This is a genomic window from Lysinibacillus sp. NPDC097195 (assembly GCF_044762075.1).
Lineage (GTDB): Bacteria > Bacillota > Bacilli > Bacillales_A > Planococcaceae > Lysinibacillus.
This window is the reverse complement of the sequence record NZ_JBIWDP010000001.1, coordinates 1556012-2017384: the sequence shown is the minus strand read 5'-3', so window position 1 is coordinate 2017384 and position 461373 is coordinate 1556012. Positions and strand designations below refer to the sequence as shown.

General features: G+C 37.1%; 483 protein-coding genes, 1 other RNA gene, 3 pseudogenes, 5 riboswitches and 1 other annotated feature (2 of these 493 only partly in view). Of the genes and pseudogenes, 359 read left to right on the top strand and 128 right to left on the bottom strand.

The features are described 5' to 3' along the window. A protein-coding gene (gene cntE, locus ACIQXI_RS10480) for a staphylopine family metallophore export MFS transporter CntE (protein ID WP_402924293.1) crosses the window boundary here: on the top strand, positions 1 to 166 show its 3' portion. Its footprint begins 1025 nt before the window's first position; only the last 166 of its 1191 coding nucleotides appear in the window; its start codon lies beyond the left edge, outside the window; it ends in the stop codon at positions 164 to 166. Between the two features lie 47 nt (positions 167 to 213). Here the strand turns inward: cntE and ACIQXI_RS10475 are convergent, their stop codons facing one another. The 3 genes from ACIQXI_RS10475 to ACIQXI_RS10465 form a co-directional block, all read right to left on the bottom strand. Then, complete coding sequence (locus ACIQXI_RS10475; protein ID WP_402924291.1) at positions 214 to 1275, bottom strand: DUF4179 domain-containing protein; 1062 nt, start codon at positions 1273 to 1275, stop codon at positions 214 to 216. Next, positions 1272 to 1838, bottom strand: coding sequence for a sigma-70 family RNA polymerase sigma factor (locus tag ACIQXI_RS10470; RefSeq protein WP_402924289.1), 567 nt, complete (start codon positions 1836 to 1838; stop codon positions 1272 to 1274). Before ACIQXI_RS10470 ends, ACIQXI_RS10475 begins: the two co-directional genes overlap by 4 nt. Positions 1839 to 2143: 305 nt before the next feature. Further along, positions 2144 to 3136, bottom strand: a complete 993-nt coding sequence (locus tag ACIQXI_RS10465) for a BMQ_0737 family morphogenetic spore coat protein (RefSeq protein ID WP_402924287.1) — start codon at positions 3134 to 3136, stop codon at positions 2144 to 2146. 303 nt (positions 3137 to 3439) lie between these two features. Here ACIQXI_RS10465 and ACIQXI_RS10460 point away from each other — a divergent pair, with 303 nt between their 5' ends. The 7 genes from ACIQXI_RS10460 to ACIQXI_RS10430 all read left to right on the top strand — a co-directional run bounded on the left by ACIQXI_RS10460 (position 3440) and on the right by ACIQXI_RS10430 (position 9565). Further along, positions 3440 to 3832 carry a DUF3992 domain-containing protein gene (locus ACIQXI_RS10460; protein WP_402924285.1) on the top strand — a complete coding sequence of 131 codons (393 nt, stop codon included), beginning with the start codon at positions 3440 to 3442 and terminating at the stop codon, positions 3830 to 3832. Positions 3833 to 4153: 321 nt separating this feature from the next. Further along, positions 4154 to 5305, top strand: a complete 1152-nt coding sequence (locus tag ACIQXI_RS10455) for a glycoside hydrolase family 5 protein (protein WP_402925738.1) — start codon at positions 4154 to 4156, stop codon at positions 5303 to 5305. Between the two features lie 127 nt (positions 5306 to 5432). Next, positions 5433 to 6080: a response regulator transcription factor gene (locus ACIQXI_RS10450; RefSeq protein ID WP_402924283.1), complete on the top strand. Its 648-nt coding sequence runs from the start codon at positions 5433 to 5435 to the stop codon at positions 6078 to 6080. After that, the gene (locus tag ACIQXI_RS10445) at positions 6064 to 7464 is read left to right on the top strand and encodes a sensor histidine kinase (RefSeq protein WP_402924280.1); all 1401 of its coding nucleotides are present in this window, start codon (positions 6064 to 6066) and stop codon (positions 7462 to 7464) included. The genes ACIQXI_RS10450 and ACIQXI_RS10445 overlap by 17 nt, the downstream gene beginning before the upstream one ends. A gap of 139 nt (positions 7465 to 7603) precedes the next feature. Continuing rightward, positions 7604 to 8437 carry a metallophosphoesterase gene (locus tag ACIQXI_RS10440; RefSeq protein ID WP_402924278.1) on the top strand — a complete coding sequence of 278 codons (834 nt, stop codon included), beginning with the start codon at positions 7604 to 7606 and terminating at the stop codon, positions 8435 to 8437. A gap of 67 nt (positions 8438 to 8504) precedes the next feature. Further along, on the top strand, positions 8505 to 9146 hold the full coding sequence (locus tag ACIQXI_RS10435; protein WP_402924275.1) for a peptidylprolyl isomerase: 642 nt from the start codon (positions 8505 to 8507) through the stop codon (positions 9144 to 9146). A 272-nt stretch (positions 9147 to 9418) separates the two neighbouring features. Then, positions 9419 to 9565 carry a DUF2651 family protein gene (locus ACIQXI_RS10430; protein ID WP_402924273.1) on the top strand — a complete coding sequence of 49 codons (147 nt, stop codon included), beginning with the start codon at positions 9419 to 9421 and terminating at the stop codon, positions 9563 to 9565. Here ACIQXI_RS10430 and ACIQXI_RS10425 read toward each other — a convergent pair. Continuing rightward, complete coding sequence (locus ACIQXI_RS10425; RefSeq protein ID WP_402924271.1) at positions 9555 to 9902, bottom strand: BRCT domain-containing protein; 348 nt, start codon at positions 9900 to 9902, stop codon at positions 9555 to 9557. The two genes, ACIQXI_RS10430 and ACIQXI_RS10425, sit on opposite strands and share 11 nt — an antisense overlap. Positions 9903 to 9926: 24 nt before the next feature. Then, positions 9927 to 10289 carry a YbgA family protein gene (locus ACIQXI_RS10420; RefSeq protein WP_402924269.1) on the bottom strand — a complete coding sequence of 121 codons (363 nt, stop codon included), beginning with the start codon at positions 10287 to 10289 and terminating at the stop codon, positions 9927 to 9929. Positions 10290 to 10395: 106 nt separating this feature from the next. Here ACIQXI_RS10420 and ACIQXI_RS10415 point away from each other — a divergent pair, with 106 nt between their 5' ends. From ACIQXI_RS10415 to ACIQXI_RS10405, 3 genes are all read left to right on the top strand, one after another. Then, a complete protein-coding gene (locus ACIQXI_RS10415) occupies positions 10396 to 11145 on the top strand; it encodes a hypothetical protein (protein ID WP_402924267.1) in 750 nt (249 codons plus the stop codon). A gap of 50 nt (positions 11146 to 11195) precedes the next feature. After that, positions 11196 to 11406: a binding site (T-box leader), on the top strand. 47 nt (positions 11407 to 11453) lie between these two features. Next, positions 11454 to 12890 (top strand): proline--tRNA ligase, encoded by a 1437-nt coding sequence (gene proS / locus ACIQXI_RS10410; protein WP_402924265.1) that lies wholly within the window; start codon positions 11454 to 11456, stop codon positions 12888 to 12890. A 68-nt stretch (positions 12891 to 12958) separates the two neighbouring features. Beyond that, positions 12959 to 13315: a YhfM domain-containing protein gene (locus tag ACIQXI_RS10405; RefSeq protein ID WP_402924263.1), complete on the top strand. Its 357-nt coding sequence runs from the start codon at positions 12959 to 12961 to the stop codon at positions 13313 to 13315. Positions 13316 to 13334: 19 nt separating this feature from the next. Here the strand turns inward: ACIQXI_RS10405 and ACIQXI_RS10400 are convergent, their stop codons facing one another. After that, positions 13335 to 13463, bottom strand: a complete 129-nt coding sequence (locus tag ACIQXI_RS10400) for a hypothetical protein (protein ID WP_402924261.1) — start codon at positions 13461 to 13463, stop codon at positions 13335 to 13337. Between the two features lie 320 nt (positions 13464 to 13783). Here ACIQXI_RS10400 and ACIQXI_RS10395 point away from each other — a divergent pair, with 320 nt between their 5' ends. Both ACIQXI_RS10395 and ACIQXI_RS10390 read left to right on the top strand, forming a co-directional pair. After that, entirely contained in the window at positions 13784 to 14035 is a 252-nt protein-coding gene (locus ACIQXI_RS10395; RefSeq protein WP_402924258.1) for a phage holin, read from the top strand. A gap of 90 nt (positions 14036 to 14125) precedes the next feature. Beyond that, positions 14126 to 16201, top strand: coding sequence for a DUF2339 domain-containing protein (locus ACIQXI_RS10390; protein WP_402924256.1), 2076 nt, complete (start codon positions 14126 to 14128; stop codon positions 16199 to 16201). A 49-nt stretch (positions 16202 to 16250) separates the two neighbouring features. Here ACIQXI_RS10390 and ACIQXI_RS10385 read toward each other — a convergent pair whose 3' ends face one another. From ACIQXI_RS10385 to ACIQXI_RS10375, 3 genes are read right to left on the bottom strand one after another with little or no spacing between them, the layout of a single operon-like run. Next, positions 16251 to 17918 (bottom strand): DUF7305 domain-containing protein, encoded by a 1668-nt coding sequence (locus tag ACIQXI_RS10385; RefSeq protein WP_402924254.1) that lies wholly within the window; start codon positions 17916 to 17918, stop codon positions 16251 to 16253. Further along, positions 17918 to 18379 carry a PulJ/GspJ family protein gene (locus ACIQXI_RS10380; protein WP_402924252.1) on the bottom strand — a complete coding sequence of 154 codons (462 nt, stop codon included), beginning with the start codon at positions 18377 to 18379 and terminating at the stop codon, positions 17918 to 17920. The genes ACIQXI_RS10385 and ACIQXI_RS10380 overlap by 1 nt, the downstream gene beginning before the upstream one ends. A gap of 7 nt (positions 18380 to 18386) precedes the next feature. Continuing rightward, positions 18387 to 18803, bottom strand: a complete 417-nt coding sequence (locus ACIQXI_RS10375; RefSeq protein WP_402924250.1) for a hypothetical protein — start codon at positions 18801 to 18803, stop codon at positions 18387 to 18389. Positions 18804 to 19130: 327 nt separating this feature from the next. Here ACIQXI_RS10375 and ACIQXI_RS10370 point away from each other — a divergent pair, with 327 nt between their 5' ends. The 10 genes from ACIQXI_RS10370 (at position 19131) to ACIQXI_RS10325 (ending at position 28871) form a co-directional block, all read left to right on the top strand. Further along, complete coding sequence (locus ACIQXI_RS10370; protein WP_402924247.1) at positions 19131 to 20459, top strand: VanW family protein; 1329 nt, start codon at positions 19131 to 19133, stop codon at positions 20457 to 20459. An 18-nt stretch (positions 20460 to 20477) separates the two neighbouring features. Next, positions 20478 to 22151, top strand: coding sequence for a GspE/PulE family protein (locus ACIQXI_RS10365; RefSeq protein WP_402924244.1), 1674 nt, complete (start codon positions 20478 to 20480; stop codon positions 22149 to 22151). A gap of 10 nt (positions 22152 to 22161) precedes the next feature. Next, complete coding sequence (locus ACIQXI_RS10360) at positions 22162 to 23208, top strand: type IV pilus twitching motility protein PilT (RefSeq protein WP_402924241.1); 1047 nt, start codon at positions 22162 to 22164, stop codon at positions 23206 to 23208. Further along, positions 23205 to 24410: a type II secretion system F family protein gene (locus tag ACIQXI_RS10355; protein ID WP_402924238.1), complete on the top strand. Its 1206-nt coding sequence runs from the start codon at positions 23205 to 23207 to the stop codon at positions 24408 to 24410. The genes ACIQXI_RS10360 and ACIQXI_RS10355 overlap by 4 nt, the downstream gene beginning before the upstream one ends. A gap of 77 nt (positions 24411 to 24487) precedes the next feature. Next, on the top strand, positions 24488 to 24967 hold the full coding sequence (locus ACIQXI_RS10350; protein WP_402924236.1) for a prepilin-type N-terminal cleavage/methylation domain-containing protein: 480 nt from the start codon (positions 24488 to 24490) through the stop codon (positions 24965 to 24967). Positions 24968 to 25074: 107 nt separating this feature from the next. Next, entirely contained in the window at positions 25075 to 26049 is a 975-nt protein-coding gene (gene pilM, locus ACIQXI_RS10345) for a type IV pilus biogenesis protein PilM (RefSeq protein WP_402924234.1), read from the top strand. Continuing rightward, a complete protein-coding gene (locus ACIQXI_RS10340; protein WP_402924232.1) occupies positions 26049 to 26642 on the top strand; it encodes a PilN domain-containing protein in 594 nt (197 codons plus the stop codon). Before pilM ends, ACIQXI_RS10340 begins: the two co-directional genes overlap by 1 nt. Next, a complete protein-coding gene (locus tag ACIQXI_RS10335; RefSeq protein WP_402924230.1) occupies positions 26639 to 27328 on the top strand; it encodes a hypothetical protein in 690 nt (229 codons plus the stop codon). The genes ACIQXI_RS10340 and ACIQXI_RS10335 overlap by 4 nt, the downstream gene beginning before the upstream one ends. A 55-nt stretch (positions 27329 to 27383) precedes the next feature. Beyond that, positions 27384 to 28136, top strand: a complete 753-nt coding sequence (locus tag ACIQXI_RS10330; protein WP_402924228.1) for a prepilin peptidase — start codon at positions 27384 to 27386, stop codon at positions 28134 to 28136. A 12-nt stretch (positions 28137 to 28148) separates the two neighbouring features. Then, positions 28149 to 28871: a gamma-glutamyl-gamma-aminobutyrate hydrolase family protein gene (locus tag ACIQXI_RS10325; RefSeq protein ID WP_402924225.1), complete on the top strand. Its 723-nt coding sequence runs from the start codon at positions 28149 to 28151 to the stop codon at positions 28869 to 28871. A 41-nt stretch (positions 28872 to 28912) separates the two neighbouring features. Here ACIQXI_RS10325 and lexA read toward each other — a convergent pair whose 3' ends face one another. Beyond that, the gene (lexA, locus tag ACIQXI_RS10320; protein WP_402924223.1) at positions 28913 to 29530 is read right to left on the bottom strand and encodes a transcriptional repressor LexA; all 618 of its coding nucleotides are present in this window, start codon (positions 29528 to 29530) and stop codon (positions 28913 to 28915) included. A 165-nt stretch (positions 29531 to 29695) separates the two neighbouring features. On the opposite strand from lexA, the gene yneA reads away from it, so the two are divergent. Together yneA and ACIQXI_RS10310 are read left to right on the top strand one after the other, a co-directional pair. Continuing rightward, positions 29696 to 30010, top strand: coding sequence for a cell division suppressor protein YneA (yneA, locus tag ACIQXI_RS10315; protein ID WP_402924220.1), 315 nt, complete (start codon positions 29696 to 29698; stop codon positions 30008 to 30010). Between the two features lie 2 nt (positions 30011 to 30012). Next, positions 30013 to 30678 carry a YneB family resolvase-like protein gene (locus ACIQXI_RS10310; protein ID WP_483869712.1) on the top strand — a complete coding sequence of 222 codons (666 nt, stop codon included), beginning with the start codon at positions 30013 to 30015 and terminating at the stop codon, positions 30676 to 30678. On the opposite strand, the gene ACIQXI_RS10305 is transcribed toward ACIQXI_RS10310, so the two are convergent. Next, a complete protein-coding gene (locus ACIQXI_RS10305) occupies positions 30675 to 31211 on the bottom strand; it encodes a GNAT family N-acetyltransferase (RefSeq protein ID WP_402924217.1) in 537 nt (178 codons plus the stop codon). The genes ACIQXI_RS10310 and ACIQXI_RS10305 overlap by 4 nt on opposite strands. 172 nt (positions 31212 to 31383) lie before the next feature. Between ACIQXI_RS10305 and ACIQXI_RS10300 the strand changes: the two genes are divergently transcribed. From ACIQXI_RS10300 to ACIQXI_RS10290, 3 genes are all read left to right on the top strand, one after another. Further along, a complete protein-coding gene (locus ACIQXI_RS10300) occupies positions 31384 to 31617 on the top strand; it encodes a DUF896 domain-containing protein (protein ID WP_402924214.1) in 234 nt (77 codons plus the stop codon). 220 nt (positions 31618 to 31837) lie between these two features. Beyond that, positions 31838 to 33832, top strand: a complete 1995-nt coding sequence (tkt, locus tag ACIQXI_RS10295) for a transketolase (protein ID WP_402924211.1) — start codon at positions 31838 to 31840, stop codon at positions 33830 to 33832. A 403-nt stretch (positions 33833 to 34235) separates the two neighbouring features. After that, positions 34236 to 34619 carry a hypothetical protein gene (locus ACIQXI_RS10290; protein ID WP_402924208.1) on the top strand — a complete coding sequence of 128 codons (384 nt, stop codon included), beginning with the start codon at positions 34236 to 34238 and terminating at the stop codon, positions 34617 to 34619. A gap of 74 nt (positions 34620 to 34693) precedes the next feature. Here ACIQXI_RS10290 and ACIQXI_RS10285 read toward each other — a convergent pair whose 3' ends face one another. Continuing rightward, a complete protein-coding gene (locus ACIQXI_RS10285) occupies positions 34694 to 34915 on the bottom strand; it encodes a hypothetical protein (protein ID WP_402924205.1) in 222 nt (73 codons plus the stop codon). Positions 34916 to 34928: 13 nt separating this feature from the next. After that, entirely contained in the window at positions 34929 to 35582 is a 654-nt protein-coding gene (locus tag ACIQXI_RS10280; RefSeq protein WP_402924202.1) for a LysR family transcriptional regulator, read from the bottom strand. Positions 35583 to 35681: 99 nt separating this feature from the next. On the opposite strand from ACIQXI_RS10280, the gene ACIQXI_RS10275 reads away from it, so the two are divergent. Both ACIQXI_RS10275 and ACIQXI_RS10270 read left to right on the top strand, forming a co-directional pair. After that, complete coding sequence (locus ACIQXI_RS10275; protein ID WP_402924199.1) at positions 35682 to 35936, top strand: sulfite exporter TauE/SafE family protein; 255 nt, start codon at positions 35682 to 35684, stop codon at positions 35934 to 35936. After that, positions 35921 to 36367, top strand: coding sequence for a TSUP family transporter (locus tag ACIQXI_RS10270; protein ID WP_402924196.1), 447 nt, complete (start codon positions 35921 to 35923; stop codon positions 36365 to 36367). The genes ACIQXI_RS10275 and ACIQXI_RS10270 overlap by 16 nt, the downstream gene beginning before the upstream one ends. Positions 36368 to 36625: 258 nt before the next feature. Here ACIQXI_RS10270 and ACIQXI_RS10265 read toward each other — a convergent pair whose 3' ends face one another. From ACIQXI_RS10265 to ACIQXI_RS10240, 6 genes are all read right to left on the bottom strand, one after another. Further along, positions 36626 to 37258, bottom strand: coding sequence for a response regulator transcription factor (locus tag ACIQXI_RS10265; protein WP_402924194.1), 633 nt, complete (start codon positions 37256 to 37258; stop codon positions 36626 to 36628). Next, on the bottom strand, positions 37233 to 38270 hold the full coding sequence (locus ACIQXI_RS10260) for a sensor histidine kinase (protein ID WP_402924191.1): 1038 nt from the start codon (positions 38268 to 38270) through the stop codon (positions 37233 to 37235). The genes ACIQXI_RS10265 and ACIQXI_RS10260 overlap by 26 nt, the downstream gene beginning before the upstream one ends. Next, the gene (gene liaF / locus ACIQXI_RS10255; protein ID WP_402924189.1) at positions 38267 to 38956 is read right to left on the bottom strand and encodes a cell wall-active antibiotics response protein LiaF; all 690 of its coding nucleotides are present in this window, start codon (positions 38954 to 38956) and stop codon (positions 38267 to 38269) included. Before liaF ends, ACIQXI_RS10260 begins: the two co-directional genes overlap by 4 nt. Before the next feature lie 16 nt (positions 38957 to 38972). Continuing rightward, complete coding sequence (locus ACIQXI_RS10250) at positions 38973 to 40010, bottom strand: alpha/beta fold hydrolase (RefSeq protein ID WP_402924187.1); 1038 nt, start codon at positions 40008 to 40010, stop codon at positions 38973 to 38975. Between the two features lie 188 nt (positions 40011 to 40198). Next, entirely contained in the window at positions 40199 to 40837 is a 639-nt protein-coding gene (locus ACIQXI_RS10245; RefSeq protein ID WP_402924185.1) for a PspA/IM30 family protein, read from the bottom strand. Positions 40838 to 40853: 16 nt separating this feature from the next. Next, positions 40854 to 41207: a lmo0954 family membrane protein gene (locus tag ACIQXI_RS10240; RefSeq protein WP_402924182.1), complete on the bottom strand. Its 354-nt coding sequence runs from the start codon at positions 41205 to 41207 to the stop codon at positions 40854 to 40856. A 229-nt stretch (positions 41208 to 41436) separates the two neighbouring features. Here ACIQXI_RS10240 and sirA point away from each other — a divergent pair, with 229 nt between their 5' ends. The 4 genes from sirA (at position 41437) to ACIQXI_RS10220 (ending at position 43323) form a co-directional block, all read left to right on the top strand. Further along, positions 41437 to 41862: a sporulation inhibitor of replication protein SirA gene (gene sirA, locus ACIQXI_RS10235; protein ID WP_053483154.1), complete on the top strand. Its 426-nt coding sequence runs from the start codon at positions 41437 to 41439 to the stop codon at positions 41860 to 41862. A 100-nt stretch (positions 41863 to 41962) separates the two neighbouring features. Further along, positions 41963 to 42181, top strand: a complete 219-nt coding sequence (locus ACIQXI_RS10230; RefSeq protein WP_402924179.1) for a YneF family protein — start codon at positions 41963 to 41965, stop codon at positions 42179 to 42181. A gap of 111 nt (positions 42182 to 42292) precedes the next feature. Further along, positions 42293 to 42442: a hypothetical protein gene (locus ACIQXI_RS10225; protein WP_402924177.1), complete on the top strand. Its 150-nt coding sequence runs from the start codon at positions 42293 to 42295 to the stop codon at positions 42440 to 42442. A gap of 11 nt (positions 42443 to 42453) precedes the next feature. Further along, positions 42454 to 43323, top strand: a complete 870-nt coding sequence (locus tag ACIQXI_RS10220; RefSeq protein WP_402924174.1) for a GNAT family N-acetyltransferase — start codon at positions 42454 to 42456, stop codon at positions 43321 to 43323. 42 nt (positions 43324 to 43365) lie between these two features. Here the strand turns inward: ACIQXI_RS10220 and ACIQXI_RS10215 are convergent, their stop codons facing one another. The 3 genes from ACIQXI_RS10215 to ACIQXI_RS10205 are packed head-to-tail and all read right to left on the bottom strand — an operon-like array spanning position 43366 to position 45595. Further along, on the bottom strand, positions 43366 to 44373 hold the full coding sequence (locus ACIQXI_RS10215; protein WP_402924171.1) for a CobW family GTP-binding protein: 1008 nt from the start codon (positions 44371 to 44373) through the stop codon (positions 43366 to 43368). Continuing rightward, complete coding sequence (locus ACIQXI_RS10210; RefSeq protein ID WP_402924169.1) at positions 44370 to 44705, bottom strand: hypothetical protein; 336 nt, start codon at positions 44703 to 44705, stop codon at positions 44370 to 44372. Before ACIQXI_RS10210 ends, ACIQXI_RS10215 begins: the two co-directional genes overlap by 4 nt. A gap of 11 nt (positions 44706 to 44716) precedes the next feature. Then, the gene (locus ACIQXI_RS10205) at positions 44717 to 45595 is read right to left on the bottom strand and encodes a polysaccharide deacetylase family protein (protein ID WP_402924167.1); all 879 of its coding nucleotides are present in this window, start codon (positions 45593 to 45595) and stop codon (positions 44717 to 44719) included. A gap of 147 nt (positions 45596 to 45742) precedes the next feature. Between ACIQXI_RS10205 and ACIQXI_RS10200 the strand changes: the two genes are divergently transcribed. From ACIQXI_RS10200 to ACIQXI_RS10170, 7 genes are all read left to right on the top strand, one after another. Next, positions 45743 to 47428: a sigma-54 interaction domain-containing protein gene (locus ACIQXI_RS10200; protein ID WP_402924164.1), complete on the top strand. Its 1686-nt coding sequence runs from the start codon at positions 45743 to 45745 to the stop codon at positions 47426 to 47428. Between the two features lie 37 nt (positions 47429 to 47465). Further along, on the top strand, positions 47466 to 47927 hold the full coding sequence (locus ACIQXI_RS10195; RefSeq protein WP_402924163.1) for a PH domain-containing protein: 462 nt from the start codon (positions 47466 to 47468) through the stop codon (positions 47925 to 47927). 122 nt (positions 47928 to 48049) lie between these two features. Beyond that, positions 48050 to 48553 (top strand): cysteine hydrolase family protein, encoded by a 504-nt coding sequence (locus ACIQXI_RS10190; protein WP_402924160.1) that lies wholly within the window; start codon positions 48050 to 48052, stop codon positions 48551 to 48553. Between the two features lie 77 nt (positions 48554 to 48630). Next, positions 48631 to 49023 (top strand): hypothetical protein, encoded by a 393-nt coding sequence (locus ACIQXI_RS10185; protein WP_402924158.1) that lies wholly within the window; start codon positions 48631 to 48633, stop codon positions 49021 to 49023. Positions 49024 to 49252: 229 nt separating this feature from the next. Next, on the top strand, positions 49253 to 50047 hold the full coding sequence (locus tag ACIQXI_RS10180; protein ID WP_402924155.1) for a carbon-nitrogen hydrolase family protein: 795 nt from the start codon (positions 49253 to 49255) through the stop codon (positions 50045 to 50047). A 23-nt stretch (positions 50048 to 50070) separates the two neighbouring features. Next, positions 50071 to 51480 carry an NCS1 family transporter gene (locus ACIQXI_RS10175; protein ID WP_402924152.1) on the top strand — a complete coding sequence of 470 codons (1410 nt, stop codon included), beginning with the start codon at positions 50071 to 50073 and terminating at the stop codon, positions 51478 to 51480. A 692-nt stretch (positions 51481 to 52172) separates the two neighbouring features. After that, positions 52173 to 53627, top strand: a complete 1455-nt coding sequence (locus ACIQXI_RS10170; RefSeq protein WP_402924149.1) for a carbon starvation CstA family protein — start codon at positions 52173 to 52175, stop codon at positions 53625 to 53627. A gap of 498 nt (positions 53628 to 54125) precedes the next feature. Here the strand turns inward: ACIQXI_RS10170 and ACIQXI_RS10165 are convergent, their stop codons facing one another. Beyond that, positions 54126 to 55400, bottom strand: a complete 1275-nt coding sequence (locus tag ACIQXI_RS10165) for an MFS transporter (RefSeq protein ID WP_402924148.1) — start codon at positions 55398 to 55400, stop codon at positions 54126 to 54128. A 222-nt stretch (positions 55401 to 55622) separates the two neighbouring features. Further along, a riboswitch (cyclic di-AMP (ydaO/yuaA leader) is annotated at positions 55623 to 55771 on the bottom strand. Between the two features lie 250 nt (positions 55772 to 56021). Here ACIQXI_RS10165 and ACIQXI_RS10160 point away from each other — a divergent pair. After that, a complete protein-coding gene (locus tag ACIQXI_RS10160; RefSeq protein ID WP_402924145.1) occupies positions 56022 to 56492 on the top strand; it encodes an S-ribosylhomocysteine lyase in 471 nt (156 codons plus the stop codon). Between the two features lie 84 nt (positions 56493 to 56576). Here the strand turns inward: ACIQXI_RS10160 and ACIQXI_RS10155 are convergent, their stop codons facing one another. Beyond that, positions 56577 to 57548, bottom strand: a complete 972-nt coding sequence (locus ACIQXI_RS10155) for an alpha/beta hydrolase (RefSeq protein ID WP_402924142.1) — start codon at positions 57546 to 57548, stop codon at positions 56577 to 56579. Positions 57549 to 57794: 246 nt separating this feature from the next. Here ACIQXI_RS10155 and ACIQXI_RS10150 point away from each other — a divergent pair, with 246 nt between their 5' ends. Together ACIQXI_RS10150 and ACIQXI_RS10145 are read left to right on the top strand one after the other, a co-directional pair. After that, positions 57795 to 58979, top strand: a complete 1185-nt coding sequence (locus ACIQXI_RS10150; protein ID WP_402924140.1) for an acetyl-CoA C-acetyltransferase — start codon at positions 57795 to 57797, stop codon at positions 58977 to 58979. A gap of 21 nt (positions 58980 to 59000) precedes the next feature. After that, positions 59001 to 59270 (top strand): YqkE family protein, encoded by a 270-nt coding sequence (locus ACIQXI_RS10145; RefSeq protein WP_402924137.1) that lies wholly within the window; start codon positions 59001 to 59003, stop codon positions 59268 to 59270. 187 nt (positions 59271 to 59457) lie between these two features. Here ACIQXI_RS10145 and ACIQXI_RS10140 read toward each other — a convergent pair whose 3' ends face one another. Next, entirely contained in the window at positions 59458 to 59925 is a 468-nt protein-coding gene (locus tag ACIQXI_RS10140; RefSeq protein ID WP_402924134.1) for a VanZ family protein, read from the bottom strand. Continuing rightward, a complete protein-coding gene (locus tag ACIQXI_RS10135; RefSeq protein WP_402924132.1) occupies positions 59922 to 60821 on the bottom strand; it encodes an aldo/keto reductase in 900 nt (299 codons plus the stop codon). The genes ACIQXI_RS10140 and ACIQXI_RS10135 overlap by 4 nt, the downstream gene beginning before the upstream one ends. A 76-nt stretch (positions 60822 to 60897) precedes the next feature. On the opposite strand from ACIQXI_RS10135, the gene ACIQXI_RS10130 reads away from it, so the two are divergent. The 12 genes from ACIQXI_RS10130 (at position 60898) to ACIQXI_RS10075 (ending at position 71843) form a co-directional block, all read left to right on the top strand. Further along, positions 60898 to 61443, top strand: coding sequence for an NUDIX domain-containing protein (locus ACIQXI_RS10130; RefSeq protein ID WP_402924131.1), 546 nt, complete (start codon positions 60898 to 60900; stop codon positions 61441 to 61443). A gap of 65 nt (positions 61444 to 61508) precedes the next feature. Next, positions 61509 to 62021, top strand: a complete 513-nt coding sequence (locus tag ACIQXI_RS10125) for a hypothetical protein (RefSeq protein WP_402924130.1) — start codon at positions 61509 to 61511, stop codon at positions 62019 to 62021. Between the two features lie 115 nt (positions 62022 to 62136). After that, positions 62137 to 62601 carry a ferric iron uptake transcriptional regulator gene (gene fur, locus ACIQXI_RS10120; protein WP_402924128.1) on the top strand — a complete coding sequence of 155 codons (465 nt, stop codon included), beginning with the start codon at positions 62137 to 62139 and terminating at the stop codon, positions 62599 to 62601. A 177-nt stretch (positions 62602 to 62778) separates the two neighbouring features. Then, positions 62779 to 63681 (top strand): site-specific tyrosine recombinase XerD, encoded by a 903-nt coding sequence (xerD, locus tag ACIQXI_RS10115; RefSeq protein WP_402924126.1) that lies wholly within the window; start codon positions 62779 to 62781, stop codon positions 63679 to 63681. A gap of 132 nt (positions 63682 to 63813) precedes the next feature. Next, positions 63814 to 64995 (top strand): phosphopentomutase, encoded by a 1182-nt coding sequence (gene deoB, locus ACIQXI_RS10110; RefSeq protein WP_402924123.1) that lies wholly within the window; start codon positions 63814 to 63816, stop codon positions 64993 to 64995. Between the two features lie 13 nt (positions 64996 to 65008). Next, positions 65009 to 66259 (top strand): thymidine phosphorylase, encoded by a 1251-nt coding sequence (locus ACIQXI_RS10105; RefSeq protein WP_402924121.1) that lies wholly within the window; start codon positions 65009 to 65011, stop codon positions 66257 to 66259. 351 nt (positions 66260 to 66610) lie between these two features. Beyond that, positions 66611 to 66964: an anti-sigma F factor antagonist gene (gene spoIIAA / locus ACIQXI_RS10100; RefSeq protein WP_402924118.1), complete on the top strand. Its 354-nt coding sequence runs from the start codon at positions 66611 to 66613 to the stop codon at positions 66962 to 66964. Continuing rightward, on the top strand, positions 66957 to 67397 hold the full coding sequence (gene spoIIAB / locus ACIQXI_RS10095; protein ID WP_173478263.1) for an anti-sigma F factor: 441 nt from the start codon (positions 66957 to 66959) through the stop codon (positions 67395 to 67397). The genes spoIIAA and spoIIAB overlap by 8 nt, the downstream gene beginning before the upstream one ends. 10 nt (positions 67398 to 67407) lie before the next feature. Beyond that, entirely contained in the window at positions 67408 to 68196 is a 789-nt protein-coding gene (sigF, locus tag ACIQXI_RS10090; RefSeq protein ID WP_402924116.1) for an RNA polymerase sporulation sigma factor SigF, read from the top strand. 17 nt (positions 68197 to 68213) lie between these two features. Beyond that, the gene (locus ACIQXI_RS10085; protein WP_402924114.1) at positions 68214 to 69659 is read left to right on the top strand and encodes a spore germination protein; all 1446 of its coding nucleotides are present in this window, start codon (positions 68214 to 68216) and stop codon (positions 69657 to 69659) included. A 287-nt stretch (positions 69660 to 69946) separates the two neighbouring features. Further along, positions 69947 to 71266, top strand: a complete 1320-nt coding sequence (lysA, locus tag ACIQXI_RS10080) for a diaminopimelate decarboxylase (RefSeq protein WP_402924112.1) — start codon at positions 69947 to 69949, stop codon at positions 71264 to 71266. A 199-nt stretch (positions 71267 to 71465) separates the two neighbouring features. Continuing rightward, positions 71466 to 71843 carry a GNAT family N-acetyltransferase gene (locus ACIQXI_RS10075; RefSeq protein WP_402924109.1) on the top strand — a complete coding sequence of 126 codons (378 nt, stop codon included), beginning with the start codon at positions 71466 to 71468 and terminating at the stop codon, positions 71841 to 71843. Here the strand turns inward: ACIQXI_RS10075 and ACIQXI_RS10070 are convergent. Continuing rightward, a complete protein-coding gene (locus ACIQXI_RS10070; RefSeq protein WP_402924107.1) occupies positions 71840 to 72343 on the bottom strand; it encodes a DUF309 domain-containing protein in 504 nt (167 codons plus the stop codon). The genes ACIQXI_RS10075 and ACIQXI_RS10070 overlap by 4 nt on opposite strands. 55 nt (positions 72344 to 72398) lie before the next feature. Here ACIQXI_RS10070 and ACIQXI_RS10065 point away from each other — a divergent pair, with 55 nt between their 5' ends. The 15 genes from ACIQXI_RS10065 (at position 72399) to ACIQXI_RS09995 (ending at position 91904) form a co-directional block, all read left to right on the top strand. Then, positions 72399 to 73178, top strand: a complete 780-nt coding sequence (locus ACIQXI_RS10065) for a segregation/condensation protein A (protein WP_402924104.1) — start codon at positions 72399 to 72401, stop codon at positions 73176 to 73178. Further along, a complete protein-coding gene (gene scpB / locus ACIQXI_RS10060) occupies positions 73150 to 73743 on the top strand; it encodes an SMC-Scp complex subunit ScpB (RefSeq protein WP_402924101.1) in 594 nt (197 codons plus the stop codon). The genes ACIQXI_RS10065 and scpB overlap by 29 nt, the downstream gene beginning before the upstream one ends. Positions 73744 to 73818: 75 nt before the next feature. Further along, the gene (locus tag ACIQXI_RS10055; protein ID WP_402924098.1) at positions 73819 to 74889 is read left to right on the top strand and encodes a D-alanyl-D-alanine carboxypeptidase family protein; all 1071 of its coding nucleotides are present in this window, start codon (positions 73819 to 73821) and stop codon (positions 74887 to 74889) included. Positions 74890 to 75009: 120 nt separating this feature from the next. After that, positions 75010 to 75591 carry a hypothetical protein gene (locus ACIQXI_RS10050; RefSeq protein WP_402924095.1) on the top strand — a complete coding sequence of 194 codons (582 nt, stop codon included), beginning with the start codon at positions 75010 to 75012 and terminating at the stop codon, positions 75589 to 75591. Between the two features lie 306 nt (positions 75592 to 75897). Further along, positions 75898 to 76629: a pseudouridine synthase gene (locus tag ACIQXI_RS10045; RefSeq protein WP_402924093.1), complete on the top strand. Its 732-nt coding sequence runs from the start codon at positions 75898 to 75900 to the stop codon at positions 76627 to 76629. Between the two features lie 274 nt (positions 76630 to 76903). Continuing rightward, positions 76904 to 77437, top strand: coding sequence for a thiol-disulfide oxidoreductase ResA (gene resA / locus ACIQXI_RS10040; RefSeq protein ID WP_402924091.1), 534 nt, complete (start codon positions 76904 to 76906; stop codon positions 77435 to 77437). A gap of 13 nt (positions 77438 to 77450) precedes the next feature. Next, positions 77451 to 79124: a cytochrome c biogenesis protein ResB gene (gene resB, locus ACIQXI_RS10035; RefSeq protein ID WP_402924088.1), complete on the top strand. Its 1674-nt coding sequence runs from the start codon at positions 77451 to 77453 to the stop codon at positions 79122 to 79124. Further along, positions 79121 to 80302 carry a c-type cytochrome biogenesis protein CcsB gene (gene ccsB / locus ACIQXI_RS10030; protein ID WP_402924086.1) on the top strand — a complete coding sequence of 394 codons (1182 nt, stop codon included), beginning with the start codon at positions 79121 to 79123 and terminating at the stop codon, positions 80300 to 80302. Before resB ends, ccsB begins: the two co-directional genes overlap by 4 nt. A gap of 116 nt (positions 80303 to 80418) precedes the next feature. Next, positions 80419 to 81135, top strand: a complete 717-nt coding sequence (locus ACIQXI_RS10025; protein WP_024361488.1) for a response regulator transcription factor — start codon at positions 80419 to 80421, stop codon at positions 81133 to 81135. Then, complete coding sequence (locus ACIQXI_RS10020; protein ID WP_402924084.1) at positions 81128 to 82903, top strand: ATP-binding protein; 1776 nt, start codon at positions 81128 to 81130, stop codon at positions 82901 to 82903. The genes ACIQXI_RS10025 and ACIQXI_RS10020 overlap by 8 nt, the downstream gene beginning before the upstream one ends. 190 nt (positions 82904 to 83093) lie before the next feature. After that, complete coding sequence (gene sigX, locus ACIQXI_RS10015) at positions 83094 to 83627, top strand: RNA polymerase sigma factor SigX (protein ID WP_402924082.1); 534 nt, start codon at positions 83094 to 83096, stop codon at positions 83625 to 83627. Continuing rightward, positions 83624 to 84901 (top strand): RNA polymerase subunit sigma, encoded by a 1278-nt coding sequence (locus ACIQXI_RS10010; protein WP_402924080.1) that lies wholly within the window; start codon positions 83624 to 83626, stop codon positions 84899 to 84901. The genes sigX and ACIQXI_RS10010 overlap by 4 nt, the downstream gene beginning before the upstream one ends. Before the next feature lie 276 nt (positions 84902 to 85177). Continuing rightward, positions 85178 to 88894 carry a S8 family serine peptidase gene (locus ACIQXI_RS10005; protein ID WP_402924077.1) on the top strand — a complete coding sequence of 1239 codons (3717 nt, stop codon included), beginning with the start codon at positions 85178 to 85180 and terminating at the stop codon, positions 88892 to 88894. 201 nt (positions 88895 to 89095) lie between these two features. Then, positions 89096 to 89292: riboswitch (FMN riboswitch) on the top strand. Positions 89293 to 89518: 226 nt separating this feature from the next. Next, positions 89519 to 90106, top strand: coding sequence for an ECF transporter S component (locus tag ACIQXI_RS10000; protein ID WP_402924075.1), 588 nt, complete (start codon positions 89519 to 89521; stop codon positions 90104 to 90106). A gap of 289 nt (positions 90107 to 90395) precedes the next feature. Further along, a complete protein-coding gene (locus ACIQXI_RS09995) occupies positions 90396 to 91904 on the top strand; it encodes an SH3 domain-containing protein (protein ID WP_402924073.1) in 1509 nt (502 codons plus the stop codon). A gap of 216 nt (positions 91905 to 92120) precedes the next feature. Here ACIQXI_RS09995 and ACIQXI_RS09990 read toward each other — a convergent pair whose 3' ends face one another. After that, positions 92121 to 92366 (bottom strand): hypothetical protein, encoded by a 246-nt coding sequence (locus ACIQXI_RS09990; RefSeq protein WP_402924070.1) that lies wholly within the window; start codon positions 92364 to 92366, stop codon positions 92121 to 92123. A 334-nt stretch (positions 92367 to 92700) separates the two neighbouring features. On the opposite strand from ACIQXI_RS09990, the gene ACIQXI_RS09985 reads away from it, so the two are divergent. Next, positions 92701 to 94047 (top strand): sodium-dependent transporter, encoded by a 1347-nt coding sequence (locus ACIQXI_RS09985; protein ID WP_402924067.1) that lies wholly within the window; start codon positions 92701 to 92703, stop codon positions 94045 to 94047. A 76-nt stretch (positions 94048 to 94123) separates the two neighbouring features. Here ACIQXI_RS09985 and ACIQXI_RS09980 read toward each other — a convergent pair whose 3' ends face one another. From ACIQXI_RS09980 to ACIQXI_RS09970, 3 genes are read right to left on the bottom strand one after another with little or no spacing between them, the layout of a single operon-like run. After that, on the bottom strand, positions 94124 to 94510 hold the full coding sequence (locus ACIQXI_RS09980; RefSeq protein ID WP_402924064.1) for an STAS domain-containing protein: 387 nt from the start codon (positions 94508 to 94510) through the stop codon (positions 94124 to 94126). 27 nt (positions 94511 to 94537) lie between these two features. Further along, positions 94538 to 96232, bottom strand: a complete 1695-nt coding sequence (locus tag ACIQXI_RS09975; RefSeq protein WP_402924062.1) for a methyl-accepting chemotaxis protein — start codon at positions 96230 to 96232, stop codon at positions 94538 to 94540. A 20-nt stretch (positions 96233 to 96252) separates the two neighbouring features. Beyond that, positions 96253 to 96675 (bottom strand): ATP-binding protein, encoded by a 423-nt coding sequence (locus ACIQXI_RS09970; protein WP_402924060.1) that lies wholly within the window; start codon positions 96673 to 96675, stop codon positions 96253 to 96255. An 851-nt stretch (positions 96676 to 97526) separates the two neighbouring features. Between ACIQXI_RS09970 and glnA the strand changes: the two genes are divergently transcribed. Continuing rightward, positions 97527 to 98861, top strand: a complete 1335-nt coding sequence (gene glnA, locus ACIQXI_RS09965) for a type I glutamate--ammonia ligase (RefSeq protein WP_402924058.1) — start codon at positions 97527 to 97529, stop codon at positions 98859 to 98861. A gap of 96 nt (positions 98862 to 98957) precedes the next feature. Here glnA and ACIQXI_RS21990 read toward each other — a convergent pair whose 3' ends face one another. Beyond that, positions 98958 to 99089: a hypothetical protein gene (locus ACIQXI_RS21990; protein ID WP_483869711.1), complete on the bottom strand. Its 132-nt coding sequence runs from the start codon at positions 99087 to 99089 to the stop codon at positions 98958 to 98960. A gap of 183 nt (positions 99090 to 99272) precedes the next feature. Between ACIQXI_RS21990 and ACIQXI_RS09955 the strand changes: the two genes are divergently transcribed. The 6 genes from ACIQXI_RS09955 to ACIQXI_RS09930 all read left to right on the top strand — a co-directional run bounded on the left by ACIQXI_RS09955 (position 99273) and on the right by ACIQXI_RS09930 (position 102301). Continuing rightward, on the top strand, positions 99273 to 99974 hold the full coding sequence (locus ACIQXI_RS09955; protein ID WP_402924054.1) for a hypothetical protein: 702 nt from the start codon (positions 99273 to 99275) through the stop codon (positions 99972 to 99974). An 11-nt stretch (positions 99975 to 99985) separates the two neighbouring features. After that, a complete protein-coding gene (locus ACIQXI_RS09950) occupies positions 99986 to 100348 on the top strand; it encodes a hypothetical protein (RefSeq protein WP_402924052.1) in 363 nt (120 codons plus the stop codon). Positions 100349 to 100369: 21 nt separating this feature from the next. Then, on the top strand, positions 100370 to 100813 hold the full coding sequence (locus ACIQXI_RS09945; RefSeq protein ID WP_402924050.1) for a tape measure protein: 444 nt from the start codon (positions 100370 to 100372) through the stop codon (positions 100811 to 100813). A 14-nt stretch (positions 100814 to 100827) separates the two neighbouring features. Next, complete coding sequence (locus ACIQXI_RS09940) at positions 100828 to 100968, top strand: hypothetical protein (RefSeq protein WP_402924049.1); 141 nt, start codon at positions 100828 to 100830, stop codon at positions 100966 to 100968. A gap of 273 nt (positions 100969 to 101241) precedes the next feature. Beyond that, positions 101242 to 101604: a BslA/BslB family hydrophobin gene (locus tag ACIQXI_RS09935; protein WP_402924047.1), complete on the top strand. Its 363-nt coding sequence runs from the start codon at positions 101242 to 101244 to the stop codon at positions 101602 to 101604. Between the two features lie 448 nt (positions 101605 to 102052). Continuing rightward, complete coding sequence (locus ACIQXI_RS09930) at positions 102053 to 102301, top strand: hypothetical protein (protein WP_402924045.1); 249 nt, start codon at positions 102053 to 102055, stop codon at positions 102299 to 102301. Between the two features lie 982 nt (positions 102302 to 103283). On the opposite strand, the gene ACIQXI_RS09925 is transcribed toward ACIQXI_RS09930, so the two are convergent. Beyond that, positions 103284 to 103475, bottom strand: coding sequence for a DUF4177 domain-containing protein (locus ACIQXI_RS09925; RefSeq protein ID WP_402924042.1), 192 nt, complete (start codon positions 103473 to 103475; stop codon positions 103284 to 103286). Between the two features lie 443 nt (positions 103476 to 103918). After that, on the bottom strand, positions 103919 to 105019 hold the full coding sequence (locus ACIQXI_RS09920; RefSeq protein WP_402924040.1) for an NADH:flavin oxidoreductase: 1101 nt from the start codon (positions 105017 to 105019) through the stop codon (positions 103919 to 103921). 113 nt (positions 105020 to 105132) lie between these two features. On the opposite strand from ACIQXI_RS09920, the gene ACIQXI_RS09915 reads away from it, so the two are divergent. Continuing rightward, the gene (locus ACIQXI_RS09915; protein WP_402924038.1) at positions 105133 to 105987 is read left to right on the top strand and encodes a LysR family transcriptional regulator; all 855 of its coding nucleotides are present in this window, start codon (positions 105133 to 105135) and stop codon (positions 105985 to 105987) included. 92 nt (positions 105988 to 106079) lie between these two features. Here the strand turns inward: ACIQXI_RS09915 and ACIQXI_RS09910 are convergent, their stop codons facing one another. Continuing rightward, positions 106080 to 106229: a hypothetical protein gene (locus ACIQXI_RS09910; protein WP_402924036.1), complete on the bottom strand. Its 150-nt coding sequence runs from the start codon at positions 106227 to 106229 to the stop codon at positions 106080 to 106082. Between the two features lie 144 nt (positions 106230 to 106373). On the opposite strand from ACIQXI_RS09910, the gene ACIQXI_RS09905 reads away from it, so the two are divergent. The 3 genes from ACIQXI_RS09905 to ACIQXI_RS09895 are packed head-to-tail and all read left to right on the top strand — an operon-like array spanning position 106374 to position 108149. Beyond that, on the top strand, positions 106374 to 106832 hold the full coding sequence (locus ACIQXI_RS09905) for an NUDIX hydrolase (protein ID WP_402924033.1): 459 nt from the start codon (positions 106374 to 106376) through the stop codon (positions 106830 to 106832). Between the two features lie 59 nt (positions 106833 to 106891). Next, on the top strand, positions 106892 to 107344 hold the full coding sequence (locus ACIQXI_RS09900; protein ID WP_402924030.1) for an HIT family protein: 453 nt from the start codon (positions 106892 to 106894) through the stop codon (positions 107342 to 107344). Then, the gene (locus ACIQXI_RS09895) at positions 107337 to 108149 is read left to right on the top strand and encodes a PP2C family serine/threonine-protein phosphatase (protein WP_402924027.1); all 813 of its coding nucleotides are present in this window, start codon (positions 107337 to 107339) and stop codon (positions 108147 to 108149) included. Before ACIQXI_RS09900 ends, ACIQXI_RS09895 begins: the two co-directional genes overlap by 8 nt. A 44-nt stretch (positions 108150 to 108193) precedes the next feature. Here the strand turns inward: ACIQXI_RS09895 and ACIQXI_RS09890 are convergent. Beyond that, positions 108194 to 108286 (bottom strand): annotated as a pseudogene (locus ACIQXI_RS09890) (hypothetical protein); the annotation flags it as partial. A 207-nt stretch (positions 108287 to 108493) separates the two neighbouring features. On the opposite strand from ACIQXI_RS09890, the gene ACIQXI_RS09885 reads away from it, so the two are divergent. From ACIQXI_RS09885 to ACIQXI_RS09865, 5 genes are all read left to right on the top strand, one after another. Continuing rightward, entirely contained in the window at positions 108494 to 109477 is a 984-nt protein-coding gene (locus tag ACIQXI_RS09885; RefSeq protein ID WP_402924025.1) for an EAL domain-containing protein, read from the top strand. Between the two features lie 221 nt (positions 109478 to 109698). Continuing rightward, a complete protein-coding gene (locus ACIQXI_RS09880; protein WP_402924023.1) occupies positions 109699 to 111279 on the top strand; it encodes a phytoene desaturase family protein in 1581 nt (526 codons plus the stop codon). Between the two features lie 86 nt (positions 111280 to 111365). Next, positions 111366 to 112112: a carotenoid biosynthesis protein gene (locus ACIQXI_RS09875; protein ID WP_402924021.1), complete on the top strand. Its 747-nt coding sequence runs from the start codon at positions 111366 to 111368 to the stop codon at positions 112110 to 112112. 65 nt (positions 112113 to 112177) lie between these two features. Further along, positions 112178 to 112444, top strand: coding sequence for a tautomerase family protein (locus ACIQXI_RS09870; protein WP_402924019.1), 267 nt, complete (start codon positions 112178 to 112180; stop codon positions 112442 to 112444). After that, on the top strand, positions 112414 to 112557 hold the full coding sequence (locus ACIQXI_RS09865; protein ID WP_402924016.1) for a tautomerase family protein: 144 nt from the start codon (positions 112414 to 112416) through the stop codon (positions 112555 to 112557). The genes ACIQXI_RS09870 and ACIQXI_RS09865 overlap by 31 nt, the downstream gene beginning before the upstream one ends. Positions 112558 to 112682: 125 nt before the next feature. On the opposite strand, the gene ACIQXI_RS09860 is transcribed toward ACIQXI_RS09865, so the two are convergent. Beyond that, the gene (locus ACIQXI_RS09860; protein ID WP_402924013.1) at positions 112683 to 113747 is read right to left on the bottom strand and encodes a branched-chain amino acid aminotransferase; all 1065 of its coding nucleotides are present in this window, start codon (positions 113745 to 113747) and stop codon (positions 112683 to 112685) included. Positions 113748 to 113992: 245 nt separating this feature from the next. Between ACIQXI_RS09860 and ACIQXI_RS09855 the strand changes: the two genes are divergently transcribed. Beyond that, positions 113993 to 114856: an AraC family transcriptional regulator gene (locus tag ACIQXI_RS09855; RefSeq protein WP_402924010.1), complete on the top strand. Its 864-nt coding sequence runs from the start codon at positions 113993 to 113995 to the stop codon at positions 114854 to 114856. 105 nt (positions 114857 to 114961) lie between these two features. On the opposite strand, the gene ACIQXI_RS09850 is transcribed toward ACIQXI_RS09855, so the two are convergent. Together ACIQXI_RS09850 and ACIQXI_RS09845 are read right to left on the bottom strand one after the other, a co-directional pair. Continuing rightward, complete coding sequence (locus tag ACIQXI_RS09850; protein WP_402924007.1) at positions 114962 to 115225, bottom strand: Parvovirus coat protein VP1-like protein; 264 nt, start codon at positions 115223 to 115225, stop codon at positions 114962 to 114964. Between the two features lie 98 nt (positions 115226 to 115323). Further along, positions 115324 to 116085, bottom strand: coding sequence for an MBL fold metallo-hydrolase (locus ACIQXI_RS09845; protein WP_402924004.1), 762 nt, complete (start codon positions 116083 to 116085; stop codon positions 115324 to 115326). Positions 116086 to 116305: 220 nt separating this feature from the next. On the opposite strand from ACIQXI_RS09845, the gene ACIQXI_RS09840 reads away from it, so the two are divergent. Further along, positions 116306 to 117040: a hypothetical protein gene (locus ACIQXI_RS09840; RefSeq protein ID WP_402924001.1), complete on the top strand. Its 735-nt coding sequence runs from the start codon at positions 116306 to 116308 to the stop codon at positions 117038 to 117040. Between the two features lie 24 nt (positions 117041 to 117064). Then, positions 117065 to 118330: a glutathionylspermidine synthase family protein gene (locus ACIQXI_RS09835; RefSeq protein WP_402923998.1), complete on the top strand. Its 1266-nt coding sequence runs from the start codon at positions 117065 to 117067 to the stop codon at positions 118328 to 118330. Positions 118331 to 118387: 57 nt separating this feature from the next. Here ACIQXI_RS09835 and ACIQXI_RS09830 read toward each other — a convergent pair whose 3' ends face one another. After that, a complete protein-coding gene (locus ACIQXI_RS09830) occupies positions 118388 to 118861 on the bottom strand; it encodes a YbaK/EbsC family protein (protein WP_402923995.1) in 474 nt (157 codons plus the stop codon). Between the two features lie 139 nt (positions 118862 to 119000). Between ACIQXI_RS09830 and ACIQXI_RS09825 the strand changes: the two genes are divergently transcribed. The 7 genes from ACIQXI_RS09825 (at position 119001) to ACIQXI_RS09795 (ending at position 123429) form a co-directional block, all read left to right on the top strand. Next, on the top strand, positions 119001 to 119366 hold the full coding sequence (locus tag ACIQXI_RS09825; protein WP_402923992.1) for a cupin domain-containing protein: 366 nt from the start codon (positions 119001 to 119003) through the stop codon (positions 119364 to 119366). A 240-nt stretch (positions 119367 to 119606) separates the two neighbouring features. Beyond that, the gene (locus ACIQXI_RS09820) at positions 119607 to 120116 is read left to right on the top strand and encodes a GNAT family N-acetyltransferase (protein WP_402923989.1); all 510 of its coding nucleotides are present in this window, start codon (positions 119607 to 119609) and stop codon (positions 120114 to 120116) included. A gap of 86 nt (positions 120117 to 120202) precedes the next feature. After that, positions 120203 to 121150: a DUF2268 domain-containing putative Zn-dependent protease gene (locus ACIQXI_RS09815; RefSeq protein WP_402923986.1), complete on the top strand. Its 948-nt coding sequence runs from the start codon at positions 120203 to 120205 to the stop codon at positions 121148 to 121150. A gap of 155 nt (positions 121151 to 121305) precedes the next feature. Then, a complete protein-coding gene (locus ACIQXI_RS09810) occupies positions 121306 to 121737 on the top strand; it encodes a hypothetical protein (protein ID WP_402923984.1) in 432 nt (143 codons plus the stop codon). Positions 121738 to 121757: 20 nt separating this feature from the next. Beyond that, positions 121758 to 122213, top strand: coding sequence for a hypothetical protein (locus tag ACIQXI_RS09805; protein ID WP_402923981.1), 456 nt, complete (start codon positions 121758 to 121760; stop codon positions 122211 to 122213). A gap of 32 nt (positions 122214 to 122245) precedes the next feature. Beyond that, on the top strand, positions 122246 to 122851 hold the full coding sequence (locus tag ACIQXI_RS09800; RefSeq protein ID WP_402923979.1) for a DUF2441 domain-containing protein: 606 nt from the start codon (positions 122246 to 122248) through the stop codon (positions 122849 to 122851). Positions 122852 to 122868: 17 nt separating this feature from the next. Beyond that, positions 122869 to 123429 (top strand): group-specific protein, encoded by a 561-nt coding sequence (locus ACIQXI_RS09795; protein ID WP_402923976.1) that lies wholly within the window; start codon positions 122869 to 122871, stop codon positions 123427 to 123429. A gap of 150 nt (positions 123430 to 123579) precedes the next feature. Here ACIQXI_RS09795 and ACIQXI_RS09790 read toward each other — a convergent pair whose 3' ends face one another. Next, the gene (locus ACIQXI_RS09790) at positions 123580 to 124941 is read right to left on the bottom strand and encodes an MFS transporter (RefSeq protein ID WP_402923974.1); all 1362 of its coding nucleotides are present in this window, start codon (positions 124939 to 124941) and stop codon (positions 123580 to 123582) included. A 239-nt stretch (positions 124942 to 125180) separates the two neighbouring features. On the opposite strand from ACIQXI_RS09790, the gene ACIQXI_RS09785 reads away from it, so the two are divergent. Both ACIQXI_RS09785 and ACIQXI_RS09780 read left to right on the top strand, forming a co-directional pair. Next, on the top strand, positions 125181 to 125825 hold the full coding sequence (locus ACIQXI_RS09785; RefSeq protein ID WP_402923972.1) for a LysE family translocator: 645 nt from the start codon (positions 125181 to 125183) through the stop codon (positions 125823 to 125825). Between the two features lie 40 nt (positions 125826 to 125865). Beyond that, positions 125866 to 126606: an alpha/beta hydrolase gene (locus ACIQXI_RS09780; protein WP_402923969.1), complete on the top strand. Its 741-nt coding sequence runs from the start codon at positions 125866 to 125868 to the stop codon at positions 126604 to 126606. A gap of 67 nt (positions 126607 to 126673) precedes the next feature. Here the strand turns inward: ACIQXI_RS09780 and ACIQXI_RS09775 are convergent, their stop codons facing one another. Next, positions 126674 to 127546 carry a DMT family transporter gene (locus ACIQXI_RS09775; protein WP_402923967.1) on the bottom strand — a complete coding sequence of 291 codons (873 nt, stop codon included), beginning with the start codon at positions 127544 to 127546 and terminating at the stop codon, positions 126674 to 126676. Between the two features lie 351 nt (positions 127547 to 127897). On the opposite strand from ACIQXI_RS09775, the gene ACIQXI_RS09770 reads away from it, so the two are divergent. The 6 genes from ACIQXI_RS09770 (at position 127898) to ACIQXI_RS09745 (ending at position 131103) form a co-directional block, all read left to right on the top strand. After that, positions 127898 to 128353, top strand: coding sequence for a GNAT family N-acetyltransferase (locus ACIQXI_RS09770; protein WP_402925732.1), 456 nt, complete (start codon positions 127898 to 127900; stop codon positions 128351 to 128353). Further along, positions 128337 to 128882 carry a DinB family protein gene (locus tag ACIQXI_RS09765; protein WP_402923965.1) on the top strand — a complete coding sequence of 182 codons (546 nt, stop codon included), beginning with the start codon at positions 128337 to 128339 and terminating at the stop codon, positions 128880 to 128882. Before ACIQXI_RS09770 ends, ACIQXI_RS09765 begins: the two co-directional genes overlap by 17 nt. Then, positions 128842 to 129333, top strand: a complete 492-nt coding sequence (locus ACIQXI_RS09760) for a hypothetical protein (protein ID WP_402923962.1) — start codon at positions 128842 to 128844, stop codon at positions 129331 to 129333. The genes ACIQXI_RS09765 and ACIQXI_RS09760 overlap by 41 nt, the downstream gene beginning before the upstream one ends. 337 nt (positions 129334 to 129670) lie before the next feature. Then, the gene (locus tag ACIQXI_RS09755; protein WP_402923960.1) at positions 129671 to 130006 is read left to right on the top strand and encodes an ASCH domain-containing protein; all 336 of its coding nucleotides are present in this window, start codon (positions 129671 to 129673) and stop codon (positions 130004 to 130006) included. A 159-nt stretch (positions 130007 to 130165) separates the two neighbouring features. Further along, positions 130166 to 130471: a hypothetical protein gene (locus ACIQXI_RS09750; protein ID WP_402923957.1), complete on the top strand. Its 306-nt coding sequence runs from the start codon at positions 130166 to 130168 to the stop codon at positions 130469 to 130471. A 314-nt stretch (positions 130472 to 130785) separates the two neighbouring features. After that, a complete protein-coding gene (locus ACIQXI_RS09745) occupies positions 130786 to 131103 on the top strand; it encodes a hypothetical protein (RefSeq protein WP_402923954.1) in 318 nt (105 codons plus the stop codon). Positions 131104 to 131198: 95 nt separating this feature from the next. Here the strand turns inward: ACIQXI_RS09745 and ACIQXI_RS09740 are convergent, their stop codons facing one another. Next, a complete protein-coding gene (locus ACIQXI_RS09740; protein WP_402923952.1) occupies positions 131199 to 132878 on the bottom strand; it encodes a methyl-accepting chemotaxis protein in 1680 nt (559 codons plus the stop codon). Between the two features lie 403 nt (positions 132879 to 133281). Here ACIQXI_RS09740 and ACIQXI_RS09735 point away from each other — a divergent pair, with 403 nt between their 5' ends. The 8 genes from ACIQXI_RS09735 (at position 133282) to ACIQXI_RS09700 (ending at position 138518) form a co-directional block, all read left to right on the top strand. Next, on the top strand, positions 133282 to 134145 hold the full coding sequence (locus ACIQXI_RS09735; protein WP_402923950.1) for a phosphotransferase enzyme family protein: 864 nt from the start codon (positions 133282 to 133284) through the stop codon (positions 134143 to 134145). A gap of 33 nt (positions 134146 to 134178) precedes the next feature. Continuing rightward, on the top strand, positions 134179 to 134433 hold the full coding sequence (locus tag ACIQXI_RS09730) for a DUF3953 domain-containing protein (RefSeq protein WP_402923948.1): 255 nt from the start codon (positions 134179 to 134181) through the stop codon (positions 134431 to 134433). A gap of 179 nt (positions 134434 to 134612) precedes the next feature. Next, a complete protein-coding gene (locus ACIQXI_RS09725) occupies positions 134613 to 134795 on the top strand; it encodes a hypothetical protein (RefSeq protein ID WP_402923946.1) in 183 nt (60 codons plus the stop codon). 17 nt (positions 134796 to 134812) lie between these two features. Then, on the top strand, positions 134813 to 135589 hold the full coding sequence (locus ACIQXI_RS09720) for a GNAT family N-acetyltransferase (protein WP_402923944.1): 777 nt from the start codon (positions 134813 to 134815) through the stop codon (positions 135587 to 135589). Positions 135590 to 135671: 82 nt separating this feature from the next. Continuing rightward, positions 135672 to 136112, top strand: coding sequence for a cell wall hydrolase (locus tag ACIQXI_RS09715; protein ID WP_402923942.1), 441 nt, complete (start codon positions 135672 to 135674; stop codon positions 136110 to 136112). Between the two features lie 353 nt (positions 136113 to 136465). Further along, entirely contained in the window at positions 136466 to 137611 is a 1146-nt protein-coding gene (locus ACIQXI_RS09710; protein ID WP_402923940.1) for a substrate-binding domain-containing protein, read from the top strand. 31 nt (positions 137612 to 137642) lie between these two features. Then, a riboswitch (guanidine-I (ykkC/yxkD leader) is annotated at positions 137643 to 137740 on the top strand. Between the two features lie 122 nt (positions 137741 to 137862). Further along, positions 137863 to 138204, top strand: a complete 342-nt coding sequence (locus ACIQXI_RS09705; RefSeq protein WP_402923938.1) for a DMT family transporter — start codon at positions 137863 to 137865, stop codon at positions 138202 to 138204. Then, the gene (locus ACIQXI_RS09700; protein WP_402923936.1) at positions 138204 to 138518 is read left to right on the top strand and encodes a DMT family transporter; all 315 of its coding nucleotides are present in this window, start codon (positions 138204 to 138206) and stop codon (positions 138516 to 138518) included. Before ACIQXI_RS09705 ends, ACIQXI_RS09700 begins: the two co-directional genes overlap by 1 nt. Positions 138519 to 138741: 223 nt before the next feature. Here the strand turns inward: ACIQXI_RS09700 and ACIQXI_RS09695 are convergent, their stop codons facing one another. The 4 genes from ACIQXI_RS09695 to ACIQXI_RS09680 form a co-directional block, all read right to left on the bottom strand. After that, positions 138742 to 139617, bottom strand: coding sequence for a glycine betaine ABC transporter substrate-binding protein (locus ACIQXI_RS09695; protein ID WP_402923934.1), 876 nt, complete (start codon positions 139615 to 139617; stop codon positions 138742 to 138744). Positions 139618 to 139684: 67 nt separating this feature from the next. Next, positions 139685 to 140539 carry an ABC transporter permease gene (locus ACIQXI_RS09690; RefSeq protein WP_402923933.1) on the bottom strand — a complete coding sequence of 285 codons (855 nt, stop codon included), beginning with the start codon at positions 140537 to 140539 and terminating at the stop codon, positions 139685 to 139687. After that, a complete protein-coding gene (locus ACIQXI_RS09685) occupies positions 140532 to 141731 on the bottom strand; it encodes a quaternary amine ABC transporter ATP-binding protein (RefSeq protein WP_402923931.1) in 1200 nt (399 codons plus the stop codon). The genes ACIQXI_RS09690 and ACIQXI_RS09685 overlap by 8 nt, the downstream gene beginning before the upstream one ends. A gap of 263 nt (positions 141732 to 141994) precedes the next feature. Further along, positions 141995 to 142630: a GntR family transcriptional regulator gene (locus ACIQXI_RS09680; RefSeq protein ID WP_402925729.1), complete on the bottom strand. Its 636-nt coding sequence runs from the start codon at positions 142628 to 142630 to the stop codon at positions 141995 to 141997. A gap of 272 nt (positions 142631 to 142902) precedes the next feature. Here ACIQXI_RS09680 and ACIQXI_RS09675 point away from each other — a divergent pair, with 272 nt between their 5' ends. The 11 genes from ACIQXI_RS09675 (at position 142903) to ACIQXI_RS09625 (ending at position 154237) form a co-directional block, all read left to right on the top strand. Beyond that, a complete protein-coding gene (locus ACIQXI_RS09675; protein WP_402923929.1) occupies positions 142903 to 143634 on the top strand; it encodes a GTP cyclohydrolase II in 732 nt (243 codons plus the stop codon). A 15-nt stretch (positions 143635 to 143649) separates the two neighbouring features. Beyond that, positions 143650 to 144759, top strand: coding sequence for a bifunctional diaminohydroxyphosphoribosylaminopyrimidine deaminase/5-amino-6-(5-phosphoribosylamino)uracil reductase RibD (ribD, locus tag ACIQXI_RS09670; RefSeq protein ID WP_402923927.1), 1110 nt, complete (start codon positions 143650 to 143652; stop codon positions 144757 to 144759). After that, positions 144756 to 145841 (top strand): FAD-dependent monooxygenase, encoded by a 1086-nt coding sequence (locus ACIQXI_RS09665; protein ID WP_402923925.1) that lies wholly within the window; start codon positions 144756 to 144758, stop codon positions 145839 to 145841. The genes ribD and ACIQXI_RS09665 overlap by 4 nt, the downstream gene beginning before the upstream one ends. 16 nt (positions 145842 to 145857) lie before the next feature. Further along, a complete protein-coding gene (locus ACIQXI_RS09660; RefSeq protein ID WP_402923923.1) occupies positions 145858 to 146421 on the top strand; it encodes a 5' nucleotidase, NT5C type in 564 nt (187 codons plus the stop codon). A 918-nt stretch (positions 146422 to 147339) separates the two neighbouring features. Then, positions 147340 to 148194: an ABC transporter ATP-binding protein gene (locus ACIQXI_RS09655; RefSeq protein ID WP_402923920.1), complete on the top strand. Its 855-nt coding sequence runs from the start codon at positions 147340 to 147342 to the stop codon at positions 148192 to 148194. Then, positions 148194 to 148850: an ABC-2 transporter permease gene (locus ACIQXI_RS09650; protein ID WP_402923918.1), complete on the top strand. Its 657-nt coding sequence runs from the start codon at positions 148194 to 148196 to the stop codon at positions 148848 to 148850. The genes ACIQXI_RS09655 and ACIQXI_RS09650 overlap by 1 nt, the downstream gene beginning before the upstream one ends. Positions 148851 to 148885: 35 nt before the next feature. After that, the gene (locus ACIQXI_RS09645; protein ID WP_402923915.1) at positions 148886 to 149566 is read left to right on the top strand and encodes an ABC-2 transporter permease; all 681 of its coding nucleotides are present in this window, start codon (positions 148886 to 148888) and stop codon (positions 149564 to 149566) included. Between the two features lie 37 nt (positions 149567 to 149603). Continuing rightward, positions 149604 to 150299, top strand: coding sequence for an ABC-2 transporter permease (locus tag ACIQXI_RS09640; protein ID WP_402923912.1), 696 nt, complete (start codon positions 149604 to 149606; stop codon positions 150297 to 150299). A gap of 153 nt (positions 150300 to 150452) precedes the next feature. After that, on the top strand, positions 150453 to 153041 hold the full coding sequence (gene lanKC / locus ACIQXI_RS09635) for a class III lanthionine synthetase LanKC (protein WP_402923910.1): 2589 nt from the start codon (positions 150453 to 150455) through the stop codon (positions 153039 to 153041). 52 nt (positions 153042 to 153093) lie between these two features. Continuing rightward, positions 153094 to 153255, top strand: a complete 162-nt coding sequence (locus ACIQXI_RS09630; RefSeq protein WP_402923907.1) for a class III lanthipeptide — start codon at positions 153094 to 153096, stop codon at positions 153253 to 153255. A 148-nt stretch (positions 153256 to 153403) separates the two neighbouring features. Beyond that, entirely contained in the window at positions 153404 to 154237 is an 834-nt protein-coding gene (locus tag ACIQXI_RS09625) for a class I SAM-dependent methyltransferase (protein ID WP_402923905.1), read from the top strand. A gap of 234 nt (positions 154238 to 154471) precedes the next feature. Here ACIQXI_RS09625 and ACIQXI_RS09620 read toward each other — a convergent pair whose 3' ends face one another. Further along, the gene (locus ACIQXI_RS09620; protein ID WP_402923903.1) at positions 154472 to 155104 is read right to left on the bottom strand and encodes a nitroreductase family protein; all 633 of its coding nucleotides are present in this window, start codon (positions 155102 to 155104) and stop codon (positions 154472 to 154474) included. Positions 155105 to 155233: 129 nt separating this feature from the next. Between ACIQXI_RS09620 and ACIQXI_RS09615 the strand changes: the two genes are divergently transcribed. Beyond that, positions 155234 to 155572, top strand: a complete 339-nt coding sequence (locus ACIQXI_RS09615; protein ID WP_402923901.1) for a winged helix-turn-helix transcriptional regulator — start codon at positions 155234 to 155236, stop codon at positions 155570 to 155572. A 59-nt stretch (positions 155573 to 155631) separates the two neighbouring features. Here ACIQXI_RS09615 and ACIQXI_RS09610 read toward each other — a convergent pair whose 3' ends face one another. From ACIQXI_RS09610 to guaD, 3 genes are all read right to left on the bottom strand, one after another. After that, complete coding sequence (locus ACIQXI_RS09610) at positions 155632 to 155997, bottom strand: hypothetical protein (RefSeq protein ID WP_402923898.1); 366 nt, start codon at positions 155995 to 155997, stop codon at positions 155632 to 155634. A gap of 216 nt (positions 155998 to 156213) precedes the next feature. Next, positions 156214 to 157566 (bottom strand): uracil-xanthine permease family protein, encoded by a 1353-nt coding sequence (locus tag ACIQXI_RS09605; RefSeq protein ID WP_402923895.1) that lies wholly within the window; start codon positions 157564 to 157566, stop codon positions 156214 to 156216. Between the two features lie 115 nt (positions 157567 to 157681). Next, complete coding sequence (gene guaD, locus ACIQXI_RS09600; RefSeq protein ID WP_402923893.1) at positions 157682 to 159049, bottom strand: guanine deaminase; 1368 nt, start codon at positions 159047 to 159049, stop codon at positions 157682 to 157684. Positions 159050 to 159399: 350 nt separating this feature from the next. Here guaD and ACIQXI_RS09595 point away from each other — a divergent pair, with 350 nt between their 5' ends. From ACIQXI_RS09595 to ACIQXI_RS09580, 4 genes are all read left to right on the top strand, one after another. Next, positions 159400 to 160041, top strand: a complete 642-nt coding sequence (locus tag ACIQXI_RS09595; protein ID WP_402923891.1) for a hypothetical protein — start codon at positions 159400 to 159402, stop codon at positions 160039 to 160041. Positions 160042 to 160274: 233 nt separating this feature from the next. Next, positions 160275 to 161480 (top strand): YbfB/YjiJ family MFS transporter, encoded by a 1206-nt coding sequence (locus ACIQXI_RS09590; RefSeq protein WP_402923888.1) that lies wholly within the window; start codon positions 160275 to 160277, stop codon positions 161478 to 161480. Between the two features lie 49 nt (positions 161481 to 161529). After that, positions 161530 to 162204 (top strand): HAD family hydrolase, encoded by a 675-nt coding sequence (locus tag ACIQXI_RS09585; RefSeq protein WP_402923885.1) that lies wholly within the window; start codon positions 161530 to 161532, stop codon positions 162202 to 162204. A gap of 112 nt (positions 162205 to 162316) precedes the next feature. Further along, positions 162317 to 163390: an Rpn family recombination-promoting nuclease/putative transposase gene (locus ACIQXI_RS09580; RefSeq protein ID WP_402923883.1), complete on the top strand. Its 1074-nt coding sequence runs from the start codon at positions 162317 to 162319 to the stop codon at positions 163388 to 163390. A 27-nt stretch (positions 163391 to 163417) separates the two neighbouring features. Here ACIQXI_RS09580 and ACIQXI_RS09575 read toward each other — a convergent pair whose 3' ends face one another. The 3 genes from ACIQXI_RS09575 to ACIQXI_RS09565 all read right to left on the bottom strand — a co-directional run bounded on the left by ACIQXI_RS09575 (position 163418) and on the right by ACIQXI_RS09565 (position 166097). After that, entirely contained in the window at positions 163418 to 164134 is a 717-nt protein-coding gene (locus ACIQXI_RS09575; RefSeq protein ID WP_402923881.1) for an ABC transporter permease, read from the bottom strand. Between the two features lie 13 nt (positions 164135 to 164147). After that, positions 164148 to 165020, bottom strand: a complete 873-nt coding sequence (locus ACIQXI_RS09570) for an ABC transporter ATP-binding protein (RefSeq protein ID WP_402923878.1) — start codon at positions 165018 to 165020, stop codon at positions 164148 to 164150. Between the two features lie 183 nt (positions 165021 to 165203). Then, the gene (locus tag ACIQXI_RS09565) at positions 165204 to 166097 is read right to left on the bottom strand and encodes a hypothetical protein (protein ID WP_402923876.1); all 894 of its coding nucleotides are present in this window, start codon (positions 166095 to 166097) and stop codon (positions 165204 to 165206) included. A 227-nt stretch (positions 166098 to 166324) separates the two neighbouring features. Here ACIQXI_RS09565 and ACIQXI_RS09560 point away from each other — a divergent pair, with 227 nt between their 5' ends. Next, positions 166325 to 166819 carry an NUDIX domain-containing protein gene (locus ACIQXI_RS09560; RefSeq protein ID WP_402923873.1) on the top strand — a complete coding sequence of 165 codons (495 nt, stop codon included), beginning with the start codon at positions 166325 to 166327 and terminating at the stop codon, positions 166817 to 166819. On the opposite strand, the gene ACIQXI_RS09555 is transcribed toward ACIQXI_RS09560, so the two are convergent. The 6 genes from ACIQXI_RS09555 to ACIQXI_RS09530 form a co-directional block, all read right to left on the bottom strand. Continuing rightward, positions 166811 to 167119, bottom strand: coding sequence for a hypothetical protein (locus ACIQXI_RS09555; protein ID WP_402923871.1), 309 nt, complete (start codon positions 167117 to 167119; stop codon positions 166811 to 166813). The genes ACIQXI_RS09560 and ACIQXI_RS09555 overlap by 9 nt on opposite strands. Positions 167120 to 167228: 109 nt before the next feature. After that, a complete protein-coding gene (locus ACIQXI_RS09550) occupies positions 167229 to 168089 on the bottom strand; it encodes a YitT family protein (RefSeq protein WP_402923868.1) in 861 nt (286 codons plus the stop codon). Positions 168090 to 168133: 44 nt separating this feature from the next. Beyond that, complete coding sequence (locus tag ACIQXI_RS09545) at positions 168134 to 168670, bottom strand: helix-turn-helix domain-containing protein (RefSeq protein WP_402923865.1); 537 nt, start codon at positions 168668 to 168670, stop codon at positions 168134 to 168136. A gap of 236 nt (positions 168671 to 168906) precedes the next feature. After that, a complete protein-coding gene (locus tag ACIQXI_RS09540) occupies positions 168907 to 169080 on the bottom strand; it encodes a hypothetical protein (RefSeq protein ID WP_402925782.1) in 174 nt (57 codons plus the stop codon). Continuing rightward, a complete protein-coding gene (locus tag ACIQXI_RS09535) occupies positions 169064 to 170491 on the bottom strand; it encodes a recombinase family protein (RefSeq protein WP_402923863.1) in 1428 nt (475 codons plus the stop codon). Before ACIQXI_RS09535 ends, ACIQXI_RS09540 begins: the two co-directional genes overlap by 17 nt. A 248-nt stretch (positions 170492 to 170739) precedes the next feature. Next, positions 170740 to 171375, bottom strand: a complete 636-nt coding sequence (locus ACIQXI_RS09530) for a hypothetical protein (RefSeq protein WP_402923861.1) — start codon at positions 171373 to 171375, stop codon at positions 170740 to 170742. A 182-nt stretch (positions 171376 to 171557) separates the two neighbouring features. Here ACIQXI_RS09530 and ACIQXI_RS09525 point away from each other — a divergent pair, with 182 nt between their 5' ends. The 3 genes from ACIQXI_RS09525 (at position 171558) to ACIQXI_RS09515 (ending at position 173214) form a co-directional block, all read left to right on the top strand. Continuing rightward, a complete protein-coding gene (locus tag ACIQXI_RS09525) occupies positions 171558 to 171704 on the top strand; it encodes a hypothetical protein (RefSeq protein WP_402923858.1) in 147 nt (48 codons plus the stop codon). A 274-nt stretch (positions 171705 to 171978) separates the two neighbouring features. Continuing rightward, positions 171979 to 172713, top strand: a complete 735-nt coding sequence (locus ACIQXI_RS09520) for a hypothetical protein (protein ID WP_402923856.1) — start codon at positions 171979 to 171981, stop codon at positions 172711 to 172713. Between the two features lie 234 nt (positions 172714 to 172947). After that, positions 172948 to 173214, top strand: a complete 267-nt coding sequence (locus ACIQXI_RS09515; protein ID WP_402923854.1) for a hypothetical protein — start codon at positions 172948 to 172950, stop codon at positions 173212 to 173214. A 330-nt stretch (positions 173215 to 173544) separates the two neighbouring features. Here ACIQXI_RS09515 and ACIQXI_RS09510 read toward each other — a convergent pair whose 3' ends face one another. Together ACIQXI_RS09510 and ACIQXI_RS09505 are read right to left on the bottom strand one after the other, a co-directional pair. Continuing rightward, the gene (locus ACIQXI_RS09510; RefSeq protein WP_402923851.1) at positions 173545 to 174834 is read right to left on the bottom strand and encodes a hypothetical protein; all 1290 of its coding nucleotides are present in this window, start codon (positions 174832 to 174834) and stop codon (positions 173545 to 173547) included. A 325-nt stretch (positions 174835 to 175159) separates the two neighbouring features. Further along, positions 175160 to 176770, bottom strand: coding sequence for a glycosyl hydrolase family 18 protein (locus ACIQXI_RS09505; RefSeq protein WP_402923848.1), 1611 nt, complete (start codon positions 176768 to 176770; stop codon positions 175160 to 175162). 536 nt (positions 176771 to 177306) lie between these two features. Here ACIQXI_RS09505 and ACIQXI_RS09500 point away from each other — a divergent pair. Beyond that, positions 177307 to 177987, top strand: coding sequence for an aminoglycoside adenylyltransferase domain-containing protein (locus ACIQXI_RS09500; protein ID WP_402923846.1), 681 nt, complete (start codon positions 177307 to 177309; stop codon positions 177985 to 177987). 201 nt (positions 177988 to 178188) lie between these two features. On the opposite strand, the gene ACIQXI_RS09495 is transcribed toward ACIQXI_RS09500, so the two are convergent. Both ACIQXI_RS09495 and ACIQXI_RS09490 read right to left on the bottom strand, forming a co-directional pair. Further along, a complete protein-coding gene (locus ACIQXI_RS09495; RefSeq protein WP_402923843.1) occupies positions 178189 to 178854 on the bottom strand; it encodes an MBL fold metallo-hydrolase in 666 nt (221 codons plus the stop codon). Next, a complete protein-coding gene (locus tag ACIQXI_RS09490; RefSeq protein ID WP_402923842.1) occupies positions 178844 to 179485 on the bottom strand; it encodes a TetR/AcrR family transcriptional regulator in 642 nt (213 codons plus the stop codon). The genes ACIQXI_RS09495 and ACIQXI_RS09490 overlap by 11 nt, the downstream gene beginning before the upstream one ends. A gap of 373 nt (positions 179486 to 179858) precedes the next feature. Between ACIQXI_RS09490 and ACIQXI_RS09485 the strand changes: the two genes are divergently transcribed. From ACIQXI_RS09485 to ACIQXI_RS09470, 4 genes are all read left to right on the top strand, one after another. After that, complete coding sequence (locus ACIQXI_RS09485; RefSeq protein WP_402923840.1) at positions 179859 to 180494, top strand: NEAT domain-containing protein; 636 nt, start codon at positions 179859 to 179861, stop codon at positions 180492 to 180494. Positions 180495 to 180565: 71 nt separating this feature from the next. After that, a complete protein-coding gene (gene isdE, locus ACIQXI_RS09480) occupies positions 180566 to 181498 on the top strand; it encodes a heme ABC transporter substrate-binding protein IsdE (protein WP_402925726.1) in 933 nt (310 codons plus the stop codon). A gap of 21 nt (positions 181499 to 181519) precedes the next feature. Then, positions 181520 to 182488 (top strand): FecCD family ABC transporter permease, encoded by a 969-nt coding sequence (locus ACIQXI_RS09475; RefSeq protein WP_402923837.1) that lies wholly within the window; start codon positions 181520 to 181522, stop codon positions 182486 to 182488. Positions 182489 to 182789: 301 nt separating this feature from the next. Then, entirely contained in the window at positions 182790 to 186089 is a 3300-nt protein-coding gene (locus tag ACIQXI_RS09470) for an NEAT domain-containing protein (protein WP_402923835.1), read from the top strand. 184 nt (positions 186090 to 186273) lie between these two features. On the opposite strand, the gene ACIQXI_RS09465 is transcribed toward ACIQXI_RS09470, so the two are convergent. Continuing rightward, positions 186274 to 186600, bottom strand: coding sequence for a heme oxygenase (locus ACIQXI_RS09465; protein WP_402923834.1), 327 nt, complete (start codon positions 186598 to 186600; stop codon positions 186274 to 186276). 199 nt (positions 186601 to 186799) lie between these two features. Between ACIQXI_RS09465 and ACIQXI_RS09460 the strand changes: the two genes are divergently transcribed. The 7 genes from ACIQXI_RS09460 to ACIQXI_RS09430 all read left to right on the top strand — a co-directional run bounded on the left by ACIQXI_RS09460 (position 186800) and on the right by ACIQXI_RS09430 (position 192763). After that, positions 186800 to 187765 (top strand): ABC transporter substrate-binding protein, encoded by a 966-nt coding sequence (locus ACIQXI_RS09460; protein WP_402923831.1) that lies wholly within the window; start codon positions 186800 to 186802, stop codon positions 187763 to 187765. A gap of 26 nt (positions 187766 to 187791) precedes the next feature. Beyond that, positions 187792 to 188820 (top strand): FecCD family ABC transporter permease, encoded by a 1029-nt coding sequence (locus tag ACIQXI_RS09455; protein ID WP_402923829.1) that lies wholly within the window; start codon positions 187792 to 187794, stop codon positions 188818 to 188820. Further along, the gene (locus ACIQXI_RS09450; protein WP_402923827.1) at positions 188807 to 189619 is read left to right on the top strand and encodes an ABC transporter ATP-binding protein; all 813 of its coding nucleotides are present in this window, start codon (positions 188807 to 188809) and stop codon (positions 189617 to 189619) included. The genes ACIQXI_RS09455 and ACIQXI_RS09450 overlap by 14 nt, the downstream gene beginning before the upstream one ends. A gap of 23 nt (positions 189620 to 189642) precedes the next feature. Next, the gene (locus ACIQXI_RS09445) at positions 189643 to 190560 is read left to right on the top strand and encodes a ferrochelatase (protein WP_402923825.1); all 918 of its coding nucleotides are present in this window, start codon (positions 189643 to 189645) and stop codon (positions 190558 to 190560) included. A 171-nt stretch (positions 190561 to 190731) separates the two neighbouring features. Beyond that, positions 190732 to 191124 (top strand): class I SAM-dependent methyltransferase, encoded by a 393-nt coding sequence (locus ACIQXI_RS09440; protein ID WP_402923822.1) that lies wholly within the window; start codon positions 190732 to 190734, stop codon positions 191122 to 191124. Continuing rightward, positions 191082 to 191474 carry a hypothetical protein gene (locus ACIQXI_RS09435; RefSeq protein ID WP_402923820.1) on the top strand — a complete coding sequence of 131 codons (393 nt, stop codon included), beginning with the start codon at positions 191082 to 191084 and terminating at the stop codon, positions 191472 to 191474. Before ACIQXI_RS09440 ends, ACIQXI_RS09435 begins: the two co-directional genes overlap by 43 nt. Before the next feature lie 161 nt (positions 191475 to 191635). Further along, complete coding sequence (locus tag ACIQXI_RS09430; RefSeq protein ID WP_402923818.1) at positions 191636 to 192763, top strand: CamS family sex pheromone protein; 1128 nt, start codon at positions 191636 to 191638, stop codon at positions 192761 to 192763. Positions 192764 to 192847: 84 nt separating this feature from the next. Here the strand turns inward: ACIQXI_RS09430 and ACIQXI_RS09425 are convergent, their stop codons facing one another. The 4 genes from ACIQXI_RS09425 to ACIQXI_RS09410 form a co-directional block, all read right to left on the bottom strand. Next, a complete protein-coding gene (locus tag ACIQXI_RS09425; protein WP_402923816.1) occupies positions 192848 to 194116 on the bottom strand; it encodes a PTS ascorbate transporter subunit IIC in 1269 nt (422 codons plus the stop codon). A 48-nt stretch (positions 194117 to 194164) separates the two neighbouring features. After that, entirely contained in the window at positions 194165 to 194428 is a 264-nt protein-coding gene (locus ACIQXI_RS09420; RefSeq protein ID WP_402923814.1) for a PTS sugar transporter subunit IIB, read from the bottom strand. Between the two features lie 2 nt (positions 194429 to 194430). Then, positions 194431 to 194883 (bottom strand): PTS sugar transporter subunit IIA, encoded by a 453-nt coding sequence (locus ACIQXI_RS09415; RefSeq protein ID WP_402923811.1) that lies wholly within the window; start codon positions 194881 to 194883, stop codon positions 194431 to 194433. Positions 194884 to 194983: 100 nt separating this feature from the next. After that, positions 194984 to 195175, bottom strand: coding sequence for a hypothetical protein (locus tag ACIQXI_RS09410; protein ID WP_402923808.1), 192 nt, complete (start codon positions 195173 to 195175; stop codon positions 194984 to 194986). Between the two features lie 159 nt (positions 195176 to 195334). Here ACIQXI_RS09410 and ACIQXI_RS09405 point away from each other — a divergent pair, with 159 nt between their 5' ends. From ACIQXI_RS09405 to ACIQXI_RS09390, 4 genes are all read left to right on the top strand, one after another. Continuing rightward, entirely contained in the window at positions 195335 to 195685 is a 351-nt protein-coding gene (locus ACIQXI_RS09405; RefSeq protein ID WP_402925723.1) for a helix-turn-helix domain-containing protein, read from the top strand. 700 nt (positions 195686 to 196385) lie between these two features. Further along, positions 196386 to 197681: a M48 family metallopeptidase gene (locus ACIQXI_RS09400; protein ID WP_402925720.1), complete on the top strand. Its 1296-nt coding sequence runs from the start codon at positions 196386 to 196388 to the stop codon at positions 197679 to 197681. A gap of 114 nt (positions 197682 to 197795) precedes the next feature. Next, a complete protein-coding gene (locus ACIQXI_RS09395; protein ID WP_402923806.1) occupies positions 197796 to 198611 on the top strand; it encodes a YitT family protein in 816 nt (271 codons plus the stop codon). Positions 198612 to 198727: 116 nt separating this feature from the next. Next, a complete protein-coding gene (locus tag ACIQXI_RS09390) occupies positions 198728 to 199090 on the top strand; it encodes an MmcQ/YjbR family DNA-binding protein (RefSeq protein WP_402923804.1) in 363 nt (120 codons plus the stop codon). Between the two features lie 75 nt (positions 199091 to 199165). On the opposite strand, the gene ACIQXI_RS09385 is transcribed toward ACIQXI_RS09390, so the two are convergent. From ACIQXI_RS09385 to ACIQXI_RS09360, 6 genes are all read right to left on the bottom strand, one after another. After that, positions 199166 to 199510 carry a GIY-YIG nuclease family protein gene (locus ACIQXI_RS09385; protein WP_402923801.1) on the bottom strand — a complete coding sequence of 115 codons (345 nt, stop codon included), beginning with the start codon at positions 199508 to 199510 and terminating at the stop codon, positions 199166 to 199168. A gap of 16 nt (positions 199511 to 199526) precedes the next feature. Then, on the bottom strand, positions 199527 to 200282 hold the full coding sequence (locus ACIQXI_RS09380) for a DUF2087 domain-containing protein (protein ID WP_402923799.1): 756 nt from the start codon (positions 200280 to 200282) through the stop codon (positions 199527 to 199529). A gap of 128 nt (positions 200283 to 200410) precedes the next feature. Beyond that, entirely contained in the window at positions 200411 to 201286 is an 876-nt protein-coding gene (locus ACIQXI_RS09375; protein WP_402923797.1) for an ABC transporter permease, read from the bottom strand. Then, a complete protein-coding gene (locus tag ACIQXI_RS09370; RefSeq protein WP_402923795.1) occupies positions 201270 to 202205 on the bottom strand; it encodes an ABC transporter ATP-binding protein in 936 nt (311 codons plus the stop codon). Before ACIQXI_RS09370 ends, ACIQXI_RS09375 begins: the two co-directional genes overlap by 17 nt. 5 nt (positions 202206 to 202210) lie before the next feature. Beyond that, the gene (locus ACIQXI_RS09365) at positions 202211 to 202615 is read right to left on the bottom strand and encodes a DUF3021 domain-containing protein (protein ID WP_402923792.1); all 405 of its coding nucleotides are present in this window, start codon (positions 202613 to 202615) and stop codon (positions 202211 to 202213) included. Beyond that, entirely contained in the window at positions 202612 to 203064 is a 453-nt protein-coding gene (locus tag ACIQXI_RS09360) for a LytTR family DNA-binding domain-containing protein (protein WP_402923790.1), read from the bottom strand. Before ACIQXI_RS09360 ends, ACIQXI_RS09365 begins: the two co-directional genes overlap by 4 nt. 329 nt (positions 203065 to 203393) lie before the next feature. On the opposite strand from ACIQXI_RS09360, the gene ACIQXI_RS09355 reads away from it, so the two are divergent. Beyond that, positions 203394 to 204422, top strand: coding sequence for an AbrB family transcriptional regulator (locus ACIQXI_RS09355; protein ID WP_402923788.1), 1029 nt, complete (start codon positions 203394 to 203396; stop codon positions 204420 to 204422). 48 nt (positions 204423 to 204470) lie between these two features. Here ACIQXI_RS09355 and ACIQXI_RS09350 read toward each other — a convergent pair whose 3' ends face one another. Then, positions 204471 to 206165, bottom strand: coding sequence for a methyl-accepting chemotaxis protein (locus tag ACIQXI_RS09350; protein ID WP_402923785.1), 1695 nt, complete (start codon positions 206163 to 206165; stop codon positions 204471 to 204473). A gap of 316 nt (positions 206166 to 206481) precedes the next feature. On the opposite strand from ACIQXI_RS09350, the gene ACIQXI_RS09345 reads away from it, so the two are divergent. From ACIQXI_RS09345 to ACIQXI_RS09335, 3 genes are all read left to right on the top strand, one after another. Then, the gene (locus tag ACIQXI_RS09345; protein WP_402923783.1) at positions 206482 to 206622 is read left to right on the top strand and encodes an RAxF-45 family protein; all 141 of its coding nucleotides are present in this window, start codon (positions 206482 to 206484) and stop codon (positions 206620 to 206622) included. 103 nt (positions 206623 to 206725) lie between these two features. Then, on the top strand, positions 206726 to 208525 hold the full coding sequence (gene abc-f / locus ACIQXI_RS09340) for a ribosomal protection-like ABC-F family protein (RefSeq protein WP_402923781.1): 1800 nt from the start codon (positions 206726 to 206728) through the stop codon (positions 208523 to 208525). 133 nt (positions 208526 to 208658) lie between these two features. Beyond that, the gene (locus ACIQXI_RS09335) at positions 208659 to 209393 is read left to right on the top strand and encodes a hypothetical protein (protein ID WP_402923780.1); all 735 of its coding nucleotides are present in this window, start codon (positions 208659 to 208661) and stop codon (positions 209391 to 209393) included. Positions 209394 to 209638: 245 nt separating this feature from the next. On the opposite strand, the gene ACIQXI_RS09330 is transcribed toward ACIQXI_RS09335, so the two are convergent. Beyond that, a complete protein-coding gene (locus ACIQXI_RS09330) occupies positions 209639 to 210019 on the bottom strand; it encodes a hypothetical protein (RefSeq protein WP_402923778.1) in 381 nt (126 codons plus the stop codon). A gap of 186 nt (positions 210020 to 210205) precedes the next feature. On the opposite strand from ACIQXI_RS09330, the gene ACIQXI_RS09325 reads away from it, so the two are divergent. Next, positions 210206 to 210736 carry an NfeD family protein gene (locus ACIQXI_RS09325; RefSeq protein WP_402923776.1) on the top strand — a complete coding sequence of 177 codons (531 nt, stop codon included), beginning with the start codon at positions 210206 to 210208 and terminating at the stop codon, positions 210734 to 210736. A 15-nt stretch (positions 210737 to 210751) separates the two neighbouring features. Beyond that, the gene (locus ACIQXI_RS09320) at positions 210752 to 212308 is read left to right on the top strand and encodes a flotillin lipid rafts scaffold protein FloT (protein WP_402923774.1); all 1557 of its coding nucleotides are present in this window, start codon (positions 210752 to 210754) and stop codon (positions 212306 to 212308) included. A 176-nt stretch (positions 212309 to 212484) separates the two neighbouring features. On the opposite strand, the gene ACIQXI_RS09315 is transcribed toward ACIQXI_RS09320, so the two are convergent. After that, complete coding sequence (locus tag ACIQXI_RS09315) at positions 212485 to 213021, bottom strand: GNAT family N-acetyltransferase (RefSeq protein ID WP_402923772.1); 537 nt, start codon at positions 213019 to 213021, stop codon at positions 212485 to 212487. A 23-nt stretch (positions 213022 to 213044) separates the two neighbouring features. After that, positions 213045 to 213869, bottom strand: coding sequence for a methyl-accepting chemotaxis protein (locus tag ACIQXI_RS09310; protein ID WP_402923769.1), 825 nt, complete (start codon positions 213867 to 213869; stop codon positions 213045 to 213047). A gap of 270 nt (positions 213870 to 214139) precedes the next feature. On the opposite strand from ACIQXI_RS09310, the gene ACIQXI_RS09305 reads away from it, so the two are divergent. The 4 genes from ACIQXI_RS09305 to ACIQXI_RS09290 all read left to right on the top strand — a co-directional run bounded on the left by ACIQXI_RS09305 (position 214140) and on the right by ACIQXI_RS09290 (position 219469). After that, positions 214140 to 215345 (top strand): MFS transporter, encoded by a 1206-nt coding sequence (locus ACIQXI_RS09305; protein WP_402923766.1) that lies wholly within the window; start codon positions 214140 to 214142, stop codon positions 215343 to 215345. A 284-nt stretch (positions 215346 to 215629) separates the two neighbouring features. After that, positions 215630 to 216286: a TetR/AcrR family transcriptional regulator gene (locus ACIQXI_RS09300; RefSeq protein ID WP_402923763.1), complete on the top strand. Its 657-nt coding sequence runs from the start codon at positions 215630 to 215632 to the stop codon at positions 216284 to 216286. Between the two features lie 102 nt (positions 216287 to 216388). Further along, positions 216389 to 218707 (top strand): ABC transporter permease, encoded by a 2319-nt coding sequence (locus ACIQXI_RS09295; RefSeq protein WP_402923760.1) that lies wholly within the window; start codon positions 216389 to 216391, stop codon positions 218705 to 218707. A gap of 3 nt (positions 218708 to 218710) precedes the next feature. Continuing rightward, complete coding sequence (locus ACIQXI_RS09290; protein ID WP_402923757.1) at positions 218711 to 219469, top strand: ABC transporter ATP-binding protein; 759 nt, start codon at positions 218711 to 218713, stop codon at positions 219467 to 219469. A 203-nt stretch (positions 219470 to 219672) separates the two neighbouring features. Here the strand turns inward: ACIQXI_RS09290 and ACIQXI_RS09285 are convergent, their stop codons facing one another. Together ACIQXI_RS09285 and ACIQXI_RS09280 are read right to left on the bottom strand one after the other, a co-directional pair. Beyond that, positions 219673 to 220455, bottom strand: coding sequence for an enoyl-ACP reductase FabI (locus tag ACIQXI_RS09285; RefSeq protein ID WP_402923754.1), 783 nt, complete (start codon positions 220453 to 220455; stop codon positions 219673 to 219675). Between the two features lie 186 nt (positions 220456 to 220641). Further along, the gene (locus tag ACIQXI_RS09280) at positions 220642 to 220890 is read right to left on the bottom strand and encodes a ferredoxin (RefSeq protein WP_173478432.1); all 249 of its coding nucleotides are present in this window, start codon (positions 220888 to 220890) and stop codon (positions 220642 to 220644) included. 105 nt (positions 220891 to 220995) lie between these two features. On the opposite strand from ACIQXI_RS09280, the gene ACIQXI_RS09275 reads away from it, so the two are divergent. The 7 genes from ACIQXI_RS09275 (at position 220996) to ACIQXI_RS09245 (ending at position 228488) form a co-directional block, all read left to right on the top strand. Then, positions 220996 to 222024, top strand: coding sequence for a YpbB family protein (locus ACIQXI_RS09275; protein WP_402923752.1), 1029 nt, complete (start codon positions 220996 to 220998; stop codon positions 222022 to 222024). Further along, positions 222025 to 223467: a RecQ family ATP-dependent DNA helicase gene (locus tag ACIQXI_RS09270; protein WP_402923750.1), complete on the top strand. Its 1443-nt coding sequence runs from the start codon at positions 222025 to 222027 to the stop codon at positions 223465 to 223467. Between the two features lie 87 nt (positions 223468 to 223554). After that, positions 223555 to 224274, top strand: coding sequence for a LysM peptidoglycan-binding domain-containing protein (locus ACIQXI_RS09265; RefSeq protein ID WP_402923747.1), 720 nt, complete (start codon positions 223555 to 223557; stop codon positions 224272 to 224274). A 159-nt stretch (positions 224275 to 224433) separates the two neighbouring features. Beyond that, positions 224434 to 225189 carry a metallophosphoesterase gene (locus ACIQXI_RS09260; protein ID WP_402923744.1) on the top strand — a complete coding sequence of 252 codons (756 nt, stop codon included), beginning with the start codon at positions 224434 to 224436 and terminating at the stop codon, positions 225187 to 225189. Between the two features lie 152 nt (positions 225190 to 225341). Beyond that, the gene (locus ACIQXI_RS09255) at positions 225342 to 226304 is read left to right on the top strand and encodes a YpdA family putative bacillithiol disulfide reductase (RefSeq protein WP_402923741.1); all 963 of its coding nucleotides are present in this window, start codon (positions 225342 to 225344) and stop codon (positions 226302 to 226304) included. 77 nt (positions 226305 to 226381) lie between these two features. Then, the gene (locus tag ACIQXI_RS09250) at positions 226382 to 226942 is read left to right on the top strand and encodes a glycerol-3-phosphate acyltransferase (RefSeq protein ID WP_402923739.1); all 561 of its coding nucleotides are present in this window, start codon (positions 226382 to 226384) and stop codon (positions 226940 to 226942) included. A gap of 4 nt (positions 226943 to 226946) precedes the next feature. Continuing rightward, the gene (locus tag ACIQXI_RS09245) at positions 226947 to 228488 is read left to right on the top strand and encodes an aminotransferase class V-fold PLP-dependent enzyme (RefSeq protein ID WP_402923736.1); all 1542 of its coding nucleotides are present in this window, start codon (positions 226947 to 226949) and stop codon (positions 228486 to 228488) included. Positions 228489 to 228657: 169 nt separating this feature from the next. On the opposite strand, the gene ACIQXI_RS09240 is transcribed toward ACIQXI_RS09245, so the two are convergent. Continuing rightward, entirely contained in the window at positions 228658 to 229626 is a 969-nt protein-coding gene (locus ACIQXI_RS09240; RefSeq protein WP_402923733.1) for an asparaginase, read from the bottom strand. An 81-nt stretch (positions 229627 to 229707) separates the two neighbouring features. Between ACIQXI_RS09240 and prsW the strand changes: the two genes are divergently transcribed. The 22 genes and pseudogenes from prsW (at position 229708) to ACIQXI_RS09130 (ending at position 247625) form a co-directional block, all read left to right on the top strand. Beyond that, positions 229708 to 230382, top strand: a complete 675-nt coding sequence (prsW, locus tag ACIQXI_RS09235; RefSeq protein WP_402923730.1) for a glutamic-type intramembrane protease PrsW — start codon at positions 229708 to 229710, stop codon at positions 230380 to 230382. Positions 230383 to 230481: 99 nt separating this feature from the next. After that, the gene (sleB, locus tag ACIQXI_RS09230; RefSeq protein ID WP_402923727.1) at positions 230482 to 231309 is read left to right on the top strand and encodes a spore cortex-lytic enzyme; all 828 of its coding nucleotides are present in this window, start codon (positions 230482 to 230484) and stop codon (positions 231307 to 231309) included. 16 nt (positions 231310 to 231325) lie between these two features. Beyond that, complete coding sequence (locus ACIQXI_RS09225; protein WP_402923725.1) at positions 231326 to 232609, top strand: PepSY1/2 domain-containing protein; 1284 nt, start codon at positions 231326 to 231328, stop codon at positions 232607 to 232609. Positions 232610 to 232694: 85 nt separating this feature from the next. Further along, complete coding sequence (locus ACIQXI_RS09220; RefSeq protein WP_402923722.1) at positions 232695 to 233345, top strand: flagellar brake protein; 651 nt, start codon at positions 232695 to 232697, stop codon at positions 233343 to 233345. A 90-nt stretch (positions 233346 to 233435) separates the two neighbouring features. Further along, a complete protein-coding gene (gene cmk, locus ACIQXI_RS09215; protein ID WP_402923719.1) occupies positions 233436 to 234110 on the top strand; it encodes a (d)CMP kinase in 675 nt (224 codons plus the stop codon). 102 nt (positions 234111 to 234212) lie between these two features. After that, entirely contained in the window at positions 234213 to 235349 is a 1137-nt protein-coding gene (gene rpsA, locus ACIQXI_RS09210; RefSeq protein ID WP_402923716.1) for a 30S ribosomal protein S1, read from the top strand. Between the two features lie 171 nt (positions 235350 to 235520). After that, positions 235521 to 236831 (top strand): ribosome biogenesis GTPase Der, encoded by a 1311-nt coding sequence (gene der / locus ACIQXI_RS09205; RefSeq protein WP_402923714.1) that lies wholly within the window; start codon positions 235521 to 235523, stop codon positions 236829 to 236831. Positions 236832 to 236971: 140 nt separating this feature from the next. Beyond that, positions 236972 to 237988: an NAD(P)H-dependent glycerol-3-phosphate dehydrogenase gene (locus tag ACIQXI_RS09200; RefSeq protein WP_402923712.1), complete on the top strand. Its 1017-nt coding sequence runs from the start codon at positions 236972 to 236974 to the stop codon at positions 237986 to 237988. Between the two features lie 375 nt (positions 237989 to 238363). Then, the gene (locus ACIQXI_RS09195) at positions 238364 to 238576 is read left to right on the top strand and encodes a DUF2768 domain-containing protein (RefSeq protein ID WP_402923709.1); all 213 of its coding nucleotides are present in this window, start codon (positions 238364 to 238366) and stop codon (positions 238574 to 238576) included. Positions 238577 to 238590: 14 nt separating this feature from the next. Continuing rightward, positions 238591 to 239391 (top strand): hypothetical protein, encoded by an 801-nt coding sequence (locus tag ACIQXI_RS09190; RefSeq protein WP_402923706.1) that lies wholly within the window; start codon positions 238591 to 238593, stop codon positions 239389 to 239391. 303 nt (positions 239392 to 239694) lie between these two features. Then, entirely contained in the window at positions 239695 to 241173 is a 1479-nt protein-coding gene (gene spoIVA / locus ACIQXI_RS09185) for a stage IV sporulation protein A (RefSeq protein ID WP_402923704.1), read from the top strand. 199 nt (positions 241174 to 241372) lie between these two features. Continuing rightward, positions 241373 to 241645 (top strand): HU family DNA-binding protein, encoded by a 273-nt coding sequence (locus ACIQXI_RS09180; protein ID WP_004232618.1) that lies wholly within the window; start codon positions 241373 to 241375, stop codon positions 241643 to 241645. A gap of 265 nt (positions 241646 to 241910) precedes the next feature. Next, a complete protein-coding gene (folE, locus tag ACIQXI_RS09175) occupies positions 241911 to 242480 on the top strand; it encodes a GTP cyclohydrolase I FolE (protein WP_402923702.1) in 570 nt (189 codons plus the stop codon). 63 nt (positions 242481 to 242543) lie between these two features. Continuing rightward, on the top strand, positions 242544 to 242762 hold the full coding sequence (gene mtrB / locus ACIQXI_RS09170; protein WP_402923700.1) for a trp RNA-binding attenuation protein MtrB: 219 nt from the start codon (positions 242544 to 242546) through the stop codon (positions 242760 to 242762). 285 nt (positions 242763 to 243047) lie between these two features. Continuing rightward, positions 243048 to 243815, top strand: coding sequence for a heptaprenyl diphosphate synthase component 1 (locus ACIQXI_RS09165; protein WP_402923697.1), 768 nt, complete (start codon positions 243048 to 243050; stop codon positions 243813 to 243815). 15 nt (positions 243816 to 243830) lie between these two features. Continuing rightward, the gene (locus ACIQXI_RS09160) at positions 243831 to 244535 is read left to right on the top strand and encodes a demethylmenaquinone methyltransferase (RefSeq protein WP_402923695.1); all 705 of its coding nucleotides are present in this window, start codon (positions 243831 to 243833) and stop codon (positions 244533 to 244535) included. 19 nt (positions 244536 to 244554) lie between these two features. After that, positions 244555 to 245529: a heptaprenyl diphosphate synthase component II gene (hepT, locus tag ACIQXI_RS09155; RefSeq protein WP_402923692.1), complete on the top strand. Its 975-nt coding sequence runs from the start codon at positions 244555 to 244557 to the stop codon at positions 245527 to 245529. A gap of 86 nt (positions 245530 to 245615) precedes the next feature. Beyond that, positions 245616 to 246032: a nucleoside-diphosphate kinase gene (gene ndk, locus ACIQXI_RS09150; protein WP_173478456.1), complete on the top strand. Its 417-nt coding sequence runs from the start codon at positions 245616 to 245618 to the stop codon at positions 246030 to 246032. A 370-nt stretch (positions 246033 to 246402) separates the two neighbouring features. Further along, positions 246403 to 247050 (top strand): hypothetical protein, encoded by a 648-nt coding sequence (locus tag ACIQXI_RS09145; RefSeq protein WP_402923689.1) that lies wholly within the window; start codon positions 246403 to 246405, stop codon positions 247048 to 247050. Next, positions 247043 to 247237, top strand: coding sequence for a hypothetical protein (locus ACIQXI_RS09140; protein WP_402923686.1), 195 nt, complete (start codon positions 247043 to 247045; stop codon positions 247235 to 247237). The genes ACIQXI_RS09145 and ACIQXI_RS09140 overlap by 8 nt, the downstream gene beginning before the upstream one ends. A 47-nt stretch (positions 247238 to 247284) precedes the next feature. Continuing rightward, positions 247285 to 247371 (top strand): annotated as a pseudogene (locus ACIQXI_RS09135) (nucleoside-diphosphate kinase); the annotation flags it as partial. 104 nt (positions 247372 to 247475) lie between these two features. After that, the gene (locus tag ACIQXI_RS09130; RefSeq protein ID WP_402923684.1) at positions 247476 to 247625 is read left to right on the top strand and encodes a hypothetical protein; all 150 of its coding nucleotides are present in this window, start codon (positions 247476 to 247478) and stop codon (positions 247623 to 247625) included. A 71-nt stretch (positions 247626 to 247696) separates the two neighbouring features. On the opposite strand, the gene ACIQXI_RS09125 is transcribed toward ACIQXI_RS09130, so the two are convergent. After that, a complete protein-coding gene (locus ACIQXI_RS09125) occupies positions 247697 to 248122 on the bottom strand; it encodes a hypothetical protein (RefSeq protein ID WP_402923681.1) in 426 nt (141 codons plus the stop codon). A gap of 518 nt (positions 248123 to 248640) precedes the next feature. Here ACIQXI_RS09125 and ACIQXI_RS09120 point away from each other — a divergent pair. The 19 genes from ACIQXI_RS09120 to ACIQXI_RS09030 all read left to right on the top strand — a co-directional run bounded on the left by ACIQXI_RS09120 (position 248641) and on the right by ACIQXI_RS09030 (position 266631). Next, complete coding sequence (locus tag ACIQXI_RS09120; RefSeq protein ID WP_402923679.1) at positions 248641 to 249789, top strand: thiolase family protein; 1149 nt, start codon at positions 248641 to 248643, stop codon at positions 249787 to 249789. Between the two features lie 14 nt (positions 249790 to 249803). After that, on the top strand, positions 249804 to 250571 hold the full coding sequence (locus ACIQXI_RS09115; protein ID WP_402923676.1) for a 3-hydroxyacyl-CoA dehydrogenase: 768 nt from the start codon (positions 249804 to 249806) through the stop codon (positions 250569 to 250571). 108 nt (positions 250572 to 250679) lie between these two features. Further along, on the top strand, positions 250680 to 252305 hold the full coding sequence (locus tag ACIQXI_RS09110) for a long-chain fatty acid--CoA ligase (protein WP_402925718.1): 1626 nt from the start codon (positions 250680 to 250682) through the stop codon (positions 252303 to 252305). A gap of 202 nt (positions 252306 to 252507) precedes the next feature. Beyond that, positions 252508 to 252738 carry a hypothetical protein gene (locus tag ACIQXI_RS09105; protein WP_402923673.1) on the top strand — a complete coding sequence of 77 codons (231 nt, stop codon included), beginning with the start codon at positions 252508 to 252510 and terminating at the stop codon, positions 252736 to 252738. Between the two features lie 85 nt (positions 252739 to 252823). Continuing rightward, positions 252824 to 253594 carry a CheR family methyltransferase gene (locus ACIQXI_RS09100; protein WP_402923671.1) on the top strand — a complete coding sequence of 257 codons (771 nt, stop codon included), beginning with the start codon at positions 252824 to 252826 and terminating at the stop codon, positions 253592 to 253594. Between the two features lie 331 nt (positions 253595 to 253925). After that, positions 253926 to 255107 carry a chorismate synthase gene (aroC, locus tag ACIQXI_RS09095; protein WP_402923669.1) on the top strand — a complete coding sequence of 394 codons (1182 nt, stop codon included), beginning with the start codon at positions 253926 to 253928 and terminating at the stop codon, positions 255105 to 255107. 2 nt (positions 255108 to 255109) lie between these two features. Continuing rightward, complete coding sequence (gene aroB, locus ACIQXI_RS09090) at positions 255110 to 256201, top strand: 3-dehydroquinate synthase (RefSeq protein WP_402923667.1); 1092 nt, start codon at positions 255110 to 255112, stop codon at positions 256199 to 256201. Continuing rightward, positions 256198 to 256566: a chorismate mutase gene (gene aroH / locus ACIQXI_RS09085; RefSeq protein WP_402923664.1), complete on the top strand. Its 369-nt coding sequence runs from the start codon at positions 256198 to 256200 to the stop codon at positions 256564 to 256566. Before aroB ends, aroH begins: the two co-directional genes overlap by 4 nt. A gap of 18 nt (positions 256567 to 256584) precedes the next feature. Continuing rightward, entirely contained in the window at positions 256585 to 257685 is a 1101-nt protein-coding gene (gene hisC / locus ACIQXI_RS09080) for a histidinol-phosphate transaminase (protein ID WP_402923663.1), read from the top strand. Continuing rightward, the gene (locus ACIQXI_RS09075; RefSeq protein WP_402923661.1) at positions 257682 to 258779 is read left to right on the top strand and encodes a prephenate dehydrogenase; all 1098 of its coding nucleotides are present in this window, start codon (positions 257682 to 257684) and stop codon (positions 258777 to 258779) included. Before hisC ends, ACIQXI_RS09075 begins: the two co-directional genes overlap by 4 nt. Before the next feature lie 107 nt (positions 258780 to 258886). After that, a complete protein-coding gene (gene aroA, locus ACIQXI_RS09070; protein ID WP_402923660.1) occupies positions 258887 to 260176 on the top strand; it encodes a 3-phosphoshikimate 1-carboxyvinyltransferase in 1290 nt (429 codons plus the stop codon). 273 nt (positions 260177 to 260449) lie between these two features. Further along, positions 260450 to 261718, top strand: coding sequence for a tetratricopeptide repeat protein (locus tag ACIQXI_RS09065; RefSeq protein ID WP_402923658.1), 1269 nt, complete (start codon positions 260450 to 260452; stop codon positions 261716 to 261718). A gap of 14 nt (positions 261719 to 261732) precedes the next feature. Continuing rightward, positions 261733 to 262290, top strand: coding sequence for a ReoY family proteolytic degradation factor (locus tag ACIQXI_RS09060; RefSeq protein WP_402923656.1), 558 nt, complete (start codon positions 261733 to 261735; stop codon positions 262288 to 262290). 151 nt (positions 262291 to 262441) lie between these two features. Further along, the gene (locus ACIQXI_RS09055; RefSeq protein WP_402923655.1) at positions 262442 to 262891 is read left to right on the top strand and encodes a DUF2487 family protein; all 450 of its coding nucleotides are present in this window, start codon (positions 262442 to 262444) and stop codon (positions 262889 to 262891) included. A 155-nt stretch (positions 262892 to 263046) separates the two neighbouring features. After that, positions 263047 to 263550: a QcrA and Rieske domain-containing protein gene (locus ACIQXI_RS09050; protein ID WP_402923653.1), complete on the top strand. Its 504-nt coding sequence runs from the start codon at positions 263047 to 263049 to the stop codon at positions 263548 to 263550. Positions 263551 to 263572: 22 nt separating this feature from the next. Next, a complete protein-coding gene (qcrB, locus tag ACIQXI_RS09045; protein ID WP_024364262.1) occupies positions 263573 to 264247 on the top strand; it encodes a menaquinol-cytochrome c reductase cytochrome b subunit in 675 nt (224 codons plus the stop codon). 42 nt (positions 264248 to 264289) lie between these two features. Next, the gene (locus ACIQXI_RS09040) at positions 264290 to 265063 is read left to right on the top strand and encodes a menaquinol-cytochrome c reductase cytochrome b/c subunit (RefSeq protein WP_402923652.1); all 774 of its coding nucleotides are present in this window, start codon (positions 264290 to 264292) and stop codon (positions 265061 to 265063) included. 236 nt (positions 265064 to 265299) lie between these two features. Further along, entirely contained in the window at positions 265300 to 265896 is a 597-nt protein-coding gene (gene lhaT / locus ACIQXI_RS09035; RefSeq protein ID WP_402923650.1) for a lipoprotein heptaprenylglyceryl N-acetyltransferase LhaT, read from the top strand. 60 nt (positions 265897 to 265956) lie between these two features. Then, on the top strand, positions 265957 to 266631 hold the full coding sequence (locus ACIQXI_RS09030) for a zinc metallopeptidase (RefSeq protein WP_483869716.1): 675 nt from the start codon (positions 265957 to 265959) through the stop codon (positions 266629 to 266631). Positions 266632 to 266836: 205 nt separating this feature from the next. On the opposite strand, the gene ACIQXI_RS09025 is transcribed toward ACIQXI_RS09030, so the two are convergent. Next, positions 266837 to 267706 (bottom strand): YitT family protein, encoded by an 870-nt coding sequence (locus ACIQXI_RS09025; RefSeq protein ID WP_402923646.1) that lies wholly within the window; start codon positions 267704 to 267706, stop codon positions 266837 to 266839. A gap of 115 nt (positions 267707 to 267821) precedes the next feature. Between ACIQXI_RS09025 and ACIQXI_RS09020 the strand changes: the two genes are divergently transcribed. The 7 genes from ACIQXI_RS09020 to ACIQXI_RS08990 all read left to right on the top strand — a co-directional run bounded on the left by ACIQXI_RS09020 (position 267822) and on the right by ACIQXI_RS08990 (position 273501). Beyond that, entirely contained in the window at positions 267822 to 268157 is a 336-nt protein-coding gene (locus ACIQXI_RS09020) for a nucleotide pyrophosphohydrolase (RefSeq protein WP_024364257.1), read from the top strand. Then, a complete protein-coding gene (gene dapB / locus ACIQXI_RS09015; RefSeq protein ID WP_402923644.1) occupies positions 268157 to 268954 on the top strand; it encodes a 4-hydroxy-tetrahydrodipicolinate reductase in 798 nt (265 codons plus the stop codon). Before ACIQXI_RS09020 ends, dapB begins: the two co-directional genes overlap by 1 nt. A gap of 18 nt (positions 268955 to 268972) precedes the next feature. Continuing rightward, the gene (gene mgsA / locus ACIQXI_RS09010; protein ID WP_402923641.1) at positions 268973 to 269377 is read left to right on the top strand and encodes a methylglyoxal synthase; all 405 of its coding nucleotides are present in this window, start codon (positions 268973 to 268975) and stop codon (positions 269375 to 269377) included. Positions 269378 to 269408: 31 nt separating this feature from the next. Next, entirely contained in the window at positions 269409 to 270554 is a 1146-nt protein-coding gene (gene bshA, locus ACIQXI_RS09005) for an N-acetyl-alpha-D-glucosaminyl L-malate synthase BshA (protein ID WP_402923638.1), read from the top strand. After that, positions 270541 to 271719, top strand: a complete 1179-nt coding sequence (locus tag ACIQXI_RS09000) for a CCA tRNA nucleotidyltransferase (RefSeq protein ID WP_402923636.1) — start codon at positions 270541 to 270543, stop codon at positions 271717 to 271719. Before bshA ends, ACIQXI_RS09000 begins: the two co-directional genes overlap by 14 nt. Positions 271720 to 271850: 131 nt before the next feature. Continuing rightward, positions 271851 to 272390 (top strand): GNAT family N-acetyltransferase, encoded by a 540-nt coding sequence (locus ACIQXI_RS08995; protein ID WP_402923634.1) that lies wholly within the window; start codon positions 271851 to 271853, stop codon positions 272388 to 272390. 127 nt (positions 272391 to 272517) lie between these two features. Further along, positions 272518 to 273501 carry a biotin--[acetyl-CoA-carboxylase] ligase gene (locus ACIQXI_RS08990; protein ID WP_402923631.1) on the top strand — a complete coding sequence of 328 codons (984 nt, stop codon included), beginning with the start codon at positions 272518 to 272520 and terminating at the stop codon, positions 273499 to 273501. Between the two features lie 137 nt (positions 273502 to 273638). On the opposite strand, the gene ACIQXI_RS08985 is transcribed toward ACIQXI_RS08990, so the two are convergent. From ACIQXI_RS08985 to ACIQXI_RS08975, 3 genes are read right to left on the bottom strand one after another with little or no spacing between them, the layout of a single operon-like run. Beyond that, entirely contained in the window at positions 273639 to 274472 is an 834-nt protein-coding gene (locus ACIQXI_RS08985) for a DUF4097 family beta strand repeat-containing protein (RefSeq protein WP_402923629.1), read from the bottom strand. Further along, positions 274473 to 275072, bottom strand: coding sequence for a DUF1700 domain-containing protein (locus tag ACIQXI_RS08980; RefSeq protein ID WP_402923627.1), 600 nt, complete (start codon positions 275070 to 275072; stop codon positions 274473 to 274475). Then, positions 275065 to 275385 carry a PadR family transcriptional regulator gene (locus ACIQXI_RS08975; RefSeq protein WP_402923624.1) on the bottom strand — a complete coding sequence of 107 codons (321 nt, stop codon included), beginning with the start codon at positions 275383 to 275385 and terminating at the stop codon, positions 275065 to 275067. Before ACIQXI_RS08975 ends, ACIQXI_RS08980 begins: the two co-directional genes overlap by 8 nt. A 495-nt stretch (positions 275386 to 275880) precedes the next feature. On the opposite strand from ACIQXI_RS08975, the gene panB reads away from it, so the two are divergent. The 4 genes from panB to dinG all read left to right on the top strand — a co-directional run bounded on the left by panB (position 275881) and on the right by dinG (position 280964). Continuing rightward, the gene (gene panB, locus ACIQXI_RS08970) at positions 275881 to 276717 is read left to right on the top strand and encodes a 3-methyl-2-oxobutanoate hydroxymethyltransferase (protein ID WP_402923622.1); all 837 of its coding nucleotides are present in this window, start codon (positions 275881 to 275883) and stop codon (positions 276715 to 276717) included. Further along, a complete protein-coding gene (panC, locus tag ACIQXI_RS08965; RefSeq protein WP_402923620.1) occupies positions 276718 to 277572 on the top strand; it encodes a pantoate--beta-alanine ligase in 855 nt (284 codons plus the stop codon). It abuts the gene before it with no gap. A 1-nt stretch (position 277573) separates the two neighbouring features. Further along, positions 277574 to 277957 carry an aspartate 1-decarboxylase gene (gene panD, locus ACIQXI_RS08960; protein ID WP_402923618.1) on the top strand — a complete coding sequence of 128 codons (384 nt, stop codon included), beginning with the start codon at positions 277574 to 277576 and terminating at the stop codon, positions 277955 to 277957. Between the two features lie 235 nt (positions 277958 to 278192). Then, positions 278193 to 280964: an ATP-dependent DNA helicase DinG gene (dinG, locus tag ACIQXI_RS08955; protein WP_402923616.1), complete on the top strand. Its 2772-nt coding sequence runs from the start codon at positions 278193 to 278195 to the stop codon at positions 280962 to 280964. 45 nt (positions 280965 to 281009) lie between these two features. On the opposite strand, the gene ACIQXI_RS08950 is transcribed toward dinG, so the two are convergent. Beyond that, positions 281010 to 282827, bottom strand: a complete 1818-nt coding sequence (locus tag ACIQXI_RS08950) for a sensor domain-containing diguanylate cyclase (RefSeq protein ID WP_402923613.1) — start codon at positions 282825 to 282827, stop codon at positions 281010 to 281012. Positions 282828 to 283087: 260 nt separating this feature from the next. Here ACIQXI_RS08950 and ACIQXI_RS08945 point away from each other — a divergent pair, with 260 nt between their 5' ends. From ACIQXI_RS08945 to ACIQXI_RS08925, 5 genes are all read left to right on the top strand, one after another. Beyond that, positions 283088 to 283855 (top strand): isocitrate lyase/PEP mutase family protein, encoded by a 768-nt coding sequence (locus ACIQXI_RS08945; protein ID WP_402923611.1) that lies wholly within the window; start codon positions 283088 to 283090, stop codon positions 283853 to 283855. Positions 283856 to 283876: 21 nt separating this feature from the next. Further along, the gene (locus tag ACIQXI_RS08940) at positions 283877 to 284446 is read left to right on the top strand and encodes a bifunctional transcriptional activator/DNA repair enzyme AdaA (protein WP_402923609.1); all 570 of its coding nucleotides are present in this window, start codon (positions 283877 to 283879) and stop codon (positions 284444 to 284446) included. Between the two features lies 1 nt (position 284447). After that, positions 284448 to 285371 carry a DNA-3-methyladenine glycosylase family protein gene (locus ACIQXI_RS08935; RefSeq protein WP_402923607.1) on the top strand — a complete coding sequence of 308 codons (924 nt, stop codon included), beginning with the start codon at positions 284448 to 284450 and terminating at the stop codon, positions 285369 to 285371. Beyond that, on the top strand, positions 285349 to 285837 hold the full coding sequence (locus ACIQXI_RS08930) for a methylated-DNA--[protein]-cysteine S-methyltransferase (RefSeq protein WP_402923605.1): 489 nt from the start codon (positions 285349 to 285351) through the stop codon (positions 285835 to 285837). The genes ACIQXI_RS08935 and ACIQXI_RS08930 overlap by 23 nt, the downstream gene beginning before the upstream one ends. Positions 285838 to 286158: 321 nt before the next feature. Then, positions 286159 to 286512: a DUF378 domain-containing protein gene (locus ACIQXI_RS08925; RefSeq protein WP_402923604.1), complete on the top strand. Its 354-nt coding sequence runs from the start codon at positions 286159 to 286161 to the stop codon at positions 286510 to 286512. Between the two features lie 36 nt (positions 286513 to 286548). Here the strand turns inward: ACIQXI_RS08925 and ACIQXI_RS08920 are convergent, their stop codons facing one another. Continuing rightward, entirely contained in the window at positions 286549 to 287223 is a 675-nt protein-coding gene (locus tag ACIQXI_RS08920; protein WP_402923602.1) for a TetR/AcrR family transcriptional regulator, read from the bottom strand. 280 nt (positions 287224 to 287503) lie between these two features. Here ACIQXI_RS08920 and ACIQXI_RS08915 point away from each other — a divergent pair, with 280 nt between their 5' ends. Further along, the gene (locus tag ACIQXI_RS08915; protein WP_402923599.1) at positions 287504 to 289534 is read left to right on the top strand and encodes a CocE/NonD family hydrolase; all 2031 of its coding nucleotides are present in this window, start codon (positions 287504 to 287506) and stop codon (positions 289532 to 289534) included. A gap of 22 nt (positions 289535 to 289556) precedes the next feature. Further along, on the top strand, positions 289557 to 290852 hold the full coding sequence (locus tag ACIQXI_RS08910) for an MFS transporter (RefSeq protein WP_402923596.1): 1296 nt from the start codon (positions 289557 to 289559) through the stop codon (positions 290850 to 290852). Between the two features lie 205 nt (positions 290853 to 291057). Here ACIQXI_RS08910 and ACIQXI_RS08905 read toward each other — a convergent pair whose 3' ends face one another. Further along, positions 291058 to 292227 carry a PucR family transcriptional regulator gene (locus tag ACIQXI_RS08905; protein WP_402923593.1) on the bottom strand — a complete coding sequence of 390 codons (1170 nt, stop codon included), beginning with the start codon at positions 292225 to 292227 and terminating at the stop codon, positions 291058 to 291060. 139 nt (positions 292228 to 292366) lie between these two features. Between ACIQXI_RS08905 and ACIQXI_RS08900 the strand changes: the two genes are divergently transcribed. From ACIQXI_RS08900 to ACIQXI_RS08875, 6 genes are all read left to right on the top strand, one after another. Further along, a complete protein-coding gene (locus ACIQXI_RS08900; RefSeq protein ID WP_402923591.1) occupies positions 292367 to 293611 on the top strand; it encodes a Zn-dependent hydrolase in 1245 nt (414 codons plus the stop codon). Positions 293612 to 293727: 116 nt separating this feature from the next. Beyond that, entirely contained in the window at positions 293728 to 295131 is a 1404-nt protein-coding gene (gene hydA, locus ACIQXI_RS08895; RefSeq protein WP_402923588.1) for a dihydropyrimidinase, read from the top strand. 135 nt (positions 295132 to 295266) lie between these two features. After that, positions 295267 to 296634, top strand: a complete 1368-nt coding sequence (locus ACIQXI_RS08890; protein WP_402923587.1) for an NAD(P)-dependent oxidoreductase — start codon at positions 295267 to 295269, stop codon at positions 296632 to 296634. Positions 296635 to 296647: 13 nt separating this feature from the next. Beyond that, the gene (gene preA, locus ACIQXI_RS08885; protein ID WP_402923585.1) at positions 296648 to 297910 is read left to right on the top strand and encodes an NAD-dependent dihydropyrimidine dehydrogenase subunit PreA; all 1263 of its coding nucleotides are present in this window, start codon (positions 296648 to 296650) and stop codon (positions 297908 to 297910) included. Positions 297911 to 298106: 196 nt separating this feature from the next. Continuing rightward, positions 298107 to 299627 (top strand): NCS1 family transporter, encoded by a 1521-nt coding sequence (locus tag ACIQXI_RS08880; protein WP_402923584.1) that lies wholly within the window; start codon positions 298107 to 298109, stop codon positions 299625 to 299627. 22 nt (positions 299628 to 299649) lie between these two features. Continuing rightward, positions 299650 to 299859: a hypothetical protein gene (locus ACIQXI_RS08875; RefSeq protein WP_402923581.1), complete on the top strand. Its 210-nt coding sequence runs from the start codon at positions 299650 to 299652 to the stop codon at positions 299857 to 299859. Between the two features lie 200 nt (positions 299860 to 300059). On the opposite strand, the gene bcaP is transcribed toward ACIQXI_RS08875, so the two are convergent. Then, the gene (gene bcaP, locus ACIQXI_RS08870) at positions 300060 to 301445 is read right to left on the bottom strand and encodes a branched-chain amino acid transporter BcaP (protein ID WP_402923578.1); all 1386 of its coding nucleotides are present in this window, start codon (positions 301443 to 301445) and stop codon (positions 300060 to 300062) included. A 460-nt stretch (positions 301446 to 301905) separates the two neighbouring features. Between bcaP and ACIQXI_RS08865 the strand changes: the two genes are divergently transcribed. The 4 genes from ACIQXI_RS08865 to ACIQXI_RS08850 all read left to right on the top strand — a co-directional run bounded on the left by ACIQXI_RS08865 (position 301906) and on the right by ACIQXI_RS08850 (position 307126). Next, positions 301906 to 303279, top strand: coding sequence for an amino acid permease (locus ACIQXI_RS08865; RefSeq protein ID WP_402923575.1), 1374 nt, complete (start codon positions 301906 to 301908; stop codon positions 303277 to 303279). 221 nt (positions 303280 to 303500) lie between these two features. Continuing rightward, the gene (locus ACIQXI_RS08860) at positions 303501 to 304895 is read left to right on the top strand and encodes a spore germination protein (RefSeq protein ID WP_402923572.1); all 1395 of its coding nucleotides are present in this window, start codon (positions 303501 to 303503) and stop codon (positions 304893 to 304895) included. 30 nt (positions 304896 to 304925) lie between these two features. Next, positions 304926 to 306014 (top strand): GerAB/ArcD/ProY family transporter, encoded by a 1089-nt coding sequence (locus tag ACIQXI_RS08855; RefSeq protein ID WP_402923569.1) that lies wholly within the window; start codon positions 304926 to 304928, stop codon positions 306012 to 306014. Then, the gene (locus ACIQXI_RS08850) at positions 306014 to 307126 is read left to right on the top strand and encodes a Ger(x)C family spore germination protein (protein WP_402923566.1); all 1113 of its coding nucleotides are present in this window, start codon (positions 306014 to 306016) and stop codon (positions 307124 to 307126) included. Before ACIQXI_RS08855 ends, ACIQXI_RS08850 begins: the two co-directional genes overlap by 1 nt. 4 nt (positions 307127 to 307130) lie before the next feature. Here ACIQXI_RS08850 and ACIQXI_RS08845 read toward each other — a convergent pair whose 3' ends face one another. Then, positions 307131 to 307451, bottom strand: coding sequence for a DUF5658 family protein (locus ACIQXI_RS08845; RefSeq protein WP_402923564.1), 321 nt, complete (start codon positions 307449 to 307451; stop codon positions 307131 to 307133). A 144-nt stretch (positions 307452 to 307595) separates the two neighbouring features. Further along, a complete protein-coding gene (gene pgeF, locus ACIQXI_RS08840; RefSeq protein WP_402923561.1) occupies positions 307596 to 308354 on the bottom strand; it encodes a peptidoglycan editing factor PgeF in 759 nt (252 codons plus the stop codon). Between the two features lie 194 nt (positions 308355 to 308548). Between pgeF and ACIQXI_RS08835 the strand changes: the two genes are divergently transcribed. From ACIQXI_RS08835 to ACIQXI_RS08805, 7 genes are all read left to right on the top strand, one after another. Next, positions 308549 to 309163, top strand: a complete 615-nt coding sequence (locus ACIQXI_RS08835; RefSeq protein ID WP_402923558.1) for a transmembrane-type terpene cyclase — start codon at positions 308549 to 308551, stop codon at positions 309161 to 309163. A gap of 219 nt (positions 309164 to 309382) precedes the next feature. Then, positions 309383 to 309865 (top strand): DUF4358 domain-containing protein, encoded by a 483-nt coding sequence (locus ACIQXI_RS08830; protein WP_402923555.1) that lies wholly within the window; start codon positions 309383 to 309385, stop codon positions 309863 to 309865. Positions 309866 to 309868: 3 nt separating this feature from the next. Beyond that, positions 309869 to 311254: an MBOAT family O-acyltransferase gene (locus tag ACIQXI_RS08825; protein ID WP_402923552.1), complete on the top strand. Its 1386-nt coding sequence runs from the start codon at positions 309869 to 309871 to the stop codon at positions 311252 to 311254. A gap of 12 nt (positions 311255 to 311266) precedes the next feature. Then, a complete protein-coding gene (locus ACIQXI_RS08820) occupies positions 311267 to 312409 on the top strand; it encodes a DHHW family protein (protein ID WP_402923550.1) in 1143 nt (380 codons plus the stop codon). 90 nt (positions 312410 to 312499) lie between these two features. Further along, on the top strand, positions 312500 to 312703 hold the full coding sequence (locus ACIQXI_RS08815; protein WP_402923547.1) for a hypothetical protein: 204 nt from the start codon (positions 312500 to 312502) through the stop codon (positions 312701 to 312703). A 196-nt stretch (positions 312704 to 312899) separates the two neighbouring features. Continuing rightward, a complete protein-coding gene (locus ACIQXI_RS08810; RefSeq protein ID WP_402923545.1) occupies positions 312900 to 313508 on the top strand; it encodes a CAP domain-containing protein in 609 nt (202 codons plus the stop codon). 658 nt (positions 313509 to 314166) lie between these two features. Continuing rightward, positions 314167 to 315135 (top strand): VanW family protein, encoded by a 969-nt coding sequence (locus ACIQXI_RS08805; protein WP_402923542.1) that lies wholly within the window; start codon positions 314167 to 314169, stop codon positions 315133 to 315135. Positions 315136 to 315300: 165 nt separating this feature from the next. Here the strand turns inward: ACIQXI_RS08805 and ACIQXI_RS08800 are convergent, their stop codons facing one another. Together ACIQXI_RS08800 and ACIQXI_RS08795 are read right to left on the bottom strand one after the other, a co-directional pair. Then, the gene (locus ACIQXI_RS08800; RefSeq protein ID WP_402923539.1) at positions 315301 to 315918 is read right to left on the bottom strand and encodes an HAD-IA family hydrolase; all 618 of its coding nucleotides are present in this window, start codon (positions 315916 to 315918) and stop codon (positions 315301 to 315303) included. A 162-nt stretch (positions 315919 to 316080) separates the two neighbouring features. Next, positions 316081 to 316626: a helix-turn-helix domain-containing protein gene (locus ACIQXI_RS08795; protein ID WP_402923536.1), complete on the bottom strand. Its 546-nt coding sequence runs from the start codon at positions 316624 to 316626 to the stop codon at positions 316081 to 316083. A 174-nt stretch (positions 316627 to 316800) separates the two neighbouring features. Between ACIQXI_RS08795 and ACIQXI_RS08790 the strand changes: the two genes are divergently transcribed. From ACIQXI_RS08790 to ACIQXI_RS08725, 14 genes and pseudogenes are all read left to right on the top strand, one after another. After that, complete coding sequence (locus ACIQXI_RS08790; protein ID WP_402923534.1) at positions 316801 to 317052, top strand: PLD nuclease N-terminal domain-containing protein; 252 nt, start codon at positions 316801 to 316803, stop codon at positions 317050 to 317052. Further along, on the top strand, positions 317036 to 317944 hold the full coding sequence (locus ACIQXI_RS08785) for an ABC transporter ATP-binding protein (protein ID WP_402923532.1): 909 nt from the start codon (positions 317036 to 317038) through the stop codon (positions 317942 to 317944). Before ACIQXI_RS08790 ends, ACIQXI_RS08785 begins: the two co-directional genes overlap by 17 nt. Further along, positions 317941 to 318729: an ABC transporter permease gene (locus tag ACIQXI_RS08780; protein ID WP_402923530.1), complete on the top strand. Its 789-nt coding sequence runs from the start codon at positions 317941 to 317943 to the stop codon at positions 318727 to 318729. Before ACIQXI_RS08785 ends, ACIQXI_RS08780 begins: the two co-directional genes overlap by 4 nt. A gap of 17 nt (positions 318730 to 318746) precedes the next feature. Continuing rightward, positions 318747 to 319448: an ABC transporter ATP-binding protein gene (locus ACIQXI_RS08775; protein WP_402923527.1), complete on the top strand. Its 702-nt coding sequence runs from the start codon at positions 318747 to 318749 to the stop codon at positions 319446 to 319448. Continuing rightward, positions 319435 to 321060, top strand: coding sequence for a hypothetical protein (locus ACIQXI_RS08770; RefSeq protein WP_402923525.1), 1626 nt, complete (start codon positions 319435 to 319437; stop codon positions 321058 to 321060). The genes ACIQXI_RS08775 and ACIQXI_RS08770 overlap by 14 nt, the downstream gene beginning before the upstream one ends. Positions 321061 to 321327: 267 nt before the next feature. Further along, positions 321328 to 322851 (top strand): MDR family MFS transporter, encoded by a 1524-nt coding sequence (locus ACIQXI_RS08765; RefSeq protein WP_402923522.1) that lies wholly within the window; start codon positions 321328 to 321330, stop codon positions 322849 to 322851. 197 nt (positions 322852 to 323048) lie between these two features. Then, positions 323049 to 323174: riboswitch (FMN riboswitch) on the top strand. A 120-nt stretch (positions 323175 to 323294) separates the two neighbouring features. Beyond that, positions 323295 to 323420: riboswitch (FMN riboswitch) on the top strand. 168 nt (positions 323421 to 323588) lie between these two features. Next, complete coding sequence (gene ribE / locus ACIQXI_RS08760; protein WP_402923520.1) at positions 323589 to 324227, top strand: riboflavin synthase; 639 nt, start codon at positions 323589 to 323591, stop codon at positions 324225 to 324227. Between the two features lie 39 nt (positions 324228 to 324266). Beyond that, positions 324267 to 324878: pseudogene (ribB, locus tag ACIQXI_RS08755) on the top strand (3,4-dihydroxy-2-butanone-4-phosphate synthase); the annotation flags it as partial. An 18-nt stretch (positions 324879 to 324896) separates the two neighbouring features. Next, positions 324897 to 325367, top strand: coding sequence for a 6,7-dimethyl-8-ribityllumazine synthase (gene ribH / locus ACIQXI_RS08750; RefSeq protein WP_402923517.1), 471 nt, complete (start codon positions 324897 to 324899; stop codon positions 325365 to 325367). A gap of 157 nt (positions 325368 to 325524) precedes the next feature. Then, positions 325525 to 326967, top strand: coding sequence for a spore germination protein (locus tag ACIQXI_RS08745; RefSeq protein WP_402923515.1), 1443 nt, complete (start codon positions 325525 to 325527; stop codon positions 326965 to 326967). Between the two features lie 196 nt (positions 326968 to 327163). Then, positions 327164 to 327391 (top strand): DUF1540 domain-containing protein, encoded by a 228-nt coding sequence (locus ACIQXI_RS08740; protein ID WP_402923514.1) that lies wholly within the window; start codon positions 327164 to 327166, stop codon positions 327389 to 327391. Positions 327392 to 327601: 210 nt separating this feature from the next. Then, entirely contained in the window at positions 327602 to 328633 is a 1032-nt protein-coding gene (locus ACIQXI_RS08735; RefSeq protein WP_402923512.1) for a C45 family autoproteolytic acyltransferase/hydrolase, read from the top strand. Positions 328634 to 328951: 318 nt separating this feature from the next. Further along, on the top strand, positions 328952 to 330259 hold the full coding sequence (locus tag ACIQXI_RS08730; RefSeq protein ID WP_402923510.1) for a Spo0B domain-containing protein: 1308 nt from the start codon (positions 328952 to 328954) through the stop codon (positions 330257 to 330259). A gap of 88 nt (positions 330260 to 330347) precedes the next feature. Beyond that, positions 330348 to 330749: a hypothetical protein gene (locus ACIQXI_RS08725; protein WP_402923509.1), complete on the top strand. Its 402-nt coding sequence runs from the start codon at positions 330348 to 330350 to the stop codon at positions 330747 to 330749. A gap of 248 nt (positions 330750 to 330997) precedes the next feature. Here ACIQXI_RS08725 and ACIQXI_RS08720 read toward each other — a convergent pair whose 3' ends face one another. After that, on the bottom strand, positions 330998 to 331360 hold the full coding sequence (locus ACIQXI_RS08720; protein ID WP_402923507.1) for a hypothetical protein: 363 nt from the start codon (positions 331358 to 331360) through the stop codon (positions 330998 to 331000). 260 nt (positions 331361 to 331620) lie between these two features. Between ACIQXI_RS08720 and ACIQXI_RS08715 the strand changes: the two genes are divergently transcribed. Both ACIQXI_RS08715 and ACIQXI_RS08710 read left to right on the top strand, forming a co-directional pair. After that, on the top strand, positions 331621 to 332394 hold the full coding sequence (locus tag ACIQXI_RS08715; protein ID WP_402923505.1) for a hypothetical protein: 774 nt from the start codon (positions 331621 to 331623) through the stop codon (positions 332392 to 332394). 859 nt (positions 332395 to 333253) lie between these two features. Then, entirely contained in the window at positions 333254 to 333805 is a 552-nt protein-coding gene (locus tag ACIQXI_RS08710; protein WP_402923504.1) for a histidine phosphatase family protein, read from the top strand. Positions 333806 to 333975: 170 nt separating this feature from the next. Here ACIQXI_RS08710 and ACIQXI_RS08705 read toward each other — a convergent pair whose 3' ends face one another. Beyond that, complete coding sequence (locus ACIQXI_RS08705; RefSeq protein ID WP_402923503.1) at positions 333976 to 334809, bottom strand: MurR/RpiR family transcriptional regulator; 834 nt, start codon at positions 334807 to 334809, stop codon at positions 333976 to 333978. A gap of 178 nt (positions 334810 to 334987) precedes the next feature. On the opposite strand from ACIQXI_RS08705, the gene ACIQXI_RS08700 reads away from it, so the two are divergent. From ACIQXI_RS08700 to ACIQXI_RS08665, 8 genes are all read left to right on the top strand, one after another. Continuing rightward, the gene (locus ACIQXI_RS08700; RefSeq protein ID WP_402923501.1) at positions 334988 to 335863 is read left to right on the top strand and encodes a DUF8171 family membrane protein; all 876 of its coding nucleotides are present in this window, start codon (positions 334988 to 334990) and stop codon (positions 335861 to 335863) included. Beyond that, positions 335856 to 337583, top strand: coding sequence for an ABC transporter ATP-binding protein (locus ACIQXI_RS08695; protein WP_402923500.1), 1728 nt, complete (start codon positions 335856 to 335858; stop codon positions 337581 to 337583). The genes ACIQXI_RS08700 and ACIQXI_RS08695 overlap by 8 nt, the downstream gene beginning before the upstream one ends. Next, entirely contained in the window at positions 337570 to 338388 is an 819-nt protein-coding gene (locus ACIQXI_RS08690; protein WP_402923498.1) for an energy-coupling factor transporter transmembrane component T family protein, read from the top strand. Before ACIQXI_RS08695 ends, ACIQXI_RS08690 begins: the two co-directional genes overlap by 14 nt. A gap of 18 nt (positions 338389 to 338406) precedes the next feature. Then, the gene (locus ACIQXI_RS08685) at positions 338407 to 339171 is read left to right on the top strand and encodes a PHP domain-containing protein (protein ID WP_402923496.1); all 765 of its coding nucleotides are present in this window, start codon (positions 338407 to 338409) and stop codon (positions 339169 to 339171) included. A gap of 1021 nt (positions 339172 to 340192) precedes the next feature. Further along, on the top strand, positions 340193 to 341680 hold the full coding sequence (locus ACIQXI_RS08680) for a malate:quinone oxidoreductase (RefSeq protein ID WP_402923495.1): 1488 nt from the start codon (positions 340193 to 340195) through the stop codon (positions 341678 to 341680). Between the two features lie 239 nt (positions 341681 to 341919). Continuing rightward, positions 341920 to 342141 carry a DUF2829 domain-containing protein gene (locus ACIQXI_RS08675; protein WP_402923493.1) on the top strand — a complete coding sequence of 74 codons (222 nt, stop codon included), beginning with the start codon at positions 341920 to 341922 and terminating at the stop codon, positions 342139 to 342141. A gap of 108 nt (positions 342142 to 342249) precedes the next feature. Continuing rightward, positions 342250 to 343005, top strand: coding sequence for a 3-oxoacyl-ACP reductase (locus ACIQXI_RS08670; protein WP_402923492.1), 756 nt, complete (start codon positions 342250 to 342252; stop codon positions 343003 to 343005). Between the two features lie 152 nt (positions 343006 to 343157). Beyond that, on the top strand, positions 343158 to 343667 hold the full coding sequence (locus ACIQXI_RS08665) for a QueT transporter family protein (RefSeq protein ID WP_402923490.1): 510 nt from the start codon (positions 343158 to 343160) through the stop codon (positions 343665 to 343667). A gap of 95 nt (positions 343668 to 343762) precedes the next feature. Here ACIQXI_RS08665 and ACIQXI_RS08660 read toward each other — a convergent pair whose 3' ends face one another. Beyond that, a complete protein-coding gene (locus tag ACIQXI_RS08660; RefSeq protein WP_402923488.1) occupies positions 343763 to 344299 on the bottom strand; it encodes an ECF transporter S component in 537 nt (178 codons plus the stop codon). A gap of 239 nt (positions 344300 to 344538) precedes the next feature. Between ACIQXI_RS08660 and ACIQXI_RS08655 the strand changes: the two genes are divergently transcribed. From ACIQXI_RS08655 to ACIQXI_RS08625, 7 genes are all read left to right on the top strand, one after another. Further along, entirely contained in the window at positions 344539 to 344856 is a 318-nt protein-coding gene (locus ACIQXI_RS08655) for a hypothetical protein (RefSeq protein WP_402923486.1), read from the top strand. 12 nt (positions 344857 to 344868) lie between these two features. After that, positions 344869 to 345258, top strand: coding sequence for a MerR family transcriptional regulator (locus ACIQXI_RS08650; RefSeq protein ID WP_402923484.1), 390 nt, complete (start codon positions 344869 to 344871; stop codon positions 345256 to 345258). Between the two features lie 19 nt (positions 345259 to 345277). Then, on the top strand, positions 345278 to 345535 hold the full coding sequence (locus tag ACIQXI_RS08645; protein WP_402923482.1) for a nucleotidyltransferase domain-containing protein: 258 nt from the start codon (positions 345278 to 345280) through the stop codon (positions 345533 to 345535). 263 nt (positions 345536 to 345798) lie between these two features. After that, positions 345799 to 346026 (top strand): transcriptional regulator SplA domain-containing protein, encoded by a 228-nt coding sequence (locus tag ACIQXI_RS08640; protein ID WP_402923481.1) that lies wholly within the window; start codon positions 345799 to 345801, stop codon positions 346024 to 346026. Between the two features lie 12 nt (positions 346027 to 346038). Continuing rightward, the gene (splB, locus tag ACIQXI_RS08635) at positions 346039 to 347067 is read left to right on the top strand and encodes a spore photoproduct lyase (RefSeq protein WP_402923480.1); all 1029 of its coding nucleotides are present in this window, start codon (positions 346039 to 346041) and stop codon (positions 347065 to 347067) included. A 251-nt stretch (positions 347068 to 347318) separates the two neighbouring features. Beyond that, on the top strand, positions 347319 to 348260 hold the full coding sequence (locus tag ACIQXI_RS08630; RefSeq protein WP_402923479.1) for an arginine deiminase family protein: 942 nt from the start codon (positions 347319 to 347321) through the stop codon (positions 348258 to 348260). A gap of 11 nt (positions 348261 to 348271) precedes the next feature. Continuing rightward, positions 348272 to 349597 (top strand): amino acid permease, encoded by a 1326-nt coding sequence (locus tag ACIQXI_RS08625; RefSeq protein WP_402923477.1) that lies wholly within the window; start codon positions 348272 to 348274, stop codon positions 349595 to 349597. On the opposite strand, the gene ACIQXI_RS08620 is transcribed toward ACIQXI_RS08625, so the two are convergent. Beyond that, entirely contained in the window at positions 349594 to 350385 is a 792-nt protein-coding gene (locus ACIQXI_RS08620) for a YqcI/YcgG family protein (RefSeq protein ID WP_402923475.1), read from the bottom strand. The genes ACIQXI_RS08625 and ACIQXI_RS08620 overlap by 4 nt on opposite strands. Positions 350386 to 351249: 864 nt before the next feature. Here ACIQXI_RS08620 and ACIQXI_RS08615 point away from each other — a divergent pair. Then, a complete protein-coding gene (locus ACIQXI_RS08615; protein WP_402923474.1) occupies positions 351250 to 351378 on the top strand; it encodes a hypothetical protein in 129 nt (42 codons plus the stop codon). Between the two features lie 47 nt (positions 351379 to 351425). On the opposite strand, the gene ACIQXI_RS08610 is transcribed toward ACIQXI_RS08615, so the two are convergent. Then, positions 351426 to 351857 carry a MarR family winged helix-turn-helix transcriptional regulator gene (locus tag ACIQXI_RS08610; RefSeq protein ID WP_402923472.1) on the bottom strand — a complete coding sequence of 144 codons (432 nt, stop codon included), beginning with the start codon at positions 351855 to 351857 and terminating at the stop codon, positions 351426 to 351428. 119 nt (positions 351858 to 351976) lie between these two features. Here ACIQXI_RS08610 and ACIQXI_RS08605 point away from each other — a divergent pair, with 119 nt between their 5' ends. After that, the gene (locus ACIQXI_RS08605; RefSeq protein WP_402923471.1) at positions 351977 to 352564 is read left to right on the top strand and encodes an NAD(P)H-dependent oxidoreductase; all 588 of its coding nucleotides are present in this window, start codon (positions 351977 to 351979) and stop codon (positions 352562 to 352564) included. 34 nt (positions 352565 to 352598) lie between these two features. On the opposite strand, the gene ACIQXI_RS08600 is transcribed toward ACIQXI_RS08605, so the two are convergent. Genes ACIQXI_RS08600 through ACIQXI_RS08590 form a run of 3 tightly spaced genes read right to left on the bottom strand, consistent with a single transcriptional unit; the run spans position 352599 to position 356124 of the window. Further along, positions 352599 to 353681, bottom strand: a complete 1083-nt coding sequence (locus ACIQXI_RS08600) for a HAMP domain-containing sensor histidine kinase (RefSeq protein ID WP_402923469.1) — start codon at positions 353679 to 353681, stop codon at positions 352599 to 352601. Then, positions 353678 to 354355 (bottom strand): response regulator transcription factor, encoded by a 678-nt coding sequence (locus tag ACIQXI_RS08595; protein ID WP_402923467.1) that lies wholly within the window; start codon positions 354353 to 354355, stop codon positions 353678 to 353680. Before ACIQXI_RS08595 ends, ACIQXI_RS08600 begins: the two co-directional genes overlap by 4 nt. 20 nt (positions 354356 to 354375) lie before the next feature. Then, positions 354376 to 356124 (bottom strand): ABC transporter ATP-binding protein, encoded by a 1749-nt coding sequence (locus tag ACIQXI_RS08590; protein ID WP_402923466.1) that lies wholly within the window; start codon positions 356122 to 356124, stop codon positions 354376 to 354378. Between the two features lie 238 nt (positions 356125 to 356362). Here ACIQXI_RS08590 and ACIQXI_RS08585 point away from each other — a divergent pair, with 238 nt between their 5' ends. Beyond that, a complete protein-coding gene (locus tag ACIQXI_RS08585) occupies positions 356363 to 357127 on the top strand; it encodes a MerR family transcriptional regulator (RefSeq protein WP_402923464.1) in 765 nt (254 codons plus the stop codon). Positions 357128 to 357527: 400 nt separating this feature from the next. Here the strand turns inward: ACIQXI_RS08585 and ACIQXI_RS08580 are convergent, their stop codons facing one another. Further along, on the bottom strand, positions 357528 to 359387 hold the full coding sequence (locus ACIQXI_RS08580) for a multicopper oxidase family protein (RefSeq protein ID WP_402923462.1): 1860 nt from the start codon (positions 359385 to 359387) through the stop codon (positions 357528 to 357530). Between the two features lie 355 nt (positions 359388 to 359742). On the opposite strand from ACIQXI_RS08580, the gene ACIQXI_RS08575 reads away from it, so the two are divergent. The 7 genes from ACIQXI_RS08575 (at position 359743) to ACIQXI_RS08545 (ending at position 366519) form a co-directional block, all read left to right on the top strand. Continuing rightward, positions 359743 to 361164, top strand: coding sequence for a tetratricopeptide repeat-containing diguanylate cyclase (locus tag ACIQXI_RS08575; RefSeq protein WP_402923460.1), 1422 nt, complete (start codon positions 359743 to 359745; stop codon positions 361162 to 361164). Between the two features lie 532 nt (positions 361165 to 361696). Beyond that, positions 361697 to 362179 (top strand): cell wall elongation regulator TseB-like domain-containing protein, encoded by a 483-nt coding sequence (locus ACIQXI_RS08570; protein ID WP_402923458.1) that lies wholly within the window; start codon positions 361697 to 361699, stop codon positions 362177 to 362179. Positions 362180 to 362195: 16 nt separating this feature from the next. Then, positions 362196 to 363389, top strand: coding sequence for a pyridoxal phosphate-dependent aminotransferase (locus ACIQXI_RS08565; protein WP_402923457.1), 1194 nt, complete (start codon positions 362196 to 362198; stop codon positions 363387 to 363389). 28 nt (positions 363390 to 363417) lie between these two features. Further along, positions 363418 to 364713, top strand: coding sequence for an asparagine--tRNA ligase (asnS, locus tag ACIQXI_RS08560; RefSeq protein ID WP_402923456.1), 1296 nt, complete (start codon positions 363418 to 363420; stop codon positions 364711 to 364713). Between the two features lie 91 nt (positions 364714 to 364804). After that, the gene (locus ACIQXI_RS08555) at positions 364805 to 365533 is read left to right on the top strand and encodes a DnaD domain-containing protein (protein ID WP_402923454.1); all 729 of its coding nucleotides are present in this window, start codon (positions 364805 to 364807) and stop codon (positions 365531 to 365533) included. A gap of 12 nt (positions 365534 to 365545) precedes the next feature. After that, a complete protein-coding gene (gene nth / locus ACIQXI_RS08550) occupies positions 365546 to 366208 on the top strand; it encodes an endonuclease III (protein ID WP_402923453.1) in 663 nt (220 codons plus the stop codon). Next, positions 366205 to 366519, top strand: a complete 315-nt coding sequence (locus ACIQXI_RS08545; RefSeq protein WP_402923451.1) for a YpoC family protein — start codon at positions 366205 to 366207, stop codon at positions 366517 to 366519. The genes nth and ACIQXI_RS08545 overlap by 4 nt, the downstream gene beginning before the upstream one ends. A 168-nt stretch (positions 366520 to 366687) precedes the next feature. On the opposite strand, the gene ACIQXI_RS08540 is transcribed toward ACIQXI_RS08545, so the two are convergent. Then, entirely contained in the window at positions 366688 to 369354 is a 2667-nt protein-coding gene (locus ACIQXI_RS08540) for a PBP1A family penicillin-binding protein (RefSeq protein WP_402923449.1), read from the bottom strand. Further along, on the bottom strand, positions 369351 to 370001 hold the full coding sequence (gene recU, locus ACIQXI_RS08535) for a Holliday junction resolvase RecU (RefSeq protein WP_402923447.1): 651 nt from the start codon (positions 369999 to 370001) through the stop codon (positions 369351 to 369353). Before recU ends, ACIQXI_RS08540 begins: the two co-directional genes overlap by 4 nt. A 386-nt stretch (positions 370002 to 370387) precedes the next feature. Here recU and ACIQXI_RS08530 point away from each other — a divergent pair, with 386 nt between their 5' ends. The 26 genes from ACIQXI_RS08530 (at position 370388) to ACIQXI_RS08405 (ending at position 396878) form a co-directional block, all read left to right on the top strand. Then, positions 370388 to 370582 (top strand): hypothetical protein, encoded by a 195-nt coding sequence (locus tag ACIQXI_RS08530; protein ID WP_024363367.1) that lies wholly within the window; start codon positions 370388 to 370390, stop codon positions 370580 to 370582. Between the two features lie 253 nt (positions 370583 to 370835). Further along, positions 370836 to 371219: a YppE family protein gene (locus ACIQXI_RS08525; protein ID WP_402923445.1), complete on the top strand. Its 384-nt coding sequence runs from the start codon at positions 370836 to 370838 to the stop codon at positions 371217 to 371219. Beyond that, a complete protein-coding gene (locus ACIQXI_RS08520) occupies positions 371194 to 373464 on the top strand; it encodes a DEAD/DEAH box helicase (RefSeq protein WP_402923443.1) in 2271 nt (756 codons plus the stop codon). The genes ACIQXI_RS08525 and ACIQXI_RS08520 overlap by 26 nt, the downstream gene beginning before the upstream one ends. 435 nt (positions 373465 to 373899) lie before the next feature. Beyond that, positions 373900 to 375147, top strand: a complete 1248-nt coding sequence (locus ACIQXI_RS08515; protein ID WP_402923441.1) for a ribonuclease H-like domain-containing protein — start codon at positions 373900 to 373902, stop codon at positions 375145 to 375147. Between the two features lie 121 nt (positions 375148 to 375268). Continuing rightward, complete coding sequence (gpsB, locus tag ACIQXI_RS08510) at positions 375269 to 375568, top strand: cell division regulator GpsB (protein ID WP_402923440.1); 300 nt, start codon at positions 375269 to 375271, stop codon at positions 375566 to 375568. A 59-nt stretch (positions 375569 to 375627) separates the two neighbouring features. Beyond that, an RNA gene (gene rnpB / locus ACIQXI_RS08505) (RNase P RNA component class B) lies at positions 375628 to 376006 on the top strand. A 282-nt stretch (positions 376007 to 376288) separates the two neighbouring features. Next, entirely contained in the window at positions 376289 to 378028 is a 1740-nt protein-coding gene (locus ACIQXI_RS08500) for an EAL domain-containing protein (RefSeq protein WP_402923438.1), read from the top strand. A 3-nt stretch (positions 378029 to 378031) separates the two neighbouring features. Further along, positions 378032 to 379168 carry a THUMP domain-containing class I SAM-dependent RNA methyltransferase gene (locus ACIQXI_RS08495; RefSeq protein ID WP_402923436.1) on the top strand — a complete coding sequence of 379 codons (1137 nt, stop codon included), beginning with the start codon at positions 378032 to 378034 and terminating at the stop codon, positions 379166 to 379168. A gap of 84 nt (positions 379169 to 379252) precedes the next feature. Beyond that, on the top strand, positions 379253 to 381160 hold the full coding sequence (locus ACIQXI_RS08490) for an ATP-dependent DNA helicase (RefSeq protein WP_402923434.1): 1908 nt from the start codon (positions 379253 to 379255) through the stop codon (positions 381158 to 381160). Between the two features lie 227 nt (positions 381161 to 381387). Further along, positions 381388 to 382818 (top strand): sensor histidine kinase, encoded by a 1431-nt coding sequence (locus ACIQXI_RS08485; RefSeq protein WP_402923432.1) that lies wholly within the window; start codon positions 381388 to 381390, stop codon positions 382816 to 382818. Further along, on the top strand, positions 382811 to 383389 hold the full coding sequence (locus ACIQXI_RS08480) for an ANTAR domain-containing response regulator (RefSeq protein WP_402923430.1): 579 nt from the start codon (positions 382811 to 382813) through the stop codon (positions 383387 to 383389). Before ACIQXI_RS08485 ends, ACIQXI_RS08480 begins: the two co-directional genes overlap by 8 nt. Before the next feature lie 82 nt (positions 383390 to 383471). Further along, complete coding sequence (gene eutH / locus ACIQXI_RS08475) at positions 383472 to 384716, top strand: ethanolamine utilization protein EutH (RefSeq protein WP_402923428.1); 1245 nt, start codon at positions 383472 to 383474, stop codon at positions 384714 to 384716. Between the two features lie 18 nt (positions 384717 to 384734). Then, entirely contained in the window at positions 384735 to 385076 is a 342-nt protein-coding gene (gene eutS, locus ACIQXI_RS08470; RefSeq protein WP_172770973.1) for an ethanolamine utilization microcompartment protein EutS, read from the top strand. A 10-nt stretch (positions 385077 to 385086) separates the two neighbouring features. After that, positions 385087 to 385584 carry a EutP/PduV family microcompartment system protein gene (locus tag ACIQXI_RS08465; protein WP_402923426.1) on the top strand — a complete coding sequence of 166 codons (498 nt, stop codon included), beginning with the start codon at positions 385087 to 385089 and terminating at the stop codon, positions 385582 to 385584. 21 nt (positions 385585 to 385605) lie between these two features. Continuing rightward, entirely contained in the window at positions 385606 to 387030 is a 1425-nt protein-coding gene (locus ACIQXI_RS08460) for an ethanolamine ammonia-lyase reactivating factor EutA (RefSeq protein ID WP_402923424.1), read from the top strand. Between the two features lie 5 nt (positions 387031 to 387035). Then, positions 387036 to 388406 carry an ethanolamine ammonia-lyase subunit EutB gene (locus ACIQXI_RS08455; protein WP_402923422.1) on the top strand — a complete coding sequence of 457 codons (1371 nt, stop codon included), beginning with the start codon at positions 387036 to 387038 and terminating at the stop codon, positions 388404 to 388406. Positions 388407 to 388415: 9 nt separating this feature from the next. Continuing rightward, complete coding sequence (gene eutC / locus ACIQXI_RS08450; RefSeq protein WP_402923420.1) at positions 388416 to 389429, top strand: ethanolamine ammonia-lyase subunit EutC; 1014 nt, start codon at positions 388416 to 388418, stop codon at positions 389427 to 389429. Between the two features lie 11 nt (positions 389430 to 389440). After that, positions 389441 to 390091, top strand: coding sequence for an ethanolamine utilization microcompartment protein EutL (eutL, locus tag ACIQXI_RS08445; RefSeq protein WP_402923418.1), 651 nt, complete (start codon positions 389441 to 389443; stop codon positions 390089 to 390091). A gap of 15 nt (positions 390092 to 390106) precedes the next feature. Then, positions 390107 to 391597, top strand: coding sequence for an aldehyde dehydrogenase family protein (locus tag ACIQXI_RS08440; RefSeq protein ID WP_402923417.1), 1491 nt, complete (start codon positions 390107 to 390109; stop codon positions 391595 to 391597). A gap of 16 nt (positions 391598 to 391613) precedes the next feature. Continuing rightward, complete coding sequence (locus ACIQXI_RS08435) at positions 391614 to 391892, top strand: BMC domain-containing protein (RefSeq protein WP_024363388.1); 279 nt, start codon at positions 391614 to 391616, stop codon at positions 391890 to 391892. A gap of 85 nt (positions 391893 to 391977) precedes the next feature. Continuing rightward, positions 391978 to 392568 (top strand): phosphate propanoyltransferase, encoded by a 591-nt coding sequence (pduL, locus tag ACIQXI_RS08430; protein WP_402923415.1) that lies wholly within the window; start codon positions 391978 to 391980, stop codon positions 392566 to 392568. 12 nt (positions 392569 to 392580) lie between these two features. Then, the gene (locus ACIQXI_RS08425; protein WP_402923413.1) at positions 392581 to 393450 is read left to right on the top strand and encodes a phosphate propanoyltransferase; all 870 of its coding nucleotides are present in this window, start codon (positions 392581 to 392583) and stop codon (positions 393448 to 393450) included. A 36-nt stretch (positions 393451 to 393486) separates the two neighbouring features. Further along, positions 393487 to 393771 (top strand): EutN/CcmL family microcompartment protein, encoded by a 285-nt coding sequence (locus ACIQXI_RS08420; RefSeq protein ID WP_402923411.1) that lies wholly within the window; start codon positions 393487 to 393489, stop codon positions 393769 to 393771. Then, a complete protein-coding gene (locus tag ACIQXI_RS08415) occupies positions 393764 to 394105 on the top strand; it encodes a BMC domain-containing protein (protein ID WP_402923410.1) in 342 nt (113 codons plus the stop codon). The genes ACIQXI_RS08420 and ACIQXI_RS08415 overlap by 8 nt, the downstream gene beginning before the upstream one ends. A gap of 11 nt (positions 394106 to 394116) precedes the next feature. After that, positions 394117 to 395061 carry a malate dehydrogenase gene (gene mdh / locus ACIQXI_RS08410; RefSeq protein ID WP_402923408.1) on the top strand — a complete coding sequence of 315 codons (945 nt, stop codon included), beginning with the start codon at positions 394117 to 394119 and terminating at the stop codon, positions 395059 to 395061. 314 nt (positions 395062 to 395375) lie between these two features. Beyond that, positions 395376 to 396878, top strand: a complete 1503-nt coding sequence (locus ACIQXI_RS08405) for a carboxypeptidase M32 (protein ID WP_402925715.1) — start codon at positions 395376 to 395378, stop codon at positions 396876 to 396878. A gap of 42 nt (positions 396879 to 396920) precedes the next feature. Here the strand turns inward: ACIQXI_RS08405 and ACIQXI_RS08400 are convergent, their stop codons facing one another. From ACIQXI_RS08400 to ACIQXI_RS08385, 4 genes are all read right to left on the bottom strand, one after another. Beyond that, a complete protein-coding gene (locus tag ACIQXI_RS08400; RefSeq protein WP_402923406.1) occupies positions 396921 to 398576 on the bottom strand; it encodes a b(o/a)3-type cytochrome-c oxidase subunit 1 in 1656 nt (551 codons plus the stop codon). Beyond that, positions 398563 to 399054, bottom strand: a complete 492-nt coding sequence (locus ACIQXI_RS08395) for a cupredoxin domain-containing protein (protein WP_402923404.1) — start codon at positions 399052 to 399054, stop codon at positions 398563 to 398565. Before ACIQXI_RS08395 ends, ACIQXI_RS08400 begins: the two co-directional genes overlap by 14 nt. Before the next feature lie 69 nt (positions 399055 to 399123). Next, on the bottom strand, positions 399124 to 399246 hold the full coding sequence (locus ACIQXI_RS08390) for a hypothetical protein (RefSeq protein ID WP_402923402.1): 123 nt from the start codon (positions 399244 to 399246) through the stop codon (positions 399124 to 399126). A gap of 233 nt (positions 399247 to 399479) precedes the next feature. Then, positions 399480 to 399947 (bottom strand): chemotaxis protein CheX, encoded by a 468-nt coding sequence (locus tag ACIQXI_RS08385; RefSeq protein WP_402923401.1) that lies wholly within the window; start codon positions 399945 to 399947, stop codon positions 399480 to 399482. A gap of 410 nt (positions 399948 to 400357) precedes the next feature. Between ACIQXI_RS08385 and ACIQXI_RS08380 the strand changes: the two genes are divergently transcribed. From ACIQXI_RS08380 to ACIQXI_RS08360, 5 genes are all read left to right on the top strand, one after another. Then, on the top strand, positions 400358 to 400687 hold the full coding sequence (locus ACIQXI_RS08380) for a hypothetical protein (protein ID WP_402923400.1): 330 nt from the start codon (positions 400358 to 400360) through the stop codon (positions 400685 to 400687). Positions 400688 to 401150: 463 nt separating this feature from the next. Further along, positions 401151 to 401765: a pyroglutamyl-peptidase I gene (locus ACIQXI_RS08375; RefSeq protein ID WP_402923398.1), complete on the top strand. Its 615-nt coding sequence runs from the start codon at positions 401151 to 401153 to the stop codon at positions 401763 to 401765. After that, positions 401749 to 402441 (top strand): 5-oxoprolinase subunit PxpB, encoded by a 693-nt coding sequence (pxpB, locus tag ACIQXI_RS08370; protein WP_402923396.1) that lies wholly within the window; start codon positions 401749 to 401751, stop codon positions 402439 to 402441. Before ACIQXI_RS08375 ends, pxpB begins: the two co-directional genes overlap by 17 nt. 3 nt (positions 402442 to 402444) lie before the next feature. Next, entirely contained in the window at positions 402445 to 403302 is an 858-nt protein-coding gene (locus ACIQXI_RS08365; protein WP_402923394.1) for a 5-oxoprolinase subunit C family protein, read from the top strand. 2 nt (positions 403303 to 403304) lie between these two features. Next, positions 403305 to 404039, top strand: a complete 735-nt coding sequence (locus tag ACIQXI_RS08360; protein WP_402923392.1) for a 5-oxoprolinase subunit PxpA — start codon at positions 403305 to 403307, stop codon at positions 404037 to 404039. Between the two features lie 69 nt (positions 404040 to 404108). Here the strand turns inward: ACIQXI_RS08360 and ACIQXI_RS08355 are convergent, their stop codons facing one another. Further along, positions 404109 to 404429 carry a DUF4183 domain-containing protein gene (locus ACIQXI_RS08355; protein ID WP_402923390.1) on the bottom strand — a complete coding sequence of 107 codons (321 nt, stop codon included), beginning with the start codon at positions 404427 to 404429 and terminating at the stop codon, positions 404109 to 404111. A 23-nt stretch (positions 404430 to 404452) separates the two neighbouring features. After that, positions 404453 to 404878, bottom strand: a complete 426-nt coding sequence (locus ACIQXI_RS08350; RefSeq protein WP_402923388.1) for a DUF4183 domain-containing protein — start codon at positions 404876 to 404878, stop codon at positions 404453 to 404455. Positions 404879 to 405201: 323 nt separating this feature from the next. Between ACIQXI_RS08350 and ACIQXI_RS08345 the strand changes: the two genes are divergently transcribed. The 7 genes from ACIQXI_RS08345 to ACIQXI_RS08315 all read left to right on the top strand — a co-directional run bounded on the left by ACIQXI_RS08345 (position 405202) and on the right by ACIQXI_RS08315 (position 414553). Continuing rightward, entirely contained in the window at positions 405202 to 408813 is a 3612-nt protein-coding gene (locus ACIQXI_RS08345) for a dynamin family protein (RefSeq protein ID WP_402923387.1), read from the top strand. 10 nt (positions 408814 to 408823) lie between these two features. After that, positions 408824 to 409633, top strand: a complete 810-nt coding sequence (locus ACIQXI_RS08340) for a sulfurtransferase (protein WP_402923385.1) — start codon at positions 408824 to 408826, stop codon at positions 409631 to 409633. Between the two features lie 113 nt (positions 409634 to 409746). Further along, complete coding sequence (locus tag ACIQXI_RS08335; protein WP_402923384.1) at positions 409747 to 410721, top strand: hypothetical protein; 975 nt, start codon at positions 409747 to 409749, stop codon at positions 410719 to 410721. After that, on the top strand, positions 410714 to 411277 hold the full coding sequence (locus ACIQXI_RS08330) for a hypothetical protein (RefSeq protein WP_402923382.1): 564 nt from the start codon (positions 410714 to 410716) through the stop codon (positions 411275 to 411277). Before ACIQXI_RS08335 ends, ACIQXI_RS08330 begins: the two co-directional genes overlap by 8 nt. Before the next feature lie 53 nt (positions 411278 to 411330). Next, entirely contained in the window at positions 411331 to 412161 is an 831-nt protein-coding gene (locus ACIQXI_RS08325; RefSeq protein ID WP_402923380.1) for an MBL fold metallo-hydrolase, read from the top strand. Between the two features lie 533 nt (positions 412162 to 412694). Beyond that, complete coding sequence (locus ACIQXI_RS08320) at positions 412695 to 413897, top strand: NAD(P)-dependent malic enzyme (protein WP_402923378.1); 1203 nt, start codon at positions 412695 to 412697, stop codon at positions 413895 to 413897. A 371-nt stretch (positions 413898 to 414268) separates the two neighbouring features. Beyond that, positions 414269 to 414553 (top strand): hypothetical protein, encoded by a 285-nt coding sequence (locus tag ACIQXI_RS08315; protein WP_402923377.1) that lies wholly within the window; start codon positions 414269 to 414271, stop codon positions 414551 to 414553. A 305-nt stretch (positions 414554 to 414858) separates the two neighbouring features. Here the strand turns inward: ACIQXI_RS08315 and ACIQXI_RS08310 are convergent, their stop codons facing one another. The 3 genes from ACIQXI_RS08310 to gdhA form a co-directional block, all read right to left on the bottom strand. Continuing rightward, positions 414859 to 415512, bottom strand: a complete 654-nt coding sequence (locus tag ACIQXI_RS08310) for a YIP1 family protein (RefSeq protein WP_402923375.1) — start codon at positions 415510 to 415512, stop codon at positions 414859 to 414861. Between the two features lie 258 nt (positions 415513 to 415770). Beyond that, on the bottom strand, positions 415771 to 416457 hold the full coding sequence (locus ACIQXI_RS08305; protein WP_402923373.1) for a phosphoribosylaminoimidazolesuccinocarboxamide synthase: 687 nt from the start codon (positions 416455 to 416457) through the stop codon (positions 415771 to 415773). 230 nt (positions 416458 to 416687) lie between these two features. Then, positions 416688 to 418061 carry an NADP-specific glutamate dehydrogenase gene (gene gdhA / locus ACIQXI_RS08300; protein WP_402923372.1) on the bottom strand — a complete coding sequence of 458 codons (1374 nt, stop codon included), beginning with the start codon at positions 418059 to 418061 and terminating at the stop codon, positions 416688 to 416690. A 172-nt stretch (positions 418062 to 418233) separates the two neighbouring features. Between gdhA and ACIQXI_RS08295 the strand changes: the two genes are divergently transcribed. Further along, complete coding sequence (locus tag ACIQXI_RS08295; protein ID WP_402925713.1) at positions 418234 to 418710, top strand: YaiI/YqxD family protein; 477 nt, start codon at positions 418234 to 418236, stop codon at positions 418708 to 418710. Beyond that, complete coding sequence (locus tag ACIQXI_RS08290; protein ID WP_402923370.1) at positions 418700 to 420022, top strand: D-serine ammonia-lyase; 1323 nt, start codon at positions 418700 to 418702, stop codon at positions 420020 to 420022. The genes ACIQXI_RS08295 and ACIQXI_RS08290 overlap by 11 nt, the downstream gene beginning before the upstream one ends. 52 nt (positions 420023 to 420074) lie before the next feature. Here ACIQXI_RS08290 and ACIQXI_RS08285 read toward each other — a convergent pair whose 3' ends face one another. Together ACIQXI_RS08285 and ACIQXI_RS08280 are read right to left on the bottom strand one after the other, a co-directional pair. Beyond that, entirely contained in the window at positions 420075 to 421232 is a 1158-nt protein-coding gene (locus ACIQXI_RS08285; protein ID WP_402923368.1) for a pyridoxal-phosphate-dependent aminotransferase family protein, read from the bottom strand. Positions 421233 to 421412: 180 nt separating this feature from the next. After that, positions 421413 to 421901 carry a hypothetical protein gene (locus ACIQXI_RS08280; RefSeq protein ID WP_402923366.1) on the bottom strand — a complete coding sequence of 163 codons (489 nt, stop codon included), beginning with the start codon at positions 421899 to 421901 and terminating at the stop codon, positions 421413 to 421415. A gap of 271 nt (positions 421902 to 422172) precedes the next feature. Here ACIQXI_RS08280 and ACIQXI_RS08275 point away from each other — a divergent pair, with 271 nt between their 5' ends. Together ACIQXI_RS08275 and ACIQXI_RS08270 are read left to right on the top strand one after the other, a co-directional pair. Next, entirely contained in the window at positions 422173 to 422868 is a 696-nt protein-coding gene (locus ACIQXI_RS08275; RefSeq protein WP_402923365.1) for a nuclease-related domain-containing protein, read from the top strand. Between the two features lie 258 nt (positions 422869 to 423126). Then, positions 423127 to 424329, top strand: a complete 1203-nt coding sequence (locus ACIQXI_RS08270) for an MFS transporter (RefSeq protein ID WP_402923363.1) — start codon at positions 423127 to 423129, stop codon at positions 424327 to 424329. 68 nt (positions 424330 to 424397) lie between these two features. Here ACIQXI_RS08270 and ACIQXI_RS08265 read toward each other — a convergent pair whose 3' ends face one another. After that, positions 424398 to 425642, bottom strand: a complete 1245-nt coding sequence (locus tag ACIQXI_RS08265) for a ferredoxin reductase family protein (RefSeq protein WP_402923362.1) — start codon at positions 425640 to 425642, stop codon at positions 424398 to 424400. 200 nt (positions 425643 to 425842) lie between these two features. On the opposite strand from ACIQXI_RS08265, the gene ACIQXI_RS08260 reads away from it, so the two are divergent. Continuing rightward, on the top strand, positions 425843 to 426331 hold the full coding sequence (locus ACIQXI_RS08260; RefSeq protein ID WP_402923360.1) for a metal-dependent hydrolase: 489 nt from the start codon (positions 425843 to 425845) through the stop codon (positions 426329 to 426331). Between the two features lie 97 nt (positions 426332 to 426428). Here ACIQXI_RS08260 and ACIQXI_RS08255 read toward each other — a convergent pair whose 3' ends face one another. Beyond that, positions 426429 to 427250 (bottom strand): squalene/phytoene synthase family protein, encoded by an 822-nt coding sequence (locus ACIQXI_RS08255; protein ID WP_402923358.1) that lies wholly within the window; start codon positions 427248 to 427250, stop codon positions 426429 to 426431. Between the two features lie 265 nt (positions 427251 to 427515). Here ACIQXI_RS08255 and ACIQXI_RS08250 point away from each other — a divergent pair, with 265 nt between their 5' ends. Then, positions 427516 to 428250: an SDR family NAD(P)-dependent oxidoreductase gene (locus tag ACIQXI_RS08250; protein WP_402923356.1), complete on the top strand. Its 735-nt coding sequence runs from the start codon at positions 427516 to 427518 to the stop codon at positions 428248 to 428250. A gap of 434 nt (positions 428251 to 428684) precedes the next feature. Continuing rightward, positions 428685 to 429521, top strand: coding sequence for a type II pantothenate kinase (gene coaW / locus ACIQXI_RS08245; RefSeq protein WP_402923354.1), 837 nt, complete (start codon positions 428685 to 428687; stop codon positions 429519 to 429521). A gap of 138 nt (positions 429522 to 429659) precedes the next feature. On the opposite strand, the gene ACIQXI_RS08240 is transcribed toward coaW, so the two are convergent. After that, positions 429660 to 430496, bottom strand: coding sequence for a helix-turn-helix transcriptional regulator (locus ACIQXI_RS08240; RefSeq protein WP_402923352.1), 837 nt, complete (start codon positions 430494 to 430496; stop codon positions 429660 to 429662). A 207-nt stretch (positions 430497 to 430703) separates the two neighbouring features. On the opposite strand from ACIQXI_RS08240, the gene ACIQXI_RS08235 reads away from it, so the two are divergent. The 4 genes from ACIQXI_RS08235 to ACIQXI_RS08220 all read left to right on the top strand — a co-directional run bounded on the left by ACIQXI_RS08235 (position 430704) and on the right by ACIQXI_RS08220 (position 432922). After that, the gene (locus ACIQXI_RS08235) at positions 430704 to 431873 is read left to right on the top strand and encodes an MFS transporter (RefSeq protein WP_402923351.1); all 1170 of its coding nucleotides are present in this window, start codon (positions 430704 to 430706) and stop codon (positions 431871 to 431873) included. A gap of 182 nt (positions 431874 to 432055) precedes the next feature. Next, positions 432056 to 432280 carry a hypothetical protein gene (locus tag ACIQXI_RS08230; protein ID WP_172771013.1) on the top strand — a complete coding sequence of 75 codons (225 nt, stop codon included), beginning with the start codon at positions 432056 to 432058 and terminating at the stop codon, positions 432278 to 432280. Positions 432281 to 432298: 18 nt separating this feature from the next. Next, positions 432299 to 432439, top strand: a complete 141-nt coding sequence (locus tag ACIQXI_RS08225) for a hypothetical protein (RefSeq protein WP_172771014.1) — start codon at positions 432299 to 432301, stop codon at positions 432437 to 432439. 159 nt (positions 432440 to 432598) lie between these two features. Continuing rightward, positions 432599 to 432922: a DUF3889 domain-containing protein gene (locus ACIQXI_RS08220; RefSeq protein ID WP_402923349.1), complete on the top strand. Its 324-nt coding sequence runs from the start codon at positions 432599 to 432601 to the stop codon at positions 432920 to 432922. Between the two features lie 28 nt (positions 432923 to 432950). Here the strand turns inward: ACIQXI_RS08220 and ACIQXI_RS08215 are convergent, their stop codons facing one another. After that, positions 432951 to 433505 carry a DJ-1/PfpI family protein gene (locus ACIQXI_RS08215; protein ID WP_402923347.1) on the bottom strand — a complete coding sequence of 185 codons (555 nt, stop codon included), beginning with the start codon at positions 433503 to 433505 and terminating at the stop codon, positions 432951 to 432953. A 241-nt stretch (positions 433506 to 433746) separates the two neighbouring features. Here ACIQXI_RS08215 and ACIQXI_RS08210 point away from each other — a divergent pair, with 241 nt between their 5' ends. Both ACIQXI_RS08210 and ACIQXI_RS08205 read left to right on the top strand, forming a co-directional pair. Further along, positions 433747 to 434145: a MarR family winged helix-turn-helix transcriptional regulator gene (locus ACIQXI_RS08210; protein WP_402923345.1), complete on the top strand. Its 399-nt coding sequence runs from the start codon at positions 433747 to 433749 to the stop codon at positions 434143 to 434145. A gap of 5 nt (positions 434146 to 434150) precedes the next feature. Then, positions 434151 to 435341 (top strand): MFS transporter, encoded by a 1191-nt coding sequence (locus ACIQXI_RS08205; protein ID WP_402923343.1) that lies wholly within the window; start codon positions 434151 to 434153, stop codon positions 435339 to 435341. 280 nt (positions 435342 to 435621) lie between these two features. Here ACIQXI_RS08205 and ACIQXI_RS08200 read toward each other — a convergent pair whose 3' ends face one another. Both ACIQXI_RS08200 and hmpA read right to left on the bottom strand, forming a co-directional pair. Next, positions 435622 to 436248, bottom strand: coding sequence for a C40 family peptidase (locus ACIQXI_RS08200; protein ID WP_402923341.1), 627 nt, complete (start codon positions 436246 to 436248; stop codon positions 435622 to 435624). A gap of 194 nt (positions 436249 to 436442) precedes the next feature. Beyond that, positions 436443 to 437651, bottom strand: coding sequence for an NO-inducible flavohemoprotein (gene hmpA, locus ACIQXI_RS08195; protein ID WP_402923339.1), 1209 nt, complete (start codon positions 437649 to 437651; stop codon positions 436443 to 436445). A gap of 300 nt (positions 437652 to 437951) precedes the next feature. Between hmpA and ACIQXI_RS08190 the strand changes: the two genes are divergently transcribed. The 3 genes from ACIQXI_RS08190 to ACIQXI_RS08180 all read left to right on the top strand — a co-directional run bounded on the left by ACIQXI_RS08190 (position 437952) and on the right by ACIQXI_RS08180 (position 439400). Further along, complete coding sequence (locus ACIQXI_RS08190; protein ID WP_402923337.1) at positions 437952 to 438155, top strand: transcription initiation factor TFIIIB; 204 nt, start codon at positions 437952 to 437954, stop codon at positions 438153 to 438155. A 32-nt stretch (positions 438156 to 438187) separates the two neighbouring features. After that, positions 438188 to 438622: a WapI family immunity protein gene (locus tag ACIQXI_RS08185; RefSeq protein ID WP_402923335.1), complete on the top strand. Its 435-nt coding sequence runs from the start codon at positions 438188 to 438190 to the stop codon at positions 438620 to 438622. Between the two features lie 67 nt (positions 438623 to 438689). After that, the gene (locus ACIQXI_RS08180) at positions 438690 to 439400 is read left to right on the top strand and encodes a metallophosphoesterase family protein (RefSeq protein ID WP_402923333.1); all 711 of its coding nucleotides are present in this window, start codon (positions 438690 to 438692) and stop codon (positions 439398 to 439400) included. 65 nt (positions 439401 to 439465) lie between these two features. Here ACIQXI_RS08180 and ACIQXI_RS08175 read toward each other — a convergent pair whose 3' ends face one another. After that, the gene (locus tag ACIQXI_RS08175) at positions 439466 to 440443 is read right to left on the bottom strand and encodes a hypothetical protein (RefSeq protein ID WP_402923331.1); all 978 of its coding nucleotides are present in this window, start codon (positions 440441 to 440443) and stop codon (positions 439466 to 439468) included. Positions 440444 to 440931: 488 nt separating this feature from the next. Here ACIQXI_RS08175 and ACIQXI_RS08170 point away from each other — a divergent pair, with 488 nt between their 5' ends. The 14 genes from ACIQXI_RS08170 to ACIQXI_RS08105 all read left to right on the top strand — a co-directional run bounded on the left by ACIQXI_RS08170 (position 440932) and on the right by ACIQXI_RS08105 (position 453284). Next, positions 440932 to 441345 (top strand): NUDIX hydrolase, encoded by a 414-nt coding sequence (locus ACIQXI_RS08170; protein WP_402923329.1) that lies wholly within the window; start codon positions 440932 to 440934, stop codon positions 441343 to 441345. Positions 441346 to 441482: 137 nt separating this feature from the next. Then, positions 441483 to 442130, top strand: a complete 648-nt coding sequence (locus ACIQXI_RS08165) for a GntR family transcriptional regulator (protein WP_402923327.1) — start codon at positions 441483 to 441485, stop codon at positions 442128 to 442130. Between the two features lie 187 nt (positions 442131 to 442317). Further along, on the top strand, positions 442318 to 443433 hold the full coding sequence (locus ACIQXI_RS08160) for a M20 metallopeptidase family protein (protein ID WP_402923325.1): 1116 nt from the start codon (positions 442318 to 442320) through the stop codon (positions 443431 to 443433). A 36-nt stretch (positions 443434 to 443469) separates the two neighbouring features. Further along, positions 443470 to 444882: a YfcC family protein gene (locus tag ACIQXI_RS08155; protein WP_402923323.1), complete on the top strand. Its 1413-nt coding sequence runs from the start codon at positions 443470 to 443472 to the stop codon at positions 444880 to 444882. 32 nt (positions 444883 to 444914) lie between these two features. Further along, positions 444915 to 446135 (top strand): M20 metallopeptidase family protein, encoded by a 1221-nt coding sequence (locus tag ACIQXI_RS08150; protein ID WP_402923321.1) that lies wholly within the window; start codon positions 444915 to 444917, stop codon positions 446133 to 446135. 201 nt (positions 446136 to 446336) lie between these two features. Then, on the top strand, positions 446337 to 447143 hold the full coding sequence (locus ACIQXI_RS08145) for a transporter substrate-binding domain-containing protein (protein ID WP_402923319.1): 807 nt from the start codon (positions 446337 to 446339) through the stop codon (positions 447141 to 447143). Between the two features lie 89 nt (positions 447144 to 447232). Next, positions 447233 to 447889: an amino acid ABC transporter permease gene (locus ACIQXI_RS08140; protein ID WP_402923317.1), complete on the top strand. Its 657-nt coding sequence runs from the start codon at positions 447233 to 447235 to the stop codon at positions 447887 to 447889. Positions 447890 to 447900: 11 nt separating this feature from the next. Next, positions 447901 to 448647, top strand: a complete 747-nt coding sequence (locus ACIQXI_RS08135) for an amino acid ABC transporter ATP-binding protein (RefSeq protein WP_402923316.1) — start codon at positions 447901 to 447903, stop codon at positions 448645 to 448647. 549 nt (positions 448648 to 449196) lie between these two features. After that, on the top strand, positions 449197 to 449994 hold the full coding sequence (locus ACIQXI_RS08130; RefSeq protein WP_402923314.1) for a S8 family peptidase: 798 nt from the start codon (positions 449197 to 449199) through the stop codon (positions 449992 to 449994). Between the two features lie 18 nt (positions 449995 to 450012). Then, complete coding sequence (locus tag ACIQXI_RS08125) at positions 450013 to 450966, top strand: SAR2788 family putative toxin (protein WP_402923313.1); 954 nt, start codon at positions 450013 to 450015, stop codon at positions 450964 to 450966. Positions 450967 to 450987: 21 nt separating this feature from the next. Continuing rightward, the gene (locus ACIQXI_RS08120) at positions 450988 to 451512 is read left to right on the top strand and encodes a hypothetical protein (protein WP_402923311.1); all 525 of its coding nucleotides are present in this window, start codon (positions 450988 to 450990) and stop codon (positions 451510 to 451512) included. Positions 451513 to 451622: 110 nt separating this feature from the next. Further along, positions 451623 to 452147: a hypothetical protein gene (locus ACIQXI_RS08115; protein WP_402923309.1), complete on the top strand. Its 525-nt coding sequence runs from the start codon at positions 451623 to 451625 to the stop codon at positions 452145 to 452147. Positions 452148 to 452195: 48 nt separating this feature from the next. Continuing rightward, entirely contained in the window at positions 452196 to 452708 is a 513-nt protein-coding gene (locus ACIQXI_RS08110) for a hypothetical protein (RefSeq protein ID WP_402923307.1), read from the top strand. A gap of 54 nt (positions 452709 to 452762) precedes the next feature. Beyond that, on the top strand, positions 452763 to 453284 hold the full coding sequence (locus ACIQXI_RS08105; RefSeq protein WP_402923305.1) for a hypothetical protein: 522 nt from the start codon (positions 452763 to 452765) through the stop codon (positions 453282 to 453284). A gap of 39 nt (positions 453285 to 453323) precedes the next feature. On the opposite strand, the gene ACIQXI_RS08100 is transcribed toward ACIQXI_RS08105, so the two are convergent. Continuing rightward, a complete protein-coding gene (locus tag ACIQXI_RS08100; protein ID WP_402923303.1) occupies positions 453324 to 453716 on the bottom strand; it encodes a ribonuclease HI family protein in 393 nt (130 codons plus the stop codon). Between the two features lie 183 nt (positions 453717 to 453899). Between ACIQXI_RS08100 and ACIQXI_RS08095 the strand changes: the two genes are divergently transcribed. Further along, positions 453900 to 454091 carry a zinc-finger domain-containing protein gene (locus ACIQXI_RS08095; RefSeq protein ID WP_231786000.1) on the top strand — a complete coding sequence of 64 codons (192 nt, stop codon included), beginning with the start codon at positions 453900 to 453902 and terminating at the stop codon, positions 454089 to 454091. 411 nt (positions 454092 to 454502) lie between these two features. On the opposite strand, the gene ACIQXI_RS08090 is transcribed toward ACIQXI_RS08095, so the two are convergent. Both ACIQXI_RS08090 and pepF read right to left on the bottom strand, forming a co-directional pair. Then, on the bottom strand, positions 454503 to 455486 hold the full coding sequence (locus ACIQXI_RS08090) for an SEC-C domain-containing protein (protein ID WP_402923301.1): 984 nt from the start codon (positions 455484 to 455486) through the stop codon (positions 454503 to 454505). Positions 455487 to 455713: 227 nt separating this feature from the next. Further along, positions 455714 to 457519, bottom strand: coding sequence for an oligoendopeptidase F (gene pepF / locus ACIQXI_RS08085; protein WP_402923299.1), 1806 nt, complete (start codon positions 457517 to 457519; stop codon positions 455714 to 455716). Positions 457520 to 457742: 223 nt separating this feature from the next. On the opposite strand from pepF, the gene ACIQXI_RS08080 reads away from it, so the two are divergent. From ACIQXI_RS08080 to ACIQXI_RS08060, 5 genes are all read left to right on the top strand, one after another. Further along, positions 457743 to 458183, top strand: a complete 441-nt coding sequence (locus tag ACIQXI_RS08080) for a Dps family protein (protein ID WP_402923297.1) — start codon at positions 457743 to 457745, stop codon at positions 458181 to 458183. 91 nt (positions 458184 to 458274) lie between these two features. Beyond that, positions 458275 to 458796 (top strand): general stress protein, encoded by a 522-nt coding sequence (locus ACIQXI_RS08075; protein ID WP_402923295.1) that lies wholly within the window; start codon positions 458275 to 458277, stop codon positions 458794 to 458796. Between the two features lie 115 nt (positions 458797 to 458911). Then, positions 458912 to 459238, top strand: a complete 327-nt coding sequence (locus ACIQXI_RS08070; protein WP_402923293.1) for a helix-turn-helix domain-containing protein — start codon at positions 458912 to 458914, stop codon at positions 459236 to 459238. Positions 459239 to 459246: 8 nt separating this feature from the next. Beyond that, on the top strand, positions 459247 to 459582 hold the full coding sequence (locus ACIQXI_RS08065; RefSeq protein WP_402923292.1) for an IS3 family transposase: 336 nt from the start codon (positions 459247 to 459249) through the stop codon (positions 459580 to 459582). Between the two features lie 141 nt (positions 459583 to 459723). Continuing rightward, a complete protein-coding gene (locus ACIQXI_RS08060; protein ID WP_402923290.1) occupies positions 459724 to 460203 on the top strand; it encodes a DUF7878 domain-containing protein in 480 nt (159 codons plus the stop codon). A 92-nt stretch (positions 460204 to 460295) separates the two neighbouring features. Here ACIQXI_RS08060 and ACIQXI_RS08055 read toward each other — a convergent pair whose 3' ends face one another. Next, complete coding sequence (locus ACIQXI_RS08055; protein WP_402923289.1) at positions 460296 to 460826, bottom strand: GNAT family N-acetyltransferase; 531 nt, start codon at positions 460824 to 460826, stop codon at positions 460296 to 460298. A gap of 198 nt (positions 460827 to 461024) precedes the next feature. Between ACIQXI_RS08055 and ACIQXI_RS08050 the strand changes: the two genes are divergently transcribed. Beyond that, positions 461025 to 461373, top strand: the 5' portion of a protein-coding gene (locus ACIQXI_RS08050; RefSeq protein WP_402923287.1) for a Dps family protein. Its footprint extends 101 nt past the window's final position; only the first 349 of its 450 coding nucleotides appear in the window; it begins with the start codon at positions 461025 to 461027; the stop codon falls past the right edge of the window.

Sequence of the window (461373 nt, the reverse complement as noted above, 5' to 3'; positions counted from 1 at the left end):
ATTACTAGGTGTCTTTCTAGCGACCAATGATTTAGGATTTTCATTAGGAAGTTTCATAATGGGTATTGTTGTCCAGCTTACATCGTATGCCATCATGTTTATTGGTTGTACAATTGTGACGTGCTTAGCCATGGTGTTAGTTGTGCTCAAACGACATATTGACTAACAAAAATAATCCCTCTGCTTAATTCGTTGCAAGAGGGATATTTTACGTTATTTTTCTATTTCGACGATAATCTGTTCCATCTCTATTGTTTTCATAGCTGCTTTACTGTTCAATAATCGATATTTTCCATAGTCACTAACTCCATCATAATCAGCGAGTGTTGCTTTTGGTGTAATGATGAGCCTAGATGCATCTGGATGTAAAGCTTGGAACGTTTTACTCCATGACATATGGAAATCATCATTACTAGCTCCATATCCATAGTTGCTTTCATATTGATGTCCTAAATTATCTGTTACGACAATATCTACATTTGCCATATCCCAGTCATTTAATATTTCATTAGTAACAGCTTGCTCGTAATTAATTAGGAATGATGTTGGTGTAAACGTGATATTTTCAATATTTATTGAAATGCTATTCTGTTCATCATGTTGTTGAATGTTTTGCACTAAAACATTTGCTTTGTCTAAATGAAAACTAAATTGCCAGTCTCCTGTAATTCGTTGTCGGTCTGTTGTCAAATCAGAAAGGATATAGTCAAGCTTCCAATCGACATCGATGGAAGAAAACGTCTCTTTACCAAAAGTTATTGCTTTCCCAATATATTTATTGTGAGCAATTCTAGAAACCTCGTGTGTTCCATCTCCTCCATTATCTATTAATGGGATTCCTTTGATATGAAGTGTTTCCCCCATATATTTATTAGTGTCAATTGTATAGGTGACAATAAGCTTTTCTCCATCATATATGGCATCATTTACTTCTACCTTAATGCCATTGCTGTCAGCGATACCGTTTATTGGACTGGCAATTTCCGTGTAGTCTTCGGCTAAGCCATTGCTGTTAAAATATTTGAAGATACTTCCTAAAAGTGGAATCTCCTCAGCGTTAGCAGTAAACGATAAACTAAAGAGGGTAGAAGCCATTAAAACGAATGCAAGTGAAGCTACGGTTACTAAGTTTTTCCGCTTACTTTGTTTGCCGACGTGAATATTTTTCAAAAGTTCTTTTTTAACTTTAGCTTTGTCAAACGCACTGACTTCTATCTCTTCAAATTCTTCTATATCAATCTCCAAATTATTAAAGTGCTTGTAAATATCCTTCATACAACATTCCCCCCCATTAGAAATTGAGTTGCATGTATTTTTAGTTTCTTTTTACAACGATAAATTCGATTGTCGATGGAAGCTTTTGTTTTTCCAAGTGTGCGAGCGATGTCCTCTGAATGTTCTCCTAAAAAAAACTTTCTAATAAAGATTTGTTGATCGATAGGCTCAAGTCGGCCAATTAATTGCATAAGCTCCGACCTATTTTCATTTTGTAGCAAATCCTTTTCCGCCGAGTTAGAAGGGGCAGGCTCTAAGCAATCACTAGACACCTCCAAGTTTTTAGCAGCTTTTCGGTAATAATCAATGGCTTTATATTTCGCTATCGAACAAATCCAACTTTTGAATTTAGCAGAATCACCATTGAAATCTTTAGCATGATGCCAAATCGATAAAAAAATATCATTCACACATTCATCTACCATGCCTGCGTTATTAAAAGGTGACAGAACTTTATAAGAAATGCCTTTTATAAGCGCTAAATAGTTGTCCACAATATATTCGAGTGCGTCTTCTTTTCCTGATTGCAGACGCTTGATAAAATTTGTTGCATTCGATTTCATCTACAATGGCTCCTTCAAATTTTTGTAAAGGCCTTTACACTTACTATAACGAAAGAGCAGCATGAATTTCTCATATTTTTTTCGTAAAGAGAGTAGAAGATCATTCTGGGTTTTGTGGTGAAATCGTGGATGATAGATGCATGTTCAGCATTGCAGGAAAAGGGGATGGTCTATCATTTAGTTAGGAGGTATTCTTGTAGATTAACTCTGTTTTTATGTTTTAACAGCCGAATCTTTTAGAAAACAACCTAAAAATAACCAAAGGGTCTCAAAATTTTTGAAATCCTTTGGTTGAATGGTAAGAACTATGTTGGGGATGTATCAAGTAAATTAAGGAAAAAAGCTAAACCGTTTGAAGGGATATTTTCCTGCACGACTGACTGAGAGGAAGTGCATACACGTGGAAGACAAAGCGTGCCTTTTAGTTCAATGACTACTTCAGTTACAGACTGAATGCTTTGACTAATAGTAAGCAATATAATAATTTCTATGCAATTTGACTTATTTTGGAGGGTGGGCATAATATGGGCTCTACAATCAACATCTATGACACTACAATGAATTGCTGTTTCAGGTGGAGCACATAAGACGACCGTTTCAACATCTGAAAAGGGAAATACAGATTTACTGCAAATATCTCCGCTATCATTAATGAATTGTACGCAAACAAAGCCTTCTACTAAGAAATCAACTCTGTTCAGTAAAATCATTTCCCCACATTCATCTGCCATATGAACGCACTTTCTATTATCTGGACTAATTATTTCTCTACAATTGATTGAGTACCCTCTATTATTAGGAGAAAGAGGGTTTCCATAACAATCGGAGACATAACAAATTGTTTTTTGAATATCCTTTGCTGAATAAAGCTGATAATCGCCGTTCGGATGGTAATGAAACATGATTTTAAATTCTCCGCGACAGCTAGTTAGATTGACACTTTTGCCCTCACATTGGACTTCTATCGATTCAAGATGTGTAAAGGTAGCTGAAAAGGAGCTACCTTCGCGAATCTCTGCTTGTTTTTCATCATTGACAAAAACAACTAACGTATGGTCATAACCACTTTTAAAATTAATGCAGAGGGAACCACCAATTTGATTAATGCCATATGTTGTCCATAAATTGGTACGCTCCACTTGGCCGCTAGGAATAGCAAAGTCACAACAAATATAATCATCAAACTGTTTTCGCTCCAATTGAACAGTTTGTTTTAACTTTAAAACAGTTGTTTTATTTAGCCAATCGTATACTCTCGGAACCTTTACACAATGAACGGATGGATTTTTAGTATGCATGATGGTTTTAGCTCCTCCCTTCAATGTAATCATCTTTTCTATCTTATGTATTTACAGCAAATGTGGTCACGTCCATTGAACCAATGGGTCATTATTAAAGCACAGAATACAAGGAAAGGGTGCAAAAATATGATACACATTCCTTTACCTGCAACCAGTTTGACACTAAATACTACGGACATGCTTGCAAGAGTGGATAATCTATTTAATTTAACGTTACAGAAGTCTAAGCACTTTCTATAATCAAGCATTTACTATAAAAGAGAAAACCAATTTTGGTTAGGAAGGAGTTGAATTTAATTTATGTGTCAAGACGGAAGTGTTGTAGGAAACTTTAGTTGTTGTACGCCTAAAAAATATGTGCAAGATAAAGTATGTAATAGTTTTACTGTTGCAGGTGATGATGTAGTAGGTGCTGAAATTATATATGCGACAAATGCCAATGAAGTTATATTCGCGTCAGGTTTTATAAAAAATACTGGTAACTTCCCACTTTCTGTTCAATTTGTAAAAGGAGCTGATCCTGTTGCAGGTACAGGTGGAACAGTCGTTAGACAAACGGCAGTTCCAATTGGTGGAGCTTTCACTTTTACAATTTCAAGGTTCGATACAATTCGTGTATTTGCTACTGGTGCAACAGTAGCACTACCAGCTGCTGGTGAATTCTGTATCACTCCTCGTTATGAACTTTCTTAAATTTATTTGTAATCTATAGCCAGTTACTGGTATTTAGCCGCCAACTGGCTATTTTTATTTCAGTTTGCTTTTGTATCATTAGGGTAGTATTGATCTCTACGGAAGCGGCCATCTCGATGAGTACATAAATTTTTGTAACATGCTTGTGACATTGGTGTTTTACAATGCATGTGAGGTGAGGTAATGGGAGAGAATCGAAATCTTTCGAAAAGGAGTATTCTTTCGTTAATTTTAGTGTCTATCTTATTTGTAGCAGGATGTACTAGTAATAAGGAAGAAGAAAAAACAACAAATATAGAGGTAGGTACACTAGCAAGCAAGATGTCATTTTGGAATGAACAGAAAAAAGGTACAAATTTCATGAATTCTAAGTCCATTCCAGAAAATTATACTGCAGCTAATAAAGAAAATATTGAATTTATTCGCTTAGCGCCAGATAAATGGGCAAAGGACAGTGATTTTTTATTGAATGATCAGCCAGATTCAAATCCCGAAAAAGATTTCTTAATTGGAAATGCAGATCATTATGAAGGTATTATAGAAAAAGATTTTGCAGCATTAAAGGCAGACTTGGATGCTGCTTATGAACGAGGTTCAAAAGTAGTGTTAACTGTGTTAAGTCTGCCTGGAAATCGGTGGAGACAATTTAATAATTATCAAAATGATGATCGAATTTGGCAGGATACTAGTTATCACGAACAATCTGCGCAGTTTTGGCAAGATCTTGCTGTTCGATTAAAGGATCATCCAGCTATAGTTGGATATAATTTAGTGAATGAACCACATCCAGAAACAGCGACAGGATTCCATGATTTTTGGACACAGGATTATAGCGAATGGTATAGTCAGGTGGAAAATACAGCAGCAGATTTAAATAAATTGTATAAAACGATTGTAGAAGCAATTCGCTCTGTTGATCAAGATACACCCATTATTGTGAATTCAGGATTATACGCAACACCTTGGGCATTTGAGTATTTGAAGCCGATCAAAGATGATAATGTGCTGTATGCATTTCATATGTATGAACCATATGAAATGACAAGTCAAAATCGCAAACGAGGATTTGAGTATGCATATCCTGGCAAGGTGAAAGTGGGAGAACAAAAAACGGAACAAATATTTAATAAAGAAGCATTAAAAGATTTTTTACAACCTGTTGATAAATGGGCAAAAGATAACAATATTCCAGCTAATCGTATCATTGCTGAAGAATTCGGTATTAACCGAATGGTCAAAGGGGCGGATCAATATTTATCAGACCTTATTTCAATTTTTGATGGATTTGGCTGGCATTGGTCCTTCTATGCATTTCAAGAAGACACTTGGGAAGGCATGGATTATCAGTTAGGCGACCAAGCTCCGAAGTGGAAATATTGGGAGGCACTTGAAAAAGGAGAGCTACCAAATCGAGAAGAAATCGAAGTAGATAATCCATTATGGGATGCCCTGAAAAATGGATTAGAAAAGTAAAAGATATATATGCTGTAGCTATCGTATAAATGTTAGAAAAAAGGTGAAATCTTCTTTTAAGACTTTCACCTTTTTACTTTTGTTATAGGAAGAGTTACTTATTAGAAAGATAAGGAGTTTCTATAAAGTGAATATACTAATTGCTGATGATGAAAAACATATGACTGCTATTTTAAAAACCTATTTTGAAAAAGAAGGGTTTAATGTAAGTATTGCTTCTGAAGGAGAAGAAGCACTTGAAATTTTTTATTCAAAAAAAATCGATCTTGCAGTTTTGGATTGGATGATGCCTAAATTAAGTGGTATTGAAGTATGCAGAGAAATAAAGAAAGTAAGCTTAGCAAAAGTGGTCATGTTAACAGCAAAATCGACCAATGATGATGAATTTATGGCATTAGATATAGGGGCAGATGAATATATTCGTAAGCCCTTTGATCCACGAATTTTAATTTTAAGAGTGAAAAAAATGCTCGGAACAGATAAATTGGCTGAAATAAGAAATTTGAAAATTAATATGCAAAGTAAGAAAGTATTTAAAGGTGAAGAAGCCATTGTACTTTCTAAAAAAGAATATGAATTACTAAAGACTTTATATGAAAATAAAGGGCAAGTATTATCTAGAAATTCTTTGTTAGCAACGGTTTGGGGCTTGGACTATCTTGGTGAGGAACGAACAGTCGATACACACATTAATAGGCTGCGTGACAAAATTGGAGAGGATCATATAATAACCCATAGAGGAATGGGGTATAGTTTCAATGATAAAATTGAATAAAATTGGAAAAAAATTATTATTAATGGTGAGCGTGATTATACTCATCGTTTTCGGCGTTTCCTTTTTGTTAAATAATTATTTTTCCGCTGATTATTATTTGTATAAAATGAAAAATAAAGTTAACACCGTTTATGAAGAACTAAATGACTTAACTATTCAACAACTTACAAAAACTCAAGAAAATATCGAAAATGAACATAATGTTACAATTGTTATTGTTGAAAATGCTGGTAGTATCGCAGAAATTAATGAAAATATGCAATTTGCATTGTATAAAGACAAAATTGTTTTAAATAAATTTTGGATTACAGAGGAGGCTTTGAAGAAAGTAGATGAAGGACAAGCAGTAAGGCTTTTATTTAATCAAGGAAAGCTTAAGACGAGCCTTCTGACTGTGTTATACGAAAAGGATCAGCATTTAGTATTAGTAGGAACAGTAGTTGCGCATAATACAGATGCTTTAACAATCGTCAACCAATTATATTTATATTCCTTATTACTAGGAATTATAATTAGTACATTATTAGTAGCACTATTCTCTAAGAAAATGATTACACCTTTAGAACAACTAAAAAATGTAGCAAAAGATATTACAAATTTAAACTTTCAACAAGTAGAAATTACCTCAGGCGATGAAATTGAGGAATTGTCACACAGTATTAATGAAATGAGCAATTCTTTGAAAAATGTACATTCACAATTAGAAAAGAAAAATCGAAGTCTCAATACATTAATTTCTAGTATCTCTCATGAAGTGAAAACCCCTTTGTCATTAATACAAGCATATACAATTGGTATAAAAGATGGTTTAGATGATGACTCCTATACGGATATCATTTTAGAACAAGTAAGTTACACTTCAGAAATGGTCGATTATTTAATTAAACTATCTAAAATACACGAATTAGAAGTGAAAAAAGAGTCTTTCGAATTGAAGAGTCTTATACAAAAAATTATGAAACAATATAATATCTCATTAAAAAATAATAATGTACAGGTAGTGCAAAATTTCGATTTAATACAAAATTCCTTCATTTATGAAGATAGTAATCAAATAGAAATAGTCATGAATAATTTAATAAGTAATGCCATTAAATATGGAGAAGATCAGTTTTTTGAAATAAACCTAACAAATGAAAATAAAAACAAAATAAAGTTTTCTATACGCAATAAAACAACAAGCTTACAACAGGAGCAACTCCCGTTTATTTGGGATGCATTCTATGTAGCAGAAGAATCGAGGAACAAAGAAATTTCAGGGACTGGATTAGGATTGTCGATTGTTGCTAGCATCTTAGCTAAAAATGATTTACAGTATGAAGTGGTGTTAGTAGACTCGTATATTCGTTTTACGATATGGTTTGATTTAGTTGAATCAACATAAAACAAAGAACGAGCATCTAATTTGGTGCACGTTTTTTATTTTTAAGTGCCTTTTTCCGACTATCATAAAAGTACACATTACTGTAACATAGCACCTTTATAATAACGGTTATAGATTTGAAAGGGGCATTCGAAGTCGAATGAAAAGTTTAAAATGGATTATAAGAATAGTATTATTACTAATAGTAATAATAGGTTTACTAGTAGGATACGCTTTTAAAATTGAACCAAATCGGCTTGTCGTGCATTCTTATGATTTACATGGAAACAAAGGACAAGCTTTGAAAGTAGTACAACTATCCGACATACAAGTAAGTGAAACATATACTGTCAAACAATTGCAGGATTTAGTCAACAAGGTTAATGAATTGTCTCCTGATATCATTGTTTTTACGGGAGATTTATTTGAAAATTTTGCTGCCTTTCAACATAAACAGGACGTAACGGATAAATTATCGCAGCTAACAGCGACGGTTGGGAAATATGCCATCTGGGGTAACCGTGATTACGGTGGTGGAGCTTTTAAAATATACGAAGATGTCTTGTCCAATGCAGGTTTTACATTATTAAATAATAGTGGAGTCGCTGTCGATGTATTAAATGGTAAAAAGCTATTTATAGGTGGCTTGGATGATGGTTTGCTCGGAAATCCGGATGTTGATGAGTTGGTAGCGACAATGAATGACAACTTTGATTATAAAATGGTCCTTATGCATGAGCCGGATATGGCAGACCTTTTAAAAGATACTTCGGTGAATTTACTGTTGGCGGGTCATAGTCATGGCGGACAGATAAGGATTCCATTTATTAAAACAAAGACTACTGCATTAGCTGAAAAATATTATGATGGATTTTATACGATTAATAACAGTACGGGCATGCAACTTTATGTCAATACTGGCATTGGCACGTCAAGAATTGCTGCACGTTTTATGGTGCCACCCGAAATTTCTGTATTTAATATTCATTTATAAGATTAGTTGTCGTGACTAACCTATAATTATATAATGCAAGTAACTGACTAGATAGGGAGCTGAAAGAATGTTGGCACGATCGAAAGTATTATATTTTGTCATTAGTCTGATGGCACTTGTTGTTGTTTTGACAGGTTGTAGTAAGGATAAGACCGCGGAAGACAATGTTGATTATGCGTCTAATGTGAAAGAAAATCCAATTGTAACAATTACAATGAATAACGATAAAAAAATTGTCATAGAACTAGAGCCGAAAGTAGCGCCAAATACGGTGGCAAATTTTGTTTCCTTAGTGGAGAAAGGTTTTTATGATGGTCTTATTTTCCATCGAGTAATTCCTGGCTTTATGGTTCAAGGGGGCGATCCTGCTGGCAATGGATCAGGGGGTCCTGATTATTCGATAAAAGGTGAATTTGCTAGTAATAAATTTGAAAATAATTTAAAACATGAGCGCGGTGTGATTTCAATGGCGCGGACAAATGATCCAAATTCTGCAGGTTCTCAATTTTTTATTATGACAGAAGAAGCGTCACATCTTGATGGGGATTATGCGGCATTTGGCAAAGTAATCGAGGGAATGGAAACGGTAGATGAAATCGTAGCCGTTGAACGCGATGCAACAGATAAGCCACTAGAAGATCAAATTATGAAAAAAGTCGAAGTGGATACAAAAGGCTTTGCATATCCTGATCCGGTAGTGCAAAAATAGTTTTACATAAAAACACGTTGATTGGTTGCGATGATGCACAACTAGTCAACGTGTTTTTATAATGTTAAAATATGGTGATTTCTATCATTAAGGAAATGACTATTAGAAGCTCTGCAGATGCGATAATGTAGCATTTTCTCCAACGTGTTAGAAGTTGAAGAAGAATGACCTTAGAAGGAAGAATTAAAGATATGGAATTTCTTTTTGCACTAATAATATGTCCTATTGTTGTGGTCATAGCAACAAGCCTTTTTGTGAAAAAATGATTTGTCATGCCTATCGTAACGTTTATTGTGTTTACAATCTTAACTTTTACTTTGTTCAATGCAACCTTTTTTATGTGGGTAGTTGTGTATTCTTTGCTTTCATTATTTGTCAGTTTAAAAAGGCAATATAAGAAAAGAGACGTTAGAGTATAGTAGAGGGTACATATTCTTTTTGCATTGAAATCAGCCACATAAAATCCTCTTCAGCAATTATTTGAATGTCATAGCCACGGTGCATAAACTGCTCGGCTTTTAAATGCTTTGTGCTTTTGTCGCGACGGTTTTTGCCAAGAATCAAGAAATGAGTGTCCTTTGTAACGGCTCCTTGGATTAATGCTCCGCAAGTGCGTGCTTTTTTCGCTGCTTCTGAACGGGTCATCGTGGAAAGGGCCCCTGTAAAGACGATATGTTTATTATAAAATGGATGCATTACACGTTCGCATGAATTAGAAAAGAAGATGATTTCGTTGTTGTCTAGATTGTCGTTCATATCAAATCTCCTAATTGGAGGGCCTCAATACCCTTCGTTTTGTAAAATAGTACTTTCTTGTAAATAACTAACGTGATAGTGGGTAGCTAATTGTTGTAAAAAATAAAGTAGTGTTGCGCTATCACCAGCTTGAAGTAGTTGCTCATAATGTTGTTTTTCATTTACTGTGGCAACTTTCCGGAAATAGCCCCACATATGCTGACAGGCATTGCGCATACTGCCGTCAGTTGGCGTTTGCTGTAAAGCGTCTTTGATTAATTGTTCGATGTGCTCATGGGACAGTTGATCACGCATTGCCTGACGAAGTTGATTGTAATGCTTTTGGCTATGATACATTACACGGTATTTTTCTTGTCGCCATAATTTTTCTGTTCGTTGCCGGTTCATACAATCACCTTCCATTTCTATATCAGTATAAACATCATATAGGTTGATTAACGACAATTCTATCATATTTTTAACATCATAAAGTTTTGAACAGGGGGGATAGGATATGGCATGTGAACAATTATTGAAAAATGTGGACACATTAATGCATTTGCACGCACAAGGACTTCTTGGTGGAGAAACAATGCCAGAAGATGTGTTAATTGATGTGGTCAAACAACAAGACTTACTAGAAGTTTTAACGCTCTCGATGGCTTTAAATTATCAAAGAAATTCCTATACGCTTTGGCAATCCGTTGTAAAAGCTTATCAAGATGAAAAAACTAAGTGGATTTTTCAGCCGAAAACGGTGGTAAGTAGTGATATAACGGAGTTGCGCGAGGCATTACTTTTACACCGTGTTGGGTTACAACCAAATCGACATCCAGAAATTTGGTATCGTGTGGCACAAGGAATCGTTCGTTCCTCGCCAAAAGGAAATGTAGAAGGGCTAGTGGAGTCTGTTCAATTTAAAATCCATTCGTTGAAAGAGTTAATGCAAAATACTCGGAAATCGGATTTCCCTTATTTATCTGGTCCTAAAATTTTTAATTACTGGCTTTATGTGTTGGAAAGCTATACAAATGTTTGCTGGAAAGATAGGGAGCTAATCACAATTGCACCTGATACGCATATTTTAAAGGCTACTGTACAATTAGGGTTATGTCCGCCAACAGTATTAAAAGGTGGGGCACATGATCGACAAGCTGTCGCGCTTGCCTGGGAACAAGTGCTGAAGGGAACAGGCATCGCACCAATTGATGTTCATACACCTTTATGGCTATGGTCTAGAGCTGGATTTCCTGCTCTTTTGTGACAGTAATGATTGAATTACAATGAGCAAATTGGTATATTAATGTATACATATTATAATCGATGATGTGATCAAGTAAGTAAGGATTGTGAAACAGAAAGTATAGCCTAGGCTGAGAGCTATATCACCTCTTCTTATTGAACCCTACCACGGAGATGTCAGTTAATAACTAACCGAGTCGTTTCGTTACAAACGTTTAGAGGGCTTATTATGTAAGTCGAACTAAGGTGGTACCACGTCAATTAGCGTAAAGACGTCCTTTATGAGGATGCTTTATGCTTTTTTTATTGAAAACTAAGGAGGAATAAACGATGTCACAAAAAATAAACGATTTTTCAAAATGGTATGTAGATACAATTCAAAAAGCAGATTTAATGGATTACACGCCAGTTCGTGGCTGTATTGCGTTTAAACCAGATGGCTATGAATTATGGGAGCATATTCAAGCGGAAATGGATAAGCGCTTTAAGGAAACAGGTCACCGCAATGCCTATTTCCCAATGCTTATTCCAGAATCATTTTTCCAAAAGGAAAAGGATCATATTGAAGGGTTTTCACCAGAACTTCCTTGGGTAACAGAAGCGGCCGGCGAACAATTAGAAGAGCGTTTAGCATTGCGTCCAACTTCTGAAACGATGATTGGCCATTTATATTCAAATTGGATTAAAAGTTATCGCGATCTTCCAGTGTTAATTAATCAATGGGCAAACGTATTCCGTTGGGAGAAAAAAACACTGCCATTTATCCGTACGTCTGAATTTTTATGGCAGGAAGGTCATACGGCGCACGTTGATGAAGAAGATGCACGTAAAGAAACAATGCAAATGTTAGCAATTTATAAAGAAGTTGTCGAAGGATTATTAGCGATTCCGGTCTATGATGGACAAAAAACACCGTCAGAACGTTTTGCTGGAGCGGTTGATACATTTTCGATTGAAGCGATGATGCAGGATGGCAAGGCTGTCCAAGCAGGAACATCTCATTATTTAGGTACAAAATTTGCTGAAGCATTTGATATCAAATATTTAAATAAAGAAAATAAACATGTCCATGTCCATACAACATCGTGGGGCACGTCCACTCGTCTAATCGGTTCGGTTATTATGGTGCATGGCGATGAACAAGGTCTTGTTTTACCACCACGAATTGCCCCAACACAGGTGGTATTAATTCCTGTTGGTCCATGGAAAAAGAATCCCGCAATTATGGAGAAATTAGATGAAATTTTTGCAGCGTTAAAAGCGAAAGGCATTCGTGTTCGTCTTGATGATTCAGATCAATCACCAGGCTATAAATTTAATGAATGGGAACTTAAAGGAGTACCTGTACGTATTGAATTAGGTCCACGTGATTTAGAAAATCAACAAGGCTTAATGAAAGCGCGTGATGAAGATGAAAAAGTATCTGTTTCTTTAGAAACAATTGTGGAAAGCATTGAAAAAGAACTAGCAACAATGCAAACACGACTATTTGAAAAAGCAAAAGCTTTCCGTGCAAACAACTCACATACACATATCGATACAATGGAGCAGTTAAAACAACATTTAGCTCAGGCAGAACAAAATGAAACAATTCCTGGTTGGGTATTAGCTGGTTGGTGTGGAGACGATGCGTGTGAAGAAAAAGTCAAAGAAGAAACTAAGTTCACAACACGGAACATACCATTTAACCCACCGACGACGAAGCATACTTGCATTCATTGCGGCAAAGAAGCAGCGCATACTGTGTGGTTTGCTCGTGCTTACTAATTATTAATAGGCGATTAATAGTATACTGGAGTACTTCCAGTATGCTATTTTTTGTTAGGAGGAACATTATGAAAAATATTTACATCCTATCAGTATTGCTTTTCGTTATATTGCTTTCAGGTTGTACTTCAAACAAAGTGATTGTTGTTGAAATGGAAAGCTTTGCGAAAGAACTACCAGAAACAAAGAAGACCTTTAACAAACCGACAATTATCAATGATTTCACAACGGCGATGACAGAAGCACATAAAAGAGACGGTATTGCCGATGTTGCGGACCCCGATTACAAAATTAAAGTAGGCGCAGACTCTTTTTTTCTTTGGCTAAGTGAAGATTCAGGCATGATAATGTTCACAAATGATCGAGAGACAAGATATATGCTATCAGATGAATCGACTGCAAAGTTAAATGCCATTTTTAATTAGAAGGCGCAAATTGTGGATACTACTCCATTAGGTACAAGACAGGAACCCGTCCATGTCTTGTACCTTGACTTCTTCCCCCATCATTTTCCCAACGATCAATATCCCGTCCATCTTCGTCCCACACGTCAGGTCTTTCGTGGCCAAACATTTTTTAATCACCCTTTTTATATTTTTATTTCTATATTATGTCGTGTTGTAGGTTTTCGTTCATAAAGTGAAAATGCTCAATCGCCGAAAAGGTGGCGTGAATCGCTGATAAGATGTGGCGAATCGCCGATAAAACAGATGAAATCCTAGGTAAACCAGCGCGACTCAACGGTATGTGCGATAACTATCGTTAATAGAAAAAATAACAACTAGTTCGTTGGGAAGAAATAATAAATTCCACTGATTAAAGCTATATTTTTGCATATGTGGCAAGTTGTTCGGTGCATATACTGTGGTGAGGAAGGGGGGAGGTGAGCAATTATGAGAATTAACTGGAAAATTCGATTCATGCACAAACCATTTATATTGGCGCTATTTTCCATGCTGCTACTACTCGCTCAACAAGTAGGCGCTTTGTTTGGTTTCGATTTAACAACTGGAATGAGCGAGCAATTGACAACTATTTTAAATACAGTGTTATCGATTCTTGTATTAATGGGTGTTGTGGTGGATCCGACTACTAGTGGCACCAGTGATAGTGAACGGGCTTTAATGTATCGTAAACCTCGCTAATTTTTTATTCCACTTGAAAAAGTGTAATTTTACAATAAAAGTGAATATGCTATAATGTAATAAAATTCTAATTGTTAGGGGGATGATTGTTTGTCTCGAGAAATGGAGCAGCGAATTGCTAAGCTAGAACAAGAGATGGAAGCATTGCGACAGGAAATGGATGTGTTAAAGCACCAACAGCCACTTAAAAAGACAACTGTAAATAATGTTAACCGATCCATCACTGTACAATCTGCAAAACCACTACCTAAATCAACGCCAGCACCGAAAGCACAGAAAACTAAACCACAGCGCTCATTTGAAGAACAAATTATGTGGGCGCTCCCGAAAGTATTTATGGTGATTTTAGTATTAGGCGTGTTATGGGGACTAAAACTAGTTAGTGATTATGGCTACTTATCAAACGGGGTGAAAATCATCCTCGCTTATTCATTATCCGTCGCATTGGCTGCGATCGCCTATGTTGTAGAGCATAAAAAGTTTGGATCACCAGCCATTACTATTTCTTTATACGGCGGGGCATTTATTGTAGGTATTTTAACAACTGCGGCTGGCGCCATTTTGTATGACGTACTTGCTTTAATGTTAGCGCTAACTATTGCCATTATATATATTGTCTATGGCATAGCCATTAGCTATTTCAAGAAAAATGAAGTGCTCACGGTTTTTGTAGCCTTTACCTCGTTGTTATTACCTTATTTACTAGAATACATGGATTTTAACGCGTTAATCGTATTGCTCTTTGTACTGGTATTGTTGACATTGCTGCAAGTTGTTATTTGGCATCACAAACAAAAAATGGCACTTTATAGTTCGACTTTTTTCTCTATCTTAGCAGTCGGAATTATAGCGTTTCTGAATAGTGACCATCATATTATGTTTTCGTTAGGGCTAATTATGACACAGATTATCTTTTACATGAGTTGGTGTCGCTTGTATAATGTTGAATCAACATGGCGCTCTATTCATGTCGGAGTGCAATTTACTGTAGGTATCTTGAGCTTACTACTTTTGAACTTAATTAGTAGTCCGCTAGCATTTAATGAGCTACTACTGCTTGGGCTTTGTATTTTGTTTGTAACTGTAGCGAGTTATGGCTATAAGCAAAAATGGCAGGAGGCATTTGATAGTGCCGTAACACTCGCATTTATAACACTTTGTAATACGCTTTTAGTAATGAATCTACCAGAAAAGGTTGATGATTTACTGCTACCATTGATAACATTTGCAGGCGTTATGATGAGCTTACGACTTCGCATCAGCTTAATGAAGGTCGTTAGTTCCATAGGTTTTTCAATTGTACTTATTTTAAGCTATGTCGCACACGAACCAACACCATTTTTCAGCATAGAGCATATTAGTTTAATCATGCCTGGCGTATATCTCTTCATTATTTATATGTATGCAAGGCGTCAAAAGGAAACAGTAAATGCTTTTGAGAAGCTAATGCAAGATGTATATGTACTAGATTTATTAGCTGTTATGACGGCTGGATACTTCCTCGCATATATTGCTAAGCTTGATAGTGTTTATGTTTCGGGTGCTAGTAATTTCCCACATTTAATGAGTATCGCTATCGCACTATTTTTTGCAGGTTCACTAGTGCTACCAGCTCACTTTAAAGGGCGGGCACTAACGCCAGTTCTCACTGTGTTATTCCTGTTCTTTACACTAATGATTAGCGGCATTCCTTATCATATGCAAGGGATAGAATGGCTTAATATTGGAACAAGACTTGTTTATATCGCAGTGATAGTGGCCATTATCGCTGATTTACTGATGCAGGGGCGCATTTATCAATTTTATCAACAATATATGACGAAATTTTTAGATTGGACTGTCAGCATAGGCGTTGTTTGTACGATGATTGCACTTTGTGGTCTAGTATCGCAGCTAGCCTATAACGACTTGCTAGCATGGAAGCTCAGCATCGCACTAACAACCATTACATTATTCTTATCTGCCAGTCTATCACTATGGCTCGGTTCGATCCGCCAGTTGCGAATACTTCGCCTTACTGGATTTGCCATATTAGCTTTCGCGTTTATTAAGATGATATTCTTCGACTTATCTGCACTAGATTTATTAATTAGAGCAGTACTATTTATATTGATTGGCGGTATTGGTTTGTTGTTGTCCGGGCGGTTGTTGAGGAAAACAGAATAAAAGAAGGCACTGGGGAGAGTTACAGTTTCTCTCGCAGTGCCTTTTACTATTATTTTTCTAGTATAGATTCTTCTGTTATATGTTTATTTGGCGGAGAAGGGTTGCCTGGGTTTGGATTTTCTCCTGGATTTGTTGAACCGCCCCCGTTTTCTGGAGGAACAACACTTTCTCCAAAGGTAATATTCCCACCACCGTCTACTAAAATATTATCTGCCACAATTGCACCTTTTATGTTTGCGCCACCTTGGACTTTTATAGTAGCATTTGGTGCAATAATATATTGACTAGTTGAATTAAATCCGCCATTAAAAGTAACATTTTGGCCACCAGTAAAGATGTTGCCTTTTATGCCAACCCCACCTGAAAATGTCAAATCGGCTTCTTTTGCATAGAGTGAACCGACTATTTGTGTTTCATTAGAAAGTGTTAATGGCGTTGTACCACTATAAAGAAAATTTACTTGGCTGAGATCGCCTCCGGTATTAAAGGACCCCTTAATATTAAACGTATTTTTTACATAAATATTGAGCTTGCCTGTTCCAATAATTTTTATATGTCCTTGTATAATATCAAGGTTTTCAATATACAGGTCTTTATCAGAATTGCCTACATTAATCGTAATAGCATTGTTTTGATCAACTTTAAATTGTTTAAAATGTGTATCTCCCGTTAAATTTAATGTGTAATTGTTCGCTATCCAATTATCTGCTTGGAAATTACCATTATGAATAATATTAGTTTTATTCCATTGATCCTTCGCAGCTTCTTCGTTTGCTGGATATTTTAATTGTGATAGAGTATCCATTCTATCGCTAGGGAATGGTGCAAGTACATTTTCAGGGAAATTTTTACTGCCGTTTACTTGATTTTTATATTTATCTAAACCGGAATGTTCGATTTCAAATCTATCTAGAGAAGTGCCGATACTTCCAGAAATAGAAGCGCCTCCTCCTAATCGGATAATGCCATCAGCACTAGCGACATTGCCAGTAATTTTTCCGCCACCCGTTACGATAATATTGCCTTTCGTTTGCACAGCATATTCTTTCGGTGAAAAATGCCCACCATTTGAACTGCCATTGCCTTCGTTAGTACCACCATTACCGTTGGAACCACTACCATCAGGAATCTCTATGTCAGCAAATTCTAAGCTAATCGTTATATATTGCTGTAATGTTCTAGTAATGGCAGTGTTTTTAAACAGCCCTGTTGATTCCATTTCATATTGGAGTTGATCTTCTTTGTCATTTTTCAAAGTTATATAAACATTAGCTTCAGGTGATTGACCGAATTGTTCCTCAAAAATAGGTTTTTTAAAAGGCTGTTGGTTTAGATTGGTCATCGTATTATCTAATGTTACTGAGGAATTTAAGTCTGTGGGATAACCTAACAGTCTTAATTCATCTAGTAATAAAGATTTATAATTAGGTGGATCTCCTACAGGTTGCTGCTCGTAAGCTATTTTTGCAAGATGATAGTTGATATCTGCTTGTGCAAAGGCTGTGTCAAGGCTTAAATTAAAATGCGCTCGACCATAGTTTAAACCAGCCTCTGCAATATAGTAGATTGACTGGTCATCGCGTTCATGAGCTGAGGTTTTTAACGTGTTGTTGGCAATCTTAATAATGCTTAAACCAAGAACAGTTACTAATATAATTGTTAAAAAAACGAATAAAAAAGAGTATCCCCTTTCATCCATTTTACGAAGCTGTTTCATTACTTTGTCTCTCCTCTAATAGTCAGTTTTGTTTCAAAGGTGACATTATTTTTATCCACTAACTTCACAATAATATTATTACTATCTTTTTCTATGGGGAAATCGATGATATTAGTAGCAATAACTTCCTCGCTCATAGCTGTGTCCCCATCTCCCTTCCTTTGTCGAGTTAAAGTGCTCTTATCTGTTAAGTGATAGACAATGAGAACGTTATCCTTATGTAACAAAGTGCCTGTAGTGGGGTTATTCTGTTCGTAAGTTATAGCGCGTCGAAAATCTTTTGTAATTATTTTCAAAGCATACGAAGCATCTTGTAATTCTTTATTTTTAGTCACTTGTTTTTGGTGATTATTCGTACTTGAGCTCAAAATACTCACTAGAAGAACAGCAATGATACTAACTATGACTAACACAGCTAACACCTCAATTAAAGTTAAGCCATGTTGGTGTTTTATACGCATACATAATTCAACCTCCTATGTTATATCTATTTTCAAAGCGGCTCTTTAACACATTATTTTCAAATACTTCTATGATGACCGTTGTTAAATTTAATGCAGCGTAATTATTGTCAGCTACCATTGTAAGCTGAATGTTCACCGTATTGCTTAATTCCTTTTTCCAAGTGTTTTCTGTGATTTTCATGTACTGAGGCATTTTCTCCATAACTGCTTCTACCGTTGGTTCCGTTCGATTTGTATAGATAGTTTCCATTTCCTGTTGTGCAACATATGTTGCATCGACAATATCGTTTGATGTCACAGTTGTCTTATTTGACTGTAAAAATAACGCGACAAAGGATAATAAAATAATGGAAATTAAAATAATGGAGGCAATAACTTCTACTAAACTTAGACCTTTGTCATTGTGAAGAAATTGTTGCATTATTTCCCCTCATTTCTCATATAGTAAATTCGATTGTGATTCATATAGACTACTTAAGTTTAGGTATTTTGTATTAAATAAATGTGATTAAACGCATTGTTTTTCCTTAAAAACAGCATCAGTATTATTTATTTTTATATTAAAATTTCATTATTTAGGTAATTTTAATGAAAATAAATTGAAATAATATTTTTTTATGTAAAAATAAGGTGAAAAGTAGTGTAAAATTTACTCCATTATAGTATTATCTGTATAAATAATGCAATAAATTCCTAGGACATTTTCAATATCAGCTGTCACTGAACTATGAGGAAAAGGTGGGTGTCGATGAAAATATACATAAAACTAGTAGGAGTAATAGTTTTACTTTTTACTTTACTAGGACTATTGCTCTCTCCTGTGTTATTGACTAGTAAGGTGTTTGCAAAAGGAACTGCGAGTAATGTAACCATTAGTGGAATTGATGTTGGCAGCCTAGCGGAAGAAAAAATAGAACCAACACTTCAAAAGGCTGTTGATGAGTGGAAAGAACAACCACTGACGATACAGGATGAAGATGTAACACTGACAATCCATGCTAGTAATCTATCATTTAATGTAGCAGCAGTCGTTTCCCAATATAAAACCGTCACAGCAAAGCCTTGGTATGCTTTTTGGCAGAAACCAAAAGAAGTTGAGCTTACAATCCCAGTTACATTAAGTGAGGCTGCACTAAAAAAGATTGCAGGGGTAAGTTCATGGAATCAGGAGGCGATTGTTAGTCAAGCATTAGCCCAAGCAGGGGGACTACTTGACCATTCAGTTAATGCCATTGTTCTAGAGCGAAATATGATAGAAAACGAACGTTTGGCTTTCCAGCTAGCAGAAATTCCAATTGAGGCAAAAGGCACTGAGCTGATTGTGAGCTTAATGAAAGAACATATATTGTTATCGCAAGAACCTTATTCCTTATTGCAAGTAATTGGTGAACAGTCAGCTTCTGCCAACGAGATAGCCATCAATTTTATTGCCTCAACTTTATATAGTGCAGTACTACAAACAGATATAGAATTGCTAGAACGTCATGTTCATGAAAAGTTGCCCCATTATTTACAACAAGGTCTTGATGCAAAAGTGAATGGGGCGGTAAATAAGGATTTAAGATTTGTTAACACTTCTAACCAAGCGAAAAAATTAAAAATAGCCATAGAAGGACAAACATTAAAAGTAGAAATTTTTGCACCGACAAAAGAGAAAGAAATTATGCTCCATATTAGTCAAGACAACATAGTAAAACCCCGCATTATTTATCGTTATTCGGACGACTTAGTGGCAGGACAACAACGAGTGGATCAAGAGGGACAAGAGGGGATACGAGTAGAGGTGTATCGCTCCATTGTTGAAGATGGCAGTACAAATGAGCAATTGATAAGCAAAGACTATTATGCGCCATTAAATCGTATTGTTACTCGTTCATCTAAAGAACCGAAAATGATTACTACAACTACTCAAATTACTGGAAAAGATACAGTAGATGCAGATTTACAAATTGATTTGGATGATAACGGCTTAGCTGATGTAGAAGAACCCGTTATACCTAATTCACAAGAAGCTGGTCCAGAAATCGTCTATGGCTATTATGATAAAGGTGGAAATTTTGTGCAAACAAGTCCGTGATGAAAGGGTGATAGGTAGATGGTCGTGAATGCAGGAGGTCGTAAGCGGTTAGGTGATTTGCTGGTTGAATCTGGTGTCATTACTGCAGACCAATTAGATTACGCTCTAACAACGAAAATGAAAGAAGAAAAGTTAGGGGATTTCCTTATAAAGGAAAATTTTTTAACTGAACAACAGCTAATCGAAGTACTTGAATTTCAGCTCGGCATACCACATATTAGCTTGAACCAATTTTCGATTAGCCCTGAGTTGCTTCAATTAATTCCTGCTGAACTTGCAAAGCGTATCAATATCATGCCGATTCGTAAGGACAAAAACAAATTATTTATCGCCATGGCAGACCCGATGGATTATTTTGCTATTGAAGAAGTACGTATGACGACGGGCTGTCAAATTGAAACGAGTATCGCGGCGAAGGACGACTTATACCGGACGATAACAAAATATTATGATTTACAGGAATCGATGGAAGCGGCCTTGCAAGATTTAGGGGCAACAGCTACAGAAATGCAGGAAGAAGTGGAGAATGAGGATTCTCCGATTGTGCGTTTGGTCAATCAGATTATTGCAAATGGAGTCGCTCAGCGTGCAAGTGATATTCATTTTGACCCTCAGGAAACGGAACTACGAGTTCGTTACCGTGTAGATGGTGTGCTCAGAACTGAACGCTCATTACCAAAGCATATGCAAAATGTTGTACTCGCCCGTATTAAGATTATGGGCAATTTGAATATTACGGAAAACCGTATTCCACAAGATGGTCGTATTAAAACAAATGTTAATTTTAGACCGGTTGATATTCGATTATCGACTTTACCAACGGTTTACGGTGAAAAAGTAGTGATGCGTATTTTAGATTTAACAAATGCTACAAATGCAATTGATAAATTAGGCTTTAGTGAAAGTAATGAGCAGCATTTTCGTAAAATGATTGCACATCCGAATGGCATTATGCTTATAACAGGGCCAACAGGATCAGGGAAATCTTCCACTTTATATGCAGCTTTAAATCATTTAAATGAAGATGGAGTCAATATTATTACCGTAGAAGATCCAGTTGAGTATCAACTAGATGGGGTAAATCAAATTCAAGTAAAAGAAGAAGTTGGATTATCATTTGCTACAGGTTTGCGTTCGATTTTAAGGCAAGACCCGGATATTGTCATGGTAGGTGAAATACGAGATTTTGAAACAGCTCAGATTGCTATACGTGCTTCCTTAACTGGCCACTTAGTGTTAAGTACATTGCATACCAATAGTGCTGTAGAATCTATATCGCGTTTACATGATATGGGGATTGAGCCGTTCCTGTTGTCATCATCACTGATAGGTGTGATGGCTCAGCGATTAGTGCGGAAAGTATGTCGGGATTGTGCAGAAATGTATCCTTTCACTACACGTGAACTTGAAATTCTTGAGGTCAATGGTATTGAAGGTATAACGCATGGTCAAAAAGGTCGTGGTTGTCCTGCTTGCAATCACACAGGCTACCGTGGACGGATGGCCATCCATGAAATTTTACCTGTTAATCGTACAGTAAAAGAAATGATTTTAAGTCGCAAAGGAGACATTGTGATACGAGAGTACATGAAGGAGAACGGCTATCATACATTGTTAATCGACGGTCTATTAAAGGTCGTAGCTGGGAAAACAACCACAACAGAAATTTTACGCGTTGCTAGCGCAGACTAAGAGGTGAAACATGAAAGCATACTCAATTATTGAACTTTTATCACGTTCATTTGAAGAAAAAGCGTCAGATTTACATCTAACAAAAGGTATTCCACCTGTATATCGTATTCATGGCAAACTTGAACGATATGGCACGGTACCTTTAGAAACAGAGGACTTACTGGAAATGGTGCAAGCTATTCTCCCACCTTATAAACAACAAGAGTTTGAAGAGAAAGGGGAAACCGATTTTAATTTTTCATTGCCCGGGAAATGTCGATTCAGGGTGAATGCGTATCATCAGCGAAATGAAGTCACGATTGCAGCGCGCTTAATCGAGGCAAAAATCCCTTCCATTGAGGCACTGAATATGCCGCAAGTTTTGTATCAACTTGCTGAAAAACCACAAGGGTTAATTTTAGTGACAGGACCTACAGGCTCAGGTAAATCAACTACGTTAGCAGCAATGATTGATCATATAAATGAGACAAGCTCCAAGCATATTATTACGTTAGAAGATCCAATCGAATATTTGCATACACATAAAAAATCGGTCATTAACCAGCGAGAAGTTGGTGTCGACACAATAAGTTTTGCTAATGGTTTGCGCGCTTCATTACGACAGGATCCAGATATTATTCTAGTAGGTGAAATGAGAGACTACGAAACAATCTCGACGGCCATAACAGCGGCTGAAACAGGACATCTCGTTATGGCTACTTTACATACAAGTAGTGCGCCGACAACAATTGACCGCATTATTGATGTATTTCCACCACATCAACAAAATCAAATTCGAGTGCAATTGGCAAATGTCTTACAAGGCATTATTTCTCAACGCTTGTTTGTTCGCAAAGATGCAAAAGGACGTATTGCTGCGACTGAAATTCTCGTTCAAGCACCAGCGATTGCCAACCTAATCCGTAATGAGAAAATTTATCAAATACCTAGTGTGATGCAAACAAGTAAAGCCCTTGGTATGCACACATTAGAATCTTCGATGCAACAGCTAATCGCAGTAGGAAAAATTTCATTGGAAGAGGCGAGACCATATATGAACGCTGGTGATTATCTTTGACGGTATTTCGTTATAGTGGTCGCACGAAAACAGGGGCTCATAAAAAAGGCATAATCGAAGCGCCAAATAGAAAAGTAGCAATAGATAAACTGCGTCAACAAGGTATTAATGCACGTGATATGCAAGAGTCAAATAGTATTCTGCATAAAAATATAGCCCTAAGTACAAAGGTTAAACATCAGGATTTTGTTATCTATTGTAGGCAGTACGCGACGCTAATTCGCGCAGGTGTGTCTGTAGTTGAGGCAACGCATATTTTAGGAGAACAAACACGAAATAAAACATTAAAACGTGCATTGATGCAAGTGGAAGAGGATCTTCGAAGTGGTACATCATTTTCAAATGCTGCAGCAAAACATCCTAAAGTATTTCCGGTGTTGTTTATTAATATGATGCGTGCAGGGGAAGCGACCGGGAATATTGATGACACATTGGAGCGCTTAGCTGGCACGCTAGAAAAGCAATATAACATTAAGAAAAAAGTGCAGTCTGCTATGACTTATCCTGCCGTTTTAATGGTTCTAACTATGGCTGTAGGGATGTTTTTAATGGTATTTATTGTGCCGACATTTATGGCAACTTTTAAAGATATGGATTTACAATTGCCACTTATTACGCTCATAGTTGTCGGGATAAGTGACTGGCTTATTCACTATTGGTATATCGTTATATTGTTTCTCGTGATATTAGTAGTGGGCTTTAATTATTTTTATAAAAACAATAAGGATTTTCATTATTTACTCAATGTTATGTTATTACGTATGCCCGTGTTCGGACAACTTCTACAAAAGAATGTTATCGCTCGGATGACGAGAACATTAGCTTCATTATTTAGCAGTTCAGTGCCCATTTTACAGGCATTGACGATTGTTGAAAAAGTTGCGGGTAATCCCGTTATTGGCAAGGTTGTACATGAAGCACATGATAATTTAGAAAAAGGTGGTACTTTATCAGAGCCGCTTGAGAAAAGCTGGCTATTCCCGCCTTTAGTGACACAGATGACATCTATTGGTGAACGAACGGGCTCGCTTGATTATATGCTCGAAAAGATCGCTGATTTTTACGAGGATGAAGTAGACCGAGCTGTTGATACATTAAAATCTTTGGTCGAACCAGTTATGATCCTTGTACTTGCATTAGTAGTAGGCGTTATTGTAGCGGCTATCTTTATGCCAATGTTCCAGTTATATGAAAATATGTAGAATATTAAAATGTCTTTTCGCGAAGGAAGACCGTGTCCACTCACACTTCAAATAAAAGAAACTAGGAGGAACCAACCATGTTCAAAAAACTATTAAATAAGAAACTAGTAAAAAACGAAAAAGGTTTAACATTAATCGAGTTACTGGCGGTTATTGTGATCTTAGCAATCGTAGCTGCAATTGCCATTCCTTCAATTGGAAATATCATTAATAAATCAAAGGATCGAGCTATTTTAGCAGAGGCATCTAATATCCTAGCGGGTGCGAAAATTGCTTATGTTGATGGTGCATGTAGTGGTAATACAGGAGATACTGTAAGTTGTAGTGGTGATGTATTAAAACCATATGTAGATGGAATTGATGTTAGTGATGTTACAGTAACCTTTGCTAAAACAAATGAAGATTGGGAAATTACCTTTAAAAACTTAGAGAATATTCAATTAACGGAATATAGTGTTGGCAATCCTGCAAAAGAAAAAGCAATTAATGAAAAATTGAAAAAAGCCGGTGGAGGACCTAAAACCGATACGCCACCAGATGGTAATAAAGAAAATTAATTAGTCCTCCCAACCCATCCTAATGTTTCTATTCCTTAGGATGGGAACTGGATAACTAATAACTAATAACATCATGTATGCATCGTAGCAAAAGGAGGTCTTTTCACATGTTTAAAAGAAAGAGGAAATCGCATGTTTCAATCGAATTAAAAGATTATGTGTTGCGTGCGATTGTGGCGAAAGGACCAGAGCCTAATCAATGGCAGGGCTATGAGCTACCTTTAGCTCCAGGTATTGTAGAAAATGCAATGATTGAGGATGAAGTAGCGTTATTTAAAATTATTCAAGAACAAGTAGTGAAATGGAGTGGGAAAAAACAAGCAGTGCGTATGTTTGTACCAGATACAAATGTTTTGCTAAAGAGTTTTGAGCATGCAAACGACGTTGCACCACATGAACTGAGAGGCTATGCAGAGATGGAGCTTGGTCATTCTATCCATTTACCCTTCCAAGATCCTTTAATTGATGTATACGACCCTAAACCCGACGATGGCAAGGCAATGTTATTTGCGGCACCATCAGAAGAGATAAATAAAATGGTGGGTATGTTTTTAGATGTTTCGTTAGAACCACAAGCAGCAGATATTCGCGCGTTGTGCAATATTCGATTATTAGAGCATTTAACCATATTAACGGGTGAGCGTACTTATTTAATTGCGGATTGGTCTATTAATGAACTGTCTATCAGTATTTTCTCGCAAGGGCAGTTGGAATTTTTGCGCTATCAATCGATAGAAACAGATTTAAGCCAATGGCAAGTGAAAAAGGAAGATGAGTTTAGCTATCAGTTTAGTAATGAAGGTGAGCTTGATGATTATCGTCTAGTCGTCATGGATCAAGTACTGGAAATAGATCGTATGATGAATTTCTTTAAATTTTCTTTACATAAAGGGGAAAAAGCCGTTGATGAAATAATTGTCCTCGGCGATAATCCGCAATTAAAAGTAATCAGCAGTTTGTTAGATACTAATTTAGGGGTACCGCTAACAATCGTCCATGGAGAAATGGTAGAGCAGTATTTCCCAGGATTTAAACGGGAATTTGCTACTTTATTAGGGTTAGCTTTAAAGGAGGTTCACTAATGGTTCCAGATATTAACCTCTTGCCACAGCTTGAAAAAAGAACTGCTAGCCCAAAGTTATTTTATGGCGTGCTTATAGTCATAGTAGGTTTGATCCTCGCCTATTTTTTGTTGTTATATTTTACTGCTACGAGTGATATCAAAAGATTACAGTTAGAAGAACAAACGTTGACTACAGAGCGTGATCAATTACAACAAACGTTAAATGAACAACAGCTATCTAACAAGGGGAATTTGCAACAGTCCGTGCAATATGTTCAAAGTATTGCATACCCTGTCACACCATTGATTGATGAAACACGTCAGTTATTACCTGCTCATGCTTATTTACGTAGTTATGTATTTGGCCAAGATACAATCAATATTTTAGTAGATTTTGAATCAATGCCTGATATTGCAACATATGTAGAACGACTCTTGGTAAGTCATTATTTTAAAGATACGCAAATCAGTTCTATTGCCAATTTTGAAGTACAAGTTGGGGAGCAAAAAGAGCTAACACCTGAGCAAAAGTTTACAGAAGTACCACGTTATTCAGTTTCCATTACAGCGACCATTGATTTTATGTACTTAGCTGGAGGTCGACCTTCATGAATAAGCTTACTAGTCATAAAAATTCATCCATCCTATTGTTAATCGCATTCATTGCGGCGCTATTATTTGCACTTTATTATTATGTATTGCAACCAAAACATGATGAGGTAATAGCAAAAACAAATCATGTTGAGCAAGTGCAACAGCAAATGAGCGACATGAAAAAAGAACTTATTGCCTTAGAGGAAAGGCAAAGTGAGCTTACGATGGATAGTTTAATCATGCGTCAAAAGGTACCGGGAACAAGGGCTATAGAAAAAATAATTTTAGATGTGGTAGAAATCGAAGAAGTGACAGGCACTCGTGTCGAGTCACTGAATTTTAATAATTATGATACTGCTGTTGCCCAATCTGAAGTTAGTAATCCTAATGAGCTCGAAAAAGCAGAGGCAGAAGTCAATGGAGACAACATAGATACGGAAGAAACTATACCAGTTTCGAGCATTGTGAAGGACAGTTTACCTGATAATTTAAAGTTAGTGACCTTTAGCGTCAATGTTGTAGCCTTGAATTTTAAAACACTTGAGCAATTTTTGCAGGAAATAGAGCAATTAGAGCGTGTCATGAAGATCGATATGATCAATTTAACCATCCCAGGTGAACAAGATTTGTTGAACGCAGAGGCAGATGTAACCATCAAGGCTACCATCCAGGTCACAACCTTCTATTATGAAGGAGAACAATGAAGAAGGCGCGCATACTCCAATGTATGGGCGCTTGTTGGTTTAGGAGGCAATAAAAATGGATATGGCTTATACAATACTAATTTTCGTCTTTGGGCTTGTGTTTGGATCGTTTTATAATGTTGTCGGTTTACGTGTGCCGAAGAAGGAGTCGATTGTTTCACCTCCTTCGCACTGTACGACTTGTCAGAGGCAATTAACGGCAATAGATTTAGTGCCGGTGCTGTCTTATTTGTTTTTAGGTGGAAAATGTCGAGGTTGTGAGCAAAAAATTTCCTGGATTTATCCGCTAATGGAGCTATTAACAGGGGGATTATTCGCCTTTGCCTATTGGCAATTCGGCTTTAGCCAAGAGTTTGTCGTCGCACTATTATTCATTTCTTTATTAATAATCATCGTGGTTTCAGATTTTGCCTATATGCTAATTCCAGATAAAGTGCTGTTGTTCTTTTTTCCACTATTAGCATTAGGACGGGTGTTGTCGCCCTTAACCCCTTGGTGGGATAGTATCGTTGGTGCTGTCGTCGGCTTTAGCATATTATATGGTATCGCTGTCGTATCACGAGGTGGAATGGGTGGTGGCGATATTAAATTATTCTTTTTAATTGGTCTTGTGCTTGGCACGATTAATACGTTATTGACCCTTTTTATAGCAGCGGTAATAGGTATGATAGTTGGCATAATTGTGCTGAAAGTACGGCAACAAGGTCGGAAAACGCCGATTCCATTTGGACCATCGATTGCGTTAGCAGCGGTAGTAGTGTATTTCTATGGCGATGTCTTAATAGATTGGTATGTAGGATTTTGGTAAGGGGGTATAGGAATGAAACCGATTATTGGTATAACAGCGTTTGCAGAAGATGATTTATCGTCAAGATTAAATGTAGCCTACAGCAAAAGTATCATTGAAGCTGGTGGTATTCCGCTAATTATTCCATTAGGGATAGAGGAAGATGCAGCCCAAGTTTTATCGCTGACGGACGGCTTATTATTATCTGGTGGACATGATGTTCATCCATTTGAATTTGGGGCAGAGCCATTACCGAAATTAGGACAGATACATCCTGAACGAGATAGGGTAGAGCTTGCGTTAATACAGGCCGCTATTTCAAGGCATATGCCCATTTTTGGCATTTGTCGTGGAATGCAAATGCTCAATGTGGCATTCGGGGGAACTTTATACCAAGATATTGATAGCGAATACCATAGTAGTAGGCTGTTACAACATACGCAACAAGCGGCTCGTGGTGTTGCAAGTCATTATGTGCAATTAACAGCCGATACGTTGCTAAAAACGATTATGGAAGAAGAAAAAATTGCAGTGAATTCCTTTCATCATCAAGCGGTCAATGTGTTAGCTGAGAAATTCATGGTTGCGGCAAAATCGAGTGATGGCTTAATTGAGGGAATCGTTCACGAAGAGTTCCCATTTTGTCTAGCTGTTCAGTGGCATCCAGAGGAACAAGCAATTGTAGGGGATATTGCTGCACAGAAGCTTTTTAAGGCATTCGTTAATGCAAGCTTAAAATATAAAAGAGAAGCATGATAAGTGCTTCTCTTTGTTGTTTGTATAAGTATGAGAATGCATTAATGTACACGGCGATATAAGCCAACTACCTGTCCTAAAATTGAAACTTGGTCTACAATAATTGGTTCCATTGTAGCGTTTTCTGGTTGTAAGCGGAAATGATTTGTCTCCTTGAAGAAGCGTTTAACAGTTGCTTCATCTTCTTCCGTCATGGCAACGACAATATCTCCGTTATCAGCAGTTGCTTTTTGTTTGACGATAACGAGATCCCCATCTAAAATACCTGCCTCAATCATCGATTCACCCATTATTTCTAACATGAAAAGTTGATCTTCACTTGTGCCGTAAATATCAGGTAATGGGAAATATTCATCAATATTTTCAATCGCAGTAATCGGTGAACCAGCTGTTACTTTTCCTACAAGTGGTACATGGATAACACTTTGCTTTTGAATTGAATCTTCAGGTTCTAAAATTTCAATAGCTCGTGGTTTAGTAGGGTCACGTCGAATATAGCCCTTTTGTTCTAAACGAGCTAAATGGCCATGAACTGTTGAGCTTGATGCAAGTCCAACTGCTTCACCAATCTCACGTACAGATGGTGGATACCCTTTTGCGCGTACTTCTTCTTTAATAAACGCTAGTATGTCCTCTTGTCTTTTCGAAACTTTTTTCATGATTGCTCACCTCTTTTTTTTAGATCATTCTTCTTATTTGATAGTATAGCAGAATGCGAACACTTATGCAAACATAGGTTCGAAAAGTGTTTGACAAAAACATTTGTTCGTTTTATTATAAGAACATACATTCCGAACAAACATTCTGAAAAGGGGAAAAGATGAATGAATTGGTTTAAAAAAAATACACATATTTCAATTTTATTAGGCGCATTTTTACTATTTGCAGGTTATCTTATTATTACTGATCCCGGAGACATTACTTATACTGAAATTTATATCGAACATGGCGATAGCTTATGGTCGTTAGCCGAACAATACCGTGGTAAAATGGGTACGGATGACTGGATAAAGCTTGTGAAAGCCGAGAACGAATTACATAGCGTGAAAATAGTTGCAGGAAAATCACTTGTTATACCAGTAGTGGGGGACAATGAGTTACCCACCAATTCAATTGAAATTGCGAGAAGTGAAAAATAAAAATGATGACTAAACAACAAACGGCTGTAATTTATTGCCGTGTTAGTACCGACAAAGAGACACAAAGTTCTTCGTTGGAGCGACAACAAGAGGAATTGTTACGCTATGCGAAAGAACAAAACTATGATGTGAGATGTATTTTTCAAGATAAGCATAGCGGCTATGATGTAGAGCGTGAAGGATTGCTTGAAATGCTAGATTTTATTAAAGAAAATGGTATACACGCATTATTTGTGCAAGATGAAACACGTTTAGGACGTGGTAATGCACGTATGGCTGTACTACATTTATTGCAAAAAACAGAAACAGATGTTTTTTCAATGCGAGATGCTGGCCCTGTACAATTAAATGAAATGGATACAATGTTGCTTGAAATATTAGCCATTGTTGAAGAATATCAGCGTAAAATCCATAATGCGAAAATCCGTCGCGGTATGCGTCGTGCAGTAGAAAATGGATATCGTCCTGAACATAATTTGTCTAATCGTGGTAATCCGAATGGTCAGGAACGAAAAGAAGTGCCGATAGAAGAAATTGTTAAGCTGCGCAATCGTGGCTTTACCTTTGAAGAAATTGCGATGACTCTGAAGGGGCTTGGCTTTGAAGTAAGCAAAGCAACGGTCCATAGGCGCTATCAAGAACACCAAGAAAGATTAGCAGGCAATTAATTTGCACTGCTAATCTTTTTTTCTAGCCATTCTTCCTGCAAAATGGCGTAGTAGTATTCATCCCACCATTCGTCTCCATGCGGTATACACTTTTTAAAAAATCCTTCACGTCGCATGCCTATTTTCTCCATTACTCGATAGGAGGCAATATTTTCGGGTTGGCATGTGGCAATAATTCTATGAAGCTTCATTTTAGAGAAGCCGTAATCTAATAGGGCATGTGCTGCTTCTGATGCATAGCCTTTCTGAAAATACGCAGGATTTAGCACCCAGCCAATTTCATATGTATGGTCGCCAAAGTATTGGTGGAATACTAGATGACCAATGACTTTGGGTTGATCATGTAAAACAATTGCGAAATGTTTGGCTTGCTCTCCGCTATTATCTGTAATAAATTTTTGTACTTGTTGCGCTGTATAAACACCTTCTGGCATATAGTGCATCACCGTTTGATTGGACATATAGCTATATACAGCCTGCCAATCTTGGGCCACAAATTTGCGAATCAAAAGTCGTTGTGTTGTAATATTCACCTTATTTCCTCCTAATACTTTCTGTTATTATTAGTTATACAGCACTAACATCTGGAAGTCATGTAAATTATGGCTAAGAAGTGTTTTTAAGGGTTGGTATAACTGCATTTTAAGGGAAAGCATGCTATACTTTGCATACTGAAGTAATAAAGGTATTGAAAGGTGTGTCACAATGTTATCAAAAGAAAAAATTAAGCGAATCAATGAACTAGCAGCCAAAGCAAAAGCAGGCAATTTAACGGAAGAAGAGGCGAAAGAGCGTACTTCTCTTCGCAAAGAATATTTAGATACGTTTAGAGCCACAATGCGCGATACGATTGAAAATGTGAAAGTTGTCGATGAAGAAGGCAATGACGTTACACCTGAAAAGGTAAAACAAGCGAAAAAAAATAAATTTCTAAATTAATATGTCACATTTCATCCAGTGCTCAAATGTGTAGCAATACAATTGTTATAGCTGGATAACATTCTTCATTCAGTACTTTTATTTTAAAAAGCAAGTTACAGAATGATGATAAAGTATGTCATAAATCTCAAATAGTATAACAAAAGCATTGTTTTCTAGGACAATGTTGACTAAACTGTAGTAGAACAATATATAGGACGAGAAAGGATGTCACAACATAATGACTCAACATGCGGATCAACTAGCGATTAATGCTATCCGAACATTGTCAATCGATGCAATTGAAAAAGCAAATTCAGGTCACCCAGGCTTACCAATGGGGGCAGCGCCAATGGCTTATACGCTTTGGACAAAACAACTTCGCCACAATCCGGCTAATCCAAAGTGGTTTAACCGCGATCGTTTCGTACTTTCAGCAGGTCATGGCTCTATGCTTTTATATAGCCTACTTCACCTTGGTGGTTACGGCCTACCAATGGAAGAAATCCAAAACTTCCGTCAATGGGATTCATTAACTCCAGGTCATCCAGAATACGGTCATACTGTTGGGGTAGAGGCAACTACAGGTCCACTTGGTCAAGGGATTGCCATGACAGTTGGTATGGCAATGGCAGAGCGTCATTTAGCTGCTACTTACAACAAACCAGGACATGATATTGTCGATCACTATACATTTGCGCTTTGCGGCGACGGCGACTTAATGGAAGGCGTTGCAGCTGAAGCCATTTCATTAGCTGGTCACTTAAAACTTGAAAAATTAATCGTATTATACGATTCAAACGATATTTCTTTAGATGGTGATTTAGAAAAATCATTCTCTGAAAACGTGCAAAAACGTTTTGAGTCATATGGCTGGAACTATTTAAAAGTTGCTGACGGTACAGATGTAGAAGCTGTGAACCAAGCAATCGAAGAAGCTAAAAAATCTACTGGCAAACCAACACTGATTGAAGTGAAAACAGTTATTGGATTCGGTTCTCCAAACAAATCAGGTAAAGCAGATTCTCACGGTGCGCCACTAGGTACTGACGAGGTTGTATTAACAAAAGCAGCATATGAATGGGCACATGAGCCATTCCAAATTCCTGCTGAAGTATATGATACATTCAATGCAGCAGCTGAAGTACAAGGTGCACAGTCTGAAGCAGCTTGGAATGCAAAATTTGAAGCTTACAAAGCGGAGTTCCCTGAATTAGCAGCTCAATTCGAAGATGCAATGAATGGTAAGCTGCCAGAAGATTTCGCAGCAGAATTACCAGTATATGAAGCAGGTAAATCTGTAGCAACACGTTCATCTTCAGGTGATGCAATCAACGCAATTGCGAAGAAAACTCCATCATTCTTCGGTGGTTCAGCTGACCTTGCAGGCTCAAATAAAACGACGATGAAGGGTGCAGGCGACTTCTCAGCGGATGACTATGCTGGTCGCAATATTTGGTTCGGTGTGCGTGAATTTGCAATGGGCGCAGCGATGAACGGTATGGCTCTTCATGGCGGTGTTAATGTCTTTGGCGGAACATTCTTCGTATTCTCTGATTACGTTCGTCCTGCAATCCGTCTTTCTGCTTTAATGGGTCTTCCTGTGACATATGTCTTCACACATGACTCTATTGCGGTAGGGGAAGATGGTCCAACACATGAACCAATCGAACACTTATCTTCATTACGTGCAATGCCTAATCTTTCTGTTGTTCGTCCAGCAGATGCAAATGAATCAGCAGTTGCATGGGAGCTTGCTGTTTCGTCTGAAAAAACACCAACTGTGTTAGTATTATCTCGTCAAAACTTACCAGTGCTTGACGCGTCAATCGAAACAGTGCGTGAAGGTGTAGCAAAAGGCGCTTATACGGTATCACCTGCTTCTAAAGAAGTGGCAGATGCTATTTTAATTGCAACTGGTTCTGAAGTATCACTTGCAATCGAAGCTCAAAAAGCATTAAAAGCTGAAGATATCGATGTAGCAGTCGTATCAATGCCATCAATGGATCGCTTTGAAAAACAAGATGCAGCATATAAAGAATCAGTTCTTCCAAAAGCTGTCACAAAACGTTTAGCAATTGAGATGGGTGCATCATTCGGTTGGCACAAATACACTGGCTTTGAAGGTGACGTTCTGGCAATCGACAAGTTCGGCGCTTCAGCACCAGGCGAAATCGTTATGGAAAAATACGGTTTCACTGTAGAAAATGTTGTAGCGAAAGTTAAAGCGCTATAAGATTAGCTTTCGTAAAAAAACCGCAATGCTCTAAGGGAGCACTACGGTCAGACTGTAGACAACCTCGAAAAATTTCGATTTTGTCTACAGTCTTTTTTCATTTTAAATAAATGTAGATGTCTCCTACCGTTGATTTCCGCTACGTCCGGGCGCTTTCCGCGGCCACACACGTAAGCCGCAACCCCCGCTTACGCCCGGTCCGTTGCGTCTTTCGCTGTGTGCGTTCTGAGCAGGAGTTGCCCGTCCTCAGTTTCAATCAACTTTATATGCATAACTAACAATCCACTATAAATAAAATATGATGGATAAATGGTGACGAAGAATCAAAATTAATGAACGTGAACAATTAGAAATGCTGACACATCACCAATAGATTCTAAATCGGATTTAACAGTGTCAAAAGATGAAAATCCTTTTTACATTTTCTACATCTTTTCAGTATGATAATATTATTAAAAGATGTTATACCAAAAAAATAACTTTACAAGATTTAAATAATACAAATTCTTTTGATGCGATTTTGATTACTAAAAATTATTTACAAGAAGCTTCCGATAACCAATATACTCAATTCTACTTAAATTCTTCTATACCTATTGTATTTGTTCAGTCTGATAAAGCTATTTCAGCTTTTATAATACCTAACCACACTTACGAGAATACATTTGAAAATCACGCTAAAGATTATTTTATCGGTTATTATATTAAAAAAGATGTAAAAAACAGTGATAAAAGTGAAAGCACTATAAAATTATTACAAAATAAAGTAACGTTACTCTTTAAATAAACAAAAAGTACACCACGTAAATAGTGGTGTACTTTTTGGTTGATCCTAAAAATGTATCGGAATAGCATCTATTATTATTTCGATAAAAAATTTTCTTTTAAATAACTTACAAATACCGGGTTTGTCAATTCGCTTTTTCTAGTACAAATAAATAAACTTTGCTTAATCTCTACATTTTTTATAAAGATAGGGGCCAATTTCTTCGTTTCTATGCTGTTTGTTACGCTAAGAAGTGGGGCGAGGACAATACCATAGCCAGCTTCTACAGCTTTTAACGATTCAAATAAACCTTGCATCTGTAAGCCTATCTTAGGCAATGGACAATTTTGAGTTTTGAGAATAAAAAATAGCTTCTAATAAATCTCGTGTTGAACTGCCCTTTTCACGATAAATTAATTCTTCCTTGGATAACGCACATAACGAGACATTTTGATTAGCTAATGGATGTGATGGGTGGGCAATAAATGCAAATTCAATCTCCATTAATTTATCGAAATATAGATCTTCGTGTCCTATATTACTTTGAACAACAAATCCGAAGTCCGCTTCGTACTTGCGAATTTTATCTTCAACCGATTTTACATTTCCTAGTGATACGAAAAATTCTATATTTGGATACATTAATTTGTAATTTGCGATGTATTTAGGCAAGACATAATTAATCGGTATGTAAGAGGTCGCAATATGAATTTTTTCTTCTTTGGCGACATACAATTTAAGTTTATCTTCAATTTGTCCCTCTAAGTGAAATAGGCGTAGTCCTTGTTCATAAACAAATCGCCCTTCTTCTGTTAATTGAATTCCGCGTCCTTTACTTTTCGTTAGTTTCAAACCCAACTCTTTTTCTAAATTGCGAATTTGAATCGTCACAGCAGGTTGACTTAACAGTAAGGCATTAGCTGCAGCCGTTATACTCCCTAAATCTGCAACTTTTGTAAAAATTCTTAGTGCATGTAAATTCATTATTATCACCATATTATAAATTATTTTTATGAATATGAAAAAAATATATATTTGTTTTATGTAAATTATAGCAGTAAGTTAGTAATAGAGGTGAGAGGAATGGCTATTTTCTTAAATGAATGGTTTTCAGTAGATGGATTAATGTTATTTTCTATCGGCGTAATAGCTGCGATGATTGGTGTCATGTTTGGGGCAGCAGGTTTTGTCCTACTACCAGCAATGTTATTAGTGGGTGTACCTATTCATGCTACGGTGGCAGTGAATAAGTTCGCCACAGGTATTTCTTCGTTTACCAATGTCCTCACACTAATATTTAAAAAGAAAGTAGCCTTAAAAAAATGTTGCCATTTATGATTATGGCATGTTTTGGGGGAATAACAGGTGCATTTTTGGCAACACGACTGTCTGAAAAAATAATGAATATAATAGCTTGTATTATTCTTACTTTTTCCTTTTTTATGGTCCTTAAAAATAATAGAAAAATGGGGATGGATGTAGAAGATAATTATGAAAAAGAGCCATCGTTCATCACGCCATTTTTCATTAGTATGTATGATGGTGGTTTTGGACCAGGATCTGCATTGATGAATAATATATATTTTTTAAAGAAGCAACATAGCTATTTAAAGGCTGTTGAATTAACACGTTTTGTGATGTTTTCTAGCTGCATGAGTGCTTTTGTATTTTATTATCTTTATGGCATTGTCGAATGGGGCATCTATTCCGGTCACGGTTGGCTCGATTTTGGGGTCTCATTTAGGAATGAGAATGGTGCAATATATTAAAGTGAGGTGGCTTCAAATCGCATTGCCTGCTATCTTTCTATTATTGATTGCCCAAGTTGTACGTGATTTATTGTTCTAAATCAAATGAAAAAAGGATAGCTGAATCAAATGTTCAGTTATCCTTAATTGATAAAAGTGCACAAATCGCCGATAGAATGAGGCGAATCGCCACAAAACCTCGACGAACCGCCATCAAATCCAGGTGAATCGCCACCAAAGGAGCTCGAAACACCACAAACCTGCAGGCGTTAATAAAAGTTATTTCGCTAGACCATTTTGAAAGGCGTAGACTACCGCTTGGGTACGATCTTGGACGTCTAGTTTGGCTAAAATATTGCTGACATGGGTTTTCACGGTTTTTAAGGCAATGAATAAGTCATCGGCGATTTCTTGATTTGCCTTGCCTTTTGCCATCAATAATAGCACTTCCATTTCGCGCTCAGTTAATTGCTCGTAAAGTGGTGTATTCGTACCATAGCGCATACGATGCATCATTTTAGACGTGACTTCTGGTTCTAAAACAGTTTCTCCGCCCATTGTTTTACGTATAGCATCGGCTATTTGTTTGGCGTTAGATGTTTTTAAAATATAACTAATGGCACCAGCCTCTAGGGCAGGATAAACTTTATCATCATCCAAAAAGCTCGTGACCATCATGATTTTCGCTTCTGGCCAAGCTTCTAATATTTTGGCAGTCGCTTCGGCTCCTGTCATAACAGGCATGACATTGTCCATTAAAATAATATCAGGACGCAGGGCGAGCGCACGTTCAACAGCCACCGCTCCATTTTCCGCTTCGCCAACAACTGTAATATCAGGCTGTGCTGACAGGTAGGCAGATACGCCAATTCGTACCATCTCGTGATCATCCACTATTAATACTTGAATCAACTTCAACAACCTCCTTCTGTAGTGGAACCTTTACCTCTACAATCGTACCTTCGTCTGGTACAGATACAATTTTATACTTACAACCAATTTCCACCGCGCGCTCGGCAATATTTTGTAAACCATACGATGCCGATTTATCGGCTTCTACATCAAAGCCAAGGCCATTATCTTGAATACGTAATATCGCTAAATCATCTCTAGCAACAAGTAATAGTTCAACCTCGGTTGCTTTTGAATGGCGCAACGTATTCGATAATGCTTCTTGGGCAATGCGGAACAAATGGTCTTCCTCTGCCTTCGTTAATGCGATTTCTTCTAGCTCATATTCAATATGAAAATACACTTTTTGTTGCAGCTCAATAATCAATTCCTCTAAGCCTTGTGCGAGTGTTTTATTGTGTAAGGCTACAGGACGTAGATGCAATAGTAATGCGCGCATTTCCAACTGAGCTTGTTGGACGATTTTTTCTACTTGTTTTAAACTTTTAGCATTTTCATCACTTTCAGTTAAAGCAGAAAGTAACATCGAGGCAGCAAATAATTGCTGTGAAACAGAGTCATGGAGCTCACGTGCTAGACGCTGACGTTCGGCAATGATGCGCTCTTGGATGACTTTATCGTTAGCTTCAGCACGCTCATTGGAAAGTCGCTGTAAGCTTTTTCGTTGTGTATCAATTAACTCGCCCGTTTGCACAATTGCCTTTTTTAATGGTTTTGGCAGCGCATGCTTTTTAGGTAGCACGAAATCTGGCTCGATTAATTCTTTTACAAAGCGGGTAGCCTGCGCCTCACGTGCACGAGCAGTCATACTAATCCAACTCCCAATAAAAAAACTAATCGCAAATAGACTAATTAAAATAATGGCGCCTAATGGGATATTGTCATAGTTTTGTTGCCATAAAGGTTGCCAAACTTTCTCGTTTGGTTCGCCCCATATAGCATATAGCAGGCCAAATGCCGCTCCAATTAATATAAAAAATAGCGTAAATACTCTTGAAAGAAAGGCAATCATTTACGTAACACCTCCAAATCTCCTAGCCAAGTAGCAACGTGAATGATGAGGGTACGTTTGGCATCTTCAGGGTTACCATCGGACACTACGATACTTTCATTCAGTAGTCGTTGGGGCCCTCCTTGCAGACAAGTAAATTCGCCGAATAACGTCGTGTAATGTAAACGAAACGGAATTTCGTAAGGAACATAAATTTGTACTTTGCCAATGCCTTGTCGAATTGTAATAAAACTTGGGCCAGCAGGTAATATCGTTTGGGTTGTATCAATTGTAATATCACCTGCTAGACGTTGAATCTGTACATCTTGCCATTTATAGGCTTCGTCGGGTGCAGGAAGTGTGCCAAATAATTCGTTTTTAGTTGCTGGTGGCTTGTCAAACTCAACGTTGACGATTTTTGGTTCATTTTCTCGTTGTAAGTATTGATAGAGCATATATAAGAGCATAATAACGATAAAAAGGCGCAAACTCCACATCGTAAAGAGGGAGATGACGATGAAAAAAATACCTGACCATTTTAAAAATCTTTTGTTTTTTGAGAAGCTTAAATACAGCAGGACAGCGCCAATAAGTAAACAAAAAGCGCCGCCATTATTGAAAATTGTGAGCTCTACAAAAACGAGTAAAAAGAAGCATAGTACCCAAAACGTAAGTTTATTTGTTGTGAAATTTTGCAAGAGGGTCACCCTTCTTTCTACTATATTAATAATGAGCTTCTACCATCCTCTTAATCGTTTGAGGTATTATCTCAGCATCAAGTGCATTTGGATAATGGGCAGAGTGCTCTAAAGTACTAAATTGTTTACCATTAGGTGCATCTAGAAATTCATAGTATTGTTGTGCTAATTCATAATTTGTCTGTTTATCGTATTTCCCTTGAATAAAATATACAGGGACATCCATACGCTTTACAGAATCAAAAAAATCGGTCTCAATAATTTCCTTTTTAAGTTCGGTGCTTTTGATCAGGCTGAATTGTGGACCTGAAATAAATGCCTTATATAAATCCTGGATAGAGTAATCCGGAGACGTAAATGCACCTTTAATCAAACTAATAACATTAACCTTGTCAATCTTCTCATCATAATAATTCATACCTTTATATTGATTAATAAGACCACTAAATTGATCTTCAGCATCTGCTAGATAGGGCCCTTTACCTAACTGCTTTAATATTTGCAGTGTCTTGGTATCATCATTAGCAATGGCTTCATCCTTTAACCAATTATAACCAAGTTCTTGCCCTTTACTACTACTCGTTAGTTGTGATATGCCCATGTAGGCGTGGAATTTTTCTGGATACTTTGCGACTAATTGAGTGCCAATCACTGTTCCAAATGATTGAGCAATAACGAATATTTGTTCTTGCTGATAAGTTTCTCTAATATAATCAACGATAACATTAGCATCATCTGTGAATTGTCGTAGGTTCATGGTCGTAAGCGATAAATCTTTGTTAAAACTTTTACCTGAGCCTCTTTGATCATAATACACAGCTACGCAATGTTCGGTTATTTCCGGATATAATGTTCGTGCACTGACGCCATATGGGAACGGGGAACCCGGCCCACCATGTAAAAATAAACAAAATGGTTTGTTTTTGTCTTGGCCTTCAACTAATAGAAACTGTCTGTCTCCGTTTACATTTAATTCTTTTAGCTCACTAATCCCACCATTTTCAATTAGTTCACTACCTTTTTGTTGAATATGCTGTTGTGCGATAAAACGATAACTTAACAATACGATAGTCAAAAAAATAAGTATAAGAAAAGCAAAAATACATATAGTAATCAAGTGATTAAACCGTTTCCTTTTATTATTTTTTTTCATTTATCATTATCCTTTATCTCTTTTTATTCCCCCTATACTCAAAGAAATGGGATGCTTCAATAATTGAGGCATCCCTTATTTCTTTCCATTATATCATGTTATTTCTTTTCGATGAGTAGTGGAGAAGAAGCTTCAGTTGTATTTTTTTCTAATGCCGCTAAACGTGCCTCGAAAGTTGTAATCTCATGCTCTTTATCGATACGGTGTGCCAGCTTATCGATATAAGATTCTAAATCCTCGAAGTTAGCTTTATTGTTGTTGGCAAGCATACCGTCCATTTGATGGTGCGCACGCGTCACATTCTCTTTGCCCATTAGCTGTAATTGACGTACTTTCATATCTTTAATTTTGTGCTTCATCGTTTCAAATTTGCGTTCAAGCTCAAAGTATTCACGTGTGCCGGCCTCGATGCTCGCTTGTAACGTATGGTTACGAGCAGCGTAAGCGGCTACTTCGTCTGATGCGAAGTCAATTAAATCTTGTTCACCACTAGCAATTGCTAATTGTAATTGTGCCTCACGTTTTGCTAATAATTCAGTGTTTTGTTTGAGTTCAAGTTCCATCTTTTCTTTAAGCTTACCTTGACGTTCTAATAATTTGCCCGTTTGTTCAGTTTGCTTTTCCGCCTCGCGGATGTACTGGTTTAACATGGCAATAGGATTTTTTTGTTCCTTTTTATCAAATACTTGATGTAAGTCAGCCTCGATTGTATATCTAAAACGTTGGAATAAGTTCATTATTAATTCGCTCCTTTTATTTTGTTAAATTTGACCATTCTTTTTCGAAGTTTGTGAACGGATCTTCTTCTTTCGCTTCCACTGTAGGGATTTTTACATCTTCGCCTTTCCACTTTTTGTAGATCACGTAAATAATGGCGATGGCTGCAAGACCGATCATTGCTGGAATATTAGAGACAGCAGATAATACGCCAATTAGACCAACAGTAAACCAAATAATTTTTGCAAATGTCGATTTACTACCAATGTAGAAGTGCATGCCTAGTGCAACAAGTACACCTGAAAATAATAAGCCCGTAATAGGCCCGATTAAGGCAAGTGCGACACAGGCTGCAATAATACCACCAGTTAATAACAGAAATTTTTTCATATAAATTAGCTCCTTTCGTTTGTACCTTTATGTTACCTGTTTGACAGAACATCTAAAACGGACCGGAAATGGATTTTCCTCTAGGTCTTGAGGCTGAGCTTTTTGTGATAAGCTGAAACTAGAAGGTTTTCGACAAAAATAGAAGATGGTCGCCTCCTTCGTTTGACAAATTAACAACTTCTAATCCGCTATACTAACGTTAAAGAAACTGAGCGAAGGGGGATTTCTGGTGAGAACCTATTCCATATATAAAATAAAAGAAGAGCATTTAACGTTTATTTTCGGCAGAGAGCGTAAGTTATTAGAAATGATGCAGGGCTGTGAAGATGCCAATGAGAAATCCTTAAAAGAACTCGCGTATATATGTGAAACTGTTCGCTTCGACGAAATTGCTACTATGTTAGAGGCACAGCTAGATTCAAAATATGCACATTTAGAAAGAGCACGTAATGCTCTATTTTTAGAACACCCGATAAAAGGGAAGATGGCGATTTATTTAGTAGAGCGCAAAATCTGTGTTTATTGTGAAGGCTCTCGCATGCTTGACTTGGATTTATTCCAAATGCTAGCAAAAATGAGTGAGCGATTTATCGCTTTTAATAAACAAGATAATGAATGTGGTTGGCTAAAGCCGATGAAGTATACAATGCACTAGGAATTTTCACTATAATATATAGTAACACGCTAGTATTTGGTGTATAATGGAGCGTGGAGAGTTTTTTTCTCGGTATATTGTAGTGGAGGAGGTTGGTTGTATGCCTACATGGGGCTGGATTATTGTTGTAATTATCGCATTAGCAGCTGGCGCAGCACTTGGTTTCTACTTTGCACGTCAAGCTATGATGAAATATTTAAAAGAAAACCCACCAATTAACGAACAAATGATTCGAATGATGATGGCACAAATGGGTCGTACGCCGTCTGAAAAGCAAGTACGCCAAATGATGACTCAAATGAATAAATTCCAAAAATAATTGGAGTTTTTAAGGAGCAACTGGTTTAGTAAACCGGTTGCTTTTTTCGTGTTCTTGTCTATTTTTTATAATTTGGATATGATTGGTATAGAAGCGCAAGGGGGAATATGAATGGACATAATAATTGGCATCGCACTGATCATTCTTATATTTTTTTCATCAAGTATTATAGAGAAAAGATTAAAAAATATTGAAAAGCAAAATAGTCGTGTTATCGACATTTTAGAAGAAATAAAAGAGGAGATAAAACATGGGAAGTGAGGTGACATGATATGTTTGCAACGATCGAAAAAGCACTAGATATTGAGGAATTAGCGCAGTTTTTAGCGGAGATGAATAAACAAAAAACGTCCCATATTGGATATTGTGGAGACGAAGCAGAGGAAATCTTACAAACATTGCAAGCAGATTTTATAGCTAAAGATGGTACTATCAACTTTATCATTGCACGAAATCATGAGGGAGCTATTATTGCAGCAATTGGTATAGATATGGACGATGCCAGTGCAGAAGTATGGGGGCCGTTTAATCAAACTGGTTCTAGTGATTTACAACAGCGATTATGGCAACAACTAGTAAGTGTGTATCCGACGGTGCAAAGTTATTATTTTTTTATTAATCATCAAAATTTGCAGCAACAAGCTTTTATGGATGCACTAAATGCGCAAAAGAGTGGGGAACATTTTGTTTTAGAAATTAAGGAAAACGCCTTTAATAAAGTAAGTGAAATAAAAAGTGAGCCGTTTAAGCAAAGTGATTTTTCACAATTTGAAACATTACACGCAGAAACATTTCCAGGTACTTATTACGATGCCGCTACAATTATAGAAAGATTAAGCGCTAATCGTATATTAAAGGTTCTTAAAAATGAATCAGATGATTTGCAAGGTTATGCGTACTTTGAAGTGAATAGTGAAATGGCAGAAGCTTCATTAGAATATTTAGCCATCGCTCAAAATGCGCAAAATCAAGGTTTAGGCACTATGTTATTGCAAGAAGTGCTGACAGAAATGTTTGCCTACGTACATATTCATCACATTACATTATGTGTAGATAATACGAATAGCCAAGCGAATCACCTTTATTTTAAAGCAGGCTTTACAGCGCAAGATATTTTAGTCAGTTACGCTTTACGAATATAACAAACGTACTTAGCTGAAGAATAAGCACGTTTTTTTAGTATCCTAGATGGAGTGAACCTGTAGTAAATCGACTTTTGTACCGAGAAATGTTTGGAAGGACAATAATGATTGTTTCAATAAGTCAGTAGGGATAGCTTTCGTAATAAAGACAATATATGAAACTTGCGTGTTATCTGGCCATTCATGTAAATGGATAGGTGGATGAATAATATGTTGTACACCATTTAAGATGATTGGCCCCGCTTCACCGACATCGAGCAGTCCTTTGACGCGCAGAATGTTTTCGCCTCTTGCATAGAGCAATAAACTGAGCCATACACCAAAACTATTCCAATTTAAAGGTTGTAAAAAAGCGAAAGAAATCGAATTTATGTGCGATTGGATAGTTTGTGATGTTAACTGATTGTTGCGAGGTAGCACGTTACTAAAATGTTGTTTACTTGCGACATGTAAGATTGATGGCTCTACATTACCGTTTTCCACATTCAGTATAGTACAGCTTGGGTTAATTTTTATGATTTCAGCACGAATAAACGCCAGTTCTTCCTTTGTTACTAAATCGATTTTCGTTAGAGCAACCGTATCCGCTGTCGAGATTTGCTTTATGGTTGTTTCGTGATTGCGCATTTGCATCGCTCCATTTTTTGCATCGACGGTCGTAATGACTCCATCTACAACAAAGTGATGCTGTAAAATAGGATGCGTCATGATTGTAAATAAAATCGGAGCGGGATCTGCTAAGCCCGTTGTTTCAATAATAATACGATCAAACGTAATATCTCCTTGTTCATAGCAAAATAAGTAATTTTGCAATTCTTCGGCTAAATCTTCACGCGACTGACAACAAATACAACCTCCTTGAAGTAATGTCGTTTTTTCTTCTGCTTGTCTTAGTAAATAATGATCTAAGCCGATTTTGCCAAACTCATTAACGATAACGGCGATATTTTCCTTCAGCTGATGATGTGTTAATAAGTTTTGCAGCAATGTCGTTTTACCGCTCCCTAAGCTACCAGTAATAATTGTCACGGCTTTTTTTGTTGCTTTCATCTATCATCACTCGATTCAATTTTATCCCTTAAGTTAGTGCTCAGTGGGTCAATTGCATAGCCAATCCGTTTTTCAACTTCCGCCCATAACGAACCTAAATCATGCACGATGGACGTAGTGCCTTTTAAATCACTCAGAATAAATTTACTGCCATTCCAATCCGTTAGCTTTAACTGATAGAACACTAAAATTATATTGATGAAATGAACGCGCTCATTTCTCGCTTGCTGTCGAACACGTTGTAAGTCACCGACGATTACTTCTGATGTAGCATTATTTTTAACATCCGTCCAATGTACATTGGCAATAAAATCACCGCAAAAAATACACATTAACTTGCTCCTTATGTGCGCGGATAACGATTGGCGAAATCGTTTGCAATTTCATGAAATGTAACCCACCGAACATGTTCATGGGAATTAATATAAGTGATAAGGCGATGATGCATTTGGAGCACTTGCGGACGCCCACTAACATCGGGATGGATGGTCATCGTAAAGACAGCATAATCCATATTTTCGTAAACCCAATCGAATTGGTCTTTCCACATTTGTTCGATATCGCGTGGATTCACAAAGCCATGACTGTTTGGCGATTTTTTAATAAACATCATTGGCGGTAAATCATCCAAATACCAATTGGCAGGAATTTCAATTAAATCGGTTTCTTCGCCTCGTTGTAACGGCTTCATCCAATCTTCTGCTTGTTTACTATAGTCAATTTTTGTCCATTTATCGCCAACACGTACATAATAAGGTGTAAAATCATTGTGCATTAAACTGTGATCGTATTTTATGCCATGCTTAATTAATAATTCATTTGTTACATTGGAAAATTCCCACCAAGGTGCCACATAGCCGGTCGGTTTTTTTCCAGTTAATTCTTCAATAAGTTGAATTGATTTAAGCAATACTTGTTCTTCTTGTTTCGGGGTCATGGCAATAGGATTTTCATGGGAGTAGCCATGGGCGCCAATTTCATGCCCTCGTTCGAAAACATCTTTCATTTCTTTTGGGAATGTTTCAATTGAATGGCCTGGAATAAACCAAGTTGTTTTAATGTTATGTTTGTCGAATAAATCTAACAGTCTTGGGGTACCAACTTCCCCAGCAAATAAACCACGTGAAATATCATCAGGGGAATCTTCACCACCGTAAGACCCTAACCAACCTGCAACAGCATCCACATCAATCCCATAGGCAACTAAAATCTCTTTTTGCATCTTACATTCATCCCTTTATAAATTTTTATCATTAGTCTAACGAAAAAAAGAATGCTTGTAATATATTTTTTAAAAAATTTAGAAAATATGCACAAATGCATAGGGCTTATGTTATAATGCTAAAAAATTAACGAATGGAGAGGTACTATGCTAGGAAATATGAAAATTTCTGCCGAAACGATTGAAAAGTTGCCATTGGCATCCATTATTTACGACGAAAATTTTTCTATTAAAATGCTAAATACCAAAGCACAACAAGCCATTCAATTTAATCGACAAATAATCAATCATAAGAAATTATCCCCGCAATTAAGAAAAGCAATGTTGACTGAGATCCCTTTCATGAAAAATATTATTTGCGCTGGCAAAAGCTATCAATATTTTTTTTCAAGAATTGTAGACAAAGAACAATTTTACATACTAGTTTCTATTAATTTAGCATGGCCATACCAACGTGAATATGAACGCTACAAAGAAGAGAGTGAAGATTTAAAGGCGATATTTGGGTCTACCTTTGGTGCTCTATATGTATCTGACCATCAAGGGAAAACATTACGGGTAAGTGCTGCTTGTAAACAGCTATGGGGGGTAAGTGAAGAGCAGCTAATTGGAAAAAATGTTTTAGAGTTAGAAAGGGAGGGGGTGTACCAACCTTCGATTACCAGATTAGTGTTAGAAAACAACAAGAAAATTTCAACGGTTCAACAAACGAAAAATAACAAACGGCTTTTAGTTGTCGGAACGCCTATTAAAAATAAGCAAGGCGAAATAATACGTGTAGTCAATGCTTCTAGGGATATTACAAATATAAAAAATCTACAACAAGAAATTCACCGTTTGACAAGTATAGTTCATGACTATCAACATGAACTAAGCCAACAGGAAAGCCAATCAACAAGCCCGCTAATCTATCAAAGTAAGCAACTCGAAGCGGTAGTAGCGCTTGCCAAACGCGTGGCAGCAGTAGATTCGACTGTCTTAATTTTAGGAGAGACAGGTGTCGGCAAAGAGGTTTTCGCCAACTATATTCATGACATGAGTGAGCGTAAAACGAAGCCTTTTTTGAAAATCAATTGTAGTGCTATTCCAGAAAATTTACTAGAATCCGAGTTGTTTGGCTACGAAAAAGGTGCATTTACTGGTGCAAATAGAGAAGGCAAAATCGGCTTATTTGAACTAGCGCATAACGGCACGTTGTTGTTAGATGAAATTGGCGATATGCCACCAGCACTCCAAATAAAATTACTGCGCGTCATTCAAGAAAAGACGCTACAGCGAATTGGTAGCGCCAAGACAATCCCTATCAATGTTCGATTTATCGCAGCAACCCATCGAAATCTTGCTGAAGAAGTGGCACAAGGAAATTTTAGAGAGGATTTATATTATCGATTAAATGTTATTCCCATTCATATACCACCTTTACGTGAACGCAAAGAAGATATACTGCCTTTAGCAAGCCATTTCTTAACAAATTTAAATAACAAATATTATACAACCAAAACATTCAATACAAGCTTTGCAGATAAGTTAACTACGTACGACTGGCCTGGCAATATTAGAGAATTACAAAACGTCATTGAACGATGTTATGTCATGAGTGATGCAGATTATTTAACAAGTGAAACGCTAGCCATTGCACTGAATGAAAATAAAAAGGAGAAGTCTGTACTCGTAAAGGACATCATGCCCTTAAAACAATGTGTAGAATATGCGGAAAAGGAATTATTGCAAATGGCTTTTGCAACATGTCAATCGACTGTTGCTATGGCAAATTTATTAGAAGTGAATCAATCTACCATTAGTAGGAAAATGGCCAAATTTAATATTCGATAAACTTGCTATATAATGGAGGGAGAAAGGGGAGGGACGAATGGTATTTCGCACAAAGGTAAACATGTATTTGTTAATCGGTATGTATTTAGTCGTTGTCATCATGGGTTCAATGCCATTGCTTTCATTGTATAAACAATTACCATTTCCTGTTTTACTGCTAATTGCTATTCTCTTTCTTGCGGCTGGAGGTATCGTTTGGTGGTACGGCACTTCGTTGCAATGTATTTTCTATAAAGAGTATTTATTAATCAAAGGTGGGCCATTCAAAAGACGCGTACCTTATCACACAATAACAAAAATTGCACCGACAACAGATAAATTTACGGGCTATCGCGTGACATCATCTGAAACAGGACTTGAGCTATGTGTGGAAACAACAAGTTTTGGCCGTATCAAGATTTTAACGGAGAATAAAATAGGGTTTATTGACGAATTAAAAAAACGCTGTCCGCTTGCCCTATTTGAAAATGTTGAGGCATGGGCAAGCAATAACGTTTAAGCAGCGGAAATATTTACACCAATTATGACCAAGTAAGAGGGAGGCACAATTGAAAATTTAATAGTACTAACGTCCATAAATACTTGCATCAACAATCAATTAAATATGAAAGAGGCAAAACAATGAAAGCTAATGCAGATGTTTTAATCGTCATCGATTTACAAAATGGCGTATGTTTCAGTGCAGAGCATTTGGTTGAACTACCAAATTTACTTACGAAAGTAAATAACCGTATTGCCTGCTACCGAGCGCAGCAAAAACCAATTATTTTTGTGCAACATTGTGATGAAGAACTCGTACCAGAAGAGGAACCTTGGGCGATCCATGCCGACCTAGATGTACAAGAGCAAGACTATTTGGTTAGAAAAGAACATGCCAATTCATTTTACAAAACAAACTTAAAAACGATGTTAGACGAATTAGCTGTACAGCGTATTGAATTTTGCGGCGCCCAAACAGAGTATTGTATGGATGCAACGATTAAATTTGCCCATGGCTTAGGATACGAAAATTTTATGGTTCGTAAAGCGACTTCTACGCTTAATAACCCATTTATGTCAGCACAAGAGACAATTGATTTTTACGAAAATATTTGGAATAACAGATTTTTGAAATTTATAGAATGAATTTTATAGTTAGAGGAAAAGTGTTAGATTGACTGCGATCAATCTAACACTTTTTTGTATTGCTGATGGTATCTCTTATGTTCACTTTACGCTCATTGCAGGAGATACGTAATTCTATCGGCGATTTAGGAGCTTCTACCAGCGATACGACGAATGATACCGGCGATTTAGGAGCTTCTATCGGCGATACGACGAATGATACCGGCGATTTAGGAGCTTCTATCGGCGATACGACGAATGATACCGGCGATTTAGGAGCTTCTATCGGCGATACGACGAATGATACCGGCGATTCAGGAGCTTCTACCAGCGATACGATGAATGATACCGGCGATTTAGGAGCTTCTATCGGCGATACGACGAATGATACCGGCGATTCAGGAGCTTCTATCGGCGATACGACGAATGATACCGGCGATTTAGGAGCTTCTACCAGCGATACTCCGAATTTTACCAGCGATTCAAGATAGTCTACCAGTACAAACACGAATTTGCATCGCTACTATGCAAAAATGCATAACTTCGTTACAAAGTTTCTATGTTTCCCTATAAAAGATTCGCAGTATAAGTGTGTTGCTAGCAATATGTCAATCGGTGAAAAGTTGGCACGCTTTTTGCTTAGAAAATTCGTATAGGAAAGGAGGCGTATTAAAGGATATCTGTAGGCAGTTTTAAAATTAATAAAGAGGAGTGATGACTTTGAAGCATGTAGTAGCAGCTATACAAATGAATTGTGAACTAGGCAATAAAGAAGGAAATTTACAAAAAGCGCAAACATTAATAGCACAAGCACTTGAACAACAGGCAACACTCATTGTATTACCCGAATTATTTAATACAGGTTATCGGGTAGAAGAACAAGATTGGCAATATGCTGAGACGATTCCAGGAGAAACGACCGAGTTTTTACAGCGTATGGCAACTCAACACGATGTCACGATTATTGGCTGTATTTTAGAACGGGGTGAAATCGAAGGTACAATCTTTGATACCGCTTTTGTTATAGCGAAAAATGGCATATTGGGCAAATATCGAAAAACACATCTTTGGGATCAAGAAAATCTTAGATTTAATAGAGGCGATGCACTATCCGTTATCCATCAAGAAGATTTGAAAATGGGCTTACAAATTTGCTATGAAATTGGCTTTCCGGAAGGTGCCAGAATATTAACGTTACAAGGCGCCAATGTCCTTATCTACCCTTCGGCATTTGGCGAACAGCGTTACTACGTCTGGGATATTGCAAGTAAAGCAAGAGCAATCGAAAATGGCTGTTACGTTATAGCAGCTAATCGTTCGGGACTTGAAAAACAGTCAACGCATTTTTGTGGGAAAAGTAGAATTATTGATCCACAGGGCAAAGTTTTAGTCGAAGCAGTACAGGAAAATGAATGCATCGTCGCAACAATTGATTTACAACGAGTAATTCAACAACGAAGAGAAGTACCTTACTTAAGAGATTTAAATAAAGTCGTTTTTCATGCAAGCGAATAAAGTTTTAATTAGGGGGGAGTTTTATGAAACGTAACACATTAATCACAAAGGATATCGTGCCCACTTTAAGAAAGCATCGCATTATTACAGGGCTAGGATTTTTTAATATTTGGGTGGGGATGGCTGTTATTATTGCCACATTCCAAATTGGCGCTAATGGTATTGAATCCATGACACTTTGGCAATTAGCAGGTGCTATTTTTATTGCGAATGTACTAATCGCCATTGTTGCTAGTTTAACCGGAGATATTGGTATTGAACATGGTTTATCGTTTGCGGCTTATCTAAGAGCACCTTTTGGCACAGTAGGGGTACATATACCGTCGTTAATAAGGGGGATTGTTGCTTGTATTTGGTTTGGTATTCAAACGTATCTTGGGGCCACAGCCATCAACTATATCGTAGCAGATTTAACAGGCTTTGATTCTTGGTTTGTCTGGTATGTTGTATTTGCAGCTGTGCAAATAGCGAATACGGCTATTGGTATTAAAGCAATCGATCGATTTGCTGTGATTGCCGCGCCTTCCATTATATTAATTTCGATTTGGATTTTTGTAAAAATATCGAGCATTGCTACTGAAGAGGGGTTAAATATTTTTACGTATGAAGGTAGTTCTGCTGAAACGACATGGTTGCTCATTATGGCCGCGAATATGGGCTTTTGGTCTTTGCTTGCTGTAGATATTCCGAATATTACGCGTTACGTAAAAGCACCAGCCAATGAGCGCAATTGGTTCCGGCGCAATAAAAATAATTATATTCCTCACTTATTAGCGTTACCAACTGTTCAAACCTTTATCGGTATTATTGGTGCCGTTAGTTTTTTAGCCACTAGCAACTGGAATCCGATTGAAGTCGTGCAACAAATAGCAACGGGTTGGGTGATGGTAATGATTTTATTGCTCGTTATATTGGCGCAATGGTCAACGAATACTGCGTCTAATTTAATTCCGGCGTCGTTAACGTTTGTCAATGCCGGCGCACGTATTCATTTGTCCTATACATGGTGTGTAATATTAGCGGGGATTATCGGCACATTGTTTCAACCATGGATTATTTTAGAGCAGTTATTCCGTTTCTTAGGGTACTCTGGCGCCATTATGTCGGCTGTAGCAGGTGTTATGATTTGCGACTACTATATCCTGCGCAAGCGCCGTTTACATGTCCAAGATTTGTATAAGCAGGACGGACAATTTACATTCCATAGAGGCGTAAACTTGGCTGGTATACTTGCATGGCTCATTAGTAGTATCCTCGCGATTGTCTTTATTGATTATATGTATTTCGTTGGTTTCCCTTTATCGGCAATCATTTACTATGTGCTAATGAAACAATGGTATTTAAAGAAATTCCCACAAAAAGAAATAGAATCGAATTACGCAGATGATTTTTTAGGCACATCAGCGAATCGAGATTGGAAAATTCCTGTATAGAATGGTCAAAAAGGGAGCGAGTAATAGATTTAAAAGAATGAGAGACAGTGAAAATAATAAAAAATTCAGTAAATTAAGCATATTTACAAAAAAGGCAACTTTTTTTATTATAAAAAATACAAAAGCAACGAAGAAGTGAGGTGATTGAAGAGAAAGATTTCAATTATAACAACTAATAGGTAGCGCGAATTTTAGAATAACAAGAGATGAAATATCAACCTAAACCATAACACTTATACATGGCGATTTTACTTGTAAAGGATGGTGGCAATGATACATTATTTATTTCAATTTATTGTTGTGTTGCTATTTGTATTGTTCTTTCATTATATAAATCAATTGCTTTGGATTAAAAAGTACGAGTTTAACATACAGTGGAAGTCTATGTTGATACTTGTCTCACTTAGCGTTGTTATCACCATCCTTTTAAATATAGGTGATAATGGTTATTTGGAAATCGATTTCCCGATTTAGAAACGAAAGAACGATGGGGATGTTCTATTAGCATGTGGCTTAGAAATACTTTTCTGTTTTAGGTCATATGAAAAAGTTAGTAAAAAAGGAGTGATTTTTTTTAGCCACATAACATAACTATAAATAATTACGCGATTGTTGTAGCTTATCGGTATAGTTTATTTTTTTATAAAAAATCTTATTAAAATACTAATAATGTTATATAAGGAGGAATTTAAATGATAACTTTTATAACTTGTATAGTGATTTTAATTGTAGGTTATTTTACTTATGGGAAGTTTGTTGAAAAAGTATTCATTCCTAAAGATGAGCGCCCTACCCCAGCTTATGTAAATGCAGACGGTGTAGACTATGTACCAATGTCTACACCTAAAAATTCATTAATTCAGCTACTGAATATTGCGGGTACTGGACCTGTGTTTGGTCCTATTGTAGGTGCTTTATATGGTCCTGTTGCATTTGTATGGATAGTAGTTGGATGTATATTTGCCGGTGCTGTTCATGATTATTTGACAGGTATGATTTCTATTCGTAATAAAGGAGCCCATTTACCTGAGCTTGCAGCGAAGTTTTTAGGAAAAGCTATGAAACATGTAGTCAATATTTTTGCACTTTTATTGCTCCTTCTAGTTGGGACTGTGTTTGTTTCATCACCTGCAATGTTAATAAATAATTTAATGGACGGCAAAATTGCGTTAAGTATTATTGTAGCGGTAATTTTTATCTATTATATTTTAGCAACTTTACTTCCAGTTGATAAAATTATCGGTCGATTCTATCCTTATTTTGGAGCGTTATTAGTGATTTCAGCATTTGGAATTGGTATTAGTATGATCGTAAAAGGTTCATCAATTCCAGAACTTACATTTGAGAATATGCATCCTGCTAATTTACCGATATTTCCATTAATTTTCTTTACAATTACATGCGGAGCATTATCTGGTTTCCATGCGACACAAACGCCAATCATTTCTCGTACAACTAAAAGAGAAAAAGAAGGACGTAAAATTTTCTATGGTATGATGATTGCTGAAGGAATTATTGCGATGATTTGGGCGGCCGCTGCAATGAGCCTATTTGGAGGATATGGTGGTTTAAATGAAATGCTGGCAGCAGGTGGACCTGCAGCTGTAGTAAGCGAGGCATCTATTCTTATGCTCGGTTCAATTGGGGGAACTTTAGCAGTTTTAGGCGTAATCGTGCTGCCTATTACATCCGGTGATACAGCGTTTCGTGCAGCTCGTATGATTATTGCTGATTATTTCAAATTTGGTCAAGCAAAATTAGTTAGTCGTTTATGGGTTGCCTTCCCATTATTCGCCATGTCATATGTGTTAACGAAAATAGACTTTAATCTTTTATGGCGTTATTTCTCATGGGCAAACGGTGTAACAGCAGTAATTGCCTTATGGGTAGCGGCCATGTATTTATTTTTGGACCGTAAAAACCATTGGATTGCAACGATACCAGCTTCATTTATGACAAGTATGGTATTCAGCTATATTATTTATGAACCAAATATGGGATTCGGACAGGATGTTGCATTTTCGAATGCTGTTGGAATTTTAGCCGCATTGATTATTACAGCAATATTCTTTGGTACAGCTTTGAAAAAACGTGGCACAAACTTCTTGTTAGATGAAGATGTGACAAGCTATCAAAATGTTAAGTAGTATTAATGACTATATTGAGTGAAGTTAGAAAAAGGGTGTGTCTTAACTTTAAGACGCACCCTTTTTCGTGAGCGGTAGTATTTACCACATCCTTTTGAAGAAATGCCGTCAAAAGAAATAGAGTCGAATTACGCAGATGAATGGTCGATAAGACTTCGCCTCGTCCGATATAAAGAGAGACTATTCAGTTGTAGAGAGGGTGGGGACAACGATGCATTTTTTATTACAGTTTGTTGTAGTGTTGTTACTAGTGATGTTTTTGCATTTTATTAATCAATTGTTAGTAATGAAAAAGAGTGATTGGACATTACAGTGGAAGCCTATGATAATATTATTGACAATCAGTCTTGTGATCACGTTGCTATTTAATATACCAAGTAGTTTAGAATTTGGATTTCCGTTGTAGGAAAATGGATTTCATGCAGACGAAAGTAAGCCGCAACAGTAATGTTTGCGGCTTACTTTGTATGAGTAAAAGTCTAATGTAACAACTAAGATTTAGTTTTCTAATTTATATTCCATTGCGTCTGAAGTGGCAATCGATTTAGGTTTCGTTTTAATGGCAATGATAAACAATACAAATAACACAATTGAAAGGACAATTAAAACATTAAGCAGTAAGCCATATGAATGATTAATATTATAAATGGCTCCTGACACGATTGGTGTGAGTGCTGCACCTAATGTTGAAAATAATGAGACGATGCCAAATTTCGCACTATATTCTTTTTCACCATAGAGTGAGGATGTTAGGTAAGCCGGTGTTACAGTAACAGCCGTTGCACCAAAGCCAGTAAATATTGTATACAAAATACCTGGTATTAATAGGTTACCTTTCATCAAAAATAGGAAGCTGACTAAACCAGAAGCACAAATAATTACTAACGTTGTGATTGTTCCTAATTTATCATAGAGACGCCCAATTAATAATTTTCCTACGATGACCATGGCGGAGCCTAAAGATAGTAATATGGCCGCTTGTTGTGGTGTGCCACCGATATCTTTTAAATAGGGCGCGAGGTTAATAATCATACCGTTTACGACAATCCCACCAACGACAATCGCTGCACAAAGAGCCCAAAATGAGATAGAACGAAATGCCTCTTTTTGTGAAAGCCCCTCTAGTATTTGTGAAGAAGGCGTTAAGTTTTTTACTTCGCCTAGCGGAACAAGCCCGATATCTGCTGGTTTAAATCGAATAATAAAAATAGAAATAGGTACGATTAACACGAGCATTGTGATGCCCGTAATAAAGTAAGCACTACGCCAACCATAATCGGTAATAAGCCAGTTAATGACTGGACTCAAGATAACACCACCAAGACCACTTCCTGCCAGTGCAATCCCTAAACATAAACCGCGTTTTTCGTTAAACCAATTGGTTATTAAGACCGGCGTAGGAATTAGTGCAGCCCCAGCTAAAGCGGCTCCCATAAGCACTGCATACAAATAAAAGTGCATCGCTGTTGTGGCAAATGAAAACCCTATATAAGAAAGGGTGCCAAGCACAGTAAATATCGTTAAATAAAGACGAATATCCATCTTTCTCATTAGCTTTCCTGCAATCGGACAGAAAACCATTCCCACTAAAGCCATAATCGTATAGTACGTCATAAATTCTGATCTGCCAATGCCCAATTCTTCCGTTACTGGGACTGTATAAAGTGAAACTAAATTAATAATTGGTGCATACATAAATGTCATAATGACAACACATGCCACTACTATCCACCATCCATAAAAGATGCCTTTGTTCTCTTGTTGAGTAGTCATATTGGTTTCCTCCATTTTTACTTAGTCATCGAGGCATTATGATGGAGAATATTGAATCCGTTTTCAATTAGCTCTGACATCATGTTGGTCACGATTGTTTCAATATGCTTTCTAATGCAGTAAAAAGTAATGATGGGGATCTGGTAGGTTGTATTGATTATAAGTATCAATGAGCCATTAGGACTTATCGCTACATATTTGTCAAAAAGTACAAGCATCCATCTTCCTTCTCATTTAACGCTTACGAGGTTAGCTGTCGGATTCGGGCCATTGAGTAGCCCTACCTAATAAAAGGATTCACCCCTTGGATGGAATGTTCATCCATACAAATGTGGTTCCCCCGCATCCATTGGTTTCAGCGATCTAGAAAGGTGAAACTGCTATGATACTACTATTACAAGAAAAGTTAGTAAATACAGAAAATTTTTTTGACAAATAGCGAGAAAAATTTTTTTACAAGATAAAACCTACAATAAAAAGGGTAGTTGCTTACTAGTTAAGAAACTAATGAAAAAATTTTTTTCACTAGAAACAATAGTTTTCATTCTATTTCAAAAATTTACACATTTCATAGAAATCTAGGTATAATAGTTAGTATTGTAAGAAAAGGAGCTGTTAGCAATGGAACGTGAAAAAACAAACGTGGAGAGTTTTGATTTAGATCATACGAAAGTACAAGCACCTTATGTTCGTTTAGCAGGTGTGAAAGTAGGAAAAAGTGGGGATGAAGTCTATAAATACGATATTCGTTTCAAACAACCTAATAAAGAGCATATGGAAATGCCAGCACTCCATTCATTAGAGCATTTATCAGCTGACATTATCCGCAATTATTCCGACCATATCGTTGATTTTAGTCCAATGGGTTGCCAAACAGGCTTTTATGTATCGTTGATTAATCATAATGATTATGAAGATTTGCTAACGATTTTGGAAAAAACTTTTACAGATGTGACGCAAGCAACAGCAGTACCTGCATGTAATGAAGTGCAATGCGGTTGGGCAGCAAGCCATAGTCTTGAAGGGGCACAAGCGCTTGCCAAAGAATTTTTAGCCAAGCGTGATGAATGGCATATTGTTTTTGCTGAATAATAAAAAGTGTTAGATTGATCTCCTCAATCTAACACTTTTTTGCTTTGTAGTTGCTGTCCATTCATCATTGGTTGTCGCCTATTTTTAGCGATGAAAAGGAATTACATTGGATGAGGAAGAATCGTAATGGATTTTTTGATAAATAAAATTGTCTAAAAAGTCATGTATTAGATCCTCATATTCAGCCATATTTTCATTAAAGGATTGTGCATGGGCACCTTTGTCAAAAAGCTTTAATTTTTTAGGCCCTGTCTTTTTATTATATAAATCGAGTGACATGGAAGCGGGAATAAAGGTATCCGGAATACTGTGGATAAAAAGAATCGGTTTTTCAATATGTGTTACAGCTTCGGATGGGGTAACACTTTTGAATGAGTAACCATCGCGTAGTCGAATAAAAAAATCTGCGAATCGAATCGGGATTATGGAGCCATATTTAAATTCTGTTTTCGCAATTTGTTTCAGCAACATCGAAAAATCAGAAAAGGCACAATCTGCTATATAAAAATCAGCACCATCTTCAACGGTACCTGCATACAACAGCATCGTTGCCGCTCCCATTGATTCACCATGAATACCGAGAATGGCATTATCACCAATCATCGCTTTCACCGTTTTAACAACAGCATCCAAATCATTTTTTTCGTAATAACCATAGCTTGTTGTTTTGCCACCTGATTCCCCGTGTCTTCGATGGTCAAAAATAACGGAGTTATATCCTAGACGTTCAAAAAGGCGTGCATATTTCACTGAGTTAATTTTATTTTCGGTCACCCCATGGCAAATAATCATGGTGTTATTCGTTTGCAGTGGTTGAAACATGATGCCCCGGATAGAATAGCCATTCGGTGAGTCAATATTTAATTCGCATTTAAAATTTTTATTGTACCAAGCTTCGTCGAAACGTTTAGCCGTTGTTTCTCGTTCGCGAATAAATTCGGGGTCCTTTTGCTGAATGTACATCAATTTATTGGAAAGCGCAAAGCCGAACAACCCCGTTGCTGCAGCGGCCAGCGTTGTTGTAATACCTGAAAATAAAAGCATTTTCTTTTTCATCTTCAACACCTCCACGCCCTGTTTCTGTTATATCTAGGCATTCACCTTTAAGCAAATGCACTTTTCTATTTGTAATGTTCCCAACTATCAATGTTTAAAACACGACAACATTTTACATCAACTGTTGAAAACGTGCGAATATATCTGTTATCGAAAATCGTCAAAACATTTGTTAAAATATACATATCTGCTAGTAGCATATGCATGCAGTGTTGATTTTTGAACGGGGAAAAGGGGAGAATGGTTATGACAAACGAGGTAGTAATTGTTAGTGCTGTACGTACTGCAATTGGTTCATTCCAGGGAACATTAAAGGATGTGCCTGCAACAACTCTTGGCAGTATCGTCATTAAAGAGGCATTAGCGCGTGCTGGCGTAGCAGGTGAGCAAGTCGATGAAGTCATTATGGGGAATGTTTTATCGGCGGGGCTTGGACAAAATCCGGCGCGTCAAGCATCGATAGCTGCGGGATTACCGCATGCAGTGCCTGCTTTAACAATTAATAAAGTATGTGGCTCAGGTTTAAAAGCCGTACATCTAGCAGCACAGGCAATTTTAGCCGGTGATGCGGAAATCATAGTTGCGGGTGGTTTTGAAAATATGAGCCAAGCACCGTATGTTTTAAAAAATGCACGTGAAGGCTTCCGTATGGGCGATCAAACAGTAGTAGATACAATGATTCATGATGGTTTATGGTGTGCATTTAATGATTATCATATGGGCATTACGGCGGAAAATTTATGCGATGCGTATGATATTACACGTGAGGAGCAAGATAATTTTGCAGCGCGTTCGCAGCAACGTGCCGAAGCGGCGATAGCTGCTGGCAAATTTAATGATGAAATCGTCGCTGTGACAATTCCACAACGTAAAGGCGATGCAATTATATTTGCGCAAGATGAGTTTCCTCGTGCAGGTGTGACTGCTGAGTCATTAGCGAAGCTACGCCCTGCATTTAAAAAGGACGGCTCGGTGACAGCAGCGAATGCATCTGGCATTAACGATGGTGCGGCTGCAGTCGTAGTAATGTCAAAAGCAAAAGCGATTGCGTTAAGCATCAAGCCAATGGCAGTCATTTCAGCGAATGCGAGTTCCGGTGTAGATCCTGCCATTATGGGTACGGGTCCAGTAACAGCGGTGAAAAAAGCGTTAGCAAAGGCCAACGTCACTTTAGAAGAGATAGATTTAATTGAAGCAAATGAAGCATTTGCAGCACAATCAATTGCTGTCGATCGCGAACTTAGCTTTAATCATGATAAACTAAATGTCAACGGGGGCGCAATTGCGCTAGGTCACCCTATTGGTGCAAGTGGTGCACGTATTTTAGTCACACTTCTTCATGAGATGGAAAAGCGTGATGCCAAAACGGGCCTTGCCACATTATGTATCGGTGGTGGACAAGGGGTAGCGACAGTTGTACAACGCCCTTAATGTAAGTAAGAAGGTGAAAGTATGGGAAAAAAACGTAAACAACAACAACAGCGTGTAGATGATCGTTTCACAGCAAATTTACCGAAACAAGAAGCTGTTACATTAGCAGACCAGCTTGGTGGCGATGTGTTAGCAAAGTTAAAAGCAGCGAAACAAGATTTATCGGCAAAAGAGCAGGCGGCAGAAGAAGAGCGTCAAGCACAGCTAGCTTTTGAGCGCAAGCAACGCGAGAAGAACAAAACGTTCGAAGAATTATTAAATGAATATGGTGACAAAGGCTCGAAATTTTAGTCTTGTTAGTAGAAACAGTGAATCTCTTATAAGATTCACTGTTTTCTAGTTAATGCTTGGGAATCGCCGCTAGAATGCCTGGAATCGCTGGTAATCTTGGGGAAATCGCCACAAAAACATGGAGAAACGCCACAAAAATACTCGAAATCGCCACCAACCTCGGCAGAATCGCCACTAACTCAAGAAACTATTTACTTCTAAGCTTACGTATTTTCTTAACGGCTAAGACGATGCTAATAAAAACAATTGCGCCTGCAGTGTCTACTAAGACATCTTGCCCGTTCATTGTCCGTCCAGGTGTAAAGCTTTGGCGGAATTCATCAAGCATTGCGATGACTGCGGTAAAGGCAATGGCAACACCCGCGGCAAAACGACGTTTACCCCATGCAAAATAGATGCCAAGTGCTATACAACCAAATCCTGCAAAATGCGTAAATTTTCGAATAAGAAATTCGACAAATTCAAAGTAGCCTCGTTCTTCAACAGATACAACGGTATCCCAATAAGGAATTTTTAATACCGACAATTGCGCTTCGAAGGGCTTATTAGCGAGTAATTCCTCTAGCTCAGGAAGTATCGACTGTTGTTCGTAGGTCATACTAGAGGAAATAGCGAGAATCACTAAAAGTAGTAGTAAAATCAACCATTTTTTCATCGGTGGTCTGTGTATTGCTCCGCTTTAGTTAGCGTATTCGCTACGTCAAAATTCTCAATAGCACCTATTTTTTCATAGGCTTTTAGTGTTTGAGCAAGTTGTTCCTGTGAACTAGCACCAATCACGGTTGAAGCAATCGCATGTTCCTTTAGATTGAAGGCTAGCCCTAGTGTAAGTAAATCGCCATAATGCTGTGCTAAGTCGCTTAATGTCTTCGTTAATTCATCTTTAGCATATGTTTGATAGCCATTGACACGTTGCAATCGTTCTTGCCAGCTTGTTGTTAGTAAACCTTTTGCAACGGTGCCGCGTGTAACAACTGAAGCCCCTTCCTGTGCAATAAAATCTAGCCATTCCTCCGGGCGACGGTCTAACGCACTATACTGCATCATGACACTTTGTGCCGTGCTCGTCGGTAAAAAACGTTTCAGCACATTAGGTCGAATGGAAGAAATGCCGTATTGTCGAATGACACCGTCTTTTTTCAAGTTTTCAAATGTGTCGATTATGCCATCCCAATCATCCTCAAGCGTGCCGCCATGTAGCTGATAGACGTCAATATAATCTGTACCGAGTCTTTTTAGGCTTTGATGTACCGCTTCTTTAATATAAGAAGGGGAGGCATCCCAATGCCAGCCATCCACACCTTCTGTCCAACGATTGCCTACTTTCGTTGCAACGATGATATCTTGTCGACGTTTGCCTAAAATTTCTCCAATTAATTGTTCATTGGCACCAAAATCATATAAATCAGCTGTATCAATGTAGTTAATGCCAGCATCTAGCGCCATATCGATAATGGATGCTGCTGTATTTTTATCTGTCGAAAGAGACATACCTCCTAAACTAATCTCCGAGATAAATAAATTACTTGAGCCAAGTTGTCTTTTTTTCATACGAATGCCCTCCTTCGATTTCTCTACTTGTAATGGTACAATGAACATATCTGAAGAACAAGCGAGGTTATGGGCAATGAAAAAGTTTGAAGAAAAAACAACACAAACAACATCTATTTATGATGGGAAAATCGTGAAGTTACAAGTCGATGATGTGACATTACCGAATGGTAAGTCAGCAAAGCGTGAAATCATTAAACATCCGGGAGCAGTCGCAATCATTGCCATTACCAACGAAGGGAAGCTCGTAATGGTCGAGCAATTTCGTAAAGCGCTTGAGCGTTCCATTGTAGAAATTCCTGCTGGAAAACTTGAAATAGGCGAAGAGCCAATCTATACTGCACGTCGAGAATTAGAAGAAGAGACAGGCTATGGTGCGCATCAATTCAAGTATTTACAAGCCTTTGCCACTTCACCGGGCTTTGCAGATGAAGTGATTCATCTATTTGTCGCAACGGATCTCTATGAAATTGATAATAGTGCTGAGCTAGATGAGGATGAATTTGTCGAATTACTAGAAGTTTCGTTGGAAGAGGCACAAGAGATGGTCGCTGATGGGCGCATATATGACGCGAAGACAGCATTTGCAGTACTTTGGTTGGCATTGCAACAAGAAAAATAAAGTTTAGCATAATAGAAGCGGACGAGCATAAGCTGTACAAACCTTGATAGAAAAGGAGCATGCTTATGTCTCGTACGGTTTCTCTATTTTATCACGCATCTATTGTTGCAGTGAGCTTCGTTTGTGGCGTCATCTGCTTTCATATTATTGGAGGGGCGAATGCAGAGCCTTTTATTTTGTTTATAGAACCTCGGTTAGCAGATGTGGACAGGCAATCTATTTTTCGTTTAGTGCTACCTGTCGCCGCTTCAGTCGGTATTGTACTATTACTTGCAACGCATAGCGTCTTAAAAGTGTTAGTACGTGTTACTGTCGCAATGCGCGCAACTTTTTTTGGATTTAGCTCGGTTTTTTTACTACAAAAACTTGAAGCTTTTTGGCTATATACGATTTGGTGGTTTCCATTTCAGCTTATCTATTGTATATTGTTGCTAGTATTATGCAATTTACTAGTTCCTTCCTGGTCAAAGCGAAAAATCGGGAAAAAGTCGAATGGACGGACAATTTTGTTGAATTTTATCGCTTTTTTCATCATAATAGTTGCTGAGTTTATCGTTATATCGTATGTACTGAAATAAAGTATGAAATACGTTCAAAAGAAGCAAAAGTTAAAAGCTTTTTGGAAATCTATTCACTATCTTGTAATAGGATTTACTCCTTTGGTATAATGAAATGAGTTTAGGGGGGCGTCACATGGAAAGCCGTATTGATCGTATTAAAAAACAGTTGCATAGTGCTAGTTATAAGCTGACGCCGCAGCGAGAAGCAACAGTTGCTGTTTTGCTAGAGCACGAAGAGGACCATTTAAGTGCAGAGGATGTCTATCTTTTAGTAAAAGAAAAGGCTCCGGAGATTGGTCTGGCTACTGTCTATAGAACATTAGAATTACTAACAGAGCTTAAAATCGTCGACAAAATTAACTTTGGTGATGGCGTATCACGCTATGATTTACGCCAAGAAGGAGCCGCACATTTCCACCATCATCTGGTTTGTATCGAATGCGGTGCTGTAGATGAAATTCAAGAAGATTTACTTGAAGATGTGGAAGCCGTTGTGGAGAAGCGTTGGAACTTTATCATAAAAGATCACCGACTTACCTTCCACGGTATTTGCTGGCGTTGTCATGATAAAAACGACGAAACGAACGAAGAACAATAACAAGGAACTGTCTGATGAAATCTTACGTGTAGATTACATTAGGCAGTTTCTTGTTTTTTTTCGTTTTTTAAGAAATTTTAATTATGCTAGATTGATTTTAAGCGAACGAGAGCCCTTTCGCACTTTTTTTATATGCGTGCTAAAATAGAGAATAATTGACAGTGAGGGGGCGTTATGATGAATGAATTTCAATATGCAATAGAGGATTATATCCATTTTATCCAGGTGGAGCGGCAACTATCTGATAATACATTAGCATCCTATCGCCAAGACTTAGAGAATTATGTGCATTATTTGCAAGAAGCGGAAGGGATGACAGATTTCCGACTTGTTGAGCGCCAAACGATATTACGCCATCTTGAGCAACTGCGCATGCAAGGGAAGACGAGCAGAACGATTGCGCGTCATATTTCTTCCATTCGTAGTTTCCACCAATTTTTACTTCGAGAAAAACGAACAGAAACAGATCCAACTGTGCATTTAGAAATGCCGACAATTGAGCAAAAACTTCCAAATATCCTGTCCATAGAAGAAATTGAAGCGTTACTGGCAGTGCCGAATCGCACTAAGCCTCAAGGCATTCGTGATGTGGCGATGCTAGAGCTGCTATATGGTTCAGGGATGCGTATTAGTGAGCTAATTGCACTAGATTTAGCTGATATCCATCTAACAATGGGCTTTGTGCGTGTCTTTGGCAAAGGAGGCAAGGAGCGCATCATTCCACTAGGGAAAAGTGCTCTTGCTGCACTGGGTGTTTATTTAGATAGCGCAAGAGGAACATTACAAGGAAAGTATCCCAAAACAGATGCTTTTTTTATAAATCAACGTGGAAAACGTTTAACAAGGCAAGGTTGTTGGAAATTAATGAAGGAGCACGCATTAAAGGCAGGCATCCAGCATGAGTTAACACCCCATACGTTACGGCATTCGTTTGCTACCCATTTAGTGGAAAATGGCGCGGATTTACGTGCAGTACAGGAGATGCTAGGACATGCAGATATTTCTACAACTCAAATTTATACACATATAAGTAAGACGAGACTTTCAGAAGTATACAAGCAGTACCATCCACGGGCTTAATAGAGAAATAAGGGATGGATAAAGTCTTTTTTTAGTATAAAAGAATAAATATTTATCTTAGTCGGATGTCTGACCTTTATCCTTTCACTTGTTTTTGGTAAAATGGAGTCGTGAGATTAGGAGGCAACAATTATGAATAAACCATTTAAAAAAATCCATGTCGTTGTAATGGATTCAGTTGGTATTGGTGAGGCACCAGACGCAGCTAAATTTGGAGATGTTGGCGCACACACGTTAGGCCACATCGCTGAAAAAATGAATGGGCTTACAATGCCCAATATGGAGTCATTTGGCTTAGCGAATATCGAGCCACTTCAAGGACTGCAAGCAGTAGAAGCACCAAAAGCTTACTACGGTAAAATGCAAGAAGCATCTGTAGGGAAAGATACAATGACAGGTCACTGGGAAATCATGGGTCTTAACATTGATAAACCATTTAAAGTGTATCCAGAAGGATTTCCTGCTGAACTAATTGCAGAGCTTGAACAACGTACAGGTCGCAAAGTACTGTGTAATAAGCCAGCAAGTGGTACACAAGTAATTGATGATTTTGGGCAAGAGCATATGGACACAGGGGCAATTATTGTCTACACATCTGCCGATCCTGTACTACAAATTGCTGCACATGAAGAAATCATTCCACTGGACGAACTTTATAAAATTTGTGAGATTGCACGTGAGTTGACATTACAGCCCGAATATTTAGTAGGACGCGTAATCGCACGTCCATTTATCGGCACGCCAGGTAATTTTACACGCACACCGAATCGTCATGACTATGCATTAAAACCTTTTGGACGCACAACAATGAATGCATTAAAAGATGCTGGGTTAGATGTAATTGCTATCGGAAAAATTTCTGATATTTTCAATGGTGAAGGTGTTACAGATGCCGTGCGTACAAAAAATAATATGGATGGTATGGATCAATTTGCACAAGTGGCACGTCGCGATTTCCACGGCATGAGCTTCTTAAACTTAGTAGATTTTGATGCCAATTTTGGCCATCGTCGTGATCCGCTAGGCTACGGCCATGCACTGCAAGAATTTGATGCACGTCTGCCTGAAATTTTAGAAGCAATGACAGAAGACGATTTATTGATGATTACAGCTGACCATGGTAATGACCCAACATTCCCTGGTACGGATCATACTCGTGAATATGTACCATTGATTGTCTATTCGCCACGTTTTAAAGGTGGTAGCGAGCTAGCTCTACGTGAGACTTTTGCAGATATTGCTGCAACTGTCGCTGAAAACTTCAATGTAGAAGCACCACCATTCGGTAAAAGTTTCTTAAATGATTTAAAATAAGGAGGAATTTTCCATGAATATGGTGCAACTATTTGAAAAGAAAAAACAAGGGCAAGAGCTTTCGCAGGCAGAAATCCAATATTTTGTCGAAGGCTATACAACAGGCTCTATTCCAGATTATCAGGCAAGCTCTTTGTTAATGGCGATTCGCTTAATCGGTATGACAGATGAAGAAACATTTTATTTAACGAAAGCAATGATTGAATCAGGGGATGTCATTGATTTAACTTCAATTGAAGGCTTTAAAATCGATAAACATTCTACAGGTGGTGTCGGCGATAAAGTAACGTTAATCGTCACACCAATCATTGCTTCGCTAGGCATTCCAGTGGCGAAGTTTAGCGGTAAAGGTCTTGGTATTACAGGTGGTACAATTGACAAATTAGAATCTATTCGAGGTTTGAAAACAGAGTTAACTTCCCAAGAATTTATCGACAATGTCAATAAACACAAAATTGCCGTTGCTGGTCAAACGGGCAATCTCGTGCCAGCAGATAAAAAACTTTATGCTTTGCGCGATGTTACAGGTACTGTCGATTCCATTCCGTTAATTGCTGCGTCAATTATGAGTAAAAAAATTGCAAGTGGTGCAGATGGCATTGTATTAGATGTCAAATGTGGCTCTGGTGCATTTATGAAGACAGAAGAAGAAGCGAAAAAATTAGCTGAAGCTATGACAGCAATCGGTGAAAAATTAGGACGTAAAGTAGTCGCGCATATTAGTGATATGGATAATCCACTAGGAAAAATGATTGGTAATAAGCTTGAGGTAGTAGAAGCTTATGCTTTACTACAAGGTCGCTTAGAGGAGACGCACGCTGATTTACTTGAAGAGTGCATTATTATTTCTTCGCTTATGTATCAAATTGCGGCTGGTGTCGATGAAGCAACAGCGCTAACTGCTGTGAAAAAGGTGTTGGAAGATGGCTCAGCAGCAGCGAAGTTTGAGGAGTTTATCGTGGCACAGGGCGGCGATTTAGCGGATATAGTGCAAAATGACACAGCGCATAAAATCGCAGTAACAGCAGCGTCAGAGGGCGTTGTAGAGACGATTAATGCGTTGATGATTGGTGAAGCCAGTGTAAGTCTTGGTGCTGGTCGTTTAACGAAGGAATCGGCACTAGATTACGACGCTGGTATTCAGCTTGTTGCGAAAAAAGGTGACCGTGTAACTGCGGGTGAAACAATTGCTTACCTTTACTCAAACAGCGCCATTAGTGAAGAAACTGTCGAAAAAGTACAGCAAGCTTATACAATTGCCTAAGAAATAGAAGAATACGCTTGTTGATGTTCGCGTAGATAGCAGTGCTATTTGTACGACCTTCAATGACATAGCTAAAAAGTGTTAGATTGACTGCGGTCAATCTAGCACTTTTTCTTTTGCTGTTTGGCCGTTATTTTAGCGAAAAACTACATAAAAAAGCGCACTACATTGTACCGCTGACAAAAAAAGTAGACCACGTTTAAAACCTTTTTATTTATCCCATACTGCACTTAACCTAAATGCAATAAGAATGTCGATTTGACACTATTTCGAGAGACTTTGCACTAGTTCTGTCAGGCGCAAGGATTTGGTAAAAGGAATGTGGAATTGCACGAGGAGGAGGCGATGTTCATGCATTTTCAATTAGAGATGGTAACGAAAGAGACAGTGGTTATACGTTTATTTGGGGAGCTCGATCATCATGCAGTAGAGCAAATTCGGGCTAAAATTTCTACAGCAATTTTTCAAGGCGCAGTAACGACCATCATTTGGAATTTTGAGCGACTATCGTTTATGGATAGTTCAGGGGTAGGTCTTGTGCTTGGTCGCATGCGTGAGTTAGAAGCAGTCGCTGGACGAACAATTTTATTGAATCCATCGCCGACAATGCGAAAAGTATTTCAATTTTCAGGCTTAGGTCAGTGGATGATGGATGCAACAGAGGAAGAAGCGATTGATCGAGTTAGGGGGATTGTAAATGGATAACGAAATGACATTAACTTTTTTAGCAATCAGCGAAAATGAAGCATTAGCACGTGTGGCTATAACAGGTTTTATCGCACAATTAGATCCAACAATTGATGAACTATCAGAATTTAAAACAGTTGTCTCTGAGGCGGTTTCCAATGCCATTATCCACGGTTATGAAGAGGATGGAAAAGGGGTCGTGACAGTTCATGCAAAGCGTGAGGATGACATTGTAACTGTGTCTGTAATGGATAAGGGGGTTGGCATTGCAGATGTGAGTCAAGCAATGGAACCGTTATTTACGACAAAAAGTGCAATGGAACGTTCCGGCATGGGCTTTACCATTATGGATAGCTTTTCAGATCAGTTGACGGTTATGTCCCAATGGCAACAAGGTACAACTGTAACGTTTACGAAAAAATTTTACTCGGTTCGCACGGCGGTAATGTGAGGTTGCCATCGTGAAGCCGATAGAACAGTCGTCCGATAAGCTTTTGTCACAGGAGGAAATGCGTGATTTAATTGCGCGTTCACAACAGGGCGATCATGAAGCTCGTAAACGAATGATTGAAGGGAATACGAGGCTTGTATGGTCCATCGTCCAACGCTTTACAACTAGGGGCGTGGAGCTCGAAGATTTATTTCAAATTGGCTGTATAGGGCTCATGAAATCTGTAGATAAGTTTGATTTAGCATACGATGTGAAATTTTCCACATATGCGGTGCCGATGATAATCGGTGAAATACAGCGCTTTTTAAGGGATGATGGCATGGTGAAAGTCAGCCGTTCTATTCGTGAGCTGAACTTTAAAATACGCCATGCAACCGATGAATTTATCAAGAATAATGAGCATCCACCGACCATTCAAGAATTAGCGCAGGTACTAGGTGTCACAACAGAGGAAATCGTGACAGCTTCTGATGCTTTAAGGGATCCTGCTTCCTTACATGAGCAATTGTATGAAAGTGAAGGGGATTCCATTACATTGATGGATCAAATGAAGGATGAAAAGTCTGAACAGCCGTTTGAATATATTCCGTTAAAAGAAGTGCTCACAAGGCTCGATCCTCGAGAGCAGTCTATTATTTATTTACGCTATTTCTCTGATTGTACACAAACTGAGATTGCCAACAGGCTTGGCATTTCACAAGTGCAAGTATCACGTTTAGAGAAAAAGATTTTAGCGCAGTTGAAAAGTTGGATGGCCACGAGTGCCACAGTTGAACATGGAGTAGAAAAAGACATCTAAGAAAATGGTGACACAGCATGACAACAAATAAACTATTTAACAGCTTAGAAGAAGCCGAAGATTTTCTTAAAGAACAATTTGGAGACGGCGAATCATTTGACGTAGGTATTAAGCATTTATTTGTCAAAGATTTGCCGGTTCTTTGTGCATACATTAGTGGACTTGTAGATGGGGAAGCCCTCACGCAATTACTATCCAGTATGTTACCTGAAGAAGATATCGATATTGAAGATGAAAAAGAATATTTTGAAACAATTTTCAATTTTCATGGTCGTTCCGAGGAAACAGAGCGTAAAGCTTATTTACTCGCTATATTGAGCGGCCAAGTAACATTTATCACGAAAAGTGGTTATTGTTATGTTGCGGAGCTGCGTAATTATCCGGGGCGCTCTCCTGAGGAACCCGATAATGAAAAAGTTATTCGTGGTTCAAGAGATGGTTTTACAGAAGGGATTTCACAAAATACTGCTTTAGTGCGTCGACGTATTCGCAATAGTAATTTACGTTTCGAGCTACATAAAATATCCAAAATCGGTCAAACCGATGTCGCACTTGCGTTTATGAAGGATATTGCAAATGAGGAAATGCTCGATAAATTGCGACAGCGTCTTAGTCAAATTAATCATGATGGTTTGACGATGGCCGATAAATCTTTAGAGGAATGGCTTTTTAAGCAAAAGTTTCACCCAATACCTTTTGTACGTTATACAGAAAGACCTGATATTGTTGCGGCCCATTTACTAGAAGGACATGTAGCCATCATGGTGGATACGTCGCCATCTGTTATTTTAGTGCCGGTGACGATTTTTCACTTATTGCAACATGCTGAAGAATACAGGCAAGCTCCAGCTGTTGGGACCTTTGTTCGTTTTATGCGCTATTTCGGGACAATCATGGGTTTATTATTATTACCTTTGTGGTATTTATTTGTGACACAAGAATCGTTATTACCGGATTCCTTGTCATTTTTAGGAACTCAAGAAAAATCTCATATTCCAATATTACTGCAAATTTTAATTGCTGATATAGGGATTGAATTTTTAAGGATGGCCGCCATTCATACCCCGACACCATTGTCTACTGCGATGGGGTTAGTAGCGGGGGTTATCATTGGACAAATTGCCATTGACGTTGGCGTATTTTCATCGGAAGTTGTGTTATATACAGCAGTAGGAGCTATTTTTACGTTTATCATTCCATCTTACGAGCTAAGTATATCCATTAAACTCTTTAGAATTGTCCTGCTGCTTATGACAGGTATTTGGGGGGCAGATGGATTATTTATCGGCTTGTTTATTTTATTTACGTATCTATGTTCATTACGTCCGTTACAAGCGCCGTATTTATGGCCGCTCGTTCCGTTCTTCCCAACTGCGATGCTGCGTGTTATTATTCGCTTCCCGATGACGTCAGATGCGCTACGACCATATGTAGTCGCTTCCAAACAGCGAAAAAGATCATAGGAGCCGTTGCACTCACTTTTTTCATGTGATAAAGTTCACCTATAGTATTTTGTGATTTTTGAAAAAATTATTTTTGATAGCGACAAGTTTATGAAATTGTGGAAAATATAACCTTGGATAATGCTTGATGTTATCGATATTAAAAGGTTATGTTGTTCCACGGTTTCTAACTAGCTAAATAAAAATAATGCCTCAATGGAAGTTCAAGAAATATTGTGTGAAAGCACGACTTGCATACACGAGGTACAATTGTCACAAATGGAGACGTGAAAAAGGGAGAGATGCAGATGCATTTATATGGAACACAAGCAATTTCTGAAGATGGGCATTTAACAATAGGACAAGTAGACACATTAGCGCTTGCAAAAGAATACGGCACACCTCTTTTTGTGTACGATACAGCACTTATTCGCAAACGTGCACGCGGTTTTATTGATACATTTAAAAAACTAGGCGTAAAGGCAGAAGTAGCTTATGCATCAAAAGCGTTTGCATGTGTAGCGGTGTATCAATTAGCTGCAGAGGAAAATCTTTCATTGGATGTCGTCTCGGGTGGGGAGCTATTTACAGCTTTAAAAGCTGGATTCCCAGCAGAACGTATTCACTTCCATGGCAATAATAAAAGCATTGCCGAATTAGAGCTCGCTTTTGACTCTAAAATTGGTTGTATAGTAGTAGATAACTTCTATGAAATTCAACTTTTAAAAGAAATTTCAGAGCGCCGTCAACAAAACATGCGTATTTTATTACGTGTCACACCAGGAGTAGAGGCACATACGCATGATTTCATTACGACAGGGCAAGCAGATTCAAAATTTGGCTTCGACCTAAATAACGGGCAAGCTGATGAAGCATTTGAACAAACGTTCCAACATGAATACTTACAGCTTTTAGGCTTACACTGCCATATTGGCTCTCAAATTTTTGATACAGCAGGCTTTGGTTTAGCGGGCGAAAAACTAATTGATAAAATTGCTGATTGGAACAAAATTCACAATTTTACATGTTCTGTGCTAAACTTAGGTGGGGGCTTCGGAATTCGCTATACAGAAGAAGATGCACCGCTTGAGCCACAAGTATATGTTGAGGATATGATTACAGTTGTGAAAAATAAAGCAACAGTACTAGGCTTAACGATGCCGGAAATTTGGATTGAACCAGGTCGTTCACTAGTAGGTGACGCAGGGACATCACTTTATACTATCGGTTCTCAAAAAACAGTACCAGATGTACGTAACTATATTGCAGTTGATGGCGGTATGAGCGATAATATTCGACCTGCACTTTATGATGCAAAATACGAAGCAGTTATTGCTAGTAAAGCTAATGCTCCAAAGGAAGAAACGTACACAGTAGCTGGGAAGCTTTGTGAATCAGGCGATAAATTGATTATCGATGCAAAATTACAGCAAGCAGCTTCAGGTGATGTGCTAGCGATTTTCTGTACAGGAGCATATGGCTACTCGATGGCGAGTAACTACAACCGCGTACCACGTCCAGCTGTGGTATTTGTTGAAAATGGACAGCATCAATTAGCCATTAAACGTGAAAGTTATGAAGATATTGTACAAAATGATCTCCCGTTAACGCTAAAAAAGGGTGAGTAAATTTGAGAAAAAATAAATGGGTATTACTAGCGTCCATGTCGACTTTTATTTTGTTGTGGGGCGTTGTCTATTGGCTGTTAGCGTCGAAAGGTATTCTTGGCCCTGGTTCGTAAGACAGAAATTGGCTTGCGGTAATAGTACAAATCGTGTAGGATAGTCAAAGATTATGTACAGCTAGAAAAAGAGGGAATAGACAAATATGTTAATTCGATATAAAAAAGCTTTCGAGAAAATAGCGATGGGGCTACTCTCGTTTATGCCTAACGAAAAAGACATAAAAAAGCTCACAGAGACAATCCAATCTTATGAAAATGATGATCATTGGGTTTTATATTTATGGAAAAAAGACGATGAATATGTTGGTATTGTGGGGCTTGTAACAGACGAGCATAATCATACAGCAACAATTCAACACGTTTCGGTCATTCCTTCTTATCGAGGAGAAGGTGTGGCAAAGGAAATGCTACAAGAAGTAGCGGAGCTTGGTCAATACGAACAAGTACGTGCAACTGATGAAACACGTGAGTTTGTACAAAAGTGTATACATTGTGAGGATGAAAAAGCAGACGAGATTTAACGTCTGCTTTTTCTTTGTTTGCTTTCTTGGCGTTCAGCAAGAATATGTGAGCGATCACGTAGCATATGTTTATGAAGAAGATAGTCAGCGCTACTTTCTGGTAGCAGTTGTATGCGCGCCATCACTAATTGTTGTAAGGCTGGCATTAGTGGTAATGGAAAAGCTTGAAAGGACTTGCCTGTTTGAATATTGTCAAGTGTTGCGTTTACATGTGTAAGCAATTTTGTGTAGTCGATTTCGTTAAAAAATTCATGGCCTTTATTAAGTTGAAAATTATTGCGTGCTTTATGTAAGATTTTGAAAGCACCGGTTGCGTTGCCACGACGCCAATGATATAATCCTGTCGCTAGTTGAACATAACCAACAAGGGGATGATTTTTATTGCCAGGCGCGATGTCCTTCCAATATTCCTCAAGCACTTCATGGCATTCAAAAAAATCCTTATTGCCATTGAAATAGGCACAGTAATCAATAAATAAAGTATGGTGCTGTGGATGCATTTTGAACTCCTTTCCACTATACTAAAAGAACATTGAATGTCAGGGTGGTAAAATAATGTCTTATGAAGTAAAGTTAGAAGCCTTTTCAGGACCTCTGGATTTATTATTGCATTTAATTCACAGATTGGAAATTGATATCTATGATATTCCAATGGCTGAGATTACGCAACAATATATAGATCATATCCATGCCATGCAGGTACTAGAATTAAATGAGGCAAGTGAGTATTTAGTGATGGCGGCTACACTATTGGCCATTAAAAGCCGCATGTTGTTACCGATACATGAAGGCGAGCTTGAGGATGCGGAAATAGAAATCGATGGACCTGACCCTCGTGAGGAACTGGTACAACGTTTAATAGAGTATAAAAAATATAAAGAAGCAGCAAACAACCTACAAGAGCTTGAGACAGATAGAGCACAGGTGTTTACAAGACCGCCTTCCGATTTATCGGGCTTAGCATCAGATGAACAAATGGCATTGTTCGATATGAACGTCAATATTTATGATATGCTTGGTGCCTTCCAAAAGCTGATGCGCAGAAAAAAATTAAAGAAGCCATTGAAAACAACAGTCGCAAGGCAAGAGCGCTCCGTAAAAGAGCAAATGCGTTCTGTTGTGCATTCTTTACGTTCCACAGGTGGACGTGCGTCATTTTTCGAGCTTTTTCCCTATGAAGATAAACCAACACTTATTTTAACGTTTTTATCATTACTTGAACTAATGAAACGTCAGATTGTCAGTGTAGAGCAAGACGGTAATTTCGAAGAACTAACGGTCACATTACAGAAGGAGGAATGGGATGATGACGAAAACAATAGTCCTACAGAGTAGAATTGAAGCTTTATTATTTGTTGTAGGGGATGATGGCTTAACAATAAAACAATTAGCACATCTACTTAGTGAAGCAGAAGAAGTGGTAGCACATGCAATGGCTGCATTACGTACAGCATTAGAGGAAGATGACAATCGAGGTATTACAATAAAAGAAATGGCGGGTGTTTACCAGCTAATTACAAAGCCAGAACTCGCAGATACGATTCAAAAATTAGTCGAAAATCCAACTGCGCAATCATTGTCTCAGGCTTCCTTAGAAGTGTTGGCCATTGTAGCGTATAAACAGCCCATTACACGGGTAGCAATTGAAGATTTACGTGGTGTGAAATGTGAACGTCCACTGCAAACGCTCGCTTCGAGAGGGCTAGTGAAAGAGGTTGGCCGTTCAGAGGGAACAGGACGTGCGATTTTATATGGCACAACGAAGGAGTTCTTAAACTACTTCGGATTAAATAGTATTGAAGAAATGCCTCCATTACCAGAAGAGGAAAATGGTGAAACAGAGCAAGAGACAGATTTATTTATGACCAAATTCCAAGAAACTTTTAACGGTGTGAAGTAATTTAAGAAAAGTGCTAAGCGCTTTCCTCATTTTTATAGAACTACTTATCTATCACTTATATTAAGGAGTGGCTTGTTGCAACGGTTACTACGATTAATGGTATTTATGTTAGTAGTGGGAATGTTAGTTTTTCCGCAAAATAGTTTGGCAAGAGGTGGAAGCGGCTATGCTGTGCTTGATGGCGACACGGGGCGCGTATTATCTGGTGTTAATAGTGATGAGCGGCTACCAATTGCAAGCTTAACGAAAATTTGGACAGCTCTTGTCGCTATTGAAAACAGTGATCTCCAAGAGGAAGTGGTCATTTCACCAAGAGCTGCCATGGCAGAAGGCTCGTCCATCTACTTGCAAGCCGGTGAAAAGGTGACGGTTGAAACATTGTTATATGGCTTAATGTTGCGCTCAGGTAATGATGCAGCAACAGCATTAGCCGAGCATGCTGGCGGTTCGGTAGAAGGCTTCGTCAAACTAATGAATGAACGAGCTGTTATTGCCGGACTTACCAATACAGTTTTTATGAACCCGTCCGGCTTGCATCACGATGAACATTTATCATCTGCTAGAGATACTGCTGAGATGTTAAGAATCGCGCTGCAAAACAAAACCTTTGAGAAAATTGCCTCTACCGTTCTATATCGTGCCAATACAGTAAACGGCATGCTATGGGAAAATAAACATCGACTATTACGAGAAGGCTCAGGTGTTGCAGTTGATGTTGACGATGAAACGGAACAACCTGTCAGTTCGTTAAAATCAGCAACGGGTACGGCCTTTGCCGGCAAGACTGGTTTTACAAAGGTAGCCGGCCGAACACTGGCAACTGCCTTTCAAAAAGACGGGCAAACATGTATTGTCGTAACGTTAAATGAATCGGATGATTGGAATATTCACCGCGGCTTAGCGAATGCGGTATGGCAAAACTATAATATGGAGACCGTTGTGAAAAAGGGAAAGTATAATGTCAACGATAAATTGGCTATCCGTTTAGAGCAACCAATCCAATTGCAATTGAACAAAGAGGAAAAGAAGACAGTAAGGCAAGTACTACAAATTTCTAGAAAGAGAAAGGAAGCCGTATTGTCCATTTTTATTGGGGAAGAGCGTATTTATGCAACCCCTGTTAAAGTAGAATCAGCGGATCGTTAAAAGCGATGCGCTGATTTTTTTATAGGATGGAAATAAAAAAACGATTTTAAATTTTTGGAAAATAGTGTAAAGTAATAGAGGTTACTATCATGGCATGTTTTACTTAGGAGGTGTACAAGTATGGCTACTACGGAAACGAATCGTAAGCATACACAAGTAGCAATTGTTATCGTTTTATTTATTTCAAGCTTTATCGCACCGTTTATCGTATTATTTCCTGTTCAAGAACTTCTTTATCGACCGAGTGAATTTTACCTTTTTGAGCCGGTTTTTAAAGCCTATATAATCTTGATGGCTGTGTTAATCGTAATGGCAATCGTGCTATTGATCAATTTATTAATTACACCTAAAACGAAAAAAGGAAGAATACTGCAACGAACAATGGTCGGGACATCCTGGTTGTTTGTTCTTGGGGTCTTATTTTTATGTATTAATCACTATCAAATTATTGATGAAAAAGGTCTACATATAAATCCATTTTTTAGTTTGCAAGAGGATGTCACGAGCTGGAAAGAGATTGAGAGAGTTGAACAAGTCAATGTGCAAAAAGATGGTATTACCAAACCAGAAAAGCTTATTTTCACACTGACCGATGGATCAACTATCGAACAATCTATATCAACAAAATTAACAAAAGCAAAACCGTTTATAAATCTTGAATTGAGTAAAAAAGGGCTGTCAATCGAAAACGTATATTATTGAGTGCCAGGCACCCAAACGATTCCGAAAATTCGAAATCGTTCGGGTGCCTGTCACTTTTTTTTAGCAAGGGCGATTTGCTTTTTGTAGTTTGGTCTATATTAGAAATAAATAGAAAATGGTAATATGTCCGATGGAATTAAAATCCAAATAATTGCGAAACTAGCAAATGATACACTATTTAAATAATCGTATTACTCATGCAAAATTAGTTTCTCTTTTATATTACACAAAAGTATGACATAATTTTCACAGATTGACGGGAAAAATAACCTTCAATAGGTTACATTTTTAACTAGAGGTGAAAGAATGGAAAGATTACAAAAAGTTATTGCCTATGCTGGTGTCGCTTCAAGACGTAAAGCAGAGCAATTAATCGTAGAAGGTAAGGTAAAAGTAAATGGTGTTGTTGTACGTGAGCTAGGTACGAAAGTATCCAACTCGGATACAATTGAAGTAGAAGGTGTAAAACTTGAGAAAGAAGACAAGGTTTACTACTTACTATATAAACCGCGCGGCACAATTTCTGCTGTAACAGATGATAAAGGACGCAAAACTGTCACAGATTTATTTAAGCATATTCCGCAACGTATTTTCCCAGTTGGTCGTCTAGATTATGATACATCTGGATTATTATTACTGACAAATGATGGAGAGTTTTCTTATATGTTAACGCATCCGAAGTTTAAAATTGACAAAACATACATTGCGCGCGTAAAAGGCGTACCAACAATTGAAGGCTTAAAAAAGCTACAGCGTGGGATTCAATTGGAGGATGGCAAAACAGCACCTGCAAAAGTGAGCATGACATCTTTTGATGAACAAGCAGGCAAGGCGATTTGTGAAATTACCATTCACGAAGGGCGAAATCGTCAAGTGCGTCGTATGTTTGAGGCAATTGGCACACCGGTAGTAAAACTAAAACGTGAACGTTTTGCGTTTTTAGATTTATATGGCCTAACACCAGGCGAATACCGCGAATTGTCGAAACATGAGGTCAAGCAATTGCGTGTGTTAGCTGAAACGGGGCAACTCGACTAAACAGACAACGACGATAGAAAATGAATACCGCTAGACGTATAGTGAGTTTTTCACTTTCCTCGTGTGGAAACGTTCATAAATCATTCATAATTAATAACTAAGCGAATTTGTATCATTTTGCTATAATAGGTTAGAATAGTACACCTGTTTTAATTTTATCCAGCAAACAATGAATTAAATAAGCCTCGAGGAATTCTAACAGATATTTCTCGTACAAACACTAAATATCGATAAAATTTCCTCGAGGCCTATTTAAGTAAGGGGGTTTATTAACTTGGAGAAAAAGAAGAAACGTCTTGTAACCCGTACCGTTATTTTAGTTATTTTGGCGCTTGCCATCGGGTACACCGTTTACGGGACAGCGACAAAGGATAAGGTAGAGTTAGTTGCAGTTGGCTCTGAAGCACCGAACTTCACGTTAGTAGATTTAGATGGTGAGAAACACAAACTGTCTGATTATAGAGGGCAGGGGGTATTTTTAAATTTCTGGGGAACTTGGTGTAAGCCATGTGAGAAGGAAATGCCAGCAATGAATAGCCAGTACCAAGTTTTTAAAGACATTGGTGTTCAAACGTTGGCTGTCAACATTGCCCAAACAGATTTTGAAGTGCAAAATTTTGTTGATAAGTATGGATTGACATTTCCTGTCGTAATTGACAAAACAAAAAGTGTGATGACGGCTTATAATGTTGGAAATTTACCTGCAACTGTTTTAATTGATCCTGATGGTAAAGTAGTAAAAATTACTACTGGAGAAATGACGGAGGCGACAATCGCTTCTTACATGGAATTAATAAAGCCAAAATGAGGGGTAATTGACGATGGAGAATATTATTTGTGCTTGTGGACATAGTAATCCGTTTGGCACGAAGCTCTGTGAGAAATGTGGTCGTCCTTTAACCGAAGAAGAAAAACTCAATAAAGTAGTCGACATGCGCTATGATGGTACGGCGATTCGCTCAAAAACGTATAACAAAACAATTGTCGATAAAATTTGGAATTTTTTCTCTAGTGTTAAAGTTGGGATAGCATTAATTATAATTACATTAATAGCAGCTTCAATCGGAACGTTACTGCCGCAAGAGTTTTACGTAAAAGCTTCTGATATCGAAAAGGGAGCTTATTATGAAGATGTTTACGGTATTGTAGGGAAAATCTATTATACATTAGGTCTTTCAGATTTATATAGTTCTTGGTGGTTCCAAATATTAGTTGGGATGCTTGCAGTATCGATTATTGTTGCGAGTCTTGACCGTGGAATACCACTTTATAAATCATTGAAAAATCAACGTGTTAAGCGCCACGAAAGCTTTATGAAGCGCCAACGAATTGTTGCAGAAGGACAAGTAACAGCAAGTCCTGAAGAGACGCTTGATAAAGTCGAAAAGAAAATGACTGAAATGAAATATATTGTTCGTCGAGACGGAAGTGCTTTGCTAGCAGAAAAAGGGCGTTTCTCTCGTTACGGTCCGTACATAAATCATGTAGGCCTCATTATCTTTTTAGCAGGGGTAATGTTGCGTTTAGTTCCTGGTTTCTATGTCGATGAATCGATATGGGTGCGTGAAGGTGAAACACGTGCAATAACTGGCATGGAAGGTTATTTTATTGAAAATCATAAGTTTATTTTAGAAACTCATGATAATACTCCGCAGGGCGAACAGCTAAAACAGGGTGTCAACGTTGTTGCGAAAAACTTCCAAACGGATGTTACGCTCTACAAACAGCCTGAAGATGCCATTGCTGGTGATACAGATAATCTAGAAAAGGTGAAAGATTATTCTGTTCGCGTAAACCATCCTTTAAAAGAAGACGGCTACGCACTTTATCAAATGGATTATCGTCTCAATGAATTAAAGCAAATGAATTTCGAACTAGTAAATAAAACAACTGAGCAATCACTTGGTAAAGTAGAAATCGATTTGACCAACCCTAAAAAAGAGTATGATTTAGGCAATGGTACATCTGTTAAACTACTTGTCTACACGCCAGATTTCTCTGGTTTTGAAAATGGTGTACCGCAAACAGCGACGTCCGTTCCTAATAATCCAGCATTTCTATTTAAAATGACGACACCAGAAACGCCAGAAGGTGAAACAAGCTTCGTTGCGATTAAACAAACATTAGAACCACTAGGTGAAAACCAATACAAAATGAAATTTGAAAGTGTGGAGACACGTAATATGTCAGGCTTTACAATTCGTAAAGACCGCACAATCCCTATTTTATTTATTGGTGGTATTATTTTCATGATTGGCGTTGCGATTGGTTCCTATTGGAATCACCGTCGACTTTGGTTACAGGTAGAGCCTGATGGTCGTGTATTGATGGCTGCCCATGTAAATAAAAATATGTTTAGCATGAAAAAAGATTTAGATGCCGTGACTGCATTTGCTGGTCTTCCAAGCTATAAAGATCAGTTAGACACATCAGAAGAAGGCGAAGTGTCCACTAATCGTGGCAATAATAAAAAGGAAGGTGACAACACCTTATGAGTTTGATTGACTTAAGTGGAAACCTATTATTTGTTGCATTCTTAGCTTATCTAGTAGCTACTTTATTATTCGGAGGTTCCATTAAACAAGCGAATGCTACGGGTAAAAATACCGGTAAATGGGGTAATCTCGCGATTATTGTCACAATTATTGGTTTCTTATCACAACTTGGCTATTTTATTACACGTTGGATTCATACAGGTCACGCACCTGTTAGTAATATGTTTGAATTTACGACTGCTTTTGGGATGTTTATTGTTGGCGCATTCATTTTAATATTCTTTATTTACCGTCTGACAGCGCTTGGCTTAGTAGCGTTACCTGTAGCGCTATTAATTATTGCATACGCGTCGATGTTCCCAACTGAAGTCAGTCCGTTAGTACCGTCATTACAAAGCTATTGGTTAACAATTCACGTTATTACAGCTGCAATGGGCCAATCAATTTTAGCTATTAGTGCTGTTGCAGGGTTAATTTACTTATTAAAAGTTGTGGATTTAACGAAGCCTTCAAAGCAACGATTTTGGCTTGAAGCCGTAATGTATTGTTTAGTTGTTGTGCTTGGTTTCGTTATTGTATCCTCTACATTTAGTGCAATGGATTACGAATCGAAATACACGTATACCGATAAAGAAGGGGTAGCTCGTCAGATTACGTATAATTTCCCACCGCTATTTGGGATGCATGACTATCAGGCTGTAGAGGAACATGGTATGTCTCCACTAGTAGAGATGCCTGCACTCGTTAATGCTAAAAAATTAACAACAGTTGTATGGTCATTATTAGTAGGGTCATTACTCTACTTGTTAATTCGCCTTATTGCACGTCGTCGAATAAGCGCCATGTTCCAACCGCTTGTAAAACGTGTCAATTTGCAATTACTAGATGAAGTTGGCTATCGATCTGTTATTATTGGTTTCCCAGTGTTCACGTTAGGCGCTCTTATTTTTGCAATGATTTGGGCTCAACTTGCGTGGAGTCGTTTCTGGGGATGGGACCCGAAAGAAGTATGGGCTCTTATTACATGGTTATTCTATGCAGCATTCCTACATCTACGTTTATCTAAAGGTTGGGAAGGTGAAAAATCAGCTTGGTTAGCATTAATTGGTTTTGGTATTATTTTATTTAACCTAATTGCTGTTAACTTAATTCTTGCAGGTTTACACTCCTACGCGTAACAATGGGAAACGAAAAGCCTTTTCGCTGCAGCGAAAGGGCTTTCTTTTCTTTTCAAGACGTAGTGTACCATGTACAATAGAGGGTAGAGAAAGATCGGAAGAGAGGGATCGTGAAAGTGTCAGAAAATATTTCAGTATTAGTAGTAGACGATGAGGATCGTATCCGCCGCTTATTAAAAATGTATTTAGAGCGAGAAGGATACCAAGTCGACGAAGCAGAGAATGGTGAAGAAGCGATCGAGAAATCTTTAGAAAAAGAGTATCACTGTATTTTACTAGATATTATGATGCCTGAAAAAGATGGGCTAGAAGTTTGTGCAGAAATACGTGAACGTGCTGCAACGCCAATTATTTTATTAACTGCTAAAGGTGAGGAAGCGAACCGTGTACAAGGCTTCGAGCTTGGGGCAGATGATTATATTGTAAAGCCGTTTAGTCCACGCGAGGTAGTGCTTCGCGTAAAAGCGATTTTACGTCGCTCACAAGCATTCTCTCCTACGACGAATGCATCATCATCAAAAGATTTAGTGGTGTTCCAACACTTAATGATTGATCATGATGCACACCGTGTAACGGCGGAAGGCATTGAAGTGAATTTAACGCCGAAAGAGTATGAATTATTGTATTTCCTTGCAAAATCTCCTGACAAAGTATTTGACCGTGAACAATTACTGAAAGAGGTTTGGCATTACGATTTCTTTGGTGATCTACGTACAGTTGATACACATGTTAAGCGATTACGTGAAAAACTTAATCGTGTATCTGAAAACGCCGCTAAAATGATTGTGACTGTTTGGGGCGTTGGTTATAAATTTGAGGTTGTCAATGAATAGAATATGGAACAGTGTTGTCGGGAAGCTATGGGTAACCATATTGCTTCTCGTTTCATTTGTATTATTTGTTTTCACGGTTTTAATGCTCGAATTTCTTCAAAACTACCATATGCAACAAGCAGAGATTTCCCTACGTCAAACCGCTGCAACAATAGCGAGTATTGTGGATGACAATGAGACGGCGGAATCGACTTCGCAACTCTTAACAGAAATTTTACCTGAAGGTACGAATGCACTTATTGCTATTAATCATTTGGAAGTATCATTTGCTATGCAGGAAGGCGTTAATAAAGAAGAAATTCAAGATGCCATTTTAGCAAATAAATCTTTCCACGAAATTTTTAAGTCCGATGAACCAGTTATTAAGGAAATGCTAATGCCCTCTTCAACAGATGAAGCAAAAATGGAGTCGTATGTTGTGCTAGGCTTCCCACTAAACGTAGAAGATGAAGTACACGGTGCCGTCTTTATTTATCAAAGTCCTGATGCGTTACATAAAACATCGAAAGAGACGACGAAAATTGTCTTTTTAGCGGCATTTATTGCTTTTGTGTTAACGACATTTTTCGCATTTTTCTTGTCATCACGTATTACGTCGCCATTACGTAAAATGCGCGAGCTAGCCTTTGAAATTGCAAAAGGCAATTTCGAAGCCAAAATGCCAACAACGCAAAATGATGAAATAGGTCAACTTGCTGTTGCTTTCAATCAAATGGGGCGTCAACTAAAGCATAATCTAGAAGTTATTAATCAAGAAAATGAGCAATTGTCTAATATTTTAACCTCTATGACGGATGCTGTTATTACATTTAATCGTGATCGCACGATTTTACTTAGCAACCCACCGGCGGAGCGCTTAATGCAAAAATGGTTTGTCAATAAAGGTTCGCAAAGCGCTAAGCCAATACCACCAGAGCTGTACCATATGCTCGATCATGTATTAATGTTTGAAGATAAGCTAGAAGAAGAAATTGAAATGGATGGAAATTATTACACATTTACGATTAGCCCGCTTTATAGTGGGGAATTGATACGAGGGGCAGTCGCGGTTATTCGTGATATGACAGAGCAACATCGTCTAGAAAAACTGCGCTCAGACTTTATTGCTAATGTGTCACATGAGCTACGTACGCCTATTTCAATGCTTCAGGGCTACTCAGAAGCGCTGATGGATGATGATTTTATTCAAGATCAAGAAGAACGCAATGAAATTACGAAAATTATCTATGATGAATCCAAGCGTATGGGTCGATTAGTAACAGATTTATTGGATTTAGCGCGCATGGAGTCTGGTCATATGACGCTCTATAAAGATGAAGTCCCGATAAATGCAACATTTGAGCGCATTACGCAAAAATTTGCGCAAGTAGCAAAAGAGAAGCAGGTCCAGCTCATCTTTAATAGTGAATTCGATGACGATGCGCTTATAAGTATGGATGAGGACCGCATTGAACAAGTGTTAACGAATTTAGTCGATAATGCACTGCGTCATACGGATGAAGGTTCTGTTACGGTGAAAGTCGAGCAAGAACCGACATTTGCCAAAATCTCTGTGCAAGACACTGGCCACGGTATTCCACAAGAAGATTTAGCTTACGTCTTTGAACGTTTCTATAAGGCTGATAAAGCGCGTACCCGTTCTAAAGGAGGAACCGGCTTAGGGCTTGCGATTGCTCGCAATATTGTCAAGGCTCATTCGGGCAATATTATGGTCGACAGTATATTAAAAGAAGGTACTACCTTTACTTTCTATTTACCTTTTGACTAAATTTGCTTCGTTAACTTGTTCTATCATAATTCTTTAAAGTTTACTGAAATAAATGCCTATCTTACAGAGCCGGCTGCAAGTCGGCTCTAGTGATGTATGAGCAATTTGTGAAATTTCATCCAACTATATATTGGATGTAACTTGTGCAAGCGATAAACGACAAATACTATGAGAACGGGGGTGGAGTGCTTTGAATGACTCCGTGTTCCATCGATTATACGATGCATACCATCAAGACGTGTTCCAGTTTCTTATTTATCTTGTAAAAAATCGTACACTAGCTGAGGACCTTGCACATGAGGTGTATGTCCGTGTACTGCGTTCATATGAACAATTCGCAGGAAACAGCAGTGAAAAAACATGGCTGTTCGCTATTGCTAAAAATGTCGCAATCGATCATTTTCGTAAGCAAGCTGTGCGGAAAAAGCATTCGCTCGATTTTTTTGACTGGGAAACGGAACAACTACATTCAACCACACCATCACCGGAAGATGTGTTAGAGGCCAGTGATGAATTAAAGCAGATAGAGTCTGCACTTGAAAAATGTACAGGGGATCAAAAAATGGTGATTATTATGCGCTATTTCCAAGATTTATCGATAACAGAAACTGCGCAAATACTTGATTGGACAGAGGCGAAGGTTAAAACGACACAACATCGAGCCATTAAATTTTTAAGGCAACATCTACAACAGGCTATGGAACAGGAGGCGAAAAGGCAATGACACATAAACAATTTGATGATGACCAACTTGAACAAATGTTGAACAATGCCCCAAAGCTGACTGACCATCGTTCGAAAGAGGAAGTGCTGAAACGCTTGCTTGCCGATGCCCGGTTGCAAGATAATATTCATCTTCAAGAAGCGATGCAACCACAAGAGGATGACAAAGAACAAGAGCAATCGATGTCTACTCATCAAGATGTACAGCCTATAAAGCGCTCTAAAAGTAAATGGCCTGTTTTAAGTAGTGTTGCGGCAATTTTCGTACTATCTGTAGCAGGTTATGTGTATTTATCGAATAATACGCCCGCTAACAATGAGGCAAATGCCCCTATTGAGAATTTTTCTACTTTACAAGAAGATCAGGAAGTAAGTGAAAGTGATAATGCGGATGGCGTGATGAAAGCTAATATTGGCGCTGAACATGCGCGTATGCTGACGCTACGTACTTCCGTTTACGAAGAGGATTTAGCAAATGCAGCAGTATTTAGAATTGGCTTAACAGGGGGCAATGCTGATAGTATTCCGATGACGTATATTATACCGAACGAAAAAATAACAGCGGACTTTGGTAAGGAAAAGCCAACAACTTTACAAATGTATGAAAAATATGCACCTCAAATTAATGAGGAAGCGCTTGGATTGGCAAATTACCATCCGTACAAAGGTGAACTTAAAGAAGAGGGCGAAACGCTCGTTCATGTACTACCAGACAAAAATGAATACGATGTAGCATCGGCATCTGTAACGAAATATTTAAACTCATTAAAAGATACTTTTGCTGACTCTGAATATAAAGCTATTACATTAAAACATGCTGATGGTTCTGCTTACGAATTTTCTCAAGCTGGTGAGCCAAGTGAGCCTATTTCGTTAACAAATGCTAATCATTATAATTATTACTTATATACTGAGGAGAATGGCACGGAATATTTATCGCCCGACTTTCATCAAACGTATCCTACTGTTATAGAGGCACTACTTACAATGCGCGATAAAAAAGATGATGTTTATGTGCCAGTCGTTCCAGACAATGTCACTTATACTGTAAAAGAAGAAGATGGGGGCGTTGTCGTTACATTTGACGCACCGCTCGATTTAGCGACAATGGATGCTGTACGGGCAACGCAATTAATCGAAGCAATGATGTTGACCGCGTCAAGCTTTGATAAAAAGCTTCGTCTCGATAACGTTGTACAGGATAATTGGGAGGGCTTTGATTTAACGCAGTTTCTACCCATGCCGGTAGGAGCAAATAAACAAATGTTGCCGTAAAAATTCATAAAAGTAGCTTATTTTAAATGTACATGACTAAATGTTAGTCGTGTACATTTTTTTTGTGTAACAAATTAATGTGCAACATTTCTCATTTAAAAGTTCTACTTGCATGTTAACTGACTAGGAAGATAGATTTAATCTCTCAATAATAAACTACTAATAAATATCGATATTTGAATATTCAGATATTCGAAATAGTTTCCTTGTGATAAATTGGAAATACCACACTAAATTGAAAAGTGTGACAATTAAAAGCGGAAGGGGAAATGAGATTTGAAAAACTTTAAGTTTACGAAATTTTTAAGTAGTATGCTTGCTTTCATTATGGTGCTTTCTCTAATGGTTCCATTGACGAATGCTCAAGCTGAAGAAGCGAAGCCATTCAAGCAGGATAGCCAAAGCGAAAGTATTATTCAACTAAAGGCGGCTATCGCTGAACAGCTAAACTTATCGAAAGATGGTCCAACTCTTCACGAAAGTTTGCAAAATATATCAGGCAATCAAGATGTTGCAGTTATTATTCATTTATCTGAAAAGCCTGTAGCTCTAGAACAAGGAATAAACCAAGTCAAAGGCAAAAAATTTTCTAATGCACGAGCAAATGAGGTCCGTGCAAATGTACAAACACAACAAGCAAAAGTTAAAAAAGAATTAGCGAGTAAGAAAGTACAAATGACTCAAGGATACACATTTGATACTGTTTTAAACGGTTTTGCGGCAACTGTCAAAGCAAGTGATCTTCCCAAATTGCTGACAGTAGAAGGCATTACATTGATCGAACCGGATGCAATGGTGTATGCCTCAGAAGATAATACGGTGAAATCCTCTGAACTAAAGAAGGAAGAGCAATTAGAAGCTCGAATGAATACGAGTAATTCGTTCCTCGGCATTGAACAGCTGTGGAAGGAAGGCTTAGAAGGACAAGGGATAAAAGTAGCTGTATTAGATACTGGTATTGATGCAGATCATCCTGAGTTTGCTGGCATTTACAAAGGGGGAAAAAACTTTATTCCTAATTCAGCAACTTACACGAAGCCACGAGCAGATGACGACGCATCGGAAACATCGCCTACAGAACGTCCTGCTGGGACACCTGAATTTAATGAAAAAGGAAGTGCGTTCTATACATCTCACGGTACTCATGTTGCGGGAACAATCGCGGCAATCGGCGCAAATGAATTCGGTATTAAAGGAATTGCGCCAAAAGTAGACCTTTATGCTTACCGTGTTTTAGGGGCTTATGGAAGTGGTGCAACATCGGGTATTGTAAAAGCAATTGAAACAGCAGTGATGGAGAAAATGGACGTCATCAACCTTTCGCTAGGTGGGGGAGCTAATTCTGAAACCGATGCGGGTTCTTTTGCCATTAATAATGCTATGATTGCGGGGACAATCGGGGTTATTGCAACAGGGAACTCTGGTCCAAATCGAGGAACAATGGGTACGCCTGCAACCGCGCGATTAGGAATTGCTGTTGGTAATACAACAAATCCTGAAGTGATGTATAACGGGGAAGTAAATATTACAGTTGGCGACTACAGTTTTGTAAAGCAATTGCCATTAATGGGTACGACTTTTGGTCAAAATTTAACAACACAGCTGCAAGGAGACTTTGACCTCGTTGCTGTTCCAGGATATGGAGAAGTAAAAGACTTCACAGGAATTGATGTAGCAGGTAAAGTAGCATTGATTTCTCGCGGTAATATCGCATTTGTTGATAAAATTGCCAATGCTAAAGCAAATGGAGCAATCGCAACCATTATCCACAACTTTGCTGGTGGCACGAATGCACCGAACATTTCAGGCACTTTCCTCGGTGATTCATTTGAGTTTTTACCAACATTTGATATGTCCCAAACGGATGGTGATGCCATTCGCGCTGCATTAGCAGGAGGAACTGGAAAAGTAAGCTTTAGTCAATTTGCTTCGACGACGACTACGGGTGATGAGGTGAATGCTTCAAGTTCCCGTGGCCCATCCACACCAAACTTTGACATTAAACCAGATGTCAGTGCACCTGGAACAAATATTATGTCAACGATTCCAATGTATAAAAAAGATTTCCCTAACGCGGAGTATGGGGAAGCCTATGCTCGTAAAACAGGTACTTCAATGGCAACGCCACATATTGCTGGTATTGTGGCATTAATCAAACAAGCAAACCCTGATTGGACTGCGTTTGATGTAAAAGTGGCGCTTTCCAATACAGCTAAAGTTTTAGATAAAACAAAATACGATGTATTTGCTCAGGGGGCTGGGCGTGTAAATGCTTATGCGGCAGTACATCCTGAAATTCTTGCCTACGCACTTGATAGCGCAGTGATAGATGGAAGCGGTGCTATTTCTGAAAACTTAAAAGGTACAGTTACATTCGGCCCTCAATCACTTAAAGAGCAGGATATTTCTGTAACAAAACAAGTTGTAGTAAAAGATATAAAAGGCAACGGCGGCAATTACAATGTATCGATTGATGTGACGAAAACTTTTGGTGATGCGACAGTTACTGTAGATCAGCCAACATTTAACCTAGTTGGTGAGCAAGTTCTAAATATTACCTTAACTGCTTCCAAAGCCACGGCACCAAATGGCTCTGAAATACTAGGGTATATTTATATTAACGGTGGCGCGACAGAAATTTCATTACCATTCGCGGCTGATTTTGGTGATGCGGCAGCGACTGAAATTAAAGATTATAAAATTACTGAAACAGACTTATCCTTTAATGGAGATGGAGTGAAAGACTCAGCTGTACTTTCGTTTACTTTAACGGGCGATGTAACAACGAATTATATCGAGCTGTGGGATATTATGAATCCTAACGGTGGAGAATACGGAGACGGTTATATTGGTTATCTTCATGCAGGGACTGCGCTAGGAAAAGGCTCCTATACGCTGAATATTGGTGGGCAGTATAAACCATGGGGAGCAGCACCTGCCACAACGATTCCGGACGGTCTGTATACAATTGATTTTACTGCTCTTGCAGCAACGGGCGTAGTTTCAGATTATGTTGGACCAATTGTCGTGAAATCGACTAAACCAGAAATTACTGGTTCGGTAGCTGAAGGTGTCGCTACTGGCCAAGTAACCGATAAATATATCGACTACAATGAAGAATTATATTTATATGGTTTACAGTACAATTTAAATGATAAATTAAAAGCTTCTTATATTTCGACAATAAATGGCGAAGTACAAGCACCAGTTGCTTTCGATTTAAATCAAGACGGTAGCTTCACATTCCCAGTAACTGCAGATACGAATGCTGTGTCAGTCGTAATTAATGACGCTGCTGGCAATGTAGGTAAAGCAATCATCTATGAAAAAGAGGTAGTAGAACCAGTCGTAACGCTTTCAGTAAATCCAACAACGTTAAACCTGACAGCTGGGGATACTGCACAATTGACGGTAACAGAAACGTCAACGCCTGCAGAAGGTGAGGCAACGATGGAAGATGTAACGTCAAAAGCGTCTTATATTGTTGGGGATGAAAATGTCGCTACTGTCGTCAATGGAATCGTGACTGCGGTGGCTGAGGGCACGACTACAATTACTATTTCACATGGTAAAAATGAAGTAACAGCCAACGTGACAGTTACTGCACCGGTTGTGGAAGCACCAATCGTTTCACTAGCTATTGACCAAGCTCAGGTTGAAACGAGAATCGGTAAAGAAGTGGCAGTGAAAATTACAGAAGTCACTACTTTTAATGGAACAACAACGGAAACAGATGTAACAAAACTGGCAACATATAAAGTAGCAAACGATAAGATTGCTACTGTCAAGGCAGGTGTTGTAAAAGGAAAAGGTCAAGGAAATACGACAATTACAGTAACATATGGTGAGCACACACTAACATTTGATGTGGTTGTTGTAAAGCCAGGTAACGGTAATGGCAATGGCAACGGAAATGGTAACGGCAATGGCAATGGCAATGGCAACGGAAACGGACATGGCAATAATAATGAAGTTACCGAGGAAGAGTACTAAGCCATTTTAGTTCAAACGAAAAGAGAAATTGCACTGTGCAATTTCTCTTTTTGTGCTTCTCCCTTCGCAAGGTCAGGAACCCGCTTAACCCAGTGCTTGTAAATCACACATTAAAGCATACAAAATTAATCGGAATTTTTTAAGCAGAAGTATTTACTTTTGTGAGATAAAACATTATAGTTAATTTATAAAATAATATTGATTCATCTTCGGGGCAGGGTGAAAATCCCGACCGGCGGTAATAGAGTTGTAAATCGCTAGTGTAGTCTAAAACTACAATAGCTCGCATGATTTACATAATGGCTCTTCAGCCCGCGACCTGTGCAAAGATTTTTTTGCATGGCTGACTTGGTGAGATTCCAAGGCCGACAGTATAGTCTGGATGGGAGAAGATGAAGGTACGATCGTCATTCGTTGTTACGAATTAAGCTATGTGCGAGCGTTTTTTTTAGTGTGTCTATTAATCGCACTGCTTGCTCAAAAAATAGCTAGTAATGGCGCTATTTAATCATGCCTTTTCTCCCTTATGCTGATGTGCATAAGGGTTTTTTCGTGAAAAACAATCGATTACGTCGTCACCTTTCTTCTTGCAAGATTGAATCAGCAAAGAGGAGAGAGTTTTCAATGAAGAAAAATATCAAACTGCAATCGTTTATTACGATTGGTATGCTGAGTAGTATTTCGTTTTTATTAATGCTTTTTAATTTTCCAATTCCACCGTTCCCAGCTTTTTTAGAAGTGGATTTCAGCGATATGCCTGCATTACTTGCAGCCATCACAATGGGGCCAGTAGCGGGTATTTTAGTAGAGTTATTTAAAAATGTTTTGGATTGGGTTTTCTCAGGTACGCCTACAGGAGTCCCGGTTGGTCATATTGCAAACTTTGTGACAGGTATATTATTTATTTTACCAGTATCATTTATATTTAATCGTTTTAAATCAATCGCAGGTCTTGTTGGCGGTTTGGCAACAGGAACAATTGTCATGGCAGTAGGGATGAGCGTGTTAAATTACGCAGTATTTTTACCAATGTACACGTACTTCTTAGGTATGGAGCCAGTCGTTGGCGATTCATTATACACAATGATAGTTGCAGGAATTTTGCCGTTTAATATTGTAAAAGGTATATTATTAACGGCGATTATGGCGTTATTGTTCACAACAATGCGCAAATGGATTGAGCAACAACGTACAATGTATTTATCAAAATAAGCGTAAAAAAGTATAATTATGAATAGTGTTCAAGTAATAACACCTTTTAGATTGTTATGTCTAGAAGGTGTTTTTTGTTGTTTAAATTTGCTATAGCAAAGTTTTGAGATAAGAAAGAATAACAGATCACACAAGCAAATACTATATGTTAGATATTTCATTTATATATCAATACTGTTAAAAAATATAGATATTGGTTGATATTCCTGTCTCAAACATTAGGTTTATGATAACATATATTTGAATCTTTTAACTTTGAAAAATAGGAAAGGAAGTGTATACATCACACATGAAAAAGATATTGAAACCATTGATTAGTGTTATTGCCATCGGTACCCTCTCGCTATCTATAAACATAGATCAAAATGTATTAGCGAATAATCTTGCAAATTCATGTGAGTATGATTCGACATCGAAAGTAAACCCTGATTATTCGACAATGAACTGTTTGTTAACCGAAACTGCACTGCGTTATGATGTTCCTCCTGAAATTGTGAAGGCAATAGCGGAAGGTGAAAGTGGAAATTGGCGTCATTTTGATAAGAATGGGGAAGTGATTGTGACAGCTGATAATGGAATTGGCATAATGCAAATTACAAATCAGGCAGGTTACGATCAAGATAGACTAAAAAACGATATTGTCTATAATATTCAAGCTGGTGTAGAGACGCTAGATGCTATGTTTAAGCGAAAAGATTTACCTCGCATCAACGGAGGGGAACGAGATGTATTAGAACAATGGTATTTCGCTATCATGGCTTATAACGGTACTAAGCCAGTAAATAGTCCAATTGTTCAAGCATCTGGTGAAAGAAATGCCAATGCCTATCAAGAAAAAATTCTAAAAATTATCAATAAAATGGAATTAATAAATTTAACAGAGCTGCCTTTTTCACGTGAACATTTTCAATATGACTCGAACAGCAAGGAGAATATTAAGTTTTCAAAGATGACCTATGATTTTGATTTACCATTAACAAAATCTAAGTATTATTTTAAAACAAATCAAAAAGTTAGTGCATTAACGAATGTCACAGTTAGGACAAAACCTACTACGGATAGTCCTTCTTTAGGTACTTTACGTGAAGGTGAAATGGTGACCATTACAGGTCCATTTGAATATGAAAAAGTATCAACGAAGAAAAACCATTTTGTTTGGTATCCTGTGAAAAGAAGTGACGGAACAGCAGGGTATGTTGCATCAAGTTATTTAAACTACTCAGCTTCAACACCAACACCTCCAGTAACACCGCCAACAACAGGAAACGTTGATGTATCAAAGTTTGCTGATTACAATGCAAACCAATACTGGGCTGAGGATTTTAAGTGGGCAGTCAACATCGGTATCATTAGTGGATATCCAAACGTGAAAAATCCATCAACAGGTAAGTACGAAAACTTACTGAAACCGTACACGAACTTAACGGAAAACCAAATGTTATCAATTCTATTACGTTACTTCAAACCATCAGAACTAGCTTCAACGACAGCTAATACTTCATGGTATGGAGACGTAAACTACCAACTGGCTACAAAATACGCTCTACCAGTTCTAGGTGCAAACACAGCATCCAAGCAAGCCATTGCAGGTAAAAATATTACACGGGGTAACTTCGCTCGGATCTTAGTTTCAATGCATTATGGTAAGACTGTATCTCAGTCAGAAGCTATTACATTCCTTCGTGATAATGGCTTAACAACTACTAAAACAAATGAAGCGTTTAAACCAAATGATTCTCTAGCAAGAGCGCACGCAGTGGCATTCTTCCACCGTTACGAACAAACATTTAATAACTAAATTGCGACTAACATGTAAAAAGGTGACTATAAAAGTCATCTTTTTTTTGATGATAAAATATCCTTTTTTGTTACTCCTCACTAAATACATTGAAAGATTTTGTTTGATGGGAGCTACAAAGACATTTGTTAAACTACTGGAGTGACTGAGAAAGCATAACAAAAGGACTTGTGTGTAATTTTACGCACAAGCCCATAGACTGATGTGTGATTTAATTTATTGCTTATCCCCAGGAGTTCTTTTACTTAACCGCCAGCCTACATATACGCCTACAAACATTCCTCCGAATGCACCTAGTACGCTATAGCGCATGATAGAAACTATGTAGTCGTACACAGGTACATAGGTTGTAAAACTTGTAATAGAATCATCAAAAGTTTGTGTGTAATCAACAAATAATATTGCTAGGGCTAAGGTAATTAAAAATCCATATGTAGTCCATTTTTTAATACTTTTTTCCAAATTCTCAACTCCAAATACTCTTTTGTATAAAAATTGTAACATAGCCGAGTTTGAGTTGGTAGAGGAGTGGAAATGTAGTAAAACAAATGAAAGTGTCCTTTACAAGGATAACAAGCACTTTGAAGCGGATGAATTATAATAAATTCTCGTAAGAAGCTGGGAATTGTAATTGTTAAATTAAGATAAGATAGTGCAAACCTCGAGTATTTGATTACTCGAGGTTTTTATGTTGGGTAATAAAGCGAGTAAATGAAATAGTTGGAGTGACTATTCTAATTTATTATTTTAATGTACAATTAATGCGAGATTAGTTAGTTTTGAGGAGAATGAAGAGATGAGTGAAAAAAACGGACAGTGGTCCAGTAAGTTAGGATTTATTTTAGCATCGGCGGGAGCCGCGATAGGGCTAGGGGCTATTTGGAAGCTTCCTTATGTGACAGGGCAAAGTGGTGGAGGCGCTTTTTTCCTTATTTTTGTAGTGTTCACATTATTGATTGGCCTACCGATGTTATTATCGGAGTATATTTTAGGGCGGGGTACGCAATCTGAAGCGGTTACGGCCTATAAAAAAGTTGTACCAACGAAACCTACTTGGGCTTGGGTTGGACGCATGGGTGTACTCGGTTGTTTTCTATTATTAACGTTTTACAGTGTTGTCGGTGGATGGATTTTTATCTATAGCGGCCTTGGTGTATCTGGAGCAGTTATTGATCCGACCGTAAATCCAGCTGAGCTATTTGGCAAGATTATAGGCACGCCATGGATTACATTATTAGGTTTAGCGCTATTTACATTAGCCAATGTACTTGTCATATCACTTGGTGTACAAAACGGCATTGAAAAAGCAAATAAATGGATGATGCCATTATTATTTATTATGTTTATCGTTCTTGTTATTCGTGCAATAACATTAGATGGGGCAATGGAGGGTGTAAAATTCTTCTTATGGCCAGATTTTTCGAATATAACAGGTAAGGCGCTTTTAGAGGCGTTAGGGCAGTCGTTTTTTGGACTAGCTGTAGGATTTTCTTGCTTAGTGACGTATAGTTCATATTTGAAAAAAGATGTAAGTTTACCGAACTCAGCGGGTTCAGTTGTTATATTAACAGTGCTTGTATCATTTTTAGCAGGACTAGCTATTTTCCCTGTAGTTTTTGCCTTTGATTTAGAACCGCAAGCAGGGCCTGGCCTTCTCTTTATGGTGTTACCAACAGCATTTAGTCAAATGCCTTTTGGGGAAGTATTTTTAGCGCTGTTTTTATTATTGTTTTTATTTGCGACGTTAACTTCGTCTTTTAGTTTATATGAAATTATGGTAGCGGCATTTATGGAGAAATGGCAAATGTCTCGGTCATTGTTAACACTGTTACTTGGGGTTATAGTCTTTATTGCCGCGATCCCATCAGCATTATCTTCCAGTGTGCTAGCGGATGTCTCTATTTTTGGTAAGTCGATTTTTGATGCGACGGATTATTTAGTGTCCAATTTAATGCTACCTTTAGGTAATTTGTTAATTGCCATTTTCATTGCCTACGTGGTGGATAAAACTTTTGTGAAAAAGGAATTACTAATGGGAAGTAAAATGGGGCAAGGTTTTTATCTGACGTATCGTCTATTAATGTTAGTGGTCGTTCCAATCGTGATTATCGTTGTTCTGTTAAATATGCTTTTGCAAAAATAAAAGGTAGTAACCAGTGCCAGGCACCCAAACAATTCTAAATAATCAGAATTGTTTGGGTGCCTGGCACTTTCATTTGTTAATATTCGCTTAGGGCGAGTTCACCTAACCAGCCTTCTTCTTTAATCATTTGTTTTGCTTGTAGTTCACTTTGGGCAATAGGAAATACTTTATTACATTGTGAGATGGCAAATAGCTTATGAATAAAATCATCGGTTACAATAATGCTGATTTTCTTATCGAGCGTTGTGACTTTCTTTGCAAAATTAATAATCATTCCGAAACCGGTACTATCAATATTAGTAACCTTTTGCATATCAATAATATAACCGTGCTTAGTGTCTATACTTATTGCTTGAAGCTCCTCTTTTATGGGACTAATTAATCCATATTCTAAATCCCCTGTAAAGGCGATTAAAATATAATCAGCCTTTGTATCAATAGTAATTGAATTTTTCTGATTCATATAGTGCGCCTCCATTTCGCTCATAGATTAGAATGCGAATTTCTTTACTTCGTTTTGTAAGTTAGTGGAGATTTCTGCTAATTCTTCGGAGTTTTGCGAGATTTCAGCAACTGTTGCATGTTGTTCTTCGGATGTTGCAGCAATTTCTTCGGTCGCTGCAGCAGAATCTTCGATAATGCGTGAAATATCATGAATGGCATGCTGAACATTTAAGGAATTGTCATTGACATGTGTGAATGCAGACTTCATTTCCTTCACACCGTGCTCTGTTTCAGTAACTTGCTCGACAATTTCTTTTAAGGCATTGCCGCCCTTACTAATAATATGCACCTGCTCCTCAACAGCAAGTAAATTACTTTCCATAGTTCTAACAGTTACGGCAGTCTCGGCTTGTATATCTTTGATTAAATTAGTAATTTGCCCAGAAGCTAAACTCGATTGCTCCGCCAGTTGACGAACTTCAGATGCTACAACAGCGAAACCTTTTCCTTGCTCACCTGCACGAGCTGCTTCGATGGCAGCATTTAAGGCTAGTAAATTGGTTTGTTCGGCAATACCGGTAATGACGGTAATAATACCACCTATTTCTTCAGAGCGTTTACCAAGCTTTTGAATTGAATCGGTAGCGTACGATACTGTTTGTGTAACAGAGTTTAAATGTTTGATCGCTTCATTAATGGCATCCTCTCCTTTACGAGCAATTTGGGTTGATTGGATTGCTCTATTTAACGTAGTTTCTGCTTTATCTAAACTAATGGCTACTTCGTCAATTGTTTTTTTCATCATTGTGACAATTTGCTCAGCCTGATCGGATTGCATGGTAGAGCCATTGGCGATGTCATTCATTGTGACAGCGATTTGATTGGATGCTTCACTCGTTTGGTGGGAAGATTCCGCTAACGTTTGTGAGGAACTCGCGATTTGATTGGCACTATTTGCTACGATCGTCATCGTTTCGCTTAAACGATTTTTCATCTCCATAAAAGCTTGCGCTAAATTGGCAATTTCATCTTTTCCTTTAGGCTTTAATATCTTGACGTTTAAATTTAAATTCGCTAATTCTTTTGCCGTAGCACTCAATTGGTTGATAGGCGCAATAATTTGCCGCTGTAAAAACCAACTAATACTAACAAACATTAAAATGGCAATCCCTAATGAAATAGCAACATTTTCTAATGCATATTTAGTTGCGAGGTTAATATAAGGGGCGGAAGGGGTTCCGGTTGACCACATGCCGATGATGTCACCTGTGCTATTGAAAATCGGTTTGGTCGCCATCTGGTACATGCTGCCTAATACAGTCGCTGAACCGATATAACGCTCTTTTTGCTCTAAGACAGTAGTTGCTAACTCTTTAGGAGCTTTGGTATTCACTTGTCGTACGCCATTTTCCACAATATTTGTATTAACGCGTGTATCATGTTGGAAGATTGTCACAAGGTTTCCGTCTGCTAGCTCACCAATTTCATCAACAATAGCAAAATTGTTATTAATTTTAACATCACCTTTGTATAATTCATTATCTTGGATAGACCAATCCCCAGGTACAATGACATCGAAATATTGATAGCTCAATTGTAAATCGGATAAAAGCTTCGTATTTGCACTTTCTAAGAAATTCTTTTTCGCTTCATTAAAATCAATAATGGCTATTAGCGTTACCATTAGCAATATACAGGAAAGAATGAGTAAGTACATTTTTTTCCTAATTGTCCACGTCATAAAAATTCCCTCCTAAATGCTTATTCATGAAATTTCTTTGAAACACCGACTAAAAATTTTGTTTCCGAAATATGTTTGAACCAAATAGCGTCGACCATATGTTGGATGAAAAATAAACCACGACCACGATCTGAGTAATTTTCTTCATTCAAATCGAATTGCAAAGCTTTATTCAATTCGGTAGCAGAAATTCCTTGTGCTTCATCAATAACAGTTAGTTTAATCTCCTCGTCGTTCTGGGAGATTTGTACTTGTATCGTGTTACTATGGGGGCTACCAATATTTTTCATCGTCGCTTCAATCGCATTAATGACCAATTCATGTAAGACAAACCGTAATTCTCTACTAAAAGGTACATTATAAATTGTTGTATAGTCTGCCATCACGTTATCTATAAAACGCACTGCTTGCCTATTTGCTTGAATACGCAGTATAAGTTCCATTGCCAATCACCTATCTAGTACTCGAAATGACTATTATGCTTTGCTTAATAGCAGCATCCAGTAAAAGATATTAGAAAACTTGAGCCATCACGATTGTTAAACAGTGTAAAATTATTCGATTAGTTGCATATAAAAAGTGCTAAGCAGTTTCACTCCTTTCTTAAAGTTATAAGAGAAGTTAAGCAATCTTATCGGACAATCTGATAACATCGCAATTATTTTTACAAGTCATAATCCAACTGTAGTGAGTCTATGTATTTTTAGTTAGGTTTTCAAAGTGGAGACAATCTATTTATTAGGAATTTGTACAATGACTATGTCTTTTGCCTGGAGTTTTCGAAGTTCGGCTTTAACTTGGTAGTGTAAGACCGTTTGAAAGAGAGTTTTACAATAGATAAAATCAAAAGGTCTATATCCACCGTAATGATTAATGTTTTCTGTTCAATTACATTAATAGGGAGTGGTTTACATCCACTAATGAATAGTACGAAATATCTTGTTTGACATCGAGAAAATATATTTCGCTTATAATGTACCAGTAAAATATAAATAAATCAAGACTAATGTGCTATAAAAAATAAATTTAACTACTCTGTAAGTATTAATTTTGTTGATATATAGCTACTTATAGACTAAATAAAAAATTTTATAAATGTAGTTATTTTGGATTAGATGTATACGAAAACATTTTGCTCACTATTTTATATATCTAAAAAAAAGATAAAATTATTCGAAAAAAGTCATGTAATAAAACATAACATGCCCATTGCGTCATTTCATTGTTTTAGTGTAATTTAAAAGCAGTTATAAAAAAATATGTAAAGAAAAATAACAAATTGGAGTGGTGAACAATGAAGCATCAAACAAAAGATGATATTATCCGCATTGTGAAGGAAGAAAATGTGAAATTTATTCGCCTACAATTTACTGATATATTGGGCTCGATAAAAAATGTAGAAATACCGGTGAGTCAATTATCAAAAGCATTAGACAATAAAGTGATGTTCGACGGTTCCTCTATTGAAGGGTTTGTCCGCATTGAGGAATCAGATATGTATTTACGTCCAGACTTAGATACATTCGTTATCTTTCCATGGACGGCGGAAAGGGGCAAGGTAGCACGCTTAATATGTGATATTGCACGACCTGATGGAACAGCATTTGAAGGTGACCCACGGTCCAATTTGAAACGTGTATTAAAGGAAATGGAGGATTTAGGGTTTACTTCGTTTAACCTTGGGCCAGAGCCGGAATTTTTCTTGTTTAAACTAGATGATAAAGGACACCCAACACTAGAACTAAATGATAGCGGTGGGTATTTCGATTTAGCGCCAACGGATTTAGGCGAAAATTGTCGCCGTGACATTGTACTCGAACTAGAAGGAATGGGTTTTGAAATTGAAGCGTCTCATCACGAAGTAGCGCCTGGCCAGCACGAAATTGATTTTAAATATGCGAATGCGATTGAAGCTTGTGATAACATTCAAACGTTCAAACTTGTTGTTAAAACGGTAGCCGCTCAGCACGGTTTGCATGCAACCTTTATGCCAAAACCTTTATTCGGTGTGAACGGTTCAGGAATGCATTTTAATCTTTCGCTGTTTGAAGGCGATAAAAATGCTTTCTACGATGAACATGCAGATTTGCAATTAAGTGAAACAGCGCGTAGCTTTATGGCGGGGGTACTAAAACATGTTCACGGCTTTACAGCAGTAACCAATCCATTGGTCAATTCCTACAAACGATTAGTTCCTGGCTATGAAGCACCGTGCTATGTAGCTTGGTCAGCTCAAAATCGCTCACCACTAATTCGTATTCCAGCAGCACGAGGATTGTCAACACGTATTGAATTACGTTCCGTAGATCCAGCGGCCAATCCATATTTAGCGATGGCAGTCATTTTAGCAGCAGGGCTCGATGGCATTCGCAAAGGCCTAACACCACCGGATGCTGTGGATCGCAATATTTATAAAATGGATCGTGCAGAGCGAGAATTAAATGGGATTGATAGCTTACCAGCATCTTTAGAATTCGCATTAATCGAGCTAGAAATGGATCATATCGTACGTGACGCACTAGGAAATCACATTTTTGAAAAATTCACAGAAGCAAAGGAAATTGAATGGAACAAATACCGCACACGCGTCCACAACTGGGAACGCGATGAATATTTGACGATGTACTAGAAAAGAAGTGTTGGGGCTGTAGGGCACCGACACTTCTTTGTTTTTTTGCCCACATGGGTCTGTTTTACTGTCCACAAATTGCCCACAAGAATTTTTTTATTTTTGTTGCTCCATATATTTATCAAAACTATCAATTGATTTTTGTTTAATATTATCTGATAAATATGCATAAATATTCATGGTTGTCATAATGGACTCATGACCCAATCTTTCAGAAATCGACTTCATATCCCATCCAGCCTCCATCAACATAACAGTGTGAGTATGACGGGTAGAGTAAGCCAAATGGATTGTTTTATTCATGCTGGGGGTAAAGTACGGGCAAGAGAAAACGATAATTACCCACTAAGCTAAATTTATATAGTGAAATCCCTCTATATTTTGTATATTTGTGTATGAGGAGGGATATTAGTGAAATTTTTCTTGCGTCTTGCATCACTAATTTTATGGTTTTGGGCAATTGGTTTTACTATTGGTGGAGTTTCAGTTATCATTCAAAATAATTTCAATATAGTAGCGATATTATTCTTTGTAGTTACTATTGGTTTATTTGTTTACTTTGGAATTTACTTATGGAAAAAGTCTATGAAGTATAACAGATCAGATAATCTGGTTGAAACAGCAGCTGAAAGATTTGAAAGGGAAAGTGAAATTCCTGGTTCAAAGGCACGTCAACAAAAACTAAATGCAGATACTTGTATACAAGTAAAGCATATGGCAGGTCTCCCGATAGCAGAGGGAGCAGAAATTTTTGTATACAGATGTGAAAATAAAGTTATATTTGAAAGAAACCAAGATACTATTGAATTGGATATTTTGAAAGTTCGAGATATTTTGATTAAAACTGATGTCGAAATTCAGAAAAGTTATGTAAGTAGTACTGGTGGGGCTGTAGGTGGTTATGTACTATTCGGGGCATTAGGAGCCATGATTGGTGGACGAGCAAAAGAAAAGACAAGTACTATTATTGAAAAATACTTAATCTTTGCATATGAAAAAGGAAATGAATTAGATTATATCTCCATGGAAGTTACTAATGAACCAAATGCACTTTTATTTAACACAAACTACTATGAATTATCGAAAAATGAAAGAAGAATGACAAGTCTTTAAGGAGCACCTTTGTGGTGCTCTTTTTCTTTGCTTCGAGAGGAAGTGATAATATCGCAACAATTCGTACTGCTATCCAAATTCAAGATCGTATGAGTCAACCCATGAGAGCGATGCATAACGCAGTATCAATGATGGTAAATCAGATGGAAGCAATGCATGTGGCGTCAGGACAAATGATAGATACTTCTTGTGTTGAATTAGCGCGGAGGGAATTAGCATTAGCAGCGCAAGTAATAAGTTCAATTGAGCAGGAAGTAAATAATGCTTCGGGTGCTCAACAAAGATTTACAAACAATATTAGGGATGGCACAAGTGCAGCGGATGGGTTGTTAAATAAAATTATTGGGATTGTAGGAGCTTATCTAAGTATTTGATCAGCCGGAAGTATTTTATCTGTGGCTGAAGATATTACAAATACTACTGCTCGTTTAGATATTATGAACGATGGCTTACAAACGACTGCTCAACTAAATGATAAAATTTTAGCTTCAGCAAATCGTACTTATTCTTCATTTGATGATACTGCTGATATGGTTGCAAAGTTGGGTATTTTAGCTAGTGAAGCATTCTCTTCTAATGATGAGATTATTGCTTTTGCAGAGCAATTAAATAAACACTTTGCTATTTCTGGCACAGAATTACATGGGGGGTCAAGCAGTAACCCTCCAATTAACACAAGCCATGGCAAGTTTGTGGAATATCTTTTCAGCAATTGCAGAGTTTTTCGTCAATGTGTGGAGCCATCGGATGTATTCAGTGAAAAAATTATTCTACAATCTCCTAGCAATTTATTAAATCGCACAATTACTATGTTGAAACAGGCTTTGCGAATGCCATGAACGGAGGCTTTATTATGATTTACGGCGCATTAAAAATTGTCATTAATGGCGGGAAGTATAATCGTGAAGATACGTTAAATAAAATAGACTTTTATTTATTAAAAGGACGTATCACTCAGGAGCAATACAATGAACTTGAATTGTTAATGCAATAAACAATCGTCCCATATTGTTTAGTTTCAAAGAAAAAGCAAGCATAGGCTTAATTATAATTTCATTATATAGATCTTGGTTAGTTTTTTGAGAGTTTCGTTTGATAAATTAAATTATGGGGAAATAAGTATTTGAAATTACTGTTGATTGATCGCCGTATGCGATGAAAGTCGCCCGTACGGTGAAGGCTCGTTATAAAACATGCAGATGTATAAAGCGAGAATAGCAAACCAGCACCAACTGTAACTAAAGGGAGTTTTTGGATAAACAATCCAATGGTAACAAAAAGCGCTACTTATTCAAGTGGTCAAATTAAAATGATAAGGCTAGATTATTATGCTGAGACTGCATTTGTTAATGGTACACTCACTATTCAATTACCGAGTGAAATTACTGTTACTACTGCCGATCAAGTAAGTTTTGTTGGGTGGAGATATATCACAGCATCAGAGATTAGCAACGATGGTCATACTTTAACTTTTACAGGAATAAATTCAAGTGGAGATTTTGCTATTGCATTAAATAACAAAACTATTCCAGTTCAAGGAAATTATGATATTTTTGCTCAGGCAGATGCAGATGGAACTGGCGATTCTTATTCAGGGGATTCAGAATCTGTCACATTAATATCAGAATAATTTTTAACCCCATCTTTTTTTAAGGTGGGGGTTTTTCTTGAATAATTCTTTATCAACGCATGATTTTTAAGTTACAATCGTCCCATATTGTTCAGTTACAAAGTAAACGAAAGCATAAGCTTAGCAATTTTTTTATAACCAAAATAAATAAATGGAATAAGCACTCGTTAATGGTAATATATAACTATTGGGGGAAATAAGATTATGAACTACTGTTGATGGATCGCCGTATGCGATGAAAGTCGCCTGTACGGTGAAGGCTCATTATAAGCGTGTTTACGTATAAGATGAGAATAGCGTACCGAATAAAAATGGTTTTACTAATAGTATTGACTTCTTAAATGTGGGAAGTGCCTTTATCGCTCAAGAACCGTTATATTTCTTGGATGGCACCCAACTACCTGAATGGTTTGATGTAACTAATTATCCACTACTAGCAGATAGGGAATTGGCTGGTAGGATTATAGCAACAACAGCTTCGCCATTAAATTCAGATGTACGAGTGAGTACAATTCGTTATGTTTCTAGTTTTAGCATATATAGTAACTTATTAGAAATTCAAACACAAGGTACTCTAAAAATGGGGGATACTATATCTGTGAATGCAAATCAATTTAAATATAGTGATGGCACTGTCCTTTCGGGTAAATTAATTCTTGAATACAATGGTTCTCAATGGATTTCTAGAATTGAGTAGCAATAAACAACACCATTATAACTTCAATTTTTTAGGTGGGGTTTCTTTTGCAAATTGGCCTCATATTGTGTTAAGTAAATCTTAACATAAGTGATACTTATTAATTTTGTAGAATTGCAGATTCTGATAATGATACTTTAAGTTATACATTCGAATCAGCAGGTGAAACAATAGTTACTATAACAGATAAAGGGAACGGAATTGTAGAATTCAAAAGAGTATCTCATCCTTCTAGTCAAATTGAAATTACTTTCAAAATAACGGCAGCTGATGGGGAAGAAATACTGTGTCAGATGTTTTCAAAGTAAAAATTAATTAAAATCAGTTTGATAAATAAAAGCCTTCTACTATAAAAAGTGGAGGGCTTTTATTATGCGCTGTGAGAACAATTGAGATGGGCAGTGGTACATGTTACAGAATATTGATTAATCTCATGGCTTATAAATTTTAGTTACCAATATTTTTTTACTATTCTAGTATCGGAATTTAATGTTTTAAAAAATCATACAAAATACTCGATTAATGAGACAGAGCATTTAATAAAGCCCCAGGTATTCAATTAATTTTGAGCCTGGGCTCTTTTTATTTCATAAAATTTTACGCTTTATTTTCAAATAGAGAAAAATCAAATCAATAGTTTCCTCGCTCAAAATTTGATTGTAAAAGTTTATTCAATTATTATGCATATTGCTAATAAAAAGTTTGCCCCACAAAGCTCTTTGTTTATTGCCTACATAATGTCCGCAAGAACTAGTATAACTATCTGTTATCAAGCGGTGAAAGTCGAAAAATACTGTTAAATCAATCTTTGTGGTGTGTAGAAATTCTTCAAATTTAATAGGGACAGAAATCGCACACGCGTCCACAACTGGGAACGTGATGAATATATGACAATGTACTAGAAAAGAAGTGTTGGGGCTGTAGGGCACCGACACTTCTTTGTTTTTTTCTAACATGTTGCAAGGAAGAGACTTTTACTGCATTATTCAAGATCTTCTTCAAATTTTTCAAAAATTAAATCATTGGCTTTAATCTGACCATATGAACCACTGCTTTTAGGAATAGCAGCAACAAATCTCCAGCCTTCTTTACTATACTTATCGATTAATTCTCTATGACTTTCCAATGCAAAAAAACCTGCAACCTTTGCCTCTACATACATATATTTATACATTTTATCCACCTCATCTATTTTGTGATTTTTACAAAATTAACAATGGTAATAAATGATTATACGATTCTAAATGGGAAAAGTTTCTAACAAATTATTAACTAGTCCTATCAAGTCATACCTATGCTACATCAATTATCAAGTGGAATATTCATAGTTAAAGCTGACTAATCCGAATGACTGTCTGTGGTCGATTTTGTATAAAGTTGGATATGAGACGTAAGCATAGAGTCGCATTGAAGGCTATGTCGAGTTGGGATGTAGCAAGAAATACAAGAATTGCTTAATAGTCCTTCGTGGTGAAGCGAAAGGTCTGCGTTTTCCAAATCTAAAGGCCAAGCACTATTTGAAGAAATCATCTTAACTTTTTGACATTAGCCAGTGTCGTAATCATTTAAAACCTCACCATGTTGACTTGGTGAGGTTTTAAAAGTAAATAAATGTTATTATAGTTCGAAATCTTTAATATTGGCAATGGGATAAAGTACTTGTGCTGGGTTAAATTCTTTTAAAGCCTCGCCATTGGTCATTTTCTTTACCCAATCGTGGTTTGCCAGTGCACCTTTTCCTAGGGTGATAAGATCAGCATGACCATTAGTAATCATTTCAGAAGCACGTTCCGGTTGATCTAACTGGCCATTTGCGATAATCGGTAATTGACTATATTTTTTAGCAAGGGCTACAAGAGAATCACTGCCACTGCCTGTGTCAAATGCGGGCTGCCACGCTTGGTATTCTGTAATATGAATATAATCAGCGCCAGCTTGCCCTAATGATGTAAAGATAATTTGCGCATCTTGTTCTTTTGCAGGCCACTTATAACCGAAATTATTCACTTTTGCTTGAGAAATTCGAATGCCGACGACAAAGTTTTCACCAACAGCCTTTTTAACATCTTGAATAGTTTCTACTAAAAATCTAACTCTGTTTTCTGTCGTACCGCCATATTCATCATGCCGTTCGTTCGTATAGGGTGTCAGAAAAGCATCTAATAAATAACCATTTGCACCATGCAATTCGATGCCGTCAAAACCAACGGATTTAGCACGTAATGCCGCATCGACAAAATGCTGTTTCACTTCCACTATTTCTTCTTTTGTGATTTCACGCGGTATGGGAAAGGCTCCCTCTCCTAGATAAAACGCCAGTTGTTCGCCTGTAGGTTGAATCGCTGAAGGAGCAATACTTTCATTAACGAATCGATTACCTTGTGATAGTGGGCCAGCATGTTGTAACTGCATGACAATCTTTGCTCCTGCTGTGTGAACAGCATCGACAACGCTTTGCCACGCTTGTGCTTGCTCCTCATAAGCAATACCTGGTTGATATTGATATGCTTGACTATGTTTTTGATCGATATAGGTGCCTTCCGTAATAATTAATCCAAAGTCTCCTTCAGCAAATGAACGATAATAGGCAGCCATTATATCTGTGACCAACCCTTCTTCAGTCGCACTAATCCGCGTCATTGGTGCCAATCCTACTCGATTTTTAAGGGTCATTCCCGCTAGATTAAATGGCTCTAAAATTGTATTTGTCAAAATCATTACCTCCTAATATATAAGTTTGGTATTAGTTTACATCCTAATATCACTTTAGTAAAATTGATAAAACCGATAAATTAGTTCAATAAAATTGAACGTCAGGAGATCATACGTTTATGGAAATTCGGCATCTCATTACATTTAAAACAATTGTAGAAAAAGGAGGGTTTAATAAAACAGCAGAGCATCTTGGTTATGCCCAATCTTCTATTACAACGCATATTAAAGAACTTGAGCAAGAACTAGGGAGACCATTATTTGACCGACTAGGAAAGAAAGTCATGTTAACGCAATATGGCCAACAATTTTTGACGTATGCTATAAAAATCATTGAACTGTACAATCAATCATTAAATATTGATAAAGAACCACAAGGCGATTTAACGTTAGGCATTTCGGAGTCATTAACAATTTGTCGAGTGCCAGCGATTCTTCTGGATTATAAAATGAAATATCCAAAAGTAAGGCTATTATTAAAATCACTTGAAAACTATGATGTAGCGACGAGTCTTAAAAATGGGGAAATCGATATTGCGTTAATATTGGAGAAAAATGATTGGCAACAAGAAGACCTTTACACGGAGAAACTCATCCAAGAACGGATGGTGAAGATTAGCTCCTCCAATAAAGTGCTAACAAATACCGCGCTGTTTGCTGAATCCAAGTGCAGTTATAAGTCAGTCTTTGACGAATATATTCGCAATCAAGCTATCGATATTAGAGAAAGTTTAGAATTCCAAAGTATAGAAGCAATTAAACATTGCGTCAAAAATGGCTTAGGCTTCTCGGTAGTCCCTTACTTTTCCGTGAAAGAAGAATTAGAAGATAAAAAGTTGCATGGGGAGTTTGTACCCGAACAACATGCAACCATCTCCACGTTTTTGACATACCATAAGGATAAATGGCTTTCTCCTTCCATTATTCGTATGATTGAAATCATGCAAAAACATGCACAAAAGTGGGATTGCTAAAAGATAGTGTAGCCTCAAGACGCAAAATAAAAAGACAGAAAACCAGCGGAATTATGAGTTGGTTTTCTGTCTTTTTTAATACGTATAAGAAATTATTCTTTTGATTTATCTTCCATATGATCTTTGTGTGTGGAAGGTGCTTCAGTATCTGACGGCTCAGTATCGTCTTTCGCATTACCACATCCAAATAATAACCCTGTTGTTAAAACTAACGTAAAAGTACCGATGATTAATTTTTTCATCCATTCACCTCATAATGGAATTGTATTGCTTATTCTTTCTTTAGATTTTGTCTTCATACATTGTGGATTAAATAAGAGTTTCTGTTTTAGTTGGATAAATATGTTAATATAAGTTGTATAACATTTGATAGTTAAGGAGAAAAAATGAATTACATCCAAACAATGCGGCAGCTCATTGGCAATGAACTGTTAATGACCGTAGGCTGTGGCGTTATAATTGAACAAGATAATCAAATTTTATTGCAACATCGAACAGATCAAGATGTTTGGGGGATTCCTGGTGGTGTGATGGAGCCTGGGGAGACGTTTCTTGAAGAGGCTATAAGAGAAACGTATGAAGAGACTGGTTTACAAGTTGAACAATTAGCGTTGTTTGGTATTTATTCTGGAGAAGAAGGATTTGCTGCATATTCAAATGGCGACAAAGTGTTCAGCGTTCAAATAATATTCCACTCCAGCTGTTTTACAGGGCAAATTCAGGACTCTGAAGAAAGTCACGAACATCGATTTTTTTCACGTGATAATCTTCCACATTTAAACGGACATCAAGCACGATTTATTCACGACTGGGTAAATAAAATAAGCTTACCGGTAATTAAATAATATGATGAAGGGTTAAGGAAATTTAAATAAACAGGATACAACATAGGGGGCGAAGGGGTATGAACAATTGTTTTATTTGCGATAAACACGCGGGGATTATAGCAACATCAGGAGAAATGATATACGAAGATGACTATATTTACGTCGGTCATATTGATAGAAATGGTAAACCTAATTACTTAGGTCATATTATGATTGATTTAAAAAGACATGTGCCAACACTAGCTGATATGACTGTGAATGAAGCAAAGGCATTTGGCGTTATAATGGCTAGAGTGAGCAAGGCGCTAATGGAGTCTGAACATGCTGAGCATGTTTATTCACTTGTTTCTGGAAATTCAGTGCCACATCTTCATATGCATATTGTTGCTCGTTATCCGAATACACCGAAAGAATACTGGGGACCAATGGAAGTTTATGATTGGGTAGATGCGCCGATGGGAGACGAGGAGGCTGTTCTTGCACTTTGTCGTCGTATCAAAAGTTATTTAGAGGATCATCCATATGAATAATCTTTTTGAGGATTTGAGTTGGGTTGGAAGCCAAAAAGATTTTGTTGATCAGATAAATATTCAACCATATCATCACATGATTGTTGGGAGATATGGAGGTAATTCAGGTGCAGGGCAATCTAAAAATGAAGATGGCTGTTTAATATGGTGTAGTGATGAGGAAGATTGGGAATTCGCTATTATTTTGGATGCACATAATACAGCCGAGAGTGCTGAAATAATTGTAGAGCTTTTCAATGCGGAGAAGATGCAACTTAAAAATTTATTAGCATCCCCAGCTACGCAACAAATGTTTGGAAAACTTGAAGAAAAAATAGTCTCCATGTTTCAATCTGGTGAGTTCCTAAATGCTTGCCGGAATGTAACAGGAGAAACAGCCTGTTTAATCGTAGTTAGAAAACATAAATATGTATGGTGGTTTTCAGTGGGTGACTGTATTTTATATTTATTTCACCCAGATCTAGCTGCACTCGGTCAGTTTCAGATAAATCAAAGGCAGTTTTATGAATGGATAGGACAAGTGAACACGTTTGATTTGGCAGTGCCGTGTTACAGTGTTGGGATTAGGGAATTAAGAGAAGGGGAAAACCGCATTTTGCTAACGACAGATGGTCTAATCGAATGCCCGAATGAACCATACTCGAATCCGAGAAACATTTATAATGCTGTTACGAACATGAAAGATGAGGAAAGTATTCTTTGTATGTTGAACACCATTCAAAAAAATAATGTAAGAGATAGTACTACAATTGTTTTTTGGAAAATTAATTGCATAGAAAAAGCCACTCAACCGAGTAATGCGTAAGAAAGGAGCGTTTCAAGCACTATATGAAACGCTCTTGTTCCGTTTTACTGCACAAGTATTTCTTCAATAATATTTGCAAGAATATCCGCAGTTCTATATTCCTCTTCTAATGTATTTTCTATTCCACCAATTTCTAATAGAACCGCGTTGCCTAAGTCAGCCTATGAGGCCAAGTAATGAAAACCTTTCCCGTGATTACGATAAATATAACAACAAAAGAATAGCACTTGTAAGAAGGAATTTTGTATAATTTAACGAAATCTAGGGGAGAAGCAGTTTTTTAGTGCAATATGCTTAAGCGATCACTATTGTTCGCTACTTCAATTTACTAGGGGGACGAATAAATGCCTTGCAAAAGCTGCTTAGTTTTAGAGTTACAGTATGATATTCAGTTAAAGGGCAATCAAAATCTATCAATGATGGAGAAGGTTGTGAACCATTTTAAAAGACGAGGTTTTTTGATTTCGGCAAATGAAGATTATTTTGTTATTCACGAGTCAGGCGTTAGGGAGTTTCTTGATTTTTGCCTCGATTATATGGACAAAGAGCATGTTAATTTTCGTTTAGAAAATAGAGAATGGCAGCCTATTTCAGAAATTGAAGACATTTTAGAAATGAAGTGGATTGATGAAGTCATACGCAAGAAATCGGTAATTAGCTATTCACAGCCAATTGTTGATGCAAGTGAAGAAATCTATGCCTATGAAATATTATCTAGATTTCCAAGAGAAGATGGCACGCTTATCTATCCGAACGAAATTTTTACTGCAGCAAGAAGCCGTGGTCGTCTATATGCATTAGATCGCATATGTAGAATGGCAGCCGTCAGCTATGCAGCAGTATTAAAGAAAAAGACGTTTATCAATTTTATTCCTACATCCATTTATTCCCCAGAGTTTTGTTTACAGACAACGGTTCAATTGGCGAATCAATTAGGGATAAATCCTAATCAATTTGTTTTTGAAGTAGTGGAATCCGACAAGGTTGATGATATTGACCATTTGAAATCGATTTTAAATTACTATAAACAAAAAGGTTTTCAGTATGCCTTAGATGATGTTGGTGAAGGTTATAATACGTTAGAAATGCTTGCAGATTTACAGCCTCATTACATGAAATTAGACATTAAATATGTGCAAGGTGTTAGTAAGGATAGTGAAAAACAAACAGTTGCTAAACAGTTTTTAGCAAAAGCGTTTGAAGTCAATGCCACCCCATTAGCAGAGGGGATTGAAAGCAGAGAAGACTTTGAATGGCTTAAAGAAAATGGCTATCAGCTTTTTCAAGGTTACCTATTTGGGAAACCTAGTTTAAATCCTCAACGCTAATAAACAACAATATCTAGGATAAAAGTTTGCATTAGACAAGCTTTTGTCCTAGATATTTTTTTTGTATTTTTTTTAAGGCTTAAATTATTTGCAAATTTTTGTATAGCAGTTGTATAATCTTTGTAGAATTGTTGTATAATTCGAAAACGATTTGCTTATACAACAACTTGACCAACTAAAAATAAAGAGAACTACCTTAATGCATGGGGGAGGGTTTTATAATGAAAAAGAAAAAAGACATCATTATTATCGGAGCTGGCCCAGGAGGCTTAGCATCAGCTGTGTTGCTAACTGCCAAGGGCTTTAATGTGAAAGTGTTCGAAAAAAAGAATTATATTGGTGGGAGAACGAGTGAAATTCAACTAGGGGATTATAAGTTTGATATGGGTCCTACTTTTTTAAATATGCTGTATATCGTAGAGGAGATTTTTGAACTTACGGGGCGCAATATTCATGACTACATAGAGCTAATTGACTTAAATCCTATGTACGAACTTATTTTTAATGATAAAAAAATTAAGATGACACGTGATAGAGGCGAAATGATTCGTCAAATTAACGAGCTCTTCCCAGGGAATGAAGGAAGCTATGAACGTTACATGATGGAAACCAATCGCAAGTTAGAAAAATTAGCACCTGTTTTACAAACGAGTATGAACCGTTTTACAGACTTGCTACAGCCTAAGGTTTTAAAAGCTTTAGGTGAGCTAGAAGTCGGTAAATCTTTAATCGATACATTATCTCGTTATTACAAACAAGAGGAATTACAGCTTGCGTTTACTTTCCAAGCAAAATATTTAGGGATGTCTCCATGGGAAAGTCCTGGTGCTTTTTCTATTCTGTCGTATATCGAGCATGCTTATGGCGTATATCATGTAAAAGGCGGCTTGAACAAGTTAACGCAAGCGATGGCTAAAGTTGTGCGTGAAAATGACGGTGAAATTTTTACAGGTCTAGGTGTAGCAAAGCTATGGTTAGACGGACGTAAAGTGAAAGGTGTTATTTTAGAAAATGGGGATAAAATTGCGGCGGATGATGTCATTATTAACGGTGATTTTGCGCATGCAATGACCAACTTAGTGGAACCTGGTGTACTGAAAAAATATTCAAAACAAAAGTTAGAGAAGAAAAAATATTCGTGTTCAACATTTATGTTATATCTAGGGGTAAATAAAACATTTGATTTGCCACACCATACAATTTGGTTCGCAGAGGACTATCGACAAAATGTTGAAGATATTACGAATGCCAAAGTGTTATCCGATGATCCATCTATCTATATTCAAAATGCTGTTGTAACAGATCCAACGGTTGCACCGCAAGGGAAATCAACATTGTATGTGTTAGCTCCTGTGCCAAATAATTTCAGTAACATAGATTGGGAGACATGTGAAAAAGACTATCGTGATATGTTAATCGCCATGCTAGAAAAGAAACTGGGAATTGACAATCTTGAACAATATATTGAAGTTGAAAAAATGATCTCACCACGTGTTTGGGAAGAAGAGATAGATGTCTATAAAGGAGCGACTTTTAATCTAGGTCATCAGTTAACACAAATGCTAACATTCCGTCCACATAACCAATTTGAAGAGTTAGAAAACTGTTGGTTAGTAGGTGGCGGAACACACCCAGGCAGTGGGTTGCCAATTATTTTAGAGTCTGCTCGTATTACGGCAAATGGTATTTTAAGAAAAGAGAAAATGCCGGAATTAACGATTAAGCCATTACCAAAAGTTGAATTATTTGATCCTAAAACGACAACAGGACATGGCAGTGGCATAGATGTTGTGCAAATTTAATAACATTAGTCTATTAATCTAGTTTTCCACTTTAATTGCACTGAAGCTGTAAATCAAAATCAATAAAGGTGGTGTAGCACAACTTTATGAGGTGGCAGCATTCCATTTTTTATTTTTTTCTTACTTGGTATAGCTTCGGTGTTATTTTAGTAGGGTTTAACCTATTGCCAACATGGCTGGAATGGGCAAATAGTGTGTTTATTATTACCGCTGGCATACTAGGAATTATTTATTTTGTTCGTGGATTTGGGGTAGGGCAAGGTCTGACTATAAGCATCCTTATTTTTATAATCACCTTTATTGTGGAATATTTAGGATCAGCTCATTCGGTGTTCTTTGGCTCTTATCATTATACTCAATATTTTGCACCTAATCTGTTGGGTGTACCTGTTGCAATAGGTTTTGCTTGGATTATGGTTCTTGCGACTTCTGATGCAATTGTACGTGCCATGCCTCTCACAAATCGTTGGATACACTCTATCCTTGCTGGTCTTTTAGCAGTTGTATTCGATTTAGTGCTTGATCCTGTCTCTTTCAAGGTCAAAAGTTACTGGATTTGGGAGGAGGGGGGCTACTATTACGACATTCCATTTACGAACTTCCTTGATTGGTTTTTAACTGCCTTTGTTTTACATCGCTTCATTAGTCTACTGTTTAAAAGGCGACAAGCAGATAGACAGTGGCAACAAAGGATGTTTCTTTTATATTGCTTAATGATTGTAATGTTTGCTTCAATCGCCTTGTTACATGCTCTGTATTTAGCAACGATTATTCCAATCATCGCGGTAGCTATCTTACTGTTAGTTGTGAAACAAGATGAAATTTATGAATAGCGCCAAAATGATACAGGATTTCCGAGCTTCTTATCGAAGTGTTAGTGTAGAAAGGTGAGATGAGCTTGAGTCAAATTAAAGTTTATGGTGTGCAGGAAAGGTTAAATCCTATTAAGGCCACATTGTCGGATATTATTCATTTTTGTATGGTAGAGGCACTTGGACTTCCCACTGATAAAAAATTCCCTCGCTTTTTCCCGATGAACAAAGAGGATTTTTACTATCCAAGTGATAGAACCGACTCTTATAAAATACTTGAGATTAGTATGTTTGAAGGGCGAACGCTGGCAACTTACTTACATTGTTATATGAAAAGCTTTATAGTGATCTGAATATAGCCCCTCAAGATATAGAAATTACAATTTTTGAAACGCCCAAGCATCATTGGGGAATTCGCGGGCTACCCGGCGATGAGTTAGCATTAAACTATAAAGTAAATGTTTGATTATACCGATTTTGGTATTATTTCAATGTCATGAAATAGCTTATAGAGTTTTGTTCAAAGTAGCACAAAAAAGTGTTAGATTGCCTTTAGGCAATCTAACACTTTTGTAAGTTCAAGCTAGTTTTCTATAATTTAATTGTCCAACCGAATGCATCTTCGAGCGTACCATTTTGAATGCCTGTTAATGTATCATAAAGCATTTGTGATATGTCACCAATCTCTCCGTTATTAATGACAATCTTTTCATCTCGCCATTTTAATTCTCCAACAGGTGAAATAACCGCTGCCGTGCCTGTACCAAATGCTTCTTCCAATGTACCGTTATGATAAGCCTCTACCACTTCGTCGATGGAAATGCGACGTTCTTCGACTGGAATATTTTTTGATTTTAAGACATGAAGCATGGAATCACGTGTAATCCCAGGTAAAATGCTACCATTTAATGCAGGTGTAATCACTGTACCATTTATTTTGAAGAAAATATTCATACTGCCTACTTCTTCGATATAACGATGTTCCTTGCCATCAAGCCACAAAGTTTGTGAGTACCCTTCCTGATGGGCAATTTCCTGTCCTTTTAGGGCACTCGCATAGTTACCAGCTGTTTTCGCTTCTCCAGTTCCTCCAGCTACTGCTCGAACAAAGTGTTGTTCTACCATAATTTTCACTGGATTAATGCCTTCTTTGTAGTACGTGCCAGATGGTGACATAATAATGATAAATTTGTAACTATTAGAAGGGTGGACACCTAAGTGTGGTTCTGTTGCAATAATAAAAGGTCGAATATAAAGAGATGTTCCCGGTGCTGTAGGAACCCATTCGCGATCCAATGTTACTAATTGCTTTAACGCTTCTAATGCCAGTTCTTCATCGATTGCTGGAATGACGATACGCTCGTTTGAATGATTTAAACGGTTGAAATTGCGGTCAGGACGGAATAATAGTACTTCATTATCCACTGTTGCATATGCTTTTAAGCCTTCGAAGACAGCTTGTCCATAATGGAATACCATTGCCGAAGGATCTATTGAAAGCGGCTGATATGGAATAATACGTGGATCATGCCAGCCCATTCCTTCTGTATAATCGACTATAAACATATGGTCCGTAAAAAATTGTCCAAAACCTAATTGGTCTACTGCAGGTTTTTCTTTTGGGTGTGTTGTCATAACTTTTTTTATTTCTAACATCGTCATATCCTCCGCGTATTGTGTCATTAGATGAAATATCTATAATAGTTAATAATACTGTTTATTTTAAATTAATTAAATACTAAGAATCTACTAATAATTAATAAAATTGCTGATTTATTCATTTAAACAGAAAAAATAAAGTAGACTAGGCTTAAAACTGCCTTAATCTGTCCAAAGATAGCATAAAAAGACAGGATGAAAAAATCTAAATACGATAACCTAAAAGCAAGGAGTGAGGGCAATTGAGTTGGATTGAGTCGATTCAAAAGGCTATAAATTATATAGAGGAGCATTTGCACGAACCGATTACGATGGAGCATATCGCACAAGAAGTAAACGTCTCTGTTTTTCATTTTCAACGGACTTTTTCTATTCTTACGGATATGTCCATTGCAGATTATATTAGACGAAGAAGATTGACTCTTGCGGCACAAGAGTTAATCAATACAAATGTTAAAATAATCGATCTCGCCTACAAGTATGGCTATGACTCTCCTGAAGCTTTTACAAAAGCCTTTCGTAAGCAACATAACGTAACGCCAAGTGACGCCCGTAAACAGCAAGGTCCATTACAATCATATAACCGCCTCGTAATCCAGGTGAGTCTGAAAGGAGCAGAACCAATGAAGTATAATATTGTAGAAAAAGAAAAGTTTCAAGTCGTAGGCATAAAAAGGACTTATAATTGCCAAAAAGGCGAGAATTTGCAGGGAATACCGTTATTTTGGGATGAAGTAAATCGTCAAGGAATGGACGAACAATTATTTGCTTTAAATAACGGACAAATTAAAGGGGTACTAGGTGTTTGTGTACCGGACGAAAACTATAAAGAAAATAATTTAATAGATTATTGGATTGGGACAGAGCATATCGGGGATGTACCTGACAACATGTTATCGATGGAGGTGCCAGCATCCAAATGGGTTGTGTTTGAAGTACATGGCCCAATGCCGCATGCCATGCAAAATGCTTGGAAGCAAATTTTCTCAGAATGGTTCCCTTCTAATCCGTACGAACCTGCTGGAACAGCTGAATTAGAAGTTTATACTGACGAAGACCCTACAAGTGAAGATTTATACTCGGAAATTTGGATACCGATTAAATAAAAGTGCCAAATAAAAGTGCCAGGCACTCAAACAATTTACACACAATTTAATGAAATCGGCAAAAGCCAAGAATGGACAATCAGTCTCATTCTTGGCTTTTGGTGATTAAAAGAAGTTATTACGCAATGCAAATACTTTATAAAATAATTTCGCATCCTTGCTCATCTTGCTGTTGGCGTTCATTTGTGGCAATAAACACTTTTGAAACAGATCATCACAATATTTTGATCTACCGTATTTAGCATAACAGTCGTCATGTTTTTTGCAGCAGGAGTCAACAGCGTTTATTGGTGCGCCAGGTCCTGAACATCCAGGACCGCAATAGCGATAGCCAGGATAACAAAAACCAAATCTTCTATTCCTGTTCATAATGACTAACCTCTTTTCAAAATAGTCTCCACACTATAAATTATGTCGAGTGAACTTTTGATAAGGGATGAAAAACTACTGAAAACTCAAAAAATCTCCTAGTATAGAAGCAAAGTTTCTCCATCATTAGGCATTGTTACAGCATGTTCTAGCTGTTGTTCCTTAAGATAATCTGTTAGTTGAGCTCTACTTAATTTGCAATGATTAATCGTTTCTAGATGGACGACAACCAGCTTCGTCCTTGGAGATATATTGGCAATACGTGCAATGTCTTCGCGTTTCATCGTAATAATAGTGCCCCACATCATTTCAGCCTCTGCTACGTTTAAAATGGCCACTTCTGGCATCAACTCACGGAATGCCTGTGCAATAGTAGGGGTAAAAATACAATCACTAAGTATAAAAATAGAGCCTTCTGTCGCTGTATGTAAGAAAAAGCTTGAAACCGGTCCTAGCAGCCTACCCGTAAGACCAGGCGCATGTGATCCTTGTATTCGCTTTATGTGAATGCCTTGCCATTCATAACTATCTTCTACTGCTATCACATTGATAAAACCAGCAGATTGTACTGCTCTGGCATCTCGCGGCTGACAAAAGACAGGTATGTTTTTATTAAGGATGGCTATCGCTTTTTTATCCCAGTGGTCAAAATGCCGATGTGTAAGTAATATAGCATCGATATGTTCAAAACTGTTCAATGCAACAGGCAATGGTGTTAATGGATTTTTACGATAGTTCCAAGTAAAAGGTACAGGCGCAAGTTCGCCAACATCACCTAACATCGGGTCAATTAATATTCTTTTTTGATTGAACGTTAGAATGGATGTAGCGTGTCGAAGATGGTGAAGCGAAATGGGCATAGTAAAACTCCTGTTTTCTAAAAAAATGTTGTAAATACATATTCTCATAGATTCTATCATATTATGCCATTTATGTGAAAAGGAGATAAAATATAGAGAGTGCTCGTTTTTTATTAGAATACTATTGTACTATTATTTATAGCGTGAAATTGTCAATAAAATGAAACTAAATAACAAGTTATACGTAAAAATAGTTAACAAGTTGAAGGAGACTGCGAATATGGCGAAACAAATGAAAAAATATATGGCAGTGACCACAGCGTCACTCATGGCCATGCAATTATCTGCATGTGGCAATAGTGAAACACAGACAATGGAGGAAACGAATACCCCGGTTGATACGCCGAGTACATCAGCAAATAATAATCAAGTTACTAGTGAGGAAGGTCTACTCAACGTACATAATAGTGAAATGGCGGATGCTTGCGAGGAATGGCGAGAAAGCGATGATGGTTCGTTTGAATGTTTAGATGAAAATTCACCGTATTATGCCCAGCATTTCTTTAATGGCTTAATGTATGCTACTGCAGGTGCCATGATTGGCAGTGCCATTTATAAAAGTAAGAATCTAAAAAATGGAACTGAAAGAGACGAAAACAGTGGCCGTTCAGCTGGAGCAGCAACGACCACTACGAATAAATCAAATAGCATTACAACAGGCGGTTCATCTTCGTCTTCAACGGGCGCATCATCAAGTGGGGGAAATATAGATTTGAATAAATCCACATCGAATAGCTCAACAGCCAATGGTACTAATTCGAATGCCACAACGACGAGTGGGACGAATGCAAATTCTAGTGGCACGAATTCCTATTCGAGTGGTCAGCGTTCATACTCGAATGGTACTAGTTCATCTTCAAGTAATACTTCTAATTCGTATTCAAGTTCTTCTAGCACTGGTAAATCTGGTTTTGGCTCTGGAGGTGCTTCTAGAGGTGGCTCTTCGTCGTCCTAATCGATTGAAAATGGGGGGAATCTAATGGAACATCATACATTTAGTAAGCAACGGCAAAAATTTTATGCACAATTTCCTCATTTTTTTTATAATGTTGAAGATCTAGAGTATGCCTTATACGATGTGAAAGAACTATCAAAAGAGCAAATTGACGAGCTGTATTATGCCTCCAACATCCTATGGCAAATCTTTTTAAAAGTTGGCAAACAATTTAAGCATTTATCTGATGAACAACTTTGTGCTTTAGGAATTCGGGCAGAAATGGTGCCCTATATTGACTTGGACTATTTACAGCAACAGTCTATCCTTGCTCGTTTCGATTTTATTTGTACAGAGGACGGTCACATTAAATGTCTCGAACTTAACGGAGAAACGCCCTTTCTTGTGCAAGAAACATTCGAGATGAATCAACAGCTTTGTCAGCATTTTCACGTAGAAAATCCAAATGATGTGTCAGCACTCCAAAAAACATTATCTGGAGCACTTTTTGCCGCCATGCACTATATACATGATGTGAAAAAGCCTAAAATCGTCATTACCGGGAAAACGGCTGAAGCAGACTTTGAGGAGTATTGTCAGGTGAATTTTTTGAAAACATGTGTGCCATTTGAACTTGAATACGTACCAATCGACAAGCTCATTATTTTTTCAAACGATACACCAAATAGAACAAGAGGGCTATATACCCCTACTATGGAGAAAATCGATATTTTATATCGCCCTGCACATCCAGTAGAGTTTTTAATTGATGATATAGCACCCGATGGCGAAAAAATTGGCCTGCAGCTTTTGGAGCTTGTGAAAGATCGTAAGCTCGCGATTATTAATCCACCAGCTGCCTATGTCCTACAATCTAAAATTTTGTTATGGCTTATTTGGGAACGGAAAAATGATCCACTGTTATTTAATGCGGAGGAACGGGCTGCAATTAATAAATACATGTTACCGACGTCCTTATCTCCACAATCCTTTATAGCACAGGGAATACCCTATGTAAAAAAGCCTGTATATTCTCGTGAAGGCAATACAGTTGAAATTTATGCTGGTGACGGCACGAAAACAAATGCATCTGCCAATACGCACTATGATGATAATTTGTTTATTTACCAGCAATACGTAGAAATGCCATCCATTAATATTCAACTGGCTGATGGCTTACATTCAAAGAAATGGCTAATTGGTTCTTTTATTGCTGATAATCATGCCTGTGGTCTGTCTTGCCGTGTGGGCAATCAAATTACAGAATGGGACTCACATTGGCTCGCTGTCGGTTATAGAGCTGTCCTTTAAAATAAAAAATCCACTTCGCTTACCGCGTACGCAGTAGGTTAAGTGGATTTTTTTGAGTTAGTCGTTCCAGCCTTTACAAACATCAATCCATTGTTGATAAGGTGTATACCCCTCTAACTCTTGAATACTAAGTTCAATTGCAGAATTACTGCTACCACATGCGGGGAAAACTGTTGCAAATCGTTTAAGCGATTCATCTAAATATACAGCAACCCCTTCATTAATACCGAATGGGCAAACGCCCCCGATATCATGACCAATGCGATCATTTACTTCTTCCTTTGCCAGCATCTTAGCCTTCACGCCAAAAATGGCCTTATATTTGGCATTGTCAATTTTGGCATCACCCGCAGCTACAATTAAAATAGCCCCATCATTGACAAGAAACGATAGCGTTTTAGCGATGCGCTCTGGTTCACAGCCCAGTGCCTGAGCGGCCATTTCTACGGTTGCGGAACTTTCGCTTAGTTCCTGAATTTTATGCTCTATATTCCATTGTGCAAAATGCTCACGTACTTTTTCTATTGCCATATGTAAACTCCTCCTTGCCATTTATATTTATTTTAACATAATTTTCAGAAATTAATTTATTGATTATAAATAGGAAATGAAAACAACTTTATTTGCCTTTGTCTAAAGTGTAATATAAGGAAAAAAAGGAGGAATTTATATGAATCACAATCCTATTAATTTCAGCGAAAAGCTATCGAAGTTTAACCAGCATTGGTCTCCTAAAGTCATTGCTGAAATGAATGATTATCAGTTTAAGTTAGTTAAAATTCAAGGGGACTTTGTATGGCACCAACATCAGGAGACAGATGAAGTATTCATCGTTCTGGATGGAGAAATGGTAATTGCCTTCCGAGATGGTGAGGTTAAACTATCAGCAGGTGAAATGTATGTTATACCAAAAGGTGTGGAGCACAAGCCTTATGCAGAAAAAGAATGCAAAATAATGATTGTAGAGCCGAGAGGTGTTGTCAATACAGGTGAAATACAGAACGACAGGACGGCTGAAAATGATGTTTGGATTTAAAGAATATATGATGGCAGGCAGCCGAGGGCGATCGCCACTAGACCTGTGAGAAAAGCCACTATATGCGTGACAATCGCCACTCAATCAGTATGAAAAGCCACAAATATCGCCGATAGAAGGTCGTGAATCGCTGGTAAACTCCATGAAATCGCCGATAAACCCCTACGAATCGCCGAAAGAACATATTAAATCGCCAGTAATTATGGCTAAATAATCGAATCTATAAAGAGGATTGATCAAATGGATAGTAATTTTATCATGAGAAAAGCAGATGTCACAGATGCGAAAGCAATAGCGAAAGTACATGTCGACAGTTGGAGAACAACATATGCCAACATTGTGCCGGATGATTATTTATCCAATTTATCGTATGAAAGTCGTGAACAGAATTGGCAAAAAACCATTCCAAATGGCGGGGTATTTGTTGTCGAAAATGATGCAGGAAACATTGTTGGTTTCGCATCTGGCGGCAAAGAAAGAAGTGGAAAATATAGTGGTTTTGAAGGTGAATTATATGCCATTTATATTTTACAAGAATACCAAGGTAGAGGGATTGGTAGAGCACTTGTGACAGCCATAGTAGAAGAAATAAAGCGAATGGGATGGACTTCTATGCTCATTTTAGTACTAAAAGACAATAATGCTTGTCAATTTTATGAAACACTCGGCGCTAAAAAGCTCGACACTGTTGACATTCACATCGCAGGGAAAAAACTTGCTGAACTTGTGTATGGCTTAGAAGATATTTGAAATATAAATACCCGTACTTTTGAGGAAAATATGTGATATATGGTAATATATGTTTGCAATCATTTTTTTGAAAAGGATGGGTTTTAATGAAGAACTTTCTGAAAATATATATGTTACTCAGTGCCATGCTCATACTTGCTTCCTGTACACAGACAGAAGAGTCGCATAAAAAACAAGAAACTGAAAGTATCGTTACATCATTCGAGCATCCAGAAACAAAGCAAAAATATAAAATCGTCCATGCCTACAAGCTTTATGACAACTATCAAGAGCAAGTGGAAAGTAGTAACGGAAAACAATCAAAACGAGAAATTTATAAAGAAGAGGTTATAGAACCTATCTTTAGTGATTGTTTTGAAAATGGAGAATATATACATATGGCAGATGATGCACTATACGTAGCGCCTGAACAATTAACAGATAATCAATTATTAAGTGAAAAAATTAATAGAGAAGAAACAGAAAAGCTGATTAAAGAAGCGCTTTTCAAATCTTCAGACCTTATTCCATCCGACATAGAAACGACTGTATGTGTTCTTCCAGCCACTAATGTAAATGCTAGTATGGTCACGGTAGGGGCGGGGAAAATAATCGTTCTTTACAATAAAGATTATACTGAAAATCATTTAAGGTTTGATACAGCGCACGAATATCATCATAGTATTTGGGCTGAGAAGAAGTATGGAAGTGGAGATGAAGATTTTACAGTTTTAGATAACATGGTCTTAGAAGGCAAGGCAGTGATGTTTAATAAATTAGTTTATCCTGATTATTATGATGATATGTTGTTCTCTGCATACGACAGTGAAAATTGGTCAAAAGTTGTAGGAGATTTAGATAGTACGAACATTAGGAGGTCACTAGAAATCAATTTCGGAGGGGGTGAACTACCCTATTCATATGGTTACAGTGAGGGCTATAAAATGGTGAAATCCTATCTCGATTTACACCCAAATGTTACACCTGAAGAATGGACTGCTCTAAGCGCAAAAGAAATTTTTGAAGGCGGCAATTATCTCGAACATTATCAATAAAGGATGGTCTTGGAAGCATGGCAAAAGTAGAGAAACTATCTTTAACAACCATTGCAGTCCTTTATAAGGCTTGATTGAATTGGAATTATTTGTAACGTAATGGAGTTTTAATCGTCTAATTATAATAAAAGTTCTTTTAGTAAGGGGTGTTATGCTTGAGATATTCAGTATTGCTTTCTGCTTTTGTAGTCATGTTACTTTTCCCATGCAAAGCAATGGCAACAAGTTGGGCATATCCTTTTGTTGTATGGGACGATTATATCTATGTCGTTAGCGATGAATATGTAGAAAATATAGATAAAGTAATTGGAAAAGTCACGAAGTATTCGGATATGGAACAATATGAAGGTAATTTCTCGAATGTTTATTCAAAAGGAACGAAATACTATTCAATCAAAGGTATAGATACGGGTACGGCCATTGCAATTCAAGAAGAGAATGGTCAATATATAAAAGCTTTCAGAGAAGGCGAATATACTTATCAAAAAAGTTACCTTCCATTTGTCTATAAAGGTTTAGGAGCTTTTGCGATATTAATTGTTGGATTGATGGTATTTACACTAAAAAATAATTACAACGCAAAATAGTTAAATATGGAGGCGCCTGAATGAAAATTAAATTATTTTGTACAAGTCTATTAATACTTGTATTGCTATCGGGATGTGTAAATAAAGAGACGTTTACGACAAATGATATAGAAAAAATAAAGTTAGCATTAATTAAAACAGAAACATTGGAAAATGGCATATCCTATACGATTAATTTAAAAAATGATAGTGATTTTGTTATTAAACAAAACAATGTTTTTGTGTCATTCCCTATTAAATTAGGTGAAAGTGGTTTGAAAGATAATAAGTACACGGTAGAAGCAGAGGGCAATAAATTAGATATTCAGCCAGGGGAAGAAATTACATTACATGTTTTAATGCCTTTTGAAGGTATTGGAGATCAATCAGTGTTAGGCATTGATAATCCTAATATCCAACTTAAGGGTTACATAGAGACTGTTGATAATGAGCATCAATTTAGTACGGGAGGTAGTTTGATTAAAGAAGAAAGCTAATGTTTGGGGGGCATTAGCGAAGGAGGTAGACCATGAACGACAACGAATTTTTTGCTTATCACCTTGTAACGAGAAAGAAAATGATGAAAGGGCAAATCATTCACTTTGACAATAACCAGAAAAACACCTTATATAGCTTCTTTTTTGAAAAGCAACAATTAAATATGAATGGTGAAGATTTTTTCCAAATTTTATATGGTCAAAAGACAAAGGATGGCTTGTGCCTAAGTAAAGAAAATGCTGAAGTTACGATTAAGTATGTAGATCAAACAATCAGAGCTATTAGAGAAGTAATAGTAGAAATGGTTAGACTTGAACATTTTTCTGACTATCCATCAAGATTATCTTGCTTATACGCTGCAAAAAGCTACGACGATGTTATGAGATGGAAAGAAGTGTTTGATTTATACAATCGCAATGTATTACAAATTGTTAAACTTCGAGTTAGTGGTAAATGTTTTGAAGGAAATGCGAATCTTTTACCACAAGCAGATGGGGCCCCCTTCTCTCAAAAAATTGAACAAGCCCACGAATATTGGAAAAGCATTGTTAAAAGCGAGCTTACTGAACTTTTGATAAATGGCAAAATGGAAGTAGTAGAAATTATCGAGGAATTCTCAACAAATAATTTAGAGTAAACAAGGGAGAGGGGACAATGGGAAATTTTATCTATCATATGGTTCCACAAGAGATGATTGGAAATATGCTTATTCCGTTGAATTCTTTAAAGCAGGCGTATCCTCATTTATACGAAAAATACTCCATGAAATATTATAATCACCCTGAAAGAGCAAATCTTCTTAAAAGACAAGTTCCAAAATTAAATTGCTTGTGGAATGATGTGCTTCATTTTTTACCTATACATCCGTATTCCATTTACGAAACGATTACAAGTTTAGGTATCGAACCGAAGGCGAATCTACAATTTTATAAAATCCCAATACAAAATTTAAAATTTAATTATAATGCTATGTATCTTTATTCAAAAGAAAATTATAGAGGCCCATCAGAAGAAATAAATCAAGATGAAATTAGGATCATTGATATAGACGATTATAAAGAAATAACAGAACTCCCTCTAGCAACAATTGAATATTATAGGACTGAAAAAGAACAGGGCAGTGACTTTGGTCTGTTCCCATTTATTCCTCATCTATTAAGCCATGGAGAAGTGGCTATTCAGGGTGTAGAGATTATTCAGTGGAATAAACCCTAATTAAGAAATTTTCATTAAAATTAGCGGGGAGTATCTAATGGGTATGCAATTACCTTTTACCAAAGAATTGCCGTTTTTAGAGCACCGCTTCAATGCATCAAGTTTAAAAAAGCCAAATTTTTCGATTTGGCTTTAAAATTTAATCGTACTTTATATACCTTTATCTTTCTTAGTAATATAAAGAACGGTAGGTATGATGAACAGCGAAACAATTAGTAAAACAACTGAAATGGAATTTTTATTTGCATCAGTTACCCCAGTGGCAAACATAACACCATATAAACTTGATGCAAGTATATTCCCAATAAATCTGGAGGTTTGCAATAATCCTGAAGATATACCACTTTGTTCTTTGGAAACAATCGAATATAGAGAATTTTGGGTACCAATTGATAATGCACCATTACTGATGCCAGTGATGGATAACACGATAAACACCCATAATAAATTTGACGATTGATTAAAAGCAAACAGTAATCCCACACCTAAGATTCCAACAATCGCACCACACATTAATGGGATTCTAAATCCTGCTTTTTCTATCCATCGTGTTGCTATTGGTGTCATCAACATTGCAAACATAGAAATAGAAAGTAACATAATTCCAGCTGATTTTGAATCAAGCATCATCACTTTTTGTAGGTAAGTAGGCATAGACAAAATTAAAGCGAAAAAGATTAGTGTGACTAAGATAAATTGAAGATACACAAAAGATATCTTTGGATTTTTCGTTAAAAACAACACATTTATAAATGGTTCTTTTTTTCTTTTTTCATAGTGATAAAACAAAAGTGAAATGAAAATCGTCAACATAAATGTAACTACATTAAAGCCATTTTCTAATGATTGAAGAAATACCATCCAACATGTCAATAGGAGACTAAATAGAAGAATACCAATAACATCCCATTTAAATGGTGTCATGGCTTGTTTCTTATCATTAGGTATACATACAAAAGCCAATATTGCAGAAGTTATGATAATGGGAAAATTAACATAGAAAATTACCGACCAACCAGCATTCTGAATTAATAAGCCACTAATAGTTGGTCCAAGTGCTGCAGAAGTAGTGGAGAATACAGCTATAGTTGCAATGACCCTATTTTGGTTTTTATTAATATAGGTACGCACAATGCCTATTCCAGCTGGGAAAAGAGCTGAGGTTCCTATGGCTTGTATGGTTCTCATTCCTAGTAAAAACAACATATTGGGAGATAATGGCGCTAATAAAGAGGAAAGTGAGACAAGTATTAATCCAGATAGAAAGATTTTTTTTCTACCATAATGGTCACTTAATTTACCAGCGAGCGGTAAAAAAATTGCACTGACAATAAAATAGGAAGAAATTAATAAAGAAATATCTTTAGAGGAAAGTTGAAATGCATGTTGTATGGCTGGCAATGCAACGGTAATCATAGTTGTATTTAAAGGGTTTAAAATGACGCCTAAAATAATTGCGGCAACAATTAATCTGGGGTATTTAACCAAATTAACGTTATTTGATTCTAACATAATTGTTCCTTCTTTCTAACTTATAAATCGAGTATTACTTATAGTTTATGATTATAACAAACTTTATAGTTACTTGCCCACGTGTAAAGTAAATTCAACATTGTAGCACCACCCCAGACCATAAAATAATAATTTGATTTTACTCCATTGGCATACTTGAAGGTGTAATAATAAAAATATTGTGAGTATTGTATGAATTCGTTATAGTTACAATGTCTAGTTACTTTGGAGGTGAGCAAATGTTTGATTTTATTTCTTTAGATTATAGTCATTTTGTCGCTTTTTTAGTTGCGACATTGGTTATTGCCATTATTCCTGGTCCAGATATGGCGTTTATCGTTAGCCGTAGCGTTTCTGAAGGGAAAAAGGCAGGCATAGCGACAGCATGTGGCATGCAAGTTGGGGTAATGTTTCATATTCTACTAGCTGCTTGTGGGTTATCGGCTATTTTGCTGAAATCGGCACTTGTTTTTCAAATTGTAAAGTACATAGGTGCTGCCTATTTAATTTATTTAGGTATCCAGACGGTTCGCGATAAAAAGGGGATAAACATTACAATACAAGAAACGCAAGGTGGGATTCGTAAAGCGTTTTGGCAAGGCGCTATAACGGATATTTTTAATCCAAAAGTTGCTTTGTTTTTCCTGACGTTTCTCCCGCAATTTATTTCGCCTGCCATGGGCAATACGTTTTGGCAATTCACCGTGCTCGGCGTTATTTTTGGATGTCTAACTCTAGTCGTTGATGTTTGCTATTCGATTATTGCCAGTTCCGTTCGAAATGTTTTAGTAAAAAATAAAACCGCCATGTACTGGCAGAAAATAGTGAGTGGATTTACATTAATCGGCTTAGGTACTTTATTAGCCCTTGAAAAAAGAAGTTAAGTAATAATTAGCACATGGCTACAGAGAGGTTTTTGATATCATGATGAAAATTGTACCCCCTAAGCCTTTTTTCTATAAAGGTGGAGAGCAAGCTGTTTTACTATTGCATTCTTTCACAAGCAATACCATTGATATGAAAAAGCTAGGAAAATATTTGCAACAGCACAATTATACTTGCTATGCCCCGTTATACAGAGGTCATGGTTTAACAGCTGAAAAACTGCTTACATTTAGACCAACAGATTGGTGGCAAGATGTACTGGACGGTTATCAGCTATTAAAAGATGAAGGTTATGGAAAAATAGCGGTCGTTGGTCTTTCGCTCGGTGGGGTGTTTGCCCTAAAAGCTGCACAAGAGTTGGAGTTAAGCGGTGTTGTGACAATGTCTGTGCCAATACATAGAGAAGCTTCTTTTCTCCAAAAGCGCGTTTTTCATTATGCAAAAAGTTTTAAACAACTGGAAGGGAAAAATGAAGATCAAATCCATCATGAAATCACACAACTTCAACAGATGTCTATCCATTCATTAGTTGAGTTCCAACAGCTCATTCAAAAAACGGTGGATCAATTAGCACGTATAACGTCACCAATCAGTATATTATATGGTGCGTTAGATGAGACGTTGTACAAAGACAGTGCTGAGGTCATTTATCAAAGCGTTGGCTCGCAGCAGAAAAAAGTGAAGGCGTATCCGAATGCTAAACATTTAATGACATTGGGCACTGATAAAGACGACGTGAACAAAGATATACTTGCATTTTTAAACGATTTACATTGGTAACTTTCAATTCGTAGTAGCGTGTAATAAAAAACAGTGGGAAATAACTACTTCCCACTGTAAATGCTATTTATTGTTCCGAAAATTTGCGTGATTTTATTTCGCTAACGAATGTTGAGGCTAAAAGTAATGCACCACCGAGCATTTGAAGCATCGTCATGTGCTCTTGCAAAATAAGGGCCGAAATTAATATCGCGACAAATGGATCAACATAACTTAACATCGCAATACTTTGCCCCTTTAGATTCTCCATCCCCGAAAAAAATAACCAAAATCCAATCCCAGTATTAAAAATCCCTAAAATCAAAATAAAAGGGATTGACGAACTCGTGACATGAAATATACCCAAACCACAAGTTAAGAAAACATACGGCATAAGCAATAAAGCAGTGATACCAAGCTGAAAAATTGTCAGCTCTAGTTTTTCTATAGCTTTAATAAATTTATTTAATAGCAATAATGCGGCATAAAATGCTGCGGCAATTAAGCCATAAAAAAGGCCGAGTAGGTCATCCGTTTTAGATGCACTCAAACCGTCACCGACGATGAAAACTAAACCAATTACAGCGACTGTCACACAAGCCATTTTTCTAATAGACAATGGTTCCTTCAGCACAAAGGGGGACAGCAGCATGACAAACACTGGTGCAAAGTAATAGCCGAGTGTTGCGTTGGCAATGCTTGTATGGTCGTAGGATTGGTAAAGGAAAACCCAATTCCCTGCTAATGCAATACTGGAAAAAAGCAAAATGGAAGCATTTAACTTTACTAAATACCATGAAAATTTTTTCTTCATTATAAAGAAAAGGATAGTTAAAAATAAGCAACCTATAAAACTGCTTAGTAAAGCTCTTTCGCTCGAAGTTAGATCAATTTTCCGCACAACTAAACCGATTGTACCGAAAATGATCATGGATACAATAAACTGAATGTTAGATTTCATTGTTTACTCCTTCGAATCTGCGAAACAGCTTAGATCTCGCAGATTCTTAATCTGGTTTGTCTAGAAGCATGTTGCGTGATGCCTTTGCTGAAGTAAACGGTGGTGGTGATGTTGAAAATGGTTTGCTCCTGTAGCCAATTGTGTTGATTGATGACATAATCAATTCCTCCCGTTTAATGAAAAATTTTGTTAATTACTTATTATACCAAATGTATGCTAGAGAATATTTATAAATCCCTGTTATAGAAGGGATTTAGCAAATTTACATAGAAGTTATAAATAAAAACAGGGGGTGTCACTATCATTACGATTAGCAGTATTACAAACAATGAATTAGATTTTTTGACAGATATGTTTTATGAATCGATTTATATTTTAGAAAATAAGCCACAAAAGGAAGACTTAATCAACTCGCCGCATCTTAAAAAATACCATGAAGGTTGGGGGAGAAATGGAGATACGGCATTGATTGCGTGCAATGCAAAGCACGAGCCGGTCGGTGCGGCTTGGTATCGCTTGTTTACCGACGATAATAAAGGATATGGCTACGTAGATAGTAAAACGCCTGAATTAGGTATAGCAGTGAAGGCACAAGTGAGGGGGCAAGGCGTAGGAACGTTACTGATGGAGAAAATCATTCAACAAGCAAAATGTGATGGATATAAGTCTATTTCTTTAAGTGTAGATCTTGAAAATAGTCATGCGATTTATATTTATAGAAAGCTAGGTTTTGAGGATTATGAAATATGTGGTACCTCTATAACGATGGTTTATAAGGCAGGGAAAGAAGATGTCCGTATATTGTAGACATGCTATACATCAAATAGAAGTTGCAGTAAAGACGATAGTAGAGATGGTTGATAGAATAGCAGAACAAGATTTACTTAAAAGACCGACCCCGAATAAACATTCCATTGGCGAATTGTTGGAGCATATTGCGACTATTTGTAAAGCGGATTCACTTATTGCAGATGGAGCATCCCAAGATAGGATGAATGACTATTATGCGAGTCAATCATTTGAAAATCGATATCAGATAAAAGAAGCATTGCTACATAATTACCAATTATTAAAAGATGAATTTATGAATTATACAGAAGCGCAACTTCAAGAGGAAGTAACTGCTTATTGGGGTATTACCTATTCACGATATGAATGGTTATTAGAAATAGTTGCTCATATTTATCATCACAGAGGGCAATTACACGCGATGCTTGTGCATTGTTACGGAATAGATTTAAAGGTCACATTATTTGAATGTGAAGAAAACGAGACGTTTATTTTATGGGTTCCTGTTGTTTTTAGTATTGGGTTTTATCTCTTTCCAAATTGCTGAATCGTTGAACGAGAGCTACCGTGAAGTCCGTAACACCTTCATTAATGAATTGAATGGTAAAAACCTTAGTAGTGGTGATATTCAAAACATCGAACAGACACTACACGCAATAAATGCACAATTTCATACAGGTGAGAGCATAGCGATTCATGTAAAAAAAGCCTCCATCGAAGATATACAATATATAAATTTAGATTTTACAGAGGCGCAACATGTATTTCCGATGAATGCTGATAATCAAGTTTCTTTGTTAACTGAACTTTTTTATGTCACAGAAGGATTTAACGCAGGAGAATATTATTTTGTCCATCGCTATTTCCCAGATTGGTATTATGTATTGCCAATCGCGCTGTTTATTATAAGTGCATTGTTGTTTGTTCTATGGGCTTACTTGCAACTTAAGTATATGTCTACTACAAAAATATTAAAATTTAGATTTAATGAAGCGTGAGGTGAGCAAATGTATTGGGAAACGGTTCCTAATTGGGTTTTAATTATTTATTACATATTTCTACTAGCATCTTTGGGAGCTGCACTAATGAATATTATCCGCTCAAGGACTGTTGTTTTGTCGACGGTGACATTGATTCTAGCACTCACTATTCCCATCATTAGTATTATCAACAGTATTGGGCGAGAAATAGGGGTAGACGAGTTCGAGCATTTCATTGCCCAATTACAACAAGGAGCCCCCTGGTCGATTTACGCCCTACTAGGGTACTGTTTTCTCTTTGTTTGGTGGGTGATTTATTTTATACAACGATTTAATAAACGGCGGGGGTATTCAAGTGGAACATCAAATGGGGATTTATGATAATTTTTTTAGCTCCATAAAAGAGGGAGAAAAGACGGTAGAAGTTCGGTTGAATGATGAAAAGAGAAGAAAAATCAAAGTTGGAGACACGATAAAGTTTATATGCCTTCCATCTAAAAACGAAACTTTACATGTACAAGTAACGGCATTAAGAAAATATGATACTTTTGAAGAAATGTATAAAGACATTCCTTTTAAAGCATTCGATTGTGAAGGTTGGACAATGAAAGAAATGTTGGACAGTACATATGAAATTTACACATCAAATCAAGAAAAACAATGGGGTACATTAGCTATTACGATACAATAAACAAATTCTTTAAATGGAAGCAAAAAAATCGCTGATACCATGTGAATCGCCGATAAAGTCTCTAAAATCGGCGATAGGGAATTAACCACAATCAAAAAACTCCTCTTAAACTGAAGGATTTTTATGGTAAAATAGAAGAAAATAGCAAGGTGAATGTTGATGGCTGAAAAGATTGTTATGATAATTTTTATGATTCCTATCTATGGTTTAATTATTTGGTCTTATTTTAATCCTGAAGAAAGTTTATTGTTAGGTAGAAAATGGAAATATGAAGAAGAACCTACCTTTTCAAATGAGCTTATCCGGTATACGAAATTCACGTCATTGGTAGCAATGATTGGACTTCCTATCGTTGCAATAAGTTTTATCTTTGACATTTACATTCTTAGATTTTCGGTAGTGGTAATCGTATTAGTAGTAATCATCGGGGCACTTAAAATATTTACAAATGAACATCGCGCTTAGAAGATAGAGTTGCTCATGCAGCTCTTTTTCTTTTGTTAGTAAGCAAATAAAAGGGGAAGGAATCACTTGGCTGATTTTTTTTATTTAAATGAAAAGTCCCGAAACATATTGAAGGAAGGAATTTCTCTTATATTCATATTCATTTAGTTGGCGAGAAAACAGAACGTACTCTATAGATATGCTAAGGGTCACTTAATGTCTAAATTTTGTGCTAACTAGCTCCTTTTATTTTTGTAAATTTGGTTATTTTTTGAAACTTTGTAAAGTGTTCATACGTATACGTAGTAATACTAAAGTGAATGGGAGTGAGGCACATGAGTAAAAGTAAGATTTTCGCAATCATTCTCCTCGTTCTTTTTGTAGGAGCATTTATAGCGGGTATGTATACTATTACGGATGTTCAAATTGAAAGTACCTATAAACTTGATGAACAAAGTATTATCGAAAGAAATGGTGAGCGTTTTTTAGTAATTGATGATCGTGAATTGGCTTTATCGAAGCGCTATTACGACAAGATTAATTTAGAAAAATACAATGAATACAAAGTTAAGTATGTTTATAATACATTGAAAAAAAACGATGGTGAAGTTGTGGCACTTAAAAGATATGGTGAACAGCCTTGGGGTCAATAGCTAGTTTAAATTGCTGTTAAGCCTCATGAAACTGCCAATACAAATTTATGAACAAAAAAGATATGTACTGGATTCCAGTACACATCTTTCCGTTTTTAAACTGTAAATTTTTTAGTAATTTGATTTAATTGCTCAGATTGGTTTGCTAGCATTTGCGAGCTTTCTAATATTTGTTCCATTAAACTAGCTGTTTCTTCGGTAGAAGCGGTTGTTTGTTCTATGCCGGCAGCTGATTCCTCTGATACGCTTGCGATTTGACGAATGGATACATTTAGTTGTTCACCTTTGTCCACAAAATGTTCAAGCTCACTAGAGATAAAACCAACTTTCGTTGTCATTCCTTCCACAAGGTCAGCAATTAAATGGAAGGTTTCAGCTGTTTCTTTAATTTGGGATGTTCCGTTTTGAATCGTTTGATAGCCGACTTCTAGTGAGGATGCAACTTCGGTTGATTCTTGCTGGACAGCTTTCACGATGTTCGTAATGTCATTGACACTATATTTTACTTCCTCTGCAAGCTTTCTTACTTCGTCTGCTACAACAGCAAAGCCTTTGCCATTTTCTCCAGCTCTTGCAGCCTCGATGGCCGCATTGAGTGCTAATAAATTAGTCTGGTCTGAAATATTGGTAATAACAGCGATAATATCATTAATTTTTGCCGTTTTATGATCCAACTCTTTTACCTTTGCGACTGAATCTTCCACTAAATCTTCAATTTCATGCATATTATTTTCGGAAATAGCCATGAGCTTATTTCCGCTCAATGTAGCCGCTTTTACTTTCCCAGTTAGGTTCCTTACTTCTTTTCCTTCATCGCTTGATAATTTAATTTTATCAATGAAATCGGCAAGCGTTTCGCCTAGATTTGCACAATTGTGTGCTTGTTCCTGGGAGCCTGAAGCTAATGCCTCCATTGTTAGGGCAATTTGTAGGCTTCCTTCTTTCACTTCATTTGCTGATGCGGAAAGTCCTCGGCTTTGATTTTTTACATGGTCACTGGCTTCTATAATGCTCGTAATAACATGTTTTAAATGATCATTCATCGTATTTGTAGCCTGTATTAATTGCGCGGTTTCATCTTTAGTTTTTGTTACTAAATTCGAAGTTTGTAAGTTTCCTTCTGCAATTTGTAACATTCGCGTGACTACTTTTTTTATAGGGCTAGAAATGATACGCGCAGTTATAACAGCTAGAACAATTGCGACTATGATGATAAGGATGGACATGATTAAACTTGCATTTTTCATGCTAATTCCCGTTTCAATCACATCATCTCCCTGTGAGAGAATAATGTTTTTTCGAGTATCTGCAATCTCTTTAAAACCAGCCATTAAATCTCTACCAAGTGGCTGTACTTTATCGGCCATAATGGCAAGTGCCTGTTCTTTATTTCCTTTATCAAACGCTACAAATACTTCATCTGTAATCGTTTTACGCCATTCTACACTTTTTTCAATCAGTTGTTTGGCTTTTTCTGAATGGGTTTCTTGCAGCACTTGATTTTGTAATTCCTTACTTTCTTCCGTGTATTGAAGAAATGACTCTTTGTATGATGGGTCATTGTATAATATGTATCCACGCGCTAACGCAATTCGTTCGGCAATATTGAACGCTAATTCTTCATCAGCAATTAATAGTGGTAAATCTTCTTTTAAAATACCTTCCGTATCTTGATTGAATTTTTTGATGGAATTGAAATTATACACGCACAACGCTGAAATTAATAAGACGACAATGAAGAATACGCTTAATAATTTATGTTTAATGCTTTTCACTAAGGTTCCTCTTTTCTTGACAGTAGTGTTTGAAAGGATTTTAAATAGATTTTTTACTATGTATAGGTAATTTCTGCCACGCGAAATAATTTTATAAAATAATTATTAATTCGTCAATAAGTTGATTAGAAAAAAATATTAGTTGTATTTAGTTTTTGAAATATAAATCTTTATTTCCTTAATATAATGGGTTTTTGTGACTTGTTTTTGAAATACAAAATGTCTCTTTCATAGTAAGGATGTGTGCTTTTAGTTTAATGGAAAACTATATTTTATATAATGATTTATCAGTTGTATCTACATTTGGATATGCATTTGCATAATGACTACGTATTATAGATAATAAGGTTATATAAAAATTTCCATTATTAGAAAAGTGTTCTTTGAAAAGGAGGTAAGTGTTTTGTTAACTCGTATTCTTGATCATTTTGGCGTACAAGTAGAATCTGTTAATGAGGTAGCAGATTCCCATGGTTCTACCGTTTATAAATGTAATTTACGTCATGGTGAAACTATTTTTGTGAAGATTCCATATTCGAAATTAAAGTGTCAGCGAGAACTAGAAGCATATGAAATTTTAAAGGAAAAGGTAGCTATTCCAGATTTGTTGGATAATTGGGCTGGTGATGAGGAGTGCCCTGGTGCATTTTTATTATCTCAATTAAAAGGACAACCGTTAACAGCAAATGCTTCACCAACAGTAGCGTTCCAAGTGGGTGCCCTTCATGCCTCAATGCATTTAGTTCAGCCACCTGCTGGGCAACCGTTAGTAGGCATTCAAAATGAATTCCCCGAATGGTCTAGTTTTGTAGAACGGCATTTTTATAGTTTTGCAGAGGATGTAGAAGATGTTGTGGAGCCTGGCTTATTCAAGCAAGCCATTAAGCATTTTGAGAAAGTAAAACATCAGCTTCCGTTACCTGATGGTCCAAGCTTTATACATATGGATTTTCGTCCAGCCAATATTATTGTAGACGGTCAACACGTGTCTGGCGTAATTGATTTTGAATCTGTACGATTTGGCTCAACAGAAACAGATTTCACAAAAATTAATCGTGATTTTTTAAGCCTTGATGCAACTCTGGCTCAAGCATATAAAGAAGGCTATAACAGTATAAGACCATTAATTGATTTAGAGGTAGTGTTGCCGTTTTATCGCTTTACAGATGCTTTTAATAGTATCGGCTGGTGTAAACGTCGTGGTATCGATCAACACGCTTTATTTTATGAGGAAAATGTCGCGATATTGAGAGATGCGTTAAAATGATGGTGTAATTGGCTGTAGGAAGGAATGCTACTAATGAAAATTAAAAGATTTGATCTGTTAATGGTATTACAACTGTTTTCTGCAATGCTTGGCGTGACAATGGGTATTTACATGAGAATTACAGAAAACTACGATTTACTACCTCCGATGCTCATCTTTTTAAGTGGAATGCTTATTTTAATGGGCTTACGAGAATATAAAAGATCGAAAAATTTACTTTGGACTATTTTTATTTTTTGTATTGCATGTTTCATTCTGTTCAGTGCTCTACAAGGTATGATGCATTAGGCTATAAAAAGGAAGGATGGTTCGATGCTCTTTAAGAGTGAACATTATCAACTACAAGATAGCTATTTTTTAATAATTGATCCCATGATATACGGTTTGATTGGATTTTTAGGGGTTGTGAGCTTGATTTTAGTTATTGTATTGAAAAGAAGAAGGAAGAAACGATTAAGGAGGATTTGATGGACGGTTATTTATTTGCTTTATTTTTACCACTGTTATTTTCGGTGTTATGGTTTATGAATTTAGTTCAAATATTAGAAAAACTAAAACAAAATAGAAATATTAGAAATCAAAAAATTCTTGGCTCGCTTTGGAGTATGTGCTTAACACTGTCGATTCTGTTATTCATAACAATATTTTAGTGAAGAGGGAAAGCGAAATGATAATAGTACCAAAAGAACATTTTCAGTTCATTAAAACGAAAGTAACTGAAGCGCCAACGTTTGTCTGTAGTATTTTGGATGGCATAATTCAAGGAACAGTTTATGCTGATTCCACTGACTACAATACGTTGCTTATACATACAGATTCAGGACTGCATTATGTAGCAGGTCAACCATCACATAAACAATCTGTTCAGACCATCGTCAACATTTTTGATGTAGCCGTAACACAAGGGAAACGATTTACATTATTTTCTCCTAATGTGGAATGGAATGTAGCGATTGAAAGCTGCATCGCCGACCAAAATGTAGGGAAAATACATCGTTATGCATTTTCATTTGATGAAATGACGTATAAAAATAGCAAAAGAAATCATGTTAGTGCGTATCGTGTATCAAATATTAATAAGATGGATATCCAACATTATTTGGAGTTTGATAACCATTACTATAATGAATATTGGGGTTCTGTAGACAATTTTATTGAAAAAGGTATCGGGTATTGTGTGAAAGATGGAGAGCGCATTATTAGCGAAGCCGTATCCATTTTTAAATCTACTACATATGCAGAAATAGATATAGTCACTGACGCTCATTATAGAGGGCAAGGGTTAGCAAGTATCGTTGCTGAACAATTTATAGATAATTGCCTTGCCAATCAGATTCAACCTCGTTGGGATTGCGATATTGATAATCAGGCGTCCATTAAATTAGGGAATAACTTAGGTTTTACCAATCCTCAACAATATACCGTGTTTTATAAAAAAGTTTAACGGACAATGTTATAAGCATTTATCTACAACGAATGACACATTTAATGTTTTGTGGTCATACAATATGTTTGAGGTGAATAAATTGCCGAGAGTAAAATACCGGGATTCAGATATTGATTTAATGGCAAGGATGATGAGGGCAGAGGCAGAAGGTGAAGGCAAACAAGGGATGCTGTACGTTGGCAATGTTATTGTCAATCGTCTAGTATCCAATTGTTTAGATTTTAAAGATTTACGCACAATCGACGATGTTATTTATCAGGTGCAGGGTGGAAATTATTCATTTGAAGCGGTTCAAAAAGGCAATATGTTTTATCAAAGAGCACGGGAAACTGAGAAAAGATTAGCGAAACAGAATTTGGATTATTGGAGGGAGCACCCAGCGAAATTTGCCCTCTGGTACTTTAATCCTTATGCGCCGTGCCCACCAACTTGGTACGGTCAACCATTTACTGGTCAATTTAAAAATCATTGTTTCTATGAACCAGCACCTGATACATGTGAAGGTGTATATACAGGATAGCAATTTCGGTAAGGGGCTTTCGATAAGCTCCTTTTTTTATGCAATCAATGGTGCAAAAAAGGGAGAGTGAACGATGATCACTATTAAATGTGGAAATTGTCACAAGGAGATAATGAATCGGGCAAAGAGTACTTATAATCCTGAAGTAGATGAATTTTATTGCGATTTACGATGCGAAAAAAAACATTTAGAATACTTGGACAGTAAATTGCCTGAAGTAGTGCTAGACAGTACAGGACAATATTATTGGCATTTTCCTATGTAAGTGTGTTCTTAATGTAGAATGTGGAATTATTTACAAATATTATGTATGATAATGGTGAGTAAATCTATCATAGGTGAGGAGGAAGGCAATGAAATTTTTCCAAACAATATTTGTGTTTATAAATCTAGTGTTCTTTACTGGTGTCATTGCTTTAACTTTGTCACTCAATGGCGCGTTCTATTATTTAAATCTTCTTTTTGTCATTGCGATTAGTTTATTTTTACTTTTTGTCTGTTTAATTTTTGATTTGTTTAAGACGAAGAAGCGGAAAATATGGTTTGTGTCCATTGTGGGAGTGGCGCTATTACTCACTTCTATTGCACCACTCCAGTATCATTATAAAATGAGCATCGCCACTGTAGACGCTGAAATCGAGGTTTCAAACTATCAGCCATTTATGGCACAAAATAAGGTTGTGAAGAATAATATTAAAGCTTCATTACAATTGGAAGAGCCGCTACCACGTCTAGATGGGGCAACAGCCATGTATCCTTTATATGCTGCATTTGTGGAAGCTACCTATCCTAAAAAAGACTATTATTATGCTAATAGTGAAGTTCAAGTAAGCCGCACACCTGAGGCTTACCAAAATTTAATTGAAGGTGATGTCGATATTATTTTTGCTGCTGCACCATCTGATTCCCAAGTAAAGTATGCGGAGATTAATGGGCTCACATTTGACATGACACCGATTGGGCGAGAAGCATTTGTCTTTTTCGTTCACCATAAAAATCGTGTGGACAATTTATCTCTTGAACAAGTGAAGCAAATATACGCTGGTGAGGTGACAAACTGGCACGATGTAGGTGGCGATGATGACACGATACGTGCATTCCAACGACCAGCTGATAGTGGTAGTCAGTCGACGTTAGAAAAACTGATGGGCGATACACCAATCATGGAGGCTCCTGCTGAAGATGTAGCATCTGGTATGGGTGGAATCATTCATGAGGTTTCACAATATCGCAATTATAAAAATGCTATCGGTTTTACGTTTAGGTATTATTCAACGGAAATGGTCGGTAATAAGGAAATAAAATTACTATCCATCGATGGTATTGAACCGACTAAGGAAAATATTCGTAATGGTACATATCCACTAACATCGGAATTTTATGCAGTGACTACTGGAACGGAAAAACCAAATGTACAAAAGTTTATTGATTGGATTGTGTCACCTGAAGGGCAAGCATTAGTTGAAAAAGTGGGCTATGTACCAGTGGAAAATGATTAAGTGATTTGCTATACTAAAATGACAATTCGATATAATAGTTTTCTAGGGTTCCGTAGCATTCGCTAGTCTGGTCCGAGAGAAAACCACAAAATGTATTTTGTGACACGGAAGGATAAAAGCCTGGGAGATACTGTTGGTAAACAGTGTTTCTTTAGGCTTTTTTATTTGACTGCAAATGGAATTGTACAAGTGCTTTTTGTAATGTCGACTAAAGGCCACAACGTGTCTATAAAGAAATGGGGGATATACAATTGAATAAACAGTGGATTAGTGTTTTTGTAGCTGCTTTTTTTGAAGTAGGTTGGGTAATTGGCTTAAAACATGCCAATAGTGTACTAGAATGGCTGGGAACGGCGATTGCTATTTTTGTTAGTTTTTATTTATTAATTAAAGCAGGTGAGCATTTACCTGTTGGCACAGTTTATGCAGTGTTTGTAGGCTTAGGGACTGCTGGTACGGTATGTGCGGATAGCTTGTTGTTTGGAGAGCCATGGAAGCTAGCTAAAATAGTATGTATCGTTGTTTTACTTGCAGGCGTTGTCGGCTTGAAGCTTGTGACAGGTGAGCCGAAGGATAAAGAGGTGAAAGCATAATGGCATGGGTAGCATTAGTAATCGCAGGGCTTTGTGAAATGATGGGTGTTTTTATGATTAGCAAATATAACGAGGTAAAAAGCGTCAAAAATTTAGTGTTATTAATTGTTGTCTTTACCATTAGTTTTTTAGGGCTTGCCTTTGCAATGGAAACATTACCGATGGGTACAGCCTATGCCATTTGGACAGGTATAGGTGCAGCAGGGGGGGCGCTTTTAGGCATGTTGTTTTTCAACGAATCAAAAGATTGGCGACGAGTAGTTTGTATTGTGCTCGTGTTAGGTGCCGCCATCTGCTTGAAATTGTTATCATAGTGACAGGCACTCAAACAATTCTGAAAATTATTCTATGTATAAATTAGTAAAAATCCACGAAGTCTCTTGCGGGTAAATATGCAACATCAGGTGTGACTAACCTTGTGTTAGCAAAGGTTGCGCCTAATATCGTGCCGCAAAAGCAACGTAGATTTTTACAAAAATGAAAGTTTATATTTTACAAAGTAGACATAATGAGTGACAGGCACTCAAACAATTTTGTTTATTGTGTTTTTACATCTTTTGTCCATTCAGCTACTTTATCTGGATTATTTTTAATCCATTCTTTAGCTGCATCTTTTGGATCATCACCATTTAAAATATCTAACATAACATCTTCTAAATCTTCTGCTGTCCAATGGAAGTTATCTAATACGGAATAGACATCCGGTTGGTCTTCTTTTAAGCCTTTACGAACAAAAGTGTTAATCGTTTCTTCGCCACCATAAACACCTTTAGGATCATCTAAATATTTTAAATCATATTTTGCGAATTTCCAGTGCGGAGACCAGCCTGTCACGATAATTTCTTCCTTATTTTTGATGGCTTTTGAAAGTGCTGTTGTCATTGCTCCTGAAGAAGAGGTAACGAGATTCCAATCTGCAAGGTTATCATATTCTTCTTGCGCTTTTTCAGTTGCAGCTGTAATACCAGCACCAGGCTCAATACCAGTAATCGTATGGTCTGCTTCATTTGTTAAATCTTCAATAGAATCTACATCCATGTAACTAGGTACAACTAAGCCAATTTTAGCTCCAGCAAGGTTTTCACCTAGCTCATCTAAATCACTTTTATATTTTTCATATTGTGATGCATGTGTATGTGGAAGCCAAGCAGCCACCATGCCATCAGCTTCACCTTTTGACACAGCCTCCCACATAATCGCGTTATCAAGTGGTGTTAACGTTACGTCGTATCCTAAATCCTCTAAAACTTGACCGACAACATTCGTTGAAGCGATTTCTGTATCCCATTCAACGTAAGCTAAATTTACTTCTTTGGAATCTTCTTTTTTCGCAGAATCCCCATCGCTACATGCAGCTAGTAGAAAACCTAGCCCTAAAGCCATCCCTAATCTTGATAATGTTTTCAGTTTCATCGAATCTTCCTTTCTTCCTTCATGATTTAGCATTCTAGCAATATACTCATATATCTAAAATGCTGTATTATTGCGCTTTTTTTCGATTAAAGCTTTGAGTTAAGCGATCGATAATAATCGCGAAAATCACTAGTCCTAAACCTGCAACGAAACCATTCCCGACTTGTGTACGTTGCAATGCTGTTAATACTTCACGACCAAGTCCTGGTGCCCCGATCATAGATGCGATAACAACCATCGATAGTGAAAGCATGACAGTTTGGTTAATACCAGCCATAATGGTCGATTTAGCAAGTGGAATTTCCACCTTAAATAATTTTTGTCCTGCCGTACTACCGTATGAATCAGCTGCTTCCACTAATTCTTTTGGTACTTGTCGAATCCCTAAATTCGTCATACGTACTGTCGGAGGTAAGGCGAAAATAACGGATGCGAATACACCGGGAACAATTCCAATCCCGAAAAAGGCAACAGCCGGAATTAAGTAAACGAAACCAGGCATCGTCTGCATGAAGTCAAGAATCGGTTTAATAATACTTTCTGCAACACTTGACTTAGACATTAAAATGCCGAGAGGGATACCAATAATGATGGAAATAATACTAGAGAATAACACGAGCGTCGTTGTTTCCATCAGATGATCCCATAGGCCTTGGTTATAAATGAATAAAAGACCTATTAGTGTAAAGGATGCTAGCCCAAATTTTTTGCCTACAGCGAAAAACGCTAAAATCACGACAAGTAAAATGAGTATAATCGCCGGTATGCTGATTAATAAATCAGTGACCTGGTTCATGAGTAGTTTTCCGTATTGTTGAATGACATCGAAGAATGATGAAAAATTACTCGTCAACCAGTCCATAGCTGATTCTACCCAGGGGGCAAGTGGTAAGGTTGGAATATTGTCTAAAAAGTTATTCATGTGTTACGTCCTCCTCAGTGAATGTTGAAAGTGCTTCGATAACAACACCACGGATAAGAACACCAAGTAAGCGTTCATCTTTAACAACTGCAATAGGTGTAGGGGAATTATGAATTAAACCTAGAATATCCTGTAAAAGCATATCTGGTGGAACGGTTAACATCTCGGATTGAACAATTGCATGTACCGTTTGTTCCTGTCTTTTAGCAGCCGCTAGTGCATCATCGGCGGTAATATAGCCTTTCAAATGTCGGTTTTTATCGACAGCAATTAGTAAACTAACAGTTTCTTGACGCATTCTTTTCAGTGCTACGGTAGGTCCATCAAGGTCGACATTGACATATACTGGACGAACCATTACATTTTCAGCTGTTAATACTTTAGAGCGATCGACATCTTCAACGAATGTTTTGACGTAATCATTTGCTGGGTTCGTTAAAATTTCTTCACCAGTTCCTATTTGAATAATAGAACCATCTTTCATAATGGCAATTCGATCACCAATGCGAAGTGCCTCATTTAGATCATGCGTAATAAATAAAATAGTTTTTTTCAACGTACGCTGTAAATCTAGTAATTCATCTTGCATTTCTTTCCGAATTAAAGGGTCGAGAGCGGAAAATGCTTCATCCATCAATAATATTTCTGGATCATTTGCGAGTGCTCGTGCTAAGCCAACACGTTGCTGCATCCCGCCTGATAATTGGTTAGGGTATTGATCTTTATAGGCAAGTAAGCCTGCATTTGCAAGAGCTTGTTCGGCTTTTGCTTTGCGCTCTTCTTTTGAAACGCCTCGTACTTCAAGGCCATATTCGGTGTTTTGAAGAAGTGTACGGTGAGGGAATAAACCGAAGTTTTGAAAAACCATACTCATTTTGCTTCGTCGTGCGGTTCGTAAGCTCTCTTTCCCCATTTTCGAAATATTTTCTCCATCGATATAAATATTGCCGCTTGTCGGTTCGATAAGTCGATTTAACAGTCGTATCAATGTGGATTTACCACTCCCTGATAGACCCATGATGACGAAAATTTCACCTTCATTGACGGTAAAGCTGGCATCATACACACCAACTGTTGCACCTGTCTCTTTTAAAATATCTGTCTTGCTTTTTTGTTGCTTAACGAGTTCTAAAGCCTGAGGAATATGTTTACCAAATACTTTAGACACATGTTCTACTTTAATTTTTTCCATAGAACCGCTCCTTTCGTAGACTAATCTCACTTGAATTAGCAGTGAGATTTGCATCTCAAATAGTAGGGTAGTAGTTACTTACTTAAAACGAACAAAGACTATCTATATGACAATTATTTCGTTTTCATTACACTATTCGAGGATAATATAACCAAAAATAAACAAGTAACAACTTAACACTAACAAAAGGTTGTTACTTTTGTCAAATCGCTAAATGAGAAAAAATCCGCATAAACGCTGTTATATCAGCGCTTATGCGGATTTTAATTTGGATATAAAAAACTTTGAACACGGCCTAAGCTCTCGTCATTGCCGATAAAATAAATAATATCTCCCTCTTCAATTGAGGCATAAGGTCCAGGTGAAAGTAATAATTCATTGCCTCGACGTATACCAACGATGGTGCTCGATGTATTTTGCCAAAAATTTAATGCTTGTAATGTTTGGTGAATGCAAGGACTTTCCGCTGTCATCTCGATTTGATAGGGAATAAAAGGATTCACAGAACGGAAATGCTCAGTGCGACTAATCAGTTGTTTCGTTTTTTCTTGTAAATGTAACAATTCATGTTGTTGCTTTTGAATGCTTTGTAACAGCTCATTTTGAAGTTCATGAACGGATTGGACATCCTGAAATTGTCGGACAAAACGTGCTGCCATCTCATACGATTTAATGATGACACCACTGCCTTTCGAAGCCTCCACAATTTCTAAATCTTGCAATACGGCTATCGCTCTTCTTGCCGTTTCAGCCGATACATTGTATTGACTAGCTAATGATGATCGTGCGTAAATTTTGTCACCAATTTGATATTTTTTTTCTACAATTTTTGAAGCGAGATCTACCGCAATTTGCTGATATTTTGGCTGCCTCACTTGAACATTTTTTTCTAAGTTCATGCTTAAACTTCCTTTCGTCATAACAAACCTACCTCCGCTTATTATAGACTAGCCTGCACAGAAAAAATAGCATCTCCATAAGCTATTAGTATAAGTTTTAAGCATCATTTAACAGCTTTTTATGTAGATATGATATTTTAGTAAAAAAGAGCTGTTGTTTGACAGTTCGTGGTTATTATTATAAACTAAGTTACATTAAGTAAGTTAATTAAAAAGAAGTGTTCAATTAGCAAATTTAACTAAATGTTTAGTATAGAAAGTTGGCGATATTTATGACAATTACTACTAAAGTAGTGGATATAGTGAAGGATAAAATGACCATTGTAAAGCACTCAGAAACGGAAAATATTTGTTTAGTAGGTCCTGTGAAATTACCTATAAAACAAGGTGACTTTGCAGCGACATTTCAATGGTACAACTGGTTAAAAGTTGATAGCAATCTATCAAAAGAAGAAATTATTGATGGCTTAGCAACGGCAAATTTAGCATTTGCACAGCAATCCTCTATTCTTGTTTATGGGGATTTTACAAATGAGGAAGATGTTTTAATCCGCATGCACAGCATCTGTCACACAGGCGATATTTTTGGTAGCCAACGTTGCGATTGTGGCTATCAATTACACGAATCAATGAAAATGATTGTAGAGCATGGCTGCGGTGCTATTTTCTATTTAGCAGATCATGAAGGACGCGGCATCGGTTTGTTTTCTAAATCACTTGCGTACTTATTGCAGGAAGAAGGTTTAGATACAGTAGAAGCGAACCATGCGCTTGGCTTCCAAGATGATACGCGCTCTTATGAAGAGGCGATTACTGTGTTAACAGCTCTTCGTTCAAAGCCTGTAACACTTATTACAAACAATCCTAAAAAACTAGCTGCCCTACAGATGCACGGTTTAACAGCAGATGGACATATCCCGCTATGGGGAGGAGTAACCGAGACAAATCGCTTTTATTTAGATACAAAAGTAGAAAAATCTGGTCATATCCGTGATATCAAGTAAGTGGAGGGCATAAAGATGACGACAGATGAAAAATATATGCAATTAGCATTAGATTTAGCAGCGAGTGCAAGGGGGAATACGAACCCGAATCCCCTTGTTGGTGCTGTTATTGTAAAAGATGGTGTGATTGTCGGCACTGGCTTGCATCGTAAAGCGGGAGAACCTCATGCGGAAGTGCACGCCTTTCGTATGGCAGGCGAGCATGCAAAGGGTGCGACACTTTATGTCACACTTGAGCCATGTTCACATTACGGTAAAACGCCACCTTGTGCTAATTTAGTCAAAGATTCACAAGTGAGTCGAGTTGTCGTAGCAATGCAAGACCCGAATCCCGCTGTAGCAGGAAAAGGGATACAATTATTACGTGATGCAGGCATTGAGGTGGAAGTAGGTGTACTAGAGGAACAGTCTCGACGCCTAAACGAACGCTTTATTCACAATATGCTTACCAAACGACCATTTGTTATTTCCAAATATGCCATGACGTTAGATGGAAAAATTGCAGCGCATACGGGACACTCGAAATGGGTAACAGGTGCAGCAGCACGAGAAGATGTTCATTATATACGTCATGAAGTGGATGCCATATTAGTTGGGGTTGGAACAGTAATTGCTGATAATCCATCATTAACGACGAGACTAAATGATTTTCATGGAAAAAATCCTATACGTATTATTATGGATAGCTCCCTACGAACGCCGTTGCATGCCAAAGTTTTAAATGTTGAAGAAGCGCAAACAATCATTGTTTGCAGTGAGGAAGTATCACGACAACAAATCGAAATCTTTGAGGCGCAAGGTGTCACGGTCCTACCTGTCCGTAGAGATAGTGAAGGTTTGCATATTGATGAGATGTTAGAAAAACTTTATTTGCTTGGCATTACAGATATTTTAGTAGAGGGTGGTAGTGCAATTAATGCCTCTTTTTTACAAAATGCTGCGATTAATAAATACGTAATTTATATAGCGCCTAAAGTTTTAGGCGGTCGTCTATCATTAACGCCGATTGCTGGCTACAATGCGGCTTCAATGGATGAAGCATGGGATGTTGAATTTGATGCCTTTGATAAGATAGGGCAAGATTTACGTATTATCGCTTATCCGAAAAAAGGTAAAAGTAAGTGAATTATCAGGCGGATGTTTGTATTGTAGGAGCTGGACCGAGTGGTGCGCTTCTTGCGCATTTATTAGTGAAAAAAGGACTGTCCGTGATCTTGCTGGAACAAAGTGCATCACTTGGGCAGTCTTTTCGCGGGGAGCATTTAAATGAAGAGGGCGAAGCGGTTCTCAAAAAGCATCATCTTTTTGATGAGGTAGAAGCTCTTGGTTTATTACGAATGGAAAAACTAGAGTATTATGCGCAAGGTAAGGCATTCAAAACGATTACCCTAGATGCAACGGTAGGCCATTTAGGTATTCACGTGCCACAAGCACATTTGCTTAAAGGAATTCTCCAACAAACAACAAACTTTGCTAATTTTAAATGCTTCCTTCATACAAAAGTGACAACCCTAATGACGGATAGTACAGGGCGATATGTTGGCGTTCAGGCGACAAAGGACGAACAGACTATTGAAATTAAGTGCCAGCTTATTATAGGAGCGGATGGTCGATATTCTACTATTCGAAAGCGCGCACATATTGCCATTTCTAAGCACAAACATGGCTTTGATTTGCTTTGGGCTAAAATTCCTGCACCACAAGGTTGGGAGCCGTCAATTAAAATGGCGTTAATTGATAATAAACAACTATCGCTATTTTCTCAAACTGGAGGCTATATTCAAATCGGTTGGAATATCGAACAGGGGAAATTTCCGGAGCTAAGAAAGCAAGCATTTACACCTTTTATTCAACAGCTTATAGAGGCCTTTCCTGAATTGGAGGATACTGTGACGAATCATATTCGTTCATGGCAAGATTTTGTTTTACTTGATGTGTTTAGTAGCCATTGTGACTGTTGGGGCACAGAAGGACTTGTATTGTTAGGAGATGCGGTGCACACCATGACTCCTACTGGCGCATTCGGCTTAAATAGCGCGCTAAAAGATGCGGATTGTCTCGCATCCTTACTAAATACTGATGCTATTACTCAATTTAAGGTGCAAGAATTTCAACAAATGCGAGCGCAAGCGATTGAAGAAGTATTGGCGCAGCAAATTGAAAAAGAACAAACTTTTGCTTTTCACTTCATCGATAGGGCATCTTGAAAGGAAGAAAAAATAGATGAAATTTGGCTTTGATATAGATGACACACTCATCAATTTACGTGCACATGCCTTTTCACTTTATAATAAAAAACTAGGCAAAAATATTACAATCGAAACATTTCACGCTTTGGAAAGAGTAGAGATTCATGAACCATTTGGCTTAACGGATGCAGAAGGTTCCGCCATGTGGAATAGTTCATTGGATGAAATTTATTTTACGGATTGTCCTATTTTCGAAGCGGCTCTGGAAACATTGCAAACATTACATGAGCAAGGACATAAAATTTATTATATTACGTCTCGCCCAAAAGACCATTGTCGACAAACACAACAATGGATGAAAGCGCAAGGGTTTCCTATTGAAGAGGGACATTTCTTTTGCGGAATGCAGGATGCGGAGAAAGTAGCCATTATTAAGGAACTTGCTTTAGATGTTTATGTGGATGATAAACCGGCAGTGTTAGAAACCTTACAAGGTATTAGCACGAAAGTGATATTAAAAAATCAATCGTATAATCAGCATGTAACATTGCCTCGTTTGCATCATTGGCAAGAATTTTTAAGCATAATAAATGACTAAATGGATTGGTATAACGATTTTCGTTGTACCAATTTTTTGTTTTCTTAAAAATTTTGAAAGTTATCAAAACCGGCCTTATAGTTCAAATGAAAAAGTTTCTCTTCCTCAATATCAGAAAAGTAGGATATTTTTTGATGTGCCTTCATTTTTAATTTTACTAGTTATTCAGCAAAGAAGAGCAAATCTTTTACATCAACCGACATAAAAAATGACGGCTACCGACATAAAAATTGTCGGTTGAAATGGTGAATATGGAGATGATAAACTTATAATAACTTTAAATAGTATATTGGATTATGCTTTCTATCATAGTTATAGGAGTAAAATAGCTATATTTCCCTAGCAATAAAAAATAAACGAAAGCACTTGCAAATTAATTTTTCTAACTATAAATGACGGACTCGAATACTATGATTCTGTTCTAGAAATAGGTAACGCTATTAATTTTTATTCCGTTACATTCTAAAGTGGATTCACCTACAAAATTTAAACATCCACTCAATGAAACATATCGAACAAGATTCGACATACACTGCATTTTTCAAAACACATCTAGGCAGAATAAATGGCAAAAAAAGTTTTCGAACAAGAGGAAACTTCAAGGTCATTTACGATATGAAATGATACCTCAATTTCCTCCTTTTAAAGCTTAAGCCTTTTTAGCAAAAATAATAATACAATTCGCATCGTCAACCCCTTTCGAAATAAACAATAATCGTAGTGCAAAATAAATTTACTGAAATTTTATTCGATTTAAATAATTTAGATGTTAGCAATGGATATGTAATCTGTGAATGCTTGAATTAATTATGATTTTTATAAAATTAGACAATATTATAAACTGAATGTTCTAACGGGTTAGATGCGTACTAAATCGTCGATATATATTTTTTAATATTGGTAGAGGAGGACGAAATAATGTCAAATCTTTTAGAAATTAAAAATCTTAGAAAATCATATGGCGACAAAGTAGTCTTAGACGATGTCTCATTTAATGTACCACCAGGTGCAATTGTTGGATTTATCGGTAATAACGGGGCTGGTAAATCGACAACATTTAAAGCTGTTTTAGAATTGATTCATAAAGAGAGTGGCTCAGTTAAACTATTTGGTAAAGAAAATTTAAATAAAGAAGTCAGACTTAAAGAAAAAATCGGTGTGGTTTTTGATGCTATCAATCTGCCATCTAACCTTACAATAAAACAATTAGGAAAAGCTTTTTCTAAATTATTTGCGTCTTGGGATCAAAATGAATTTGAGCGTTTAGTAAATATTTTTGCTTTACCTAGAAATAAAAAAGTCAGTTCATTTTCACGTGGTATGTCGATGAAAATATCTATAGCGGTAGCATTAGCACATAATGCACAATTATTAATCTTAGACGAAGCAACAGGTGGTCTTGATCCATCTTCAAGAGAAGTGGTTTTAGATGAGTTACATGACTTTGTAAATAAAGGAAGTCACGGTATTGTACTTTCATCCCATATTATGAGTGATATTGAGAGGATAGCAAGCCATTTAGTTTTTATCAGTGAGGGTAAAATAACTTTAAAAGAAGAAAAAAACATAGTGTTTGAAAAATATGCTTTTGTAGATTTAGATGATAGTCAACAACTATCGCTACTAAATAAAGATATTATTGTAGCTCAAAGAAAACATAATGATTCTTTCACGTTACTTGTATCAGATCTGCAAAAATTGCCAAGTGGGTTATTTGCTCGTAAAGTTTCAATGGAAGAAATTAGTTTGTTTTTAACAGGAAGTGCGCAATAATGAAAGGCTTATTGTTTACAAACTTGTATTTAGTTTATCGAGTTATTTTGGTCTACACATTGATAGGAATAGGGCTCACTGTACTTTATTTAAAGCTAACTGGTGGAGCATATGTTGTTTTTAGTGCTATTACATTGTGTTTAGTGATAACAATACCTGTATGGGAAATTCTAAAAGTTGAGGCTCAGTCCGGTTATAATAAGTACCTTCTCACTTTACCGGTTAGTAGAAAAAATATTATACAAAGTTATTACTTAGTTTATTTCTTAATACTAGTTATAGGTGTAATACTATTTATTGGTATCCTTGGTACCTATAGTTTATTTTCGGAATTTTCAATGGACTTGAGCCTTTTTCAAACTATTGCTTTTACTATTCTATCGATGTTAACACTTGGGGGGATAATATTTCCTTTAATTTTTATTTTAGGGGAAGAAAAGTCAGATTTTATTCTGCTGGTGAGTCTATTATTCATGGGTTTGGTAGTAAATTCACTCCGCCTGAGTGTTGACTACTTAATAGAGCAAATACCGCTGTTAAAGTTAAATCTCAATCCATTAAAACATGTTCCGTTAATATTCCTATTAATTGGTATTTGCATTTTTCTTCTATCTTTTTATATTTCTCTTTTTATTTATCGTAAAAAAGAATTTTGACACTAACACTATCTAATATAGAGGTGACTAAAGTAATGAAAATGACAGGTTTAGTATTGACAAACTTTTATATGGTTTATCGAAGTATGATAATCTACACGGTTGGAGCAATAGTTACAGGTGCTATTCTTTTTATGTATATTGGAAATGAAAAATATTTTGGAATTGATGCGGAGTTCTTCGTTCCTCGGATTATATTCCTTTTAAGTATACTTCCTGCATTTGAACTGTTAAAAGTCGCAGCGAAATCTGGTTATGATAAGTATGTACTAACTTTCCCAGTTCGAAGAGGAGCTATTGTGAAAAGTCAATATATTTTTCTTGCTCTTATTACAGTTGTAGGAATAGCAGTAGTTCTTGGTGCTCTTTATGTATTTAGTCTATTTTCGTGGATATCACTAGATATTATTTTATATCAAGAGGTGATATCTATGTTTACCATATTTATTTTAACTGGTTCAGTAACATTCCCACTTATCTATGTGTTTGGAGTAGCAAAGTCAGATATTTTTGTATTGCTCACATTCTTTATTTCGTATTATGTTGTGGGTTTAATAAGTAAGGCAATGCAGCATATAGCATCTTTAATGAATATAAATTTACATAATTACAATGTAATTATTGGTTTTTCAATGATATTTGTTTTCATTGGTATTTTAATCTATATTCTTTCTTATTATTGTTCTGTAACTATCCATAAAAAGAAAGAATTTTAAAGTAATACTTTTAAAAGGGGAAGAGTGAATACATTTTATGCACTTGCTAGGTCTTCAATATACAAACTTTATTATGATTTATCGAAGTTTAATGATGTATGTAATGATAGGTGTGTTATTATCTGGCATTTCTTTATGGGTTTCTGATGTCTCAGGATATTCAGAGTCTTTCTTATTGGGGGAGAGTGGCCAGTGGTTAGCCATTAGGTTGCTTATGCTGCTTATGATATTACCAATATTGGAGTTGTCAAAATTCGAGGCAAAGTCCGGTTATGATAAGTATGTGCTTACTTTACCTGTTCGTAGAAGTATTATTGTACAAAGTTACTATCTTTTCTATTTTTTATCCATAACTTTCGGAGTCATACTATCCTTTGGAATTGTATATATATATTCGCTATTGTTCCAGCTATCCTTTAATAGTCATTACGTAGTTGAGTTGATTGCTTTAGAAGCTGTTGCTTTCCTTCTAGCGGGGGCAATAATATTTCCACTTCTTTATTACTTTGGAGTAAACAAGTCTGACGTTATTATAATTTCAGGGGTATTTGGACCGTTTATAGTTTTAAATAATGTAAAAGAGATACACTATTTACTCGAACGGCCACCGTTATCAAATTTTAATTTAGATTTATCTATTTATTTTCCATTTATATTGCTTCTTGCAGGTATTTTGCTTTTTCTTATCTCCTTTATTGTATCACTAAGTATTTATCGTAAAAAAGAATTTTAGTTATTCAACCTATATTTATGTGTCCAGGGCGAGTTGTAGCTAGATAATAAAATCCTAGCAGAATGAAGAATAAAGCATAATTTTCTTTTACGAAAAATTATAAGTAGTGAGGGCATGTATGATGGGCGTTTTATACTAAATGGAGGGATCAAAATGGAGGATGTATTGCTCTATTTAAAGTATTTAAAACCAAATTCTGAATACTACGGTGAAATGGAGATAAAAGAAAAGGAAGATACCTACGAATTAAGTGATATTCCAGATAATTATTCTGTTATATCAGATAGTGATTCGATTTGGAAATATTATCATTTGAAAGACACAAAACTCCCAGCACAGGGTTGGAAAATACATGTAACCTCTTTGTTAGAGGATTCAAAAATTATTCTAGAAAAGGTAGCACGATTATGCATAGATAAAAATATTGAGTTCAAGCATCTAAAAGACAAATATAGTATGTTAATGTTAAATTCGAAAAACGCGAATCGTGCTTCATCTGGAAAGTTTATAACTATTTATCCAATGAATAATGAAATCTTTGTTGAATTGTTAGAAAAGATTTCTACCGCACTTCAAGACTTTAAAAAAGGCCCGTATATTCTTAGTGATAAGAGATGGAAAAATAGCAATGTGTTCTACAGATATGGGGGATTTAAAAGTATTCTTAATGAAGAAGGTGAATATTGTATCAAAGATGATGAAGGGAACTTGATTCAAGATCAAAGAAATCCATTTTATCAGGTGCCTCATTTTGTGAAGAATTTCGATGATTATTTAAATACTCTTAATATTAGCGAAATAGAAAAGATAGGAGATAAGCGTTTAGAACAATATAACATTGAAAAGGTACTTAGCTTTAGTAACGCTGGAGGGGTATATCTTGCGACACGAAAGCAAGATAATTTGAAAGTAATTATAAAGGAAGCTAGACCGAATGCTGGTTTAGATGGCGGTTTTAGTGATGCATTAGCGAGGCAAAAAATTGAATATGATGCTTTACAAAAACTTAAAGATGTTCCGGGTGTTGTTAATGTAATTGAGTATTTTCAAGAGTGGGAACATTATTTTCTCGTCGAGGAATTTATTAAAGGACAAGACTTACAGGAATGGATTGCCCGAAATTTCCCACTTTATAGAGGTAGCGATATGGGTAATCATATTAATAATATTAAGAAAATCCTACTACAACTTTTTCCGTTAATAGATATTATGCATAATGCTGGGATTGCGATGGGAGATATACAGCCTGCCAATATAATTATAACCGAGGATATAACCGTTAGAATAATAGATTTTGAGACTGCTATGCCCGTTAATTCTAAAGAAAAACCTAGACTTGCTACACCAGGTTTTGTTTCACAGGAAATAACGGTTAGTGCTGCGAGAGATTGGTTTGGATTTAAAAAAGTAATAAGGTATTTAGCACTTCCAGTATTAGTTTCGGAAGATTTGGAAGGTTATTTACAATGCAATCATTTTAGATGGATAAAAGATAATTACGGATATGAATTTTGTGCTTTTCTTCTAGAGTTGCAAGAAAAATGTGATGAAAGAATAAATGTTTACCAAGAGTATTTACCTGAAAAAATAAGTCTTGATTGTAAGATAAGTAATTTCAATATATCTTCTATTATAAATAAGTTAATAATAGGTATTGAAAATAGTTTAACAGAAGATGAAAGGTTCATTAATGGTGATATTCGTCAATTTGAAATGAGAGGAGGGAAATTTAATTTTCTAACTGGAGGAAGTGGTGCTGCGTTTACACTTATGAAAAATCGATCTAGTATGGGGAAAATAGATAAATGGATAAAATGTTTCTTATTAGAGAATTTACATCAAATTGAAGACAATGGATTGTTTACAGGGAAAACAGGTATATTAGCTTTGCTATATGAGCAAGGGTATAAAGATTTAGTTTTGAATGAGTTAAAAATGTTAAAAGATACTATTGAAAAAACAGATATTTCGTTACGCTCCGGCCTTTCTGGAATAGGTCTATTTGTTATAAGTCTTTATTTTGAAATAAGAGATAAAGAATATCTAAAATTAGCAGAGTATTTAGAAAGTTTTATTGATTTAAATATCCTGAAAAATAATCCGTTAAAAGTTAAGGACGGGATGGCAGTTAATAAAGGACTAGTTGATGGATTATCTGGCGTGTCTTTATTTTATTCGGCACTATATTCAGCTACAAATAATAAAAGCTATTTAGAAAAGGCTGAGTCATTACTAATTGAGGATTTAAAATCAACAAAACAAGATGAAGTAACTGGTATGTTACAGATACTGGATGATAGCAATCGATTATTACCATATCTTTCTGGAGGATCTATTGGAGTTGCAATTTCCATTTGGTTTTTTAATCATGTAAGTGGTAAAGATTTATATCTCCAAGAAATGGGTGCGATTCTAAAAACATCAAAGGTACATTGTACAATTAGTGGAAGTCTTTTTGATGGTGCGGGAAGCTTTCTATTAATCCCTTCTATGATAAAAGAGGAAGAATATCAATATCGTCAACAAGTCCTGAAGGAGGTATTGAGTTTACTTAATCTCTTTTTAATAGAGAAGAATAATTATTACGTATACCCAGGACAATTTTCTTTTAGATTAGCGGATGATGTTTATACAGGTAGCTCAGGAATTGTTTTGGCATTGATGGGAGTAGTGAGAGAAAACCCACTTTATTGGTTACCATTGATAAATTCGGAAGAATTTTTTGCAAGAACAAAAGCTTAAATTAATTCATTGGGCAACGAATATCTTAATTAAAATAAAGGAGGTGATAATTATGAATACAGTATTAGATTTGCAAAAATTAGTACCAGACACAAAAGGTAAAGCCCAAGCGTTAAATGCAACAATTACAACAATCACAACAGTTACAACAACAGTAGGTAGATCGTCTGTAAGTCTTATCTGTAAAAAGTCTCCTGTTAACTATAGCAAATAACTATAGTAGAGTAATTCAAATAGCTTTGTTTAGTATTGAATTGAAGAAACTTAATTAACACCTGACTGCATAGTTGCATTTCAAAGATACAGTCAGGTGTTGCTTTATCGTAATTAGAAAATACCAAACTAGTAATGGAGGGTATTAAATGAAGAGGTTAATAGCTTTAGCAAAACACCCTAAGCCCTTTGAACCTGGGACTAAAGATGTTTGGCTTGATTTAGAAATAGCAGATTATGTTTTAAAAGCACATTTTGACGAAACTATACCTGGGGGCAGTAGAGAGATTACATTTATTGATGAAGCTATTGATTTTATCACTCAACTTGCACCAAAAGAAAAATTTGAAAAAGTAATTGATTTAGGTTGTGGTCCTGGTCTTTATACCCTTAGATTAGCGAAGAAGGGGTATGATGTTGTTGGGGTAGATTATAATAAAACTTCAATTGATTATGCCATCAATGAATCGGTTAAACATAATATAACCATTGACTATAGAATTGAAGATATTAAGAATATAGAAATTGAAAATGAGTTTGATTTAGCACTACTTATCTATCAAATATATTGTGTTTTTAGTCTGGAGAATAGAATACAAATACTTCGTAATGTCCACCGGGGTTTAAAACCAGGAGGATTAGTTTTATTTGATGTATTATCAGAGTTTTCTTATGATAACTACGAAGAAAATTTAATATGGTCTGTTTCTCAAAGTAATAGTCCGATGTCAGATAAAGAACATTTAGTTTTATACGCTACAATAAAATATCCTAACCGTGTGTCCTTAGCGAAAAATATTCTAATTTTTGAGGATGGTGAAATTGTGAATTATAATTATTGGAATCAGCATTTTAGCATTAATAGTTTAGAAAAAGAAGTCAATGAGGCTGGATTTTCACTTGAAAAGGTGTATGCAGATGTTAATGGTGGAGAATATATTGCCGATAGTGATGCCTTTGCAGTAGTTTTAAAAAAGAAATAGGTGATTTTAAGAGATAACTAAGAAACTCTAATGAACTAAGGCAATTAATAAAAGGTTGTTTAGTCTTTCTTTGTGGACATACATAAAAAGACATCCAAATTACTTTCATCTCCGGCAACTGTACTACTACCTTAAATCCGCTACGAGTTAAACTAAGATGTTAACATAAATTTCTCCCACCCCATAAGAAAACCCGCACACTAACAGGTACGGGTTTTGTCAAATCTTCTGATATTAAATAAAACGTGCAATATCGTTTAATGGTAAGCGTGATGAGCCATAAGCAGGTGCTGCACCTTTACCAACTGCAATAAGGACTACAGGGAAAATATGTGCTGGTAATTCGAATCGCTCGGCAAATTTTTCTTTATCAAACCCGCCCATTGTCACTGTATCATAACCTTTTTCTTTTGCAATCAGCATTAATTGCATTGAAATTAATCCTGCATCAAATGTTGCAATATTTTTTCGTACTTCTAATGGTGCAGAAGGATACAAACGTAAGGTATTTGATATCATTAAATCTTTCTGTGCTTCACCCATATGACCTTCTGCAACATTTTGCGAATAAATTTGTTCCACTTGTTGATACATTTCCGCATTTCCTAACACTGCAATAACTGCTGATGATGTTTCAACTTGCTCTTGATTATTGGCAATGGCACGTAGTTCTGTTTTTACTGCTTCATCTTGAATTACAAGAAATCTCCATGCTTGTAGATTGCTAGATGATGGTGCACTTGTTGCTGCTTGAATGATTTCTTCTAACTCCGCTTGAGGAATTTTAAAAGTGGGATCATATACTCGTACTGATTTTCGATCCTGCATTATTGTATATAAATCGGCTTTGTTTTTAGTTGTTGTCATAATGTCCTCCTTGAAAACTTACTAATGGTAAGTTGATAATTAGAATCTTACCATTAGTAAGTTTATACGTCAAATAAAAAATAATTTGTGTTACAATAGAAATACGGCATTATAGAGGGAGGTTATTATATGACTAACTCAAATTGTTCACATATATGTAGTAGCTACCATCAGGCAATTGAATTTATAGGGAAACGTTGGATGGGCATGATTATTTATACGTTATTGCCTGGTCCAAAAAGGTATCATGAAATACATGCCACGATTCCTGGCATTTCCGATCGTTTACTAACAGAACGCCTAAATGAACTTGTGCAAGCAGGGCTAATCGAGAAAAAATATATTGATTCGTCCATAAAAAAAGTAGAATATGTGTTAACACCGAACGGCTTAGCGTTTCAGGAAGTCATACAATCCATTCAAAAATGGATTGATTTATGTGATTTTGAGGAAGATAAGTCAACATAAAAAAGACAAAATACCCGGAGCTAGCTTTCGAGGTATTTTGTCTTTTTTCGGTCAGTTAGCTACTTTACATTAACATCAAAAATAAATGTTTCTTTTCCGTTATGCCATAATACATTCACTTCGTAAAGATAATAGCCTTCTTTAGCAGGCATAGCTATTGAGGCATCATTAACTTCAATATTTTCTATCGTGTCATCTTCATTTAGTTGAGTTGCAGCAATAGAGATTGGATTTTTTTCAATATCAAATTCCAAAAGTTCTCCTTTTTTCACTTCTAACGTTTCAAAATGATCTGCTAGTTCGTTTAAATCGGCAGAACTTTTGAATCTAGCTTCAGTATTATCTTCTTTCCATTCAAATTTACTTGGAGGCATTCTATGTTGTTCCCCATCAAAAATAATGTGGCCTTCTGGTTGTTTAAACATATCCGGTAAATATTACAATTATTAGCATTGATACAACAATTTTTTTCATTTGAGCATTCTCCTTAGTACAATTCCTTCTGCAATCTAGCATAACGCAATTTACATAAATAGGTTTTATTTCGGCTATGTTGGCGATTGGAAGGGTGCGCTCACGGAATAAAGAGACTGTAGACAAACCTCCTTTTGAGTTTGTCTACAGTCCCATACTTTATTAATCTATTTAATGTTCGGTAATATTTTATTTAACAAAATGGCAACGATAGCAGCTGTTGCAACAGGAGAGCCGAATAAATATTGAACCGTTGTCGGTAAAGAATATAAGAAATCTTTAGGTAATAGTGTTAACGCTAAAGTTACAATTATCGGAACGGCGATAACATACATTTCTTTTTCGCCAATGCGTTCATTTTTCATTACTTGTAACCCACTGATCGCAATGATGCCACAAACGATGACAAAGACACCACCAATAACTGCTGATGGAATAGCAGAAATTAATGCAGCCAATTTACCTGAAAACCCGAACAGAATAAACCAAACGCCTGCAGCGATAAAGACACGGCGGCTTGCAATACCCGTAATAGAAATTACACCTGCATTTGTTGAATAGCCAGTTACTGGCGTAGAACCTAATAATGAGGCGATGAAGCAGCCAATCCCTTCACCAATTACCCCGCGATTTATTTGTTTATCAGTCAATGGTTTATCGATAACATTACTAACCGCAAACCAAGTACCAGTCGTTTCAGCCATTAACACGATATAAATAATAATCATTGTTATAACTGCTGAAAAGTTAAAAGAGAAACCGAAATCTGCAAAGGGAATTTGTGGTAAGCTAAACCACTTTGCTTTGCCTACCGCAGATAAATCTAATACACCCATCATATTCGCTGCAATACAGCCTGCAAGTAGTGCGATAATAACAGAAGCAATACGGAAAATGCGGCCTTTTTGGCGGAATACAGAGCCTAGCATAACGCAAACAATTAATACGATAGCTGAAATAAGCGCTAAATAAATGTTTTGATTAATAGAAGCACCAGCGCCTTCAAAAATATTACTACTTAAACCAACAGGCATTAATGATAAACCAACAACAAAGATAATTGTACCTCCTACGATTGGAGGGATAAAAGTTTTTACAATTTTATTGAAAATACCTGTATAGCCTAAAATAATAACAAAAATGGCACCAATCAAGCTTGCGCCTAATACAGAGCTCCAACCAAGTTCACCACTGCCACTAGCAGCATAAATACCTACTATTGCTCCTAGCGGTACATAGGAAGGCCCTTGTGCGATAGGTAGCTTCATGCAGAAATGAGTTTGCACAATAGTCGCAATCCCGGCTGCTATAAAAGTTGATTGAATCAAAGCGCTTGATTGACCTGACTGCAAGCCAATTAACATGGCAATCAAGAATGGAACTACATAAACGTCCATTGCCATAACATGTTGTAAACCTAAAAATACTGATTGGCCAAATTTCACTTTTTCATCTGGTAAAACGGTTAAATGCGTGGTATTACTTTTATCGTTTGCTAACTTGTTTTTTTGCGTTTCCACTAAGACGTACACCTCAAAATTTAAGTTTTTATATGATGATTAGTATTAAAACCTGATGTTAGTTCATAATCTTCAACTGCTTTGGTGAAGAGAAAGAAGTGCTTGTGTTTCTTAATTAAGCTCTTTCGTGAACTTTCGTACCTTGTACCCACACTTCACGAATATTTTCAGGACGTACTAAGTACATGATTTTTTGGAAGATATCGATTAAGGCTTCATTGTTATCATAGATTGGCAGTTTGGCAGTTGCGATTTTTGTATCGATTACTTGAACATCCCACGTATAGTTTTCTTGTAAACGACCAACTGGCAGACTTAAACTTTCACCACCGCCAGCTGTTGCCAAATAAAATGCTTCATTAATTGTAATACGTGAATTTGGCACGCCACGCTTTTCAGCAGATAGTGATGTATCAACACCATCTTCTAGCATTCTAGATGACATAACAGCTTGTCTTGCATTATCGAAAAGACTAGGAGAAAAGCCACCTGAAATATCTGAACCTAAACCAATGTCCACACCTTTTGCATGGAAGCGGGCGATTGGAATAACGCTGTTCGCAAAATAGGCGTTTGAGATTGGACAATGTCCGATCGCTGTACCTGTTTCAGCAAATAATTCTGCATCGTCATCGTTTAAGAAATTACAATGAGCCATCACGGATTTATCACCTAATAGACCAAAATCATGTAAAGCAAAGGCATCATTTTTGTTAAAGCGGTCTTGCACATAACCATGTTCCCAATCACTTTCACTACAGTGAGATTGGATATGCGTATCGTATTTAGCAGCTAATTCTCCTAAACCTTTTAAAGCACCATCTGTACAACTTGGAATAAAACGAGGTGTTACAACTGGATAAACGCCTTGTTTAGTTGTTTTCGCTAATTCTTTAACAGCTACAATAAATTCTTCTGTGTCTGCTAACGCCGTAGCTGTGTTTGCATCACGATAAAAATCAGGGTTTTGTTCAGGATCATCCATAACAACTTTGCCGACTAAACCTCGTTGGCCTTTTTTTGCACAAATTTCAGCTAATAATAAGCTTGCTTCTTTATGCACGGTTGCGAAGTATAACGATGTCGTTGTGCCATTCGCAAGAAGAGTACTAACTAAATCTTCATAGACTTCTTTGGCAAATGCTAAATCAGAGAACTTCGATTCAATTGGGAATGTATAGGTGTTTAGCCAATCATTTAGGGGGATGTCTAAAGCAGTTCCAGCTTGAGCCCATTGCGGAGCATGTACATGCAAATCGACAAAACCAGGGAAGAAATATTGTCCGTCTGCTAATTGGTGGAAGTTGTCTTTCCCTTGGTATGTATTTAATAATGTTTGATATTCAGCATGTTCTGGAGCAACTGCTTTTTCAATCATGCCGTCAGCGTTAATACAAAATAGATAATCTTTTAAAACTTGTACTTCTTTTGAAGACTTACTTGTAAAAGCAGTCCCTTTGAAAATTCGCGTATATTCAACCACGTTTTGCACCTCAATGTTCGTTTTTTAATGTCGGTAGGGAATATTATAGGACAAAAAAACTGTGAAGTCTATAAAAAAACGAATAAATTGCATTTTGAAATACATGTGTTCTATTAATTTTTTACAGCAATTTAATGGCATGGAAATTTATAGTTGGCGAAATCAAAAATAAAAATAGGGGGTTGGCAACTTAAAAATTTTTGAATAAAATATAGTTGAGAATTATTATCAATTAAAACCTCGCGCAAAAAAGGGAGGTAGCAGTATGGCCTTTTGAATCTAGGTAATTAGGTTATTCTAACTTTCACTGCTAGAATCACTATACTTACTAACAGAGAAAGGAGCATACTATGAAAAAAATAAGTAATGTATTCATTTTATTTGTAGTAGTTATAGGATTAGTAATCCCTAATTTTGCTTTGGCAGCAAGTGAGAATGAGCAAGATAATCCATTTGAATCCCCAGAAAAATATGTTATCTATCTAAAGTCATTTGGTGATACGTACGATGAATTCATTCAGCAATATAGTGAATTAGCGAAAGAAAAGCAAGAAGTAATTTTAGATGTTTTACAAAATGGTGGTAATTTTGACGTAGAGCTTACTGAAAACAGTATACAAAGCAATGAAAAACATAGATATACTAGAGCAACCGTACAAACGAGACCAGTATCATTTGATACAGATTTTAGATTATTCGGAATAACCTTTGTGAAAATTAGATTAGAAGGTAGATTTGAATATAGTAATCAAAGAGTAACCTCTGTACAGTATAAAAATGCTTACATTGTTCAGAACTTTGTTCCTTTAAGTGGTTTTGAAAGAACTTCGTTAGATGCGTATGTTAGTGATTGTAAATTTTATGCGAGTGCCGCATTTACAGCTTTTGTAGGTGCAAAAATAGGCGATAATGTTATTGGTGTGCGTCCAAGAACTTTTAACATTCAATTAAATTCTGATTATAGAGGGAATGTGAATGGGCATGCTTGGTAGAAAGGCTGTCGTTATAATAGGAATATGTTTGATTGTTTTTTTGCTCATTGTATTAATTATGATGAATTTAAAAGCTACTTAAAATCCTAGAAGACTCAAGTATAAATGCTTGAGTCTTTTTTTGTAGCTTGTAAAGTACCTAGTTTTAGAATATTGGAAAAATTTTATAAATATAATTGCTTTCTTAATGTGTATTAAGTATCCTTTTATTAACAAAAGGGGGAGCGGATACGATGAATCGTCATCACATGGGTGTCTTATTTGGTGGGGTATTATTGCTTGTCGTAGCGATGGGGATTAGCCGTTTTGCTTTTACGCCCATTTTACCGTATATGCGGGAGGATGTCGGCTTTTCCTTTAAGGTGGCTGGCTTTTTAGCTTCGAGTAATTATATTGGGTATTTTATTGGCGCATTATGGGCCGGATTTATTTATCGGCAAAAGAAAAATTTTTTACTTTGGAGCGTTGTGTTAAATATTATTTCTGTTGTCCTAATGGGGATAATAGAGATTTATAGTGTATGGCTTGTCTTACGCTTAGTTGCGGGGATTACAGGGGGACTTATTTTTGTTTTAACTTCTAGTATTATTATGGATTACTTAGCTAAACAGTTACTGACAAAATGGTCAGGTTATTTATTTAGTGGTATAGGGCTTGGTATTGCCATATCCGGGTTATTTGTACCAGTTATAGAAATACGTTTTGCGTGGCAAGGCACTTGGATTGGCTTAGGTATATTATCAGCACTATTTTTCGTGATTACGTTTATATTGTGGAGAAATTTACAAGTTCAAGATAGTGTGAAAGTGGTTAATACGTCTGAGGCAAAATTGTCACGTGGTTTTATGCCTTGGCTTATTGCTGCATATGGACTTGAGGGGCTTGGCTATATTATAACAGGAACATTTTTAGTGGACATTATTCATAACATTCCTTCACTTCAGGCTTATTCTTCTTATAGCTGGGTCATTGTTGGTGTAGCGGCCATTCCATCTGCTCCAGTGTGGACAGTTTTATTAGAAAAGTTTTCAGCAATTAAAATTTTGTTTGTGGCATACATATTACAAGTGCTAGGGATATTGTTACCGGTATTTTCACAAACAGTATGGAGTGTATTGTTATCTTCATTTTTATTTGGATTAACATTCGTTGGCATTGTCACATTAACAACTGCCTATGCGAGACAACTTTTTCCAACACAGAGTGGCCCAGTTGTTTCTTTGTTGACAACATTTTATGCATTTGGACAAATTATCGGACCAATGATTGCTGGACAGCTTGTAGTAATTTACAGCAGCTATAAAGCAGCACTTATTTTTGCAGGCGGTATTGTACTGTTAGGGTTGCTCGTAATGCTATCCGGTAAATGGATTGTGATGAAGCAACAGGAAAAAATAGCGAAATTAAATGTACAGTCCACCGGTGCCAGACACCCATAATATTCAGAATTGTTTGCGTGCCTGTCACCCTAAAAAGGAGGGAAATACTATGATTGAAGCAGTGTTATTTGACTTAGATGGTACATTGTTAGATAGAGAGAAATCTTTGATTGCATTTGTTTCACATCAATATGATCGATTAGCTCCTAAACTTTCAAATATCTCAAAAGAGCTCTATATAAGTCGTTTTATTGATTTGGATAAAAACGGCTACGTATGGAAAGATATAGTTTATGATCAATTAATCCAAGAATTTCATTTAACAGACTGTACAGTAAAAGAGTTGCTTGATGATTACGTAATAAATTTTAAGCATTATTGTATCCCCTTCCGGTATCTGCATCAAATGCTTAATGAATTAACGCAACTGAATATCAAAATCGGTATGATTACAAATGGATTCGGACAGTTTCAACTTGATAATATCCAAGCGCTTGGCATTGAACATAAATTTGATGTAATTTTGATTTCTGAATGGGAGGGTTTGAAGAAGCCAAATCCTGAAATTTTCAACCGAGCTTTAGCTAAATTACAAGTTAGTGCAACCAATAGTATGTTTGTAGGAGATCATGCAATTAATGATATTGAAGCTGCTCAAAACATGGGAATGAAAGCAGTGTGGAAAAGAAATGATGCAAGTCCAACGCAAAAAGCAGATTATATTATTCACGAATTAGATGAAATTCCAATGCTCGTGCAACAATTGGTTACTAGTCAAAAGTAAAGGTGCCAGGCACACGAAATATTCAGAATTGTTTGGGTGCCTGGCACCCTTTTTATTTTTTCCTAATTCGACAAAATGTTATAATTGAGGTAAATCAATTGGAGTGATGCGAATGAGTGTAAAGACTTTACGTAAAATCCCACTTGAAAAATTTGTCGATTTAAAAGTAGATTATGCATTTAAACAATTTTTTGGCACAGAGCAGAATAAAAACATTACGAAAGTCTTCTTAAATGCCCTATTAAATCGTACAGGTCACCATGCTATTAATGAAATATCTTTTATGAGCCAAGAGTTTAGTGGTGAATATGTAGATGATAAACAATCAAGACTAGATATATTAGTGAAAACACAAGAGAATATTTTTATAAATGTAGAAATTCAACTAACAAATAAATACGATATGATAAAGCGAACGTTGTATTATTGGTCAAGAATTTATACCTCGCAGCTTCAAAGGGGGATGGGGTACCATAATTTACGACCTACTATAACTATTAATATTTGTAATTATAGTTTGTTTAATCAAACAGATAAATATCATTCTATTTTCCAACTACATGACACTCAAGAGAAGTTTAAAATGGATGATGTGCTTGAAATTCATTTTATCGACATGCATAAATTTATTCAGCAATGGTATGCAAAGAAATTAAATTCTTGTGAAGATATACTTGCTAAATGGTTAATGTTGCTTGGCATGGTAGATGGCCGTAAAAATAAAGTCTATGAAGAAATTTACTTGGAATTGGAGGAACTCGCTATGAAAGATGAAGAGTTATTCAATGCATTTAATGTTTGGCAAGATTTAAGTCAATCTCCTGAAGATTACTATGCCTATCATTCTAGACTGAAATTTATCCTTGATGAGGCAGCGAAGCTAGAAGATACTAAATATATTGCTGAAAAAGAAGGACTAGAAAAAGGGTTAGAAAGAGGTTTAAAACAAGGAATAGAACAAGGTTTAGTACAAGGGATAGAACAAGGAATAGAACAAGGAATAGAACAAGGATTAGAACAGGGATTAGAACAGGGACTAAAGCAGGGGATTAAACAAGGCGAAAAAAAGATGCAGAAGGAAATAGCGTTAAAATTATTACAAAGAAACAACGATATTGAAACAATTGCAGAGTTAACTGAGCTAACAGTTTCTGAAATACAGGAACTAAAAGAATTGCTTGGTTAAGTATAGGGTGCCAGGGACTCGAAATTTTCAGAATTGTTTGTGTACCTGGCACTTTTTGCGATTTAATATTAAGAAGAATAACTGTACTAGAAGCATGCTGTAGATAATAATCCACATAAAATGCACGTAATAAATGGCTGGAATTGTTTGAATGCTATCCTCGGCAGTCATTATTTCCAAAGAAAGATGTACAGGTGGGAACAGCCAGATAAGTCCTTTTATTTTATTTTTCAAGGCAATAATAGCTATGGAAATGATCAATGTACTAAGAACACCCCACCAAGTATTTTGTTTGTTTATGACCAATTCCCTAGTGAACAGGGAAGAGAGTGCAATAGCAAGTATCGATAGGGTAAAGTGAGCTAGAACGCCCAATAGTATATGTAAAGTTTTTGGTTTGGCACCAAATGCATCAATTACAATCGGGTAAATAACTGCTATCAAGCTCAAACAAAATCCAATACCTATACAAAAAATATACAGCGCGCTAAAATACGCTTTTTGCCCCTTAGAATGAAGAATAGTAATTACTTTCTGTCCTTCATCCTCTGCATGGAATATTGTTACTGTAAACCAGCCCATTAGCAAGAAGAGCAGTGTCGAGGTAAATGAATAACTATCCAATATCGGGTTTGGCACAAATGCATAATTGACTACTATACATAAAATGAAAATGAAGAAGGGCGGAATATATTTATAAGATCTTAAGTAGTTAATCAATTGATAGTGCAATAAACTAATCATTTCGAGGAACCTCCTAAAAATAAGTATCAAATTGTTCCTTCTTTGGATTTAGGGGTATGAGCTGCTTAATGGAAGCATTAGACTGAAGTACTGCCAGCAAAATTTTGTCTGTATCAGTTTTACTAACCGTTACTGTTAACTCTTGATTCCCATTATATAAGGTGCGTATTTGTTTAATTTGGATAAGAGGAAGAAATTCATCGATTGAATTTTTATTTGGCAATTCAAAAACTAATTGATTACTTTGAATAATTGGTTCCGAGGCCATTTGTAATACACGACCACCTTGTATTAATAAAACCCGGTCAACAACATTTTCCAATAATTTTGTTTCGTGGCAAGTTAAAATAATACTGTAGCCATTTTCTTTTAAAGACAAAAGGGTATTTTCTAAATCGTGTTGGGCTCGTGGATCTAGGCCAGATAAAGGTTCGTCCAAAATCAGAAGCTTTGTATCTTCAAGCATGGCTTGCATAATCATAATTTTTTGCTTCATGCCTTTTGACAATTGGTTCATTCTTGTTGAACGGGCTTCATTCATATTAAACAAAATAAATAAGTCATTTATTTTTTGTTGTAAAGACTGTTTAGATAAACCACTAATTTTACCCATATGAAAAAGATACTCTTCCGGTGTGAAAAATACATGAGAAGGAGCGACTTCAGGTACATAGCCAATTTTTAAAGTTGGAACATATTTGATTACTTCTCCAAAATCACACTCTTCTATGCCTCCTATAATTTTTAGTAGCGTACTCTTGCCCGAGCCATTTTTTCCTACAAGTGCTACAATTTCCTCAGAATAAATGGAAAATGATATATTGTCTAAAACTTTCTTAGCGTTATATTGTTTAGCTATGTTTTGTACTTCCATGATGATATTCATTGGGACACACCTTTTTGTCATATTATTGAGTCTATTATAAAGGAAATTGTTGTAAAATACTTCTTTTAAATGGTTTTTAAACCTATTTTTTATAAAGATTTAACAAAAAAATCTGCCTATAATTGTAGGCAGAGCAAGTTATATAGGTGCCTGACACTCAAACAATTCTGAATTGTTTGAGTGTCAGGCACCGTAATACGTATTGAGTGCAGCTTCTAAGCGCTCTTCTAAATGTTGTGATATATAGCCAAACACAAACTGCTCTTTTTCCATTTCAATTTGCGAGGCTCTAAAAATTTTGGCGAAAAACCCTGCCTTTTTCTCTAAAGCAAATAGCTGGAGTGCCTCTGTGCGTAAAGTTGAAACGATTTCATTTTCAATATGGCGCTCACGAATTTTTTTGACTATATCTTTTACACTACCTTCTTGTAATTCTTGCATTTGCTTTTGAAGATTTTCGTTTATATGTTTAAGTTCTGTTGTTTCATTTTGAATAATCTCGATTTGCCGGCTAGATTCAGAAGAGAGCATCTGTTGAGCTAAAAAATCGTGGTTGATAGAAATATGCAATGTGCCTTGTGATTCATTTGGTTCCATATGAAATAAACCCGTTTGAATCATTTGCTGTAAAACACTGCCAAGGACATCGACTTTGTTAGTTAAATTATCTGTTGAATCAAGCGTTGTGGCAGTAATTTGATGCTTAATCTGTTGAGCGTTGTCATCAATACCTAGAAGAAGTTTTAGGCCTTTTACACGATATTCGTCCTTCAACAGCAGTATCATCCGAAGGCGTAAAATGGCAGGGAGGTCCAATCGAATCGTAGGTATTAGATTGGTTGCGCTATCAAAAATATATTGTTCAAAAGGTTTGATGTAATAACGGAGCATGGCATCAGTTATGTCGAACCAACCTGCAACCTCCGAAATACTATAATGTTGCGTTTCATCGATATGTGTTAAATAGTTATCACCATAAAGTGTTTCTACTAATGGTGTATGTTTTAGAACGATAAACAATGGATCATGTTGCACAATTCCTAGTACCAACGTTTTTGCATCACTTATTTCAAGCATTCCTACACCCCACTTTATTTTTCAAAATATCCCTATTAGCTTTCTATTCAAATAAAGTCGAATGTATGCCTATTTATATAGAGAAATTACAGGATTCTAAAAAAATCGTAGTTTCCTAAGTGAGATTTTTAGTTGTATTGTCATTCAATTGAAAAAGGGATTTGTAAAATAATATCGAATGAGAATATAAGGTAAAATTTTGAAAAGAAATAAAGCGGGGGAGAAACATGCAAACTATTTATGTTGATTGGAATGGTGGCAATGTAAAGCTTACTTGGATGCCTCAAATGAAATTAACTAAATCATTAATTGTGACAAGCGTTCATGCAGTATGTATGAAAGATGGGTATGTACTATTAAGTCATATAAAACAGCGAGGTTTTAATTACCCAGGAGGACATGTAGAACCTGGGGAAGAATTGATGGATGCGTTATTACGAGAAACATATGAAGAGGGATACGTAAGGGGAACAATTCAATACTTAGGTTTAATTGAAGTAAGTCATAAAGAAAATCCATTATTTAATCCAAATGGTAAATATCCTGAAGTTGGTTATCAGGCTTTTTATAGAATGGATGTCCAAGAATCTTTACCTTTTCTCCGAGAACATGAAGCAAACGCTAGAATTTGGGTGGAGCCAGCTGAAGTACCATTTGTAATTAATGACCATGTACTAACAAAAGTAATTTTAGAAGAAGCATTAGCTATAGATTTACTTTAATAATGGGTGTATGGAAATCATGTGATTGCATTGTAGCTGCTCATTGAGCATGTCTTGCATCTTAGCAAAGATCACATTGTCTCTTATTAAAATTTGTAGTTCAGTACATTTATACTGACTTTGGTATTCACGAATATATTGTGTGATAATTGGTAAATTGTCACTGTTTTTAATTTCTACTTCCACAAAAAACGGCAATGTTACTTGCGGAGGGGAAATACAACCACGTCGAATCCAAATAGCTTCATTTACATAATAACGAATAGGTAATTGGCGGTCACTTGCTATAAATAAGTCCATTTTGGTCACCTTCTAATAAATTATTTTATACTAACTATAGGTTCTGGAGGTTTAATTGTCGTGTAATCTAAAAAAGTAAGCAAGGAAATACTCTTGCTTACTTTTGGTATTAGTGAATATCGCGTTTTTTGAAATTACCACCGCGCACTTCTGAAACATCAGAAATAACGACGAAAGCACTGCTATCAATATCTTTAATAATTGTCACAAGTTTATTTTCTTCCATACGGTTAATGACGCAGTTTAAAATTTCAGTTGGTTCATTTGAAAAGCCACCGCGCCCTTGTGTATAAGTAACACCACGTCCTAGACGAGCTTGAATGGCGTCACCAATCTCTTCTGATTTTGCACTGACGACACGGACATCTTTAGATTTTTCTAAACCGACTTGAATAATATCAATAACGTTTTTCGCAATATAGTAAGTTAAAGCTGAGTATAATGCGCTTTCTAAACCGAAAATAAAACTTGCCCCTAAGAAAATAAAGGCATTGATAAATAAGATAATATCGCCGACTGAAAATGGAATTTTACGTGATAATAGTACGGCTAAAACTTCAGAGCCATCTAAAGCGCCACCATTACGTAATACAATACCAATACCAATTCCAAGTAACATACCACCCGATAAGACAATTAATAAAGGATCTTCTGGACCTAAAATTGTTTTTACATTATGTAAAAGCACTGTGGAAATCGATAATGCTGCGATTCCGGCGCTACTCATTAATGCAAATGTTTTTCCTACTTGTTTATAACCGATGTAAATAAATGGGATGTTAAGTACGAAGAGCAGTACCCCTAATGGTAAGCCAAATAGGTGGGCACCCATAATACTAAGACCTGTTACGCCACCATCAATAACATTGTTCGGTATTAATACTGCCTCAAGCCCATAGGCTGCGATGACAGCACCAATAATAATCATAATAAATTTTCGTACATTTTCAACTGACTTGCCTTTTTTCATAAATCTTCTCCATTTCCTCACAATTTAAATCCAGTTAGTGTATCTTAAGATTTTGGAATAATATTTACTGCGATAGTTTTAATTTCAGTCGTATTGCTTGAATCGGACATATGATAATATCTCGTTAACAAATCATTTAAATCATGTTGAAAGTTATCAAACTGCTCCTTTGTTAAGGATAAATCAAGTAATGAAAAGGTTACTGAATCTTCTACATAGTCTTCGTCAAATAAGTTTAAATAATTTTGATATTGAGACAATAATGCTAATTGATAGTAAGAAATATAGTTTAATTTTTGCTTTTTCGTTAGTTTAGACCACTCCTCTGCGTTTATTTTGGCTGCACCTTCATTTAAAGCATAAAACTTTTCCGTAACTGAACGAACTTTTCGCTCTTTCACAATTTTAATAACGTTTTCGTCTACCAATATTTGGATGTGACGATATAAAGTAGCTTGCGGTACATCTTTTATAACTGAAATCATCTCTAATGTGCTCAAGCCATCTTCTGTATTATGCATCAGTGCTTGTAAAATTTTCATTCTCACTGGATGCATTAAAACCTCCACTTTATTGCGCATCAATGAGCCTCCAATCTTTTGAATCGATATAGTATGAATGGAATAACCTCAATGTTATCAAAGTGAGAACATTATCAAAAAATATATTATATTTTTGAAAAGATGTACAGTAAAAAGCATAAGGAATTTTAAATAATTTAGTTGAGGAACTTGAATTACGTTTATTTAGATCATTATGTACAAAATAAAACGATGAACAATCATACTGTCCATCGTTTTTTACCATTTGGCTTTCATTAAATTAAAAATAACGCAACAATGGTCGTTACAATAAGTCCAATTGCTACTGGCAATAAATTGCGCCTTGCAAGCTCAAATGGACTGACGTTACAAATAGCAGCTGCAGGGATGAGTGCCCATGGTATTAGTGTACCACCACCCATAAAAGACATATTATTTAGCTGTAACAATGGTAATTTCTCTAGCTTGTTTACTGCTCGTATAATCATCCTTTGTATCAACGACTAGTTGTTCGAAGATGGTGGTCATTAACTGCTTGCGTTCGTCATCATCTGCATTCATCCATAAAGTATCGATATTGCGTATAATTGCCCGAATTTCCTCATGATGGGGAGTGTCTTGTTGCTGTATTTTGTTGAGCTTTGCAACAATTTCTTTTTCTTTATGACGCAATTTTTCACTTTCACGAATTAATTCATTTATACCAATAATATCGTGTTCAAACATCGTTTTTTTCTTGTGTAAAAGTCTTTGCACAACAGCTAATTCCTGTTGTAATGCAGTCAGTTGTGCCGCTGGAAAAGTGGCATCGCCTTCATTACTTGAAAAATGGCCACCGACTAAATCATCCCATTGCGTAAAAATGGTTTGCACTAAATTGCTTTCCAAAATCATATGACTGGTACAAGCTTTGCCAGCTTTCTTGCCAGAACAACGGTACGTTTTTTTCTTGCCTGCTTTATGACCGGACATCGAGTGACCACAGCGCGCGCACTTTAAAAGCGAGGAAAAATAGTAATTGCTCGTTTCACGCTTTCCGCCTAATGTTCTACGCTTATCGAGCAAATCTTGAAGTGCCCAAAATTCATCACGATCGATAATGCGATTATGATTACCTTCAAATAGTACCCGTTCACGAGGTGGTTTTTTTATGTCTTTCGGATTCAAGCTAAACATTAAATAACCAGCGTATGTCGGATTATTGGCAATATCCCGCACACTATCGACATGCCATTGTCCACCTTTTCGAGTAGGGACGCCTTTATTCGTTAATTGCCGGGCAATTGTGTAAAACCCCAATGATTTCGCTAACGTAAATATTTCCTTTACAATTTGCGCTTCATCTTCCTGAATCATTAATTCACCATCTTCTACTTGATAGCCGTAGGGAGGGGTACCACCTTTCCAGAAGCCCAGCTTTACTTTCTTTTCCATACCAAAACGTACTCGTTCAGCGGTATTTTCCCGCTCCCATTGCGCAATCGCCGCTACAAGTGTAATAAACAAGCGACCCATTGCATTTGTCGTATCGTACACTTCAGTAGCAGATTTAAACTTACATTCGTATTGCTCTAATTCAGCTAAAATCGTATGCAAATCAGGCACTGAGCGTGTTAAACGATCAAGTTTATAGACAAGTAAAACATCAATGCCCCCTTGTTGAACACGCTCTAGCATCGCTTGAAAATGGGGTCGGTGTAAATCTTTAGCAGAATAGCCATCATCGATGTAAGGCGACTCAACAATGTCCCATCCTTGTGACACACAATAGGCCTCTAACTTTTCTATTTGTGCAGCGATTGAAAACCCATGCTTCGCCTGTTCGTCGGTACTGACGCGAACATAGATGACGCATTTCATAGATTACTCCTCCTTAGTAGGTTTCCTTTCTTTTATATATATTAATGAATTATGTTCGGACATCATGCTAAACATGAGTTATTTTTTATGTAGAATTATAATGTTTTAATAACGAAAAGAGCCTGTTCTAGTCACAGGCTCTTACCTTTAATTAAGAATGTAAACCTGGCCTATAGCTTAACGTGATTTAGTATTTTTAGATGTAATGTGGGAGATTAGATTTAGAGTACTGTAAACATTAGGGGAATTTAGCCTCTCCAAATATTTTCAAAAGTTTGGGCTTCAAGCTGAAGTGCTTGAAGAATTTTAGGGTTTGCTTGCGTGGCTACATGTAATTTAGCTGTTTTGACATTTAACACAGCAAATACAATATTTGGGGGATAAGGGTCTTTCGATTGAGCTTCTAACATTAATGTTAAGATGGGTTGAATATTACGTTCATTTATTTTTTCCGTGTTCCCTTTAAAAAATAATTTGATTAAGTGGGGGACACCGTCAATTACTAAACCGAGTTCCGGTGAAGAACGCACAACTAAGCCATTAGTAGATGTCCACGTGGATTTAGGTGGATCAAACCATTCGATTTTTTTATTGCGTGTAAATTTTTTAAAAGCCTTGATTGCTTCAGTATAGGAATTTATTTTACGTTCGTGAACTTCAGTTAGTAATGAATCTAATTGATCAAGAGACTGTTTTTGCTCATAGCACCATTTAATGCGTTCTCGTAATTGCTTCCAATGATCTTTTACTGGATGATAATCGCCTTGATTTTTAATGTCATTAATTTTGTTCATCTTTGCCAACATGGTTTGCCTAACAGTAAAATCAATAAATTGTGTTAACCCGACAGAAAATTTCACATTTTCTAATGTCGAAATTTTCAATCACCTTCCTTTCTACAATCATTTTAACAGAAAAGGTCTCCCATAGGGATGTTAAATTGGTACTTGTAGATAAACTTTATTAGTCGTGACGTGTGCGAATACTTATTAATCTAAATAGAAATTCTCTGGACGAAAGTGACAAGCCCATTCGACATATTCTGATACAAAGGAGTGTGGAAATAATGGCAGTCAAAATGACTGAAGATAAGGTTCGTAAATTGTTGCCGATTATTGAAAGTATTCTGTCGCGGGAATACGGAAGGAAGGTAACACTAAAAGACTTAACAGTGGGGGGGATTACGGTTTACAAAAATGATTACGCGAATTAGCGCAATCACACAGACCTTTAATAAAAAATTCCCCCTGTTTTCTCTAACGATATCTTATTACCTGCAATATCGTAATTTAGTGTGGAATATTTAGACTAAATGATAATAAAAAAACATTGTTTTGAAACTTGATTAAAAGGGTAGTGAGGTAAAAATACATTATGGAAAAACAATCTACTTTTGATATATTTTTGACATTCTATATTTCTATTGATAAAATATTACGATATTAGTAGAAAAAGTAATTAATATAAAACAGAGTAGGAGGAGCAAAATGAACAAATTATTTTTTGTGTTTGTAGCAGCATTACTGTTGGCGATAGTGAATCCAACAAAATCAGAGGCAATTAGGTTTGATGGAGCCGAGGTGCATAAAGATCAAACGGGGAAAATGACGTTTACAAAAGATGTTAAGATTTATAAGAAAAATGAAGATGGTACGTTTGATTCGTTAGTGGTGAAGCGCAATAATTATTTTAAAACGTATGAAATTGAAAAATATGATGGCAAAACATTTTATCAAATGGGACCATATCGGGTACAAGCTTCAAATCTAGTAGTTTTTAAAGAGATACCGATGAAAATCCGCGCATCTTTCTATGCAAATGTAACGTATATCAATATCAACCGTAACAGCGGAGAATATGGCAAAATCTTTACGGAATGGCGTGATACTTCCATCTCAGATATGAATGGTGATCAAATGTTGAGATATTGTGAGGACACTGGAAATGGCTTGAAATGTGAAAAGCATTATCCTGGTTCAGATATGAAAGTTCTTGATACAAAATTTAAAAAAGCCGGTGTTCGTTATGAAGTAACGGTAGACTCTGAAGCGAAAACCTATCCATTAGAAGGTTCTAAAACGGAAAAAGCACTGCCAAAAGGTAGCATAGTATATTCAGTAAGTGATTCCATTAATGCATTTCTATGTGTAAAAGAAGATCTAGAAGCAAAAGACGAAAAATGTACTTGGCTTCCTATAGGTATTTTAAAACCGATTTATTAACGTGCTGAATTAGTAGGTAAAACATACTTATATAGTGTAAAGCCCAGGAACTCAAAGATTTTGAGCCTGGGCTTTATTTTGTTGAATTATTAGAGTTTGTTTGTGGAAATGGTTTCCAGAACGAGAGAGGGTAGGGTAATATTAGAGGTAATACAAAAAAACATTGTTTTGTGAAATATAAATAATTTTATTAACCAAACGAATTACAATACGAATAGATTGGAGGAAGAAAAAGTGACAAAAAATAAATTAAAGAGTTTAGTTACTTTAGGTTCTGTAATCACTGCGGTTGGTTTTATCATTCTTTTTTTAAGTGTTGACATTGGATTATCCCTTGCTGAAGGTTGGTTAGATAGACGAGGTGGGTTGGACACTACATTATACCTTATTGGAAATGAAGGTTTTATTAAAAGTACCCAAGCTGTTGGAAGCATTCTTTTTGGGATTGGACTCTCCACCATTATTTTTGCTTATTATAAAATACTGAATATGAACGAATAGAATTATAAATAGTGTTTTAATCAACCAGTTTGGTATTACGTGGGGATGTCTTACAATGCTTCGTAATATCTTCTTCATAAGAAAGCTTTAGATTTAACACCAGTTAAAAAAACGTTAACTATTCCTAGCTATTTAAATGATTTAGGTATAAAACAAGGTATAAACTTTTCCCAAACTTTGACGGATGCTTTAAAAGATAAATTAGTATAATAAATATACAAAGTAGCATAATAAATTAACTAATAATTTAACCTCTCTCTTTTTATTTTCGGCTTGATCATTTCAAGCCGTTTTTTTATTTCTTGTCATTTTATTCGAGTAGCTCCTTTTTCATATGTCTTCCATTGGTGAAGGTGTACCCCCACCAACCCAAATGCCCGTAATTTGGCCGAGTGCGGTAAGGGTTGCTGTGCCCCCGCCAATTGCATTACCGAATAAACTCCCTACGGAACCAGCCAATGAAATGCCGGAGAAGCCCGAGCCATCTAAACCTGTAATGGCACCTACGACGGCAAGGGTCACGACTGCAATTTCTTTTGTTAATGGTACAACGGCTGCTAAGCCAACGCCAAGATCGTTGACAATGCCATGTGAAGCGGCAGGGAGATAATCACCGATAATTTGAGTGAATCCTGAGTCGCCGAGATAGAAGAAAGCGGCAATCGGAATGACTGGGCCAAATACTTTAAAGCCAAATTGGAAACCTTGTATTAAGTAACTGGTCGATTTCTCAAATCCTTGTTTTTTATGAGCAACAAGACAGAGCACTAACAAAATAAAGACAGCTGTTCCGCCAATAAGCGCAGTGGCATCCCCACCTTGTAGCTTCAAAACCGACATGGCAATAACATCAAGTAAGAACGTGATGGGAATAAGTATCGCAAAAAAACGTTTTTGTGCACGTGTTAGCAAATGCTCATCTTTCACTTGTTCTATACCATCAATTGTGTCATGCGCACTTTTTAAATGAAGTGTTCCCCGTTTCATATCCCTCTTTAATAAGATAAATGCGGCAATCGTTGTCACAAGGCCCATCGTAATGACAAGTGGGATACTGGCAGTTACAACATCTCCAACGGGAATTCCCGCAGCATCTGCTGTTAACTTTGGAGCCCCTTGAATAACAAAATCACTCGATAAAGCAATTCCGTGTCCAAATAAATTCATCGCCATGGCAACACCCAATGCAGGTAAACCTGCTCGAATGGCTACAGGTAATAGTACAGCCCCTAATAATGCAACAGCAGGCGACGGCCAGAAAAACCAAGAAATAATCATCATTAAAATGCCAATCGTCCAATAGGCGAGTGTCGGTGTTTTAATAATTTTTGTAAATGGCGCAACCATGACCTCGTTAATACCCGAAGCCATTAACACACGGCTCATCGCAACAATAATGGAAATAATTAAAATCGTAGATAACAGCTCAGTAATCGCATAAATAAAGCTGTTAAACACACCACTTATAGATGAAGTAAAATCACCCGTAGCAACAATTGCTAGTATGAATATGCCAATGATGCAGATGAGGGTGGTATCCCGACGTTTCACCATAAAGCCAATAATTAGGACAATAAATACAACATAAATCCAATGGAGAGCAGTCAGTTCAATCCCCATAATTTTTCCCCCTCAAAATAGGTCTAGTTATAGAATATGAGAGGAATTTTAGATGGTGATTTGTTCCGAAAATAAAAGGTGAGATTCGTTATGATAAAAATACAGAGCAGGTTCATTTCGTAAGAATTATGCCATTTCTATTGAAGCTCGTACAGCATTGTATTTTCTTCAGAAGGGGTGTATGATACTTCAGGAAGTGTAGAAAGTTATGCCAATTTAGTAGCAATGGTAAGCAAAATAAAAAATGTACACTATTAAAATTGTATTTAATAATGTACATTTCTATTTAAACTATTTGAGTTATTATCAACTATTGTGAAGAGATTTATTTTTTTACTGTATACTTTTCTAAATCGGCACTTGACCGGTTGACCATCGCTGCCATTTGACCTCTCGTGACATAATCAAATGGATAAAATCCTCCATCTTCTTTTCCCTTAATAATCCCTTTATTACTTAATTTTAAAATATCTGCATATGCCCAGAAATCTTTTGGAACATCATAAAAACCGGACTTATCCTGGGGTAATGGATAATTTAATACTCTCGATAATATACTTGCTAATTGTGCTCTTGTGATATTGGCATTTGGATCGAAAATGTTTTCATTTGTTCCATTCACAATATGATACTTATAGGCAATTTCAATAGCACGTTTTGCCCAATGATTTGCTGGCACATCCTTGAAATGATTAGGCACAGTTTCGTTTGTTTTGTCTAAACCGATGGCATTAATTAGAATAGTAGTAGCCTGAGCTCTTGTTAAATTACCATTTGGATCGTAAGTGTATTCGTTTTTGCCGTTAATCCAGCCTTTTCGGTAAATGGCCATAATATCTTGTTCTGCCCAATGATTTTCTGTATCGATAAAGTTATGTTCCCCATTCGCCCAAGAAGAATAAAATTTCCAAATACCATTATCTGCTTGAGTTAATTCCCAGCTACCTGTTCCTCTTAAATGATATTTCTCTACAAGCCTTAACTTATATTTTAAATATAAATCATTTTCGTACCATATCGTGTAATTTCCTGGTACTAGCTTTTTGCCCCCGATATAAGTAGGAGAGTCACTGCTTTTTACTGTAAATTTGGCAAATGCTGATTTTGAAGTATTATCAAAATAAAATTTTCCATTATGGCGATTCACAATTGATTGGACGGCATTATTAGCAATGCCGTCGCCTCCAATTTCTACATCATCTTTCCAAATTCGTCCGTAAAAAGGGAGGCCTAAAACTATTTTATTTGAATTAATCCCTTTATCTAATAAATACTTAATCGAATTTTCAACAAATGATAAACTTGCGACAGGCCCAACTGAACCACCATTATAGCTTTCATCATAGGCCATCAACATTAAATAATCGCTATACTCACTTAGTTTCGTATAATCATAAGAACCATGCCACCCAGTTGTCCACCCATATGGATTGGCAGCGACTGCTATGGATATTGTTTTATTTGTAGGCATTTTTTCTCGTAATAAACGAATGAAATCTGTAAACTCTTCTTTATTTGTATCGTTTAAATTTTCTATATCAATATCGACACCATCTAAATTATTTTTCACAACAGAATTGACGATTTGAGTAGACAATATTTCTCGATTTGTCATTGCGATTTGTGCCAATTTACGGTCCCAATGATTAGAAATGAATGGCACAACTTTTAATCCTCTTGAATGTAATGCATCGACTAAACTTTTATCAATCGAAGCATTCAAACTGCCATCTGCATTTAAATTAAGAAAGTTAGGTGTCGCCGTATTTAAGGCACCTTGAGTCATATCTATATTTTTTATGAAGGAGCTAGTATTGCCGTTATATAAATATGACATATGTATATCACTCGCTGAGGCGTTAGCACTAAACGGAGTAGCTAATAAAGTAGTGAGCATAGCTGGTATTATCAAATATTTTTTTAATGAATTCTTCATTACTTTCTTCCTTTGTAATAGATTTAATCCACTTTATTATCTATTACTTTAATAAACGATATCAATTATTAAAATATGGTTTCATTGAGTTGTATTGTCAATTTATGATAGTAGAAGTTTAATAAAATCAAGCTTTCAAGCAGGATTTCCACATCATACAAAGTAACAAACTTTCTTTATGGTTTATGTTTTCATTTTTCTTTTTGCAATAGTGTAGCCTAGAATGCATTGTGCAGCTTTTTTAATTGCATGAAATTTTAAAGATGTGTAATCCGGTTATTTAGCTATACAACACAAATTGTGTAAGCCAATAAAAATCATATTATATGCAAGAAATTGCGTAAAATATTTAAGCTGAAAAATACAACATTCATGTTTTAATACAGGTAAATTTAAATATAGTTGGAACAAACCTATCATTATATTTTTCTTTTTTTAAACTACAAAACTTTTACAGATAAATTAAGGAGAGAAACAATAAAGGAGAGGAAACGAATGAAAAAAGGTATAAATATTACATTGATTTGTATAATGGTGTGTATGTCTACGGTTCAACTATTTTAAATGCCTTTCATCCGGAAAGTAGCGATATTGATTTTGTGACAGTTTTGGATAGAGAATTGACAGAGGTAGAGGTAAGCAAAGTAACGTCACTTCATAAAGAACTGAGTGCTGATTATCCATTGGTCAAAAAGTTTGAATGCGAGTATTTATTTTTTGATGAACAGAAGGAAATACCTTTACATAGTGCTTTCCTATATTTTGAGGGGACTAAGTGTAAGGGAAAAAGAAGGCTTATGAAAGTGGCAGTTTACCAGCTCGTTCATAATTCATATGCTATATATGGTCCGGATTTTTCTGCATATCAAGCCAGCATCGATTGGCAGGATATCATTCAGGAGATGGATTACAATCTTAATCAATATATTGCAAGTAAAGTTTCAAAAAGCTATTTGTTTTTATTTGATTTATGGATCGAATTCATTGTCCTAACAGTCTGTCGCATCTACTATACTTTGAAAACAGGAAAAATCACATCAAAAGAACTGGCCTGTGAAGAGGTAATAAAGGATTTTGAATTAAGCGATTGTGAAATTCTTCATGAGGCGCTTCGAATTAGAGGAAGAACTCAAAAAAGATCCAATTATAAAAATCGATGGCAACGAAAGAAGGCAACACTCCATTATACTTTTTATATGTTTTACTCCATTTTATAATAATGGCTATGATACACCTGATAATAAAATAGCTTATTCTTTAACCTTTCGATTGGTAGAGGTAAAGGAATTTACTGTCCATACCGCAACAACGGTAGACAGATATCAAGTATGGGTAACGATTCATAGCTAGATACAATTACAGAATGCGAAGGGACCCCTATGTTCTAGGGGGTAACCTTCCCTCGTAAAACTAACGCTCTAATTTTTCGTTGTTTGTCGAATATATTCGTCTAGTTGCTCTGCCGGACGAAATACGGTACTGCCATGACAAACTTCTAGTCGCTCGGGGTTTAATTTTTTCACAATTAAACTGCTTTGTAATGTTTCATCCATAAAAGGAGTAAACATTGGTGGATGGAGCTTTCCTTTTTTAGCGTTGAAAAGGTCACCGGCGAGCAGGACTTGATCTTTTTCATGATAATAAACAACGTGTCCTGGAGAATGACCTGGTGTTAAATAGGGGGTAAGCCCAGCCATTGTTTGTAACGTTCCATGCGTACTTTCTAGAAGAGGTTGAGCTAATTGTGGAGGTACATTATTTTCAAGTTTCTTTCTTTTTGGATACAGTACTTCACCTTCCATATAAGGTATTTCTATAGCGTGCGCGTATACGGGTACTTGATTATGAGTGAGTAGGGACTTTATTGCGCCAACATGATCGGCGTGTCCATGTGTTAAGAGAATTCGAAGCAAAGGGCCAGCATTCAACTGTTTAATAAAATTCATAATCCCTTTAGCCATCATCGGCATCCCCGCATCCACTAACGTGACACCATCCTCCTCGATTACTACCCACACATGAATCGGCACAATCATCCACGTTTTTAAGCTCCAAATATGTTCAGAGATTTGTTTAGCTTTCATTATCCATACCCCCATTTAATTTTTCTGTAAAGCCTAAAAGTAGAATTTCGATGGCAAGTTCAAATGTCGGTGTTAATCTTTCCATTAAAACGGCAAGCGGTTCATGTTGATACGAGTAAGTACTTAAAATGCCATTTAGGTTGTAATAATAAATTCGGGCAAAAGCTAATAGTTGTTCCTCGTTTGAAATAGCCAAACATTCCCGAATAATTGCCTTCATTATTTCAAAGAGTTCTATCCGCAGTCGATTAATCTCAAGTTTTGGGTCTTCTTCATCTACCCGCGTTGACTTGGTATTGAAGAAAATATCATACAAATTTCGGTTCTTTAGGCAAAAGTGAATATATGTAAGACTAATTTGCTTCAATTTGTCTTCTGAAGATAATGTGTGTAAATTCGAAAGAGACAAAAATTGCTGGTGTAGCTCCTGAAGAGGGGGCATAGATAGCTGATGTAATAATGCTTCCTTGTCTTTAAAGTAAAGATAAATGGTTGTATGCGAACAGCCAGCATCTTTAGCAATTGCTCGAATTGTCACTGAATCATATCCTTGTTCAGAAAATAACCTTCCTGCTGATTCGACGATTTGTTTTTTTGTTTCTTCTGCACGTTCCGCCTGTTTACTTTTCACTGAATTCCCTACTTTCGTCATTTACTAACCATTGGTTATATAATAACCAATGGTTAGTAAAGTGTCAACATTTTAAGAAAACTTAAGAAGATAAAGGGTATTTCTTTATTCTAATATTTAATCGATTTTGCCTCATCTTTACTATAGAAAGACAGCTGACAAAATATATTTTTTGAAAAAGCAAAGTATTTTATATATTGACAACTAAGATAAACCATATTATTATTTAATAAATGATAATGATAATCATTATCATTTATACATGTCGAACACGCAGAATAAAAGGGGTATTTTTAATATCCCCTTTTATTCACAAGGCATTAAAAATTACTACTAATTACAAGGGGGTTTTACTATCAAAAAGTTAATTTTAATGTCATTGTTAGTAGCCTTGTTTGCAATTTTGGTGACACCATCAAACGATGTATTTGCTGCACTTGCAGATGGGAAATACACAATCGACTATCAAGTAAATAAACCTAATTCCTCATCTGCTTCCATCGCAAATGATTATTTTTTGAAGCCTGGGACACTTATAGTGAAAAATGGCTCACAAGTATTACAGCTGAAGATGAAAAAAAGTGGTTGGATAACAAAATTTGAATCTAGTACAGGCGGTAATAAAGTGATTAGTGAGAATAAGGAAGAGGATACACGAATTGTAGAATTTGCACTTCCTTCTTATACTTCACCGACGCCTATTACGATGAAGGTCGATATTGATGATTTAAATTATCATCATGAATATACAGTAGATTTTGTATGGGATCCATCTTCATTAAAATACGAAGATGGTAGTGCGGTGGCAAGTGCTGTGGTACAAAATAATAACAATAAGGATACAACAACAAATAATAGTGGTGTCATAAAAACTTCGTCAGTTCAAGAAAAGGTAACAAATCCTCAAACAAATGATATTTTTCCATTTAGCTTACTATTGTTGTTCTGTTTAAGTGGAATTCTATTATTTAATGCAAGGAAAGAATCGAAGGAAGAAAAAATCATTTGATGATTTCAAAGCACCCTACTCTACTGATTTTAGTAGGGTAGGGTGCTTTTTAAAAGGAGTGAATGGAAATGATGAATATAAAAAATACGAAAACATTTCGTCGAATGCTCTATATAGTAGGGCTTTTAAGTATAATGTTTGTTCTATCAGCATGTAGTTCTTCGACGAAGGAGAAGAAAAATCAAGCTGAAGAAGTCAATAATGGGAGCGAAACAGTCGTTCAAGAAGAAAATCAAAATCGTATTATTCCAACGACAGTTGCAGTCTCACATATATTAGCTGCACTGGATTTAGAGGCGATTGCCGTTCCTACAACGATGTATGATTTGCCGGAACGATATAAGGATTTGCCACAAATCGGTAATCCAATGTCCCCAGATATGGAAATTCTAAAATCCTTGAACCCAACAGAAGTATTTTCTGTTACAACATTAGAAGCTGATTTAAAAAATACATTTGAGGAAGTCGGAATCAATGCTTCATATGTCAATTTACAAAGTATTGATAATATGAAAGCGGCTATTTTAGAGATTGGTGAAAAATATGACCGTACTGCAGAAGCAACTAAGCTAGTGTCGGAGTTGGAAGGAAAGATATCTGCCCTTAGAATGAAAGTAGAGCAAAAAGAATCACCTAAAGTATTAATTTTGCTGGGAATACCAGGGAGCTATTTGGTGGCAACCGAAAATTCTTATATTGGAGACTTGGTGAAAATGGCTGGGGGTCAAAATGTTATGACTGGTCAAGAGCCCGAATATTTACCATCCAATACGGAATTTTTACAACAAAGCAATCCAGACATTATATTACGTCTGGCACATGGTATTCCAGACCAAGTAGTGGAAATGTTTAATGAGGAATTTGCAACGAATGATATATGGAAGCATTTTGACGCTGTGAAAAATGGGCGGGTGTATGATTTAGAAGAGCCTGTATTTGGAACAACTGCTACGCTTGCAGTGCCTCAAGCACTAGAAGAATTAATTGACATTATGTATCCATAATGGGAAATGTAGAGGACATAGATGAATAAAAAAATTAGTAGTTTTATAGTTGTAAGTGTATTACTGTTAGCCGTTATTATTTATTCGGCTATTACAGGCTCTATTAAAATGAATATGCTAGAGTTTATTAGAGCTTTTTTAGGTGAAGAAAATCCAGACTACACAATTATTAAAGATTTACGCTTCCCGAGAATAATCGTCGCTTTATTTGCAGGTGCAGCATTATCAGTAGCCGGTGTTTTATTGCAGGCGGTCATGCGTAATCCATTAGCGGATGCCGGTGTAATAGGTATTTCAGCAGGCGCATCTTTTGTTCAATTATTAATTATTACATTATTTCCAACGATGTTTTTCTTTACGCCATTATTGGCCTTTTTGGGAGGAGCATTTGCCTGTTTTTTAGTATTTATGTTGTCATGGAAGTCGGGATTAAATCCTTTAAAAATTATATTAGTTGGTATTGCAATTAACGCTATGTTTACCGGCCTAACAGAAGCATTTATTACGTTATGTAGCTATATGAATATTATGGTTGGAGGTGTAGGGGGCTCTAATTTGTCCATGCGCACTTGGAGTAATGTAAGTTTAATAACATTTTACGGTGCAATTGGTTTAATTATTTCCTTCTTATTAGTTTCGTGGTGCAATTTATTGACTTTACAAGACAAAACTGCAAAAAGTTTGGGCTTTAATGTTACCCGTGCACGTCTAATGATTGCAGCAACAGCCGTATTACTAGCAGCGATATCAACTGCTACAGCAGGCGTTATTGCTTTTGTTGGGTTATTAATACCGCATATTTCAAGAAGATTTGTAGGCGCTGATCATAAATGGTTAATTCCATTTTCAGCATTGGCAGGAGCCTTGCTAATTTTGACAGCAGACACGCTAGGTAGGATTTTAGTGGCTCCGCTAGAAATTCCCGCTTCCACAATAATGGCGATTATTGGCGGCCCTTTCCTCATCTTCTTAATTCGCAAAGATAAGTAAAATAAAAGTGAGATAATAGATTTTTTTTCGCATCTTACAACGAATTTTAACTTTCTTGACAAGAATAATTGGAGGAATATAATTAAAAATAAATGAGAATCATTTTCAATTACTGAGGGTTACTTAAAAACATCCATGTTATTAACTAGATGTTTTTTTAAAAATCTTTATTGAGAATGATTATCATTTGTTTAAAGGGATAGTAAGAGTAAAGCTTTATATACAAAGGGGGTAGAAAAAGCTATTCAGAATTCTGAATTTCTTGTCATTTAAACTTATTAAATATTCAGGAGGTCAGAGCATGAAGAAATTTTTACAATATGTAGCAATGATAGTGCTAATGCTAGGTGCGATATTACCGGGCTTTGGTATGGATGTAAAGGCGGCGGAGAACACCGACGCTAACTGTACAATTGACTATTCAGCGAGTCTTAACGTTCGAGACGAAACTCAAACAAAAGATTCCGTAATGAATAACTACATTTTAAAAGAAACTACAATGCAACAACAGAAGAATGGCCAATATAAGGTTTCTTTAACAGTGCCGAAAAACTTTGTAGAATGGTATAAAGGTTTTAAAGTGAAATCAGGTGGCACATTACAAGATGCCATCGAAAAAACGAAAGACAAGGCAGGTAATGAAATTTACACATTCATCATCGACCGCCACGATGAAGCAATTGAGGCATGGGTTCATGTAGATGTTCCAGCCTTCAATTATAGGGATAAAAAATATACAGTTTATCTAACATTCTCAAATGTGAAGGAAACAAAGCGTGTTTGTGAAGAAGCACCGAAGAAGCAACCTGAAACATTAAATCAGAATAAAAATGAAGTGATATCAGCGGCTGAGACAACCAATGCTAGCTGTACAATAGACTATTCAGCGAGTCTTAACGTTCGAGACGAAACTCAAACAAAAGATTCCGTAATGAATAACTACATTTTAAAAGAAACTACAATGCAACAACAGAAGAATGGCCAATATAAGGTTTCTTTAACAGTGCCGAAAAGCTTTGTAGAATGGTATAAAGGTTTTAAAGTGAAGTCAGGAGGCACATTACAAGATGCCATTGAAAAAACGAAAGACAAGGCAGGTAATGAAATTTACACATTCATCATCGACCGTCATGATGAAGCAATTGAGGCATGGGTTCATGTAGATGTTCCAGCCTTCAATTATAGGGATAAAAAATATAATGTTTACCTAACATTTTCAAACGTGAAGGAAACAAAGCGTGTTTGTGAAGAAGCACCGAAACAACCTGAAACATCAAATCAAAATAAAGATGAAATGAAAACAGGAAAAGATAAAGGAAATACCAACGGCAATGAATCAGGTTCTGGGCAGAACAATAATCATTCAAATACCGCTGGCAATAACAATTCTAACATTGAAAATGCAGAGCAATCAACTAATGGCGGAACAAAGGATGAAGGAACTAAAAACTTTAAGCAAGAGGGCGTAGTTGAATTTGACTTTCCTCAACATGCACAGGAAATTAAGACATTCTTGCAAACAGCTAAAACAGTATTTGAAGACAATAAATACAAAGTTACGCTGTCGTTAAATACACACAATAAATTACAAGAGTTTATTGTGAAACAAAATGGAAGAGAACTTGCAAAATGGTCTAACAAAATGGCTTCAATAGGTCCTGTTGCTATGAAAAGTACAGCATCATTATCATTTGAAGCGAATTCGCTAGATAACTTAGTTTTTGAAGCGGTAACGGCGGATAAAAAAATTTCAGCGAATGTCATCGCAACTACGAAGGACGGAGCACCCGTTGCAACATTGCCAATTACAAGTGGTGGAACGAGTGGATTCCCAACACAATCAACAAATGGATTGTATACAGTGGACTATACGTTTATTAGGGGTTCTGGTTCTGGTACTTCAATGATGGATCAGTATGTAGTTAAACCAGCGTATGTCGTAAAAGAGGGTTCTTCTTATCAAGTTCAATTAACATTAAAAAATAGTTCATGGATTACTGGATTTTCAGTAAACGGTGTAACACCAATTACGATTAGCGATGCCAATGATTTACGAGTCGTTCAGTTTGCAATACCAAGCTTAGCTGAGCGTCATAATGCATGGGTAAAAGTAGATATTGAGGATATAGCTTATCATCATAACTACAATATCTTTTTACAATTTAATGAAGCTTCATTGTCTAAAATTAGTGATAGTACAACATTCCCAATTACAGGTGGGCCAATTAATAGCGGTCAATTACCAAATAAAGGTGCGCCGAATGACGCTACAAAAATTGAAGGAACTGGAGGCAACTTTGTTCAAGAAGGAGCAGTAACATTTGAGTTTCTTCAAAATGCAAAAGATATAACATCATTCCTTCAAAGAGCTACTACAGTATTTGAAGATAACAAATATAAAGTAACCCTTTCATTAAATACTGGAAAAGATTTGCGAGAGTTTTTGGTGAAACAAAATAATAAAGTACTTGCAAAATGGTCCCATAAAGCGGCAACTTTAGTACCTATGGCCAATGTAGCAACACTTTCATTTGAAATTGAAAAACTAGATAATCTTGTTTTTGAGGCAAGAACGACTACTAGGTTAATTGTCTCTAATGTAACAGCAACGAAGACAAAGGCAGACGATAAAATGAGTCGTCAGCCAATTACGTATAAAATGGAAGCAGATCCAAATGGTAAAATACCTGAGTTTATTACAAACTATTTGGCACCATACTTTAAAAATGCTGAATTAGTTACAATTGACGGTAAACGTTATATCGAAATGACACTAATCGGTAAGGCGTATGGCTTCGAAACGATTGCTTATATTGATGCGGAGGGTAAGAAACAAAACGTTGAGATAATTAGTTCTAAAGGTGAGAAATTAGATCAAGTGCGTATTATTCGTCTACCTTTAGTCCAGGATCAAAATGGTGTAACGAAAATCTTTGTCGATTCAGGTAGCCTAGGTTATGGGGCATATACATTATTCTTTACGTTTAATGTGCCTGCGTTAGATGAAGAAACAAAAATTGTAGAAGAAGATAAACATAACGCTATTAACGTTGTTAGAAATCCTTTTACAGATATCGAAAATGTCTTTAGTAAAGATGAGATTTTAGCTTTGTATGCTGCTGGTATTACAACGGGTACAACTGCTACAACATTTAGCCCAAATCGAAATATAACGCGAGCTCAATTTGCAGTGATGATGGCTCGAGCGCTCAAGCTTCAATCAAATAAAGAAACTATCTTTACGGATGTAAAAGGTAAGTGGTATCAAAAAGAAGTACAAGCACTAGCAGAGGTGGGTATTGTGAGAGGGGTAAATGCAACAACATTTAATCCAAATGCAAATATTACACGTCAACAAGCTGCGGCAATGATTATGCGTATGTTGGAATACAAAGGCTATAAAGCAACAGTTGCTGCAAATGCTCTATCATTTAAGGATGCGCATAAAGTATTTGACTACGCAAAACAAGCCATCTCAGAATTACAAGCACAAGATATTATGACTGGGTCTAATGGCTATTTATACCCGCAAAGTAATTTAACACGTGCTCAAATGGCGAAGATTTTAAAACGATCATTACAATTAGTAAACTTAATGTAAATATTTAATAAATAAAGTAAGACCTACTATCCCTTAACGCTGTCTATAGATTGGTGAGGTGATGGCTCGAGTCTTTCAGATAAGGGTGTCTCCTCATCCAATAGTGAAAAAATGCAATTCAAGCTAAATTCGAATTGCATTTTTTTATACTTTTTATTTTTGGCATTGGAACAGTTGCCAAAGTTTATTTTTCTAAAGTAGCAGCAATTTCAGATATAACAACGCGGTTTCCTATGATTGGAGACGACTCGCTGTTATCTTTGTCACTAATTCTTTCTCGGCGGTGTAATTTCATAAAGTCATCAGATTCGCGCCATGCTTTAAATTGCTCGATTGTATCCCAAAACATCATTACATTCATCTCATCGTGATCTTCTGGTTCTGAGCAAATATTCACTTCGACTTTAGTAAAACCATCCCAGTTCAATAAATTTTTATCAGATGTAAATAGTGGTGCCATTTTATGAGCAAAACCTTTTTTTACTAAAAAACGGTTTGTTACTGTAATCATATATCTTGACTCCTTTACGCCAAATTTAATTGATATCGATTCTCATTATCAATTAAAACATACATTAATTGGTTGTGCAATTAAAAATATTGAAAAAAGGTTAGTTGACAATCATTCTTAATTAAAATAGAATCATAAGCAAATGTATGAGAATGATTATCAATTTCAATTCAAGAACATCAGAAAGGTGGATCGCAAAATGAAAAGGTTTCAAATTTTATTAGTCATAACGTTAGCATTATTATTAGTGGCATGTGGAACAGATAGTAAACAAACGGATGTGAATGCATCAACTAATCAAGAAAAGGAACAACAAGTTGAAACACAAGAGGCGGTAACATTAGTTGATGATCTTGGCAATAAGCATGAGTTTGCCGCAACGCCAAGTTCTGTTGCAACGTTACATCGAGGAGTACTGGATATTTTGCTCGCGTTAGGTGCGAACGTTACTGGGCGTCCTACAATTTCTACTGAAATGAAGCCAGAAGTAAAAGCAATACAAGAAATAGGCAACCCACATGAACCATCATTTGAGCAAATTGCTGCATTGAATCCGGAAGTGCTGATTGTGCCAGCAAGCTTTCAGCAGTTCGCTACTACTGTAGAAGCAACAGGAACGAAAATAGTCTATTCTACAATGAATTCGATTGACGATATTAAAAATACGATTCAAAAATACGGAGCATTGTTTAAAAATACAGCAAGAGCAGATGAGTTAGTTGCACAAATTGATGAAAAAATTGCACAGGGCGCTACACAATCATCGTTAGATGCGTTAATCGTTTACGGTGCACCAGGTACATACTTAGCCGCACTTGATAATTCTTTATACGGAGATATTTTAAAAAATGCAGGCGGTAAAAATATCGCAGCAGATTTACCAGCGACAGATAAATTTCCAACCTATGCAAATTTAAGTGTTGAGAAAATTGTTGAGCGTAACCCAAAAGTGATTATGCTTATTACACATGCAAATCCAGAGGCAGTGAAAGACGGCTTTGAAAAGCAATTGAAAGAAAATGCTGCATGGAAAAATCTGGGTGCGGTAAAAAATAATCAAATCATTATTTTACCAGCAGACTTATTTGACAATCCTGGTACGCAAGTCATAGAAGCTATTGACTATATGCGAGACGTTTTAAAGACAGCTGAAGAAGCAGTCTAATCATTTTTTATAGTGAGGACATAACGATGATAGTAGATGAGGAAAAATATGCGCACCCTCTTGCCACAAAGCGAAGATTGTCGCTCATTGTCTTGCCGATACTCTTGTTCATCGTAAGTATCGGCAGCCTTATGATAGGGCAAGTTTCGTTTTCAGTAAGTGACGTGTTTAGTGGGATTTTTAGTTCAGAAGATACATTGGCGCGACGAATCGTCTGGGAAATCCGCCTGCCCCGTATTATTATAGGTATCCTTGTTGGTGTTTGTTTGGCTATTGCAGGTTCAATTTTACAAGGTGTTATGCAAAATCCATTAGCTGATCCAGGGGTTATTGGTATTACTTCTGGCGCTGGTATTATGGCTGTAGCAGTAATGGTAGTATTTCCAGGCTATATTATTTATTTACCTATTGCAGCTTTTCTAGGTGCTTTTGTCGCTGCTATGATTGTCTATTCTTTATCGGTGAAAAAGGGTGGTACATCCCCAATGCGCATTATTTTAGTGGGGGTAGCTATTAATGCACTTTGTGGTGCAGGAACAAATGCACTAATGATTTTATATAGCGATCGTGTGCAATCTGTATTGCCATGGTTGTCAGGTGGATTAACCGGTGTTGGCTGGGTGCAATTTAAGATGATTATTTATTATGTTATTGTCGTGCTGATTTTGTCTTTTTTTGCCATCAAACATATTCGTATCATGCGTCTAGGAGATGAAATGGCTAGCCTTTTAGGACACAATGTTGAACGAAGTCGATTCTTTTTAATTGCATTGAGTACATTATTAGCGGGAATTGCTGTAAGTGTTGCTGGTTTAATTGGTTTTGTAGGTTTAGTTGTACCACATATTTTACGACTAATAATTGGCGGAGATCATAAGTATTTAATTCCTGCTTCCGCTTTTGCCGGTGGCTTACTTGTTGTTTTCGCGGATACAATTGCGAGAACCGTATTTGATCCGATTGAGTTTCCAGTGGGCATTTTACTAGCATTCATCGGTGGACCATATTTTCTATACTTAATTCATAGAAAGGGGAATTCCATTGCTGCAAACTGAGCACATTCAATATCAACATGAGTTCACCAATTTTCGGTTAGAAGATATTAATTTGAAAATCCATGAAGGAGAAGTTGTGAGTTTAATAGGACCGAATGGCTCGGGGAAATCAACATTATTACGTGTGATATCACGTCTTTTAAAACCAAATAGTGGTAAAGTATATTTAGATGAGCAAAATATTCATGAAATGAAATCTAAAGAAGTGGCAAAAACCCTAACGATGCTCCCGCAAATGAATAGTCATCAATTAGATCTAACTGTGCGTGAATTAGTAGAGTTTGGGCGTCACCCACATAGTGGTGGGAAGACGACACTATCAAAAGAAGATAAAGAAATTGTCGATTGGGCCATTGACGTAACTGGATTGAGACTTTTGCAAAATCGGGTATTGCCTTCAATGTCTGGGGGTGAAAGGCAGCGTGCTTGGATTGCAATGACAGTAGCACAACATCCGAAAGTGTTGCTACTAGATGAACCAACAACGTATCTAGATATAGCACATCAATTAGAAGTGATGGAGCTAGTCAAAGAGTTAAACGATAAATATAAGATGACTGTGATAATGGTGTTACATGATATTAACCAAGCTGCCCAAAATAGTGGACGTCTGATTGTATTAAAAAAAGGGAAAATCCATTATGATGGTTCTCCACATTGTGTAGTATGCAAAGAAATGTTTCAATCCATTTTTGAAATTGATGCCGAAATTTATATGCAAAATGGAAATCCAATCTTTACCCCAGTGAAACGGTGCTCTGATAAAAATATGAGCAACTGCATTACTTACAAAAATTAACAAGAAGAAAAGGAGTTTAAAAAATGATTGGAATTATTTATTACGCTTATGGCGCACCGAAATCTTTAGATGATGTGACACCGTATTTTACAAAAATTATGAAGGGCAAAACACCACCCCCACATGTAATTGAAAGCGTGACAGCGCAATTTAGAAAATTAGGTGCGGTGGATCCTTTAGCAGCCAATACGAGCCGTATTGCAAAAGGTTTGGAACAAGCTTTACAGCAACGTGTAACACAGCCTGTCAAAGTGTATAACGCCTACAAAAATACAGAACCATCTATTCCAGATGTAATTGAGACGATGCTGAAAGACGGCATTACCACTTTTATTACACTACCTGTAAACCCTATTATGTCTACTGCTGCTAGTGCGTTCCATGATGAGGTAAGTGCGTTATTAGCTTCTCATGATGTAACGGTTATTCAGGCGAAAAATTGGCATTTACATGAAGAATTACTTGCTGTTTATAAAGATCGTCTGCAACGTGCGGTAGAATGGATTCCTGCTGAAAAACGAGCGCAGACGCATGTTTTATTTACAGTACATAGTCAGCCAATTGATCCAGAACGCAATGAAAACTATGTACGTCAGTTCTCCGAATTATCTGAGGCAATTTCTCAGGCCGCTCAAATTGATAACTGGCATCTTACCTATCGAAGCGGGAATGGGAAAGGCGATTGGCTTGGTCCGAATGTGAAAAATATGATTAATACATTATATCAAGAAGGTGCACAAGGATTTGTGACATGTGAACTGTTGTCACTATCTGCAGATATCGAGTCCTACTTTGAAATCGGCATAGACTGTCAAACAATTTGTGAAGAACTGCAAGTAGAATTTGCCCAATCTGAATTTCCAGCAGATAGCTACGATACCATTCAAGCTTTAGCGGCCATTGTGGAATCATTTATTCCTAGTGAAGGAAAACTTAGCTAAAAGAACTATCGTGCGATTAATTTGTTAAACATTATAAACCCAGGTGCTTACAAGTACCTGGGTTTATTTTGTGAAATAGGAATTTGACTTATTGTTTATATGTTCAATAACGAATGGTTAGCTCTAGTTCATACATTTTCAGTATAATAACAACTAAGGAGAGGGTTACGAATGGAGAACTATTTTTATGAAGCCTTTGAGGGATTAACACGACAAGGACCAGGTAGTGAACAATCAACAAAAAAGGCATTGTCATTACTGGACTTAGATAGCAAAAAAGCGCTAAATATTTTGGATATTGGATGTGGGACAGGTACCCATACGTTATTATTAGCTGAAGAATTTCCTCTTGCTCATATAACGGCGATTGATACAAATGAAGCAAGTTTAATTTCATTAAAGGAAAAGCTACACCAGAAAAATTTAGAAGAGAGAGTCAGTGTACAAAATAGTTCCATGTTTGAGATGGACTTTAAGCCAGAAACATTTGACCTCATTTGGGCGGAGGCTCAATCTATATTATGGGCTTTCAAAAAGGTCTTGCACAGTGGAAAACTTTCTTAAAACCAGAGGGGTATCTTGTATGTAGTGAAATATCATGGTTACATGATAATCCTGCTAATGCTTGTAAAGAATTTTGGAATGAAGGATATCCAGAAATTGATACGATTCCAAATAAAATTAATCAAATTACCGCTTTAGACTATAATTATGTTTTTTCTTTCGTTTTACCAACGAAGGATTGGATAGAAGAATATTACAATCCTCTTGAACTTTCCCTTCAAAAAATGGAGAAAAAATATGATACCATTGCGGATGCAAATAATGTTATCGCCATGATTAGACAAGAAATAAAACTATATCATCAACATTATCAAGACTACAGCTATGTATTTTATGGTGTAAGAAAATAGTATAGGTTATTAAGTAAGATAATGCTTATTACGGCATTGTCTTTTTTATTGTAGTAGGACACCAAAAATTATTGCAAAGATTGTAGTGTATATAAATTTAAATAGATTTTATGGTAATATAAGGTATGTTGTTATTTTAATGAGTAAGGAGCATTATCGAAATGGTTATAAGGAAAAATGCACTATTTTTACTATCACCTTTATTTTTTTTAGCTGCTTGTAGTGGAGATGGCGATGCGGCTAAAGAAGAAAAAATGTACATATCTTCATTTCAAAAGAAGGAAATATACGAAATTCAACAACCTGCAAAATTGAATGTATCTAGAGGGTTAATCGTTAGTAATATGAATAATACGTTAAATATAAATGAAATTGAGAAAGGGTTAATGAATCTATCAGTGGAGCATTTTTCTCCAAACAGTTTTTATATGGAGGAAGGCCAATATGTAGATAAAAAGATCATTAATCAATGGTTAGAAAGAAAAACAGAAGAAGGTTTAGGCTTAAATCCAGCAAAAACCGTTAGTACTGGCAATATTTTAGATGATGAAAAAGAGAACCCGCTTATTCTATCTCATGTGTTGGAGCAAAATTATATTAACAAAAAAAGCGGGAAAATAGAAGGCATGTCCTTAGCTATCTCGTTAAATGAATATTATGATATTCGTGTGTCGGATGAAAATGGCCTGATTTATACAGATCAAGTGAAAGTAGACAATAATGACGATGATGTAAATGATGTAGAAAAATACGGCAAAAAAATAGCGGAGGTTATCGTTCAACAAATAAGAAATAATGAAACGATGCCAAAAGTGCCAATCTATTTAACGTTGTTTCAGGAGTCTAATAAAAATGATATTCTTCCAGGTGTCTTTTTAGCGGAAACATATATTGATGAGGGCAAGGATCGTATAGATAAATGGCTTGCTATCGATAAGAAAGATTATACTTTCCCTTCCGATGCATTATATAGTTTAGATCAAGATACATATGGAAAATTATTAACGTTTAAAGAAGATATTCAAAACAATTTTAATCATTTAAATCCCAAAATGCTTGGCAAGCTACACTATGAAAATGGAAAATTAGCAGATATTAAAATAGAGGTACATGCCCCATTAATCAATGATACAGAATTAATAGGTTTGCTGCAGTTTATTGGTACAAAATTAAATGGTATTTTATTTGACTATGTTCCTGTAACAATTCGAGTAATCGATCAAAAACAAGATATTGGGATTGTTTTGTGGGACCCTAAAGAAAAACAAATTTTTGCCACACCAATTTAGTGCCAGGCACACAAACGATTCTGAAAATTAAAAACTCGTTCTAAGTTAATACAGAACGAGTTTTTTTCATTTAGTGTGACATTATTATACCGCACCTAATAATTTTAAAATATTGATTATAATAATCCCTACAATTCCAAAGTCAGAATCACCAAATGTTGTGCCTTCATAGCCGATGTCTCCCATAAAGATGAGCAATATCGCAGGGATGAAGCTGATGATTAAGCCATTGGCGAAGGCACCTGCCATTGAGCCAATGCGACCTCCTGTAGCATTTCCAAAAACGCCTGCAGCTGCGCCTGTGAAAAAGTGGGGCACAAGGCCAGGTATAATGACTTTTAGCCCGATGAGCGGGAGTACGAACATAGATAAAATACCAGCTAGGAAACTAAAAAGGAAACCGATTATTACGGCATTTGGTGCAAATGGGAAAATTGTCGGGCAATCTAATGCAGGCTTTGCGTTCGGGACAAGCTTATCAGCTATCCCTTTAAATGCAGGAACAATTTCGGCAATTAACATACGTACACCTGCTAAAATGATATAAACGCCAGCAGCAAAGGTAATTGCTTGCATAATGGCGAAAACAATGAAATTAGAGCCATCGGATAATTGTGCTTCAATGTAAGAACGACCTGCAAATAAGGCAACGATAATGAAAAATATACACATTGTTAAGGAAATGGCAACGGATGTATCTCGTAAAAATCCTAGTGATTTAGGTACTGCAATGGCTTCTGTTGATTTTGCTTTGTTGCCAAATAATTGACCTATTTTTGCTGATACATAGTAGCCGATACTACCAAAATGACCAACTGCAAAATCATTATTACCAGTAATTTGTTGCACAGTAGGCTGTAGAATAGCAGGGAAAACAACCATACAAATACCTAATAAGATGGAGCCGACAATAATAAGAGGGATACCACTCATACCGCCTATTGAAAGGGAGGTTGCGATTAAACACGCCATAAATAATGTATGATGGCCAGTTAAGAAAATGTATTTAAACGGCGTAAATCGCGCTAGCAATATATTCATTACCATACCAAAGACCATAATCATAGCAGTGGATGTTCCAAAAGTCGTTTGCGCAGCAGCTACAATGGCTTCATTATTGGGAATAACCCCTTGAACTTGAAAGGCATGATCGAACATTTTACTAAAATGAGTTAAAGATCCGATTAAAACCGTCGCACCAGCGCCCAAAATTACAAAGCCCATAATCGTTTTTAACGTACCCGAAAGGACAGTAGAAGCGGATTTTTTCTGTATTAGCAAGCCAATAAGAGCAAATAAGCCAACTAATATTGCTGGTGTACCTAAAATGTCATTCATCATAACATCTAACATACGAACACCTCAATCCTATCCAATTTTAAAAGCATGGATGCCATTAAATTAAAGCAGTGGTTCAATTTTTGATTGAATTTCTGAAATACTCATCATATTGACGATGCGTACAATAGTTCGATCGCCATTATCTAATTGATCGATAATATCTCCTGCACCAACATAAATATCTGCTTTCTCCGCCATAGCAGATGCTAAATCTGTATGCGCTACCTCCACATCTTTTCCGAGTTCTTGCAGTGCCTTTTTAACATTTAGCTCCATAATAAAACTACTACCTAAACCATTTCCACAAACAACTAAAATCTTCATCATCATCGCTCCTTTGCAGCATATTGTCTTATTTTTTCAATAATGCATTTTGGACCCTTGCAGCCGATAATATTGTCAATGTGACTGGTTTCTTGTAAAACTTGCGTTAAATCAACTAATGCCTGTAAATGCGAGGAATTGTCTTTAGCTGCTAATACGATAATTAAGTACACGGGTTTATTGGGGCCAAAAAAGACAGGCTTTTGCAACAGTAACAAGCTCATCGCTAATTCATTTACGCCATCAGATGGTCGCGCATGAGGAATGGCGACTTTAGGAGTAAGCACAACATATGGACCATGTTGTTCGATGGATTCTATCATCGCTTGAATATAGCGTTTTTCGATTTTGCTTTGCTGTAATAGGGGCGATGAAGCCACGTGAATAGCTTCCTGCCAGTTAGCTACTTCGTTAGTAATTTGGATCGTATCTAAATTCAGTAACTCGGTAAGCAAGTTGGTCATCCCTCCTTTCACACTCTAACAACATGTCTTCAATCCATGTTATTAAAGTATGTTAGCGAATTATGTCAGATTGTCGAATATTTAATGCTATTTAAGATGGTGTTGTATTGGAAGTATCTGATTGCTGTAATAGCCCTTTTTTGATTAAGCAATTTTTCGTAAAAACCATCCCACGTAAAATAGCCAGAACCTTATTTTGGTATTCCAATGGCAGTTCATTGACTGTATCCATGATTTCGTTCAACGTTTTATTAGATGAAACGGCTTCTCTTTGCTTTGACAAGACAATCATCTCCTTGTACAGTGCTTTATGAATGCATTCTAACATGTGTATTTTGCATTGTCAATGAATTGAATGGCTTTATATATGCGTTGGCAATGACAAATTGCTTTGATAATGATTTTTATTTCGGTTATAATACAATACAGAGGTGATTTTTTGATGGACTCTTTAGGTGAAAGATTAACATATGCTCGGAAAAACAAAGGGTATACGCAAGATGCACTTGCAGAAACAATCGGTGTATCGAGGGGTGTGATTTTTAATCTTGAAAAGAATAAAACTGAACCACAGATGATTGTCATTAATGCGATTAGCCAATGCTTAAAAATTAATAAAGGTTGGCTTTTAACAGGTGAAGGCGCCATGAGCGATACAGATGAGGCTGTACAAAGTGCTAAAGTACTCGAGGACATTTACAGTATTGCAAAAGAATTATCCGAGGAAGAACAATTGTACATTCTTGAAGTGGTAAAAACATACAAAAAACACACAGATCAGAGGAAGAAGTAACAAATCTTATAGGCAATCAATCGTGGGCTGTCATTGAGAGCCCTTTTTTTGGGTTTAACGGCGTTGCACAGTGATTATCTGCAAAGTAAGGACGCTATCCGCGGAGCGAGGGGAGAATTCTACGAGCAAGGTGAGAATTCCGCGGAACAGGGTGTGAATTCCGCCATGCGAGGTAAGGATTCCGCGGAACAGGGTGTGAATTGCGCGGAGCGAGGAGAGAATTCCGCGGAACAGTGTGAGGATTCCGCGGAGCGAGGGGAGAATCCCGCGAAACAACGTGAGAATTCCGCGGAGCGAGGGGAGAATTCCGCGAAGCAGAGTGAGGATTCCATGGAGCAGAGTGAGGATTACGCAGAGTAGCGTGAGAATTCCGCCGAATAGCGAGAGAATTTCGCGGAGCGAAGAGAGAATCCCGCGAAACAACGTGAGAATTCCGCGAAGCAGCGAGAGAATTCCGTGAAGCAAAGTGAGAATCCCGCGAAACAGAGTGAGGATTCCGCGGAACAGGGTGTGAATTCCGCGAAGCGAGGGGAGAATCCCGCGAAGCAGCATGAGAAACCCACCGAGCAAGGAATTTTGTTGAACATCAATGAACAATATTTAAATGGTGAAATAAAACATATAAAGTTTGTTCTAACTTTTTCAAATTAGCTTACACTTACTATAGGACAAACTTTGTATGGAGTAAGGGGGAACTAACATAGCGAAAAAAATGGGAATTGTTGCGCTACTATTATTTGGTGCTTACGTTCTTTGTATGTATTGGTATATATTCCATAGTGGTGGTGGCAAATTACCGCCTGCGTTTCAAGGAACAGCTGCGGACCCAGTGATGTTTATGTCTGAAAAAGAATTAAACTTGAGTATTGAGTATTCAAAAATCAGGAATTTCTTGTTTTTTGTAGTAACACCTTTTGAATGGCTTGTTTATATGGCTATTTTGTTAATGGGTGTATCACGTTATTTTGAAAAAGTTGCAACTTCTCAAGCGAAAAGAAAATTCCTACAAAATGCGGGTTATTTATTTTTATTATCATTTTTGCTGTATGTCGTATTATTCCCGATTGACTATTATCGCTACTATTTAAGTAAAAGTTATGGGATTAGCACACAGGCATTTTCGTCATGGATGCGGGATGGTGTAATCGATTTTTGGGTTAACTTTGCGATGACCTTTATTGTTGTATCAGTAATTTATTGGCTCATTAAAAAGAGTGCGAAAAGATGGTGGCTGTATGCATGGCTACTTACGATTCCCTTTACAATATTTGTGATGTTTATTCAACCTGTTGTCATTGATCCGTTATACAATGATTTTTATCCGTTAAAAAATAAAGAGCTGGAAACGAAAATATTAACAATAGCTGACCAAGCTGATATTCCGGCAGAGCATGTTTATGAAGTCAATATGGCACAAAAGACCAATGCTTTAAATGCCTATGTGACCGGTATCGGTAGTAATTCAAGAATTGTGCTCTGGGATACGACGTTAAATCGTTTAACGGATAATGAAATTTTATTTATCATGGCACATGAGATGGGCCATTACGTTGAGAAACATATTTATTTTGGCATGGCAGGTTATTTATTGTTAACCTTAGTGGGACTTTGGATAACAGCGAAGATTATGAGGTGGGCAATTGCTAAATATGGTCATGCATTGAAAATATCAAAAATAAGTGATATTAATTCCTTGCCACTATTTTTACTCATTACCTCTTTTTTATTATTTGCATCGAGTCCATTATCTAATTTTGTATCAAGATATCAGGAAACGAGAGCGGATAACTATGCGATATCTATGATGGGCGATCGGACAGCCGCGGTTACGGCATTCCAAAAGCTGACGATATCTGGGCTGAGTGAAGTAAATCCGCCGCTTCTTGTCAAATGGTTCCGCTATACGCATCCGACCATGCTTGATCGCATTATGAAAGTGGCTGAAGTGGAACAGCCGAAAAATGACAAGCCGCTGAAAGAAGAACAGAAAAAGTAACATCGGTTAGGCATAACTATAATCTACAAAGCGCAAGGTTTTTAAGGCGAATAACTTGGGTATTCTAAATAGAAGATAATCAAAATTGTTCGTTGTAGAATGGTAGGGGAGCTTATGCGCAATATTGTTATTATTACGCTGGCATCGATATTAATGGCTTTTGCCTATAATTTTTTATTGATACCGCATGAGATTTTAAGTGGCGGATTAAGTGGGATTGCCATTATGCTTGGTATCGTTACGCCACTGAATACAGGTGTATTAAATCTTTTACTAAATTTACCGTTGCTAATTTTAGGTGTGATGAAGCTCGGAAAACGTTTTATTGCTTATACAATACTATCAGTAGCTGTAATGTCTATCTCTTTATTAATTATTCCAATTTATAAAGCAACGGAGGAACCGATATTGGCTTCCTTATTTGGCGGGGTTATTGTCGGCCTAAGTGTTGGTTTAATTTTTCGCGCATCTGGTTCCTCCGGTGGCTTTGATATTATTGCCATGCTATTGAGTCGCAAAAGAGATTTTCCACTGGGTGCTCTTATATCAGCTATGAATGGGGTTGTAGTAGCAATCTCAGGTTTTGTTTTTAGTTGGGATGCAGCTTTATTGACACTCGTTTCAATTTACGCCACAGGAAAAGTTGTAGATACCATTCATACAAGTAATATTAAGTTGACGTTGATGATTATTACGAGCAATGGGGAGGATGTAAAGCAACAATTGTTAACAAGGTTGCATCGGGGGATTACGATGTTAGACGCAAAAGGTGGCTATTCTGGTGAGGGCAGGAAAGTACTCATTACTGTTATTACACGCTATCAACTTGCAGAAGTGAAAAGTTTAATAAAAGAAGTAGATGCCAAAGCTTTTGTGAACATTTTGCAAACAACAGAAGTAATTGGTGTATTTCATCGAGGGACTAAATGATAACGACTAAATATAGTGAATTTTAGGAAAATATATATATTAAAAGCACATGTTATTGATTATAATGATAATCGAACGTGTGTTTTTTTTAATATGTGAAGAGGAAAGGGGTAACCATGCAAAAAGATACTATCCAAGCATATTGTTTAAAGCAACAAGGTGCTACTCATGATTACAAAGATGAATGGCAGGCAGACCGCTACCATGTCGGCGGCAAAATGTTTGCGATGATGGGTGGAGATGCGACAAGAAAACCTATTATTACACTGAAATGTGAACCAAGTCGTGCAGAAGAATTAAGAGAAACCTATGAAGGCATTATTCCAGGTTACTATATGAACAAAACACATTGGAATTCGATTTATTTAGATGCAAATATTCCAAGTGATTTACTTGAAGCATTAATTCAACACTCCTATGAGCTCGTATTCGAAAAGTTAACAAAAAAAGCGAAGTGCCAGGCACTCGAACAATTCTGAATATTGTCAGTGCCTGGCACCCAAACAATTCTGAATTATGTGGGTGCCAGGCACTCACACAATTCTCAAACAATTTTAAGCGTTGTAGCCGTGTTCGCCATACGGCTGAAGTTTGTCGAGCCATTTCTCTTCAAGCTTTTCGAGTTCTTTTTTGGCATCAAAATAGCCCTCTTCTTTTTCCTTCAAATATTCCACGACTTCGAGTTGAAAAGCATCTTTGCCATAAGTATTGTAGTCAGCTTGTAATGCTTTATTTGTATACGTATTTGTTTTTAACATAAACTGAAAGCCGTTAAGACGTTTTAAGTTATTAAAGCTTCCAACAAACACTTTACCATTTTGTTTGTTTGTCATTGTAAAAACGCCAGCTTCAATTTTCATTTCTTTATAAAGTTCTTTTAACTCTTTTTTGTGATCCATTATGAACCCTACTTTCTTATTTTTTTACCCAATAGGCACTGCCATCATCATGACGATCCATAAAACCATATTGAATTAAATAGCGTCGAATTTGAACATAGTCTTCGTAAATCGGTTGGATAATCTCATTGAGTTCCTTTTCTGTATATTGTTTGGACTCATCCAGAAGCTTTGTAATTGCGCGAAGCACGACTATTTTATGCTTTTCTCGTTTTGGAAAGCGGACGAGCTCTTGACCAATACCATGCGGGAAGTATTTAGCTAGCAGCTGTTGTTCTTCCGCGACAGTAACATTATAACGATCATCGACCATCGTAGCCGTTTTGTGAATCGCTACAAAAGGCTCCTCCTTCTGATCCTGCTCTTTTAATAATTCCATCATGGCAAGAAATGTTTTAGCTTGACGCTCTTTTTCCTTTAAAGCAAAACGATGGTGGCGAATCGTTGTCGCACTGCCGATTGCAAGCTCTTCTTTAATTTCCTGATCGGATTTACCTTCATAAAAAAGGCGCAAAATATGGCTTTGATGTTCTGTTAAGCCTGTCATTTTTTTATTTAATCCATTTAAGTAGTGAAAAACGGATTGGTGCGTAGCGGTAATATGAAGTTGCATAAATTTCTCGGCTTCGTATAATACCTTTTCATGTGGATAAATAATACCTTTTTCCACTTTCTCACCACAAAGAAGACAAGTGAAGTGTGAAGCTTCATCTGTATAGCCTTGTTTAATGTCCTCGATTGAAGCTTGCCAAAATAATTGATTTACATCCATTGTGAAACCTCCTAAAAAACAAACATTTTATTATTTTGTTTATTTATTTATATTAAAAATAACAAAATGTTTGTTGAAAAGCAATAAAAAACACATCGCGTTTGTCGGCGATGTGTATGGATGGATTACTAGCGATTTTTCTTTTTGAAAATAATTATGGATAATATAGCAAGTAAGATGATTGCAACTATAATCACAATATAACTTGTTGCCATGTTAAGGGAATGTCCATTTAGTTCATATACAATACCATAATTTACTTTATAACTTTCAATTTGTTCAGCAGGAACACCTTCAAAAACCTTTGTAATGGAATTATCCATAAAAGCATTACGCAATAATAGTGTCGTATGACTGATGGGGAAATACATAATAAGCTGTTGGGCGAAATTTGGTAAGACACCAATGGGTACGTAAACACCGCATAAAAAGCCTAATACTGTGCCAACGATTGTACTAAGTGTTGAAAAACTATTTTGTGTGCTAACAAAAAGTACGAGGAATACATTAAAGACGCTTGCCAGCAACACAGATAATAACAGAATGCCAATTACTTTAATAAGTTCTATGAAGCTAAGTAGCTCACCGCCAGTAGCCACAATGAAAATTTCACAACCTATGAGAGCAATGAGGGAAAAGATACAGCCGATGAGAAATGCATTTAGTACATAGCTCATCTGAATCGTTGCACGGGAGATTGGAGCTGATAGAAAATCGGCTGTCGCCTTTGATTCCATGTCTCGTACAGCAATAGCAAATGCGGCTAATGTGGTCGTCACAGCCATCATCGATAATAAACCTGCTACTAGCCATTCATTGACCATGGCAATCAGCTCAGGTGTCGCCTCTGTCAGTTGTTCAATTGCGTCCACTTGCATTTTTTGTAAAAAGACTGCGTACAGCACAATAACAATAATAACGGAAAGCAGGGAGAAAAAGACTTGTGTTTTATCTCGTCTGAAAACTTTGTTATTGCGTTGTATTAAACTAATCATCGCTTCCATCCGTCACATCTCCTTGTGCCATAATATGAATAAACACATCATCCATCGTTCCTTTAATGACTTCAAACGAGGCTAAATGGGATTCTATCTTTTTCAAAAGTGTCAGTGCATGCAAAGTGGAGTCCACACGAACGGAGAAAATGCCTTGCTTTTCAGTGAAGCTTAAAGCATTGTCTTCAAGCCATTTTATCCCTAGTCCACGATCATGAAAGACAAGTGCCATCTGGTCGTAGGCATAGGTTGTTTTTAAAAAGTCAGGTGTTCCTTCAGCAACAATACGACCTTGTTTTAAGACGATGACTTGATGGGCACATGCCGCTTCTTCCATATAGTGTGTTGTTAAAAATACGGTCATATTAGTCTCTGCCTGAAGTTGTTTAATTGTTTGCCAAACGAATTGGCGTGTTTGTGGATCAAGTCCGGTCGTTGGTTCATCTAAAAATAATATTTGTGGGCGATGAATTAGTGCGCGAGCAATATCAGCGCGCCTTTTTTGACCACCAGATAATGTGCCATATTTTCGCTGTTCAATATCTTCTAAATGTAGATAACTTGAGACAAATTGATAGTTCTCAGCAAGTTGTTCCTTTGATAAACCATATGTTTTGCCACGGTGGATAATATTTTCACGCACTGTAAGTCGTTCATCTAATAGGCTTTGTTGAAACACTACACCAATTGATTTACGGATTTCCGCATTATTCGCTTTTTCATCGAGCGTATAACCGTTAATGGATACTTTACCACTTGTTTTTTGTAATAAAGTACATAAAATCTCGATGGTGGTCGATTTACCAGCTCCATTGGCACCTAAAAAGGCAAAGAGTGCGCCTTGTTCTACATTAAAGGAAATACCCTTTACTGCAAAATGCTCACCATAGCGCTTTTGTAAGTGTTCGACTTGAATTGCAAACGTCATAATCTTTATTCCTTTCTTTTTTGAATGACATTATTCATTTCTTCAATTTCGTTTTTTTGAAATATATATAGAACACACCATACGATGAAATAAATAATTAATTCTGAGATGAGTACATACAGTATGCCCGCATGTTCAAACCAGCGACCAAAATAGCCTGCTATCATCACGCAACAAGTAACGGCAATAAAATGTAGCAAAAGCTGAATAGCAAATGGTAAACGTTCTAAATCAAAAATAAGAGATAAAGAACCTATTCCAATGCCAAGTATGGCGGCAATAATTACTTGCTCCAGCAATTCTGGTCCTGTCACCATCGTGTGATTTGATATGACACTTAACGTCACTAAAATGTAGGATGAGCAAAGTGAGAATAATAGTCCCATAATCATCATGCGAAGTATTTTCATATAGAGTCCCTCCCAATACCTAAGTGGCGTTTTAATTCTTTTAAATATTTGCGGCTCACATGGATGGACACATCGTTGTCGAGCAGTAATTCCGTTGAACCGATTTTGCCCATCTGAATTGAAGAAATTTTATTGATATTAACGAGTGTCGATTTACTAACGCGCGCAAAATCTTTTGCTAATTGTGCTTCGAGCTCATATAATTTGCGTTTGGATTCAAATTCTTGCTCCTCCGTCTGTAAAAAAACCTTTGCACCTTCAGCGTAGATTGAGTAAATATCCGTAATTTTAATGAGATGAATTTCTTGTTGCAAATAGCCATCGAGCATAGTCGTTTGGGCTGCTTGCAGTTGTTTCATCAATTTCTCAATGTGATCGTTGTATTCCTTGGCATGGATGTGTATCTCGGTTTCTTCTAGCGCGCTATTAATCGTTAAATGGATTTTCATGGGAGGCCTCCTTTGGTAAGTATTATCTCTTCTCCTTTAAAAGGAATGGCATGTTTTTACTGATTCAGCTTAATCTTAATGTAGCATAGAAATTTTCACACAAGATAAATTGTTTGATAACAGGTTGAAATAAATGATTAACAGGTTGCATTTTTACCATAACTGTACTTGCCGTATATTTAAGAAGCGAGGGAGTAGGTACATTAAAATCTGAAAATTCTAAATTGTTTCGGTGCCAGGCACCTAGAAGGGCCCCTTGAAGTACGAGCAGTAGCTTATTGGGGGACTTCGCGTCATAATAGAACTATTCATGCTTGAGGGGGGCTTGTATGTGGACGTTTTATAAACAGTTATTTATCACGCTTTGTATTGGGCTATGCGGTGCGCTTAGCTTTCAACTTTTACATATTCCGATGCCATGGCTACTCGGGGCAATAGCAGCGGTGCTTTGTATACAGTTATTTACTAAAATCCACTTGCAGTGGCATAAATATTTCCGTAATGTTGGTTTAATTGTGGCTGGCTATTCGATTGGGTTTGCCTTTACGAAAGAAGCATTACAAGATATTCAGCAATTTTTAAGTAGCATCATTGTGCTTAACTTAATCTTTATTTTGTTATTTTTTGCGATTAGTTTTCTAGTAGCTAAACGTACTGAATTAGATTATTCCACTGCGCTGACATGTTGCGTACCTGGTGGCATGACACAAATTGTGGCGTTTGCAGAGGAACAAGGCAATATGAACATGGCGGTTATTACGTTTTATCAGGTGTTGCGAGTATTGCTCATTGTTGGCTTTGTACCATTAATAGTGACTGGCACTGGTGAAAATATCGTCACAGTAGATGGAACTTTTTCTTGGCGATTGCTCGTATTATTGATTTTTTGTACAGTGGCAGGTTGGCTTGCACAAAAGGCGAGGATTCCAACAGGCTATATGTTAGGTCCAGTATTTTTATTAATAGGTTTGAATTTAGCAGATGTAGATGTGCCGCAAATGCCAGTATCATACCTTCATATTGCACAGCTCTTAATTGGTATTTATATAGGTCTGTTATTGAAAAAAGAGGATTTACATTTATCAAAAAAGCACGTATTTTATGCATTTATGTCAGCGGGTCTTTTTATTGGCTCTGCCTATGCCTTATCTTTTGTAATGAAACATTTGTATGACCTTGACTTCCGCACGGGATTTCTAAGCATTGTCCCTGGCGGATTAGACCAAATGGGCATTATCGCTGCTTCAGTGCATGCCAATGTGACAATAGTAACGGCATTTCAACTTTTCCGTGTATTGATTGTTTCCATCTTTCTTGTACCGGTAGTAAAAGTATTTGTGAAGAAAGTAAAAACGTAACAAGCTTGCTCATGTGGAAGAACCAACCAATGAGCAAGCTTATATTTGTTAATATTTAAACTGATGAATTAAATTTTGTAATGTTTCGGCATTTTTTGTCAAAGTTGTTGCCGCGTTATTAATATCTTCCATCGAGTAGAGATTTGTCTCGGCAATTTGTGAAACAGCTTTTGATTGTTCGCGGGCATCCACTGCAATTTCCGCCATTAATTGAGTAGATGCATTGGCCTGTTCAATACGAGCATATAACTCTTCGGCAATCCCCGATACTTCTTGGATTTTATTTGTCACAATTGCTACTTTCGTAGTAATGTTTTCAAATGCACTATTTGTTGTTTGAACAATTTGGACACTTGAAGCAGCTTCTTTTTCACTTAGTTGCATATGTGCACTCGCTTGTTGTGCTAGCTGTTGCATCGTATGAATGGTTTCAGTAATTTGGGCAGCAGATGTTTTCGATTGCTCAGCTAATTTTCGAACTTCTTCAGCTACAACTGCAAATCCTTTCCCATGTTCTCCGGCACGTGCAGCTTCAATAGAGGCATTTAATGCAAGTAAGTTTGTTTGGTCAGCGATGGCATGAATGACCTCAACAATATTTCCAATTGTATTGGCATGTGCATCCAGTGCAACGATGGACTTGGCACTTTCTAAAACTGCTTCTGTCATTGCATGCATTTGGCTTTGCATAGCCTGTGCTGTTTGCTCACCGTGTTTTGCTGTGTCGAATGCTTCAGTAGCATGTGAAGAAACTTCAATATTTGTCTCCGTTACATGCTGTATGCCTCCTGCGATATCCTGCATCGCTTCGGCGTTTTCATTAGCACTTTGTTTTTGTGTACTAGCGCCACTTGCTAACTCTTGCATATTGGCTGTTAGTTGTTCTGTTGTTCTAGTTGTTGAGCCGGCTGTCGCAGACAATTCGGCAGATGAAGCAGATACCTGATTGGCCGTTTCATCAACTTGTCGCATCATTTTTCGTAATGTTTCGAGCATAGCATTAAACGATGTAGCCAGATCACCAAGTTCATCTTTTGTATGCACGACTAACTGTTGAGTTAAATCGCCTTCCCCCGCAGAAATGGTTGCGAGCTGGTGATTTAAACGCTTCAAAGGTTTAACAATACTGCGCACTAGCAATGTGCCTGCAATAACAGCGATTATAGCTGAAATTAGAGCAACAACGCCCATTTTAATAAGCATTTTTTGTGCGACAGCAGCAATTTGAGAAGAGGGGACACCGGCGAAAACCATACCAATTGTTTCACCATTGGCGTTTTTAATCGGCCCATATTGTGTGAAATAAGGTTTGCCAACGACATCGGCTGTTCCACTGTATATATCACCTTGGCTCAGAACGGCTTCTGTCACTTTTGGATCAGCAGTTGTACCAATCGCACGTTGTCCATCTACCATAATGTTTGTATTTACCCTTGTATCTTGAGCGAAAATGGTAATAGCAGCTTGGGATAACTCACCTAATTGATCGATTAAGGCTGTTTCATTAGCTATTTTAGCCTCTCCTTTGTAAAGCTCTCCATTTTTTAATTGCCATTCACCAGGTAATGTTTGATCCAAATTATAGACACTTAAATCATAGACTTGGCTAAGTCGGGCTTTATTTTCGGCTTCAAGCGTTGCTTTCATTTCACTTGTATTAACGAGACCGACCGCAATGAGCACAAATAAAATAATGGTTACAATAAGAAGGCTCATTTTCGTTTGCATTTTTAAATTTTTCATAGATTCCCTCCACATTTTAATCCACATAAATAAGCAGCAAGTATGAAAACTTGCTGTTTACGTATAGGTTTAAGGAAAACATTTCTATTTTTACTAGTATATAATTGTGGAAGCATTTTGTATATTTCTAAATTAAATAGAATTAGTGAATTTTAAGTTGTCTATTTTAACAATACTGCATGATTTATATTGACTTAAAAATAATTTAGTATAAATGCTGCGTCCTCAAACATAGCCATCTTATAAAATATACATTCCCAATTTCTATGTAATATGGTATGATAACACTAATTATGAAGAACGGAGGTGAAAAGGAATGAATCAAAACGCTACGAGAACAGGTGTAAAAGTGGATACAGCTATGTATTTTGCACGTGTTCAAACTTTCGATTTTGCCAATAACGGGATAGGTCTGTCTATTTTTAAGCAAAATCAAATACTACACGTAGCGAATTAACCATTCTTTTTTCACACAGATGAAGGAAAAGACTGCTTGTTAATTGAGCAGTCTTTTTGCTGTTTGAGATGTTTTTTTCGTACGTAATCTGGAGGAAAAAACAATGCACATGAAAGCTGAACAAATTCAAAAGGTAATGGGTGGAAACATATTATTTGAGGGGCTTCAATTAGAAGTCAATAAAGGAGAACATGTGGCCATTGTGGGTGTCAATGGCAGTGGGAAAACAACTTTATTGCAGTTGTTAGCAGGACTGGATATGCCTGATGCGGGTCGCATCATAAAAAGTAAGGGGGCGACCATCGGCTATTTACATCAAATTCCAAGCTACCCTGGACTGACAGTGAAAGAAGTAATGGAGCAAGCATTTGCTGAAATTTATGCGTTAAAGGCCAAAATGACAACGTTGGAACAAGACATGCAAGTGCATGTAACGGATAACATGTTACAACAATACGGCCAAATTCAGGAGCAATTTATGTTAAGGGGGGGCTATGAGGTAGAGTCTCAATTAGCCACGATTGCAAATGGGCTTGGTATTACAGCTTTACTGACATTACCATTTAACAGTATCAGTGGTGGTGAAAAAACTAAGGTCATGCTTGGGCAAATTTTGTTAAGTAACCCTTCTATTTTACTATTAGATGAGCCGACTAACCATTTAGATATGCAAGCAATTGAGTGGCTTGAAAACTATATTCAAAATTTCTCTGGCATCGTCATTGCGGTTTCACACGATCGCCATTTTATGAATCAAATGGCGCAAAAAGTTATCGAAATAGAAGATAGTGAGGCATTTACGTATATTGGTAATTATGATGATTTTATAGCGCAAAAAGAAGCTAAGGTTGAACAGCAATTTGCTGAATATGAAGAACAACAAAAGAAAATAAAAAAAATGCAAGAAGCTATCAAGCGTTTAAGACAGTGGGCAAATGAAGCAAATCCACCAAATGCTGCATTGTTTCGTCGTGCTAAAAGTATGGAAAAGGCACTGAACCGAATCACTCGGGTTAAAAAGCCAAGCGTAAAAAAGAAAATGAATTTAGCATTAACGATGGCTGAACGAAGTGGCAAAGAGGTGGTACAAATGTTAGCAATCAGTCATGCTTTTGATAAGCCACTATTTAACGACAGTAATTTAGCGGTCTATTTCGGTGAACGTTTAGCGATTGTGGGCCACAATGGTAGTGGCAAATCTACATTGCTAAAGATGATGTTAGGACAGATTGTACCGAATAAAGGGACTTGTAGGGTAGGCAATAGTGTAAAGATTGGTTATCTTTCTCAGCAATTTGAGTATGATAATCCAGCTGTTCGTTTAATTGATGCGTTCCGTGAGCATATTGCCGTATCAGAGGCAGAGGCGCGACATATACTGGCACAGTTTTTATTTTATGGCTTTGATGTATTTAAGAAAGTGAAGGACCTAAGTGGTGGCGAAAAAATGCGTCTGCGTTTAGCGCAATTAATGCACGAAGATATTAATTTACTTATTTTAGATGAACCGACTAACCATTTAGATATAGAAGCAAGAGAAGTGTTGGAGGACACGCTCGAAACTTTTGAAGGGACAATTATTGGTGTTTCCCATGACCGTTACTTTTTACAAAAGGTCTTTTCAAAAATTGCCTGGATTGAGCGCGAGAAGATTTATGTTTATGAAGGTGATTATGAGTGGGCAAGAACAAAACATGTATTTGAAGAACAGGGTGCGGCTAAAGAAAAAGTAGTAAAGACCGTTGTCCAGAAAGATAAGGAAATGCCAATCGATGAACAAATAGTCAAGCTAGAAGGAAAATTAAAAGAAACCACACTTGCCAAAGAGCAACGACAGAAACTAGAACAACAACTAGACACGCTATATGAAAAATGGTTGGAAGTAGATTCGGGGCCTGCCTGAGTCGAGCTCCTGTAAAAGAAAACAACATTTCGCAGAAAAACTTTTAATCTTAAGAAGTAAATTACTTGAAAAAAAAGCGTATTCGATTTATTGTCTTTAGAGATACTTGTTAAATGGACTTGGAGGATATGGAATGCACGGAATTTATATAAACTACAATGTCTCAGAAACTATTCACGAAGCACAGTGGCCACGCAAAGTGGATGCATTTGCGTATGTTCAACGAGGTAAACCACAACAAGACAATGACGATTTGCTTTCTATGGAAGAGCTAAGAAGTCATGCAATCCGATATATTAAAAGTTTAAAAGAAAATGCAAGTCTACATTTAGTGGAGCAACATAATGGTGAAATTGAGCATTTCGATCGACGTTTTATGGAATCGCTCAAAGTAAAAGAAAATATTGATTCACAGCTTATTAATCTTGAAGAAATTCGCTTGTTATTGCAATTAATGAATGTTTTGAATTTATCCCATAGTTTTGGTGAAAATGCTGGTAAACTGCTACGTCAGATTACACCTTATGCAAAAGATGTGGAGCATCCGACTTTCCAAACGACCCGTGTAGAACGCCATTTTTACACAGAAATGATTGAACAAATAGAAGCAGTTTATGCACGCATTATGCGCCAGCATAATCCTTCTACGACAGAAATGCAACAATCGGAAAAGTTATGGACGACTGTTTGTGAGCAAGCAATAGAAAAAGTAGAAGCACGCATTGAACGCTTATCTTCTATTAAATTAAAGCACGAAAAAAATTTATTGCAGTTTAGTCAATTAAAGCAGCAAAACATCGAGGCGAAGGAACGCTTAGATCATGCTGTCAATGAGCTAGACACGATATTAAATGTCTTAGAATCTTAATGTTTGAGTAGTAGGGGGCTAGCTTTGAGCTAGCCCTTTTTTAGTGGGATATTACGATACTTAGAAAATCGCTGATACGATCGTGAGAATCGCCGGTAAAGATGAAGAAATCGCTGATAGAACATCTGAAATCGCCGGTTAACTAGTAAGACCTTCAGAATGTCTCCTAAAATTCAAGAATTTTTCACATAAATAGAAAAGCATGTCGCCAATTGGTTTTAATTTTCCAATTGGCAGACATGCTTTTATTTTACAGTATTTTTTTCGGCTTCTTCACGTTTCCATTGACGATAAACTCTTAGTAAATCAAACCCGAGGACGAGCACGATAAGATAGAAAATAGGGCTATTATAAGATAGACCGATTTCGGATTGTCCACCTAATAATGTCAGTACAATCCACAGGCCGACAGTATAGAGCGTTAAAGCCACATAGGCCTTTTTAGAAATTTTGCTATACGTACCCTTTGACAACACCATGTTAATACAAACAAGGATAATTAATATAACCAGAATAAGTTTCTTCGACAACAATTCAGCTAACGGTGTAACTGGGAAAAAATCATTGACGAATAGTAAAGTGAAAAATATGAAAATACAAACATTTATAAACGTGGATCGCTTCATGCAATATCTCCTTTGATGCCTTTAATCTTTTTTATTGTACCATGGTTTGAAGTGGAAAAATAAAAATAAACAAATACATAGACAAGCAAACATAGTTTTTAAAAATTTAGATAATCTAAAAAATTATGAAACTTTCTTTACGTTGCATCCGTATAGTAGGTAATACGTATAAAAGGGGTGATTGACTTGACGCTATTTGGCTATACACTGGAGCAAATTTATTTAGTGGTATTAATTTTCGCAGGGCTTGCAACCATTTTGTTTATGTTTTTTGGCGATGCTGTCGAAGGCATTGGAGAGGCTCTTCCGATTTTTAATCCAAGTGTCATTTTATCTTTCTTTACGTTGATGTCAGCAGCAGGCTTTATTTTAGAAAAGTTAGCCTTTTTCCCAAGCGGATGGAATATAGGTGTAGCTGCAGTGAGTGGAGTTATTTTAAGTACCCTATTTTATTTATTTATTCTCGTTCCGCTAAAATCAGCTGATGTTTCCTTAGCTTATACGGAGGAATCTCTAGAAGGGCAGTTAGGGAAGGTGATTGTTCCTATACCGTCAGATGGCTTTGGAGAAGTTGTCATAGAGACAACGAGCGGCATGATTGCTAAGCGTGCAGCAGGCTTTGATAATGAGGTCATTGATTATGATACGACAGTTCTCGTTGTGGAAGTGAGGGCAGGTACTCTTTTTGTAAGGGCATATGAAAAGAAATTTATTTAAAGGAGAGATACGAATATGTCATTGGAAATTTTAATTGTTTTAGGGATTGTAGCATTTATTTTAATCGCACTAGTGGCACTATATGTAACAAAATATAAAACAGCGGGTCCTGATGAGGCACTAATTGTAACAGGTAGCTATCTTGGCTCAAAAAATGTACATAAAGATGAGTCAGGAAATCGTATTAAAATTATTCGTGGTGGCGGTACGTTCGTCTTCCCGATATTCCAGCAAGCGCAACCATTAAGCTTATTATCAAGCAAACTAGAAGTAACAACACCTGAAGTTTATACAGAACAGGGCGTTCCAGTTATGGCAGATGGTACAGCGATTATTAAAATTGGTGGTTCTATTTCTGAAATCGCTACTGCTGCTGAGCAATTTTTAGGAAAGCAAAAGTCAGAACGTGAAGGGGAAGCGCGTGAAGTATTAGAAGGACATTTACGTTCGATTTTAGGATCGATGACGGTTGAGGAAATTTATAAAAATCGTGATAAATTCTCGCAGGAAGTACAGCGTGTCGCTTCACAAGATTTAGCGAAGATGGGTCTTGTGATTGTGTCCTTTACAATTAAAGACGTACGCGATAAAAATGGCTACCTTGATTCACTTGGTAAGCCAAGAATTGCTCAAGTTAAACGCGATGCGGATATTGCGACGGCTGATGCAGAAAAAGAAACACGTATTAAGCGCGCAGAAGCATCTAAAGAAGCGCAAAAAGCTGAGCTAGAACGTGCAACTGAAATTGCGGAAGCAGAAAAAGAAAATCAATTGAAAGTGGCGGAATTCCGTCGTGAACAGGATATCGCCAAAGCTCGTGCCGACCAAGCTTATGAATTAGAAACAGCACGTGCTAAACAGGAAGTAACAGAGCAAGAAATGCAAATTCGCATTATTGAGCGTCAAAAGCAAATTGAATTAGAAGAAAAAGAGATTTTACGTCGAGAGAAACAATATGACTCTGAGGTGAAAAAGAAAGCAGATGCTGATCGCTATGCAGTTGAGCAAAATGCTGAAGCGGAAAAAATGCGTGAATTGGCGCAGGCGGATGCGGAGAAATATCGTATTGAGTCGTTAGCAAAAGCAGAAGCAGAAAAGATTCGTTTAGACGGTATCGCAAAAGCGGATGCTGAACGTGCACAGGGTGAAACTGAAGCGGATATTATTCGTCTGCGTGGTCTTGCAGAAGCGGAAGCAAAACGTAAGATTGCTGAAGCCTTCGAGTACTATGGTCAAGCGGCTGTCCTTGATATGGTTGTACGTATGATGCCAGAGTATGCGAAAGAGCTTGCAAGTCCACTTGGCAATATTGATAAAATTACAGTTGTTGACACTGGTGGCGGAGAAGGTGGCAGTGGTGCCAATAAGGTCACATCGTATGCTACAAATTTAATGTCTACACTGCAAGAAACATTAAAAGAAACTTCAGGTATTGATGTGAAGGAATTAATTGAAAGCTATGCAGGTAAACATACATTGCGTCCTGAACTAGAGCGTATTGCCACGGAGTTAGTGAATAAGCAAGAGCCAGTTGCAAATGCCGAACAACTAAAAGAAACCGTTGAACAATAAATAGTAAAACAAAGCTACCTAATCATCAGAATTAGGTAGCTTTTTATCGCTTAGATTAACTTTTAATGGCGGTAGATTCACTAGTAGTGGCGCAAAGTAAGTTGCTAGTGACGATTAATCCACAATTTGTGGCGCAAAGTAAATTACCACTGTCTTAGCTTAGTAGATAACACCGCTTATTTCCATTCGCTTGCAAGCATGCCGTACAGGACGTGGTCCACGTAGTGGTCGTAAAGCCACTCTGCCGCGCGAATTGTTCCTTCGGTTTTAAAACCAAGTCGTTCAGGAATCGCACGACTCTTTGTATTGCCAGCTGCTGCGCGGATTTCAACTTTATTCAAATGTAGTTCGTCAAATGCATATTGTATCAATGCTTGTACGGTCTTTGTCATAATGCCGTAACCTTGCGCGTCTTTACCTAGCCAGTAGCCAATTGCTGCAATTTTATTGGCCTTATTAATCGTATTAAAACCTGCAATGCCTACAATTTTATCACGGAACAAAATAACAAGAGACAGGCTAGTCTTTGCTTCATAGCCCGCAATACAGCCTTCTATATAGCCTAATGTATCTGATAGTTCTTGTGTGAAATCTAACCACGGTAGCCATTCACGTAAATAGTCTCGCGAATTATCTGTTAGTGTAAAAACTGCCTCTGCATCTTCTAAAGTGATTGTGCGTAATGTTAATTCGGGGTTTATCGTAATTTGCATTTGGTACACTCCAATTTAATAGTTTATTTTAAAGCTTTATGCATAAAGCCCTTCATTTCTTGACTTAGCGTCGTTAGTTCTTCAATAATTTCACTAAAATCTTGTACAAGCTGTGCTTGTTCACTTGTAGCATCGTTGATTTGGCCCATATTTTGCTTTAAATTATCAAGATTGCGATTAATATTGCGCAGCGATGCTTCAATATTTTCCGTTGCACTTGAAGTTTCAAAAGAAAGTTTTCTCACTTCTTGCGCGACGATATTAAATCCAGCCCCATGCTGACCGGCACGTGCCGCTTCAATTGAGGCGTTTAAGCCAAGTAAATTCGTTTGTCGAGAAATACTCTTGATTAAATCTGTCACATCATTTGTTTTTTCCGAATCCTCAAGGGCATGGTGTGCTTGTTTATTAATTTCCTCACTCGTTGCAGCTAACTCCTCTGAATGAGAGGCGATGGTATGTACTTTATCTTGAAGGCTATTGATAATATTATCCATTGAATTCATATATTGTTCGAGTTTTAGCTCATTATCGATTGGAAGTCCAAAAGCTAGAGCGCCAATTACTTGACCATTTTCCCGAATTGGAAATGCAAAAGCATTGATCGCAATACCGTAGACATCCTCTGGAATAATGACATCTGCATTTTTTCCAGCAAAGGCGATGTAGACATTTTGATCATTAGCATTTACTTTTTGACCATTGACATAACCTGTGTCCACACGTTTGCCTGCTAAATATTTTACAACTGTTTCACTTTCTTTCTCAATAACAGCCACGATTGCTTCCTCTTTAAGTGCAAGGTGAATATAGTCTGCTGATAAGGCTAATGCTTCGATTATTTTCATGTAATCCCTCCGTAATGACTTTATCCATTTACTGTAACATACTAATGGCAGTTGCTAAATAGTAGAAACATTGAATTTACAGAAAGATGATATGTTTTCCATAGCAGTACCCTTCATTTTTACAATCTATAGAATTGTCAAATCATATTAGTAAAAACAAAAGAAAAGTTCATGCAGTTTGTCCAAATTTTGACGAACTGCCAGTGTTTTTTAAAGAATGTTGTATTAGAATAATAGTTAGAAGTGTCTTGTAAATGGAGGGAGATAGAAATGGACTATATTCAGAAGGGAACAAAGGCGTTTAACAAAGCAAATTGGGCATTATTTTTAGCAGGCTTTATAACGTTTGCGAACTTGTATGTATCGCAGCCATTGTTACCAACATTTGCTGAGGAATTTCATGTCTCGCCAGCAGTTGCGAGTTTGTCATTATCAGTCACAACATTGGCATTGTCGATTAGTATGATTATCGTTGGATCATTGTCAGAGGCATGGGGCAGAAAGTCGCTAATGACAATATCAATATTTGCTGCATCTGTTTTAACGCTTGCACTTGCTTTTTCACCGAACTTTGAAACGATTTTAGTATTGCGCGTTATTCAGGGGGTGGTGTTTGCAGGGTTACCAGCTATTGCAATGGCTTATTTAGGAGAGGAAATGGAGTCCTCTAGTTTAGGGATTGCAATGGGCTTATATATTAGTGGTAATTCTGTCGGTGGGCTTAGTGGCCGTGTTATTATTGGTACTTTGACTGACCTGTATAATTGGCAGGTTGGTATGATTGTTCTAGGTATCCTGAGTTTAATCATTAGTATGTTATTTATATGGATGCTGCCAAATTCCAAGCATTTTACACCACGACCGTTACAATTAAAACCATTAACAAAATCACTTATTCAACATTTAAAGGACCCATCGATGCTTTGCTTATTTGGCATAAGCTTTGTGTTAATGGGAAGCTTCGTGACACTATATAATTATATTGGCTTTAAATTAATGGCACCACCATACAATTTAAGTGCCACTATTGTTGGTTGGATATTCGTCATTTATTTAGTCGGAACATTTAGTTCAGCTTGGTTTGGCAGTTTAGCAGATCGTTTTGGACGCCAAAAAATGTTATTAATAGCGATTGCGATTATGCTAGCAGGGGCACTCATAACATTACAAAGTCTTCTTTTATTAAAAATAATAGGTATTACTGTTTTCACATTTGGCTTTTTTGCTGCCCACTCAATCGCCAGTGGCTGGGTAAGTAAACGGGCCACGCATGATAAAGCACAAGCATCATCTCTGTATTTATTTTTCTATTATTTTGGTTCCAGTGTTGGGGGAACGGTGGGAGGAATATTTTGGATGCACTTTGGCTGGCTAGGCGTGATTGCCATGATTACGGTCTTTATCATTATAGCTTGTGTGCTAACTTTTGTGTTAAAGGGCATCATCGCCAAACGACGCGTAGTAAGCGGTCACTAGGATGAAAGATTTTAATGCTTCGCTACAAAGATGGTTGAGATATTACTGATTATAAGAGTACTAACTGACTTAAGCGTAGGAAGTGACTCCTACTCATCATGCATAAAAGAAATAGGTATAGGCATCTTTGTTGCCCAAAGTGTTAGATTGACTACGGTTAATCTAACACTTTTTCTTTCTGTAAAAACATTATTTTACATAATTACTAGTTTAATATTGACAAAATGGAATATGATACCATAAAATATTTTATAGACAGACAGTCGGTCAGTAAGGGGGTAATCATGAGAAAAGAAGCGGAAGAGCGCCGAAACGAAATACTGGATGCAGCTGATGAGCTTTTCGGTCAACAAGGCTTTGATGGCACGAGTACAAATGAAATTCTTCAAAAAGTAGGGATTGCGCGGGGGACGCTGTATTACCACTTTAAGTCCAAAGAGGATATTATGGACGCCTTAATTGAGCGCTATTCAGAGCGTATTTTAAAAGCGGCGAAGGCAATTGCTGCGAATAAGCATATAGCGGTCTATGAGCGTATTATCGGTGTGGTCATGGCGTTGAATGTAAGTGATGATAGCGGCAAAGAAGTAATTGAACATATGCATAAGCCACAGAACGCTCTTATGCATCAGAAAATACAAAAAGTAATCGTCAACGAGGTGCCACCAATACTAACAGACATCATAAGAGAAGGTATTGAGCAACAATTATTTCATACACCGTATCCATATGAATGTATGGAAATGATTGTTGCCTATACCAATACGGTTTTTGATGATGCAATGGTCAATTTAACAGCTGAACAGTTTGCCCATCGCGTACAAGCTTTAATTTTTAATGTCGAGCGATTGTTAGGTGTTGAACGTGGAAGTCTTCAGCATATGATGAAGATGTTTGCGAATGAAAACGGAGATATGGAATTGAACAATAATCCACATTAGGGGGAAATCAAGGGATGCCGGTTTCTTTAATTTGCTGGATTGGTTTCTTGGCACAACAAAATGTAATGCCCAAATTAACATGTTCGAACATAGGGGTGACATATGTATTACAAAATAATTCGTAATGATCTTGCCAAAAGTAAATTAATTTCACTGACAACTATGATATTTGTGGCGGTAGCAGCTATGCTTATTGCCCTATCTGCTATACTCGTTGTCAATCTTACTAGTTCGCTCGATACTTTAATGAAACAGGCGAAAACACCGCATTTTATGCAGATGCATATAGGAGAGATTGATACGGCTAGGCTAAAAGCGTTTGTTGCTGAAAATAGTGATGTCGAAGATTTTCAAGTGCTTGAGTTTCTCAATATTGATGGTGCACAAATTACGATAGGTAATCGTTCGTTTGCCAATAATGTGCAGGATAATGGTTTTAGTATTCAAAGTGAAAAATTCGATTATCTTTTGGATCTTGACGGCAACATTATAAACGCTGCCAAAGGTGAGCTTTATGTTCCTTTACGTTATATGAAGGAAAATGACATTAAAGTCGGTGACAAGGCCGTCATCAGTGGAAAACAATTAACGGTTGCGGGGTTTTTACGAGATTCACAAATGAATTCCATGCTTTCCTCATCAAAACGATTTCTTATTAGTAAAGATGATTACGCAACCATTCAAAGCTTAGGTCGAACGGAATATTTAATTGAATTCAGATTAAAAGATTTATCATCGCTTGGCGCTTTTGAAACCGCCTATGCTACCGCAGGACTTGAAGCGAATGGGCCAACGATTACGTATCCTCTGTTTAAAATGCTTAATGCGTTGACCGATGGGTTGATGATTGCAATTATTCTGGTTGTTAGTCTATTAGTTGTTGCAATTGCTTTTATGTGTATACGGTTTACACTTCTAGCGAAAATCGAAGAGGACTATCGAGAAATTGGCGTTATGAAGGCAATTGGGTTACCCGTTTCAGATATAAAGAAAATTTATCTTGCTAAATACACAGTCATTGCAGCAATTGGGAGTGTAATCGGTTTTATTTTTTCTGTATTGTTTAAAGGGCTGCTTCTTGAAAATATAAGACTTTATATGGGAGAAAGCGGGGATCCTTATTTTGCGTTGCTGTTCGGGATTAGCGGCATCGTGCTAGTATTTATAGCAATGATAAGTTATGTAAATGGCGTATTGAAACGCTTTCGAAAAATTTCTGCTGTGGAAGCAATTCGCTTTGGCACATCCCAAGAACAAAATGTGAGCACAAAGAAGTTTTGCTTAAGCAGTAATCGTTTGCTTAATACTAATATTTTTCTTGGTATAAAGGATGTATTAGCAAGAAAAAGACTTTATACAACAATGCTAACGGTGCTTGTTATGTCAGCGTTTATTATTATAGTTCCACTTAACTTGTACACCACGATTTCCTCCAGTAACTTCATCAAGTATATGGGCATAGGCAACTCCGATATGCGAATAGACGTTCAGCAAGCCGAAAATATGGCTGAAAAAACGAAACAAATTTTAAATACTATAAACAATGATAGTAGTATTTCAAAGCATACTGTTCTGACAACCAAAACATTTAAAGCAAAAATGGAAGATGGCACAGAGCATAATATAAAAATTGAACTTGGAGACCATTCCGTATTTCCAATAAAATATTCAACTGGAAGAGCGCCCACTTCACAATACGAAATAGCACTATCAGTGTTAAATGCCGATGAGTTAACTAAAAAAGTAGGCGATAGCATGACACTTATAATTGCGGGGAAAGAACGGAATTTTACGATAAGCGGCATCTATTCTGATATCACAAACGGCGGAAAAACCGCAAAGGCTATGTTTACCGACCATTCTACAAATATCATGTGGAGCGTATTTTGCCTGGAATTTTCCGATAAAGCTTTAATGGAAGATCGAATGGCAGCGTATGCGAGCCATTTTCCTTATGCCAAAATTTCAGCCATAGATGATTACGTTATCCAAACATTTGGCTCAACAATAGATGCCGTGGGCAAGGCTTCTCGAACTGCCATAGCCGTTGCGCTGTTTACCGCTGTATTGGTCACGATGTTGTTTATGAAAATGCTAGTTGCGAAGGATAGATATGCTATTGCCGTGATGAAAGCATTAGGATTTACAAATGCGGATATTACGGTCCAGTATGCAGCTCGTTCTTTATTCGTTTTAATCATCAGCATTGTTATGGGTACACTGCTAGCGAACACACTTGGTAATTTGCTGGCAGGTGCGGTTATTTCATCTTTTGGCGCTTCATCGTTTACATTTGCGGTGAATCCGATTGCGGCTTACTTGCTTTGTCCGCTACTAATGGCATGCTCAGTACTACTAGCTACAATACTGAGTACTTCAGGCGCCGGGAAAATCAAAATATCCGACAATATAAAGGAGTAGTTTATGAAGAAAATAATTTTCGGAGACCACATTAGTAAAACTTTCGGCGAGGGACAGGAAAAGCATATAGTTTTAAAAGATGTGTCGGTTGAAATAAACGAAGGGGAATTTGTTGCGATTATGGGTCCATCAGGGTCTGGAAAATCGACACTAATGTATGCTTTAAGTGGAATGGACAGTATAGATGCTGGCACAGTGTTTTTTGAAGGAATGGATTTATCCGCACTCAGTGAACAAACACTTGCTGAATTAAGGCGAACAAAGATGGGATTTGTTTTTCAGCAACCAACGTTGCTAAAAAATTTAAATATATTGGATAATATTATTCTTCCTGCGATGCGCAATAACAAAACAAGCGTAGACAATATAAAGAAAAAGGCGCACGCCTTAATGGAAAAAGTAGGGATAAGTGCATTAGAAAAGAGAGATATTACACAGGTTTCTGGTGGACAGCTACAACGTGCAGGAATTTGCCGTGCTTTAATTAGCAATCCCCAAATACTTTTTGGTGATGAGCCGACAGGTGCACTTAACTCTAAATCAGCACAAGATATAATGGATATTCTCACGGAAATTAATGCACAAGGAACAGCGGTACTACTTGTCACGCATGATCCGCAGATTGCAGCGAGAACTAATCGTGTACTGTTTATGCGTGATGGGGAAATTGTGAATGACTTACACTTTAACCGATTTAATGACACAAATATAGATAGCAAAATAGATAAGCTGATGGTGGAAATGCGGAAAATCGGCATTTGATTGTAGAGGAGGGTTCCTATTAAGGAACTGGTTTGATGGTAGTGACATCTGAGGGAACAGCCAAAGGTAAGCCAAGTTGAGAATCACAAGATGGATAGAGCTTATCGTGCATAGAGCGGAAAGCACCACCATAGCTTACATCCATAACAAAAAAGTGTTAGATTGATTGTCGTCAATCTAACACTTTATCTCTATAAAAGCGATTAACCCATAATGTTGTAGCCGGCGTCGATGTAGATTGTTTCGCCTGTCACACCACGTGATAGGTGTGACAGCATAACAATTGTCATATCAGCTACTTCATCTTGTTGCACATTACGTTTTAATGGTGCTGTTTCTTCAATTTTGTGTAAAATCGTATTAAACGATGGAACACCTTTAGCTGCTAATGTACGAATAGCACCTGCAGAAATTGCATTAACACGGATATTGTCTTGTCCAATATCAGCCGCAAGGTAGCGCATTGAAGCTTCTAATGCGGCTTTGGCAACACCCATTACATTATAGCCATCAAGCACACGTTCTGCCCCTAAGTAACTCATTGTGACAATTGAGCCACCTTCTGTCATATATGGGTGTGCTGCTTTTGTCGTTGAAATTAAAGAATAAGCGCTTGTATCTTGCGCAAACGCATAACCATCACGCGTTGTTTCTAAAAAGCGATTGTGTAAATCTTCTGCATTAGCAAATGCTACTGAGTGGACGATACCGTGGATAACGCCAACTTTTGCTCCAATTGTATCAAAAGCAGCCTTTGTGCTTTCATCACTATTAACGTCGCATTGTACAACAAGTGCATCTGCTTGGCCATAGTTTTCAAGTTGCTTTTGTAATTTTTTTAATGAACGCTCCTGGCGATAAGTGAAAATAACATTAGCGCCTACATCGAATAAACGTTTTGCAATTCCCCAAGCAATACTGCGGTCGTTTGCAACGCCCATTACGACAATGTTTTTATCTTTTAATTGTAATAAATTATCCATCATTTATAAGAACCCCTTTACGAAATAATATCTGTTATTAGTACCAACTACTAAAATCTTATCATACATAAATTGTCGTTGCAATAACAAGATGAAAAAGAGACTTATGCTCATTAGGCCTTGCTGTTAAAAAGGGCATGCAAAAAGGCATCCTAATGAAGGATGCCTTTATGTAGTAATGGTATATTACTATTCAAATTTTAAAGAATCGCCATCAAAAGGTTCTTCTGCCACTTTAATTGAATCAGTTGGGCAACCTTCAAAAGCGTCTTGCATGTCTTCTAGTAGATCTTCTGGAACTTCAGCAGTTCCCATGTTATCATCTAAAATAACGAAGGCAATTCCTTCATCATCATAATCATAAATATCGGGGGCTGCGGCTCCGCATGCGCCACAAGCGATGCATGTATCTTTATCAACAATTGTGTATTTAGCCATTTCTTTCTCTCCTTTTACGATGGTCCTACAAAGCTTCATACTCATTTTAAAGATGTTTAACTGACATTTCAACCTAATACTATTAAATTGGAGGAATTTGCTTCAATGTTTTATCAAATTTTATTGCAAATCTTTCAAAAACTAAATAATGAACGAACAGTTTCAGCGGCGTATCACATCCTTAGAGGCAAGCGCTCAGGCCAGACAATTCAAGATGTTGGACTATTTCAGTTACATAACTATTTTGGATTACTGCCAAAACTCCCTCGTGCGACATTTGACGAAGCGGTGTCTACTTTTTTGCAATATAGTTGGTTAAATATGCAGGAATCAGGTCACTATTCCATGAAAAAGCTAGGTTTGCAACGAGCAGAGCAAACAGCTACTTATTTATTTGACGGCTGGCATTATCGCGGAAACGAGCATATCTTTTTTGCTCGACTATCTCTAATTGTACAAAGTTTGTCTTATCAAAAAGAAGGAATTCGCTCATTTTCACCTATTAATAAAGATGTACAAGTGCAGTCATGGGTACGTACTTTTTTACAAGAACAGCAGTATCAAACGGGGCAATTGCAACAACAATTATTTGATGAATGTCTGCGTGCATTAACTGCTATACCAATAGCAGATGCGAATAAACAACTCTTCCTTTATCGCCTAAGCGGTCATAGTTTACCAGGTTGGACGTGGCAACAACTTTCGGGTGAACGCAAGGAAATGGTACTGGATAGTCAATTAGCATTTATTGAATTATTACATACACTACTGAATGAAGTATATGCAACAGAAGACTATCCGTTACTTAGCAAAATAGCAGCTGAACTGCGTGTGAAGGCATTGCTGACAGATTCTGCCCAGCAAACCGCCTATTTATATGAACAAGGTTATTCTGTTGAGCAAATTGTGCAAATAAGAAGATTGAAACAAAGTACGATTGAAGATCATTTAGTTGAATTAGCGATGAATGAACCGAACTTTTCGATTGGTCCATTCGTCTCATATGAGGAAGCGGAAAAAGTTTGGCAGGCATCCAAGCAATACCAAACAAAGAAATTAAAGGCGTTGCATGATGTAGTAAATGAACTAAGCTATTTCCAGCTCAGACTTGTCCTCGCGAAAGGAGAAGTATAGATGGAATTAGAGCAAACATTAGTAAAGCATTTCGGCTATACAACATTTCGACCAGGTCAAAAAGAAGTAATTGAAGCCATTCTTAAAGGGCAAGATGTCATTGCATTATTGCCAACTGGCATGGGCAAATCGCTGTGCTATCAATTGCCAGCATATGTATTGCAAAAGCCCGTGTTGATCGTATCGCCATTATTATCTTTAATGCAAGATCAGGTAGAACAATTAAAACGAATGGGTGAAAAAAGAGTCATAGCGTTAAACTCATTTTTAGCAACACATGAAAAACGTTATGCCCTTCATTATCTCGAGCAATATCGCTTTATATTTACGTCACCGGAAATGCTTTTGCAACAACAGGTGCAGGAGAAGTTGGCGAAAATGGCGCTTGGTCTAATCGTAGTCGATGAAGCACATTGTATTTCGCAGTGGGGATTTGATTTTCGTCCAGACTATTTACGTATTGGTGACTGGTTTTTACAAAACAATCGTCCCCCAGTATTAGCGCTATCTGCCACTGCAACGCAAAAAGTTGTGAAGGATATTCAAACGACGCTATCGCTCAATGCTCCATTTGAATTTATGTATAATGTCGATCGTCCTAATATTCACCTCGGGCGTGTAGTGTTTGAGGATAGGGCGGATAAAGCAGGATGGATAATTGATCATGTCAAGAAAACAGCTGGACCAGGTATTTTATATATGTCATCTCGCAAGCGTGCAGAGCAATATGGTGAAATATTTATGCAAGCAGGTATACGTGCTGCTACTTATCATGCTGGTTATAGTGCAGATGATCGTCAATTTATTCAGCAGCAATTCATTGATGGAGAGTTAGATTGGATTGTAGCGACTAATGCTTTTGGTATGGGCATTAATAAAGCAGATATCCGCCAAGTAATTCATGAAACAATGCCAGCGAATGTCGCCAATTATATGCAAGAAATCGGTCGCGCAGGTCGTGATGGTGAGCCAGCACTAGCAATATTACTTTATAGTGATGGTGACGACGAACTTGCGAAATTTGTTGTAACAGGTGATTTGCCGTCAGCAAGTCATGTCGATCGCTATCAAGAGCTTTTATTGCAGCATGTAGAGCCAGTACAAATGTTAAAAAATGGTGAGCTAAGTGAAACCGCCTTTCGGGTGCTAGATTACTGGTATCATCAGGAGTCTGTTGAACAAGTGAAAGCGCGTCTTAATTATTTTGCACTTGAAAAATATCAAGCGGTTGATGAAATGTTAAAAATTACTCAGACAAAAGGCTGTATTCGTGAACAGCTTGTCGGGTATTTTGGGCAAAAATTGCAAAAAAAACCTGAAAACTGTTGTGAAAATTGTGGAATCGATTATGATGAAATCAATATAGTACGCGCTCAGGAAGTGAAGAAGGTAGAAATGGTTGCATGGCAAAGTCGATTAAAACAGCTTTTATTAAGCGATTAGACAAAACTTACGGTCATTTACTTTTTTCGCAAAATTCGTCATAATAGAATGATAGAAGAATGCGTAGCAAGGTTGGAGGAAAGTCGAATGAGTAAAGAAGACTATCGTGATAAAATCGAAGAACATCGCCAGTCATTTGAAGAAGAACAACAAGAACAGCAAAATCTATCTAGAGTTTCTAGAATGAATAAAAATGGAAGCAATAACAAAAAGCCGAAAAAGACAAAACAACGTAAATTTCCTTTAATGACAATACTTTTTGTTGCATTTATCTTGATTCCATTAACTATATTAATTTATTTTGTGCAATTCTATGATCCTGGTAAAACGATTGAAGAAGCTGAAAAGGATACATTGGATTCTGTTGTAGAAATTGATAAGACTGGCAGTAAAGCAGAAGCGTCCACATCATCTGACAAAGACAAAGATGATAAAGCAAATGAACAAGCTAAAGAGCAGGCACAAAAAGATGCTGAAAAGTTAGCAGCGCAACAAAAGGCTGCTGAAGAAGCGAAGAAAGCGGAAGAGGCAAAAAAAGCCGAACAAGCGAAAATAGCACAGCAGCAGGCAGAAGCGGCGAAGAAAGCTGAAGAAGCAAAAAAAGCCGAAGAAGCACGTAAAGCTGAACAGGCAAAACAAAACGCTGCTAATGCCAAAACACATACAGTGAAATCAAATGAAAATTTATATCGTATTGCATTAAAGTACTACGGTGATGGTAGTGAAGCGACGTTAGCGAAAATTCGAGCTGCGAACGGCATGCCTAATGATACAGTATTTGTTGGGCAAGTCATTAAACTACCATAGAAAAAACAGTGTCATTCTTTGGCAATGCTGGTTTTCTAGTATAAAATAAAGGACAAACGCCAACACCAAGATAAGGTTGAGGTAAACGTCTGATGAGCAAAAAGGCGATTCTACTGCAAAATGAATCGCCTTTTTGCTGTCATAAGGAGAAGTGAGGGTATGCTATATATTGGACTATTACTATTAATAGTTATCGCCTTCCTACTCTATATGTGGAAGGTTGCACACGAAAATAATGTCGTGCATCATCAATTATCACTGAAAGGTGAACAAGAAAAGCTACGGCTGTTTTTTATTTCTGATACGCATTTACGGAAAATAAATCGCCAAATGATTGAAAGACTAACAGGGACATTTGATGCGGTGATTATCGGTGGAGATTTTGCTGATGGTCGCACGCCGATACAACGTATTCATGATAATCTTGATTTATTAACGCCATTAGGCCCTACTTATTTTGTTTGGGGAAATAATGATAGAGAAGTAGGGGAAGAGAGACTTCGCAATATTTTGCAACAACATGGGGTTACAATTATCGCGAATGATGCTGTACTGTTGCCAAATAAGAATCGTTTTTGGCTCAATGCGATTGAGGATACTTCGACGATGAAATATAGTTTTGATGCGGCTTTTGAAAAAATAGATGAGGATGATTTCGTCGTTTTTATTTCACATAATCCAGGTGTTTTTGCCAGAGTTCGGGCAAAATTTAGAGCGGATTTAATGATCGGTGGACATCTGCACGGAGGGCAAATAAGAGTAGGTCCATATGGTGTTCATCCACTTGGTTCATATCGCGAACGTGATGGAGTGATGACACTTGTGAGTAACGGCTATGGCACAACACTATTGCCATTACGTTTAGGTGCGAAACCTGAATGCCATATAATTGACATTGAAATTTCGGGTAAATAAACAACCAAAAATGTTTAGAAGGCGTATAATGGATACGAAAGTTTTTTTAAAATGCAACTGTAGCCTTTTGTTACAGGAAGGATAATAGTTTGCATGGAAAGCGTAGCATCTGTGTTTAATGCGCAGACGTTAATTGATAGGAGTGTCAAACAATGCAACAAGTTGATGCAATTATTGTTGGAGGAGGCCCTTGTGGTTTAGCTGCAGCAATATCTTTACAAAATATTGGTTTACGACCAATCGTTATTGAAAAAGGCAATATCGTCAATGCCATTTACAATTATCCGACACATCAAACTTTTTTTAGTACGAGTGAACGTTTAGCGATTGGTGATGTTCCATTCATCATTGAGGGGCGCAAACCAAAACGAAATCAAGCACTAGTTTATTATCGCGAGGTTGTGCGCTTGAAAAATATTCAAGTTAACCGTTTTGAAAAAGTTGGTAGTGTTGTGAAAAATGGTGAAAAGTTTACGGTAACGACAGATAAAGATGTTTATGAAACATCCTATGTTGTCATTGCGACAGGCTATTATGATCATCCAAACTATATGGATATTCCAGGTGAGGCATTACCGAAAGTGCACCATTACTTTAAAGAAGGGCATGAATTTTTTGATACGGATGTTCTTGTAATTGGTGGGAAAAATTCAGCTGTCGATGCAGCATTAGAGTTAAACAAGGCTGGCGCTCGTGTCACAGTTGTTTACCGGGGTAGTGACTATTCTCCAAGTGTTAAGCCATGGGTGTTACCTGAATTTGATGGCCTTGTGCGAAACGGAGAAGTCACAATGCATTTTAAAACAAATGTGATGGAAATTCGAGAGCATGAAGTGGTCTTGAATATTGATGGTCGTGAAGAAGTAATAAAAAATGACTTTGTTTTTGCTATGACAGGCTATCATCCAGATCATTCCTTTATTCGAGCGATGGGTGTGACAATTGACGAGGAATCAGGTCGACCATATTGTCATCCTGAAACAATGGAAACCAATGTAGCAGGGCTATTTATTGCTGGAGTTATCGCAGCTGGAAACAATGCCAATGAAATTTTTATTGAAAATGGACGCTACCATGGTGAGTGTATCGCACAAGCCATAGCAGAAAGACTATAACGACAAGAAGCTGTATAGGCGTGATTGCTTATACAGCTTTTTTTACAATGGGCAATGAAAAGGTGGGGAAACATGACATGACTTGGTTATATTGGCTCGTTAGTTATAGTATTGGAAACTTTTTAACGGCTTTTTTCGTTGGAAAAGTATATGGTGTTAATTTACAGAAGGAAAGAAGTAAAAACTTAGGTGCACGCAATGCAGGTAGTGTTCTAGGGAAGGCTGCATTTATGTGGACATTTTTAGGGGATTCTTTAAAAGGTGTTGTCGTTGTGTTACTGGGAAGTTTTTGGCATATGGAACAATGGGCAATAATTGTAGCTGGTTGTTGTGTTATTGTCGGGCATTTGTATCCAATATGGCTGAAATTTAAAGGTGGTAAAGGCGTGGCAACGTTTATTGGCGTAGGGCTTACATTATCACCAGCTTTATTTTCCATGATGATTGTCGGTACAGCCATTGTATTGCTTATTACACGAAGTCTGACGCTTGGCATGTTAGGTGGCTTTGTGTTTTACATAGAAGCCGTGGTACTAACAGGTCAGTTACCGCTATACATACCGATGTTCATAGTAATCATTTGTATGCTAATAAAGCATGCATCCAATATAAAGGAGTCATTAAGATTAAGGGGGTGAATGTATGTACTGGTGTAAAATCGCACAGACAGATGCAGAATTTGATGCCATTGCGCAGCTAAATTATGCAACGTTTGTTGAAGAAATTCCGCAACATGAACCAAATGAACTGAAAAGGAAAGTCGACCGTTTTCATCAGGAAAATACCTATTTAGTTGTTTATAAAGAAACGGAGCTTATTGGCATGCTAGCTTTCCGAGACAAGCGACCGTTTTCGATTGATGAAAAGATAGGAGAAGTGGAACAGTACTTACCAACAGAGATATGTTCAAAGCTTTGTGAGGTTCGCTTGCTGGCTGTGAAAATACCGTATCGAACAGGGCGTGTTCTATTAAGAATAACACAGGCGTTAAATGCGTTTGCTTATGAAAAAGGCTACTCTGCTGCTGTTATATCAGGTACTACACGAGAAGAAAAGTTGTATAAGCAAATGGGCTTTAAGCAATTTGCACCTGCAGTCGGTACAGCAGAAGCTATGTTTTTGCCAATGGTATTAACGAGACAACAATTTGAACAATCTTTGCAACAAAAACTTGCACATGACAGTTATACATTTTATCCAGGGCCAGTCAAACAACAAGGACCTATTTTGTATTCTGCCATGTCGCACCGATCTCACGCATTTCAATCGCTTTATAAACAAATGCGCTACAAGCTTTTAGAGCTATCCAATGCAAAGCATATTGCTACATTTGTAGGTACAGGGACATTGGCAAATGAGGTGATGCTAGGGCAACTCAAGGCACAGCGTGCGGGATATGGACTGATTTTAACAAATGGTGAGTTTGGGGAACGGTTATACAAGCAGGCTGAGCGTTGGTCCTTGGATTTTGATATTGTGAAGCAAGAGTGGGCAAGCGCATTTGACTTGCAATCAGTCGAGACTTTATTACAAACAGGCTCCTATCAATGGTTATTATTAGTACACGGGGAAACATCAACAGGAACATGTAATAATTTAGCAAGTATTGCGCGGTTGACAAAGCGCTATAATATCAAGCTTTGCGTAGATTGTATTAGCACTTTCGGGGCAATGCCATTTTCATTAGCCGATTGTTTCTTAGCGACAGCAGTAAGTGGAAAAGCATTAGGTGCACTTAGCGGATTGGCCTTTGTATTTTCGCAACAACAGGTAGCATCTTCTACTTCATTACCCGCATATTTGGATTTAGGTAATTATCAGCAAGGTGAAATTCCTTATACATTACCAGCATCACTCGTAGGGAATGTGGCACATGCTCTTCAAGCCTATCCAGCTCGCTATAGCGAACTGCAGCAACGTTTCCAAGCGCTATTACAGTTACCAATCATGGACAATCGTATAGAAACGACAACCTATCCAATGATTGTTACTATACAATGTGCCAAGAGACTCTCAAATATATCGACCGATTTAAAATTAAACGGTTTATATGTCCATGGCGATAGTGAATATTTAAGGCAACGACATTTCATTCAGCTATCAGTCATTCAACCTGATTTTGATAAAGCGTTCAGTCGCTTACATGATTTGTTAACATACTATTTACAAACTGTAGATGAATAAAAGGTAATAGATTTTTTAGGCTGTTACTTTACTGGCGATTTGAGCCGTTTTGGTGGCGGTTTAACTTTATTTAATGGCGTTACACGTTGATTTAGTGGCGATTTACGTTACCATAACAATAAACCTCCAATTGTTAGCTTCTGTCTAACAATTGGAGGCATTCCTATTCTTATAAGAAAAATTCCTTTAAGTCCAGTGGATTTCCTACTTTGTTTAGCCCAATTAGTAACTTTAAGCGCGCTTTTTGACCATTGATACCTGTCGCAAAAATAGTACCTAAGTCTTCTAGCATTTTTCCTCCGCCAACGTAGCCATATACACCTTCTGCTATACCATTGAAGCAGCGAGAAACGAGTACAACAGGTATTCCTCGTTCCAATAAACTTTCAATGCCCTTTACAACTGTAGGTGGTACATTGCCTTGTCCGAGCCCTTCGAGGACAACGCCATCATATTGACAAGCAAGAACAACATCGAGTAAATCTACTTCCATCCCTGCATATACTTTCAACATCGCTACTCGTTTCTCTAAGCCTTGTACGTCTACATATTGGCGGTGAAGAGGGGCGTGGTGAAATAAAATACGCGATTTTGTAATAAGTCCAATTGGCCCGTATTGAGGCGATTGGAATGTATTGACGGAACTCGTGCTTGTTTTTGTCGTGTTAACAGCTAGATGGACCTCGTCGTTCATTACAACAAGCACACCTTTGTCACGTGCTTCCTTATCAACCGCTACTCGCACGGCCTCCACTAGATTATAGACACCATCTGCACCAAGTTCATTGGAGGAACGCATTGCGCCTGTCAGGACAATAGGGATAGATAAATTGGTTGTTAATTCTAGAAAATATGCCGTTTCTTCTAACGTATCGGTTCCGTGTGTAATGACAACACCGTCGAAATGCTCGGTTGAAGTTTTTTCCATAATTAAATTACGTAAATGAAGCATTTCTTTCGGCGTAATATGTGGTGAAGGCAGGTTAAATGCCTCCACTTCTTGAATCTCTGCAAGCGAGTCAAGTTTTTTACTCTCTTTTATAAGTGGATTTTCCTTGTTTGGCATCACTGCACCTTCATCACTCATTGCCATTGAAATAGTTCCACCTGTATGAATTAATAAAATTGTTTTTCTCATAAAAATAAATCTCCTTTTAAAATTTTTTTTGTCATTACATGGTATAATGATTGTAGTCTATTGTTGAAAGGAGCCGGCAACATGATCATTCTTTTATCAGCTGCCATTGCTCCCGGTCTAGCGCTTTTTAGTTACTTCTATTTGCGCAATCAAATGGCAACGGAGCCAAGAAAAACTTTACTGCAAACGTTTTTATATGGCGCTTTTTTAACATTCCCTATTTTGTTCTTACAATATGTATTAACAGAGGAAGGGGTTTTTCGATATCTTTATATGCAAGATGTCCTTTTTTCTAGTGTTATTGAAGAGTTTTTTAAATGGTTTGTTTTGTTAATAGCTCTATACAATCACGTGGAATTTGATGATCCTTATGATGGCATATTGTACGGTGCAAGTATATCTTTAGGATTTGCAACGATTGAAAATGTCTTATATTTATTTTCTTTTGGTTTGAATACTGCATTTATGCGCGCATTATTACCTGTCTCTAGTCATGCTTTATTTGGTGTTGTAATGGGTTATTATTATGGACGTGCGAAATTTTCAAAGCATGCCAAGACGAAAGAAATGATTGCAATGGCATTTTGTGCACCGGTTGTATTACACATTTTATACAATACAATATTATCATTTAAAGGCCATTGGGTATATTTAATGATACCGTTTATGCTATTTTTATGGTGGTTTGGCTTGCGTAAAGTGAAGCTTGCGCATTATCATCTTGTCCAACATTTGCATATGCATAAAAAAATATAAAAGCGTAGAAATCTAAAAAAAGATTTCTACGTTTTTTCTATTTTATAAATGTATAAAATATGCTCTTTGTTTCAAGCTATAAAAAAAGGAGTGATGATTGTGCGTTTATTAAGCATGCTTTTTGCTTTCCTAATTGCGATTAGTATAGTCTCAATTCCACAAAATAACGCAACAGCATTTAGCGACCAACAAATTACCCGTGGCGCTTATGGAGATGACGTGATTGAGTTACAGGCTAGACTACAATACTTAGGATTTTATAAAAGTAAAATTGACGGGAAATTTGGTTACAACACTTACTGGGCATTACGAAATTTCCAGGAAAAATACGGACTACCGGTAGATGGAATCGCTGGTGCAAAGACGAAGAAAACATTAACAGGGTTCTCGGATTATGATGAAGCTTGGGTCAAAGCACAATTAAAAGCAGGCAATCAATTTACCTATTATGGTGGCATCCCGCTTGACCAGCAAGTGAAAAATTCGGGCACTACTGGAGGCGGTACAGCCAATAATGATAGTAGTGGAAGTAGTAATAGTAATGGCACAAATACACAAATCCCACCAAAGTATACAGAACGCGATTTACAATTGATCGCCAATGCGGTTTATGGGGAAGCTAGGGGAGAACCATATGAGGGGCAAGTAGCAGTAGCAGCGGTTATTTTAAATCGCTTAGAAAGTCCTGATTTCCCTAACACAATTTCAGGAATTATATTCCAACCTTTAGCATTTACGGCAGTGGCAGACGGACAAATTTGGTTGGAACCAAATCAACGTGCAAAAGAAGCCGTTATCGATGCCATGAATGGCTGGGATCCATCTGAGAATGCACTATATTATTTTAACCCTAAAACAGCAACTAGTAAGTGGATTTGGTCTCGTCCTCAAATAAAACAAATAGGTGAGCATATTTTCTGCTCTTAAGAAAGGAGGTCAATAAATGAGAACAATGCTCGTTATTTTAACGATAGCGGTAATTGGATTAGGCGCATATAGTATTGATTTACATGGAGATAAAGAAAATTTACAACGTACTGTCCATGCACAGTATACTGAGAAATTGACAGATGCCTCTGAAAAATTATCATACTTACAAAGAGCCGTTTCCCAATCCTTATTATTTAAGGATGAACAAGCGATTCACAGTGAGTTAGATTCCATTTGGCGCTTAAGCTCTGAAGTGCGTTCATCAATGGCTAATATTCCTATTGGACAAGAACTTTCCAATCAGTGGTTAGGTTATTTAGGAAGATTAGGTGATGAGGCGAAAAAAACAGCGAAATCTGGGGATTATGAAGCTTGGCGCAAAAAGATGCCTCAAATCTCGACGAACTTACAAGCTTTATCAGACGAGTGGACAACAGCAACCGTTGATTACTATAAGCAAGATGGCAATATGGATGTTTGGATGCGTCAAGTAGACAATAAAAATCCTAATACATCATTTGATAATATTCAAAAGACCTTAAAAGATTATGGAGAAAGTGATTTCCCACTTACATTGAGTGAATCAGATTGGCAGAAGAAATTAGAATTAAAAGCATTACAAGATTCAGTCATTACGGAAAAAGAAGCATTAGAAAAAGTAAAGTATTTATTCCCGGTTATTAAAGATGCGACTTTTACTGTAACAAAAAGTAGTGAAACAGCACCGTATCCGTTCTATCACATACAGTTCCACCAAGGTATCCGTTTAGGCTATGTCGACTTAACGGAAAAGGGAGGACATTTACTATCCTATTTAGTGGAGCGCCCTGTTGATGAGGCAAAGCTTTCACAAGACGATATCATTAAAAAAGCACAAGAACATTTACAACGCTTAGAAATGAAGGACGTTGCCTTTGTCGAAGCACGAGAAAATCATTTAGCTTGGCACGTTACGTTTGCACGCGTTCATCCTGGTGATAATGCCTTAATTTATGCAGATGGTGTGCAATTGAAAATTGCAAAAGATAATGGTGAATTGCTTGGTGCCAATGCAATGGAATATATACAAGAGGAATCCATTAAACCACAAGTGGCAAATCCAATTGATTGGAAAACGTTCTTTGATGATGATGTGCGTGTGGAAGAAGTGAGAAATATTTATACGGATAATGGTCAATTTGAGCAACGACTTTGCTATGAGGTCATTGCAGTGCGAGATGAGCAAACACAAGAAACATTCCGTATCGTAATTGACGCAGAAAATCATAATGTTTTAAAAGTAGAATATTTAACCTAAGGTAAGAAAAAGCTTCCAGTTCATATAGCCAAAATTTCCATCCCGTGCGATAATAGAGGCATATATATTGTTCGGGGAGATGCTCATGGAAATAAAAATTGGTACACTATTACAACTTGAACCTACTTATACAGAACGTATTGAGAAATTCCGCTGTAAAGTAGTTGAACAAAAAGATAATATCCTTTATATTGACTATCCAATCAATGTTACAACGAAGAAAACAGCTTTCTTAATAGATGGTTCTGAATTTAGGGCAACATTTCGAACGGAAGATAATAATTCCTTTGCATTTAATACGGAAGTCATTGGGCGTAAAGCGGGCAATATACCGATGATTATGTTGCACTGCCCACACCAAGATGAGTTTATCAAAATTCAACGACGTGAATATGTTCGTGTCGAGACGCCAGTCGATGTGGCAGTGCAATTTAAAGATTATAAGTATCAGTTAGTCACAACAGATATAAGTGCAGGTGGACTCGCATTAATCGTTAAAGGTGATGTAGCCTTCAAAGATGGCGATGACGTTAAATTAACGATTGTCTTGCCGTTTGCCAATGGTGATGTAAATTATGTCGTGACTGAAGCTTCAGTTGTTCGAATATTTGAAAAGGACGATAAGACGATTGCGACCATTCAGTTAACGGATACGGATGATATTGATCAACAACATATCGTACGTTTTTGCTTTGAACGACAGCTAGTCAATCGCCGTAAAGAATTAACCATTTGATGATTAAATTCCATTGAGCCCTCATACTTGTAGAGGGCTTTTTTTTATTAGTATGTTACAATATGGTGTGAAAGAAAGTAGGGAAAATAGATGAACAAAAACATTCAAATTGCAATTGACGGACCAGCAGGAGCTGGCAAAAGTACTATCGCCAAAATCGTTGCAGAATCATTAGGATTCACGTATATCGATACAGGTGCAATGTATCGAGCAGTTACGTATAAAGCAATGCAACAAAACATACATTTAAATGATGAAGCAAAATTAGCAGAAATGCTAGCAGCTAGCACAATTGAATTAAAGCCATCACCTCAAGGTCAACTTGTTTTTTTAGACGGCGAAAACGTATCTGATGCCATTCGTTCGAACGAAGTCACATCATCTGTGTCACAAGTAGCAGCACATGCTAAGGTACGTGAACTGCTTGTAGCACAGCAGCAAAAACTTGCCGCAAATGGTGGTGTTGTGATGGATGGACGCGACATTGCTACACATGTGTTAAAAGATGCAGAACTAAAAATCTTTATGTCAGCGACTGTAGAAGAGCGTGCTAGACGCCGTTTTATTGACAATGAAAAACGAGGAATAGCGTCTTCAATAGAGAAACTTCAAGAAGAAATAGCTTTGCGCGATAAAATGGATAGTGAACGTGAAGCATCACCACTCATTCAAGCAGCGGATGCTATTTATTTAGACACAACGACGCTTTCAATTGATGCTGCAGCACAAGCCATTTTAAAATTAGCGCAAGAAAAAATGGTATAAATCCTAAAATTTCAGACATTTTTAGAATTTAAAGGATTTATTTTTGTCTTTGTCTTCAATATCGAATAAAATAGTAAGGGAAGATGCGAAGGAGGGTTACATATGTCTGAAGAAATGAACTATGCAGATCAAACGTTTAACGAAGGTGATATCGTCAAAGGTATTGCAGAGCAGGTTGATGAAAAAGCGGTAACTGTTTCTATTCCAGGTGCACCGTTTGATGGTATTGTACCAATAAGTGAATTATCGAGCTTACACATTGAAAAAGCGTCTGACGCTATCTCCGTTGGGGATGAGTTAGAATTGATGATTACAAAAGTTGAAGAAGGAAACTATGTATTATCAAAACGTAAAGTAGATGCCTTAAAAGCATGGGATACACTAGAACAACAATTTGCTGCTGGGGAAGTTTTCGAAGCGGAAGTAAAGGATATTGTTAAAGGTGGTCTTGTTGTCGACTTAGGAGTTCGTGGGTTCGTTCCAGCATCCCTAGTAGAAGATTATTTTGTCGACGATTTTGAAGATTATAAAGGCAAAGTAATGAACTTTAAAATTGTCGAGCTTGATAAAGAAAAAAATCGTTTAATTTTATCACATCGTGCTGTAGTTGAATCGGAGAAAGCTTCTCAGAAGAAACAAGTGATTAACCAAATTAAAGCTGGTGATGTGTTGGACGGTAAAGTACAACGTATTGCTTCGTTTGGTGCATTTATTGATCTTGGCGGCATCGATGGCCTTGTTCATATTTCGCAAGTATCACATGAGCATGTAAGTGATGTGAGTGAGGTTTTATCAGAAGGACAAGAAGTAAAGGTTAAAGTGCTTTCTGTAGATCCAGAAAATGAGCGTATTTCATTATCGATTAAGGAAACAATTCCTGGACCTTGGTCAAATATTGAAGAACGCGCAGCAAAAGGTACTGTACTTGTTGGGAAAGTAAAGCGTCTGACGTCGTTTGGTGCTTTTGTAGAAGTTTTCCCTGGTGTGGAAGGCTTAGTGCATATTTCTCAAATTGCGCATAAGCATATTAACACACCTCATGAAGCGTTAAAAGAAGCACAAGAAGTACAAGTGAAAGTGCTAGAAGTTAACGTAGATGAAGGACGTCTTGCGTTAAGTATTAAAGACTTAATAGAAAATCCTGAGGCTGAAGAAGTAATCGACTATGAACTACCAGAAGAGAACACTGGTTTCTCACTAGGGGATGTCATTGGCGATCAACTAAAAAACTTTAAATAACTCAAATGGCGAGGATACAATTGTATCCTCGCTTTGCTTTTAAATTGTGTGAGAATTGTGTCCGTGCCTGGCACAATAAAAAAAGTATCCACCTCGATGGATATGTTATGATATAATGGCATTTTTCGTGTATAATAGCGAAAGACAAGAAGTTGGAAGGATGAAGTACAGATGACGAAACCAGTAGTAGCCATCGTAGGTCGTCCGAACGTAGGTAAGTCGACGATTTTTAATCGTATCGTTGGAGAACGTGTCTCGATTGTTGAAGATATTCCGGGAGTAACACGTGATCGTATTTATAGTTCGGCAGAGTGGTTAACACATGATTTTAATATTATTGATACAGGTGGTATCGAAATTGGAGACGAGCCGTTTTTAGAACAAATTCGTCAACAAGCTGAGATTGCCATTGATGAAGCAGACGTTATTATTTTTATGACAAATGGTCGTGAAGGTGTAACAGCAGCCGATGAGCAAGTGGCGAAAATTTTATACAAAACAAAAAAACCGGTCGTTTTAGCTGTCAACAAAATCGATAATCCTGACATGCGTGAAATGATTTATGATTTCTATGCACTTGGATTTGGTGAACCTTGGCCAATTTCAGGTTCGCACGGATTAGGCTTAGGGGATTTATTGGACGAGTGTGCAAAACACTTCCCACAAGAAGACGAAAATCAATACGGTGATGATGTAATCAAATTCTCATTAATTGGTCGTCCAAACGTTGGGAAATCCTCATTAGTAAATGCCTTCTTAGGTCAAGAACGCGTCATTGTCAGCAACATTGCGGGTACAACGCGCGATGCGATAGATACGCCTTATGCCTATGATGGACAAGAGTATGTCATTATTGATACTGCCGGCATGCGTAAAAAAGGAAAAGTGTATGAAACGACAGAAAAATATTCTGTGTTACGTGCGCTACGTGCGATTGAACGCTCCGACGTTGTATTGGTTGTTCTAAATGTTGAAGAAGGCATTCAAGAACAAGATAAAAAAATTGCAGGCTATGCCCATGAAGCTGGAAAAGGCGTTATTATCGTCGTGAACAAATGGGATGCGATTGAAAAAGACGACAAAACAATGAATGTGTTTACACAACAAATTCGTGAGCACTTTTTATTTTTAGACTACGCACCGATTATTTTCGTTTCAGCAAATACGAAACAACGTGTGCATCAAATTTTACCGATTATCCAGCGCGTAAGTGAAAACCATGCGATGCGAATCCAATCATCTATCCTAAATGAAGTTATTGAAGATGCGGTTGCACGTAATCCAGCGCCAACTGATAAAGGTCGTCGTTTACGTATTTACTATGCAACACAAGTAGCGATTCAACCACCAACGTTTGTGGTATTCGTTAACGAAACAGAACTCATGCACTTCTCTTATGAGCGCTTTTTAGAAAATAGAATTCGGGAGACATTTGATTTTGAAGGTACGCCAATTCGTTTAATTACACGTGCACGTGCATAATCTAAATATTACACATTTCGTACGCCAACCCGACAATTGCTGTCAGGTGGCGTCTTTTTTCAAAGGACTAGGCAAAAGCGCATGTCAACATACAGTAGCGTTCGAACTATAGTCGTGAGGAAATAAAAGGGGGAATAGCAATGGAACGAGTTTGTGTACTAGGAGCAGGCTCATGGGGATCAGCACTGGCAATGGTACTTGCAGAAAATGGACATGATACCCTTGTTTGGACGCATAGAGCCGATCAGGCGGAAGAAATTAATACGCAGCATACGAATAAAAAGTATTTACCGGAAACGATATTACCGGAAAATTTGCATGCTACACATGATATTGCAGAGGCGGTAGCCCACTCCAATACAATAGTTGTTGCCGTGCCAACAAAGGCAATACGAGAAACTTGTGAAAAGATGAAGGCTACATTAGATCGAAAAGTATTATTTGTCCATGTGTCAAAGGGGATTGAACCCGATTCTTTAAAGCGTATTTCGGAAATTTTAGCGGAAAGTTTGCCAACAGCGTTTGTAGAGGAAATTGTTGTGCTGTCAGGACCTAGTCATGCAGAAGAAGTAGTATTACATCACCCAACGACCATTACAGCGGCTTGTGCTAATATTGAGGCAGCTGAGAAGGTACAGGACTTGTTTATGAATCAGTTTTTCCGCGTCTATACGAATGAGGATGTAATTGGCGTAGAAATCGGTGGGGCGTTGAAAAACGTTATCGCATTAGCTGCAGGTATTACAGATGGGTTAAATTATGGAGATAATGCGAAGGCGGCACTCATTACACGCGGGCTTGCAGAGATTACGCGTTTAGGTGTCAAAATGGGTGGCAATCCATTTACGTTTGCCGGACTTACAGGTATGGGTGATTTAATCGTAACGTGTACAAGCGTGCACTCACGAAATTGGCGTGCAGGTAATATGTTAGGAAAAGGCATGAAACTGCAAGAAGTACTTGATCAAATGGGCATGGTCGTAGAAGGCGTACGAACTACGAAAGCAGCCTATCAATTGGCTAACAAATATGATGTAGCGATGCCGATTTCAACAGAACTTTATAGCGTATTATTTAACGATGTAGAGCCGAAAGTAGCGGTGGATGCTTTAATGATGCGTGTTAAAAAGCGTGAAATCGATGAAATGATGCATTAAAATTGCTTGCTTAAAACACTATATACTTAAAATAAAATAATTTGTCATGAAATGGACACAAAAGAGGCATCTCAAAAGGTATATGAGATGCCTCTTTTTTGAAAAAATATCCAGTTATTAGTTTATGATGTGAAAAAGTTACCTCTAACGATAGTAAAAATTTGATATAGTATCTTCCGTCGTGGATGCTGTCACTATTACCTTAATCTGTATGTGTTAGCATAAATTATTTTTCTTTATATCAAAAAAATAATATGTTGTTTATCGACTAGTATGTCATTTTTCCTTTTAGGAAAGCGCCTTCTTTTTTCCAGAACTGCATAGTATAATTAACGTTGATTGTCTCGTAGCATGGAGGAAAGGTGGTTGACTTAAATGGGTCCGTTAGCACATATGCCTGCACTAGATGTCATGTGGGTATCTTTTTATTGTATCGGCTTTATGATTATTTCTGTTGGTTTGATTTATGTAGGCCGCAATAAAATTTCAAATGGTTTTTTACGTACAATCGTCAATTTATTAGCATACATACTGTTTGGACTAGGAACATTTTTAATGGTACTTATTATTGCCACTTGGCCAGCTTAAAGGGGGAACATGTAATGAAAAAATTAAATGCTTTACTTTTGACTGCGGTAATAGCTGTATTGTTAGGTGGCTGCGCCTATCCTGAGGAAGAAAAGGCTGCAAATCAAGTGCCAGATGTCGATCAATTAGCGGCCGTTCAACGTGCTGTTAATGAATATCGTGAAGCAACAGGAGGCCTTGTGCCAATAAAAAATAGTGAATTGGATACGGATATTTATATAAAATATTTAATCGATTTTGAAAAGTTAATGCCAAAATATATTGCGCAAATACCAGGGAATGCATATGAAAAAGGCGGTATTTATCAATATATTATATGGGATCCAGAGAACCGTGCAGAAGTAAAATTAGTAGATTTAAACTCTGCGGAGCGTATGCGAGAGATTACGATTCGTCAATTAGGTACGCAGTATATTCCAACAAAAGGTGCTATTGCTGATAATGTATACCAAATTAACTTTGAAAAATTAGGCTATAAAACAGATGTAACGGTTAAAAGTCCGTATTCTGGTGCTGAATTACCGATATTTATGACTGGCGATGGCGAAATGCATGTTGATTATTCCATCGACTTAGGTCAACTTTTAAAAGAAGACAAGCCCGATGTCAAACCAGGCGATGATATTCGTCAATTACTTGTCGATAAATATCCTGTCGTGCCTGCCTATTCAGTGCCTTACACGGTAGACGAAAACGGCGAGCCAACTTATATGATGGATGCCTACAAAGCAGATGTGAAAAAAGCGAAAGAAGAAGCAGAAGCTGAAGCAGCTAAAGAACAAGAAAAAGAAAATAAAGCCTCAGATACTAACTAATATCCTTTTAAAGCCTCAATGATTCGGTACAAATCGAATCTTGAGGTTTTTTTAGTGCCAGGCACTCAAACAATTCTCACACAATTTCGTTTGTTCAGGACAAAACAGCGTGTAATCCATAATCGGGCACGAGACAGCGAAAGTTTCTTCGGTTCGCGACAAAAGCGACCATACATTGCAGCGCCTTAGCGTCAAGTATTAAGATAAATTCTTTATATAATGTTCAATGTTTCAGAGAAGCTTTTCATATTTCTCTCCGGGCGCGCATATAGTGAAAAAGCGTAGATAAAGGAGGCAGAAACCTTGAGTGAAGCAGTATTTAAAGAAATTGCAGAGCGCACAAATGGCGATGTTTATATTGGTGTTGTAGGTCCAGTTCGGGTAGGTAAATCAACATTTGTAAAAAAAGTAATGGAAGCTGTAGTGTTGCCGAATATTGTGGATGAAACAGAAAGAATGCGAGCACAGGACGAGCTGCCACAAAGCTCACCAGGTCAAGTTATTATGACTGCTGAGCCGAAGTTTGTGCCTGCCCAAGCGACTCGTATTGCAGTCGGGGAAGATGAAATGACGTTCCAAATTCGCTTAGCGGATTGCGTTGGGTACGTTATTGATGGAACAAAGGGCTATGAGGACGAAAATGGTCCGAAATATGTGCATACACCTTGGCATACAGAGCCAATCCCTTTCCAAGAAGCGGCGAAAATTGGTACGGATAAAGTGATTCGTGATCATGCGAATATCGGTATTGTAGTGACAACGGACGGCACAGTAAATGGTATTAGCCGTCGTGCAGCTGAAAAAGCGGAAGAAGAGATTGTTGAACAATTAAAAGAAATTGGTAAACCTTTTGTTATTGTATTAAATTGCCAAATGCCAGCGCGTGAAGAAACGGTCCAGCTCCGAAATGAGTTATTTGAACGTTATAATGTGCCAGTCATTGCAATTTCAATCGATCAAATGCGTGCTTCTGATATTCAATATATTTTACAAGAGGCATTATTTGAATTCCCAATTCGCACGATTGAAGTTGAGAAACCAGATTGGCTAGATGTGCTTGATGCTACACACCCATTAAATGTGGCATTGATTGATTCGATGGAAGAAGTGCTGTCGTCTGTAATGAAAATTAGAGACGTACAACAGGCTTCGGATGCCTTTAAAGCTATTGATTTTATTGATCAAAGTGAAGTGGTGCATGTTGATTCAGGCATCGGTACGGCGGTTATCCGCGTGTCCTTACAAGGTGAATTATATAAAGCCGTTTGTAATGAATGGTTGGAAGAACCGATTGAAACGAAGCGTGATTGGTTGCTATTCATTAAAGAGGCTGCCGAAGCAAAAGAAGCACAAAAACGCTTTAAAGATGCCATTACTGAAGCAGATACGAGTGGTTATGGCGTAACATTGCCGATGATGCAAGAATTCGAACCAACTGCACCAGAACTGATTAAGCAAAATAACTTCTACGGTGTACGCATGAAGGCAAAAGCACCATCTTATCATATTATTCGTGTTGATATGGAATCAGAATTTGCGCCGCTTATTGGCTCAGAATTCCACAGTCAACAGTTACTAAAAGATTTAAATCATGCTTATTTACACGATCGTGATGCGCTTTGGCAAACACAGCTTTTTGGTACACCATTGCATGAAGTGTTAAAAGAAGGAATTCGCTATAAAATGAATGCAGTGCCACCTACAGCTAAAAAACGTATGCGTCAAACAATTGAACGAATGGTTAATGAAGGAGATCGAGGATTGGTGACATTTATTTTATAGAGAGAAAATGGAAAATGCAGAGCAAAAAAATAGTGCAGGGCTATTCGTTCTTATGCGAAAAGTCCTGTTATTTTTGTTTTTTGGGTGAAAAACGCATATTTTGGTTATAATCATGAATGAATACAGTTGCGTAGCGGTTTTCTATGTGTTACTCTTTTTACAGAATTGGTTCATGACCCTTTGAGAGGAGGTGAATGGTGTGAATAAAACAGAATTAGTAAACTCTGTTGCTGAAGCTGCAGGTCTTTCTAAAAAAGACGCTTCTAAAGCAGTTGAAGCTGTATTTGATACAATTCAAGATGCTCTTGCAAAGGGTGACAAAGTACAATTAATTGGTTTTGGTAACTTTGAAGTACGTGAACGTGCGGCTCGTAAAGGTCGTAACCCACAAACTGGTAAAGAAATCGAAATCGCTGCTAGCAAGGTACCTGCTTTCAAACCAGGTAAAGCGCTTAAAGATGCTGTAAAATAATACACGTCTAGTAGTTACATAGAGCAGTCTTCATGTAAACGAGCATGAAGGCTGCTCTTTTTAACGTAATAACAGACATTTATTTAAAAATGTTTTAATTTTTCTATACATAGAGGTCCCCATTTTTTTAGTGGGAGAGTTGTTATTGATGAAGTTATGTTGAATTTCTTTTAAATCAAGTAAGTCGTTTTGCGCTTAACTTTTGGATATGCTACGATGCATAGGGAAATGTGTAATGTTTTGATACGCAGGAGGTTTTTTATCAATGTCGAATGTTGATTTATTGAAAATAGAAGAAGCAGTAAAAATGATTTTAGAAGCTGTGGGCGAGGATGTACATCGTGAAGGATTGCTAGATACGCCAAAACGGGTTGCGAAAATGTATGCTGAAATGTTTAGTGGCTTACATGAAGATGCAAAAGATTATTTTAAAACTGTTTTCCATGAGGATCATGAGGAATTAGTGCTAGTTAAGGATATCCCATTTTATTCTATGTGTGAGCATCACTTAGTGCCTTTTTACGGCAAAGCACATGTCGCTTACATACCAAATGATGGCGTCGTAGCAGGCTTAAGTAAATTAGGTCGCGCTGTTGAAACGATTGCACGTCGTCCGCAATTACAAGAACGCATTACATCTTCAGTAGCGGATACAATTATGGAAATGCTGTCTCCAAAAGGCGTTTACGTCGTTATTGAGGCAGAACATATGTGTATGACAATGCGTGGCTTGAAAAAGCCAGGAGCCAAAACGGTAACATCTGTTGCGCGCGGCATTTATGAACAAGATGAAGTAAAACGAAGAGAAGTTTTGTCATTTATTCAAATGTCTTAAACTGCATGTCTAATTATGTTATGATGGACTAAGAATTTGTCGGATTTAAGGAGTGTACAGACAATGGCGCAAGATTATATAGTAATTCAAGCTGAAGAAGATGGTGTCCATGTTATTGGCTTAACACGTGGTACGGATACAAAATTCCATCATTCTGAAAAATTAGATGCAGGGGAAGTTATGATTGCTCAATTTACAGAGCATACTTCTGCTATGAAAATTCGTGGAAAAGCGCAAATTCATACAGCACATGGTGTTATCCAAAGCGAAGCGAAAAAATAATCGTCTTCTATGAACTTTCAACAGTAGAGGCTACAGACAATACTGGTGTTAGTTATAAACTGCAGAGATACATACCTCATCAGTATGTGTTCTAATCTGTTTTTTACGGGCAAGTAGATTTCCTACCAAAATTTTGGGTATTTTAGGGGGGAGCTCTACTGCCCGTTCATGTTGGTATAAGTAAAAACTTTTTATTCCGCATCGTTGCTTGTGCTATAATGACTCAGTGAGCAAACGTTATGTCTTGTTGATTTAACGTATTTGAAAGTGAATGGAGTAAGGTCTATGAATGCAACATACATTCAAAATTCAATTGCACAGTTAAAAACAGAGATTTTCATGGATGTTCGTCATAGAACTTTGCAAAAATACACAGGAGTGCCTGTGCTCGATGAAAATCAACTGTTTTACTTGCTAGTTCCCTTTTTGAATGGCGAAGAGTGGCAACAAGAGCAAAGGGAAGCTGCAATAACTGTTGGAATTGTATATGCAGCATTAGCGGCACATGATCATATAAAAGAACTAGATGCTACTTCAAAAGAACAGCAGCTAACCGTTTTAGCTGGCGATTTTTATAGTGGCAGATATTATGAAATTTTAGCAATGTCAGGCAATGTTCCGTTGATACGTAATTTATCTCAAGGAATTGTGGCACGTTGCGAACATCAAATAAAAGTATATGAGGCTGAAGAGCGGACAGTTGAACAATGGTGTTCGTCTATCAGCAATATAGAATCAGGCTTAATTACAAAGTTTTTTGAGCTTTATGCATTGCAGCATTATATTCCAATAACGGAAAAGAGCTTATTAATATTACGCTTAGAAAGAGAATGGGCGATGTATCAGCACGGACAAAAATCTTTAATGAATAAAGCGCTTGAACAAAGTGCATTACAAGCAGGCGCAACATTTAACAGCGTCTTACAAGATAAAATTGCCCGTTTAAAAACAGAGCTGTTGCAGGTGATTGACCAAGCATCATTTTTACAAAGTGATGTGAAACAAGCTCTACAAGCACGTGTAGAGGCATCGATTGCTTCTACAAACGGATAAGAGAGGTTTTTCAAAATGGCTAAATCGAAAGAAGAGCACGTTCACGAAGTATTTGAAAGTATTTCTGAAAGCTATGACAAAATGAATGGTGTTATTAGCTTCCAAATGCATGTAGGCTGGCGTAATGATACGATGAAGCGCATGGCTGTTAAGCCGGGTTCGAAAGCGCTAGATGTTTGCTGTGGAACAGCTGATTGGACTATTGCTTTAGCTGAAGCCGTTGGAGAAAGCGGCGAAGTAAAAGGATTAGATTTCAGTCATAACATGCTGAAAGTAGGCGAAACAAAAATAACGCCTTATCCTCAAATTGAATTAATTCAAGGAAATGCGATGGAATTACCATTTCCAGACAATACATTTGATTATGTAACAATTGGCTTTGGTCTTCGAAATGTTCCTGATTACTTACAGGTTTTAAAAGAAATGAATCGTGTCGTAAAACCAGGTGGGATGGTTGTTTGTTTAGAAACATCACAATCAGAGATTCCCGGCTATCGACAACTATTCCGTTTTTATTTTAAATATATTATGCCGATATTTGGTAAAATTTTTGCGAAAAGCTATAAAGAATATTCTTGGTTACAAGAATCCGCAAATGATTTCCCAGGTATGAAGAAGCTAGCGGCAATGTTTGAAGAGGCAGGTTTAGAAAAAGTAACGTACAAAGCATACAGTGGCGGTGCTGCGGCAATGCATATGGGCTTTAAAAAAGTACGTTAATGGGGGAAGGTTTTCAAGCGTGGAAAAGATGAAGTTAAAACTACTCTATTCCGATTTGAAGTCAGATATTGATATCATCGAACAAGAATTAGAAAAAGCGGTGAATTCGTCTTCGCATTTAATTAACGATGCTTCTCTCCATTTATTACAAGCTGGTGGCAAACGAATCCGACCAATTTTTGTGTTGCTTGGCGCAAAATTTGGCGATTATGATATCGAAAAGATGAAAAATGTGGCTGTGCCTTTAGAGCTCATTCACATGGCGTCGCTAGTGCATGATGATGTGATTGATGATTCCGATATGCGACGAGGACGTCCAACTGTCAAATCCCAATGGAATAACAGAGTAGCAATGTACACGGGCGATTTTATATTTGCACGTGCACTGGAGTACATTACAAAACTTGAGGATCCTCTTGTTCATCAAATTTTGGCACGTACGATGGTGGAAATTTGTAACGGTGAAGTTATTCAAATCGAGGACAAGTTTAGATTGGATCAGGGCTTAAAGGATTATTTCAGACGTATAAAAAGAAAAACGGCATTACTTATATCTTCTAGCTGTGAGATTGGTGCAGTAGCGGCTGGCGTAGATGCAAAAACGGTAAGCCATTTGAAACGCTTTGGCTACTTTGTAGGCATGAGCTTTCAAATAATTGATGATGTATTAGATATTATGGCGACAGATAAAGAATTAGGGAAGCCAGCGGGTAGTGACTTACTACAAGGTAATATTACATTGCCGATTTTATTATTAAAAGATGATCCACACATGCAGCCCTATTTAGCTAAAGTGTTTGCGGGGACGTTAACAGAGCCTGAGCGCCAAACAATGTTGCAATATGTGCGTAAATCTGATGCAATTACACAAGCTAATAAAATGAGTGATAAGTATTTGAAAAAAGCTTTACAAGAAATAGATGCTTTACCAAAACATCCAATTAAGAAAAAGCTTCGTGACATCGCATTGTTTATGGGCAAGCGTAAATTCTAGCTTTTTGTTGTGTTGAAGCTCATTTTTTGTTAATATTTATCGGTAGGTGTAAAACCTGTTAGACGAATTTAAGGAGTGTTTTAAACATGGCAATCGAACAAACTTTTTTAATGGTTAAACCTGATGGCGTAGAACGACAAGTAGTAGGAGATATCGTTGACCGTTTTGAACGTCGCGGCTTCGTATTAAAAGGCGCAAAATTAATGGTAATTCCTCAAGAATTAGCAGAAAAACACTATGCAGAGCATGCAGAGCGTCCATTCTTCGGTGAATTAGTAGACTTCATTACTTCTGGTCCAGTATTCGCTATGGTATGGGAAGGCGAAAACGTAATCAAACTTGCACGTACTATGATGGGTGCTACTAAACCAGAAGAATCTAACCCAGGTACAATCCGTGGTGACTACGCAACAACTGTTTCTCACAACATCATCCACGGTTCTGACTCTCTTGCATCTGCAGAGCGTGAAATCGGTTTATTCTTCGGTGAAGATTTAGTTTAATTCGTTAAAGAGTGGACTATAATCGGATAAAACGCCGAATTGTACAAAAGTATACTCGCTATTAGCGGTTTACCCTCTAACTATTACAGTTAGGGGGTTTTTGTTTGTCTAAATGATTTAATTGAGTAAAGTTAAACAATGCGTAATGGAAAATCTCATTGTAGAGCAATTTTTGCACTACGAGACAAAGGTAATCATTCGGTATCCTTTATTTCTCTAATACAGATGGATTTATTTTATTGTATAATTTTAGATAATAGAGTCGTTGTTGTCTTGCGGTAAATAAAGAAGTGTTATAATGCCGTGTTCTACATTGTTAAAATAAATTCTTACATAATATTTAGTATCGAGGAAAGCGAGGATTAATATTTTGAATGGTGGACTTACGCTTGATGGTATTAAAGGACTTTTGTATATAACCAACGATAACGTGGGAGAATATTTTGAAGACTATATGTGTAGTTTAATGTATGAAGAATCAGATGAGGTTGTTTATGCAGCTCTTGAATTACGTGCAGAGTGGGTAAGTGATTCAAATAGCTCAATTTCATTGAGTATGGAGAAATATCTTGCGGAATGGTTAAATTTGAACTACAAACACTACAGTAATTTACCTATACCGAAAACCATTTTAACAGTTAATCAAAAGCGAGCCGTTGAAGCAATATATAAAGTAACCCAGAAGCTGTTATCAAGCAAAAAAATTCAAGATGTTTATCTTTATCGAGGTTTTAGTTGGTCCCACCGCCCAAGTTGGGTAAAAAAAGGCCTCCAAGAAGGAGATACCATTACAATTGATGAGCAAAGAACTTTATCTAGCTGGAGTTTTTCTCGAGGAATTGCTGAAGGATTTGTCAGAGACAATAATTTTGGATTTGTTGTCAAGGCTTTAATGCCAATTGAACGTATTTTTGCTATAATAGACATAACAATGGAATCTGAATCTGTCTGCATTAGTCATGAAGAAGCAGAAGAGTTTGAAGTCATACTTATAATTGGAGGGGACGAAGATGAATAGTAATTCTAGTGAAAGCCGAAAAATTGTTGTCCGTATAACTCCAGAAATGGCTAATTGGATGCATCCTCAAACTGAAGAACGTAAACAACAAATTCAGAAGCGAGTAGAAGCTTCAAAAAAACGCTATTCGCAAAGAAAAAAACTTGAAGAGGAATCTGATAATTCCATTTTAAGGGAGTATAAATGAGATCAATCATGTTACTTGAAATCTCAGAAAACACACTAATGCATGGAGTTTCTCACAACATCATCCACGGTTCTGACTCTCTTGCATCTGCAGAGCGTGAAATCGGTTTATTCTTCGGTGAAGATTTAGTTTAATTCGTTAAAGATTGGACTATAATCGGATAAAACGCCGAATTGTACAAAAGTATACTCGCTATTAGCGGTTTACCCTCTAACTATTACAGTTAGGGGGTTTTTGTTTGTCTTTTAACAAAATGGATCTAAACGAAGAGTTAAGTTTAATCGACAGTAACTCGAGGCGTAAGTATGCTGAGAAGTTCGGTTTAAATGATGAATCGAATACTCGAAATATGAAGGTCAATGACGCAATGAAAAATGCTTGGCCTTAGCCCACGTTTTTCGAAGGAAACGGTCTTTTCTTGCTGAATCGAATAAAAACTAGAGATGGTTTCATTCGTCTCTAGTTTTTTAAAATAAACTTTCCTGATTTTGCATCATAAATCTCATAACCAATTTCAAAATTATGATCTTTTGTAACGGTCAATTTACAATAGTATGGAATTGATTTACCGTATGCATCTAATTCGGGGATATCAAAAAAGTTATATTGTTCTTCTGTTTCAATCATTTCAAAAGTTGCAGATGTTGAGCGACCGATTGAATCAATTTCGATTGTACAATCTCCACTAATAACGTCGTAATTATTTTGAATCATTGATTTTAGACTTGGTAGGGTTAAAGATAAAATTATAACACCTATTAGAAAGCCAAAAAGAGATTTAAACCCATCGAAAGAAATCAACTCTTTATCTTTATACATAAAAATTAATAATATAACTTGCGAAATAACAAGCAATAATCCCATTGAGAGTACTATATAATACAATTTTTCACTTCCTATGTAACCGTAAACAAATGTAAGGTTTGCTTCACATATCTTACCGTTTTTTTGATGCCGAGAAAACAGGTGCATTATTCCATTATTTATTCTTCACTCATATAGAAAATAGGAAAGTATGGTCCATCATTTCGCCTTTACAAATGGGGCTAGTAATAGTTTTCAATCGCAAATAGTCATTTTTATGTTCCGTTAAGTGCGTGCTTTTCGCTGCAATCAATAGGAACAATAACAAAAGGTAGCGAAAGTAATTTCTTGTGAACTTTTGTCGACAAGGCGAGAGCGATTTCCAATTACATGAAATCGCCTTTTATAATCTAACTTTACTTAATCTCTATTAAGCTACAGATAGAATTGTGAATAACTTCTTTGTCATGTAAAATAAATACTATATTTTCAGAAAATTAAAGATTTAAACGTTTCATAAAGCGGTATATATTTTCCATCATGCAAATAAACTTAAACGTAATGTAGCAAAGGGTATCTCAGAATTAAGGGGGATTAAAATGAGAGAAGTCGTAATAGTAGCAGCAGTGCGTACAGCAGTAGGGCGCAGTAAAGGTGCATTAAAGGATGTACGTGCAGACGATTTAGCAGCAGATGTTCTACAAGAAGTTGTAAAGCGGGCACGTATCGACAAAGGACAAGTAGAGGATGTTATTTTCGGTTGTGTCACACAAACAGGTGAACAGGGTGCAAATATCGCACGCACCGCTTTATTGATGGCTGGCTTTCCGCACAAGGTGCCGGGTGTCACAATTGATCGTCAATGCGGTTCTAGCCAGCAAGCGGTGCATTTTGGAGCACAGGCGATTCTAGCTGGTGATATGGATATTGTCATTGCAGGTGGTGTCGAAAGCATGACAAGGGTGCCAATGTTTTCGAATATGCAAACAGCCCATAAAGGTAAACGTTTGCAAGAAAATTATACGATTATTCATCAAGGGCTATCAGCTGAAAAAATGGCGGCAAAATGGCAGTTGTCAAAAGAGCAATTGAATCACTACGCTTATGAAAGTCATAGACGAGCTTTAAGCGCAATAGAGGCTGGACATTTCCAGGAGGAAATTATGCCGGTCCATATTACACAAGAAGACGGAACGGTTTACACATTTGACATCGATGAAGGACCTCGAATAGATACGACAATGGAAAGATTAAATGACTTGAAAACAGTTTTTCAAGAGCAGGGGGTTATCACGGCTGGAAATGCAAGTCAAATGAGTGATGGCGCATCAGCTGTCGTGCTCATGTCGTTAGAAAAAGCACAAGCGCTTGGCATTCAACCGCTTGCCAAAATTATAACGCGCGTTGTGATAGGTTCAGATCCGACACTTATGCTTACAGGACCAATTGAAGCTACGAGACAAGCCTTAAAACGATCGGGGCTAACTATTGAAGATATTGATACTTATGAGGTCAACGAAGCTTTTGCACCTGTACCGCTAGCTTGGTTACAAGAGATTGGTGCAAACCAAGCAAAGCTAAATCCAGATGGTGGCGCCATTGCGCTAGGACATCCACTAGGTGCTACTGGTACAAAATTGTTAACAACGATGCTCTATCGAATGCAACGTGAAAACTTGCGTTATGGTTTGCTCGCTATTTGTGAAGGTATGGGGATGGCGAATGCCACAATTATCGAAAAAATGTAAAGGGGTTGGATTGCTTGAAATGTCATGAGGTTGTAGCGGTTGTAACTGGGGGTGCTTCAGGCTTAGGAGAAGCGACTGTTCGAAAAATTGTAGAAGATGGCGGAAAAGCGGTTATTTTTGATGTCAATGATGCAAGAGGGCAGACACTTGCTTCGGAATTAGGTGAAAATATCCGCTATGTCCGCGTCGATGTGACTCAGGAGGACGATGTTACTGCCGGACTTGATGATGCGATTGCAGCTTTTGGACGAATAAACGTAGCGGTTAACTGTGCAGGGGTTGCAGATGCAAGTAAAGTCATTTCCAAACGTGGCGTCCATTCTCTTGAAGTATTTTCTAAAGTAATCTCTGTTAATTTAATAGGGACCTTTAATGTTATTCGTCTTGCAGCGGAACAAATGCAGTTTAATGAGCCTGACGAAGATGGACAACGTGGTGTTATTATTAATACGGCATCGGTGGCCGCCTTTGACGGACAAATTGGACAAGCCGCTTATAGTGCTTCCAAGGGTGGGGTAGCAGCCATGACATTGCCAATTGCAAGGGAGCTTGCAGATTCGGGGATACGAGTAATGACGATTGCACCGGGGTTAATCGAAACGCCGATGTTTGCGTCTCTAGCAGAGCCTGCTCGCATAGCGTTGGCTACGATGACGCCGTTTCCCAAACGACTTGGTAAACCGTCTGAGTATGCGATGCTAGTGGAAAGTATTATTCAAAATGTAATGCTTAATGGCGAGGTTATACGTCTTGATGGTGCAATTCGAATGCAACCTAAATAAAAAGGATTTTCGGGCTTGGAAAGTAATTGGCTAAAATATCTTATTTGTAGCAACAATCAGCTTTGGCGTTGAAGCAAGTTTAATGTGAAAACGAAAGGGAGCGATGGTATGCATATGATGGATACACCTTTACTATTGACAAGTTTTTTAAACCGAGCAGAACGTTTTTTTCATAAGAAGAAAATTTATTCGCGAACAAGTGCTACAACGATGCAGGAATTTACGTATAAAGAGTTTGCTAATCGTACTCGCAAGTTAGCAGATGCACTGACAACACTTGGCATGGGGCGTGGAGTAAAAGTTGGGACCTTTGCTTGGAATCATCATCGTCATTTAGAAGCATATTTCGCCGTACCGTGTGCAGGTGCAGTATTGCATATGATTAATATTCGTCTAGCGCCTGAACATCTCGTCTATGTCATTAATCATGCGGAAGATGAAATATTACTTATTGATGATAATTTAATACCTATGATTGCTCCAATCGTGTCGCAACTAAAAACAGTAAAGCATTTTATTGTAATGGGGGACGCTGTTACATTAGAAAATTCGCCACTACCAAATGCGCTCTCTTATGAAGAACTTCTTGCAGTGGCGAATGAGGATTTTGAATTCCCGGACGATTTAGATGAGAATGCTCCCGCTGGTATGTGCTATACGAGTGCAACAACAGGCATGCCAAAAGGTGTGGTTTACACGCATCGTAGCATTGTCCTGCACAGTATGACAGCAGGGCTTGCTGACAGCATCGCCATAAGCGAGCGTGACGTAGTTTTACCAGTCGTGCCGATGTTTCATGCGAATGCCTGGGGCTTACCGTTTGCGAGTGTCTGTTTTGGCGCAACACAAGTACTTCCAGGACCGATGTTTACACCACAGCTATTACTCGATTTGTTCGAGCAGTACAATGTTACATTAACAGCGGGGGTTCCAACCATTTGGCTCGGCGTTTTACAAGAGCAACGGCAACATCCCCGAAAGCTATCCTCTTTACGTTCCATTATTTGCGGTGGCTCTGCATCACCAATTGGTCTTGCGCGGGGCTTCGAAGAGGAGCAAAACATTCCGTATTATACGGGGTACGGTATGACGGAGACGTCACCGCTCGTTAGTTTATCGACGTACTTAACCCATATGGAACATTATACGTCGGACGAAAAAATGCACGTTCGCACAACACAAGGAATCACGATGCCGCTACTTGATATGCGCATTGTTAATGAACACGGTGAGGTCCCTTGGGATGGGAAGACAATGGGGGAAATTACTTTAAGAGGCCCTTGGATTGCAAGTGAATATTATAAAGATGAGCGCTCAGCGGAAGCTTTTAAAGATGGATGGCTCTATACTGGTGATATCGCGGTTATGACCCCTGACGGTTATATTAAAATTACAGATCGCACAAAAGATTTAATTAAGAGTGGCGGTGAATGGATTTCATCTGTGGAGCTGGAAAATGCATTAATGACTCATCCCAAAGTATTTGAAGCTGCCGTGGTGGCCATTCCGCATGAAAAATGGTTGGAACGCCCGTTGGCATGTGTTGTTGCTAAACCACAGTACAAAGATTCACTTACAAAGGAGGAACTGCTGAACAGTTTACGCACACAGTTCCATAAAACGTGGATTCCCGATGATGTGGTTTTTTTAGATGAAATACCAAAAACGTCAGTAGGAAAATTCATGAAAGCGAAGTTGAGAGAAAATTTAAAAGATTATCATGTGGAAATTTAGGTTATCTAGTCTTGCTTTAATTTCGAAGTGGTAAACTGCTGCTTAAAGTCTGTTCGCGTATATGATGTTACTATTTGAGCGAGTTTAAGTAATGACTTTATTAGATGAAGGCGGTAATAGACTGCCTTCATTTTTTAAGTAGAAAAGAAGAACATTCAATTATTTTATCGTATAATCTATATAGATAGGGGGAAGTGAAAATATGGAAATTGCAATTGTTGCTATTATTGGCGGCTTTATAGTCGCTTTAGCTGGCATATTTACAGATGCACGGACAAAAGGGCAAAAATTAAAATTAAAGACCATTGAACAAGAAGTGGAATTAGAGAAACTAAGATTAGAATCCTATACAAAAGAAACAGAAAAACTGCGTTTAGAATTAGAACATTCGAAAGTGCTATTGTTAGAAGAAAAGAAAAATTCGCCAAACTAAACGTTGAATACAAAGGAAAGACTATTTCAGTAAAGGCATTTTTCCGCTATAATGGGTATACGACGCTAGAGGGGAAGATGACCGTATGTCTGATTATGTACAATTTGTTGAAGGTATTAAGCGCAAAACTGGGATTGATTTAGCGTTATATAAAGAAGCGCAAATGAAAAGACGATTAACCTCGCTCTACGAGAAAAAGGGCTATCGTAATTTTGTTGATTTTCTAAAGGCACTTGAGCAAGATCGCGATTTAATGAACGAGTTTTTAGATCGCATGACGATTAATGTGTCGGAGTTTTATCGCAATGGAAAGCGCTGGGAAGTATTGCAAAAGAAAATTTTCCCGAAGTTATTACAATCCAACAAGCGTTTGAAAATTTGGAGTGCCGCATGTTCAACAGGTGAAGAACCTTATTCATTAGCCATGGTATTATCACAATTAGTACCATTATCACAAATTCAAATAATCGCCACTGATTTAGATGAAAATGTCATTCAAAAGGCAAAACTAGGTGTATATCCAGAGCGTTCTTTAGCAGAGGTACCGAAAGATATTCAAGCAAAGTATTTTGAGCAAGAAGGTAATTTCTACCGAGTTAAAGATGAAATAAAGCGCTGCGTAACCTTTAAAAAGCACAACCTGCTAAATGATCATTATGATGCCAATTACGATTTAATCGTATGCCGTAATGTGATGATATACTTTACCGAAGAGGCAAAGGATCAAATATATGCAAACTTTAGTAAAGCGTTACGACAAGATGGGATATTATTTGTAGGCTCAACAGAACAAATTTTCAACCCATCGCGTTATGAATTTGAGGTAGAAGATACTTTCTTCTATCGAAAAAAATAGTTAATTATATGATGAAAAGCATTCGTACAGTGAACATGGACTGTCACGTACATAAACTGCCAAGACACTAGACATAGATGATCGTACGCTTTTCGCTTGTCATAAGCAAAAAGCGTATTTTTTTTAAGAATATTTTTTAGGTTTATTGAGTGTCATCTAAGTTGGGCTAAATATATATTTTTTTATAGAAATCGTTCAGAATATTCGCATATAATGTTACGCCGACGAGTAGAAAGTCAAGGACTGACATTTGCAAAAGGACTGTTTTTTTAGAGAATATATGTTATAGTGAAAAATACATACTTTAGCGAGTTGAAGGGAGAAAGCGTTTATGCGTTACTTAACAGCAGGAGAATCACACGGACCACAATTAACGACAATAATTGAGGGTTTACCGTCACTTTTACCAATTACAGCAGAAAAAATTAATCATGATTTAAAACGTCGCCAAGGAGGACATGGCCGTGGTCGTCGTATGCAAATCGAAACGGATACAGTAGAAATCGTTGGGGGTATTCGTCACGGACAAACGCTTGGCTCTCCTGTTGCACTAGTTGTCACAAACGACGATTGGAAGCATTGGACGAAAATTATGGGGGCAGAACCTTTAGCAGAAGATATTAATCCAGAAGATATTAAACGTCAAATTTCACGTCCGCGTCCAGGACATGCAGATTTAGTAGGAGGCATGAAATATGGCCATCGCGATTTACGTAATGTGTTAGAACGTTCCTCTGCGCGTGAAACGACGGTTCGAGTGGCAGTCGGTGCTGTTGCAAAAGCCTTATTAAATGAACTGGGTATCTCTATCGTGTCTCATGTCACAGAAATCGTAGGTATTAAGGCAGACACTTCTTTAATAGAAGGAAAAACTGTTGATGAAATCCGTACGATTGTTGAAGCAGACCCATGCTACTGTGTAGATCCAGTCGCTTCAGCGAAAATGGTTGAGGCCATCGATGAAGCAAAAAAAGCTGGCGATTCAATTGGCGGTGTTGTAGAGGTAATCGTCGAAGGTATGCCGGCGGGCGTAGGTTCATATGTTCATTATGACCGCAAGCTAGATGCCAAATTAGCGGCTGCGATGTTGTCTATCAATGCTTTTAAAGGTGTTGAATTTGGTATCGGTTTTGAAATGGCACGCAAAAAAGGTTCTGAAGTCCATGACGAAATCATCTGGTCTGAAGAACAAGGCTATACTCGTGCAACTAATCGACTTGGTGGCCTAGAAGGTGGCATGTCCACGGGTATGCCAATCATTGTACGTGGTGTCATGAAGCCAATTCCAACATTATATAAACCATTGCAAAGCGTGGATATCGAAACGAAAGAGCCGTTTAAAGCAAGTGTAGAACGTTCTGACAGCTGTGCTGTACCAGCAGCGTCAGTCGTTGCTGAACATGTTATTGCCTGGGAAATTGCAAATGCTATTATGGATCAATTCCACGGTGATCAATTACCACAATTACAAGCGCAAATTGAAGAACAACGTCGTTACGCAAAGGAGTTTTAAAAATGCGTGTTCCAGTAGCAACAAAATCACATCAATATGAGGTAGTACTTGGACATCAATTTTTAGCCGAAGCGGTTAAAACATTTGATGAAAAACTGCAAAAAGCAGATAAGCTTATTGTTTTTACAGATGCCAATGTATGGGCTGCCCAAGGGGAATATTTCAAGTCGAATTTCCCATATGACTTTGAGGTATTTGTGCTACCGGGTGGTGAAGCTTGTAAAACATTTGAACAATACCATGCAGCACAAACTTTCTTGCTTGAACAAAAATGTTCACGTAAATCATTTATTTTTGCATTTGGTGGCGGAGCAGTTGGAGATTTAACAGGCTTTGTTGCAGCTACATATATGCGAGGTGTGCCATTTATCCAAATACCAACGACGATTTTAGCACATGACTCAGCGGTTGGCGGTAAAACAGCGATTAACCACCCATTAGGCAAAAATATGATTGGTGCATTTTATCAGCCTGAAGGGGTTATATACGATACAGTCTTTATAGAAAGTTTACCTGAGCGAGAGGTACGTTCAGGTACTGCAGAAGTCATTAAGCATGCGATGATATCGAATGCAACATGGCTACATGAGTTAATGGCTGCTGAATCAGTAATCCATTTTAGTACGACAGAGTTGGCTAAACAACTGAAAGCTGGTATTGAAGTGAAGGCGAAAATCGTCTCTGAGGATGAAACGGAGCAGTCTGTGCGCAAATATTTAAACCTAGGTCATACTTATGGTCACGCAATTGAAGCAGCGGCTGGTTATGGAACAGTTGCACATGGAGAAGCTGTGATGATCGGCCTTGTATATTGTTTATTATTAAGTGAGCGTTACGGTAAATTGAATCGAGCATTTACAACTGCGTTTTTACAGTTTGCGCTGAAAAATGGCTATCCATTTGCAGCGGTAAATGATTATTCATTTGAACAGTTAACCGAGTATTTATTGAAGGATAAAAAAGCGGAATATGGCATATTACAATTTGTGCTACTCGAAGAAATTGGGAAGCCTTTCGTGCAACCAATAGACTTAGCAGAATGCAAAGAAGTAGATGCCGAATTCCGACAGTTATTAGCGGAGGTGCTTGTATGATTCGTGGACTTAGAGGTGCAATTACAATTGAATTGGACAAGCCAGAGCTTGTATGGGATGAGACAGCGAGATTAGTGCGAGAAGTTGTGGCAGCCAATCAGGTGGATGTAGAGGATATAGCGTCGATTGTTATTTCTACGACACCAGATATTACATCAGCATTTCCAGCGCGTGCTGTAAGGTTAATGGACGGCTGGCAGTATGTCCCTGTTATGTGTATGCATGAAATGGATGTGCCAGATGCCTTACCTTTATGTATTCGTGTGTTAATCCATGCGAATGTAGAAATGGCGCAAAAAGATGTCCAGCATATTTATTTAAATGATGCAGTGAAATTAAGACCAGATTTAGCCCAAGCTAAATAATAAGAGGAGATGTTTGAGATGAAATGGAAACAACAATTGGACGGTATGCAAGCATACAAGCCAGGTAAACCAATTGAAGAAGTACAGCGTGAATTCGGCTTACAAGAAGTCGTAAAGTTAGCATCAAATGAAAACCCATTTGGTTGCTCACCTAAGGTAACAGCGTATTTACACAATAATGCAGTAAACCACGCAATCTATCCAGACGGTTATGCACAAAACTTGCGTACGGCTGTAGCCAATTATCTAGGTGTCAAAGAAACACAACTTCTTTTTGGCAATGGCTCAGATGATATAATTGCAATTCTTACGCGTGCTCTGTTGTATCCAGGTGTGAACACAGTCATGGCAGACCCATCTTTCTCACAATACATTCATAATGCTGAAATTGAAGGTGCGGAAGTTCGTAAAATTCCTTGTATCGAAGGGGCACACGATTTAGACGCAATGGCAGCAGCAATAGATGATCAAACTTCTATCGTCTGGGTATGTAGCCCGAACAATCCGACAGGGGTTGTTATTCCAGATACAGATTTGCGTGCGTTTTTAGCGAAAGTTCCAAGCGATGTAATGGTCGTGTTAGATGAAGCGTATATCGAATATGTGACACATCCAGGGCATAAAGAAACACTACCATTAATTGAAGAGTTTCCAAATGTACTATTAATGCGCACATTCTCAAAAGCATATGGTCTTGCTTCTTTCCGAGTTGGTTATGCCATTGGTCAACCAGCAGTCATTGCGAAACTGGACCCAGTACGTGCACCGTTTAACAATACGATTTTAAGTCAAGCTGTTGCAGCGATTGCTTTAAGCGATCAGGACTTTATAAAAAACTGCTGTACAGCCAATGAAAAAGGAAAAAAACAATATGTTGATTTTTGTGAAAAGCATAATTTGAAATACTACCCATCTGATACAAACTTTATTTTCTTTAACACGAATGCGGATAGTGATGTTGTATTCCAAGAGCTAATGAAACGTGGTTTCATTATTCGTAGTGGTAATGCGCTAGGTGCGCCAGGCTTTATTCGTGTAACAATTGGGACAGAAGCCCAAAATGCGGCATTATTAGAGCATCTTGAAGCTGTCTTAAAGGAACAAGGAGTTTTTGCATGACACGCAAAGTGCTCGTTATTGGTTTAGGCTTGATTGGGGGCTCCATTGCTCTTGCTTTACAAAAAGCGCCTGAAACAAAAATTATTGGCTATGATATGGATGAAAAAACCCGTGAACATGCCAAAACATTAAATATTGTCCATGATATTGTGACGAATCCACAAGATGTTGCAGCAGAGGTTGATATTATTATTTTTGGAACACCTGTCAATGCTACCCTCGAATGGATGGAACAATTAAAAACATGGCCATTAAAAAATAAAGTGATTGTAACAGATACAGGTAGTACGAAAAAAATGATTATGCAAAAAGCTGGTGAATTACGAGAACTAGGCATTACGTTTATCGGCGGGCATCCGATGGCAGGCTCTCATAAAAGTGGAGTGCTAGCTGCCAAAGCACATCTTTTTGAAAATGCCTATTATATGCTAACACCGCTTGCGGGTGAAGAAATCATCAATATGGCACAGCTAGAAAGCCTATTAAAATTTACCCATGCAAAAGTGGTCAGCGTCTCTGCACGAGAGCACGACCATATGACAGCTGTAGTCAGTCATTTCCCTCATGTCATTGCTGCCTCGCTAGTGCACCAATTAGGTGGGGAAAATGGTGAATACCCAATGACACGCTCACTTGCAGCAGGGGGGTTCCGGGATGTGACACGCATTGCGTCTTCTAACCCCATTTTATGGCGTGATATTACATTGCAAAATCGAGATGAATTAGTTGCTCAGCTAGAAGGCTGGCAAATGGAAATGGATCGTGTAAAGGAGCTACTCTTGACAGGAAGCTCAGCCGATATTGAAAGCTATTTCGCCATTGCCAAAGAGCTACGTGATGAATTGCCAATTAGTGCTGGAGCAATGTTTACATCGTTTGACTTGTATGTCGATGTACCTGATTATCCAGGGGTCATTTCAGAGGTAACGGGCTTATTAGCAGAAGAACAAATTAGCATTACGAATTTACGTATCGTCGAATCTCGTGAAGATGTTTTTGGTATTTTGGTTATTAGCTTGCAAAGTGAAAGTGATCGTGAACGTGCAGCCGCATGTATTCAACAGCGCGCAAATTTTGAAACTTACATTTCTTAAAGCGCAGGATATTGCTGTCAATATGAGATGTTTAAGTAGCTATATATAATGAAGTAAGCGTCGATTACTCGGCGCTTTCTATCTTCATATGGAGGCGAGAGATAATTATGAGTGAAAAAGTATTACAATATAATAAACCATCTTTACATGGCCAGTTAACAATTCCTGGTGATAAATCTGTGTCACATCGCTCTGTTATGTTTGGTGCAATCGCAACAGGGAAAACAACGGTCGAGGGCTTTTTACTTGGTGACGATTGCTTAAGCACAATCGATTGCTTCCGCAAGCTTGGTGTCAAGATTGAGGTAAGCGGAACAGATGTAACAATCGAAAGCGCAGGTATCGAAGCATGGCAAGAACCGAGCGAAGTGTTATATACAGGGAACTCGGGCACAACAACACGCTTAATGCTCGGGATTTTAGCAGGTTCCACAGTACATAGCGTAATGACAGGAGATGCCTCTATCGGAAAACGTCCGATGCGTCGCGTTATTGATCCATTACGCCAAATGGGGGCTCATATTACAGGCCGTGCCGATGGGCAATATACACCACTTGCTATCCAAGGCACCACGTTACAAGCAATAGACTATCAAATGCCTGTTGCAAGTGCACAAGTGAAATCAGCTATTTTACTAGCAGGTTTACGCGCGCAAGGTACAACAGTAGTACGGGAAACCGAAGTGTCACGGGACCATACTGAGCGTATGTTACGTCAATTTGGAGCGAAAATTACGGTAACAGATGGTGTTGTTACTTTTGAAGGTGGACAAACACTGTCAGGTACACATGTATCTGTGCCAGGAGATATTTCTTCTGCAGCCTTTTTCTTAGTAGCAGGTGCAATTTGTCGCGATAGTAAAATTGTCTTAGAAAATGTTGGGGTCAATCCAACGCGTGACGGTATTATTGAAGTGCTTCGCAATATGGGAGCGGCAATGACTGTCGTAGCAAATGAAGATGGTCAATCTGAACCAACAGCCACAATTACAATGGAAACATCAACTTTAAAAGGAACAGTTATTGAAGGTGGGATGATTCCGAGATTAATCGATGAAATTCCGATTCTTGCGCTACTAGCTACACAGGCACATGGAAAGACAGTTATTCGAGATGCTGAAGAACTAAAGGTTAAAGAGACAGATCGTATTACTGCTGTAGTAGATGAATTGAAAAAACTTGGTGCACATATCGAAGCAACGGAAGATGGTATGATCATCGAAGGACCAACGGCATTGCATGGAGCAAGCTTAAAGACTTACGGGGATCACCGTATTGGTATGATGGGTGCTGTGGCGGCATTAATAACAGATGGAGCTGTAACATTAGATGACGCGGAATGCATCGCTGTTTCCTACCCATCGTTTTTCGAACATATTGAAGCTGTGAAAAAGTAGCCTGCATCTACTGTTTGTTAATAGAATTTACCTATTAAAGAGGCAAGTTGATTGGAACGGTGAGTGAAGACCCCTACTTTTGAATGATAGGGGTCCCGTGCGCTCAAGCACGGAAATGCAAATCAACAGCAGTAACATAAAAAACGGGTAGATAAGCATTAAAGTATTGCGACTTTGTTTATACGCTGAACTCTCCAATCCTTTTGGGGAGTTTTTTCTTGTTTCGTGGGAAAATATTTTGTAGCATAAAGATATATAAGAAAGAATAGGTGAATGACTGTGAACAATGCGATGACTGAAATGATGCAAGCACTTGAGCAAGGGGATTTAGTATTAATAGACCAGCTACTCGAAACTTTTTTAATGAAGGAGTTACCTGAGGAAATTTACGCACTGGCGGAAGTATTTATGCAATATGGTTACATGAAAGAAGCAGACCGTGTACTGGAACATTTGCAATTTTTATTCCCAGAGGAGGCACAATTAAAAATTGATCGTGCCAACGTGTTAATGGAGCTTGGTGATGAGGACGAGGCGTTAGACATGTTGTTAGCAGTCGAAGATACAGCCCCAGAATACCCGCAAGCATTACTTGTACTAGCAGATTATTACCAAATGCAAGGGCTATTTGAAGTAGCTGAGAAACGCATTAATGAGGCGTTAGCGATCTTACCTGATGAGCCATTATTACATTTTGCTAAAGCAGAGCTCTTATTTGAAACAGGACGATTTTTAGAAGCTGCGCGTCTTTACGAAGAATTGAATGAGCAACAAGAGCAATTTGCTGGCATCAGTCTCGTGGAACGACTTGCTGAAGTATACCGTGCAGGGGCTGCCTATGAAACAGCTTTAGATTATTATTTAGCAGCACTTGAAGATGAAGTGAAGCCTGATACTTTATTTGGCGCTGCATACGCTGCGTTTCAGTCCCAAAAATATGAATTGGCGATTAAACAATTAGAGGACTTAAAAGAATTAGATCCCGATTATTTCTCTGCTTACTTATTACTGGCGGAAAGCTATGCCATGACTGAAGATAATAAAAAAGCTTATGCGGCTATAAAAGAAGGGTTAAAGCGCGATGAATACGATAAATCATTATTCCTATTCGCAGGGAAAATGGCATTAAAAAATGCTATGCCTGAAGAAGCTGAAAATTATTTGCGTGAAGCCATTGCATTAGATCCTGAATATATGGAAGCAGTGTTAACGCTGATTTCCATCTTTACACAACAAGAGCGCTATGAGGATGTCGTTGAATTATTTGAGACATTACAAAAAAATGATTTTGAATGGAATACATTATACCCTTATGCAGCCGAAGCATATGCTAATTTAGAATTGTACGACCGTGCATACGAATTTTACCGTTTGGCATATACTGATTTTAAGGAAGACGCAGCATTTTTAGAAAAATATGTTTATTTCTTATTAGAAGAAGGCAAGCGTTCAGAAGTGAAAGAGGTACTTGGTCATTTAATCAAGCTTCAGCCAGGGGAACCACAATGGCAAGAAATGTTAGAAGGCTTAGAATTAGAGTAAAGGAGGGAGTGGGTATGACTGCTTCTGTATCAGTTGTCGATAAAAAAGCATTTGTTCGCTGGTTTTTGAAAAATTACCAATTAAAACGTCGTGAGTGTGTATGGATTTTAAATTACTTATTAAGTAATGATGAGTTATTAAAAAGAATACGCTTTGTAGAAGAAGCACACTATTGTCCTAGAGCAATGGTGATGTCTACAGTTGACTCAACAGGTGTACCATTTCGTTTTTACAAAGGCAATGTGATGACAGCCGATGCTGAGAAATCTTTCCATGACTTACGTTTACATGAGCAAGAAGATATGTATATACAATTGAACTTCCCGAATATACCGCCAAGTGCACAATACTTAGCAGTTCTCGAAGAAAACCCTTATATGCCAGAAACGCTAATAGTAAGTGAAAAGGATCGTTTGTTGGCAGAAGAATTGCTTTCTAATAGTTTACTCGTATTCCAAGAAGAAAAATTGCTCGCACAAATTGATGAAGCCCTCGATAAAGGCGATGAAGAACGATTTTACGAATTGTCTAATTTGTTACAAATTTTAAAAGAAACTGCCAATTTACAGTGATCTTAGATTCAATAAGCAAAATTTGAATGCCCTTTACCCACCTCAATATGGTAACATGACTAGTGAATGATTGTTTTCACTTTTTATTGGTTATCCTATTAAAGGGTGGAAAAGGGCATTTTTATATTTCTAACAGTAGGGGGGTTATTGGATGTATTTTAATGCAAATGATGTGACATCGTTCCTTGCACAGAAAGATTTTATCGATACGGCCATAATACCACTCGTAGGTATCGATTTTACTGCGGAAAAATTGAAGCAAAGTGGTGCAGAAGCAGATTTTTTACTATCGCTTACAGCTTTTATTGAACAACAGTTTAAAGGCCGTTTGCTAGTTATGCCACCATTTTCGTATAGTACGACGTTGAGAAGTGAAGAATTGCCAGCGCAATTAGAAAGTCAATTACATACTGCTGGTTTTAAGCATGTGTTCTTCATTACTTGTGACCATTTTTGGACAAATATTGGAGATGTTGTAAATATTATTTGGTTACCGGCTATTCCATTAGAATCCATGGATAAGAGCGTGAAAAATACCATTCTCGAAGATCAGTTGCGTCAAGTAATACCTGTATTTTCGACCAAATGGTCACAGAATTAACAATTTGTTTCAATAAATGTTCACATTCTCCAGTTTTCCACAGAATGCTATATTGACCAAGCTATGGAGTTGATATATCATAGATATGTCCTAGTATTACTATTTGTAAAAGTATGTCCGTTGGACTGACCTTTAAAGTTAGAGGGGGGAAAAGGATGAGTAACAATCGAGTTTCACGTCGTCAATTTTTAAGCTACACACTAACTGGTGTTGGCGGATTTATGGCGGCAGGTATGTTGATGCCAATGGTTCGTTTTGCAATTGACCCAGTTTTACAAAAGCATGAGGGTGGAGATTTTATCAAAACCGAACATAAAGTCGCTGACCTTACGACAGAGCCAGTTAAAGTTGACTTCACTTATGAACAAGTTGACGCTTGGTACAAATCTAATGTTACGAATGTAGCTTGGGTTTACAAAGAAGGCGACAAAATCATTGCGCTATCACCTGTTTGTAAGCATTTAGGATGTATGGTGGACTGGAATGGCGATTCAGCACACCCAAATCAATTCTTCTGTCCTTGTCATGCAGGGCGTTACGAGAAAAACGGGGCAAACATTGCAGGTACACCACCTCTAGGTCCGTTGGATGAATTTGAAGTACAAGAAAAAGATGGTTATTTAATGATTGGTCCAGCAAGAGCAAATACTCTAGTTTAATTTGTAAGGGGGTACGAATTCAGTGCTAAATAAAATTTATGATTGGGTCGATGAACGATTAGATATTACACCGATTTGGCGTGATATTGCCGACCACGAAGTGCCAGAGCACGTGAACCCTGCACACCATTTTTCAGCATTCGTTTACTGCTTCGGTGGATTAACATTTTTCATCACAGTAATTCAAATTCTATCTGGTATGTTCTTAACAATGTACTATGTACCAGACGTCGTGAATGCTTGGAAATCAGTTTATTATTTACAAAACGAAGTAGCATTTGGTGAAATCGTACGCGGTATGCACCACTGGGGAGCTTCATTAGTAATTGTAATGATGTTCTTACATACGCTTCGTGTATTCTTCACAGGCTCTTATAAGAAACCTCGTGAATTAAACTGGATGGTTGGTGTAGGTATTTTTGGTGTAATGATGGGTCTTGGTTTCACAGGATACTTATTACCATGGGATATGAAAGCATTATTCGCTACAAAAGTAGGTATCGAAATTGCTGCATCTGTACCATTTATCGGTTCGATGATTAAAGTATTATTAGCGGGTGATAGTACTATTCTTGGTGCTCAAACGTTAACACGATTCTTTGCGATTCATGTATTCTTCTTGCCTGCAGTATTGTTTGGGTTACTTGCAGCACACTTTATCATGATTCGTCGTCAAGGAATTTCAGGGCCGTTGTAATAATTCTTGACGGTTCGATGATTTTTTAAAGGAGGGGACACTATGCATCGCGGAAAAGGAATGAAATTTGTCGGCGATTCTCGTATCAAAGCGAATCACAGAATGCCGAACGTTCCAAAGGATTATTCCGAATATCCAGGTAAAACTGAAGCTTTCTGGCCGAACTTCTTATTAAAAGAATGGATGGTAGGTGCTGTTTTCTTAATCGCTTATTTATTGTTAACAGTCGCTCACCCATCTCCACTTGAAGGGCCAGCTGATCCAACAAGAGCATACACGCCATTACCGGACTGGTACTTCTTATTCATGTACCAACTCTTAAAATACTCTTTTGCTTCCGGTCCATATAATATTATCGGAGCAATTGTCATTCCAGGTCTAGCATTTGGAGCGCTATTATTAATGCCATTTTTAGATAAGAGTCCAGAACGCCGTCCGTCTAAACGCCCATTACCAACAGCGTTTATGTTATTAACATTGGCTGCTATGTTCTATTTAACTTGGGAGTCAGTTGTCAATCATGACTGGGAAGCTCAAAAAATTCAAGGTGCTATCGTGGAAACTGTAGAGTTTGATAAAGGCTCAGAAGGTTACCAAATCTATGCTGGCTCTGCATGTATTACATGTCATGGTGAAGGCTTAGAAGGTGGTGCTGGTGCGCCAACACTGATGAATACAGGCTTAACAGCTGATGAAATTAAAGACATTGCACATAATGGTTCACCAAGCGGTAAAATGCCAGCAGGTTTATGGACAGGATCTGATGAAGATCTTCAAAAGCTTGCGGAATTTATCGAAAGTTTAAAAGCTGAATAATTTTAAAAAGAGTCGGGAAACTGACTCTTTTTTTCTAGCTTCTATTAAAATTAAGTGACTATTTACGATATACTTAATGAAAAATGAATGAAGTATTTGCACGGAAACTAAATTTGCAAGTCTTGAATCTTGTTGTATCATAGAGGAAGACCTTGGATGTTTAGACGTCAATCCATACATAAAAATAAAAGGAAAAGACATCTTAGTAAAGACGGATGGTAAAAGGAGTTTTTTTCATGCAACTAACACGTGCAAATATTTGGTTTCTCCTTACGCACAAAACATTTTTAATAGTATTGCTCCTTATCAACATATTAGGGACGATCTACGGCTATTATTGGTACGGTTGGCAATTAGCAATGACAAAGCCGATTTTCTATATTTTTGTACCGGATAGTCCAACCGCTAGTTTGTTTTTCTGTTTTGTGCTGTTTGCATGGATTATAGGGAAAAGATGGCCGTTGATGGAAGTGTTAGCACTTGTCACATTAGTTAAATACGGTATTTGGGCAGATGTGATGAATCTTTGGACATTAGTTGAAACGGGCTCCATTGGCTGGCAAGGCTGGATGCTGATTGGCTCGCATTTTGCTATGGCACTCCAAGGTGTTCTTTACATCGGCAAATATGTATTTTCTTATTGGCATATTGCCGTTGCAGCGGTTTGGACATTGCACAACGATGTCATAGACTATGTTTTTGGTCAAATGCCAATGTATCGTGATTTAGCAGATTATACAAGTGCCATTGGTTATTTCACTTTCTGGTTATCAATTGCTTGTATTTTTATCGCAATTTTCTCAATTAGGTGGCGCAAATATTTGCCCAATTAAAGAAATATCTATAAAATTATAGTATCGAGTTAGAAAGGGGTTAGGAAATTGTCAACAGGCATGTATATTGTTTATTTTGCGATTATTATGCTACTGCCATTGTACGCACAGATGAAAGTAAAGGGTACGTATAATAAATTTGCAAAGGAACGTACCATGAAGGGACAAACTGGTGCTGAGGTAGCAAGGGCGATCTTAGATGCGAACGGCTTGTACGATGTACGAGTTGTACCAACACAAGGCGTGTTATCTGATCACTACAACCCTGCGACAAAGACGGTCGCATTATCTGAAAGTAACTTCTATGAGGCAAGCGTTGCAGGTGCTGCTGTTGCTGCCCACGAAGTAGGTCATGCTATTCAGCATAAAGAAGCTTATTCTATGCTAACTTTACGTAGTAAGCTTGTACCAGTTGCGAATATTTCATCAAACGCATCGTGGTTTTTCGTAATGATCGGATTATTCTCTGGTTTATCAAATATGTTATTACTAGGTATCGTGTTATTAGCAGCAGGTGTAGTATTCCAATTAGTAACATTACCGGTTGAGTTCGACGCATCGAAGCGTGCGCTTGTGCAAATGAATTCACTTGGTATTATTACAAACGAAGAGGAACGTCCAGCGCGCAAAGTGTTAAGTGCCGCTGCGTTAACTTATGTAGCTGCTGCTGCAGTAGCTGTTTTAGAATTATTACGATTAATTTTAATCTTTACAAATATGCGTAATGACGACTAAGAGAAACTTGTTATAGTGGATTTTCCACTATAACAAGTTTTTTTTCGCCAACGGGTGCCAGGCAGGCATTTGCTAGCAGTGGCGGTGATCTTTGTGATTTACGATGCTGTGCGGCAAGTAGCGCCGAAATGGACAACAACGTCGCAGCAAAAAAGTGTTAGAATGACGGCGGTCAATCTAACACTTTCATTTTGTCTTATAAAGCTTAATGCAATGGCTGTTTTTGATCATCGAGCGTGAAGCCTTCTCCAGCAACATCTCGAACTTCAGAAATCGACACGAAGGCATGAGGATCGACCTCATGAATAATCGACTTTAAACGCACGACCTCATTGCGTCCAACAACGCAGTATATTACTTCTTTTGCTTGCTTTGTAAAGTGTCCGTGGCCTTCTAAAATCGTAACACCACGTTCCATGCGCAATGATATCATATCTGCAATGGCACTCGATTTCTCTGAAATAATCAGAGCTCCACGCCCAGCATAAGCTCCGTCCTGTACAAAATCAATGACGCGTGCACCTACAAAGACAGCGACTAGCGTATACATCATAGAGCGTGCATCTAAAAATGTTAGCCATGATAGTAATATTACAATGGCATCAAATATAAACATCGTTTTCCCCATACTCCAGCCTAGATATTTATGCCCGAGTCGTGCTAATATATCCACACCACCAGTTGTACCACCGAAGCGGAAGACGATGCCCAGCCCAAGTCCAACGAAAACACCGGCAAACAATGCTACAAGGAATAAATCATCCTCTAAATGGATTGTAAACTGATATTTCTGAAAAACTTTTAGGAAAATAGATACTGAAATTGTGCCAATTAATGTGTAAATAAAAGACTTTTTGCCAAGTAAGCGCCAACCTAAAATAAACATTGGAATATTCAAAAGTAAATTTAGTAATGCGGGGTCCCAACCTAGTGTAAAATAGAGAATAAGGGTAATCCCACTAAAACCACCTTCCCCGAGTTGATTTTGCATATTAAAGTGAACAAAACCAAAGCTATAAATGGCAGCTCCGAGCATGATTGCGATAATATTGCGAATTTTAATTTGTTTAAACATAAGACCTCCTGTGTTTCTAACTATGCAGTAGTGGATTCTATTATCTGTTATTTTATTGTTTTTGACAACATTGGTGTAAATTTTATACGATGGTAAAATAGGAGTGTGATAATGGATGACAGAACAAATAACGATGCAAGCCTTGCAAAAACGTGTGGATGATTATATAGGGCAATTTAAGGAAGGCTATTTCCCACCATTTGAACTACTCGCACGTTTAACGGAGGAGCTTGGAGAATTGTCGCGCGAAGTACAGGACGTTTACGGTCAGAAAAAAAAGAAAAGTACCGAAGAGACGAATAGTATTGAAGAAGAATTAGGTGACTTTTTCTTTGTTTTAGTATGCTTTGCCAATGCTCAAGGTATAAAATTAGATGAGGCGCTGTTACGTGTCATACATAAATTTGAAACGAGAGATAAGGATCGCTGGACAAGAAAGGAAGAGGAATAATGTCGATTCGTGTAGCCATTGCAGGACCAAGAGGAAAAATGGGAGCAGAAGCTGTACATACAGTGATGAAACATGCCAAAATGGAGTTAGTAGCTGTACTAGATTATAAAGAAGTTGGCACTACATTAGCTGATTTAGAAATGTTCCCAGCAAGCTATACAGCACCAATCTTTACAGATATGCAGGAGCTAGTTGAAGCAACGGCACCTGATGTCTTAGTCGACTTAACGAATCCACATGCAGTTTACCATCATACAAAAGAAGCTTTAAATTTAAATGTAAGACCTGTTATCGGTACAACTGGTTTTACTGATGCCCAACTCGATGAATTATCGGCACTTGCAAATGAGAAGCAGTTAGGCTGCATTATTGCACCAAACTTTGCCATTGGGGCAATTCTGATGATGAAATTTGCCAAGGAAGCAGCAAAATACTTACCAGATGTTGAAATTATTGAAATGCACCATGACCAGAAGTTAGATGCACCATCAGGTACTGGGGTCAAAACAGCACAATTGATTCAAGAGGTGCGCGCTCAAAAAACACAAGGTCATCCACAGGAAAAAGAAACACTTGAAGGAGCAAGAGGGGCTGATTTTGACGGCATGCGTATACATTCTGTTCGCTTACCTGGTCTAGTAGCTCACCAGCAAGTATTGTTTGGCGGAGACGGCCAATTGCTAACAATCCGTCATGACTCATTAAATCGAAATTCCTTTATGTCGGGTGTTGCATTTTGTGTAGAAGAAGTTATGAAAATGGATCAACTTGTTTATGGGTTAGAAAACATCATCTAAAGAACGGATGGAATATTTATGAAAATAGCACTTATTGCACATGATCGTAAAAAAGATAATTTAGTACAGTTTGCTATCGCTTATCGTGATATTTTAAACGAGCATACGCTCTATGCTACAGGTACAACAGGACAACGTGTTATAGAAGCAACAGGACTAGAAGTTACTCGTTTCCGCTCAGGCCCACTTGGCGGAGACCAACAAATTGGCGCAATGATCGCTAATAATGATATGGACATGGTCATTTTCTTCCGTGATCCATTAACAGCACAACCACATGAGCCAGATGTTTCTGCACTTATCCGTCTTTGTGATGTTTACCAAGTGCCACTGGCAACAAATATGGGTACTGCAGAAATATTACTAAAGGGCCTACAAGAGGGCTTTGTGGATTGGAGACTGATTCAAGAACGACGAAACTAAAAGACGTGATTTAAGAAAGGATGATCATCGAATGAGAAAGCTAAAAATCGGCATTACCTGTTATCCAACAGTTGGAGGCTCTGGTGTGATTGCAACAGAATTAGGAAAAATGCTTGCAGAGAGAGGGCATGAAATTCATTTCATCACCTCAAGCGTACCATTTCGATTGAATAAAATTTATCCGACCGTCTTTTTCCATGAAGTAGAAGTGAACAATTATTCAGTATTTCAGTATTCGCCATATGATATTGCATTAGCGAGTAAAATGGCGGACGTGATTAAAGATGAAGGGTTAGACGTGCTACATGTACATTACGCCATCCCACATGCCGTATGTGCGGTGCTAGCCCGAGAAATGAGTGGGCAGAATATTGGCATTGTGACAACACTGCACGGAACTGACATTTCCGTGCTTGGGCAGGATTCAACACTTTCGCAAGCAATCAAATACGGGATTAATAAATCCGACATTGTCACAGCCGTATCAGAGTCTTTAAAAGAACAAACTTACGAATTAATTGATACAGAAAAGCCAATTGAAACAATTTATAACTTCGTGGATGAGCGTGAATATCGTCCTTTAGATCCCGGTAATTTAAAGGAACAGTTTGGCATTCAAGAAGATGAAAAAGTAATTATTCATGTTTCAAACTTCCGTAAAATTAAAAACCTCCCTCATATTGTCGAAGCATTTATGAAAATTCGAGGAAATATGAAAGCGAAGCTATTGTTAGTAGGGGATGGACCTGAAAAGCATCGAGTGATGGATCAAGTTAAGTGTAGTCCTTATATGAAGGACGTTCTATTTTTAGGCAAACAAGAAAATTTAGCTGAATTGTATGCGATTAGTGACTTGAAACTTTTACTATCGCAACAGGAATCTTTTGGACTTGTATTGTTAGAAGCAATGGCTTGTGGTGTGCCATGTATCGGATCAACGGTTGGTGGAATACCAGAAGTCATTGAACATGGTGTAGATGGCTATTTAGTGGAATTAGGCGATACGGATGCTGTAGCGGACTATGCTATTCAATTATTGAACGATGAAGATAAATTACAGAGTTTCCGCGAAGCGGCAATGCGAGCTGTAAGTGAAAAATTCCATTCATCTAAAATTGTCGAGCAATATGAACAGCTGTATGAAAAGGTAGCGGAAAAAAATCATGCAAAACAATAAAGAATGGCAAGCAGCTTTCTCAGTTATTGAACAACTAGAGCAGGCTGGCTTTGAGGCAGTTGTCGTAGGTGGTGCAGTAAGAGATGCGATATTAAATCGCCCTGCACATGATGTAGACGTCGCGACAAATGCATTGCCACAAGAAGTAAAAGCGGTTTTTGAGCGTACGGTTGATATTGGTATTCAACATGGTACAGTACTTGTGATTGTGCCGGCTGGACCAGTTGAAGTAACGACTTACCGCACAGATGGTGAATATACCGATCATCGAAGACCAGAAGAAGTTCATTTTGTGCGTTCTCTCCAGCAAGATTTACAACGCCGAGACTTTACGATGAATGCTATCGCAATGCGTCGTGACGGCTCCTATATAGATTATTATGACGGGCGCAAAGATATTGAAGCAGGTGTAATACGAGCAGTCGGTGAGGCAAAGGTGCGTTTTGCAGAGGATGCACTGCGCATGCTAAGAGCTGTCCGTTTTTCAGCACAGCTGAGCTTTACAATCGAAGAGCTGACATTACAGGCAATACAGCAAAAGGCCGCGGATATTGCTTGGGTAGCTAAAGAGCGCATTAAAGCGGAACTTGATAAGCTATGGATAGGAAAAGATGTTTATAACGGCTTGAAGAAGCTTGAGGAAAGTGGACTAATAGACTCTTTGCAAGGAGATTTTCTAGCTGAACATTGGCGTGGCTTTACTGTTCAAAATCCAGTTGCAGGCTGGGCATTTTTTGCACTGTTGCAGGGGGAGCAATGGCAGGAAGTATTGCGCACCTATCGTTTATCGAATAAGGAAATGGCGTTTGTGAAAGCTGTTTTAAGTGCGTACCAGGCGTTTCAAAATGGCTGGACAAATATGGATTATTTTACGTATTCACTTGCGGAGCTTGAAACAGCACACTTCTTTGCTCAGTTGAAACAACCATTTGACATACCGCAACAGAACATTTGCGAAGCAAAGGCAAGACTGCCATTACAACAGCGTCAAGAACTAAATGTCAATGGCTTGGACTTACTACAATGGTCTGGTCAAAAAAAGGGGCCATGGTTAAAGGACGCTTTGCATAAGATTTTAACAGCTGTTGTCAACGGGGAGCTAGCAAATGAGCAAAGCCAAATAAAAAATTGGTTTGAACGAAACTATTCTATGATGGATGAATAATTGATAATACAGCAAGTGACAAAAGTGACCATTGAAATACGTCATTAAAAAGTCACTTGCTTTATCTTTTTGTAAGTGTTTTTTGTAAAAATAGTACAAAGTTCAAATACATACTTCTGAGGGGGATCTGGATGAATAACCATTTAAAGGGTGACAGAATCATACTGAGGGAAATGAAAGAACAAGACTGGGAAGAGGTACATGCATATGCTTCACAACCAATTGTTTGTCAATTTCAACCTTGGGGTCCGAATTCTGAGAAAGAATCACAAGAATTTGTAAAGCAAGTACTAGTGGACGCTATGAAAAATCCAAGAAGCCGCTTTGTTTTTGCTGTTATGGAAAAGGAACGATTAATCGGAGCTGGAGAAATAAATATTCGAGATTTTGGAAATCATCAAGGGGAAATAGGATATATTGTTCATCCTGATTATTGGGCAAAGGGATACGCAACCGAAGTTTCCAAAATGCTAATTGAATTTGGATTTCGTACATTACATTTGCATCGTATTTTTGCTACTTGTGATCCAAGAAATGTAGGCTCAGTGAAAGTGTTAGAAAAAATCGGCATGACTAACGAAGGTAGGTTACGTGAAGCTTTGCTAGTAAAAGATGGCTGGCGAGATTCTCTTTTATACAGTATTTTAAAACGTGAATGGCAAACTCTATAGGCATTTCATAGGAGATAATAACGATAGATATTGATTTAAAATGACACGATTGTTAGATGAAGAATCGTTTAGCTAGGTTTATAAATCAATTGTGATGAATAAAAAATACTAAAGGATTGGTTTGAGTATGAGTATGTCCATGAAGGATGAAATTTTAAAACGGTTATTAGCAGCTAACGGAGAAGCGGTTTCAGGTCAGGACTTGGCAGATTCGCTAGGGGTGTCGCGAACAGCAATCTGGAAACATATGCAGACATTACAGGAGGAAGGATATACATTTGAAACAGTCAAGAAAAAAGGCTATGTGTTGACAGGTGTACCGAATAGCCTAAGTCCAACACAGCTAGAGTTATTCCTAAATACAGAACGTTTTGGGCGGGAAGTTCACTATTATGATGTGGTAGACTCTACCCAAACAATTGCGCATAAGCTCGCACAAGAAGGTGCCCCTGATGGAACAATTGTAATTGGCGAAGAGCAAACGTCAGGCCGTGGTCGCATGTCAAGACCATGGGAATCGGCAAAAGGTTCAGGTATTTGGATGACCATTATTTTACGACCGGACGTATCACCACAACAAGCATCCTCATTTACGCTTGTCGTAGCTGTGGCCGTTACAATGGCGATTAAAACATTATATCCCCATGTAGAACCGGCAATTAAATGGCCAAATGATTTACTGATTAACGGCAAAAAATGCACCGGCATTTTAACAGAAATGCAGGCGGAGGCAGATGTTGTACAAGCACTACTGGTTGGCATTGGCATTAATGCCAACCAGCTAGAGGATGACTTTTCCCCTGACATCGCCAATATTGCAACTTCGCTACGTATAGCTGCAGGAGAGGAAATTAACCGTGCTGCGCTTGTCGCATCGATATTACAATATTTAGAGCAGTTTACTGAACTATTTGTTAAAGAAGGCTTCGCTAGTATGAAAGAGCTATGGGAGCAAATGTCCTGTACAATTGGACAACGTATCGAGGTGACGACAATACGAGAACGGTTTGAAGGTATTGCAAGTGGTATTACAAATGAAGGTGTCCTTCAACTTACACAAAGCGATGGAACGATACGGACAATTTATTCTGGTGACATTAAAATTTTATAAATCCACCAAGACCTTTGATGGTAACGCCTGTTAGAACGAAGCAGCGGGTTAAGACTTGCTGTGCAAAGGCAAGTAACAATGCAGCAAAAAAGTGTTAGATTGACTGTGATCAATCTAACACTTTTTCACTTTTGACGTTATTTTAAAGATAATTCTAAATCTCCATGTAATAGAGAAACGCTGAGTTGATTGTCTCCTTCATGAAGCTGTGAAGTTTTGCTACTGTAATCTTCATCATTGACAGTAACCTCGCCAAAGCTTGTTTTTAATTCATAACCTACATCACTTTTTTTATTATCTAATTGTAACGAGGTATCTCCAAAGCTAGATGTAATGTCGGATTGCCCGTTTAGTGTCCCCGCGATGTCAATATCTCCATGTTCACTCTCCACAACAAAACCATTACTTAACAACTGTGCAACGGTTAAATCACCGAATGATTGAATAATTTCTGTATGCTCGCCAATGCTATTTTTCAGTAAAATATCGCCGTAGTCACCAGTAAGACTTAATTGCTTGTATTGAAGCCCTTTAAGAATGGTATCACCGAAATTACTGTCAATGTTAATCGACGTTAAATTTGCATCTTTTGGCACCGTAATTTTGATAGATGGTGTTGTCATCGTTCCAAGACCAAGCGAAATGCCGGATTTTCGTTTGCTTTTCGTTTCAACTGTCAATGTCCCATCGTTCAAGCTATAAGTTACGTCTGTATTTTTCATAACGTTTGTTTCTAATGAATAACTATCTGATTGAATGATTTCAACATCTCCATAATCATTATCTATACGCAAATCCGTAAATGCTTCCAGCGAATAAGTATTATGGTCGAGCCCATTTTTTCCAGGAACAGAAAAGCCGTCATCTCCTTGTACAATAGTCCATCTTCCACCAGAGGAAAAACCGATCACTGCAAGTAAAATACCTAAAGTAATGATACAAAGAGCAATAAGTTTATAACGAGAAGTCATCTACAATCTCTCCTTATGTTTTTTTGTGATTTTATGGAATAAATTTGCCAATATTTCCACGCAAACAACTGCTATTTTCTTTATTAAGCGAGCAACGACAGGGAAGAGTAAGGCACCAAAACCGGTTACGACTAAACCTATGCCCATGAAAAGCAATGCAGTTGGCCAGTGCTCTGTTAAGACGAAAATACCACCAATAAGTGCGGCAACACCACCTAAAAAGATACTCACTACTGTTGCCACAATCGCAACTACAAAACTAAAAATAACCGCTCCAACCGAAATAATGAGTGCCACAGCAACCGCAAGTAATGGTAAAGAAAGGGGTGCCGACAAAATAGCCAGTATAATAAGCCAAATAGCGGTCATATTTTTCTTTGTAGAATCGGTTGTACTTTCTAAATCCTTTATAGCGAAATCTGCCATTATTTGTGACGCAACAACAGAGGGAGAGCCTAGTTGTTGAATGACATGTTGCTCATTTTCTGGGCCTGCTTCATCAAAATATTCTTCGTAATAGACAAGTGCTTCATTTAACTCATGCGCTGGCAGACGCCGTAATTTCCCTCGTAGCTTTTTTATATAGCCTGCTCTATCCATCTATATTCCCTCCTAAAAGTACACAGTCAACTTTTTGCTTATACATTTGCCATTCCTGTAATAGCTCTAGCAAGCGTACACGTCCTTGTTCGGTTATTTGATAATAGCGTCGATTTCTCCCTTGATAGGGCTGGTCGTAGGTTGTTAGGTAGTTTGCTTTTTGTAAACGGCGTAAAACTGGATACAGCGTTGATTCGGATATATCCATCACAGATTGAACTTGCTGTGTTAACGAGTAGCCGTATGCATCCTCCTTATCTACAATTGCGAGTACACAAGCATCAAGTAATGCGGAGCCAAGCTGAAATGTCATGTTTCCACCTCACATTCAATTACCTATACAAGGTTTTATATTATATGTTGTATAGTATATGGATAGTATATGACGTATAGTATGGTATTGTCAATTTTTATGAAAAAATAATCAAAAATCCATTTATAGTACATAGATGGGGTTGTTGATAGAAAAAATAGTTGAAGATACATAGGAATCTGTTATAGTAATGCTGAAGGGCAGTATCCTTAGTGAACGGCACCTTCAAAAGCGTTAAACAAATCACAATATATCTGCCTTGATCTTTTATAGACAGGGACGGAAGAAAACGATGCGTTCAAAGATAACTTGATTTACAGGAAAAGACTAAACCGTAAGTATAACGATAACGGCTGGTTTTTATCTGCGTAAATAAAGTTATTCCTCATAAATAATGAGGTAAAATGCTATTGAACGAACACATGACCTTTCTGTCCAATTTTAGGAATAGAAAGGTCTTTTTGTTTTCTTTCTTTAAAAAAGGAGGACTACACAATGAAGACCACATCAGATTTTTTAAAAATGAAAGCAGCTGGAGAAAAGATCGTTATGCTAACGGCCTACGATTACCCTTCGGCAACATTCGCGGAGGAAGCAGGCGTCGATATGATTCTTGTTGGAGATTCGTTAGGGATGGTTGTATTAGGCTATACTTCAACAATGCCCGTGACAGTAGCGGATATGGTACATCACGCCAAAGCTGTACGTCGTGGAGCAAAAAATACGTTTGTTATCGTCGATATGCCATTTGGCTCTTACCAAGGTGATATTAACGACACGTTAAAAACAGCAGTATCGATGATGCAGGAAACGGGTGCTGATGCGCTTAAAGTAGAGGGGGCAGGGGAAGTACTACCGGTTATTCGTAAATTAACAGCTGCTGGTATTCCAGTTGTTGCGCACTTAGGCTTACAACCGCAATTAGCTGGAGTACTTGGTGGCTACAAGGTACAAGGGAAAACGGCTGAGCAGGCTAAACAACTGATTGAAGATGCTAAACAGTGTGAAGCTGCTGGCGCTTGTGCAGTTGTATTAGAATGCATTCCACACCAGCTAACAGCATTAGTATCGGCTGCTTTAATGATTCCGACAGTTGGCATTGGAGCTGGAATAGAAGCAGATGGACAAGTGTTAGTTTACCATGACATGCTGAGCTATGGTTCACATCATGTACCAAAATTTGTGGAACGTTTTGCCGATATGGGTAGTGAAGCAAGCAGTGGTATTGCTAATTTTGTAAATGCCGTGAAGGATGGTACATTCCCGGCGTTAAACCACTCGTTTACAATGAAAGATGAAGCGCTGGACCAGTTATACGGAGGCGTTAAATAAATGAAAGTCATTACAACAATCCCAGCACTCACTGCAGAAATTCAAGCGGCTAAGCGAGCACAAAAAACAATTGGTTTAGTGCCAACGATGGGCTATTTGCATGAAGGACATTTAACATTAGCATCCCAAGCTCGAGCAGAAAATGACCTAGTGGTGATGAGTATTTTTGTTAACCCGACGCAATTTGGGCCAAACGAGGACTTTGAGAGTTACCCTCGTGATTTAGCACGCGATACATCTCTGGCTGCATCGGTAGATGTCGATATAGTCTTTGCACCGAGTGTTGAAGAGATTTATCCGCATGATGGTGGTATTCGTATTCGAGCAGGAGAGCAAGCTACATTGCTATGCGGAGCAAGCCGTCCAGGGCATTTTGATGGTGTTTTACAAGTTGTAGCGATTTTATTCCATTTAACACAGCCAAGCCGTGCGTATTTCGGGCAAAAAGATGCGCAGCAAGCGGCACTGATTGCGACGATGGTACGGGACTATCATTTCCCGTTAGAACTGCGAATCGTGCCGATTGTGCGTGAGGAAGATGGCTTAGCGAAATCTTCGCGCAATGTCTACTTGAGCGAGGCAGATCGTAGGGAAGCACCGGCGATATATGAAGCTTTGCAACTTGCTCGCGACAGTTTTTTAGCCAATGGGGATGTAAATAGTGCGCTGGCAAAAGCAAAGGCTCATATTACAGCACGAACACATGGCAAAATTGATTATATTGAATTATTGGCTTACCCAGACTTACTGCCAGTAACAGCGAATACGGAGCAAGTTCTTTTGGCAGCAGCCGTCTATATCGGGCAAACACGGTTAATTGATAATTGTATCTTTAATGTGAAAGAAGGAAAATAACATGTTACGAATGATGATGAATAGCAAAATCCACCGCGCCACTGTCACGGAAGCGGATTTAAATTATGTAGGATCGATCACAATCGATGAAGATATTTTAGATGCAGTTGGTATGCTGCCAAATGAAAAAGTGCATATCGTCAATAATAATAATGGTGCACGCTTTGAAACGTATATTATTGCAGGTGAGCGTGGGTCAGGCGTTATTTGTGTTAATGGAGCAGCAGCACGTCTTGTACAACGAGGAGATATCGTCATCATTATTTCCTATGTTTATGTAGATAATGCGGAGGCACAAGAGCATAAACCGACAGTAGCGATAATGGGAGAAGGCAATACAATAAAAGAAATGATTGCCTACGAACCCGAAGCAACCGTATATTAAAAGGTGCCTGTCACTCACACAATTCCGAAACAATTCTGAAAATTTACGATGAAAATCCACGAAGCTTTTTAGGGAACTGCCATTGTTCCCACAGCAAGCGACGTGGATTTTTGTGTGAGTGCCAGTCACTCACACAATTCTCACACAATTTAGGTTGGAAATGGCGCAAGGATGACCAGATCGATGAATGTATGATAAAATTCATCTATCTAATGTGAACTGTGAGTTGAGATGTATGATGGAAAGTCAAAAGTATGCAATTGTTGATTTGGAGACGACAGGTCATTCTCCAGCAAATGGTGACCGGATGATTCAAATTGCCATTGTAATAATGAAGGATTGGGAAATTGAGCGCACCTTTACAAAGTTTATACATCCGGGTAAATCGATCCCGTCCTTTATTCAAGATTTAACGCATATAACGGATGAGGATGTTAAAGATGCCTTGCCTTTCGAAGCACATGCGGACTACATATATGAATTAATTGCCGATTGTGTTTTTGTCGCGCATAATACTGATTTTGACTTATCCTTTTTACAAGCAGAGTTTAAACGAGCGGGATTACCAAAATGGCATGGTAAGAAAATGGATACGGTAGAGCTTGCGAAAATTTTATTTCCAATGTCCTTAAGCTTTAAACTAGGTGATTTAGCTGCGGACTTAAATATTGAACTGGAAAATGCCCATAGAGCGGATGATGATGCACTTGCTACAGCTGAGCTGTTTAAACGTAGTTGGCAAGAACTCCTTCGTCTTCCGCAGCTGACGCTTGAGCAAATGCATAAACGCTCATTCCGATTAAAATCTAATTTATCGCAGCTTTTCTTTGAAGCATTACAACTAAAACGTCATCAAAGTAAAGCTGATGAAAACATTACTTACTATCGCAATTTTGCCATTTGTGATGGTCGTCCAAAACAAGTTGTGAAACCCGAGTTAGCACCTTATCCTGAAACTGCAAAAGACAAAGAAGCAATGATGGCAAAGGCTATGCCAAACTATGAACAACGACCAGCTCAATTTGCCATGATGGATACGATTTGGCAAGCTTTAAATGACAAAGAAGAATGTGTCATTGAAGCTTCAACAGGTATAGGTAAAACGGTCGGCTACTTATTACCGGTTATTTTATATGCGAGGGCACACAATAAAAAGATCGCGATTAGTACGTACACAGCACATCTACAAGAGCAGCTTGTAGAAGAGGAACTACCGAAAATTGAAAAAATTCTGGAGACAAAAGTAAATATTGCTGTTCTAAAGGGTATGCATCATTATATTGACCTTGCACGTTTCGAGCAATGCATGGCGTATGCGGATGAATCCTATGACGATACTTTTACCATTTTACAATTGCTTGTGTGGCTGACGAAAACCCAGACGGGTGTGTTAAGCGAACTCAATGTTTCAGGTGGAGGACAGCTATTTTTAGAAAAAATCCGTAAAGTGCCTGATGAAAAACCGAGAAAAGGTTTTGACTTCTACGAGCAAGCGTTAAAAAATAGTGCGACGGCCGATTGTATCGTAACGAATCACGCGATGGTTATTAGTGATTTAGTTCGACAAACGCCTATTTTTACGCAAATCGACGGTTGGATTATTGATGAAGCCCATCAAATGATTCAAGCAGCAATGCAACAGGATGAAACAGTGTTTTCCTATACGCAATGGAAATACGTTTTCGGTCAACTTGGTACAATGGAGGAAACAGCGCTCTTTCAGCAATTTAGTCAGGCGGCTAAGAAGAAACAGCGCATTCCGATGCATAGCTTGCAGCAACTAGACAAGCAATTTATACGGCTACAGCGTGTCTTTGATGACACCATCCAGCTTGTCGTGCAAAAAGTGCAACAACAAATTAGAGGTAAACAGTCTAGTAGCAAATGTACGCTCTTTTTAGAGGATGTAGCTTTACCAAAAGAACCGCTTTTGCAAGTCAGTAAACTAGTACAGCAATGGCTCGATTTAGCGGTTGAAGCAGCAAAAGCCTTTGAAAATAATATTGAGCAGTTAGATAAAAACGAACTATATATTTTATCAGAATGGCATTATTGGATTCGTGAAATGAAGCTGAAAATTGCTGAGTGGGAGGAGATTTTCCTATTACCACACGAGGATAATTCAGTATGGTTTGAGTTTGATTTACGTAGTGTACCAGGCAGTCTTCATGTCTATAAAAAGCCGGTAAATGTTACGCCAATTATTGAAAAGGTCATTACACCACTCCGCAAACAAGCGAGTATCGTGTGGACTTCAGGAACATTATCTGTCCCTGGTAATGAACGCTTTATTACACGGCAGCTCGGTATTTCAGATAACGTGCAGGTCATGCAGTTACAAGCACCTGCGTCGTACTATGCAGGTGCCAAGGCATACATCGTCACGGATATGCCAGACATTCAACAAGTCACGCAAGCGGAATATATTGAGGCAGTCGCACATGCCATTACACGTACTGTACGCATGACGGAAGGGCGTTGCTTTGTGCTCTTTACTGCACAAGATATGCTACGAAAAACAGTGGAGCTAATACAAGATAGTGAGCTACTGGATGACTATATGCTCTTTGCACAAGGTGTGACAGGCGGTAGTCGCATGCGTATTCTTAAATCGTTTCAAAAATTTAATCAAGCCGTGCTATTTGGCACGAATAGTTTCTGGGAAGGTGTCGATGTACCAGGTGACGCACTTTCTTCGGTCATTGTTGTTCGACTACCATTCTCGTCACCGGAGGAGCCAGTCTTTAAGGCACGCGCCAAACATCTTACAATGCAAGAGCGCAATTCATTTACGGAGCTATCTTTACCGGAGGCTATTATGCGCTTTAAGCAAGGATTTGGTCGTTTAATCCGTTCTTCGCAAGATAAGGGTGCATTTATCGTACTTGATCGCCGTATTAGCACCAAATCATACGGTAAAGAATTTATTCATGCCTTACCACCAATCGATGTAAAAAAATTACAACTGCCGGAATTACTAAAGGAACTAAATAATTGGCAAAAATAAAGAGAATCCCTTTTAGCATTAGGCTAGAAGGGATTTTTTAAGTTATTATTTAAGTGCCATCTCATGACAGGCAAAGCTATTGTTATCTTGCTCAACATAGGCAACGCAGTTTCGTCCATTATTTTTCGCTTGATACAACGCTTGGTCACATCTTGTTAACATCGTCGTTACATTATCATCTTGAATATATGCTGCCACACCAAAGCTACTTGTTTTTCTCTGAACGATAGGGAATGTATGATTTTCTAGTCGCTGGCGGAGCGTTTCAGCCAATTGGACTGCTTCTTGTAATGTAGTTTCAGGACAAATGACTAAAAATTCCTCACCACCCCATCTACCGAGTGTATCTTGTGCCCTAATTGAATCTTTAAATAACGCTGCTGCATTGACTAATACAAGATCTCCAACTTGGTGTCCAAACTCATCATTTACTGCTTTAAAATAATCTATATCGAGTAAGATAATAGATAGAGGTGTTGCCTGTTGATGTGCAAGTGTTAAAGCTTCGTCTAATACATAATCTAAACGCACGCGATTTGGTATTTGCGTTAACTTATCGGTATTGGCAATATTTTCGAGTTCTTGTTTCGCTTTCTCCAACTCTTGCGTTCGTTCTTGCACTTTATGCTCCAGTGTTTCGGTTAACACAAGTTGCATTTCTTGATGCTCTTTTTTAATAAGATTAATTTTATCGCCGAGGGCTAGTGATAAAAAAATTGCCTCAAAAGTAGCACCAATGGCAGGTACATCCTCAAAAATGCGAGGATGAAATGGCAAGATACTTAAAAAGGCCAAAGCTTGGACAATAACAGAACCTAGTAAAACCGTCCAACCAACCAAATAAAAACGCGCCATTTTTTGTCCCTTTAACCAAACAAGGAGTCCACATAACCATAAAAATGAAAGTAAGGCTACAGCAAAAATGGTCGTAAAATTATTGACAATGGCAACGTTCGGGATGAAGAATACGGCTATCAGCGATAAGATGGCAACCCATAATAAGCCTCTTGCAATGAGATAAAATTTCGGTAAATATTTTTTTAGCTCAAGAAATTCAGTAGAAAATAGAATCATAAAAATGAGTAATAAATTGCCACCTATAACGAGCGATCGCAGAAAGAACCATTCAGGTAAAAATTGACCTGCGATTTCGATGTCTAAAGAGTTCATCGTTGCTTGATAGAAAATAAAACTGCACATATATAAGACATAATAAAAATAGGCTTTTTCTTTTAATGAAAAAAATAAAAATAAATTATAAATTAATAAAGCCAACATAAAGCCATAAAAAATACCAACGAAAAATTTATAGGAAATTGTTTTTTCTATAAAGCTATCTGTCGTAGATAAATAGGAAATTAAGCTAATGGGTAGTGCGCCATCTAACTTTACATAAATTTCTGTTATAGTCGGATCAGTAATGGTAAACAAATTAGAGCGGTAATGGATTTTTTGCTCTTTTATATGAGCAATTCCACTTTTTTGTACAGTATAGGAACCATCGTCTTTTACTAAATACATTTCAATATTATCGAGTTTATCTACTGATTCAAACCAATAGGACGCTTGTTTATCTTGGATGATGTCACCAACATTCAGCCTAAGCCAAATCGTATCTTTTGTATGCCAGAAAAACAAATAATTATCTGTACTTTTTTCAAATGATTGATCATATTGACCTGATAAAATATCTTCAATCGCAATGGATTTTGAAGGATCACGAAAAATATCATAGTGCTTTCCTAATACAATAGGTTTTGCAAGTTCGGTAGCATGACTAGTCAAAGGGAAAAGCAATTGCATACCGAATATAGCAACCATGATACTTAAGATGATGACGCTTTTGACAAGTTTATTTTGCATAGTTTCTTTCGCCTGCTCTCCATATAAATCCTTTCAAACAAAATACATGAAAACTTAGGGAATTAGTTCCTCAAGAAGAGTATTACTTAAGTAATATACCATATTCTTTCCATTGTTATTTGAATTTACCAAAAGTTAAAATAGAATTTATATAATTGGATGATGTACTACTGTATAGGACCATAACAGCAAGAATGAGGACGAAATAATGCTGAAATCCTTGATAAGATGATAGCAATTAAGGATAGGAGGATGTAACGATGACCAAAATACAAGAATTCAATGCCTTACATGCGACACAAGATATCTTACTATTAGGGAATACGTGGGATTTATTATCAGCATTAACGCTTGAAAGAGTTGGTTTTAAGGCAATTGGCACAACGAGCTGGGGCATTGCGAATTCACTTGGGTTCCCAGATGGTGAATATATAGACTTTGCTCGACATTTAGCCATTATTAAAACTATTGTGGAAAATGTAAACATTCCAGTATCCGCAGATATTGAGGCTGGCTATGGAACCGATACGCAAACAATTTTAGACAATGTGTTAAGAACAGCAGAAGTAGGCGTGGCAGGTATTAATATTGAAGATTCTTTGAAACAACAAAATGGACTAAGAGCAATAAATGAACATTGTGCTTTATTAGTCCAAATGAGAACGATGTTAGACAATAATGGTTATCAAGACTTTTTTATCAATGCAAGAACGGATACATATTTTCAACTAGATCAACCATTTTCAGAAACAATGACGAGAGCACAAGCTTATGTGGATAGCGGTGCTAGCGGGGTTTTTATACCGGGATTAGCCAAGCATGAGGAAATAAGAGCTATTACTTCAGCAATAGAGAAGCCCATTAATGTAATGTCTGTGCCAGGTTTAACGAATTGTCAAACACTGCAACAATTAGGCGTAAAGCGATTTAGTTTTGGCAATGCATTATCAGATAAAATAATTTCCTATTTGACAAAAGATGCGACACGAATAATTGAGGCGAAAGATACAGCTTTTTTATATGAGTAGTTGCAATTAGAGGAGGCTTTTATGGACAATAAAATTAATCTGTCTTTTGAAGAAATGTGGGATAAAATCATCGCTTGTGATCAAACGTATGATGGTTTATTTTTTACGGCTGTAAAAACGACCAAAATTTATTGCCGGCCTTCCTGCAAATCAAGAAAGCCAAAAAAAATCAATGTCGCATTTTATGAAGATATGCAAGAGGTGGAACGAGCAGGCTTTCGTGCATGTAAAAGGTGTCAGCCAGAAGTGGAGCATTCTCCGCATGCCCAATTAATTAAAACGGTCACAGCGTTTTTAATGAAGGAGTATAAGCAAAGATTAACATTGGACTTGATTGCAAGTAACGTTGGGATAAGCCCATATCATCTTGAACGACTCTTTAAACAAGAAACTGCTGAAACGCCAAGAACTTATTTAGATAAAATAAGAATCGACAAAGCTGCACATCTACTAAAAACGACAAATTTAACAATTTTGGAAATTTGCTTTGATACTGGATTTCACAGCCCCTCTAACTTCTACAAAATATTTAGGCGTTTGAAAGAATGTTCCCCTACGGAATATCGAAATCTTCAATGGAAGGAGCAGTGAAATGACAAGTTCTAATGCACAATACAATCTCGAGCTACCGACACCATTACTATTTAACTTTGAGGAATGTTTATTATTTTTAGCAAGATCCAATCAAGAGGTGCTCCACACAATTAAAGATAATCATTTATATAAATTGCTTAAAATAAATCAGGAATTAATATTGTGTAAAATTGGCGTTCGGGCACAGCAGATTCAAGTTGAATTTCCAATTCATTCACCATCCAGAGCTGCTGTAGAACAAGTACAAACTTATATTGAAGAATGGTTTGATTTAGGACGTGATTTACAACCGTTTTATCATATGGCTCAAAAAGATGTTGTTTTGCAGCATCCTGTTGAAAAATATAAAGGACTACGCATCATAGGAATTCCCGATTTATTTGAAGCACTTGTATGGGCAATTATTGGACAACAAATTAACTTAACATTCGCCTATACGTTAAAAAAGCGTTTTGTCGAACAGTTTGGAGAAAGTGTGAGCTATGATGGGGATAGTTATTGGGTATTCCCAAGCTGTGAACGAATCGCTTCTTTAACAATCGAGGATTTAAGGGCATTGCAATTTACTTTGCGAAAATCGGAATACATTATTGCCATTGCTCGTGAGATGGCAAGTGGCGCTTTAACGAAAGAACAGTTGCTTCAAATAGAAGATAAAGCGCATATTAAAAAAAAGCTCATGTCGATACGAGGTGTTGGTGAATGGACAGCGGACTATGTTTTAATGAAATGCTTTCATGAGCCAACTTCATTCCCAATTGCCGATGTGGGATTGCAAAATGCTTTGAAAATGCAGCTAGCATTAGATCGAAAACCGACTATCGATGAAATAAAAAAATTAGAAGTGCATTGGCGAGGCTGGCAAGCATATGCCACGTTTTATTTATGGAGGTCATTATATGACGAAAACGAAACTGTATAAAGTGGATTACAACTCTCCAATTGGTGTTTTGGAAGTTGAAGGTAGCGAGACGGTTATTCATTCCATTATGTTTGTTGAACGACAACAGCCAATACACGTTGCACAAGAATGGACACCACACGTATTACTAGATTGTGTGGAGCAACTGAATGAATATTTTCAAGGACAACGATTTACCTTCACTTTTCCATATTACCTAGGAGGAACAGATTTTCAACGACAAGTTTGGCAAGCATTAACTCAAATCCCTTATGCTGAACAAGGAACTTACAAATCGATCGCGATGGCCATTGGCAATGAAAAGGCAATTCGAGCTGTTGGTAATGCAAATGGGAAAAATAAGCTTAGTATTGTGATTCCTTGTCACCGTATAATCGGCTCTAACGGCACATTAACTGGATATGCTGGTGGTTTGTGGCGTAAGGAGTGGCTGCTTCAGCATGAGAAATCCAATGCTAACGTTTAAGTTAATCGCCAAAACCCCATAAATCGTCATTAATAATAAAATTATCAACGGTAGAACGAGGTGTAAGATTGATTGCAGTCAATCTTACGCTTATTTTTTTGCAGCACAACCTTTTTACTACAGCTAGTATGAACGGAAAATGACCTTTGTATAAAAAAACGGTTATTGCAAAAAATAAGACCGTCATCATGAGTGTTGTAAAAAATTTACATGACACATTCACGAAATGGCGCGTTCCATACTGGCTTGTTTGCCAGGACAACCAAAAAACTGGTGAAGGATTTCTTTGCCATACTCTACAAAAGGAAGGAGGTGCCACAAATGAGCGTAATATATAGGATTGCCTTAGTTCTCGTAATTATTGGTGCAATTAACTGGGGATTAATAGGATTTTTCAGATTTGATTTAGTCGCATATTTATTTGGTGGGCAAACAGCTGTATTGTCCAGATGGGTTTATGCACTTGTCGGAATAGCTGGACTCGTATCAATTCCAATCCTTACGAAACGTTTGGATGAGGAAGAGGAGTTCGATCCACATACCCGTATAAATAGCAACCCAAGTTACGGTATGGAAGCTGGGGAAGAAGCGGATTTCACAGACGTTTCAAAAACGAAGAAAAACAATACAAATAACAATACGAATAATAATCAAAATAAAAATAAAAAGAAATAATTTTAATAAAGCTGTCAGGGTTTCCTGACAGCTTTATCATTTTTTAGTTGGAATACAAAATAAGTTAGCATTGCGAACGATTTCAGTTATATAATTCATCACAATGTCTACGGCTTCTTGGGCGTCGTAATTTTTTCTATTATTAATGATATTTGTAAACATTCCTTGCCAGACGAGTATGGTTAGTTCATTAATTGAATGGACATTTTCCTCAGTTAAGTATCCTTCTTTAAAGGCTACTTCCAACATAGATTGTCCTCGTTTTGTTAAATTACGTTCAAATAAAATTGTTGCTAAATCTTCAGGGATATTAATTAAATCATTTGGATACGTTTCGTAATAATCTTGTAATAATTTTTCTGGTGTATCCCCTAAATCCATAATAAATACAGCATGGAAAATTTGCGGTTTTTGAAAGGAATGTTGGCAAAAACATTCCCATGCTAATAAATATTTTTCGATTGGATCTTTCCCTTTTTCGATATAAGTTGCCACTTCATCGGTATAACTTTTCATAAATTTCATCGAGGCAAAAAAGATAAGGTGAGAAATTTCTGAAAAATAATTATAAATTGTTGCACTATTATAGCCTGCTTTATCGGCAATTTTCCTAATTGTTACGTTTTCTAGTCCTTCTTCTTCTATTATTTCCGCAGTAGCGTCCACAAAGTATTTCCACATCCGACTTAATTGTATGGCTTTCTTTTTCACAGTATTCTCTCCTATTAGCTAAAGCGTTTAAAAGTATTTAGATAATAAAAATGGCTATATTTGCCCATCTTTCTCAATGTAATCTTGATTATAGCATAACTGTCGTTATTTCAAAGTCAAATGTAGGGGTGTGTAATTTTAATTTTCTGATTTGTCATTCTAATTATTAAATGTTATACTACTCACAATTATTTTATAATCATGATTATAAAATAATTGTGAGTTTTTTATAACTTTGATTTCTTTGTTTGTATACTTTATTTCAAGGAGGATATTGAACATGAGTAAAAAAATAATTGAGCACTTCCCGTATCAATACCAAGCAATAGAAAATACGTGGATTGTATTAAAAGATGGCACAAAACTTTCAAGTCGTATATGGCTTCCAGAAGTAGAGCAAGGTCAGCAAATTCCAGCAATTTTAGAATATATTCCTTATCGTAAAACAGATGGTACGCGAACTAGAGATGAACCGATGCATGGTTACTTTGCCGGACATGGTTATGCAGTCGTACGAGTGGATATGAGAGGTTCAGGGGAATCAGACGGGCTATTAAAAGATGAATATTTAAAACAAGAACAAGATGATGCCCTTGAAGTCATTGAATGGATTGCACAACAAGATTGGTGTGACGGAAATATAGGGATGATGGGTAAGTCATGGGGAGGATTTAATTCCCTTCAAGTTGCTGCAAGAAGACCAAGTGCCCTTAAAGCAATTATTACAGTTGGCTTTACAGATGATCGTTATAACAACGATATACACTATAAAGGTGGCTGCCTGCTAAATGATAATTTTTGGTGGGGTGCTATTATGTTAGCGTATCAGCTTCGACCACTAGATCCTCATATTGTTGGGGAAAGTTGGCGTGAAAAATGGTTGGCACGATTAGAGAACATGCCTTTATGGATGGAGCAATGGTTGGAACATCAAACAAGAGATGCTTATTGGCAACATGGCTCCGTTTGTGAAAATTATGAGGATATTAATGTGCCTGTTCTAGCGATTGATGGTTGGGAGGATGCTTACTCTAACACCGTTTTAAGTCTAATGAAGGGACTCTCGGTTCCTAGAAAAGGAATTATTGGACCATGGGCGCACGTTTATCCCCATGATGGTATCCCGGGACCTGCAATGGGCTTTTTACAGGAAGCAGTGAAATGGTGGGATCATTGGTTAAAAGGAGAAGATACGAACGTGATGGACGGCCCAATGGTCAATGTTTGGGTGGAAGAAAGTATGGAACCAGCTGTTTGTAAACCAGTTAGTAAAGGACATTGGGTTGGGCTTGAACAATGGCCAACATCCGACGTACGAATGAAGAATTACCAATTAACCTACAGTAAACTAACAGAAGAAATGGCTGACAAAGAAGAACGAGTATTTTTGAAAACGCCATTGAATCATGGTCTTTTATCTGGTGAATGGATGGGAGCGGGGGTACTTGGTGAAAGCCCAGCAGATCAACGTTTAGATGATGGCATGGCGATGGTATTTGATAGTGATGTTTTAGAAAACGCCATAGAAATTGTTGGTTATCCAAGGTTTGAAATCGAATTAGAAAGTGATAAACCGAAGGCTATGCTTTTTGCTCAACTATCCGATGTTGCACCTGATGGGGCTGTTACGCGAGTATCATACGGGGTGATGAATTTAACACATGTAAACGGACATAATCGTGTAGATTTATTAACGCCTGGGGAAAAAATAAAAGCATTTGTCGAGTTAGATTGCTGCGGACATCATTTTAAAGAGGGGCACCGTATCCGTTTATCACTTGCTACAACGTTTTGGCCGATGTTTTGGCCAATGCCTGAAGAGGCAACCTTAACATTACATTTAGCAACAGCGACATTTTCTTTGCCAATTTTTACAGGAAATAAAGTAACGGGGCCTAATATGAGCCCTGAAAGTGCGCCATTAACACCAATGACCATTCTTCAGGAAGGACGAGTGGATCGTTCCATTGCATACGATATCGTCAATGATATGTGGACATGTATTACTGATGGTGTTGGTGGGGTCTTTGGTGAAGGCGTCTATCGCTTTGATGACATTGATGTGACCGTTGAACATAACTTAAAGCGAGAACTAACTTTAAGCAACAGCGACCCACTTTCTGCGCATTACACGATTTATCAAAAAATGAAAATAGGTCGTGAAGGCTGGTGGATTGATGCGGATATTACGATTTCACAAAGTGCTGATTTAGATAACTTCTATCTTGTTGGAGAGATGGCTATTAAAGAAAATAATCAACATGCCTTTCATAAAAAATGGGATCAGAAAATTAAACGCGTAGGCTTATAATTAATGTGTAAGGGGAAAACAGATGGAAACTAAATTAAAGAAAAATACAGCAACCTTAGTGATACTCGCTGTTTCAGGAGCACTCATATACGCATTGCCTTACTTTAGAAACTATTATTATGATGTTTTTCTAGAAGTTTTTAAATTAACAAATACACAAATGGGGACACTTGGTAGTGCATATGGTATTTGTTGTTTAATTTCTTATATATTTGGTGGATATTGTGCTGATCGTTGGAAAACGAAATATCTATTAGCCATTTCTTTATTTGCGACGGGGATACTAGGTTTCACCTTATTACTGTATCCACCGTATCCAGTGTTGTTACTGATTCATGCAGCATGGGGTATTACATCCATTATGACGTTTTGGGGTGCTCTAGTAAAAGCTGTGCGCTCACTCGGATCAGAAAATGAACAAGGAAAGGCATTTGGATTTTTTGAAGGTGGACGTGGTATAACGAACATTGTCCAATCGGTTGTCATCTTAGGCATATTTGCCTTTTTTGCAAAACATATGAGTGATAAAATGGCGTTATCTGCCGTGATTATCGTTTATTCGGTTATTTGTCTTCTGCTAGGTTTCATCATTTTGTTGATTTATAAGGAATCTGAGCAACAACATGAAAATGTGCAAGCGGCAGATCGTAATAAGAAGTTTGATTGGGCAGTCTTATGGAAAATTTTGAAGATGCCCACAACATGGTTAGCAACGATTCTTATTTTTACATCCTATGCGATGATTATTAGTTATTACTATATTACGCCTTATGCAACGGCTGCATTTGGAGCTTCTACGTTAATTGCAGCTGCTTTAGGCTATTTTTCTCAATATTGTCGCCCTATTGGAAGCTTTAGTGCAGGAATCATTGGAGATCGTATCGGTGTTTCAAATATGGTGTTAATTGGTTATGTTGTGCTAATTGTCGGCTTAGTTGGACTAATTGTTTTACCTGCTAAAGCCTCTCTTATTTTAATGTTATTAGTATTCATTGCTGTAATTTATACATCCATGTATGCACTGCAAGCAATGCATTTTGCTATTTTAGTAGAAGGAGATTATCCTGTTGAAACAACAGGTACGGTGTCCATGCCTTTAATGATTATAGGCTATAGTGGCGAAATTTTTATGCCGATTGTAGCAGGTGTTTGTTTGGATCTATGGAGTGGGACGACTGGTTATAAAGTATTCTTTACAATTCTGCTAGCATTAGCGATTATTGGATTAGTAAGTGTTGTCATCTGGCAAAGAGTAACGAAAGAGAAACGGCATGAAATTGCTATACAAAGAAAAATGGCAAAACTACAGGGCAGTTGAAAAGCAAAAGTGTTAGATTGAAGCGATCAATCTAACACTTTTTTTGCTAGGTAATTTTCACCTTTTACCGGGAGAGCAATGAAACTTCCTTGCACGATGCATTTACATGACAAGCTGTTTAAGTTTAACACGACCCTAATTACTTTTAATTAGAATATTCAGAAATATAAATATGCACTTTATTGTAGTATGTCATCATTTAAGATTAACGATGTAGCATGACATCTTCTATTAAAAAAGCTAAATAGAGATTTGTTTTTGTAAATGGATTTGTTAAATCCATATCTAAGAGCATTTCTATTTTTTTAATTTTATAGAGCACGGTATTACGATGAATAAAAAGCCGCTCACTAATTTTACTCGTACTGCCATTTTCCTCAAGATAAATACGTAAAAATGTACCGTAATCCGTATTGTGTAGCGTATCATAGCGATGGATTTGACCTAAAATATCTTGACAAAAAGATTGCATAAGTGATTGATTTTGTACGGCCATAATAATTTGATAAGCACCAATATCCTTATATTTATATAAGAACCGATTGTTATGAAGCTGTGCCAACTGGATGACAGTTAATGATTCCTCATAGCTTTTTCGTAAACTTTCGAGTTCTTTTTGATAGTTTCCTTTGCCGATAATAATATCGAGGGAACCATTTTTTTGTTTGATTTTTTCGTAGATTTCTTCAACTACTTTAGAGAAGGGGATATTCGGTGTATTTATTTGCGCTCTGTCAATTAAAAAAATGAGGTAATTGTTATGTTTTAGTTTTAAAAAGCGTTTATAGCGATGTTGAAATGCAAATTGAATCATTACTTCGTAGCGGTCAATGCTAGACTGTGTACCTAAGGTTGTACAAGTAATGATGGCAAGCTCTCTACCTTGCGGGAAACCGAGTTGCACTAGTCGCTCTTTCGTTGTATCCATGTTTGTTTGATAGTGAAAAAGTAAATTCGTCAGGACCTTTTCCTCAATGGAGTGCTCCTGATGACTATTGGTAATAAATTGAAAAGTTGTTTTTAATAGATCTGCTACTCGACAATGCCATGGCATTTGAAACACAGGGAAATCATGTTCATTGGCAAACGAGATAATCGAATCAGGAATAGAAGTAATATAAGGGCCGATATTAATGATAAAGCCGGCTACTTTTTTGGCGAAAGCTAACTTAACAAGTTGCTCTAAAGCATCTTCTTGTTTAGCAATGTTTATACCTGTAGTGAGGACAAGTTCATTTGGTCGGCAAAACATGATTAAATCAATGCTCTCTATTACGTTAATACCGGTAACTCTGCGATATGACCCACTATTTCCAGCTACTAATGTCAGCATAGGGAATTGAGTTCCCTCCACAATTTTGCGAATCGTTCCCATCGTTTCCCCCCTTAATATGAACATAACTTACCATATATCATGTGCAGATGCACATATTTTTTTAGTTTTCTATCCATATCTCGTAAATTTTATCTAATTTACAATATTAATTAACTACTGTGAAAGAGAGGACTTGCATATGTATAAATGTAATAGTAGACGATTGCAAGATTCAATTGAACAATTTAGTCAGTTTGGGGCTACTATAAACGGTGGCGTAACCCGTTTGTCTCTTTCGGAAGAGGACGTTTTAGCTCGAAATTATTTTTGTCACTGTTGTGAAGAATTAGGCATGGAAATCAAGGTAGATGATATGGCTAATATTTATGCGACGCTACCAGGAAAAAAAGATGTTCCACCAATTGTTATGGGCTCACATTTAGATTCCGTTGAAAAAGGTGGGAAGTTTGATGGTGTTCTCGGCGTTTTAACAGCATTAGAAGCGATTAAAACATTGAAGGACAACGATGTGGAGTTAGATGTGCCATTAATGATTGTTAATTTTACAAATGAAGAAGGTGCTCGTTTTGATCCAGCGATGATGAGCTCTGGTGTTATTGCTTCAAAATTTGAAAAAGACAACATGCTACAGTCAATCGATAAAAATGGCATTTCATTTCAAGAGGCGTTACAAGCTAGTGGTTATGAGGGTGACCAACAACATCGCTTAAAAGAAGCGCTTGCATATATTGAACTCCATATTGAACAGGGGCCAGTGCTCGAAGCGAAGCAATTAGAAATTGGCGTTGTCCAAGGGGTACTCGGAATGGTGTGCTATGAAATCACGATTACAGGTCAATCCAATCATGCTGGCACAACACCGATGTCGATGCGCAAAGATCCGATGATTGTAGCAGCTAAAACAATGTTGTCTTTACATGAACAACTTGGTGATATTGACGAACAACTTGTATTTACATTTGGGCGCATGAATGTTTTCCCTAATATTCATACGGTGATTCCAAACAAAGTGACGTTTACAATGGATTCCCGTCATCAAAAACCTGAGGTTATGCAAAAGGTGGAGGAAATATTAAAAACCTTGCCTGCAGAGGATATGGGGTGCAAAATCCAGCCAGCTAAATTATGGGGGAGAGATACAGTACTATTTGATCAACAAATTTGTGCTGAAATCGAACAGTCTTGCCAACGCTTTGGCTATAGCACTCATCGTATGTTTAGCGGAGCAGGGCATGATGCGCAATATATTGCTAGTATCATTCCTTCAGCAATGATTTTTGTGCCGAGTATCAATGGTAAAAGTCATTGTGAGGAGGAAGCAACAGCGTTTGAGGATTGCGCGAAAGGAGCAGATGTGCTCCTAGAAACTGTATTAACATTGCAAACGAAATTTAGTATGGGTGAATCGTACACGACAAATTAAATAAATATCGTTCTACCCGTGCAGTAGATTGTTAATGATGATTTTGCAAACGATCGGACTACTAGAATAGCTTCAACACAATTTTTCTTGAACTGACACGAAAGGTGAGGGATAACATGAAAAAAATTATTCAAGGTGGACGAATAGCAACTGCATCAGATGTGTACGAGGCAGATATTCTTATAGACAACGGTAAGATTGTACAAATTGGCAAAAATATTTCCGTTGAAGGGGCAGAAATCATTGATGCAACTGGTAAATATGTCTTGCCTGGAGGCATTGATCCCCATACACATTTAGATATGCCCTTTAATAATACCGTGACAGATGATGACTGGAAATCGGGTACGATTGCGGCGGCATTTGGTGGTACGACAACGATATTAGACTTCTGTTTAACAGCTGGTGAAAAGAAACTTTCTACTGCAGTTGAAAAGTGGCATGAGAAGGCAAAGGGGAAATCGGCCATTGATTATGGATTCCATTTAATGATTGGTGAGTTAACGCCAGAAACAGAGGCGGAGTTACCCGTGTTACTCGAACAAGAAGGGATTACATCTGTAAAGGTCTTTATGGCCTATGCAAAAGAATTCCAAGCGACAGACCGCACACTATTTAAAGCGTTCAAAATAGCTAAGGATGTTGGCGCTACGGTAATGGTGCACTGTGAAAATGGCTCTGTGATTGATGAGCTTGTAGAAGAGGCAAGACGTGCGGGCCATAAAGAGCCGATTTATCATGCGCTTACACGTCCAGCTGAATTAGAGGGTGAGGCGACAAAGCGTGCTATTGAACTAGCCCATATCGCAGGTGCAACGCTTTATGTTGTCCATGTTACGTGTAAAGAAGCGGTGGACGAAATTATTGCAGCACGTGAAAAAGGCTATGACGTCTTTGGCGAAACATGCCCTCCTTATTTAACATTAGATCAGTCTGCCTTAGCACAACCAGGCTTTGAAGGTGCAAAATATGTGTGGTCACCGCCACTTCGCCCGAAATATCATCAGGAACATCTTTGGAATGCGTTAAAAGCAAAGCAATTACAAACAATTGGTTCGGATCAATGCTCATTTAGTTTTAATGGTAAAAAGCAATTAGGATTAAATGATTTTTCTAAAATTCCAAACGGAGGACCGTTTATTGAAGATCGCTTTAGCATCTTATATTCAGAAGGTGTTGCAAAAGGGAAAATAACAATTAATGAATTTGTCGATATGATTTCCACAAGTGCGGCAAAAATTTTCGGTTTATTCCCGCAAAAAGGCACCATTGCAATTGGTTCTGATGCGGATATAGTGATTTTCGATCCTGATGTAAAACGAGAAATTTCAGCTAAAACGCACCATATGAATGTGGATTACAATCCATATGAAGGGTGGGAAGTCACGGGCGAACCAACTTCGGTCCTTGTCCGTGGGGAATATGTGATTAAGGATAAAGAATTTGTCGGGATATTAGGCAGTGGACAATATATTAAACGTGCGTTGACAACAACTGCTGTAGAAACAATAAAAATATAACTGGCTTTGCGTAGAAGAGCTTGAGACGTAATTCAATGATAGGTATTGCATGGCCGATTGTTTTGACTGGAGAACAAAACAATCGGCTATTAAACAATGGCAAGTATATCAAGAACACATGAGGGGGATGTGGAAATGGTTCCAATTCAAGAACATGCATTGACCAAGCAACTGCAGCGTAATTTTGTTGAATTAACGAGCAAAATGACAAAAAATCAAGCAATAGAAGAAGCAAATCGTTGCCTCTATTGTTATGACGCACCTTGTATTAAAGCTTGTCCAACAAGCATTCAAATCCCGAATTTTATAAAAAAAATTGCATCCGGTAATATGAAGGGCTCAGCAACTACTATATTAGAAGCAAACCCAATTGGCGCAAGTTGTGCGAGAGTTTGTCCAACAGAAGAGCTCTGTGAAGGGGCATGTGTATTAAATTCCTCCACAAAGCCAATAAAAATCGGAGAATTACAGCGTTATGCCACTGATTGGGCGATGGAGACGGGTGCACAGCTGTTTACCAAAGGTGAAAGCAACGGACTAAAAGTGGCGATTATTGGGGCTGGTCCAGCAGGTCTTTCGGCGGCACGTGAGCTTAGTCGTTTTGGCTATAGTGTGACGATCTATGAGGCTGAAGCAAAGGCAGGTGGTTTAGGGAGCTACGGTATCGTATCATTCCGTTTACCAAATGAAGTAGCTGACTGGGAAGTGGAGCAAGTTGAAAAGCTAGGTGTCAATATTCAAACAAATACAACAGTCGGTATTGATATATCAGCAGAAAAAATTTTACAACAATATGACAGTGTCATTTTAGCCGTTGGTATGGGTGCAGTGCCAAACCTTGGTATTGAAGGAGAAAATCTTGACGGGGTGCATGATGCCATTGAATTTGTAAAGCAAACAAAAATGGGAGCGCTTCCAACTGATTTAGTAGGGAAACGTGTTGCTGTTATTGGTGCTGGGAATACCGCAATTGATGGCGCCACTTGTGCTGTACGCTTAGGTGCAGATAATGTAAAAATTCTTTATCGAAGAACACAAAAAGAAATGACAGCCTATAAATTTGAGTTTGAATTTGCTAAGCAAGATGGGGTCGAATTTAAGTGGTTAACTGCGCCGAAAAAAATAGTCGGCAATGAAGCTGGAGAGGTCGTAGGCATTGAATGCGTGAATATGAAACTTGGCGAAGCAGGAGCAGATGGTCGTCAAAGACCAGAGGAAATTGCAGGGTCCAACTTTATATTACCTGTTGATGCGGTCATTAAAGCAATCGGTCAAACACGCTTTGTGTCTTTAATTGAAGCGTTTGGCCTACAACATACAAATGGCGTTGTCGATATTGATGAAACAACGATGCAAACATCGAATAAAAAGGTATTTGCATGTGGGGATGTTGTTTTTGGCAATGGCCAAGGTGAAGCAATGGTTGTCACAGCTGTTCAGCAAGGTAAAGATGCAGCTTATAAGATTCATGAACGATTAAGAAAACCAAGCGAGATTGCATAAGGGGGGCAGTGACATGGCAGATTTACGAATTGATTTAGCGGGCATTAAATCACCAAATCCATTTTGGCTAGCATCAGCACCACCAACGAACTCCGGCTATCAAGTGCAGCGTGCGTTTGAAGCAGGGTGGGGTGGTGCAGTGTGGAAAACATTAGGAGAACCGATTTTGAATGTTTCTTCACGTTTTGCAGCGGTTAGTTATAACGGACAACGTGTGGCAGGTTTCAATAACATTGAGTTAATTACCGATCGACCGTTAGAGGTGAATTTAAAAGAGATTTATGAAACGAAAAAAAGGTTCCCTCAGCATGCCATTATTGCTTCCCTGATGGTAGAACCAAAGCAGGAAAAGTGGCATGAAATTGTCAAACGCGTAGAAGATGTGGGGGTAGATGGACTTGAGCTTAACTTTGGTTGTCCACATGGCATGGCAGAACGAGGAATGGGCTCCGCCTCTGGTCAAGTACCTGAATTGGTGGAGAAGCAAACGTATTGGGTAAAAGAAGCAGCACGTACACCGGTTATTGTAAAGCTAACGCCTAATATTACAGATATCACAGTAACGGCAGAAGCGGCAACAAGAGGTGGCGCAGATGCTATTAGTATGATTAATACGATTAACAGCTTAGCAGGTGTCGATTTAGATACTTGGAATACGGTACCCCATGTTGCGGGGAAAGGTGCACATGGTGGCTATTGTGGTCCAGCTGTTAAGCCGATTGCCCTTAATATGGTAGCAGAATGTGCTCGTAGTCAGCATATGAATGTTCCAATATCGGGTATTGGTGGTATTTCGAATTGGCAAGATGCTGCGGAGTTTATCTTAATGGGTGCCACAGGTGTGCAAGTATGTACTGCAGCGATGCATCATGGGTTTAGCATTGTCGAAGATATGATTGACGGATTAAATAATTATTTAGACGACAAAGGCATAGCTTCCGTAATGGATTTAGTCGGCCGCTCAGTGTCCCGTTATTCAGATTGGGGTAATTTAGATTTAAATTATAAAATTGTTGCGGAAATTAATAATGATGTCTGTATTAACTGTAATAAGTGCCATATTGCATGTGAAGATACATCTCATCAATGTATCGATTTATATACGGAAAATGGGGTAGCTAAGTTAAAGGTTCGTGAAGAAGATTGCGTTGGGTGTAACTTATGCTCCATTGTCTGTCCGGTAGATGGGGCAATTACCATGGTAGAAAGAAAATCTGCTATTGCGCCAATGACTTGGAATGAACGCCAATTGTTAATGAGTAGTCTATCTAAATAATAGGTTCGCAACTGTTAATGAGTAACTGTTATTCCACCTTGCTTTAGTGTTTTTCTAAAGGGAGGAAAGCTTCATGGAGTTGTCACGGAAAATTTCATTCACAATGCTATTTGCTTGAATGAAATCATGTAGCGGCACAGTCACGAATTTGGTTGTCTGTGCCAAATGCATAATTTATTAAAAAGGAGCGAAATGTATGGAACATGACGGGAATTATTTGAAATCCCCTGATTTACTTCCAGTGACACATCAACAAAGAAATATTGGAACATTTGGTTTTGCAGTTATTTGGATAGGGATGGCTATTGTCTTAGCGGCTTTTGCAATTGGTGGTTCAGCTATTATGAGTTTGCCATTGCCAATGGTTATTTTAGCTACGTTAATTGGCTCTTGTTTAATCGGCGTATTTATGACGTTAATTGGGGATATCGGTATCGAGCATGGCTTGTCTTTTCCAGTCTATATGCGTGCACCATTTGGGACGTTAGGGACGCATATACCGTCGTTAGTTCGAGGAGTAACAGCGGCTTGTTGGTTTGGCCTGAACACCTATTTTGGAGCGATGGCCATTAACGGTATTTTAAATTTATTATTTGGATTTAATAATTGGTTTTTATGTTTTCTTGTCTTTGCTGCTCTTCAATTATTTAATACCTCGCTAGGCATTAAATCTATTGAGCGGTTTGCAGATTTAGCTGCGCCTATTATTATACTAATTTCCTGCTGGATGTATATCACATTAGCAGATGCTGCCACTGCCCAAGGAAAAGATGTTTGGACTTGGGTTGAAACGCCAGCTACCGGCGTAGCGGCATTTACGGCATTTATGATTGTTATTATGGCGAATATGGGATTCTGGGCAACATTAGCAGCTGATATGCCTTCACTTTCTCGCTTCTTTAAAGCACCAAAAAATGAGCGCAATTGGTTTAAACGCAATAAAACACAGTTAGTCGGTTCCTTAATTGTCATGCCAATTACGAATACGTTTATCGTTACAATTGGTGCGGTCTGTTATATGGCTGTCGCATCAGCAGACCCAATAAACGCATTACAGCAAAGCGCAAGTGGCTTTATACTAGGCATACTTTTATTAATGATTGTTTTAGCGCAATGGTCAACAAATACATCAGCCAATGTGATTCCAGCAGCTACTATTTTTTCAAATATTGGTGGCCCCAAAGTACCATTCTGGGTAGGCGTTGTTATTGCAGGTATTATTGGCATTCTTGCTCAACCATGGAGCTTATTTGATGTTTTAGTGAATGCGCTATTAATTATAGGCGGTATTTTAACAGCCATTGTCGGTATTTTATTTGCAGATTATTATTTGATTCGCAAACGACGGGTGAATGTAAAAGATTTGTATGAGCTAAATGGTCAATTTAAATATTTGAACGGCTTTAATTTAGCTGGATTAATTGCTTGGATAATAGGTGGGGCAGTGGCAAATGTTTTTTCAGCGTATTCTTCATTAGTAGGATTTGTTGTTGGGGCATTGGTTTATTATGTGTTAGCCAAGTATTGGTGGTTTAAAAAATATCCTCAGGCTGAACTAGACGATCCGAGCGATACAAAGTATTTAGGAATTACGGCTGGTCATAACTTGGATGAACTATTTGGGCAAGAGTTTGTGTCACAGCCCGCAGTTGGTTCAGAGGATGGTAAAACTGTAGAGCAAGTGGACCCAGTACTCGAAATAAAAGGTGCTGAGTAGTTAGGTAAAGAGGGGTGAAGATATGTCAGATTATTTACAAAGTACGGAGGAAATCAAAAAGGTTGACGACTTTTTAGACAATGGCTTTAAAATTCAATACGTATATGAAAATTTAAGTGGTATGTTTGTAGAGTTTGCGCGGCAGGAGGAAGTAGTACATTTGCAAATTCTTACAGCGGATGCACGCAAATATTTTGCGGCAAAACTTCAGGAGCAAACATTATTACAATAAAATAACTGAATTTTCAGAATTGTTTGAGTGCCTGTCACACCTGAAGCACATTGTAAGCCGCAACAAACCGTCGCTGTCGCGTCGTTTGTTGCGGCTTATTTTTCATGTGTTCCTTAAGTTGTCTACGTAGTTTATTAGGATTTCTTATGTCCTAAAAACAACCTACTAGCAAAATTCAGAATTGTTTGAGTGCCTGTCACTTACTTCATTGTACTGTGCTTGATTCCATATACAAAGTAGACAATTAAGCCTAATAGAAACCACAGTCCACATGCAATCCATGTATGGACAGTTAGCTGGGAGATTAAAAATAAGCACATTACAAATGATAAAATCGGGATGATTGGGAAGAATGGCACTTTAAAACCACCCGATGGAATGTTTTTATTTTTGCGTAAAAAAATCACGCCAATTGAAACGATTGTGAAAGCTACCAGCGTACCCATATTGACAAGTTCAGTAAGCTTGGACAATGGAAGGAAGCCCGCACAGAAAGCAACAAGGACAGCGTAAATCCAAGTATTCTTCACTGGAGTTTTATATTTGGGACTTAGCTCAGCCATACTTTTTGGTAGTAGTCCATCACGACCTAATGCGTACAATAAACGAGTTCCCCCATAGGACATGACTAGAATAACCGTCATCATACCTACTACAGCACCAAGTGAAATGATACCTGCAATCCAGTCTTGATGAACGAGTTGCATAACATAGCTGACAGGATCACTAACATTTAACTCAGAGTAAGGGACCATCCCTGTTAGTACAAGTGATACTACAATGTAAAGTACAGTACATATTAATATAGAACCTATAATGCCAATTGGCATATTTCGTTGAGGATTTTTTACTTCTTCAGCTGCTGATGAAACAGCATCAAACCCAAGGTAGGCGAAAAATACAAGTGCTGCACCCCCCAATACGCCATTAACACCAAATGGTAGGAACGGTTGCCAGTTTGTTGGCTCTACGTAAAATACACCAACGCCAATAAATAGTAAAATTACTGCAACTTTTAAAAATACCATGATGGAATTCAATCTAGTTGATTCTTTTATGCCTAACATTAAGAAGAAGGCAGTCACAAATATAATGACGATTGCGGGTAAATTAACATACGTACCTTCAGAGGGATTAAATGATCCTGAAATAGCGGTAGGAATTGAAATATGAAAGCCTGCTAGTAGAGCGCTTAAATAGGATGACCATCCTGTTGCAACGGCTGCAACAGCTAGGCCATATTCTAATAGTAATGCCCAGCCAACTAACCAAGCCACAATTTCACCAAATACAATATAGCCATATGTGTAAGCACTCCCCGTGACAGGGACACTTGAAGAAAACTCAGAATAGCACATGCCTGCTAATGCACAGACGATTGCTGCAATGATAAAAGAGAAGACAATACCAGGCCCTGCATGGGTCGCTGCGACTGTTCCAGGTAAGATGAAAATGCCTGTACCCACTATAGCACCGACGCCAAGCAATATGAGATCAAAAGCCCCAAGTGTCTGTTTGAGTTGAACAGTTCCTTCATTCTTTAATAAATCCGTAATGTTTTTTTTTCTAAATAATAAATTTCTCACATGTAAGCCTCTTTTTCATAGAAATATGTAAAAATATTATACTTTTTTTACTTGTAGGTCAATTATTTTTGCTAATTTGCAGTTGAATAGTCCTAATTATCGTAAAAATCTAAAAGCAGATAAGAAATCGAGTATTTAATTATGTTGAAATAACTATTTTGAATATTCAAAAAACAATAAACCGTACATTAGTTTTGTTACATAATAGTTAAAAGTAGTTTTTTTTGTAGAGAAAGATTGTTTGTCATGACTGTATTTTTTGACAATCTCCCTTGCTATGTAAGGATTGAGAGTATGCTCAGTTATTGATGTCAGTCCACCACACATGTGCTAAATAGCAATCTAGAATTCGTAAAAGTATGTTTTTCCTAAAAATACATTTGTGTTTTCCGGAAGAATTTATTATGATTTATAAAGTAATTTATCGAAGCAATATGAAGATAGAAAGAGGCGTATACAAGTGGCGAAAAAAGAATTAAAGAGAGGATTAGAGGCGCGTCATATTCAGATGATAGCTCTTGGTGGAACAATAGGTGTTGGTCTATTTATGGGTTCCGCTAGTGCGATTCAGTGGACTGGTCCGTCTGTGCTCCTTGCATATGCTATATCAGGCATTTTTATATTTTTTATTATGCGAGCAATGGGTGAGATGCTCTATGTAGAACCAAGTACAGGCTCATTCGCAACATTTGGTTATAAATATATTCATCCTTTGGCAGGCTATTTAACGGCGTGGAGTAACTGGTTCCAGTGGGTTATTGTCGGAATGTCCGAAATTATTGCAGTCGGCACATATATGCAGTATTGGTATCCAGATTTACCTGCATGGATTCCAGGATTAATTGCTATGGTGATATTAGCTGTAGCCAACTTTATTTCAGTTAAATCATTTGGAGAATTTGAGTTTTGGTTTGCGATGATTAAAATCGTTACAATTGTGCTAATGATTGTGGCGGGTATTGGCCTTATTTTCTTTGGCTTTGGAAATGATGGTGTGGCAATAGGGTTATCAAATCTTTGGTCGCATGGTGGCTTCTTTACAGGAGGATGGTCAGGGTTCTTCTTTGCATTATCTTTAGTTGTTGCAGCCTACCAAGGAGTAGAATTAATCGGAATCACAGCGGGCGAAGCAAAAAACCCTCAAACAACGATTACTAATGCAATTCAAAGTATTATTTGGCGTATTTTAATTTTCTATATCGGTGCGATTTTTATTATTGTAACGGTTTATCCGTGGGATGAATTAGGCACTATTGGTAGTCCATTTGTTGCGACTTTTGCAAAAGTCGGGATTACTGCAGCAGCCGGTATCATTAACTTTGTAGTGATTACAGCAGCTATGAGTGGCTGTAATAGTGGGATTTATAGTGCTGGTCGTATGCTTTATACACTAGCGATGAATGGTCAAGCACCTAAATTCTTTGCTAAAATTTCAAATAATGGCGTGCCAATATTAGGCACAGCGGGCGTATTAGTAGGTTTAGTTGTAGGTGTTATTTTAAGTTATATTGCGCCGGAAAATCTATTCGTCTATGTTTATAGTGCAAGTGTTCTTCCTGGGATGATTCCATGGTTTATTATTTTAATAAGCCAAATTCGCTTCCGAAAAGAAAAAGGAGCGCAGTTGGAAAAACACCCATTTAAAACGCCTTTCGCTCCGTTGACAAACTATGCGACAATTGCATTTTTAGTCATGGTACTTATCGGTATGTGGTTTAATGACGATACACGCGTTTCATTAATCGTCGGTATTATTTTTCTTTTACTTGTGACATTGAGCTATTATGTGTTCGGTATTGGAAAAAATAGACCTGCTAACAAGCGTGCAAAATAATAGAATACGATAGTTCTCTTGTATTGGAGATACTGCCGTCTAGAGTGTAGACAAACTCATTATTTGAGTTTGCCTACACTCTTTTTTAATACTTATATAAATGCAAAATTTTAGCGCAATTGCACACATATTTATTGAGAAAAAGGACAACCTACTTAAAAAATATGGCGTGTGCGTGTAATAATGTTTCATTTGCGTTTATAAAGGGGGGGAGTAATGACATGGAAGAAAAAGAACAGCAAGTGATCGACAACATAAAGCGACAAACGCAAGATATTGATGATGTAGTTTTTAAAAAAATGGCTACAGACGCAGGTGTTGTTACGATCATTTATTTCTCCTCTCTTATTGAGAAAATGACATTACAAACAATGGTTTTCATTCCGCTAACAAATCATATTAATCAAATTTTTCAAGTGTCTGAAACAATCGACTTACAAGATATGGATGTTATTTTACAAAAATTAAATGCAGGTCAATCGTTACTATTTTTCCACAAACCTGCTTTATTACAAGTCATTGATACGTATAGTGCCCCAACACGATCCATAACAAATACGGAAACCGAGTCAACTGTTATTGGACCGCAGGATGCATTTACGGAATCATTAGAGACTAATATCTCTCTATTAAAAAGAAGAATTCAAAACCCTGTGTTGAAAAATGAAATACTTACTGTTGGAACTGAAACGAGTATTAAAATCTCCATGATGTATATGGATGATATTGTGAACAAAGAAAATCTTGAGGTATTAAGAAATCGACTGAATAACTTACAATATCCCTTTTTTTCAGATATATCAGAGCTTAAACAATTAATCGAGGACAATCCGTTATCTCCTTTTCCGCAGTATTATATGAGTGTTCGACCAGACAGCGTAAGCCAGTATCTTATTGATGGACGAATTGTAGTATTTATGGATAATAGCCAGGCAGCTATTGTTTGTCCTACATCTTTTTTTGAAATGTTTGTATCTGTTGAAGATTATTATAACCGTTGGACAACGGCATCGTTGCTACGGATGCTTCGCTTTTTTGGCTTTTTTCTAACCATTATGATTACACCAATGTATATTTCTGCTTTGACATTCCATCCTGAGGTTTTACCATATGAATTATTATTAAATCTTCAGGAATCCAGAAGTAAAGTACCGTTTCCACCCCTTATGGAAGTATTATTTATTGAATTAATTATAGAAGTATTGCGTGAAGCCGGTTCTCGAATGCCTGCCAAAGTAGGTCAAACGATTGGTATCGTTGGAGGTATCGTAATTGGAACCGCTGCGGTTGAAGCAGGTTTGCTTAGTAATATTTTAATTGTATTAGTTGCAACATCAGCTTTACTTTCTTTCCTACCACCGATTTTTTTATTAGCGAATACAAGTAGATTTGTTCGTTATATTTTTATATTATCTGCAGGACTTTTTGGATTGTATGGTCTTATGCTCGCGTTTGCCTGGTTATTTACGCATTTACTACGTTTAAATTCTTTAGGTACACCTTATATGACGCCATTTGTTCCACGGAATGCTAGTGATTTACTCGATAGTATTATTCGCTTTCCAACAAAATATATAAAAGCAAAGAAGGGTATTTCGAGAGCTCAAAAAAAATAATAGCTTTTACAGAATTTGAGGTGGTTAAAGTTGAGTACAGCTACGAGTAAGCCCAAGCTTTTAAATGCATATCATGTCGTTTTTTTAGCACAAAGTGTAATGATTGGTACTGGCATTCTCTCACTACCTCAACAACTGAGCTCTTTAGGGTATAGCCAAGCTTTTATGCCATTACTATTTGGCGTTATAGCAAGTATTACACTTTATCCAATGATTTGGATTAATGCAAAATATCCAAATGCAACCTTATTCCAAATAAACGAAATTTTACTTGGTAAATGGTTTGGGAAATTGATGAATTTATTTTTTGTCATACAATTTATCACTTTTAGTGCAGGCATTATTAGTGATTATATGCATCTTATTCAAAGCACTGCCCTGCAAGAGCAAACCATTACAGGACCTGTATTGTGTTTTCTACTATTGCTTATTTACATTGTTAGTGGGGGTATTAAATCGATTGCACGGTTTTGTATACTGACGTTTTTTCTAACGATTGGCATGGTGTATTTTACGCACTGGGCTTTTGAAAAAGGTAGCATGAGTCATTTTCTACCTTTATTTAACTTTTTTAGTGTTAATGATTTTTATGAGGCATTCAAAAAGGGCTACTTATCGATTTTAGGTTATGAGTTAATTATGTTTTATTATCCATATATTGTCGATCAAAAAAAGGCTTACCGTCATTCGTTAATCGGGATTTGGATTAGTATTGGTATTTGTTTTATTACCACGGCGATTAGTGTCATGTATTATTCCGAATGGCAGCTTGTAAATGTGGAGTTTTCCGTTTTGAACTTATTTAAAGCTGGCGAGTTTTCCTTTATTGAAAGGATTGATATTTTCGGTATTACATTATGGGTGTTTCTAATTTTTTCGACGGTCGCTGCTTATGTATGGTGTGCAAAAAAAGGCGTAGATTCATTGGTTTCTAAAAAAAGTAATGTCTACTTATATATTTTAGCCGTTATCATTTTCTTTATTGTGAAAATGCCATCTTCAAGAGATTTTCAAGAAAAACTATTTACAGCTACCTATTATGTTGGCTATATGTTAATTTTGTGGCCTGTATTGTTAATTATTATTTACGTACTTCGGAAAAAGAAGCAGGTGCAATGATGAGCAGAAAACTTCTATATCTCACACTTTTCCTACATCTGTTCGTGTTAACTGCTTGTGCGGAGAAAGAAAAAAAAGTGCCACTTGAGGATGTTGGTATGGTTGGAATAATCGCATTTGATTATATGGATAAGGACAATATGAAACTGACTGTCGCCATCCCACAATATTCACCTGAAGCGCAACGAAGCACACAGACGTTTACAGTTGTTACGGAGCTTGTATCCAATGGCGTTGTGGAAATTGAAAAGCTTTCAGATAAAAAAATTGTCTTTAATCAATTACGTGTGGTGTTGTTTAATGAAGAGTTTGCACGACAAGGTAATGTACGAAAAGTGATTCAACATTTATACCGCAATGCTGAGGTTGGGAACAAAGTACTAATTGCGATTGTGAAGGACAAAGGGGAGGACATGCTAAAATTTAATTACCCAGATAAACCGAATATTAACTTTTATTTAAATGATTTATTGCAACCGAGCATTAATACAGCATTTAATCCGAATACCAACATCCATGATTTTATGTATACGATAACAAATCCAGTATTTGACCCGATTATACCATTGGTTGATAAAACGAATGATAAAATTGAAATTAAAGGAGTTGCCGTTTTTAAAGATGGCCATATGTTTGAATTAATAACGCCAAATGAGGCACTTATTATTCAGGCAATACAAGGACGAAAAAACCTTGCACCATTAGATATTAATATGGAACAAGGGCACGGTAAAGAAAAATTATTAATTGATTTAGTGCAAAATGACGTCCATATTGAGAGCAATAAAAGTATGACTTCACCTAAGCTCACAATCTCCATAACGATAAAAGGTACATTAAGTGAGTATAAAGGCGAAAGAGAGAATGATTTATTTACAACAGAAAGCATAGCTGATTTAGAAAAAGATGTTAATAAGGAATTAGAGCATGATATTAAAAAGTTTTTATCTGAACTTAATGAGTGGCAAGTAGATCCAAGTGGTATAAGTGAATATTTCCGTATGTACTACCATGGGAAATGGACAACGGAAAAGAAGAGGGAAATTCTTAGTAAAGTAGCTATTGATGTGCATGTCAAAACATCGATTATTAGTACGGGAACATTAAAATAAGTATTTAAAGGGCAGTTAGCCAATACAAATGTAAACTTAATATTAACGAGTAAAGGACAAAAATAGTTGCTAGACTAATCGTATATAGTTGTTGGAATCGACGGCCGCTCAACCTATAGATTAAATAAGAAAGATACGAAATGGACAATGATAGCGCTATTTTCACCGCTAAAAATAATGAAGGGCTTAAAACCCATAAAAAGCGCATTAGCGGATTTAATTCATCGATTTTATTATACAGTAATCCAAAATGTGTAGCCACCCCATCCAAAATATTAAAGACTGAAATTAGTATGCTAAGTAAAATGATACAACGTAAATGCATCAATATCCTCCTAAACAAATTAATGAACATGTTGTATAGGATAGCCAATTTTTTAGCATTTTAGAAAATGATGAAAAATAGAAGAAAGGCAATTTATCATATTTAGCCAATGTGATAAATTGCCTTTTTGCAGCTTAAGTTAGGTTATTTGCGCATAATAAAACTTAAATGTCTGCCGCATGCTTTATCTTGGCGGTAGGAGAAACCTTCCTCACTAAGGAACGTACACGTTGGGTCAATAGTAATTTGATGTGATGGAATGCCAGTGAGCTCACATTGTTTCTTAACCGTTTGTTGGTTATCAATATGATACTTATTTGTTTCTGTATTGTAATACATAAAATTATCCGCATAGCCCAGACCTTTAAATTGGTCGTATACATCGGTATCTACTTCAAATTTCTGTTGGCTTAGCGCCATGCCGATTTGCACATGGAAATCTTGAGGATTGCATTGCTCTGTATCGATTAAATGCTGGAAAAGTTTCAATGTTACTTCTTTGACAGTTCCTTGCCAGCCAGAATGAATAACGCCAATTACGCCCTGACGCTCATTATAAAAAATAACTGGCACACAATCTGCTGTAAAACTACAAAGCATTAAACCTTTTTCAAAAGTATAGAGTGCATCTGTATTGGCAATGGCAGTATCTTGTTGCAGTGCACCTAACCCTTTATCGGCGAATGTCGCTCGATGGAAATTAGCACTATGTGTTTGCTCGGTACAAATAAAATCATGGAGAGTGCACTGTAAGGTAGCAGCTAATTTTTTTCGATTGTTGACCACATCATCTGGGCTCGTGCACACATGTAATGCCATGTTGTTTTGTTCAAGTTCAGTCATATCCTTTAAGGTAGTACCTGCTATGAATTGCTCATTGTTGTAATAAATTTTAGTTTTCATATCATCACCCCGTTTAACTATATCGAATTGCATTGCCAATGTATAGCTTATGCAATAGGTTTCGGCTCTTACAGGCTAAATGACTCTAGCTATTTTCTTAATACTCGTTGTTAACTGACATAATAGAATCCTTACTAGTCATACATTAGCAAAGTAGAGCTTGCTATGATGCCAGTTTAAAAGGAGCGCGATTGATGAATCAATCTTATTTTCTATTTATTTGCCAGTTAGGTATGGGGATATTTTGGATTCTAACATACATACTTATTATAAAACGAGGCTTTCAAGATGAGAAATATGGTATGCCGATGGTTGCCATATGCGCTAATATTTCATGGGAATTTATTTTCACCTTTATTTATCCGCAAAATGATTTACAAAGGGGTATTTCATTTATTTGGTTTGTACTAGACATTGTCATTATGTGGCAATATTTAATCTATGGGCGCAATGAATATAAAAAGTCGATGTCTTCGAAACTTTTTTATATATCATTTCTATTTACGCTTGTAGTCAGCTTTTTAATGATTTTGGCTCTCTCGCATGAACTACATGATTTGCAAGGGAAATACGCAGCTTTTCTACAAAATTTAATGATGTCAGGGTTATTTATCGGTTTATTACTGAGTAGAGGTAGTATGGCAGGTCAATCGATGTCCATTGCCATTTGTAAAATGATTGGGACATTATTTGCTGCTATTGGCTTCTATTTCTATTTTAGAACGCCATTAATTACAATTACCTCAATGGCAACCTTTATGTATGATTTACTGTATATTTCTTTAGTTTATCGCTTATTAAGAAAATAATTTTAACCAAATGATACATCGGAAATCAAGACGATGTATCATTTTTTATGGTTATTTTTACATAGAAAAAACATTACATGTAAGTATTTACTATTAAATGTGTATTATGTAAATGTAGTGAATCATAAAAATTTATGAAAAAAAACATTTTTTTATGTAACGTAAATAGTTGGTCCACGTCTACTCTCATTGAATCACAACGAAAAAGGAGCTTTAAATATGAAAAAAACAATTATGATTTTATTAACAGCGATGCTTGCTATGGTAATCTCAGCTTGCTCAGGAGAAAAACAATCGACAATTGAAGTAAAACAATCTGCAAAGGAAATCGCAGATCAAATGTTAGAAAAAGTGGAACAACCTGCTTTTATGGAATTATCGGCGCAAGAATTAAAGGATGTGTACAATATTGATGCAGCAAAGCTTGCGGATTATTCAGTACGTATACCGCTGATGAACGTTAAATCAAATGAAATTGCTATATTGAAAGTAAAGGATGCTAAAGATATTCCAGATATCGAAGCAGCAGTCAAAAAGCGTGCGGAAAATGCGCAAAAACCATTTGAACAATATTTACCAGATCAATATGAAAATGCTAAAAACTATAAACTCGTAACGAAAGGGAATTATGTGTTATTCGTTATTTCAGATAGAGCCGATGAGCTAATCAAAGTGTACGATAGCTTCTTTGAAGCAAAATAACAGATGGTATTTAGTAGCCTGCTCTTTCTATTCGTTTTTTTGCCAATTGTGCTAGTGCTTTATTATTGTTCGCCACGTAAAATTAAAAATTTTATTTTATTTTTTATGAGTTTAATTTTTTATGCATGGGGCGAACCGGTTTATATCGTTATTATGTTAGTGTCTACGCTAACGGATTTTAGTTTTGGTCTGTTATTAGATAAACCTACTATGTCATCGGTAAAAAGAAAGGGCATTGTTGTATGTTCTATCATTGTGAATTTACTGTTGTTATCTTATTTTAAATATGCTGACTTTCTCATTCACAATATTAATGCCTTACTCGGTACGGATATTCCGCTTACGGACTTACCTTTACCAATCGGCATATCTTTTTATACATTCCAATCGATGTCATATATTATTGATGTTTATCGTGGAACAGCAAAAGCACAAAGAAATTGGTTGGATTTTGGCACGTTTGTTGCACTGTTCCCACAATTAGTAGCAGGGCCAATCGTAGCGTATAATACGGTTGCCGAGCAACTGCAACACCGAACGGAAAGTATCACGATGTTTGCTGAAGGTGTACGACGCTTTATTATCGGTTTAGCAAAAAAAGTACTATTAGCAAATAATATCGGTTTACTGTGGGACACGATTTCTAGCTCCAATTTGGAAACATTGCCAATGTTGACAGCTTGGTTAGGGATACTTGCCTTTGCCTTCCAAATTTATTTTGATTTTAGTGGATATTCTGATATGGCGATAGGGCTTGGTTTAATGTTTGGTTTCCGCTTTAACGAAAATTTTAACAAGCCTTATATTGCCCAAAGTATTACGGACTTTTGGAGAAGATGGCATATTTCACTAAGCACTTGGTTCCGCGATTATGTGTACATTCCTCTAGGTGGCAATCGCCGCGGGTTAGTGATCCAAATGCGCAATATATTAATTGTTTGGATACTTACGGGCTTTTGGCATGGTGCAAGTTGGAATTTTATTTGGTGGGGATTGTACTTTGGCGTCATCCTAATTATTGAAAAATGGTGGGGCTTATCATTACTAACTCGCCTACCTCGTTGGCTACGCCATGTGTATGCCATCTTCCTTATTTTAATCGGATGGGTGTTATTCGCCTTTGATCAGCCAGTTGACATAGGCGATTATTTAGCGGCAATGTTTGGATTCAATGGTCAGTTACTATGGAATAATGAGAGCGTGTACTATTTTTATACGAATTTCGTGCTGTTGCTTGTGCTCGTTATTGCCTCAATACCGATGAAAATAGGGCACAAAAAAAGCGAATTATCATACCTGCATGTTGGTTGGTATTGTCTGTTGTATTTTCTTTCTGTAGCTTATTTAGTTGATGCTACGTTTAATCCATTTTTATATTTTCGTTTTTAAGGAGGTAGCCATATGAAGCAGAAAGCAGAGCGATTATTAGTCTTTAGTTTTGTCGGTACGATATTGTTCTTCGCTCTTCTATTTTTCATTTTGCCTCATCAGCGCTTCTCCGAACTGGAAAACAGATATTTACAAGCAACACCCCATGTAACATGGGATAATGTGGTGTCGAAAAAATATGCCGAAGAAGCGGAGCGTTTCGTAACGGATCATTTTCCATTTCGTGATAAATGGTTGGGGGTTAAATCAATAGTGGAACAAAGTCGCTTGCAACAAGAGAATAATAACATCTATAAAGGCAAAGACGGTTATTTATTTGATAAGTTTACAAAGCCGGATGAGAGGCAATTACAGCAAGATATAGATGCGGTTCAGCAATTTGCTCTAAACCATCCCAAAGTAAACATGACATTTATGCTAGCTCCGACTTCCATTGGATTATATCCTGAACGACTACCGTGGTTGGCACCAGTATATCCACAAAAGAAAGTTAATCAGTGGATTGAAAAGCAATTACACAATGATGTAACATTTATCAATGGTTTTGATTTTTTAGCACCACATACAAACGAAGCCATATACTATCGTACAGACCATCATTGGACAACATATGGCGCTTATTTGGCATATGTTGCGTTTGCACAGCAAAAGGGATGGCAGCCCTTAGCACAGAGCGATTTTAAGATTGAAACGGTCAGTGATTCATTTCTCGGTAGTTATCATACTCGAAGTCAGTTTACAGGAGTAGCGCCCGATCAAATACAAGCCTATATACCGCGCAAGCAAGTAGAGACAGAGATGTATATAGCAGACTCTAATGAAACCTTCACAACCATGTATAATAAAAGCTTTCTTACAAAAAAGGATCAATATTCTTATTTCTTAGGTGGCGTGCATGCGCTTATGAAACTTACGACAAAGCTTAATCCACAACAAATGGACCAACAGAAGTTACTAATCATTAAAGACTCTTATGCTCATAATGTTATTCCGTTTCTGACAAATCATATAGCTGAAATACATGTCATTGACCTACGTTATTATAATGGTAATATAACGGAATATATGGCTGAAAACGGTATAGAAGATGTGCTGTTTTTATTTAATACAACAACCTTCGTAGAAGATACGGCTATCTTGAAAATCAATAAGTAAAGAAGTTCGAAGCATGCTGGGAGCAATCCTAGTATGCTTTTTTATTTTAGGAACGTTCTCTACTTGTGATAAGCGCGTGGTGAAGGCTTTGTGGCGATTGTCGGGGTTTTCGTGGCGATTGGTGAGGGCTTTGTGGCGGTTGCCAGTGTTTTTGTGGCGATAGGCGAGGGCTTTGTGGCGCTTGCTAGTGTTTTCATGGCGATTGCCAAATTTTTACCATTAATTAGCTATAAAAATTCTATTTATTGGTTGATGATGTGGGAAATGGTTTTAAATCTACTGCATTTTTTATAGTAATTTATTCCTATTACAACTATATTTCAAATATATTACTAATCAGTTGTGCAAAAAGGCCGTTCTTTTAGTAATCGATACGTCGATTATGTCGGATGTAATACAATTGTAAAAATCCTTCCAAATATTTAGTGATGAATTATGTTGGAAAACTATTTACCATGAAAAGAGAGCAAAACAGGAAGGAATGATTTACATGTTTAAAAAAGTAAAAAAAGTGGCGATGGCATCTGTATTATCGGTTTCATTATTAGTACCGATTAGCGCGATGGCAGCTGATTCATATACAGTAGTAGCAGGGGATTCTCTTTGGAAAATTGCCGTAAAAACACAAACAGGTGTACAGGAATTAATTGATGCCAATCCTCAATTAGCAAATCCTGATCAAATAAATATAGGTCAAAAAATTAATATCCCAACAAATGAGCAAGCATCTGTAGAGCAAGAAGTAGTAAAGCTTGTCAATGCTGAACGAGCAAAAGCAGGGCTTCCAGCATTAACAGAAGATTGGGAGCTTTCTCGAGTAGCTAAGTATAAATCTCAAGATATGCATGACAAAAATTACTTCGACCATACAAGTCCAACGTATGGCACACCATTTACGATGATGAAAAACTTTGGTATTACCTATAAATCAGCAGGAGAAAATATTGCCAAAGGTCAAAAATCAGCAGCTGAAGTAGTTAATGCATGGATGAACAGTGCTGGGCACCGAGCAAATATTTTAAACAAAAACTATACACATATCGGTGTAGGGTATGTGAAAGACGGTAACTACTGGTCTCAAATGTTTATCCAAAAATAATGTAAAAGGAACTGCTTCTAAATTAGGAGCAGTTTTTTTGCATACTATCATGACTAATTTCAAATAATGCTTGGTGAAAAAATAAAGAGTGTATATTATTTTAGAAATCAATAAGAATACTGTAATTTATCGAATATATACTATGAAAGGGATAGAAGATGATGTTATGAAAAAAACATTATACTTCAATGTACAGGTTGCATGAAAAATAAAAACGAGATACATATTTTAGTAATACTTATCATATTTAGTGTATTATCATTTTCATTAAAAAAATTTTTCATCAAGTCCAAAATGGTTATTTTCCTAGAGCGACAACCATTATATTATTCTTATTTGCAACTTTTACTTTATTCATTTTCCTTTTTGGAAAGAACAAAAGATGAGATAATTTGATGTACTTACTATATGCCGAAAACTCAATATTTTAACAGAAAGTACGCCACAAAAGTGATCATCTAAACTTTTGTGGGGTGTTTTTCTTTTAGTTAAATTGTGAATGGAAGAAACCGCTTTTCAAGTGTGTACTGACCTAACTTTTCTTATTAAAAGAACAAATATTAATATCACGACCAATAAAAATACCTGAAAAGAAACACACTATCCTTACGACTCGAATAAGATGTTGCTGAAAGTAAGTTAGAGGTAGGTGTTTAAAATGGTGAAAAACTGGATGGCTGTACTTTGTTTAGGATGTACGATGGCTTTAGCTGGTTGTCAGGTAAAAGTAGGAAATAAACAACATGAAATGGACGATGTAAAGCAGCCGGTTACGTTTACGCAGGACAAGGAGCAGGAATCTGGCCCTGTTATTATTGAACTTGTTGATCCGCAAACGAAGGAAGTTATTTATATGCTGTCACCTCAAGAACTAGGCTATGAAACAGATCCCGAAACGTATAAAAAGAGCATTGAACAATTGGCACAACAACTTGCGAGAGGAACCGAAACAAACGTTGGTTATGATCAGCGGATGGAGCTCGATAAATTGGATGATAACGGACGGATTATAAAAGGAAGTCCACTGGTCATTTTAAAAGAAAGTGAATTAGTTGAAAAGGTGCTTGCAGTATCTACAACGGGTGGCAAGGTAGAAATGCCAATTTATATAACTGAAAGTGGCTATTATCTTGAAGATATTCCGTATTTGGAAGATGTGGTTGTCGCCTCGTATACAACATACTTCAACGCATCAGATGCTGGAAGAAATAAAAATATTGAGCTGTCCGCACAGGCTATTAACAATGTCATCGTTGGCAGCGGAGATTCTTTTTCGTTCAATACGGTTGTAGGTCCACGAGATGAAGCGAATGGCTATCAGCCTGCACCAGAAATTATTAATAAAAAACTTGTCATGGGTATTGGGGGGGGAATTTGCCAAACGTCGTCCACATTGTTTAATGCAGTCGATCAACTTCCGATAAAATTTGTGGAAAGGCATCATCATTCACTAGATGTAGGCTATGTACCGAAGGGAAGAGATGCAACGGTGTCTTATGGAACATTAGATTTTAGATTTCAAAATACGAGTGACGTACCATTTTTAATAAAGGCCACCTATGGACAAGATTTTCTTACGGTTGAAGTGAGAACAGCTGAAAAATACCAAGCAATTTTAACAAACTAGCCCAATAGAACGTGCTAGCATGCAAGTCAGCTTTTATACAGTAGACATTTATAAAAAACAAATATTGCGTGATTCCATACAATTATAATAAGGAATCACGCAATTGTATTTTGCGGAACTATATCTTTCTAGATACCTTTTTTAAGCATAAGGATATGCAATATATTAGACAATATTTAAAATTTCTTTCGGAGCATATACTTTATAATCAGGCTTTTCTGATTGAATTACTTCAAGTGCATCATATCCCCAACCAACCCAAATAATTGGAATACCAACTTTTTTGCAGGCAACGATGTCACGTTGCTCATCGCCAACGTAAAAAACGTCCGATTTATTAATATTCGCTTCTTTTAAATATTTTTTAATGACTTTATCTTTTCCAAAAATATGGCTGGAGCATAGAACTTCGGAGACACAATCGATATCATGCACATTTAAAAACTCTTTGATGTTATCACTTGCATTAGAGGAGATAATGGCGATTGTATACCCTTTGTCTGTAATGGCCTTTAAGACATCCTTGATATGGTCAAATAGATGAACGTCTTGTAATGACTGTTGGTATAATCGATAAAATTGGGGGAGTATGATCGGTAGCTTGTGGAGGGGAAAGTTAAATAATTTACTTCGTTCAATAAGCGATATTTTTTTTAGTGCATCAATATCCTCTAACTTTACTTCTTTAAAATTGTATTTTCTGGCGATGGTGTTCCATACAGAAGCGAAAACAGCCGTTGAATCTGCAAGTGTGCCATCAAAATCAAAAATAATATGTTTCATTTATTTATTCTCCTTTTGGAAGTTGTTGCTTACACTTGCGTTTATGATGACATGAATACGAAAAAAAAGAAATAGAAAATAGGTTAACGAGGAAAATAATTTTTGTGCAATAAAAAAATACAGCAACTATATTTTAGAGTACATGCAACGTAAAAAAGCTGGTTAATGGTTATTATCAGGAATAATAGTCACGGCTATTGTACGTCTAAGAACATTAGCGTTATTATTTTTCCTTTGGTAGTACTTAAGCATTAAATCATGTAACTCTCGTTGAAAGTTTTCAAATTCATCTTCATCAATGTTTAACTCTAAAAGGGAGAAGGTCGCACAATCCTCAGAGTTGCTGTTATTCTCTAACGTAGAAAGATAATTTTGATATTGTGATAACAAAGATAATTGATAATAGGAAATAAAACTAATTTTCTCCTCCATTTTTGTTGTTTTCCAATCGGCTGAATCAAGACGGGCAGCATCCTCATTAAGTACATAGTATTTTTCCGTGACAGATCTAACCTTTTTTTCTTTTATAACTTTGATTACCCCTGCATCGAGTAGCATTTGAATATGCCGATAAAGAGTTGCCTGTGGAACATCTTGGATAATTTTCACCATTTCAAGCGGCGTTAAACCTTTTTCTTTGTTCCGCATTAGAGCCTGAGTTATTTTCATTTTTACAGGATGCATTAAAATTTCAGCTTTATTCACCATATTTTCTCCTTTGTATTAGTAATAAGAAAAAAATTACAACGTATTGTTATCAAATATGATAATAATGTTGATGGTAGCATAAAATTTATTGAAATAACAAGTGCAATTCCAAAAAATGTGTGTTAATGTTATCATTATTAGTAATGATAATGAAAAATAGGAGGAGCATTTATTATGAAACTTCATTACGGGTTAAATGAATTAAAGGATATTGATTGGTTAGCTGTGTTACAGATTGCATTGCCGTTTTTAATAGTAGGTCTCACGCTTATATTGATTGCTTTGTTCGATTTGTATAAGCATCGCAAGGAGAGGGCAAATGTACTTTTATGGACAATTGTTATTTTGCTTTTTAATACAATTGGTCCAATTTTATATTTCACAATTGGCCGCAAAGGAGAAAAAGTGTATGAAGTTAGAAATTAAAAATGTGACAAAAAAATTTAACACAAAGACAGCTGTAAACAATTTTTCGATGGTCGTTGAAACCGGACAATGTGTTGGACTCATTGGACCAAATGGAGCTGGAAAGTCTACGTTAATTAAAATCATTTCAGACATTATATTTGCGGATAAAGGGGAAGTGTTATTAGACGGGAAAAGAATTTCCAAAATGAAAAGGGAAATCGGTTATCTTCCTCAATATCCTGATTTCTACCACTGGATGACTGCAAAAGAAACACTTTTTTTCATGGGACAGTTATCAGGAATATCAAAGGAGAGGCTAATGGATGAAGTACCAACTATTTTAACAAAAGTGGGACTAATTAATGAACAAAATGAAAAGGTTCAGACATTTTCTGGCGGCATGAAGCAGAGATTAGGTATTGCTCAAACCCTTTTACACAAACCAGCTTTTATCGTTATGGATGAACCGGTATCGGCATTAGATCCAATTGGCAGGCGAGAGGTTTTGAATTTAATTCAGGAAATGAAACATGAAACGACTATTTTATTATCTACTCATATTTTAGGCGATGCAGAAGAAATTTGTGAACGTTTTGTCATTATGAAGCAAGGAACCAAAATTGAAGATACGACAATAGATGAACTATTAACAAATAACAAGGAATCGGTTGTGCATCTTGAAGTGGCATCCCATGATATGCAATGGGTGCAAATCATCGAAAAGTTACAGTATGTAAAAAGTGTAGAAGTAATCGGAAAACGAGCGAAGGTTACACTCGAAAATGTTCAAATAAATAAGGATATGCTAATCCGATTTGCAATGGAAAACAACTTGGATATTGTTAGATTTGAAGTTGGAAGCAATGAAACGTTAGAAGAAATCTTCTTAAAAATGGTGGTGAGTATATGAGTCCTTTTTATGTTTTAACGAAAAAAGAATATGTACAGATGTTTCGTGAATTTAAGATTATTTGGTTACCACTTGTTTTTATGTTTTTAGGCGCAACACAACCGGTTGTCACTTATTATTTGCCAGCCATTTTAGGTGCACTTGGAGGAAATCAAGGTATTACCATTGATCCCGCAATGATTCAGCAGAATGGAGCACAAGTAATGGCAGCAACACTTGGCTCACAATTTGATCAATTAGGTATTATGATAATTGTCATAGCCATGATGGGCATTATTCAGTCCGATAAAGCCAATGGAATGCTCGACTTTATTTTAACAAGACCAGTAAATGTAGGGTCCTATATTGGGGGCAAACTTTTTGCTAATTTTTCATTTGTAGCAGTAAGTGTGTTATTTGGATATTTTGTATCGTATGTATATGTCAATTTTTTGTTTAGTCATATTCCATTTTTAAATATGATTTTAGCAATTATTTTTTATTTACTATGGGTTTTATTTATTCTTTCCTTTACTTTTATGGTCAGTACGATTTTCAATGGACAAGGCGTTATAGCGTTAATTAGTATTGTTTGCTTGCTTCTTTTCAAGATGATTAGTGGCTTACATCCAATAATGGATTTAGTAAATCCTGCTGCTATGAGTCAGCATGCAATGATAGTTTTAATAAAGGGTTCAGTCGATTCTCATTTATATGGAAATATGTTAATAACGTTTATATGGATTACTTTAATGGTGTCGATTTCACATAATTGGATTGCTCACAAGAAATATCATAAAAATTAATAGACAGGAGGGGGGACTTGTTAAAAATCACTAATTTACAAAAAGGATATGGTAGTAAACAAATATTAAATGGCCTAGAGCTTCACATTAAAAAAGGAGAAATATTGGGGTTCGTAGGGTCAAATGGTGCGGGAAAGACAACAACATTAAATTGTATAACGGGCATTTTAGAACCAGACGAGGGTACTATTACTATTAATGGTGTTAGCAAATTAGAAGTACTCAACTATAAGAAACAGTTTTTCTTTATTCCAGATACTATTAATATTTTCAAAAATATATCGGGCTATGATTGGATGCGTTTTGTTATGAAATTATATGATAATAAGCAAACAGAACGAATGAAAAATTTTATTACACAATTTGAGATGGAGGAAGCCATACATAAAGCGATGGGTACATACTCTTATGGTATGTTGCATAAATTAATGCTAATTATTGGCTTCACGATTAATCCTCCAATAATAATTATGGATGAACCGTTAAATGGGTTAGATCCTAAGTCGGTGTTAGCGTTTAAAAAAATAGTGCAGTCATACGTTGAAGAGGGTGGTACTGTGTTTTTTTCCACACATCTTCTCGATATAGCTGAAAAAATTTGCAATGCAGTGGCGATTTTAAAAGGTGGTAAAATCATTCTCCATGAAAACGTAGAAGATATAGTTGAGAAAAATACACTGGAATCCCTTTTTATGGAGAAACAAAATGTTGAATACTAAATTTCTTTTAACTAAATTTTTTGTTTCTTCGTTTTACGCCAAGCCTAAACAACCTATGTTAAAGGCAGTTTTAATCATAGCTTTCTGTTATATATTTGTACAATTAACCACTATCAACATAGCAATAAATTATTTAGGAAACACAGAAGAATATCTGTTTTACAATTTTATTATTTCAAATCTTCTCGTTTATGGTCTAGTTATTTATTTTGCCCTAACAACAGTATTCCATTATTTTGAATTTGGCATAATGGCCCATATGCCTATTTCGTCAAAAGATATTATTGTATCGAAAATTGGCAGTATGCTTTTGCTACCAACAGTAGTATCTGCTATCACTCAAATACCTACATTATTATCGTTGGGCTTTAAAGCGAAATTTACAGAAATAATAAAGTTAATGCTTTTTATACCACTATCTAATATACTCATAATCCTACTTGTGTTATTTATCTTAGCGCTTATTAATAGTTTTAGACATCACTTTATCAATAAAGCAACATACTTTATAGTAAATATTATTATACTCTTTATATTGTCCGTATCGCTTTGTGTGACTGTTATTCAATATATAAAAAATCAGCTATTTATCAACATAATAAGCATCGATTTGACAACGTTCACAGCATTAAAGCAGTCATTGAGTAATTTCATTCAACAAATATATGAACTAGTGCTATCCATGCCTATCGTTGGTGACATCGCCTATTCTTTTACGTCCAGTAAATTTTCTCTCCTTTTCATAATGGCGTTACTTACGATGAGTTTAATGAGTGTACTGTTATTCCTTTTCATTGTAAAAATACTATCCATCCATTATTTTGAAAACGGATTACTTGAAGGCAGCCAATTAAGTAAAAAAAGAACAAAAGTTTACCATGTCAAAAATGAGTGGGCAAATTATTTACAAAGAGAATTATGGGTCATTCATACAGAACCCTATTTTAAAATGCAAATTGTACTCGGAGTAGAGTTATGCCCTATTTTGGTCCTGATTTTTTTAACTAGTATGCAAGCAGGATGGCTTCCGATTAGTAGTAATTTTACGAAACAAGGTGATTTTGAACTATATTTCGCCTATGGGGTTTTATTGATCGGCTGTATAAATAACGTCAGTGGCACGCCATACTCCAGAGAAGGTAAATATTATCACCTGTTAAGAAGCTTGCCATTAAACAGCAAGAAAATTTATTTCTCAAAAGTAGTAGTAGCAGCTATTCCTAGTGGCATTGCTGTTACAACAAGTTTTATAATCTTTATGCTATTTGGTTATATGAACAAGGCAACGGTTTTGATGATGCTCACTATCTTAATATTGATGTATTGTTATAATCTACTAACACCTGTTTTTGATATGATTCATCCTAGTATTGACTGGGAAAACCCATCTGAAGCAGTAAAATCAAATCCGAATGTATTAGTTAGTTTACTTTTTGGATTACCAATTTTGGTTATCGTGATGGCTGGTCATTTTTTCTTACTGTGGTTGGGAGTTTCCAATGGCTGGTCAACTATTATTATATTTATAATTACAACCATCATTACGATCGCTTTAAATATTTGGTTTTCTAAATATTATTTTCGAGATAAAACATCAAAATTAGTTTTATAAAAGTTGTAAGTTTGCAACGGGGTTCTAGCTATTTTTTGTTGTGCTAAATCGTGCCAGTCACAAAAAAAGTGACTGGCACTTTCTTGTTGATTCATACGTGAGATTTAACTTGGGTATGTTAAGGGATTGCTTGCTTGACAAAGGATAAAGCACCTTTTAGACTGTTAACATCCTGAACGAAAAGATAATAGAAATATTTGTTGAATATGTAATTAATTGCGTGTTCATTCTTGCGAAGGTATGAATAATTTGTAAAGGAGATTCTTGATGGAAGCATCGAAAAGTATTAGTAATACAAAGTTAGTCGTGGCAGGTTTATTGCTTGCCATTTTTATGTCAGCAATTGACAATACAATTGTTGCAACTGCGATGGGAACGATTGTATCGCAACTTGGCGGAATGGACAAATTTATTTGGGTGACATCTGCTTATATGGTCACTACGATGGCGGGTATGCCTATCTTCGGTAAATTATCCGATATGTACGGACGAAAGCGCTTTTTTATTTTTGGATTAGGCGTCTTTATGATTGGATCGGCTCTTTGTGGTGTCGCGCATACGATTGAGCAACTGAGCATTTTTAGAGCGATACAAGGGATTGGCGCAGGAGCGTTAATGCCAATCGCATTTACAATTGTTTTTGATATCTTTCCTCCAGAAAGACGAGGAAAGATGGTCGGTTTACTTGGTGCTGTTTTTGGTATCGCAAGTGTTGTAGGACCACTTTTAGGTGCCTATATTACCGATCATTTCGGTTGGGAATGGGTTTTTTATATTAACCTGCCGATCGGCATTGTGTCATTGTTTCTTATTATAAAAAATTATAAAGAATCTCCAGTGCTGACAAAACAGAAAATTGATTGGTGGGGAGCCATTACACTTGTATTGGCGGTTATTAGCTTGATGTTTGCATTGGAGTTGGGCGGTAAACAATATGATTGGAGTTCAGCACCAATTATTGCATTATTCATCAGTTTTGCGGTGTTCTTTATTGTGTTCTTTTTTGTAGAGTTGAAAGCGCAAGAACCAATCCTTCCTTTCTTTTTATTTAAGCGTCGCTTATTTGCTTCTTCGCAAATGTTGGCCTTCTTATATGGCGGTACTTTTATTATTTTAACAGTTTATATCCCCATTTATGTGCAAGCTGTCTACGGTGGTTCAGCAACAAACGCAGGACTAGTCCTGATGCCAATGATGTTGGGATCTGTTGCAGGTAGTGCATTTGGTGGTATCTTTTTAACGAAAATAAGCTACCGTAATTTAATGGTTATTTCAGTTATCTCTTATTTTGTAGGTATGTTTTTACTAAGCACACTAACGCCAGATACGGCTAGAATCCTTCTTACGCTGTATATGATTCTTGTAGGTTTTGGTATGGGCTTCTCGTTCTCACTACTACCGACAGCATCGCAACATAACCTAGATGCTCGTTATCGAGGGACTGCGAACTCAACCAATTCGTTTCTTCGTACGCTCGGTATGACGATGGGTGTGACGATTTTTGGAACAATCCAAAACAATGTCTTTACAAGTAAACTAGCAGAAGGTTTTAAAAATATGGGGCAAGGTGCTAATTCTGCAATGTTTGAAAGTGGCGATATGAGACAAATTTTTGAACCAAGTGTGCGTGAGAAAATGCCAGCTAACATTCTAGATATCATTGTTAATGCGATGTCTAGTTCGGTAACGCATGTATTCCTTCTTGCACTTATTCCTATAGTGATTGCAGCCATTTTCGTATTAATGATGGGCAATTCTCGTGTAGTTGTCCCTGCAAAGAAAGACGAATAATAAATAAGGTACTATATGCTCCTTTGTTTGAAGGTTACTTTCTAACTTTTAAATAAAGGAGCTTTTGCTATTTTAGGCGCCTTTTCCTTTCAGCGCCATCTAGATTGTTTTAAGAGCTTATCGTTTTAAGAGATGAAGGCAAACTTTTGGTGGATAATCTTTTAAAATAATGTTATCGTATGAGATAACTAAATAAACATATCCTTCAGGGTAGGGTGAAATTCCCAATCGGCGGTGATGAAGCAATTCAAAGTCCGTGAGCGCAAGCTGATTTGGTGCAAATCCAAAACCGACAGTTACAGTCTGGATGGGAGAAGGGTACTTGTATAAGCTTTTTAAATTCGTAGGACTTTAAAAGGTCTATTTGGCTACGCTTATACGGAAACCGACTTCCCATCATCAACGTTGGGGAGTTTTTTATTTAGTGAAAAATAGAATAAGTATCTGTTCTTCGGGGTAGGGTGAAATTCCCAATCGGCGGTGATGAAGTAATTCAAAGTCCGTGAGCGCAAGCTGATTTGGTGCAAATCCAAAACCGACAGTGATAGTCTGGATGGGAGAAGAACGATGAGATGGCAGCCTGTGGAAAAAAATAAAGCCAATAGGTTTATTTCTTGACGTCTTATTTATTGGAACTCCCAAACCCCTTTTTATAAGGGGTTTTTTGTTTAGCAACAAATGTGGAAAGGAGGATATGAAGCAATTTGATCATGCTATTTTGAGAAAGTAGGGTGAAAATGTTTACAGGTATTATTGAAGATGTTGGCACAGTAAAAACCTTGCAAAGCAATAGACAAAGTATGATTATTACTGTTATTTCGCCAAAAATGGTAGTCGACGTAAAACTTGGTGATAGTATAGCCGTCAACGGCGTTTGCTTAACTGTAACCCATTTTAATGAACACGAGTTGACGATGGACGTAATGCCGGAGACGGTGAAAGCGACGAATTTGCGGCAACTTACTATCGGTGATGCAGTTAATTTGGAACGCGCCATGCCTGCAAATGGACGATTTGGTGGTCATTTTGTATCGGGGCATGTAGATGGTGTAGGGAAAATTATACGTAAACGTCCAATGGCTAATGCAGTGTATATTGATATCGAGCTGCCAGACGAATTAACAAGCTTTTGTATTCCAAAAGGCTCTATTACCATTGATGGTACAAGCTTAACGCTCTTTGAAGTGGATAATAACCGTGTCACAGTATCCCTTATTCCACACACATATAAGGAAACGGTGTTAGGCACAAAAAACATCGGGTCCATCGTCAATATCGAGACTGATTTAGTTGGAAAATACATTATTCATCAGCTACAACGGGGACAGCAATCGTCGACTATTACCAAAGAATACTTAATGAAACATGGCTTTTAACTTGCGAAGAAGGCAAGCAAATATAAGGAGGTGGCCATTTTGCTACATTCTATTGAAGAAGCAATGGCAGATTTAAAGCAAGGCAAAATCATTGTCGTAGTTGATGATGAAGATCGTGAAAATGAAGGGGACTTACTCGCTCTTGCAGAGTTTATGACAGCTGAAACAATCAACTTTATGGCGACATATGGTAGAGGGCTTATTTGTACGCCGATTTCACAGCAGCTTGCACAGCAATTGGTGTTGCATCCTATGGTTGCTCATAATACAGACAATCATCAAACAGCATTTACCGTAAGTATTGATTATCAAGATACGACTACTGGCATTAGCGCATTTGAGCGTGCATTGACGATTCAAAAAATGCTAGAGCCCCAAGCGCAAGCAAAGGATTTTCGTCGACCGGGGCATGTATTTCCACTCGTTGCGAAAGAAGATGGCGTATTAGAACGTAGAGGGCATACAGAGGCTGCAATTGATTTAGCAAAGCTTTGTAATAGTAAGCAAGCTGGCATTATCTGTGAAATCATGGGCGATAATGGGGAAATGTTACGCTTTAATGATTTAGTGAACTATGCCAAAAAACATCATTTAAAAATGATTTCGATTGAAGCATTAGCAACATATCGTCGTCAACAAACGCAAACAGTGTAAAAGGAGAGATATATGATGGGAAAAACTTTTGAAGCACAATTAATTGGCAATGATTTAAAAATAGCGGTGGTCGTTGGGAGATTTAACGAATTTATTACAAGTAAATTACTTAGTGGTGCACTAGATGGGCTAAAACGTCATGGTGTAGACGAAGAAATGATAGATATTGCATGGGTACCAGGTGCTTTTGAAGTGCCCTTTATCGCTAAACAACTGGCTGAAACAAAAAAATATGATGCCATTATTGGTCTTGGAACAGTCATTAGAGGTTCTACGACACATTACGATTATGTTTGTAACGAATCTGCAAAAGGGATTGCTAGTGTATCACTTACGACAAACGTACCTGTTATTTTTGGCATCGTTACAACTGAAAATATTGAGCAGGCAATTGAGCGTGCTGGAACGAAATCTGGTAACAAAGGTTATGATGCAGCAATGTCAGCTATTGAAATGGCAAATTTGCAAAAAATGATTGGCAAATAAGTTTCGAATGACAATCAATAGCGGCAATGAAAAAAGAACTTGTTGTATTGCAATTTTTGCATAAATTTTTAGGCATAGGGAAATATATGTTTAAGTGTATTTTAGAAAAATACATTGTTTGAATCTGGTTCAGTAGGAGATGAGGAATATTCAATCAATGGAACAAGAAATCGAATTGACAACGTTGAAGGAACTATTTCAACGCTCTGCTGACGTTATCTTTCAATCTTATTGCTTTCAACAATATACTGTGCATTTTATAACATGTGAATCGATGTTTGATCAATTTTTATTAAATAAGGTTATTATTGATCGAGTGCAAGCGTTATTCGAAGGTGATTCGATCACATCGCTTGAAGACCAAATTATAACGGAACTACACATTCCTAATCTTCAAAAAATAACCCATTTGGAAGATGCAATTACACGTGTATTTACGGGTAACGCCTTACTTTACTTTGAAGAGGAAAAACTTTTATTTTCAAGCAACATTGCAAAAAAGCCAAATCGAAAGCCTGAAGAAACAAAAGAAGAACAGGTCATAAAAGGACCAAGAGATAATTTTATAGAAGATGTTTTCGTTAATATTGCTTTAATTCGTAAACGATTGCCGACTAATTCATTATGTGTAAATACGATGGAAATCGGCAAGCGTTCTAAAACTACAGTCGCTGTGCTTTACATGGAGGACATTACGAACAAAAAAATGCTCGCCGAAATTAATATGCAATTACGTAAAATTGATACGGATATTGTGATTAGTGGCGATATTTTAATGGAGAGATTAGAAAAAAAGGCTAAAATTCTCCCTCACCATGATTATACAGGTCGACCCGATTATGCCTTACAATCATTAAGTAGGGGGCGTATTCTAATATTGATTGACGGTGTGTCCTATGCCATGATTACACCACCAAATATATTTTTGCTGTTTAAATCGGGTGAGGATAATGATTATCCATCTTTCGTCGGTTCTTTAGAGCGACTTTTGCGTATTGTTGGTGTATTAATAAGTATGCTTGCACCAGGCTTTTGGCTTGCCTTATCAACTTATCATCAAGAGCAAATGCCTATTCTGTTGCTAGCAACCGTTGTACAATCAAGAACCGGTTTGCCTTTTCCTACTTTATTGGAAATATTACTAATGTTATTTATGTTTGAATTATTTCGGGAAGCAAGTCTCCGTTTACCTTCACTTTTAAGTGGAACAATGAGTGTTGTTGGGGGATTAATTATTGGTGATGCGGCTATCAAGGCAGGTATTACAAGCCCATCCATGATTATAGTAATTGCTATTTCCAGTATCGCTGCTTATACGCTTGTGAATCAATCGTTTGTAACAGCCATGAGTATATTCCGTTTATTTGTTATTTTATTGTCGGCATTTTTTGGCTTGTTCGGTTTCTTCTTGTCCATGTTTTTTATTCTTATTTACGTTGCAAATATTCGAGTGCTAGGTGTACCGTATTTAAATATTGGCGCCAATTTGAACTGGCTTGATATCCAAAAATCTTTATTACGTCTAGCGCCAAAGGGGTATGGTAAACGTCCAGAATTTTTACAGCCTCAAGATAAGACCAGGTCCTCCGGTGAAAATTAGTGAATGCTAGTAAACGGTATGCAGGAGCTAGCATTACGAAAGTAGTGTTCACAGATTTTCCCGTTTTATTAGCAAATGAAGTTATTTGTATACTTTGCTTGTAAAAACGCTTGGATTGGACAAAATACGTATTGGAGAGTATAGAGCAATAATGGTTTTTATACTTGCCAAGACCAATCACAAGGGGTGGATAATTATGCCGAATGTTCAAGTAAGCTGTTCAGTATCGAATTGTGTGTTCCATGCTAAAGGTAATTTCTGTGGGGCTGAAAAAATTGCAATCGATATGGATAAGCGTATCGGTAACAAGGATGAGGAGTTTGCTACTGATTTTGAATTGCATACAATGACAGAAGCGGTGGCAAGTCAATCATCAGATACTTGTTGTAAAACATTCAAATCTAAAGAGAAAAGCTTTAGATAATGGGTATAGATTGTTTTAGTACATGTATATAGAAATAAAAAACATTTGCTAAAATAATGTATCTTTGCCTAAAAAATAATGATTTGGTCAAATGCTAAGTTGTCTTCCGTAGTGGAAGGCAACTTTTTTTGTATTATTTTTCTTGACCTTCCAGTTACTTAAACGATTACGATTGTATTAAATAGATAGCGGATTTAGGGGGAGAAGTAAATGGAGAAGTATGATGACATAGAGGTAAAGGTAATAGCATTAAAGGGCGATGCCTATCTGACAGGAATCCAACAAAGTAAGGAACATCTAGTGTCTGCTCATTTAGCCCAACAAGAACTACTTCTTACGTTAACAGCTAATTGTAACACATCACAGGCTCAAGCTATTTTACAGGATGTTTGCCCAAATCTTTTGCAAGAAATGCAAGGTTTAGCACATGCTTTACACCAGCCATTGGATACCATCATTAAAATGTATAGTGGTTATAATACATCCTTTCCTGAAATGGGTTGTACATCGTTTGTACATGGTGGGAAATATATAAGAAATTATGATTTTAGTCCTTCTTTATATGATGCAAGACTTGTATTTTCTAATCCGCATGCAGGTTATGCAAGTGTGGGCTTTAGCCAGCAACTCATTGGCAGGCTGGATGGAATGAATGAAAAAGGGCTAGTTGTCGGCCTGCATTTTGTCAATAACGCATGGCAAGGGGATGGCTTTCTAGCATCAACGATTGTTCGTATATTGTTGGATCAGTGTAAAAATATTGATGAGGCCGTTAACTTACTAAGCAAACTTCCCCATCGTTATTGCTACAATTTTTCAATAACTGATGCAAGTGGGAAGGTGGTAGTGGTAGAGGCTACGCCAACTGAACAAGTGGTGGATCAGGGTAAGCCATTTATTTGTACTAATCACTTTGAATCACAGCAATTGCAACCGAAAAATCGAGCTTATATTAACAATTCTTTACAACGCAAACGCTTTATCAATAATACTGTAAAAGATACATGGACGACTGAGTCTGTATATCATCTTTTTAATAATGGGAAAACACCATTATTTGTTAAACAGTATAACGAATACTTCGGCACTTTGCATACGGTCATCTACGCACCATCTAATTTACAGGTGATTGTAGGAATAGGACAAAATTGTATGCCGCTATCATTTTCTCTACAACAGTATATAGAAGGTAATCTTATTTTGCCGAAAACCATTAAAGGAAAAATACTTCAGACTATCTAATTTAGAAGGCTTGGTTTATAATTTAAAAGAATATATAAGGGGAATGGCATAACATTAGTTGGGCTGTTCTCCTTTCGTTTTGTTGCTATTTCGACTTACGAAAGAAATGAATTCTAATAAAAATTATAACAATACTGGCGTGTAATAAAATGTGTAATTGGATTTAACGAATTTTTTCAAGGTATTTTAAAATAAACATGATGAAACGAAAATTACTATAGTATAATATTATTGTAATTTACATGAATAATAATCTGTTATAGTAATTATGACATATGTTTTTTATTGAATAAAATAGATGAGGAAGTACCATTTTGTATGAAAAATCGTAAAATTAAACTAATTTTAGTATTAGCGACTGTCTTATTATCATTGTTTACAAGTTTAAATGTTGCGACTTCTTATGTGAAAATGAAAAAGACAGTGGAAGAATCCATTGCAAACCAAAGCCTAGAAGCGGCTATATCGATAGCTTCATCACTTGATGTCAAACTATATCAGCAGTTTTTAAATAATCCAGTAGAAAGTGAAGCGTATTGGGAATTAAGAAGCTACTTAAATGATGCGAGAGAAAAGTTAGGCGCTTTATTAGTGTATACTTTACTTATTGATAATCCTACAGTATCTACTGCCATGATAGCTGGTGCACCTGCCAACATAACTAAAGGTTTTGAAATTGGTATACCTTGTACCGTTCCTGAGAAGCAAGTTAAATTAGCGAACCGAGGATTAACGTATGTTACGAATGTCATTGAGGACCCTAATCATGGAGACTACCTTTCCGTTGGGGCTCCTATTAAGAATGAAAATGGTCAAATTATCGGCTATCTCGGAATTGATATAGGGGCCGACAAAGTCAATGGCATTAAAGGTAAAGTGCTAGAAAATAATATATTATTGTTTATCTATAATGGACTATTTATTATATTTGTTATTGCTTCTTTTTTCTTTTTACAAAGATGGTATCAAAAAGAAGTGACGAAAGAAGTGGAACTTACTGAGGACACCTATCAAACTGAAATAAAAGCGTTAATTACTTCCGTCTCTTCGTTAAGACATGATTTTACCAACCATATACAAGTATTGTATGGTCTATTACAATTAGGAGAGGCCGATCAAGCGAAACATTATTTATCATCTTTATCGAAAGATGTACAGGAAATAAAATCATTAAAATTAAATATTAATCATCCTGGTCTGTCCATTTTGTTGCAAACGAAAAAATTGGCGGCTCAAAATCATAATATTAAAATGGATGTAACGGTTTCACAGGATGCTTACAATAATATAAAAACAACTGATTTAATAAAAATATTGTCCAATTTAATTGATAATGCGATTGACGCTACAATTGAATTGCCTGAGAATGATCGTAAAGTAACAATTTACTGTTATGCGGATGCCTTGAAGTATGTTTTTACAATTATTAATACAGGGCCAACAATATCTGAGCCACATCAAATATTTAAGCAAGGCTTTACAACGAAAAAGCCTGAACTAGGTAAAATAAGAGGACAAGGCCTGTTTATTGTAAAAGAAGTTGTTAAAAAATATAACGGCACTATCTCTATCCAAACAACAGCAGAATCTGAAACGACAGCGAAAGTAATCATTCCTTTAAAGTAGGCCATATACTCACTATGAAGCCGAACCGCTTTGGAAAATAGAATAAATAATGATAGCTTCCTACTTGAACTAGTAGGGGGCTTTTTATTTGTTCAATAAAGCTACCTATCAGCATTATGGAATTCTCGAAATTGCAGGTGAGAAAGTAAATGTATGCAGCCGGAATGGTACTATTTTGCGAAAAGTATTAAAGGGACAAAGGTTTAAAATTAAAGACATGCATACCAATAGCGAAAAAAATATTAAACGGTATGCTATAGGCAAGAATGAATTTATTAGCTCTAAGGAGCCTATACGCGTCATAACGGGCTATTTAGTAATGAAGAATAACCAAACCTTAGTCATTGGTGGTAAACCGCTCATTTTAGAAGCTCGCAAGCCATATCCATTTAGTGAAGTATATGGTATGCAAGTATTGCTTACTGATTATGACAAGACATGGGTTATCGTAGAAGGAGCAGATTTCACGCTAAACCATTTAGATGCTTAGGAACCAATAAATCTTAAATTTTTAATTACAACTATTAACCTTTCAAAATTGAATGCATAGCGTCTGATTAAAAAGCACTCTAAATACCTTATTTTACTGTATATAAAAAGCTATCGTTTTTAATAAAGATTCATCAAAACGATAGCTTTCTTTTAAAAAGATTGATTATATTAAATCTCCTTATTCCTCTAACTTGCGTCCAATTGATTAATATTTTAAATATTAAAGACCCAAACTATAACACAAATTTATTTGGATTTATTAGTTAAAAGTATAGTTTCTGATTGATTATCCCATTTAATTACCGCATCAATTTCCGAATCCTTTGTAGCATTTGTACATCCGTTTGGCAAAGTGAATGTTCCATTTTCCTCGATTGGCACATCCCCTGATGAATTACTAATTGCATACTCTATTTTTTCTGGAATAAGTTGATTTCCTATAAATTTTATATACCCACTTGTTGGTTGACAGTCAGTAGATTTCTTAACTTCGTAATGTACGGCCCAATTTTCGCTTTCTCCATATAATATAAATGTCTCACCTTCACAAGCGGTTAAAAATAATAGACTAAAGAAAATTACTAAATATTTAATTTTCTTGTAAATCATTGATAACACCCTTTCAGATACATATTTTTATTCTATACACGTTTATTTTTATTTGTTTCTTAACAAAATTTAATCATATTTATCAATATCATACAATGCATAGTTCTAAAAATAGACATTTTTCTGAAAATATGCAAAAATAAATATAAATATGATTGCCAAAAAAAGGAATAAAAGGAGATGAAAGTATAAAACTATTATAAACAGTCTATTAGCACATATTCTCATAGTAGTACTTATAAAAAAGGAGGAAGTTAATTATGAAGTTTCGTATAATCATGTTTGTTTTTAGCGCCCTTTTTGTTCTGTCTGCAAGTAAAGTTGCTTTAGCTAACGAAAATGAAGGAAGTTCTACAGTTATTGACTATGAATCGTCTCAATTATCCAATGAGGTATTGTTTCAAAAAGCACTAGCTGGGGAATTAGTTAATAATGAGCATACTCAAGTATATGTGACAGTTACTGAAAACGAAAACGAGCAGCCCAAAGGACTATTATCCACAATCGAAGAAGATAAAGTAGAAATAACAAAAGTAGAAATCCATAAAGTACTTAGTGAAGAAGTTTTTCCAAATGGTGATGTAATTTCTAAAGGAGAAAGTGAAATAACTTTATTAGCAGCTGGTCAATTAAGTGAAGACAAGTATCCAGCTTCTTCGAGTGTTGGAGTGAGAATTAAATTAGATTATGATGGACAGTCACTAGGTGGGTTCTCAACGAGAAAACTTACTAGATACACAGTAACACCACTCAGATCAGACGCTGCATTTAATATGACTAGTTTAGAATATCAGGCAGCTAATTTTGGAACTGGATGGAAAGCTGACGGAACTATGTATGTTGCTTCTGAATATATGCCAAAACAACAGATAACATCTATCGTATATGATTCACCAATTTCTCATACAACTAATTTTGTGAAATATACACCTATTAATAGCGATGTTATTGCTTCATCAGGAATTACGGGTAAGTTTTCTTATAGACGTGGAAGCGGTTCAATTTTAACACATCAATTTGATCTTTCTTGGTAATACCTATTTATATTATTCTTAAAGCGCAGTTCACTGTTTCTATATAAACAGTGATTCTGTGCTTTTTTAGTACATTTGTTGATTTAGTTATTGAACAATATCTTCAAAGTGTTCAGCAATCTAACACCTCTTTTTTGGGGGAAAGTTTTAATAGAGCACAATTAAAGAGTTAAAAAAAATCAAAAATGCTTTGGGTGGAAATAAAAAATGAATATTATCATCGGTTCTTACTACTGATAGGTTAGCTTAAGTGGATTGTGAAAATATATTCTTCAATTAACAGGCGCGATTCTTTAACAAGAATCAGCGCTCGTTTGCATTAAAGGGCAATATTGAGGAATAAGAAAAACATTAAATAAACATTAAAAGATGTCGCAGAAAAGAGGGGTGGTTAATAATGTATCCAACTGGTCCAATCAGATTCTTCGGGTGACCATACAAAAGTGGTAACAACATTCGATGGAAGAATTTTGAAATTCAAAAGGGTGTTTTTGTAGTGTATGTGATGCTCCATCGAATCAATTAGAAAGATTCTCACAAAGTTAAGTTCTTTTGACGGCTATACAGAGGTAGTAAATAGTAGTACGAATGAGTCAATTGGGAATACGTATCGTTATCGTAACGGAAATGGACAAATGGTTACGATGATTAATCCTGGATCTATTGGTGATTGGGTAGATGCCTTTGGAGGAGATAAGCACAAAGTCATTGAGGATTATAGTTCGGGGAAAATTCAAACATATACAATGTCACCCCCTCCGTCTAAACAGTATTATGAGCGACTTCCATCATTTTCTGGGCAACGAACATCATACACTAACAGTAAATCACTAGAGTACGAAAGAAGGGGACGATGGCATTGGAACAATCTATTCTTGATTTACTGCGAGCAGGGGGATTTATTTTATATGTAAGACATGGAGAAGCGACGGTAGGTGAGGATCAGCCATATTTTAATTTTCAATACTGTTATACACAGCGGAATTTATCTGATTACGGTCGGAGAGAAGCTGTTTACTATGGACAAATGCTGCATTATTTGCAAATTCCAATTTATTCACCAATCATCGCAAGTCCGCTGTGCAGAACGATTGAAACGGCACAATTAGCATTTCCAACGATGTATATTCAAATTGACCCTTTGTGGTTTGAAATTAATAATTTAGGGGGACAACTCTCAACTGCTGAACAACAACAAATATTAAAAAATGTCCAAGCACAATTAGAAAAGAAACCGCCCTTTGGCACTAATCAAGTCATTATTGCGCATAGTTTTCCGCAAGGTGTAGGGTTGGGCGAAATACCGAATATGGGCACGGTTATTGTTAAGCCGAAAGGTGTAGGTAACGGTTATGAAGTCGTTCAACAGTTATCGTTATCCGATTGGGCATCATTAGGAAATACTAATTAGTAGAGGAAAACGCAACAAATTTGAAATTACTTTTATTAAGAAAGCGTTAGTCTTAAAATAGATTGGCGCTTTTTTTCGTTGCCGTTTTTTAAACGTACTTTAGGCAAAAACAAAGGAGCATTCGCAAAGTTCAAGCGAAAGCTCCTGTAAAACAACCCAAAAAGGCTTGTTCATCTTGGCAATAAATCTTTATATTCCTTACGAATTGTATCCAACATTTCAAGTTTCAACATAGATTGTTCAGCCGTTTCTTTTCCGACAGCAATAATAATACTTTCTATTATAAACGTTGGTGCAATCATTGAATGAAATTCCCAAAGCTCACCACGACTTGCAAATAGTATGATATCCGCAAGCATATTGAAATCTGATACGATGCTGTCTGTAATAACAATCGTTGTCATGCCAAGTTTTTTTGCGTGTTGTAATAAAACACGCGATTCAGGATGTAGTTTTACAAAGCCAAACATCACTAATACGTCATCACTTGAAAAGTGCAACAAAGATTCATATATTTCATGTCCACTCTTAGGTAAGACTTTCATATTGAAGCCGAAGCGTGATAAGCGATAATTTAATAAATTTCCTAATCCTTCCGATGGACCTGGACTATAGATGAAAATGGTTTTAGCTTTGATAATTGACTTTACTGCTTTCTGAAAGTCTTCAGCATGATACTGAGCTAGTGTTAATTCTAAATGCTGTACACTCATTGTCATCATTTGAGCATGTATTGTTGATGAATTAACTTGCTCCATCATATTACCTAACTTATTTGCAGGTGTAATATCCATCGTTTCTTTAAAATTATTTTTGTAATCTTTAAAGTTTTTAAAGCCGATTTTACGCCAAAAGCGCGAAACGGTTGCATTACTGATTTGTAATGACTTGGCTATTTCATCTTCCGTATAAGTTAATACGTCCATCCCTATTTTCGTTATATAATCGGCGATTGTTTTTTCATTTGGTGTTAATGCTTGCTCTTCAAAAAGTTTCGGATGCATGTCAATAAAAACCTCCAATCTATATAGTCCATTTATAACATATAAAACACAGAATGAAAAATATTTTTCATAAAAGATAATCATGAAAAAATATTTACATAACCTTTGCAATTAATCCATATGCCATTAACAATTCACCTATATATTGGAATTATTAAAAGAAGGAGGAAAGAGAAAAATGGCAATTCAGCGCCCGTATCAATTAACGCAGTCACAAAAAATGATGGTATTTATATTATCAATGTCACTTTATGGATTATCCAACATGTTTACGGAATTAATTCCTTCCGTGCAATTAGGGTTTATCGAGTTGTCTGTAGAATATTTTGCTTTTATTCCGCTAACATTATGTATTTTGTTCCATCCATTTTATGCGGCAATCGGAGCTTCGCTTGGCGAGATCATCTTTGGTGAATTAATGCTTGGACAATTTGGTGGTATTGGGGAAGTTGAAAAGTTTATTACTTTTTCGTTAGGAATGTATATTGCTGGCATTTTAGTACGTAATCCTTTAAACCGAAGACAAGTTACCGTTGCTGTCTTTGCCGGGCTCCTTGTCCATCACCTATTAGGTACGATTGTTGATATTGGTAAAGTTTGGGTTGGGGTAGAGGAATTTGAAGCTGTCTCAGGTTTAGCGGAAAGTATTGTCATTATTGAAGGGGTTTCATTATTAAATGATTTATTATTCTCAGGCATTTTATTTGCGCTTTTACCAACGCTATATTTAGTCCCACGCCTATATGGGAAAATTGAGCCGCTGTTAGGAATGAAACCACGTAATAAAAATATGAAATATACAATAGGTGCCATTGTAACGCCAAAGCTAGTGGTCGTCTCAGTTCTTCTGGCTGTTATCGCCATTGCTGCTGAATTTTTATCTGAAACAGATTGGGCATTTGGTGAATGGGAACCAGACTTTTTAGCCGCTTTTGGAGATTGGTTTATTTGGGTTCCGATAGCTTTGTCTTTCATAGCTACCATCATTGTTCTTATTGTAATGCGCGCTAAATCCAAACGTAATAATACAAAGGAGCTTGAAAACCTTGGTTAAGCCGATTATTCAAGTAAAAGATGTGTCCTTCACGTACCCGGGCGCTGAAGAAAAAGTTTTAAATAATGTCAACTTCACAGTTAATGAAGGGGAATTTGTCGCGATAATCGGAGGAAATGGCTCTGGCAAAACGACGATATGTAAAACATTTAATGGCCTTATCCCGAAATTTTATGTTGGGGATTTTGAAGGGAAAGTATATGTCGGAAATCGAGATACTTCAAAATTTTCCGTTGCTGAGTTATCACAAGAAATTGGGTATGTTTATCAAGATTTTGAAAATCAAATTATGCGACCTACCGTTTTAGAGGATGCATCATTCGTGCCTTTGAATTATGGCTTAGCAGACTATAAGGAAAGAGGTCAGTGGGCATTAGAAGTAACAGGATTGACTGCAATTGCAAATGAATTTATTTGGGAATTGAGTGGGGGGCAAAAGCATTTATTAGCGATTGCGGGTGTCCTTGCAATGAAACCAAAAATATTAATTGTGGATGAACCTGTTGCGCAGTTAGATCCTCAGCATGCTGAAGAGGTATATAAAGTACTAAAAAAATTAAATGAACAATTTGGGATGACTATTATTGTCATCGAACATCATGCAGAGTTAATTGCATCGTATTGTCAATCTGTTGTGTTAATGGATAAAGGTCGTATGTTGTGGAAAGAGCCTGTCAAAATAGCGTTATCTAAAGTGGATGAATTAGTTAGTCGTGGTATTTACCCACCACAAATTACACAAGCAGCAAAATATTTAGAGAATCGCGAAGCAGTTACGCCAGAATTACCACTGACTATAGAAGAAGGAATAGCGCATTTTGGTAAGTTTTCGCAAGCAACTACCACAGCACTCGTTAAAAAAATGGATAATCAAAGACAACAAGCAATTATCAAAATGGAACAAGTTTCCTTACAATTTCGCAATTTAAAAAAGCAGAAAAAGCAAGTTTTAAAAAATATCAATACTACTTTTTACGACGGGGAACGGATTGCTATTGTTGGCAATAATGGTGCAGGAAAATCGTCACTAATCAAGTTAATAGCGGGGATTGTTAAACCCGATCAAGGTCAAGTAACCGTTCAAAGTATAGTAACAAAGCAGGCGACACCTGAGAAATTAGGGAAATATGTCTCGTATGTCTATCAAAATCCAGAAGAGATGTTTATTGAGGATTCTGTAAAAAAGGAAATTGAGCTGTTTTTGAAAGCTAGAAAAGTGAGAGGATACGATAGCATCGTTGAAACGATTTTACATGATTTTGCCCTAACAGAATTAAAAGAAAGAGATGCAAGGCTTTTAAGTGGGGGACAAAAAAGAAGAGTTTCTTTGGCAATCGGAGCTGCGATGCAACCTACTGTTATTTTACTTGATGAACCGACAGCAAATTTAGATATTGCCACGAAGAAACATGTTGTTCATATGTTAGAAACATTAAAAGAACATGTTAAAACCGTTATTATAGCGACACATGATATGCAGTTAGTATCGGAATGGGCGACACGCATTGTTGTTATGCATAATGGTGAAATTATTGCCGATGGCGATCGTCAGGAAATTTTTAATAATGAGCTGTTGTTACAAAAAGCAGGTTTAGTGTTGCCTCAAATTGTAGAGCTTAGTATGAAACTAGGTCTCTCTGAACCAATTTATACGGTTGAAGATTTTTGCCAACAGTTCGACAGTATAGGGAAAGAGGGTAAAATCTTTGAATATATTTAATAGCATTTCTGAAAAGCTATCTTTGGAATATGTAAAGGGAGAATTATTGAAAACAGCTTATGGAAGTGGGGATACCTATTTAGGGCGATTAGATCCACGAACACTAGTATTCTGGTATTTATTTTTTGCCATTGTACCTTGGTTTATCCACAACGAGCTGATATTAGTATGCTTCTTACTGTTTATGGTTGGCATGACAATGTTAGCTCGCGTGAGTCCTCTCATATTATTCATTCTATTTGTAGGGTTAGTGAGTGAAATAGCCGTATTATTTATCATCTCTTTATTCTTTGGTGGAGATATAGCATCGATACAACCAATGTTTTGGCTGACAATTAAACTGGCAGTTATCTCTTTAGCGAGTGTCGCTGTCTTTACAAGTTTAGATCCTGAAAAGTTTAGCGATGCTCTTATACGTTTAGGTGTTCCTGTTCAAGTGTCGTTTAGTGTTTCCTATTGCTATCGCATTTTACCTACATTAATGGAAGAGTTTCATAAAGTAATCTTGTCGTATCGTTTACGAGGAAAAGCACCTGAAAAAGCAGGGTTTTTATATTGGCGCATGTGGATTTATTATATGAAAATTTTAGTTTTATCATTTTATCCGCTAATTTTAAATGGAGCGAAACGTTCAAGAACGACTGTCGAAGCACTTGAAACAAAAGGCTTTAGCCATGCTACAAACAATGCAGACATAAAAAAGCTGAAAACATCTTACTTTACATTCCAACGAAATGATTACGCTTTTATCGTCTTTTCCATATTTTATATTGGTCTTAGTTTTACATTAGGTATTTACTATTAAAAAAGGATGTGTATTTATATGAATTTCGATTTTCACACACATGGTAAGCTATCAAAAAAAGTTGACTTTTCATTAGAGTATTTTCAAAAAATGGTAGAGTCAGCACGAGAAAATGGACTGACGGGCTTCGCTTTAACTGAACATTTTAATACACGCAATTTCTTTGATGTCTATAACACTTTAGATGAAGTCTATCCATATAAAGATAATTATTACTTAATTGACAATGTAAAAGTTTTCCCAGGGATGGAGGTAGATATTCAAGAGGTAGGGCACATTTTAATTTTGGCAGATCGAACTATTATTCGTGAAATTCGGACAAAGTTAGAACCATTCACAGCCAAGGGTAACTTTATTCAGTTTGCTCACTTGCTTGAACTTGTTGCACCATATGAACAATTAATGATTGGTGCGCATCCTTATCGTCAAAGTACACCTTTATTTGAACTTGATCCACTATTGCTCAATAAGCTTGATGCATTTGATTTAAATGGTAAAGATTTATACTCAATTGGCATTGAAGAAAATTCGCATCTTGTTTATCAATTTGCAAAAACACTTAATAAGCCTGTTGTTGGTGGAAGTGATACCCACCATTTATTACAGTATGGCTGTATATATAATGAACTGGAAGAAGAGTGCCATACAATCCGTGACTTGAAAAATATCATTTTAACTGGACGTTATACGATCCACATTGAGGACAATTTGCTCGATAAAGTAAATAATGCGACATTACAAAAAGCAATTGAGAAAAAAATGATGGAATCAGCTACACTTTAAAACTTTTAGCTCTTCATATGGAATAAAACCTGTATTACTTTGTGTTTCCTATTGAATAATGGCTAATGGGATTAGGTAGAAAAACAGTATTGCTAAAAATTAAAAGGGTAGTTCACCAAATTTTATGGTGATCTATCCTTTTGTATTAACGAGCATATTTTGTGGAAAATTAGATGATTAATTGATTTAAGTAGAAATTCATTGGATATGTACATATATAATAGAAGGTTTTTATGTTTATAATAAATAAAATATTCTAATAATTTCTATTGTTGTATGGTAAAATTTATCTGTTGCAAAATGTGTTATATAACAATTTATAGAAGATTCAAGAGGTTTGAAGATAGTTGAAACCGTGAATGAAAAAGGAGGGAAATAGTGAAATTGAAACATTAGCCCTTGATTGATTTGATGAAAGCGTATACAGTAGCTAAGGAGGAAGATGATTAAAAACTTTTTAATTTGTACAGCGTACTTTTTTTGAGAATGATACAAGTTGTGGCTATGCACGCTATACATACGTTAGTGTATGAAACATCGTGTTAAAAAAATGAAATTAGTTTGAATGTACCTTGTGAAAGTTAGTAAATCATGTAAAATAGAGTCGATTACTAGACTAAAGTTATAGGGCTTTTCTATGGGCGAAGCTCATGACTGAGACTATCTTGTTTCAATTACCGACGTTAAATTATTTTAGTAGTAGCAAACAAAAATGTTTTAGTAGCCTTTATACAAAGTAAGTACCCTTTTGAATAGAATTCCGTCATATCGTCCAATCGTTGCATTTCTTGGGAAACTGTGGGGAATGTTTACACGATTGTGAGTTTGAAGGACATTATGAGCGGACTTCGCACTTTTTACTACTTTTTGATTAGTTTATTACTATAATATTGTAGTAGATATTTTATTCTTTAATTAGTTGTGATAGACTATTGTAAGTTTATAGTTGATACAGAAAAGGTGTGTGACTAGTTTACACCTACATCATTTCTGCAAATCTTAAAATATAAGGATGGTAAAAATGAGTAACAGAGTAACTAAATCAGACGTCATCTTAATTGGTGCCGGAATTATGAGTGCGACTTTGGGGACAATGCTCAAAGAATTAGCGCCGGACTGGAATATTACTGTGTTTGAAAAACTTTCAAACGCCGGTGAGGAAAGCTCTAACGAATGGAATAATGCAGGAACAGGGCATGCAGCACTATGCGAGCTGAACTACACTTCTGAAAAACCAGACGGTACTATCGATATTAGCAAAGCAATTAATGTTAATGAACAGTTCCAGGTTTCGATGCAGTTTTGGTCTTATCTTGTAAAGAACAAGCTGATCCAAAATCCGCAAGATTTTATTATGCCATTACCACATATGAGTATGGTACGAGGCGAAAAAAATGTTGAGTATTTGAAAAAACGTCATGAAACAATGTCAAATAATCCTCTTTTCAAAGGAATGGAATTTTCTGATGATCCAGAAAAACTAAAAGAATGGATTCCTCTTATTATGCAAGACCGTCCAGCAAATGAGGCCATTGCTGCAACAAAAATTGACACTGGTACAGACGTTAACTTCGGTGCTTTAACACGTATGTTATTTGACCACCTAAAAGAGAAAGATGTAGATATCAACTACAACCATAGTGTCGAAAGTATTAAACGTACGAAAGACGGTTTATGGGAATTAAAAGTCCATGATAAAGATGGCTGTAAAATGGAATACCATACAGCGAAATTTGTTTTCCTTGGCGCTGGTGGAGGAAGCCTAGAGTTGTTACAAAAATCAGGTATTCCTGAAGGAAAACACATTGGTGGATTCCCAATTAGTGGATTATTCATGGTATGTAAAAATCAAGAAATTGTAGAACAACACCATGCAAAAGTTTATGGTAAAGCAGCCGTTGGAGCTCCACCAATGTCAGTTCCACACTTAGACACACGCTTTATCGATAACAAAAAATCATTACTATTTGGTCCATTCGCTGGTTTCTCACCAAAGTTCTTAAAAACAGGTTCGAACATGGATTTATTTGCTTCTGTAAAACCGCATAATATTACTACTTTATTAGCGGCAGGCGTAAAAGAAATGTCCTTAACGAAATACTTGATCCAACAACTTCTGTTATCAAAAGATCAACGTATGGAAGAGCTACGTGAGTTTATCCCAACTGCTAAAAGTGAGGATTGGGATATCGTAGTTGCTGGTCAACGTGTACAAGTTATTAAAGATACTGAAGCAGGCGGTAAAGGAACACTGCAATTTGGTACGGAAGTGGTAAGTGCTGCTGACGGCTCAATCGCTGCTTTATTAGGAGCTTCACCAGGGGCATCTACTGCCGTTCACGTTATGCTGGAAGTCATCAAAAAATGTTTCCCACAACAAGCAAATGAGTGGGAGCCGAAATTAAAAGAAATGATTCCTTCATACGGTATTTCTTTACTACAAAATCCTGAGCTGCTTGAAGAAGTACATGCTTCAACTGCTGAAACACTTGGTTTAAATAAAAACTAGTCATTAAAAAATATGAACCTTTGATCCATATCGGATTGAAGGTTCTTTTTTCATTACGCGAGGCTAGCGTCTTGGTGACAATTTTTCTTTTATCTAGCAAGCCCCTCACATTAAAGTCAAAATAAGTAGTTAGAATGAAAAGTATAAATGAACTAGCTATAGTTGTAAACAAAATAATTATCCAGTATACTTTTTTGTAGGGAAAGTTTGAAAACATTGTGAATAAAGGATGAAAAGAAATGACATTTGAAGAAGTATTACCGCGTTTAAAAGCGGGCGAGAAAGTAATCCGTAAAGGATGGGGCGGCGCTGAATTATATGTTAAGCTTGTAGGCCAAAGCGAGCATGACGGGGTCAATTTAAACCCATATTTTTTAATTAATGTCCGCGGTGAGGGCTATACAATGTTCACACCAACTGTTTGTGATTTATTAGCCGAGGATTGGGTAATTGTAGACTAATATAGTGTAATGATAAAGGCGAGAATAGTATGCTAAGTAATACTTAGTATGCTATTTTTTTGATGTACACGTAAACTGGAGAGTGCTTTTGAAAAGAGGAGAGATATAATGAAGTTTGAAGAGTACAAAGGAAAAACTGTATTTATTACAGGTGCTGCCTCCGGGATTGGGCACGCCCAGGCTGTTGCTTTTTTAGAAAATGGGGCCAATGTTTTCGGCTTTGATGTGGACGAGCTTGGTTTATTAAAATTACAGCAGCAACACCCAAAGCACTTTGCTTTTGCGCTAGGGAGTGTCTGTAAGAAAAGTGATGTAGAGCGTGCATTTGCAGATGTCATAGCGGTTTTTGGAGAAGTAAATATTTTATTAAATACAGCAGGCGTGTTAGATGGCTTTGCTAAATCACTTGAAACAGATGAAGCACTTTGGGACAAAATAATGAATACAAATGTCAAAGGTACTTATTTTGTGACGAATACAATCTTACCTCATATGTTGCAACATAAATCAGGCGTCATCGTCAATATGGCATCCATTGCTGGGCTTATTGCTGGAGGGGGTGGAGCCGCCTATACTGCTTCTAAGCATGCCATTGTAGGCTATACGAAACAGCTAGATTTAGATTATTGTCGAGATGGCATACGTGCTAATGCCATTGCGCCAGGAGCTATTCAAACACCCATGACAAAAGCTGATTTTGAAGGTGATGGTGAAATGGCACAATGGGTTGCAGATGAAACACCAGCGGGTCGCTGGGCACAACCAAGTGAGGTTGCGAGTTTAACGCTGTTTTTGGCGAGTCAAGCGGCTGATTATATGCACGGCGCTGTTATACCGTTAGATGGTGGATGGATCGCAAAATAGTGTGGGCAATATAACATTTTTCTGCTATAATACGCAAGTAAGCAAAATTACGCTTGCACTACGGCACTTCAGTTAGGGCGCCATGCTCTCATCCTTTGGCCGTAGTTAGTACTAAAATAGCAGCTGTGCTATTTTACAAAGGAGAATGTAAATTGAATACATCTATTGTAAAAGATTCACCGCGTACGTCTGTAAGAGAACTTACAAAAGTAGCATTGGTTGCAGCCTTATATGTGGCTGTCACCGTTGTATTGTCAGTTATTAGTTTTGGAGCAGTCCAGCTTCGTTTGTCAGAGATGTTTAACTATCTGGCACTGTACAATAAACGCTATGTTGTAGCTGTCACATTAGGCGTTATACTAGCAAATTTCATGTCACCAACTTGGATACTCGATGTCCCTATTGGCGGTATTGCAACATTTCTAGTATTAATTTTTTGTCGGGCAGTAACGAAAAATATAAAGAGTGATAGTCGAAAAATGGCCATTACAGCATTGATTTTTGCATTATCGATGTTTACCGTTGCAGGTCAGTTGACAATTCTTTACAATCTACCATTTTGGGCAACTTGGTTTACCGTAGGAGTCGGAGAGTTATTATCAATGACTGTCGGTGGTGTAACTATTTACTTAATAAATAAAAAAATAGATTTATCCAAATAAGAAAAACACATTCGCGCTAGCGAGTGTGTTTTTTGTGTTATGGATTTAATTCAACCGAAAATCACTGTTTAAACGAAATCGCCAGTAGATGACAATTAACGATTAAAAATCGGTGTTTTCTTTAAAAGCATACAAACCGGTAGGGCAACAATCATGCCAATGACATTTTGCACTAAGTCCCCTGGAATTGAAGCTAAAGGTGCAACCCAATTGGCGTATAAAATAGCTTCACCAACATAATAAACAGCTACCATAAATGGCACTGAAACGATCATTGCTAAAACATTGAAGGCAAAGCTATCCCCTGTGCGTCCGACAGACCAAGCGATTTTTCCGACAATATAGCCTTGTAAGCCACGAGCTACAATTGTTATCGGAGCCCATAATAACCAACCTGAAACGGCATCAAATAAACCCATACCAATCGCCCCTGCCATGGCCCCTTTTTTAGGTCCAAAAAGAATCGATGCGATAAAGAGCATTCCAGTTCCAAGATGGACCAAGCCGCCATTTGCTTTTATCGGTAGTTTAATATTTAAAGTGAGTGTTGCTACGAACACAAGCGCAATTAACATTGCTGATAAAATGAGATCGAAAGTGCGTGAATGTGAAGTGCTTATTGTTTTTTGCATAGATGTAAACCTTCCTTATTTTGCTGAATAGATAGCAAAGAATAATTGCGCAAATACCTTACTTTGTAACTCAATGCTGCATGCTAGCATAACATTAGCAAAGGCTTGGCCTATTTAAAAGTATCAATATTGCAAAAATAATAGTGGTCAGTTGTCAATAAACAATGCAGTGCTAACTGTTGACATGGAGTGAACTCCATCTTTTAAAGTAAAATTACTAAAAGATGGGAGTGTTATAAATGGCAATGGTCACTTATGTTTTGATAGGCGGATATGCTTTATTGATCGGTCTTGCAAGTTTGCTACAGTGGAAAGAGAAGGGGTATCAACTACGGACGATGTTGTTTATCATCTTATCACTTAGTATGTTCCTAACGATTCAGCTACCGTATAAGGAATGGCTATTAAACTTGTTAATTGTCGAATTTATCTTGTTACATGTAGTAACAGTTGCAGAAGGTCTGTACACAAAAAAACAGCTTACTTACAGTCACCATATCATTCGCTTCGTATTTCATTGTATACTGCTTATAATGGTTTCTAAATTTACTAAATAATAGGTGATAATTGTGAAAATAGGCGAATTTGCACTTTGTACAGGTCTTAGTAAAGATACTATTCGGTATTACGAGAAAATAAATTTACTTCATCCAATAATAAAAAATAATCAACGAGAATATCATGAGCAACACGTTGAAATCATTCATATCATTCTTAAACTTAAGCAATCTGGTTTTTTACTGCAAGAAATTAAAATGCTTTTTGAATTGTCTCAGCATACTGACCACACTAATCAATTGTCAGATGAAGAAATCGACAACGTTAAGCAATTAAAATTATTATTTCAACATAAGTATGATCAAATGGTACAAAAAGAAGAAGAGATTCGACAAATAAAACAAGTATTATCGAATGCCAATCATAAAATAGAGCAATTACTAGAAAAGAATAGCAGGTAAAAAAGGGGGGGGGCTAAAAATGATTTTAGAGGAAATTGTAGCAGTATTAGTTGCAAGTTTTAAGAATAATCCGCTGGTCAAGGCAATCTTTTTAAAGGGCTCGATTGCTCGAAATGAACATGATCATTTTGCTGATATTGACTTGTATTGTTTAATAGATAAAGATGATATGGAAAAATTTTTACCACAGCGAATAGCGCATCTTAAAGATTATAAAAATCCTCTATTTAGTGATGATATTTTTATTGTAGCCCCTTACGTTAAATATAAAGGATGAAATATTTCGTTTATCTTCTGCACAATTTAACAATGCAGTAGAAGATGTAATTTTGTTGTTATATCAATATCTCCAATCTGCAAAGCGACAAAATAAGAGTAGGTATTGCCATTTATATAAGTGCAAAATAAAGCAAGAATACGCCCATTTTGGAATGCAATGCTAGGTCAAATAAATGTTTAATTAAGCAATTCACTAATATGCGAACATAATTTTCATCTTCCTAGCCAAACTACATGAAATGACTGTAGGAGGGTAAAAAAATGCAAGAGCAATTATATAATGCAGGGGATATTGTTTATATCTTTTATCGTAATCCACATATTCAAGATGTCGCTAATATTCAGGAGGCGGCAGTCGTCAATAATCCTGAAAACCCACAGGAATTAGCGCTTTTTCTATTTGAAACGTATTATCCGTTAACTAATGACTTTGTAATTTTTTCAAGTGAGATGGATGCGGAACAAGCGTATCATCAATATTTTCACTGATGGAGGTAGAAAATGCGAAAACCGTTTACACCCCAGCTCGTTTATTTTGAGCCAGACGCGCTCGAATATCCATTAGGACAAGAACTAAAAGCAAAATTTGAACAGATGGGTGTGGAAATTCGTTATACGACTTCCCATAACCAGGTGCGCAATCTTCCTGGAGATAATGATTTGCAGAAGTATCGAATTGCCAAATCTACACTCGTGGTTGGCATTCGAAAGACGCTAAAATTTGATACATCAAAACCGTCAGCAGAATACGCTATTCCATTTGCTACCGGATGTATGGGGCATTGTCATTATTGTTATTTGCAAACAACAATGGGCAGTAAGCCATATATCCGCACCTATGTTAATGTTGATGAAATACTGGAGGCTGCAGACAACTATATAGCAGAAAGAGCACCTGAAATTACTCGCTTTGAAGCATCATGTACATCAGATATTGTTGGAATTGATCACTTAACCCATACGTTGAAAAGAGCAATTGAGCATTTTGGTCAAAGTGAATTCGGTTTACTACGATTTGTTACGAAATTTCATTATGTTGATCATTTATTAGATGCCAAACATAATGGCAAAACAAGATTTCGCTTTAGTGTGAATGCCGACTATGTTATTAAAAACTTTGAGCCAGGTACTTCACCTTTAGACAAGCGTATTGAAGCTGCTGGAAAAGTCGCAAGGGCTGGTTATCCACTTGGCTTTATTGTCGCACCAATTTATTTGCATGAAGGTTGGGAAGAAGGATACTATCACATGTTTGAACGACTTGATGCGGAATTACCGCAAGATGTCCGTGATGATATTACTTTTGAATTTATTCAACATCGTTTTACAAAGCCTGCGAAAAGAGTAATTGAAAAAAACTATCCAATGACAAAATTAGAATTGGATGAAACCGCGAGAAGGTATAAGTGGGGTAAGTATGGCATCGGCAAGTATATTTATCAAAAAGAGGAAGAAGAGGACATAAAAGAACATCTTTACGGCTATATGAAAAAGTTTTTCCCTAATGCAAAATTAGAATATTTTACGTAAAGACATAGCATTGTATGCTGAGTTGGTATTACTCTAGATAACGAATTAAAATTATGTATATTCATGGCGTTCAGATATCGTTCAATGTCCTTACTTAGACTTGTTTTCAAACTAACGGAAAGGGAGCGCCTGGAACGAATGACTATGTGAACACACCATTATTATGGTGTGTTTTGCTATTTTTGCTTCGTATAATCTTCATGGTGATGGTAAGGCTAACAATGATAGAAGAAAAAAGGGGAGATATCACCATGTTTTCATTTCAACCGAGTTGTTGGTCGGAGCACGGGGAGCTAAAAGCTGTCATGCTTTGTGCGCCTTCTAAACTAGATGTGCCAGATTTAAAAACGGCAGAAAATGTCCTTTGGAGCGCACCGGTTTCTCATGTACAAGCGATGGAGAATTTCATGGAGCTAAAAGGAACGTTAGAACAAGCAGGTGTGCAAGTGATTGATTATTCAAAGGAACTGCAAGCGGATGCACAGCAACTAAGTGAACAGTTGCTTAACCGCTATTTTGTGCGTGATCTTGCATGCGCATTTGGCAATGAACTATTGCCTGGTGAAGCAGGAAGTTCCATTCGACGCCCAGAATATCGGCATGCCCATGATTTACTTGAAAAATGGTTTCCACATCACTTTACGGCACCTAAGGAAACCGGCGATGTGCTAGAGTTTGGCGATGTCATGGTATTAAACAAAGATGCAGTACTTATCAATATAGGGCAAAGGACAACTCGAGCAGGCGTGGAACGCGTAAAGGATCGTATCTTTAAAGCAGGTTTTTCTGAGATAGGGATTATTGATTTACCTCGTAGCTCAGATACGCTCCATTTAGATATGAATTGTAATGTTGCAAACGAGGATGTTGTCATAGCTAAAAGTTTTATGCGCTATTTCCCTGTCCAAATTTTAAGCGCAAGTACAGCTCGCTTTGAGATGACAGCACAATTTTTTAAACGCCATGGCTTCGAATTGTATTGGCTAGAAAAATATAATACGATTCCTGATATCAATTTTTTAAATATCAATCCTGAGACGCTATTAGTCAGTAATAAAGCGACAAAACAACACTTTAAAAGCCATCCAATTTTACAAAAGAAAAACATAGTGTCAATCGAAGTGACAGAGCTAGAAAAAGGTGGCGGTGGTATTCGCTGTATGACATTGCCTTTAGAACGAAAATCGGTTTAGGAGTGATTTAAATGGAGTCAAAATCCAGCAAAGGCCACATGTCTTGGTGGCAGCTTTCGCTAATAGGTGTTGGTTGTACATTAGGGCCAGGATTTTTTCTTGGTACAAGCATGGCCATAGCCAAAAGTGGACCAGCTGTTTTAATTCCATTTATTTTAGCCGCCATCGGTACTTATCTTGTCTACGATGCACTTGTGAAAATGTCTGTTGCGAATCCCGATAAAGGCTCATTTCGTACATATGCAAAACAAGCATTTGGTGATTGGGCTGGGTTCAGTAATGGCTGGATTTACTTGATTTCCGAAATATTAATTATGGGCAGCCAATTAATGGCATTAGGCATTTTTATGCAATTTTGGTTTCCGGCCATCCCGTTATGGGTAACTGCATCATGTTTCGGTGCGTTAGGTTTGCTCATCATTCTTACCGGTATGAAGGGCTTTGAAAAATTTCAAAATATTTTCGGGGCGATGAAAGCTGCAGCTGTTGTTATGTTTATTGTCGTTGCTGCTATTCTCCTAATAAAGGGGATAAATAGTGAGCCCCAGCAAATAGATGCTTTCATAACAAATTTTCAAGGTTTCTTTGCTGAAGGGGTCAAAGGAATTTGGTTAGGTTTATTATATGCATTTTTTGCTTTTGGCGGTATAGAAGTGATGGGACTTTTAGTCATTGATTTAAAAGATTCACAACAAGCTCCGAAAGCCGGCAAAGTAATGATAGTCATCTTGACAACCATCTACGTCATTGCGCTTGCAGGTGCGCTCGTTTTAGTTCAGTGGGAGACATTCACAATAGATGAAAGCCCATTTATTACTGCTCTTGCTGATTTCCGTATCCCTTATGTTGCAGATATCATAACTGGCATCTTAATTATTGCAGGCTTTTCAACGATGGTTGCCTCTTTATATGCCGTCATCACAATATTAACGGCTTTAGCAGAAGATCAGGATGCGCCAGCGCTTTTAGCGAAAAAAGAAAAGCTAAAGGTACCATTGCCTGCCTTTGTTTTTCTTACAGTTGGTTTGATTATTACGATCGTCATTGGCTACCTAATTCCTGAAAAGATTTTTGAATACTTAATAACGGCGGCAGGTTTAATGTTAATCTACAATTGGCTTTTTATTTTAGTGACCTATGCAAAGCTTATGACATTAACGAAGTGGCAAAATGTGAAAAACGTTGTGGGCATGTTATTAATTGCGGTGACGGTTTCGGGTACTTTAGGAGAAAAAACAAGCAGGTTCGGTTTTTACATTAGTTTGCTGTTTCTGATTATCATTGCTTTGGCGACCTTGATAGTCATGAAAAAACGGAGCAATAATCGCTCCGTTTAATTATTGCGTTCTTGCGAAAACGTTAACGGCAAACTCCCTCTTAAAAATGGACATGTTGAGGGGCTATGTTCATCATCGCTTAAAAAATATTGTTTCCATTCATAATTGTCTTTTTGCCCATACCATTTTAAGTCGGGATGTCCAGCTATTCCGTCATATTGTTCAATGCGCTTCCGTATTAGCCTTTTTAATTTTTGACCGAGCACTGTCTTATCATTGATTTCCTCAAACACCCAACGTGGCTGTAAGGCCATCAGCAATGTGGAAAAATGGCGACTTTTTCGCAGTTGATGAGCAGGTGTTGCACAAAATACGAAGTACGGTTCTCCATTAAAACAAAATTCCCATGTATGAATCGAAGGGTCTGACGGAATTTCTACGGGCCACTCTTGTTCATCAAAAGACGAGACATTGTTTAATACGTGCCAAAATAAGGCTCTATAATCTTCTACTTGAAAGGTTTGAAGCATATCTTCGGGTGTTTCGAAAAAAATAGCATGCGATGTGTATTTTCCTGCAGCGCGAGCGCAACTTCCATATTCCTTTAAGCACTTTGCTAAGTCTTTCGCTGATTGTAACTCCCGGGGATCGCCGATAAAACTGAAGCGTAGTTGATTCGATAGGAAACCTGTTCTAGCAGGAATACAAGGGAAAGTATTTGCTTCATCTGCAACCATTGATGCAAAGTCCGTAAATGCTTGTTGTTGCCATAACGGTAGGGAAGTTAAATGTTGTTCCAACCATATTTTATCTAAAACTGCACCCACATGAGTCACCTCCTTTATCATCTTTAGCCTATTAAAGAAAGTGCCAATGGGTGACGGATTATGAGGGATTCTTTATAACAAGTGACAAAGCCGTTTTTTACTGAATAATTTGGTATGAAATAAAGGGGATAGGCGCACTTGGAATAACAGTGAGACGGTGTGAAACCGTAAATTGTATTGCATAGGTAATTTAAAATGGAGTTATCTATGCTTTAAATTATAAAATGATTATATTGTAAATAAACAGATATTTTATATTTAAATAATATGAACAATTTCTGAATTGTATAATTAGCATTTATTTTTAACTTTTTTTAAAAAATTGATTTGATAAGATAAAAGTGTTATATACCATATAAATATACGGGAGGACTGTACTATGAAATTTCGTTCAATTCTTTTAACATCAGTAGTTATTCTTGGTCTTTCAGGGATTGGATTTGGAACTAATCATGTAAAAGCTGCATCATTAAATCATTAGATTCAAATCAGACGAAAGAACCAGCCCTTTCGGAGCGTGAATTAAAGTTGGACGGTAACGGGAAATAAACCAGTAAATACTTCTTAGCACGATGAAGCACGATTATCAGCACAATTTAACGTGATTTTTGAAATAGGTGCCTTTAATAGAAGTCTATCATTCTATGTGGGTAATAATAGAACTAGCTGGGGATGGAACTCGTATTATTAATGTTTAGTAGAATCTCATAATAAAAAAATCTTTTATAAATGAAAAAATCCTAAATAATACTATATCAAGCTTATTTTTTGTAGATAAACGTATAAACATATTTGATTAATCATTGCAACAAAGGCATTTTTACAAAACGAAGTCACTTCTTTAGTGTTGGTAAATCAAAAGTTTAAAAGGAGAGAATTTTAATAATGCCCAAAATACTTGTTGGAGATATATTTGCTGTTATTGCTACATTAGTTGCACTTTCGATACCCCTAACAATTATTGGTTTATTAATTTATATAGCGAAATTCGTTAAAAAAATTGAACAAAAGTGACCTCAAATCAGTTTGCATTTGAGGTCACTTTTTTATAAAAGATTATGTTATTGTTGAAAAACCGTCTGTTGTAAAACATTTAAAGCGTGCTGTATTTCCTTAAGATCTTCTTCCGAAACATGTTGAATAAGCTGTTGGAACCGTGCTTCAACACGGGCAAAAGCTTCATTCATCAATTGTTCTCCGTCCTCTGATAGACGCACGTAATATTTACGACGATCCTCACTATCACTTATTTTTTCAATTAAGTGCTTTTCTTGTAGTTTTTTAAGCTCGCGGCTTGTATTGGGTAACGACATATGATGACAATCACTAATTTCTGTAATTGTGACAGGTTGACTTACTTTTAAATATTCTAAAATTTTGTATTGAACAGGCGTAATCGCATCCGTAATAATGTTCTGTGTTAAGTCACTGGTTACTTGATGTACAGTTGCTGTAAACGTGACAAATTGATTGAATAATGCATTCTTGTCCAAATGATTCACCTCTTACCTAACAAGATACCAAATAACTTATCTTAAAACAATTATCATTTGACAACTAAAAGCGAATGATGTAGTATTTACTTATCAAATGATAAGTAATGGAGGATGTTATGAAAACATTAATTATTTATACGTATCCGAATCATAAAAGCTTAAACTATGCCTTTTTGCAAGAAGTAATAAAAGGATGCAATGACAATCCGTACATAAGTGAATTACAAGTACTTGATTTATATGAAGAAAATTTTGATCCACTTTTACACTTTAACGCGCAGAAACGTCGCCGTGATATGTATCGTGAGCCTAAAATGGAGAAATACCGACAACAAATAACATGGGCAGATAAAATCGTATTTGTCTATCCACTTTGGTGGGGAAGGCCGCCAGCGATGCTTTTAGGTTACATTGATCAATTATTTGCAGCCAATTTTGCCTATCGAGATAAAAAAGGATGGTTCCCAGATGGACTATTAACAGGTAAGTCAGTCGTATGTGTCTCGACAATGAAAGGTCCAACTAAATATCCGCTTTTGTGGTTGAATAATGCACATAAAGTATTAATGCGAAAGGCATTGTTTAATTTTGTAGGAATTAAAAAAGTGAAGTTTTTTGAATTTGGTAATATGGAAAGTAAGCAGGGGAAACAGGATAAAAAATTAGTGAAAATATATCGCTACTTTAAACAAGTAGCGTATTAGTAATAGAAGAAGAGCATAAGTGTGAAGGGTGTCACTACTTATGCTCTTCTTTGTCTGTTGTCATACTATCAAGTGGCAGTGTGATTAAAAATGTTGTCTGTTCGCCAAGTTTACTTTGGACAGTAATCGTACCATGATGCATATCAATAATTTTTTTTACTATCGATAAACCTAGTCCGCTACCTCCATTCGTCGCAACCCTTGATTGATCTGCTTTATAAAAACGCTCAAAAATATGTTTTTGTTGTTCGGCGGTTAAACCGATTCCGTTATCGCGAATGCTCACCGTGACAGTGTCATGTTGAGCAATTATCGCTATACATATTTGACCATGTTTATCTGTGAATTTGATGCTGTTACTGAGTACATTAAGCCATACTTGGTTCAACAAGTCTTCATCAGCATTAATCGTGATATTTTGTAATTGGATATCGATATCAAGCTGTTTTTCTAACCAATTAGGCTCAAGGGCTAGTACTACATTTCGTAATTGTTTGTCGAGCCGATAATGCTTCGGTTCAAAGGGGTGATGCTGTGATTCTAATGAAGTTAGCTTTAATAAATTATCGCTAATTTTTGATAAGCGATGGCTTTCCATTTCGATAATAGCCAAATAATGCTGCCGTTTCTCTTCAGATAAATTCATATTTTTAAGAGCTTTGGCAAATCCATTAATGGATGTAAGCGGAGATTGAATTTCATGCGAAACGTTGGAAATAAACTCTTGTCGCATACGCTCTAATTCTCCTAATTCAACTGCCATATGATTAATGCCGCTAATTAGCTGGCCAAAATGATCATTTTCATCATCCGACATTTTATCTAATTGGACATTGAAATCTCCTTTAGCTATTCGTGCGATGGCATCCACAATCGTTTCCCAATAATTTCGCTGTCTTTTTAAACCAATCAAAAAAATACAAGCAGCAGAGCAGGCAAATAAGACAAATACGCCAAGTACGGTCGTTAATTGCCGCCAAAAACCTTGAAGATGTAAATTCAAGCGCTCGAATAGCCAGGAAGTTATATGGAAAGCGATAAAGGCGAATACGAAATTTGCTATCAGGAAAATAGTGAAAATCATTAGGAGCTTAAGGGTGAATTTCCAATATTTCATGATGTTAGCTCCAAGCGATAGCCAAGGCCACGAATTGTTCGGATCGCAAATCCGCTTTTGTCCTCAGGAAAACGCTCTCGTAGTCTTTTAATATGAACATCTACTGTCCGTTCATCACCCTCGTAGTCAAAGCCCCAGATTTCTTCGATTAGCTGTTCGCGGGAAAAGGTTTTCCCCGCATAACTTGCTAATGTAAATAATAGGTCAAATTCTTTTAAGCGTAGCGTGATACTTTCACCATCATACAGTAATTCGTAAGTATGGCGATCCATTTTTACCTGACCGATTTCAATCGTTTGAGAAAGTGCAATACGATAGCGTTTTAAAATAGATTTAACACGGACAATCAATTCGGCAGGCTCAAATGGTTTCACTAAATAGTCATCGGTCCCTAAGTTAAATCCCTTCACTTTATGGGCAGTTTCACCTTTTGCTGTGAGCATCAAGATAGGTAAATCACTGTTATATGTGCGTATTTCCTGACATAATGCCCAACCATCCATATTGGGCATCATAATGTCCATAATGACCATGTCGACTTTTTCTGTTTCTAATTTGGACAGTGCATCCACACCGTCCATCGCCTCAGTTACGTCAAAGCCTTCATTTTGTAAAAATACTTTTACTAATTCTCTGATATGTTCATCATCATCCACAACTAATAGCTTTGTCATGATAACAGATCCTTTCTTCTTTACTCTTTAATGCGTAATTGTTGTTTCGCAAACTCTCTATACATATCGTGTGATTCAAATAGAGTAGCATGTGTACCACAACCCGTAATATGCCCTTTTTCAATAAATAGTATTTGATCGGCATCGACAACAGTCGAGAGACGGTGAGCAATAACGAGTGTTGTACGTCCTTGCATTAAATTATCCAATGCTTTTTGCACGTAGATTTCGGAATTACTATCAAGGCTAGAAGTGGCTTCATCTAGCATTAAAATTTGAGGATCACGCAATAAGGCTCTTGCAATCGAAATTCGTTGGCGTTGCCCACCTGACAGCTTGATGCCGCGTTCGCCAACTTCTGTGTCAAACTTATCTGGTAGTTCATTAATGAATTGATCGGCGTAGGCCATTTTTGCCACTCGTGCAAGTTCTTCATCTGAAACGTCTTTTGCGATACCATAACAAATATTGTCACGAATTGTCCCTGACAGTAGAGCACTTTCTTGTGCAACATAGCCAATTTTGCTTCTCCAAGAGTGAAGTGAAAAAGTATCAATCGGTGTATCACCAAGTGTGATCAAGCCATTTGTCGGTTGGTAGTAGCGTTCTAACAGCGCAAAGGTTGTTGTCTTACCACCGCCACTCGGGCCAACAATGGCAGTGACTTTGCCAGGCTCAATCTTAAAGTTGATGTTCGATAAAATGGGTTCATCTCCATAAGCGAAATCTACATTTTTTACATGGATTGCTTCTTGCACTTTATCTAGCTCAAGACCTTCGTGAATATTTTCTTCTTTATGCTCAAGCAATGCACTGATACGTTCTGTAGCACCCATTGCTTTTTGAAGCTGTGTAAAGAACATGGTTAATTGTGTCATCGGCATAATGATTTGGATTAAATATAAAATAAAGGCGACCATATCACCAGCTGTCAGTTCGCCAGAAGACACCCGAACCCCGCCATAGCCAATAATCGCTACAAGTACGCTCATAAGAACGAACGAGATTAATGGTGAAATAAGGGCATGGATTTTCGCTTCTTTTAATCCAAAGTTAAATAGATTCGTTATGCCCTTTTTGCCACGTTCGTATTCGATATTTTCAGCATTTGATGCCTTTACTAATCTTGTTTCAGGTAATACTTGATTAAGCACAGCCGTAAATTTAGCAGTCTCATCTTGCATCCCTTTGGATATAACAAACATGCGCTTTCCTAATAGCATTAAAATAATCATTGCGACTGGAACAGCAATTAGCATGACTAACGTCATTTTCCAATCTAAAAATAATAAAATAATAACTGAACCTACGATTGATATAACACCTGATAAACAATTCGCTAGATGTTCAGTAATTAACTCTTTTACGACTGCCGTATCATTCGTGACACGGCTTAATGTTTCACCAGTATCATTATCGTCATAATATGGGATTGGTAAGTGAAGTAATTTGCGCCATAACTGATCTCGCAATTTTGCTACAACTTGATGACCCACTCGGTTTAAAAAGTAGATGGAAAGTCCACTAGCGATGGCCTGCGCAATAAACGCAATACCTAATAAAATAATTTGCCAGTAATTAAGGGATTGGAGAGAAAAGCCATCCACTAATTGTTTTGTGAAAAGCGGAACAATAAATCCAACGCCAGTTGTTGCTAAACTCATACATAAAGCAATGATTAACAATGGCATCGGTGGTTCAGCTTGCTTGACGAGCTGCACAAAGCGCCGCCAATTTTTTATAGGTACCTCTTTTGTTTTGTTGCTCATTAAAAATAATCCTCCTTCATTGCGGTAAACAATAGCATCATTGTTTGTGTGACCTAACTATAGCACGCGTTTATGAACTGAATATGAAATGAAAAGTAGTAAAAGAAGTAGTAGTGACTGGCACCAAAACAATTCAGAATTGTTTTGGTGCCAGTCACTCACACAATTCTCGCACAATTCGTTTCTTGACCTTCAAGTAGCTTGAAGGTTTACTATTAAGAAGAAAGGTGGGATGGCTTTGCATACACATATGACAATTCAAGAATTTTCTATTAGAACGGGTGTTTCAAAAAGCACGCTACGTTTCTATGAAACGAAAAATTTAGTGCTGCCAGTAAAAAGGGGTGAAAACGGCTATCGCATCTATGCACAGCACCAAATTGCTATCGTCAAATTGATAACCACTTTACGAATCGCGGATGTACCAATCCAGGATATACAACAATACATACTAGAACATGATGAAACAGCTCGTCAAACAATGATGCACAAGTGGATAGGGACAATAAAGAAAAAACGAGATCTTATGGATATAAGTTTACGCTTCTTAGAAAGTGATTCTATTCGGGAGGACATCTATTTAATCGAGAAAAGTGATGAAAAAATTATTTGGTTCAATGCGCAATCCCCAACAGGTAAGTTTGGCGAGCATTTTGCACAAAGAGCCCATGCATTAAAGCAATGCAATATTCAAATTAACAGCTATTATGTAAATTATTTATCAGGTCAAGATTTAATTAATGCACAAATTGGTTTTGGCGTAGCAAATGCCACACAAGTTAATGGATTAGCTGATGTAGATTGTATCGAACAGATGCCGGCCTGTATTTGTCTTGCACTACCATTTAAGGAGCCACTCACACACATAAAAGCTGGTTACTACAAATTAATGCAATATGCCATCCAACATAGCTGGGTGCCAACGCGATCTATTCTTGAATGGTACCGTGGGGAAGACTATACCCAATTAGATTTATTATTGCCTGTTATTCAAGTGGGGTAAAACGCGAGATGATGACGAGATTGCTATTCAAAGTTTTTAATACGGCTATAAAGTTGCGTTAAAGGCTCATTAAGTTAAAAACGCCTTAAGAAACATCATTTAGGCGTCGGCTTGACTGATTAACTTCACTTTTTGCCGTTTGTTTCAAATACTAGAGAAGCATATATATTTAATCTTACTCTCCTTTGTTCATCTCCTACTTTTATTATACTATATATGGAATCTGCTAATTTACTTTTATTTACAATTATTACAAAGGTTTTTCCTATCAATAAGAAATACTTTTACGCAATTGTATTAGTTATTCATTAATACTATTCAAGTAAAGAATGAACTATTGGGGAAAGCATAAGAAAGTGAGGTATTTGACAAACACAACGTCAAATACCTCCTTTTTAACTTATCTTCTTCTGCGCCATCTATTGGTTATGTTGCCTTGAGCTTGGCTTCTGTTTGCTGGATAAATGGGTTGAGGTACAAACTGTGAAACATTTTGTTTATGCATAGCGATGTGTGGCGAAGATTCCTTTGTAGTTGAGACATGTGGATTATCAGTAACATTTGAATGTCGATTTGTTGAAGGATTAGTACTGTGCGCATTAGTCATTAGCGGGGCAGTTTGCTCATTATTACTTGGAATGGCTGCTGTTGAAGGGCTACTATGCTGCTCTGATGCATGCTTTAATTCGGCATGGGGTTGCGCTACTGGATGAACATCTTTCATAACGAGAATTGGTCGCATCATATCATGATCTTCATGCTCAAGGAAATGACAGTGCCACATGTAATTTCCAATATGATCTTTCCAATGCATAATTATTTTTGTGACTTTCCCTGCATCTGCTTTGACGGTATCTTTCCAGCCTCTCTCATAGTCACGTGGTTCTTCCGCAGGTCCAGTAAATTCAAGAATTCCTTCATTTTGATAGAGCTCTACATCGAATGGCCGACGCTCAACAATTTTAAATTGAACTAGATGGACGTGGATAGGGTGTATAAATGGTGTAGCGTTAATAAAATTCCACACTTCAATACTATCGAGAGCAGGCTTTTCAGTCGCAGGATCATGGTACATACGGTCATTTAATAGTAACATCGGTCTTCCAAAGTCATCTGTTGTTGCACTTAAAGGTAAGTTGCGTTCGACATGTGCATGGTGTGGGTGTAAATCCATGGAAACGGCGAGCCTTTCGGGGATTTCGCTCGTATCTTCACAGCGCAGTGGACGGTTCACTCTAAATTGCATAATGACGCTTGTATGCTCATCGAAAAAATCGCTATCCGTGTTTAGCAATGTGATTTCCTGACCTTCACAAGTGGAAAAGTCTATAATGACATCCGTTCTTTCAGCAGGTAATAATTCTACAGCGAAAATTTCGTTAGGTGTTGTTAAAAAACCTCCATCAGTTCCGAGCTGTATCATAGGTTGCTCATTAGAAAGGCTAAGAACATAACCTCGTCTATTCGAGCCGTTTAGCAAACGGAAACGGTATTTACGGGGCTCAACGTTCAAATAGGGCCACACTTTGCCATTGACAACAATTGTATTCCCAACAAATCCAGGCGTAATAGAAGGATGCACAGGTACGGGAAATGGGGGGGCTTCCGGATAGAACAAGGAGCCGTCCTCATTGAAAGATTTATCCGTTATTAATAACGGATATTCATAATCGCCACATGGTAAGTTTGAGCGTTCCTCAATTGTGTCGCGAAGCAAATAAAAGCCAGCAAGCCCTGCGTAAACATTTAGGCGTGTTAAAGCCATTGCATGATCATGGTACCACAACGTTGTACCTGGCTGATGGTTCGTATATTCATGAATTTCTTTATTAAATTTCGGACCAGTATACGTATAGTCTTTTGTATACCATGCTTCTGGATGACCATCACTTTCCCAATCTACATTGGCTCCGTGAAGATGAGTTACCGTACGTACCTCCTGTGAGTCATTGGCTGCATGGAGTGTGAAATCTACGGGCAAAAAATGTTTTGACGGTAATTGATTTTTGTATTTAATATAAATTGTTTTGTCTTTCGATGCCTCAATCGTAGGGCCTGGATAAATGCCGTTATATCCCCAAATCGTGGACTTTGGGAAATTGTGATGAAAGCAATGTTCAGCTTCCATCATCTGCAATTCATAATACTCCTTCTTTGGATGGCCGCTACTGTATTTTGGTTTTGCAGTAATGGGTTTTGGCAACATATCTACAAATTTAGGAATAGTTGCTGGCTCAGCGGGATTAATTTTTTTATTCAAAACATCACGTCCCTTACATTTTTACAAACTTAACTCCATCATATGGGTAAAAACAATAAGAAACGAGGACAATAATGGAAGTATTTGTGCTAATATATAAAAAATATTGAATTAAATGAAATCTATGTAATGAAATAATGCTTAGCAAATGGAAAGTCACTACAATACAGCTTGAATGATTTTTATTGAGCTAATTTTCCAAAAGTCCTTGTGGAAAAAGTAGTGACTCATGGCTTTAGTAATTTATGGGATGTGATAGAAATAACGGACGACGGCATGGACTTCGCTTATAATTAATGTAGAAGTTAAAGATGTTATGGATAGGGAAATTCCAACATAGAGAAGTGGTGATGAATTGGAGTTAACATTAGAAGAATTAAATAAAACAATTATGGAAATGCGGACGAAAGGGCGTTTGACAGAAGCGCTAACGCTTGCTGAGCAAGGACTTATCGTGGCATTAGAAAATGATAATCATAAGCACGGACTAGATTTGTTTTTCCAAAAAATATTGATTCATCATGCGCTAGGAGATACATTAAGCATGGTGAGCCACATCCATGATTATGAGGCATGCTGCCAACAGTATGGTACGACAAAGGACTTTATGAATTACTATCTTGTCATGTCCTTAATATATGATTTGGTTGGTGTTCGAGAAAAAACGGTGGAAATGACCAAAAAATCGATTGAACATGCGACCCAGTTAAAAGATATAAAAATGCTTGTACGTTGTCATAGTAATCTTTGTTATTTAGAAGTTGAAAATGGTTGTTATAAGGAAGCGCTTAATGCGGCGTTAATCGCAAGAAAATATAATAATATGCTTGCGAAATCATTACCGGAATTAGCTAAATTACAAGAAATTCGCATTAATAATAATTTAGCCGATGTCTATATTTTAGAAGGCGATTTTGAAATGGGTCAAGCGCTTTTGAATCATACATTGAATTCCGATATTATTGAAAATCATAAACGAGAAAAAGTCGCTGCCTTGTTTGGTTATGGTTTTTTATATGAACATCAACAAAGACTTGAGGAAGCTGTGGCATACTACAAACAAGCAATTGCCTTAGCCCAATCTTATGGCGATAACCAGATTGCAAAGAAAGTGATGCGCATGCTATTAAATGTACTTTATCAGTTGGATTACCGAGATGAAATTTTTGATGTGCAACGGGCGTATATCGAGCTGACAGAAAAAATGAGTGCTGACAATTTGCTTCAGCAAGTGATGAACTTAGAATTTAATAGGCAAAAAGAGAAACTTGAAAAAAGAGCACTTTATGACCCTTTAACAGGTGTTCTTAATCGTCATTTTCTTGATGTTGAGCTCCATGATTGGTTAAAGGATGCGCAGAACTATCAGCAATTTGTCGGTCTAATTGTGCTCGATATTGATTATTTTAAAGCATATAATGATCGTTATGGTCATTTGTTCGGTGACATGGTGCTCCAATTACTTGCCACGGGCTTAAGAGATTTTTTACGCAATCAAGAAGCGGTGATTATACGTTATGGCGGTGATGAATTTATCGTTTGTCTTCGTCATCATACAAAGCGATTTATTCATGATTTCATACAAGAATTCCATGGCTATTTATTAACGTTAAAACTAGAACAACAAAATGATAGTTATCCCTTAAAAATAAGTCTAGGAGCCTGTGTGAATGACCTAGATAATTATGATTACATGCAGCTTTTTAAACAGGCAGACCGTAACTTATATAAAGCGAAAAATAATGGTCGTGCAAACTTTGTTATCAGTTCGTTATAAAAAGCGATAAATCGTTTGCTTGTTAAGGCTAGTAGAGAAGCTTGTAATCTTAAAAAAGCGTTGATATTTTCTACTGTATTAAATGTGTAAAAGCTTGTTATTTTTCATCATGCCATGAATAATAAATTAGCACAGAAATTTAGCGCAATAGCAGCTTCGCAATAAAGTGTTAGATTGATGCCCGTCAATCTAGCGCTTTTTCTCTTTTTTTATAGAAAAGGATATTTTCAACTATGTAATTTGATTGCAATTAAATCGGAACTTTTCAGTGGAAAGAACAGTCTTTTTTAGTGTAAGAGTAAAAAACAAAAATCGGTACGCGAATCATTTGAAAACGTTGGTTTATCAACGTACAATAAATGAAATTTACAAACACGACAACAGAATTTTGGTGTATAATGTTGTGGTACGTGAAAGAAAGCAGGTTGACAAAAATGGTAAGCAAAATGAAAGTGTGCGCAGTTATAGACACGCAAGAACATCAGGCATTCTTAGCGAAAAATAAGCTAGATGTAAAACATAAGGTGAATATATGAAAAACTGGTTGATTTTCATTTCTGTCTTTATGGTTTCTCTGTCACTTGTCATTGGTATTATAGTACTTTGGAAAGCCGAGGCTCCATTTAGTTCAATTGAAGAAAAGGCTGAACAGTTGGCGCTAGACGCCAAAGCCCTAGCAATTGTGACGGAGTCCTACACATATAATGGCAAACATTCGTATGTTACTGTATTCGGGGTAGACGAATACGGTGACAAAAAGGCTGTCTTTGTTCCAACGAATCTAGAAGAGGATTCCATTCAGGAAGTGTTTTTGAAAGATGGTATTACGGAAAAGCAAGCATTATCGGTTTTTAAAAAAGAAGGAAATGTCCAAAAAGTTCTTCATATGAAATTAGGCTATGAGGAGGCCGGAGCTGTTTGGGAAATAACTTACCTAAACGATCGTGATAAGCTCAACTATGTCTATATTTTATTTAAGGACGGCGACTGGTGGAAGCGCATTAAGAATTTATAAGAGGAGTAGATCCCGTATGAAAAATTTATTAGCAAACCGAGTGAAAACTTTAACACCATCTTCAACATTAGCAATTACTGCAAAAGCAAAAGAATTAAAGGAGCAAGGTATAGATGTAATTGGTCTAGGTGCTGGTGAGCCAGACTTCAACACACCACGCAATATTTTAGATGCGGCTATTGAATCAATGGAAAAGGGTTTCACTAAATATACTCCAGCTGGCGGCCTTCCAGTGCTTAAGAAAGCTATTATCGACAAACTTCAACGTGACAACAATCTTACATATAAACCGAATGAGGTTATCGTAGGGGTTGGGGCGAAGCATATTCTTTACACTTTATTCCAAGTAATCTTAAACGAAGGTGATGAAGTTATCATCCCTATCCCTTATTGGGTATCGTATCCAGAGCAAGTGAAACTAGCTGGCGGTGTGCCGATATATGTTGAAGGAACACGTGAACAAGGCTATAAAATTACTGCAGAACAATTACGCGCAGCTGTGACGGATAAAACGAAAGCGGTAATTATCAACTCGCCAAGCAATCCATCTGGTATGATATATTCGCGCGAAGAGCTAGCAGAACTTGCTGCTGTTGCAGAAGAAAAAGATATTTTAATCGTGTCAGATGAAATTTATGAGAAGCTTGTATACAATGGTATTGAGCATTTTTCAATTGCGCAACTTTCTGACGCAATGAAAGCACGTACAATCGTAGTAAACGGTGTAGCAAAATCTCACTCTATGACAGGCTGGCGTATTGGATATGCAGCAGGTGATGCAGACATTATTAAACCGATGACTGACCTTGCGTCGCATTCTACTTCAAACGCAACAACAACTGCACAATATGCAACAGTGGAAGCGTATAATGGACCGCAGGACACTGTGGAAGAAATGCGTCAAGCATTCGAATCTCGTCTTGAGAAAATCTATCCACAAATTAGTGCAATTCCTGGCTTCAATGTTTTAAAACCGCAAGGCGCATTTTATTTATTACCGGATGTTGCTGAAGCAATGGCTCATACAGGTTATGATTCGGTAGATGCATTTGCAGCGGATATTTTAACTGAAGCAAACGTAGCAGTGATTCCGGGCTCTGGCTTTGGTGCACCTACTACTATGCGATTATCTTATGCTACATCTTTAGACTTATTAGAAGAGGCAGTCCGTCGTATTGATGCATTCGTAAAATCAAAATGGCAAGACTAATCCTTGTAACCAACTTTGGAGGATTTCTATGAAAAAAATTATGATTCAAGATATGCCACAGCATATCGGCGAAACAGTCAAGCTAGGTGCTTGGTTAGCGAACAAACGTTCAAGTGGTAAAATTGCTTTCTTACAACTACGTGATGGTTCTGGCTTTGTGCAAGGCGTAGTAGTAAAAGAAGAAGTAGGCGAAGAAATTTTTGCGATTGCAAAAGGTATGACACAAGAAACTTCAATGTATGTAATCGGTGAAGTTAAAGCCGATGAGCGTTCAAGCTTCGGCTGTGAGCTAGCAGTAACAGGTATTGAAGTGTTGCATGCAGCAACTGATTTCCCAATTACACCAAAAGAACATGGCCCTGAATTTTTAATGGATAACCGTCATTTATGGTTACGTTCTCGTAAACAACATGCGGTAATGAAAATTCGTAATGAAATTATTCGTGCAACTTACGAATTTTTCAACAACAATGGCTTTACAAAAATGGACCCACCAATTTTAACGGGATCAGCTCCTGAAGGGACTTCTGAGCTATTCCACACAAAATATTTTGAAGAAGATGCCTACCTATCTCAATCTGGTCAGCTTTATATGGAAGCGGCTGCGATGGCATTAGGGAAAGTGTTCTCTTTCGGTCCGACATTCCGTGCTGAAAAATCTAAAACACGTCGTCACTTAATTGAATTTTGGATGATTGAGCCGGAAATGGCGTTTGTAGAATTCGAAGAAAACTTAGAAGTACAAGAACAATATGTTGAACATATTGTACAGTCAGTGCTTGCAAACTGTACGTTAGAATTAGAGCGACTAGGTCGTGATACTTCAACACTTCAAAATATTAAAGCGCCTTTCCCACGTATTTCCTATGATGATGCCATTAAACTATTACACGAACAAGGTTTTAATGACATTGAATGGGGAGATGACTTTGGTGCGCCACATGAAACAGCAATAGCTAATTCGTTTGACAAACCAGTCTTCATTACGTGCTACCCAACAGGTATTAAACCATTCTACATGCAGCCACATCCGGATCGTGACGATGTAGTATTATGCGCAGACTTAATTGCACCAGAAGGTTATGGTGAAATTATCGGTGGTTCAGAGCGTATTCATGACTATGATTTATTAAAAGCTCGACTAGAGGAACATAATTTATCACTAGATGCGTATGCATGGTACCTGGAGCTTCGTAAACAAGGTTCAGTACCACATTCTGGCTTCGGACTAGGGCTAGAACGTACAGTGGCTTGGATTTCTGGAACGGAGCATATTCGTGAGACAATTCCATTCCCACGTCTATTAAACCGTTTATACCCTTAATCGGTTAGCCTCAAACGACAACAATTTAAAAGTCGCGTAGTGAAATATCTACGCGGCTTTTCTACTTACTAAAAAAAGGAGTCATGTCTACATGAATTCAAAAAATAATCGACTCCGTACATGGACCGAGCAGAGAACGATACAAATTCCTCAGCTCTTTTTTCAGTTTTATAAGGAGTTAAATATTGAGGATGATGAGGCACTTATTGTGATGCATTTACTTGCCTTTCATGTGGAAGGTAATGATTTTCCTACACCAACCGATTTAATGAATCGTCTCACAATGCCTAGCAATGAGATTACTTCTCGCTTACAGCGTCTAATGCAGAAGGGCTTTCTTGAAATTACACGTGATGTCGATGCAAATGGCAAGCTGTATGAAAAATATTCGGTGTACCCCCTTTGGGAACGTATTTTGCACAGTATAGAAATGAAAGAACAAAAAAATACCGCGGCTTCACTTCGTCAAGAAGAGGGCGAGGTATTCCGATTATTTGAAGAGGAAATGGGACGTCTTTTATCTCCTTTAGAGCTAGAAAAAATAGGTTCTTGGCTAGATGATGATAAGCACAGTCCTGCGCTTATTAAAGAAGCGTTAAAAGAAGCTGTGTTTGCTGGTAAATTGAGCATCCGCTACATCGATCGGATATTGTTGGAGTGGAAAAAGAAAAATATTACCACCCCTCAAGCTGCACATAAGCAGAGTGAACAGTTCCGTGAAAAGCAAAGCTTGAACAGACCACCAACACGCTCGCTACAACAAGAAACGCAGTCAACAAACAAAGTACCATTTTATAACTGGTTAGAAGAAAGAGAATAGGGGGTTTGGGGAATGTTAACAAAAAAACAGTGGGAGCATTGTCTAGCTGAAATGGACCGCATGTTTCCTGATGCGCATTGCGAACTTGTGCATGACAACCCTTTTGAGCTGACAATCGCCACGTTATTATCGGCACAATGTACGGATGTATTGGTCAATAAAGTTACGAAAACGTTGTTTCAAAAGTATAAAAAGCCTGAAGATTATTTAGCGGTATCTTTAGAGGAACTTCAACAAGATATTCGCTCTATTGGACTTTATCGCAATAAGGCGAAAAATATTCAACTTCTTTGTGAGCGTCTTTTAACGGAATATAATGGGCAAATTCCTGCAAGTCGTGAAGAGCTTGTTACATTGCCAGGGGTAGGTCGGAAAACCGCCAATGTTGTATTATCAGTAGCCTTTGATATACCAGCACTTGCAGTGGATACACATGTAGAGCGTGTATCAAAACGATTGGGTTTATGTCGCTGGAAGGATTCGGTACTTGAAGTGGAAGAAACAATTATGAAAAAAACACCGATGGACAAGTGGTCGAAAACCCATCATCAGTTAATTTTCTTTGGACGTTATCATTGTAAGGCACAAAATCCGGGCTGCCAAACATGTCCGTTACTCGATGATTGCCGAGAAGGTCAGAAGCGTTTAAAAAAAGGGCTGGTGACAAACGCATGAATATTGATGCTATATCAAAAGAAAAAATTGATGAATGGTTTACACAATGGACGATGTTAGAAGCTCAAATACATGTTGCTCATGCTGCGCGCAACGGAGAAGCAAAAGGGTTAATGGAACAGGCTATTAAGTTGTTTGAGCGCTTAGTAAGTGAAGCGGGGGAAGAGGTAATGCCGCTGAATGGTATTGAGCGAATCGCTTTTATTAAAACGAAACCAGGGCAATATGCGTGTTACCGTCAATTAGATGAATTATTTAAGGAAACAAAAAAACGAACAGCACGCCTACGCTTACAGGCAGCTAAAGGTTGACAGGAATCAAAAGCAACTAGAAGTGCAGTAAAAAATCGATAAACAAAAGGTTGTTCAGATGTGGACAACCTTTTTCTTTGAAAAAAGATCTGTAACATAAATAAAAAACAGGTGTAGAAAACATTTCGTTTTCTACACCTGTTTCATTTTAGGGCAATCTATAATCCGTTATTCACCGTCATCATTATCTTCATTCGGAACTACGGGATCGGTTGGTGTTACAGGAGGTTGGTTTCCATTATTATTGCCATTGTTTCCACCATTTCCATTATTACCGTTACCATTGCCATCGCCATTGTTATTGCCGTTATTGCTGTTATTACCGTTATTTCCATTGTTACCGTTATGATTCCCATTATTGCCTTGATCAGGTTTTGTTGGTTGCTCAATATCCGGTTCATCTGGATCTTCTGTTTCTACATCCTCATCGTCCATGCTCGTTATCTGGAAGGATGTCGTTCCAGGTTCACTGCGTGTCTCATCCACAATGGCTACGACAGAAATCGTATAATTGCCATCTTCCAGTGTATTGCTGACAGTTAACCCTTTACTTTCAGTTGTTCCAAGTACAACCGTTTCTCCACCTTCACGTGTAGCAGATACTTCAAAGGTAGTTGGCATTGGTTCATCCGTTTCTGGGTCAAGAATTGCATCATGCTCCCAGCTAATGTTGATGGATTGACCAGCTAAGTCTAAACTTGCACTTACATTGTAAGGTGTAGCAAGTTCTGGCGCTTCATACTCAGTAGAAACTTCTGTCGGTTCTGTACCACGAACAAATAGCTCAGTTTGACGTAATTCACTTGGTGTATAGTCACTTGCTAATTTTAGTGGACTAGAGCCAACTTCAATCGTAGCCTCTACAACCGAGCTTGGTTTTTTGAAACGATCTGTTTCAATGTTCGCTGAAATGTCACCCATTATTTTTTTAAATAATTGTTGTGGTAATCGACGTTCATCCCATGTTGTAATTGGTTCTGAACGTTTTTCGTAACCACTCCAAATAGCGATTGAATAATTAGTTGTGTAACCAGCAAACCATGAATCTGGCACACTTGTACTTGGTAAATTATATTTGTTAAACTCTTCGTTTGAGTAGTTAGTAGTACCTGTTTTACCAGCAATATCTAAGCCGGATACATTTGCAGCTGTACCAGATGCATCTGGTTTGTTGCTGACAACATCACGCAGCATGTCTGTTACCATATAAGCCGTATAATCTTCCATAGCAACTGTTGATTCTGGTGTGTAGTCTTTTGATGATTTACCGTCGCGGTAAACAATTTTTGTAATGGCATAAGGGTCAGTGTACACCCCGTTATTACCAAATGCCGCATAAGATGCTGCCATTTGAATAGGGGACATTGTAATGTCACCACCGCCAATGGCATCAGCCTCATAAGCATTTTTAGCTTTAATACCTAAACGTCCGATAAACTCTTTCGCTTTGTCTGCGCCAACTTCTTTAAATGTTTTAACAGCTGGTACGTTTCGAGAAGCATATAGAGCTTTACGTGCTGTCATAGCACCCATATATTTACCATCCCAGTTTGTAATCGTTTGGTTTGTACCTGTATATTTCATTGGGTCATCGACAAGTGTTTGACCTGTTGACCATTTTAAATATTCAATGGCAGGACCGTAATCGAGTAATGGCTTCATTGTTGAGCCTGGATGGTTCATTGTTAAGTCATCCGCATAGTTAAAGAGTCGGTTTCCGTAGTTTCGACCACCGCCCACTGCTTGAATTTGACCTGTTTTAGTATCCACGACAGCAACACCAGATTCAATGTTTTCTGTTGGGAAATTGCTATCGTCGTTCATAATGTTTTCGACAACTTGCTGCGCATTTGGATCAAGTGTTGTGTAAACCTTAATGCCCTCTGCCATTGCAGTGCCATCACCATTTTCCTCAAGCTCGTTAATAACGATATCAAGGAAAGCATCGTATTTAGAGCCAGCAAATGTTTGGCGTGTAGCATCGTCCGCAAGACCTGCTTGGATATCTACTTTTTTTGCTTCTTCCATTTCAGCTTTTGTAATTTTTCCATGTTGGTACATTAAGCCTAAAACGGTATTGCGTCGTTTTTCAGCCAGTTCTGGATTTTTTAATGGATTGTAAGCATTTGGACGTTGTACTAAGCCTGCTAACAGTGCTTCTTCATCTAATGTTAGATCTTTTAACTCTTTACCATAGAAATATTGAGCAGCTGTACCAAAGCCATAGATACGACCTGACATCAACATCTTATTAAAGTACATTTCAAAAATTTCTTCTTTAGAATATTTACGCTCAAGCTGGAATGCAAGCCATGCTTCTTGTGCTTTACGCTTTAATTTTTTCTCATTTTGTAAAAATGAGTTTTTGACAACTTGCTGTGTTAATGTGGAAGCACCTTGTGCCCCAAAGCCATCACGGAAGTTGGCAAGTATCGCACCACCAAGACGGTAAAAATCCATCCCATGATGTTTAAAAAAGCGAACGTCTTCTGTAGCTAAAATGGCGTTGATCATATCTTCAGGAATATCTTCATATTTTACATATTTTCGATTTTCAGCACCGACTGTGGCGAAAATATCACCATTTTTATCATAAAACTCAGATGACACAGGGTCTTTTAATAAATCTTCATTTAGCTCAGGCGCAGTGCTAGCGTAGTAAGCAAATACGCCTGCCCCGCCGACCAAGCCGACAATACCTATAAGAAGTATTGTTAAGACAATTCGCTTCAACCATGTTTTGGCCGGTGATTTTGATGCTTTCGGCGCTTTCTTTTTATTTTTTTGAGCGAGAGCCTTTTGATGCTCTCCGCGTGTTTGACGACGTTCACTCATTTTTTTATCTCCTCACTTTCAGAGCCATGACTTGTTGCTTCAATAAACTGCTGGAGAACAGGTAAATAATCGATGCGTGGATAATAGCTTGTTTTAATTTCATAAGCTTCCTTTTCAATAGTAGAAAAGAGAATCGATTTACGTCCACCATTGTCCATTGCATGCCAGGCCTTTTGTAAAACTTCGTATGGCACAATAAAATAACGTTCAAAAGCTGAAAAACGAACGATAATAAATGCCACACCATTGTGCTCCTTCACTTGCTGCATATGTGTCATTTGATGTGCGTGTATATTTTTTAAAGGAAAGCTCGTCTTAGATGCTGTTTCCTTTGCATCAAAGTCAATATAGTGACCATTCCAAACCCCATTATAGTCAGTTGTAGATGGTGTTCGGAAATAAGCCTCTCGAATGACCGCAGCACTTCGTGACGGATACTCTACTTTGACGATTTGTACGGGAACAGGTTTCTTATGAATAATAGCAAGTTGCCTTTTTACATAATAGTCATTTGCTTCATTAATTTCATCCTCTAGTGTTTTCCCGCGGTTACTATAGGATAAATCCTTGTTATTCCCCTGTTTTTGTGCTTTTTGAAGTGCAGGGGCAGGGGTATAGACTTTCCCATTTGGATAACGAATTGTCAACTTAGCTCACCCTCTATAATACTGCTATTATACACAATAGTTTACCATGATTTTTGTATAACTTCACCACAGTCCTAACGTTGTGCTGACAGGACGTTAACTATGGCTAAAAGATTGGCATATTTCGCTGTTTAAAGTAGAAAATTCGCCAATTTAACAACGGCTTTCGTCATTAAAATGCTTAAATAGATGTAACTGTTTTCGTTAGAACTGTTGAAAAATCGTCCTTTTCTAGCGTTTTCCCGCATTGCAATTAATGTAAGCATCTATTAAAAATTTATCGAAATACTTCTTCTTTCAGCTAACTTACGCTTATTTTGTCACGCATGAAGGTTATTTTATACATGCGAGGAATACATAAGTAAAGATAAAAGGGAGGCGTTGTATTGAATAAATTAGGACAATTAGTTGCACAGTTGGATCTAGTCAATCAATTACTTATCACAAGGGTGTCATTGGAAAACAATGCACATAGCCTGCAATTTTTTATGCAGCTCAAATCTGTTAGCCAGAAAGTAAGCTTAGCAGAAAAGAACTGGCAAGTAAAGAATGCTTGTTCGCCTATTAGTAGTGAAAAATGATAGACTTTGGTACACTAATCTCATACCAATAAAAATGATTCAATGGATGCAATCATTTTAAACCTTTAACAGGTGTTAGGAATTATTGAGAGAAGCTTTTAGGGAAGTAATACGTGATATATTGACAGCTATAACAGTGTGGAATGTAATCCTAAAGCTTGCACTTTTTTTCTAATACATTGTTTGTTGGGAAATACCAATACAAGCGATAATGATGTTAAAGGGACAATTGATACGAGATGAGGTGCGGAAATTGTTATTAATACAGCAAACTTCCATATTAATAGATGAATGTGAAAAATGTGTTGCACGCTTTTGGCAAATGCGCGAGGAAGATCGAGCGCCTGATTTTTTTGCTGAGGTCAAACCTCATGCAGATGCCATCCACCAACTATTGAAAGAATGGCAGCAAGAAGCCAATGATTGGATTCAAAAAAATAGGCCCAAATATATGCATGCTGGACAAATTGCTTCAGCGGTTGAATCGATGGAGCAATTTGTAGTGCAATCATTTTATAAAGAAACAAGTAAGAAGCGTTTTTTAGATGCCACACACTCAACTTCCTATACGCTAAATAATTTTTATCGCTTAGTGAAGGAGGCGCAGATGGATGTTATCGAAAAAACGGACGATTAGTGCGTTATTAAATGAGTGGCGCTACGATGAAGAATTAAAAGAGCGTATTATTCATTGGCAAACGTTAGAAGGGCGGGATGCTAAACTTGCACCTTTCCCTTCAAATTTACATCCTTCACTCATTAAAGCATTACATGCTCGTGGCATTAAGCAATTATATACCCATCAGCGAGAAGCTTATGATTTGGCTACTAATGGTCAATCGTTTACCGCTGTTACTCCAACAGCTTCGGGAAAATCATATTGTTACCATTTACCCGTATTACAAAAAATTTTGGAAGATCGCAATGCACGTGCAATTTATCTTTTTCCAACAAAAGCGTTAGCACAAGATCAGAAAAATGATTTGAATGAACTGATTGAACAGAGTGGCGAAGAAATATTAAGCTACACCTATGATGGTGATACCGCTCCTGGTATACGCCAAAAGGTTCGTAAAGCGGGCCATATCGTCATGACGAATCCAGATATGTTGCACTCAGGTATTTTACCGCATCATACGAAATGGGTGTCACTCTTTGAAAATTTGCAGTATATCGTCATTGATGAATTGCATACATACAAGGGTGTATTTGGTTCACATGTTGCGCACGTAATTCGCAGATTGAAACGAATTTGCGAATTTTATGGTAGTAAACCTGTTTTTATTTGTACGTCTGCCACAATTAAAAATCCGAAAGAACTGGCGGAAAATTTAACGAATGATTCACAAACATTAATTGCCGATTCAGGGGCTCCGGTTGGAAAAAAAACCTTCATTTTTTACAATCCACCAATTGTCCATAAAACGTTTGGCGTTCGTCGCAGTGCCGTTTTAGAAGTTAGTGATTTGGCAAAAAGACTTTATACGGCTGGTATTCAAACGATTATTTTCGCAAAAAGTCGAGTGCGAGTGGAAATGATTGTTACTTATTTAAAGGAACTGACCCGCAATAAGTTACAAGATGAGTCTGTGCGTGGTTATCGCGGGGGCTATTTACCTTCAGAACGACGTGTAATTGAACGTGGGCTTCGAGATGGCACAATTCAAACCGTTGTTAGTACCAATGCGTTAGAGTTAGGCGTAGATATTGGGCAACTTCAAGCATGTATAATGACGGGCTACCCAGGGAATATAGCGAGTGCCTGGCAGCAAGCAGGTCGAGCAGGACGGCGTCAAGACGAGGCTCTTATTATTTATGTAGCACAATCGACAGCACTGGATCAATATGTCGTCCATCATCCGCTGTTTTTGCTAGGGAGCGAACCGGAGGAAGCACGCATTTATCCAGAGAATATGTTGATTTTAATGGATCATTTAAAATGCGCTGCATTTGAGTTGCCTTTTACTACAACCGATACGTATGGCGAATATGAAATACAGGATTTGCTTGATTATTTAGCAGAAGAAGGCGTTGTATTCAAAACAAGTGATAAGTGGCATTGGATGAGTGATCGTTTCCCTGCTCATGATATTAGCTTGCGTTCAGCCTCTCAAGAAAATGTCGTTATTATTGATATGACTGTACCCGCTCAAACAAAAGTCATTGGCGAAATGGATCGTCATAGTGCGATGACACTATTACATGAGGAAGCCATCTATTTGCACCAGGGCATTCAATTTCAAGTAGAAAAACTTGATTGGGAAGAAAAAAAGGCTTTTGTGCGCGAAGTTGATGTTGATTATTATACAGACGCTAATTTAGCCGTCGAAATGAAAGTGTTAGAGGAAGATCGCAGTCGTCATTATCAAGGCGGGACCGTTAGTTTTGGAGATGTAGGCTTAGTAGCACAAGCTACAATCTTTAAAAAAATCCGTTTTGGCACACATGACAATATTGGCTCGGGCCCAATCCATCTACCGCCTGATGAAATGCATACTAGCTCGTCTTGGTTGTCCTTTAGCAACACGCTACAGTGGTCTGAAGCAGAGTTAACAGAGGCAATGACTGGTGCGGCATACGCGATGAATGCCTTTATCCCATTATTTATTCAATGCGATAGTAGTGATGTAGCAGTAGTGCCACAAGTCAAGGCGACACATAACGAACAGCCAACATTTTTCGTTTATGATAAATATCCTGGTGGCATTGGTTTAAGTGAAAAAGTATATGACTTATGGGAGGACTTGGTGATGAAGTCCCAGCAACATGTTATAAATTGTCCTTGTAAATCAGGTTGTCCATCCTGTATTGGTGCACAAGAGTCAATTATTAATTCAAAGAGCAATGTCGTCAAGCTATTCCAATTGCTTAACGAAAATTAATCAGTTAGTAAGAGTACTTGATGAAAATGGATTGCTAGGGGAATGAAGGTTATTTTAACCCCAACGATTCTGAAATACGGGCTTAAATGGTCGCCTTTATATCTTGAGCTATGAAGTAATAATAAAAAAGCACATCCTCTCTTTTTACAAAAGAATGAGGATGTGCTTTACTATTTAGAAAGAATATAGATTATGGATATAGATAGCTAGAGTTTCACAAGTTCACTTTTAGTCATGTGATTTTTGCCTATTTCTATCGATAACAACAGCGTCAATTAGATTTAAATGCTATTGAGAGTTGCGTTATACTTGTAGAGAGATTTAAATGTGCGAAATAATCGAGGGAACGCCAAAAGATTTGTGATTAACTTGAACATGTTCTAATAAACACATGGAAGTATAAAAAATTTTACAGGCAGAAAATGAGTGAAGTCGATGTCTTACGAAAATAAAATACTACAAATGAAAAAAATGCTTGGGAAAACAACACCAAAACCTGTCGCCAAAGAGCAACCAACTTTCCATAAACCACTTGCTCCAAACTATACGGAGCAATGGGAAAAAGCAGGTCTTACGCGTATCGAGAATGACTTTGGTATCGTTTTTAAACGCCAAGTGCATTATCCTTTCCATTATCAGCACGGTCATTATCAATTGCAGGCATTTTTTGACGCGTTAGCGAAATGGCAAAGTGCTGATTTTGAACATCCTTATGCATTAGATAAGAATGAAAAAGTGCTGTTTTTTGATACAGAAACAACTGGATTAAAAGGCGTCGGGACGCAAATTTTCCTTTTAGGTTTTTTAGAAGTGACGGACAACGACTTTGTGTTAACACAATATGTCCTAGCTGATCCAGCGCACGAGGCAGCTTTACTATTTGAATCAAGGCTTTGGCAAAAAACGGCGACAGTCATTACGTATAATGGCAAAAGCTTTGACTGGCCACAGCTAGAAACTCGGTGGACGCTTAATCAAAAAGTATTACCGAAACTACGGACACAACGTCAAATTGATTTATTGCATAGCTCGAAGCGTTTATGGAAAAATGATATGGAGCGCATGAAATTAAAATCTGTAGAAGAAGAGAAACTTGGCTTTTCACGCATGGGTGATATTCCAGGTTATTTAGCACCAATCATTTATTTAGATGCTGTAAAAAGCGGTGTGCCTGATGCATTGATGAAAGTGCTTGTTCATAACGAATGGGATTTACTGTCGCTCATCACGTTATATGTTCATTCTACTAACTTATTATTTGAAGAGGCGGGCGAGGAATCAGCCAATACCTACACGAATATTGGGAAATGGTATGCAGATCTAAAGAAGAGTCCACAAAGTGTCAATGTTTTGGCAAAGGTCACAACACAATTTGATGCACGTCAAGCAGGTTATGCGCAATATTACTTAGCATTGCAACTAAAAAAAAATAAGCAATATAGCGAAGCGATAGATGCCTTTGTAGCATCGCTCCATTTTATAGAGCCACGAAAAAAGTTGCAGGCTTTAGAACAACTAGCCATAATCTATGAGCATCAACTGAAGGATATAAAACAGGCACTTTTCTATACATTAGAGGGCATACGACTGATTAATTCGACTGAGGAATGGCAAAAGGAACAGAAACAAAAATGGGCAATTTCCTGGGAAAAGAGGTTAAGCAGATTAGGAAATAAGCAATAATTTCCCGGGGAAGCGCAAGAAACGACAAGTTTAGCCTTACATTTGATGTTTTCAGACGATATAATATTATGAAATATGCTATAATGAATTCGTGTATGTAGTGCGAGGAAGGGCGATGTGAATGGACATTAAATTAACTTCAAAAATGATTCTTGAAAAAGAATTTAAGAAAAATTTTAAAGGCTACAATGTTGAAGAGGTCGATTCTTTTCTTGATGAAATTATTCAAGATTATGAATCGTTTGAAAAAGTAGTTGCGCAATTAAAAGAAGAGAATAGACAATTAAAAGAAGAACTAGAAAACACACCAAAGAGACAACCACAACCTGTGGCATCAGCCGCTGGAACAACTAACTTTGATATATTAAAACGTCTTTCAAATTTAGAAAAACATGTATTTGGTAGTAAACTTTACGAATAATTTTTATCATTTACATTGTATTTATCATAAAACTCTAGTATAATCTTCGTATCATCATGAAATTCGAGTAATCGCTGCGACGCTAGACGTCGTAGAGGAAAGTCCATGCTCACACGGTTCTGCGATGGCCGTAGTGTTCGTGCTTACTGAAAAAATAAGGTAAGGCAGCTTAAAGCTGACGGCGGAAGGAAGACCTAAGTCTTTATGATATGGTTGACACTTCCTGAAAGTGCCACAGTGACGAAGCTTGTGTGGAAACATGCAAGGTGGAACGAGGTAAACCCCACGAGTGAGAAACCCAAATTATGGTAGGGGCACTCTCTTGAAGGAATTGAACGGATAGAGGGACAGAGTTCGCTCTGTAGATAGATGATTACTGCCCGGTCGTACGAGGCGCAAGCTGTTTGAGTACTCGGGAACAAAACATGGCTTATTGAATTTTTTGATGTTTATTTACGAAACAACAAGCGCTCTCCAATTCGGTGGAGAGCTTTTCTTTTGAACTAATTAAAATAGTATCTGTTATTTTATGATGTCTAGTCATGCGCGATATACGCCCGAGGTTAGGCTAACACCATGTTGGCCGTGCCTTTGTCGATACTTCGAAGACATAACAGCACAGTAATCGTTATGGACGCGACATACATACCTACTTAAAAGTGTAGGAACGCGCTTTTTAAAAAATATGGGTAGTATCGATAGATAGGATGGAGCGGAAACATGGGCGAAGTAATTAATAATCTGGAGAAGATTAATTCGATTTCTAAATACCCCACTTCCTTACTGAAGAAAATTTTTGAAAATGTATCTGAAGGCATTATGATTACGGATAAACATAAAAAAATAGAGATGGTGAATCCAGCATTTGAATTCGTTACAGGTTATAAAGGTGATGAAGTGATGGGAAAAACGCCCGCAGTGTTGCAGTCAGGTGTACATGAGTTATCTTTCTATTTAAAAATGTGGGAAAAGATACGACAAGAAGGAATTTGGCAAGGAGAAATTTGGAATCGTCGTAAAACAGGAGACGTGTATCCTGAATGGTTAACAATTGTGAGCATAACCAATGATATAGGAGAAATCACAAACTACTGTGGTATTTTCACAGATTTATCTGAAAGAAAAATAGTAGAAAATGAACTAGAAAAACGTTTGTTAACAGATTCCTTAACGAATGTATCGAATCGATTTGCCTATATTGAGAGAATGGATAGCTTACTAGAATCGTCTTCTACTATTTCTCATTCAGTACAACATGCTGTCTATTTCCTAGATTTGGACAGATTTAAACAAATAAATGATACGTTAGGTCATGCAGTTGGAGATACGATACTTAAAGAAGCAGCAAAACGTATTCAAACATTGCTAAAAAATAAGGACATTATTGCCAGGTACGGTGGAGATGAATTTATCGTTACATTAACGAATGTAAAAAATGTTCGAGAAGCAGCGAAATTTGCAGAACAAATTATTGGCATTATCGAACAACCGATGAATATAAATGGACAAGATATCTTTATTTCTACGAGTATAGGCATCAGTATGTATCCTGTCGACGGGGTAACATCTGAGCAACTCATAACTTGTTCAGATAAAGCGATGACATATTCAAAAAAGAATGGTCTTAACGGTTATTCCTTTTATTTTGATGAATTGCAAACGGATTCTCAACGTGTCCTATTGTTGGACTCAGAGTTGCGTAGAGCAATTGAAAATCGCGAATTTGAGCTTCATTTCCAGCCGAAAATTACGGTGGAAAATGAAAATATTCAAGGACTAGAGGCACTCGTCCGCTGGAATAATGAGCGACTCGGCTTTGTCTCTCCTGCAGAATTTATTCCATATGCAGAAGAAACCGGTCTGATCATACCTTTAAGCGAAGTGATTATTGAAAAAGCGTGTGAAGCTGTCATCAAATTACAACAAGTTGGTCGTAAAATACCGATTGCTATTAATATTTCAAGCATTCATTTCAAGCAGCAAAACTTTTTAGAATCTATTCAAGCTATATTAGAACGATATAATACGTCTGCGAACAATTTTGAAATAGAAGTGACAGAGCGCACTGTGATGAATAGTGCAACGGAAACGGTTAGTAAACTCGTTCGCCTCAAGCAACTCGGTTTTAAAATCTCAATCGATGATTTTGGAACGGGCTATTCGTCTTTAAGTTATTTAGTTCGTTTCCCGCTCGACTGTTTGAAAATCGACCGTAGCTTTATTCAACATATTACTTCGCTTGATGAAAAACAAGCAGTTGTGGATGCAATTATTCAAATGTCGCATCGGTTGAAAATGAAAGTTGTGGCAGAAGGTGTAGAACAAGCACAACAAGTGGATATACTACGGAAAATGAACTGTGATATTATCCAAGGCTATTATTACAGCAAACCGTTACCACTTCCCGAATTGCTGGAGTATATGGAGTATTGGGAAATTGAACATCAAGGAAGGAAATAAAGTATGGCAAACTATAAATTAGTAGCAACAGCTGCAATGGGCTTAGAAGCGATTGTAGCACAAGAAGTCAAAGCACTTGGCTATGACACGACAGTCGAAAATGGCAAAGTTTATTTTGAAGGCGATGAAACGGCCATTGCACGCACAAACTTATGGCTACGTGTAGCAGATCGAGTGAAAATTGTGGTAGGACAATTTCCTGCAAAGTCTTTTGAGCAATTGTTTGAAAGCGTGAAGGCACTACCTTGGGAAAAATATTTACCAGTGGATGCCTCATTCCCTGTATCAGGAAAATCGGTTAAATCGAAATTATTTAGCGTACCAGATTGCCAAGCGATTACGAAAAAAGCAATTGTAGAACGCATGAAGCAACATTATAAACGTCTTGGCTTTTTAGATGAATCGGGTGCAACGTACAAAATCGAAGTTTCAATTTTAAAAGATGTGGCTACACTTACCATTGATACTTCTGGCGCTGGCTTACATAAGCGTGGCTACCGACAAGCGCAAGGGGAAGCTCCGTTAAAAGAAACATTAGCCGCTGCGCTCGTTCAAATTTCTAAGTGGAATCCGAATCGTCCATTTGTAGACCCATTCTGTGGTTCGGGTACGATTGCCCTAGAAGCAGCGATGTTTGGACAAAATATTGCACCGGGCTATAACCGAGAATTTATTTCGGAAAGTTGGCCTTGGATGAAAGCGAATATTTGGGATGCTGTGCGTGATGAAGCAGATAGTATTGCTAATTATGACCAACCGCTTGAAATTATTGGTTCAGATATAGACCATCGCATGGTAAGTATTGCGCAAGAAAATGCCCTGGAAGCAGGTTTTGGTGACATCATCTCCTTCAAACAAATGCAAGCTCGTGATTTTACAACACAGCTTACAGATGGTGTAATGATTGGCAACCCGCCATACGGAGAGCGTATTGGTGATGTCGAAGTTGTGGAACAGGTCATTCGTGATTTAGGACAAGTCATGAAAAACTACCCAACTTGGTCAGTATACATGCTGTCTTCCATGAAAAACTTTGAAGAATTATACGGTCGTCAAGCGACGAAAAAACGTAAGTTATTCAATGGTTTTATTGAAACGAATTATTATCAATACTGGGGACAAAAGTCTAAACGAGACTAACGAGAGCAACGGAAGATGAGATTTTTTCTTATCTTCCGTTTCGTCGCGTATAATAGGAACAGATTGTAAGAGGGGGAACGTCAATTGCGTAAATCTTTACCATTTGCATTAACAAAGGATCGTTCATTTTTCGAGTCATTAGGTGACTGGATGGGTGACGTTCTTTATGATGAATTACCGGAGAAGGGATTTGAATGCCGTGACGAGCAAATTTTCATGGCATATCAAATTGAACAGGCATTAAAAGAGAAAAATGTCTTATTTGCAGAAGCGGGAGTAGGAACAGGAAAAACAATTGCCTATTTACTACCTGCAGTATCCTATGCACGCTATACAGGGAAACCGGCACTGATTGCCTGTGCAGATGAAACATTAATCGATCAGCTCGTAAAAGAGGGCGGCGATATTTATAAATTACAAAAGACACTTGGTTTAGAAATTGATGTGCGCTTAGCTAAATCACGCGATCAATATTTATGCTTAAAGCGTTTTGAGGAAGCTGAAAAAGTGGAAACAGACGAATGGATTGATGATATTGCTTTTTCCATTCCTGACGGCGTCTACGCACAAGGCTCGATGATTGCAGTGCAACCGTACGGTGATCGTAGCGATTATCCTACAGTGAGTGATGAGGATTGGAACAAGGTTAATTATAATGCCATTATGCAATGTTCAGTTTGTGATCTGCGTAATCGTTGCGGGCAAACATTGCATCGTGCACATTACCGTAAATCAACAGATTTAATTATTTGCTCGCAAGACTTTTTAATGGAGCATTTAGCAACAAAAGAATCTCGTGAGCGCGAAGGACAATTAGCGCTACTGCCAGAAGTTTCAATGATGGTACTAGATGAAGGCCATTTATTAGAATACGCGGCACAAAAAGCGATGACCTACAAAGTGCAAGCTAGGACGATTGTTCCACTGTTAGAAAGATTAATGGTAGATGGTGTCCGTGAACGCACATTGTATGCGATGGAAAAATTACAAGATGATCACGAGCTATTTTTCGATCAGCTACGTGATGATATTGTTGCTTCTGAAGAAGAGCGCAAACGTATCAATAAATCCGCAACGCTTTTAAAATATGGTAAACAACTGATTGCCGATGTTGAAGTGTTGCTTGAAGAATTTGTCTTTGAATCGGAAATGTATATGATTCCAGAGTATGAGTTAAATATGGCTGAAGAATATTTAGAACAATATCAAGCCTCATTGCGCATTTTTACAGCGCAAGGTGACGCAGTCGATTGGTTAGAAGAAACAGATGGTGAGGAAACGCTTGTCATTATGCCACGCCTCATTACAGAAGTGTTAGAAGAAAAATTATTTTCGAAAAAGCTACCAATTGTATTTTCTTCTGCAACATTATCTGTCAATAAGGACTTCTCTTATATCGCTTACAGTTTAGGAATTCATAATTACCAATCATTCTCAGTACCGTCACCTTTTGATTATGAAGCGGTGATGCGAATTTACTTGCATGAGTTATCTCAAAATAACAAAACAGCCCGTGTTCAACAACTGCTGCGCGACGGCGAAAAGACCTTAATATTATTTAAATCAAAACAAGCGATGCTAAACTTTAAAGCAGAATTGCCGCTTATGGAACGTATGCACGTGGCGTTTGAAGGTGACCGTGAACTATCCGCCATCGTGCGTGATTTCCAAGAAGGAACAATTAAAACGTTATGCTCCTACCATTTGTGGGAAGGGTTAGATTTACCTGAGGAAGCATTAACTCGTGTCATCATTTATGATTTACCGTTCCCTCCACATGATCCTTTGTTCGATGCTAAACGGACATTTGCTGAAAATCCGTATGAAGAAGTTGAATTACCATTTATGCAACTGCGTCTACAACAAGGCATGGGACGCCTAATTCGAACATCTAACGATCATGGAGATATTCATATTTTGTTAAATGAAGAAGAAGCGAAGAAACGCGAAACATTTGAAAACATTTTAGCAGTGACACCAGAAATAAAGTAAGAAAATGCGAGTTTACCTATACAAGGTAAACTCGTTTTTTGATATATAAGGATAATAATTATGATTTATTGTCGAAAAAAAGTGTTGAATATTTCTCTTTTAAACTTTATAGTTCTTTGTAAAGCAATGATTTTTCTTCTTGAAAATAATTTTGCGAAAGGTTTATAATGATGACAAGAAATTTTTAGGAATAGTCCCAATCTTTGTGGAGTATTCTATGATAGGGGGTGAACCTGTCGAGCATTCAAACGCTATGTAGTAAATATACAAACTTATCAGAAACAGATATTGACAAGTTAGTAGCACTCGAAACTACACTATCCTATTATGCTGAGTTGACAGATTGCTATATGTTCATAGATTGTATGATGGAAAATTTACCACATGCAATTGTTGTAGCAGAGGCATTCCCTAAAAAAGAAATAGGTTTATACGAAAAATCAGTTATTGGAAAATTTGTGTTTGAAAGCTTTGAACCAGCAGTATTTGCAGCTTTTAAACATAAGGAAAAATCATCAATTTCGAGAGCTGTTACACAAGAAGGGATAACTGTTGAACAAAATGTTGTTCCAGTCTTTAATAACGATGGACAGGTTATCGCTGTGTTGATTCAAGAAAAAAAGGTCCAGATGCAAAGTGCTCCGAAAGATGAATTTCAAAATATGCCTTTTGCATTAATTGAGCATATCGTTGAACCAAATTCGCAACCGATTCCAGTTGTGTCTGATTTATTAGTAGAGTCCATTATTCTCACAAATCATGAAAATAAAGTGATTTATAGCAACCCTGCAGGTTACCGATTTATTGCAGAACTTTCAGGGCTTGAACATTTTGACAATATTGCATTGAATAATATTTTACCTTTTTTACAAGAGGTCTATGATAAAGGCGAAGATGTCTTTTTCTTAGAAATTACGATAGAGCGTAAATCTTTTATCGTTAAAAAAATTCCTATTCGCAGTCAAAATGATAAAGTGACGCTTCTAATTATTCATGATCTAACAGAGTTAAAGCTGAAAGAAAATGAACTGATGATGAAGACATTTGCTATAAGAGAAATTCACCATCGAGTGAAAAATAATTTACAAACGGTTACAAGCTTATTGCGTTTACAAATGCGTAACGACTTAGCAGCTATAAATGCAAGTGCTTTTCAAGAGGCATTAAATCGAATATATAGTATATCCTCAGTCTATGAGCTTATTTTAGAAAATGAGGATAATGCGGAAGAAAAAGTGGATGTTATTGCTTTATCAAAAAAGATAGGATATAAGATGGTTGGAACTACCAATACACCATCTATTCAACTAGTCTTCCATAATGATGATCTTCAGCTATATTGTCATTCTAAAAAGGCTGTTTCACTCGCGTTAATTATTTGTGAACTACTACAAAATGCTTTAAAGTATGCTTTTATTGATCGCGAGGAAGGCATAATTAATATTCGATTTCTTCAGGATGCATCTTTTATTTCACTTCATATTTCCGACAACGGCGTTGGTATGCAAGAGGTGAAGGCATCCTTTGGAATGGAGATTATTACAAGGCTTGTCGAATATGATTTAGCTGGCACATTTACAATTATCCCTAGTGAACAAGGTACACATACTCAAATTCAGTTTCCTGTAAGTGAGGAGGTATTTATCCTAAATGACTAGGAAAGTTATGATTGTTGAAGATGAATCACTTATTGCCATTGATTTGAAGTTTATGCTAGAAGATAACGGCTACGAAGTCGTTGCTCAAGCAAATAATGGAGAATCAGCGATTGAGCTAGCTTATACACATAAGCCACAGCTGATTTTAATGGACATCAAAATGCCGAAACTAGATGGTTTAAAGGCAAGTAAAATTATTGAACAGCAGTTAGGCATACCGGTGCTTTTTATATCAGCTTACAGTGAAAAAGAATTGTTATTGTACATGAAACAGGATAATATTTTAGGTTATGTTATGAAACCGTTTTCTGAGAAAAATGTCCTGCCAGCGCTGGAAGTGGCATTTCATCAAATCGATAAATTCAACCGTCTAAACGGTGAAATATTGCATAAGCAAAGTGAATTAGACAAGAGGAAAGTAATCGAACGAGCAAAAGGTTTACTGATGCAATCAGAAAATCTGAGTGAGGAAGATGCCTATAAAAAAATTCGCAATGAAAGTATGCAAAGTCAGCAGGAAATGGTATCGATAGCAAATCGAATTATTAATACATTACAAGTTAATAGATGAAGCAAAGACGCTTTAAAGAGATTTTTTCTTTAATGCGTCTTTTTTCTATATATTTATCAAAATCAAAGGGGGGATAAGTAGGATGGCAATGATAGGAACGATCATCGTTTATATTATCATGATTTGTGCAGTTTTAGGTGCAATTGGAGCAATTCGAGATGCGGAGTATGGGATTGGGAAAGAATTTATGAATGGTATTCATACTGTAGGGCATATTTTTGTACCAGCAGCAGGAATCATGGCAGCTATACCTTACTTAACGTGGTTTATTAGTCATTTCATTAGTCCGGTTTTTGAATTGATTGGAGCTGATCCAGCAATAGCGGCAACAACTATTTTAGCGTCGGACATGGGGGGGTATCAACTAGCAAATGCCTTGAAGGAATCTTATGAAGGATGGGTGATGGCACTTGTTGTTGGGTTTATGTCAGGTGCAACCATTGTATTTTCAATTCCGATGGGCCTTGCGATGTTAGACAAGCGGGATCATAAGTATATGGCATTAGGGATTATGGCGGGGGTTTTAACAATTCCAATTGGTGCATTTATTTCATCAATCATGATTGTGATGTTTAATACAGAAGTTCGTGAAGTCATTAGTACTACATCTGCACCAACGTATGTTTTTGCCATTTCTGTTTTACAAATATTACTTAATTTATTGCCTTTATTTATATTCGTAATCTTAATTGCGTTAGGGCTAAAGCTTATTCCGAATGGCATGATCAAAGGATTTATGATTTTTGGGCGTGTAATGGATGCTGCGATTAAGTTAGTACTTGTGTTCTCGATTGTTGAAATTTTTACAGGTCTTTTTACAAAGATTTTTGGGGCATGGGGCTTTGACCCGATTATGGCAGATAGCGTTGACCAATTCCGTGCATTAGAAACAGCCGGTTATATCGGTATTATGTTAGCTGGTGCATTCCCGATGGTGTACTTAATACGAAAATATGCTTCTAAACCGCTAGAAAAAGCAGGGGAGAAATTAGGTCTTTCTTCGGTAGGTAGTGCAGGGATTTTAGCAACAAGTGCAAATATTTTAGCTATGTTTACACTCGTTCGTCAAATGCCGCCAAAAGATAAAGTAATCAACATTGCCTTTGGGGTTTGTTCAGCATTTTTGTTAGGAGATCATTTATCATTTACAGCTAATTTCCAACCAACAATTATTTTACCTGTGATGGCAGGAAAGCTTTTAGCAGGGATTATTGCCATTATTTTTGCTTATAAACTATCAGTACCAACTGCTTTGAAATTAGAACAAGAAGATCGCAAGGCAGGCATTATTAAAGAGGGAGAATATTTAACAGATCAAAAGTCTTGATAGAAAGAAGTGAGACGTATGAGTGAAGAAAAGAAGCGATTTATTCAGGAATTTGTGCCAGGGAAGCAACTAACATTAAGTCATCTAATCGCCAATCCTGATCCTGATATGTTTCAAAAACTCGGAATTCAAGAGGCGGGTGCACTTGGCATTATGACTTGTACACCAAGTGAAACAGTTATTATTGCAGGAGATATTGCGACAAAGGCAGCGAATGTAAAGCTTGGGTTTTTAGATCGCTTTACTGGCAGTCTCGTTATTGTTGGTAGTGTCTCTGAGGTTGAGATGGCGATGTTAGAAATTAATCGTTTTCTTTCAGAAATGCTTGGCTATACGCCATCTAAAATAACGAAGTCATAGGATGTGCCATATGAAAAATCGAGTAATGATAATAGGCGGTGTGCAAGCTGGTAAGTCGACACTTATGAATGTGTTATTAGGAAAAGATAGAAAAGCCAATAAAACGCAAGCACTCGTTTTTGATGACTGGATTGTTGATACACCGGGAGAATATATAGAAAATCCGATGTATTACCGAAATATTATGGCAACATCGCTTGAAGTGACACATGTAATTTATTTGCAAGATGCCACATCATCAAGGAGTGTTTTTCCACCACAATTTAGCTTGGGCATTCCCAAAATACAAATTGGTGTCATTACAAAAATTGATGCACCTCTAGCAGATGTAGAAAGAGCAACAACGTTATTAAAAAATGTTATGACACACGGTCCAATCGTGAAAACATCTTCGTGGCAAATGCTTGGAATTGACTATATTGAACCGCTTATTCAACTCCAAACAGACGAGGGAATTCGCCAATTTGTTAAAGATTGTGATAGTCCCTATCTCATTTATTGCCCTTAGTGGTGTAGAGGGAGGCATAAGTTGAGGACAGAAAAAATTTATAGTGCAGGCATTGATATTGGGACAAGTACGACAAAGATGGTTGTTAGTAGTTTTCTGTTGAAAAACGTTGCCGGTGTGACACATGTGCCGCGGGTAGAAATAATTGAAAAGACGGTGTTACATCAAAGTCCTATTATTAAAACGCCGTTTATCAATCATGACATGATTGATATGAAACAGATAGAACAATTTATATTTCAGCAATATCATCTTGCTCAAATATCACCGGCGGATATTTCAACAGGGGCCATTATTATTACAGGTGAATCTGCTACAAAAGAAAATGCTAGTGAGGTTGTTCATGCCATTGCTGATTCAGCAGGTCATTTTTTAGTTGCCACTGCAGGGCCAGATTTAGAAGGAATTATTGCCGCCAAAGGTGCAGGTACAGTACAGCAGTCAAAAAATACTGCAAAAGTCATTGCCAATATTGATATTGGCGGCGGTACTGCAAATATTGCGGTGATGCAGTTCGGTGAAGTCATTGGCACGTGTACATTGCATGTTGGTGGTAGACTAATAGAATTTTACGATGGCAAAATCCAATCTATTTCACCACCTCTTAAAAAGCTCATGCAGAAATGGTCCAATCCATTACAAATTGGGGATTTTGCAGAAGATGAACGCATAGCGCATCTAATACAAGAAATGGTGCACTTCTTAGTGCAAGTGTTAAGTGGTCAAAAAATAGATGGCGAGCATCCATTGTTGTTAGGTCATTTACCAAATTGGCATAAGCCTGTGGATGCAATCGTCTTTTCAGGTGGGGTAGCTTCTTGTATTTATCATCATGATTGCTCATTGCGTCAATATGATGATATCGGTGAAAAACTTGCAACTATGCTCTTACAGCATGCGCAACTGCAATCATTTTTATGGCTACAGCCGCAAGAAACCGCACGCGCAACTGTGACTGGCGCAGGTACCCAAACAACTGAAATTAGTGGTGCGACCATTCAAGTAGATGCACATGTATTGCCGTTGAAAAATATTCCTGTATTTAATTGTCATATGAATTTGGCATCAAATGGGTTTGACCATATGGTAAAGACAGCTGTGGATAAAGCTGATGCACTTTTTTCAATTGAGCATAATCGCTCTCCATTTGCGCTCTATTTTAGTGACTTACCATACTTAAGTTTTCAGGATGTCCATACATTGTGCGAGGCCATTTTACAGCACTTAGGAACGAGAGGCTCCAAGGGCATACCAATTATCATAGTCATTCAATCAGATTATGCAAAGGTCATTGGGCAAACTATTCAAGCTATTAATCCGACAGTCCCTATACTATGCATCGATCAAATTAAAGTAGAAACAGGTGATTATATTGACATTGGGGAAGTGCTACCTTCCGGTGTTGTTCCCGTTGTTGTCAAAACACTTGCTTTCCACTCAAAGTAAGGAGGATGAATGTGAATCTATCGGTGATATTTGGTGGAGAAAAGTATAATTTCCATTCATTAAAAGACGTAATGGCCAAGGCCAATGAAGAAAAATCAGGAGATCAGCTAGCTGGAATTGCTGCTGAAACTGTACAACAACGCATTGCAGCAAAAGCTGTGCTAAGCGAATTACTAGTCAAAGATATACGCGAGAATCCCTTAGTTCCGCCAGAAAATGATGAGGTTACACGCATTATTGAAGGGGATATCAATGAACAAATTTACGGAGAAATAAAAAATTGGAGTATTGAGCAGCTTAGAGAATTCATTTTATCGAATGAAACGGGTGATCGGGAATTAAAACGTTTAAGTAAGGGCATGAATTCAGAAATTATTGCGGCAGTTACAAAGTTAATGTCTAACCTAGATCTTGTGCATGCAGCCAATAAAGTAGAAATACTATCCACTTGCAATATTACGATTGGACAAAAAGGTACACTTTCTTCAAGGTTACAGCCCAATCACCCAACAGACAATATCGACGGAATTATCGCCTCTTTAAAAGAGGGATTGTCTTATGGAATAGGTGATGCTGTGATTGGCATTAACCCTGTAGACGACTCAGTCGAAAGTGTTAAAAAGGTGTTACATGCTACAAAGGAATTTATTAATGAATGGTCGATTCCTACACAGAACTGTGTCTTGGCACATATCACAACACAAATGAAGGCCATCAAGCAAGGTGCCCCAGCTGATATGATTTTCCAAAGTATTGCTGGGACAGAAGTGGCAAACCGCTCCTTCGGTATTTCTGCAGACTTGATTAGAGAAGCAGAAGAGCTTGTGAAAAAGCAAGGAACGGGAACAGGCCCGAATTTATTTTACTTTGAAACAGGGCAAGGCTCAGAGCTTTCGGCTGAAGCGCATATGGGCATCGATCAAGTAACACTGGAATCACGCAATTATGGATTTGCTAGACATTTTAATCCGTATATTGTCAACACAGTAGTCGGTTTTATCGGCCCTGAGTATCTATATAACAACAAACAAGTTATTCGAGCAGGGCTTGAAGATCATTTTATGGGTAAAATGCATGGCATTCCGATGGGTGTTGATATTTGTTACACCAATCATATAAAGGCAGACCAAAATGATGTGGAAGATTTAAGCGTATTACTAACCGCAGCAGGTGTGAACTTTATTATTGCCGCACCGATGGGGGACGATATTATGCTGAACTACCAGTCAATGAGTTTCCATGATGTTGCAACGTTGCTCCAAACATTCAATAAAAAACCAGCACCTGAGTATTTAACATGGTTAGAAAAAATGGGCATTTACGAAAATGGGCGACTTTCAGCTAGAGCTGGGGATTTATCGATATTTGAAAGGTAGGTGAGACTAGTGAATGAACAGCTAGTATCCATGATTACGCAGCTTGTAATGGAAAAAATGACGAATACATCGGGCACTTCTTCGAAACAGATAGCTACACCAGCTGAAGAACAAAAGCAACCATTGATCAAATTGTATGAGAGTGGGGCTAATCATACTGAAGAAATCCCAAGTTCACAGGCAACATCAGACCAACCATTCATTAAGCTTTACCAACAGGCATCATCTACACAAGAATATCCGCATAGTGCAACGATTGAAGACCATTCTTCTTCAGAGGAACCTGCTAAGGCTTTTCGATTTGAAGAGGAAAATTTATCTGAAAGTGTACAAGCGGCCAAAAAGCACACACCTGCAAGAATCGGTGTAGGAAGAGCAGGAACAAGACCAAAAACAAAAACATGGTTGAAATTTCGACTCGATCATGCAGCTGCCGTTGATGCTGTATACGGTGAAGTGACAGAAGCGCTATTACAAAAATTGAATGTCTTTCAAGTAACGACACGCGTAACGGATAAAGAAGAATACATTACGAGACCTGATTTAGGCCGTCGCTTATCAGATGAGTCGAAGGAACTTATTCAATCAGCTTGCAAAGCACGCCCAACAGTACAAATCATTATTTCCAACGGCTTAAGTGCGAGTGCGATTGAAGAGAATGTGCAAGATGTTTATTTAGCATTACAGCAAAGTCTTAGCAATGTAAATATTGAAATAGGCACTACTTTTTATATTGATAAAGGGCGTGTGGCCCTCATGGATGAAATTGGCGAACTATTACAGGCAGAGGTCATCGTTTACTTAATCGGCGAGCGTCCTGGGCTTGTATCCGCTGAGTCGATGAGTGCGTATTTATGTTATCAACCGAGAATAGGCACTGTTGAAGCAGATCGAATGGTCATATCGAACATCCATAAAGGTGGTATTCCACCACTTGAGGCAGGTGCTTATTTAGGGACAGTCGTCCAAAAAATATTGCAATACAAGGCAAGTGGCGTAAATCTTGTTGCTAAAGAAGGTTAAGGGGGCAAGCGATGATTCCACAAAAAATAATGGCTGACATTTTGGCTATGCAAATGATTCCTAGAGTAAATACAGAATTAGCAGCGCAGCTAGCGTTAAAGCCAAATCAGCATAGTATTGGGCTAGTCACACTAACGATTGATGATGTCGGATATGTGGCATTAGACGAAGCGACGAAAAAAGCGGATGTGGATGTAGTTTATGCAAAAAGTTTTTATGCTGGAGCAGCACACGCTTCAGGCCCACTATCTGGTGAAATGATCGGCATCATTGCGGGAAGCTCACCAGACGAAATTCGTAGTGGCTTGGAAGCAATTGAACAAAAAATTAGGTTCGATACGTATTTTGAAGCAATCAATAACAATGATAAGCATGCTCTTTTTGCGCATACGGTTGCAAGCTGTGGCACCTATTTGGCACAACTAGCAGAAGTAAAGGTTGGTACTGCGCTCGCATATTTAATTGCGCCACCACTTGAAGCGGTCGTAGGTTTAGATGCCGCTTTAAAGGCAGCGGACGTAGAGCTCAAAGTTTTTTTTGGACCACCTTCAGAGACCAACTTCGGTGGTGGCATCGTAAGCGGCAGTCAATCTTCCTGCCAAGCGGCAGCTGATGCCTTTAGAGATGCCATAGAAAATATTGCGAGAAATCCGGTGATTTAGAAAGGAGGCGGCTTTATGGCTACATTAGATAAAGATTTATTAGCCATTCAGGAAATGAGAGACGCCGTTAGACAGGCAAATACAGCACAAGCAGCCTATAGGCAATATTCCCAGCAACAAGTGGATACTATTGTAAAGGCTGTGGCAGATGCCGCATTTAAAGAGGCAGAACGCTTAGGCAAAATGGCAGTACAAGAAACAGGGATGGGTATCCCAAATCATAAAAAAATGAAAAATGAAGTGGCTTCAAGAGATGTGTATGAAGACATAAAAGATTTAAAGACGGTTGGCGTTATAGGCTCCGATCGAATAAAGAAAGTAACAGAGATTGCTAGCCCGTTTGGTGTCATTGCGGGGATTGTACCAACAACGAACCCTACTTCTACAGCAATCTTTAAAACACTTATTTCTTTAAAAACGAGAAATGGCCTTGTCCTAAGCCCACATCCATATGCTGTTAAATGTACAAAGGTAGCTTTAGATATTTGTAGAGTCGCGGCTGAGAAAGCTGGGGCACCCGAAGGATTGTTACAATGTTTAACAATGTCTTCAATGGAAGCGACTCAGCAGTTAATGAAGCATCCTGATATTCATTTAATTTTAGCAACGGGTGGCGGTGCATTGGTAAAAGCGGCGTACAGCTCTGGAAAACCTGCGTATGGAGTAGGACCAGGAAATGTACCAGCTTACATCGAAAAATCAGCCAATATTGAAAAAGCTGCTCGTCAACTTGTACAAAGTAAATCCTTTGATAATGGCACGATATGTGCAACAGAGCAGGCCATTATCGTGGATAAAGTGATTGCACAGCAAGTGTTAGCAGAATTGCAAAAACAGCATGCGTATATTTTAAGTGCTGAAGAAAAGTTGAAGATGGAGAAGCTGATTTCTCCTGTTCCAGGAAAAGTAAACCCTCAAATCGTAGGGAAATCAGCAGTAAGCTTAGCAAACTCCATTGGTATTGCTGTGCCAGAAGAGACGAAAGTACTCGTTGGGTTGGAGACAATGATTGGAAAAAACATTCCATTTTCATTAGAAAAGCTATCACCGATATTTGCGTTCTACACTGTAGAGGACAGCACAGAAGCTAAACAAGTGATGATTGATCTGCTAAATATTGGCGGAAGAGGTCACTCATGTTCAATTCATACGGAAAATGCCGCGTTAGCAGAGCAATTTTCGGTTGACTTACCAGTGTCGCGTATTGTTGTTAACACATTATCTTCAATCGGTGCAGTAGGTGGTACGACTGGCTTAGCCCCATCCTTTACTTTAGGCTGTGGTACGTTTGGCGGCAATATTACGTCTGATAATATTACAGCTAGACATTTATTGAATATTAAACGCATGGCCTATGGCATTAAAGATATTGAAGTGCCAAAACCGGAATTCGATATCGAACCGGTAGTAGAGAATATTAAGTCGCAAGCACCATCATTGGATACAGAAGTGGTGCAACAAATTGTCGATCAAGTATTAAAGCAAATCACATTACAAACTAAATAATTTGGAGGAATGACAAATGAGTACAGCATTAGGAATGGTAGAAACAAAAGGTCTTGTAGGAGCAATTGAAGCGGCGGATGCCATGGTAAAAGCTGCAAGTGTGAATTTAGTCGGGAAAGTCCATGTTGGTGGCGGCATTGTTACTGTCTTAGTTCGAGGCGATGTAGGCGCAGTTAAAGCAGCAACGGATGCAGGTGCAGCGGCAGCTCAACGTGTGGGCGAACTTTTATCTGTGCATGTAATTCCACGTCCGCATAACGAATTAGAATTAATTTTGCCTAAAGCAGAAGCCTAAATAGATTAGTGAAGGCATTTATCGCTTGTTGGAGATGAATGCCTGTCACACAATTAATTCGTTACTAGAATAAGAGGTGGCTAACTTGAACATAAAATCAAAAGCTTTTCCAGTTGCCATTTCAGCTCGTCATATACATGTAAGTGAAGCGGATTTACAAGCACTATTTGGTCCAAACGCAACATTAACAAAGGATTTTGATTTGTCTCAGCCAGGACAATTTGCTGCGAAAGAGCGTGTCTCCATCGAAGGACCCAAAGGTGTTATTCACAATGTGCGTGTATTAGGACCTGTAAGAGCGGCAACACAAGTAGAAATTAGTCGAACAGATGCACTGAAATTGGGTTTGAATCCTCCTTTAAGGCAATCGGGGGATATCGTAAATTCAGCAAGCATCAAATTAATCAACCAACAACAGGAAATTATTATTAAACAGGGCGTCATAATTGCACAGGCACATATTCATATGACAGAAGAAGATGCGCGAGCATTGGAAGTCTACAATAATGCATTAGTGGCTGTCGAAGTTGACAGTGAAAGACCTGTAACTTTCCGCGGTGTAGTCGTACGGGTATCGAATGATTTTAGCTTAGAAATGCATATCGATACAGATGAAGCAAATGCAGGCTTTATTGAACAGCAAGCACAAGGAAGAATTGTTAAATCATTTTCGTAAGGAGGAGGTTAGATGCAGGAACAACTCGTGCAAAAAATCGTAGAAGAAGTTTTACAGCAAGTATTAAAAAATCAGCCTTCCCCACCAGATGACAGTAAAATTCCCATCGGTGTATCAGCACGCCATGTCCATCTTGCACAGGCAGATGTCGAGCAGCTTTTTGGCGAAAACTATCAATTAACACCTAAGTTCGAGTTATCACAGCCAGGCCAATTTGCCGCTGAGGAAACGGTCGTTATTGCAGGGCCTAAAGGTTCTATTGAAAGGGTCCGTATTTTAGGGCCAGCTCGTGCTTTAACACAAGTTGAAGTTAGTTGGACAGATGCCATGAAACTAGGCGCTAAGCCACCTTTAAGAATTTCTGGAGATATTAAAGGCTCTAGCCCTGTTACGCTAATTGGTCCAATTGGTAGTGTAATACTAACGGAAGGCCTCATCATTGCACAAGCTCATATTCATATGTCACCTGCAGATAGCGCGAGATTCCAAGTAGTGGATGGGCAGTCAGTGCAAATCAAAGTACAGGGTATACGTCCTATTATTTTATCCAATGTGATCATTCGCGTGTCTGAGCGCTATCGCTTGGAAATGCATATCGATACAGATGAAGCAAATGCGGGCTTAATTCAACAAGGCGCTTTTGCTGAAATCGTCAAGGGACAAACGATAGAACCGATGAATTTGAAAGAACAATCATTAGACATAAAGCAAACTCCTGAAAAACAATCAATCCATTATTATGACAAAAAGCTTCTTTCACAGGTGGAAGTGCTTGAAATAGAAGCGCAAGAAATTGTTGTGCCGAAAAGAACCATCGTGACAGCATTAGCTAATGATAAAATTCGAGAGTTGAATAAAAAATTAACGATTTGCTTTGAATAATAAGTATTATCCAGGCAACCTAAAGAGGGTGATTTCATGCAAATGGGAAGAGTTATTGGTAGCGTATGGGCAACACGTAAGGAAGAAGGGTTGAATGGCTTAAAACTATTAATTATTCAGCCAATTGATTCCAATCAGCAGCCAATTCGAACAGAAATAGTAGCCGCCGATCGTATAGGGGCAGGTATTGGTGATGATGTGCTCATTACGAGTGGCGGATCATCCCGTTATATTATGAAAGATAATCCACTTCCTATCGATGCAGTTGTCATAGGAATTATAGATTCTACAGATGTGATGCGAGGTGAGAACGATGAGTAGCGCAATTGGTATGATTGAAACAAAAGGATTAGTCGGCTCTTACGAGGCTGCTGATGCGATGATTAAGGCATCAGATGTCACGATTGTTAAGCAAGAATTTGTGGATGGTGGTATTGTCACTGTCGTCGTAAAAGGTGATGTTGGTTCAGTACAAGCAGCAGTCGATGCAGGCAAAGAGGCCGCTAAGCGCGTCGGAGAATTATTAAGCGCTCACGTCATTCCTAGACCTGATGAAGAAGTTTTTAATATGATTAAAGGACCCGAAGTAGCAAAGAAAAAAACCGTAGTGGCTTCAGCGCGTGCAAAGAAAACGACAGAAACGACAGACAATTGAGGTGACGCATAATGGTATTTCGCAAAAATAAAATTGCTGTTATTGGCGCCGGTCATACTGGGTCAACATTAAGCTTATTTTTAGCACAGAAGGAATTAGGCGATGTTGTGTTGTTAGATATTCCAGAAGCCGAAAAGCCAACAAAAGGAAAGGCACTGGATTTATTACAAACAGGACCGATTGAAAAATTTAATGTATCCATACATGGAACGAGTAATTACGAAGATATTGTAGGTGCATCTATCGTAATTATTACGGCAGGTATTCCTCGTAAGCCAGGGATGAGTCGAGATGATTTAGTGACAAGCAATGCGAAAATTATTCAACATGTTTCGAGACAAATTAAACGCTATGCACCTGATAGTATTGTTGTTGTATTAAGCAATCCAGTAGATGCGATGACGTATGTATGTTACAAGGAAACGGGCTTTCCTAAAAATCGTATTATCGGTCAATCTGGCGTGTTAGATACCGCCCGTTTTAATGCATTTGTAGCACAAGAGTTACAAATTGCACCCGAAGATGTAGCTGGATTTGTATTAGGTGGACATGGTGATGAAATGGTGCCACTAATTCGTTATTCCTATGCAGGGGGCATCCCATTAGAAAAGCTTATTCCACAAGATAGACTACAGCAAATCGTCGAACGTACACGTAAAGGTGGCGGTGAAATTGTAGGGTTATTGGGCAATGGTAGTGCTTACTATGCGCCAGCTGCAGCCTGTGCGCACATGGTCGAAATCATTATGAAGGATCAACGAAAAATTATTCCTTCAATCGCCCTGTTAGAAGGGGAGTACGGCTACAATGATTTATTTTTAGGTGTACCGACGATTTTAGGTGGCAATGGCATTGAATCGGTTATTGAATTGCATCTGACACATGAAGAACAAACGGCACTTCATCAATCAGCAGAAGCCGTTAAGCAAGTATTACAAATTTGCCAAAACATTTAAGCTATCTTCATATAGACGCCCCCAACGCTATATGATTAGTATGCTTGTTTTGAAGTCGAACATAAACGTGAAATCCCTAATTTTAAAATAGAGCCCCCTTCAAATAGAAGAGGGCTATTTTTCGTTAGAGTAACATAAAGACTATTGCTGGTGTTTGACGTAAATGCCGGAAGAACTAAGGGAATCGCAAATAGAATCATAGAAAACGAGTAATAGTTGAATTTTTAATTGTCAGAATTGTTTATGTGCCTGGCACTGGTAATATACAAAATATTCTAAAATATGCTAAACTAGTAACGTTAAAAAGGAGGATGATGGATTTGACGGTTCAGCAATTTACAGACTATGTGAAAAAAATGCAGCATTATCAGGAAGCACTAGGTGTAATGTATTGGGATATGCGCACGGGTGCACCTAAGAAAGGATTAGCGCAGCGTTCAGAGGTAGTAGGCACATTATCAGCCTCCTTGTTTGAAATGCAAACGAGTGAACAATTAGGGGAACTATTAACGACTTTAGAGGCACAAAAAACAGAGCTTGATAATGTAACACAACGTTTAGTTGAGGAAGTACGTAAAAATTACGATCAAAATAAAAAAATTCCAGCTGATGAATTTAAAGAATACGTTATTTTACAAGCGAAGGCAGAAACAGTTTGGGAAGAAGCAAAAGCTACAAATAACTTCGCGCAATTTTTACCTTATTTAGAACAAGTGATTCAATGGCAAAAGAAATTTATACAATATTGGGGCGTTAAAAACGGTTCTACCTACAATACGCTACTTGATATTTATGAACCAGACATGACAACTGATGTGCTTGATCAAGTATTTGGCGAATTACGCGAAACGATTGTGTCACTTGTACAAAAAATCGAAGCTTCACCGAATAAACCAGATACGAGTATGTTATTTAAACCGTTTGCAAAAGAGGCACAGCGAGCATTATCATTGGAACTGCTAACACAGCTCGGCTATGATTTTGAAGCAGGTCGCTTAGATGAAAGTGTCCATCCATTTATGATTGGCATTAATCATGGGGATGCACGTATTACAACGAAATATGATGAACATGATTTCCGTTCGGCGATCTTTGGCACGATCCATGAATGTGGGCATGCGATGTATGAGCAAAATATTGATGCCAAACTTGCAGGTACGCTTTTAGCAAGAGGAACATCGACGGGTATCCACGAATCGCAATCACTATTCTATGAAAACCTGGTCGGTCGCAATGAAAAGTTCTGGGCGCACAACTATGAGCGCTTGCAAAAGCATTCGCCAGAACAATTTGGGGATGTTCCATTAGCTTATTTCCTTCGTGCCATTAATATGGTGGAACCATCGTTTATTCGAATTGAAGCAGACGAGTTAACATATCCACTGCATATTATGATTCGTTACGAAATTGAACGTGATTTGTTCAATGGAGACTTGCAAGCTAAAGACCTACCAGAAGTGTGGAATGCAAAGTACGAAGAATATTTAGGTATCCGACCAGATAACGATGCGAAGGGCGTTTTACAAGACGTGCACTGGGCAGGGGGAATGTTTGGTTACTTCCCGTCTTACGCATTAGGAATGATTTATGCAGCGCAATGGAAGCATGCAATGGATAAAGATCTTCCAAACTTTGATGACTTGCTTGCAAATGGCGAGCTTCTACCAATTCGCGAATGGCTAACAGAGAAAGTACATCAATACGGTGCGCTGAAAAAGCCGTTCGAGCTACTGCAAGAGGCGACAGGGGAAGGCTTAAATGCCAAGTATCTTGCAAACTACTTACAAGAAAAATATACAAAGCTCTATCAGCTATAAAAAAACAAGCGATTTCTCTCCGATGAGAAATCGCTTGTTGCTTTACCACAGCTTAAAGCCTTTTGAGCCAGCTGGTGAGTTCGAGATAATTTCGAAGATTGGAATTGTGTAAGCGAATATGATTAATGCTACTAAAATAACGAGCCATACTTTAAAGTTTTCAAGAATAGGTGGTGTAGGACCACTGCTTTCATGGATTGGAGCGATAGGGAACTCCTCTTCACCTTTTGGCGCAAACCAAGCTAATTTAATTACGACATACGTAATTACTAAAATCGCAATGAATAAAATAGTACCTCCGACAGCTTGTGCAATTTGATAGGGAATCCAATCATACGCCTGCTGAGCACCGCCATACTCGGAGTAGTCAGAACGACGAGGAGCACCAAGCAATCCTGCAATATGCATAGCGGCGGACATAATCGTCATACCTACGCCCCATAATACACCCGAAACAATACCAAGCGAATTTAACGACTTCGTTAACGTACGACCCGTTAAATGAGGAATTAACCAGAACGCTGCACCAAAGTAGGTTAAGACAACTGCACTTGCAAATGTTAAATGGAAGTGTCCAGGAACCCAAATTGTATTATGGATCAGTTGGTTCATTTGGTAAGAGGCATTGACAATACCACCTGCACCCCCAGGAATAAACGCAAGCATACCGATAAATGGCACTAAGAAACGAGCATCTTTCCATGGTAATTTTTTAAACCAGCCAAAAAGCCCTTTACCGCCAAGTTCACGTCCACGTAATTCAAATGTCGCGAATAAAGAGAATGCGGTCATTAACGAAGGCACGACAACTGCCATTGTTAAAATAACTTGTATGAATTTCCATGTTGTATCAATACCAGGCTCTGTTAGTTGATGATGTAAACCAACTGGTACAGAGAAGATTAAAAATAGCATAAACGATAAGCGTGCTAAAGAGTCAGAGAAAACTTTTCCGCCAATTACTTTCGGAATGACTACATACCATACCATATAAGCTGGTAATAACCAGAAGTAAACAAGCGCGTGACCGAAATACCAGAACAATGTACGTGACAGTAACACATCCACACGTTCAATTAGACCAAGTGACCAAGGTAATAATTGAGATAAAACGGAAACGGCTACACCTAAAGAAGCCACGAACCAAAGTAAATTGTTGACTACAACCATAAACGATAAAAGCGGTGACGTTTGGCCTTTGTGTTCTTTACGCCATTGCGCATAGCGTAAAATTTGGCCGGCCGCACCAATCCAAGAGCCGACTACTACTAGCGTTAGACCGAGATAAAAAATCCAGTGAGCTTGCAGTGGTGCGTAAAAAGTATAGAGAACGGTTGCTTTATTTAATAGTACCATGACGGCAGCAGCAACTGTACCAATTGTCATGAACCAAAAACCAATCCAACCAAGTAATCGTTGCTTATCTGTAAATGTACCAGATGTACGACTGACACTTGCGATTTGGAAACCGAATATAAAGAATGTTGTTAAAATAAGTCCGAGTAAGACACCGTGAACGGTTAATACTTGATAATAACCAATTCCGGCTGGCAATGTGAATTGTCCTGAACGTACAAATACTTGTAATAAACCAGCGAGACCACCTAATAATAAGGCGATAAATGCCACGTAAACATGGGCTAGTGCTAGTTTCGCATCACGACGATCTACCCTAGCTAAATTATTATTTAGCGTCATTTGGATCCACCACCTTTAGCATAGAATGCATAAGCGTATGTCCTGTACCGCAGTATTCATTACATACTATTAAAAATTCCCCAACTTGGTTGATTTCCGCTACATATTCGGAGATATAACCAGGTTCAAGCATCATGTTAATATTTGTTCCTGCAATTTCAAATCCATGAATAACATCTTCACTTGTTGCGATAAATTTCACTTTCGCACCAAGTGGTACTTCAATTTCAGGTGGATTGTAATAGAAGGCAGATGCTAAAATAACGACCTCGTAGTCCCAATCCTTCCCTTCGACTTTGTGTACACCTGGATTTGTAAACGGTGCAATTTCTTTTACTTTTTCGTAATCGATGGTTTTCTTATTACTGTTTGGATGTGAACCTTGGTGGAATGCACCGATACCAAGAATAATAAGAAATGCAACTAAAGTCGCTACACCAAATACAAGCCAGTATTTCTCGTATTTATGTATGTGCATATTTCTTTCGTCCTTCCTCTGTAGTATTTCTTACTTTTTGTTGACGAAATAGTTCTTTTTTCTAACAAATCAAAAACGGCCGATGAATAAATTGAAGCAGTAAATCCAAATTAAAATAATAATAAAGCCGATACCAAATACACCATATAATGAACCTTTTAGATTATCATCAGACTTTTTTTTGTTAGCCATTTTTTACTCCCTCCTAAGCTGTCATTGTGGCTTTCTTAAAGTCATGATATTAAAATTCAAGTCCTTGTGATGTGAAAAAAATCACACAACCAAGGGGAATGTGTGAAAAAAATGTGAAATAAAAAAGGAGCAGACTCAAATTTGAGCCTGCTCCTTTTTGTGCGAATAACGATTTTCGTATTCATAAATACTAGCTATCTTTGCATAGAATATATAGTTTGAAAGAGTCGAGATTAAGCTGTTATAACTTCTTCCTCAATTGTTAGTAAGACCGTTAGTGCACCGACATTTGGAATTGTAACGGGTAGTACAAACGCTTTTTCAAAACCGTATAACTTCGTGTTGCCCACCATGACGGTTGGTGGCGTAATATCTATTTCTAAGCTTTCTTGTCCTACCGCTGTACATAAATTACCTGCGATCATGTTGCCAAATTCGCCTGTAAAAGACTCTAACATTTCTCCTTCAAGTGGCATGCCGAACATGGAACTACCAATACCGCTAAATATGTCAGGAGAGGAATCTATAATGACACGTCCTTTTACATCGCCAATAAGCCCAATTAATACACCCATTTGCTGTTGTTGAAAGGGTTCCGAAATCATACTTGGCGCTTTTACTTGGATATCCATAGGGAGAATCGTTTTTAATGCATGGATTGTCCCGTTTAAAATAGTTTGAAAGTACTTCGAATTACTCATCATTACCGCATCCTTTTTCCGACTTTTCTACATCTTACCATGTTAAAAGGGTAAGATGAAAGTATGTCTTGACGAAATAAGGCGAAATTTATATTATATTAATGAGAATGATTTTCAAAATCAATGATTTCATGCTACTGCATTCCTTGCTGTAGCTTACTAATAGGTAGAAAAGGAGCGGTCAGCAATGGCATTCGTATTGATCGGAGCAACAGTAGCTATTTATATTGGAGTGGGGAAATACGTCATGAAACAGGCGACTGCCCATTTAAAATAATAGCGCTTTCGTTAGTGTTCCTGTTTTAACAGTTTTTACTTTACATGAATATTAGCCTAAAGAGTATGACCTATGTCATACTCTTTATTTTGTTTTAATATAATAACGGAAAAATTTCGGGAGGGATTTATTTATGGGTTCATTATGTAATTGTAAAGAACTTGTGAAAATAAAAGTGGAAGCAGATATAGGTTCTGATCCGTTATGGTGTAAGGTTTGTGGCTTTAATTTGGATATCGATAAAATGGAAATTTCTCATTCTTTAAAAATACAGCTAAGATCATGGATAATTGATTATGGTGTTTGGATAAATTGGGATTTTGATACCTTAATTGTTGGAGGAGAAAATTTAGAAAAGCAACATAATGAAACAGGCTTAAGACTAACAGAAAAAGTGATGAGTGAATTAAAAAATAAAAAAATCGTATTTCAACCTTCTTCCATGTTTTTGGATAGTAATTAAATAGAAAATATTCTAAATGAAATAAGTAATTGGTCATTTAATGATTTTTACCCTTTTTGCTATTGGGACAACAGTAAGTAATGCTAATGAAGATAATTACCTTGTTGATAACCACGAGGGTGTTGAAGATTTTGATTGGGCAATTTACATATTGTAGTGAATTCTTATAAGCAACAAGTTCCTAAAGAAGTTTGGATAAAGAAAAATTGGTGAATAACAAAATTACTATAAATAAAAGAGTATGACCTGCGTCATACTCTTTTATTTATGCCATTTTGCAATTTCGAGCTTCAAATTGATAGTTTACTAGATAAGATGAAAATTTTGAAAAATAACATAATTTTGTAGAATCAAGAGCATTTGTAGCAGTTGTTTGTTAAAATTGAGAAGAAAATAGCTATTCAACAAAACAAAATTAAAAGGTCGTTCTAAGCAACGTCCGATAGAAATTTAGGTGAAAAACATGACGAAAATATTATTAACTGGATTTGAACCGTTTTTAGACTATAAAATAAATCCAACTATGCAAATTGTAGAAAATTTAAATGGAACGTTGATGGACGGCTATGAAATTGTAGGACGTACGCTATCCGTTGATTTTCAGCAATCTGCGCAACAGTTGAAACAATATATTACAGAAATACAGCCAGCAATCATTTTGTCGTTAGGGTTAGCTGGAGGGCGCTTTAAAATAACACCAGAGCGCATTGCCATTAATGTCAAAGATGGCGAGCCTGATAACAATGGCTATACACCTGTCGATGAAAGTATTGCTGCTGGTGGGGAAGATGCCTATCTAACAAATTTACCTATTCGCCGTATGGTAGAGCGATTGAATAAAGAAGGCTATCCTGCAGAAATTTCAAATACTGCCGGTACTTACTTATGCAATAATATTATGTATGAAGGGCTCGTTTACGCGAAGCAACATAAAGGTATTCTGGCTGGCTTTATTCATATTCCTGCATCTTTTGAATTGGCGATTCAGCATGGCAAAATACCAGGTTGGAATATGCAAGATTTACTAATGGGCATTAAGCTTTGTCTCGAGGAAACCATTCGTGAAGCCAATCATTAAGTTTCCACAGACGATGTGGATTAGCCACAACACAATTCGTTTTGCATTTAATGAAGTAATCTCACAAGAAAATTTTCACATTGTTCAAAAGTTTAATCGGTTTCTGAAAAAAACTTTACAGTCCAACCTTATTGAAAGCGTTGCTAGCTATCATACGGTGACCGCATATGTAAAACACAAAATAGATGTAGACTTTTTACAAGAACAATGGCTAGACATGCAAAGTAACGCTTCAAATGAAGAAGCGAGTCGGCAGTTACATATTCCAATTTGCTATGATGAGGAATTTGCTTTGGACATGCAACGTGTCATCGACTATTCGGGTTTATCGTTTGAAGAGATAAAAAAATTGCATATGGCGAAAGTATATAGTGTCTATTTAATCGGTTTTTTACCAGGCTTTCCGTACTTAGGTGATTTAGATAGCCGATTATTTGTACCGAGATTAGCGAAACCACGCCCGTTTGTCTCTGCAAGCTCGGTAGGTATTGGAGGGGGACAAACAGGCATATATCCACTCGATTCTCCAGGAGGATGGAATATACTCGGTAAGACGCCAGTCAATTTATTTGATATTCATCGGCAAGATACGTTTATCTTTTCACTCGGAGATCAAGTCCAATTTTACGAAATTACAAAACAAGCGTTTTTAGAAATAAAAAGTAAAGGAGTGTAGCCATTGAAGCCACTTCTTATAATAAAAAAACAAGGTGTATATGGTAGCCTGCAAGACCAAGGGAGATTCGGCTATCGTGCCTTTGGTATTCCTCTTTCAGGGCCAATGGACAAAGTTTCCTTTCAACTAGCCCACCAAATTTTGAATAATACGCAAAACCAAACGTCATTTGAAATGTTTATAGGTGGCTTTGAATTTCAAGCTTTAAAGGAGGCTACGTATGTATTAACTGGTGCAACTTGTCATTGTTTATTGAATGGTAAACCCATAGAAATGTGGAAAACCTTTCAATTAGTAGCGGGAGATATTTTATCCATCAAAAGTGTAAAAGATGGCTCAATTGTCTATCTTACGCCTCAAGGAGGATTCCATACAGAATCCATACTTGGCAGTAAGTCATGCTTGCCAATTGCAGGAAATGCACTAAATGTTGGCTCTATGTTATATGGACAGTCTATAGAGCCGCTACCCTATACAAGAGGGCTTTATGCACCTTATCGCCCGTTATTTCAAACGGCGCTTACAGTAAGAATTTTTAAAGGTCCTCATTTTGAATTATTTACAGACGACAGCAAGCACCAATTTTTAACTAGTCCGTATCAATTTACTGGGGGAAATCGTATGGGCTATTATTTTAAGGGTAGTGTCTTACATATGGAAAACAGGAAAGATATTCTATCAGAAGCGACCCAATATGGGACAATACAAGTGCCACAAAACGGCGAGCCTATTGTTTTAATGGCAGATGCCCAAACAGTCGGTGGTTATCCAATTATTGCAACCATACATGAAGATGATTTACATAAAGTTGCCCAATTGCGCATGTTTAACACAATAAAATTTGCATTAATGGAGGAATGACTATGCCGATTGATATTAATTGCGATATGGGTGAAAGCGGGGATGCTCTCGCACTAAAAAACGATGAAGAAATTTTAAACTATGTGACGTCCGTCAATATTGCTTGTGGTTATCATGCAGGGAACCATACTATCATGCATAACACGGTCCGCAATGCTATTCGTAAAAATGTACAGATTGGCGCACATCCAGGCTATCCTGATTTGGAAGGGTTTGGCCGGCGCAATATGGATGTTAGTGCACAAGAAATTTATAATATGATCGTCTATCAAGTAGGCGCTTTGCAAGCATTTGTTGCTGTGGAAAAGGGCGTGCTTCATCATGTGAAGCCACATGGCGCACTGTACAATCAAAGTGCAAATAATATTGAAAAAGCAACAGCTGTTGTCAATGCTGTTTATGATTTAAATCCAGCATACGTTTTATATTGTTTAGCTGGTAGTGAAATCGTGAAAATTGCAAAGGCTAAGGGCTTACGTGTCTATGAGGAAGTTTTTTCTGACCGTCGTTATAATGCTGATGGCACATTAGTAAGTCGGGAAGAGCCCAATGCGGTAATCCACTCAGAGGAAGAAATGCTTATCCATGTCGAAAGTATTTTGACTGCGAATGAAGTGATGTCAGTTCAACAGAAGAAAATTCAACTTTCTGCGCAAACATTATGTATTCATGGAGATGGCCCACATGCCCTGACCTTTGCTAAGAAAATTGATGCGTTAAGAAAGCAAATAGGTTAAGTAACAGTTGTATGGATGCTCAACAAAATGCTACAAGGTATTGAGAGCATCCATACATACTATTAATATTTATATAGTAGTTGATAATTCAACAGCTTCAATAATGACTGGGGTTCCAGCGGCGATTGAAGCTGTCACCGTATTGAACGTTAATTCTGTTGCGGAAACGGAGTAAGCATCGCCTTTTTGAAGTACGCCATTTATATAAAGGTTGTAGTAGCCATTTGTTACAATCGGAAAAGTAGTTGCAGGATTGCCACTATCCGTTAAAAAGGATGTTGCAGCAAGTGTTGTACCATCTGTAATGGACAGTGGGGTCGCTAAAATGCTGAAAAATCTTGTTGATGTGCAATAAACATTGACATTCAGATGAATAATAGAAAGTGCCACGAGTTCACCTCCTTTCCAAAGTTTTACATCCTTGTTGTGAAAAATCCAATCGATTCTATAATAATGGGAGTTCCTCTAAAAATCGTCGCATGATTCGCATTTAACAGTAGCGAAGACGGTGTAACGGCGTAAATCCCACCTTCCTGCATAACAGCATTAATAAATAAATTGACATAACCATTCGGGTAAACGATAGAAAAATCATTTATTTGCACACCATTATCATCAGTAAATTGCTTAGCAGAGAGCGTTGCTCCATTTGTTAATTGCAAATCAGACTCTACTATATGAAAATATCTATTGATTTCAGGATAAATAGGTTGATGTGCCATAATAGTGGGAGCGGTTGTCGTATCAGGGGCATTACGAGCAATGATACGTGACCATCTAAATTTTTCTTCATGATCAGCTAAATGCTCCGTAAGATGACGAAATTTATGCTTTGCCATTACCTTATCACTCCATCTCTTTATTTGTGCCCCTAGAAGTTGACATAATGATGTTAATTGCTTTTCAAATGTACCCCTATCTTTTTACAATATGAAAAAAGTGACGACTAGTTTAGTTATGCATCCATTGTGACGTGGAATATAGTAGATTTTTTTAAAAAATCATGTAACGCATATTGGATAAACATGACTTTATTGACGATTATTACGTCTGAAACCTTGATATATATGATTTTCAAAGTAAATAAGTGTTATACTTTGCATATCTAATAAGGTAGAATACTAATTGTGAATAATTAAAAGGGTAAAGGGGTTTACGTTTTATGAATGAATTTGATCAACAACTAGAGGGGCTTTTAAAACAAGCTTCATTACAATACATAATATATCAGCATAATGGTGATACAGAGCGCATGGATAAGACATCATTATTTGCTCGTAAATTACAACAAAAAGAGTATGTCATCGGTTTTGCTGGTCATTTCTCTGCAGGGAAATCAAGTATGATTAACGCTTTATCTGGAGAGAATTTACTTGCATCTAGTCCAATTCCGACGAGTGCCAATATTGTAAAGGTCCATAAGTCAGAAGAAGATTATGCTATTGTCTATATGCATAACGAAAAGCCAGTAAAATTTGAGGCAGGCTATGATTTTAAAACAGTAAAAGAGCTTAGTAAAAATGGTGATCTCGTATCACAAATTGAAATTGGCCATAGTGCATCTTCTTTACCATTTGGCGTAACTGTGATGGATACACCAGGGGTAGACTCGACAGATGATGCACACCGTATGTCTACTGAATCAGCGCTTCATATTGCAGATATTGTATTCTATACAATGGACTATAATCATGTTCAATCTGAACTGAACTTTCAATTTACAAAACAATTAATGAAATACAATCCGAATGTTTATTTAATCGTTAATATGATTGATAAGCATAAAGAAAATGAACTAAGCTTTGAAGAATTTAAAACAACAGTTCACACTTCGTTTTCTGCTTGGGGTGTTGAACCAAAAGGTGTGTTTTTCACTTCATTAAGAGAGCCTGAGCATCCAAATAATGATTTTGAAGCAGTCAAAAAAATCGTCATGGATAGTATGAATGACTGGCAAGATCAGCTTGTACACACAGCGACGAATACGCTTCGTTTACTGCAAAGCGAGCATGACAATTATTTAATGGAAGAAAAGCAAGATCGTTTAGCAATTGATGAGGATATTTTAAGTGCTGATGATTGGGCACACCATCAAGATATTTTAGAGCAATACAATAAATTAAGTCGACAAGTAGAATTATTCTCAGTGGAGGCTTGGAATGAAACGTTTGAAGAAGAACGCAAAGAATTACTTGCCAATGCTGCCATTATGCCAGCAGATGTACGCGATAAATTACGTCTTTACTTAGAAAGTAAGCAAGAAGGGTTTAAAGTAGGCGGATTGTTTACGGCTAAGAAAAAAACGGAAGAAGAGCGTTACCGCCGTAAAGAAGATGCGTATAGTGCGTATCAAACAGTTGTCCATGCTCAAATTACGGGTCACATAAAAGGTCTTATGAAAAAGGCATTAAAAGATGTTGGTGCCTTAAGTGAAGAGCGTGCTACAGCTATTGATAACTATGTGTTTGAGCTGCCATTTTCACTAATTGAACAACAAGTCCAAGCAGGGGCACTATTAACAGGGGACGCTGTACTTAATTTTGCCAACCGTGTTGCTGAAGCAACAAAACGATTTTATATTCAAGAAACAGATGTGTGGAAAGATGAACAGGCCACTACATTACAAGCAGTGGCAAGCGAAACGGCTGCACCATCGAAGTTAAAAATGGCTGGCATGCAGGACAAAGTAGATGCCATTCAAGCTGTGCTCGAAATTGAAGGTTATCAGCAATACAGTGCAAGTGTTATGCATCAAGCAAGCAATGAAATTCGCAAAGAGGCGAATGCACAACTAGTGAATTGGGATAAAGCATTTGAGCAAGACTTAGCGGATATCCGATTATTTGATGAATCGATGTTAAAACCAAAAGAGGAAATTGTACAGCAAGAGGAAGCACAGCATGCAGTGAGTGCATCAAGCTTACCTATCGATGGAGTTATTAAGCGTGCACTTCATACTGCTAATGCGGTGAAAGAAGTGCAAGGCTTTGCAGAAGTGGCTAGTTATTTAGAAAATAAAGTAGAGCGATTACAGAAAAAGGATTTTACAATTGCATTATTTGGTGCATTTAGTGCTGGGAAATCGTCCTTCTCAAATGCATTAATGGGTGCAAAAGTACTGCCAGTATCACCGAACCCAACAACAGCGGCCATTAATAAAATTCGTCCAGTAACAGCAGAGCATCCTCATGAAACAGCAGATGTTCAGTTAAAAACAGCATCGCAAATGCTAGAAGATATTCAAGGTTCATATGCGGCCATTGGTTTAAGTGTTGCGTCGTTAGAAGAAGCATTTAATCGAGCAGATGAAGGATTGGCAGTACAGCTTACAGATGAACGATTAAATGTGCATAAATCGTTTATCCGTGCATATAAAGAAGGTTATCCAACATTTAAATCGGAACTTGGTGAAGTGCTACGAGTAGAAAGAGAAGAATTTGAAAAATTTGTCGCACAAGAAAATAAATCATGCTTTGTTGATAATATCGACTTTTACTATGACAGTCCGTTAACTCGAATGGGTGTTACGCTTGTTGATACTCCAGGAGCAGATTCCATTAACGCGCGTCATACAGGGGTAGCATTTGAATACATTCGAAATGCAGATGCTATTTTATTTATTACGTATTATAATCATGCATTTGCGAAAGCGGACCGTGAGTTTTTAATTCAATTAGGTCGTGTCAAAGATGCGTTTGAACTGGATAAAATGTTCTTTATCGTCAATGCGATTGATTTAGCAACGACTGAAGAAGAGCAAGAAGATGTGAAAGGCTATGTGCGTTCAGAATTACAACGTTTTGGCATTCGCTTCCCTCGTCTATACGGGGTTTCAAGCTTAATGGCTTTAAAAGAAAAAGTGGAGGGTGGGTCATATGCCTCAGGTATGCCGCCATTTGAAGATGCATTCCATACATTTTTAAATGAGGAATTAAGTGCATTAGCTGTGCAGGCTCTTGCGGAGGAAGTTGACAAAACAGAGCAACGTTTAGGTGATTTGATCGCTCAAACAGAAGAAAACTTAAAGCGGAAAGATGAACGTTTAGCAGAGTTAACAACGCTTGAACAGCATATTACATCCAAATTTAATACTTTAAATACAAGTATGATGGAAAGTGAGACGAAGCAAGAGTTAGATGAATTATTGTATTACGTCTTACAGCGTGTCTATTATCGCTATCCAGAATTCTTTAAAGAAGGCTATAATCCTTCAACCTTTGCTGCTATGCCAGCACAGCAAGCGTTAGAGCATGCGTTAAAAGAAGTGTTACAAAGCTTGCGTTTTGACTTTACACAGGAAATGCGCGTTACGAATTTCCGTTTAGCTCAATTTATTGGCAAGAAAATGCAACAACGCTTTAAAGATGAAGTCCGTGACTTAAAAGAAATGAATCGTAGTTTCTCATTCTTAGCGTTCGATTCATCTGAACCAGATTTATTAGACTTTGAAGGTCCATTTGCGGATATTTCAAAATATGCAAGTGTAAAATCTCATTTCCGTAATCAAAAAGCGTTCTTTGAGAAAAATGAAAAAATGAAGTTAAGTGAAGCATTAGAAGCATTAACTAAACCCGATGCCCAAAACTATTTAGATAGACAAAAAGTATCATTAATGACTTGGGCCATTGCGTTTATCGGCGAAGAAGCTGAAAGATTACGTTTGCATATTTACCACCAGGCTTTAGAGCAAATCGCTACTGAACGACTTGTCTTACAAGAAGAAAGTCGACTTGCATCGTGGAAATCAATTTACGCACAACTACAATACGCATGAGGTGATAGACATGGGAAAAGTATTCAAAACGATTGAGGAAATTCAAGTGGAAGGTGTCCGTTTCATAGATGCTCGTTATGATTTACAAAATAAAGAAGCGGGCAAACAAGCCTTCGAAGCAGGTCACGCACCGGGTGCGGTGTATGTAGATTTAGAACAGCATTTATCGGATATGGAAAGCGAAAACGGCCGTCATCCGATGCCTAGTAAGGAAAAACTGACGTCCGTCTTTCAAGAATTAGGCTTGCGTTATAAAGATCAAATTGTTGTATACGATCAAGGGGCATCACCTTTTGCCCCTCGCGCTTGGTGGATGTTAACGTATGCAGGCTTCCCGCATGTTGTAATTGTCAATGGTGGGGCACCTGCGCTTGAACAAAAAGTGACATTCACAAAGGATATTGTGAAATATGCACCAACTACAATTGATTTTAATTGGCAAGATCATCTCTATGCACCGCGTGAAGCAGTAAAAGCAATTGTTGATGGTGAACAATCAGCAACGTTATTAGATGCACGTGCAGCTGCTCGTTACCGTGGTGAAGTTGAACCGCTCGATAAAGTAGCGGGACATATTCCGACAGCTAAAAACTTTGATTGGGAGCAATTAAAAGTTGAAGGTACATTACAAGCTAATGAAGCGCTACGTGCCAAGGTTGCACGAGATGAACATGTTGTGGTCTATTGTGGTAGTGGGGTAACAGCTTCACCGCTCTATGCAGTGCTTGCTGACGAAGGGTACGACAATATTCAGCTCTATACTGGCAGCTTCAGTGATTGGATTACTGCCTATGATGTTGAAACAGGGACAAATGAATAATCTAGATAGAAACGCTCACTTCGGTGGGCGTTTTTTGCGTCCGTTTTGGAAAAATTTCTAAAGGAAGCCAAATTTGTTTTTTTATAGTTTAATAGAGAAAGGGGGTGAGCATCGTGCCAACAATGATGACAGAAGGAGCGGTATATTTTATTGCATTTCAAAAAAAGGTAATCCAACTTGCAACCTTTAAGGAAGGCATGTCAAAGTTTTCACCAACAATCTACTGGCTTTGTGCCATTGGCTTATCACTGCTAACGGCTTTTGTGGTGAGAACAGCCATACAACGAGGTGCAGATAAGAAATTTGTACTGGCACTAGGATTTATTGCGGTATTGCTGTTTGGCAATAGTGCATTTTATTTGCAAAATCAATTAGCGCAGCCTATTACAGTGCCGCTTGCATATGATTTTTACAGCGGAAATGAAACGCATGACTTGAATATTCACTATGTGACAAATAAAAGCGATCACCGCGCTGTGCAATATTTACAGGCAGGAGAAGTAACTTTATTCGCGCACTACTATGAACAGCCAGCAAAAGATCAACCTATGTTTTATTATCCAGCAGATGTCACAGAACAAGGGCGCTACCAGTTAATGCGTTCAGCTTATTTTATTGGCAATAAAGATGAAATGCAAAAATTAATAGATAGTGGTGCAATCTATCTTGTTTTAGATGATGGAAAAAAGCTGTCCACAACTTTGCAATTGGACTTTGAACGTCCAGCTGATGAAGTAGCTTATAGTTTTGTGTCTTCCTCAGGCTCTAATAATGGGATTCAAACAGCGAAGTTTCGATTGATGCAAGATGCAGTATTTGACGAAGTATTAATTCCGGAAATTTTACAAGGAAGCATTGAAATCAACGAAATAGATGTTAATGGTAAAACGCTCACGACAGAAGATTTCCCTATTGCTGTTAAAAAAGATCAGTTAGTATCCATTTCGCTCCAAAGTAAGGAAGCTGCTTTAGATCTTCAAAAGATGGTTGGGATAAGCGGGCCGGAAGGAATATTGCCAATATGGATTCTTCGGAAAGCTCCATTTGATATCAAAAACATAACAGAGGGGAGTTTGCCACATGATTGAAAGCCAAGAAAAACAGCAACAGTTAAAACTATTGAAGTGGCTAACTATTGCGCTTTTTTTAAAATTAATTTTGTTAAATATCTTCCCTTATGCGTTTTATTTACAGCAATTGCTTAGTTACGGAGCACTGTTAAAGAGCCTATCTTATTTTGACGGTAAAACGTTGGCGAAGCGCTTAATTGTTATTGCGCTCGTGCTTGTCATGGTGCCGCTTGTGTCAGCAGATACGCTCATTAGTTACTGGCTGATAATATTTACAGGGGTCATTGATTTATTAATTCTTTTGCAATTTGGCCAAATCCTATTGGCCATGGAGCAACGTAATAATTTACGTGCTACAACGATTGATTTTATGAAAAAATACAAGTGGGTTGTCGTAGTTGTGATGGCTAGCTGGACATTCCTCATGCATCTTATTTATATTGAACAAATGATTTTATTATTTATTGGCGCACTTTTATTATTTTTCATGAATATCGCATTCATTATCCATGTGCGGAATGTAGCTAAACAGATTAAATCAACAATGCATTTCGCAATATTTACTGAAAAATGACTCACCATTCATTTTATGCTACACTTTTTGTACAAAGGGGAAGGGGGAGCACTATGTATAAATTAGATAAAAGTATTGAAATCGAACAACATGAGGATGTGCAATGTGCGCTTGGCAAAGTATCGACTCAAGGATTTGGCATGAGTGTTTATAGCTTTTATGTGGATGGCTTGCTTATTGATACAGGCTCTAACTCACTAGCACAGGAGTTTCAATCTTTTTTTGATAAGCTGCCGGTTGAGCAAGTTGCCTTAACGCATGCCCATGAGGATCATTCGGGAAATGCCGCATGGATACAGCAACAAAAGGATGTCCCTATTTACGTTCATCATGAGTCAGTTATGGCTTGTGCGGCAGACGGGAACTATCCGCTTTACCGTCAAGTACTATGGGGTCAGCGACCTGCATTTCATGCACAGCCATTTGGGGATACACTTGAAACGAAAACGGGCACATGGGACATTATCGCAACTCCAGGCCATACAACGGACCATTTGTCGTTTTATAATCGCGCAACAGGTGCTATGTTTACAGGTGATTTATATATTCAAACGAAAACAAAGGTTGTGCTAGAAGAGGAAAACATTGTACATACTTTGGCGTCGTTAAAGAAACTATTGCACTATGATTTTGAAAAGGTTTATTGCTGTCACGCAGGTTTTCTAGCAAATGGTCGGGCAAAAATTATCGAAAAAATAGACTATTTAGAGGAGTTACAAGGGGAAATCCTGAAGCTCTATAATGAAGGCTACTCGGTGGAAGCTATAACGAAAGCAATTTTTCGTCGTGATTACCCGATTACAAAAGTGTCGGGGGAACAATGGTCGTCCAAACATATTATAACAGCATTTACGAAACAATTTATGCAGGAGTCCTTACACTAAGAGCTTATGTAAAAAATCATCAAGAAGCGCCTGTGCAGAAATCAGCTACGGTACGTTAATTCTATAAGTTTGGTTAGACGCTCCAGAGTCCTTATGTTAAGGGCTCTTTTTTATTTTTTAGTGAGATAAGAACATTCAATCTAAAAAATACATCTGTATATTAAATATTTTCTATTAAATAATAAAAATGTTTGTGAAAAAATGTGGAGAAAATGTGGCAGAGGTTGTTATATCAATGGATGCGCTTACAAAAGTTTGTGAAATTTTTCTCATTTACTGCAGAAAAATACTATGTGAAAAGTTGAACAGGTTTATTGCTGTTATTAGTACGTTTAACAATAGCTCCATTCATTTATTTATTATTTTAAAATAATAGATTGTGAAATATATAACAATACTAAATCTTGTAATTTTCGATGTAAAATGCTGTCGTACCAAAGGAAATAATGTTTTTTGTATATTTTTTGTTGACTATGATTTCACAAAGTATTATGATTCTGACATACATTAAAAAAGTAAAAGGGGCGGATTGAATGGATATTATGAAAAAGGCGTTAGATATGCATGCGCATTATAGTGGGAAATTAGAGGTGATTTCAAAGGTGCCTGTGCAAGACTCGTATGATCTTAGCCTAGCGTATTCACCAGGTGTAGCAGCACCATGTATTGAAATTGAGAAAAATCCATCGCTTGTCTATGACTATACAATGAAAGGCAATATGGTTGCGATTGTTTCTGATGGGACAGCTGTATTAGGGTTAGGCGATATTGGACCGAAAGCAGCACTACCAGTTATGGAGGGGAAGGCAATTTTATTAAAGCGTTTTGCCAATGTTGATGCTTTTCCAATTTGTTTAGATACGAAAAGTACGGATGAAATCGTCAGCATTGTGAAGGCGCTTGCGCCAACATTTGGTGCCGTTAATCTAGAGGATATTTCAGCACCACGTTGCTTTGAAATTGAAGATCGCTTACGTCAAGAATGTGATATTCCTGTATTTCATGATGACCAGCATGGTACGGCAATTGTTGTAGGTGCAGGCATGATTAATGCTAATCGAATCGTTAAAAAAGATATTGCAACAATGAAAGTCGTTATTAACGGTGCTGGTGCAGCAGGTATTGCCATTTTACGTATTCTTGTACAAATGGGTTATAAAAATATATATATGTGTGACACAAAAGGAATCATTTATGAAGGTCGCCCAGAAGGTATGAACCCAATTAAAGAAGCAGTGGCTCATTTAACAAATCCAAATAAAATCCATGGAACGTTAGAAGATGCTCTAGTAGGAGCAGATGTCTTTATCGGCGTATCCGTTGCGAATTTATTAACAGAAGCGCATATTGCGTCAATGAATGAAAATCCAGTAGTCTTTGCACTGGCGAATCCGAACCCAGAAATTACGTACGAAAATGCCAAAGCTTGGGGTGTGCGTATTATGGGAACAGGTCGTTCAGATTATCCAAATCAAATTAACAATGTGCTTGCTTTCCCAGGAATTTTCCGCGGAGCTTTAGACGTGCGCGCAACAGATATTAACGAAGATATGAAGCTAGCAGCGGTAGAAGCAATCGCTTCACTTGTTAGTGATGAAGAATTAGCTGAAGAGTATATTGTGCCTAAATCATTAGATGAGCGTGTTGTGGAAATTGTTTCACGCGCTGTTAGTGGGGCTGCTGTTGCCTCTGGCGTATCAGAGTTATTCCAGCAACAAACAATACTATCTGTATAAAAATAAAAAAACGTTCGCTTGTTCTTACAGGCAAAACATCATCCTAAAACTCAATAGTTTATCCATTAAATACAGTCTTTAAAACATTAAAGACTGTATTTTTTATTGTCTTAAAAGTTAATGTGAGCCTGACAATGAAGAATACAGCCATTACGTGAGTATGTAATGAGCAAAATGCAATTACAGTTAAAATTTTAATGATGCAAATCTCCATTCCTTTTCATCAGCTAGGGCAGATGGTAAGACACGCGTAATCAAAGTAAAAGGAACTTACTCAAATAAAACCAGTCTATATATTTAAAGGGATTATTTAACTTATTTAACTTCATACACACCTGAATCTTAAATAAAACGATAATGGGGGCATAATAATGTGGTTAATATTCGGTCTTATCTCAATAGTAGCAACTTTTATAAATATTTTTTTGTATGCAACAGGTAAAGATTATAAGCTTGCGATGGCGATGGGGTTATCATTTACAGCATTGACACTTTGTGCACAATATAGCCTAGTATCTGATTGGGTAAAAGGTGAAGATTGGGCAGCATTATTAGATGTTGTACCTACTATGGAAAAGGGGGTATGGTTGTTGACGATTATTTCTATGTTGCTGAATACAACACCGATTGTTTTAGAACTTAAAAATAAAAAATAATAACTTGTTCGGAATATAACATTAAAAGCTAAAAAGTATATAAATCTCTTAGAAAAAAGAAAATGGTGTATTTTATCCTCCTTATGTAAAAAATCAATTTTAGCATAACGACAAATGAGCAAGCATACTAGTTTGCAAACGAAAGATAGAAAACACACAAAAGCCACGAATGTTGTATTATCAACGTTTCGTGGCTTTTCTTGTGAATAGTATTTTAACGTAACAATGTTTCATGGACACAGTAAATCTAAAAACTTATGAATATAAGTTTTTTTAACTGCTATTCCCTAAAGACAAGAGGGGAGTTACATCATGCTAATGCCAATTACGCCAATTATGACGATAATAACAAGTACAAAAACAACGATACCGATAATAACTGAAGGAATAAAAATAGTGAAGAATGCTTTCCAATTTGAAATTTGATGTGCTTCTGCTACAACAGCCACTGTTGTTACAAATGACCAAACACTCGTAACAGCTGTTGCTAACAGTGATAGCCAAAAAATCCATGGAGCAGACCCTATAAAATTCGTATCCATTAATGATTCAGGTGATGTAAATAGCCAAATTACGTAAAATGGAATGACTACGATAAATGGAACAGCAGTTAAGCTCAAAGCTTTAAACAAATTAGAATACGTTGCAGTTCCTTTAAATAATTTACCAAATAACCAAATGATAAGACTTGAAAATGCTGTACCAACTATTGCTGCAATGGGTGCTAAAATCACGCAAAATAGTACGATAATCCATGGGGATACGTCAAGTAAGAAATTACTATCTATAAGGCCAGAAAGCAAAGAACCAATATATCCGATTGACATAACAAGGATTGCATAACCAATCGATTTGGCATCGATCATGTAGCGTGCAGTTTGCTTTGGATGCATCCAAGTAGACAGAAAAGGATTAACCTGAGGCCTTTCTTGTTGTGGTGTTTCATTATAGTTTTCCATTAAACTACCTCCTGAGATGATAAACTTGTTCCAATTCAATATACGAGTGAAGTGGCAAAAAGTTTCAAAAAAATGCGTTTAGTAACATTGATTATCTAAACTGACTTTTTTTAGCTTAATTGATAAATATGCTAATCGTCCACAGGAAATTAATAGGAAAATGATGCAAAGATTTTATATCTTTATTTAAAAGGCTTTGTCAAGATAAAAAATCCCTTTCTAGGCAATATAGGAAATTGTCTAGAAAGGGATTATTCATTAGTCCGCTAACATAATTTTTTCAAGCTCTAATGGCTCGATGTATTGTTCACCTTTATAAGCACGCATATTACCGCCAGAAATTTCATCAATTAATAATATTTCATTTGTTTGGGCATCGCGACCAAATTCTAATTTAATATCGTAAAGTGTTAAGCCTTTTTTTGCAAGCTCAGCAGCAACAAATTGAGAAATTTCAATTGTGCGCTGTTTTAAAATAGCATATTCTTCATGTGTTAACAGGTTTAACATCGCTAAAGCATCTTCAGAAATTGGAGGATCTAGACGGTCGTCGTCTTTAATTGTTACTTCTACGAAAGAATCTAATGGTTGTCCTTCTTGTACGTAAGCGCCATAGCGACGTAGGAAAGAACCAACTGCTTTAAAGCGGCAAATCACTTCTAAGCCTTTACCGAATACCGTTGCAGGCTTAACCGTCATTGTAGCATCGTCGAAGTTTGCATCTACATAGTGTGTTGGGACACCTTGTTCGTTTAGTTTTGAGTAGAAATAAGAAGTTAGGCGTAGACCTGCTAAGCCGGCACCATCAATTGTTAAGCCAACCGTATTTGCGCCAGGATCAAAAACGCCATTTTCACCAGTGACATCATCTTTAAATTTTAATAAGTAATGACCATCTTCTAACTTAAACACATTTTTCGTTTTACCTGTATACAATAATTCCACAAAAAACCCTCCAATATTTCATAGTACCTTATTATTATAACACGAATGTTTTGAAACATTAATATAAAAATGTTCGTTTTATTATTAGATATACTTATTTTTTTACATGTTTTATATAAAAAAATAAGATGATAACGAATATTCGTTATCATCTTACAAGGAGAAGGAAAATTCAAAAATTTTAATCGCTCATTCTAGTTACTAGATGTTAGAAAGACCGAATAAACTTTTTAATAGACACCTTCAGCTAACATACCATCCGCAACTTTCACAAAGCCTGCGATATTAGCACCAACTACTAAGTTTCCTGGGTAGCCATATTTCTCTGCTGCAGCTTTACTGTCTGCATAAATATTTTTCATAATTTGATGCAACTTCGCATCTACTTCTTCAAATGACCAGAATACACGACTTGAATCTTGTGCCATCTCTAATGCCGAAACTGCTACACCGCCAGCATTTGCCGCTTTCGCAGGTCCAAATAATACGCCAGCATTTAAAAATTCGTTTATTGCTTCAAGATCTGAAGGCATATTGGCACCTTCACCAATTGCTTTAACACCATTAGAGATTAATGTACGAGCTGCGTCGCCGTTAATTTCGTTTTGTGTTGCACAAGGCAGTGCGATATCACATGGAATAGACCATATACCTGTACAACCTTCTGTAAATGTAGCATTTGGACGATATTCTACGTAAGTTGATATACGGTCGCCTTTTACTTCTTTAATTTCTTTAATTGCGTCAAGATCTAAACCTTCTGGATCATAAATGTAGCCAGATGAGTCTGAACAAGCAACGACTTTTGCACCGTATGCCTGTGATTTTTCAATTGCATAAGTGGATACATTTCCAGAACCCGAAACGACCACAGTTTTACCTTCAAATGAGTCATTTACGTCTTTTAACATTTCTTCTACAAAGTATACTGTACCGTAACCTGTTGCTTCTTTTCGAGCTAATGAACCACCGTAGCCAGGTGTTTTACCAGTGAGCACACCTGATTCGCTTGCTTTTGTTAAACGCTTATATTGACCCCATAGATAACCCACTTCACGAGCACCTACACCGATATCACCAGCAGGAACATCGACATCTGGACCAATATGACGGTATAATTCAGTCATGAATGCTTGGCAGAAACGCATGATTTCTGAATCGGATTTACCTTTAGGATTAAAGTTTGATCCGCCTTTACCACCACCGATTGGTTGACCAGTTAACGCGTTTTTAAAGATTTGTTCAAAGCCTAAAAACTTAATAATGGATTCGTTTACGGAAGGGTGGAAGCGAAGTCCGCCTTTGTAAGGCCCCATTACGTTGCTGTACTGTACTCGATACCCACGATTTACTTGCACTTGGTTGTTATCATCTTGCCATGCTACACGGAAAGAAATAATGCGATCAGGCTCGACGATACGTGAAAGAATATTTGCTTTAATATATTCAGGATGTTGTGCAAATACAGGCACTAATGAAATGAATACTTCTTCAGCTGCTTGTAAAAACTCCGCTTGATGACTGTTTTGTTGTTTCAGTTGCTCAAACACGCCATCAACATATTCTTTTGCCAATTGATCGTTACTTACAGTTGTTGTTGTCATAATGAAAACCTCCAAATGATTGATAGGTGTATCGTATATCTATTTGTCACACTATTCAATAAAATACTTTTTGACTTTGTGAAAAAATGAGCAATCGGTGTCCGGGAAAAGGTATATTAAAATAATGATGGAGTGCTTGATTCATCTAATTATGAGAAAGGAATGATGCTTTATTGTTAAGGTATTAATTGACGCTGATGCCTGTCCAGTCGTGGATTTGGCGCTATCTATATCATCTGAGTTTGAGATTGAAACTATCTTATTTTGCGATACATCACACCGTATTGAACGTGAAAATGTAATAACAATAATTGTGCCGAAGGGTCCAGATTCGGTTGATTTCACGCTAGTGAATGCGCTTTCAAAGCATGATATCGTCATTACACAGGATTACGGTTTAGCAGCCATGGTTTTAGCGCGTGGGGGGTATCCAATTGATCAAAATGGTAGGGAAATGTCTAGTGAAAATATCGAACGTTTGCTCGATATGCGCCATGTAGGACAGAAGATTAGACGAGCAGGTGGACGAACCAAGGGACCGAAAAAAAGAACGAAAGAAAACAATATTTTGTTTGAAATGAAATTTCGACAAATTTGTGAACGAGCAATTTTAGCACAAAAAATGGAGGGATCAGCAGATGGAAAATAAACTAAAAGACGAATTATTTCAGCTATATCCGCAGCTCCAACATATAAAAATGCGTGAAACTGTATTTTGGGAGAATACAAAGTGGATGAAAAAGGCAAGTTCAACGTACTTTTCAATGGAAGAAGTTGAGCATGCGGAAGAAACGCTACAACGCTTTTCTTCCTATTTAAAAGTTGCCTTTCCTGAATTGCAGGAAAGTAATGGGTATATTGAATCTTCCATTCAGCCGATTAATGGCATGAAGGCAGCGCTTGAAAAACAGTTCCATGTATCCATCCCTGGTCAATTTTTATTAAAGGGTGATCATGCATTACCAATCTCGGGTTCAATCAAGGCGCGTGGAGGCATTTATGAAGTATTAAAACATGCCGAGCGCCTGGCTCTAGCGAATGGTAAGTTGAAAGTAGAAGATGATTATGCCGTATTAGCAACTGACGAATTACGAATGTTTTTCCAGCAATACACGATAGCAGTAGGGTCTACAGGTAACTTAGGGCTCAGTATCGGCATAATGGGCAAGAAAATGGGATTCAATGTCGTTGTACATATGTCCAGTGACGCAAAACAGTGGAAGAAAGCATTATTAAGAGAAAAAGGGGCAACGGTTATAGAATATGAGGCAGATTATAGTGTCGCTGTAGAGCAGGGAAGGAAGGAAGCTGCACAGAATCCAATGTGCCATTTTATAGATGATGAAAATTCCAAAGACCTATTTGCCGGCTATGCGGTAGCGGCTAAACGTTTACAAGTCCAATTAGAGAAGACAAACATTCAAGTCGATGCGGAGCATCCATTGTTCGTTTATTTACCGTGTGGTGTCGGGGGAGGTCCTGGTGGGGTTGCCTATGGTTTACGGGAAATATTTGGTCAGCACGTGTATATTTTCTTTGCTGAACCAACGGCATCCCCCTGTATGACTATTGGATTAATGACAGGGTTACATGATGAAATCAGTGTAGAGGATATTGGCTTAGACAATAAAACAGAAGCCGATGGTCTAGCGGTTGGCCGTGCATCGAAATTTGTAGGTAAAGTGATGGAAACTTATATTAGCGGCTGTTATACAGTACAAGATGAAGAATTGTTTACATCACTTGCTTTAGCCATGGACAGTGAAGGGCTATTTTTAGAGCCATCTGCACATGCAGGAATGTTTGGCCCCATTCATTTAATGACCAACGGCCGCGACTTTTTAAAGAAGCATCATTTACTGGATAAGATGGAGCAAGCAACACATCTTGTGTGGGCTACAGGGGGCAGTATGGTGCCGCAGGAGATGCGTGAGAGATATATAAAGCAACGTGTTCGATAACTCTATCTCAATAAAAGACTGCTTGGCTATTATTGCCAAGCAGTCATTACTTTTATTTACATTGTGCTGCTAAAAAAACTTTATGCGCTGCGCTAACACCTGCACCCGGCTCAAAGTCATAAGCAAAGTCCTGCAGAGCGGCCTCCATTAAAGAAACGGCTTGTAAAACATCACTAGGGAAGCAGTAGCCCATATGACCAAATCTGAACATTTCCCCTTGTAAATGACCAAGTCCACCAGCAAAATCTAAATGATATCGTTGTTTAAGATGCGTTAAAAATTCACCTAATACAATGCCTTTTGGAGCCATGATGGCAGTTATTGTTGGTGAAGCATATTCATCCGCAGTTAAAAGCTCAATATTAAGTGCTCTCATCGCACTGCGCACCATATTTTTCATTAGTTCATGACGGGCAACCGTATGAGCAAACCCACCTTCTTGCTCAATTAGTTTACATACCTCATGTAAACCATAAATAAGTGTAATGGCAGGAGTATTAGGTGTCATTCCCTTTTCAGCCCATTCACGATAGCTTAATAAATTTAAATAATAAGATGGTGTTTGATTTTCTTCGATAACTTTCCATGCTCGATCGCTTACGCTAACCAGTGAAAGTCCTGGTGGCAGCATCATGGCCTTCTGTGAGCCTGTCACGAGTATATCGATACCCCAGGCATCCATCTCAGCAGGTGCACCGCCAATACAGCTTACGCCATCTACAATGACTAACGCATCGCTTTCTTCACGTACAACCTGTGCTAATGTAGCAACTGGATTTAAAATACCAGTTGACGTTTCATTGTACGTTATAAAAACAGCTTTTATATGTTGTAATGGCTGTAAAAAGTTACGTAACTCTTCAGCTGTGCATGCTTGTCCCCATTGTTTCGCCAGCTTATGTACGTTAAAGCCATATTTTTCACAAATGGACACGAAATAATCCCCAAATGCACCTACCGTAATGACTACAACGTCTTCGCCTGCACTAACGGTATTGACAGCGGCCGCCTCTAATGCAGCTGTACCACCAGATGGAAGCAATAATATGTCCTGCTTTGTGCCAAAAATAGGTTTAACAAGTTCAATTGTTTCACGATAGAGCTCAACAAATTCAGTACTTCGATGGCTGAAGATATCTCGGTTCATCGCAAGTTGCACTTTTTTTGGAATGGGTGTCGGTCCTGGATGTCTTAAAATATTTTCATACATAATCAAAATCCCCTTTGCTTTGAAAGTTTGAAAGTCTAAATTTTCTAACTATAATATAGCATAGTCATAGACATTGTTGACGGCTTTTTTAAAAATATTGGAAATATGAGGGAAAGTGAGCGTTAATTCACAAAAAATCCCCTTTCAGTCTAATAGACGAAAGAGGATATAATGTATTTTTTACACGATAAAAGGTCGTCTCATGCGCATTAGGCCGTAGATAGCATAGAATAAGCCGCATGTGAGGATAGATAAAATAATGTAGAGAACTGCTTTGCCCGTATCATCCGTCCAACGGTATAGAAGACGATATGTGTAGAAAATCCAATAGCCAAACATAACGATGGAAGCTAAAAAGCCGACCAGCGGAACGAACGAAATAATAAATAATCCTGCATAAATTAAAGTGGTTTTTTTCGCCGCTGCACGAATAGTAACATCATCATCACCAGGTGCAGTAAGTAGAAATAGACTATAAATATTGATAATCGGAATCCATGCAATATAAGCGACATCACTAAAGCCATTTGTTTTCGATGCCGTAAAATAAATGAGTGCATTAACAACGTAGCCAATAATTAAAAATACTAAAAACACGAAAAAGAATAACAGCATGAAGCCACCAAAGACTGCATCATAATCACTATAATACGGATCATAATAATTCATTAAAAAACCTCTCTTTCAGCATAGTTGATAATAATGGAAATTTAGTGTGTTAAAGGCATATTATTTTACTAATTATTTGTTAATAAAATTCCTAGAAACCTAGATTGAATTTTTCTCAGAACATTAACACCTTATGAAAGCATCTACTTTTTCATGCTCTAATAATAAAAAATATGATTTTTTAGTAAATTTTGGTATGATTATGTAAGTGATAAGTGGAGCATTACTTTTTAAACTTAAAACCTTCATTGATTTAAAGGAGGAATGTTTCGTGCTAATCGTTTTTATGATAACAATTTTAACGATGGTTCTACTAATTTTTTATGTGAAACAAAAGAACTACCGAGCAAGTATTTACTATGCTTTAACGCATAATAAAATGTTGAAGGTAATGTTTGATAAAGGAAAGTACGGAGAGTATTTAACATCCCGTATCATTGAAAAGCATGCTTTAAAAAGTCATAAGCAATTATTGAATGTTTATATACTAAAAAAGAATTCTCAAGACTGGACGGAAGTGGACTTACTTTATATAGATCGTACGGGTTTATATGTCATAGAATCTAAAAATTATAGCGGATGGATTTTTGGCAATGAAGCGCAGCAACAGTGGACACAAACGATGAAGAACAATAAAAAATTTAAATTTTATAATCCAATTCGTCAAAATGCTACGCATATAAGAGCTATTCAAAAGTTCCTAGGGCTACCAGATGAAATATTTCATTCTGTCATTGTATTTAGTGAACGATGTGTCTTGAAAAAAGTAGAGGTTAAATCCGAAAATGTATATGTTTTAAAGCGAGAAAATCTAAAACGTTTTATTGCAACACGCAATCAATCAAGTAAACAAGTTTTTACTCAACATGAAATTGAGTCCATTTATAAGAAATTACGACCTCAAATGCATGTAACTGAGATAGTTAAAGCACAACATCTACAAACGATTCAACAAAAATATAAGTGAATCACTGTTGTTTGCATATAATGAATTATTAATTTACTGAAGAGCAGTAAATCATACATACTTAAAAATTGATAAATCTAATTCCCCCAAGATTTATCTACTAGCAAAGGAAGGTAAGTTTAGATGTGTAGTCCAATTTAAAAATTACCCATTTTACTGACAAGGATTTCGTAAAATGGGGGAGGAAGTTTGCATGATTCGTCCAATTTAAAAACACCCATTTTTTGAATTAATTTTCTAAAAAACGGGGGAATGTTTATGAAATTGGGTAAAAATTTTTGGTTATTACTCTTAGGGCAGTCACTAGCAAATATAGGTGACGTTTTATATATCGTGAGTATTATTCATGTCATTTATCTTATGACAGGATCAGCAATTGCCGCATCTTTTGTTCCATTTACGATAGCAACGTCTATGTTTGTATCGGGTATACTGACACCGCTGTTATTTGAAAAAGTGAATTTAAAGTGGCTACTAGCAGGTTCGCAAATAGGAAAAACAGGTTTATTATTTGTATTAGGGCTATTGTTATTTGGAATAACGGCTACTAATTATTATATATTGTTTCTTGTCATTAGTATCATCGCCTTCCTTGATGGCTGTGCAAATCCAATAAGGCAGACATTGGTTCCTCACTATGTAAAAGATGAACAATTGTTAAAAGCAAACGGCATTGATGAAGCCGTTACGCAATTTATTCAATCGATCATGTGGTTTGTAGGTAGCTTGTTTTTACTTTTTCTTAGCTCACAGCAACTCGTTTGGGTTGTCGGAGGGTTATTCGCCATTGCGAGTATTGCCTTATGTTTATTAGAAAATGTCGACCAACAATCCTTTGAACAACAAGGGAAAATGAAGCAAGTTGTAAAGGGTTGGAAAATGCTTTGGCACACGCCTCTGTTACGACAAATTGTTTGGATAGATGTTCTTGAAACGATTGCAGGTACAGTATGGATTGCAGCCATTGTCTTAGTATTTGTCAATGATGCGCTCCATGTTGACAAGCGATGGTGGGGCTTTATAAATGGCACCTATTTCGTAGGGTTAATAGTGGGTAGTGTTTATTGTGTAAAATATAGCGCATCCATAGATAAGAAAATTGCGAAAGTAATGTTTATAGGATCATTATTTACGTGTTGTGTAACGATTTTGTTTAGTGTCAATAGTATTCCTACGATCGCCTTATTGTTGTCGTTTTGTGTTGGGCTTTTTGGTCAAATAAAGAGCATCCCCCAACACACAGTAATTCAAACGAGTGTTCCAAGAAGCGATTTGTCGTCAGTCTATACTGCTTTAAGCGCTATTTTGACAGGGGGATTTGGCATTTCCTCTTTAGTGATGGGCATTATTGCGGATGTATTAGGAATTAGAGTAGTCTTTATGATTTCAGGTCTGCTATTAGCTGTAGTAAGCGTCATTATCATGAAAAATAAACTTTTATTTAGCCGCGGAAGGAATTAATTGTAAAATAGTCGAAAGAGGCTTGCACCTACAAAAGGGTGTAAGCCTCTTTCTATTTTTAAGTGACATTATTTAAATTTAAAACTTTCAAAGTTGATATCGACTTCATTGGATAGGGATTTAAAATGCTTGGTCAAATGTTTCACCATTTTTGCTGGGCCACATAAAAAGATGCTTGACTGAACAGGCACTGTAAAATGCAGAGAGTCCAGTCTGTCCATAGTCGTCGTATCAATAAAATGGACCTTGAAATGCTTGTTGTTATCCGCGTAATTTTGTAAAAAATCTTTATACAACGCATCGTTTTGACCGCGGAACGAATAAAATAATTCAACATCTTGATTGATAGGGCGTGATTGTAAATATGAGTAAAAGGGTGTAATGCCAACACCACCAGCTACCCATATTTGCTGTTGATGACCTTTGTCAAAGTTTAAATGACCGTAGGGGCCTTCGATAGCAACTTGTGTATCCAATTGTATATCTGTGTTGACCTTTGTTGTAAAATCACCAAGTGCCTTAATTGTTACAAAGATGGTTTTTCCATCTCCTCCTGAAATGGAAAAAGGATGTGGTGCTTTTTCTAACCCTGTTTGAAATATTTTTAAAAAGATATATTGTCCTTCACGATAGGATAATTTTTGATTTAATGTTATGGCTAATTCAACAGCGTTTGGTCCTACTTTTCGTATGCCAGTAACTGTACCTCTATGTTTAAATCGCATGTCTTGATACATGGTTAGCATGTACAAGGCGGACATCGTTCCTACAATAGCAGTGATGACGGTGAAAATACCGAGTGGTGTCGCTTGAAATAAATCATATTTACTTGAAAAGTAGGCATGGTAAAGGCCTAGCGCGTAGGGGATAAGCAATAATCGGTGAATAAAGCGCCAATGCTCATATTTTAAAAATTTGGCAAATAGGGCAATAACAATTAGTCCGATAAAGCCATATTGCGCAAGTTCTCCAAGTTCTTTTGCTAAGTCGCTGAGCGGGGTGTCCAGTGCTTTTTCACCATGTGGAATCATATCTTGTAATTGACTGTGTAAAATAACGAACCCTAATGATAGAATTGCTAAAAATTTGTGATACGTATAAACATGTTCTAAACCATGAAACCATCGTTCAAGAATTTTACTTCTTGTTGCGAGTAAAAATACAAGAAAAAATCCTGTAATGGCTAATCCCCCCACAATATGGCTTAGCATATCTATCGGATGTATCGTTTCAATGGGAGTAGCAAAAGCCCATAGCAATGTACTTGCGACCAGCGTGATGACAATAAATAATATACCTTTATATGTTTTCATATGTACCTCCTGTTCTCATTTTTCTCGCTAGCCATACGAGCTATACATAAGGAAAGTAAATAATTTCAAAATTTTCACTTTGTTAGTATTATAAGACTATACGAAAAAATAAAACGTATGTTTGGAATGTATGTTCTCTTTTGGAGAGAAATATGGTACAGTGAGAAAGTGAATTTTTAATACATAGAGAGGGAGTAATTATGCAAGGGAATACACACATCGTTGGAGGCATCACAGCAAGCCTTGCCATTGCTCAAATTTCTAATGATAATCCATTAGTATTGGTGGGAGCGGGAGTGATCGGTGCGTTACTTCCGGATATTTGTCACGGAGGAAGTAAAATCGGGCGGACATTTCCCATTATTTCTAAGATGGTAAACAGACTATTTGGACATCGTTCCTTTACACATAGTTTACTGTTTTTGTTTCTTGTAGCAGCATTGTTACATGCATTCATGCCATATGAGTCGGTCATTGTGGGACTTTTAGTAGGAATAACGAGTCACATTCTACTGGATATGGGGACAAAACAAGGCGTAAAGCTATTTTTTCCAATCAACATGTCGGTTCGCTTTCCGTTAACGACAAAAACAGGTGGAAAAGTAGAAAAAGTTGTTTTCACATTATTAACCATACTAACTTTATATTTTAGCTATGAGCTCATTAGTCAATACGTACATGTCATTTAAAAAAAGCCGCTGTGGCGAGATATCTCTCAACACAGCGGCTTTTGAATTTTTATAAATTGTAGTGAATAGTTAGAATTGTTTGGGTGTCAGGCACTTATTAGTCTGCTTGTACTTCTTCGACTGTTTGCTCCACTTCAGCACGTGTCATTTTTTCACGACCTTCTTGCATCGCTTTCAATGTTTTATGTGCTAAAGCAAGTGGAAGTCGGCAGAATAATAGTATAGTGCGTTTATTGATTGACTTCATGTAAAGATCGGCTTTCGCTAAGTTTTCCTCGGCATAGGCAAATAAGTCTTCACGTGTCCAACCGTCCGGTACAAAGCTTACGCCACGCTCTTCTAAATCCTCATGTTGATTACGTAAAATATTGACTGCTTGCAGTCCTCGACCATAGCCAATTGCTAGATCGCGATCTGTTTGAACGCCTGCACCCCATGCCCATAACTCAGATAGCATCGTTCCCACGAGGCCAGCCACGTAGTATGTATAGTCGTCCAAATCTTCTTTTGTATGCACTTGCCAGTTTGCTTTCGCCCATTTTGCCATACCATAAGCCATTTCACTTGTAGATGCTTGGACAATAGTTCGAGAGCCATCTGGACAAAATGTTAACCAGTCGGCTAAGCGAAGCGTAACTTCAGGTAATTGCTCGGCGTAAGGAGCTAATAAAGAACTATAAGCTACTGCATCAAAGTCTTTCTTTAACAATTCACTTGTAGCTGAAAGTAAATCAAACTTCTCATCATTCGAAAGCTCTTCATGGTCTTCAATTTCATCAATTGCTCGCATGGCTAAGTATGCAGCAGCAACTGACATTTTTAAGTCATTTTTTAAAAAAGTAATCGGTATATAAAACGTGCGACTCGTCTCTTTTAAAACTTGCATCGCTTCTTTATAAAGTGTTTTTTGATCTTTCAATTGTATTCCTCCGTTCAAATAGTCAAGCCACTATGTATATCGTATCGCAAAATTGAGGAAAGTTAAAACAGATTGTTCAAATTTCGTACATATTCTTTGAAAACGCTTCACAAATATGATAAAGTTTATGAGTAAACTATTTAAACATATACAGTTTAAGGTAAAACTGTATGCGTTTTAAAAAGCAAGCCGACTGATAGTATGAAAATTACATAACAAGGCTTGATTCGCTTAGGCGAAATAGAACAGAGAGGAAGTTTTAAACATGGGTCGTTTAGACAACAAAATCGCAATTATCACAGGTGGCGCATCAGGAATGGGCGCTTCTATGGCAGAACTATTCACTAAAGAAGGCGCAATCGTAATTGCTGCTGATATCAATGAAGAAAATTTAGCTAAAATTTCTGAATTAGAAAACGTAGAAGGCATGAAATTAGATGTTTCTTCTGATGAAAACTGGGCTGAATTTACAAAAGCTGTTGTTGAAAAATACGGTCGTATCGATATTTTAATCAACAATGCTGGTATTTCTTCACAAAAATCTCCACAAGATATTACAGACCAAGATTGGGCTATTATGCACAAAATTAACTCTTTCGGTCCTTTCTTAGGCATTAAACATGTTTCTAAATACATGAAAGAAGCTGGAAAAGGCTCTATCGTTAATACATCATCATACACTGCTATTATCGGTTCTGGCTTTAACTCTTATTCTGCTTCAAAAGGTTCTTTACGCGCAATCGCTCGTGCTGCTGCAGCAGAATTAGGTCGTTCTAACATTCGTGTAAACACAGTATTCCCAGGTGTAATTGAAACACCAATGACTGCTAATATCGGTCAATTCAAAGAAGCGATGGATATGTTAGTGCGTGCTACTCCAATGGGTCGTCTTGGACAACCAGAAGAAGTTGCTAACGCTATTTTATTCTTAGCATCTGATGAAGCTTCTTACATCACAGGTGGCGAACTAGTAATTGATGGCGGATACTCTGCACAATAATTACACTAGCTTTTAGATTGTTATAAATTTTACAAAAAGAGTCTACTGTTTTGACAGAGGCTCTTTTTTTACATATTATGGTATGATATATTGGTTTTATCTTTTAAATATCCTATTTTTCATGTTTTTTTGCATGAAAGTTTGCCAAGTTATTGCACAATCATTTCAACAGCGGTAAAGTTTAGGGAGGGCGAATATTCAATTGCGCCTCGGCGAAAATGATTGCTGACGTTTCGCTTTCGCGCAAAACCAGTGCGTCAGGATTTTGAATTGTGCATACACAATAACTCCTTTCGAAATCCGCGACATCGCCGGAGGCATGAACTTACATCAGTGGCAATAAAACGTGCACTGATTAAAAAGAGTAAACTAGTATTCATCTAACCGTCTATTTAGGCAGAAATTTCTGCTGAATAAAGTTAAAGGAGAATGGTATGCCAAAGGCTATAGGTATTGATGCAGGAGGCACATTGACGAAGGTTGCTTACTTAGATGAGCGCAATGAACTTGTGCTAACAACTTTTCCGTCAAATGATTTGCAGACTGTAATGGAGTGGATTAAAAATAATCCAGATATTGAGGATATTGGTGTTACGGGGGGACGTACAGAACAATTACTTGATGTGATAAAAACAATGAAATCGATTCATTATATAGTAGAGTTTGAAGCTACCTTGAAGGGTGTTCGTTTTTTATTAAACAAAGAGGGATATTTCTTTGAGCGTAGTATGATTACCAATATTGGTACAGGAACTTCCATTCATTATATGGAAGGAAATAGCCATATTCGTGTTGGCGGGACAGGCGTTGGCGGTGGTACGTTAATAGGATTGTCAGCGCTTACAACAGGGATTACGGATTACAATGAAATTCGAGAGATGGCTACAAGAGGTAATCGAGAGGGTGTTGATTTACTTGTTAAAGATATTTATCAAGGAATGGATACACCGATTGATGGGCATTTGACTGCCAGTAATTTTGGTAATGTCGGCATTACGGAGGAAGTCAAGCATCCACCAGCGGATATCCTGGCTACTGTCCAAGGACTAGTAGGAGAGGTAATTACCACATTAAGTATACAATATGCTGAGGAAAAAAATGCGCAACATATCGTATACATTGGCTCGACCCTAAGTCATAATGAACATCTTACAAATGTCATAGCCAATTATACGCGCACGAAAAAACATACACCTGTATTTATTAATGATCATGGTTTTTCAGGTGCAGTTGGGGCATTACTTAATATAACTGAATATACAATTGTCTAGATGATATTAATCTTGAAAGGGCATTACATACTATTTTTCACGAGTATGTGATGCCCTTTTCTATTCCCTAACTTTGTTAGCAATTCTATTTAGATTTGTACTTTTAAATTTTTTTGCAGCTCTAGCAAACCTCCTTTCTCAAGTTTCCTTGGATGGGGTCAGCAATCTTTGTAACTTTTTAAATGTTTCTTCCGTTTTAGCCAAATGGACAGTAACTAATAAATCAGGTGCGTCACTCACATGAAAAGAAATATGATCTAATATCATTTTTCCAACTTTAGGATGGTGGAGGACCTTGTTCCCTTCAGGAGCCCCCATAATCTCATACTGTGGCCACCATTCTTTAAATTTGTCACTCTTTTTTGAGAGATTTTCAATCATTTCATTCCACCAAGGATCATCAATATATTTACCGTGAGAATCTCGGAATTGTGCCAATCTTCTTTGTGCATGTTCTTCCCAACGGTCTAACAGATTCATCATATAAGTTGATGTGAAAGTACGCCAGACAGAATTGCGTTCTAAATCTGACATTTTATTGTAATCTCCAAATACTTCACATGCAGCTTGATTCCAAGCAACAAAGTCCCATCTTGAATTTGTCACATAAGCTGGGCAGGGATTTTGATGGTCAAGAAAATATTGCAATGATGAACTTATTTGAATTTTGTTTTCATTATTTTCAATTGGAATCGCTTGTTCTGCTAATAAAAACAAATGTCTTTTTTCACTACCAGTCAATTGCAAAACTCTCGCAATTTCTTCTAAAACTTGAGTGGATACATGAATGTTTCGACCTTGCTCAAGCCAAGTGTACCAATCTACGCTTATTCCTGCTAATTGTGCTACTTCTTCCCGTCTTAAACCAGCAGTACGCCTTCTACCTCCTGAAGGTAATCCTACCATTTCAGGATTGATTCTTGCTCTCCTTGTTTTTAAAAATTCTCCTAACTGTTTGTTGCGTGTTGTTACCATACCTCAAAACATCCTCCGTTTTATATTTCCATCTAGTTTTTATTTCGTAGTTATAGTAGGAGTGCCAATCCTATGATGCATTATTCTCTAGCTGCGCTAGTGTCTTCCGTATATATTAAAAAGGTCGCTTCGGAGTAAGTATATACTAACTGCTTCAGGAAGTATAAAAGAGGCTTTTGACTAAAAATAATATGAGAGAGGTTATTAATGATGAAACGAATGTTGTGGATAATATTTATGATGGCAATTGGGACTACATTTCCTACGCCACTCTTTCCTATATATCAGGACAAATTTCACTTAAGTAATTTGGAAATTACTTTGCTGTTTGCCGTTTATGCTATTTTTCTTTTACCATCATTATTAGCGGCGGGGCAACTCGGAACTAGGTATGGAATAAAGAAAATAACAATGGTTGGTATTTTTACTTCAATTATGTCAGTCATCTTATTTATTATAGGCACATCTGCTTGGCAGCTTTACCTGTCAAGAATATTAGAAGGTATTGGTTTTGGTCTTTTTATGGGTACAGCGACTACTTTATTACTTAAGAAAAGTCCAAAAGGAATGACTGCTAAAGCATTAACTTTATCTAGTATGGGCATCATGGTGGGGTTTGGCGTAGGACCTGCTGTAAGTGGTTTGATTATTCAATATATCCAAGTCCAACAACTGCGGTTCCCATTTGGTGTTCTTTTTGTCTTGCTAATAAGTGCAGCTATTTCGCTTGTAACAATTACTGACAAACATACATTGAAAAATAAAAAACAACCGATGCGAATAAAAATAGCGGTCCCGCAACATATTCGTGCTAATTTTTGGTCCTTTATTGGATTAACTGGGTTTACTGTTTTTACACTTAATGGAATTGTTATATCGATAATTCCCACATATGTGAAAACCGTGCTTCACACGTCTAATCTTGCCATTTCGGGCTTATTAATTTTACTACTTCTTGGTGGAGGTGGTTTAGCGCAACGAATATCCTGGCCATATCAACCAGTCAGTCGGATAAGAATTGGAATAAGCCTGCAATTGATTGGTGCATGGTTAATGGTTATAGCTGGAATATCATCTAATATTATAATTATTTGGATGGGCATCCTTATTCAAGCGATTGGTGGGGGATGGTCATTCCAAGCAAGTCTACAGTTGGCTGGAATTGCGCCAAAACCTGAAGAGCGTTCGAGTGTCATTTCGGCGTATTATTTTGCTTCTTACTCAGGATTTATAATCCCAATTGTCGGGGTTGGACTGTTAAATTTGTTTTTTGACTTGTCTCAATCGCTAACGATTTTAAATGCAACAGCAACAATAATTGTAATTATGTTAGTAGTGCTATCGTTTAAACCTAGTATATTAAAACTTGGCAATTGAAACACAAAATATTAAAAAGAGCAAACTTACGTAGTGTTTTATTAGATATTTTTTAGGGTAAGTGCTTCAGAGCAAAGTCTGGAGCGTTTTTATTGACATCTATAAATGTACTGTCATTGCAGTTTTCTCCAAAGCATAAAACCTTCTCGGCTGTGCACATTACAAGTAGGAGGTGAATAGCTATGGGCAATCGAAATAATAAAAACAGTAAGAAAACAATGAATGCCAGAACACATAATCCTTTTGGAACTTATAAAAGTAAAGACCTTGATGACAGTAATAGTAATAACAATAACCCAAACGATAATTTAAACGAAGAATTCAGTGCTGAATTTGATGCCAAAGCGAAAAATAAAAACAATAAAACCAATCACGATAAAAATCAACAATCAAATAAAAAGAGCTAAGATTGGAGGGAGTTAGCAATGGCAAAGAAAAGCAAAACAAGCTTTAAAAAGAAAAAGAAAGAAGATACACATAAAAGAAATGATCGAGAAGAGTATTCAGCTGAATTTAATAAAGTAATTCATAATAACCCTCAACAGCCGACAACAAAAAGACATTAAAATATGGAATGCTCCAAAGATAACATCTGGAGCATTTATTTTTTGTATTTGCAAAGAAGTTATACTGTTCAATACATATTTAAAGTTTTTCCATACAGTAGAGAACCATAATGATTTTTTGTCTGTTGCACATTCTATAACAAGAAAGGAGTTTAAAACATGCGAAAAATGCTTATAGCTCTTGGGATATTAATGTCTTCCTACGCAGCGATACCCCAAATTCCAGAGACCTATGCTGAAGTACCGCCTGCTTATGCTAAGTGGGGGAAGCTAGCGATTGAAAAGATTCAATCATCCTATCCTAATTCGAAAATTATTGATTATTTGCATGAGGGCAGTGAATTGGGTGAAGGGGCGACTATCGAAAAATTTAAGCTGTGGTTAAAAGAGGGAGACAAAGAATTCGGTGTTTACATCAGAATAAAGTATAACACTGAAACACAACAAGTAGTGGATATTGAAATGCAAGAAACCGCAAAATAAAGGATGCCGATTCGGCATCCTTTCCTCATTAACCCTCTAGAATTGCAATAAATTCACGCATTAAAGCAGGTAAATCAGGCCAAGCATGACCGCTAACAAGATTACCATCTGTGTGAAGATTGGCCTCGATATACGTTCCGCCTGCGACTTGGACTTCTGGTTTGCAGGCGATATAGGCAGTCAGTTCACGCCCTTTTAATACTTCTGGAATGGTCGCGAAAATTTGTGCCGCATGGCAAACCGCAGCAATCGGTTTATTTGCTTCAAAAAAATGGCTTACAAGCGCAGGGACATACTCATTTAAGCGAATGTATTCAGGTGCTCGTCCACCAGGAATAATTAAACCATCAAACTGGGTAGGATCAATATCAGCAAAGGCTACCGTAGCGTCTAAGCCATATGCTGGGCGCTCGATATACGTATCAACCCCATCAACAAAATCGTGACAAACCGTTTGCAATTTTTTTACTGACGGCGCAGCAATGGATACATCATAGCCTGCTTCTAAACAGCGATAATAAGGATAGTAAATTTCTAATGCCTCGACAGCGTCGCCCGCAATAATTAGAATGTTTTTCCCCATGTTCCCATCTCCCTTTTTTTAGTCTAGTAGCTGTATTCGACATTTACTATAAAATCCCTGCTATTGGAGATTATACAGCGGGTAACGTCAGTAGAGAGAATGGAAACGCGACTTCCTCCATAGTAATCACCTCTAAATCAATATAAAACCACCTTTTTTTTTAAAACATCCTACTTTACAACATAATAAATGAGGCGTATAGTATTTATTTAGCTAGGTAAATAATTAGGAGTGTGATGATATGAATCCCGTTTTCCATGCTTTGTTTCAAAAAAGTCGCTATTTAACTAATTGTTTAAATGAAGTATTGAAACAACATCAATTATATAGTTCGCAATGGACGATTTTATATTGCCTACATACGCACGGTTCCATGACATTAACACAAATTTGGAAGTATTTGAATGTCGAAGCGCCAAGTGTAACGAGAGCTATTTCGCGGCTTGAAACTTTAGGCTGGGTAGAAAGAATTGATGGAGAAGACAAACGAGAAAAAATTGTGACTTTATCAGCAATGGCTAAGGAAAGATTGCCAATTATTACTGAAACCATCTTAGAGTTTGAGGAGGAAATGGTTGGCTCACTTACTGTTGAGGAACAGTCGCAATTTATAAATCTATTGCAAAAAATGAAAGGTTGATTGACATGCAACAAGAAGGCAACACACAAATATGGACAAAGCGGTTCATTAGTTTATTTTTAACAAATATATCTGTATTTTTTGTTTTTTATGGTTTGGTAACGACATTGCCACTATATGCAATTGGCGAACTTCACCAAACAGATAAGGAAGCAGGTTTACTATTATCTGGCTTTTTATTATCAGCTATTATTGTACGTCCATTCTCTGGTAAATTATTAGATGTATTCGGCAAGAAAAAACTTTTAGTCATCGCGATTGTAGGTTATTTCATTTGTACAATTTTCTATCTATTTATACATCCATTTGGTCTTTTATTAGGCTTGCGATTTGTACAAGGGATATTCTTTAGTATTATTACAACAGCAGCCGGTTCGTTAGCGGCAGATATTGTACCTGCTAGCCGCAAGGGAGCAGGGTTAGGTTATTTTACAATGTCCACAAATTTAGCCGTTGTCATTGGACCATTTATTGGTTTACTTCTTATTCAATATAGTAGTTTTAATGTTTTATTTATTGTGATGAGTATTTGTGTTTTAGCAGGTGGTATTCTTGCGGTAACCGTGAATACAGATGATATACCGAAGCCGGAACATCAAGGGAAATTAACATTTAAGTTAAATGATTTATTTGAACGTAAAGCATTGCCAGTAGCGGCTATAGCCAGCTTGGTGGCATTTTCTTATGCAAGTGTATTATCTTTCTTGTCCGTCTATGCACAGCAGAAGCATCTAATGGCAGTCGCAAGTCTTTTTTATGCAGTGTTCGCAGCAGCTATGCTTATTACCCGTCCTTATACAGGAAAGCTTTATGATACGAAAGGACCGCAATTTGTTATTATCCCCGGTATTATTTCTTTCGCAATTGGATTAATCCTCCTTGCTAATGTTTCAGGACCTACGTTATTTTTAACTTCAGCAATTTTTGTTGGTTTTGGCTACGGAGCTGTTACAACGAGCCTGCAAGCGCTAGCCGTCCAATCAACTGCACATACACGCAGCGGCTACGCAACTGCAACCTACTTTACCATGTTCGATCTTGGCATTGCCCTTGGATCATATATTTTAGGTATGGTGGCAGTTCAAGTAGGGTATGCATCCGTATATTTAACAGGAGCTGGTGTATTAGGCGTTGTCTTTATCATTTATTTATTACGCTTGGCAATAATAAAATCGAAAAAGGTAGCACATATTTAAGAAGCAAAATCGCGGATAAACCTGTGTAAATCGCAGGTAACACGAGAGAAATCGCCCTCAACTAATGTAAGGGCGATTTCTTTTCATATAAAATAAGGCAATGCGCTATTATTGTGCACAAATTCAGCAACTAATTATAAAATAATTGCGACTAGAAAAGGAGTAAAACACGAAACAGCGAAAATGCTGTCTCTTTTTCAATTAGCCTTAGCAACAATCAATACGAACAAAGCCTATAATGAAGAAAAACAGTTAGGACATGCCTAACTGTTTTTCTTCATTATAAACGACCGTAACCTACAAAGTATTTCTTCCAGTAGGTGCTGTTAATGTTAGCGATACTAACACCGCCGTCACTTGCGTTGATCATTTGGTTATTGCCGATGTAAATACCTGCATGCGAAATACCTGGTTTATAAGTATTCGCGAAAAATACTAAATCACCTACTTGTGGTGAACTTACCTTTTTCGCTGCGTAGTAAAAGCCTGCTGCAGATTTACGGCTCGTTGGAATACCAGCATTGTTAAATACATACGTGATATAGCCCGAGCAATCAAAGCCTGTGCTCGGTTTACTGCCACCGAATGTATATTTTACACCTAATTGCTGTTTCGCAACTTGAATCAGGTTTGCTGGTGTTTTAGCAGGGGTGCTAGGAGCCTTATTGGCTGTGCTATTTAGTGTTAATTTTTGTCCTACTCGAATGTTCGATGAAGTTAGGTTGTTCCATCTCATCAATGTTTGATAAGTAATGCCATTTTGACTGGCAATTTTCCATAAGGAATCACCAGATTTAACTGTATATGTTGCAGCTGATGCTGTGTCGATTGTTGAAAAAAGTACAGAAGAGCCTAAAGCTAATACTGCTAATTTCATCCCCCACTTATTTTTTTTAATTTTTTTCATAATATGTATCCTCCTAAAAACATTAAAACGTATTACTTGGTACAATAATGATATTAACACGCTAATATTACAGTTCGATGTCAACAAAATAACATTAAGGATACAATTGATATTATATTGAAATGATAAATGGGTAAAGTAAGACTTAAGTATTAAAAAACTAGCCATGCACATCGCAGGGCTAGTTCTTTTTTTTATTTTGTATTTAATTGGAGGGCAGGACCGAAGAATTCATAATGAATTTGACTATCAGCGATATTGCATTCATGTAAAGCGTTAATCGCTGCTTCCATAAATGGTGTTGGTCCACAAATGTATACTTGTGTATCTTTTGTTAAAAGTGGGCGTAGGATGTTTGCGTTAATGTACTCATTTTTATCAGAATATAACACTTTATGATGTGCATTGCTGTCTTTTTTGAAGACACTGAATAGCTTGCTTAAACCAGTTGGGCCGTTTAAAGCGTTCATTTTATTTTGAATATCTTCATGGAAAGCCAGTACATTTTCATTACGTGCACATTGAATAAATGTCACGTTTTCTTTGTTTTGGATTGTTTGTAACATCGCATTTAACGGTGTTACACCAATACCACCGCTGATGAAAAGAACCGGTGCATTTGTTGGCTCATATGTGAAGACACCCGCTGGCGCACTTACATCAAGCGTTGTACCAAGTGCAGCTTCGTGTAAGAAGTTTGAAACTTTCCCTTTAGGGTTATGCGCGCTTTCACGTTTTACTGAAATACGGAATTCTTGTTCATTGCTTGGCTGTGATAATGTATATTGACGATTTAATAAGTACTCTTCACCTGGAGCAGTTACACGAATTGAGACATATTGTCCTGGTTTGTAAGCTGGAACTTTTGAGCCGTCTGTTGGCTGTAAATAGAATGAAGTTACATCATCACTTTCTTTTACAGTGCGAGCAATTTTAAATTGTTTAAATGCACGCCAGCCATTGTTTTGTTCAGCTGCTTGATATAAATCTTCTTCTACTGAAATAAAGATATCTGCAATAACGCCATAAGCTTTACCCCATGCTTCAATAATTTCATCAGTTGCTGCATCACCTAGAACTTCTTTGATGGCTGCTAGCAGGTATTGTCCTACAATTGGGTAATGCTCAGGTAACACGCCAAGACTCACGTGTTTATGTGCAATTTGTACAACGACTGGTACGATTGGTTCTAAATTATCGATATGCTGAGCTGCCGCATAAACTGTATTGGCTAAAGCACCTTGTTGGCGACCTTGTGTTTGGTTAGTGTGATTAAAAATATTTAATAATGATGGATTATCCTTGAATAAGTTGTGATAGAAAGTTTTTGTGATGGCTACGCCGTGCACCTCTAATACTGGTACTGTTGATTTAATAACGTTAATTGTGTGTTGATCTAACATGTTGAACACGTCCTTTCGTGCATTTACTATATGCCTAAAAAACGTTTAAAGCAATATATAAAATACATCTTTAACAAAATGGACACAAACATGTATCTATAATACTTCTTTTGTTTGAAATCGTGGATTCGCTATTGATATATTATTTTAATATATATAAATCGACAGGGAATGACTGTTTCACATAGGGATTGCTTATACGGGGAGGAATAGAATTATTATTGTCTGAAAAAATGAAACTAAATTATTGTTCCAACGTAAATTCATTAAAGAGCTAGGGAATTCAAAAGGAGGAGTCATATGAAACAGTTTGAAAACATAACAGAATGCCCAAAGTGCGGTGGAACTGAATTAGGAAAAGGTAAACATAGTGGATATGCAGTGATGGTTCCATCTAATAGGATGAGCTTTGGATCAGAAATTGAATACATTCTTTGTACGGACTGTGGGTTTATTCTCGAAAGCTATGTAAAAAAGCCTGAGAAATTTAAAGGTACACTTTAGATGCAAGTCAATTTAGAACAGGAGGTCATGTCATGAAATTTCATTTAATCGGTGAGGATAATGAAAGCGTAGAGATTGAAGTGTTAACGAGATCTTATCCTGAAAGCACAGATTATTGGGATGTAAATTGGGTTGTTTCTACAATAAACGTCAATATTCCTGGCTATGTTGTGAAATTTAATGCAGATATAAGAACTGATGAATTACAGGATTTCCTTGATGAATTAAATAGTATTAAAAGCAATTTAAGAGGGAAAGCCATCCTGAAAAATTTAGATAATTATATTAATATTGAATGCGTAATAAATGATAAGGGGCATTTATTTTGGACAGTTCGGACTTGTTATCCCGCGGGCTATGGCGCTGTATTACACGTTGATTTTAAATCTGACCAATCGTATTTACAAAAACTCACAAAAGAATTAAGGGATATACTAACTGTTTTTCCGGTGATAGGAAATCCTTAAAGGAATACAATGTGTAATTGACGAATAATAAATAGAGAATAAATAGAATTGGTGAGGGGGAAGCGAAGTGACGAAAATTGCCATCATCTCAGATATCCACGGAAATAAAACAGCATTGGAAGCCGTTTTAAAAGACATTCGATTTAGAAATATCGACAGAATTTTCTGCTTAGGTGATTTAATTGGTAAAGGGCCACAAGGGTCTGCATGTATAGAACTCATTCAAAAGCATTGTGAGCGAGTTGTTCGAGGAAATTGGGATGTATTTATACAAGCGCCTACTGATAATGCATTTCTCCAATGGTACAAAGATCGATTAACAGAAGAAGATTATCAATATCTAAATTCCTTGCCATTTCATATAGACCTTGAATTAAACGGACAATTCATCAGGTTTTTCCACGCGTCTCCTAGAAGTGAATTTGAACGTATTTTGCATAGTCATCCAATTGAAAAGCGTTTATCGATGTTTGAAAATAGCGAATTAACTAATTCAAACAATAAACCTGATATTGTGTTTTACGGCGATATTCATACAACTTTTTTACATACATACACAAATGGCATTCTATGTAACGTTGGAAGTGTAGGAAATTCACTCGACTTGACGACAGCCTCATATGCCATTCTGGATGGAACATGCGCAAACAATGCCATTCAATTTATTAGGGTGGAATATGATAAGGAAGCTGAGCTTAAAATAGCAGAAGAATTAGGTTTACCGCAATTAGATAAATACTATGATGAAATTATGTTAGGGAAATATCGGGGGGCATAAAAACGACTTCATGCAGTTCCCATGTGAAAAAAAAAGCAGCCATTTTGAAAATGGCTGCTTTTTTTTCAATATTTCGAATGTAATAAAACTAAAAAATTATAAAGTTTGCTAAGTGTGAATTCAGTAGAAGGTCTTACATATAAGTGATAGATATAATGCTCTCTTTCCCAATGTATCCTCCAACCATTATAGGTAGTGTTTTGTCTACATACGATAAATTCTTTAATGGGGCAACTTTTTTTGTTACTTTGTATCTTTTTTATATTCCAACTCTGCCTTTTACCAATATTATGTCCAGTCAGCTTCGGAAGCGGATCAGATAGTGCTTTAGGGGCAACCCACAGCCAAAATCCATCCGTATAGTTTGTTTTAGATCTATATAGTAGGTGTAATTCTGAACCGCAAGAATACGTTTGAAAGCCGATCGAATCTAAAAAGTATTCCTCTACGATTGCAGGAGGAGCTATAGGAAATGCTGTTAACGAATCTTTTAAAAGCGCAGTGTCATGGTTGAACCAAGTGACTCTAGTAACTTCATCTTCTTTATCCCATTTAGGTTTTTTATAACGTGAAGTAAAGCTGCTTGTAGCAAATGATTGCCTGCCTAAGCTTTCTATAGAGGATGGATCAATGGGTTCTAACCTTTTCAAAATGAACAACAGTTCTTCTTCCTGATAAACCCCTTGTAAAACAGATAGTTCGATTGTAGTAAACCATTTAGCAAAGCATACAGCTTGATTGCCTTTATAATCCGTTCCTAAAAATCCCACTATACCATCAATTTGAAAAGATTTGCCTTGAGCTACTAGATTTGTATCAGCGGTAATGACAGGGACTGCCCAATCATAAAAGAACTGTTTAATTCTTATGATGCCTGTTTTATTTTTTATTTCAAAGCGCAACGAAGAACGTACGGTAGGCGATTCTTTTCTTACAGTAATATTATCAATTGCGTATGTTGCCGGTAGTTTAGGGATTAACATGACAAAATTCGTTTGCTTTTGGGCTGTACATAATTTATTTATTGAGATAGTTTCTATCATTTGGTCACTCCTTTAAAACACCATATAATGATGTGTTTCTTTTGAAAAATAATCATTACCATAATCTTTGCCGATTCATTATTTTTATTGAAGTACCGAAGTAGTATTATACCAATTTAATGAAATGGCGAGTCTGGGAAGCTAATTTTCCTTTATATTACAAAAAATATAATGATTTTAAGTTGGGCAATAAGGTTGACACAATTAATATTAAATCTTTAGCTATCATTCCTCAATATAAATTTGGGAATATTTACATTGTAAATAAGTCGTCTTTGCCCTTGAGCAAATCAATGAAATGAAAAACTAGGTACAAAAAATTCTCCAGTAGGTGGCTATGTAGAAGGACATTACAGTAAGAATGTTTATTAAGGAGACATGTATCAAGTCAATTCAGGTGTTATTCCTAAAAAGGGAATAACGCTTTTTTTGTGGAATTATAGAACCAAGAATCAAAATGAAAAAACTTGGACATAGGGGGAGTATAGATGGATCAATGGTTTGGCTCTTCAGGCATTTGTATAAATGAACAGAATGAACTGTTAATGGTATTACAAGGAAAGCCAGAAGAAGAGAAAACATGGACGGTACCATCAGGTGGATTAGAACCTAATGAAACGTATGAAGCATGTTGCCTTAGAGAATTTCAAGAAGAGACTGGATTTATTGTTGAAATAGTCGATGAAATAAAGAAGAAGCAAGGCAAAGTAAGTACATATAATATAGCGATTGAAGTTCAATATTTCTTAGTGAAGATAATTGGGGGAGAACGAACGATTCAAGACCCAGATAACTTAATTTATGATATTGCTTGGAAAACACTTGAAGATTTAAAGACAATGCATTTATCGTTTCCAGAAGATCGAGCGTTTTTAATGCATTACATGGAAAATAGAACATAATTGATAAAAATTATTATAGGATAGAAAACTACTAGATTTGAATACTAATCTGCAACGACTATGGTTAAATTACTAGAAAAAAGTGTATAGTAGTTGTAAAGGAATTATTAAAAAATAATATATATTGAGGTACCTTTATGAATAATTATTTATCACTAAAAGACCATGTTTATAATTATATCGTAGATCAAATTAATAACGGCAATCTAATTGCAGGAAAAAAGGTAAATGAAAGTGCCATTAGTGAAAGCTTGAATGTCAGTAGAACGCCGGTTAGGGAGGCTTTAATCCAGCTTTCTTCCGAGGGGCTATTAGAAAATGTACCGAGAAAAGGGTTTATTATTAAAAGTCTGACAACGGAAGAAGCAAAGGAAACGTATTTTATTATTGGCGCATTGGATGGTTTGGCCGCAGCGTTGGCTGCACCTTTTTTAACTGAGAAGCATATGAATGAAATGGAGTTTTATATTCAAAGTATTGATTTAGCTATTAATACAGGTAATTTCTCTATGTATCATAAAATGCAGGAAGCTTTTCATGGTGTTTATTTATCCGTTTGCCCGAATAAAAGTCTTGTAAATCTTCTATTGCAGTTACAAAAGAAATTTTTGAAAAACTTTGATCATTCGGGTGAGGCTGAAATAACAAAGAAACGTTTGACGCAAACGAATAACGAGCATCGCAAAATGGTAGAAATGTTTGCAAAAGGTGAAATCGTTGAATTAGAGCGTTACATGAAAGAAGTACATTGGAATATTGATAAAGCAGAGCTTATCCCACTTTAAGTAGAAATTTGCTCGTTTACACACAAAAAATAATTCTGTCTTGAAAAAGGCAGAATTATTTTTTTGTTGAAAAAATTAAAATATAAAATATAATATACAATATACAGAAATTTAGATGATGAATTACCCTACTAGATAAAGAGTTTTGAAGGGTGAAAAATCAGCTGTTTTAGGAGGAAAATATACATTGAAAAGTCAAAACTTTGAGTTAGCGAAACAATTGCGACATGAATTACACCAACATCCTGAACTTTCGAACGAAGAGGTATGGACAAAGCAGCATTTAATCTCCTTTTTGAAAACGTATACAAAGTTGGAGATTGTTGATAAAGGTAACTGGTTTTATGCCATCTATCATGCACAATCAGCGAAACAAAATATTGCTTTCCGAGCAGATTATGATGCCCTTCCAATGGATGAAGTGATTGATCTTGCTTGGTCTTCTCAATTTCCAGGAAAAGCGCATAAATGTGGGCATGATGGTCACGCTGCCACATTAGCGGGATTTGCACTCGAAATCGACCAACACGGTGCAGACAAAAACATTTTTTTCCTTTTCCAGCCTGCTGAGGAAACAGGTGATGGAGCCATTCAATGTGTCGATTTCATTAAAGAGCACAAGATCGATGAAATTTTTGCTTACCATAATATGAGTGGCCTACCATATAAAGCGGTAGGAATTATTGATGGTACGGCATTATGTGCGTCAAAAGGGATGACGATTCATATGCAAGGTTCGCCTACACATGCTAGTCAGCCAGAAAAGGGCATTAATCCTGCATTTGCGATTGCTAATCTTGTGAATATGATCCCTGAATTTACTTCCTCACAACGTAATAAAGGGCTCGTTCTTTGTACCGTTGTACAAATCGATGTTGGGGAAAATGCCTTTGGTATTGCTGCATCAACAGGAACGCTGCGTTTAACAATACGCGCGCTTTACGAAGATGAGTTAAATCAACTGCAAGAAAACCTTGAGAATTTCGCCAAAGAGCAAGCACAACAATATGGATTACAAGTAAGTTTTGACTATAATGATGAATTCCCAGAAACGTTCAATCATAAAGAAAGTGCAGACAAAATTCGTGTTGCTGCCAAAGCTGAAAGCATGGCATTAATTGAGCTGGACGAGGCTTTCCGTGGCTCAGAAGATTTTGGTCATTTTACTAAGCGCACAAAAGGAGCGTATTGCTTTATTGGTAATGGTGAAGAGTATCCGCATGTTCATACACATGAATACGATTTCCGCGATGAGTTAATCGAATCAGGTGTGGACTTATTTACAGCATTAATTAAACTATAATTTTGCCAAGCGCAAAGGGGATTTGGGGGAATTCACATGTCATCAAAGCAAAAACGAAAGGGAATTAATTTCCCGCATGTTTACATTATGTTTATGCTCGTTATGCTACTCGTCGTGTTACTATCATGGATTGTACCAAGTGGGGAGTATGAACGGAACGTCAATCCGGATACTGGGATCACAGAACTCAATACAGAGAAATTTGCGTATGTGGCGCAAGCAAAGCCAATCGGGTTTATGGATTTTTTCACCGCTTTACATAACGGGGTTGTGCAATCCGCAGATATCATTGTTATGTTGCTATTTGCAAGTGGCGCATTATTTATTCTTGAAAAGTCTGGTGCCATTGCAGCTGGCATCCATAAATTATTAAGTGTTGCAGCAGGGAAAGAAAAGCTCATTATCGTCTCTTTACTCGTATTGTTCTCGATATTAGGAACAATCGGTTTTGGAGAAGGGGGTATTCCATTTATTCCGCTTGCAATGGCAGTTGTAATGGGCTTGGGGTATGACCGTATTACGGCTTTCGCCATTCCGACTGTCGGTTTAGCTATTGGTTTTACTGCGGGCGTTGTCAATTTCTATACGACAGGGGTAAGTCAAACAATCGTCGGTTTACCGATTTATTCTGGACTAGCGTTTCGTATTGTTGCGTTAATCGTCTTTATTCTGATTTCCATCATCTATATTTTGCGCTATGCCAATAAAACAAAGGCAGATCCTCGTAAAAGTATTGTAGCTGAGGAATATTTAGAGGAGTTAGAAAATTCAAAAACCGCAGAGTATGAAGAGGAAGAATTGACGCTCTCTAGAAAGTTCGCATTATTAGGTTTAGTTGTTGTACTAGTAGGTAGTGCATTCGGGGCTATTAAACTTGGATGGGGCATGCCTGAACTCTCTGCTGTCTATGCTATCTATGCAATCTTCTTAGTCATTATTTTAAAACTTAATCCGAGCGAGGCTGCTGAAACATTTGGTGTCGGTGCGGCGAGATTATTGCCTACAGGTCTAGCAATCGGCTTTGCACGTTCAGTTATGATTTTAATGACGCAAGCGCAAATTATTGATACAGCGGTGCATTCTTTATCGAATGTCCTAAGTAATACGGGCACAATTATTACATTACTGGTACTTTTCATCGTTGTTATCTTCTTTAACTTCTTCGTTGTTTCAGGCAGTGGCAAGGCGATTATTTTAATGCCTATTATGGGGCCTTTAGGGAAAATATTAGGGATTAATCAACAAGTCATGGTAGTCGTCTATCAATTTGGTGATGGCTTTACCAATTATTTATGGCCGACATCAGGCGGGCTAATGGCAGCGCTAGGTATGTCGAATGTTAGCTATGCGGCGTGGGTGAAGTTTTCTGTGAAACTATTCTTATTACTACATTTCGCAGCATTTGTTTTAATATTAATTGCGCACTATATGGGGTTAGGACCATTCTAATAGACTCTAAATAATAAAGGGGAATTTACAGAATGAATATTTTAGAACATTCAAAGAAATATGAAGAACAAATTATTAAAGATCGTCACTACTTACATCAATATCCGGAAATTGGCTTTCAACTGCCAAATACGCAAAAATATATTCAACAACGTCTTGACGAAATGGGCATAGCACACAAGCAATGCGGGGTTGTGCCACCTGACATTCAAGCAAAATACGAAATAGCAGGTTTTGGTTCGCAAAACCAATGTACAGGTGTAGTCGCAACAATTGGACAGGGAGCACCTTGTATTCTTTTGCGGGCAGATATGGATGCATTACCAATCGAAGAAGAAGTAGACTGTGATTTTACATCAAAAAATCCTGGTGTGATGCATGCGTGTGGTCATGATTCCCATGTTGCCATGCTATTAGGGGCTGCTCAAATTTTGAAAGACCGTGAAGCGGAGTTAAAGGGGACAGTTAAATTATTGTTCCAACCAGGTGAAGAGTGGGGCTACGGTTCTAAACTCATGATAGATGATGGGTTGCTACAAAACCCTACAGTAGATGCCGCTTTTGGTATTCACATTATGCCTGATCAACAAGCGGGCACATTATCTGTCCATAAAGGAACGTTAACGCAAGCGATGGATACCTATATCGTCAATATTCAAGGTAATGGTGGCCATAGCTCACAACCACATAAAACAATTGATGCGAATATGATAATGAATCAACTTTATACAAGTTTAAACTTATTAATGACACGAGAAGCAGATCCAAATCATAGTGTGACATTTTCTGTAGGTGCTATGAGTGGTGGTACGGCGACAAATATTATTCCAGACAAAGCCGTTTTACAAGGCAATATGCGTAGCTATGACCAAAAAACACGCGACCATTTATGTCAACGCATCACAGAGATGATTGACCATACTGTAAAAGCATGGCGCGGGCAATACAGTACGATTGAATTCCATACGCCAACAACCTATAATAATCCACAATTTATCGATGCTATTACGCCGTTTTTAGAACATGTAGTTGGTTCCGAAAATGTAGTGGATAACGGATATCTCGGTGGTTCAGAAGACTTTTCTTACATTTCCCAAGAAGTCCCTTCCGCATTTGTCGTGTTAGGTACAGGTAAAGAAGGTGAGGCGCCAGTGCACAATCCTAGGATGCGCCAAAACGAGGACATGTTTAAGTATGGCGCCGCTTTACATGCCAATGTTGCGATTGAGTGGTTAAAGCAACAACATAAATAATATAGACATTTAAACAGTTCAACCGGAGCATTCTGGTTGAACTGTTTTTTAAATCAAACTCAAATCTAATATTCTAATAATTCAATTAAGATATTGACAACAATACATCATTTTGATATCCTTTAACACATTAGTAGTTTAGCAAGAGAAAGTATTACTGCTATATAGCAATCAATCTATTAAGTAAGGGGATATTTAATCATGAAGCGCATTTTTACATTACTTTTCATGCTGACAGCGATACTTGCTCTAGCAGCTTGTGGTAACTCTGGAGACAAGTCGAGTGCCACTGATAGTTCGACTGATTCTTCTAAAACAACAAATAAAGTGATAATCGGAATCGATGACAAGTTTGCGCCCTTAGGATTCCGTGATGATAAAAACGAAATCGTAGGCTTTGATATCGACTTAGCACGTGCTGCTGCCGAACATATGGGCATGGAAGCAGAATTTCAACCAATCGATTGGAAAACGAAAGAGGCAGAATTAATAAGCGGTCGTATCGACTTAATTTGGAACGGTTATACCATTACAGATGAGCGCAAAGAAAAGGTATTATTTACAAAGCCTTATTTGGAAAATTCGCAAGCAGTCATTACATTAAAAAAATCATCGATTAAAACACTTAACGATTTAGCAGGAAAAGAAGTTGGTCTTCAAGCACAATCTTCAGCTGCGGAAGCACTGAATGCCAACCCAATCCACAAAGAAGTAAAAAATGTTACAGAGTTTGCGGATAATGTGTTAGCTTTAACCGATTTAAAAACAGGTCGCTTAGATGCAGTCATTATTGATGCCGTTGTGGCGGAATATTACATGACGCAGGAGCCTGAAACATTCAAATTATTAGATGAATCACTAGCACCTGAGCAATATGGTATTGGTGTCAAACCAGGCAACGAAGCATTATTAGAAAAGCTTCAAGCCGCTTTAGATAAAATGAATGAAGATGGTACATCAGCTGAAATTTCTACTAAATGGTTCGGTGAAGATAAAGTATTGAAATAAAGGAATTTCTTTATTAGTACAAGATAATTGAATGTTATCTGATAAGAGTTTCCTCGTGAAACTCTTATCTTTTTGGAGGGAAAATAGTTATGGCGGATTACTGGCAAACAATGATTTTGCCGATGCTTGATGGTGCAAAAATGACGGTGCTGTTGTTCATTATCGCCATCGTAGTATCGATTCCACTTGGTTTCTTACTTACATTAGCCGCAAAAAGTCGTATCAAACCACTGTCTTGGCTTGCTCATACGTATATTTATGTCATGCGTGGCACACCGCTGTTACTACAATTGTTATTAATCTGCTTCGGATTGCCGATGGTACCAGTAATCGGTGAATATATGGTGCTTGATCGTTTCGTTGCTGCATGTCTTGGCTTTATTTTAAATTACGCCGCCTATTTTGCGGAAATTTTCCGTGGTGGCTTATTAGCGATCGATAAAGGTCAATATGAAGCGGCACAAGTATTAGGATTATCAAAATGGCAAACGACGACACGCATTATTTTGCCACAAATGTTTCGCGTAGCATTACCGGCTTTATCGAATGAATCGGTCACGTTAATTAAGGACACAGCACTTCTTTACGCTGTCGCTGTACCGGAATTACTGCATTTTGCACAAACAGCTGTCAACCGTGACTTTACCATTGTGCCGTTCTTTATTGCAGGTATTATCTATTTAGTGATGACGCTTGTCTTAACAATATTCTTTAAGTGGCTAGAAAAACGTTTTAAATTTGAATAGAGGTGACACGAATGGCACTGCTTGAAGTATCGAATTTGAAGAAATCCTTTGGCGCGTTAGAGGTGCTAAAGACGATCACATTTAATATAGAAAAAAACGATGTCGTAGCGGTTATTGGACCTTCGGGATCTGGTAAAAGTACCATGCTTCGAAGCTTAATTCATTTAGAAGAAATCAATGGGGGAAGCATTTGTATCGATGGTGACTATTTAGTCCGAGATGGCGTATATGCCAAGCAACAGGATAGTAAAAAAATTACGGCAAAAATGGGTATGGTATTTCAGCATTTTAACCTATTCCCACATTTAACAGTTCAGCAAAATCTTGAAATAGCGCCAGGCTTACTGAAAACAGAATCAGCTGAAGCCATTAGCCGGCGCTGTCAGGATTTACTACAAAAAATCGGTCTTGCTGACAAAGCACAAGTTTATCCAGCGAATTTATCGGGCGGTCAAAAACAACGCGTTGCAATCGCACGTGCACTAATGGTGAACCCTCAAATTTTATTATTTGATGAGCCGACATCTGCCCTTGATCCAGAACTGACAGGCGAAGTATTAAAAGTGATGAAAGATTTAGCAGAAGATCAAATGACAATGATTGTTGTGACACACGAAATGGGCTTTGCCCGCGAAGTCGCCAACAAAGTCGTCTTTATGGATGGCGGCGACATCATCGAAGCAAACGATCCAGAAGCATTCTTTACAAATCCAAAGCACGAGCGGACAAAAGCCTTTTTACAAAGGAATTTAAAATAAGATAGAAGCTGTCTCATTTGAGATGGCTTTTTTTATAGAGATAAATAGGGCCGTTGATTTTCGCTTCGGGCGGATGCTTTCCGCGGGCACACCGTAAGCCACAACCCTCGCTACGCGCGGGGTTTTCCGCGGGCACACATTAACGCTGGGATGACGCTTCAAGAATCGCCAGTAAAACTTCAGCTAACGCCACGAAACCCCCGGAAATCGCCAAGAAAACCATAGAAAACGCCACGAAATCCTTAAGAAACGCCACGAAACTAATAGCAATCGCCATTATGTAAAATTTGCATGGAAATCTCCATTAAATTGATTGACACTTTTTATAATGAGAATTTAGAATAATCTTAAAAAATCTTCTCTTGAAAAACTTCATTTTGTCTTGTAGAGAACTAAAAGGATTTTATCTAAATCTATTTTAATTTTCCAACATGACCATCACTTCACTACGAAAAAGCCTACAGAATAACTGCCCATCCATGTTGGAATTCATTTTAACAACTACATAGCAAGGTGGTGAACGCTATCAATAAAAAATTGGGTGTCTTTTTGTCACTGATTATTTTTTTTCTTTGTTATTTAACCCTTGGACAATTGGCAATAAAAAGTGACAACCACTATATAAAAGTAGCTGTACTGGATAGTGGTATTACTAAAGAGTTGGATTTCTTTCAAGGCGTCATATTTGAAGAAGTCAATCTCATTCATCCTGGAGAAAAGATTGTTGATGATTTTAATCATGGTACGCCAGTTGCGGGAATTATTGTAGGTAAAGAAAAAGCTCCAATTAGTAAGAAATTAAAAATATATGATATTAAACTGTTAGATGAAAAAGGCAATGGCTCAATTGACCATTTAATAGAAGCTATTGATTGGTGTATAGATAAACAGGTAGATTTCGTGAATATTAGTTTTGGTTTTCAAACACCAAATGCACAATTAGAATCTACTATTAACAAAGCATTAGAACAAGGGATTACTATTGTCGCTGCAGCTGGCAATACATATGGTTTAGCAACCGACTATCCAGCAAAATTGGATGGTGTACTATCCATTGGTTCCATTAATGAACAAAATAAACGCTCCTCTTTTTCAGCTATTGGAAAAATTAATTATGTTTTTCACGGGGAGAATGTACTAAGTATTAATCATAATGGGCGAGCATCTGACTTTACGGGAACCTCTTTTGCAGCTGCCTATGCAACAAATCTATTTATTCAGTTGAAAGAAACATATAAGGAGGTTGAGACAAAAGTAAATTTCAATGCTTACTTACAACAATATACTGTAACAAAAGATTTTTGGAATGAAGCTGAATATGGCAAAGGTACAATATTTATACAATAATAAAGGAGAAATGAAACGATGAAATGGAAAAAACACTTCATATCTATTATTATTGCAGGGTTGCTATTTGCAAATATTGGGCCCCATTTGATTGCTGCACAGGAAGATGATGTAGTATCTGATGAGCCTATTGTGATGATTTCCGTAGATGATATTCAGAACATTAATACAGAAACATATCAACAAGAACTATACGATGAATTAAATAAAAATCTTATATATTCAGATGATAGTACGATAAATATTCGCAATATTGAAATATATAATAACGAATTACTTGTCCAAACAACTTTTGAGTCCGAGGCTTTAAAAGCCGATTTAGACATCAAGTTTGATAGTGAAAGCGAAGAAATAGTGATTGATAGTGTGATCGAAGAAAACGGCATCGTTGAGCAAAACCATTATCGTGTGACGATGCAACAACTGGAAGATGACCAATATAGTACAATCTTTATGAATTTAGAAACGCAGGAAACGTATGAAAGCAATCCTGCAAGATTAGAGGCATCGATTATACATGCCATTGTATACAGAATCGGTAGTGCGATTATTCAATATACAATAAAAAAAATCGGGACTAAAAAAATCCTGCAAATTGGCAAACGCTCATATTACAGCAAATCAAAAGATGCGGCGAAAAAAGCTGTAGCCAACTTTACAGATATCACATTGGATGTAGGCGGCGGTAAAAAGGTTTATTTTACGAAAGCTAAAATGAGACATATTTTAGAAAGACATCATCCGAATTATTGGACTGGAAAAGAAAATAAGTCGTTTTTTGATCCGGATTTGTCGGTTAATGATATTAAAAATATTGTTACAAAGGTAATTAATAATAATAAATCTGCTATATCTAGACAGCTAACTAAAAAAGAGGGGATAGATGTGACTGCAAGAGTAAATGGAATTGAATATAAAGTAGTGGTTAATAAATATGGACATGTTAGTTCAGCATATCCTAATGGAAAATAAGTAGAAAGTATGGTGTTTTATATGAAAAATCTAAAAATCGAAACATTTATAGGTGATGAAGATCTAAATGCTCCTGTTTACAAAATTGAAAGTTACCCGATTACCAATCCTTTAGCTGTGGAAAAGGCACAGAAGATTTTAGAGGAAAATGAAGGTGATTACTTATGTGGCTTTGTCAGTTTGATTTATAATGATGTGGTGATTTTTGGTGAAGAGCAAATAACCGAAAGTTTATTAGATACTTGGTGTGATTTAATCTATATTTTTGATAGTCATTATGATGGAAGAAGTCATAGAATTGTTTTTTTAGATAATTATCCTTTTACTGATACTACAATTCAAGAAATTGATCAATTTTATGAAATTCAACTTGATAGTTCTCAGCGCTATCTGTTGCCTAAAGAGCCATTCAAAAAAGAAGTGAAGAAAGAATTTTTGAAATTTGTGGAGTTTTGTAAAAATGAAAAACTACAGTTCGCCGAAGACAGTTTATATCGGGGAATTTTAGAAACATATGATGAATTACTTGAACAAGAGGAAAGATAAATATTTAAAAGGCAAAATTATAGACTGGAGACTGTTTGAAGTTATCGAGCAGTCCCCAAATTTAAACCTTTAATTTAAGACTCATTTTCAAAAAAAGTGTGGTGCTTTGTATGAATAAACTAAAGATCGAAACATTTATAGGCGAAGAAGATTTAAATGCCCCTGTTTATACAATCGCAAGTTTTCCTATTACCAATCCATTAGCAGTGGAAAAGGCACAGAAGATATTAAAAGAAAACGAAGGCGATTATCTATGTGGCTTTGTCAGTTTGATTTATAATGATGTGGTCATTTTTGGCGAAGAGCAAATAACGGAAAGTTTATTAGATACGTGGAGTAGTTTAAGTAATATTTTAGAAAGTAGTTATGATGGGAGCAAAGAGGAGATAAATTTTTTAGATAATTATCCCTATTACTACACTACAATTCAAGAAATTGATCAATTTTATGAAATTCAACTTGATAGTTCTCGACGCTATCTGTTGCCTAAAGAGCCATTCAAAAAAGAAGTGAAGAAAGAATTTATGAAATTTGTGGAGTTTTGTAAAAATGAAAAACTACAGTTCGCCGAAGACAGTTTATATCGGGGAATTATAGAAACATATGATGAATTACTTCAACATGAAGATAGATAAATTTAACTTTTAATACATGAATCATTTTCAAAATGTGTGGTGCTTCGTATGAATAAACTAAAAATCGAAACATTTATAGGGGAAGAAGATATATATGCTCCTGTTTATAAAATTGAAAGTTACCCGATTACCAATCCTTTAGCTGTGGAAAAGGCACAGAAGATTTTAGAGGAAAATGAAGGTGATTACTTATGTGGCTTTGTCAGCTTGATTTATAATGATGTGGTGATTTTTGGTGAAGAGCAAATAACGGAAGATTTATTAGATACGTGGTGTGATTTAATTTATATTTTTGATACTCACTATGATGGAAGAAGTCATAGGATTGTTTTTTTAGATAATTATCCCTATTTCGATACTACCATTCAAGAAAATGGTCAGTATTATGAAATCCATTTGGATAGACACCAGTGCTTTCTAGTTCCTATAGAGTTATTTAAAAAAGAGGTGAAAAAGGAGTTTTTTAAATTTGTGGAGTTTTGTAAAAATGAAAAACTACAGTTCGCCGAAGATAGTTTATATCGAGCACTATTAGAAACATATGATGAATTACTTTTTTGAGCTGTCCCTACAATAGATTATAACAGAAGACTCATCATGGAACGGGGTGCTTTTATGAATGCGCTAAAAATAAATACATTTATTGGTCGACAATATGATAGCAATTTTCCAGAAGTAATAACTGATGCTGTACCTATTACTAATCCTTTAGCAGTTGATAAGGCATACAACATTTTAGAAGAAAACGAAGGCGATTATCTATGTGGCTTTGTGAGTTTGATTTATAATGATGTGGTTATTTTTGGTGAAGCGCAAATAACGGAATGTTTGTTAGATACGTGGAGTACTTTTAGTTATCTTTTAGAAAGTAGATATGATGGAAGCAATCATCATATCATTTTTTTGGATAATTATCCTTATATCGATACTACAATTCGAGAAAATGGGCAATTTTATGAAATTCAACTTGATCGTTATCAGTCTTTTCTTGTACCAATTGAACCTTTTAAAGAAGAGCTGAAAAAGGAATTTTTTAAATTTGTAGAGTTTTGTAACGATGAAAAACTTTGGTTTTCTGAAGAAAGTTCCTATCGTGGACTTTTAGAAACATACAATGAATTAAAAATAATCGAATAGGGGATTGCTGTTTAGCGAGCAATCCCCACTATATTTTTATTAATTTTTTTCTCTTTGAATGGCGTTGCGTGCCAATGCATCGGCCGCTTTATTTTGTCCATCTGGGATCCATTTGATGAAAAATAAATCAAAGTTGCTAACCAGTTTTAATGCTTGCTCAAGAAAAGGTTTAAATTCTTCGTTTTTGACATATTCTTTTTCTATAGATGCAACGACCACTTTTGAATCGGAACGGACGGAGACGAGATTTGAACCAAGCTTTTGTGCTTCCTCTAGGCCGCGCACTAAGGCGGTGAATTCGGCAATATGATTATTTGTATGGCCGATGTATTCACTAATTTGTACGTGATGGCCTTCTCCTTTAATAAAAATGCCAATGCCGCTAGGACCAGGATTGCCTGCACTTGCCGCATCGATATAGACCTCTAACATGAAAATCCCTACTTTGCGATTAGACTTCCATTTTATTGTACAGCAATCGTGCTGTTTGACAACCTCCAAAAGAATGAAACAGTTTTTGTTAAATAAGGATGAACAAAATAGTTGCTTGTACACAATGTTCACTTCATAATAGAAAGACATGAAATTTGGACGTGAAAGGGGCGAATGTTCTTAATGGATAAAGTGATGGTTATGAAAGATATTGATGAACTACATGATATGTACTGTGCTGATTGCTTAGTCATTAAGCAACTGCGGAAAGAACGTGGGAAACAAGGAGCCCATCGTTTTTGTATTGAGGCATGTACAGTAGGGGAGCGACTGCAATTTTTAGGGGAAGAGCTTATGAAAGTATATAGTAAATAAAGCTTTAATGGTAAAAACTCTCACAAAAATACCCAATCAGAAATTTTTATACATGAAAATAATCATATATTGTGCTGAACTTGCATAAATAACTATATGTTCGGAAATAATACAAATGGTTGGTTACCATAGAAAAAGCTACCTTGTTGTTCTGCAATGCAGATAACATACGTAGCTTTTTTCTATTTATAGGCAATGAGAAATCGCTGATAGAAGTCCCTGAATCGCCGGTAAACCTAGAAAAATCGCCGATAGAAGTCTATGAATCGCCGGTAAACCTAGAGAAATCGCCGATAGAAGCCCATGAATACCCAGTAAACTCATGAGAATCGCCACAAAACTAGGTGAAAGTACCACCATAGCAAAAAAGTGTTAGATTGAATGCAATCAATCTAACACTTTTTCTATTTATTATTTTGTTTCAGCGTATTGACTTAAGTCTTGATAGTATTTTGTTAAAGAGGAAGGAGAAATATCGAAAGTCGCTGCAATTTCTTTTACTGTTAAAGAAAGCGATTCAAATAGCTCTTTTTCCTGACCGTAACGAATGGCACCTGCTGCGATGGCCGCTTCTTTACGTGCAGATGGTTGTCCTTCGATTAAGTAATCTTCCAATAATTCAAGCATTGGCGCTGTTTCACGCTCATTTTGCTCAAGGAATTCCTTCACTTGTGCAATAACACCGTTCTCGAAGCTAGTGAATTCCTCACCTTTATAGCCATTCGATACAAGGAGTTCCCAGAATGAAAGATGATCTTCTTTTAAGAATGTTTGAACCTTCTTATCAGAAGCCTCGAAGTTTTCTTTTAGTTTCACAAATACCTTTTCATGGTCTTGTGGGAAGAATATAAGTGTAGACACCGCTAAATAATGGGCTTCTTGCTTCGTGCCATCAGGAAGGATGAATGCAAAGACATGCATGCCCTCAGGAATTGGCTTATCATTTTCGCGACGAATATAAATTTCTTCATTCGATAAAACATGACTCGCTTTAAAATATTTTTCCTCAACAACAGTCACTGTACCGATAAATAATGTTGGTTGTGACCAGCCTTCTAGCACTTTTAACGTAGAAGGTCTCACCGTCTTTTTCTTCGCTTTCTTTAAATAACCTTTCCAAATAGATGGCTCTTGATGGAAGAAGAAGTCGTCTAACGCAATCGCTTCAATCAGCTCACGTTGTAGTACGCTCTCTAATTTAGGCTGCCATGTACCAACATGTTCGATATAAGCACGAACATCTTTGCGTTCTGGATATTCTAGATAGAATGTTTGTAGTACACGCTCTAGTTCTTCGATTGCTACAGCTTCTACTGTAACTTGCTGTTTACCTTCACAACATTTTTTGTATTTTTTGCCGCTACCGCATGGGCATGGATCATTACGTTTTACCATAATTAGAACACTTCCTTTGAAAATTGTTAGTGGATTTTTGCTAAATAAATTGCGTACTCTTAATAATAACGGTACTTTTGTACGAAGAAAAATGATTATCTATTTTGAAATATCAAAAAAGTTGTTGGGGCGAGCCCTGATTCTAGTATATGTAAGAGTTTTATCGTGTAGAACTAAAAAATGAAAACCATCTACGTATTAGAACGTAGATGGTAACGTGAACACTATTAAGCTTCTATTTCAGCTGTTAGTCTTTCAAGCTCATCAATTAAATGACCAATGTAAGCAATGGTATCTCGTAGCGGTTGATCTGTTGTAACGTCCACACCTGCCATTTGTGCTAATTCAACAGGGGATTTGGTGCCACCTGCTTGTAATACTTTTAGCCATTCTTCTACAGCAGTATCGCCTTCTTTTAATATGCGTTGGGATACTTGAGTAGAGATTGTTAAGCCAGCACTATATGTGTATGGGTATAAGCCCATATAATAGTGAGGCTGGCGCATCCAAGTTAGCTCAGCGCCTTCTGAAATAGTGACAGTGTCGCCCCAGAAATCTTCTAAAACTGTACGTTTTAAATTATTTAACACAGTGGCATTAACTGATTCGCCTGCGTCAACTAATTCATACACTTTGCGTTGATAGGCTGCTTCTAATAAATGTGTTACGAAGTTATGATAATACGTTTTTGCTACGATATTAGAAATAACCCAACGTTTAAAGCGTTTATCATCGTTATGTGTTAATAAATAGTTTGCTAGCAACATTTCATTCATTGTCGATGGCGCCTCAATAAAGTATAGGGATGGGCGACTATTTAAATAAGATTGATGTGCATGTGCATTGACGAAGTGCCCGGCGTGACCAAGTTCATGGATAAGCGTAAACACCTCATTCATACGTTCATTCCATGACATTAAAATGTAAGGATGAGTGCCGTATGGGCTTGAGCAAAATGCACCCGTAGATTTACCTTTATTCGGAGCATAGTCAATCCAACGATCATTGAAAGCACTCTCAATCATTTGTTCGTAATCTTTACCCATTACAGCTAATGATTTTTCAACATAATCCTTGGCCTCAGCCATTGTTAATTTTGGATCATAGCTAGGATCAAGCGCTATTTTTAAATCAGCAAACGTCATGTTTTCTAAGCCATGTGCTTTTTGCACAAGCTTAGCATAACGGCGCATATGTGGGGCAAGCTCTTTCGTAATCAAGTCAATTTGACGATTATATAGTGAACGATCTACATCTTGGTCGAATAATAAATAGTCAATAACAGAATCGAATCCACGTAAGTCTGCAATTGTTTTTTCTTGCTGGATATGTGTGTTGTATACTTTAGCAGTTGTCTGTTGATACTCACGCAGTTTGTTAGAAAATGCATCGAATGCAGCACGGCGAGTCGTTGTATCAGTTTCAAGCTCCCAATCATTTTCAAATAACACATAGCTAAGCGGGTGCTTTTTGCCATTGGCTTCAAACTCACCAAAATGCATATCAACGAGCTTTGTTGTGTTATAAATTTCATAAGGTGCATCAAACGTAGAACTCAAGGCAGCAAGCGCTTTTTCGACTTCGGGATGTAGTTGATGTGGTTTTTGTTTTAAAAGCTCTGTTATATAGCGTTGATAGAGTGGGCTCGATGCAGCTGCTTCTTCTAAAATTGCTTCATCTAATGCAAGCAATTCACTATGAACAAATGCAAGAGAGCTGCTAATTTTACCAACGGCCGTACTAAATTTTGCTGCACGCATTTGCGCGACATCATCTGTACGATCCGCCTGAATATTTAAACTTGCATAAGTTCCAAGAGGCACGATACCGACTTGTAATGCTTCAAAGGCTGTCAGTACCTCAATAACTTTTTGCGCATCGGAAATAGTACCTTTATATGTGCTTTCAAATTTTACTGCTTCCTTAACAAACTGAGCTAAAGCAGGTTCAAAATCAGCATCATTTTCAAGTAAATCTTGTAAATTCCATGTTTCTTCCACTGCAACATCTTTGCGTAATGGTAATACTTCCATGTGAAAACACCCCTTTTAACGTAAGTGATTCCATTATAACGAAATTATTTCGAAAAGTGAAATAATTTTAGAGATAAAAATGACGATATTAGTAGCTCATTTTTTCGTAAAAATATTCATAATGATGTTTGAAAAAGTGAAAGTGGGGAAAATAAGAGGTATAGCCAATGCACAAACTAACCAATACTAAAGGCTAGTATGAAGAATTATTGGAGGAGATATTATGACACAAAATTTAAATCAACATCTAAATAAGCTAGTAGCAACATGGTCTGTATTATACACAAAATTGCATAACTACCACTGGTATGTAACTGGCAGTTCCTTTTTTACACTACATGAAAAATTTGAAGAATTATATAATGAAACTACATTAAATTTAGATGAAATTGCAGAGCGTATTCTTTCAAAAGAAGGTAAACCTGTAGCCACATTAAAAGAACACTTAGAGCTCTCATATATTGAAGAAGCAACGGGGAAAGAAACGACAGAAGAAATGGTCGCATCTACAATCTCAGACTTCCAAAAGTTAATGGAAGCTACAAATTCTACAATGGAGCTAGCAGCCCAAGAGGGTGATGATCGTACAGAAGATATGCTAAATGCTATGTATCAGTCTCTTGAAAAACATACTTGGATGTTAAAAGCATTTCTTAATAAGTAACATCAAAACGAACGAAGAACAACGGTAAAGGCAATTCCTCTGATACGATGTGTATTGAGTGAGCCATTAACATTAGGAGGACATAAATAGCATGAACGAACAAAATCCACATATTGAAGTGGCACACTCGAAAGAGGAAATGCTCGATATATTAACAAAGATACATGGTCAAGGCTTTCATACAAGCGATATTCATATTATTGCTAAAGATGCCACACCATTTGAAAACATTAAATGGGATGCAGATGTGAAAACACATGAGGCAGGTAATTGGGTAGATCAATTTAAATCATGGTTTACGGGTGAATCGGCCGTTAAGGAAGGCATCAAGCGTTTTCATTTAAGTGAAGGGCAAACGGCTTATTATGCACAGCTTGTAGAGCATGGAGCGATTGTCATATTTGCTGAGCGAGAAACGGATGCACCGGTAACGATTGCTATTGATCAAGAAGAAAATCGCTATCGTCATAATCCGTTGGAACCGCGTGTTACAGCACCAGAGCCATTTATTGATACGATAGATAATGCTGAGACACCTCAGCAGCGTGAAAATCGATTAATAGCTGAAGAGCGTGTGGAAGAAGAACAATTGAATACTGAGAAAACTGAGTAAGTAAAGCCCCCTCGACAAAATAAGGGGGCTTTTTTTGTATTTACATTTCTATTCATAGCCTTAACAATTATAATAGTATAAAAATGACGGATATGCCGAAAGGACAGCCTACCATATGCCAAAGGGAAGAAAAACAACTTTAGATGAACGAATTCAAATCGTTCACTATTGTTTACAAAACGACAACAACTATCAACTAACAGCGAATACCTATCAAGTATCCTATCAACAAGTTTATCAATGGGTTAAAAAATATCAAGCTGGTGACGAAGTGTCATTACAAGATAAACGCGGTCGCAATAAAGACGACCAAGAGCGAACAACGGCAGAGCAATGCCAACTCGAAATTAAACAACTGGAACGTGAAAATGAACGGCTACGTACCGAAAATGCGTTATTAAAAAAGCTAGAGGAGCTGGAGAGGGGGAGAAGCATGCTCTAGATAAATATATGGCCATTCATGCATTGCATCACAACGACAACTACTCGATTTCACTACTATGTCAATGCGCAGGCATTGCACGCTCTGCTTACTATAAATGGACACAGCGGACACCAACGACAAGACAACAGGAAAATGACTTGATTTTAAAAGAAATAAGCGAGCTATATGAACAGGGACACACGAACTATGGCTATCGCAAAATGACCCGATATCTAAATGAAAAATATAATACACAATATAATCATAAAAGGATTTACCGATTGATGAAATTAGCAAGTCTGCAATCGGGAGGGAGTAGTGTAATCATAAAAAGCCCTACTAACAATCTAAATGAAGAGTAATGATCATAAAAATTTGCACAATGTAAAGCTCAAAACGCTAATTATATTAGCGCTTTGAGTTTTTTTATTATTTATTGACCAATAAATGCCGTACTTTTATAATCTATAAAAAATAAGGAAAACTAGATGGAGGGATGGTAAATGAATGCGCATACAGCAATTGATTTTGAAGTGAAGATTAGTGGAGAACCTGACTACATTTCAAATAAAGATAATCGAAATGTTTCGTGTATTTTGAGTGTCGATGCTATTTTACAAATTCAAATGAATGATGAGTTATATTTTGAAGAAGAACTAGCTTTATTGGAATTTTATAAGTCTCTGTATGTGTGGAAAGAAAAATTAAAAGAAGATGCGAGGTTGGAATTTCATTATTTTTCAATAGAGTATGATAATTATGAAGATGGAGCTATCCTTTCACTAATACCCTTTTCTAATAAAGCTCGAGTAAAATCGATTTGGGCAAAATCTAGCGTTTATAATGTTTTTGACTTAGATTATATTGTCAATGCATTTTTAGCTTTAGAGAAAAAACTTAAAGAAGATATTGAAAGTTACTTTAAGATTGACTTAGGGAAGTTTATTAAACATATTCCCTATAGTGTCATGGTAGATAATTGATTTGGAGTAATTTATTATTTCAATAAAATCATAAAAACAGTAGCCACCGATCAAATAAAATTGATAGGTGGTTTACTAGTTTAATAACAACTCTACTCATTAAAAATGGCTTCCGAAACGCTCCAACGATAATAAACAAACTTCACATTTTGTCCATGCATGGTAAACTCCTCATTACTTGTACCAGTGAAGATAAAGCCATTTTTCTCTAATACTTTTTGTGAGGCTATATTGTTTGTTGTCGTTTTCGCAGCAATTTGTCGTATACCTAGATTGCTCACTCTCGCTATTAATAACTGTAACGCTTTATTGGCAATACCTTGGCCAATATGTTTCTCACCAACTCGGTAACCGATATGACCTAGCTGTAGATCTTTATCGATATCTGTTAAATTGATGCGTCCAACGATATGTCCAAGTTCATTTTTAATTAAATAGAAATAGGATAGCTTCTGCGCTTGCTCATCTAATAGCATAATGTTTTTCTTTTTAAAAATAGTAAAATCATAATAATCCTCGCCACGACTAGGCACCATTTTTTCAAAATATGTCCGGTTTTCAAGCTCAAATGCATATAAATTTTCCATATCATCAAATGCCATTTCGTTTAATGTAATCTTCATAAAGTCTCCTATGTTAGATTGGTTTTATTCCATTGTACAATAACTAGCACTAAGTGGAATATATTTACTGTCTCAGGAACTAAGGAAGGAAAATTTTTCACTTCACTAATTATTTTTATTTTATTTGTCTACTTGACAGGGTTCGTCATTATATTGCATACTAAAACCTATAAAAAACAATAATTTGGAGGGGTAATTATGCCACAAGATTTAAACAAGGAATTGAATAAACTCGTAGCAACATGGTCAGTACTGTATACGAAACTACATAACTATCATTGGTATGTAACCGGTAATGCCTTTTTTACACTCCATGCAAAATTTGAAGAATTATATAATGAGGTTACATTGAATTTCGATGATACAGCGGAGCGTATACTGTCTAAAGGTGGAGAGCCCGTAGCTACATTAAAAGAGTATCTTGAATTATCACATGTCGATGAAGCAACAGGGAAAGAAACAGCAGATGAAATGGTAGCAACTACTATTTCAGACTTTGAAAAGCAGATGAAAGCGATTCATACTGCAATGCAGTTAGCTGCAGAAG

Excerpts from the sequence above, each read along its gene's own strand:
- ACIQXI_RS10475 (WP_402924291.1), bottom strand. The coding sequence starts at position 1,275 with ATGAAGGATATTTACAAGCACTTTAATAATTTGGAGATTGATATAGAA.
- ACIQXI_RS10470 (WP_402924289.1), bottom strand. The coding sequence starts at position 1,838 with ATGAAATCGAATGCAACAAATTTTATCAAGCGTCTGCAATCAGGAAAA.
- ACIQXI_RS10465 (WP_402924287.1), bottom strand. The coding sequence starts at position 3,136 with ATGCATACTAAAAATCCATCCGTTCATTGTGTAAAGGTTCCGAGAGTA.
- ACIQXI_RS10460 (WP_402924285.1), top strand. The coding sequence starts at position 3,440 with ATGTGTCAAGACGGAAGTGTTGTAGGAAACTTTAGTTGTTGTACGCCT.
- ACIQXI_RS10455 (WP_402925738.1), top strand. The coding sequence starts at position 4,154 with ATGTCATTTTGGAATGAACAGAAAAAAGGTACAAATTTCATGAATTCT.
- ACIQXI_RS10445 (WP_402924280.1), top strand. The coding sequence starts at position 6,064 with ATGATAAAATTGAATAAAATTGGAAAAAAATTATTATTAATGGTGAGC.
- ACIQXI_RS10440 (WP_402924278.1), top strand. The coding sequence starts at position 7,604 with ATGAAAAGTTTAAAATGGATTATAAGAATAGTATTATTACTAATAGTA.
- ACIQXI_RS10435 (WP_402924275.1), top strand. The coding sequence starts at position 8,505 with ATGTTGGCACGATCGAAAGTATTATATTTTGTCATTAGTCTGATGGCA.
- ACIQXI_RS10430 (WP_402924273.1), top strand. The coding sequence starts at position 9,419 with ATGCCTATCGTAACGTTTATTGTGTTTACAATCTTAACTTTTACTTTG.
- ACIQXI_RS10425 (WP_402924271.1), bottom strand. The coding sequence starts at position 9,902 with ATGAACGACAATCTAGACAACAACGAAATCATCTTCTTTTCTAATTCA.
- ACIQXI_RS10420 (WP_402924269.1), bottom strand. The coding sequence starts at position 10,289 with ATGAACCGGCAACGAACAGAAAAATTATGGCGACAAGAAAAATACCGT.
- ACIQXI_RS10415 (WP_402924267.1), top strand. The coding sequence starts at position 10,396 with ATGGCATGTGAACAATTATTGAAAAATGTGGACACATTAATGCATTTG.
- proS (WP_402924265.1), top strand. The coding sequence starts at position 11,454 with ATGTCACAAAAAATAAACGATTTTTCAAAATGGTATGTAGATACAATT.
- ACIQXI_RS10405 (WP_402924263.1), top strand. The coding sequence starts at position 12,959 with ATGAAAAATATTTACATCCTATCAGTATTGCTTTTCGTTATATTGCTT.
- ACIQXI_RS10400 (WP_402924261.1), bottom strand. The coding sequence starts at position 13,463 with ATGTTTGGCCACGAAAGACCTGACGTGTGGGACGAAGATGGACGGGAT.
- ACIQXI_RS10395 (WP_402924258.1), top strand. The coding sequence starts at position 13,784 with ATGAGAATTAACTGGAAAATTCGATTCATGCACAAACCATTTATATTG.
- ACIQXI_RS10385 (WP_402924254.1), bottom strand. The coding sequence starts at position 17,918 with ATGAAACAGCTTCGTAAAATGGATGAAAGGGGATACTCTTTTTTATTC.
- ACIQXI_RS10380 (WP_402924252.1), bottom strand. The coding sequence starts at position 18,379 with ATGCGTATAAAACACCAACATGGCTTAACTTTAATTGAGGTGTTAGCT.
- ACIQXI_RS10375 (WP_402924250.1), bottom strand. The coding sequence starts at position 18,803 with ATGCAACAATTTCTTCACAATGACAAAGGTCTAAGTTTAGTAGAAGTT.
- ACIQXI_RS10370 (WP_402924247.1), top strand. The coding sequence starts at position 19,131 with ATGAAAATATACATAAAACTAGTAGGAGTAATAGTTTTACTTTTTACT.
- ACIQXI_RS10365 (WP_402924244.1), top strand. The coding sequence starts at position 20,478 with ATGGTCGTGAATGCAGGAGGTCGTAAGCGGTTAGGTGATTTGCTGGTT.
- ACIQXI_RS10360 (WP_402924241.1), top strand. The coding sequence starts at position 22,162 with ATGAAAGCATACTCAATTATTGAACTTTTATCACGTTCATTTGAAGAA.
- ACIQXI_RS10350 (WP_402924236.1), top strand. The coding sequence starts at position 24,488 with ATGTTCAAAAAACTATTAAATAAGAAACTAGTAAAAAACGAAAAAGGT.
- pilM (WP_402924234.1), top strand. The coding sequence starts at position 25,075 with ATGTTTAAAAGAAAGAGGAAATCGCATGTTTCAATCGAATTAAAAGAT.
- ACIQXI_RS10340 (WP_402924232.1), top strand. The coding sequence starts at position 26,049 with ATGGTTCCAGATATTAACCTCTTGCCACAGCTTGAAAAAAGAACTGCT.
- ACIQXI_RS10335 (WP_402924230.1), top strand. The coding sequence starts at position 26,639 with ATGAATAAGCTTACTAGTCATAAAAATTCATCCATCCTATTGTTAATC.
- ACIQXI_RS10330 (WP_402924228.1), top strand. The coding sequence starts at position 27,384 with ATGGATATGGCTTATACAATACTAATTTTCGTCTTTGGGCTTGTGTTT.
- ACIQXI_RS10325 (WP_402924225.1), top strand. The coding sequence starts at position 28,149 with ATGAAACCGATTATTGGTATAACAGCGTTTGCAGAAGATGATTTATCG.
- lexA (WP_402924223.1), bottom strand. The coding sequence starts at position 29,530 with ATGAAAAAAGTTTCGAAAAGACAAGAGGACATACTAGCGTTTATTAAA.
- yneA (WP_402924220.1), top strand. The coding sequence starts at position 29,696 with ATGAATTGGTTTAAAAAAAATACACATATTTCAATTTTATTAGGCGCA.
- ACIQXI_RS10310 (WP_483869712.1), top strand. The coding sequence starts at position 30,013 with ATGATGACTAAACAACAAACGGCTGTAATTTATTGCCGTGTTAGTACC.
- ACIQXI_RS10300 (WP_402924214.1), top strand. The coding sequence starts at position 31,384 with ATGTTATCAAAAGAAAAAATTAAGCGAATCAATGAACTAGCAGCCAAA.
- tkt (WP_402924211.1), top strand. The coding sequence starts at position 31,838 with ATGACTCAACATGCGGATCAACTAGCGATTAATGCTATCCGAACATTG.
- ACIQXI_RS10290 (WP_402924208.1), top strand. The coding sequence starts at position 34,236 with ATGAAAATCCTTTTTACATTTTCTACATCTTTTCAGTATGATAATATT.
- ACIQXI_RS10285 (WP_402924205.1), bottom strand. The coding sequence starts at position 34,915 with ATGCAAGGTTTATTTGAATCGTTAAAAGCTGTAGAAGCTGGCTATGGT.
- ACIQXI_RS10280 (WP_402924202.1), bottom strand. The coding sequence starts at position 35,582 with ATGAATTTACATGCACTAAGAATTTTTACAAAAGTTGCAGATTTAGGG.
- ACIQXI_RS10275 (WP_402924199.1), top strand. The coding sequence starts at position 35,682 with ATGGCTATTTTCTTAAATGAATGGTTTTCAGTAGATGGATTAATGTTA.
- ACIQXI_RS10270 (WP_402924196.1), top strand. The coding sequence starts at position 35,921 with ATGTTGCCATTTATGATTATGGCATGTTTTGGGGGAATAACAGGTGCA.
- ACIQXI_RS10260 (WP_402924191.1), bottom strand. The coding sequence starts at position 38,270 with ATGATTGCCTTTCTTTCAAGAGTATTTACGCTATTTTTTATATTAATT.
- ACIQXI_RS10245 (WP_402924185.1), bottom strand. The coding sequence starts at position 40,837 with ATGAACTTATTCCAACGTTTTAGATATACAATCGAGGCTGACTTACAT.
- ACIQXI_RS10240 (WP_402924182.1), bottom strand. The coding sequence starts at position 41,207 with ATGAAAAAATTTCTGTTATTAACTGGTGGTATTATTGCAGCCTGTGTC.
- ACIQXI_RS10230 (WP_402924179.1), top strand. The coding sequence starts at position 41,963 with ATGCCTACATGGGGCTGGATTATTGTTGTAATTATCGCATTAGCAGCT.
- ACIQXI_RS10225 (WP_402924177.1), top strand. The coding sequence starts at position 42,293 with ATGGACATAATAATTGGCATCGCACTGATCATTCTTATATTTTTTTCA.
- ACIQXI_RS10220 (WP_402924174.1), top strand. The coding sequence starts at position 42,454 with ATGTTTGCAACGATCGAAAAAGCACTAGATATTGAGGAATTAGCGCAG.
- ACIQXI_RS10215 (WP_402924171.1), bottom strand. The coding sequence starts at position 44,373 with ATGAAAGCAACAAAAAAAGCCGTGACAATTATTACTGGTAGCTTAGGG.
- ACIQXI_RS10210 (WP_402924169.1), bottom strand. The coding sequence starts at position 44,705 with ATGTGTATTTTTTGCGGTGATTTTATTGCCAATGTACATTGGACGGAT.
- ACIQXI_RS10205 (WP_402924167.1), bottom strand. The coding sequence starts at position 45,595 with ATGCAAAAAGAGATTTTAGTTGCCTATGGGATTGATGTGGATGCTGTT.
- ACIQXI_RS10200 (WP_402924164.1), top strand. The coding sequence starts at position 45,743 with ATGCTAGGAAATATGAAAATTTCTGCCGAAACGATTGAAAAGTTGCCA.
- ACIQXI_RS10195 (WP_402924163.1), top strand. The coding sequence starts at position 47,466 with ATGGTATTTCGCACAAAGGTAAACATGTATTTGTTAATCGGTATGTAT.
- ACIQXI_RS10190 (WP_402924160.1), top strand. The coding sequence starts at position 48,050 with ATGAAAGCTAATGCAGATGTTTTAATCGTCATCGATTTACAAAATGGC.
- ACIQXI_RS10185 (WP_402924158.1), top strand. The coding sequence starts at position 48,631 with ATGTTCACTTTACGCTCATTGCAGGAGATACGTAATTCTATCGGCGAT.
- ACIQXI_RS10175 (WP_402924152.1), top strand. The coding sequence starts at position 50,071 with ATGAAACGTAACACATTAATCACAAAGGATATCGTGCCCACTTTAAGA.
- ACIQXI_RS10170 (WP_402924149.1), top strand. The coding sequence starts at position 52,173 with ATGATAACTTTTATAACTTGTATAGTGATTTTAATTGTAGGTTATTTT.
- ACIQXI_RS10165 (WP_402924148.1), bottom strand. The coding sequence starts at position 55,400 with ATGACTACTCAACAAGAGAACAAAGGCATCTTTTATGGATGGTGGATA.
- ACIQXI_RS10160 (WP_402924145.1), top strand. The coding sequence starts at position 56,022 with ATGGAACGTGAAAAAACAAACGTGGAGAGTTTTGATTTAGATCATACG.
- ACIQXI_RS10155 (WP_402924142.1), bottom strand. The coding sequence starts at position 57,548 with ATGAAAAAGAAAATGCTTTTATTTTCAGGTATTACAACAACGCTGGCC.
- ACIQXI_RS10150 (WP_402924140.1), top strand. The coding sequence starts at position 57,795 with ATGACAAACGAGGTAGTAATTGTTAGTGCTGTACGTACTGCAATTGGT.
- ACIQXI_RS10145 (WP_402924137.1), top strand. The coding sequence starts at position 59,001 with ATGGGAAAAAAACGTAAACAACAACAACAGCGTGTAGATGATCGTTTC.
- ACIQXI_RS10140 (WP_402924134.1), bottom strand. The coding sequence starts at position 59,925 with ATGAAAAAATGGTTGATTTTACTACTACTTTTAGTGATTCTCGCTATT.
- ACIQXI_RS10135 (WP_402924132.1), bottom strand. The coding sequence starts at position 60,821 with ATGAAAAAAAGACAACTTGGCTCAAGTAATTTATTTATCTCGGAGATT.
- ACIQXI_RS10130 (WP_402924131.1), top strand. The coding sequence starts at position 60,898 with ATGAAAAAGTTTGAAGAAAAAACAACACAAACAACATCTATTTATGAT.
- ACIQXI_RS10125 (WP_402924130.1), top strand. The coding sequence starts at position 61,509 with ATGTCTCGTACGGTTTCTCTATTTTATCACGCATCTATTGTTGCAGTG.
- fur (WP_402924128.1), top strand. The coding sequence starts at position 62,137 with ATGGAAAGCCGTATTGATCGTATTAAAAAACAGTTGCATAGTGCTAGT.
- xerD (WP_402924126.1), top strand. The coding sequence starts at position 62,779 with ATGAATGAATTTCAATATGCAATAGAGGATTATATCCATTTTATCCAG.
- deoB (WP_402924123.1), top strand. The coding sequence starts at position 63,814 with ATGAATAAACCATTTAAAAAAATCCATGTCGTTGTAATGGATTCAGTT.
- ACIQXI_RS10105 (WP_402924121.1), top strand. The coding sequence starts at position 65,009 with ATGAATATGGTGCAACTATTTGAAAAGAAAAAACAAGGGCAAGAGCTT.
- spoIIAA (WP_402924118.1), top strand. The coding sequence starts at position 66,611 with ATGCATTTTCAATTAGAGATGGTAACGAAAGAGACAGTGGTTATACGT.
- spoIIAB (WP_173478263.1), top strand. The coding sequence starts at position 66,957 with ATGGATAACGAAATGACATTAACTTTTTTAGCAATCAGCGAAAATGAA.
- ACIQXI_RS10085 (WP_402924114.1), top strand. The coding sequence starts at position 68,214 with ATGACAACAAATAAACTATTTAACAGCTTAGAAGAAGCCGAAGATTTT.
- lysA (WP_402924112.1), top strand. The coding sequence starts at position 69,947 with ATGCATTTATATGGAACACAAGCAATTTCTGAAGATGGGCATTTAACA.
- ACIQXI_RS10075 (WP_402924109.1), top strand. The coding sequence starts at position 71,466 with ATGTTAATTCGATATAAAAAAGCTTTCGAGAAAATAGCGATGGGGCTA.
- ACIQXI_RS10070 (WP_402924107.1), bottom strand. The coding sequence starts at position 72,343 with ATGCATCCACAGCACCATACTTTATTTATTGATTACTGTGCCTATTTC.
- ACIQXI_RS10065 (WP_402924104.1), top strand. The coding sequence starts at position 72,399 with ATGTCTTATGAAGTAAAGTTAGAAGCCTTTTCAGGACCTCTGGATTTA.
- scpB (WP_402924101.1), top strand. The coding sequence starts at position 73,150 with ATGACGAAAACAATAGTCCTACAGAGTAGAATTGAAGCTTTATTATTT.
- ACIQXI_RS10050 (WP_402924095.1), top strand. The coding sequence starts at position 75,010 with ATGGCTACTACGGAAACGAATCGTAAGCATACACAAGTAGCAATTGTT.
- ACIQXI_RS10045 (WP_402924093.1), top strand. The coding sequence starts at position 75,898 with ATGGAAAGATTACAAAAAGTTATTGCCTATGCTGGTGTCGCTTCAAGA.
- resB (WP_402924088.1), top strand. The coding sequence starts at position 77,451 with ATGGAGAATATTATTTGTGCTTGTGGACATAGTAATCCGTTTGGCACG.
- ccsB (WP_402924086.1), top strand. The coding sequence starts at position 79,121 with ATGAGTTTGATTGACTTAAGTGGAAACCTATTATTTGTTGCATTCTTA.
- ACIQXI_RS10020 (WP_402924084.1), top strand. The coding sequence starts at position 81,128 with ATGAATAGAATATGGAACAGTGTTGTCGGGAAGCTATGGGTAACCATA.
- ACIQXI_RS10010 (WP_402924080.1), top strand. The coding sequence starts at position 83,624 with ATGACACATAAACAATTTGATGATGACCAACTTGAACAAATGTTGAAC.
- ACIQXI_RS10000 (WP_402924075.1), top strand. The coding sequence starts at position 89,519 with ATGAAGAAAAATATCAAACTGCAATCGTTTATTACGATTGGTATGCTG.
- ACIQXI_RS09995 (WP_402924073.1), top strand. The coding sequence starts at position 90,396 with ATGAAAAAGATATTGAAACCATTGATTAGTGTTATTGCCATCGGTACC.
- ACIQXI_RS09985 (WP_402924067.1), top strand. The coding sequence starts at position 92,701 with ATGAGTGAAAAAAACGGACAGTGGTCCAGTAAGTTAGGATTTATTTTA.
- ACIQXI_RS09980 (WP_402924064.1), bottom strand. The coding sequence starts at position 94,510 with ATGAATCAGAAAAATTCAATTACTATTGATACAAAGGCTGATTATATT.
- ACIQXI_RS09975 (WP_402924062.1), bottom strand. The coding sequence starts at position 96,232 with ATGACGTGGACAATTAGGAAAAAAATGTACTTACTCATTCTTTCCTGT.
- ACIQXI_RS09970 (WP_402924060.1), bottom strand. The coding sequence starts at position 96,675 with ATGGAACTTATACTGCGTATTCAAGCAAATAGGCAAGCAGTGCGTTTT.
- glnA (WP_402924058.1), top strand. The coding sequence starts at position 97,527 with ATGAAGCATCAAACAAAAGATGATATTATCCGCATTGTGAAGGAAGAA.
- ACIQXI_RS21990 (WP_483869711.1), bottom strand. The coding sequence starts at position 99,089 with ATGAAGTCGATTTCTGAAAGATTGGGTCATGAGTCCATTATGACAACC.
- ACIQXI_RS09940 (WP_402924049.1), top strand. The coding sequence starts at position 100,828 with ATGATTTACGGCGCATTAAAAATTGTCATTAATGGCGGGAAGTATAAT.
- ACIQXI_RS09935 (WP_402924047.1), top strand. The coding sequence starts at position 101,242 with ATGGTAACAAAAAGCGCTACTTATTCAAGTGGTCAAATTAAAATGATA.
- ACIQXI_RS09925 (WP_402924042.1), bottom strand. The coding sequence starts at position 103,475 with ATGTATAAATATATGTATGTAGAGGCAAAGGTTGCAGGTTTTTTTGCA.
- ACIQXI_RS09920 (WP_402924040.1), bottom strand. The coding sequence starts at position 105,019 with ATGATTTTGACAAATACAATTTTAGAGCCATTTAATCTAGCGGGAATG.
- ACIQXI_RS09915 (WP_402924038.1), top strand. The coding sequence starts at position 105,133 with ATGGAAATTCGGCATCTCATTACATTTAAAACAATTGTAGAAAAAGGA.
- ACIQXI_RS09910 (WP_402924036.1), bottom strand. The coding sequence starts at position 106,229 with ATGAAAAAATTAATCATCGGTACTTTTACGTTAGTTTTAACAACAGGG.
- ACIQXI_RS09905 (WP_402924033.1), top strand. The coding sequence starts at position 106,374 with ATGAATTACATCCAAACAATGCGGCAGCTCATTGGCAATGAACTGTTA.
- ACIQXI_RS09900 (WP_402924030.1), top strand. The coding sequence starts at position 106,892 with ATGAACAATTGTTTTATTTGCGATAAACACGCGGGGATTATAGCAACA.
- ACIQXI_RS09895 (WP_402924027.1), top strand. The coding sequence starts at position 107,337 with ATGAATAATCTTTTTGAGGATTTGAGTTGGGTTGGAAGCCAAAAAGAT.
- ACIQXI_RS09885 (WP_402924025.1), top strand. The coding sequence starts at position 108,494 with ATGCCTTGCAAAAGCTGCTTAGTTTTAGAGTTACAGTATGATATTCAG.
- ACIQXI_RS09880 (WP_402924023.1), top strand. The coding sequence starts at position 109,699 with ATGAAAAAGAAAAAAGACATCATTATTATCGGAGCTGGCCCAGGAGGC.
- ACIQXI_RS09875 (WP_402924021.1), top strand. The coding sequence starts at position 111,366 with ATGAGGTGGCAGCATTCCATTTTTTATTTTTTTCTTACTTGGTATAGC.
- ACIQXI_RS09860 (WP_402924013.1), bottom strand. The coding sequence starts at position 113,747 with ATGTTAGAAATAAAAAAAGTTATGACAACACACCCAAAAGAAAAACCT.
- ACIQXI_RS09850 (WP_402924007.1), bottom strand. The coding sequence starts at position 115,225 with ATGAACAGGAATAGAAGATTTGGTTTTTGTTATCCTGGCTATCGCTAT.
- ACIQXI_RS09845 (WP_402924004.1), bottom strand. The coding sequence starts at position 116,085 with ATGCCCATTTCGCTTCACCATCTTCGACACGCTACATCCATTCTAACG.
- ACIQXI_RS09840 (WP_402924001.1), top strand. The coding sequence starts at position 116,306 with ATGGCGAAACAAATGAAAAAATATATGGCAGTGACCACAGCGTCACTC.
- ACIQXI_RS09835 (WP_402923998.1), top strand. The coding sequence starts at position 117,065 with ATGGAACATCATACATTTAGTAAGCAACGGCAAAAATTTTATGCACAA.
- ACIQXI_RS09830 (WP_402923995.1), bottom strand. The coding sequence starts at position 118,861 with ATGGCAATAGAAAAAGTACGTGAGCATTTTGCACAATGGAATATAGAG.
- ACIQXI_RS09825 (WP_402923992.1), top strand. The coding sequence starts at position 119,001 with ATGAATCACAATCCTATTAATTTCAGCGAAAAGCTATCGAAGTTTAAC.
- ACIQXI_RS09820 (WP_402923989.1), top strand. The coding sequence starts at position 119,607 with ATGGATAGTAATTTTATCATGAGAAAAGCAGATGTCACAGATGCGAAA.
- ACIQXI_RS09815 (WP_402923986.1), top strand. The coding sequence starts at position 120,203 with ATGAAGAACTTTCTGAAAATATATATGTTACTCAGTGCCATGCTCATA.
- ACIQXI_RS09805 (WP_402923981.1), top strand. The coding sequence starts at position 121,758 with ATGAAAATTAAATTATTTTGTACAAGTCTATTAATACTTGTATTGCTA.
- ACIQXI_RS09800 (WP_402923979.1), top strand. The coding sequence starts at position 122,246 with ATGAACGACAACGAATTTTTTGCTTATCACCTTGTAACGAGAAAGAAA.
- ACIQXI_RS09795 (WP_402923976.1), top strand. The coding sequence starts at position 122,869 with ATGGGAAATTTTATCTATCATATGGTTCCACAAGAGATGATTGGAAAT.
- ACIQXI_RS09790 (WP_402923974.1), bottom strand. The coding sequence starts at position 124,941 with ATGTTAGAATCAAATAACGTTAATTTGGTTAAATACCCCAGATTAATT.
- ACIQXI_RS09785 (WP_402923972.1), top strand. The coding sequence starts at position 125,181 with ATGTTTGATTTTATTTCTTTAGATTATAGTCATTTTGTCGCTTTTTTA.
- ACIQXI_RS09780 (WP_402923969.1), top strand. The coding sequence starts at position 125,866 with ATGATGAAAATTGTACCCCCTAAGCCTTTTTTCTATAAAGGTGGAGAG.
- ACIQXI_RS09775 (WP_402923967.1), bottom strand. The coding sequence starts at position 127,546 with ATGAAATCTAACATTCAGTTTATTGTATCCATGATCATTTTCGGTACA.
- ACIQXI_RS09770 (WP_402925732.1), top strand. The coding sequence starts at position 127,898 with ATGTTTTATGAATCGATTTATATTTTAGAAAATAAGCCACAAAAGGAA.
- ACIQXI_RS09765 (WP_402923965.1), top strand. The coding sequence starts at position 128,337 with ATGTCCGTATATTGTAGACATGCTATACATCAAATAGAAGTTGCAGTA.
- ACIQXI_RS09750 (WP_402923957.1), top strand. The coding sequence starts at position 130,166 with ATGGCTGAAAAGATTGTTATGATAATTTTTATGATTCCTATCTATGGT.
- ACIQXI_RS09745 (WP_402923954.1), top strand. The coding sequence starts at position 130,786 with ATGAGTAAAAGTAAGATTTTCGCAATCATTCTCCTCGTTCTTTTTGTA.
- ACIQXI_RS09730 (WP_402923948.1), top strand. The coding sequence starts at position 134,179 with ATGAAAATTAAAAGATTTGATCTGTTAATGGTATTACAACTGTTTTCT.
- ACIQXI_RS09725 (WP_402923946.1), top strand. The coding sequence starts at position 134,613 with ATGGACGGTTATTTATTTGCTTTATTTTTACCACTGTTATTTTCGGTG.
- ACIQXI_RS09720 (WP_402923944.1), top strand. The coding sequence starts at position 134,813 with ATGATAATAGTACCAAAAGAACATTTTCAGTTCATTAAAACGAAAGTA.
- ACIQXI_RS09710 (WP_402923940.1), top strand. The coding sequence starts at position 136,466 with ATGAAATTTTTCCAAACAATATTTGTGTTTATAAATCTAGTGTTCTTT.
- ACIQXI_RS09700 (WP_402923936.1), top strand. The coding sequence starts at position 138,204 with ATGGCATGGGTAGCATTAGTAATCGCAGGGCTTTGTGAAATGATGGGT.
- ACIQXI_RS09695 (WP_402923934.1), bottom strand. The coding sequence starts at position 139,617 with ATGAAACTGAAAACATTATCAAGATTAGGGATGGCTTTAGGGCTAGGT.
- ACIQXI_RS09690 (WP_402923933.1), bottom strand. The coding sequence starts at position 140,539 with ATGAATAACTTTTTAGACAATATTCCAACCTTACCACTTGCCCCCTGG.
- ACIQXI_RS09685 (WP_402923931.1), bottom strand. The coding sequence starts at position 141,731 with ATGGAAAAAATTAAAGTAGAACATGTGTCTAAAGTATTTGGTAAACAT.
- ACIQXI_RS09680 (WP_402925729.1), bottom strand. The coding sequence starts at position 142,630 with ATGAACTTAGAAAAAAATGTTCAAGTGAGGCAGCCAAAATATCAGCAA.
- ACIQXI_RS09675 (WP_402923929.1), top strand. The coding sequence starts at position 142,903 with ATGACAATTACTACTAAAGTAGTGGATATAGTGAAGGATAAAATGACC.
- ribD (WP_402923927.1), top strand. The coding sequence starts at position 143,650 with ATGACGACAGATGAAAAATATATGCAATTAGCATTAGATTTAGCAGCG.
- ACIQXI_RS09660 (WP_402923923.1), top strand. The coding sequence starts at position 145,858 with ATGAAATTTGGCTTTGATATAGATGACACACTCATCAATTTACGTGCA.
- ACIQXI_RS09655 (WP_402923920.1), top strand. The coding sequence starts at position 147,340 with ATGTCAAATCTTTTAGAAATTAAAAATCTTAGAAAATCATATGGCGAC.
- ACIQXI_RS09650 (WP_402923918.1), top strand. The coding sequence starts at position 148,194 with ATGAAAGGCTTATTGTTTACAAACTTGTATTTAGTTTATCGAGTTATT.
- ACIQXI_RS09645 (WP_402923915.1), top strand. The coding sequence starts at position 148,886 with ATGAAAATGACAGGTTTAGTATTGACAAACTTTTATATGGTTTATCGA.
- ACIQXI_RS09640 (WP_402923912.1), top strand. The coding sequence starts at position 149,604 with ATGCACTTGCTAGGTCTTCAATATACAAACTTTATTATGATTTATCGA.
- lanKC (WP_402923910.1), top strand. The coding sequence starts at position 150,453 with ATGGAGGATGTATTGCTCTATTTAAAGTATTTAAAACCAAATTCTGAA.
- ACIQXI_RS09630 (WP_402923907.1), top strand. The coding sequence starts at position 153,094 with ATGAATACAGTATTAGATTTGCAAAAATTAGTACCAGACACAAAAGGT.
- ACIQXI_RS09625 (WP_402923905.1), top strand. The coding sequence starts at position 153,404 with ATGAAGAGGTTAATAGCTTTAGCAAAACACCCTAAGCCCTTTGAACCT.
- ACIQXI_RS09620 (WP_402923903.1), bottom strand. The coding sequence starts at position 155,104 with ATGACAACAACTAAAAACAAAGCCGATTTATATACAATAATGCAGGAT.
- ACIQXI_RS09615 (WP_402923901.1), top strand. The coding sequence starts at position 155,234 with ATGACTAACTCAAATTGTTCACATATATGTAGTAGCTACCATCAGGCA.
- ACIQXI_RS09610 (WP_402923898.1), bottom strand. The coding sequence starts at position 155,997 with ATGTTTAAACAACCAGAAGGCCACATTATTTTTGATGGGGAACAACAT.
- ACIQXI_RS09595 (WP_402923891.1), top strand. The coding sequence starts at position 159,400 with ATGAAAAAAATAAGTAATGTATTCATTTTATTTGTAGTAGTTATAGGA.
- ACIQXI_RS09590 (WP_402923888.1), top strand. The coding sequence starts at position 160,275 with ATGAATCGTCATCACATGGGTGTCTTATTTGGTGGGGTATTATTGCTT.
- ACIQXI_RS09585 (WP_402923885.1), top strand. The coding sequence starts at position 161,530 with ATGATTGAAGCAGTGTTATTTGACTTAGATGGTACATTGTTAGATAGA.
- ACIQXI_RS09580 (WP_402923883.1), top strand. The coding sequence starts at position 162,317 with ATGAGTGTAAAGACTTTACGTAAAATCCCACTTGAAAAATTTGTCGAT.
- ACIQXI_RS09575 (WP_402923881.1), bottom strand. The coding sequence starts at position 164,134 with ATGATTAGTTTATTGCACTATCAATTGATTAACTACTTAAGATCTTAT.
- ACIQXI_RS09570 (WP_402923878.1), bottom strand. The coding sequence starts at position 165,020 with ATGAATATCATCATGGAAGTACAAAACATAGCTAAACAATATAACGCT.
- ACIQXI_RS09565 (WP_402923876.1), bottom strand. The coding sequence starts at position 166,097 with ATGCTTGAAATAAGTGATGCAAAAACGTTGGTACTAGGAATTGTGCAA.
- ACIQXI_RS09560 (WP_402923873.1), top strand. The coding sequence starts at position 166,325 with ATGCAAACTATTTATGTTGATTGGAATGGTGGCAATGTAAAGCTTACT.
- ACIQXI_RS09555 (WP_402923871.1), bottom strand. The coding sequence starts at position 167,119 with ATGGACTTATTTATAGCAAGTGACCGCCAATTACCTATTCGTTATTAT.
- ACIQXI_RS09550 (WP_402923868.1), bottom strand. The coding sequence starts at position 168,089 with ATGAAAAAAGGCAAGTCAGTTGAAAATGTACGAAAATTTATTATGATT.
- ACIQXI_RS09545 (WP_402923865.1), bottom strand. The coding sequence starts at position 168,670 with ATGCGCAATAAAGTGGAGGTTTTAATGCATCCAGTGAGAATGAAAATT.
- ACIQXI_RS09535 (WP_402923863.1), bottom strand. The coding sequence starts at position 170,491 with ATGAAATGCGTCATCTATGTTCGCGTCAGTACCGACGAACAGGCGAAG.
- ACIQXI_RS09525 (WP_402923858.1), top strand. The coding sequence starts at position 171,558 with ATGGCAGTCAAAATGACTGAAGATAAGGTTCGTAAATTGTTGCCGATT.
- ACIQXI_RS09520 (WP_402923856.1), top strand. The coding sequence starts at position 171,979 with ATGAACAAATTATTTTTTGTGTTTGTAGCAGCATTACTGTTGGCGATA.
- ACIQXI_RS09510 (WP_402923851.1), bottom strand. The coding sequence starts at position 174,834 with ATGGGGATTGAACTGACTGCTCTCCATTGGATTTATGTTGTATTTATT.
- ACIQXI_RS09505 (WP_402923848.1), bottom strand. The coding sequence starts at position 176,770 with ATGAAGAATTCATTAAAAAAATATTTGATAATACCAGCTATGCTCACT.
- ACIQXI_RS09495 (WP_402923843.1), bottom strand. The coding sequence starts at position 178,854 with ATGAAAGCTAAACAAATCTCTGAACATATTTGGAGCTTAAAAACGTGG.
- ACIQXI_RS09485 (WP_402923840.1), top strand. The coding sequence starts at position 179,859 with ATGTCATTGTTAGTAGCCTTGTTTGCAATTTTGGTGACACCATCAAAC.
- isdE (WP_402925726.1), top strand. The coding sequence starts at position 180,566 with ATGAATATAAAAAATACGAAAACATTTCGTCGAATGCTCTATATAGTA.
- ACIQXI_RS09475 (WP_402923837.1), top strand. The coding sequence starts at position 181,520 with ATGAATAAAAAAATTAGTAGTTTTATAGTTGTAAGTGTATTACTGTTA.
- ACIQXI_RS09470 (WP_402923835.1), top strand. The coding sequence starts at position 182,790 with ATGAAGAAATTTTTACAATATGTAGCAATGATAGTGCTAATGCTAGGT.
- ACIQXI_RS09465 (WP_402923834.1), bottom strand. The coding sequence starts at position 186,600 with ATGATTACAGTAACAAACCGTTTTTTAGTAAAAAAAGGTTTTGCTCAT.
- ACIQXI_RS09460 (WP_402923831.1), top strand. The coding sequence starts at position 186,800 with ATGAAAAGGTTTCAAATTTTATTAGTCATAACGTTAGCATTATTATTA.
- ACIQXI_RS09455 (WP_402923829.1), top strand. The coding sequence starts at position 187,792 with ATGATAGTAGATGAGGAAAAATATGCGCACCCTCTTGCCACAAAGCGA.
- ACIQXI_RS09445 (WP_402923825.1), top strand. The coding sequence starts at position 189,643 with ATGATTGGAATTATTTATTACGCTTATGGCGCACCGAAATCTTTAGAT.
- ACIQXI_RS09440 (WP_402923822.1), top strand. The coding sequence starts at position 190,732 with ATGGAGAACTATTTTTATGAAGCCTTTGAGGGATTAACACGACAAGGA.
- ACIQXI_RS09435 (WP_402923820.1), top strand. The coding sequence starts at position 191,082 with ATGGGCTTTCAAAAAGGTCTTGCACAGTGGAAAACTTTCTTAAAACCA.
- ACIQXI_RS09430 (WP_402923818.1), top strand. The coding sequence starts at position 191,636 with ATGGTTATAAGGAAAAATGCACTATTTTTACTATCACCTTTATTTTTT.
- ACIQXI_RS09425 (WP_402923816.1), bottom strand. The coding sequence starts at position 194,116 with ATGTTAGATGTTATGATGAATGACATTTTAGGTACACCAGCAATATTA.
- ACIQXI_RS09420 (WP_402923814.1), bottom strand. The coding sequence starts at position 194,428 with ATGAAGATTTTAGTTGTTTGTGGAAATGGTTTAGGTAGTAGTTTTATT.
- ACIQXI_RS09405 (WP_402925723.1), top strand. The coding sequence starts at position 195,335 with ATGGACTCTTTAGGTGAAAGATTAACATATGCTCGGAAAAACAAAGGG.
- ACIQXI_RS09395 (WP_402923806.1), top strand. The coding sequence starts at position 197,796 with ATGCGCAATATTGTTATTATTACGCTGGCATCGATATTAATGGCTTTT.
- ACIQXI_RS09390 (WP_402923804.1), top strand. The coding sequence starts at position 198,728 with ATGCAAAAAGATACTATCCAAGCATATTGTTTAAAGCAACAAGGTGCT.
- ACIQXI_RS09385 (WP_402923801.1), bottom strand. The coding sequence starts at position 199,510 with ATGGATCACAAAAAAGAGTTAAAAGAACTTTATAAAGAAATGAAAATT.
- ACIQXI_RS09380 (WP_402923799.1), bottom strand. The coding sequence starts at position 200,282 with ATGGATGTAAATCAATTATTTTGGCAAGCTTCAATCGAGGACATTAAA.
- ACIQXI_RS09375 (WP_402923797.1), bottom strand. The coding sequence starts at position 201,286 with ATGGAAGCGATGATTAGTTTAATACAACGCAATAACAAAGTTTTCAGA.
- ACIQXI_RS09370 (WP_402923795.1), bottom strand. The coding sequence starts at position 202,205 with ATGACGTTTGCAATTCAAGTCGAACACTTACAAAAGCGCTATGGTGAG.
- ACIQXI_RS09365 (WP_402923792.1), bottom strand. The coding sequence starts at position 202,615 with ATGAAAATACTTCGCATGATGATTATGGGACTATTATTCTCACTTTGC.
- ACIQXI_RS09360 (WP_402923790.1), bottom strand. The coding sequence starts at position 203,064 with ATGAAAATCCATTTAACGATTAATAGCGCGCTAGAAGAAACCGAGATA.
- ACIQXI_RS09355 (WP_402923788.1), top strand. The coding sequence starts at position 203,394 with ATGTGGACGTTTTATAAACAGTTATTTATCACGCTTTGTATTGGGCTA.
- ACIQXI_RS09350 (WP_402923785.1), bottom strand. The coding sequence starts at position 206,165 with ATGAAAAATTTAAAAATGCAAACGAAAATGAGCCTTCTTATTGTAACC.
- ACIQXI_RS09345 (WP_402923783.1), top strand. The coding sequence starts at position 206,482 with ATGAATCAAAACGCTACGAGAACAGGTGTAAAAGTGGATACAGCTATG.
- abc-f (WP_402923781.1), top strand. The coding sequence starts at position 206,726 with ATGCACATGAAAGCTGAACAAATTCAAAAGGTAATGGGTGGAAACATA.
- ACIQXI_RS09335 (WP_402923780.1), top strand. The coding sequence starts at position 208,659 with ATGCACGGAATTTATATAAACTACAATGTCTCAGAAACTATTCACGAA.
- ACIQXI_RS09330 (WP_402923778.1), bottom strand. The coding sequence starts at position 210,019 with ATGAAGCGATCCACGTTTATAAATGTTTGTATTTTCATATTTTTCACT.
- ACIQXI_RS09320 (WP_402923774.1), top strand. The coding sequence starts at position 210,752 with ATGTCATTGGAAATTTTAATTGTTTTAGGGATTGTAGCATTTATTTTA.
- ACIQXI_RS09315 (WP_402923772.1), bottom strand. The coding sequence starts at position 213,021 with ATGCAAATTACGATAAACCCCGAATTAACATTACGCACAATCACTTTA.
- ACIQXI_RS09310 (WP_402923769.1), bottom strand. The coding sequence starts at position 213,869 with ATGAAAATAATCGAAGCATTAGCCTTATCAGCAGACTATATTCACCTT.
- ACIQXI_RS09305 (WP_402923766.1), top strand. The coding sequence starts at position 214,140 with ATGGACTATATTCAGAAGGGAACAAAGGCGTTTAACAAAGCAAATTGG.
- ACIQXI_RS09300 (WP_402923763.1), top strand. The coding sequence starts at position 215,630 with ATGAGAAAAGAAGCGGAAGAGCGCCGAAACGAAATACTGGATGCAGCT.
- ACIQXI_RS09295 (WP_402923760.1), top strand. The coding sequence starts at position 216,389 with ATGTATTACAAAATAATTCGTAATGATCTTGCCAAAAGTAAATTAATT.
- ACIQXI_RS09290 (WP_402923757.1), top strand. The coding sequence starts at position 218,711 with ATGAAGAAAATAATTTTCGGAGACCACATTAGTAAAACTTTCGGCGAG.
- ACIQXI_RS09285 (WP_402923754.1), bottom strand. The coding sequence starts at position 220,455 with ATGATGGATAATTTATTACAATTAAAAGATAAAAACATTGTCGTAATG.
- ACIQXI_RS09280 (WP_173478432.1), bottom strand. The coding sequence starts at position 220,890 with ATGGCTAAATACACAATTGTTGATAAAGATACATGCATCGCTTGTGGC.
- ACIQXI_RS09275 (WP_402923752.1), top strand. The coding sequence starts at position 220,996 with ATGTTTTATCAAATTTTATTGCAAATCTTTCAAAAACTAAATAATGAA.
- ACIQXI_RS09270 (WP_402923750.1), top strand. The coding sequence starts at position 222,025 with ATGGAATTAGAGCAAACATTAGTAAAGCATTTCGGCTATACAACATTT.
- ACIQXI_RS09265 (WP_402923747.1), top strand. The coding sequence starts at position 223,555 with ATGAGTAAAGAAGACTATCGTGATAAAATCGAAGAACATCGCCAGTCA.
- ACIQXI_RS09260 (WP_402923744.1), top strand. The coding sequence starts at position 224,434 with ATGCTATATATTGGACTATTACTATTAATAGTTATCGCCTTCCTACTC.
- ACIQXI_RS09255 (WP_402923741.1), top strand. The coding sequence starts at position 225,342 with ATGCAACAAGTTGATGCAATTATTGTTGGAGGAGGCCCTTGTGGTTTA.
- ACIQXI_RS09250 (WP_402923739.1), top strand. The coding sequence starts at position 226,382 with ATGACTTGGTTATATTGGCTCGTTAGTTATAGTATTGGAAACTTTTTA.
- ACIQXI_RS09245 (WP_402923736.1), top strand. The coding sequence starts at position 226,947 with ATGTACTGGTGTAAAATCGCACAGACAGATGCAGAATTTGATGCCATT.
- ACIQXI_RS09240 (WP_402923733.1), bottom strand. The coding sequence starts at position 229,626 with ATGAGAAAAACAATTTTATTAATTCATACAGGTGGAACTATTTCAATG.
- prsW (WP_402923730.1), top strand. The coding sequence starts at position 229,708 with ATGATCATTCTTTTATCAGCTGCCATTGCTCCCGGTCTAGCGCTTTTT.
- ACIQXI_RS09225 (WP_402923725.1), top strand. The coding sequence starts at position 231,326 with ATGAGAACAATGCTCGTTATTTTAACGATAGCGGTAATTGGATTAGGC.
- ACIQXI_RS09220 (WP_402923722.1), top strand. The coding sequence starts at position 232,695 with ATGGAAATAAAAATTGGTACACTATTACAACTTGAACCTACTTATACA.
- cmk (WP_402923719.1), top strand. The coding sequence starts at position 233,436 with ATGAACAAAAACATTCAAATTGCAATTGACGGACCAGCAGGAGCTGGC.
- rpsA (WP_402923716.1), top strand. The coding sequence starts at position 234,213 with ATGTCTGAAGAAATGAACTATGCAGATCAAACGTTTAACGAAGGTGAT.
- der (WP_402923714.1), top strand. The coding sequence starts at position 235,521 with ATGACGAAACCAGTAGTAGCCATCGTAGGTCGTCCGAACGTAGGTAAG.
- ACIQXI_RS09200 (WP_402923712.1), top strand. The coding sequence starts at position 236,972 with ATGGAACGAGTTTGTGTACTAGGAGCAGGCTCATGGGGATCAGCACTG.
- ACIQXI_RS09195 (WP_402923709.1), top strand. The coding sequence starts at position 238,364 with ATGGGTCCGTTAGCACATATGCCTGCACTAGATGTCATGTGGGTATCT.
- ACIQXI_RS09190 (WP_402923706.1), top strand. The coding sequence starts at position 238,591 with ATGAAAAAATTAAATGCTTTACTTTTGACTGCGGTAATAGCTGTATTG.
- folE (WP_402923702.1), top strand. The coding sequence starts at position 241,911 with ATGTCGAATGTTGATTTATTGAAAATAGAAGAAGCAGTAAAAATGATT.
- mtrB (WP_402923700.1), top strand. The coding sequence starts at position 242,544 with ATGGCGCAAGATTATATAGTAATTCAAGCTGAAGAAGATGGTGTCCAT.
- ACIQXI_RS09165 (WP_402923697.1), top strand. The coding sequence starts at position 243,048 with ATGAATGCAACATACATTCAAAATTCAATTGCACAGTTAAAAACAGAG.
- ACIQXI_RS09160 (WP_402923695.1), top strand. The coding sequence starts at position 243,831 with ATGGCTAAATCGAAAGAAGAGCACGTTCACGAAGTATTTGAAAGTATT.
- ndk (WP_173478456.1), top strand. The coding sequence starts at position 245,616 with ATGGCAATCGAACAAACTTTTTTAATGGTTAAACCTGATGGCGTAGAA.
- ACIQXI_RS09140 (WP_402923686.1), top strand. The coding sequence starts at position 247,043 with ATGAATAGTAATTCTAGTGAAAGCCGAAAAATTGTTGTCCGTATAACT.
- ACIQXI_RS09120 (WP_402923679.1), top strand. The coding sequence starts at position 248,641 with ATGAGAGAAGTCGTAATAGTAGCAGCAGTGCGTACAGCAGTAGGGCGC.
- ACIQXI_RS09110 (WP_402925718.1), top strand. The coding sequence starts at position 250,680 with ATGCATATGATGGATACACCTTTACTATTGACAAGTTTTTTAAACCGA.
- ACIQXI_RS09105 (WP_402923673.1), top strand. The coding sequence starts at position 252,508 with ATGGAAATTGCAATTGTTGCTATTATTGGCGGCTTTATAGTCGCTTTA.
- ACIQXI_RS09100 (WP_402923671.1), top strand. The coding sequence starts at position 252,824 with ATGTCTGATTATGTACAATTTGTTGAAGGTATTAAGCGCAAAACTGGG.
- aroC (WP_402923669.1), top strand. The coding sequence starts at position 253,926 with ATGCGTTACTTAACAGCAGGAGAATCACACGGACCACAATTAACGACA.
- aroB (WP_402923667.1), top strand. The coding sequence starts at position 255,110 with ATGCGTGTTCCAGTAGCAACAAAATCACATCAATATGAGGTAGTACTT.
- aroH (WP_402923664.1), top strand. The coding sequence starts at position 256,198 with ATGATTCGTGGACTTAGAGGTGCAATTACAATTGAATTGGACAAGCCA.
- hisC (WP_402923663.1), top strand. The coding sequence starts at position 256,585 with ATGAAATGGAAACAACAATTGGACGGTATGCAAGCATACAAGCCAGGT.
- ACIQXI_RS09075 (WP_402923661.1), top strand. The coding sequence starts at position 257,682 with ATGACACGCAAAGTGCTCGTTATTGGTTTAGGCTTGATTGGGGGCTCC.
- aroA (WP_402923660.1), top strand. The coding sequence starts at position 258,887 with ATGAGTGAAAAAGTATTACAATATAATAAACCATCTTTACATGGCCAG.
- ACIQXI_RS09065 (WP_402923658.1), top strand. The coding sequence starts at position 260,450 with ATGACTGTGAACAATGCGATGACTGAAATGATGCAAGCACTTGAGCAA.
- ACIQXI_RS09060 (WP_402923656.1), top strand. The coding sequence starts at position 261,733 with ATGACTGCTTCTGTATCAGTTGTCGATAAAAAAGCATTTGTTCGCTGG.
- ACIQXI_RS09055 (WP_402923655.1), top strand. The coding sequence starts at position 262,442 with ATGTATTTTAATGCAAATGATGTGACATCGTTCCTTGCACAGAAAGAT.
- ACIQXI_RS09050 (WP_402923653.1), top strand. The coding sequence starts at position 263,047 with ATGAGTAACAATCGAGTTTCACGTCGTCAATTTTTAAGCTACACACTA.
- ACIQXI_RS09040 (WP_402923652.1), top strand. The coding sequence starts at position 264,290 with ATGCATCGCGGAAAAGGAATGAAATTTGTCGGCGATTCTCGTATCAAA.
- lhaT (WP_402923650.1), top strand. The coding sequence starts at position 265,300 with ATGCAACTAACACGTGCAAATATTTGGTTTCTCCTTACGCACAAAACA.
- ACIQXI_RS09030 (WP_483869716.1), top strand. The coding sequence starts at position 265,957 with ATGTATATTGTTTATTTTGCGATTATTATGCTACTGCCATTGTACGCA.
- ACIQXI_RS09025 (WP_402923646.1), bottom strand. The coding sequence starts at position 267,706 with ATGTTTAAACAAATTAAAATTCGCAATATTATCGCAATCATGCTCGGA.
- ACIQXI_RS09020 (WP_024364257.1), top strand. The coding sequence starts at position 267,822 with ATGACAGAACAAATAACGATGCAAGCCTTGCAAAAACGTGTGGATGAT.
- dapB (WP_402923644.1), top strand. The coding sequence starts at position 268,157 with ATGTCGATTCGTGTAGCCATTGCAGGACCAAGAGGAAAAATGGGAGCA.
- mgsA (WP_402923641.1), top strand. The coding sequence starts at position 268,973 with ATGAAAATAGCACTTATTGCACATGATCGTAAAAAAGATAATTTAGTA.
- bshA (WP_402923638.1), top strand. The coding sequence starts at position 269,409 with ATGAGAAAGCTAAAAATCGGCATTACCTGTTATCCAACAGTTGGAGGC.
- ACIQXI_RS09000 (WP_402923636.1), top strand. The coding sequence starts at position 270,541 with ATGCAAAACAATAAAGAATGGCAAGCAGCTTTCTCAGTTATTGAACAA.
- ACIQXI_RS08995 (WP_402923634.1), top strand. The coding sequence starts at position 271,851 with ATGAATAACCATTTAAAGGGTGACAGAATCATACTGAGGGAAATGAAA.
- ACIQXI_RS08990 (WP_402923631.1), top strand. The coding sequence starts at position 272,518 with ATGAGTATGTCCATGAAGGATGAAATTTTAAAACGGTTATTAGCAGCT.
- ACIQXI_RS08985 (WP_402923629.1), bottom strand. The coding sequence starts at position 274,472 with ATGACTTCTCGTTATAAACTTATTGCTCTTTGTATCATTACTTTAGGT.
- ACIQXI_RS08980 (WP_402923627.1), bottom strand. The coding sequence starts at position 275,072 with ATGGATAGAGCAGGCTATATAAAAAAGCTACGAGGGAAATTACGGCGT.
- ACIQXI_RS08975 (WP_402923624.1), bottom strand. The coding sequence starts at position 275,385 with ATGACATTTCAGCTTGGCTCCGCATTACTTGATGCTTGTGTACTCGCA.
- panB (WP_402923622.1), top strand. The coding sequence starts at position 275,881 with ATGAAGACCACATCAGATTTTTTAAAAATGAAAGCAGCTGGAGAAAAG.
- panC (WP_402923620.1), top strand. The coding sequence starts at position 276,718 with ATGAAAGTCATTACAACAATCCCAGCACTCACTGCAGAAATTCAAGCG.
- panD (WP_402923618.1), top strand. The coding sequence starts at position 277,574 with ATGTTACGAATGATGATGAATAGCAAAATCCACCGCGCCACTGTCACG.
- dinG (WP_402923616.1), top strand. The coding sequence starts at position 278,193 with ATGATGGAAAGTCAAAAGTATGCAATTGTTGATTTGGAGACGACAGGT.
- ACIQXI_RS08950 (WP_402923613.1), bottom strand. The coding sequence starts at position 282,827 with ATGCAAAATAAACTTGTCAAAAGCGTCATCATCTTAAGTATCATGGTT.
- ACIQXI_RS08945 (WP_402923611.1), top strand. The coding sequence starts at position 283,088 with ATGACCAAAATACAAGAATTCAATGCCTTACATGCGACACAAGATATC.
- ACIQXI_RS08940 (WP_402923609.1), top strand. The coding sequence starts at position 283,877 with ATGGACAATAAAATTAATCTGTCTTTTGAAGAAATGTGGGATAAAATC.
- ACIQXI_RS08935 (WP_402923607.1), top strand. The coding sequence starts at position 284,448 with ATGACAAGTTCTAATGCACAATACAATCTCGAGCTACCGACACCATTA.
- ACIQXI_RS08930 (WP_402923605.1), top strand. The coding sequence starts at position 285,349 with ATGACGAAAACGAAACTGTATAAAGTGGATTACAACTCTCCAATTGGT.
- ACIQXI_RS08925 (WP_402923604.1), top strand. The coding sequence starts at position 286,159 with ATGAGCGTAATATATAGGATTGCCTTAGTTCTCGTAATTATTGGTGCA.
- ACIQXI_RS08915 (WP_402923599.1), top strand. The coding sequence starts at position 287,504 with ATGAGTAAAAAAATAATTGAGCACTTCCCGTATCAATACCAAGCAATA.
- ACIQXI_RS08910 (WP_402923596.1), top strand. The coding sequence starts at position 289,557 with ATGGAAACTAAATTAAAGAAAAATACAGCAACCTTAGTGATACTCGCT.
- ACIQXI_RS08905 (WP_402923593.1), bottom strand. The coding sequence starts at position 292,227 with ATGGGAACGATTCGCAAAATTGTGGAGGGAACTCAATTCCCTATGCTG.
- ACIQXI_RS08900 (WP_402923591.1), top strand. The coding sequence starts at position 292,367 with ATGTATAAATGTAATAGTAGACGATTGCAAGATTCAATTGAACAATTT.
- hydA (WP_402923588.1), top strand. The coding sequence starts at position 293,728 with ATGAAAAAAATTATTCAAGGTGGACGAATAGCAACTGCATCAGATGTG.
- ACIQXI_RS08890 (WP_402923587.1), top strand. The coding sequence starts at position 295,267 with ATGGTTCCAATTCAAGAACATGCATTGACCAAGCAACTGCAGCGTAAT.
- preA (WP_402923585.1), top strand. The coding sequence starts at position 296,648 with ATGGCAGATTTACGAATTGATTTAGCGGGCATTAAATCACCAAATCCA.
- ACIQXI_RS08880 (WP_402923584.1), top strand. The coding sequence starts at position 298,107 with ATGGAACATGACGGGAATTATTTGAAATCCCCTGATTTACTTCCAGTG.
- ACIQXI_RS08875 (WP_402923581.1), top strand. The coding sequence starts at position 299,650 with ATGTCAGATTATTTACAAAGTACGGAGGAAATCAAAAAGGTTGACGAC.
- ACIQXI_RS08860 (WP_402923572.1), top strand. The coding sequence starts at position 303,501 with ATGGAAGAAAAAGAACAGCAAGTGATCGACAACATAAAGCGACAAACG.
- ACIQXI_RS08850 (WP_402923566.1), top strand. The coding sequence starts at position 306,014 with ATGAGCAGAAAACTTCTATATCTCACACTTTTCCTACATCTGTTCGTG.
- ACIQXI_RS08845 (WP_402923564.1), bottom strand. The coding sequence starts at position 307,451 with ATGCATTTACGTTGTATCATTTTACTTAGCATACTAATTTCAGTCTTT.
- pgeF (WP_402923561.1), bottom strand. The coding sequence starts at position 308,354 with ATGAAAACTAAAATTTATTACAACAATGAGCAATTCATAGCAGGTACT.
- ACIQXI_RS08835 (WP_402923558.1), top strand. The coding sequence starts at position 308,549 with ATGAATCAATCTTATTTTCTATTTATTTGCCAGTTAGGTATGGGGATA.
- ACIQXI_RS08830 (WP_402923555.1), top strand. The coding sequence starts at position 309,383 with ATGAAAAAAACAATTATGATTTTATTAACAGCGATGCTTGCTATGGTA.
- ACIQXI_RS08825 (WP_402923552.1), top strand. The coding sequence starts at position 309,869 with ATGGTATTTAGTAGCCTGCTCTTTCTATTCGTTTTTTTGCCAATTGTG.
- ACIQXI_RS08820 (WP_402923550.1), top strand. The coding sequence starts at position 311,267 with ATGAAGCAGAAAGCAGAGCGATTATTAGTCTTTAGTTTTGTCGGTACG.
- ACIQXI_RS08810 (WP_402923545.1), top strand. The coding sequence starts at position 312,900 with ATGTTTAAAAAAGTAAAAAAAGTGGCGATGGCATCTGTATTATCGGTT.
- ACIQXI_RS08805 (WP_402923542.1), top strand. The coding sequence starts at position 314,167 with ATGGTGAAAAACTGGATGGCTGTACTTTGTTTAGGATGTACGATGGCT.
- ACIQXI_RS08800 (WP_402923539.1), bottom strand. The coding sequence starts at position 315,918 with ATGAAACATATTATTTTTGATTTTGATGGCACACTTGCAGATTCAACG.
- ACIQXI_RS08795 (WP_402923536.1), bottom strand. The coding sequence starts at position 316,626 with ATGGTGAATAAAGCTGAAATTTTAATGCATCCTGTAAAAATGAAAATA.
- ACIQXI_RS08790 (WP_402923534.1), top strand. The coding sequence starts at position 316,801 with ATGAAACTTCATTACGGGTTAAATGAATTAAAGGATATTGATTGGTTA.
- ACIQXI_RS08785 (WP_402923532.1), top strand. The coding sequence starts at position 317,036 with ATGAAGTTAGAAATTAAAAATGTGACAAAAAAATTTAACACAAAGACA.
- ACIQXI_RS08780 (WP_402923530.1), top strand. The coding sequence starts at position 317,941 with ATGAGTCCTTTTTATGTTTTAACGAAAAAAGAATATGTACAGATGTTT.
- ACIQXI_RS08770 (WP_402923525.1), top strand. The coding sequence starts at position 319,435 with ATGTTGAATACTAAATTTCTTTTAACTAAATTTTTTGTTTCTTCGTTT.
- ACIQXI_RS08765 (WP_402923522.1), top strand. The coding sequence starts at position 321,328 with ATGGAAGCATCGAAAAGTATTAGTAATACAAAGTTAGTCGTGGCAGGT.
- ribE (WP_402923520.1), top strand. The coding sequence starts at position 323,589 with ATGTTTACAGGTATTATTGAAGATGTTGGCACAGTAAAAACCTTGCAA.
- ribH (WP_402923517.1), top strand. The coding sequence starts at position 324,897 with ATGGGAAAAACTTTTGAAGCACAATTAATTGGCAATGATTTAAAAATA.
- ACIQXI_RS08745 (WP_402923515.1), top strand. The coding sequence starts at position 325,525 with ATGGAACAAGAAATCGAATTGACAACGTTGAAGGAACTATTTCAACGC.
- ACIQXI_RS08740 (WP_402923514.1), top strand. The coding sequence starts at position 327,164 with ATGCCGAATGTTCAAGTAAGCTGTTCAGTATCGAATTGTGTGTTCCAT.
- ACIQXI_RS08735 (WP_402923512.1), top strand. The coding sequence starts at position 327,602 with ATGGAGAAGTATGATGACATAGAGGTAAAGGTAATAGCATTAAAGGGC.
- ACIQXI_RS08730 (WP_402923510.1), top strand. The coding sequence starts at position 328,952 with ATGAAAAATCGTAAAATTAAACTAATTTTAGTATTAGCGACTGTCTTA.
- ACIQXI_RS08720 (WP_402923507.1), bottom strand. The coding sequence starts at position 331,360 with ATGATTTACAAGAAAATTAAATATTTAGTAATTTTCTTTAGTCTATTA.
- ACIQXI_RS08715 (WP_402923505.1), top strand. The coding sequence starts at position 331,621 with ATGAAGTTTCGTATAATCATGTTTGTTTTTAGCGCCCTTTTTGTTCTG.
- ACIQXI_RS08705 (WP_402923503.1), bottom strand. The coding sequence starts at position 334,809 with ATGCATCCGAAACTTTTTGAAGAGCAAGCATTAACACCAAATGAAAAA.
- ACIQXI_RS08700 (WP_402923501.1), top strand. The coding sequence starts at position 334,988 with ATGGCAATTCAGCGCCCGTATCAATTAACGCAGTCACAAAAAATGATG.
- ACIQXI_RS08685 (WP_402923496.1), top strand. The coding sequence starts at position 338,407 with ATGAATTTCGATTTTCACACACATGGTAAGCTATCAAAAAAAGTTGAC.
- ACIQXI_RS08680 (WP_402923495.1), top strand. The coding sequence starts at position 340,193 with ATGAGTAACAGAGTAACTAAATCAGACGTCATCTTAATTGGTGCCGGA.
- ACIQXI_RS08675 (WP_402923493.1), top strand. The coding sequence starts at position 341,920 with ATGACATTTGAAGAAGTATTACCGCGTTTAAAAGCGGGCGAGAAAGTA.
- ACIQXI_RS08670 (WP_402923492.1), top strand. The coding sequence starts at position 342,250 with ATGAAGTTTGAAGAGTACAAAGGAAAAACTGTATTTATTACAGGTGCT.
- ACIQXI_RS08660 (WP_402923488.1), bottom strand. The coding sequence starts at position 344,299 with ATGCAAAAAACAATAAGCACTTCACATTCACGCACTTTCGATCTCATT.
- ACIQXI_RS08655 (WP_402923486.1), top strand. The coding sequence starts at position 344,539 with ATGGCAATGGTCACTTATGTTTTGATAGGCGGATATGCTTTATTGATC.
- ACIQXI_RS08645 (WP_402923482.1), top strand. The coding sequence starts at position 345,278 with ATGATTTTAGAGGAAATTGTAGCAGTATTAGTTGCAAGTTTTAAGAAT.
- ACIQXI_RS08640 (WP_402923481.1), top strand. The coding sequence starts at position 345,799 with ATGCAAGAGCAATTATATAATGCAGGGGATATTGTTTATATCTTTTAT.
- splB (WP_402923480.1), top strand. The coding sequence starts at position 346,039 with ATGCGAAAACCGTTTACACCCCAGCTCGTTTATTTTGAGCCAGACGCG.
- ACIQXI_RS08630 (WP_402923479.1), top strand. The coding sequence starts at position 347,319 with ATGTTTTCATTTCAACCGAGTTGTTGGTCGGAGCACGGGGAGCTAAAA.
- ACIQXI_RS08625 (WP_402923477.1), top strand. The coding sequence starts at position 348,272 with ATGGAGTCAAAATCCAGCAAAGGCCACATGTCTTGGTGGCAGCTTTCG.
- ACIQXI_RS08620 (WP_402923475.1), bottom strand. The coding sequence starts at position 350,385 with ATGATAAAGGAGGTGACTCATGTGGGTGCAGTTTTAGATAAAATATGG.
- ACIQXI_RS08615 (WP_402923474.1), top strand. The coding sequence starts at position 351,250 with ATGCCCAAAATACTTGTTGGAGATATATTTGCTGTTATTGCTACATTA.
- ACIQXI_RS08605 (WP_402923471.1), top strand. The coding sequence starts at position 351,977 with ATGAAAACATTAATTATTTATACGTATCCGAATCATAAAAGCTTAAAC.
- ACIQXI_RS08600 (WP_402923469.1), bottom strand. The coding sequence starts at position 353,681 with ATGAAATATTGGAAATTCACCCTTAAGCTCCTAATGATTTTCACTATT.
- ACIQXI_RS08595 (WP_402923467.1), bottom strand. The coding sequence starts at position 354,355 with ATGACAAAGCTATTAGTTGTGGATGATGATGAACATATCAGAGAATTA.
- ACIQXI_RS08590 (WP_402923466.1), bottom strand. The coding sequence starts at position 356,124 with ATGAGCAACAAAACAAAAGAGGTACCTATAAAAAATTGGCGGCGCTTT.
- ACIQXI_RS08570 (WP_402923458.1), top strand. The coding sequence starts at position 361,697 with ATGAAAAACTGGTTGATTTTCATTTCTGTCTTTATGGTTTCTCTGTCA.
- ACIQXI_RS08565 (WP_402923457.1), top strand. The coding sequence starts at position 362,196 with ATGAAAAATTTATTAGCAAACCGAGTGAAAACTTTAACACCATCTTCA.
- asnS (WP_402923456.1), top strand. The coding sequence starts at position 363,418 with ATGAAAAAAATTATGATTCAAGATATGCCACAGCATATCGGCGAAACA.
- ACIQXI_RS08555 (WP_402923454.1), top strand. The coding sequence starts at position 364,805 with ATGAATTCAAAAAATAATCGACTCCGTACATGGACCGAGCAGAGAACG.
- nth (WP_402923453.1), top strand. The coding sequence starts at position 365,546 with ATGTTAACAAAAAAACAGTGGGAGCATTGTCTAGCTGAAATGGACCGC.
- ACIQXI_RS08545 (WP_402923451.1), top strand. The coding sequence starts at position 366,205 with ATGAATATTGATGCTATATCAAAAGAAAAAATTGATGAATGGTTTACA.
- ACIQXI_RS08540 (WP_402923449.1), bottom strand. The coding sequence starts at position 369,354 with ATGAGTGAACGTCGTCAAACACGCGGAGAGCATCAAAAGGCTCTCGCT.
- ACIQXI_RS08520 (WP_402923443.1), top strand. The coding sequence starts at position 371,194 with ATGTTATCGAAAAAACGGACGATTAGTGCGTTATTAAATGAGTGGCGC.
- ACIQXI_RS08515 (WP_402923441.1), top strand. The coding sequence starts at position 373,900 with ATGTCTTACGAAAATAAAATACTACAAATGAAAAAAATGCTTGGGAAA.
- gpsB (WP_402923440.1), top strand. The coding sequence starts at position 375,269 with ATGGACATTAAATTAACTTCAAAAATGATTCTTGAAAAAGAATTTAAG.
- ACIQXI_RS08500 (WP_402923438.1), top strand. The coding sequence starts at position 376,289 with ATGGGCGAAGTAATTAATAATCTGGAGAAGATTAATTCGATTTCTAAA.
- ACIQXI_RS08495 (WP_402923436.1), top strand. The coding sequence starts at position 378,032 with ATGGCAAACTATAAATTAGTAGCAACAGCTGCAATGGGCTTAGAAGCG.
- ACIQXI_RS08480 (WP_402923430.1), top strand. The coding sequence starts at position 382,811 with ATGACTAGGAAAGTTATGATTGTTGAAGATGAATCACTTATTGCCATT.
- eutH (WP_402923428.1), top strand. The coding sequence starts at position 383,472 with ATGGCAATGATAGGAACGATCATCGTTTATATTATCATGATTTGTGCA.
- eutS (WP_172770973.1), top strand. The coding sequence starts at position 384,735 with ATGAGTGAAGAAAAGAAGCGATTTATTCAGGAATTTGTGCCAGGGAAG.
- ACIQXI_RS08465 (WP_402923426.1), top strand. The coding sequence starts at position 385,087 with ATGAAAAATCGAGTAATGATAATAGGCGGTGTGCAAGCTGGTAAGTCG.
- ACIQXI_RS08455 (WP_402923422.1), top strand. The coding sequence starts at position 387,036 with ATGAATGTGAATCTATCGGTGATATTTGGTGGAGAAAAGTATAATTTC.
- eutL (WP_402923418.1), top strand. The coding sequence starts at position 389,441 with ATGATTCCACAAAAAATAATGGCTGACATTTTGGCTATGCAAATGATT.
- ACIQXI_RS08440 (WP_402923417.1), top strand. The coding sequence starts at position 390,107 with ATGGCTACATTAGATAAAGATTTATTAGCCATTCAGGAAATGAGAGAC.
- ACIQXI_RS08435 (WP_024363388.1), top strand. The coding sequence starts at position 391,614 with ATGAGTACAGCATTAGGAATGGTAGAAACAAAAGGTCTTGTAGGAGCA.
- ACIQXI_RS08425 (WP_402923413.1), top strand. The coding sequence starts at position 392,581 with ATGCAGGAACAACTCGTGCAAAAAATCGTAGAAGAAGTTTTACAGCAA.
- ACIQXI_RS08420 (WP_402923411.1), top strand. The coding sequence starts at position 393,487 with ATGCAAATGGGAAGAGTTATTGGTAGCGTATGGGCAACACGTAAGGAA.
- ACIQXI_RS08415 (WP_402923410.1), top strand. The coding sequence starts at position 393,764 with ATGAGTAGCGCAATTGGTATGATTGAAACAAAAGGATTAGTCGGCTCT.
- mdh (WP_402923408.1), top strand. The coding sequence starts at position 394,117 with ATGGTATTTCGCAAAAATAAAATTGCTGTTATTGGCGCCGGTCATACT.
- ACIQXI_RS08405 (WP_402925715.1), top strand. The coding sequence starts at position 395,376 with ATGGATTTGACGGTTCAGCAATTTACAGACTATGTGAAAAAAATGCAG.
- ACIQXI_RS08400 (WP_402923406.1), bottom strand. The coding sequence starts at position 398,576 with ATGACGCTAAATAATAATTTAGCTAGGGTAGATCGTCGTGATGCGAAA.
- ACIQXI_RS08395 (WP_402923404.1), bottom strand. The coding sequence starts at position 399,054 with ATGCACATACATAAATACGAGAAATACTGGCTTGTATTTGGTGTAGCG.
- ACIQXI_RS08390 (WP_402923402.1), bottom strand. The coding sequence starts at position 399,246 with ATGGCTAACAAAAAAAAGTCTGATGATAATCTAAAAGGTTCATTATAT.
- ACIQXI_RS08385 (WP_402923401.1), bottom strand. The coding sequence starts at position 399,947 with ATGAGTAATTCGAAGTACTTTCAAACTATTTTAAACGGGACAATCCAT.
- ACIQXI_RS08380 (WP_402923400.1), top strand. The coding sequence starts at position 400,358 with ATGGGTTCATTATGTAATTGTAAAGAACTTGTGAAAATAAAAGTGGAA.
- ACIQXI_RS08375 (WP_402923398.1), top strand. The coding sequence starts at position 401,151 with ATGACGAAAATATTATTAACTGGATTTGAACCGTTTTTAGACTATAAA.
- ACIQXI_RS08360 (WP_402923392.1), top strand. The coding sequence starts at position 403,305 with ATGCCGATTGATATTAATTGCGATATGGGTGAAAGCGGGGATGCTCTC.
- ACIQXI_RS08350 (WP_402923388.1), bottom strand. The coding sequence starts at position 404,878 with ATGGCAAAGCATAAATTTCGTCATCTTACGGAGCATTTAGCTGATCAT.
- ACIQXI_RS08345 (WP_402923387.1), top strand. The coding sequence starts at position 405,202 with ATGAATGAATTTGATCAACAACTAGAGGGGCTTTTAAAACAAGCTTCA.
- ACIQXI_RS08340 (WP_402923385.1), top strand. The coding sequence starts at position 408,824 with ATGGGAAAAGTATTCAAAACGATTGAGGAAATTCAAGTGGAAGGTGTC.
- ACIQXI_RS08330 (WP_402923382.1), top strand. The coding sequence starts at position 410,714 with ATGATTGAAAGCCAAGAAAAACAGCAACAGTTAAAACTATTGAAGTGG.
- ACIQXI_RS08325 (WP_402923380.1), top strand. The coding sequence starts at position 411,331 with ATGTATAAATTAGATAAAAGTATTGAAATCGAACAACATGAGGATGTG.
- ACIQXI_RS08320 (WP_402923378.1), top strand. The coding sequence starts at position 412,695 with ATGGATATTATGAAAAAGGCGTTAGATATGCATGCGCATTATAGTGGG.
- ACIQXI_RS08315 (WP_402923377.1), top strand. The coding sequence starts at position 414,269 with ATGTGGTTAATATTCGGTCTTATCTCAATAGTAGCAACTTTTATAAAT.
- ACIQXI_RS08310 (WP_402923375.1), bottom strand. The coding sequence starts at position 415,512 with ATGGAAAACTATAATGAAACACCACAACAAGAAAGGCCTCAGGTTAAT.
- gdhA (WP_402923372.1), bottom strand. The coding sequence starts at position 418,061 with ATGACAACAACAACTGTAAGTAACGATCAATTGGCAAAAGAATATGTT.
- ACIQXI_RS08290 (WP_402923370.1), top strand. The coding sequence starts at position 418,700 with ATGGAAAATAAACTAAAAGACGAATTATTTCAGCTATATCCGCAGCTC.
- ACIQXI_RS08285 (WP_402923368.1), bottom strand. The coding sequence starts at position 421,232 with ATGTATGAAAATATTTTAAGACATCCAGGACCGACACCCATTCCAAAA.
- ACIQXI_RS08280 (WP_402923366.1), bottom strand. The coding sequence starts at position 421,901 with ATGAATTATTATGATCCGTATTATAGTGATTATGATGCAGTCTTTGGT.
- ACIQXI_RS08270 (WP_402923363.1), top strand. The coding sequence starts at position 423,127 with ATGAAATTGGGTAAAAATTTTTGGTTATTACTCTTAGGGCAGTCACTA.
- ACIQXI_RS08265 (WP_402923362.1), bottom strand. The coding sequence starts at position 425,642 with ATGAAAACATATAAAGGTATATTATTTATTGTCATCACGCTGGTCGCA.
- ACIQXI_RS08260 (WP_402923360.1), top strand. The coding sequence starts at position 425,843 with ATGCAAGGGAATACACACATCGTTGGAGGCATCACAGCAAGCCTTGCC.
- ACIQXI_RS08250 (WP_402923356.1), top strand. The coding sequence starts at position 427,516 with ATGGGTCGTTTAGACAACAAAATCGCAATTATCACAGGTGGCGCATCA.
- coaW (WP_402923354.1), top strand. The coding sequence starts at position 428,685 with ATGCCAAAGGCTATAGGTATTGATGCAGGAGGCACATTGACGAAGGTT.
- ACIQXI_RS08240 (WP_402923352.1), bottom strand. The coding sequence starts at position 430,496 with ATGGTAACAACACGCAACAAACAGTTAGGAGAATTTTTAAAAACAAGG.
- ACIQXI_RS08235 (WP_402923351.1), top strand. The coding sequence starts at position 430,704 with ATGATGAAACGAATGTTGTGGATAATATTTATGATGGCAATTGGGACT.
- ACIQXI_RS08230 (WP_172771013.1), top strand. The coding sequence starts at position 432,056 with ATGGGCAATCGAAATAATAAAAACAGTAAGAAAACAATGAATGCCAGA.
- ACIQXI_RS08225 (WP_172771014.1), top strand. The coding sequence starts at position 432,299 with ATGGCAAAGAAAAGCAAAACAAGCTTTAAAAAGAAAAAGAAAGAAGAT.
- ACIQXI_RS08220 (WP_402923349.1), top strand. The coding sequence starts at position 432,599 with ATGCGAAAAATGCTTATAGCTCTTGGGATATTAATGTCTTCCTACGCA.
- ACIQXI_RS08215 (WP_402923347.1), bottom strand. The coding sequence starts at position 433,505 with ATGGGGAAAAACATTCTAATTATTGCGGGCGACGCTGTCGAGGCATTA.
- ACIQXI_RS08210 (WP_402923345.1), top strand. The coding sequence starts at position 433,747 with ATGAATCCCGTTTTCCATGCTTTGTTTCAAAAAAGTCGCTATTTAACT.
- ACIQXI_RS08205 (WP_402923343.1), top strand. The coding sequence starts at position 434,151 with ATGCAACAAGAAGGCAACACACAAATATGGACAAAGCGGTTCATTAGT.
- ACIQXI_RS08200 (WP_402923341.1), bottom strand. The coding sequence starts at position 436,248 with ATGAAAAAAATTAAAAAAAATAAGTGGGGGATGAAATTAGCAGTATTA.
- hmpA (WP_402923339.1), bottom strand. The coding sequence starts at position 437,651 with ATGTTAGATCAACACACAATTAACGTTATTAAATCAACAGTACCAGTA.
- ACIQXI_RS08190 (WP_402923337.1), top strand. The coding sequence starts at position 437,952 with ATGAAACAGTTTGAAAACATAACAGAATGCCCAAAGTGCGGTGGAACT.
- ACIQXI_RS08185 (WP_402923335.1), top strand. The coding sequence starts at position 438,188 with ATGAAATTTCATTTAATCGGTGAGGATAATGAAAGCGTAGAGATTGAA.
- ACIQXI_RS08175 (WP_402923331.1), bottom strand. The coding sequence starts at position 440,443 with ATGATAGAAACTATCTCAATAAATAAATTATGTACAGCCCAAAAGCAA.
- ACIQXI_RS08170 (WP_402923329.1), top strand. The coding sequence starts at position 440,932 with ATGGATCAATGGTTTGGCTCTTCAGGCATTTGTATAAATGAACAGAAT.
- ACIQXI_RS08165 (WP_402923327.1), top strand. The coding sequence starts at position 441,483 with ATGAATAATTATTTATCACTAAAAGACCATGTTTATAATTATATCGTA.
- ACIQXI_RS08155 (WP_402923323.1), top strand. The coding sequence starts at position 443,470 with ATGTCATCAAAGCAAAAACGAAAGGGAATTAATTTCCCGCATGTTTAC.
- ACIQXI_RS08150 (WP_402923321.1), top strand. The coding sequence starts at position 444,915 with ATGAATATTTTAGAACATTCAAAGAAATATGAAGAACAAATTATTAAA.
- ACIQXI_RS08145 (WP_402923319.1), top strand. The coding sequence starts at position 446,337 with ATGAAGCGCATTTTTACATTACTTTTCATGCTGACAGCGATACTTGCT.
- ACIQXI_RS08140 (WP_402923317.1), top strand. The coding sequence starts at position 447,233 with ATGGCGGATTACTGGCAAACAATGATTTTGCCGATGCTTGATGGTGCA.
- ACIQXI_RS08135 (WP_402923316.1), top strand. The coding sequence starts at position 447,901 with ATGGCACTGCTTGAAGTATCGAATTTGAAGAAATCCTTTGGCGCGTTA.
- ACIQXI_RS08125 (WP_402923313.1), top strand. The coding sequence starts at position 450,013 with ATGAAATGGAAAAAACACTTCATATCTATTATTATTGCAGGGTTGCTA.
- ACIQXI_RS08120 (WP_402923311.1), top strand. The coding sequence starts at position 450,988 with ATGAAAAATCTAAAAATCGAAACATTTATAGGTGATGAAGATCTAAAT.
- ACIQXI_RS08115 (WP_402923309.1), top strand. The coding sequence starts at position 451,623 with ATGAATAAACTAAAGATCGAAACATTTATAGGCGAAGAAGATTTAAAT.
- ACIQXI_RS08110 (WP_402923307.1), top strand. The coding sequence starts at position 452,196 with ATGAATAAACTAAAAATCGAAACATTTATAGGGGAAGAAGATATATAT.
- ACIQXI_RS08105 (WP_402923305.1), top strand. The coding sequence starts at position 452,763 with ATGAATGCGCTAAAAATAAATACATTTATTGGTCGACAATATGATAGC.
- ACIQXI_RS08100 (WP_402923303.1), bottom strand. The coding sequence starts at position 453,716 with ATGTTAGAGGTCTATATCGATGCGGCAAGTGCAGGCAATCCTGGTCCT.
- ACIQXI_RS08095 (WP_231786000.1), top strand. The coding sequence starts at position 453,900 with ATGGATAAAGTGATGGTTATGAAAGATATTGATGAACTACATGATATG.
- ACIQXI_RS08090 (WP_402923301.1), bottom strand. The coding sequence starts at position 455,486 with ATGGTAAAACGTAATGATCCATGCCCATGCGGTAGCGGCAAAAAATAC.
- pepF (WP_402923299.1), bottom strand. The coding sequence starts at position 457,519 with ATGGAAGTATTACCATTACGCAAAGATGTTGCAGTGGAAGAAACATGG.
- ACIQXI_RS08080 (WP_402923297.1), top strand. The coding sequence starts at position 457,743 with ATGACACAAAATTTAAATCAACATCTAAATAAGCTAGTAGCAACATGG.
- ACIQXI_RS08075 (WP_402923295.1), top strand. The coding sequence starts at position 458,275 with ATGAACGAACAAAATCCACATATTGAAGTGGCACACTCGAAAGAGGAA.
- ACIQXI_RS08070 (WP_402923293.1), top strand. The coding sequence starts at position 458,912 with ATGCCAAAGGGAAGAAAAACAACTTTAGATGAACGAATTCAAATCGTT.
- ACIQXI_RS08065 (WP_402923292.1), top strand. The coding sequence starts at position 459,247 with ATGGCCATTCATGCATTGCATCACAACGACAACTACTCGATTTCACTA.
- ACIQXI_RS08060 (WP_402923290.1), top strand. The coding sequence starts at position 459,724 with ATGAATGCGCATACAGCAATTGATTTTGAAGTGAAGATTAGTGGAGAA.
- ACIQXI_RS08055 (WP_402923289.1), bottom strand. The coding sequence starts at position 460,826 with ATGAAGATTACATTAAACGAAATGGCATTTGATGATATGGAAAATTTA.